Origin of the sequence: Alkalibacillus aidingensis (genome assembly GCF_014595945.1) — a bacterium.
Taxonomy (GTDB): domain Bacteria; phylum Bacillota; class Bacilli; order Bacillales; family Alkalibacillaceae; genus Alkalibacillus; species Alkalibacillus aidingensis.
Genome location: NZ_JABXWU010000002.1, coordinates 57,323 through 432,894 on the forward strand (window position 1 = coordinate 57,323; position 375,572 = coordinate 432,894).

Consider the following 375,572-nt stretch of genomic DNA (forward strand, 5'->3'; position numbering starts at 1 on the left):
TATGATCTGAGCCAAAAAAAAAGTAATGATAGAGAAATCTACCATTACTTCACAAGTTCGGTTTCTTTCTCGATCAGTAGCTCCCCGCATTTTTAAGCACGCGCGAGAGTATATACCTTATTCAGATATACACCAGTATACATCTCTTCGACTAGATGAATACTTCGGCATTTAACCCTTTTACGCATGATCACTGTTGTCATCCTCACATACGCTACTCTTGTTAAATGCTCCTCTACCTCATCGATTGATAAGGTTATACTTATATTCTTTTTCGCACAAAAGATATCATATCACAATCACGTTAATCTTGTAAATCGTCATTGTCAAATGGAATCGAAACATCTGGCGAATCACTTGCTCCTTGATTATAAAAATCAGGAACTCGCCCTTGAACTGCACCCACGTAAACTGGAACATTTGTCTCAACAACAGTCGTTTTAGTCGAGAACGGAATAACTATTTGAACATTAGCTTGAATATGTATATCAATCTCAATGAGGGCATTATTTATCCCGTATTCCGTGATCTTTCTTTCAACATCAGACTGTACATCTCCAATCACTCGAAAATGCACTGGAACTTGAGGGCCTAGGTTTGCCAATAACGCATTCCCCGTTGCCTGACCAATCGGAATTCTAACAATGGCACGATGCTCATCAACCGTATCTTCTTGAATGATAATTTCGTCATCTAAGTCAAAATTTAACGTATCCTCAGGTGTAATCTCTCCTCTTTCAATTCTTTTTAAGAAGTTTTGCACCCTAAATGTTGTATTCCTTAACACGCGATTTACTACAACCGAATTCCAATTAATCGAAACAATATTCCCTTCATCATCCGTTTCTATATTTAGCAATTCTTCTGCATCTAAATCATCGGCAATTCTTTTACTAACAGCTTCATTAATGGCTTCTCGGGCAAATTGATTCGTTTTAGTTTCGGCGATCTCAATAAGTGTAGGTTCAATTCCTCTGTTTATAATCCAAACGGATATGGAAATAGCGATAACAAATGCCACAAAAGTCAACATGAGGATTTGACTTAACGTCTTTGGCTTTCTACGATTTATTTTTCTTGGTTTGACTAGACGCACTTGAAAACCCCCTCTAGTCAAATATATGCTCTGACTAGAGGGGGCATGTATTAAAATAGTAAGGGGTGTTAAGGTTTATTTCAATGCCAATAGTGCTTGCTTGCCGATGATCCCATCATACCAGCCATATTTCTCTTCCGCATACTTGGTTACCTTTTGCAAAGGCGCATACAATAACTCATCACGGGTACGTACGCCTGTCGCACGACCTGCTACGATTTTTCGATCATGTAATTTTTCATTTAGTAAATCAACATCTAACGCTCCGCACATAATGTATCCGATGTCATTTGATATAATGAGTAAAGTGGTTTTCGGTAAATCAACCTGAGTAAAAGTAAATGCTTGATCTTCAATCCACATAGGCTCAACGTGAACCAATGACACCAACCTCCTTCTCCTTATAGCTATATGAGAAGAAGTAAAAGAAGTGCCTGTCTAATTTCAATAAAGTTTAGACAAACACTCCTCTAGTACGTCACGAATGAATTCAGGCATATAGTAATGTTTTTCTTTTACTGATGTAATCGTAGGTAATAACCACGGAAAAGAAAATGTATCAGCAGTCGCAATTGTATACTCTCGCTCTGGGTCAACTTCTTCACCGTTAAGAAAGATCGTTTCTACATAATTAGAATCGCCATGGTATTCAATTTCAATATTAGAGTAGACCATTTTGCCAATTACTTCTCCACGAAAGCCTAAGCCCTTTAGTTCAAAATGAATAAAGCGTTCAGATTCTAGCATACGAACGGTTTCAATTAATTCTTGACCAGATAAAACCATTGTGCATGGATTCATTGGGTGTGGGCAACTTTCATGAATGTCCTTTTTAGTTACTTGACCTTGGTTAAATCCCCTTAATAAGACCCCAGAATTTAACATGGCAGCTTCTGCACCTGTCCAGTTTTGAAGCTCTTGAACAAATGCCTTCATAACTGAAGTTTCTTTAAACCAATCGATCGGATAGTCCTTATCTACTTCAGTAACAACTTGACTCATTATATCAGAAGCTAAAGACTGTAACTCATTTATTTTCTTAACGGTCATAGAATCTTCATCAGATGAGATCGGCAGGGCGTGTCCTTCCATATTAGTTACTTGCTTAGATTGATGATCGTATTCAATTCGTACATTTCCGTAGTAATGACCATGTTTTCCTACGGCATTCATAATCGTTTGATTCGCTATTTGACCAGTTTGGAATAAATGATGGGTGTGGCCTCCTAGGATCACATCAACTGGGAATTTCTCAGCAATGGCTTCGTCCTCATAAGCACCCAAATGAGATAACAAAATCACCACATCAGATTGACTACGGACTTCAGGAAGAAGCTGATCTAATGTCGTCATTGGATCTTCGACTATCCAGCCTAGCTTCTCATAAAACAATTTAAAACCGGCCGTCAATCCAATCACGCCAATTCTAGTACCTTGATCAGTTTCAAATATCTCGTAAGTTTTCAACCAGGGTGGATTGCTTTCCAAACTCGAATATACGTTAGCGCATACCACCTTAAAGTTTGCCTGTTCATATAACTGATAAAGATCCTGGTGCGACAGAGTAATTCCTTCATTATTGCCTAAGGTCACTATGTCATATCTAGCCTGGTTGAGTAACTCTATATTGGCTTGTCCTAGAGTGGCCTCTGTAATGGGATTCACTCTGTCTAGATGATCACCATTATCTAATATTAGATAAAAATCTTGATTATCTTCATGTTTTTGCCTATGTTTATTTAATTGATAAGTAAGATTAGGCCAATTTCTAAAGTGACTATGTAAGTCACTGGTAAAATAGATATGAAGTGTCTCTTTCATTTAACTTACTCCTCGTTAGAACGACTGTATAATTAATCTTATGCCAATGACAATCATAATGATACGTAGAATCCACTCAATGACTCGACTATTTAAACGTTGGTTTACTACAGCTCCTAAGTATCCACCTAGCCAAGCTCCTGGAATACTCGCTAAAGTATACAACCATAAGACATTACCAGCAACAATATGAGCACTAGAGGATACCATGCTTGAGAAGAAGATCATGAACATTGAAGTTGGTGCCGCAATATGTGCCGGGAATCCGAACAATAAGATCATTGCAGGTACCATCAACGACCCACCACCAACACCGAATAAACCTGACATCATACCAACAAAGAAAGCAATCATGATTCCAACAATCATCGAATAGGAATAGGACGTTTCTTTACCTGATAAATCAAACGTTCGATTAACATAAAAGCGACCTGTTTTTTCTATTGGTTCACTAGGGTTTTTGAGTAACTTCTTTTTAACAAAAAACATGCTTACCACTAGTAGCATGAGCAAACCAAAATACAATTGAAATGTATCAATAGCTACAAATTGGTTCACATAAACACCTGTTAAAGCCCCTGGGATACTTCCAGTTAGAAATAAAGAACCACTATAGACATCTACTCGCTTTCTTTTTAAGAACGTCAGTGTTGCCGATAACCCTGTAAAAACCATTACAATAAGTGACATCGCAACGACATTTTGTGGGTTTACCCAGGTAAATCCTTCATTAAACTCGGCTAAAAATAATAAGGCAGGAACAAATATTACACCGCCACCTAACCCGGCGATACTACCTATAAACGAGCTTATAAGTCCTACAACAAACAATAAGATAAAAACCATATAATCCCTTCATTCTTAGAAGTTTTTTTCTTTATGTTGATTATGTAAAAAGAAAAAGACATGAGGAGTTGTATAGACGTTGACAATAAATAATCAATTCATACAAACCTCACGTCTTTTATCATATCATAATTGACTAAAAATTAACCAATAGACCCTTCCATTTCGAACTTAATTAATCGGTTCATCTCAACGGCGTATTCCATTGGTAATTCTTTTGTAAATGGCTCGATAAAGCCCATAACGATCATTTCTGTCGCTTCTTCTTCAGAAATTCCACGACTCATCAAGTAAAATAACTGCTCTTCAGATACTTTAGAAACTTTTGCTTCGTGTTCTAATGAAATATTTTCGTTTAATACTTCATTGTAAGGAATCGTATCTGAAATGGATTCGTTATCTAAGATTAACGTATCACATTCAATGTTAGAACGAGCGCCATCTGCTTTCTTACCAAAGTGAACAATACCACGATAGGTCACTTTACCACCTTGTTTAGAGATGGATTTTGAAACAATAGTAGATGACGTGTTAGGCGCTAAGTGATGCATTTTAGCCCCTGCATCCTGGTGCTGACCTTTACCTGCTAGGGCAATAGATAGTGTCATGCCACGAGCACCTTCACCTTTTAATAGAACGGCTGGGTATTTCATCGTTAATTTAGAACCCAAGTTACCGTCAACCCACTCCATAGTTGCATTTGCATCAGCTGAAGCACGTTTAGTAACTAAGTTATAAACGTTGTTTGCCCAGTTCTGAATTGTCGTATAACGGCAATACGCATCTTTCTTAACAAAGATCTCAACGACTGCACTGTGTAATGAGTTCGTTGTATAAACAGGAGCTGTACAACCTTCTACGTAATGGACAGACGCACCTTCATCAACAATAATTAACGTACGCTCAAACTGTCCCATATTTTCAGAGTTAATTCGGAAGTATGCTTGTAGTGGCGTTTCAACTTTGGTGTTTTTCGGTACATAGATGAAAGAACCACCAGACCATACAGCAGAGTTTAACGCAGAAAACTTATTGTCAGAAGGTGGGATTACTTTACCAAAATACTCACGGAATAAGTCTTCATTTTCACGAAGTGCTGTATCTGTATCTTTAAACACAACACCCATCTCTTCTAATTCTTTTTCCATATTATGATAAACCACTTCGGATTCGTATTGTGCGGATACACCAGCTAAATACTTCTGTTCCGCTTCTGGAATACCTAAACGATCAAATGTTTGCTTGATCTCTTCAGGTACTTCATCCCATGAGCGTTCAGATTGTTCAGATGGCTTAACATAATAAGTGATTTCGTCAAAATCTAATTCATTTAAGTCCCCGCCCCATTGAGGCATTGGCATACTATGAAATTGTTCAAACGCTTTTAAGCGGAACTCTAACATCCACTCAGGTTCATCCTTTTGACGTGAAATTTCACGTACAACATTTTCTGTAAGGCCACGTTCTGTACGGAAAATCGAAACATCGCGATCATGGAAACCGTACTTGTAATCACCTACTTCAGGTGCTTTTTTAGCCATACTGTCACCCTCCTTTAAATGATTGTGTGAGAAACCTTTAACTCACTATTCTTCCTTTTCAACACCTTGCTCCATTGCTTTCCAAGCTAGTGTTGCACATTTAATCCGAGCTGGGAACTTAGAAACACCCTGCAGCGCCTGGATATCTCCTAGCTCATCAATATCAAAATCATAACCTTCCATTTCTTTGCCTAACATCATATCGGAAAACATTTCTGATATTTTTATGGCTTCATCTACAGGTCGGTCGATGATAACTTGTGTCATCATTGAAGCAGAAGACATGCTGATTGAACAGCCTTCACCTTCAAACTTCGCATCTTTCACGACACCATCTTCTATTTTTAACTGTAAGTCGATGCGATCACCACATGTAGGATTATTTAGTTCGACTGTAATATGATCCCCTTCTAGCTGTCCACGATTTCGTGGATTCTTGTAGTGATCCATAATAACTTGTCTGTAAAGTGTATCTAGGTTATTAAAAGACATCACCGAAATACTCCTTCGTTTTCTTGAGTCCATCAACAAATATATCGACATCTTGCTTACTATTATACAGGTAAAAGCTAGCTCTTGCAGTCGCTGCGACTTGTAATTCTTTCATTAGTGGTTGAGCGCAGTGGTGTCCAGCACGCACAGCTACGCCTAATGAATCTAGAGCTGTCGCCAAATCATGTGGGTGTACATCATCTAAATTAAATGTCACAAGCCCAGCACGTTTTTTAGGACCATATATTGTGATGCCATCAATTGTTTTCATTTGCTCTAAAGCATACTCGGTTATTTCTTGTTCATGTTTTTCAATTTCATCTAAGCCGATTTCATTTAGAAAATCAATAGCGGCCCCTAAACCAATAGCACCGGCAATGATCGGTGTACCACCTTCAAACTTCCATGGGAGCTCTTTCCAAGTTGAATCATATAAGTTGACGAAATCAATCATTTCACCACCAAATTCAACTGGTTCCATTTCTTCTAAGAGTTCTTGCTTACCATAAAGGACACCAACACCTGTTGGGCCACACATTTTATGGGCTGAGAAAGCAAAGAAGTCAACATCTAAATCTTGAACGTCTACTTTCATATGTGGAACACTTTGAGCTCCATCGACAACAATGACTGCTCCATTCTCATGAGCAATTTTGGCGACCTCTTTAATCGGATTAATAGTACCTAATACGTTTGAAACATGTGTCATTGCCACAATTTTAGTTTTTGAAGTGACTGCTTCTCGAACATCTTCTAATGTGATGGTTCCATCATCTTGTAATGGGATATATCTTAGTTTAGCACCGGTTGCATGAGCAGCTTGCTGCCAAGGAATAATATTACTGTGATGCTCCATTTTCGTTAAGACAATTTCATCACCTTCAGACAGATTTGCTCGCGCGTAACTATGAGCAACTTTATTCAGGGCAGTTGTCGTACCACGAGTAAAGATGACTTCCATGGTGCTAGATGCATTAATAAAGTTCTTAACTTTTTCACGAGCACCTTCATATCCTTCAGTTGCATATGTTCCTAGTGTATGCACACCTCTGTGCACATTAGAATTATAACGATTGTAGTAATCATTAACGATGTCGATCACAGATTGTGGTTTTTGGGATGTTGCAGCACTATCTAAATAGACTAACGTGTGTCCATTCACTTCTTGATCTAGAATCGGAAACTTCGCGCGAACTTCATCCAAGTTGAACATTAATAAACTTTCCCTTCAATAACTTCTCTTAGTTGCTTTTGAACGGTTTCAATTGGAATTTCACGTACTACTGGGTCAAGGAATCCATGGATCACTAGACGCTCTGCTTCTTTTTGACTGATTCCACGACTCATAAGATAGAATAGCTGAATTGGATCTACACGACCAACTGATGCAGCATGACCTGCTGTTACATCGTCTTCATCTATAAGTAAGATCGGATTCGCATCACCACGAGCACCATCAGATAGCATAAGTACACGTGACTCTTGCTCAGCGTTTGCCTTCGTTGCACCATGCTCAACTTTACCTATTCCGTTGAAAATCGAAGCCGCTGAGTCTTTCATAACACCATGTTGTAGAATGTAGCCTTCTGATGCTTTACCATAGTGACGAATGTTAGCTGTAAAGTCCTGTTTCTGGTTGCCACGACCAACTGACACGGCTTTCGCATGCGATAATGAGTTATCGCCCATTAGGTTCGTAATATTTTCAGAAATAGTATTTCCATCATTCATTTGACCTAATGCCCATTCTAGTGTGGCATCACGTTCAACTGTTCCACGACGATTAACATAGGTTGTGGTACCTTTTGCAAAGTTATCAACAGCACCATAAGAGACTTTAGCACCATCTAATGCAAATATTTCGCTTACAATATTGGCAACTGTTTCTTCTTCATCATTATCTGAAACATAGTTCTCGACATAGGTTACTTCACTATGTTGATCTGCTACTAGCAATACGTGATTGTAAAGAGCTGCTTCAGGGTCTTCTTGCCAGAAAACAACTTGAATAGGTTCTTGAACGACCACATTCTTAGGTAAATATAAGAAAATACCACTATTTAATAACGCAGCATGGCGAGCTGTTAATTTGTTTTCATCAACAGAAACACCTTGTTGCATAAAGTATTTTTTCACTAAGTCACTATGCTCATTCATTGCCGTAAACAGATCCTCAAAGATCACTCCTTGATTAGATAAGTCCTCTGAAAGTTTCGCATAAGCAACATCGTTATTACGGACAATAATTAGGTTTTCAACATCTTCACCTAATAAGACACGAATTTTCTCTGGTAATTCATCAATGCTTTGAATTTGTTCACCTGCAACGTCGTGTTTAAAGTTAGTGAAGTTCCAGTTACGGACTCTAGTTTTTTCTAATTTTGGCATAGGCAAGTCTTCAGACTGTTCTAATGCCTGTAAACGTATATCTTTAAACCATGATGGTTCATTTCGTTTCTCAGAATACTCTGTGACATATTGTTTGTCATAAGGTAATTGTGTTTCCACTGCCATTCGTTACCCTCCTATCTGTTACGCTTTTTGGCCAACTGTTTCGTCGTCGATTCCTAGTTCATCTTTAATCCAGTCATAACCTTCCGCTTCTAAGCGTTGTGCCAGCTCAGGACCACCAGATTTAACAACGCGACCTTGCATCATCACGTGTACGTGGTCAGGTGTAATATAATCAAGTAGACGTTGGTAGTGAGTAATAATTAAGCAACCAAACTCATCACTACGCATTTTGTTTATGCCATTTGCTACAACTTTTAAAGCGTCTATGTCAAGACCTGAGTCAATTTCGTCTAAAACAGCAATTGCGGGCTTAAGCATCATTAATTGAAGAATCTCATTACGCTTCTTCTCACCACCTGAGAATCCTTCATTTAAGTAACGTTGTGCCATATTTTTATCAATTTCTAGATCGTCCATTGTTGCATCCATTTCTTTGATGAATTTCATTAATGGAATCTCATCGCCTTCTTCACGACGAGCATTAATAGAAGAACGTAAGAAATCAGAGTTCGTAACACCACTGATCTCACTTGGGTATTGCATTGCAAGAAATAAACCAGCTTGCGCACGTTCATCAACTTCCATTTCGAGAACGTCTTCACCATCTAGTTTTACTTCACCTTTAGTGATTTCATATTTTGGATGGCCCATAATCGCACTAGCTAATGTTGATTTCCCGGTACCATTTGGACCCATAACTGCGTGGAATTCCCCACCGTTAATTGTAAGGTTTACACCTTTTAATATCTCTTCCCCTTCGATTTCAACATGAAGATCCTTAATTTCTAAAGTTGATCCTGCCATTTGAATACCTCCAATTTCTATTAATTCATGTCTGGTTATTCTCAATTTATTATCATTCTCAGTTTAAAACATTTACAAATTATTATCAACTCATCACAAGAACAACCAAGCATTGATTCTCTATCCATTATAGTAAAAAATCCGATGAATTAAAACGATTACGGTCTTTATTCATACAAAAAGATAGAAAATTGTCTCCTAAGATATTGAACATCATTCTCATTTACTGTTTGTCACTTGATTTTACGTGTTGATTTGCTAAGTAGCATCTTCATAACGTGAACCTTTTTAAGGTGCGCTATTGTAAATGAAACCATTCCATTTTGACGGTTGACGATCTCCTTAAACATAACATTATGTATAAAGAAAAATCCACTGTTACAATTGTAAGATTGTAACAATGGATTCACGTTTTAGGTATTTAGTTCATATTTTATTATTAACGGTGAATCATTCGGTCAACTTCCGAAACCATCATTTGCGATTTTTGATATTCTTGTTCTCTTCGCTTTTCAACTGCTAATCGTTTGTCAAGTTTCTGACTGTACTCCTTATAACCAATTCCGTGTGACTGTTGCATTGCCTTCTCCATATCACTCGTGTACGTCAGATCAAGCTGATTGTCATTTAAAATAACTAAATCATCCCTTTCGAATTATTTACATGATTAAGGATAACACGCTCAAGTTTTGAACGAAAATGGCATTCATATCCATTGAAACAAATAAAAAGAGGTATGAACACCTTAATAGATGTTATACCCCTTCTCTTTATAATTCATTAAAATAACTTTGAATAAGTAGCAAATGCTCTTAATTTGCAATTTTATTCATTTGCTGGGACAATCGATCCTTCATATTCTTCTTCCATGAAGGTTTGAATTTCTTCAGTTCTTAGAATTTCAACGATTTTTTGTAGATCTTCATCATCTTTATCCTCAGCTCTTACAGCAATTACATTTGCGTATGGTGAGTCAGAAGCTTCTAAGAATAACGCATCTTCTGTTGGCGTTAGTTCAGCTTCAATGGCATAGTTCGTATTGATGGCTACTAGTGCATCAGCCTCACGCTCATAAAATTCTGGTAACAATCCTGCATCAATACTTGAATCAAATTCTAAATTTAATGGATTTTCAACGATATCATCAACAGTTGCAGCAACCGGATCGACATCTTCATCAATCGAAATAAGTCCATTTTCTTGTAGGATAGTAAGAATTCGACCATGGTCAGCTACTGAACGACTCATAATTACTTCTGTACCTTCTGGGACGTTGTCAGGATCCGTGATATTTTGTGAATAAATTCCCATAGGTTCAATGTGAATACCACCTAGACTTACGAAGTCGTAACCAACTTCATCGATTTGATCCTCTAAATAAGGAGTGTGTTGGAAGAAGTTTACATCCAATGTCCCATTATCTAAGTCTTCATTCGGTAACACGTAATCTTGGTAAACTTCAATTTGAAGTTCAATACCTTCTTCTTCAAACAATGGCTGTGCTTCTTCTAAAATTTCAGAGTGTGGAACATTGGCTGAACCAATAATAATCTCTCTTAACTCTGATCCCTCTGCTTCTTCTTGTTCTTCTTGTTCTTCTTGAGCTTCGTCACTTTCTTCTTGTGCTTCATTATTTTCCTCTTCTTGAGGCTCTGCTTGATCTGCCTCTTCTGCGTCACCAGTACCACATGCTGCTAGAGCAAGTGCTAGGAATGCAATTAGTAAAACAGTAATAAACTTTTTCATTCTAAAAACTCCCCTTATATTTTTTATTTAGAACTTGGTATGATACCAAATAACTACCTTTTATCAATTGCTCTTGATACCCAATCACCAATGAATTGGAACACAAAAACAATGACAACAATGAAAATAGTACAAGCAAATACCACATCAAAATCACGTCTTTGGAATCCTTGCATATAAGCTAAATCTCCAAGACCCCCTGCACCAATAACGCCAGCCATTGCTGTATAGCTGATTAAGGCAATAGCTGTAACTGTAATTCCAGAAATCAAAGCTGGCATGGATTCAGGAAGTAGTACTTTAAAGATAATGGTACGTGTCTTTGCCCCCATTGATTGAGCCGCTTCAACTACTCCTTTATCAACTTCTTTAAGTGCAATCTCTACAAGTCGTGCATAAAACGGAGCCGCTCCAATGATTAAGGCTGGTAAAGCTGCTTTGGGTCCTCGGATGGTACCCATTAAGAAATCTGTAAACGGGAATAATAACAGGATTAATATAATAAACGGAATGGCACGAAACACGTTAACTAAGGTTGCTGTAATTGAATTAACTAAAGTGTTTTGCCATAGGTTTCCCCTTGATGTTAGAAATAGTAGTAAACCAAGTAAAATTCCTAAAATGAACGTCCCAATGACAGAAATAATCGTCATGTATAAAGTTTCATAAGTGGCCGTCCACATCTGATCCATTCGTACATTAGGAAACAACTCATTCATCATGCTGTAACACCTCAACTTCTACACCAGATGATTGGATAAAATCAACAGCTTCTTTAATTAATCTTGCTTCGCCGTTAATTTCTACATAAAGAGTTCCGTAAGCCCCTTCTTGTGTAGGAGAGATTGAACCCTGCAAAATGTTTATCGCCACATCCAGTTTTTTCGATACTTCACTAATTAGAGCACGTTTGGCATTATTTCCGATGAAGTGTAACTTAACAACTTCACTATCTTCTCGGTCGTTAATAAACTCTTGTAAGTGCTCTTTTTGATGTTCTAATGGACTTAACTGCTGAACAAATCGTTTCGTTGTTTTTGCTTGTGGTTTGACAAATACATCTAATACATCACCTTGCTCAACCACTTTCCCCTGCTCCATAACAGCGACACGATGACAGATCTTCTGAATGACATGCATTTCATGGGTAATGAGAATAATCGTCAAGTTAAGCTTCTCATTAATAGAAACAAGCAAGTCTAAAATATCGTCAGTCGTTTCAGGATCTAACGCAGACGTTGCCTCATCACATAATAGAACAGTCGGATCATTGGCCAACGCTCTAGCAATTCCAACACGTTGCTTTTGACCACCACTTAATTGTGATGGATAAGACTTCTCTCTACCTTTTAAGCCAACAAGTTCAATTAACTCCATTACTTTCCGTTCACGTTCTTCTCTTGGAACACCAGCAATCTCAAGTGGGAATGAAATATTTTCAAACACCGTACGTGACCAAAGCAAATTGAAGTGTTGGAAAATCATTCCGATCTTCTGTCGTTCTTTTCGAAGGTCGCCTTTCCTTAGGCGAGCAATATCACGATCTTCTAAAAGAATCTCGCCTTCTGTCGGGTCTTCTAGTCGGTTGATTAAACGGATAAATGTACTTTTACCGGCACCACTATACCCAATCACACCGTAAATTTCTCCTTTTTCTATATCAATAGAGACATCATCAACAGCCTGAACCGTTTGATGTTTTGTTTTAAACTGTTTCGATAGATTCTTAATCGAAATCAATGATTACCCCTCCTTAACTTAAAAATAAAATCCTTTCTGCACATAAGAGAACAGAAAGGATTGACATCTTTCACGTCCTCTTATCTGTCAAAGCATCACGCTTTGCTGGAATTAGCACCTGTTAGACAATTGTCTAATGGTTGCTGGGTTTCATCGGGCCATTCCCTCCACCTCTCTGGATAAGAGATTCATATATTTTACTCTATTATCAGTTTTATACGTTACTAGATTAACGTATTAGTGAAAAATAAAAAACTCTCCTTGCAAGAACAAGAAAGAGTTAACCGACTCATTCTTATCTTGCAATGAAAATCATTGCAGGAATTAGCACCTATTATGATTAAATCATAACGGTTGCCGGGTTTCATTGGGCCATTCCCTCCACCTCTCTGGATAAGAAAATAAATTATTCAACTTTCGATAGATAATATGTTAGCATAGTAACAGATTAAGGTCAATCAATTTTTTTAAAAAAGGATGAAGAAATATGAAAGCACCTTTATTTGAACTCCCGTATCTGGACAACCCACGTGAAACCTTTAAGCTTGACGAGGTTTTAGGTAAGAAGGTAGTCATCCTAACTTTTTGGGTATCATGGTGCCCTGATTGTTCAAGAGATCTACCTAAAAAAGAACAATTTTATAAAACAATGAGAAATGATGAAATTGAAATGCTGACGATAAATGTTCCTGGTCGAGAACGCGAAGAACAAGAAGCACACCAATTTCAAGAACAGTTTCTTTCTCAACCAACCCTAAAAGATCATGGGCGTGAAGTATACGACTTGTACGAATGTGAATCCGTACCGACGACCATCATCATTGATTTAAATGGCGAAATAGTTGGAAGGTTTGGCGACAAAGATGACTTTGTGGAAGTGATTAAAATTGTAGGGAATTATTTTCCTACTCGATAGGAGAAGCTTGGTCCAAACTGTCCAACTTCTATGTAGAAACCGTAGTTGGACAGCTTAGTATTTGGGCTTTAACCCCTCTACTCCCAAAAACAACGTGGTATACTTTTTTATGAATAAAGCGAGTTCGTTGACCGAAAGCGGCTCTTCCCTGGCGTCTCTGGGAAAATAGAGGATAGCTCTTTGACCGGTGACCCCTCTTAACGTGCGTCTTTGGGAATATAGAGGTGCGCTCTTTGACCGGTACTCCCTCTTAACGTGCGTCTTTGGGAATATAGAGGTACGCTCTTTGACCATAAACGATTCTGACCCTGCGTTACCGGGAATATAGACACCACCTCTTTGACCAAAGCTTCCTTCTCACTTGCACCACCGGGAATATAGACTCTGAGTCTTGTCCCGGAACAGTTACTCCACTACTCCTCCGGTTAAAGAAGGTAACTGTATGGCACTATTCATCTACTAAATAAGGACTCATCTCTTTAAGAACAAATGGGACCGAGTTAAATGTGTACATTCGTTCTACTGGTACTCCATTTTTAAATACGATCAAACATGGCACACTTGTTATGTTAAATTGTTGCATTAAATCAGGTGCTAAAGTCGCATTTAACTCAAAGAATTTTTCCTCACCAAGTATTTCTTCGACGTATTTTAGCATTCGCTTAGCTATTTTACATGTTCCACAAAATGGACTGTTAACAAATAGTATATGATAGCTCTTCTTATTAATTAAAAATCGTGCGTGATCGTGGTTTATTTCTTGCATGTTATTCGGACCCTTTCAAGTAATCAATCTTGACATTAAAATTTGCTGCTTGCAGAATCGATGCTAACACGTGATCAGGTGTGTCTTCAACTTGACGATATTTAGCATCGATATACAAATTTTCGGCATGTGATAATTCTTGATTTAATAACTTTCTTAGTTGTTTTCCTGAATCATCAGCATCGGTAAATATATAAACATCGCGTTCAAAGAGCATATACTCATCAATTAATTCATCTAAAGCATAAGCGCTCAGGGTTCCGAATGTGCAAAGAATCATCTCATCTTCTGCTAAGATTTTCTCAACTTTTTTACGATCTTGCTTCCCCTCAACAATTAACACTTGAGATAACATATCCATATTCCACACTCACTTATCTTATAGAAAAGACTGACTCAGGTATCGGAGTCAGTCTTTCATTACTTATCTTATTATATGCTTATTCATCTTCAGTCATTTCTTGATAAGCATCTGCATCCATTAGATCATCTACCTGAGATTTATCAGTTGGCTCAACAACGATCATCCAAGCTTTTTCATAAGGTGATTCATTAACGAATTCTGGACTGTCTTCTAATTCTTCGTTTACTTCTACCACTTTACCGGATACTGGCGCATAAAGTTCTGAAACAGTTTTAACAGATTCAACGCTACCGAATGGCTCGTCTAATTCAATTTCATCGCCTTCTTCTGGAAGCTCAACGAATACGATATCGCCAAGTTCTGACTGTGCAAAGTCTGTGATTCCAATTCGTAGTTTATCGCCTTCGTCTTTTACCCATTCGTGTTCTTCAGAATAACGTAAGTCTTTTGGTAAACTCATATCTTGACCCTCCATATTTATCAATATCACATGTTAATCATACAATAAACACGTGCTTTATGCATTATTTAAGAATCTATTATTTCCAAGTATCAGAAAAAAGATCTTCTTTAAATCCGACTGTTACTTTCTCACCATCTGTAGTAATTGGTCGTTTGATTAACATTCCGTCAGAAGCAAGAAGTTCAATTTGCTCTTCATCACTCATATCCTTCAACTTGTCTTTAACACCTAGCTCACGGTATTTTTTTCCGGAAGTGTTAAAAAACTTTTTAACCAGTAACCCACTTTTTTCAATTAATTTAGTTAGTTCTTTCTTAGATGGTGGCTGATCGACAATATGTATGGATTCATAATCAATTCCTTCTTCATCTAACCATTTTAGAGCTTTTCGGCATGTACCACACTTAGGGTACTGGTAAACTGTTAACGCCATAGCATACACCTCCTTCAACTGCTTCAGTTTAACATAGTTTAACCAACCACTCACATAATTAGACTGATTATGTGATGATAAAGGCGTATAGTAGGTCTACTATACGCCTTTTATGATATATAGAATTACACAACATACTTTTCTTCTTCAATTAATTTGCTTGCAATCTCACGTTTCTTCTCAATCACATTAACATGATCGCGACGTGTGAGCTTTCTTAATGCAGAAAGCATCATGCGTAAATTATCGCCTTCTTCAACAGCAATTAACGTTTCCTTTGCATGTGATTCAATGCGATTTAAAGATTCTTCTACATAAACTTGAGTGTAAAGAAGTTTCTGTTTGCTCTTTTCTTCGCCATCTTTAGCAATCGCTTTTGCGGTACGTAAAACAGCTGATTCCATGTTATAAATTTCTGCAGCAATATCAGCAATGTTTGATAAAAGCTCTTGTTCTTGTTCAATTTTCTCTTGGTACTTTTGCGCTGCAAGCCCAGCAGCTAAAAGTCCAATTTTCTTAGCGTTCCCAACTAAATAGATCTCTTGTTCTAACGCTTCATCACCTGGTGTTTCTGGCATCATGGCCATCAGCTCATTTTGTAAGCCCATTGCTTTTTCCAGGAGTGGCAGCTCACCTTTCATCGCTTTTTTCAAGAATGTTCCTGGGACTAATAAACGATTAATCTCATTGGTGCCTTCAAAGATTCGGTTGATGCGAGAATCACGATAAATTCTCTCAACTTCATATTCAGCCATAAACCCATACCCACCATGAATTTGTACCGCTTCATCAGCAACATAGTCTAAAAGCTCTGTTGCTGTATATTTATTCATCGAGCATTCAATCGCATATTCTGCAATTCCTTTAGCAACTAATGAACCATCATTTAATTCTTCTTTAGATAGCTTACCTAAACGCGACTCAAATAAGCCAACTGTACGATAAACGGCGCTTTCATTAGCATAGGTTCTTACAGCCATATTAGCTAGCTTCTCTTGGATTAATGAAAAGCTTGAGATCGGTGTTTTGAATTGCTTACGTTCATTCGCGTAGCTCACTGCTAATTCTAGTGCACGTTTGGCACCACCAACACCACCAATCGCCAGCTTATAACGACCGACATTTAAAATGTTAAAAGCAATAATGTGGCCACGGCCGATTTCACCTAATACATTTTCAACTGGAACTTCTGCATCTTCTAGCACTAATGTGCGCGTTGATGATGACTTAATTCCCATCTTCTTCTCTTCTGGTCCTGTTGATACACCAGGGAAGTCTCGCTCTACGATGAACGCTGAGAACTTCTCGCCATCAATTTTGGCGTATACTACGAATATATCAGCAAAAGCAGAGTTGGTAATCCACTGTTTTTCGCCATTTAAAATATAATGGGTCCCCTCTTCATTCAGAACGGCTGTTGTCTTAGCTCCCAATGCATCTGAACCAGAACCTGGCTCTGTTAATGCATAAGCAGCAATTTTTTCACCTGTAGCGAGCGAAGGTAAATATTTTTGTTTTTGTTCCTCATTACCGAAAAAGACAATTGGAAGTGAACCAATTCCAACGTGGGCACCGTGTGTAATCGAAAAACCACCAGCTAGTGACATTTTTTCTGTAACTAAAGAAGAAGTAATCTTATCTAGCTCAAGCCCTCCATATTCTTCTGGTACATCGATTCCTAATAACCCTAACTCGCCGGCTTTTTGTAATAGTTTAACAGACTGATCAAATTCATGATTTTCCAGGTTATCTAAAACTGGCCAAACATCATTTTTGATAAATTCTTCGGTTGTTTTGGCGATCATCTTATGTTCATCTGTGAAATCTTCTGGTGTTAACACATCTTCTGGCTCAATATCTTCGATTAAAAATGACCCACCTTTTAATAACTTTTCATCAATCATGTTCCTTCCCCCTATAATCCATTATAGTAATTCAAACACACCAGCAGCTCCCATACCGCCACCAATACACATCGTAACCACACCATACTTCACATCACGGCGTTTCATTTCATGAATGAGTGAAAGAGTTAGCTTCGTACCCGTACAACCTAGCGGGTGTCCTAACGCAATAGCTCCACCATTCACGTTCACAATATCCTGATTGAGGCCTAACTCACGGCAAACCTGTAAAGATTGAGAAGCAAATGCCTCATTTAATTCAAATAGCCCTATGTCATCTAAAGTTAAACCAGCCATTTCAACTGCTTTTGGTATAGCCTTAACTGGACCAATTCCCATAACTTCCGGTTCCACACCGGCAACCGTAAAGGAGAGGAATTTGGCCATTGGTTGAAGACCTTCTTTTTCAGCTTTTTCCCGATCCATTAATAAGACTGACGCAGCTCCATCACTCATTTGTGATGCATTACCTGCTGTTACCGAACCAGTGCCTGAGAACGCAGGCTTTAATTTGGCTAACGTTTCCATATCTGTTCCTTCACGAACTCCTTCATCCTGAGATAGGGTCAGTGTTTTCTCAGTGACTTGGTTATCAGGTCCAATTTCTCGATCGATTACTTCAACAGGAACGATTTCGTCTGCAAATTTCCCTTCACTAATGGCTTGGGCTGCTCGCTCATGACTTCGTACTGCAAAAGCATCTTGGTCTTCACGGCTAATACCATAACGGTTAGCGACTTCCTCTGCTGTATGCCCCATATTCATATAGTATTCCGGTGCTTGCTCGACCAATGTCGGATTTGGCTTAATCACATGGCCCCCCATTGGAATCATTGACATGGACTCTGCACCACCAGCAATAATGGTGTCCGCGTGACCTAGCATAATTCGTTCTGCTGCATAGGCAATACTTTGTAATCCAGAAGAACAATAACGGTTGATCGTAATCGCTGGTACATCATGTGGTAATCCAGCAAGCCCAGCAATCTGTCTCGCCATATTCATTCCTTGCTCAGCTTCTGGCATAGCACATCCGATAATCACATCATCTATATTTCCGTCATAATCGTTAGCGCGTTTTAACGTTTCTTTCACTGTTAAAGCAGCTAAGTCATCTGGACGCGTGTGAGCAAGTGTTCCTTTATTTGCTTTACCGACGGGCGTGCGTGCACCCGTAACAATCACGGCTTCTTTCACGGTTGATCCTCCTCATTAGGTTGGATTTTTTATAATTAACAAGTCGTTTAGTTACGTAACGGTTTTCCTTTTTGAAGCATATGAATCATACGCTCTTGTGTCTTTTGTTCGCCAACTAAGCTTAAAAACGCTTCACGCTCTAAATCTAGTAAATACTCTTCATCGACCTTGGTGCCGTATTTTATTTTTCCACCTGATAAGACCTGTGCTAATTTAGTTGCAATCTTAATATCGTGTTCAGAAGCGTAACCACTTAATTGCATTTGTTTAGCTCCTAAAAGCATGGTTGCATAGCCTGCTTCACCGACAACAGGGACCTTTTCTTTCTTAGGTGGTTGGTAACCTGTTTCACTTAAAGCAATGACTTTATTTTTAGCATCGTGGATTTGGTGGTCACCATTCAAGCTAATGGAATCCTGCTGATTTAAAAATCCATACTCGGCTGCTTCTGCAGCTGAAGTGGATACTTTACCAGTAGCAATCTTTTCAAACACATCATTAGCTACTTTTTGTAAATCAAAATCTATCCCTTGTGGAAGGCCATTTAATTGTTTGATATAAAACTCTTTATTACCGCCTCCACCTGGGATTAGGCCAACACCCGCTTCAACTAACCCCATGTATGTTTCCGGTGATGCTTGTGCCGATGCACTTGGTAGAACAAGCTCAGTTCCACCACCTAAAGTCATCCCAAAAGGAGCGGCAACAACTGGTTTTTCGTTAAACTTAATATTTTGCATCGCTTGCTGGAATTGCTTAACGACCATCTCGATTTCAAAGAAGTTAAACTCTTGGGCTTCCATTAAAATCATCGCTAGGTTTGCACCAACACAGAAATTCTTACCTTGGTTACCGATTACTAAACCACGGTAGTTTTTGTTCACTTCCTCAAGAGATTGATTGATCATTTGAATAACATCTAAACCAATCGAGTTGTTAGGTGAATTAAATTCTAGGAGTGCTACATTATCTCCTAAATCTATTAAACTTGCACCACTGTTTTTCTTAATAACACCATTTGCTTGCTTTTTGAGCTTTAAGTTAATTTCCTTTTCGTTAACAACTTTCTCGACGTAATCACCGTTTTGATAAAAATATAGTTTTCCATTTTCCGTTTTGTAGAAAGACTTTAGTCCAGCGTCTAGCATCTCTTTAACCCAAGTAGGTACCTCTAAGCCTTCTTCCTCCATACGCTTGACAGATTTTTCAAGGCCAATAGCATCCCACATTTCAAATGGACCTAATTCCCAACCGAAGCCCCATTTCATTGCATCGTCAATCTGGGTTATGTCATCAGCAATTTCACCTAGTAGATTTGCTGAGTATACTAATGTTGGTTTCGTGATATTCCATACTAAGTCACCAGCGCGATCACCTTTAGCAGATACTAATGCTTTCAGCTTGCGCTTGGGTCCTTTTTCTTGTTTAGCTGCGCCTGATGCAGCTGTTTTAAGCTTTTGTTGCTCTTGGTCGTACTCAAGAGTTTTGGGATTCAATTCATAAATGACGCTTCCTTTGTCACCTTTTTTCTTAAGGTAAAACCCTTTTCCAGCCTTTGCACCAAGCATTCCTTTCTCGTTCATCTGCTTCATAAATTCGGGAACTTCAAATACTTTCTTTTCATCCCCTTCGACTTGGTCATAAACATTTTTCGCAACATGGATAAATGTATCTAAACCTACGACATCTAATGTTCGGAAGGTTGCACTCTTCGGTCGACCGATCATCGGTCCAGTAACCGAATCGACTTCACCGACACTATAGTCACCTTTTAACATTTCCTGTACGGTTACTAGTAAACCGTATGTACCGATTCGATTAGCAATGAAGTTTGGTGTGTCCTTCGCCTCAACGACACCTTTTCCTAGTACATCTTCTCCAAAGCGTTTCATAAATGATAACACTTTCGGGTCAGTATCTTTCGTCGGAATTACCTCAAGTAACTTTAGATAACGTGGGGGGTTAAAAAAGTGTGTACCTAAGAAGTGCTTTTTAAAATCCTCGGAGCGCCCTTCTGCCATCCCCTCGATCGAAATACCTGAAGTATTTGAACTGACAATCGTACCTTGACTGCGATATTCTTCAACCTGTTCATAAACTTTTCTCTTAATTTCTAGATTTTCGACAACTACCTCAATAATCCAATCGACATCATTTAAATCCTTCATGTTGTCTTCGAAGTTTCCGACTGTTATTAAATCTAAACTTTTCTTAGTTGTAATTGGTGATGGATTTTGTTTAAGAAGCTTTTTCTTACTGTTTTCAGCAATTTGATTACGTGCACGGGGGTCTTGTTTTTCTTCATCAGTTAAGTTATTGGGGACAATATCAAGCATCAATGTTTCAATACCTAAATTAGCTAAGTGAGCTGCTATTCCAGAACCCATAACGCCTGATCCTAAGACAGCTGCGCGCTTAATTTTTCTGTTCATGAATGTGCTCCTCCTATCTACGGTCTTTTTGAATGAATACTCATTCATTTTACCTCAAAAAAATTTGGATAGTCCTCTATCCAATTCGTTCTAATTATTACTATAAATTATTTTCTGATATTTCGCAATCATTTATTTCGTTATTTTGTGTTTAATTGGATAATTTATGTAGGGATGGTTGGGTTAAGGGCTCATGGTCGAATTTAATTTATTTGTGGTCGTTGGGGAGAGGAATCAACACCATTTTCACCTTTGAACTAGTTGCTTTGGCCTTGAGAGCCGTTCTACCGGACATTTCTTCCACAATTACCAGCGCTTTGGGCCTTGAGAGGCGTTCTATCGGACATTTATTCCACGATTACCAGCGCTTTTGGCCTTGAGAGCCGTTCTATCGGACATTTCTTCCACAATTACCAGCGCTTTGGGCCTTGAGAGCCGTTCTATCGGACATTTCTTCCACGATTACCAGCGCTTTGGGCCTTGAGAGCCGTTCTATCGGACATTTCTTCCACGATCACCAGCGCTTTGGGCCTTGAGAGGCGTTCTATCGGACATTTTGATCATACGCCGATGACCTTTTGTCCAATAGAAGCACTCCCTCCAACATCCAACCATTTATTTTTTAAAGACACCTTTTAATACGAAGGCGACATTCGCTGGGCGTTCTGCCAAGCGGCGCATAAAGTAGCCATACCAATCACGCCCGTATGGAACATAGACGCGGACTTTATAACCTTCAGATACGAGCTTATTTTGCAGTTCTGTACGCATTCCGTAAAGCATTTGAAATTCAAATTGACTTTTAGGAATATCGTTTTCTTTAACGAACTCTTTTGTGAACTCAACCATACGGTCATCGTGGGACGCCACGGCTGTATAGTTTCCATTTTGCAAGTGAATCTTAATCATCTGTCTTAAGTTCGCATCGACATCTGCTTTATCAGGATAAGCGACTTCTTCAGATTCTTTATAGGCCCCTTTGACCAATCGCAAGTTGGGACTATATTTATTTAAGTGTTCTAAGTCGCTAATCGTACGGTATAAATAAGACTGTAAAACGGTTCCAACATTGTCATACTCTTTTCTTAGCTCTTCGAATATATCAAGGGTTTTTTGACAGCGTTCATAATCTTCCATATCAATGGTCACGAATACGTTATGCTCTTTAGCTGCCTCTAGGATCTTGCGCATATTAAACATAACTAGCTCTTCTGAGATATCTAATCCCATCGATGTCATTTTAACAGATACTTGGGAATCAAGATCTAATTTATCAATGACTTTGATGGATTTAACTGTTTCAATCATGCGATCCTTAGCTTCTTGTTCATCTGTTACATATTCTCCAAGATGATCAAGTGTTACCGATAAACCTTTGGCATTTAACTTACGAATTGTTTCTGCTGCATGACCAATGGAATCACCTGCAACGAAACGACTAGCACCAAACTTCAGACCATAACGCTTTGCTAATTTGGTAAATGATTTATTATCTGATAAAAATAGGAAAAATTGGCGTAATACTTTTTCCATGACTTCATCCCCCAGTCTGTCGAACAATTATGAAACCGTTTTCTATTTTATCATTTTTTGATAAAAAAATTAATTAGAAATAAAAAAATTACTCTAAACTTCAAAAATTGCTCGAAGTTTAGAGTAATTAATCTATTAGCTCTTCACATCATAACCTTGTTCTTCAATGGCTTCTTTCATTTCTTCTTTTCCTATTGTATCTTCATCAAACGTAACGTCGACTTTCCCACTATCTAAATGAACCTCAACAGAAGCAACTCCATCTAATTCTTTTAAAGCACCCTGAACAGCTTGTTTACAATGTCCACAAGACATTCCTTGTACATTTAATGTTAATTCCATTTATTTATACCATCCCTTCAATCGTTTGATACTATTATTTCGTATTTTCTGATACTTTTCAAATATTTTATTCTGGCTGTGGTGTGGGAGTCGGCTCCAAGCCAGTGTCAGCATACTCTTCATCGATTGCATCGCGAATTTCTTTGATCTCGTAACCATTATCTTGCATCTGTTTAGCCTCACGGGCTATATCGACACAAATTGCTCAGCCAAAGCCCATCTGATCAATGTAGGCAACTTGATCATCGATTTCAGTGACAAAGCAGTGTTGATTATGCTCATGACCTACTTCACCACACCCACAATAACAAGGCATATTTTGAAGTAAATCACCATCATGAATCGCAATTTCATATGCTTCTTTTACTTCCTCCATATCCTCCTCTGAGAACACATCAGCAAGTTCTGCTGACCAGGCTTGTTCTTCAACATGATAAGTTAAAGCATCTAAGGAGGAATCATAACGAATTCCTTCTTCATTTTCTTCAATTTGATTTGAACAAGCTTCTAGAGTAATTAATAACAAAAGCAGTACTAGCATGTATTTTTTCACGACAGGTTATCCTTTCTTAATTAATTTTTTCTATTTATAATTTATCATGTCGGATAAAAGAGGTGGATGAAAAATCATTAAGATTTATTGAACACTACTTCGCCTGATCAATAGCTGCAACCATTGTCTTCTCAATGTCCAAAGCGAAATTTCTCACATCTTCTGAATTAATATTTTCCATTAAGGCAGTTGGTCGTGGCATACCTATTTTCGTTTGTCCTTCACTTTCATAGACAACCACTTTACATGGTAAAAAGTAACTAACCTTCTCCTCCATTTTTAATATTTCACTAGCTGCCTTAGGATTACAGACTTCTAAGATTCTAAAAGACTGATTAAAATTATCAAAACCTTTACTATGCAAAGTCTCTTTAACATCAAAGTCCCATAATACTCCGAACTTAACCTCTTGTAATGAACTTGTGATAGACTCTACTGCGTCATCAACCGTTTTATTCGTTGTCACTGTATAATCAAACATACAATCCCTCCAAAATTAAATTGGCATATATTATGAGTTTACCCAATATAATTTCATTTGAAAACTCGTTTTCAAATCGTAATCATTACTGTTTACAAATCGTAATCATTACGATATAATCATTTACGGTTAATTCAAACACAAAGGGAGAGTTACATCTTGAAATTAATAAAATGGTGCTTTTTTATGATTTTATTACTAACGTTAATAGCTTGTGGCAATCAAAATAATCCTGAAGACCCGGAACCTCAAGCAAACGATTCTGAAGATATTGATGAACAAACAGAAGAAAATGATGAACAAACTGAAGATATAGGTAAAATCATTACTTCCCTTTATCCGATTGAATATATTGTTTCAGAAATTGTCGGTGACTTTGCAGAGGTTGAAACAGTTATGCCTCCTGGAGCAGATGCCCATGTGTATGAACCGTCTACACGTCAAATGATTGAGTTGGCCGATAGTGATGCTTTTTTCTATATTGGTGAAACGATGGAAGTTTTCTCTGATACAATGGCAAACTCATTAGATAGTGAAGGTGTTCATACATTCGAGCTAGCTAAATTTGAGGAACAATTATTCATGGATTATGGTGATGAACAAGTAGACGATCATCACGAAGATGAGCACGGGGATGAGGATGACCATCATCACGAAGACGAACATGGTCATGAAGAAGAGGAAAATGATGACCATGATCATGAACATGGCGATTATGACCCACACTTTTGGCTAGACCCATCACGCATGATTAGTGCTGGTGACATTCTATTAGATGAATTAATAACTTTATATCCTAACCATGAAGAGGTATTTCGGGATAATTACGAACAGTTCACGGACAACATGGAGGAGTTAGATACATCTTTCCAAGAAGCTTTGGTGAATGAAGAGGTAAATATTTTAGTAGCACATGCAGCTTTCAGTTACTGGGAAGAGGCTTATGGAATTAATCAAATAAGCATCAGAGGGGTATCTTCATCCCAAGAACCATCCCAGAGAGAATTACAACAATTATTTGAAACGTTAGAGGATTTAAACATCGATCACGTGATTTTAGAATCCAATCGTGATGATCGACTTGCTGAAACCGTTGCAGATGAATTTAATCTTGATGTTTATCATCTTCACAACTTAGAAACGAGAACAGAAGAAAATGTTGAACATGGTCTTGATTACATGGATATTATGCGAGAAAATCTTGAAGTACTAATACAAACAATGGAAGATTAATATTTTATAAAGGCGGGAAGCGAGTATTCACTCGTTTCGCCTTTCTTTTCATTAGGAAGGGGGTTGGATGATGTCCAACACTTTAATCAACGTTAATGATGTGACACACCGTTATGATCGACATACGGTTTTAGAAAATATCTCTTTCTCGGTTGAAGAAGGAGCTTTTGTTGGTCTGGTTGGCCCTAACGGTTCAGGTAAAACGACGATTATTAAACTTATGTTAGGTCTAGAAAAACTACAAAAAGGATCAATTGAAACTTTCGGAAAACCTATTCATAAATTCACCAACAAAGGACATATAAGCTTTGTTTCTCAAAAAGCTAACTCATTTAATCGTGGCTTTCCAGCAACGGCTAAGGAAGTTGTAGGTATGGGATTAACTTCAAAGTTAAGTCTCCTTCGTCCAACGACGAAAAAATTGGAGCATCATATCTATGAAGCACTTGATCAAGTAAATATGAGTGAGTATGCCAACACTAATATTGGGGATTTATCTGGTGGACAACAACAACGAATTTTTATTGCTAGATCAATTGTAAACAAACCAAGACTGTTAATCTTAGATGAGCCAACTGTTGGTGTTGATACTGAGAATGTAGAACAATTCTACCAATTACTATCTAAACTAAATGATGAACTAGGCATTACCTTAATCTTAGTATCACACGATATCGGTTCGATCACCACCCATGTGACTGATTTACTTTGTTTAAATAAATCGATCCATTATCATGGTAACCCTAGTGATTTTGAAAATATGACTGATGAACAGCGCTCGAAGTTGTACGGTCATGATATGCATACGATCACCCATAATCACTAAGAAAGGAGGGGCAAATGTTGTTAGATGCTTTATTAAGCTTTGAACTATTGAGAAATACATTTTATACTGGATTATTAGTCGGATTTATTGCCCCTTTACTTGGGACATTTATCGTAGTAAGACGTCTATCATTGATTGCTGATGGTCTATCTCACGTCACCTTAGCTGGAATTGCTTTCGGTTTATTTATGCAAAAGAAATACACACTACTGTTTTTGACACCTTTTCATACAGGCATCATCTTTTCAATCATTGGAGCCATCGTGATCGAAAACTTAAGAAGTGTATATAAAGCGTTTCAGGAAATCGCTATTCCGATCACCTTATCACTAGGGGTCGGTTTGAGCGTTGTGTTTATCGCACTTGCAGATGGGATTAATACAGATATATTTGCATATTTGTTCGGTTCTGTTGCAGCTGTGAGTCGCTCTGACCTATATTTAATTCTCGTGACAACAGGACTCGTCTTGTTATTAATTATTTTCCTTTACAAAGAATTATTTGCACTATCGTTTGATGAGGAATTTGCAACCGTTTCGGGTATGCGCGCCAAAGTCATACACTATCTATTTATTATTATGACAGCATTAGTTATTTCCGCTTCAATTAGAATAGTTGGAGTTTTACTAGTTTCTGCTTTAATGACATTACCGGTTGCAACAGCTATTCGAGTGGCAAAAAGCTTTAAACAAACGATTATCTATAGTATTATTTATGGAGAAGTCGCAGTTATTGTCGGATTAGTGTCAGGTTATTATTTAGAAATACCGCCTGGTGGTACCATTGTCATCACCTCTGCTATTTTACTAGGTTTAACTCTGTTGGTGAAAAAGTGGTACCTGGCTTATATTTACAAAGGGTGATAATCGATGAATATTAATGAAGCTCTTACTGTGCTTAAAGATGAGGGGTACAAATATACTAAAAAAAGAGAAGAAATTCTGGAATTCTTCACGGACGAAGATGGTTATCGTACAGCTAATGATCTACTAGAGTATATGGGTAAGAAGTATAATGGGGTAAGCTTTGATACGATTTACCGTAATTTGCACCTCTTTCATGAATTAGATATATTAGAATCAACTGAGCTAAACGGGGAGAAACATTTTCGCTTGGCTTGTGGCCACGATGAACACCATCACCACTTCATTTGTAAATCATGTGGTAAAACGAAAACGATTAATGCCTGTCCAATGAACCTGATCCAACAGGACTTTCCAGGATATACTATTGAAAATCACAAATTTGAAATTTATGGACGATGCCCTAGTTGTCACTAGGACACCGTCCATTTTTTAAATACTCGATGCTTTAACTAGCAATAAGTCCTGTAGTGCCATGGGTTTGTCATAGTAATAACCTTGGGCAATCCGACAGCCGGACCTTAATAAGAAGTCCTGTTGCCAGCTGTTTTCAACACCCTCACTTATTACACCAACCTCACACAGTTTTGCAAGATCAATCATAAACTGGACCATTTTTTCACCATCATCCCCAAGAGCATGGATAAATGAACGATCAATTTTAATATAATCGATCGGTAATTCACGAATATACATCAAGGAGCTGTAGCCTGTCCCAAAATCATCAATACTCACTTTAATTCCAGCATCTCTTAGGACATTTAACTTTTCAAGGTTTCGTTCGATATCCATCGTTACCGTTTCAGTTATTTCTATTTCAAATGCTTCAGGGGGCATTTGGTAGTTTTCTAATGTTGTTAATAGTTCATTAACAAATCCAACTTTTGAAAATTGTTTAGTAGAAATATTGACCGCCACTCGTGGTATGTTAATACCTGCATGAATCAACGTATTATAATCCTGACATACTTGTCTAATGATATGATCTGTCATTGGAACAATAAGTCCCGTTTCCTCTGCAACAGGAATGAATGTAGCTGGTGAGATTTGCCCTTGCTCAGGGTGCTCCCAACGAGCTAACGCCTCAATCCCTACCATCTTTTTCGTTTTCATATCATATTGTGGCTGATAATGGAGAATGATTTCTTCATTAAGAATCGCACGATGTAACTCATGCTCATAAAAATATGAATCTAAATTATAATTTAATGATTCATCAAAGAAACAGAAACGATTCCGTTCCTCTTTAGCATTTTTCAAAGCAACACTAGCCTTCTGATATAATTCCTCAAATGACTCACTATCTAGTGGGTATAATGAAGCCCCAGCAGAAGCAGTAATATTAATAGACACGTCCAAGGTCTGGTTAGATTTCTGCAGTTCATTCATTAAGGATTGAACAACTGAATTAACGTCATATTGGTCACTTACATTAGGTAGAAAAATACCAAATTCATCACCACGAAGACGAGCTACTACACCTCTATCGCTTATTTGATTCTTTAATTTTAAGGCAATTAAACGAATCAGCTCGTCACCAAAATCATTACCATACTTATGATTGATCATATGTAAACGGTCGACATCCAAAATAATTAAGGCGTGTTGAGCTTCATGATTTCCTTTAACTAATGCTTTACTTTCATCAAAGAAAGTATCGAAGTTATATAATCCAGTTGTCGCATCAAAGCTCTCCAAATAATTCACCTTACGTCTAAATACGTTCTCATTTGTTATATCGTTAAACATGACTTGCACGGCAATCCGTATACCATCCTCATTATATATATCAGAGTATGCCAATTGTAACGAACGGTTTTCACCCTTACCATCGACAATTTCGATTGATTGCTGAAAAGCATTTTCATCATGAAAATTAGATGTGTGACTTGAGGATCTAGCCTTTCTAAAGATTCTAGCTGGCACTCCACTTAAGGTTTTCGAAACAAAATCCTCTTTTGACAAGCCTAGTATCTCTTCTGCCTGCTCGTTAAAGATGGTGACCATGCCATTTGCATCACAAACAATCACCCCTAGTGGCGATAACTCCAACATAGCTTGTAGTTGGTTTTTTGTTTCATATAGCATTTTCTCTTTTCGCTTCGCATCATTATAGTAGTTAACTATTATCGTATTTTCACGGGATAGTAATAGATAGAATAAAACTCCAGTTAATATGACATAGAGCCAACCTTTAATCGATTGAAAAAAGGACATCACTTGAGGGTCATTTATCGCTACACTTAACAAGTAGTCTGACGCTGTGATCCACATTATTCCCACTAATAAATAGATCACCATAAACTTATTAGGGTAATTTTTCATTTTGGTTACCATGTTAGAATCCAAGCTAGACAACTTCATAAAATTCTCCCCTCAAAGTTAAAAGAAGCACGAATTTTCAGAGTATAAAAGGTTAGTCACATTATATCATTTATATCGACAATGTCTAACAAAATGTTAGTTTAGCTGACGGTGTGACTATTTCTTAGTTGATAGCTGGATTGATCTTCTTCTTTATGTGAAGTTCTACGTGCTATATTTCCTTTGATGGCGATATTCATTAAAATACCTAGCAGGAAGAAGGTGATTAGCATCGACGAACCACCATAACTAACTAATGGCAAGGTGATACCGGTAATAGGCATTAATCCGGATACAGCACCAAAGTTAATCATCGCCTGCGTGACAATTTGAAAAGTTATTCCATAAGCTAGTAATCTTCCAAACTGGTCAGGCGCACGCTTGGCAATCAGAATTCCTTTAAACATAAACACAAAATACAAGCCAATAACTAATAACACACCAAGAAATCCTAGTTCTTCAGCAATAACAGCCATGATAAAATCGGTATGTGCTTCTGGTAGAAAACCCGATTTTTGTACACTATTAGCTAGACCCACTCCTGTTAGATCCCCACTAGCGATAGCAATTAATGAATGAATTAATTGAAAGCCATCGCCTGTTGGATCGGCAAACGGGTCCATAAACGAAGTCAATCTCCCCATACGGTAATCAGCTCCAAGAATCAATAGAGCGACACCAGCTAAAGCTGCAATACCTAATACTAACAAATGAGTGATTCTAATCCCTGCAAATAAAAGAATCATTCCACATGCAATAATAATTGATGCACCAGTTCCAAGGTCAGGTTGTAATACGATTAACCCAAAGATTATTCCAAGGAGAATTAATGGTGGTAAGACACCCTTGTTAAAGTTATGTAATTTATCTTGCTTATTCGTATATACTTTCGCAAAGTATAAAAGCATCGCAACCTTCGCAAGCTCTGAAGGTTGGAATAATAGTGGCCCAAAGCCTAGCCAGCGCGTTGCATAGTTCCTTTCAACCCCAACTCCCGGAATTAACACAGCCACTAACAAAATAAGAGTCACGACGATAATTATGGGAATGAACTGGCCAATACGTCGGTATGAAAATAGACTAAAAAACAGAAACACGAATGCCCCTACAATTAACCACATTCGTTGGCGATTAAAGTAAAAGGACGGATTATCAATATTAGGGTCCATCCCGGCAAATACAAAGCTAGCACTATATACCATCACTAAACCAATAGCGGATAATAAAACAATGATTATAAATAACGGGTAATCTAAATTTTTTAGATGCTTTTTCACTTCGAACACGCTCCTATATCTACTATCATAACGGAAAAACCTAGTCGAACGGTAGTAGAATTTAGCACTATTTTTAACTATTTAATAGAGACTGATTGGGTTGTATTTGTAGTAGAGGGTTCATGTTCGGATATTTCTTTTAGTTTTGATGGCTGTTGAACTTGAGAATACTTATAGTAATAAAATAATCCCCTGCTAATCTTATTTAGTAAGATCAACAGGGGTATTTAGGCTATTTACATAGCTGGCGTTTGGATTTTCTTAACATCTTCAAGGTATTCTTCGTAAGTCATTTCTTTATCAATGACTCCTCCGTCTTGTTTGATTTCAATAATTCGATTAGCGATTGTCTGAACAAACTGGTGGTCGTGTGATGTGAAGATCACTGAGCCTTTAAAGTTAATCAATCCTTCATTCAATGATTGAATCGATTCTAAATCTAAGTGATTCGTCGGGTCGTCTAACAATAACACGTTAGCATGACTTAACATCATACGTGACAACATACAACGAACCTTCTCTCCACCAGATAAGACATTAGGCTTTTTGAACACTTCGTCACCTGAAAATAACATGCGCCCTAAGAAGCCTCGAAGGAACTTTTCACTCTCGTCCTCAGGTGAATATTTCCTTAACCACTCAATTAGATTTTTGTCATTTCCTTCAAAGAATTCTGAGTTGTCTTTAGGGAAATACGATTGCGACGTTGTAATTCCCCATTTAAATGAACCCTCATCAGGTTCGATTTCACCCATTAAAATTTGCATTAATGTTGTTTTAGCGACATCATCACCCATTAAAGCAACTTTGTCGTCCTTGTTCAAACGAAACGTCACGTTATCTAATACTTTCTTACCATCGATTGTCTTAGATAAACCTTCTACTTCTAAAAGGTCATTACCAATTTCACGTTCTGGTGAGAAAGCGATATATGGGTACTTTCTTGAAGAAGGTTTGATGTCATCGAGCGTGATTTTATCTAAAAGTTTTTTACGAGAAGTCGCTTGTCGTGACTTAGAAGCGTTCGCACTGAACCTGGCGATAAATTCTTTTAGTTCGTTGATTTTCTCTTCTTTTTTCTTATTTTGCTCATGGGCCATCTTCTGAGCTAACTGACTGGATTCATACCAGAAGTCATAGTTACCGACGTATAACGTAATCTTCTCAAAGTCTAAATCAGCAATATGAGTACAAACATTGTTTAAGAAGTTACGGTCGTGTGAAACAACGATCACGGTATTCTCAAAATTAATTAAAAACTCTTCTAACCAACGGATTGCCTGAATATCTAAACCGTTTGTCGGCTCGTCTAATAGTAAAATATCGGGATTACCGAAAAGTGCCTGTGCAAGAAGGACTTTAACCTTCTCAGCTTCAGGTAAGTCCTTCATGTTTTTATAATGAAGGGATTCATCGACACCTAATCCAGTAAGTAAAGTAGCGGCATCACCTTCAGCTTCCCAACCATTCATTTCAGCGAATTCACCTTCTAATTCGGCTGCACGCATGCCGTCTTCTTCAGTGAATTCTCCTTTTGCATAAATGGCATCCTTTTCTTGCATGACCTCAAATAAACGCTCATGCCCCATCATCACTACCTGCAATACTTGTTCTTCTTCATAGGCGTAGTGATCCTGTTTTAAGATCGCTAAGCGCTCACCTTTACCAATTGAAACCTGACCTTCTTGTGGTTCAATTTCTCCTGATAAAATCTTTAAAAACGTCGATTTACCAGCACCATTAGCACCAATTAAACCGTAACAATTACCTTTAGTAAATTTTATAGAAACATCTTCAAATAGCTTACGATCAGAAAACCGTAATCCTACGTTAGTCACTTGTAACATGTAACATCCTCCACTCTAAATATATACCGAATCTCAGTATAACATTTATCTAGGAAAATGCCGATGATTTTACATGGATTTGTTGGGCTGTTTTGGAAATGACCTATGGTGAGCAGTAATTGTGAAATTAGTCAAAGCTGGCATGATGACAGTCGAATTGAACTCAACGACGGTTGAACGAGGGGGCTGAGCGTCGGATTAAGCTTCGCCACAGTCGGATGAGGGGGCTGAGCGTCGGACAAAGGGCTACGACGGGCTGATGAGGGGGCTGAGCGTCGGACAAAGGGCTATGACGGCCGGATGAACGGGGCTGAGCGTCGGACAAAAGGCTATGACGGCCGGATGAACGGGCTGAGCGTCAGACAAAGGGCTATGACGGCCGGATGAACGGGCTGACGGTCGGACAAAGGGCTATGACGGCCGGATGAACGGGCTGAGCGTCGGACAAAGGGCTATGACGGCCGGATGAAGGGGGCTGAGCGTCGGACAAAGGGCTATGACGGCCGGATGAACGGGCTGAGCGTCGGACAAAGGGCTATGACGGCCGGATGAACGAGGCTGATGGTCGGAACAAGGTAGCTGATTCCACATTAACATAGATCATTCAGCAATTAATTTTGGCAATTCCACAATAATTGCTCTTGTTCAATACTAAATAATGCCGATTCATCAATTACGTGAAGTGATTCATGAATAAAAAAAACGAATTCCATAATAAAATCCCTTATTCATTAATTAGTCCACCCTATTCATCATTAAAATCACTCATTCATTAATTAACCCCCCTATTCATCATTAAAATTACGCATTCATTAATAAAACACGGGATCCATCAATTATTTTGCTAGTACGTTTTTCACTTTACCGTTCAACGACTAATCAAAACTCCTCATCTTTACAAAATCATATTTCCTCATCTATAAAAAATCATGTATTGTCGCTGATTTTACCTTTTTATCCCTCTTATAGAATAAAACTTACTTGTAAACATTAACTGAGAGGAAGACAATGAGTGATTTACTCAGAGGTGTAGATATGGCAAAGGTAAGTATTACAACAAAAGAGGTTAGCGTTTGGTGCATTATTACAATAGCTTCAATCCCATTAATTATGACATTGGGCAACTCAATGCTCATCCCTGTATTACCGGTATTTGAAGAAGAAGTAGGTATTTCGCCTTTTCAATCCAGTATGATCATCACCAGTTACTCAGTTTCGGCCATACTACTTATACCAATAGCCGGGTATTTATCCGACCGTTATGGTAGAAAAATGATAATTATACCCGGTTTATTGTTTACACTTGCAGGTGGGTTGGTAGCTGGGATTGCTTCCATTCTTACCGAAAATCCATATGGTTGGATTATCATCGGTCGAATTTTGCAAGGCATTGGTGCTTCCGGTGCCCTTCCAATTATTTTACCGTTAGTTGGTGATTTATATAAAGATGATGCACAAAGAGCAAGTACGTGTTTAGGAATTGTCGAGACGTCAAACACATTTGGTAAAGTGTTGAGCCCGATCATTGGTGCTGTTTTTGCTGTGATCTTATGGTATTTACCTTTCTTTTCAATTGCTGCATTTAGTTTAATTTCTCTAATTGCCGTGATGATTTTTATTAAGGTACCAAAAAAGAACGATCAACCTCCTAAATTTAAAGAATTCCTAAAGGAAACAAAAGAAATTTTCAAAGTAGAGGGCAAATGGCTTTACACCATTTTTATGATTGGCGCCTATTCGATGTTGATTTTGTTTGGAATTTTATTTTATCTTTCCGATATTCTTGAAAAACAATACGAGATTGATGGAATACCAAAAGGCGTTCTTCTCGCGTTCCCATTAATCGTACTTTGCTTTGCATCATATTTCACAGGTAAGAAAATCAAGGATGATCTAAAGTTAATGAAAATTATTATTTTAGGAGCGCTTGGCGTACTTACCATTAGTGTGGTTACAGTTGGTTACACTAGTGATGCATTAGGTCTTCTATTGGTAGCTTCCAGTGTCAATGGGCTTGCGATTGGCGCACTCTTACCAACTTTAGATGCGATGATTACTGAAAATATTAGCCAAGAAACTCGCGGGACCATTACGTCATTTTATAGCTCCTCAAGATTTATCGGGGTTGCTGCTGGCCCACCGATTATTTCTCTAATGATGCCGATAGATATAAATATTGCCTATATCTTGGCTGGAGTAATTGGTGGTTTACTCCTAATCGTGGCGTGGCAATGGATTAATCCCGATCAGACATAGTATTCAAAAAAGCTGCCTCTAAAGTCAAACTCATGACTTTGGAGGCAGCTTCTCTTTAATTTTATAAAATTTTTTGGACTAGCTCAGGGGTGATTCCCATATAGTTTAAGTGAATGATTTTTTAGGGAGAGTTTACCATGAGCTTAGATAAATTATTGTTATCAATTATCGTTATTCGTATCATATCTGGTACGATTGAAATTTCGGCTGCATTTTTAATGTTTAAATTCAATGATTTATACAAGGCCTTTGTTATTAACAGCTTACTTGCCTTTGTTGGACCAGGGGTGTTACTACTGACAACTTTCATCGGTTTATATGGCCTTGCTGGGAAAATGTCCCTACTTAAAGCTGTCTTACTTGTTATGGGAATCTTACTGATCATCATTAGTCTAAGGATGAAATAAATCACTTACAAAGCTATTTGCCCATCTTGAGAATCAGTCTTTAGCTGCTGATGGATAAATTGAATCGTCAGGTTATTAAATTCGTCAGCCTGATCGACATTACATACATGACCACAATTATCAATAACATTCATCTCTGCGAAGGGGTCTGTTTTCACAGCATATTGAACCCCTTTCATAAACACGTGATCCTCAGAGCCAATTAGATAAAGTTTAGGGATTTTCTTTTTATTCTTATCTGCTAGTAGCTGGTCGTAGACATTATCCGAGTGAATCAAAAGACCCGCCCAATTAATAAATTCTTTTTGCCCGATTTTTTTCGCTTCGTTAACGAATAAATTCCGTGAGTGTTGATGATTCCTTTTTGGCATCAAAATTAGGGCAAATAGTGTATATAAAAACATATATGGAACCACGTAGCGAACCATATAGGCTAACTTAAACAAAAGGTCAGTCCAGAACTGCCATTTAATCACAGCTCCACCCAATGTCATCGAAGAGATTCTCTCAGGTGCTAAGCGACTAAGCTCATTCATGACAATTGTACCTAAAGAGATGCCAACGAGGTGAGCTTTACTTATATTAAGATGATCAAGTATCTCCTTGACCTTATCGGCAATTTTGGTAAACGTATACTTTCCCTTTAAGGATTCACTTTCTCCGTGTCCAGGAAAATTAATAAATAACAAATTAAAGTGCTTTCTAAACTTTTTAATTTGTTTATGAAATAGAGAATAATTACCCCCTACTCCATGCAGGAATACAACCCATTCCTTACTCGAATCATGTTTGTACATTTTGTAGTCTAATAACATGATGTACCTCCCCATCTAAACGATCCCTCTAAAAGAATGTATCATAGCCTTGTCTGAATGTCACCTGTATAAATTTGTCGATTCCTTGAATATCTAGTTATTACCATAATTCTGTCATTCATGTATAACTAATTCACTAAGAAACATACTAACAAAAAAAGACAAATGCTACATATTTATATTTTTAGTAGGCCAAGGTAAACACTATAGATTAAGACATCAAGAAATCAAAGAGTAGGAGAATGATTATGGAAGAAAAAAAAGAACACATACATGTCATTATTCAACGAAAGGACGACCCTGATTCAGAGTCATATAAAGAAGAGTTTTTAATCCCCTACCGACCAAGTATGAATATTATTTCTGTCCTAATGGAGATTCGCCAAAATCCGGTTAATAAAGACGGTGAGCCGACATCCCCCGTTCAATGGGATATGAATTGCTTAGAGGAAGTTTGTGGGGCTTGTTCTATGGTGATTAATGGGAAGGCCCAACAAGCTTGTGCGACTTTAGTAGACAAGTTATCACAGCCCATTCGAATTGAACCAATGGAAACATTCCCGGTCGTTAGGGATTTATATATCGAACGTGAGCGAATGTTTGATGCATTGAAGCGTGTTAAAGCATGGATTCCTATTGACGGAACTTACGACATAGGACCTGGACCACGTATGGCTGAGAATAAACGACAATGGGCATATGAGCTTTCAAAATGTATGACTTGTGGTGTTTGTTTAGAGGCTTGTCCAAATGTTAATGATCGTTCTGATTTCATGGGGCCTTTTGCCTTTTCACAAGTACAATTGAAAAACATGCACCCTACTGGTGAAATGAATAGCGAAGAGCGATTAGCATCATTTATGGGAGAAGGTGGACTAGAATGGTGTGGTAACTCCCAAAATTGTGTCCAGTCATGCCCAAAAGGAATTCCCCTAACCACCTCAATAGCAGCTATTAACCGGAAAGCCACAGTACAATCGTTTAGAAGTTTTTTCGGTGGCAACTATTAGAAATTTAGTGGGACTTCCTAAAAAGTCCTTTAATTGAACGAAACACCCATCGTGATCATTGAACATCATGATAGGTGTTTCGTTTTTTTTGGTGATTTGCATTATAAAAAGGGCCACATTTTCATTAATTACGGGACACGAAATAACTTTTGTAGTATCATGATATTTAAACACAAAATTGGGGGAATTCAAACATGGAAAAATTATTGCAAGACTTAGCGAACATTCATGGCCCTTGTGGGTTTGAAGAGGATGTTGCCAAATACATAGCTCATCAATTAAAAGACTCAGTTGATTCAGTTGAAGTAGACGGTGCTGGTAATTTAATTGCACGTAAAAAAGGACATCAAGAAGGGCCTACTGTTGTCGTCGCCACTCATATGGACGAAGTCGGCTTTATCGTTAAAAAGATTGAAGATAATGGTTTAATTCGCTTTGAAAAGTTAGGTGGACACGATGATCGCATCTTACTGTCACAACGTGTGCAAATTAAAACAGATCAAGGTTTACGTTCTGGGGTAATTGGCACCATTTCAGCTCATATGAAAAAGTTTGATGATCCGAATAAAGTACGCGCCCATCAACAGCTGTACATTGACGTGGGTGCTTCATCCAAACAAGAAGTAATTGAACTCGGTATAAATATCGGTGATTCAGTAACTTGGTATCCTTACTTTGAACAACTAACTGAAAATCGGATTGTTGGTAAGGCATTTGATGATCGTGCGGGTTGTGCCATTCTCATCAAAGCGTTTGAAGAGCTAGATCGTAGTGAGTTTAAAGGTGAATTCGTTGGTGTCTTCACAGTTCAAGAGGAAGTTGGCTTACGAGGTGCAAGAGTTGCAAGCCATCAACAACATGCTGATGTAGCCATTGCTCTTGATACAACTGCCGTAAGTGATACAACTGAAGAAATGATGGATCAAACGTTATCATTAGGAGCAGGAACGGGAATTAAAGTACTAGATGCAAGCTTAATTGCTAATCAAAAAATTCGTAAGCATTTAATCCAGCTTGCTACTCAACAAGAGATTCCGTATCAGCTAGAAGTATTTCCAGGAATCGGAACAGATGCTGGTGAACTAAGCTTAGCCAAACAAGGGATTCCTGCCGGGGTGTTATCCATTCCATCTAGGTATGCCCATTCCTCGATTGAAGCGATTGATCTTAATGACTTTAAAGCAACTAAAGATTTACTCGTGGCATTTATTAAAAACATGAGACCAGCTGAAAAGTATCAATTCGATATTCATTAAGCTCGTAATAAATAGGGGTAGCCATTCACGCGAATGGCTACCCCTATTTATTTTATTTAGTTACATCTTTCATATCAGCTGATTTTTTGATAGGTCTCTTCGTTACAAATGACATACAATTCTGCATCACTTGGAATCTTTTCATTTAACCGTCTATTGATATCCAGTTTGGCTCCGTCAGCTATCAGCGTTGCCCCATTGTCTAGTAAGTCGTTAAAGGCATCCTGATAGGTAATCCACTGATCTTTTTTAGAAATCTTGTAAAGATCTTCGCCATATTGCCGACTAATTAATTGCGAATATACTTTACTGACCCCCTCATACATCGCTGCACGGACAGCAATTCTCGATACAGTCTCCTGAGAAAGAATAAACTCGTCTACTTTGACATGAGAAAAGTTTGAGGTGTGTTCTTCCGTTAATACTTCAACAGTCGTATGTACGCTAGGTGCTAATCGTTCTACAACAATTGCAATTGTCAGCGTTTTAGCATCCCTTAAAGAAGGATCCTGAATGCTTTCATCTGAGAATATGATGACCGATTTTGCCTCAGAGATATTAGCCTTTTCAAAGGTCTCTTCAGCCGTTACATCGCCCTGAACATAATGAACCCTTTCTTGCGTCATATCAATAGGTGACTTGTTAAGGGTATCAATAAGCACTACCTCGATGGTAGGATTGGTACTTAATATTTCTTGAATGGCTGCTTCTGTTTTCTTATTCCAACCGACGATAATGATATGGCTCTTCTTCATATAGTTCACTTTTCCTTCCTCCCTTTTTCTCTTAAAAATCGAGAATGCATCGACAATTTTACCGATCACTACACCTAGCAAACCAATTCCAACTAAATACATGAATACAGCAAAAAGCTTACCTGCAAATGTGACCGGTGAATAATCACCATACCCTACCGTTGAAAATGTCGTCATCACAAAATAAAATGAATTCCATAGGCTCTCAAGATTATCTGATTCTAATAAATAAGCGACAATTGTACAAAACACCACAAAAATGACGGTATAAAGAATTAAGGTCAAGTTTCTCATCCTAATCAGACTTAGACCTAACTTAAGAAAAAAGTGCAAAGTAACTCACCCCAGTTCATTATCATTTGCTAAAACAAAAATTGGTATTGTAACTTTATACAAAATACTGATATCTGTCAATAAAGGTCATTTTATTCAAAAGGACATGATTCAATAGGTTTATGGGAATCATGAAAGGGAAAACATAAATAGTTCAGTTACCATACTTATATACATAATATACTTTAATTTACTAGTAGTGAGGAGATCTTATGGCTTTAGACATGACTGAAAATGAAATCACATTAGCAATTATAAAATCGTTAAAAGAAGGAAAAAAAACGGCATTCCAAGAAATAATCGACCAGTTACAACCTTATGATATGGCTCAGCAATATCATCATCTTCCTGCTAAACACCGAAACAAGTTCCTCATCTATCTATCGATCGAACAGCTTACAGAGCTGATTCAGGAGCTTGATAATGATGAACAAGTAAATGCCCTACAGAAATTAGGCATTGAGAAATCAACTCAAGTCCTTGATTTGATGGAAAATGATGAATTGGCTTCTCTCTTATCAGACTTAGATTCTGAACAAATGGAAGAGCTCCTTTCAGAAATGAATAAAGAAGAATCAGCAATTGTTAAGAATCTCATGAATTATCCACCTGAAACAGCAGGGCGAATCATGAACAATCGCTATGTTTGGATTCCAAAACACTATACGATTCGCGAAGCAGTTGATAAACTGAAGCATTTTGCTGAGTTAGCCGAATACTTAAACTATCTATATGTAATTGATGAACAAAAGAAATTAGTTGGTGTTGTATCATACAAAGACTTGCTTTTAGCCGATTTACACGATCAAATTGAAGACATTATGTATAGCCGTGTGGTAAAAGCTGATGTTCATACAGACCAAGAAGAAGTTGCTAAATTAATTACACGATATGACTTCGTTTCCTTACCAATTGTTGAGGATGATCATAAACTGGTCGGTGTGATCACGGTTGATGATGTCTTGGATGTTGTGATTCAAGAAGCTAATGAAGACATTGAAAAACTGCATGCTTCCGGTAAGGCGATTGATTTTAACACGAAACCAATAACTGCCGCTTATCGGAGACTTCCATGGTTGATTTTGTTATTATTTATTGGTCTGATTTCAGGTGGAATCATCAGTGGTTTTGAAGACACGCTTGAAACAGTAGTGGCATTAGCCTTTTTTATGCCTATGATCGCTGGGATGACAGGTAATACCGGAACTCAATCATTAGCGGTCGTTGTCAGAGGTCTAGTGTCTGAAGACCTTGATTTTAAACAAGTAGTCAGATTAATTGTTCGTGAGCTTTGGGTAGGAATCATTATCGGGGTGACTTGTGGGATCTTGATATCCATTATAGCTTATATTTGGCGAGACAGTATGACACTCGGCTTAGTGGTCGGAAGTTCTCTTTTGATCACCCTAATTATTGGGACTTTAGCAGGTACCATTATTCCTTTAATATTATATAAATTTAATATTGATCCCGCCGTTGCATCAGGTCCTCTCATTACCACGATTAATGATATCTTTTCATTACTCATTTACTTTGGAATAGCGACAGCTTTCATTACACGTCTTATGTGACCAATAAAGCGTCTGGTTGAATTCTTCTCACCCAGACGCTTTTCACTACTTTTCTAACTTAGCAGACAAAACTCCTAACAAACACCCTAAAAGAGCACCACCAACCACTTCAACTGGCTGATGCCCCAAAAGCTCTTCTAATTCCTTGTCTCTTGCAACAAATTCAAAGCTCGGGAAATCTCCTGAAAGCTCTTCAAAATGGTCCTCTAAATCATTCACTAATTGAGCGATTTCACCCGTATGACGACGAATTCCCTGTGCATCATACATAACAATGACGCCGAATATAGCTGCTAGGGCCGTCTCTGTATGGCTAATTCCCTTTCTGGCAGCAAGATATGATGTCAAAGCGGAAACACCTGCTGAGTGGGAGCTAGGCATTCCTCCTGTTGTTGCTGCCTGCTTAAGATCCCAGTCACCCGAGACTCTTTTATGTGTGAAAATCTTCAACCCTTGAGCAATACCAATTGCAGAAAGTGCAGTTACAATTCCTCTATTCATTTTCTCACCCTTTATTTTTTTCAGTAAGGAACCCCTACTATGGTGATGCCCTGAGAAAAGTTAAATTATGCAGAGTTAACGTAAAAGTAAATACAAAAAAAGGACGGCAGAACCGTCCTTGATCAAATCGTCATTATTAAGTTAACTGCATGGTCGTTACGCAGGTGTTATCTCCCTCAAATGTGGAAATTTCAGATTCAGTCACTTTTCCATCATGTTCAATCGTAACCTGGTACGTTTGATCGCGTGGTAACCATAAATCAATAAAACCATTTTCTAAGGAATTCACCTTTTCATCCATGACAACATTTCCATCTTCATCTTCAATAAAAAGATCGAATTCTTCTTCCACTAGTTCGCCTTGGCAGCCAGTTAAGCTGTGAATTTCACAAGGGTGTGTTGTATCGACATACGGAGCAATTGAAACAAAGAATTCCTCTTCTGGCAATTCATATGCTGTCTCTTTATCATTTTGATCAGTGACAATCAATTCGTGTGATGTAATCGATGCAGACACATCATCAAAACTACCGTCACTGTAATTATGCACAGTTTCCTTAATATCTTGTCCTTCCAATTCATCTAGTATTGTTTCATCTTCCCCAGCATTGTCATTACAGGCTGCTAGCATGACGACCACTAGTAAACCGATGAGGACGAATAATCCTTTTTTCATGTGTAGTCAACTCCTACTTTAGCTAAGTTTAAGCAAATTAATTTTACCACATCAGCACAACAAGATGGACAAAGGTCACGAAAGTTTCATAATTTGTTTAAAAAGAGGCACGGCAGTTTCTGACTTACCCTCTTAACAATCGCTCTGTTACACAACTTCCTCAAAAAAAGACAACTCGCCTTATTTGGCGAATTGTCTTTTGATATCTACCTATTTTATCTAGACGGATTCTACAGCTTCTTTAACTGGAGTTGTTCCGGCCACAATTTGAAATTCTTTTCCTATGGTTTTGTTATTCTCTAACGTAGCTAAAATGACACGCGCAACATCTTCTCTTGGTATTTCACCCCTATCGACTTTAGAAGCAGCCGTCACTTGCTCTTTTCCTTCATCATTAGTTAATAACCCAGGGTGGATGATCGTATAGTCTAAATCGGTATTCTTTAACCATTCATCCGCATAGTGCTTAGCAGCAACATAAGGAGCAAAGGACTCAGGAGCATCTTGGATCGCTTGACGCGTCGTATCAAACGAACTAATCATAATATAGCGTTTGACACCTGCTTGTTTAGCAGCTTCTATCGTTTTAACGGCACCATCTAGGTCTACCATAATCGTCTTATCCTTTCCGGTATGTGGCCCAGATCCAGCTGTAAATACGATCGCATCCACGTCTTCTGCTGCTTTGGCAATCGCATCAATATTGTCTTGCTCAAGATCAACTAATACCGTCTCTGTTCCTAAGCCTTCAAAAAAGGAAGCCTGCTCCTGTTTGCGAATCATTGCCTTTGCCTCTATACTTTCATGATCCCGAATAAATGAAACTAGATGTTTACCAATTTGGCCATTTGCACCAATAACGAGAACCTTCATTGAATTCATCCTTTCTAAGTAATGAACTAATAAACTTTGTTCCTTCACCTTTAGTATATTAGTCTTGGTTGACCTAACCAAACTTGAAGGCTTAAGATTTTTAAGTTGATTCAATATGGGTAAAATCACCATGCTTTCTGTGGAAAATTATGCTCACCTTAAGATAAAACATCCTAAAAAAGGAACCATAAAGTTTCCAAACGGAAATTTTATGGTTCCTGTCACATACACATTCATATTTAATTCTCCACAAAGCCTTATGGAGACGGCGGGACTCGAACCCGCGTCCAGAGATATCGCCACTTAAGCTTCTACGAGCGTAGTCGGTATATTATCATTCGCCAATTCTTCAGCCTACCGACAGGCTTCCAAATGGCTAGTCTGGTTAGTCTCTTCTGAAGACCTCAGACGGTGGCCTTCATCGTAGCCCACTTAGTTTGAGACCCTTCGATCTACCACATGGGCGATGGTAGGAAGGATCCTGTAGACTGACTACGCAGCTACAGCGAAATCGTTTTGTTTGCCAGTTATATTTAACTGAAATGACGGTTATCGAGTCGTCACCTCGGCTCGCTACTTAAGCTCGACCTATCCCTGTCGAATCCAAAACGTCCCCGTGAAATATAATCACCAACGAATTGGTAACCATTATTATAACACGTCTTTGCCTTGATGCAAATGGGAATGTTTTCTTAATAACGATCCTTCAACGCTCTTTCCACTTCGCGTTTCATTGCTTTTTGTTTCAAGTCTTCACGCTTATCATATTTCTTCTTACCTTTACCTAATCCAATTAATAGCTTAGCTACGCCATTTTTGATATACATCTTTAGTGGCACGAGTGAATAACCCTTTTGCTGTGTTTGACCGATTAATTGATTAATTTCTTTACGGTGAAGTAATAACTTTCTTGCTCGCGTTGGGTCATGGTTAAATTGATTCCCCTGCTCATACTCCGATATATGCAAGTTATGAACATACACTTCACCCTTATGAATTCGGGCAAAGGAATCCTTTAAATTGACACGCCCGGCACGGATGGATTTAATTTCTGTTCCTTTTAAGACCATGCCCGCTTCAAACGTTTCTTCAATATGATAGTCATGTCTTGCTTTTCGGTTTGTCGCAATGGCATTCGATTCTTTTTTCGCCATCTTCCTTCCTCCTCACTGCATCGTTATTTTATCAAAAAACGAAGAGCTTTTAAACTCGTAAGATATCATGGGAAGGGTGATTCCACAATAAATTGAGTCGATTCAGTAATAACTAAGCGATATTCTAGAGTAACCTCTTTCTATTTAACAGTTAATCTCCATATTCAATAATAAAAATAGCTACTCAATAATAACTCACTACGATTCATCAACTAAGTCAGGTAATCGACAATAATTCACAAACTGCTCCAACTCTTACTCAGCTTATCATTAATTTGAAGTAGACATTGTTCCACTCATAATTCTTTAACAACTGCTAAAAATGTTAATACTAAATCATAGACAGTCAAACCCTAGTTGTGGCATTCTATGTAATTAGGGAACCGAAATAAGAGGAGGAACGACTATGATTGATACCATCCAAATTCGCCCTTTACAATTAGATGATGCTGATCATTTACAGAACATGCAAACGGGGATTGAAGATGATTATGTGGTTCGCATCTTTGACCGTTTAATTGAGAGTGATGAACACGCTTTATATGGGCTTTTCACTGAAGGTCAGCTTGTTTCTGTTGCAGGATATTCTGTATTTAAAGATCAATATGCGATGCTTGGACGTTTAAGAAGTGACCAACGTTTCTTAGGGAATGGCTATGCAACAACCTTAATTGAAAGTATTGTGGATTATTTACAAAAAGATGATCAGATTAAGTGGATTGGTGCAAACACACAATTACATAACTTCCCGGCTTTACGGGTATTAGAAAAGCTCCGTATCCCTAAACTGCAACTTCTTCATGCGGCAACGTTATTTAATCGAGAGCTGTTAACAACTCCTGAAGGCGAGACGTGGAAGCCATTAAACACATTGGAAGAAAAGCGTAAGTGGATTAATCCATTAATCCAAGACTCTGATGCTATTTTTCCATTAGAAGCTTATTATCCGTTCCCGACGAGTGAGGCTTTATTTTCAGATGAAGATATCAACGACTGGTTTATGTTTGAAAATGAAAGTCGTGATCGCTTTGTTATTGTGAAGTTCGACCAAAAGCGGCATCAATACGCTCACGTTATTTATCTGTGGGATGATTTGTTTGACCAGCCTGGACTTTGGAATACACTCGATGAAACGCTTGTCGACTTTAAGGAAACTTTCGGAGATGAAACCTATATCCGTTTAGACGTTCCAGATGAGACATATGAAAAGATTCCAAACAAAGATGCCTTCGAATTTCAAGACCCTTGGATTTTACACGGGTATTGGAAATAAAGCTAAATTTGAAAGTACAGCCTAAATCAGTGATTGGTTTAGGCTGTTTTTTATGATTGATATTGAAGCTTGGGTAGTAATCCGTTTGGGGACGAGCGAATTTATCAGATTTAGTGTTTATCTCGGACATATTTAACTGTGGTAGACTCCGTTTTGTCCGATAGACCCCGGCTATTGGACATTACGTAATGCGTTTGACCTCATTTTGGCCGATAGACCCCGGCTATCGGACATTACGTAATGCGTTTGACCTCGTTTTGTCCGATAGACCCCGGCTATTGGACATTACGTAATGCGTTTGACCTCATTTTGGCCGATAGACCCCGGCTATCGGACATTACGTAATGCGTTTGACCTCATTTTGGCCGATAGACCCCGGCTATTGGACATTACGTAATGCGTTTGACCTCATTTTGGCCGATAGACCCCTGCTATTGGACATTTCCTGCTGCGGTAGACTCCGTTTTGTCCGATAGACCCCTACTATCAGACACTACCTAATGCGTTTGACCTCATTTTGGCCGATAGAACTTATTTAATGACACCTACATCAATCTATTAAGAAGTTACTTCGGTCTTTAGAGGAAGTGTGTCCGTTTTACACAAGAATACGAAAGAAAAAGGATACAGCTTATGCTGTATCCTTAGTCATTATCTCCACGTGGTTTTTTCTTCTTACGTTCTTTCATGCCGATGACTTCAAAGTCAATCACGCGCTCTTCAATATTCGTACTAACGACGCGCACTTTTAGCTCGTCACCGATTTTAAAAATATGACCTGTACGTTCACCAATCATCGCTTGGTGCCGGTCGTCATAATGATAATAGTCATCGGTTAGGTAACTGACGTGAACCAGACCTTCTACTGTATTAGGTAATTCAACAAATAAGCCGAAGTTCGTAATGGAACTGATGATTCCTTCAAACTCCTCACCGATCTTATCAGACATAAATTCGGTTTTCTTTAGGTCATCTGTTTCTCGCTCAGCATCAACAGAGCGACGCTCCATCTCAGATGAATGTCTGGCAATATCAGGTAGTTTCTCTTCCCATTTCTGACGAGTTTCATTACTTAGATCACCTTCTAGTAAGTACGTCCGTATTAACCGGTGAACCATTAAGTCTGGGTAACGTCTAATCGGGGAAGTAAAATGTGTATAGAATTCTGTCGCAAGCCCGAAGTGACCGACACTTTCAGGCGCATACTTAGCTTGCTGCATGGAACGTAGCATTAATTTAGAAACAACCAATTCTTCTTTACTTCCTTCAATTTCTTTTAACACTTTCTGTAGAGCTTTAGGATGGACATCATCAAATGTGCCTTTGACGTGGTGTCCTAAGTTAGCGATGAACTCAAAGAACTTCTGAAGTTTACCAGTGTCAGGGTCTTCGTGAATTCGGTGGATGAATGGTACGTCCATCCAATGGAAGTGTTCAGCCACTGTTTCATTGGCCATCAACATAAAGTCCTCAATAATTCGCTCAGCTTCACCACGTTCACGTAAAACAACATCTGTTGGATGCCCCGTTTCGTCGACTTCCACTTCAGCTTCTTTAAAGTCAAAGTCGATCGCCCCACGACTCGTTCGCTTATTACGTAGGATTTTCGCTAATGTGGCCATCAGTTCAAACATTGGAACAAGAGGCTCATATCGTTTTCTTAATTCCTCATCCCCGTCAAGGATTCCATTGACATCTGTATAAGTCATTCGTTCGTCGGTCTTAATCACGGCTGACATGATCTCATGGCTAACAACTTTTCCACTTCCATCGATCTCCATTTCACAACCTAAGGTTAAACGGTCGACCTGTGGGTTTAATGAACAAATGCCGTTAGATAGGCGATGAGGAATCATCGGAATGACCCGGTCTGTTAAATATGTGCTTGTTCCACGCTCCATCGCTTCCTTATCAATCGGTGAGCCTTCCTTAACATAATGGGTCACATCAGCAATGTAAACACCTAATAAGAAGTTACCATTGTCCAGTTGTTCCACACGTACGGCATCATCAAGGTCTTTGGCATCTGCACCGTCAATTGTGACAATCTGCTTATCACGTAGATCTTTACGTCCTTTAAGATCTTCTTCAGAGATTTGATCAGGAACACTATTAGCATGATCCAAGGTTTCTTGATCAAACTCAGACTTAATACCGTGTTTGTGAATAATAGCAAGAATATCAATTCCAGGATCGTTTTTATGTCCTAAAATCTCAGTCACTTCACCCTCAGCACTTCTAACGCCCTCAGGGTATTGGACAATATTGACGATGACCTTATGTCCGTCAACCGCTCCATTTTCATTACCTTCTTTAATGAATATGTCTCCTGGAATTCGTTTATCATCCGCAATCACAAAGCCAAACTTGCCATTATCTTGATAAGTACCAACGATGGGTTTATCACTACGCTCAACAATTCGAACAACGACACCTTCTGGGCGGTTTCCAGCATATGATTCTGTTTCAATTCGCACTAAAACCGTATCATCATTCATCGCAGAATTTAAGTCTGATTGATGGATATAAATATCTCGTTGGTCCTCATCTTCTGGAATTAGGAATGCAAATCCCTTCGAATGCATTTGAATTCGTCCACGAATTAAGTTCATTTTCTCTGGTAGACCATAACGATTATTACGATTTCGAACTAATTGTCCTTCATCTTCTAAAACGTTTAATGCTTTCATTAAATCTTGTAAACCTTCACTATCTTCCATTGTAAATCTTTCTTGTAAATCATCGATACTTTGTGGTCGTGTTGCTTCTTCATTGAAGTAATCAAGTATTTGTTGTTTCAATTGTTCCATTTCCATACTTTCACCTCAGCTTTAACCTCTTTTACTCAGACCAATCCAGTGATTCAAGGTAACGGTACACGTCCTCATGAACTTGTTCTTTAAAATCACTTAATGTGATCACATGAGGGGCACCTTCATACCATTTAAGATCTTTTTCATCACATGCAACATGTTCATATATATAGTTTGCACTTTCCTTATTAATCATTTCATCTTCTTCTGCTTGCATAACGAAAGTAGGTGCATAAATCGTATCTAAATTAGCTTGAACAGATTGAATCAGTTCACTTAAAGAGTTAAACATATCATCTGAGTTATTCATCAGCTCTTCAAGCTCTTGTTCAACCGTTTCACGATCCTTTTGTTGGAGTTGCTTATATTGTTTTGCCTTTACGCGAAAACCGGCTGATAATTCTTCTTTGTTATCGAAGAAAATCGGCGTACAAATCGGCATAACGGCTTTCACAGGTTTATTCATCGCTAGTTTTAAAGATAGGACACCACCTAATGATAAACCAGCTACGGCGATTTCGTCGTAACCTAACTCTTTGAGATGATTATAAGCAGCTAAAACATCCTCCCACCAGTCGTCAGCATTTGTTTCAGCCAGTTCTTCTGGTGGTTTTCCGTGGCCTCTGTAGATCGGCGCATGTGAGGTATAGCCTTTTTTCTCTAAGAATCTGCCAAGCATGCGAACATCTGCTGAATGCCCAGTAAATCCATGGAGTAGTAATACTGCTCGATTTCCTGCCTCAAAGGTAAATGGTTTTGGTTCTTTGATTTTCATCTCTTTTTCTCCCTTCCCGTATTCCATACCTACTTGATGTTACTTTTCCCAACTTAATACAAGTTTAATCATATGTAAACGAACTTAGCTTATAGAAAACTTAACTAAAGTCTCTTAAACATTAGCGTAGTATTATTTCTGTAACGTTTATTAACACTTGATCATCATCCACATTTAAATGAGATCATTAAAACGAGCAGATCTTTTGTCATTAAACCCTAAACTTTAACAGATCCCAAAACATAAAGAAACAGTAAGTGTTACCCACTTACTGTTCCGGTTAAATCGTTTATTCTACTGAACAATATACCCTAATAAAAAGGTAATAACCATAAATAAGATTCCTAAAATGACCGTGATTCGGTGAAGGATTCCATCCATACCACGTGCCTTTTGTTTACCAAATAAGTGTTCAGCTCCTCCAGAGATTGCACCAGATAGCCCTGCGCTTTTCCCCTGTTGAAGTAGAACGACTGCGATTAAGGCAATTGTATTTAGAAATAATAGTGTCGCTAGAACTCCATACATCGCTTTGACCTCCTATGACTACGCACAAATCCATAACATTAATGTAGCATAAGATTGTTCACAATTGCAAGGTCAAATTGAAGTTTAAGCGTGTTTGTTACGTCTGATTAGTTGATGATTGATTTTCTAAGCTCGAATCGTCCTTTTCTGTTTCATTAACATATAAAGCACACGCAGCGTCACCTGTAATATTCACAGCTGTACGCGTCATATCTAATAGACGGTCAACACCTAAGATTAAACCAATCGCTTCGACTGGTAGGTTTACCTGATCTAACACCATTGCCAGCATAATCAAACCGACACCAGGAACTCCTGCCGTACCGATAGATGCTAAGACAGCAATCAAGACTACCGTTAACATTTCAGTTAAAGACAAGCTTTGTGCGTACACTTGAGCAATAAAGACGGTGGCAACACCTTGCATAATCGCCGTACCATCCATGTTTATAGTAGCACCGATTGGCTGAACGAAACCACTGACAGATTCGCGAACACCTAAACGTTTTTGTGCAGTTGTCATGGATACAGGTAATGTCGCACTACTGCTTGCAGTACCGAATGCAACACTCATCGCAGGGATGAAGTTTTTAAAGAACCAAATTGGGCTCTTCTTCGCTAAGAATTTGACAACAGCTCCATATGTTAAGAGAGCATGGATGATTAAAGCTACGAAAACAACCATGAAATACGCAAACATTGAGCTAATAGCATCAATACCTGCTCCACCAACGGCTGATGCAATTAAACCAAATGCACCAAATGGCGCGGTGTACATAATAATGGTGATTAAGAACATAACTAGCTCAAAACCTTGATCAAATAACTTATGAATTCGATCAGTTTTCTTACTAAGGATCGCTAAACCTAGCCCAATTAAAATGGAGAAGAAGATAATTTGTAGCATTTCACCATTTACCATCGCATCAATTGGATTCGTCGGAATAATATTGACTAACGTATCAACAACTGATGGGGGTTCAGTATCACCTTCATACTCCTCAAACCCTTCTGTATCAAGGGCACCAGGCTCACCTGGTTGAACGATTAACGCTAAAGACATCGCAATGGTTAACGCAATAGTTGTTGAGATCAAGAAGAAGCCAATGGTTTTACCACCAATTCTTCCTAACTTCTTAGGATCACCTAGATTGGCTGTACCTAATACTATTGAGATAATTACAATTGGGATAACCATCATTTGAATTAATCTTAAGAAGATATCACCTAAAGGCGTAAAGAAGTAAGCATCGATCGGATCAAATAAATCAGGCAAGAATATGTTCAGGCCAAGCCCTACTAAAATACCTAAAATAAGAGCGTAAATAATTTGCCTCGTCAAATTCATACTCTATTCCCCCCTAAAAATAAATACAATTATAAGAATAACGATTATTAAAAACTTATGCACATGTAAACGTTTTCTTTCTATTTTTTTCTAGAATCCCCAACAATATAGATTATAATCGAAAAGTATAGGTTTGGAAATAACTTTTAACAAAATAGACAAAAATAAACCCTGGATCTTTTTCATACCAGGGTTTATTTTTAGTTTGTGAAATTATAGAGATTCTATTCTAATTACTTATTCAAATTATAAAAAGCTGTTTGTCCAGCATAGAAAGCTGCGTTGAGTAAGTCATCTTCTATACGTAGTAGCTGATTGTACTTAGCTACACGGTCTGTTCTTGAAGGTGCACCTGTCTTGATTTGCCCTGCATTTGTCGCAACAGCAATATCTGCGATCGTTGCATCCTCAGTTTCACCAGAACGGTGTGAAATAACTGCTGTGTAACCAGCTCTTTTAGCCATTTCAATCGCTTCAAACGTTTCTGTAAGTGTACCAATTTGGTTGACTTTAATTAAGATTGAATTACCAATTCCCTTTTGAATACCTTCTTCAAGCTTCTTGGTGTTGGTAACAAATAAGTCATCACCTACAAGCTGTACTTGATCACCAAGACGATCAGTTAATAGCTTAAAGCCATCCCAGTCATTTTCGTCTAGGCCGTCTTCGATAGAGATAATCGGGAATTTTTGCACAAGTGACTCATACCAGTCAACCATTTCTTCAGAGGTACGTGTGACGCCTTCACCTTTTAATTCATACTTTCCACCCTTATAGATCTCAGATGCAGCAACGTCCATTGCAAGTTTGATGTCGTCACCAATCTTATAGCCTGCTTTTTCAACTGCTTCAACAATCGTTTCTAAGGCTTCTTCGTTAGATTTAAGGTTAGGCGCAAATCCTCCCTCATCACCTACTGCTGTGTTATAACCTTTCTCTTTCAAAACGTTTTTAAGAGCATGGAAAATCTCTGCACCTTGACGTAGAGCTTCTTTAAATGTCGGAGCATTAACCGGCATAATCATGAACTCTTGAATATCAACGTTGTTATCAGCATGCTCGCCTCCATTTAAAATGTTCATCATCGGGGTTGGTAGAGTATGAGCTGAGAAACCACCTAAGTATTTATATAGTGGCATACCCTGGAAGTCAGCTGCGGCATGTGCGGCTGCCATAGATACACCTAAAATAGCGTTAGCTCCTAGTTTACCTTTATTTTCTGTACCATCTAACTCAACTAAGTGTTGATCGATTAGCAGTTGTTCGGTGACATCAAAACCGACTAATTCAGGTGCGATGATTTCGTTAATGTTTTCTACGGCTGTTTGAACACCTTTACCTAGGTAACGTCCTTTGTCACCATCGCGTAGTTCAACAGCTTCATATTCTCCTGTTGAAGCACCACTTGGAACTAAAGCAGAGCCAAATGCTCCTGAATCCGTGACAATCTCAACCTCGACAGTTGGGTTCCCTCTTGAGTCTAATACTTCGCGTCCGTAAACATCAATAATGTAAGGCATACATAATCTCTCCTTAAAGGTTATTTACTTTTAACTTTTGAAATGTATATCAGATTCTACAATGGAAATAAACGACAAATTCCACGTATTTCAACTGCTACTAACTTTCACTCAACATTAGTTAGAGGAAAGGTTACTTTTTGATTAACGACTGGCCTGTCATAGCTTTAGGTTGCTCGATGTTTAACAATTCTAAAACAGTTGGGGCTAAATCTCCTAAAATACCTCCATCACGTAGAGCAATCCCTTCTTTAGTGACAATCACAGGGACGGGATTAACGGTATGTGCTGTCATTGGATCACCCTCTTCTGTAAGTACTTCATCTGAATTACCGTGATCCGCTGTAATCACTGCTGTTCCACCTAGTTCAAGGATTTTATCCACTACTTTTCCTAAACAACGGTCAACCGCTTCTACCGCCTCAATCGTCGGTTGTAATTTACCTGAATGACCGACCATATCTGGATTAGCAAAGTTTAAAATCACTAAGTTAGGTGGTTCGTTATCAAGCGTATCTATTAAGGCATCTGTCACTTCATAAGCACTCATTTCTGGCTTCAAATCATAAGTCGCTACTTTGGGAGAGTCAATTAAGATTCGCTTCTCCCCTTCAAAGGTTGATTCTAAACCACCGTTCATAAAGTAAGTGACATGTGGGTACTTTTCCGTTTCGGCAATTCTTAGTTGGGTCATCCCTTGTTTAGCAACAACTTCACCAATCGTATCTTCTGGTGTGTTAGGTGGATAGGCAACATCAACGTCCAATTGATCGCTATACTGTGTCATCGTCACCATGTAGAGGTCTTCTAATGGACTATACTCGTTTTCAAATCCATCAAACCGATTATTAACAAACACATCCGTTAATTGAAGCGCACGATCTGGTCGAAAGTTTGCAAAGATGATAGTATCACCTGATTCAACAGTTGCAATCGGTTGATCATTGTCATCAATCATGACAATTGGCTCTACGAATTCATCGACGACATCTCGATCATATGATTCTTTCACAGCTTCAAATGCACTTCTTTCAAGTTCACCTTCACCAAGGCGAATAGCCCGATAAGCTTTTTCAACTCGCTCCCAACGTTGATCACGATCCATTGCATAATAGCGTCCTGAAACCGTGGCTAGCTGGCCAACTCCGAGTTCATCCATCTTCTCTTCTAGTCGAATCAGATAGGAAACAGCAGTTTTCGGACCTACATCTCTCCCATCTAAAAAGGCATGAACATAAACATCTTCAATCCCTTGCTCTTTAGCTGTTTCTAGCAATCCAAAGATATGTTCCTGGTGACTATGAACCCCACCATCTGATAACAATCCAAAGATATGCCATGCACCATTTGTTTGTTTCACATGGTTAGTAGCATTTGCAAAAGCCTGATTTTGATGGAACTCTTTTTCTTTAATAGCGAGATTAATTCTCGTTAAGTTTTGATAAACGACTCGGCCGGCACCAATGTTTAAATGGCCGACTTCTGAATTACCCATTTGCCCTTCAGGTAGTCCGACTGCTTCACCTGACGCCTTTAACTGGGTTTTAGGGTATTGATTCCAATAGCGATCAAAATTGTCTGTATGTGCTTGTTTAATGGCATTACCGTAAGCTTCATCGCGAAGGGCAAAGCCATCGAGTATGATCAATGCTGATAAAGGTTGATTAGGCATTTGCACCAGCCTCCACTAGTTTTAAGAACGAGTCTTGCTCTAAGCTTGCTCCACCAACTAAAGCACCGTCAATATCTGACATATTTAAAAGCTCTTCTATATTTGCTGGCTTAACACTTCCACCATACTGAATACGTACAGCCTCACTAACTTCTTCTGAGTAAGTATCTTTTAATACTTGTCTGATATGTGCACATACATCATTAGCTTCTTCACTTGTGGCTGTTTTACCCGTACCAATTGCCCAGATTGGCTCATAAGCAATGACAACCTGTTTTAGCTGCTCTTCATTTAGACCTTCAAGAGCTGCTTTGACCTGTTTTTCAACAAATGTAAAGGTTTCATTACTTTCACGCTGTTCTAACGTCTCGCCTACGCAAACGATTGGTGTTAGATCATGATTAAAAGCAGCTTTCGTCTTTTGATTCACAGATTCATCTGTTTCATTGAAATACTCACGACGCTCTGAATGACCGATAATCACATAATCAACTAAAATATCCTTTAACATTTCAGGACTGACCTCACCTGTATAAGCACCACTGTCTTCATAGTGCATGTTTTGTGCCCCAATTGCTACAGGGAAATCACGAGCTGCTTCAGTTAATAAAGGTAAGTGAATAAACGGTCCACAAACAACGGTATCCACTCGCTCACCATCTGGCAACTTCTCACGGATATCCATTAGAAAGCGTGCCCCTTCACCTGCTAATTTGTTCATTTTCCAGTTTCCAGCAATAATTGGCTTACGCATTATTGATTCACCCCGTCTTCTTGATCATTTAGTGCAGCCACACCAGGTAGAACTTTACCTTCCATGAATTCTAGTGATGCACCACCACCTGTTGAGATATGATCCATTTGATCGGCATAATTGAACTTCTCAACTGCTGATGCAGAATCACCACCACCAATCACGGTATAACCTTCCGTATTCGCAAGTGCTTCTGCAACACCTTTTGTACCATTTGCAAAGATTTCGTATTCAAAAACACCCATCGGTCCATTCCAAATAATTAACTTAGAGTCGTTAATGATCTGACTAAAGTGTTCGATAGTTTTCGGACCAATATCTAAGCCTTCCCAATCACTTGGAATCTCTTCAATAGAAACCGCTTTAGTATTAGCCTCACGTGAAAACTCATCCGCAACGGTAATATCAATTGGTAAGTGGATCGATACACCTTGTTCCGTTGCCTTATCAATGAATTGTTTCGCAAGATCAATTTTATCTTCTTCTAATAAAGACTGACCAACTTCATGGCCTAAGGCTTTAATAAATGTATAAGATAGGCCACCACCGATTAAGAGATGATCAACTTTATCTAATAAGTTGTCAATGACACCAATCTTATCTTTTACTTTGGCCCCACCAATAATTGCTGTAAATGGGCGGTCAGGTTGTTCTAACGCTTTACCTAATACGTCAATCTCTTTTTCTAGAAGGAAACCGGAAACGGCAGGTAAATGATGAGCAATCCCTTCAGTTGAGGCATGAGCACGGTGAGCTGCACCAAAAGCATCATTTACATAAAGGTCAGCTAGTGAAGCAAATTGCTGTGCAAGTTCCCCATCATTCTTTTTCTCACCAGGATGGAAACGCACGTTTTCAAGTAAAAGAACATCGCCATCTTCTAACTCACCCACTGCTTTAACAACTTCCTCACTATATACATCATCTGTTTTAAATACGGGTTGTTCTAGGTAATTACTTAGGTGCTGTGCAATCGGGTCTAAGCGCAGTTCATCAACGACTTCACCATCTGGTCGGCCTAAGTGACTAGCTAAAATCACCTTCGCTCCATTTTGAATTAAATACATAATTGTTGGTAACGCTGCTTGAATTCTCGTATCATCGGAAATCTCGCCTTTAGACATTGGCACATTAAAGTCCACACGACAAAAAACGCGTTTTCCCTGTAGTTCTACATCACGAACATTCATTTTTTGTTTCATTAGTTATAACCTCCAAGGCTAAAGTTAAGGAGGGACGTATTAAGTCCCTCCTATTATTTTAGAACAAGTTCTTCTTTAATGAAACTAAAGATTTACCCAGCAATTGGTAAACTTATAGTCCTTGCTCTGCCATATATAGAGCTAAGTCGATACAACGGTTTGAGTAACCAGACTCATTGTCATACCATGAAACAACTTTCACCATATTATCTTCCATAACTAGTGTTGATTGTGCATCAACGATTGAAGATAACGGGTTACCATTATAGTCACGTGATACTAAAGGAAGTTCACTATAACCTAAGACACCCTCCAACTCGTTTTCTGAAGCTGATTTAAGGGCTTCGTTCAACTGTTCAGCTGTTACATCTTGGTCTAGCTCTGCTACTAAGTCAACTAATGATACGTTTGGTGTTGGCACGCGCATTGCCATACCAGTTAATTTTCCATCAACTTCTGGAAGTACTTTCGCAACGGCTTCAGCTGCTCCTGTCGTTGTTGGAATAATATTCTCACCTGCCGCACGAGCACGACGGTAGTCTTTATGTGGTAAGTCTAGGATTTGCTGGTCATTTGTATAAGCGTGAACAGTTGTCATAATTCCACGCTTAATACCAAACTTATCACTTAATACTTTAGCTACTGGAGCTAAACAGTTAGTCGTACAAGATGCATTTGATACAACATGATGCTGTTCACTGTCATAGTCCTCATGGTTTACACCCATCACAACAGTTAAGTCTTCATTCTTACCAGGTGCAGAAATGATCACTTTCTTCGCACCAGCTTCAACGTGCTTGTTCGCATCATCGCGATTGGTAAATAGACCAGTTGATTCAATGACAATATCAACACCTTTATCTCCCCAAGCAAGGTTTGCCGGGTCACGCTCAGCTGATACAGTGATCTCCTGACCTCCAACAACTAAGTTATCACCATTTGTTGTGACCTCTTCAGAAAGCTCGCCATGTACGGTGTCATACTTGAGTAAGTGAGCAAGCATGTCTGCATCTGTTAAGTCATTAATTGCTACTACTTCTACATTTTCATTATTCAACGCTGCGCGAAACACACGTCTACCAATTCTTCCAAAGCCATTAATTCCTAATTTTACTGTCATAAGTAATTCCTCCTAAAAAATAAATGTTAATTTATATAAATAGCAAGTAAATGACGAGCAATAGCCTCATCAATCACTAATACATCACTCTGACCCCATTTTAAGTAGGCTGAAATCGCCTCACCTTTAGATAGTCCCCCAGCCACAGTTATCACTTTGTTGATGTTAGCAAGATGCTCAAGTGAAATACCGAGCGAGTTTACTCTGTGTACAGTTTTCCCGTTTTTGTCGAAGTAATAACCAAAAGATTCACCAACTGCGCCATTTTTCTCAATTTGTTTCATCGTGTTTTCTGACGATTTACGGCGCCTGGCCATCGTCAAGGCATCCCCAATCCCATGAATGACAATGTCAGCACGATTTAACAATTGTAAAACCTCATGAATCGTTGGCTCCTGTTGCATCCTTACATGTAATTCTTCATCAATTTCATCAGGTACATATAATAATCGATACTGCCCATTCGTTCGTTCAGCCATCTTAACGCAAATTGAATTGGCCTGGTATTCATGCAAGTCACCCAAGCCTCCCCTTGCTGGCACGAACAATGGATGAATTTGATCGACTGGTTTTAAATAGTCGCCAACAGCTGCTGTTGTCGACCCTCCAGTTACCGTGACAATCGATTCAGGCTGAAAAGAATCCATTAAAAGCTTGGCAGCCTGTTTTCCAAGCAGTTGCTTAACTTCCTTAGACTCATCTGCATTACCTGGGACAATTTTCACCTGTTTGATAGGCAATTGTTGCTTAAGCTGCTGCTCCATCAAATTCAAATCAGAACCTTCTCGTAAGATTTGATGATATCCGTCAATGATTTCCCTTCCATCAGTGGTCACAAACATCCCTTTCGATGTCACTTTTACCAACCCATGTTCATCGAGAAATTCAATCTCACTACGTATTTGACGCTCAGTTCGCTTCAAATGACTAGCAAGAGCACGACGTCCGACAGGTTCAACAGACGCGATCGTTTTTAAAATGCTGTACCTATCTTCCATTTTCTTGATTAAATCTGGTACGAGCTTTTGTTGAAATTGAAATAATTGGTGCAAAAGGAGTTCACCTTCTTTATCAAAAACAGAATTATGTATCGTGGTCAGTTTTTGTCCTTCGTTTAGTCACAAAACGTCCCACTAAGAGCAAAAAAATATCTTAACTACAGAGTAGCAAAGAGGTTAAACAATTTCAAACGATATCTAACCCCTATGCTAAATGCTCCTGTAAAAAGCGTTCAATGGTCACAAATGAAATATCCTCTGCAGTCAATTCATCATCACCAATGCGAATTACCGGAATCGCTAAAAAATATTTTTCTAACAATTGCTCCTTCTGATAAATATTCTGCTCAAAAATCGTGAAATTATAATCCATCTGAAAAACTTGCAGCAATTGTTTCGCATCTTCACAAAGCTTGCAATTATTTTTTGTGTAAAAATAGATAATTGGATTACTTGTTCGGCTCATAGGAAGTGCCCCCTCTAAGTCAATTTACAGTATACCATTTACGCATTAACACTTCATTACCTGTACTTGAGTAAATGACCTCATCCATAATACTATCAATCAGTTCAATTCCTCGACCACTATCAAAGTTAAGCTCAACAGGTTGCTTTTTAAAGAAGTTTTGTGGCTGAAGACTGTTAGGAACGATAAATCCATGACCCTCATCCTTAATCCGAACAATTAGCGACTGGTTATTAAATAGAACGGTGATATCAATTACTTTTTGTTCATCTTTTAAGTGACCATGCCTCCAAGAATTAGTAACCGCTTCAAACATCGCCAAGTCAACTAGCATTTGATCTCCCGAAAACCACCTTACTAATTGCTCATGAATATCCTTACGAATGTGGTTAAACTCTTGGGGGGATGAAAGTTGGTATTTATAGACATGTTTCATAATTAATCTCCTCATTTAATCATGACTCTTTGACTTTTTTAAATTACAGATGAAAAGGGCTTAAAGAGTTGAAACTCCTTAAGCCCTAAGTAGCGCCCTCGAGAGGAATCGAACCTCTATTTCAAGAACCGGAATCTTGCGTGCTATCCGTTGCACCACGAGGGCAAGTTTAACAGTGATTAAGTGCATATGTAATTATACTTTCTATTCGATTATTTTTCAAGCTGACATTATCTTTGAAACTTATGGAGCATATGTTTAAACTAGGTACATGATGGGGATAACTGAAACTGTTACATAATGGTGAGTTTTTCGTTTGACCTTTTTTGACCAAAGAGGTATGATAATCTTAGAAATAATTAAAATAAGAAGGAGTGACGTAATATGAACTTAATTCCTACAGTCATTGAACAGACAAATCGTGGAGAACGTGCTTATGATATTTATTCACGCCTATTAAAAGACCGAATTATTATGCTTGGTGGTCCAGTTGACGATAATATTGCCAATTCAATCGTGGCGCAAATGTTATTCTTAGCAGCTGAGGACCCGGATAAGGATATTTCTTTATACATCAACTCACCAGGTGGCTCGATCACTGCTGGTATGGCTATCTATGATACGATGCAATTCATTAAGCCAGACGTATCAACTATTTGTGTCGGCATGGCAGCATCAATGGGGGCATTCCTATTAGCTGCAGGTGAACCTGGTAAACGTTACGGCTTACCTAACAGTGAAGTGATGATTCACCAACCATTAGGTGGAACACAAGGTCAAGCTACAGATATTCAAATCCACGCTAAACGTATTGTTGAGATGCGTGAGAAGTTAAATCAAATTTTATCTGAGCGTACAGGTCAGCCTTTAGAAGTTGTTGAGCGTGATACAGATCGTGATAACTTCATGTCAGCTGAAAAAGCTAAAGAATACGGCTTAATTGACGAGGTCATGGAAAAATAATAACTTTTATGACGCACACCTCCCGGATTATCGGGAGGTTTTTTGTTTGGGATGGGGGTTGGGGTTGGGGCTGTGGTTCTTGATGACGCTTTTGGTATGTTTGAGGGCGATTTCGTTAATTAGATCGCTTTTAACTGACGGTTTAGCCATGATCAAGAGGGTTTTCGTTAATTAGACTGCTTTTAATTGACGGTTTGGCCATGACCGAGAGGGTTTTCGTTAATTAGACCGCTTTTAATTGACGGTTTGTCCATGGTCGAGAGGGTTTTCGTTAATTAGACCGCTTTTAATTGACGGCTTGGCCATGATCGAGAGGGTTTTCGTTAATTAGATCGCTTTTAACTGACGGTTTGGCCATGATCAAGAGGGTTTTCGTTAATTAGACTGCTTTTAATTGACGGTTTGGCCATGACCGAGAGGGTTTTCGTTAATGACAATGAGCTTTCTTCCTATTCACTCAAAATCATCTTCATTTTGGGAAGAGAGAAACCCTCTCTTTTCCCAGATGTACGATTTATGTTCGCCTTACAGGAATTTAAAACCCGTTCTATTGGACCAGACCCCTCATCGAGACGCATCTCCGGGAATAGATACCCTCCATTTGACCGTTATGATCGCTTCAGTAACACACTTCCCATGAACAGACGCCTAACGCCTACCATATTTATTCCCCCCAAAATATTTCAAAAAGCTTTCACTATACACGATAAACTTTCAGCCGTACAATTAAGGTATCACAATGATTCTCACCTAAGGAGTGTAACCAAATGAATCAACTTAAATCATCACTACCTAATCATATTTTAGAAATGCTTAATGAATACAAAAATACTCAGTCGACTGAGTTTAACCACTTAATTGCTGAGAGTGGCTATATTCCTAACGACTTAGATTTATTTACAGATGCCCTTGCTGCATTAGCACAAGGTAAAAATATTTTATTAAAAGGTCCTACTGGCTCAGGTAAAACAAAACTGGCAGAAACATTATCGAGTCTTTTTAATCAACCGATGTTCAGTGTGAACTGTTCAGTAGATTTAGATGCTGAGAGCTTTCTAGGATTTAAAACGATTGATTATCAAAATGGTAAGCAGGTGATTGATTTTGTCCCTGGACCTCTTGTTCAGGCGATGGAACATGGCCATTTTCTTTATATTGATGAAATCAACATGGCTAAACCTGAGACGTTACCTTTAATCAATGGCGCTTTGGATTACCGAAGAACCGTAACTAATCCATTAACGAATGAAACGATTCAAGCAAACGGGAACTTCACGGTTATTGCTGCCATTAACGAAGGATATATTGGTACTACGCGTCTGAATGAAGCGCTGAAAAACCGTTTCATCGTTTTAGATGTCGATTATATACAAGGTGAGCAACTCAATGAGCTCATTAACAATCAAACTCAACTTAAAGATCAACAACTCATCAACTTGTTCGTCCAGCTTTCAAGCGATCTAATCGAAGCTGCTAACCAAGGGAAAATTTCTGAAGATGCCGCGAGTATTCGTGCGTTATTAGATGCATGTGACCTCAGCGTCATGATCCCACCTAAACGCGCCATTTTAAGATCGATCACAGATAAGCTTGAAGATGATCGCGAGAAGGAAGTTGTGCGCAACCTTTCGGAGACCCTATTCGCCTAAGGAGTGAGCACCATGATTAAATTTAATGATTCGTTCGTCGATGCGAAACTATTTGTTCAGCTTCAGGATCTTGTCAATATTTTCTCAAAGCTCCCCGATCTGGAGTTCGATTTTCACTACGGTGCTTATTTTAATGTGAGTGAACGAAAAGTTACCGCGAGTCATTTTTGGGATAATTATAAAGATTCGATTCGTGTTCCAGGATATAAAACTGATGTCCTACTTCGCTCACTAGGAACACTGCATCATACATCATTGAGTGAGTGGGAGCAGTTTAATCAGGAAATCCAACAGTCTAATGTGAAAACGTTCATGGAACAAACGTTTACCTTACTAGAGGATTTAAGGCTAGAGGAAATCATCCGCAAAGAGCGTAAAGGAACGATCGACTGGTTTAAAGTAAGGACCGATACGTACACGCATTACTTTGAATCGCAATTACTCACTAATGCGCGCCGTAATTTTTATCTTGATGAATTATTTTCTATGATTTATTTAACGCTGACTTCAAAGACGCCATTCCTTTCGTTTCCTAAGGCCAATCAAGAACAACGGGACATGCTAGAGCGTATTCAACCCATGTTAACTGAGCTATTCGAAGCGAGAACGACTCGTGACATCGTCAATATTTGCTTAAAACTACAACCCATGATTGAGGACCAATATACTGATTCAATTAATAGTTATTTTGTTCCTCCGATCATTCATGGTTCATCCTTTGTCTATGAGCGTCTGTTCGACGAGCTATTGCGCACGGATGCTTTAGAAAATGACGATCAGGAAGAATTAGAAGACGAAGGCGAAACGATTGATGAAACCTTCTCGACCTGGCATCGCGAGAACGAAAATAAAGATCGAGAGCAAAGCTTTCTCCGCTATGAACTAGAACAAGGGACGAAAACAAATATTCTTGGTGAAGGAGCACGGGAGACTGAGGAAGGCGATCAGGCAATGGCAAGTGTGCAAGGAATGTCAGCCAAAACGGATCAAAACCAGTATGACAGCTTAGAAAGTCTAGATGAAAAGAAAAATGAAGAAACTAGCGAGCCATCTTACAAATACGGCAAGGAAAATTTACACGCGATTAAAGTGGACCGTTTTCCAGAAAAGCCGAGTGAAGAAGATCTCATGCTCTATCAAGATTACTTAGTCGACATCGACCAACCGAAAAGGCGTTTATCTCAAACAATCGAAAAAGAACTCGAGCGTAAGCAGAACGCATCTAGGGAACATTTAATGTTCGGGCGATTATCTAAAAAACGCCTATTACCCGTTATGATTGAAGATGAACCACGAATCTTTTATAAAAATGATCAAGATTCCAAGGAAATCGATGCGGCCTTTACGTTATTGATTGATTGTTCCGCTTCTATGCAAAATAAAATGGAAGAAACCAAAAAAGCCGCCCTCCTTTTCCACGAAGTATTGAAAGACTTAAAAATTAGTCACTCTGTTACTGGTTTTTGGGAGGATGGTTTTGAAGCGTCTGATACGGAACAGCCAAATTACTTCCACCGTGTATTAGGGTTTGATGATGTTCTCGTTGGAGGAAATGCAGGAGCAAGCATGATGCAACTGGAACCTGAAGAGGATAATCGCGACGGATTCAGCATTCGTGTAGTTGCAGAGGAACTATTATTACGACCTGAGGGGCATAAATTTTTACTCGTCTTTTCAGATGGTGAACCTTCTGCCTACAATTACAGCGAAAACGGGATTGTCGATACTCACGAAGCTGTGTTGAATACGCGAAAACTCGGCATTGATGTCGTAGGGGTCTTTCTATCAGATGGTGAAATTAGCGAGAACGAAGCAGAAATGATGCACAATATCTATGGAAAAGAACACATGCTCGTCCCGTCGATTAGCGAACTTCCTGATATGTTTTCGTATATCTTAAAACGATTACTCCTAAAAACGTTGTAGTATATTTACATTCTTTTCTGAATATTATAAGATATAGTATAGGGTATAACTTATTGATAAAAAAATAAGTGCAAACCCTCCTTCTGACAACCGTAAGTTTTTTAAACTGTTCCCCCTACTCTAAATCCAACGCCAGGATCGTTTAAGTAGGTGTGAAGCCAGTTTTTATCTATGAGTTTTGTAGCCATAGGTAAAGACTGGCTTTTTTAGTTAAAAAGGTGGCTTTGCAGGAGTTGGTGGTGACGTTATTGCTATCAAGGACATTTCTAGATTTGATGGAGTGGATTTTGGTCTTGAGATGGCTTCTATCGGCCATTTCTCGACGCGATGAGGGGCTTTTTGGCCTTGAGATAGCTTCTATCGGACATTTCTCGACGCGATGAGACTCTTTTTGGCCTTGAGACGTCTTCTATCGGACATTTCTCGGCTCTATGAGGCTCTTTTTGGCCTTGAGACGACTTCTATCGGACATTTCCCGGCTCGATGACGCTCTTTTTTGCCTTGAGACAGCTTCTATCGGACATTTCTCGACTCGATGAGGCTCTTTTTGGCCTTGAGACGACTTCTATCGGACATTTCCCGGCGCGATGACGCTCTTTTTGGCCTTGAGACGCTCTCTATCGGACATTTCCCGGCGCGATGACGCTCTTTTTGGCCTTGAAACGCTCTCTATCGGACATTACTCGGCTCGATGAGGCTCTTTTTGGCCTTGAGACAGCTTCTATCGGACATTTTCTGTCCATCTTAGCTAAGTTTTGTCCGATAGACTAACTTCAAAAATTATCACCCATCTCCCCAATCGTAACAAAGCCAACATTAAAGGAGTGATTGGATGTCTGGTCCACTGAATGGTATTAAAGTTTTAGATTTATCTAGAGTTTTGGCAGGGCCTTATTGCTCAATGATTTTAGGCGACTTAGGAGCCGAAGTCATCAAGGTAGAAGCTCCTGGTGGTAGTGATGAGACGCGTAACTGGGGGCCACCTTTTCAAAATGACGTGAGCGCCTATTACTTATGCGCCAATCGCAATAAGAAAAGTCTAACTGTCAACTTAAAATCTGAGCAAGGCTTAAAAATGATTAAAGAACTGATCAAAGAAAGTGATGTCCTCATACACAATTTCAAAACCGGCACGATGGAACGCCTCGGCCTAGGATATGACACAGTTAAAAAACTAAACCCTGGTATGATCTACTGTTCAATTACTGGATTTGGCGAAACGGGTCCTTACCAAGACCTCCCTGGCTATGACTTTATTATCCAAGCAATGAGTGGACTGATGAGTATTACGGGAAGTGAACAGTCTGGTCCACAGAAAATGGGGATTGCGATTACCGATGTGTTAACTGGTCTGTATGCTTGTAATGGGATTCAAGCAGCTCTTCTCGAACGAACGACATCTGGAAAAGGGCAAAAGCTTGATTTATCACTTTACGACTGTGCCGTTAGCTCATTAGTCAACATTGCTAGTAACTACCTGATATCAGGTCAAACACCTCAGCGCTTAGGCAATCATCACGCCAACATCGTCCCATACCAAACCTTTCCAACTCAAGATGGAGAATTCGTGATTGCAGTAGGCAATGATCGGCAGTTTGCTAGACTCTGTCAAATCATTAACCAACCTGACTTAGCAACGAACCCCAAATACCAAACTAACGCTGATCGTGTAAAGAATCGCCAATCATTAACCAAAATTCTAACCCACACCTTCTTAAATGAACCGACTGATTATTGGGTCAGACAATGTCAGACACAACAAATCCCGTGTGGCCCGATTCAAAAAATCAGTGAACTACCTGATGATCCACAGCTTAACGATCGCGAAATGTTTATTGAAACCCATCATCCAACAGCTGGCCCAATTCGACTCGTTGGCAGCCCTTTGAAACTATCAAGAACGCCAGTTAAATACAAGACACCCCCACCCAACCCAGGTGAGGACACAGAAGATATTCTAGCATCCTTAGGATATGAGAAAGATGAATTAGTAGATTTTAAGAATAATAAGTATATATAGAGGAGGAATTATGACATGAATTTCGAGTACTCAGAAGAGCAAAAAATGTTAAGGCAAACCGTGCGCCAATTTGTCGATACCGAGATTATGCCACACATCCAAAAATGGGATGAAGAAGGTAGCTTTGACCCGACTATTATCAACAGACTTGCTAGCTTGGGGCTAATGGGTGTCTGTATCCCCGAATCTTATGGTGGTAGTGGAATGGATTACAACTCGTTAGCCATTGTCTGTGAAGAACTCGAACGAGGTGACACCACCTTTAGAACAGCCGTTTCCGTACATACGGGGCTTAACAGTATGACTTTACTCCAGTGGGGAAATGAAGAGCAAAAACAAAAATATCTCACCCCACAAGCTAAAGGGGAAAAGATGGGTGCCTTCGGATTAACTGAACCTGGTGCAGGATCTGACGTTGCTGCTTTACAAACAACCGCCGTAAAAGATGGTAATGATTATATTTTAAACGGGCAAAAAACATGGATCTCACTATGTGACACGGCTGATCACTTCCTCGTCTTTGCCTACACAGATAAAAGCAAGCGCCATAAAGGAATCTCTGCCTTTATCGTGGAGCGAACAATGGAAGGCTTCTCCTCAAAAGCGATTAAAGGCAAGTTAGGTATTCGCGCTGGCAACACTGGGGAGTTATTTTTTGATCAAATGAGAGTTCCAAAAGAAAATCTACTCGGTGAAGAAGGTGAAGGATTTAAAATTGCCATGTCTGCTCTTGATAATGGTCGATTTACAGTTGCTGCTGGTGCATGTGGATTAACTCAGGCTTGTCTAGAAGCAAGCGTCAACTACTGTCATGAGCGTGAAACTTTCGGAAAACCGATTGGCCAGCATCAACTCGTTCAACAAATGATTGCCAAAATGGAAGCAGGCTTACAGATGAGTCGTTTACTTGTCTACCGTGCCGGGGAATTAAAAAACCAAGGAAAACGGAACACCCGTGAAACGTCCCTTGCTAAATGGCAAGCGTGTGATTTTGCTAACCAAGCAGCCGATGATGCCGTTCAAATCCACGGAGCATACGGCTATTCAAATGAATACCCTGTCGAACGCTATTTGAGGAACTCAAAAGCCCCGGTCATTTATGAAGGAACTAGAGAAATCCATACGATCATGCAAGCTGAATATGTCTTAGGAGAACGTCAAGATAAGACACTGAATCAAATGCTTCCCCCATGGCCATTCGAGGTCGATCAAAAATAAAGGAGTGATTAAATGATTGAAGTCGAGTCAAAGATTGCTAGTAATTTTATCAACGGCGACTGGTATCATGCTGACTCATCAGAAACACAACCCGTTTACAACCCCGCTACCTTAGAGAAAATAACAGAAGTCGCTTACTCCGGAGAAGCTGAAACGAAGCGAGCGATTGAAGGTGCACAAACAGCTTTTAAAGAATGGTCAACTATGCCAGCGAGAAAACGATCACGAATTCTTTATAAAGCTCACCAACTTCTATTAAATGATGTCGATCGTCTCGCCCATATTTTAACGATGGAACAAGGTAAGCCACTTAAAGAAGCCAAAGGAGAAATCAAATCAGCAGCAAGCTTTGTCCTTTGGTACGCTGAGGAAGCCAATCGCATGTATGGTGAATGGATCCCTGCTTCACAAAAAGGAAAGCGACAACTGGTCATCCCCCACCCTGTCGGTGTTGTTGGGGCAATTACGCCATGGAACTTCCCAGCTTCAATGATTACTAGAAAAGTCGCCCCTGCCTTAGCTGCAGGTTGTACGGTTGTCTTAAAGCCAGCACCTGAAACACCCCTTTCAGCAATGGAAATCGTTAAAATTTTCGTCAAAGCTGGTCTACCAAAAGGCGTCTTAAACTTAGTGACAGGTGATGCAAAAGAGATTGGAAATGCTCTTTTAACAAACCACAATGTCCGGTTAATCACTTTCACTGGATCAACTGAAGTTGGCAAACACTTGATGCGGGAAAGTGCCAATCATGTTAAAAAACTTTCACTTGAACTCGGTGGTCATGCACCGATCATCATTTTTGATGACGCTGACTTAGATCTAGCTGTTAAACTCTCCTTAGCAAGCAAATTTAGAAATGCTGGTCAGACGTGTATTTGTGCGAACCGACTATATGTCCATGAGTCAGTCAAAGAACGCTTTACCGAAAAGCTAATTGAACAGGTGAAACAATTAAAAGTGGGGCAAGGAACGAGAGATGATGTTGATGTTGGGCCACTTATTAATGAGCAAGCAGTTGACAAAGTTAAAGGACATTTGCACGATGCCGTTGAGAAGGGAGCCAAACTTGTATACGGAGGGGATTCACAAAATACTTCCGACTTAAATGGTCACTTCTACCATCCAACCGTCGTCCAAGGAACTACAAGTGAAATGAGGGTCATGAACGAAGAAACATTCGGTCCACTTCTTCCTATTCAGACCTTTAAAGAGGACAAAGAAGCCATCGATGCGGCCAATGATACCAATTATGGCCTAGCAGCCTATGTGTTTACCGACAGTCTAGAGCGTTCCTATCAAGTGATGGAGCAACTCGAATATGGAATTGTCGGCATAAACGATGTCTTTCCAGCCGTTGCTGAAGCTCCATTTGGTGGCATTAAAGAATCCGGAATCGGTAAAGAAGGTGGCCATCACGGTCTACACGAATTTGTTGAACAGAAATTTGTCTCGATAGGTTCTAAATAATGCTAGTGTAATTAAAAAAGTAGGGCTTTCTATCAACTAGAAAGCCCTGCTTATATTCGTTCTGGTTAACGAATCATACTATTTATGTTCTGCAACACTAGTAAAAGTACTAAATGTATTTAGGACTAGAATAAATAAGGGATAAAAGATTATAAGTCCTAAAATGATTATGCCATCCCCAGGACCACCTTGATCTGCTGGGTTGTTAATCGGGAATAAAGAGGCAAAAGTGAGAATAAAAAGAATGAAATACGGAAGCCATAGAAGAACCGACCAATAGGTTGATTTTCGATTCCTAAGCCACATTTTTGTTAAATAGATAATGGCTACAGATAGAAGAAGAACAGAAACGATTACACAAACACCTACCATTATGCCAACAACATTTAATTCCCACCCCGTTAACCTACTTATACGGGAGACATTGACAAAAAGCTCAATCGGTATAAAAATCGTAACAGCATACATCACGCTGATCACATTCACTTTCCAAAAGGTAGTCATATTCTTCCCCCCTACAACTATGATTCTTACCCAACATTATTCTAATGGTTTTTGTAAAACCTCATCCATTTATGTAATTGTCTAATAAACTATCATTGATTGATCAACATCCAAAAGTGTTTCATAGTACCGATTGCTAACTACTCATTTGTTGAATTCTCATTGCTTTTAAAGCTACCAATAGCACCAACCATTAAACCCAAAGTCATGATCATGAAATTTAATGGATGAGGTTGATTAAGATAAAGAAAGCCACCAAATAAAACTAGTAAAATACCCAACAGCTGGATTTGTATGGATGCAGGATTTATAAAACCTAAAAAATAATAAAACCCAAAAACCAATAACAGAATTATAATAAAAATAAGTGATATGAGATCAATCACTAAACTCTCCTCCCTTTCACAACAGTTTTCATTAGGTGTACATTTTGTCGTGTCATAATTAGACTCCCCATCTTTACATGATGACTTTTTTAACCATCTATTCACTGATAAGCAAGTCATAATTCAGACATGGTAGTCATCTTCGGCTAATTATTATTGATGACTTTTAAGTGTTCTGTTTGAGTAAACAAATTTATTTCTTGATTTCCCTTTGTATATGTCACATAACTTCCTTCTCTTTTCCCTTTCGTCCACCCATTAGCTTTTATCACTAATTCGTAGCCTAATGGTATACCGTTTTCCTCAGAAGCTTTTGACCAATGATAGCTATGACCCGATTCTAGCTCCTCAATCATCTCTGCACTTTTAGGAACGGGAAAACCATTTAATTCTACTGATGATTCGTATAATGATAAGTAATAGACAGGTCCAATGATTAGTAGAAAAGTAATCAAGAATAACAAACCCACCTTCTTCCTCATGACACCTACACCCCCACTTCTTAATAATCCCTGTTTTTTACCAATTATTTTTATAACGGACAGTATGATTAACTAGATTCAGAAGTTGTTTACGGTGTTCTGATGATACACTTTCAGATAATCTCGCTCCGGCAATTATTGGAGCCCACTGAAACACTTTATCCTTAGACACACCGCTTCTCTGACAGTAAAGGTTTAAGTACATGTTAGCTAATTCAACTAAAAACTGTGAATACAAAAGGTATGAGCGATAAATGTCTACCCGTAAATCACCTGCACTTGAATCTGTTTGCTACTTTTCTGACCTATTAACCTTTAAAATTTCCTTTAAAGTAGAATGGATATTTTGAAGGCTTATTAAAATAAATCCAAGCATAACAAATGTTACTATTTCCCCTGTTAATATAGATACTATTGCTAATATTAAAGCATATACCCCATATAACCAGCTGTTCATTTAATTCACCTCTCTATATTATTTCAACAATTACTTATTCAACTAAACTGCTTATTATTTCATCAGTTGTGGAGTGGCGTTTTAAATATAAACTACCATTTCCATTACTTCGATGCGTTACTATAAACTTTTGATTAAAATGAATTTTTAACCTCTGTTTCGTAATCGATTGAGTTTCTTTGCATCTCTTCTACCATATCCACCCAATCATTCGTATTTACCATATTTCTATAATATGTATCTGTATATCCATCAGTTGCAACACCTGTCCAAGTCTGGTCTGCATCAACACCCTTGAAATCGAGATACTCTTTATCTATTAGATTATCGTCTAAACTTTTTATATTACTGAATACCGCACTTTTCCACTGTTGAGTAACTTCATTCATGAGCTCCAGCTTTGAAAGGTCTTCAGATGATAATTCCATGACACCATTATTAGATTCGTATTCATTTAGATGATTTTCGAAATAGTATTTGAATTGATATGCCCAATTGATAGGGAAAGAGCTATGATTATAATTCATCTCCTCCGTGTTTAATCGATGTAACCACAGAGTAGCCATCTTAACGACGGTTTCACCAGAATCCCCTATTATTTGATAGTTTTCTTGAAGAATGTCTATTTGTTCTTGAGTGATCTCTCCCTCATCTAATATTTGGTTTAAATAAAAATCATTGACCGCAATGGTTGACGCGAGTCTGATAATGTCATTCGAAAGCACATGAGATGTGTATTCGTCATAGTATGAGTTCTCCTTAGACACATGATAAGTGTAAAAGCCTAACAAAAGGATCGCGATAATCAGAATAGAAATAATTATATTTTTCTTCAAAATCATTAGCAACGAAGCAATCTTATTCTTTAACAAAATTTCACCCCATAATTTACCAATTAACTAATGCTTCAAACTTCTGCCCTTTTTGCTGAAGAGTGATCGCTCTTATTGCACTATCGCTACCCGTTACTTTAAGTGAAAACATACACAATACATATTTTTCAGCTCCATTCGATAACCAAAAAGGACTGCTTATCGCAGCCCATCTATACAAGCATTAATTACTATTTTATTAAGTGTTCTATTTTAGTTCGTACACTATTCAATACTTCTGTGTTCACTTTGCCAAATCTTTTTCTGATAATTCCCTTTGAAAGTGTATAAACTTTGTCGGCTCTCACTGCTGATGTAACTTTAAGAGCACCTTCGTCTAAGTCTTTTTGTTCAATCAAGACTGAATAATCAAGGTCTTTTAATTGTGATGTAATAGCAACAACAAGAATATCATCAGTCATCTGATGATATTCATCGTTTGAAACAATGAGAACGGGACGTTGTTTTCTATTTGATAAGTCACTGAATGGTACTGGGATTAAAACTATGTCACCTTGTTTATGCATCATTCCAAACCTCATCATCTATATCATTATCCCAAAAATCAATGCTACTTTCGCTTGCTTTTGTTAAATCTTCTGATAAACTTTTTTCTTTTTTTGCCTTTAGATATTCAGCAAAGTCTAAAATTTTATCGACTTCTTGCTCTGGAATTTCATCAATAATCTTTAGTAATCGTTCCTTAGCTGTATTCATGATGTCCATCACCTCTTTCATGAATAATTTATTTAATTATACCACTTTGGGTTACTTCAAACCATTGGTGTTTTAGGAAAGCCTCCGTTACTTCAATAACTCTAAAACTCCTGAATTGTTTAACTATTCATATAATTTTAGGCAGATCATTTATACAAACATTCTACTGACCATTAGGCTTCCAAGGTGTTTTTCTCGGAATCAACCTCGGAACATTCCTTTTATACTCCTTATATTCCTCACCAAATTTTTTGGTTAATAAAGGTTCTTCACCAACAATAAAGTATGTGTAATTAATCGTTGTAAATAGGACGAACCAGCCTATTAATGGATAGGAACCAAACACAACTGTTTCTCCTAACAAGATTAATACGACACCACTGATCATTGGATTTCGAGTGTACTGGTAGGGCCCACTGACAACTATTTTTTGGGGTGGGTCCCAAGGTGCTAATGTTCCTTTTCATCGCTTGGCAAATTGATTGACTGTTAAGATCACCAGTATCAGACCAATCAAGATCAATAGTACGCCCAGGATGTAAACAACACTACTGAAAATAACTCCTTGCCCCCACCCTAGTGAGTTAGGGAAAAAATATAATAAAATTAAAGGAATAATGATCGTCACGTTAAATGGTAGAACCAATATTGAAACGATGTGTGAAAGAACTGAAGGTTGCTTATGTTTTGCCACTAAATCACCTCCTGAATCATAATTGAACACTGTGTTGATTAATTGTTATGTTCATCTTAAGATAGAACTCAACACCCTTCAATAGGCAATCCTTTTGGGAGTGTTGATAACTGAACACAATTAGTCTAATTGTTGATTTTATAGGTGGATTAAGCGTTATGGGGCATGAAGATCGCCGAGTCATTAGAACGAAGAAGTTAATCCGAGACAAGTTTGCAGAGCTAATTGAAGATAAAGGACTCGATAAAATTACGATTAAAGACCTCACTGAAAAAGCTGATATTAACCGGGGAACTTTCTATTTACATTTTCAAGATAAATATGACTTATTGGAGCAAAGTGAAAATGAGCTAATTGAAAACATAAAGATAATTGCTATGGAACTTCATACAATTAATGTTGAAGAGTGGGATCAAACCAATGCTCCACCTACATCGGCATTACGCTATTTTGCATTTCTGAAGGAGCATGCGGTGTTTCTAAAAGCCATCCTTGGGCCCAAAGGTAACCCGGGTTTCCAAAATAAACTTAAACAGTTAATGGCAGAACAAATTAAAGCCATGTTCGCACAAAAAAATCAGGAACAGACGGCCGTTCCTTCTGACTATTTTGTTATTGTCTGCTGTTGCTTATAGGTTTCATATTGTTTATATAAATCTTTCATTGCCGAGGCAAGAGCATTGCCTGCCTTCCCTAAATAATGTTCCTTAATCACGCGAACGGGCTCATTTACGCCATCTTCTAAACTATACCCCCTTAAAAGCTGACTGATAAAACTCCTGCCATGTTCAGTGGCTAGTGTACAACTTGCTTCAACAATAACCCCGTATTTTTTATCTAACTCGGCTGTGATGGTTAACGTTTCATAGACGCTTTGAGCGGCCATCCCACTTGGGAGCTTGGCATGCCCCGCGATAAAATATGTATTCACAGTCATCACCTCTTATATTTGTATAAATCCTAATGCTTTCGAAATACGATTGGCTGTTTCTTGACTATTTTTTTTGATGATTTCAAATTGCTGCCCCTCAAACCGACTGGAAAGGCCACTTATTGCTAGGGCAGCTACAACTATTCCTTGATGGTCAAATATCGGGTAGGAAATTCCGGTCGTATCTTTATCCTGCTCGCCTATACTGACTGAGAAACCTTGTTGGTTAATTTCTGCTAATTCCTTTTCTATTTCCTTTTTGTCTATGGTTTCTCCATCTAAAGAGAGTAAAGGCCCTTGATTCAATAGGTAGTTCTGTTTTTTAAACGGCAGGTGAGCTAACAATAGCTTGGGACCGGATCCAATATATAACGGCGTACTTTTACCTACTTTAGTATATAAACGAAGCGATCGATTACTGTCGACTTTATCAATGTAAACAGCTCGATTCTCATGAAGAATCACTAAATGAACAGCTTCATTAATTTTTCCAACTAAATCTTCCATATAGGGTTTAGCTATCTTCTTTAAATCTAATTGATCTAAGACCAAGTTTCCTAACTCTAGTAGCTTTAGACCTAGCCGATACTTACTGTCATAATCTGTTTCTTTAACTTTATAAACAAACCCACAATCCTCCAGTGAAGCTAGTAACCGATACGCAGTTGACTTGCGTAATTGAGCTTTTATTGAAAGTTCTCGTAAGGTCAATTCTTGTATGTCCTCGGTAAAGAAATCAAGCAATTTTAATGCTTTGATCACGCTTTGGCTCATGTGGAGTAGCCCCTTTGCTGATCATTTTTAGAATAGGTAAAAGAACAGAAACAATTACTGCTACTGACATTAAAAGTTTAACCACCGTTTTATAGTAGGATCAGACCCCGTTCCGACTGGTGGTAGGGCTTGATCCGACCGTCGCGCATCTTCGTCCGACCGTCGCGCATCTTCGTCCGACTGTCACGCATCTTCATCCGACTGTCACGCATCTTTATCCGACTGTCACGCACCTTCGTCCGACCGTCGCACATCTTCGTCCGACTGTCACGCACCTTCGTCCGACCGTCGTGCACCTTCGTCCGACCGTCGTGCACCTTCGTCCGACCGTCGTGCACCTTCGTCCGACTGTCGTGCACCTTCGTCCGACTGTCGTGCACCATCGTCCGACTTTCGAGCATCTCCATCCGACTTTCGAGCACCTTCGTCCGACTGTCGTGCACCTTCATCCGACTGTCGTGCACCTTCGTCCGACTGTCAGCCCCTCTCGTCCGTCATTCACAAGTTGGTTGCTCAACTATCGTATGAAATTGTACGCGAAGGATCACAAAGCTTTATAAAACAGTATGATAAACGAGGCTGGGACATAACAAAGTGAAGTAGTTTCAGAGCGGAAATATGAGCACTTCATTAATCAACCGCTTTTGTCCCAGCCCCTATTCATCTCGTCATCTAGGCTTTCAAGTAGGATTCGCTTTCTTCTTGACTCATTTCATTAATTTCGATTTTTCGTTTAGCCATTTCCTTCATATAATCTTCTCCGGGAACAATTTGTTCGGGTGGATAGACTCCTCGTTTCTGAATCACTCCACTTCCAATCATTTGTGCGACAACGGAAATGGTATTGGCTGTTGCCCGTGCCATAGCAGTTACGTTAGTTTCACGATCTTTAAATGTCGTCATCTCATACTGATAGACTTTATGCTCTCCATTCTCTTCTCCACTAACCATGACCCTGAGAAGTACTGCATCATCCTTTTCCTTTAAATCGACAATTGGGCCAATAGCCTTTAAGAACACTTCCCTTGGATTAATGGGGTCACCGTCTAAATCGACATAATAATCCTTACGCGTTAAATTTAAATCGACGAGAAGCTTAAATTTCTCGGCATGACCTCGGTAACGAATCGTTTTATATTCTAGTGTCTGAACATCTGAGAAAGTATCTGGTAAGGTTGATGTGCCACCTGATGTATGAAAAGCTTCTAATGGCCCGAATTTCTCGAAGTGAATCTGTTCAACCTCTGATAAAGCTGGGACCTCCTGCTTTTGATAATTGCGGATAATAAGAGCTGGGTCTGTGTAATGATCGAGTAAACCTTCCATTGAGAAGACGTGATTGTATTCTAGTGGAGGCTCTGGTCTAACAGGTATGCCTCCGACAAATAGTCTAATCGATTCGACTTCATCTAATTGACTGGCGCCATAACCAGATAAAATATTGATCATTCCGGGTGCGACCCCTAAATCAGGAATCACGGTCACACCTGCCATTTCAGCATCTTCTTTTAGTTTCAAAACCTGATCCGTAATATGACCGATATGGCCACCTAAATCAACGGAATGAACGCCGACTTCAATAGCTGTTCGTGCGACGACTTCATTAAAGGAATAAAATAAAGCATTGATGATGACATCATACTCTCTCATAAACTCAGCTAGCGCTGACTGATTAGTAGCATCCACTTGATAGGGTGATAGTTTTGGAGATTGTAGATGGTCACACACCGCTTGTGCCCGTCTGAAATCAACATCTGCCAGACCTATTTCATCGACTTGAGAGCTATTAACAAGGTCTCTTGCCGCTTCTTTCCCCATCAATCCAGATCCTAAAACAGCTATTTTCATAAAGCTTCCCCCTTTATTCTAAACTTACTTGAGGTTAGTCGACATCAATCTGGGCACGTTGTAATTTTCCACTATAATCGACGTAAACGGCTTTCCATTCTGTAAAGACATCTAAAGCTGCCTGACCTGAATCGCGATGACCATTACCTGTGCCTTTCGTGCCACCAAACGGTAAGTGGATTTCTGCTCCGATGGTACCTGCATTGACATAGACAATTCCTGTGTCTAAGTCACGCTGAGCCTTAAATACTTGATTGACGTCATTGGTAAAAATAGAACTAGATAATCCATAGGCAACACTGTTATTGACTTCGATCGCCTCTTCAAAGCTTGAGACTGGAATTAATGATAATACGGGGCCAAAGATCTCCTCTTGAGCTATACGCATATCTGGTTTTACGTCTGTAAATAGCGTTGGAGCGAAATAATTACCATTAGCATAATCACCTTCATCTAAGACATATCCACCTGCTAAGAGTTTAGCTCCTTCATCTTGGCCAATCTCAACGTAACTTTGGATTTTGTTTAAACCTGATTGATTAATAATCGGTCCCATTTTAATCGTTTCATCTAATCCATCACCGATGGTAATCTGGTCCATCTCATGTAGAATTCTCTCTTCTAGTTCTTGTTTGATATTTTCATGTACAATCACACGACTTCCGGCCGTACAGCGCTGTCCACTCGTACCAAAAGCACTCCATACAATTCCTTGCACAGCTAAGTCCAGGTCTGCATCATCCATCACAATCATGGCATTTTTACCACCCATTTCGAGAGAGACCTTTTTCAACTGTTGACCACATTTACCGGCAACAGAACGCCCGACATCATTAGAACCGGTAAACGAAATGACGCGAATGCTGCTATGTTCGACCATGGCATCACCTACTTCTGAGCCTGAGCCAAAGACAACATTCAATACTCCCTTAGGTAGACCAGCCTCTTCAAAAATCTTTGCCAACTCATATGCCATCATTGGCGTTTCAGTAGCTGGTTTCCAAATCACGGCATTACCAGCAATAATAGCTGGGAATGACTTCCATGTAGCAATCGCAATTGGGAAATTCCAAGGCGTAATAATCCCTACCACTCCAACTGGAGCACGAACACTCATCGCAAATTTATCATTTAATTCAGCTGGTGTTGTATGACCAAACAGGCGCCTTCCCTCACCTGCCATATAAAAGGCCATATCGATCCCTTCTTGTACCTCACCTCTTGCTTCTTCAAGGACTTTTCCATTTTCCATTGTTAACAGTCGGGAGAGGTGTTCCTTACGCTCCTTCATTAGATAGCCGACTTGATATAACATTTCTGCCCTTTGAGGTGCGGGAACTAATGCCCACTCTTTTTGGGCTTTTTTGGCGACTTCTACCGCCTTGTCTACGTCAGCGTGTGATGATAAAGGGACATCTACCAACTTTTCACCATTCGCAGGGTTCGTTACTGGTACATACTTCCCTTTAGTGGCAGCTACCCACTCGCCATTAATGTAATTTAACAACTTCTCTTCTTTCACCAATGTGTTCATCCTAATTTCCCTCCATCGTAATTATTTTCAATGAAACTCACTCGTTCTTTCTTAAGTCATCAATCGTAGAAGAAACAGATATTTGTTCTGGGTCGGTTTGAACTTCAATCACTACAGGTCTTTTGGCTTGAAGCCCGTTCAATAAAGCATATTCAAACGACTCCAAATCATTAACTAAATACCCATCTGCACCTAGACTATTAGCCAAATCTACAAAATTGACTGTACCAAGGTCGGTACCAATAACTTTATTAGGGAAATGAATCTCTTGATGCATCCTAATTGTTCCGTACATCCGATTGTTAAAAACAACACTGATTACAGGTATTCCGTAGCGACAGGCAGTTTCAATCTCTTGGACCGTCATCATAAACCCACCATCACCAGATAGCGAAATTACTGGTCGATTAGGTCTGGCTAATTTGGCACCAATTGCAGCCGGCAACCCATACCCCATAGCACCTGATGTTGGACCAATATAGGATTTCTTCTCTTTGAATTGAAAATATGCATGAAGCCATCCAGCAAAGTTTCCAGCGTCGTTCGTTATGATAGAATCATTAGGTAAATGTTGCTGCATAGAAGATATGATATGACTGTTTAGTGGTTGCTCTGTGGTGAGTTTCATAGTAGATGCTTCTTCGTAGATCGAACGACACTCGTTAGACCATTTCGCCCACGTTGGTTGAATCTGCAGTTGGTTGAGTTTTTTTAACGCTTCTTTAAGGTCTGCTTGAATGCCAATCGTCGGTGGATAAACCTTCCCAATGACATCACTTGAAATATCAATATGAATTAATTGTTGTTCATCAGAAATAATTGAGTATCCTTGTGTGGTCACTTCCGATAAACGAGTCCCTAATGCGATGATCAGATCAGCTTGTTTAACGATTTTTAGCAGGTTTTTATTCGTTCCTAAACCTAGATGGCCCGTATATAATTCATGATCATTGGGAAGAACATCATGTCTTCTAAAAGCTGACATGACAGGAATTCTAGTTTGCTCGACAAATAACCGTAGTTCTTCTTCAGCGTCTGAGCTTTTCACTCCACCCCCGGCAATAATTAAAGGACTCTTTGCTTCAGAAATTAAAGTCTCTACTTCGGTTACATCTTCGTAGGCCATTGACGGATTTGGCTTTTTAATACCGGGTCCGAAAGTCATCTTATGGACAGATTTCAGTATATCTTCCGGTAACGAAAGGACGACTGGTCCTGGTCTTCCTGACTGAGCGACACGAATCGCACGTTGCATAATTTCCGGTATACGCTTACCATCCCTGATTTCATAAGCCCATTTAGTGATTGGTTGGAAAAATCGATCTAAATCAACTTCTTGAAAACCCTCTCTACCTCTGTATTGACTATGAACTTGACCTAACATAACAACGAGTGGGGTCGAATCTTGATAAGCCGTATGAACACCAATAGAAAGATTAGCAGCTCCCACCCCCCTTGTCGCCATGACAACACCTGGCTTACCTGAGGCCTTAGCAAATCCTTCTGCCATAAAACAAGCCCCACTCTCATGCCTGGATGAGATTAAGCGAACATCGTCTGAATCATATATCGCATCCATAATTGGGAGGTAGCTTTCACCGGGGACACAAAAGACATGCGAAATACTCTCTCGCTCTAACACTTCCACAATCGCTTGAGCTCCAGATTGTTTTTTAGGAGTTTCTTTATGATAAGAAAGACTTGGGGTCATGCTTGGTTTACACCTCCAGTCTTCAGTTTTTTCATACGTAAGACTGCTTCTTCTAAACGATCATCAGGTACAGAAAGTGAGATGCGAAAATATCCTTCACCTGATGGGCCAAATGCAACTCCAGGGGTGATAATGACCCCTGCTTCCTCTAACATACTTTCTGCAAATTCCATGGACGTAAATCCTTCAGGTACCGGTGCCCAAACAAAGAAGGTTGCCATGGATTTAGTCACATTTAGTCCCAATGATTGTAATGCTGGAATAATTTTTTCCATGCGTTGTTGATAAATGGAGTTATGTTCTTTAACGATTGTGAAGTCGCTATTTAACGCTTTTGCTGCGGCTTTCTGGATGGGCAAAAACTGACTCGTATCCGTATTGCTTTTTACAACCGACAACGCACGAATAATCTCCTTATTTCCAACGACATAACCAATGCGCCATCCTGTCATATTAAAACTTTTCGATAATGAGCCGAATTCAACTGCTATGTCCTTGGCCCCTTCTACTTGCAAAATACTTGGAGCGCGATACTGATTAAACGTTACCAGGCTATAAGCAGCATCATGCGCGATCGCAAAGTTGTATTTTTTCGCATATGAAATCGCTTCCATAAATGTACTTAATTCAGCAGTTGCAGCGGTTGGATTACTCGGATAGTTCAATAACATGAGTTTTGCTCGATGTAGTAATTGAGAGTTGATTGACTGGAATTGAGGTTGATATCCTTTGTCAGGGTGAAGTTTAAAATACTGACTTTTAGCTCCTGCTAGGTGAATGGCCGATTGGTAAACAGGATAGCCTGGGTCGGGAATTAACACATCGTCAGCTGGATTGGTGATGGCGGTCATAAGGTTGGCAAGTCCTTCTTTGGAACCAATTAGTGCCAACACTTCAGTTTCGGGGTCTAAGTCAACATCGTAATGTTCTTGATAAAAGTTAGCAACAGCTTCTCGAAATTCATAACAGCCATGATAGCTCGAGTAGCGGTGGTTGATCGGGTCTTCAGCTTCTTGTTTTAATTCGTTAATGATGAAGTCCGGCGTTGGTAAATCTGGTGCGCCGATTCCAAGGTCGATAATGTCCCTCCCTTGTGCTTCTAATTGTTTTTTTCTTTGTTGAAACTGTGAAAAAATGTACGGAGGTAACGACTTAACACGGTCAGAGACAAATTCCAATAAGCTAACCCTCCCTCAGTACCATTCCAATTAATGAAATGGTGTTTCATATTCTAATTTAAGTATAGTGGTTTGATTATATTTTTTCAATAGTCTTAATTGGGTGAATCGTTTGACAATATGCTGGGGTTTTTGACATAACTCTGGGGGTTTTGAGTGATTCTATATGTTATTTGCCTGTGTTGGGTTGTTTTGATCATGATTCTCTAAACAGGTTTGTGTGATTTTGGTTTTGAGAACGGCTCTCTGAACGATTATCACCGATTTTTAGTAACTTTTCACTTAGAGAAGAAACATTACAACCGCTCTTCCAACTCTAGCAGACATAAAAAAAATGACTCAAGGACAGTTAATCCTTTGAGTCATTTCTTTACTCACTTTCGATAAAAGAGATTAATGATTTTAGCGCTTGCTCTTCGTCAGGTCCTTCGGCTTGTATGTTGACGCGTTCGTTGGTGCCAATTGCTAAACTCATGACTCCCATAATACTTTTTGCATTAACGCGTTTACTACCTTTTTCTAAAAAAACATCTGCTGAAAAGCGATTTGCTTCTTGTACGAATTTTGCTGCTGGTCTAGCTTGTAAACCTGTCTCTAAATTAACCGTCACTTCTTTTTCAACCACGTTGTCTACTCCTCTCTATATAAAAAGCTTTTGATTCATCATTTATATGCCGTAAGCGCTTTAATTGAGCCTATTATAGCACAAATTATAAAGAAGGAAAAACATCCATTATTTCTCTAACAGGTCACCTTTTCTTAACTTCTCGGCGTACTCATCGATCTTGCGAAAACGGTGGTTTAACCCGGATTTACTAATATTCCCTGAGTCCGCGAGTTCGACCAATTCCTTCAGAGACACTTCCTGGTGTTTCATCCGTAATTCGGCCACCTCTCTTAGTTTATCAGGCAATGATTCTAAACCAACCGTTTGATCTATATAACGAATGTTTTCGACTTGTCTAAAAGCAGCACCGATCGTTTTATTTAAATTAGCTGTTTCACAGTTAACTAACCGGTTCACTGAATTACGCATATCCCTCATAATCCGAACATCTTCAAACTTTAGTAACGCTTGGTGAGCTCCAATTAAAATCAGGAATTCTGTAATCTTTTCAGCTTCTTTTAGATATGTGATAAAACCATTTTTACGTTCGTGCGTTTTCGCATGTAATGAAAAGTCATTCATGAGTTGAACTAACGCTTCGTTATGCTCTTCATAAAAGGTGAAGATCTCTAAATGGTAGGAGGAAGTCTCAGGATTGTTCACTGACCCACCTGCTAAAAATGCCCCTCTTAAATAAGATTTCTTACAACAGTCCTTAGCCAAATACTTCTCAGATATATCTCGATGGAAAGTCAAGGGCTCTTCAAGAATACCTAGGTCGGTAAGCATGTTCTTTACACCTTCATGCATTCTAACGATATAGATATTATTTTTCTTTAAGCGCATTTTTTTACGAACGAGCAGTTCAACAGGTATTTCGTATAGATGTTTAATTAATGTATACATTCGCCTTGCAATGGCTGCGTTTTCAGTTTGTACATCTAACATGTATTGATGATTGGAAAATGAAAGCGATCCGTTCATGCGTACTAAAGCAGTTAATTCTGCTTTTTTGCAACAATCATCCGTTTCAATACTTGTTAACTCTTTTTTCGTTTCAGATGCAAAAGACATAGACCATTCCCCTTCACTTCATTCAGTTCCTAGTCCTATTATAACAGGTTATATAATAGTCTAGCGACTTTGTACTCGTGGTGTTTCAACGTGCCATCTGTATGTAGATCAGCAATGTCACCTTCAATCACTTTAACTTGCATATCGTTTAAAGATTCGTAGTCACAAATAACCGGTTCAGCTTTTTCTTTTTCATATTCTTGTTTAATCGTATGTTCGATTTTCTGACCATGTATAACAATGCCATCAACAAATGATTCACCCACGTGATCATGCATCGCTTGAACATGATCGGATGCCGTATAACCATTAGTTTCACCATATTGTGTCATGACATTACAAACATATACAGTTTTAGCCTTTGTTTGACGTAATGCGTCTTTAATTTCCCGGGAAATTAAATTAGGAAGAATGCTTGTATAAAGACTCCCTGGGGCAATGACAATTAATTCAGCTCGTTTAATCGCTTCGACAGCTTCTGATAACGGCTCGATTATTGGCGGGTCGTAAAACACTCGCTTAATTTTTTTATTCTCTTTAGGAATATTGGACTCTCCACGAACGACTGACCCATCTTCAAACTCGGCTTTTAAGTGCATATTTTCATTAGCAATTGGGTAAATTCTTCCCTTTACGTTAAAGACCCGACAGATCTCTTTAATGCCTTTATAAAAATCACCGGTAATTGAAATCATCCCAGCCAAAATGAGGTTCCCTAAGGCATGCCCTGATAAACTATCGCCACTTTCAAAACGATGCTGAAATAGTTTTAGCATGGTGGGTTCGACATCTGACATCGAGGCAATGACTTTTCTAATATCCCCAGGTGCAGGAATATCCAAATCTTCGCGTAACCTTCCTGAACTACCACCGTCATCAGAAACCGTAACAATGGCGGATAAATTAATCGGAAACTTTCTCATTCCCCTTAGTAAGACTGGCATCCCTGTGCCACCACCAATGACAACCACTTTAGGTCCGTTAATATCAGTCATATTTCTGTTTTTCCTTTCTCTTATCAATATCGCGATGGTACACATGTGACGTATATTGGCCTTGAACAATATCTGAAAGCTTCTGAGCCAATGCCACTGAGCGATGCTGTCCTCCTGTACATCCAATACCGATGACTAATTGACTTTTCCCTTCACGTTGGTAATGAGGCAACATATAGTCAAGAAGATCAGTTAGTTTACGAAGGAATTGTCGAGTTTCTTTCCATTTCATCACATAAGATGATACTTCTTGATTTAACCCTGTTAACTCTCTCATCGACTCAACGTAGTGTGGGTTAGGTAGGAAACGAACGTCGAAAACTAAATCGGCATCGATTGGTATTCCGTGTTTAAACCCAAAGGAAACAAATTGTACAGAAAAGACATGTTGCTTCTCTTCTTTATAGGTATGAAGAATTTTCTCTCGTAAACCACGAGCAGATAATTCTGATGTATCAATAATCGTTTGCGCACGACCTTTTAATTCATCTAATATTTCTCGTTCTTGCTTTATTCCGTCTAACGGCAAACCATCGGGGGCAAGAGGGTGTGAGCGACGAGACTCTTTATATCGTTTAACTAATGTTTCTGTATTGGCATCTAAAAACAGAACATGCTCTCTGATATCCTCATCACTCGTGAACTGACTAAGCGTCTCATAGAGTGCATCGAAAAATTCACGTCCACGTAAATCCATCACAACCGCTAGCTTTTTGTTATCTTTATTTTCTTTCATTAATTCCAAAAACTTTGGTAATAACGCTGGGGGTAAGTTATCTACACAAAAATAGCCGAGGTCTTCTAAACTTTGGACGGCTACTGTTTTACCTGCACCAGACATACCTGTTATGATGACTAACTCCACTTTTTGATTTGAATTCACCATGTTTGACCACCCTCATTTAAGTAGGTTATTAACTTTATTATACATCGAAACTCTAACACTGACTATGAATGCTCATTGAACGTTTTATTTAATCGTCGTATAATAGAACGCTTTGTTAATCCAAACAGAAAAACACAGGTAGAGATTAACTACCTGTGCTCCAGAAGCTTTATATAGAATAAAGGGGGTCAATTATTTAAATTCATTATACCCCATAAATGTTTCATGCGTATTACAGCGCAGTTAAGATGTAATTACGGTTTACTGACTTACTTCAAGCTCTTCCAGTAAGTTTTCAATATAGTGTTGCGCTGATTGAGCAGCAATACTTCCATCGCCTGTTGCAGTGACGATTTGACGAAGTTCTTTATCGCGAATATCACCTGCAGCAAAGATTCCTGGGACAGATGTTTCCATGTTTTCATTAGTTGGAACATAGCCCTCTTCATTTGTAATTCCAAGATTTTTAATTGGCTCATTTAATGGTAGCATGCCGATATAAATGAAAACACCGTCGATTTCTTCTTCACGTTCTTCGCCTGTTTCATTATTATAAAGAACAGCGCTTCCGACTTTACCATCTTTACCCTTAATTTCTTTCATCTCTGTATTCCAGTAGAAGTCGATTTTTTCATTGTCAAACGCACGTTGTTGTAAGATCTTCTGTGCACGTAATTCATCACGGCGGTGGACAATCGTGACTTTACGAGCAAAACGTGTTAAATACACGCCCTCTTCAATAGCCGAGTCTCCTCCACCAACGACGAATAAGTTTTTATCCTTAAAGAATGCACCATCACAAACGGCACAATATGATACACCACGCCCGCCTAATTCTTCCTCACCAGGAATACCTAGCTTCTTATACTGAGCTCCTGTTGTCACAATGACGGCACGTGCTTTATATTCTTTATCACCAGCTAAAACCGTTTTATACTCTTTACCATCTTTGATTTCTTTAATATCACCATAAGCATATTCCGCACCAAATTTTTGAGCATGCTGGAACATTTTATTAGATAAATCCGGTCCTAAAATATGATCAAAGCCTGGGAAGTTTTCGACATCCTCTGTGTTGGCCACCTGACCACCTGGCATGCCACGTTCGAGCATTAATGTATCTAAATTTGCGCGTGAAGTATATACGGCTGCTGTCATACCCGCAGGTCCAGCTCCTGCAATAATCACATCATAAATACGGTCCTCTGACATAATCTCAACTCCTTTGATGTCCCTCTCTAATTAATTCCTACTATATCTTATTAGATTATGGTAAAAACGACAACTTTTCTGCTTGTCTTTAAAGTATTGTTTTGCCTTATTCTATCTTCCCCTGCCTGGACTACTTAATCCCATTGGTGTGCTTTTATTAATTGTTCGATGACTGGGTGTTGTTGTTTGGCCTTGTGCCACAGTTGTTCTGCTCGTTCGTGCTGACCCGTTTGCTTTAGAGCATAACCATACCATAAATAATAACTCATATAATTAGCAGCTTTTCCTTTAGGAATTCGCTCAAATCGTTCAACTGCTGATTGGCATTGACCGATCTGGGCCATAAGGATCGCTAACTTCATTTTCTTCTCATCATAAGTAGGATAAGTATTTTCCAAGCAGCTATATAAATAGTCACGCTTCGTACCAAGGCCAAGTTGATGATAAAAATAAACCAGATTGATTCGGCTATGCAATGATTGGGGGTCCTGTTCAAACCACCCTTCCTCTAATGTAAGTGCTTCTTCTCGGTCACCTAATTGAAAGAGTGCATAGGCATACTCATGTTTAGCTGGAAAATACTCAGGATAAATAGTCATTAAGTCCTCTAAAACTTGGAGTGCTTCACCCCACTCCTCATGCTCTAAATGGAAAAATGCCGTTTCCTGATAAATAATAAACTCATCTTCATCATCGATCTCAACATCTTCATCTTCAATTTCTTCAAACATGACTTGGTTGATGACTTTAATTAAGTCTTCAACTTCTTCTTTAAAGTCACCATCCGTATCTTTTTCTAAATATAAATTTGCATACCTTTTAGCCTCATAAAATAACCCTAAATGGGCATGATTGTTAGCTAAAAGATAATAACAGTCCACGTAATCGTCATCATGTGTTTCTAAAACCTTTTGTAATAAATCATTAGCAAGATGATATTGGTGGAGTTCTGTATATAATACTGATAATTGGCATAGGTAAAGCGCATTTGTCGGCGCATGGTCTATTGCCTTTTTCAGCCATTTTTCCGCTTTTTTGAAATTTTTCCTTTTAAAGGCTTTTATTCCGCAAGAAAAATAAAAGTCACCGTCATTTCGAAATGTCGCTATATTTTCAGTTGGATTAGTTGTTTGTTCAGACCTGGTTGGCATAGAGTCCTCCTAGTAAAACACGATCATGATACTTCTATTATATCATATTCTATCACGGCTTTCGGTAGGCTCCATGTTAAAGTTTTGTTGATATTCTACCTGCAATCTGAATAAACTCTACTTTAATTCAACCATTCCAACAGAAGACGTGGTCATTTCCTCTTCTAGTTCGCGAGTGTATTGAACAGTTGTGTCTAAATCCCAGCCTAAATAGTTTTTCATCACTTGGATGACTCCTTCTTTATGTTGAATGACCCAATCTATATCGAAAAATAACGCTCCAGTTCGACGTGTGAAGAAATCAACTGGTTTATAAATAGCTTCGTGTTCAAGACAGTAAATTAATTCAGCGTATACTTCTTTTGCAATCGGTATATGATTAGGAGCTGTTTGGTAAAGGTGCATTATCTGATCAGTATTAGCTCCGTACCGATTAATCCAACGCAGTAGTAACTTTTTAGGGAAATCGTGTTCTTCTGCTTCACGAATTTTTTCCTGAATGTACTGAGCAAATCCTCGTGATCCACCAACTTCCCCACCAGCAATAGGCTGACGTTTGGTTTGTGAGCGTTGGTATGGCTTGCCTGTATTCTCACTCAATCGCCTTGAGACTAAGTTCATCACCTGCTGACTCATTTTGCGATACCCTGTTAATTTTCCACCTGCAATCGAAATAAGACCTGAGTCAGATTGAATCATTTCATCTTTTCTTGATATTTCAGATGGGTCTTTCCCTTCTTCATAAATAAGTGGACGAATTCCAGCCCAAGTAGATTCGATATCACCTGAAGATAAAAAGACCTCAGGGAACATGAAGCCAATTGCGTTCATGATATAATCGATATCAGCCTCTGTTACTGTTGGTGAGGTTAAATCACCCTCATATTGCGTATCCGTTGTTCCGACATAAGTTTTCCCGTCTCGAGGAATAGCAAAGACCATGCGACCGTCCGGTGTATCAAAATAGATTGCCTGCCTTAGTGGAAACTTGGATTGACTAAAGACTAAATGAACTCCTTTCGTGTGAAACAATTGCTTCCCTCGCTTAGATTGGTCCATCATTCGAACATCATCCACCCATGGGCCCGTTGCGTTAATAACTTGATGACTTCTAATCTCATGTGCTTCATCGGTTATTAAATCACGTACTTTCACCCCTGTTACCCGGCCATCGTTATATAATAGCTGATCAACCTTCATATAATTAAAGGCGAGTGCCCCTTTTTCAACTGCTTTTTTGATAACTTCAATAGTTAGCCGAGCATCATCTGTTTTATATTCGACATAGTAACCACTACCTCTTAAGCCCTCTTCCTTTAACAAGGGTTCCCGTTTTAGCGTTTCTTTCCTCGATAACATTTGTCTGCGTTCTAACTTCTTGACACGAGCTAAACGATCATATATACGTAAGCCGATGTTAGTAGATAGTGGACCAAACGTTCCTTTTTTATAAAAAGGTAGCATCATCCATTCCGGAGTAGTGATATGTGGGCCATTTTGATAAACAACCTCACGTTCTTTACCGACTTCGGATACCAGTTTTACCTCGAAGTTTTTTAAGTAGCGAAGTCCTCCATGGATCAGTTTTGTCGAACGACTAGACGTACCTGCCGCAAAGTCTTGCATATCCAATACAGCTACTTTATACCCTCTAGTCGCTGCATCTAAAGCAATTCCTGCCCCAGTGATTCCGCCACCAATCACAAGGACATCCAACTGATCATTTAAGGCTTCTTTTGACACTTGGCGGTTTTGATTCGTAAATGTGCACACGTCCAACATCCTTTCTGACGATCTAGGAAGTAAATACTTGTGTGGTCTTAACAGCCCGCTTCCAACCATCGTATTTTGCTTGGCGTTCTTTATCAGTCATATTCGCGTGAAAAGTACGATCGATGACCCACTGATTCGCGATATCTTCTTTACTATCCCAATAGCCGACTGCTAAACCCGCTAAATAAGCGGCACCTAAAGCGGTTGTTTCATTAACTAATGGGCGTTCAACATCAACACCTAACATGTCACTTTGAAATTGCATTAAGAAATTATTGGTCACCGCTCCACCATCGACACGAAGCTTCTTCAATTGTAAATTGGCATCTTCAATCATGGCGTGGACAACGTCTTTAGTCTGATAGGCTAATGATTCAAGAGTTGCACGAATGAGATGTGCCTTCTCTGAACCACGTGTTAAACCAAAGACAGCTCCTCTCGCTTGACTATCCCAATAAGGCGTACCAAGGCCTACGAACGCTGGAACCACATAGACTCCATCTGTTGAGCTTACTTGGGTCGCATAATCTTCACTTTCAGCCGAAGTTTTAATCAATTCTAATCCGTCTCGTAACCACTGAACAGCAGAACCAGCAACAAAAATGCTACCTTCCAGTGCGTATTGAACTTCGCCATTCACTCCCCATGCTAAGGTCGTTAATAAACCGTGTTCTGATCTTACTGCTTCAGCGCCTGTATTCATTAACATAAAGCAGCCCGTGCCATAGGTATTTTTCGCCATTCCTTGTTCAAAACAAGCCTGACCAAACAAAGCTGCCTGCTGATCACCACATGCCCCACCTATTGGAACATTCTCACCTTGGAAGTGATAGTCCACCGTATGTCCGTAAACCGTTGATGAATCCTTAACTTCAGGAAGCATACTTTTAGGAATCGATAATAAATCTAATAACTCTTCATCCCATTTAAGCTCATGAATGTTATACATAAGCGTCCGTGAGGCGTTGGAGTAATCAGTCACATGTACTTGACCACCTGTTAGTTTATAAATTAACCACGAATCAATCGTCCCAAATAATAGATCGCCGTTTTCTGCCTGTTCACGCGCACCTGTAACATGGTCTAAAATCCATTTCACTTTCGTCCCAGAAAAATAAGGATCAAGCAGAAGTCCTGTCTTTTGCTTAAACAGTTCTTCATGGCCTTGTTTTTTCAACTCATCACAAATATCCTCCGTTTGCCGAGACTGCCAGACAATGGCTTTATGGATTGGTTTACCCGTTTGGCGATTCCAGACAACGGTTGTTTCTCGCTGATTAGTAATTCCTATACTAGCTATTTGTTTTGCATCGACATCGGCTTTTCTTAACACCTCAGACATGCAATGTTGCACAGACGTCCAAATCTCATTAGCATCGTGCTCGACCCAACCCGGTTTCGGAAAATATTGAGTAAACTCTTGTTGTGCCACTTCAATAATCTCACCAGCATGATTAAATAAGATCGCTCGTGAACTAGTCGTACCTTGATCCAGCGATAAAATAAACTTTTCCATTTTTATTCCCCTCACCTTATCATTCTCTTAACGACTTGTATTTTATTCCATTTTATCGAAAAGCAGAGTAGAACTAAAGGAAAGTTCATTTGAAAGTTCGGTTAATTGGAATAAATAGATCTTCAATACTAGTTTTCATCTTGGGAAGAAAAAACACACGTATTAAACCTAATACGATCGTTGTTTAATACATGTGTTTCGATGTGATTGAATTATTTTTTTGATTTTTGTTTCTCAGCTTGTTTTCTTTGTTCCATTTCTTCTTTCGTATAGATCACTCGCATCGGATTACCACCCACAAAGGCTCCTGCCGGGACATTTTCATGAACCAAGGTTGCAGCTGATACCACGGCACCGTCAGCGATTGTCACACCTGGTAGAATCGTACAATTAGCCCCAATCATAACCTCATCTCCAATGATGACATCACCTAAGCGGTACTCTTTGATGAGATATTCATGCGCCAAAATCGTCGTATTGTACCCGACAATGGCATTTTTACCGATATAAATTTTTTCAGGAAACATAACATCTGGCATCACCATTAAAGCGAGTGCGGTCTGGTCATCAATTTTCATACGTAAAAATCGTCGGTACATCCAGTTTTTTAACTTTAATGATGGGGAATAGCGCCCCAGTTGAATAAAGATAAAGTTTTTCATCACTTTAAACAAAGGGACTGTATCGTAAATTTGCCATAGTGAATTGGATTTGGACACAGGGTATCGCTTTGTCTTTCGCATCTGATCACTCCTCGACTATTTTGAGCAAATCAGAGATGTGTTCTAAAACGTAATCTGGCTCTAACCACTCGATAAACTCCCGACCTTTGGCTGACCAAGAAACACCTGCTGTTTTAGTGCCTGCGTGCTGCCCTGCATGAACATCGTGGGAGTTATCACCGATCATGAGCGTTGTTTCAGCTTCACCATCTAAAGCCTTCATCCCTTTTAATACTGGCTCTGGGTCCGGCTTAGCTTGATTAACATCATCTAAACCAATAACGACATCAAAAAATTCGTCTAATCCCGTTAACTCTAACCCTTTAATGGCCGTACTTCTAATCTTGGTTGTAACAATGGCCATCGGAATGCCTTTTTCATGCAATGATTTGATCGTTTCATAAACACCATCGTACATTTGGATATAAGCATCATGATTGGCTAAGTTATGCTCACGATAGGTCTGCATCATTTCATCCACTTGGTCAGGTAGTACCTGCTCAAAAGTGTCTCTTAATGGTGGCCCGATAAACTTTAAAATATCTTCACGTTGATACTCTTGATCGGTATATTGCTGCAAGGTATGTTTAAACGATTCAATAATTAATTCATTGGAATCAATTAACGTTCCATCTAAGTCAAATAGTAATGTCTTGATTGTCATACGACTGCATCCTCTCTCGTTTCGTGTTCCTTATTCTTCTCCATTCGCTTCCAAATATAAGCAATCAGTGCCGTTAATAGGATAGCTGCGACTAAGCGAATTAATAACAGTGGCCATACCGGTATCCCCAGTGGTACAAAGACAAGGGTATCCTCAACAACAGCGTGACAAGTAACTAAGAAGATCAAAACGAGCGTCATATCCTTTTTCGATACATTGTCTTCTTTCACGGCTTGAATCATAAGGCCAGCTCCATAAGCTAAACCAATCGTTAAGCCAGCAACTAGAGTCATTGAAGCATTTTTTTGAACGCCAATCACTTTCGTCATCGGTGCTAGCTTATTTGACATCCAATCTAGCCACTTTTGATCGCGCATCCATTGAATTGCAACCATAAGTGGAATAACAATCGCTGCTAGTTGCAAGATACTGATAAATGCGGTCTGTATAGCAGTAAATACAATTTCTGCCCAACCCTCAGGAGAAGACCCTTCATTAGAAATCAAACCGTATTGAGCAAGCTCACCTCCACCTTGCCAAAACAAGTTAATCATTACAGCCGCAAACATCGCAAGACCGACCCTAACGCTCATAATTAGCCAAAAGTTAACCCCTACTTTGGAAGCGACGGCCGATTCGATAATTAAATTATGAGAAAATGATAGCATGATCGCTAAGATAAAAACTTCTTTCACAGTGAAATCAAAGCTAACAATAGCCCCGATTCCGGCATATAGATTCAGTAGGTTACCGAGGACAAGCGGTACAGCCGCTTCTCCCGGTAACCCAAAGAATCTCATAATTGGCTCCAACCAGCTAATGAGCATCGGAAATACTGGCGTGTAACGGAGCATCATAACAATCACGGTAATTGGAAAAATAATTTTCCCTAAAGCCCATGTAACTGAAAATCCACTTTGTAATCCTTTTTTTAGCGTTTCATTCAACTCCAGAACTCCCTTTTCCTAATGGTTATTTTTTCTTTTTATTTTTCTGCTTTTGCCCAGCTTTTTGTGACTTACCTTTTTTACGTTTATTCAAATTGGTTCCGTCATACAGCTCATCAGCATAACCTTGTTTCTTTCTGTAGTACATTAAGAATAAACTACCGACAATTAATAAGATCGAAACTAACTGAGCAGTGCGCAACTCACCGATTAAATAGAGACTGTCAGTTCGCATCCCCTCAATAAAGAAACGACCAAATGAATACCAAATGAGGTAACTTAAGAAAATCACACCTCGACGTGGATTCACTTTATATCGTAGGATGAGCAAGAAGATAATTCCTAGCGCACTCCACATCGATTCATATAAAAATGTCGGGTGATGATAAACACCATCGACACACATATTATTCATAATCCAGCTTGGAATGTACTGGTGGAAACTTTGATAAACTTCTTGTGAAATCGGACCCCCATAAGCCTCTTGGTTCATAAAGTTCCCCCAACGGCCCAACATTTGCCCGATCAAAATACTTGGTGCAGCAATATCAGCAATCTTCCAGAATGATACGTTCTTGATCTTTGCATAAAAATAAGCAACTAACAACGCACCAATCAATCCACCGTGAATCGCCAAGCCACCTTCACGGATATCAATAATTTCTATTAACGAGTTATAGCGTTCCCACTCAAAAATGACGTAATATAATCTAGCACCAATAATCGCTGCTGGAATGGCAAAGACTAGTAAATCGACGAAAAAGTCCTTATGTAAGCCTAATCTTTTAGCTTCTTTTGTGGCTACAATCAGACCAATTAAAGCACCCAGCATAATCAAAAAACCGTACCAGAATACAGGTAAAGGCCCTAGCTCGATAAATACTCGGTCATACGGTTCATATGCACAAGCTTCATACATGATCTACTCCCCCTTATTCTATTTCGTTATGATCGACGTCTATGACAGCATTTAACCTTTCAGAAAACTCCTCTGCCGTATTCACACCCATTTTCTTTAAACGGAAATTCATCGCTGCAACCTCAATAATAACCGATAAGTTACGCCCTGGACGAACCGGGATTGTTGCTTTTGGCAAACGAACATCCATAATTTTCATCGTTTCTTCATCAAGACCTAGCCGGTCATACTGCTTCTCAGCATCCCAGAGCTCTAAATTAGCTACTAATGAGATTCGTTTAAAATTACGAACCGCTCCTGCACCAAAAAGCGTCATCACATTGATAATTCCTAATCCCCGTATTTCCAGTAAGTGTTCGATTAAATTCGGTGGGTTGCCAATCAACGTATCATAATCCTCCTGGCGAATTTCAACATTATCATCTGCCACTAAACGGTGGCCACGTTTAACTAGCTCTAGTGCTGTTTCACTCTTTCCGATTCCACTTTGACCAGTTATTAAGACACCTACACCATACACATCGACTAAAACGCCGTGCACTGCCGTAGTTGGAGCAAATTTCGTTTCTAAAAAGTTCGTCAGACGACTAATGACACGAGTCGTTTTATATGGCGATCGCATCACCGGAACTCCGGCCTGATCTGCCGCCTCTTTAAGCGCATTCGGAACTTCCATACCACGAGTAATCACAATCCCAGGAGTCACATCTGTACACAAATTCTCCATACGATCACGTACCTCAGGCTCCGTCAAATCATACAAAAACGAAACCTCCGTACGCCCCATTAACTGTAAACGTTCTTTAGGATAATGGGTGAAATACCCCGCCATTTCCATACCAGGACGAGAAATGTCACTGGTGACAATCTCACGGTGGACACCGTCTTTTCCGGCTACTAATTCAAGTTCAAATCGATCAATCAAATCCTGCGTACGGACTTTAACCATCCGTATCTCCTCCTATGTTATAGCTATTAATCACACAAATTTTCTTAGGTTGTTTAGTCCATAAAATCGTTCATAATTACAAATTTAACTATATCACAAAACAATCATAATCGATATGAATCAATCTGACAATTGAAGGGTACTGGAGAGGGTTCTTCACCTGAAAATCGGATCGTTGTCGCTCACGATCGGATTCGTCTCCTGAGCGTCGGATGTATCCCTCTCACAGTCGGACATAGATCGCTCTCAGTCGAATCAACCCTCTCCACAGTCGGACAGACCCCTCTCTCAGTCGGATTAACCCTCGCCACAGACGGACAGAGATCGCTCTCAGTCGAATCAACCCTCGCCACAGTCGGACAGACCCCTCTCTCAGTCGGATCAACCCTCTCCACAGACGGACAGACCCCTCTCTCAGTCGGATTAACCCTCTCCACAGTCGAACAGACCCCTCTCTCAGTCGGATTAACCCTCTCCACAGTCGAACAGACCCCTCTCTCAGTCGGATTAACCCTCTCCACAGTCGGATTAACCCTCGCCACAGTCGGACAGACACCTCTCTCAGTCGGATCAACCCTCGCCACAGTCGGACAGCCCCCTCTCAGTTCCTAACAACAAAAAAACTTGGCTTTCGCCAAGTTTTCTACAACTTCTTCTTTATCGAACAACTTGTTTAAATAAGCTTTGTAACAACACATTTAAAATCGAGATGATAATTGAGGCAATGAGTGCCCACCCGAAGCCGTCGATCACAAAGGTGTCGCCAATAATCCATTGGGCTAGCATTAAGGTAATCGCATTAATCACAAACAAAAACAAACCTAATGTGATAAAAGTGATTGGTAAGGTGAATAGGACTAAAATAGGTTTTACAATTACATTTAATATCGACAATATAAAACTCGCTAGTAGGGCGATCCCAAAGTCTTCAATATAAAAAGCTTCAAATAATTCTGCCACTGCAATAATCGCGATGGCGTTTACGATAATGGCGATTAACCAGTTTTTTAACATACTTCATAACCCCTTTAATGAACCAGCTTACTTAGAGATATTATAGACTCTTATACTGCCCGTTTTTGTAGAAAGATCGACGTCGAAATACTCTTCTCCTTCTTCAGCATAGATGAATTGGGTGACTTTTTTCATCATCTGCTCATCTAATCGTTTGACTTTTGCACGAGGAAGGTCAATATCTACACTACTTACAGTTGTACTAGCTGTTCCATTGATATACATATCCTTTGGCACATATAACTGAATTGATCCTGTTGCGACATTTAAGTCGGCGTGCCGAGCGTCATCATTATGGACATAAACACGAACACTTCCTGTAGTCACATTGGTATTAATTTGATCAACTTCTCCATCGTAAAATACAGAGCCTGTAACAGTGTCTAATTTGACTTTACTTAATTTAGTTTCATCCATGCGAACCGATCCATGCTTCGTATCGACATATAACGTCTCTCCAGTAAAGTCAAACATCTTTACGCTTCCGTTAACCGTTGAAATACGGGCAGAAGTCCATATGATACCGTGAGCTTTAATCGAGCCATTAATGGTTTTAATAAACACGTTTTCATATTGCTGTTTTGGTAAATGGACTTTCAAATCGATGGAAATATCTTTTCGATCTTGTTCAATTTTCAGCATGTCATTTTCATTACTAATAGAGAATGATTGATCAAAGATTCGGTCGGCTCGATCTTGGTCGGTTTCTTTAAAAACTTTTGCTTTCACATAGATTTCAACATTCTCTTCTTCTGTTGGAATAAATTCCAATGTCCCATTAGCTAAATCGATATTCAAATGCTTCACATGGTCTTTGGAATAATCATACGTTCGCTTCACTACTGAATGATTGAAACTAAATTCAAACGGGCCATCCTTCACTCGTTGGAAAGTATCATCAATAAAATTGAAGATTCCTTCAGTAAAGTTCTTCAAGTCACGTTTTAACGTTTTGGAAAAATCACCAGATGACTCTTGTTTTTCAGACGTTTTCTCAGTGTTCGTTTGGCTTTCCTTTGCCTCAGCTTGATCCAGGGCCTCTAACCATTCATCAGCCTCTTCTGCTGTAATATGCCCTTCTTCTAGTAAATTTAGTATCTTTCTTCTCTTTTCACTCATAAGGATTTCCTCCTAATCGTTCCATCTTTCCTACTATTATACGGCAAAGATTAGAAGAAGGAATCAACCAATCGACTGAAAAATTCAATTCCAAGACTCCTACTAGAGACGGAGACTTTAATTACTCATCTAATTCATCAACATCAATTCGATAAAAACTTTCGAATTGCAAGCGTTGTAATGCACTTTCATATTCACCTATAAAATCGGAGCTCTCACGCATTTTACTTAACATGCCTTCTGCTTGTGAACGATGAGCTTTAATAGCTTCAAGTTTCTTTTCAAAAACCGATTCGGTGTCGACAACGATATCTGGCTCGCCCAATACTTCATTGCGATTATTAATAATAGCTGTTGCCCATAGCTCCGGGCGATTTTCTGGCTCGATCCCTTTCACCGCTTCAAAGGCTGCTGCACCCATAGCATTGTGGTCGGGATGGACCGCATAAGGAGGGTAGAAAGTGATCACTAGTGTCGCTCCTAAATCGACAATAAATTGCTTTAGGCGCTGTGCAATATCGTCGCGTGATTCAAATTCAACTGTTTTATCACGATAACCTAACATTTCTAAGTTCATATCTAATACATTACAAGCATCGATTAACTCCTGCTTGCGAATCTCTGGTAATGTTTCACGGTTAGCAAAAAACGGACTACCCATATTGCGCCCCATTTCCCCTAACGTTCCACAAAGATAAGTAACAGGAACGCCTGCTTCTCTAAAGTTTAAAATCGTACCAGATGTCCCAAAGGATTCATCATCTGGGTGTGGATAGATAATGACGACATGCTTATGTTGTGAATAATCCATTTCGTTGACTCCCCTTCCTTACATTCTAAATGGTTTAGGGCTGATTTGTAAGGCTACCATTAGGCGTCCTTGTTGGTCATGCCCAGCTAGTAATAATTGACCTTCATCATTAAACTCATAATCAGTTAACCCTTCAGCGTAAACCCAACCACCTGTCTTTAATCCAACACGGTACGTATCAAAGTCATCTGATTTAATAATCTTTCCACGTTCATATTTAATTTGGGCATTACGAATGTAAGCACCAACATTATGAGCTGTCTTATCAAAATGTTTGGCATAGGCGCCGTTGGTTGTTTCTAAATGAATATAGACAGGTTCATTAGCAAATTGATCGATATATTTTTGAACCTCTTCTTGATTGATCGTTTTCATGTGTATCCCCCCAGTAAAATTAAGTCGTTGTCTGTGCAGTCAACTGACCTTTCATTCGTTTGCGATCTCGCTCTAAAATAGGCTTTAAGTATTGTCCTGTATGTGATTCTGTCACTTCAGAAACCTCTTCAGGTGTACCCGTGGCAATAATTTGACCGCCACCGTCACCACCTTCAGGACCTAAATCGATTAAGTAATCAGCCGTTTTGATCACATCTAGATTGTGTTCAATGATTAAAACGGTATCGCCATTTTTCACTAAACGTTGCAATACCCTTAAAAGCCGTGCAATATCTGCAACATGCAAGCCAGTCGTTGGTTCATCTAAAATATAGAGTGAACGTCCATTACTACGGCGATGGAGTTCACTAGCTAATTTGACTCGTTGCGCTTCTCCACCAGATAACGTAGTGGCTGGTTGCCCTAAGCGAACATAACCTAAGCCAACATCGTCAACGGTTTGCAGTTTGCGCTTAATCTTCGGAATATTTTCAAAGAACTCTAAAGCCTCTTCCACACGCATATTTAAGACATCTGCAATACTCTTGCCTTTATATTTAACTTCTAAAGTTTCACGATTATACCGTTTTCCATGACAAACTTCACATGGAACATAAACATCCGGTAAAAAGTGCATCTCAATTTTAATAATCCCGTCACCACGACAAGCCTCACAGCGTCCACCTTTAACATTAAAGCTGAAACGTCCTTTTTTATATCCTCTCATTTTCGCTTCACTCGTCTGAGCAAACACATCTCGGATATCATCAAACACTCCAGTGTATGTTGCAGGGTTAGAACGAGGCGTTCGGCCAATAGGTGATTGGTCAATATCGATCACTTTTTCTAAATGATCAATCCCTTCGATCGTGTCATGTTGACCTGGTTTTACTTTTGCACGGTGTAAGTTTTTGGATAGTGATTGATATAAAATATCATTGATAAGCGTACTTTTACCTGAACCTGATACACCTGTTACGACCGTCATCAACCCGAGCGGAATGGAAGCATCCACATGTTTTAAATTATTTTCAGATGCATTTCGAATCGTAAGCATCCGTTTTTCATCAGCTGGTCTACGTTCAGCTGGCAATGGAATAAATTTTTGACCACTTAAATATTGACCAGTCAGTGAATCAGGGTCTTTCATCACTTCATCTGGAGAACCACTGGCCACTATTTCTCCACCTTGTGCTCCAGCTCCTGGGCCAATATCAACGAGCCAATCAGCCGCTAACATCGTATCTTCATCATGCTCAACAACTATGAGCGTATTATCCAAATCACGCATTCGTTTTAACGTATTAATTAAGCGATCATTATCACGCTGATGTAACCCAATCGAAGGCTCATCAAGCACATATAAAACTCCGGTTAGCGCTGAGCCAATTTGGGTAGCTAGACGGATTCTTTGAGCCTCTCCACCTGATAAGGTTCCGGCAGAACGTGATAAATTCAAGTAACTTAACCCAACGTTAACTAAAAAGGTTAAGCGATCCTTAATTTCTTTAATAATCATCTGAGCAATTTTCGCTTCCTTTTCACTTAACGTCACATGATTAATCCAATCTAAGCCGTGCGCCACTGATAAATCAGTTACTTGACCAATATGCTTTCCTTCGATTTTAACTGCCAAAGCTTCACCATTTAATCGATAGCCCTCACATGTTGAACACGCAGATTGGGCCATGTATTTCTCCATTGTTTCACGAATAAAACTTGATGAAGACTCACGGTAGCGTCGCGCGATATTATTTAAGACACCTTCAAAGAAGATCTCATTTTCCCTGACACTGCCCTGATCATTTTCGTATCGGAATAAAATCTTCTCTTCCCCACTACCGTATAAGATTTTTTCCAGTTGATCTCTTGATAAATCTTTAACTGGTGTGTCCATATCAATTTGATAGTGTTCACAGACACAAGCCAAAAGCTGGGGGTAGTATTGTGATGAAATCGGTTGCCACGGGACAATTGCTCCTTCATTTAAGCTTAAGGTCTTATCAGGAATGACTAAGTCTAAATCGACTTCTAACTTGGAGCCTAAGCCATCACAAGTTGGACAAGCACCTAATGGATTATTAAAGGAAAATAATCTTGGCTCGAGCTCCGTAATCGTAAACCCACACTTCGGACATGCATGATGTTCGTTAAATAACATCTCGCCCCCATCAATTAAATCGATCACAACTTGACCATCACTTAATTTTAACGCGGTTTCAATCGAATCACTTAGTCTCGATTCGATCCCTTCTTTAACGATAATCCGGTCAATTACGACCTCTATTGTGTGTTTTTTATTTTTATTGAGATCTATCTCCTCGGAAATTTCTCGCATGTCCCCATTAACTCTTAAACGGACATACCCCTCTTTCTTCAGATCCTCAATAACTTTCTTATGTTCACCTTTGCGCCCTGAAATGACTGGCGCTAAGATTTGTAATTTGGTTCGTTCTTCTAGTTCTAAAACACGATCAACCATTTGTTCAACAGTTTGCGCTGAGATTTCCTCTCCGTGAATCGGACAGATTGGCTTTCCTACACGAGCAAATAATAAACGCAAATAGTCATAGATCTCTGTCACCGTTCCAACTGTTGACCGTGGGTTCTTACTCGTCGTTTTCTGGTCAATCGAAATCGCTGGAGATAAACCTTCAATCGCATCGACATCCGGTTTATCCATTTGCCCTAAAAATTGTCTAGCATAGGCTGATAATGATTCTACGTACCGTCTTTGTCCTTCCGCGTAAATCGTATCAAAGGCCAATGATGACTTACCTGAGCCCGATAAACCGGTCATGACCACTAGTTTATTTTTAGGAATCGTCACATTAACATTTTTTAAATTATGTGCTCTAGCTCCTTGTATCGTAATTGATTTCATGAACCATTCATCCTTCCGCTTTCAACTCCAACATCGCATCACGTAGTTCCATCGCTTTTTCAAAGTCTAAGTCTTTAGCAGCTTGCTTCATCTCTGTTTCTAAACGATCGATTAGCTCAGCTTTCTCTTCTTTAGACAGTTTCTTATACTGCTCGATTTGATCATCCGTATCAACATCATCTGCCTCATAAGTTGCACGAATGACATCACGAATGTCCTTTTTAATCGTTGTTGGGGTAATCCCATGTTTTTCGTTATATGCCATTTGCTTCTCACGACGACGATTGGTCTCATCAATCGCGACTTTCATCGAATCGGTCATTTTATCAGCATACATAATCACTTCACCGTTTTCATTACGAGCAGCCCGGCCAATTGTTTGGATCAAGGAACGCTCAGAACGTAGGAAGCCTTCTTTATCTGCATCTAAAATGGCGACCAGTGAGACCTCTGGAATGTCTAAACCTTCTCTTAATAGATTAATCCCAACTAAGACATCATATTTTCCGAGGCGCAAATCACGGATAATTTGAATCCGATCAAGCGTTTTAATTTCAGAGTGTAGATAGGCAACTTTAATCCCCATCTCTTGTAGATAATTCGTTAAATCCTCAGACATCTTAATCGTTAACGTCGTCACTAACACACGTTCTTCTCGTTCAATCCGTTTATTAATTTCACCAATTAAGTCATCAATTTGACCCTTAATTGGGCGTACATCGACTTGCGGATCTAGCAATCCAGTTGGACGGATAATTTGCTCAGTCATCTTAGGTGAATGCTCTAGTTCATACGGACCTGGCGTCGCAGATACATATAGAGCATGATCTACATGCTGTTCAAACTCATGAAACTTAAGTGGGCGGTTATCCATAGCCGATGGTAGACGAAAACCATGATCCACTAACACTTGTTTACGAGCTTGGTCACCGTTAAACATGCCTCGAATCTGTGGAAGCGTCACGTGCGATTCATCAATAACTATTAAAGAGTTATCAGGAAAGTAATCAAGTAATGTATAGGGAGTTGATCCTGGCTCTCTAAATGCTAAATGACGCGAGTAATTCTCAATTCCTGAGCAAAAGCCCATCTCGCGCATCATTTCAAGATCATAATTGGTCCGCTGTTCCAGGCGCTGCGCTTCAAGAAGTTTACCTTCTTCATGGAATTTTTCTAATTGCTCTTCTAACTCTTTTTCGATATTCTTAATCGCCCGTTTCATCTTCTCTTCACGGGTTACGAAGTGAGAAGCTGGGAAAATAGCCACGTGATCACGATCGCCAAGAATTTCACCAGTCAAGGCATCAACTTCACGAATCCGATCAATCTCATCACCGAAAAATTCAATTCTTATACAATGCTCCTCACGAGAAGCCGGAATAATTTCGACTGAATCGCCACGCACACGGAAAGTTCCACGCTGAAAATCAATGTCATTCCGAGCATATTGAATGTCAACTAACTCTCTTAACACTTGATTGCGCTCTTTTTCCATACCAACACGTAAAGACAAAACGAGCTCCTTGTATTCTGTTGGCGAACCTAAGCCATAGATACAAGAAACACTAGCCACGATCAACACATCATTCCGTTCAAATAACGAAGACGTCGCTGAGTGCCTTAACTTATCAATTTCATCATTGATACTAGCATCCTTCTCGATATATGTATCCGTGTGTGGCACATATGCCTCTGGCTGATAATAATCATAATAGCTAACAAAATACTCAACCGCGTTATTAGGAAAGAACTCTTTAAATTCACTATAAAGCTGACCCGCTAACGTCTTGTTATGAGCAATCACAAGAGTCGGACGGTCAATTTCCTGAATGACATTCGAAACGGTAAACGTCTTCCCCGTCCCTGTTGCTCCCAGTAACGTTTGGTGTTTTTTATTTTGGTGAATTCCGTTAACCAGCTCTTTTATCGCTTTTGGCTGATCACCTTGAGGTTCAAATTTAGATTCTAGTTTAAATGAATGTTCCACAACATCATCCCCAACTAAAGTTATTCTATATTATATCTTAACACAAAAATACGAACATGTATTCTATATTGATTTTTCCTTACATTAAAAGAATATTTTTTTATTGGGCATTTTGCAAAAGAAAGGCTTTTTACAACGAAATAAAAAAATTGAAAGAAGTGGCGAGTCACTCCTTTCAATTTCCGTCTAAGCTTATGGTCTCTGATTGTAAGGTAAATCGTGGTGTTTCTTTCACAAAGATCAAGCCTAATTCGTGATCCTCACCTTCGTATAACGGACGTTGCACGAACCTGATTTCCCCATTTAGATCACGAACGTTCAGCTTACAATAGGTTCGGTTATCGCTCAATACATCATAAAACTCATACTCATTTGTCACTGGTACATCGTGAACACGTTCAATTTTTTCACCGATAATTAATCCCATATCATCAGCAGGTGACCCAGGAACAACACCGACAACCGTAATCCCGTCTACTTCAGGTGTATAAACCGGGCGTTTTTCCTGATCAAAATAGCGTGTTAATAACTGAATGAGGATACGCGCCCCAATAGCGATCACGACTAAACTTAGTGATAAGATTGGCTCACCGTAAGTAATAGTCGCTCCACCAATAAGCAAAATCGTTACCCCCAAAACATACCAAGCAACTCTTCTAGCCCCCGTATCACTATACATACCTTGGAAGCGCTGGGAAAACCCAATTATATATGGAAAAAGGACGAAGCTCATGCCACTTCCTTCGCTACCAAACATAGGCCACCAAAATAAATATTCATTTAAGGTAACCGTACCAAAAGGCAGTGGAACCAGTAATGGGATCAACATCAATCGTTTGGCATGATGAATGCCGATGTACTTCCCTCGGTCTCCTTTTTTTAATTGAGGGAACGTGTTTGACCTTTTAGTTGTATAAATTAAGACAAACTCGGCTAGTAATAAAGCCAACATTAAGTAGATCGAGCTGACCGATTCCACCTGTAATATGCTGGTGGTTACGTCCGAGTTGATCACCGTTAAATTCCAGAAATCAATTGCCCAAACAGCGATAATTGTTAAGCCGAGTGTATAAGCAGGCGATAGTAGGTAAACCTGATGGCTCGCCATCAATACAATCGTGACGGCTGACCAAAGTAATAGCCACTCCCATGTCAATATAACTCCAACGGCAACGAAAGCAACTGAGAGGATTAAGCCAAACAATAAACCCCATAACCAGGTTCCCTTCCACTCAGCATGTAGCGGGAACACTCGATGCCCGATTTGTTGGCGATCAGCTTTGATGCGTAAGTAGCCTGTCCAAAATGATAGAGCTATGGCTGCATATAATATAGGCTGCGCAAATAACCATAACAAACCAAAACCTAATTCCTGTAACCAATCTAACCACATGCTGATGCCCTCCTCGTTCCTGTTTGTCCGTATACTATTAATTTCTGCAGCCCTATGATAAATTCCTGCTAATCAAATGTGTACTTATGTAAAAAATAGATGACCCAATAAAGATTGAGCCATCTTTTCTAGCAACATTCATCGATAAATTGTAGCTTATTGGAATAAAGATTCAACGGCTGTTTGTAACTGAACATCATTCGCAGGGTCAGTTACAGCCTCTAGAATTAATTCTTCTAAACGTTCTTCAGTTGCCTCATCGACTACTCCTGTCGCATCTAATCCTTCTGCTTGCTGAAATTCTTCGACAACTTGTTGGGTGTCTTCATCAAAATAGCCATCGGTCCGGTTGATATCGTAACCTAAACCTTCTAGCATAATTTGTAACTTTTCAACTTCTGAATTATTCATATCTAATTGTAAGGGTTCTTCTGTTTGAATGAGCGTCAGATAGTAATAATCCGGTTGTTCTACTTCAATCGTAGGTTCAACCCCTACTTCCTCAATTTCATTACCTTCTGGGGTTAACCAATTGAGTACCGTTAATTTTAACATACCGTCGCCTAAAGGCATCGTTTGTTGAACCGTTCCTTTACCAAAAGTCGTTTGACCAACGATCTCATAGCCACCAACTTCTTTCATCGCTGCGGCCAAAATCTCAGACGCACTGGCACTACCTTCATTAATTAATACAGAAATCGGATAATCCTTTTCGCCACGGCCATTTAAGTAATAAGGCTCTGGTTCAATATCATGACGAGATGTCTGGACATAAGGATCATCGCCATCCATGAAATGACTTAGAACTTGCTCAACTGACGTGAATAAGCCACCTGGATTACCACGGACATCTAATACTAAACCATCAATATTTTCTTCTGATTCAAGTCGCTCTAGTTCTTCAGCAAATTCCTCAGCAGTTCCCTCTCCGAAAGAGCGAATTTCTAAAATACCAACTCGCTGGTCTTGATACTCCTGAACGTCAGCATACACCGTTGTTAACGGAATTGTATCACGTGTAATAACGACTTCAAAAGGCTCATCTTCTCCTACACGGTCAATCGTTAAAACAACATCCGTTCCTTTCTCACCACGGATTAATGAAACAGCTTCAGTTACCGTATACCCTTCCATTGATTCACCATCAACTTCAAGGATCCGGTCGTTCGGTCTTAAGCCTGCTTCTTCTGCAGGTGATTCCCCAATTGGTGCAATAATGGTAATTTGATCATCTCGTTGAGTAACCTCTGCACCAATTCCTTCAAATGAAGACTCTATTTGTGAATTAAATTCTTCCGTTGCTTCAGAATCCATATATTCACTGAAGGGGTCATCTAATGAATTAACAATACCTTCAATAGCGCCTTCATAAAGCAGTTCTTCATCGACTTCATCTCGGTAATTTTCCTGAATCATCTCCATCACTTGATTAAAGAACGCATAATCATCCGAAGGCGACAATTCCTTTCCTGATTCCTCTTGAGGTGGTTCCTCAGAGTCAGATGGATCTGTTGAATCTTCTACTTCTGGTTCATCGCTGCCACTAGCTAATGACATAGCCGTTGCCGTTACCGTTCCACCTACTAAAAAAGCTAGTAACAGTAGAACGATCAAAAGTTTCTTATTAATGTTCATTATTTTTCACCCCAGCAAGCACATTTTGTTCATCTATTAAAGCATATAATTTGATAACTTACTTTAGTCATTATTTCATATGATTATTAAATTTAGACACTAATTCTATTCATATTAAAAAATAAACATAAAAGCACCACACTCTCGTGTAATGCCTTTATGTTACTATAACATCTCTTGTCCGTAAACCGAATTAAACTTGTCTGTTTAAGGTGCACTAATATAGTTCATCGGGTTAACTGCATTTCCATAACCACCTGGGTGAATCTCAAAATGCAAGTGTGGACCTGTTGATGAACCGGTTGAACCCATTGTTCCTACTTGCTGACCTTGAGAAACCGTCTGGCCTGGATTTACCTGAACTGATTGTAGGTGGGCATAAACCGTATCAAATTGTTCGCCGTTTACAACGTGGGAAACGAAAACGGCATTACCAAATCCACCACCACATGACATATTGCCTTCTACACAGCCTGTAATCGTGTCATAAACCACGCCAGTAGCCGCTACATTAATTGCAGTCCCTCTAGAATTCGCAATATCTACACCATTATGAGGTCTTGCCGTTCCATAAATAGGGTGAACTCGATTTGGATTAAAGTGTGAAGAAATATACCCGGTCGTCGGTGTCATAAAACTTGAACTTCCTCCACTATCTGATTGAGCTGCTCGTTTAGCATCCTCTAAGACAGATTCACGTCGACTTAATAATTCCTCTTCTTCCTCTAATGAAAGTTGGATGTCTTCAATATGATCTTCTTCTTCTTCTAAACTAGCTAAAACAACATTTTGTTCTTCACGACGTTGTTCTAATGAAGCAACTAAAGAATCTAGTTCCTGTTTCTGTGTCATTAGCGTGTTGTGTTTATCTTCTAGTTCCGTTTTATTCCCTTCAACTTCTTCTTTATTACCTTCAACCTCGAGCTTTGACTGTTCAACGGTAGCTACCGTTTCTTCTAAGTACTCTTTATCATCAAAGTGATCACTAATAATACTCTGGTCCTGATCCATCAACTTACTAGCTGCACTAGCACGACTGATAAATTCCCCAAAATCCTTCGCACCTAAAACCACTTCAATATATTGAACAGAACCACCATTTCGCTGTAGTGCACGCAAACGGTTTTTCAGTAAGTCCTCACGCTGATCAATTCGTTCTTCGGTTATAACAATTTCCTCTTCTAGTTGCTCTATCTCAGATTCTAGATCAGCAATTTCTTCTTCTAAAACGTTTATTTCCTCTTCAAGTTGTTTAATCTCTGTTTCTGTAATATCGATATCTAATTCTTTTTGTTGAATCTCTAGCTCTGTTTGCTCAATCTCACCAACAATCTGGTCCAACTCAGATTTAGTCTCAGCCTGCTGAGCCTCAATTTCTGATAAGCGATCTTGCAAACTACTGAGTTCTTGGTTAACATTTTGACGTTCTCTCTCAACTTCACGCAGTTCTTCTTCAATTTCTTCTAATGTTTGCCCTTCTACTGAACCAATTTCTGAAAAGGTTAGTGTACTAGCTAATAATAGAATAAGAGTTAAGAACGATATTGCTTTTTTAGACAATTCAGTTTCTCCCCTTTATGGCATATTTTTGGCTTGATGATAGACTAGTTAGATCTTCAAGAATTTGCGTACACTCATGACGCTTCCCCAAATGCCAATTAAAGCTCCAATTCCTAGTAGAATCAGTGATAATTGCCATGCAAACGGATTCCACGGTAATAGCTCAACAAATGAGAAATTGATCTGCTCACTCAAGCTGTTATATAAGAAGTGGTAACCACCAAGGACTAAAACAACTGGTAGAAACGCACCTAAAACTCCTGTCAACATACCTTCAACAAAGAACGGCCAGCGAATAAAGCTATTTTTCGCACCAACTAAACGCATAATGCCGATCTCATCTTTTCTAGCCGTAATCGTCATTCTAATCGTGTTAGAGATTAAGAAGCTAGCTGTTAATAATAATGCCGTAATAAAGATAATCCCTATGTATCTAGCATATTTATTAAACTCTAGTAAACGATCAACCACATCACTTCGATAATTGACTTCATCGACATGATCCATTCGATCAATTCGATTAGCTACACCGGATAAATCTTCTGCCTGCTCTGTACTAATCACGTAAACATGGTTAAGTGGATTATCCTGTTCGAATAATTCGTAAGCTTCTCCCTCTTCACCTAAATCCTCAATCAACATCTCTAGCTCTTCATCTTTTGATGAAAAATAATGATCGGAAACTTGATCTATACTAGCAATTTGCTCACCTAACTCATCAATCTCGTCTTCACTTGTGTTTAAGTCTATATAAACACGAATCTCAACATCAGATTCAATATTATCTGCGATTTGATTTAGGTTTAGAATTAACATCAGGAAGGCGGCAACTAGAATTAAAGTTGTGGTGACTGCACCAACTGCAGCAATCGTCATCCACCCATTACGTATAATGTTTTTCGTTCCTTCTCTTAAATGTCTTTTGGCCGTATTAATCTTCATATCCGTATTCCCCTCGATGTTCATCTCTTACTATTTGGCCTTTTTCCATGGCAATAACACGCTTACGAATGGTATTAACAATTTCTTTACTGTGAGTCGCCATCACAAGGGTTGTCCCACTGGCATTGACCTCATCAAAGATTTTCATAATCTCCCACGACGTATCAGGGTCCAAGTTACCCGTTGGCTCATCGGCAATAATCAATTTAGGGTTATTAACAATCGCACGCGCAATTGCCACTCTTTGCTGTTCACCACCAGATAGCTGAGCTGGAACAAAGCGAGCCTTGTGCTTAAGCCCCACACGATCAAGTACATCCATCACCTTACGACGAATCTTCCTTGGATTTTCTTCAATAACCTCTAACGCAAATGCCACATTTTCATAAGCAGTAAGTTTCGGCAAAAGTTTGAAATCCTGGAAAATAACCCCGATATCTCGACGTAAATAAGGAACATTTCGTTCTTTGATATTACCGACATCTACCTTATTCACATAGACTTTTCCTTTGGTCGGCACCTCTTCACGGTACATCATCTTAATAAACGACGTTTTCCCGGCACCACTAGGACCAACAACGTAAACAAACTCACCTTGATCTATGTTAAGGTCCACGCCATCGAGCGCTGTGACCCCGTTATCGTAAACTTTATAAACACTTTTCATCTCTATCATAGAATCCACCTTTACCTCTTGCTGAGCCGCAACCTATTTGTCATTGCTGGATCGGTTTTTATGACACAAACTGGCACAAACTATCAAAATATTATATTAATTAGTTGTATTCTAACACAATCGGCTAATTCTTGTCCTATTAACCTAGTAGACTTTTTCAAATTTATATGTATTATAACATTTTTCTACAATTTTTAGCGTCATTTTTATATTACATTTTCATTTCAATTCATAGATAGAAAGGATTAGAAAGGGGGGGGATGATTCGATCGACTGTTGGGAGGGCTCGTCCAACCGTCGTGGTGGATCGTCCGACTGTCGAGGTGGCTTGTCCGACTGTCGAGGGGCTTGTCCGACCGTGAGTGGGCTCTGTCCGACTGTCGAGGTGGCTTGTCCGACTGTGAGTGGGCTCGGTCCGACTGTGAGTGGCCTCTGTCCGACTGTGAGTGGCCTCTGTCCGACTGTGAGTGGCCTCTGTCCGACTGTCGCGGTGCCCCGTCCGATCGTGAGTGGGCTCGGTCCGACTGTCGCGGTGCCCCGTCCGACTGTGAACGACCTCTGTCCGGCTGTCGCGGTGCCGCATCCGACTGTGAGTGGGCTCGGTCCGACTGTGAGTGGGCTCTGTCCGACTGTCGCGGTGCCTCGTCCGATCGTGAGTGGGCTCTGTCCGACTGTCGCGGTGCCCCGTCCGACTGTGAGTGGGCTCTGTCCGACTGTCCCGGTGCCTCGTCCGATCGTGAGTGGGCTCTGTCCGACTGTCGCGGTGCCGCATCCGACTGTGAACGACCTCGGTCCGACTGTCCCGGTGCCTCGTCCGATCGTGAGTGGGCTCTGTCCGACTGTCGCGGTGCCGCATCCGACTGTGATCGCTTTTAATCAAAATAAAAAAGCTTTGGAATGAATTCCAAAGCCCTCTAATCTGGATAAGTTTAATTATTGTGAAGTTACGAAGTCTGCAATGTCGCTTGCTTCATCTTCAGAAACGTCTACTGGTGCCATTCCACCGTAACCTTCTAAGATAATGGAAACAACTTCGTCATGATCGAAGTCATCGCCTGCATTTTCTAAGGATGGACCTGCTCCACCAGATAGGTCACCGCCGTGACAAGCTGCGCAGTTTTGCTGGTATAGGTCTTCACCTGCGGCTGTTTCAGAGGCGTCTCCATCATCACCGCCACCACCACAAGCAGCAAGTATGAGTACAAAGCCAAACAGTACTGCAAATAATGTTTTCTTCATTTGTTGACCTCCTAAATCTTGTTTATATTATATGTTTTCCTAAACGTTCAAAAATTATCCTTTAACTTTTGAACGTAAATAGGCGTCAATAAATAGATCGAGCTCGCCATCCATTACTGCTTGGGTATTTCCATTTTCGACGTTTGTGCGATGGTCTTTAACCATGTTGTACGGGTGGAAAACGTAAGACCTAATTTGGCTTCCCCAGCCAATTTCTTTTTGTTCACCACGGATGTCATCAAGTTCCTGTTGTTGTCGTTCAATCTCAAGTTGATAAAGTTTAGATTTCAACATTTTCATGGCTTGTTCTCTATTTTTTATCTGAGAGCGTTCGGACTGACAGGTAACGATCGTGTTAGTTGGTAAATGTGTGATCCGAACGGCAGAATCAGTCGTGTTAACGTGTTGTCCACCTGCACCACTTGCTCGGTAAGTATCAATTTTTAAATCTTCTGTGCGAATATCAATTTCAATATCGTCATTGAATTCAGGCATGACATCTAGTGACGCAAAAGAAGTATGGCGTCTGCCTGAGGAATCAAATGGCGAAATACGCACAAGGCGGTGAACTCCTTTTTCTGCTTTTAAGTAGCCATAGGCATTATGACCTTGAATCAGCAGCGTTACGCTCTTAACACCCGCTTCATCACCTGGCAAATAATCCAGTGTTTCCACTTTAAACCCTTTTCGTTCGGCATAACGCGTGTACATTCTTAGAAGCATAGCTGCCCAATCCTGTGACTCAGTTCCGCCAGCTCCTGGGTGAATTTCGATAATCGCATTATTTTGATCATAGGGTTCACTTAAAAGCATGTTTAATTCAAATTGGTTAAATTCGTCTTTAACCGATTGTAATTGCTCTTGCAGTTCTTCAAAAAGCTCTTGATCATTCTCTTCTTTAACTAATTCATATGAAACCTCAAGATTATCAAGGTTTTCTTCGTTTTTCTTAAAAGCGTTAACGATATTTTTCAAGCGATTCGTTTCATTAATTACTTTTTGAGCTTGCTCTTGATCGTTCCAAAAATCGGGTTGAGTCATCTCGTGTTCAAGCTCATCAATTCGGGCTTGGTCATCTTCTAAGTCAAAGAGACCCCCTAAAGTTTTCTAGTTTTTCTTGTAATTGATCTAATTCATTTCGAATCGTTGCTAAATCCATAACTAATTACCCACCTCAACTAATATCATTATAACCATATTATACCACCGAGAATGATTGAAAAAACGAACATTTAGTTACAATTTCCATATTCTTTGTTATTCCCGGTGATCACAAGTTAAAACCTTCTCCACTCATAAAGAATGAAGAAGGTTTATGTTACTCTTATTAATCTTGACCATGACAGTGTTTATACTTCTTACCACTACCACAAGGACATGGCTCATTACGTCCAACCTCTTTTTTCTTAACATACGGCTGAGGCTTCTTCTTCTCTTGTGGTCGACCACCAGCAACAGCTTTAGTACCAGTAGCGACTTGAACCCGTTGTAAGTTCTCACGGATTTGAGCTTTCATCGCGTATTTAGAAACTTCTTGTTCGACAGACGCGATCATATCTTCAAACATGCTGAAGCCTTCCATTTGATACTCTTGTAGTGGATCGGTTTGACCATAAGCACGCAGGTGAATACCTTGACGCAACTGATCCATCTGGTCAATGTGATCCATCCATTTTGAGTCAACTGTGCGCAGTAAAATAACCTTTTCAAACTCACGCATTTGTTCTTCTGTTAACTCTTGTTCACGCTGATCATATTTCTTCTTCACGATCTCCATGACCTGCTCGATCATTTCATCTGACTCTTTACCTTTTAGGTCATCTGCTGTTAACTCATCTTGCTCCAAAATATTCGCATGTAAGAACGACGTTAAGCCTTCTAAATCCCAGTTCTCTTCATCCTCATCTTCTGTATATACTTCGACATTACGCTGAACGGTTGATTCAATCATGCCTTCAATAATGTCGCGTAAATTATCAGAGACAAGCACTTGGTTACGTTGTTCATAAATAATATCACGCTGCTGACGTAACACATCGTCATAGGCTAGGATTTGTTTACGCGCATCAAAGTTATTACCTTCAACACGTTTTTGAGCGGACTCAACTGCACGAGAAACCATTTTACTTTCAATCGGCTGATCATCAGCTAAACCGAAGCGATCCATCATCGAATGCATACGCTCAGAACCGAAGCGACGCATCAATTCATCTTCCATTGATAGATAAAATTGAGATACACCTGGGTCCCCTTGACGACCTGAACGCCCACGCAACTGGTTATCAATCCTGCGTGATTCGTGACGCTCCGTACCAATAACAGCAAGGCCTCCAAGGTCAGTAACCCCATCGCCTAGTTTAATATCAGTACCACGACCGGCCATGTTCGTCGCAATCGTTACGGCACCTTTTTGACCCGCTTGTAAAATGATTTCTGCTTCACTAAAGTGGTTCTTCGCGTTTAAAACATTGTGCTTAACGCCAGCTTTTTTAAGAAGATTAGAAATCACTTCTGACGTTTCAACGGCAACCGTACCAACTAAAACAGGCTGTCCTTTTTGATAGCGTGATTTAATATCCTCAACCATCGCTTTATATTTACCTTCAGTGGATTTGTAAATTAAATCCGGACGGTCATCACGGATAATCGGCTTGTTCGTAGGAATTTGAATGACGTTCATATTATAAATATTACGGAATTCCTCTTCTTCCGTTTTCGCTGTACCTGTCATACCAGCAAGCTTATTGTACATACGGAAGAAGTTTTGGAACGTAATGGTTGCTAGCGTCATACTTTCCTTTTGAATTTGTAAGCCTTCCTTAGCTTCAATAGCCTGGTGTAGACCATCACTATAACGACGACCTTTCATTAGACGTCCCGTAAATTGGTCAACGATGACAACCTCACCATCTTCAACCACATAATCGGTATCACGTTGCATGACCACATGGGCTTTTAACGCTTGATTAATATGGTGCGTTAACGACACATTGTTAAGATCATATAAGTTTTCGATATTAAAGAATTTCTCCGCTTTCGTAATTCCACTTTCAGTTAACTGGACATTACGAGATTTCTCATCATATGTGTAGTCCTCTTCACTATTTAAGGTCGCAACAAAAGAATCTGCTTGCACATAATTAGTTTGGGACTTTTTCTGAGAACCAGAAATAATTAATGGTGTACGAGCTTCGTCAATTAAAATCGAGTCAACTTCGTCCACGATCGCAAAGTTGAGCGATCTTTGAACCATTTTTTCTTTATATAACACCATATTGTCACGTAAGTAATCAAAGCCAAACTCATTGTTCGTACCATACGTGATATCACAAGCGTATGCTTCACGCTTTTCATCTTTAGTTAGGTCATTTTTATTTAAACCAACCGTTAAACCTAACCATTGGTAAAGCTCGCCCATCTCATTAGCATCACGGTCTGCTAAATAATCGTTAACCGTAATAATATGAACGCCTTCACCAGATAGCGCATTTAAGTAAGCAGGCATCGTTGAAGCGAGCGTCTTACCTTCACCCGTTTTCATCTCAGCAATATCGCCATTGTGCAAGGCAATTGCGCCAAGAAGCTGAACGTAGTAAGGTCGCATGCCTAATACACGCTTAGCCGACTCACGAACAACGGCAAACGCCTCAACTAATAAATCATCAAGTGTCTCTCCCTCTTGATAACGCTTCTTAAATTCTTCTGTCTTCGCTTGTAACCCCGAGTCTGATAGCTTTTGAATATCAGGCTCAAGTGCTTCTATTTGATCTGCTATTTTACGATTTTTTTTCAATTGCTTTTCTGTTCCATCCCCAAAAACTTTAGTCAATAATTGCCTCATTGCTTTTGCACCTCATATCCTCTTGTTTACAACAATCCAACTATAATGATAACACTATCAAAACACTGATGACAACTAACTAAGACATAGAAACGTTAGACACATATTGACGATTGGTGAAAAAAAAGACCAGCTTCCATATGGTTAACAGAGAGCTGGTAAAATACAAGATCAAGAGGAGGCTATTCAATTCGACATGAGGGAGTGTCAGGAAAGGAATAAGTTAAATTAGGTTCGGAGGTTACTTCAGGAAAACGGTTCTCAAGCATGGACACACGTTTATTCGTTGCGGCAATAATCCGCATTAATTGGGAAATCAACTTGCTTTGTTGATTTAACTGCTGTTCTAAACCCGTACAGTGAAAACATTGATTACGATCGTTCAACTCGTATTCCCCCTTCATGATCTTGTTATATTAGTTATATCACGGGTTTGAACCTAGTGGTAGCCCCCTTCATTTGAGGCAGTTTTGTGGTATTAGCATTAAGTTGGCTAGTTTTGTTAGGTGTGCAATTTTCGGGGAGATAATTTGGTTTTGGCACGGGGAAAATTTTTTTAAAAAATTTTTGTATGGGGTTTGCGTGGGGGGGTTTTGAGTTGTTTTAAGCCTTGTGGTGAGCGGTTTTGAGTGATTGATTGCTGGAGGAGCTTGTTTGGGAAGAGAGACGGGCTCTCTTTGACCAGTTTCCTGCTGGATGCGCCTGCTCTGGGAAGAGAGACCGGCTTTCTTTGACCAGTTCCCTGCTGGATTGGCTTGCTTCGGGAAGAGAGACCGGCTTTCTTTGACCAGTTTCCTGCTGGATGGGCCTGCTCCGGGAAGAGAGACCGGCTTTCTTTGACCAGTTCCCTGCTTGATTGGCTTGCTCCGGGAAGAGAGACCGGCTCTCTTTGACCAGTTTCCTGCTGGATGGGCTTGCTCCGGGAAGAGAGACCGGCTTTCTTTGACCAGTTTCCTGCTGGATGGGCTTGCTCCGGGAAGAGAGACGGGCTCTCTTTGACCAGTTTCCTGCTGGATGGGCTTGCTTCGGGAAGAGAGACCGCCTTTCTTAGACCAGTTTCCTGCTGGATGCGTCTGCTCTGGGAAGAGAGACCGGCTCTCTTTGACCAGTTTCCTGATGGATGCGCCTGCTCCGGGAAGAGAGACCGGATCTCTTTGACCAGTTTCCTGATGGAGGGGCTTGCTCCGGGAAGAGAGACCGGCTCTCTTTGACCAGTTTCTTGCTGGATGGGCTTGCTCCGGGAAGAGAGACCGGCTCTCTTTGACCAGTTTCTTGCTGGATGGGCTTGCTCCGGGAAGAGAGACCGGCTCTCTTTGACCAGTTTCTTGCTGGATGGGCTTGCTCCGGGAAGAGAGACCGGCTTTCTTTGACCAGTTTCCTGCTGGATTGGCCTGCTCCGGGAAGAGAGACCGGCTTTCTTTGACCAGTTTCCTGTTGTGATCTCTTGCCCGTCAATTAGACCGCTTTTAATTGAGGCTTTTGCATCAGGAGTGGCCTTTTCTGTCAATTAGATCCTCCTTCTCTTACCAGCTCCGAGACTTCCACAAGCATAAAATCACCACCAAGAAGCCAAAATGAAACCCAGTAGCAAAGTCAATCACTACTGGGTCGCTTTTTCAGCGTTTATGCATTTGGTTCAATCAGTCCATATTTTCCGTCTTTACGTTTGTAAACGACGTTTGTGTCACCCGTATCTGAATTCTCAAATACGTAGAATGTATGACCGAGCATGTCCATTTGGAGGACTGCTTCTTCTTCGTCCATCGGCTTTAGATCAAATTGCTTTTTCTTGACGATGTCAATGGTATCATCCTCGGCCTCTGCTTGGCCATTTAGGGCTTCCTTTTCCATCTCTGCAAAAACATATTTGGCTGCACCTTGTTGACGGAATTTACGATTTATCTTGGTCTTATATTTACGAATCTGTCTTTCTAATTTATCTAAGACTAAATCAATGGCTGCATATAAATCGGTATGACCTTCTTCTGCACGTAGCAATAAGTCTGTCATCGGTATGGTTACCTCAATTTTTTGTTCATCGTTGTGAACACTTAAGTTGACGTGAACCTCTGATGTTGGAGGCGTATCAAAATAACGCTCCAGTTTCCCAATTTTCTTTTCAACATACTCTCGGATCGCATCTGTAACTTCGATGTTTTCCCCTCTGACGTTGTAGATCATATGCAAGTCCTCCTTTATAAGTACTATGTAACTATATTCAACAATACCCGGAAAAATCCCTTCTTAAACCTATAAAAATAAAGTAATTTTCTGTCGACTCTAAAAAATTAAAAAAGGCAAACTCCTTAAGCCTAGAGAGCATGCCTTTTGCACTAATTTTTCTTATCAATAAAACTTCCATCTTTGCCATAAAGATTTTGATAAGGATTGATATATTTTTTGTTTGATGCTTGTTTTTTCTTAAATGAAGCAAAGTCCTGTTGAAAACTCTTCAAATAATGATCGACGAGCTGGCGTAAGTTTTGATCCATTTTAATTAGTTCTTGTCCTAAATGCTTCTCGTCATCACTATAAGGGCCTTCGATTTTTTTAAGTAACTGGTCTCGTTTAGAAACAAAGTCCTCAAATGCGTTAATCAATTCCTCACGCTTCTTCTGTTCCGGTTGTTCAAATAACTCGATCATTTGTTGGGTGAGCGTGTATAACGCTTTAAGTTCGGTCATTACGCTTTGGCCCCCGATTTTTGACTTTGTTGTCGGTTTAATTTAATGACTTCTTTCCACGTATCACGCAATTCTTCAACCATGCCTTGTGCTTCATCAAGCATTGCTGTATCGTTTTTTAAATTGGCTTCGCGTAAACGATAATTAATATAATCATAAAGTGGCATTAATTGATTAGAAATTTCAATCTCTGGATTCAACGTCACCATTAATTCGCTAATGATGTTTTGTGCTTTTTGGAGATTTGTATTTTTCGCTTCAATATCCTTCTTTTCCATCGCACGTTTGGACAGCTTAATAAACTTCACACATCCATTATAAAGTTGAAGCGTTAACTCAGCAGGAGATGCGGTTGAAATTGAATTCTGCTGATATGCTTGATACGGTTGGCCATATGCCATCATTCATACACTCCTTTAACCCTAATACTAACCCATTTGACCTAATTGTTGTTGCATTTGTTGAGACTGGTTATTCATTTCCTGAACGGCTTGTTCCATTCGGTTAAATTGATCCCAGTAACGTTGCTCAGTCTGTTGCATGCGACGCTCAAAATTCTGCATACGATCAGACATACTTAAAAGCTCGCGTCCCATCGTATATTGATGTTCTGTACGCAGCTCATTACCCGCACGATCCGTAATACGATCCATCATATTACTAACGGAATCCTCTACACGGTTAACAACTCCACGTGTTTCGTCGTCTTCATTACGCGAAAACAATCTAAATACCGCTTCAGAATCATCCTGCAAAGCACTACGTAACTGATCCTCATCAACTTCTAGCTTACCACCATCACGCCAGTTGGATGAAGTCGTAATTCCTACATCAAGTACCGACTGATAATCCTCATTGACTTCATTTTCCACCGAAGAATACCAAGCTGTACGCATGCTAGATAAACCACTTTGAATAATGTTATCACTTCTTAATAAACCACTATTGGAACGCTCTTCCCATAGTTCAATTTCACTCTCTGACATCTCTTGTCGTTGAGCTTCAGTTAATGGAGGATAATCACGGTGGCGCTCTTCAGTTGTTTTCTCATTTAGAAACTCAATCATTTCATTATATTTATCTACGAATTCAGTGATTTTTTCAACTGCGCCATCCACGTCATTTTTCACAGAAATAGAGGCAGGGCTTTCAGTTGTATCATTAAATTCAAATGTAACTCCATTTGCCTCATACTCGTTATCTCTAGACGTCATCTCAATCCCATTATAAGAAAACTCTGCATCAGTTCCTCCGATCTCTCGCTTTTCCCAACCATTATCGCCTTGGACACCATTTTTAATTTGCAAGGTATTAGTTAGGAAGGCAGAATCGGTTTCACCATTAAATCCAATTTCAGCACCTAAGTACTCATCAGTGTTATTATAGCTTCCGGTACGCGTTGTCTCTAAAAACACTTGCTTCATGTTTTCATCATAAAATCCACGGACTCTTCCACCAGATTCATCAGAGATCTTATCTAACACATCATTTAATGAATCAGTGGATGGATCGAATTCAACCTTGTGTTCTTCTTCACTTCCATCTTCGTTAAATGTGGAAAAAACAAATGAGTCTCCTTCAATCGGATTATTGAAATTCAGATCTTCCAACACATCATCTGGATCAAAATCCTCGTCATCAGTGATCGCACCTACACTGTGATTCAAAGCTGTGCTTGCTAATTCGTCCACATCAATTTTGTAGTTACCCTCATCCGCATCACTAGATACACTCGCTGATACCGCATCAGGCTGTGACGAATTTGCCTCACTTTGTTGATAAGTCGTAGACATCCGCATATCCAAAAACATGTTATCAAATTCGGAAAGCTTCGTATTAACCTCTCTGTAGGCATCGCGTTGTAAAGTTAACCAATTTTGATCCTGCTCCATCTTTTGTAGTGGCTGACGCTCAGCTTCCATTAAGTCTCCAACGATTTGTTCGACATCCATACCAGAAGCAAAACCAGTCATACGCATTTGATTTGAAATCATTTCTAGTCACCACCTCGTTCGTTAAATTCTTTCATCCACAATAAAGCCCATAAACTCTGCCATTGCCGCATAAACATCTAGCAATCTCTCAGGTGGAATCTCTTTAACTATCTCATCAGATTCCGTATCAACAATCGAAATATAGTAACGATCCAACTTGTCATGAAGCTCATAACGAATCGCCGTATCAGCAGGCTCTAGGAATTCATTCAGCCCATCTACTAACTCCCCAGCTCGCTCTTTAGACAACTCAATATTTTCATACTTCTTATGACCCTCAGCCTCTTGGTTCATTGCCTGCAATTTCGGTTTCGCCTTCACTTGCTCAGATGACTGTTCCCCCGCTGTACCCGACCTCTGCAGGAGTTGAGAGTTTGATAATACACGATCGATATTCATCAATAAACAACTCCTTCCCCATATCTATTTATTATATCGGTTACGAGTAGGAAAAGTTTATATTTAATAGTAGATTTAGATTAGTTTGTTGATATCATGTGTTCGAGTGTCGATAAGTTAGGTATGAGTGTCGATAACTTGAGTGGGAGTGTCGTTATTGTTTGTGAGAGTCTCGTTATTTACGGTAAAGTGTCGATAATATGTGTCTAACTGTCGATATACTGGTAGAAAGCTAGTTTTTATATTAACCGAACATTGATTCGCATGATTAACTTCGCTATAATAAAGGAGATATTAATGGAGGAGTTCTATTGAATCTAATACTACCACTTCAAAAGTCCCCCGAGCTTAACTCATGCGAAGCAATTTCCACACGTTTACTCCCTAGCTGTCCTGATTACGCTTATTGGCAAAGTTATTACCAGCAATTGTTATCAGGTTATATCGGTGAGAAATCACTAGATTATTATCTAAGGATTGCAGAGCTCGACAATACGGTTGTTCTTCAAGGATTTCGCACTACCCATGACAATGAAACTTTCCAAATCGATCTATTAATCTTAAGTGAAGGTTTTATCCTCCTTATAGAAAGTAAAAATCATAAAGGAAGAATTCAACTTCCAGCGCACTCTGATCAAATGATTCGAGGAAATGAAGTCTTCTCACACCCACTCATCCAAGCCAATATCCAAAAGAAACACCTCCAGAAACTCCTAACTGCCTACAACTTCCCAAATGCCCCCATCCACACAGCCGCTGTATTCACCAATAAAAAATGCATTCTAGAAAAAAGTGAAAACAACCCAGATATCATCGTTAGTCAAAAAATCCCCGACCGAATTGATGAAATCAAAACACTCTATCCTCATCCCATTTATACCAAAGAAGAACTTCATCAAATTGGATACACACTCAGAAAACTGCACACACCCAAAACATTAACCCAAGCTATACCAACTCCATTTATTGAACCAGGCGTCACTTGTATCAATTGTGCACAAAGGGCCATGACATGGAAAAACCGAACCTGGATTTGCCCCAAATGCCAACACAAAGACAAAAAAGCACACATTCCTACCTTACGCGAATACGCCCACATATACGGACCCACCATCACCAATCGAAAAGCCTCCCACTTCCTAAACATCAGCCAACCACACATCACCAAACACCTCTTAAAAACATCAGGATTCAAAGCAACCGGAGAAAAACGGGGAAGAAAATATATGATTAAATAGGTGAGTGACGTTAACTGTAATGGAAGTGACGTTAAATTTAAGCGAGTGTCGATAAGCTAGGAGGGAGTGTCGTTATTATTCGGTGAATATTGATAATTTAGGGATAAGTGTCGTTAACTTGGGTAAAAGTGTCGTTATTAACTAATGGTATAGTCAATGTTTTGACTATACCACTTCTTAAATATGTAAGTTAGTCTATAATTACTTAAAAAAAGGAGGTGTGTCTATGATTAAAGATATAATAGGAGTGGTTATCTTTGAACCTATTAAGAATTTAAGTATCATGATATTTGCGTTTGTCATATCACTGTTTTTAGTAGGAACTGCTTTGTATTTCTTTTTAAATCAAGATGTTTCAAGGTTCTTCTAGCTTTTGATATGTATTGAGTTTTTGGAGAGTCATAAATAAGGCTCTCAAAAGCTCAATAAAACTAATGCTTTTTACTACCTTCGTAAACTTCATCCAATTCCTCATGCCACTCCTTAACTTTTGGTATGAGTGTGAATTGTAGAATTTGCTGCACACTACCTTTATCGTTTGTTTCGTAAGCTTTAACTACCTTATCAAAGCTGTCCTGTATGTTTTGTGACTTTTCATTAATTTTAGATACGTCTATTTCTTTCTTGTTAATTAGTGATTTACTCACTGATAGATGAGCTCTCACAACATCTTCAAATAAGTACATTGTCTCTTCAAATTTACCATCGTTCAGTAAAGCCTGAATATGTTCTAAACCTTGTAACATAGTTTGTGATAAGTCTATAGATTGCTTTAATATTTGAGTCTGTTGATCCATTTAATCACACCTTTTGAAAGTTATGTAATAAAAAGACCCCGACCAGAGCCAGGGTCCTTGATTGAATAGTATAAAATTATCCTAGTAATTGTAATACTGATTGTGGCTGTTGGTTAGCTTGAGCTAACATTGATTGAGATGCTTGAGAAAGAATGTTCGCACGGGTCATTTCCATCATCTCAGAAGCCATGTCAGCGTCACGGATACGAGACTCCGCAGCTGATAAGTTTTCAGAAGCGTTGTCTAAGTTAGAGATTGTGTGCTCTAAACGGTTTTGGAACGCACCTAACTCAGAACGCTGAGCTGAAACCGACTCAATTGCGTCGTTGATTGATGTGATTGCGTTATCAGCAGCAGATTGAGTAGAAATATCAATACCACCTTCACCTTTTATTTCAATAGACTGGTCATTTTTAAGCTCTTCAGTGGTCATTAGTGTTTCCGCACCATCTTTTACAACATCTCCACTATCATGGTCTTTACTGAAATCAATATCCTCAGGTGAAATATACTCACCATCACTATCCACACCAGAGACAGAGTCATCCAATTCAATTGCCGCTACTTCTCCATCTTCGTTCAATAACACGTTATTAACATGGGTATTGTCTAGATTACCTGTTACATCAAAATTATCATCTATATACTTATCGAAACTATCGGAATCCGTTATAGCTTTATTTGTATACTCTCCTGTTTCAAGACCACTTGTCTCAACAGTAGCTGTAGCTGATATATCGCCTGAATTCACGGCAGAATCAATATCTCCACTTCCATCAAACTCTAGACCCTCAACTGTTACAGTGCCAGATTGAACAGATTCATTAAATTCAATTGTATTACCACCATTATCTGATTGTCCATAGTCTGACGATCCACCAGCCCATTCTCCGTCTTCTACGTTAGAAACAGCTTCATCAAAGAATGTGTACTCTTGTCCTTCTTTATCAGCTGCTGCAACGAAATCACCGTCTTCATTCTGTAATGCAAAGCGCACATCCTGACCATCAACACGTTGAGTTTCATCAAATTCTACAACAGTGAGTTCATTATCGCCTGAACTTAACACTTTATCTGTAATATCTCCGGTATCTGCAAGTCCATCATTAGCTTCTATTGTGAATTGTGCATCTCCACTTCCATCACCAGTAACACCTAACTCATCAGCACTCATATCGCCAATAGAGATTTCCATGTTTTGGCCTTCATTTGCACCGATTTGGAAAGTACCTTCAAACTCACCGTTTAATAGGCTTTGCGTGTTGAATTCAGTTGTTTCAGCGATACGGTCTAGTTCTTGAGAAAGCTGGTCAACTTCTTTTTGTAGCTCTTCACGGTCTACTTCAACGTTTGTGTCGTTGGCAGACTGTGTAGCTAGTTCACGCATACGTTGTAGGATGTTGTGTGATTCGTCTAATGCACCCTCAGCTGTTTGAATTAGTGAGATCCCGTCTTGTGAGTTACGGCTTGCTTGGTCTAAACCGTTGATTTGTGCACGCATTTTTTCGGAGATTGCAAGACCTGCAGCATCGTCTCCAGCTTTGTTAATGCGTAGACCTGAAGATAGTTTTTCCATTGCGGATTGTTGTTCACCTTGGTTGATTCCCATTTGACGATAAGTATTCATCGCTGGGATATTATTGTTAATAATCATGTTAAAATTCCTCCTTGAATTTTGGTTGTTTCGCCACGTCCTTGTGGCTTAATTGGTTAACAGTCTTTGTCGGCCGACGTTGGACTGATTTCCTTACATTGTTTATATCGACAATTGTCTCGGTTGTTTTAGTCTTTTTGTGTATTTTTTAATAGATTTATTGAATTTTTTGGTAGTTGGCTGGCGACTTGGTTTTCATTCATGATTTCTTCATAGATTTCCTTGCGGTGGATGTCGACGTTTCGGGGAGCGTCGATGCCTAGTTTGATTTGGTCACCGTCTATGGATAGGATTTTTAGTTCGATGTCATCACCAATTTTGATCGATTCACCGGGTTTTCGTGTGAGTACTAGCATCTTCCTGCTCCCCTCCTTTAATTGAGTGTTTCGTATGGTATTTTGTATGGTTTAATGACACTTGTTTAGCTTGTCTGTTTTGCGTGTTAATGACGACAGGTGCCTGCAAGTTAATCGTTGACTGTTCAAATGGTTCTTTTAAAGTCACAATCGACCAAGCAGAGACGTGCTCTGGCTTTTTAACTGATAGCTGATCAACCGTATTATCATCTAGCTTGAACTCGTAGTCCGGGTATACTAGAAATGGATTGGTTATAACAAAAGCAAGCTCTTTCGTTTTAGTTGATTGCATGACTTTAAATGCTGGATTTCCTTCTAAATCTAGTAAGGCAAATTCTTTTTCATCCTGAAAGCCAGGTAGTCCATTTTCAAAGTTAATCAATTGCTTTTCATTGATTTCAATGTCACCGAAATAAACGGTTGTAATCTTCATTCATAAAAACTCCTTTTATACGTGTATATCAAAGTTTTGTGCGCGCCAGGTGGCCATGTCAACGTCCATTTCAAAATCGGGGTGTTGTTCCATATAAACGTCGACATTTCCAGGTTGATAGTTCATGACTGGTTTATTAGGGGTCGCTTCAATGATTGGATCATTTTTTTGCACGTTCACATCAACATCGCCTGGGTCATATTCGATATCGACGGCAAAATAGGATGACGGGATCCACCCCATCGTAAAGCCTCGGTATTCATTCGGCATATTCCGTTTAGCGATTCTCTCAACTGCCCCGTCTCCGTGTTCGATCCGAGCCATCTCATTACCTTCACGTGCCCGACGCGCGACTCCTTCTAGCGCAGTTTGTTTTCCTTCATCCGCATTTTCTTTAGTTGATTCTAATGGTCCGCTAATTCCCATATCACGCCATGCCTGCGATTGATCAATCGATAATTTAGGAGGGGTCCGATTGATTTCTATGTCTGCTTCTGGTTGAGAAATCTGTAAATCAGCTTCACGCTGGGTAATTTGTTGTTCAGCATCGTGTGTTTGGATCCCAATACGTCCTTGTTGGATATGATATTGAATCGGTGGGAGCTGCATCGTTCATCCCTCACTTCATTTCATATGTAGAAAAAGCTATCTGCTCAAACAGATAGCTTTAGCTTATCGTAAAAAGTCCATTAATGTCGGTTGAATAATACGTGAACCTGCCCCTAATGTCGCACGGTGGACATTTTCTTGTAGCTGTAGGTTCATGATCACTTCTTCCATATGGGCATCTTCATTATCGGACATCAATTGTGACGTGGTGACTTCTTGTTGTGACAAGCGCGATTCGATTAAGTCAGCACGATTCATGCGTGCTCCTAAGTCCGCACGTTCATTCACTAAACTTTGTAAGTGGTCGTCCATACGATCTAGGTATTCACCAAAGACTTCTACTTCTTCATCCTCAGGAATGCCGTCATTGCGAAGTGAGTCAACAACTCCATCTAGGTCGTCAAATAATTCTGCTGAGAAAGCATTTTCCGGGTTAATATTGGCTTTTAATTCAACGCCATCGGACACTTCGATCATCACATCTTCATTGTTCAAGACGTCTTCATTACCGTCATATGCAACCCATTCGCCTTCATCGTTTAGCACTTGTACTTCACCTTCGTTATCTACATCGAAGCGTTTTTCCGTTGTATTGGTTCCATTAAAAATGTACTTGTTATTAACTTTGGTGTTCGATAGCTCAATTAAATGATTCTTAATCTCTTCTACTTCACTCGCCATATTTTCGCGTTGATTTTCTTCATAGGTACCGTTTTTCGCCTGAATCATCAATTCACGAACACGGTTCAAACCTTGACCAGCCTCATTCATCGCCTCATCAGAAGAATCCATCCAGCTTCTAACTTCTGACATGTTCCGTTCAAACTGCTTGACCTTGGACAGTTCAGAGCGATAGTCGACCCCTTTCATCGCGACGACTGGGTCATCTGATGGTCGGTTAATCTTCTTACCGGTCGATAACTGCTCCATATACTTGTCCATGTTGGAATAGTTTTGGCGTAGATTATTGATCATATTATTATTCATCATACCTTGTGTTACGCGCATTACGATTCACCTACCTTCCGACGACTCCCATTTGATTAATAACACGGTCTAACATCTCATCGACTACTGTCATGTTACGTGCAGCAGCGTTATAAGCGTGTTGGAATTTAATCATGTTCGACATTTCTTCATCTAAAGAAACACCACTAACCGATTCACGGTTTTCGTCTACTGATTCACGAAGGTCGGCGGTATTACTAGCCATGCGATTCGCTTCCTGAGCTCGAACACCTAGTTCACCAACCATGCCTTCATAAAACTTTTGAATCGATTGTCCATTATCCAACTCTGTATCTCTCACGTCTGATAGAGCTAATGCATTTCCACCATCACCAGGATCACCTGTTGAACTAGCAGCAATGTTATTTTCATCATTTTTGATTTCATCAGAAACACTAATAAGTGCTGCAGCCTGTTCAGCGTCATCCAGCTGATCAAAAAAGCGATAATCATCCGCTTGGTCGCCATGTAGATTATACCCTTGTTGGTGTTGCTCATTAAATGCCGTTGAAAACTCATAAGCTAATTCATTTAAGTTATCGATCATCTCAACATAATCACCTTTAAATTCAGTGCCATCTCGTTGATCAACATAACCATTAGCATCAATCAATCCTTGTAGCTTCCCAGGTGAAGTAAACTCCTCAACATTCATGGACTCTACATTTTCAAGCTCACCGTCAGCATTTATATCACCTAGTCCAATGCCGTTGACAATTTGGCTATTCTCATCATGGTCGAACTGAACTTCTAACCCACGCATGTCGTTATCTTCATTAATCAATTCACCACCGTCAATCGGGTTGCCGTTGTCATCGATTAATCTGATCACTGCTTTACCTTCTGCAATATCCTTTGAGTTACCTCCACTTGGAACGTGGCTCACTTCGATATTGACAAATTCAGACAGTTCATCGATTAACACATCGCGTTGGTCATAGAGGTCATTCGGTAAATGGCCATTCGGTTCAATTCGTTCGATTTGATCGTTGATTTGGTGGATTTGATTGATCAGTGTATTTACTTCACCGGAGTTCGTATCCATTTCGTTTTTCAATTCACCTTGGACGTCTGTTAATTTTTCATGCTGATAGTGGAATGTGTCGGTTAATGCTTCAGCACGCTGTTGCATGACGCGACGTGCCCCACCATCTTCAGGATTGGTTGCGACATCTTGAATTGATTCCCAAAATTGATCAAACGTATTGGCTAAACCTGAGTCACTTGGCTCATTCATAATGTCTTCCATCCGGCGTAAGGAATCTGACCTTGAGTCCCAATAACCAGCTTTATTATTTTCTGCGCGGTATTGAAAGTCTAAAAACTGCTCTCGTACTCGCTCGACCTCACCAGCTTTAACACCTGTTCCGAGTTGACCTGGAATTTCAGGGGCATTACGTGCTGGTGCCGGGTATGGACTGGTTTGTTCAAAGTTGACCCGTTGTCTTGAGTACCCTTCCGTATTGGCATTAGCTATATTATGTCCAGTAGTATGTAAGGCGGACTGTTGAGTAAACAGTGACCGTCTTGCTACTTCTAATCCATGAAATGTTGAAGTCATTTACATCTTACTCCCCTCAAAATTCGCTATTACAGATGCTACGCTTTCGAATCAAACACCGACTGCCCTGAGCGCTTCGAGTCTTGGGCTTTGGGCTTTTGATAGTTAAGGTCTTTTTGATGATTCGGTCTTAACATGTCTAACGTTAATTCAACAAACTGAAGTGACTGCTGGGTTAAATCGCGATTAAGTTGTTCTTGCTGTTTAAGGTCCGCTAAAACGAACACTAGCTTTTCAAATAAATCTTCAAGCTCTCGTTTTTGTTCTTGGTCGTCCACTTGTTCGATTAACGACGTCATTGTCTGCTCCTCTATGTGAGGGGCATTCAACTCGAACCAAGCTTTGGTCTCTTGTTCACGCTTGGCTTCGATTTGCTCAATCGCTTGGACATGCTTTCGTTCTTTCATCAACAAGTCATTGAACGCTTCAATGTCATTTGCTTTTAACCGTTCTGTTTTGTCTTTAGAAAGCGTTAATAGACTGTCATTTAATTGATAGATTTTCTCTAGTTTTTCAATAATAGAGTTCATAGACAAAGGATGTTCCTCCTTTTAGGCACGGTGGTCAAAAAATGCTTTTAGCTTCTCAGCTGTTTTCTTCGCATCTACTTCATATTCACCGTTTTGCACTTGTTGTTTAATCTCGTTGACGTGTTCTTGTCGTGCTTTAACAAGGCTATTACCTTGCTGCATTTCTTTTGCTTTAGCCGAAATTTCAACTTGATCCGCTTGGTTAGACTTTTGCTTCACGCTCGGTTGGTTCTGTAATTGTTTTTGATATGGGTTTACCTTAGCCCCATTAATTGGATTAATGTTCATCCTGTTTCACCCTTTCATTGCACGAACCATTCTTCTTTTTATTATATCGGTTCATACGGAAAGAAGTTTAGTTTCTCCATTTATTTTCTTGATCGACATTAAAATATACCTGCTGTCGATCACGTTTTTCTTGTTCAAGTTCGGCAATCGTTTTTTGACGTTCGTCTTGTGATATATCTGTTTTCAACTGATCAGCGCAGTTTTCACACAATTTCCCTTCATAAATCTGTTCGCCACAACGCTCACATCCATAAGTTAAATTAGGAAATGACCCTGCGTGAATCCGTTTTTGGCGTAACCATTTTTGAATTAAACTTTTTTCAACATCGGTTCCTTCTGATACTTCATTCATCGTCGCCATACGATTTTTCTTCTTACGGATAAAGTTATAGACTCTATCAAATTTCTCTTCTTCTTCTTTAAAACATTTGCGACAAACGTCCTGTGATCCTTTAACAAATAGTTCTCCACAATTTGGACAGTTCGCTAACTCCCCCATGTGTCACCCTCCTCGATCATCTTTTATACTTATTATATCGACAAATGAGTCGAAGTACAAAGCGATTTTGTCGAATTTTTGTTCGTTTTTAACTACGAATCAGGGTTAACGACTTAATCGATTGGGCACCTGCTTGTTTAAGAGTTTGAGCGCATTGTCTTATAGTCGTGCCTGTTGTAAAAATGTCATCGATGAGAAGGATGTGTTTAGGTGGTGGTTGAGTGGTCTGAAAAGGATTGGCCGAGTGCATTCGTTCGTATCTTGATTTCTTAGATTGCTTGCCACTATCAATACGGATTAGCGTTTTTGTATCAGGTTCATAAGTGATGCTTGTTGCTAACGCTTCAGCTTGGTTAAAGCCACGCTCTTGGTGGCGTTCTTCACTAAGAGGGATTGGCATAATCGTGAGTTTATCATGGATGAAGTATTTTTTGAAGGTTTCTAAGATGATCTTGCGCCAGACCATTTGAATTTCATAGTCTCCACGATATTTAAATCTAGCAATCGCGTCTTTCATAAAGTCATTGTAAGTATAAATGGAAATGTTTTGTTCGAGTGGGTCTGTGGTGAGGATCTGTTGCCAAAGCTTGCAATCATGGCATATGGATGCTTCAGATCGTTTCATGCATTTTTGGCAGGTTGGCGAACTATTTCGTTCAAACTGATCCTCACATTCTGTACAAATATACTCAAATAGTTTAGGCGTCAATAGATCCTTCCAGGTGGTCTCTTCCTGCATTGATTTAAAACAAATATGACAATACATTAGTTACTTCAACCTTTCTGCTTCACTATTTTTATTGATGGTATATTGCCTGGCGCGAACCATCGCATTTGATTTCAACTCATAAAAAAAGGTTACATCGCCAGTTGGGTCATGAGCACTTCGCCCAGCTCGTCCGGCTATTTGAATTAAAGCTGCTTCATCAAACACTTGGTGATCTGCCTGGATGATCGCAACATCAATTGATGGAAACGTCACACCACGCTCAAGGATAGTTGTCGTAATTAGGGCTTTGATATTTCTCGCTCGAAATTGTTGAATTAAATAGTTACGATCAGGGCTATCTGCATGGACATAAGGTATTTTTAGTTTTTTAGAAAGCTCTTCAGCAAGGGTGATCGTTGGGGCAAAAAGAAGAAAACGCCGCTGTGATTGCTCACGCTCGTTGATCCACTTGGTAATGACTTGAGGGATTTGTAGTTGTTCTAGCTGTTTTTGAAGTCGGAAAATAGATTTAAAAGTAGGGATCGGTAAGGGATGCCCATGATAACGGACAGGAATAGACACAGTCGGGATTTGCTTAGTGGCGATTCTAAGTTTCATATCGAGCCTTGGAGTTGCTGTTAAAAAAATTAGGGTGCTATTGGGCTTAGTGGCGCGCTTGACCACTTTAGGTAATGAACGATCATGGTGGTAAGGAAAAGCATCGACCTCATCGACGATCGTCACGTCAAAAGAATGTTGGTAACGGAGTAATTGATGTGTGGTGGCGATGACTAAGTGAGCATTGAAATCTTTTTCAGTCGAGCCTCCGTACAAGGCTGCAGCATCAATAGCCGGGAAATCACGTCTTAATCGAGGGGCTAATTCCTTAACAACGTCTGCTCTTGGAGTAGCGATACATACCCTTTTATTCTGACTAATAGCATGTGCAATTCCTTTATAAAGCATCTCCGTTTTCCCAGCACCACAGACCGCATAAATGAGTAACTGGGATTGAGAAGCAATTGCTTCTACCATTTGATCTGAAGCTTTTTCTTGAAGTGGTGTTAGCTCGCCATGCCACTGAAGGGGTTGATCTACGACAGGACGCTTCGGCTGGGGCCCCTTCCAAATGTAAAGTGGCTCACGAGTACTGACACGACCCATTTGAATACAGTTTTTGCAGTAGATGGTTGGTGATGTTGAGTTGGATGGAATTTTTCCAAAGAGGTGAGGCTTACGATTCATGCATCTAAGGCAAGTGTTGATATGGAATGTTTGGTTGATACCGGGTAATGGTTCGATTAAGTGGTGTTTCGTGAGGTAGTCGAATAAGCGTTGGGTGACGTTAAGTTCGTGCTTAAGAAGGAGTTTTCCTGTAAAGCGTCTTGCTAATTCTTCAATTAATGGTGGTGGGTTATTCAATTTGATCGTCCTTTCTTGATTTGGATTGGGGATGGGGTGATGGTGTGGTTTTGGGAATTGGTGGCTTGGCTTTTTGACGGTTTGGGGTTGGGGTGGTGTGTTTGCGTTAATTTGAGGCGTTCTAATTGACGGTTCCGGCTTGGTTCGGCGTGTTTGCGTTAATTAGAAGCTTTCTAATTGACAGTTCCGGCTTGGTTCGGTGCATTTCCGTTAATTAGAGCTTCCCTAATTGACAGTTCCGGCTTGGTTCGGTGCATTTGCGTTAATTAGAGGCGTTCTAATTGACGGTTCCGGCTTGGTTTGGTGCATCTGCGTTAATTAGAGGCGTTCTAATTGACGGTTCCGGCTTGGTTCGGTGCATTTCCGTTAATTAGAGCTTCCCTAATTGACGGTTCCGGCTTGGTTTGGCGCGTTTCCGTTAATTAGAGCTTCACTAATTGACGGTTCCGGCTTGGTTCGGCGCGTTTCCGTTAATTAGAGCTTCACTAATTGACGGTTCCGGCTTGGTTCGGCGCGTTTCCGTTAATTAAAGCTTTGCAGGCAGGCCTAAGCGCCCACCTACAAATCTATTTCACTTTATAAAATCCGAGGCCGATACTGCCTTCTCCGATGTGGGTGCCGATCACTGGACCGAAGTAGCTAATGTAGAAGTCGACATTCGGGTATTTTTCGGCTAGCTCGTCCTTCCACTTTTGAGCGGTTTCTTCTCGCTGGGCGTGGATAATTACGGCTTTGAGTTGTTCGGCTTGGTCAGCCGCTTCTTTTAACAAAGCTTCCATTCGTTTATATGCTTTCTTGCTCGTACGAATTTTTTCAAATGGGACAATTTTAGTGTCTTCAAAGTGCAATAATGGTTTGACCTGAAGTAGGCTTCCGACCATGGCTTGCGCGCCTGATAAACGACCGCCTCGTGCTAAGTGACTTAAGTCGTCGACCATAAAATACGCACGCATGTCTTTCTTCATTTCATTTAAGCGTTCTAAAATCTGTTCTGGTGACGCTCCATCTTTGGCCATTTGCGCTGCTTCTAATACGTAGAAGCCTTGGGCTAAGCAGCTAATTTCGGAATCAAATGGGTAAACTTTTAAGTCTTCTACCATATCGCCTGCAGAAACGGCTGCCTGGTAAGTACCACTAATTCCACTGGATAAATGAATGGAAACCACTGCATCATGCTCTTGGGCAATTTCTTCAAAAGTGGTTGTGAAATCGCCAACTGAGGGTTGACTCGTTTTCGGTAGTTCTTTTTCTTCACGTACTTTCTGGTAAAACTCTTCTGTCGTTATATCTAGTAGCTCTCGGTAAGTCTCATTTCCAAAAGTGACACTAAGCGGCACCATATAAATATTCCACTGGTCCAATTGTTCCTGAGGTATGTATGCCGTACTATCCGTCAAAACCGCTGTTTTCATGCGATCTACCTCCCTAGTTAGTATTCTACAATAAACATATGTAAATTGCATGGATAATTTGTAGCAAGCCAGTTGTATAAATAGAGAATAGAAGTTGATCGTTGAGATAATAGGTGGAAGTAACGAAACTACTTTCTGATCAAACAAAAAAAGCCCCCTACTTGAGGAGGCTTAACATGATATATTTATCTCACTTGAACCCAGCCATTTTTAATAGCTGTTACGACCGCTTGTGTACGGTCATTAACGTTCATTTTTTGCAATATATTTGACACGTGGTTTTTAACTGTCTTTTCACTTATGAACAGATCTTCAGAAATCCCACGGTTACTCCTACCGTCTGTCATTAATTGCAGTACTTCACACTCACGGCGAGTTAGGAGGTGTAAAGGCTTGCGATATTCAACATATTCGAATGCTGGTTTGTTTTTCGTTTCATTACTAGTTGAAAGACGGTGATAGTCTTTAATTAAATTGTGTGTAACTTTCGGATGGACGTATGAACCTCCATCGCTTACGATTTTGATCGCATTAACGAGCTCATCAGTGTCCATCTCTTTTAACATATATCCTAGCGCGCCTGATTTTAAGGCGTGAGTGACATAAGCTTCATCATCGTGGATTGATAAGATAATTACCCTTAAATCTGGATAATGATTCACGAGTTCGCGTGTAGCTTCAACCCCGTTAACATTTGGCATATTAATATCCATAATAACTATATCAGGCTGATGCTGTTCGATCAGATCCATTGCCTCAGAACCATCGCTGCCCTCGGCCACAACTTCAAAGTCTTCTTCAAATTCTAAAATTCGCTTAATACCTTCTCTGAATAATTTATGATCATCAATTAATACGATACTGGTAGGCATAAGTCTCCTCCTTAATTACTTAAGATCATCTATGATAGCATTATCCATTCTGTCTAAATATTAAAACTATTATACTAAAGTTATGGATAAAGGTATAGTTAATCTTTTCATAGAATCTCCATAACTATCGATAAAATAGATTGTTTTCACACATAACAACCTACTTTCCAAACTAAAACTCATCAGGAAAATTTATGATTATATGATGTCAATATAAAGCTGGAAGGTTCATGATTACTTTGGTACCTTTACCGATCGATGAGTCAATCTTCATTTCCCCTTCAAGCATTTCCACACGCTCACGCATTCCAATCAGCCCAAATGATCCTTCTTTTTTCTCATTATAATCGAATCCCTGGCCATTATCGATAATGTGGACATTTAATCGATTATACGTCTCTTCTAAACGAACTTGAATTAAGCTCGCTTTGGCATGTTTTAAAGCATTATGAACAGCCTCTTGAATTAAGCGAAAGATAGCCGCTTCAAATTTTTGAGCATAGCGCTTCTCTTTCCCTTTTGGTGTAAATTCAATCTTCACTTGATGATATTCTTCCATAGTTGATAAATATTTTCTAAGTGTCGGGACAAGGCCTAAATCATCTAAAGCCATTGGACGTAGGTCATAGATAATGCGTCGCACCTCATACAACGCACCACGGACCATCTCTTTGACGTCCTTCATCTCTTTCATCGCCTCATCCACTCCACGCTCACGAATGGTTTTATTCACAATATCAGAACGAATCATCACATTCGCTAACATCTGTGCTGGTCCGTCATGGATCTCTCGCGAAAGCTTCCTTCGTTCCTCTTCCTGCGCATCGATAATTTGCAGTCCAAAATCATACTTTTCTTTCGCTGATGTTAACGCTTTGTTGACATCTTGAAAGTCTTGGGTCAAATAATTCAAGATCACATTAATTTTACTCATCACATTTTCAGTACGTTCAATACTACTGTCTAATGAGCGAATACGGTTTTCAATCTCATCACGTCGTTTGATCAATACGACCTCGCGTTGACGTTGAACAACGAGTTGAGTTTGTAGCTCATGTGTATCATTATATACCTTTCGAACTTGTTCTTCACTAAATTGGTGAAAATTTTTACTCACTTCGGTTAAACGCTGACGTGATATTTTGAGTTTGCGCTCAAGTTGGTCGTTGTCTTTAATCATGCGTGCAACTTCTTTTTTAATATCCTTAACCTCATCAGCTAGTGCTTGCTGTTGTTGGCGTGCATCTTCCCCCAATTCAAATATTTCCTGTTTGCTATTGGATACTACCTCAACCATTTCTTCGATAATTTTATTTAGCGCTTTATCTTGTTCTTTCGCATCAAGCATCACGATTCCTCCAATATATCTATATCTTTTCGGAAATAAGACTTTCTTACTGGGGGTCTTATGGTTTATTTTATCATTATTTTCGGTCATTAACAGTAAAAAGTCTTCGTCACAATTGCCCGTCTACCATTACTTTTATATAATGATAATTTAGGAGGCTTGTTGAAAATGCTAGAAAAATATCTAACCGTCAAAGAAGAAGGACATAATGAAATTGTCATTCAAAAATCGCGATTTATTGGATATGTCAAACGAACTGAGACAGAAGAAGAAGCTCAAGCGTTTATCCAACAGATTAAAAAGCTAAATTATAACGCGACACATAATTGCTCTGCCTATATGATCGGTGAACAAAATCTTATCCAAAAAGCTAATGACGACGGAGAGCCGAGTGGAACTGCGGGTGTTCCTATGCTAGAAGTACTAAAACAAATGGACCTTAAAGACACCACTGTCGTTGTAACCAGGTATTTTGGTGGAATCAAATTAGGTGCTGGTGGTCTCATCCGTGCTTACTCCAGTTCAACATCTGAAGCGATTCGCCATGTCGGTGTGGTAGAACGCTCTCTTATGAAAGAAGTCATCATTGCTGCTGATTACGGTTTGATTGGTAAATTAGAAAATGAATTACGTAACAACGACCAACTCATCGAGCATATTGACTACGCCGAAAACGTCAAGTTCCACGTTTATGTACCTGTTTCAAAGGTTGAAGAATTCCAAGCCTGGATGATCGACTTAACCAATGACCAAGTGACGATCAGGTTAGGCGATGAAAAATATGTAGAACAAGATGTAGAAGTATAAACACGTAAACATCCCATAAGCTAGCTCGCTCATGGGATGTTTTTTGTTCATTTATGCTTCGCCATCTTGGCTTGATCTATTAGCTTGATCATTCGTTCGAGGTGTCTGTCGATGAATCATCCGTTGTTGAGTCATCCGTGGACGTGTCATCTGTTGTTGAATCGTCTGTTGTTGAATCGTCCGTGGACGTGTCGTCTGTCGTTGAATCGTCGTTGGTAGAGTCATCATTGGTTGTATCGTCAGTTGACGAATCATCCGTTGTTGAGTCATCCGTGGACGAATCATCTGTCGTTGAATCATCATTAGTTGAGTCATCTGTTGATGAGTCATCATTAGTTGAATCGTCATTAGTTGAATCGTCATTAGTTGAGTCATCTGTTGATGAGTCGTCATTAGTTGAATCGTCAGTTGTTCCCTCGTCTTGAGACTGATCGTCATCTTGTGATGTTGCTTCCATTGAATCATGCTTCACGTTTTCTGGCTCATAATGGTCAAGTAGCTCACGATCTTTTTCACCTAAATGACTATCTGCCGTGTACATATGCCCAGCAACTTTTTGTCCCCAATAAGGATCAGAGGCATACCTTACATTTAGCCCAAGCGTCTTGTTACCTGCATACGGACCATTATAACGCCAATCGTCAGGGTCTAAGTAACCCTTATTGATAAAGTAACCCGCATATAATACAGCTTCTTCAAATGATTCAAATTCATCTGCATTACCATAAGGATCGCTATCTGTAGCATTTAGACCGAATAAATTATTTTTCTCCTGAGCAATTTTACTACCACCCCAAGCAGACTCATGGATGGCAAGTGACATTAAGAACAGGGCATTAACTTGATACTCTTCTTGAGCCTCAATAAACGCTTCTCCTAAACCTGCCAATGGTGCATTTCCTTCTGTATCACGAACTTTAGAAAATTCATCAATATAATCGTCAATATCCTCTGCTGTATAATTGGTGTCCTTAGTGATATCTAGCTGGTTAAACAACTCAAGTGTCTCACCTTCAAAAGTGATACCATCCCAGCTATAATACTCACCTGGTTCAAGTGATGACGGAGCCCAACCGTAGTCATAATTACGATAATTATCTTCATAAACGTGATGAACTAAACGATTTTCATCTGAACCCTCAACAACTTCATAATAAGACCGTTCTTCAATATAATCATCAGGAATGATAGAACCATCATCATGACTGATATAACCAGTTTCTCCAGCCAATTTAATTTCAATACTATCTTCTAAAGTATCTATATATTCAAGCTCAATCATGCCATTACTTACGGTGTTAATGTAAGTCTTAGCATCATCTAATTCAGGTGATTCGTGGATGACCGTATAACCTTGAGTATGAACAATCCCATCTGTTGCCCACAGAATCGAATCCGCAAATAAAATAACCTCAGAACCATCTCTTTCCACTTCATTTAAAGCTGTTTCAAAATCCTCATACTTACCCACAGTCTCATAATCTTCTAAACTACTAATCTTCGCAACTTCATAAACACCTGGAATATAGAAAGACTTCTTAACTCCCTCTTCTAAAGGAACCTCATTTTGATTTTGAACATCGGTTGATATGTAGAGCTCATATGTTTGCCCTCGTTCATATGGTTCCTCTGGAGTCACTGAAACAACGGTATCTTCATCCATCAATTCAATCTTAACTGGATGTTCTTCACCTGTTTCTTCATCCAATACATAAACACTATCCTGATCAACACTATCTTCTAACAAAGGTTGGTCAAAAGTAACGACCCAAACTTTATCTTCTGTCACTTCTTCTGGTCCGTCAGTCCAATCAAACCAACTTTGTGCCATGATCCCTTGTCCGATTAAAAGTATGAATGCTACAAGCAGAAAAGGGGAAAGCTTCTTAGCTGTTTTAAAAAGCATGTAAGGTTCCTCCGTCCTATGTCGAATTTTATCCTTACAAGCTATTATATAATGAACTACTAGATTTCGAAATAGTTTAAAAGAATTATTTGAGATGAGGAAGCAGGAAGCTACCATTAATAAACATGAAAGTTAATAGATGAGGGATGATACACTGTCTCGATGACCTTATGCGGCCCTCTCCTGCTCCTATGGGCATTGAGCGAACGTCTCGATGACCTTACGGAGCCCTCAACTACTCCTATGGGCAATGAACGACCGTCTCAATGACCTTACAGGGCCCTCAACTACTCCTATGAGCATTGAACGACCGTCTCAATGACCTTACGGAGCCCTCAACTACTCCTACGGGAATTGAGAACCCCCCTCAACGAGATCCTTACCAACTCCTACAGGCATCCAGTCCATAAATCAACATAAAAAAACCAACCGAGATATCACCATCTCGATTGGTTTTAATTAAGAACGTTTGACGCCAGATCCTCGTTTCATAAACTTAAGCAAAGGTCGGTAATTTTTATCAACTAACCCTGTTAATTCAACCACAATTTCGATAATCAAAAACAGAGCTGCCATCAACAAGAATGATCCCCACATCGTTGCTTGGGTAAACAAGATAGCTGCTAAACTGAATACACCACTTAACACGTAAATCAATAAAACGGTGACTGGATGGCTAAAACCTAACCCTAATAAACAGTGGTGTAAATGCTGTTTGTCAGGTGCTGATATTGGTTTTCGCTGAATTCTTCTTCTGATCATAGCGAAGATGGTATCCGAGATCGGGACACCTAAGATAATAATTGGGATGACGAATGAGAATACCGTGACGTTTTTAAAGCCTAAAAGCGATAGCACGGCAATCATATAACCTAAGAACAACGCTCCCGTATCACCCATAAAGATCTTGGCTGGATAGAAGTTGTAATATAAAAATCCGATCGTACTACCTAATAACAGGAATCCAACTAAGGTAACAAATTCATTTCCCATCATGATTGACATAGATGAAATCGTTAGTAAGGCGATGGCGGAAACACCTGCTGCCAATCCATCTAAACCGTCAATAAGGTTAATCGCATTCGTAATGGCGACAACCCATAAAATGGTGATTGGTATGCTCAACACACCAAAATGAATTTCTCCACCGAAAGGCAAGTTAATAAATTCTACCTGAATGGTCCCTAAAAGGACAACTGCAGCCAATAATTGACCAAACAATTTCCATTTTGGTGATAATTCCATCATATCGTCTAAAAATCCAACAATCATAATAATGGAACCACCAATAATAATTGGCAATGTATAAATTGATTCAGGGTAGAAAATAATAAGACCTATCATAAAACTCAAATATATTGCTAATCCGCCTAGTCGTGGCATCACATCTTTGTGCACCTTACGATAGGACGGGTTGTCAACGGCACCAATTTTGATTGCTAATTTTTTAACAAGAGGTGTGATCACAAGTGCGATGACTAAAGTAATGATCAAGGACTCTATGAACATTTAAGTAAGCCCTCCTTATCCATTAAAATAACCAAAACGATGACTTTTTAAGCAAACAAAATAAACCATTTTGCCGTTTTGCCTAAAAATTTACAAAGAGTACAATCATTATACCACAATGCATGACATCCATAAACAAGCTTTTTTGGCAAACCCACACTACTTAGACGTCTTAAATTGATATTGGTTACATATTTTTTTAATTTTTATCGATAATAATTAATAATCCCTTGTGTGATCGCATCGGCAAACAACTGATGGTAACCACCATCGATAAGTTTTTCGATATCTTTAGAATTGGTCATAAACCCAAGTTCAACTAGTGTTGCAGGTGATGGGTTATTATGAATGACCCGAAACTCTGCATCACCAATTCGTCGATGACGCATGCCCACGGTTGAAACGATCTGATTTTGAATCGCGGTTGTAAGGTATTCGGATTCAGAAACATTCCCATCTTTTGTTGAACTGTAAAATGTCTCCACTCCGTTCACACTGGAATCTCTAAAGGAATTAGCATGAATACTGACAAACAAATCATTGAAATGGTCCAGTGAAAATTCTACGCGATCGTCAAGACTGATATAGCGATCATCTTCACGAGTTAAAATGACATTAGCCCCTAATTTCTCTAGGTTGTCACGCAACTTCAAAGTAACTGGTAGCGTGATTTCTTTTTCACGGATATCTGGAACGGGTGAGTCAACAGATGCCCCGTTATCATAGCCACCATGCCCAGCATCAAGGACAATCGTTATGTCTTTGAGTAAATCGCCACTTTTATGTCGAAGGATTAGATAGTCCTTATGTAGAAAAACCGTTTCTCCTTCATACTTAGATTCTACCCAAAAACCATCTATATCATAAACAGGAATCAGATCCCCTTCATAAACCCTGCCGACAATTTCCGAATCTGTATTTGTCTCTTCACGGACAAGAAGCGTCGAAGCTGTAACTTCTCCAAAGAATTCAGCATCAGAATCCTCCGGTAAATCATATGGCTTTTCTTGAGTCGGATCAACCGTAAATGTTAGTTTATACCCTTCCTTCATTTGGTTTCCTTCTTCTGACTCCACTTCACTTTCGATGTATAAAGTGTACTCTTCACCTGGCTCATAATAATCTGCAGGTGGCAAAACCGTCATCTCTTTTCCATCTTCACTTAAATCATTCGATAAAAACAACTGGTTTCCGTCCGTATCTTTAACATAAATTGATTGACTATGTAAAGTTCCACGTTCCATCGGCTGATCAAAGGTGACCTTCCAATTTTTGTCTATATCGACATTTTCACGATGTCCAAAATCTATCCAGTTTTCCTCTGCGGAAATTTCTGAAGCAAAAAACAAAATACCGACAACAACTAACAAGCTACATTTGACAATGTTTTTCAAAATCAGTCACCTACCTTATGTTGTAAAAAAATCTATTATCTATATTTTACACATCAACTCTATGAAGTTGAATAGTCCAAAATATACATAAACATTGCCATTTAATTACCTAGTAAACTATATTATAATGCAAGTAGTGCTAATAATTGTGACAAATTCAAAATTAGGAGCGAACGATCATGATTCAATCGATAAAAAAATATATGAGTGATGCATCTTATAGACAATTAAGGAGCTATCAAAAAGTTGTCAAAAAAATAAATAGTTTAGAAGAAAAGTACGAATCTTATTCTGATGCTGAGTTACAAAATATGACAGACTATTTCAAGGAACAGCTGGAAAACGGCCAAACTATCTATGATATTCAAGCTGACGCCTTTGCAGTGGTTAGGGAAGCTTCCAAGCGTGTACTTGGTCTTAGACATTTTGATGTTCAGCTAATCGGTGGGCTTGTCCTTTGTGAAGGGCATATTGCTGAGATGGCTACTGGTGAAGGTAAGACTCTTGTTGCCTCTCTACCAAGCTATTTAAGAGCACTTGAAGGTAAAGGGGTACATATTGTCACGGTTAACGAATACTTAGCTCAGCGTGACAAAGAATTAATTGGTCCAATTCATGAGTTTCTTGGGTTATCTGTCGGGTTAAATGTTCCTCAGCTATCCCCTTCTCAGAAAAAGCAAGCCTATCAAGCCGATATTACTTACGGATTAGGTAATGAGTTTGGCTTTGATTTTCTAAGAGACCATATGGTTCAAAATATTCATGATAAAGTACAACGCCCTTTCCACTATGCAATTATTGACGAGATTGATAGTGTCTTAATCGATGAAGCTAAAACGCCATTAATTATTGCTGGAAAAACTCAAGGTAGTGAAAAACTACAACGCGTTTGTGCTCAGCTAGCTAAGTCTTTTAAAGCTGACCAAGACTATATTTTCGACCCTGAAACTAAAGCGACTAGCCTAGCTGAAGACGGCATCACTAAGGTTGAACGCGCATTTGGTATTGATAACTTATTCGACCTTGAGCATAGGACACTCTACCACTACATGATTCAAGCAGTCCGAGCGCGCGTCATGTTTGAACGCGATGTGGATTATATCGTCGATCAAGGTGAAATTAAACTGATCGATATGTATACTGGCCGTGTGATGGAAGGAAGAACCTTATCAGATGGACTACACCAGGCAATCGAAGCTAAAGAAGGCTTAGAGATTACCGAAGAAAATAAAACACAAGCTAACATCACTGTCCAAAACTATTTTCGCATGTACCCTACTCTCTCTGGGATGACGGGGACTGCTAAGACAGAAGAAAAAGAATTTCAACATGTTTATGGGATGAATGTGGTTCAGGTTCCTACGAACAAACCTGTCATTCGTCAAGACCATACGGACATTGTTTTTGATACGAAAGAAAACAAATATAAAGAGTTAGTTAAAGAAGTTAAAGAACGTCATGCTAAAGGACAACCTGTATTGATCGGAACCACATCCATCATTCAATCGGAACAAGTTGCTGAATATTTAGATGAGGCTGGTCTACCTTTCGAACTGTTAAATGCGAAAAGTGTGGAGCAAGAAGTTAAGCTGATCTCACTTGCCGGTCAAAAAGGGCAAATTACTGTTGCGACTAATGTGGCAGGTCGTGGAACAGACATTATGCTAGGTGAAGGTGTGAAAGAATTAGGTGGTCTATGTGTAATCGGTACAGAACGCCACGGTTCACGCCGTATCGATAACCAGTTAAAAGGTCGTTCAGGACGACAAGGTGACCCAGGCGAAACGAAATTCATCATTTCACTAGAAGACGAGATCATTAATCGTTTCGCAAGTGAAGAAAGAGAAAAGAAAGAAAAGTCGCTAGAGATTGCCGACAATGGACAAATCTTAAATAAAGATATCCATAAATTTATGAACATGGCACAAAAGATGTCTGAAGGTAGCAACTTCTCTATTCGTGAGTTCAATTTAAAGCTAGACGATGTTGTCAATGACCAGCGTAAGATCATCTATGAGTATCGTGACCGAGTGCTAACGACTGAAGATCCAATTGACCTAATATCAGATCAAATCGCTGATTACGCCAAGGCTATTGCTATAAAATATTGTCCAGATACTTTAACACCAGAAGAATGGCCGTTAGACAAACTTGAACAACAACTTATACGAATCTTCCCTGGTTTAGCCATTGATTTAGCTAACCGAACCTTCGAGGATGAAGAAGAATTGTTTGAACAAGTCGATGAACTAGCGAAATCCTATACTGATATCGCCAAGCAGTTTAAACAGGTTAAAAACTTACAGCCAAAGATGCGTGCCATCTGCTTATCTGTGATTGACCAAAATTGGGTTAAACATTTAGAACAAATGAACCGATTAAAAGAAGGAATTGGTGTGAGACACTACCAACAAGAAGACCCGATTCGCTTATATCAAGAAGACGGCTTTGATTTATTTAAGCATGCGTTTCACGAAATACAAGGTGGCTGGATCGAGCAATTAGCAAACCAAATTCGGTATATTTTACAAAAGAATGCTGAAGAGAAAGCCAAAGTTACTAATTAATTAGGAGGACTTAGCATGAAAAACCCATTTAGGAAAAGACAAAAGAAATCAGCTAAAGGGAAAAATATGACCGTTGATGCCAACGAGGTTATTTCCGATGTTGGTCAAGATGATACAAATCAATCGATTCACCCCGAGCTATCGATTCATCCTCAGTGGACGATGGACGAGGAGGATTTTTATGTCTATCAATTTCAAAATAATGGTTTAGAACCTTTAAAGCCCAACCAGTTATCACTTGCTGGTTTTGAGCTTAGAATCAATGAGAACAACATAGTTGAAGTTGGAGCTTTTGTACGCCACTCTCTACCGAAGAAAATCTCACTTGAGCATACATCGCTCTTGTTACTTGATGATGACGGTAAAAAGTTAGGAAGAAAATCCTTTGACCTATCTGAGCTTGGCGAACTCCCTCCTAACTCAAGTCGTCCATGGTTATTTACTTTTAGTGAAAACGACCTGTTTGTCCCATTAACTGAATTACCGAAAGAAGATTTTCAGCTAGCCTTTGAATTGAAGAAGGAGCATCGTCTAGATTTAGAAGATTCTTGGGAGAAATCATTAGCCGAGCAAGATAAATCTAAGCTTGAGCAGCTCACTAAATCTCTTCAACCACCAAAGCCTGGTGAAGTTAATTTTATGGGCCTAGAAGCTAAAATGAAGGAAGATGGCTCATTACAAGTAACAATGCTTATTCGTAATGGTAGCCAAAAGACCTTGAACCTTGAACAAGTACCACTTGTTGTCGAGGACCGTCACGGAGAAGTCATCGCAAAAGGTGGATTTAAACTAGCAGACTTTCAAGTGCAAGCCAACACCAGTAAGCCCTGGAACTTTATCTTTCCAAAAGATTTAGTACTAAACCCAGATGCTGACTTATCAAAGTGGAAAGCCTACCCACCAAGAGAATCCTAAGATAGAAAAAGGTCAGGTGATAATCACCTGACCTTTCACTTAATGTTGTTATTCAGAAGTCTCTTTTTGCATTTCCATGTTATTTTTCAGTAATTCATAAACATTTATGTCATAACCTTTAGTGGTTTTTTCTAGATGCTCTAATTGATTTAAAAAGTAACTAGAAGCAAATGCAACAAAAGCACTTTTAGAAATACCTAATTGGTTGGCACGTTTTTCTACTTGTTTATGTAGATCTTCCTGAACAGTGATACTTAATTTCTTTTTCGACATTTGCTCAAACCCCCTACTCTATATCATACGGTCATTTTTTAAAATTGTAAAGTTTTTATCAGTACTTGTCGAACGATATGGTCTTGTTAACAAAAAGTATAAAAAGTGCTGAGTAACATTCACCACACACACAAAACTTTCGAATGGTTATATGACTATAAATATTAGTATAAAGACTATTAAGCTCATGGTAAATACATAAAATATGGGAGGAACCAAAATGAAACGCTTAAATCTATTAATCTTGCTAATGATTACCACTTTGTTGCTACCGACACTATCAATTTCAGCGAATACCGTGACAACAGATGATGTTCGCCCGTTTGTAGAAAGCTTCTATTATGAAGATGTCGACCCAGCAATATTTGATGAAGATGTTGAAACATTATTTGAATCACTAGACCCTTACAGTGATTACTTAACTGAAGAACAACTAAAACAATTTGAAGAGGACATTAACCAATCATTTGTCGGTATTGGGATCGCCTTCGAAATGGTTGAAGATGGGGTATTGATCCAAAATGTTTATGAAGGATCTCCAGCCGATGAAGCAGAACTAACTCCAGGGGATATCATTACCCATGTCGATGGCACTTCATTAGCTAATAAATCTAGTGATGAAGCCTCGCTATTAATTGCTGGTGAAGAGAATACTAGTGTTGTATTAACGGTTTTCCGTGATGATGATGAATTTGACGTTGAAGTCACACGAGAGAGCATTGACATACCAGTGGTTACTTCAACACGTCTTGGCGGTGACATTGGATATTTAAGTATTGAGTCATTTTCCGACGATTTAATCGATGAAGTTTTAGAACAAGTTCAGTCTTTGAATGATGTTGACAGCTGGATTTTGGACCTTCGTTTTAACTCAGGTGGCTATCTTGGCTCCGCTCAAGAATTATTAGGTATGTTTCCAGAAGTAGACACAATGATGGCAGCGAATTTCAATGATTACTCTCGCACTTACGGAGTCATCAAACAGGACATCACTTTTGAAACACCTGTTAGCCTACTCATCAACCAATATAGTGCCAGCGCGTCCGAAATTGTTGCAGCAGCACTAAAAGATGAACAGCTAGCGACATTATATGGAGAGACAACTTTCGGAAAGGGACTGATGCAACAGATCTTTTACTTAGATGATGGTCTTGGAGGTGTTAAATTAAGCGTTGCTGAGTTTTTATCTCCTTTAGGAAACAAGATTCATAATCAAGGTGTAGAACCTGATGAGTCAACAGATCTACCATTAGAAGACGCACATTGGGATCAGTTAAACGAACAACTAGAATATGATCAATTTGAACAAATTACCGAGGTATCTCCTAATCATCAATTTACGATTGCCTTAAATGACCAAGCTAACCTATCAAGCTTAGAAGAGCAGATCGAGTTCATTGATTTAGGTGGTAGTGACGTTGATTTTAGCCTAAGTCAAAAAGATGAGCAAGAATACGAGCTAACGCCTGATCAATCATTAGAAGAAGATGGTGAGTATGCCATCTATATTCATCCTGGTTGGGAGAATAATGAAGGGAATCGCTCCAAAGAAGGAGTGATTGTTCGAGTGAATGTAAGTGAGTAATTTATGCTTAAACGTTAAGAGGGGTTGTGGAAGAATATTACGGTCCGTTAGCAGGCCGTCCCCCCTCTTATTCACTTACGTAAAACCACCAAGATTTACCGTTTGCTAGTATCTAAACTAGGTCAAATAATTTTAAACTAAGGCATTCTAAGCAAAAAAAGAACCACCCACATGACTGGATGGCAAAAAAGATAGCGTCTAAATAACCTTTATGATCGAGGTTGATTTTATTTTATTATAGATAAATAATTATTACAATGACCTGCTCGTTGAAAAATAAAATAGCAAAAAGGTAAAATATTGACGGTTTTGGACAAAATTTATTCATGTTTTTAAAATAATTATTAAAAGATAATAGTTATAATTAACCCCCAACCTTAGACCAAGTCTACTCTAAAACCTGATTAACCCGATCGGGATTGTTGAAAATCTTAAATGTCTTTTTGATGATGTGATGGGGAATTTAGTCAGGAATGGTTGGAAAAAGAGGTTGAAATTTTTTGTTAGGTAAGGTTATTGTCCGTCATTGTTATGGTGCTTCGTTTTCGATGGACGTATTATGAAGACTTGGACTTCTCTTTGACCTTAGGCTGCTCACGGGCTACTTTTCGGCATTGAGATCCCTTCTCTTCGACCTTAGGCTGGTTCGCTCGCTACTTATCGGCATTGAGACCGCTTATCTTTGACCTTAGGCTGGTTCGCGTGCTACTTATCGGCATTGAGACCGTTTCTCTTTGACCTTAGACCGGTTCGCGCGATACTTATCGGCATTGAGATCGCTTATCTTTGACCTTAGACCGGTTCGCGTGCTACTTATCGGCATTGAGACCACTTCTCTTTGACCTTAGACCGGTTCGCGTGCTACTTACCGGCATTGAGACCGCTTCTCTTTGACCTTAGACCGGTTCGCGCGATACTTATCGGCATTGAGCCTCCCCTCCCCCCTCTCTATCGAGTCCCTCAGTTAGAAATCTAAGTCGTGGAATAAAAGTGGCTATCCCGATAAAAAAACTGCCCCAAATGTGCATTCTAATCACATCTGGGACAGCTTAATACTGAAACTCTACTGATCTTCTTCTTTTTTCAGTTTAAATTTATCGTTACCTAGGATTAAGTAAGCTAATTCTTCACGTGAATAGGTAGCTAAATCCTTTTTAATAAATAGGTAGAAAACTGCACCGATGACTACCCATACAATTAGGGCAACTAATGATTCCATACCTAATGCTGCTGGTGAACCAGGTATTAATAATAGTGCTAGGAAGGATACACTTGCAATCATACCTAGTAAAGCGACAAACTTCTTACCTGGTGAGACGATATTTTTCTCAGGATCAAAGTCTGATCCGTCATCATTCCATTTTAATAACTTATAAGCTGTATAAGTTGTATAGAAGAATGCAATCGATACACCAACAGAAGACATATCAACAACCCAACCTAATACTTCACGACCAAACCACGGCGCGATAATCGCGACTAAAGCTGCGAAAATTAACGCAATATATGGCGTGTTATATTTAGGGTGTAATTTTGAGAATGGTTTAGGTAGTACTTTACCACGAGACATGGCGAATAACACACGGCTTGAAGAAATTAAGAATCCATTTAAACCGGTGAAAATACCCATTGATAATGCAACAGCTAATATGACTAAACCACCATTACCTAGAATCTCTTGTACAACATAACCAGTACCCCAAGAATGATTAGCATCTGAAATTTGCTGCCATGGCGCTGCGACACCTGTTGCGACAATCATTAATGAATAAATGCCTGCTGCGAAAAAGATCGCTAAGACAATTAATGATAGAGCTTTTTTAGAAGAGAACTTAAACTCCTCTGCGGCTTGTGGTACATTATCAAAACCAACATACGCAAATGGCGCAATAGCTACCATGGTTAAGATCGCTGCTAGTGATGATATTTCTGGTGAAAATACTGGACTTAAGTTACTAAAGGATGTATCTGGGTTTGATGTCATCATCGTCGTAATCGCCAATACACCAAGGATTAAAATGGCAACGAATGTAAATTGCATTCGACCTGATAACCCTGCTCCACGAATATTAAGCAATGTGAAAATACCAATTAAAATAGTAGCAAAAATAATTTCAGTTAAATAAACTTCCCAACCCGCAATCTCATAAATTTTCATTTGTTCGATAAAATTAGGGAAGATAAACTTCAGCATCAATGAAAATGCGGTTGCGTTTAATGCGACAATACATATGTAACCTAATGTTAAGAACCATCCACTAATATAGGCGTGAACACGACTTAAACTAAGAAACGCATATGCAAACTCGCCACCTGAAACAGGGTAGTTACGAATTAAGACTCCATAACTAATGGCGATAATGACCATCAGTAATGCACCAATGGTTAAACCTAGAATAACTCCTAATGGACCGGCTTGTCCCATCCATGTCGCCGGCATAACAAACGATGCCCAACCTATTGAGGAGCCTAACGCAATGGCCCATACCCAATGTGGTTTTAACGTTTTGTCTAATTTCTTTCTCGTTAGTGATTGATCCGTCCTCTCACTCACGTATAAAAACCCCTTTATTCTGTTTATTTTTTTACAATATCCCAAAACGTAAAAGGATATTCGCATACTCTGTTATACACGAAACTAATGATTTATGAAATAGAGAATTTATTCCATCCATTTTATAACAGAGCTTTTTGATTAGACAGAATTATTTTACCAATAAAACTTAGCATTAGGGAAATTAGGTTTTTAATCATCTGCGAGAGCATATAAAAGTTTTTGGACAGTTTTGTGCTTGTAATATCTCCATATTGTACAATGCAGAAAATTTTCGGATATTTTGTGGAGTTATGGGGAATTCTTGGAGTATATTGACGGATAATTTTGGCAACAATGCTCTAAGGAAAGGTAGGTTGTCTAGTATGCGTAAATTCTTTTTAGTCTTTATGATCATCTTTGCTTATTTTTCTTACCAGCTCATTTTTCATTATTCCGATGTTTCATCATTCGATCACGCAGGTATCTTATCCAATAATCTTGACGAGGGGCAAGAGGAAGTGGATGAAGAAGAAGCGACCGTTTCATTTCAAGAACCAGATTATGATACACCTCCAGATATTGATTATGATCAAATTCAAAGTGAAAGCCAGGTATCAGCTGAGACAGGTGATGACCTGGTGGAACAGTATGAGAATGAGTTCGAACGTCTTGAACAAAGTATTTTAACAGAAATTGAGAACCTTAGAGATGTTGTCTTAGAGGAAGTTGACCTTAGTGAGGGGTTATTTTCACAAGGGATGAATTTACTTCAGTATGAACGGGAAGCTAACGACATTGAAGCAGAAGCCGACCAACAGTTTGAGGAGTTAACTAGCCATTTAGAAGAAGCAGTTAACGAATATGGATTATCAGATGAGATCGTTGATGAATTTAAAGATCGTTATCATTCTAAAAAGGACGAAATTAAAAATGACATATTTGATGAAGTCAATTCATGGCTGAGTGAACGTGAATAGCGGATTGGATATAGTCTCCAATCCGCTAATTTTTCTTATTATCTTGAATAATATTGACTAGTCAACATGCTGAACTTCTCTTTATCGCCTTCTAATAAAGCTTGATCAATTAATCGATCAACATTTTGGTGAACGAGTTCTGAAATCACTAAATCTACTTCTACGTGGGAGATTCTTTGCTTTTCATCGAAGTGCTCATCCGTTATGTCACCCAATTGCTCTTCAAATGAATCAAAACCCATCAACTCAATTAAAGGGAATTTGACATAAGTGGCTCCTTTCTGAAAGACAAACTGATCATGCTTATTGACTATTTCACGGTTAAAGCGGTCCAAAACAATTTCTCGTGACTCTAATGGGATAAAATGATATACCTTTTCATCCATAATAATCGAGAAGTACTGGTAGGCTAAAATCACCCTGACAAACCGGTCATCCTTCTTCACATAGTATGGCTTTAAAAATTTTACCGATTGCATCTCCACCACCCCAAGGGTATAGTTTGAAAATTCTGTTTATTATAAGTATGCAACAAATAAGGAAAAAATTAAAGAAAAACAAATTTGTTATTGAATTGACGATGTTTATTTCATAGATTTTTTTACCATAATAATAGATAATTGTTATCTACTATATTAAAATGAGAAATAATTAATACATACAGAGCGAAAGAGATTTTTGAGGAGAAAGTTGGTGAAGGTTATGCCTGATGGAAAATGGTTTCGTTTTGGCTATGCGATCATTATTATTTTAATTATTGTCTTTTTAGCGACTAAAGTTAAATTTATTTTCGAGCCGATTTTTATTTTATTCCAGACATTATTTATCCCAGTCATTATTGCTGGTATTCTTTATTACTTAACTAGGCCTTTTGTGGACTTTGTATCCAAATATATCCCAAGACCACTCTCGGTATTGCTCGTCTTTATTTGTGGAATTGGGGTTCTAACTGGCCTTGTTATGGTTATTGCACCTGAGTTACAAAGACAGTTTAATAACCTTGTTAATAATTTGCCTGACCTAGTTGACGATGCCAACCAGATGTTACTCAACATTCAAGCAAGTGATTGGTTTTCTCGAATCTCTCCAGAGGAAGACGCGATTACCGAGTTTTTTGAAGGATTAGAAGATCGTTTGACAGAAATCTTTTCAACCGTTGCTACTCAAATTACACATTACTTAGGTGTTGTTTTTAACATCGTCATTACGATTGTTGTGGTACCGTTTATACTGTTCTATTTATTAAAAGACGGTGAGCGTTTACCTAAACGGGTGATTGGATTCTTACCTAAACGTTATCAGGATGATGTTGGTGGTATTTTAGATGAGATGGATGATGCCTTAAGTTCATACATTCAAGGACAAATTATCGTCAGCTGTTGTGTCGGCGTTTTGGTTTATATCGGTTATATGATCATCGATTTACCTTTCGCTTTAATTCTAGCTGCGATTGCTTTATTCACTAATTTCATTCCGTTTATCGGTCCATGGATTGGAACTATTCCGGGAGTTATTGTGGGAATTTTAGAATCTCCATTCACAGCTTTATTGGTCATTATCATTGTGGTCGTCATTCAGCAAATTGAAAGTAACCTAATTGCACCACAGGTAATGGGTAAGAAGCTGCAAATTCATCCGATTACGATTATCTTCCTCTTACTATTTGCTGGAAGATTTGGTGGAATTGTAGCGATGATTATTGCTGTACCTACCTATGCTGTAATCAAAGTTATTTTCAGTCATATCTATCGAATTATTAAATTAAGGAATCGAGATGCCTTCGAGTAATAAAGAGTCCTTGGCTAGTGCCAAGGACTTTTTTATACTAGCTGGGCTTATTTCTTCATAACAGAGCCTAACAGAAAGGCTTTATTAATAAAAAGATTTTCGCTTAGTTGTTGTATGGTGAGAGCGAAGGTGGCGACTCCTGCGGGAACAGCACGAGCTGAAGATCCACTTGGGAAGTGCTTTTTCTTCCCAAGTTAGCTGAAGCCGTGCCCGCGGAAAGCGTCCACCGAAAGCGAAGCACCATAACAACAACGGACTTTAACAGAGCGAACAAAAAAGAAAAACTAGCACTTCATTAGATAAGTGCTAGCTTCTTGTGTAATGTTTTTAATGATTACCTTTTCAGTAATTTCTTTGTTATTTTCCACGAGAAGAATAATGCAATTAGTAATCCGATCCAATAGAAGATGACAGTCATTCCAACTCCTGCGTTGTATGGTGCCATACTTGACACGATAAAACCTCCAAGTAGTGAGGCACAAATCGGAATACCAAATGCAAAGATTGGATGTAACGATCTAAACATGAGGAATTCACCACTATATTCAGACGGGGTTCTTTGGTAAATGGCCACGCCTGCAATAATAAAGATGACCGCAGCAGTCGCTGGAATAAACAAATTGAGCTCTCCATAATAGAATGCATTTAAATAATTAAACCAGAACAGATCTTTAAAGAGCCATTCTAGACGTTCCATTAAATGAATCCCGGTATTGTGTGCTCTCAGTAATTGATCGATTAACACCATTATTCCCTGAGGAAAGATTAAAAAGATTAACGTCAGAACTAGTTGTGCCTTAATCTCTCCAGCGATCGTCCCAACCAACATTGCGAATGAGTAGATCAGAAAATAAACTAGGAATGGTGATAGGTAAACGTAAAATAAATCAACCTCATTTAATAAATAACCAAATTCAGATTGGGCGATGGTTAACCATCCTAACCAAAATGATATGTTGTAACTAATTAATAAAGTTAGAAATCCTAATAAATATTTCGTTAGGTACATTTGTGTACGTGAAAACGGTAAGGCCATGCTAAAGTCATGACGTTTCGTATTTCTTTCTAAACCAATTAAGACACCTGCTAATATTAAAATCACACCGATAGAAATGACTCCGAAGAAGTTAGGATCAAAGACACGATTGATTTCATTGACTTGCATTTGCTCCCACATTCTAGGCTCGTGTTCCTGCCAATGACGCCAAGTATCAAAGCGTGTTGTTACAGGAACTAGATATGTCAGTAAGAATACAGATAACAACCCAAAACAGACGAGCACTGAATGCTTCCACTCTTTCATCCATAGGGCTTTAGGAAACATATAGGTCACCTCCTAATTTTGCAACAAAAATATCTTCTAATGTTAATGCTAGCTCTTCGTATAAAATAGGCTCATGTTCTCTTAACTTAGCTTCGGTACCTTTGTCGTCTGCTTCAATTAATAGGACAGACACCCGGCCCGTTTGACTTAGTACCTCGACATGTTCACTAATTTCTGCTGGGAATTTGTGTTGGTAAGCCACTTGGACTTTCTTATATTGTTGTTTAAGCTGATCCATTTCCATTTGTGAATCAACCGCGCCGTCCTTTAAGACGACGATATGATCGGCTAATCTTTCAAGTTCGTCTAAGCGATGTGACGAAATAATAATAGAAACATCCTTATTTGCCACTTGATCGGCAATAAACTGAAGGATTTGCTTTTTAATAATGACATCCAAGCCGTCCGTTGGCTCATCTAGTAATATATATTTCGCATTCGTTGAAAAAGCTAGAATTAGTGAAAAAAGCGCTTTTTGCCCTTTAGAAAATTGTTTGATTTTCCCGTGTTTTTTAAAATTAAATTGCTCAAGCAGTGAAAAATAGTAGTCTTGGTCAAAGTTTGGGTAAACTACTTGATAGAATTTAACAATTTCTTTAATCGAATAAGTCTTTAGTGCATCGGTGGAATCCGGGACAAAGACAATATCTTGCTTAATCTCAGGTTGTTGAAATACATTCTTTTCATTGACAGTAATTGCACCCTCACTTGGTTGAAGTATTCCGGATATTAACCTGAGTAATGTGGTTTTACCAGCTCCATTTCTTCCGACTAATCCAGTGATCGTGCCTGGTTTTACGGTGAAATGGACATCATTTAAGATTGGTTGTTTATGAATTGATTTTGATACGCCACTTACTTTAATCATGGGCTTCTCCCTCCTCTTCCTTAAACATCTCTTCAATCCAGATCATCATTTCCTCTTTTGTTACACCCACTTGTTTAGCTGTTGCAACAATTTGTTCAGCTTGTTCTTTCAATAGCTTCACTTCCCTTTTGTGAACAAGTTCTTGAACATCTTCACTAATAAACGTCCCTTTTCCGCGATAAGTCACAAAAACTCCTTCACGCTCAAGCTCCTTATAAGCCTTACTGACTGTGTTAGGATTGACCGTAAGCTGAGCGGACATCTCTCTTACAGATGGCACCTGATCACCTGCCATAACCACACCACGCAAGATGTTGGCCTTAACCTGCTGAATAATCTGCTCATAAATCGGATAATGGCTCGTCGGCTCCAACAAAATATGCAAAAAACTCACCTCACATTCAACTGTACTAAGTGTACTACACTTATTAGTACACTTCAATAGGTGCCTGTCACTTCCCGGATTTTGTCGAACTGACCTAAGTGACAGGCACTTGTCGAATTCGGGTCTAGGCATTTTCTTTATTGGGGTAAAGTGTTATAATGGTGGAATTATGGTTGATGTAGTTTAAGGAGGTTACATAAATGATTGAACAGCTTTTTAGTCGTTTGGAATCTATTTTTCCTGAGTTGGTTGATTTCAGACGGGATATGCATATGTACCCAGAAATTTCACACCAAGAGGTAGAAACTCCTAAAAAGATCGCTGCTTTTTTAGAAGGTCTCGGCCTTGAGGTGAAGACTGGTGTTGGTGGTCGTGGTGTTGTTGGTACTTTAGAAGGTGGTAAGCCTGGAAAAACCATCGCTTTACGTGCTGATTTCGATGCATTACCGATTCAAGATGAAAAGGAAGTTGATTATAAATCACGTATTCCTAATGCCATGCATGCTTGCGGACATGATGTTCATACATCTGCATTATTAGGGGTTGCGAAAGTTTTAAGTGAAGTCCGTGATGAGGTCCCAGGTAAAATCGTATTTATTCACCAATTTGGGGAGGAAATGACTCCAGGTGGTGCCAAGCCGATGATTGATGATGGTTGTCTTGATGGAGTGGATTTGATTTATGGCGCTCACGTCATGTCTAACCTTCCTGTTGGCGAGTTTGGTGTGCGCGAGGGATATGTCTCTTCTGCTCAAGACGATTTTACCATCGAAGTGAAAGGTAAAGGTGGCCATGGTGCTATGCCACACATGACGGTTGATGCGCTGGTGACAGGCAGTCAGCTTGTGGTCAACCTTCAGCAAATCGTAAGCCGTCGTGTTAGTCCAATGGATTCAGCAGCTGTAACGGTGGGTTCTTTTCATAGTGGTGAAGGACATAATGTGATTCCCGAAAAGGCTGTCATAAAAGGAACGGTTCGTACTTACAGCGCGGAAGTTCGTGATATGATTGAACAAGCGATGCACGATGTGGTTAAGATGACCTGCGAGGCGGCAGGTGCCAATTATGAAATTGACTATGTCCGTGACTGTCCGTCCATGTATAACGACCCAGTTGAATCAGAGCGACTTTATCAAATCGGTAAAGACATCTTCGGCGAGAATAATGTCGGACTAATGGATCCACTTATGGGAAGCGAAGATTACGCTTACTTCCAAGAAGAAATCCCCGGCGTTTACTTCGTGATCGGTGGAGGCAACCCAGAAATAGGAGCAAACTACCCACACCACCACCCCATGTTCAACGTCGATGAACGCTCCATCATCAACATCGCCAAAACCTTTATAGGAGCTGTTATTTAGGGAAGTGCCTGTCACTTCCCGTTTTTTGTCGAACGTTGTTAGTGGATTATCCAATCATTTAATTGTAAAATAGAGTTGATATTTTTTTAGCTTCTTTTATCTCCCCATTTACCTTTCTATTGTTTCCAATCATAACCTTACATTTTATCGAAAGTGAGCGAGTTACATGCCGAGAAAACGAAGACTTTGGCTTCCTCAGTACTATTATCACATTGTCTGTCGAGGTAACAGACGCGACCCACTATTTATGGATCATAGAGATTTCACAGCATTCCAGCTCATACTTGATGATGTTTTTGAGAAATATCCCTTCGAAACCGCTTCCTACTGCCTTATGACCAATCACTTTCACCTACAAATTCGTTCACAAGAACAATCCATTTCAAAACTGATGGCACTGATCAATAGACGTTATGCCAATTACTACAATAATCGTTACCGTTTAACTGGTCATGTCTTTGAGAAGCGCTTCTATGATCAAATCATTACTGACGTGAAAGGTATGTTAGAGACTAGTAAATATATTCACCTTAACCCGGTCAAAGCTCAAATGGTCCATCAACCAACCGAATATCACTGGAGTAGCTATAACTTCTATAAATCCTCATCTCGCCCACCAGCCTATATGAATCTCGAATCCATTTTAAGTTATTACAACCCGCCTGTGGTTTCACAAAAATCTCATTACTGCCATTTTGTTGAGAGTCCAGATCAGAAAAAGGTCATATCAAACAAAAATTAAACTATTGAACTTGCTAGATAAACTACATAAATGCAGTCTTGAAGGGATGGTTTAGGGAAAGCAGATAGAGCTGCGAGGGATGAAATCTTCGCGCTTATAAATAGTCTTAAAAAAAAGCATTGGCAAGAACGAATAAAAAACAACGAGGTGCACCTTAGCACCTCGTTGTTTTAATTCAAGCACCATACCCATTCGACAAAATTCGGGAAGTGACAGGCACCGCCCTATCTACACTTATCCATGGCTTGGATGATGGTTCCTCGGAAGTGGTTTTGTTCGAGGGTGTCGACGGCTTTTATTGTTGTTCCGCCTGGTGTGCAGACTTGGTCTTTTAGTTCTCCTGGGTGTTTTCCGGTTTCAAGGACCATTTTGGCTGCTCCTAAGACGGCTTGTGATGATAATTTATAGGCCGTGTCTCGTGGTATTCCTTGCTTGACCGCTCCGTCAGCTAAAGCTTCAATAAACATGTAGACATAAGCTGGTGACGAGCCACTAACTGCTGGAATAGAGTCCATAAGTTTCTCACTTACCTGCTCAACCTGTCCATAGCCTGAGAATAACTCCTCGATCAACTCAATTTCATCTTGTTCAACATGCTCATTAGCGCAAAACACTGTCATTCCTTCGCCAACTAAAGATGGAGTATTCGGCATAGAACGGATGATTTTCGCTTCTTTACCAAAAGCCAACTCAATATCCTTCATACGTACACCAACAGCAATCGTAACAATAATCGTATTGCGATCGATATGTTTTCTTATTTCATCAATCACATTAGGGTAAATATGAGGCTTAACAGCTAAAAAAAGAATATCACTTTCACTAGCTACCTGCTTGTTATCTTGAGTCATTTCAATATGGAATTCATCTTTAACATAATCAATAGTCTCCTCCGTGACCGCGGAAGCTTTAATTTGACTCGACTGAATCCCACCATAATTAATCATTCCGTTTATAATCGCTTGGGCCATTTTACCTGACCCAATAAAACCAATCTTTTGGTTCATAGTCATCCTCCTAGACGTTCTAGTTGCTATCTTTTTAATCACAATTATTGATTATCCATAATTTCCGGGTGAGTTACAAGTGATACAGGCTGGTTAAATATTCATATTGTGCTCAATTCATCTAAAATTTAAAAGAAAAACCTCAGCTAGAAGCAAAGTCGTATGGTGACCCAAAAAGTTAGATAATTGGGTCTAACTTTCAGGAGTCAATTCAACGACTAGCAACTAACTGAGGTTATTTTTTAATTATCTAATTATTCACTGACTTGGAATACCTCTGTGGTTTCATCCGTTTTATGATATCCATCGGTGGATCGAATAAATGAATTGATCACTAATTGATAAAGCACACCATCATCAAGATCTGATTGTGGTTTAGCACGAATCACCCGGTCATCATCAGAAAATGAATAGTTTAATGGATATTTGTTTCCATCAACATCTTCCACATACATCGATAGACGACTGACAGAATCACGATTAATTGGTTTATCGAACGTCACTTTCCATTCTTTATCCGCTGTGACAGTTTGATAATTGACTAAATCATCCCGCTGATCTTCTTCATCATTATAAGATAACATGACCTGATCAATAAAGATCGTACCTGAATCGGTCACACTAATAACCGGCTGGGTAATGTAAATCTGATCAATCGTAAACGGTAATGTTAAGTTGTTTGGCAACTCGGCTGTGACATAACGCCAACCATTCCAATCTAATTCATTTTCAGCAGTCACATTCAACCGGTGCAGCTGACCATCGCCATCAGTAATAGCCATTCTTAACCAATGATGACTTGCATCACCATATACCCACATGCCAATTTCATTAGGTCGATCGTGAATCTCTACGTCTCCCATAAAGTTGGCGTAGGTTGCTGACGTACCAGATTTATTATTGAACTCATAGTCTAAAGCTAGCGCATGATCCCCCTGGACAACTGGCTCGAAATCCTTCGTTAGGCGAATATCACCTTCTGCCCGAATAGCTGAACCACTCCAATTATCTATATCGTTAAAAGAATCAAAGACGACATCTTCACCACCAACTTCGACCGTTGCTGAATAGGTGTTGCCATTAATACTAGCTTCTACTTCACCACTTCTAGATTCAGAAGCTGCCGTGAACTCTCCATTTTCATCAATCGTTCCAATCTCATTCGTAACTGACCAGTCCGTTGTTGAGGAATCCCAAATGACAGGTGAACCATCATCCATTTCAGGAATTACCTCAAATGACTGATTTTCGTTTACACCGATTTGAATGTCCTCTGGTTGAATTGTGACTTGGTCAAATTCATCGACGACCTCAATGGATAACGATGTCGTAGCTCCTTGATAACTTGCCTGAATGGTACCCTCACCAGCTTGCTCTGCGACAAATGTAGAACCATCCATACGACCGACCAGGCCTTGAACAGAAAAATCAATATCCTCAATACCAATATCCATTGGATGGAAATATTCATCTAACACATAATTCAAATTAACATCCACTTCAGCTCCAGCTAAGACTTTGCCTTCTTGAGCTAAATCAACATCGATCTTCTCTGCGTTGTCTGAATGATCAGTTACAACAGCATAAAGTCCGTTAGCCACTCCACGTTCAAAGCCACCAGATGGCTGGTTAACCACACTTGGATACACATCTCCGTACTGACGTGCCACCATTGTTGTCGATCCACCACCATCAAGGTTAATAGCCCGATCTACTCCTAAACCCTCAACATATTCAGCAAACTCCATCAAATTCATACCTTGACTGTATCCAGGTTGACGTCCATCAACAGTAATCATAAAGACATTAGAACCATCTTCATTAATGCCGATCGCTGTTCTAGGCGCAACCTCCTTAGCACGTGAACTATCTGGATCTATCTCTAAATCTACTTTTCCATCACTAACTAGTTGAGGGCCTGATGCTAGAACAAAATCAGTATTTTTCCACTGATCATCAATATCGACTGTTAGTTTAATAGGGTCGCCTTTTTCTAAATCATCTGCGATATCAGAATCCCCATGAATCGAAATGACAAACCCGTCCTCAGGCAATTCCATATATTGATTGGAACCGTAACGTCTAATTTGCTTAACTTCACCTTCAATTGTATCGCCAAACTCAACTTCATCACTATCTAGCTGTCTGTTAACATTATGTACGTGAATTTCGACACCATATTCATTTGTTCTTGTCCAATCAAACCGGAATGACGGCGTAAATAATACCGTTTCACCAGAACCACGTGTACCATTAAAACGATCAATATCATACTCTTCCCCATCTATTTCATAGGATAAATCAATAGAATAAGAATCGATCATCGCTTTTCCATCTTTACGCATAGCAAAAGCCTTAGGTACACTCATGTAACCACTAGAATCAGCGGAAATCGCACCTAAATTGAGGACCTGGTTGTCCCTAGATAGTAGATAAGAAGGCCTCGAGCTATCAAAGTGAAAGAAACTCCCGTTAATGCCACCAACGACTCGGTGGTTTTCCTCACTTAACATACGAGCAATCGTTGAAGTTCTATAGAGACTTGGAAAATCCTCTCCTGTTCCTAATCCAACATTCAAATAGGTTTCGGATAAATCAATTTCCATCACCCTACTTGAATTTGAAGTCGACTCATCTTGTCGTTCATAATTGACTCCAGGTGTAACTTCCCACTGATCTGTTACTTCCATTGCTGATGCTTCATACTCATACGAAGAAACCAAAACAACAACAGACAACACCATTAAAACTGTGAACCACCTAACCGTCGACCACTGACTCTGTCTCATGTTGTATCCTCCTATTAATCTTGCTTGTCAATTTTTTTAATAGTTTCAAAATATAGCAAACTCTAGTTACTAAAAAACCCCTATTAGTAGACAAATAGGGGTAAAGCTCCATCACTTAATTCATACTATTCAATTGAAATTACTTGAGGTGCTTCCTCTTCCTCTTCTTCATCCTGACCAAGCGCTGGGTCAATAGCTCTTGTTAAAAATGCTGAGAAGTCGCCACGCTTAATAGGGTCGTTCACGCCGAAATCACCACTTGGGTAACCATCTGTAATACCGGCTGCCGCTAAAGCATTAATGTAATCAGCCAAAATAGATGATAGCTCAATGTCATTAAAACCTTGATCTTCCACATCTAACGGAATGTCATATGCTTCAACAATAATCTTAGCTACTTGACCACGTGAAATTTGATCAGTTGCACCAAACTCTTCATCAGAATAACCATTAATGATATCCGCTTCTGATAGTGCTGCGACGGCTTCTTTGGTTTCATCCGTGTCACGTTCAGGGATATCTTCAAATGTCAGGCTTTCAATATCGCCTGGTTCAAGGCCTAAAGCACGGTACACCATAACTGCTGCGTCAATACGAGTGATGTTGTTCCCTGGCCTGAAAGTATCATCCGGAAATCCTCCGATGATCTCTTCACTGTATAAATAATTGATTTCTTCATAGTGCGTTGTATCTTCGTCGATATCTGTAAAACTATCATTTGCTGCTGCAGAAGCAACGACAGTTACAAGTAATGAGAATACAACAGCAACAGTTCCTATTAACCAGGTAGACTTTCTATGTAGCTTTGGCATCAGTTCTCCTCCAATCTTGGTTGCTGCAAGATTTATAATTTTATTTTACATAATTTTTCGTCATAATTAAACACTTTTTTACAGAACTAATTAAATATACTACTAGTTAACTAGTTTCTAAAATAGTCATTAGTGATAAAGTAGGATGATTTTCCTTCACTTCGTTAACTTCGATACAAAAAAGAATTGGTGCCTCTTCATGATACCAATTGACTCTACTTCACGAAAAATTTATTGATTCTGTTTGACTTTGACTTTCACCAATCAAATACTGGTGACATTGCTCAGCAACTTCACGACCCTCTCGAATTGCCCAAACGACCAAGCTCTGCCCTCGTCTTGCATCACCTGCTGCAAACACACCAGCTTCACTTGTACGATAATCCTGAGTTCCATCAACGGTCCAAACACGGCCTCTTTCATCCATTTTTAAATTAAAATGATTGAGTACCTCTTGCTCCGGACCGGTAAAGCCGATTGCGATCAAAACAAGGTTCGCTCGCCAAATCTCCTCTGTACCTGGAATTTCTTTGGTGACAAGTCTTCCATTCTCCCATACTTTTTGCACTTGAATCGTTTCTAAAGACGTCACTTGTCCTTGCTCATTCGTCCGAAAAGCTTTCGTTAAAATTTCGTATTTCCGTGGATCTTCTTGATACGCCTCTACCGCTTCCTGATAACCATAATCCAATTTGAAGGTCATCGGATAAAGTGGCCATGGATGATCATCATCACGTTCTTCTGGACTAGCTGGATGTTTACCAAACTGAACGACTCGCTCGCAACCTTGCCTTAAGGCTGTTGCTACACAATCGGCACCGGTATCGCCACCTCCGATAACCACGACATGTTTCCCACCGGCATGAATCTCTGCTTGATTCGGATCATTCGCTAGTGCTTTCGTCGACGTTTTCAAATAGTCCATGGCAAAATGAATCCCTTGACTGTCGCGGTTGGCAGCTGGTACGTCTCGATGCGCTTGAGCACCGATACACAAAATCACTGCATCATAACGATGTTTTAACTCTGCATATGTGATATCGACACCGACTTCAGTATCACAAACAAATTCAATCCCTTCCTCTTTCAGCAATTGAATGCGTCGATCTACTGTCCCTTTTTCTAGTTTCATATTAGGAATACCATACATGAGCAAACCACCAGGGCGATCATCCCGTTCAAACACAGTGACAGAGTGACCTTGTTGGTTCAATTGGTCGGCTGCAGCCAAACCAGCTGGACCCGATCCAACCACAGCAACTCGATAAGGAGTCCGCTGTATAGGAGGATTCGGGACAACCCAACCTTGGTCAAACCCACGTTCAATAATTTCATTTTCGATTGACTTGATCGTAACCGGATCATCATTAATGCCTAACGTACATGATCCTTCACACGGTGCTGGACATACGCGACCTGTAAACTCAGGAAAATTATTCGTTTCTTCTAATCGCTCAAGAGCATGCTTCCAGTTACCCTCACTGATTAACTCATTCCACTCAGGGATTAAGTTATTAACCGGACACCCAACGTTGGAGCCATCAAACTCAATTCCTGTATGACAAAAAGGGGTTCCGCAATCCATACAGCGCGCACCTTGCTTCTGTAATTGTGATTCCTCCATTCGAATCGTATACTCTTCCCAATCTTTAATTCGCTCGATCGGATCGCGAGTTTTTGGATCTTGCCTGGCAAATTCCATAAAACCAGTCAAAAAGCCCACACGAACACCTCCTTAAGCTTTCGATTGTACAATTGTTGCTTTCTCTTCCTTTTCCTTAAGCAACTTTTCTTTATACTCAACGGGGATGATCTTGATCAATTGCTTAGGTGCATCCACCCAATGATTGAGTAAATGTTTTGCCCGTTTACTTCCCGTATACTCTGCATGCTTAATTAGCAGTTGCTTCACATCATCTAGCTCTTCCTGTTCAAATAACCGTTCAAATAGCACCATATCTTGATTGCATCGGGATTGAACCACTTTTAAGTCTGTATTCCAAACATAAGCAACCCCACCTGACATTCCTGCTGCAAAGTTCTTACCAATCTCTCCTAAAATAACGACACGACCACCTGTCATATACTCACAACCATGATCACCAACACCTTCAACAACAGCATTAACGCCACTATTTCTAACAGCAAAACGCTCTCCTGCTGCACCGTTGATAAATGCCTCACCACTCGTTGCACCAAAAAGGGCAACATTTCCAATTACCGTCTCAGCTATTCGGTGCACAGCTGGTGGATGGTGAGGTTTAATCACTAACTTTCCACCGGATAATCCTTTACCAACATAATCATTGGCATCACCCGTTACCGTCATTGTCATCCCCCGGGGAATAAAGGCACCAAAACTTTGCCCAGCAGAACCTGTAAAATCTAATTGGATCGTATCTTCTGGAAGCCCCGCTTCACCATACCGTTTCGTCACCTCATGACCAAGTTGAGTACCCACTGTTCGATCTGTATTACGAATAGATAAATTTAATTGAGCTGGCTTTTGCTGTTCCAAGGTTTCAATTAAACTCGGAATTAAAGTAGTTGAGTCCAGGTGATCTTCCTTATAGTGATTAACCAGTGATCTTCCCTCTTTCATCCAGTCATGGTCGATCTGATGTAATAATGGCTGCAAGTTTAACTGCTTTGCTTTCAGGTGGCTTTCTTTACGGGGATGTACGGTCAGTAAATCCGTACGCCCAACCAACTCATCAATTGATCGTACCCCAAGATCTGCCATGATCTCGCGCACTTCTTCAGCAATAAATCGCATGTAATTTACAACATGATCTGCTTGCCCCGTAAATTTCTTGCGTAAATCAGGGTTTTGAGTAGCAATCCCGACAGGACAAGTATCTAAATGACAGGCACGCATTAAAATACAACCTAAAACCACCATTGGAGCTGTCGAAAATCCGAATTCCTCAGCACCTAAAAGGGCGGCTTTAACCACATCTTGACCCGTCATTAGTTTTCCGTCGGTCTCAAGCTTTACTTTGTCACGTAAGTTATTTAACACTAACGTTTGATGAGCTTCTGTTAAGCCAAGCTCCCACGGTAATCCCGCGTGACGAATACTCGTTTTAGGAGAAGCTCCTGTTCCACCTTCATACCCACTAATTAAAATGACGTCTGCTTTCCCCTTCGCCACACCAGCTGCAATCGTCCCTACACCAGACTTAGATACTAATTTCACATTTACTCGTGCTTGTGGGTTAGCATGTTTTAAGTCATATATCAGCTGTGCTAAATCTTCTATTGAATAAATATCGTGATGAGGTGGTGGTGAGATCAAGCCCACTCCCGGTGTCGATTTACGTACCTCAGCAATCCACGGGTGTACTTTTTTACCAGGCAAATGTCCACCTTCACCAGGCTTAGCCCCTTGCGCCATTTTGATTTGCAGCTCATCCGCATTTGTTAAGTAATGACTCGTCACCCCAAAGCGACCTGAGGCAATTTGTTTAATCGCACTACGCCGACTATCACCATTCACATCTGGCGTCAAGCGATCAGGGTCCTCTCCTCCTTCACCACTATTACTCTTACCACCGATTCGATTCATCGCGATCGCTAAGACCTCATGAGCCTCCTGACTCAATGCTCCATAAGACATTGCCCCTGTTTTAAATCTCTTCCAAATTGATTCAACAGATTCGACTTCTTCTAACGGTACAGTTTGATGACCATCTGTTTTTATTGCTAAAAGATCTCGTAAATAAGTGATTTTTTCATCTTCTACTAATTCGGTAAACTGACGGTATTTTTCTCGGCTGTTCATCCGTGCAGCATGTTGCAGGGTGTGAATCGTTTTTGGATTAAAAGAATGAAACTCGCCATCACTTCGCCACTGCATATCGCCACCTGATGGAAGCGTGGTGTGTGACTGATCGTAAGCGAGTCGATGTCGCATGAACATTTCCTCAGCAATCGTCTCTAAATCAATTCCTCCTAACTTAGAAGACGTTCCACGAAAATATTTCTCAACCACTTCCTCACTTATACCAATCACTTCAAATATTTGGGCACCACGGTAGCTTTGAATGGTTGCAATCCCCATCTTCGACATGACTTTAACGATCCCGGATGTGGCTGCATCACGATAATTATCGATCGCTTGATTAAGGGACACATCGGATAAATACCCTTCGTCTATTAATTGATGGATTGTTCGATATGCTAGATATGGATAGATCATATCCGCTCCATAGCCAATTAAGACCGAAAACTGGTGAACATCCCTCGCTTCTGCTGTTTCGACGATTAAACTCGCTTTCGTTCTTAGACCCTTTTCGACTAAATAATGATGCAATCCACTAACAGCAAGTAATGAAGGGATGGCTACATGGTTTTCTGAAAGTTCACGGTCTGTCAAAACAATCAATGACACACCTTGATTAATTGCTACTTCTACTTTGTTAAACAATTGATCTAATGCAGGTCTTAGTCCTTGTACTCCTTCTTTTGCTAAATAACAAATAGATATCTTTTCAAAACGAAAATCACTACGCGAATTATGGATAACCGCATCAAATTCTTGTTTTTTCAATATCGGTGTATACAAACGAATTCGCTTAGTATGTTCGGGACCATCGTCTAGAATGTTTGACTTCGGTCCTAAATACGAGGTTGTTGAAGTCACCAACTTCTCACGAATCGCATCGATTGGTGGATTGGTCACTTGTGCAAACAGCTGCTTAAAGTAATTGAACAACAACTGTGGTCGTTCAGATAAGACAGCTAATGGCGTATCATTCCCCATAGAACCGATGGGATCACGTTTCTCCTCAACCATTGGCAGTATATTTTTCATCACTTCTTCCTTAGTAAAGCCATTGGCCAGTTGTTTTTTAAGAAGTTCTTGTTCTGATATAGGTTCATCTGACTCTCCCATAGGTAGACCATTTAATTGAATCAGTGAATCATTTAACCACTGACGGTACGGATAGCGATTAGCAATTTCTCGCTTGATTTCATCGTTAAATTGAACTCGGTGATTTTGAAGATCAATTAACAGCATATCCCCTGGACCCAGACGCCCTTTTTCGACGACACGTTCAGGTTCAACATCTAAAACACCTACCTCAGATGAGTAAATGATTCGCCGATCATCTGTTAAATAATAACGAGCCGGGCGCAAACCATTACGGTCAATCGATGCACCAATTTTCTTCCCGTCAGTATAGGCAATAGCTGTAGGGCCATCCCACGGTTCCATCAGACAGCTCAAATATTCAAAACACGCACGCTCTGGATCAGCCATTTGATCATTTAAATCCCAAGCTTCAGGCACCATCATCATCGCCGTTTCTGGCAATGAACGTCCATTCATCACCAGGTATTCAAATGCTTGATCAAGCATACCTGAGTCACTTGAAGATTCATCAATGACTGGCAATAATTCTTTATGCCTTTTGCAAAATATATGAGAAACGGCTGTTGCCTCACGTGCTTTCATCCAATTAACATTTCCAGTGATCGTATCGTATTGATCTCCCCATTATGCATTAGCATTCGATTAGGATGAGCACGTTCCCATGATGGAAACGTGTTCGTACTATAACGGGAATGGACCATACCAAAGCTCGTTTTCGTTTGAGGATTGGCTAAGTCTAAATAAAATTGATCGATTTGCTCCGGTGATAACATCCCTTTATAAACAAGCGTATGAGGTGACAAACTAACGATGTAAAAAGGCCCCCGATTAAGTGACTTGACCTTCTTGACTCGCTTCTCAACGATCCGACGAATTAAATAAAGATCCTGAACAAACCGTTCATCCGAAAGAGTTGAGTGTGGTTTTTTAATGAATAACTGGTGAATCGCAGGTTGATGGGCTTGCGCCGATGCGGATAAAACCGTCTCATCAACCGGGACATCACGCCAGCCAATCAATTCGTAACCCTCTTTAGAAATGACATGGTTAAAAAGATCTTTCGCTTGCTGTTGCAAACTGGGCTCTTTCGGTAAAAACACCATCCCCACAGCATAATCACCTTGTTCAGGAAGCTGGTGATTCCACGTTTGACGAAATAATTGATCAGGAACTTCAAGCATTAACCCCGCGCCGTCTCCAGTTTTACCATCAGCCCCACGACCTCCACGGTGCTCTAACCGACGTAAAATCGTTAAAGCATCCTTAATCATATGGTGAGTTGAAATACCATCTATTTGCGCGACAATACCGATTCCACACGCATCACTTTCATGCTTTGGATCATATAATCCTTGCTTTTGTGGCAGACCTGTTTGTATCATCTTTTCACCTCGCATTTTTTATAATTTTCTGACAGAGTTGTATTTCTATCATATGAAAATTCTGTTATGCTAACAATATATATATTCGATGAAATTGATCTCAATTTGAGATATAGCGCTTACAAGGACTGATATGAATGGAATTAAGACAACTTAAATACTTTTTAAAAGTAGCTGAATTAGAGCACGTTAGTGAAGCTGCGGCAGAATTACATGTGGCGCAATCAGCTGTTAGCCGGCAAATCGCTAATTTAGAAGAGGAACTCGGAGTACAATTATTCTTACGTGGAGGAAGGAAAATTCGCTTAACTCCTGTTGGCGAGGTCTTTTTAGAAAGAATTAAAGTCGTGTTGACAGAACTTGAAAAAGCCGAGCGAGACGTTCAGGAATTTTTAAACCCAGAATCAGGGACAATTAGGCTAGGCTTCCCCACCAGCCTTGCTGCTAAAACATTACCTAAGGTCATCTCAGCCTTTAGAAAGGAACACCCTCAGATTGGCTTTCAGCTACAACAAGGGTCAGTCAATCATTTACTAGATGCCGTCAAAATAGGCCAGATCGACTTAGCTTTTGTCTCACCCGTCCCATTACATCACGCAGACTTATATGGAGATATTTTATTTACTGAAAAAATCATGGCCCTAATTCCTAAAAAACACCGATTAGCAGAATTAGACCATCTACGCTTAGATCAACTGCGCCATGAGCCGTTTGTTATGTTTAAAGAGGGTTTTATCATGCGAGATCTAGTTGAAAAGGCATGTCAACAGGTGGGCTTTCAACCAAAGGCAACTTTTGAAGGGGAAGATATGGATACGATTAAGGGGTTAGTAGCCGCTGGGCTTGGAGTGAGTTTATTACCTGAAATCACTTTAAACGAAGCACCTCAAAGAGATACAAGAATGAAGGAAATCGTAGAACCAAATATGACAAGAACAGTTGGGATGGTGCGTCCAAAGCATAGAGAAGTGGCACCATCCGAACAAATTTTTTATAACTTTCTTATTAACTACTATCGCAAGCTCGACCGCTTCGGTTGGTAAGACTTACACGACGTCATTTTCTAATACACCGATCTCGTCAATCTCAATCCTGACGCGATCACCGGATTTTAAAAACTTAGGAGGGTTAAAACCTTTCCCCACACCACTTGGCGTACCAGTAGCAATTACATCACCAGGCTCTAAGGTCATTCCGTCTGATAACGTTTCGATCAATTGATCAATTGGGAAAATCATATGCGCCGTATTAGAGCTCTGACGCAATTCACCATTGACGAAAGTTTGAATCGATAGGGATTGAGGATCCTTAACCTCATCCTTAGTCAGCACCGATGGACCGAATGGACCAAACGTATCCAACGACTTACCCCGGAAAAATTGCTGGTGCTTTTTCTGCAGATCTCTGGCCGTCACATCATTAAAAATTGTATAACCAAAAACATAATCTAACGCATCCTCACGTGAAATATTCTTTCCACGCTTACCGATAATAACTGCTAACTCACCTTCATAATCCAATTGGCCCGTCTCCATTTCATGCGCATCGATTGCCTCGTTGGGTCCAATGACTGCACTAGGTGACTTGGTGAAGATAACCGGGCTTTTCGGCACCTGACCCTCATCATTACCGGTCATTTCAAGAGCATGATCCCGATAATTCTTACCGATGCACATAATGTTTTTCCTTGGGATAAATGGGGCAAGAATTTTTGCTTCACTGTGCTGGATAAACTGATTAATCTCTTTGAAAAAATCAATCCCAGAGCTATTTTCAATCATTGATAATAGTGTGGGAAATACACTAACTAACTTAGCTGAATAATAAATACCTTCCTCTTCTTCGATTCCCCAATAAGTTTGACGATTATGCTTGAATGTCACAAATCTCATTGAAAATCCTCCTCTCTTAATAAATCCTAATGTAATAAACCTCTCACAACAATCTATGCTAGTATGGTTAATAAAATTGATAGAGTTAAAATACTAAATACAGTGGTAACTAACGTAATACTAGAAACAAGCTCTGGTTTCGAACGGAACTCTAATGCATACATAGTTGTTGTAGCTGCAGCTGGTGTTGCTGAAAGGACAACTAACACTTGACCTACAAATGGCGAGATAGGCATCATCAAAGCCAATCCCAAAGCAATTAGTGGAGAACCAACTAGACGGACCAATGAGCCAATAACGACCTTACCTGTTTCAAACTCCTTAAAGGAGATGTTAGCAAGTTGCATCCCTAGGACTACCATCATTAAAGGGATCGCTACAACAGATACAAAATCAATCATTTCGACGATATTATTATGTAACTCAAGATTCATTGCTTGAGTGAAAAAAGCCGCAATAATCGCATATGTTGCCGGCATTCTCATCACTGCATTAATCGCAAAGCGAAAACCACTAGATCCTCTTGATGCATAATAAACGCCAAAAAAATTCATAATTAACGATTGTATGGACATGAATATAATGGCAATAACAAACGCTTCTTCTCCAAAAGCAAACAATACAATCGGTGCCCCGTAATTGCCAGCATTCATAAACGCTGTAGACAGGATCATCCCACTTTCTTCTTGTTGGTCCCATCTAAATAACCATCTTAATAATTTGTTCACGATTAAAAGAGCAGCAAGCAATAGAAAAGCAAACAATACAACGTTTAAAAAGTCTCGATTAAATTCCGTTTCATAGAAAACTTGAAAAACCAGAACTGGAACAAAAATATATATAGTAACTGCTGATACTGACCGTACATCTAACCTACGCCAGGTTTGTAATAAATACCCAATTAGAAAAACTGAAATGATTGGTAAAACGACTTCCACAAAAACCCCCAACGTTACACCTTCTCTTTCTATAAAATAAAATTCAAATTTATTTTAATCACTTTTAATCACTATGTACACACCATAACATAACTTTAAAAAATATTTTTATTTTATTGACAATTCAAACATAATAATTGTATGCTGTGTAATGTATACATCATACAGAGGTGGTTGTTTGCTTTGAGTAAATTAAGTTTGAACCCTATTCAAAAACATAAGACATCAAAAGAACTAGCTTACGATGAGCTAAAAAAGGCAATCTTAAAAGGTCATATCTCACCTGATGATATTCTTACAGAAACTTCATTAGCAGAGGCCTTTGATATTTCAAGGACACCTATTAGAGAAAGTTTGTCAGAATTAACGTCTGAGGGCTTACTTGTCCATATTCAAAGAAAAGGCTATAAAATTAGACAAATTACCGAAAGTGAAAAAGACCAAATAATGTACTTACGTATTTCCATGGAATCTGAAGGATTAAGAAAACTAGCGCAACAAGTGACAACAGAACAAATTGATGAACTTGAAACGATATTAACCTCTCAAATTGATGCCATGGAAAATAATGATCGAGTAAGAAATATTGAATTAGATCAACTTTTTCATGAAACTATTTTAGATTTTGCTGATCAACAGTTATTTAAGAAGATCTTCCAAGACATCTATAACTTAACCAGAGCAATTGGTCATACAGCATTGATGAAGGAAGGTCGAATGAAAGAAGTTATTAATGAACACAGAAAAATTGTTGATGCTTTAAAAGAACAAAACTCTGAACATGCAGCAAAATATTTAGAGGAACACTTAAACAATACAAAATCGATCGTAAAAAAAATCTAGTGTATTAGATTTTTTCAAAAAATTGAAAGCGTTAACAAAAGGAGGCTACTTATGCACAATCAATATTCTGTAGAAGTAGAAGGAAATGATCGAATCTTTACACTCAATCATGCTTACTGTGTGGGATACACAGGGAGAGATAAGGAAAAAACCTTAGAACACGTTGCTGAGCTAAAAGAAATAGGGGTTCCAGAACCTGAGGAGATCCCCACCCTCTTCCCTGTTAGTCAAACATCATTAATCCAAGGTGGCACCATGCAAGTTATCGGTAATCAAACTAGTGGTGAAGCCGAGATTGTCTTTATATTCGGAGAATCTCCTGATGATGTTTACGTAACAGTAGGAAGTGATCATACCGATCGTGAATTAGAAACAGTTGATATTAATAAATCAAAACAAGTTTGTGATAAACCTTTCGCCCGTAAAGCTTGGAAATTAAGTGATATTAAAGATCACTGGGATGAACTAGAATTAACATCTGAAATCTTAGTTAATGGTCAGTGGGTTAACTATCAGAAACATAAAGTATCTGCCATTCTACCAATCGAAGAAATTTTTGATTACCTAAAGGGAAAACAAATCGAGTTTAAAAATAGTATTGTTTTTGCAGGAACTGTTCCTTTACTTGATGGGTTTAAATTTGGACAAGAATTTCATATGAGCTTTAATGATCCAATTCGAAATGACCAAATTTCAACATCGTATAAAATCATCAACTTAAGGGAGGATTAAACAGCTATGAAGTTTTCTTTATTTCAAATGGACATCATCCCTGGTGACCCTAAAGCTAATAGAGAGAGAGTCCAGACCTGGATTGAAAACGAAATGAATAAAAATCATCCAGATACGATTGTATTACCTGAAATGTGGACAACTGGGTATACTTTGCCAGAACTTGATCAGCTTGCAGATGATCATGGTAATCCAACAATCCCATTTTTACAGCAATTGGCTAATAAGTTTAATGTGAATATTATTGGTGGCTCCATTGCCAATAAAAAGCATGATGGAATCTATAACTCTGCTTTTGCAATCAATAGAGCTGGTGAACTCATTTATGAATATGATAAAGTTCACCTCGTCCCAATGCTTGATGAGCCGAGCTACCTGCAAGGTGGGAATCAAGCACCTGAAGTATTTGAATTAGATGGTTTAAAATTTGGGCTTATCATTTGTTATGACTTACGTTTTCCCGAGATTATTCGTTCACTTGCACTTGATGGAGCTCAAGTATTATGTGTAGTTGCTGAGTGGCCAGAAGCTAGAACAGCTCACTGGCAACACCTCCAAGTCGCTAGAGCGATTGAAAATCAAATGTATGTTGTGTCCTCTAACCGGATTGGCACCTATAACAATACAGAATTTGCAGGATGTTCCATGATTACAGATCCTTGGGGAGATATATTAGCAAAAGCATCTCAAGATAAAGAAGAAACGATAGCTAGTTCACTAGATTTAGAGAAGGTTAAAGAAGTTCGTCAAAATGTACCTATTTTTAGTAGTCGAGTTCCACATTTATATAAATAAAAATTCTAGGGGGAAGTAAAAATGAAAAAATTACTAGGTATTTGTTTAGCAAGCTTATTATTAATCTTAGCTGCTTGTGGCAGTGACAGTGGCGATGATAGCCAAACCTTAAGGTTAGCTCACTCAGGTTCAGATTCACACCAATACCATTTAGCATCAGAAAAGTTCCAAGAATTAGTGGATGAATACACTGATGGAAGTGTTGAAATTGAAATTCATGGTAATGCAACTTTAGGTAGTGAAGGTGATGTTGTCGAGCAAGTCATGGATGGCTCAGTTGATATGACGACAGTTGCAGCAGATAGCGCTATAGCTAACACTATTCCAGAAATGAATGTATTTGGTATTCCGTACCTATTTGATGACGAAGAACACGTATACAACACATTAGATGGTGAAATTGGGCAGGAGTTATTAGAATTAGCTGCTGACCATAATATGAAAGGTTTAGGTTATTGGGAAGTTGGTTTTAGACACATTACTAATGACGTCAATGAGATTAACGTGCCAGAAGATATGACTGGACTAGACATTCGTGTTCAACCAGCTCCAGTTTGGGAAGAACATATGCGAGCTTTAGATGCTAGTCCAACACCTGTTGATTTTAATGAGTTATATTCAGCTTTAGACCAAGGTGTTGTAGATGGGCAAGAGAATCCGTTACCAACAATTGATTCCATGCGTTTTTACGAAGTACAAAGTCACGTTGCTCTTACATCTCACACTTATACACCTGCAGTTGTTGTGATGAATGATGACGTTTGGGGAGACTTCACAAGTGAAGAACAAGAAGCTATTCAACAAGCAGTTGACGAAACAACTGAATATCATAGAGATCTATTAGCTCAAGAAGAAGATGAAATCATTGAAAAGCTTGAAAACGAAGGCGTTACATTTACTGAGCCGGATCGTGAAGCATTCCGCGAAGCAACAAAAGATGTAAAAGACGAATTAACAGACGAAGTTCCACAAGAACTAATTGAGCGTATTACACAATAACAACAAACCATAATGAAACAGTCTCACCTTATTGAGCGGTGAGACTGTTCTATCTAAGTTTGTATTCTGGGGTCTCGATCGAGGTGATCATGATGGTATTTAAGAAAATAGACAATTTTTTAGAGGCTTTCTTGCGTATTATTACTTCTACATTTTTAGGGATTACAGTGTTTGTTACATTCCTACAAGTTTTGTTCCGGTATGTCATTAAGTCCCCCTTAACTTGGTCGCAAGAAGTCTTAATGATTAGTTTTGTTTATAGTGTTTTATTTGGAGCTGCATTGATCATTAAAACAAATGATCACTTAGTGGTTGATTTATTTGAGAATGCAAAAGGGAAATTCAATCTATTTTTAAAAGTTTTAGACTTTGTCCTAGTTGGTACAGTTATTGTTGCACTACTGTATTACGGCCTGCAACTAGTCAGTAATAACCTAACATCAGGTCAGACACTTGGCTTTCTGGGTATCCAAAAAGCTTATGTTTATATGGCAGTACCCATTAGTGCAATGTTTATGCTTTATTTCCAATTGAAGAAGGTGTTTTCATGATCTGGCTAATCGGATTACTATTCATACTAATTTTACTTAGAATCCCTATTGCATTTGCGTTAACTTTTGTATCGATATTAGGTATTTTATTAACTAATCCTGACTTAATGATTAACGTCCCAAGGAATATATTTAATGGCATTGAAAGTTTTACATTAGTTGCCGTCCCACTGTTTATTCTTGCTGGTGAAATTATGACAAAAGGTGGGATGTCCCGACGTTTGATTGACTTTTCCAAAACATTAGTTGGTCCTTTACCCGGAGGACTAGCAATGGTCGTTGTTCTTGCTAGCGTGTTTTTTGCAGCACTAACTGGAACAGCAATTGCTGCAGCTGCTGCTATTGGTGGGATGATGATTCCAGCTATGAAAAAAGATGGCTACGACACTAGATTTTCTGCCAGTTTAGTAGCTACCTCTTCAACTATTGGACCTATTATTCCTCCGAGCATCGTCCTCATTCTCTATGGAGTAATAGCAAGTGTGTCAATTGGAGATTTATTTATAGCAGGTATTATACCTGGTCTACTCATGGGAATTGGGCTAATGGTTTACTGCTATATAGTTGGCAAAAAGTACAATTATCGCTCAAGTGATCGTCGCTCCACTTTTAAAGAGATTCTAATCGGAGGGAAAGATGCCATACTTGCGCTAATTATGCCGATTATCATTATCGGTGGTATTGTATCAGGTGTCTTTACAGCTACAGAGTCTGGTGTTATTGCCGTTGTTTACGCACTAATTATTGGGATGTTTGTTTATCGTGAAATTAAACTGAAAGACATCATGCCATTATTAATTTCAACTGCTAAAACAACGTCAGCCATTGTATTCTTAATTGGAGGGGCTTCTCTATTTATTTGGTTCTTATCATATAATCAAATACCGAATCAACTAATTGATCTTTTAGGCTTTGTTGCCGATAATCCAATTCTATTACTATTAATTATTAATATCATTCTATTAATTGCTGGTACATTCATTGATACAATAAGTGCTGTTTCAATATTTACACCATTACTATTACCGTTAGTCATACAAGCAGGAATAGACCCAATTCATTTTGGAATCATCCTAGCGGTGAACTTAACCATTGGAATGGTTACACCACCACTTGGAGTATGTTTATTTGTCACATCAAGTATAGCTAAAATATCAGTACCGAAAATGTTCAAATTCTTACTACCACAGGTTGCTATTCTAATTGGGATCTTGATTATCATTACTTACATTCCGGACATCACTCTATTCCCTGTCCAATTTATTGATTAATAACACAAAAAAGTAAGAGGTGTCTTAATTTTGGAGCCACATGTGCAACGTCAATTATTTAGGCACAATAAACAGATCACAACAACATCTGGATTATGTCCTAACTACCTGCAGGTTAATATGCTAACTCTACCTTATGATTATGCTTTTGAATTTTTGTTATTCTGTAACCGAAACCCTAAATCGTGTCCAATAATAGAGGTGTTGGAACCAGGTGTATGGTCACCAGTCACTGCTGAAGCAGATATAAGAACCGATTTACCAAAATACCATATTTATGAACACGGTCGTTTAGTAGGTGAAGAATTATCTATCAAACACTATTGGCGGGATGATTTAGTGACATTTCTAATTGGTTGTAGTTTCACCTTCGAAAAGGCACTTTTAGAAAACAACATTAGGCTGTTGCATCAGGAACAAAACAAAGTAGTTCCAATGTATAAAACAAATATTGAATGTCACAGCTCTGGTATCTTTAAAGGTAATATGGTCGTAAGTATGCGAGCGCTTGAAAAAGACCAAATAGACAAAGCTATAAAAATTACGAGCCAATTTTCAAATTCCCATGGATCACCTGTACATGTAGGTAATCCTGAAGAGATCGGAATTGAAGATATTAATCAACCTGACTACGGTGAGTCAATTAAGTTTGAAAATCATCGAGTGCCAGTCTTTTGGGCGTGTGGTGTAACACCACAGAACATATGCTTAAATGCTAAACCGTCTTTAGCAATCTCTCACGCACCTGGCCATATGTTAATAACCGATCAATTAGAAAAATTAAGAGCTTAGAAAGTCTCGACTTTCTAAGCTTTTTTAATACCTAATTTTATGACTGTATACTAAATACAGGTAATAGCCATCGCTATGACAATGGTTCTGACAAGTTTGTTAGGTTTTGTGAAACAACATTTAAAATAGAAACTATTTTTCTAAAGCCTTTTGAACTTTGCGTTCTAGGAAATTTATCATGAATTGATTAACCATTTCCTGCCTTTCTAATACAAGTGAAAAATGATTAGCTTCTGTAGCCATAACCTCAAGATCACGTGTAGTCTTCTCCAACTCAGTATATGCTTCATACAAATAAAAAGGCCTACCGTTCCCTAATCGTCCAGTTGCTTTCACTAACAAAACAGGCACGTGAATGTTCGGTAGTATTTTCTGATAATCAAAATCAAAACAACTTCTAAAATCTTTCATCATCATATAAGATTTCGATCGATGACGCCAACCAAAATCAGTTTCTTCCACTTCATATTGAGTGGCTTCTTCTAACATCGGCGACCACTGTACTTTAAGCCATTGATATACTTGCTGGGATTCATTGAAATAATCGCTTTCCGAATTATAGATTTTCTTCATTCTGTTTAATTGTGGTGAAAGTAAATCAAGTTGGCCATCATCAGGAACACCGGCGCCATCTAGTAGAACGAGTGATAGTACTTGTTCACACATGGCTGCTACCTTTGTACATATGTATGCTCCAAAGGAATAACCAACAAGCACTACTGATTCGAGATTTAAAGTCATGATTAAGTCTATTAAGTCTCCTACGTGAGCGTCAATAGATGGTTGAGAATTGGCAGAACTGCTTTTTCCCCTCCCTCTTAAATCATAACTAATTACATGGTAGTCTTCGGATAGAACTGTTTGATAATGTACCATTTGTTTGTGGCTTCCGGTTAGACCATGGACTAAAATGATCGTTGGTCTCCCAGTTCCCACTTCACAAATATGTATGGAGTCTCCACTAAGTAACTTAATATCAGCTTCCATTCCAACACCTCTGACCTAACAATTTTCAACTTTAACAAGCTAAACAGCGTTTTCGTTCTAGTAAACAAAGTACGTTTCTAGCTAATATATTTTATGATCATCAGTAAAATATAGAACAAAAAACCCTAATGCCTCTTTTGTTAAGACATTAGGGTTGCATTTAGCATTTATTTAGCCGTTATTCTAGAGAATTTTCCACCATAAAAAACAAGGGGGTCCCCGTCTTCATAATCAAAGTCATGTACTTTACCGAGGAACAAGACATGATCTCCACCATCGTACTCAGCCCATGGTGAACACTCGATAAAGGCTAAGCTTCCCTTAATTCGTTGTCCGTATTGAGAACGAACCCATTCAAATGGCAGTTCATCTTTTGGACGACCAGCAAAATGCATGGCAACATCTTGTTGGTCTTCTTTTAATATGTTCACGATAAAGTGATTATCACGCATCTTTTCAAATGCCCGAGTATTTCGATCAACTGATACAAGGACTAATGGTGGATCTAAAGAAACTGAAGTAAAGGAATTAACTGTGAAACCGTGCGTACCCTCACTCGTTTCACAAGTCACGACGGTTACTCCCGTTGCAAACCGCCCCATACAATTCCGAAAGTCTTGTGGGTCCATCTTAATCTCTCCTTTTTGGCAAATGCGACGTACCGAACATGAGTATAATAATTCGCCCTATAATATCTGTCTGTTATTATTTATGCTGATTGGCCACTGATTGTTCGATGTTAAGGTCTATTAGAACCGAAATTTTCTACTCATAAGGCTTCTAATTTTACTAGAATTACACCTTCATCATACTAAACTTATAGATGAGAATAAAACCTTGGCACCTAAACCAAGGACGTATCGTTTCTTTTAGTTCTTCTTACAGTTTAGCTAGCTATTTGTTTAGAAACTGCTTCACTTCTTCTAACGTCGGCATTCCTGTTTGAGCACCTAACTTACTAACGGCAAGTGCACCAACAGCATTTCCAAACCGGCAGCTTTCTTCTAATGATTCTCCCTTCGTTAAAGCAACGGCTAAAGCTCCATTAAATGAATCACCGGCTCCAGTTGTGTCAACGACTTCCACTGAATAGCCAGGTACTAAATGTTCTTCCCCATCATAATAAGCAACACCTTCTGCACCTTGAGTAACAATGAACTTCTCTCGATGACTTTCATAGAAGGCTTTCTTCTCTTGATCATCTAATAAAATGGCTAATTCATGCTCGTTGGGTGTTATATAATCAACCCGTTCTAATGCCTCTAATGAAATAGGTCGGACAGGTGCGGGATTCAAGATAATAGTTACACCGTGCTTCGACGCCACCTCAATCACTTTTTCAATCGTTTCCATTGGGATTTCAAATTGCAAAATGATCGTCTCACTTGCAGCAATGACATCTTCATGCTGTTCGACCATTTCAGGAGAAACTGCTTGGTTAGCACCGGAAACAACGATGATGTTATTATCATCTTCAGCAATGGTAATGGAAGCAACTCCTGTTGGTTCTCCTTCAATTTTTTTAATAAAATTTGTGTTAATGCCATGCCTATTAAAATGATCCATCAGAGTCTTAGCGAATGGGTCATCTCCCACACACCCAATAAATGTGACATCAGCTCCTAGTTTACTGGCAGCAACCGCCTGATTCGCTCCTTTTCCACCTGGAATAGTTGAAAAAGATTGCCCAAGAATCGTCTCACCTTTCCCCGGGAATTTTTCAGCTGTTGTGACTAAATCCATATTAATACTACCGATGACTGTAATTTTTGACATGATATCAAACTCCTTATGTAAGTTAGGTGCAAATATTTTCGACATAATCATCCATTTCCCGGGAAATACTCCGAAAAATAGTTCCAACCCTATATTAAAACAAAATGAATGCCTATGCTAGAAACTAGCATAGGCATTTACTTACTAGGTCATAAGTATATATTGATAAAGCTGCCAGTCAATTTTTCCTTGCTCCTGCTCACGTTCCTCAAAATTCTCAGAATGAATATAGCTACCTAATGCCTTATAAAATTGTGAATCCGTAATATCAGTTGCGTCGTGTAAATATCCCAAAGCTTTAAACTTTTTCTCTAACTGCTCACGAATTTCATCATCAATTTCGACTATATCTTCTTGTTTCGTTCTCGTAAAATACAACTGATGCAAGCGATAAATTCGCTCAAGCTCTGTAATTGGGGAAGCGTGCTCATCAACCCTTAAATCTACCATACGGTCATTGTAACCTCCGTATCCGCCTTTCTTCCTAACGATAAAAAGAGCGGCAGATTGCATCCCACGGCTGTCACCACCTGCTTCTTGACCTTGTTTTAGGGCATGCAGTAACCGTTCAGCCAAAGGTTCCCCTTCTTTTTCCTCAAAACCTTGCCCCATCGCCTGTACCGTTTCTTCACTAACTAAAATATTTCCTTGAGCGGTGTAGTTGTCCCCTGTTTTACCACCAGCCCAATCATAACAACCGTCACCAGTATACGTAGCCACGCCACCATTAGCATCAACAATTCCTACCTGACGCATCGCTCTATCTGGGTCCTTTTCGATTAACATATCTAATACTTCTTGAGCTGATTTCCCACCTCTTAATAACTGCAATCCTTCTGGTCCGTAAGCCGTATTAGCCATCGACTGCGTAGCAATCGCACCTACACCAGCCTCAGCCCAAGGCACAACTGCTCCTACACCAAGAAATTTCGATTGGACAGCAATACCTAATTCACCCGTTTTGGCATCACGCCCAACAATTGAAAATGTAGCTACTAAATCCTTTGGAACCTTCGTCATGACTTCTCCTCCTTAAAAATAGTACGGTTCTCTTTTATTGATTAAACTAAAGACAATAAAGGCCACTAATGATAAAAAGACGGGAATGGTGACCGCATGTACGCCTAGCAGATGTCCGTAAGTTTCATTATATTGATAAATGGGGATATACGTACCAATTCCAACAATCATTGATGCCATCGCCCCATGTTTGTTGGCATATTTCCAATACAACCCTAAAACAATCGGCCAAATAAAGGCCGCTTCTAAACCACCAAATGCAAATAAATTTAAGTAGATTAATAGATCAGGTGGGTCAATCGCCATCAAAAACACTACCACTCCTATAACCGCCGTGACACCAATACTGACCTTTTTTACATGTTGATAACTAGCATTCGGCTTCATGTAATTAATATAAACATCCTTAACAACTGATGAACTTACTAATAATAATAGTGAGTCGACCGTGGACATCATGGCGGCTAATGGTGCAGCCAAAACAATTCCGGCGACCCATGGTGGTAACGTTTCTAAAGCAATCAATGGAATGACCTGATCGGCTGCCTCAATCCCTGGAAGTACTGGGCGTGCAAATACGCCAATTAAATGCATATTAAGCATGATAAACCCAACAACAATGGTTCCGATAATCAACGCTCTATGCATTGAACGGGCATCACGATAAGACATCGCACGGACAGCTACTTGTGGTAAACCAACAACCCCAACACCAACTAAAATCCAAAACGATGTCACATAGGCAGCTGATAAACTACCATCATGACCATACGGCGTCACCAGATTAGGGTTCTCGGCTACCAAATCAGCCATAATATTTGGAATCCCACCACCGGCAATAATCACACCAATCAGCAATACTAGCGTACCAACAAACATAATGATACCTTGAGTCGCATCCGTGACAGCAACCGCGCGAAATCCACCAATAATCACATAGATTAAAACAGCAATCGCAAATATAAATAAGGCCCCTAAATAACTTAGCCCGGTGATAGATTGAATAAGATGAGCGCCACCAATCCACTGAGCAGCCATCGCTGAAAATAAGAAAATAACAATACTAAAAGCAGAAAGTAGCACGACTGGTTTACTTTCATAACGCTCTTTTAAAAAGTCAATTAGCGTGACAGCCTTAAATTTGCGTGTGACAATCGCGAATTTTTTACCCAAAACTAGTAACACAAAATAACCGGTTGCAACCTGTGTCATCGCTAAGAGGACCCAACCTAGACCAATCGAATAAGCCGCACCTGGGCCACCGAGGAAACTTGATGCACTTCCATATGTAGCTGCCATGGTCATAGCTAACACTAAGCCACCTAACTCACGACTTCCTAAAAAGTAATCCGTCAAAAATGAAGAAGACTGCTGCATTTTCCGATTTGACCATATTCCTATTAAAAATATAAATGCTAATAGCGCCAGAAGTGGAACTAAAACTTGCCAATTCATTCGCGTTCCACCTCCTCGTCATCAAAAGGTACTTCTACTAGTACCAATTTAACTACCAAGATGACCAAAACGACCATAACAACAAACCCCACTACACAGCTAAAGAAAAACCAAGCGGGAAAACCTAAGATATATGTATATTCTTCTGGTGGCTTTGAACCTAATGTATAAGCAAAGCCATACCACCAAATGATGTTAAACACAGCCAAAGCACAACCAATTAGCGCTTCTTTTCGCCCAAGGTTAAAACGCCAATCTGTTTTCTCTTCTCTCTTCGGCATGGTAACACCCCTCCCCCGATCCATAATCAACACACGTTTTAAGTATAAAGAAAATTTAGAATTTATGCTAATACTTAATATTTGGCTCTGTTAAAGTTTAGTGTTGATAATTTAAGGAATAGTTCTTAGTTGTTGTATGGTGAAAAGCGAAGGTGGCGACTCCAGCGGGAAAAGCGCGAGCTGAAGATCCACTTGGGAAGTGCTTTTCTTCCCAAGTTAGCTGAAGCCGTGCCCGCGGAAAGCGTCCACCGAAAGCGAAGCACCATAACAACAACGGACTTTAACAGAGCGTAATATTTAAAAAGTGATTTAGTGTACGAACTTTCATTATAAAATACCATTAGCATCTTTTATACATGATTATGATCATTTGCTCAAGCAAATGAGCCATTTTCCGAATCGAGTTGGAGTGAGTGTGGAGCATTGGTTGATTGGAGTACTGTTTTTTGTTGATTGGAACCTCGTTCACAAAGATAAAACCTCAAAAAGAAAACTCCTTTCTGAGGTTAGTTAACATCATTTTATTTAGAATAGGTGGCTAATGCGTCTGATAGGAGATCCCAAAACTTATCTTGATCTAGAGATTGTGCAAATTTTGTATTTGCCTCACGTCCAGTCACTCCTAATAAATCAACACAAGTCATGCCATATGTGAATTCACCTTTAGTCTCAATATCTACACGAACGTCAACACATTCAAAGATGCTTGGGTCAATCAAGTAAGCAACCGTGCACGCATCGTGAATGGGTGCACCATCAAAACCAAACACTTCTTTATATGTTTTCTTAAAGAAGCGTAGTAATTCTACAACAAACTCGGAGACCGGATTGTCAATTTGGGCAAACCGTTCAATCGTTTCATCTGTTGCTTGAGCCTGGTGTGTAACATCTAAACCAAACATGGCGATTGGAACTCCACTTGTGAAAACAACTTTCGCAGCTTCAGCATCAACCCAAATGTTAAATTCGGCAGCTGGTGTCCAATTACCAAACGTCCCACCACCCATCAAGACAATTTCTTTAATTTTAGGGACGATTTTAGGTTCTTTTACCATTGCCATTGCTATATTGGTTAAAGGCCCCGTTGGCACTAATGTGAGGTCACCATCAGACTCCATCACTTTTTCAATAATTAAATCAACCGCATGCTGATCGATTGATTCTTTTGAAGGGACTTCAGGTAAGTTGGGTCCATCTAACCCAGAGTCACCATGGATAGATTCAGCAATTTGTGTTTCTCTTACCATTGGCCGATTTTGGCCTTCAGCAACCGGAACGTCTTTTAACCCAATGATGTCACAAACGCGAAGGGCATTTAAAGTTGTCTTATCAACTTCAACATTTCCAGCAACCGTTGTAATTGCTTCAATCTCAATTTTGTCGTTGGCAGCAGCTAAAATCATGGAAATCGCATCATCATGTCCTGGATCACAATCTAAAATAACTTTTCTCTTCTCTACCATATCTATTGCCTCCTAGTTGCTACTTATACTTGTTTGTAATCGCTTACTAATAGTTTACTACTATTATAAATAAATTGAAATATTTATGACTTACATCTATAAGGTTGTTGTCTCATTTTTTTGTACTATAATTATTAACATATTCATAGAAATCAAGTAATTTCTCACGAATAGGAGGGGTCCGTTGGTTAAACGTATACAGGAATATGCGATGATCATCATTGGCTCTTTGGTCTTTGCCATCGGGATTAACTACTTCGCGATCCCGAACAGTTTGTCTGAAGGTGGAGTGATTGGTGTTACCATCGTTACTCACTACCTTTTCGGGTGGTCACCTGGAGTTGTTAACTTTATATTAAACACTTCATTAGTAGCTATTGGTTATAAATTTTTCACTAAACGAATGACCATCTACACAATTGTTGCGATCATTTTCTCATCATTATTTTTACATATAACGGTCAATCTTGGACAATCTCAAAATGGGGATACTCTCTTAGCTGCTTTATTTGCCGGATTATTTGTCGGAGTTGGTCTTGGATTAATATTACGAGCAGGTGGAACATCAGGTGGAGCGACAATCATCGCTAGAATGATGAGTCAATTACTAGGATGGAGTATTGGAAAGTCGATGCTTGTCATTGATATCACGGTGATCATCGGTTCAGTTTTCGTCATCGGTCAGGAAAAAGCCATGTACACCCTGGTCGCTATTTACATCGGCGCAAAAATTATTGACACCATTGTTGAAGGTGCAGATGAACGGACAGCTGTGATGATCATTTCTAATCATCCTGACTCGATTCTAAAAGCCATCATGAATAAAATGGGGCGAGGCGTTACAATCCTAGATGGACACGGTGGATACTCCAAAGTCGATAAAGAAGTCCTTTATTTAGTGATTAATAAACGAGAAATTGTCCAACTAAGAAAAATACTTGAAAACATTGATGAGGAAGCATACGTAACCGTTCACCGAGTTCAAGAGATTCTTAGAAAAGGATATAAAGAAAATCATTAATACTAGAAGGATGTTATCATTTAATTATTGAATACTACCAATAAAGGTGAAAGGAGTATGATGATGAACGAACGAGGATGTATTAAATGTGGAAGTACCGATGCTGATCAAAAAGAAGTCGCAATGACAGGAAGTGGACTGTCGAAAATGTTCGATGTTCAGAACAACAAATTCCGAGTGGTTTTCTGTAAAAACTGTGGTTACTCAGAGTTTTACAATGCCAAAACCTCAACAGCCGGCAATGTATTTGACTTCTTCTTCGGTAGTTAAAGTCATGATGATATTCTGGCGTTCGTCGAATTAAATTGACGTTCGCCGGAAAATTTTTATTTTCTCCAGATTAATCTGGATTTCACCGATATAATGAGGAACTTCGCTGAATAAATCAGAACCTCGCTGGATACCCAAACTCCATAAAGAAATAGACTTTTCAATGACCTCTCAATTAATCTATGACCAACTGTGTTGTGATCCTCCCCTCTATAATTCACTCATCAAAAATCAGTCAATAACGATGCTAAAAGGCTTATGATGTTATACAATGAAAAATAGACAATCAATCGAAATTTGACCTATGGAGGGAATGACAACTTGAAACCAATCATCATACGCCCGGTCGCCACCTTATTGATGGGGACAAGCTATTTGCTCTCAGAATTTATCGATCATCAACTAATCCCCATTCTCGTCAGCTTCTTTGCGATGATAGCCATTATATCTTTTATTCCTTATTTAAAAAAAGTCCCACTGATCTTAATTAGTTCACTATTAGTCTTGTCTTTGATTTTCTTTATTCAGGGGGATGGATTGTGGGGAATGTTTATCGGACTTAATACCAACGTGTCTGTTTTAGCAATTTTTATTTTCGTTCCTCTAATATCCATTCCGATCAAAGAAGGTAACTACCTGACCTATATGGAGACGGTTTTTAACCATTATATTAAAACATCTCAACAACTATATACATACTTAACATCTGCCCTCATGGGGATTGGCTCAGTGATGAACCTTGGGACTGTACCGATTATGTATCAATTAACAGATACGAAATCCTATCAATCTTATCGTCTTGTTCGAACACGTGCATTAGGCCGTGGTTTTGCGATGGCGTTTATGTGGTCACCCTATTTTATTTCTGTGGCGCTAATTATTTCTTACTTCGATGTGACATGGATTCAACTATTTCCGATTGGCATCTCGATGGCGGTCATCGGAATTTTCCTTGGTACACTGATGGAGAAGAAACACGATGAACCAATCCAGATCCATGCAGACGAAAATGATACAATCGTTCCCATCGAGCAAGCTAAACGAAAACTAATCGAGTTATTGTTAATCATTATGGTAATGACTGCTGTCATTATGGTGATTGAATTTCAAGTGGACTTATCTGTCTTAACGATTATCCCGATCATAGCAATCGTCTTTTCAGTCATCTGGTCATTGTTTTACCAATCCGTTAAACAATTTGGGAAAAGCTTACTCAACTTTACTCAAGAGCGCCTACCGGCTATGGGTAATGAATTATCACTGTTTATTGCTGCAGGTGCTTTTGGTTCAGCTATTTTGGATGCTGGAGCAAGCGATTGGATCATTTATTTTATCGATTTATTAGGAATATCACATGTGTTAATCCTAATCCCATTGATCCTAATAGTCGTTAATGTGCTCTCTTTTCTTGGTATACACCCAATCATAACAATGACGGCTCTTGGAATTACCTTGAGTACCTCACCTCTTTTCGCAGATGATCATTTGTTATTAAGCTTTGGATTACTTGCAAGCTGGATGGTTTCAGTAATTTCATCACCATTCTCTGGACTGAATTTATTAATGTCTGGCCTAACGCAAAGTAACCCCATAGCAATTGGACCTAAAAATAATTTAATCTTTGCACTAACTTTGTGGGGTATTTCTTATTTAGTTATGGTTGTGTTGTACGTCATTTTATCGTAAGAAGCGATTTTTGAGGATGAGACTGGTTTAACGGCATTGAGACAAGCTTCTCTTTGACCATACGAGCTCTCGACAGACCTCTATCGGCATTGAGTCGACCATACGATTACGTGAGCACTCCCCCTACAACATCAACCTTAGAGAGCAAAAAAAAGCTGCCTCATCAGTCTTTAATAACTGTTGAGACAGCTTATCCTTCGTTTTAACCAATAATATTATAACCTGAGTCTACATAAACAATTTCACCGGTAACTCCTCTAGAAAGGTGACTTAGTAAAGATAAAGTCATGTCACCGACTTCCTCTTGTGTAACATTACGACCAAGTGGCGAATGTTCCTCGATATGATGAAGAACTTCATTAAAAGATGGAATACCTTTAGCCGCTAAGGTACGAATCGCACCCGCTGAAATCGCATTAACTCGAATGTTTTGATTACCTAAGTCGGTCGCTAAATATTTAACAGACGATTCGAGTGACGCTTTGGCAACCCCCATAACGTTGTATCCTTTTACCACTCGCTCTGCTCCAAGGTAACTCATCGCTATAATCGAGCCACCTTCTGTCATTAAGTCTTTTGCCTCTCTAGCAACTGCAATTAAAGAGTAAGCGCTGGTGTCTTGGGCAAATGCAAACCCATCTCTTGACGTTTCAACAAAATCTCCTCTTAAGTCCTCCGCATTAGCAAAAGCAATCGAATGAACAATTCCATGAACAGTACTAACTTCTGATTTAATCTCATCAAAGCAAGCTTTAATGCTTTCGTCATCATTGACATCACATTGGACCACTAATTTAGCTTCCATGTCATAGTCTTCTAATAGCTTAGTTATTTTTTTGAATGAACGGTCTTTGCGATAAGTGAAAATAAGGTTGGCACCAGCATTATGCAAGGATTGCGCAACACCCCATGCAATACTTCGTTGGTTCGCAACACCCATAATCACTATATTTTTTCCTTTGAGTTTAAGTAGATCCTCCATACTTGCCTCCTATAAAACAAGATTATTTTGTGGACTCATTATATCACATCATATTAGTAGTTGGTACTAATGTGTTGTAGAATATCTCGAAAAGGATGACACGCAACAAATTTGTGGTAAAATGTCATTATTCATAATATTTAAAAATATAGAGTGAACAAAAAGGGGGATTTGTCGTGAGTGATCAACTGAGAAATATTTGGAAAGATTGGCGATTACATATCACCGTATTGTTGATTGTAATCGGAGCTGAGTGGATCGGGACCCATGAATTCCAGATTGGTCCTGGTGTCGTGATGTTACTTCCTATGCTTTACGCTATTATAATCGGTATTATGCTTTACTTTACCCCAGTTATTTCAGAGAAACAGTCGGAAAAATCGGAGCCGTTAATTGTTCTTGGGGTGTCGTTATTACTGGCTAAGATCGGGGTTGTGGTCGGGCCTGACCTTCCTGATATTATCGCTGCTGGTCCGGCTTTATTATTACAGGAACTAGGTAACTTAGGAACGATTTTAATCGCCTTACCGGTTGCGATTTTTCTTGGTCTTAAACGAGAGGCAATTGGAATGACTCACTCTGTCGCTCGTGAGCCAAACGTCGGGTTAATTATGGACAAGTTTGGTTTCGGTTCACCTGAAGGTCGAGGAGTGATGGCCGTATACATTTTTGGTACGGTATTTGGTGCCATTTTTATGGGCCTAATTGCTGGATTCTTAGCCACATTAACTCCACTAGATCCCTTATCCTTTGCCATGGCATCAGGTATTGGAAGTGGCAGTATGATGGCAGCTGCTAGTGGTTCACTAATCGGGGCCTTCCCTGAACTAGAAAATCAAATTATTGCCTATGCTGGTGCTAGTAATCTATTATCCTTATCCACTGGATTATATGTCAGCTTATTCATCGCTCTACCGTTAACGGAAAAGCTCTATCGCTTAATGACTAAAAACAAGTTTCATGACGAGAATGGGGTGAAATAGATGCTGAAAAACATTCAAGAATGGACGTTGCTTCTATCGATCTTTGGGATTGTGACTTTATTCGGCAATTGGTTTGGATACGATATTACACCGTTATCAGCTCTTCCAGGTATGATAGTCTTAATCCTAATCTCGTTACTCGGTTTGGTGACGCAAAAAATCCTACCTTTTAAACTTCCAAGTGTTGCCTATATCGCTATCTACGGTATACTCATTTCCATGCCTTGGACACCTAGCTCTGAATATATCGTAGCATGGACAACAGAAGTTGAGCTGTTAGCCTTAACGACACCGATCTTAGCCTATGCCGGAATTGCAATTGGCCGTTCATGGACGGACTTTATGAAGCTCGGATGGAAAACCATTGTTGTTGCTTCTTTTGTCTTACTCGGGACTTTTCTCGGTTCGGCAATCATTGCAGAAATTGTCTTACGAATGCAAGGTATAATTTAACCATGAAAAAGAGCTGCCAAAAGTTGTTCTGAACACTTTTGAGACAGCTCCTTTTTTCACTATAGACATGCTATAATTTACTGTAGTTAAAGATAATGGAGTGAGTCCACGAATGATTGAACAGTTAAAAGCAATCTATCCAAGTTTAGTAAAATTGAATGAACGTCAACCCAACTATTATTCGTTTTTACATAATGGTCAGTGGTATGGGATACCGATCTCGGACCTATCAGAAGAAGCGATAGAGTTGCTTGATGCCTTCTTACCGGCTCAAACCCACTCACAAGATGAACTCGAATGGCGAGATTTCTTAAACGGTTGTCGCGATGAACCACCGTTTGACCTTGATGCATATAGATTATTGGTTATCGCTATTGAACAGCCCTTGGACCATTTATTACTTAAAGAAACGTTAGAAGATATCCTGTCCAAGTCACTCATCACGATAGAGCCATCGTCCAATACCGTTTTCATCATTGAACCGCTAGAAACTGATGAGGTGCCCTTAAGCTTTACCGAAATCGTTGATATTTTATCAAGTGATCTTGAGGTTAAGCTTCGGATTTTTGAATCGGATAAATTTACCAAACTAGAGTTACTGCCTAAATTGTTCCATTGGACTAACCAAGTGGCTCCAGTCGCTTTACAATCAACTCATCAACGTGTGATTACTCAGAAGGAAGCACTCTTACCAAAAATGATGAATCAATTGACAGAGGAAGATCAACTCTTTTTTATCGAATCCATTGTTAAAGAAGCAAAAAATGATGAAGAGCTGCTTCACACAATCAAAACCGTTATTAAACACCAGATTAATATCTCTATGGTGGCTAAGGAATTATATATGCACCGTAATACTGTTCAAAAACGAATCGACAAGTTTCAAGACTTAACCGGGCTTGATATCCGGCAGTTTGACGATAGCTTAAAAGCCTATATTTGCATTGAATTTTTATCGTAGCTTGCCGGGTCAGGATTCATCTTTAATGAATGAGATGGCCTCTCTTGTTTGATCAATATGGTGAACGGTTTGATCGAAATGATCTGAAGCCAAACACATAAATAAAATGTCAATCAGGTGGAGCTGGGCAATTCTTGAGGATGTTGCCCCACTTCTAAACGCCGGTTCTCTTGCGGCTGAGGTAAATAACTGTATGTCTGCCAGCTCTGCAACACGCGATTTGCCATACTTCGTAATACTGATTGTCTTAGCGCCATTTCTATTAGCTAAACTAAGTATCTTCTCCACTTCACGGGTGTTTCCCGAAAAGGAAATCCCGACAACCACGTCACCTTCTCCCTTGTTAGCGACTGTTGTCGCTGCCATATGTAGATCAGAAAAAGCTTGAACCGGCTTATTAATCCGAATGAACTTTTGTTCGGCGTCCTTTGCAGTAATATAAGACGCACCAAACCCTACAAACAATATAGACTTCGCGTTAATCAATGCCTCAACAGCATTAGTTAATCGTTTTGAATCTAAGATATCTGCTGATTCTTTGATAGTTTGCACGGTATTGGATGTGACCTTTTCAATAATGGCCTCATAACTTTCATTTGGTTCAATATCGCGATACTCAGTGGAGGAATCTACTCGTAAATCACCAGCCACTCTTAACTTAAACTCCTGAAAGCTCTTAAATCCTAGCGATTTACACATACGAATCACTGCTGCACTACTGGTTTGACTAGCATTACCTAATGATAAAGCAGTCATTTGGATCGACTGTTGGGGATTTTGAATCACGTAGTTAGCAATCTTTTGTTCGGATGGTGGTAAGTGATCAACCATCTCCTTAAGAATGATCAAACCACCTTTCAGTTCCGCCATAACCTTACCTCCCTTCCTTACTCTATTTATTTTCTAACAACCAAATATGGTCGTGCAACCTGATAGTTAACAAATCCGACTGACTACCTCTACATGCAACAATGTTACATGATCATGCTTGTGGAGAATACTTGCTGGGAAAGACTCACTCACTTCTCCATTAAGCAAACGATCTAATGCCTTACTTTTATCAGATCCATAAACAAGTAATAGGATCTGTTTCGCTTCCATAATCGATTCAATCCCCATCGTAATCGCTTGAGTTGGAACTTCATCTAAGCGGTTAAAAAAACGCGCATTCGCCTGCCTAGTCGTTTCAGCTAAATTAACGACATGGGTTCTTGAAGTGAATGGGGTTCCAGGTTCATTAAAACCGATATGCCCATTATGTCCTAACCCTAAAATCTGAAGATCAATCCCTCCTGATGATTGAATCTTCTCTTCATAGCGCTGACACTCTTTTTCTAAATCATTTGCTAAGCCATTAGGAATATTAGATTCATACACTTGTATATGGTTAAACAACTCTTGATTCATAAAAGTTCGGTAACTTTGTGGGTGATGCGCTCCTAATCCGACATACTCATCCAAATTAAAGGTCGTTACCTTGGAAAAATCAGCCCTAGACTGTCTGATGATTTCATACATTCCTTGTGGTGTACTACCCGTCGCAAGCCCTAAGGTTGCATCGGGTTGATGATTGACTAAATCTAAGACCAATTCTGCTGCCTGCTTACTAAATTCTTGGTAGTGGTTAGTTAGTATCTGTTTCATAACCAATGACTCCTTTACAATAAGTTGCTTGTATCTGAAAGTCATCATCGACTAATAGAAAATCAGCATCTTTACCAACTGCTATACTTCCTTTTCGGTCCCAGACACCATATTGCTTGGCTGGGTTCTCTGATGCCATACGAATGACATCATGAAAACTAGCTCCACAGAGAGTCATCATTCGTCTTACACCCTGGTCCATTTTTAGAACACTTCCAGCTAGCGTCCCATTTGCTAAAGTCGCTTGATCACCCTCAACTGTGACCGTTTGACCACCTAGTGTATATGTTCCATCATAAAGATCTTTAGCGCGCATCGCATCAGTTATTAACATAATGCGCTCAGGGCCAATCGTATCATAAATTAACTTCAACATCGGCTCTGACACATGAATCCCATCGGCAATCAATTCACTTTTCAACTTTTCTATTAACATCGCTGCTCCCACCGCGCCAACTTCCCGGTGATGAATCCCATTCATGGCATTACACAAATGCGTTAATTGTTGCAAGCCAATGTCCACTGCCTCTTTAATATCATCAAACTTGGCATCCGTGTGACCAGCAGACGTAACAACACCGTGCTCATTTAACAGACGCAAAAGCTCGTGACCATTCTCTAATTCAGGCGCAAAGGTAACCGCTTTCACCACACCGTAACTTAACCACCTTTTCATCACTTCAACATCTGGTGTTACAATAGAATCAACAGGCTGAGCACCCGCCTTATTTTTAGCAATAAACGGCCCTTCAACATGAGCGCCTAAAATCTCAGCCGTTCCTTCTACACCTTGGTAATTAGCAATTCGTTCTATAGCAAGGTCCAAATCAGGTAGTGGACTTGTTACCGTTGTTGCTAGAAATGAAGTCGTCCCTTCTTTAGGGAGTGCTTTGGCCATTTCAGTTAACGCATCAGTTGACTCATCCATCACATCATAGCCGACGGCACCATGAATATGAGTATCAATTAAACCGGGTACTAAATGAAGCCCACGCCCATTAATGACCTCCCCATCTTCAACAGGTCGTTCAAGTATTTGCTTGATTTTCCCGTCTTTAACGGTCACTGACCCATCATGGATGACATGTTCTTCCAAATAGATATTCACATGATTAATAGTGTACATCCTGTTCACCTCCAGACTGAACTATTTTTTTAATAAACATTATTAATTTTCGTAATTTTATTTTAACATAAACATTCTCATATTATAATAGAGTTAATGAACTTAAGTAAAGGAGTGTTCAACACATGTCGCAACCCTGGATTGAGGAGTTAACGAACGTTGTCGGAAGTTCACATATACAGACGAAACAGTCATCACGCTTAGCTTATTCTTTTGATGCCACACCTAACTTTCAAGCATTACCAGACGCTGTCATTTCACCAAAAGACACAACAGAAATCCAACAAATCGTCTCGATATGCAACCAACATCAAATCCCCATTGTGCCGAGGGGTTCTGGAACCAATCTGGCAGCGGGAACTACTCCCACACAAGGTGGCGTTGTGCTACTGTTTAATCGCATGGCAGAAATCTTGGAGCTAGATAAAGAAAATTTAACTATTACTGTCCAGCCTGGTGTGATTACCCAAACAATTTGTGAAACGGTTGAAGCTGAAGGATTGTTTTACCCTCCTGACCCTAGTTCGATGAAAATCTCGACCATTGGAGGAAATATTAACGAAAACTCTGGTGGCCTTCGTGGGTTAAAATATGGAGTTACTAAAGATTACGTTCTCGCCTTAGAAATAGTCTTGCCTAATGGTGAGGTGGTTCGAACCGGTGGCAAGTTAGCTAAAGATGTCGCTGGTTATGACTTGACCAAGTTAATGGTCGGGTCTGAAGGGACATTAGGAATAATAACCGAAGCCACATTAAAATTGATTCCTAAACCTGAAACAAAGCAAACGTTACTAGCAGTCTATGATTCTATAGAACAGGCGGCAGAAACAGTTTCTAGTATTATTGCTAACAAAATAACACCAGCCACGCTAGAGTTTATCGACCAACCGACAATCAGAGCTGTTGAGGAGTTTTCCCATGTTGGATTACCTGTAGATGCAGAAGCAGTTCTCCTAATTGAACAAGACGGTAAAGATGAGATTGTTAAAGACGATATCATAAAGATTCAGCAGCTCGCAGAAAAACATGGTGCGATCAAGACAAACATAGCCGACACTGAATCTGAAGCTCATCAATTACGCGAAGCTCGACGAACCGCACTATCAGCTCTTGCTAGACTTAGCCCTACCACCATATTAGAAGATGCAACTGTCCCACGTTCTGAAATCGCTACTATGGTGAAAGCCATTAATGAGATTGCCAAGAAACATCGTGTCACCATTGCTACATTCGGTCACGCAGGTGATGGAAACCTACATCCTACTTGTACAACCGATGTGAGGGACAAAGATGAATGGGAGCGAGTTGAGCATGCTTTTGAAGACATTTTTGCCAAAGCTATTGAACTAGGTGGCACGATTACCGGTGAACATGGCGTCGGCGAGATGAAATCCCCTTATCTAGCTTGGAAAGTTGGCGAAGAGGGGTTACAGCTGATGAAACAGATCAAGAAAGCGTTTGATCCTAACAATATCATGAACCCAAGGAAAATGTTTGCCAAATCAACGCGAAAAAGGGTGGTGGTTTCCTCATGACAACGGATATTCAACAAGCCTTTGAAGAACGGATTAGTGAAGATGAACTCCTAAACTGTATGCGCTGTGGCTTCTGCTTACCAGCATGTCCAACCTATATTGAAACACAAGATGAAGTTCACTCACCTCGTGGGCGGATTTCCCTTATGATGGCGGTTCGAAATGGCGAAATTGAAGAGGTTGAAGAAGTAGAGCATACGTTGAACGTTTGTTTAGGTTGTCGCGCATGTGAACCAGCTTGTCCAGCCGGAGTCAATTATGGACATATGCTAGAAGAAGCACGGGCAATTTTCCAAGAGCATAAAGATGTCCCTTTAAAAGAGAAGGCCCTACGTAAAGCGACTTTAGAAGGCCTTTTCACCAACCCGAAAAAGATGGAACAAGCAACTAGTTTACTCGGATTCTATCAACGTTCTGGCTTGCAAAAAGTAACGCGAAAGTTAAAAGTGATGAACTTTTTCCCAGAACATATGCAACAAATGGAACGGGTGTTACCAGAGTCTCCAAAGAAAAACGAGCGTCAAATAGCCGCTCGTTTTCCAAGCAAACAATCTGAAACTAAAGCTACCGTTGCTATGTTTAAAGGGTGTTTAATGGATACGTTGTTTCATGAAACGAATCGCTCAACGATCGAGCTACTTAATCAAGCTGGTTGTGAGGTAGTCGTACCCGAAACGCAGAATTGCTGTGGAGCCTTACACGGGCATAGTGGTGAAAAAGGTGGCTCCTTAGAGTTAGCCAAACAGAATATCGTTGCCTTCGAAAGTGTTGAGGCAGAATATATCATAACCAATGCGGGTGGATGTGGTGCATTTCTTCATGATTATGACCATCTGCTTAAGAATGATCTTGATTGGGCTGAACGGGCAAAAGCATTTACCGACAAAATCGTCGACTTCTCAACGATTTTACTAGAGCACGATTTTATAAACGACCACAAATTAAGGATCGACCCACAAATCATCACATACCAGGATTCTTGCCATTTGCGCAACGTGATGGGTGTCATCGATGCACCACGCATATTAATTCAGGCCATTGACCAAGTTCAATTCACCGAGCTAACTGGCGCAGATCAGTGCTGTGGTTCAGCAGGGATTTATAACCTAACCCAACCGGAAATGTCAATGCAAATTCTTGATCACAAGATGGAGAAAGTTGAAACAACACAGGCAACAACCATAGTCACGAGTAACCCGGGCTGCCTTCTACAAATGAAACTTGGGATCGAACGCGAAGGCAAAACAGACAAGATGCGTGCCGTTCATCTAGCTGACTTGTTACTTGAAGCATTGGATGAGTAAGGTGCCAACCAGTCATTACTTGAGAAATGGTAGAAATCCAGCGAACGGGACGATTAATTCGGCCAGCGAAGTGAGAGTGGAATTCGGGGAAAGTCGAATTATTTCAGACTTTTTTTATATTTTTTGATAGGTGGCTGGGGCGTAGCGAAGTGATATAGTTTAATGCCGAACAATGCACTAGTAAGCGCAGGAAATATACTAGACTCCTGTGGGAACAGCACGTATCCGAAGACCCCACGGTGGTGTTTTTCCGCGAGGAGGTTTAGGTCGTGCCCACGGAAAGCGAAGTATATTTCAGGGAGTATTTGCACCAACTAGAGGTTCGGTTTTACCATCGCTAAATCACTTTTGTCCCAACCACTTTCATCTGCTCCCTAAAATGACTAGCAGGTCGAACATTCACTTCTTTTAATGCAGCTACAACTGAACCAACTACTGGCTCTAGGTCCATCACTGTTAACAATGCACTCTCTCCTAAACGTTTCTCTAACAGTGGAAGCAAGACGTCTTGACGTTTAAATAAACCTCCAGCTAGCACAACATATTGCTTACCGTTAAAGTGATTGGTGAGCATTGTATGAATAGATTGAGCTAGGTCACTCGCAGCTTGTTCAATAATCGATCTAGCAAATTCATCGCCTTGATCATACAGGTCAAAAACGGTTTTACTTAACGAAGCGATTGTTTCTCTAGGGCTATTCGAGTTATAGACAACTGGAATGATATCTGGAACAACATCCACTCCGTAGTGCTCCTTGACCCGATTCATTAACTGATCTGCTTCAATTTTCCCGTCACGGGTATGAAAAGCCATACGAATCGTTGCTTGACCGATCGCATAACCACTTCCCTCATCACCAAATAAGTAGCCCCACCCCCCAATTCGAGAGGATTCACCACGATCGTTAATCCCGTATGTAATCGAGCCGGTTCCAGCGATTTGAACAATACCTGGTTCACCTAAGGTTCTCGCATATAAAGCGCTAATTGCATCATTATAGACAATCACATCAAAGTCTTCACCAACATACTTCGCAAAAATCGTCTCTACCAAACTACTTTTACTAGAATCACCCACACCCGACATTCCAGCAAACCCAATTTGGATCTGCTCGTAAGCCCCGGGTGCTTGTTTCTTTAACTCTGCTAACATGTATTGAATAGTCTGGTCTAGCTTTTCATATGAGACCGCGTTAGGATTAGTTGGTCCTACCTCTACAGACGCATAAACCTTTCCATATTCATCGGCTAAAACAGCTTGAGTTCCCGTTCCTCCTCCATCGATTCCTAAAACGATTGTCATAAGACGTCACTCCATCATGTTTGTATTTATATAATTACAATAGCATATTGCACACTCTTAATCTATTAAACATGTGCACTTTTGATATATAAATTGAAAGCGCTTTTATGTACAATATCGATTAGAAGGGGTGGTTACGAATGGCAGAATTAAAGTTAGATCATATTAATAAAATTTATGACAAGGACGTACATGCTGTTAAGGATTTCAACTTACATATTCAAGATAAGGAGTTCATCGTGTTCGTTGGTCCATCAGGGTGTGGTAAATCAACTACTTTAAGGATGATTGCAGGTTTAGAGGAAATCTCAAGTGGGGACTTGTTAATTGATGACAAACGCGTTAATGACATCCCACCGAAAAACCGTGACATCGCGATGGTTTTCCAGAACTACGCGCTTTACCCTCACATGACGGTTTATGATAACATCGCATTCGGACTTAAATTGCGTAAGTTTAAAAAAGACGTCATTAAAGAGAAAGTTCATGAAGCAGCCAAAATTCTTGGGCTAGAAGAATATCTCGATCGTAAACCAAAAGCTTTATCAGGTGGTCAACGTCAGCGTGTCGCACTAGGGCGTGCGATCGTTCGTGATGCCAAGGTATTCTTAATGGATGAACCATTATCCAACTTAGATGCAAAATTACGTGTACAAATGCGTACAGAAATTCAAAAACTACACCAACGCCTACAAACCACAACGATCTACGTCACACACGACCAAACGGAAGCGATGACGATGGCAACTCGTTTAGTCGTGATGAAAGATGGAGTCGTCCAACAAGTCGGTTCTCCAAAAGAAGTATTCGACAACCCAAATAACGTCTTTGTCGGTGGCTTTATCGGTTCACCAGCCATGAACTTCTTTAACGGAACGATCGAAGACGGATCAGTGCAGATTGCTGATGAGAAAATAGCTATTCCAGAAGGCAGAATGAAAGTATTACGCGATCAAGGCTATGTTGGTAAGGATATCATTTTAGGTGTCCGTCCTGAGGATATTCATGATGAGCCAGTGTTTATTGATTCTGCTAAAGATGCAGCATTTGATGCTGAAATTGAAGTTGCAGAATTGATGGGTTCTGAGTCATACCTATACTCCAGAATTGGCGACCAAGAGTTTATCGCACGAGTTGACGCGCGCTCAACGATTAGCCCGGGCGATCAAGTTAAACTGGCACTAGATATGAACAAAGCGCACTTCTTTGATACAGAAACGGAAGAACGGATTAAATAAACAAAATCACTAGATACGATTGAACCACTTATCTTGTATCGTTACACCAACAAATAGTTTAAAAGCATAAGCTAAACACCTTCGATCTAGGACTTATGACCCCGTCCATGTCAAATATGACTGCATGAAAACCGTGTGATTGCAACTAAAGCCCTCCTGAATCTATTTAAATTATATTAAAAAACTCAAGTTCAATTATACTTGAACTTGAGTTTTTTTACATCATCATCCTTCTATATCCCTTGTTCGATACCCCACGAATCCTATAGTAGTCACCATAGCAGCAATAAGAGTTAACACGATCATAGGCATCCACATCATTTCATCGACTGGAAGCTGTGGAATATGTCCAAATGGCGATAGTTTCCCAACCCAATCGGAAAATTGGAACATTTGGCCTAAGTAAAGGACGAAAAATGAATATAGAACATACAGCCAAACAACACTTACTAACCTCGGTAAAAAACCAATTAACAAAACAGCAACACTGATCATGACCAATACGGCCGGGTAGTAAGCTATAGCCATTCCCAAAATAGTCGAAAACTCAAATGGTTCATCCATCACGAATACTGCTGCACTCCATAATCCAATTCCCGTCAACGAAACCATCACAAAAGCATTAATGACAGAAATGATTACAAAACTCGCCATTAGTTTTGTTCGTGAAATCGATCGACTTAAGAAATGTTCAATGCGACCCTTCTTTTCTTCACCATATAATTTATTCATTGCCATCACCGGTGGAACCGTCGCTAATAAGGCCATCACCATCATAATCATCGAGATAAACTGTTCAGTAAAGGAAAATCCTGTTTCATTTGCAAGCAACTCCGTCATCATGTCATTACCTTCAAAGAAACTATCTAAATCACCTAATATTGATCCATAAGAGACACCAATGACCAATAAGCCGATTGCCCATGCAATGATTCCCGTTCGCTGCAACTTTAATGCTAAACCAATTGGTGTTTGTAACAATCTTGATGCATGACTTTTACCAGGTTTAGATGGTAAAAATCCCGCTTCCAAATCTCTAATTGCATTTAAGTAATTTGCCAAGATAAATAGTATGATCGACAGTCCGAGCATTAGGAAGATGGGCCACCAGTTATTTGCGTCATAAGCTTCTGTTTTCGTAACCCATCCAAGGGGAGAGATCATACTTAAAGCCTCCTGGCTAACGTCTCCTACGCCACGAATGAGATAGGTAATAATTAATACAGCTATCGACAGTCCCATCGTCCCTCTAGAACTATCAGAGAGCTGCGCAAACAGAGCTGTTATACCGGTAAACACGATTCCTGTCGCTCCTAAGGCAGCACCATATAACAACGAACCTTCTAAATCGATACTTTCTATATTCAACGCGTATAATCCAAACCCAGCAATCAAAGCCAACACCACATTAACCATCACATAAACAACCAACGTCGAATTTAAATTAGCGAGACGACCGACTGGAAGCGAGCGAATCATTTCGATCCGGCCATCTTCTTCATCTGCTCTTGTATGACGCGTGACCAACAAAATACTCATTAGCCCAACCACCACAGCTGTTAACAGCAACATTTGGTGAGCCGTCATAACCCCTAGTGTATAATTAGACAAATCAGCCGGACCTACCATCGCAATCATCGCCGGATTTTCCATGGTTTCTGCCATGACATCTCTTTCCTGTTGTGTTCCATATAGATCTTTAAAAGAAACAGGTACAATCAAGGTAAAGAAGATGATTCCAATAAACCATAAAGGAATACGAATACGATCACGTCGAATAATTAACCATGAAAGTCGTCCGGTCCCCTTTAAGTTTGTATTAGCCATTAGTCTCTCCTCCTGATTCTGACACTAGTTGATCCTGCCCTTCATAATGTCGCATGAATAAATCTTCTAATGTCGGTGGTGCGCTCTCCAGTTTGACAACCCCAAATTGACTAACATGCCGAATGACCGTTTCTAACTCTTCAGTGTCCACTTGAAAAGAAAGGCTTTGATTCTCACCCTCTAGATCATGAACCCCTTTCATTTCAGCTAAACCACTTATAGGCTCCTTCGTCTCTACCAATAGATTCGTGCGCGTTAAATGACGTAACTCATTTAATGACCCTGTTTCAATCATCTTACCTTCACGTATGATTCCGACGCGGTCACATAGCTTTTCGACCTCGGATAATATATGACTGGATAACAGTACACTCTTTCCTGCTTCCTTCGCTTCCATCACACACTCTTGGAAAACTTGCTCCATTAACGGATCTAACCCAGAAGTAGGCTCATCTAAAATATATAGATCGGCATCCGAGGAAAAAGCTGAAATTAGCGCTACCTTCTGTCGATTACCTTTTGAATACGTACGACACTTCTTCGTGGGATCTAATTTAAAGCGCTCGATCAACTCTTCCCGTCTATTTTTGTTATTTCCTCCTCGTAATTTCACAAATAAATCAATCACTTCTCCACCTGTCAGATTAGGCCATAGATTTACATCCCCCGGAACGTAAGCAATGCGTTCATGAATATCTACAGCATCATCCCAGACATCTTTACCAAAGATCTTTGCTTCACCTTCAGTCGCTTTTAAAATGCCCAATAACACTCGGATCGTTGTCGACTTACCTGCACCATTCGGGCCGATAAAACCAAACACTTCCCCTTTATTGACTTCTAAGTTAACCCCATCTAATGCCGTAAACTTTCCGAACCTCTTTGTCACATTCGTCGCTTTTAACACGGACATATGATCCTCCCCCTAAACAGAGAATTTAGTTTTGAAATATTTTAATCTATATATTTCATATTATACAAAACACTACCTAACAGCAATACCCTTTTTTGAACTTTTTTAATTGTTTTATTTCAAAAATTTGATTAAAATAAATCTGAGGTGAATATCATGGATGGGTTTCAAAGGCGTAGAGAACAAAAGAAAAACAATATACTTAATGCAGCATTAGCCTTATTTAAAGAATATGGTGTACAAAAGGTGTCCATTTCTGAAATTGCAACAAAAGCCAATGTTTCACAAGTGACCATCTATAATTACTTTGAAAGTAAAAACAATCTGATACATGAGGTTTTTAAATACTATGTTGATCAGTCCTGGTTAGAAGTTGTAGAAATTCTTGATAGTGACATGAATTATCACGATAAGATTAAACAATTAATCTTTAACAAAAAAGAAGCAGCCGATAACATTCACGAAGATTTCTACAACTATTTCATGAAGGAATACTCACAAGGAACGAACTATATCGAAGAGTTTTACCAAGAACGAGGTATCCCCCGACTGATGGAATTCTTTAATGAAGGAAGAGCGAAGGGATATGTTAACCAGAATGTTTCCAATGAAGCGATCTTATTTTATATGCAAATGTTAAGAGAATATATGCAAAAAGAGGATGTCTATAAACAGATCCTTCCATTGACAGAGGATATCACCAATTTATTGTTTTATGGGATTGTTGGGAAAAAAGATTAAGCAGTACTCGAAAGCTCATATGTTACAAATCATGAATACCATCATAGCTTAGAGAGATGCATCTGAAGAGGTAATACCATTTGAACCCAGATCCGTGCTCCGAGGGGTAACGTCGATGCTCTCTTGACTGTTTTGAGTCACTTTCCTCACGAAAACCGTCTTGAGAGCTATTCTCTTAACCGTTTTGAGTCACTTTCCCCATGAAATCTGTCTTGACAAGCACTCTCCAGCCCGACTTGAACCTATTTTCGAATTAAGTATTTGCCCAAAACACTTTTGTCCTCCCTTGTTGTTAATCGCCCCCCCTATTCATAGGTTAAATCCTGATATTTGTATTATTTGTGAAGTCTATAGACAACCTTTAGTAAACACGTTACAATAAGATTGTGAAATGATTCACAAACTTTCTTTCACAAGTCGCGACAAGTCATTTACTAACTTCAGATACCTAACAAGGGGGAACTAAAATGTTTAGTCAATTCTTACGCACGAACAAAGTAGCAGCGGGAATTTTAACATTCTTACGATTATATTTAGGTTGGATGTGGTTATCTGCAGGTATTGGCAAGGTCATGGGTGACTTTAACGCAGGTGGCTATTTAAACGGCGCACTTGCTAATCCTGTTATGCAAGAAGAACAATTAGTCTACCCTACTTATGTAGCTTTCATAGAGAGATTTGCTTTACCAAATACAGAATTATTTAGTTTTATGGTCGCTTGGGGAGAGGTTCTAGTTGGTTTGGGTCTTATGTTAGGAATATTAACTAATATGGCCGCATTTTTTGGAGTGGTGATGAATTTTGCTTTTATGTTTGCTGGAACGATTTCAACTAATCCTTTGATGGTCATGATTGCCATATTCATCTTAGTAGCAGGTGCAAATGCTGGGCGCTTTGGTGGTGACCGTTGGGTGTTACCTTATCTAAAACAAGCCTTATTCACTAAAGACAAAAATAGCACTGTCACAAACAAGAAGTTAAATGTCGCTTAAACAGATCTTATTATATAGGCTCTGTTAAAGTCCGTTGTTGTTATGGTGATTCACTTCCGGTGGACGCTTTCCGTGGGCACGGCTTCAGCTAACTTGGGAAGAAAAGCGTTTCCCAAGTGGATCTTCAGCTCGTGCTGTTCCCGCGACGCACAGGACGTGCTAGTGTCGGTGATGCCACAGGACGTGGCGTTTTCACCGACCTGGAGTCGCCACCTTCGCTCCCACCATACAACAACTAAGCGAAAATCTTCTTATTATCAACACTAAGCTTTAACAGAGCCATTATATAAAAAAGCCAAGATTCATCCTATGATGATTCTTGGCTTTCTTGGCTTTTTAACCGATCATCGATTTAACGATCAAAACTACTCAAAAATAAGTCTACAAATCGCTCACGGTCAACGCCGTATAGGACATGAATATTAGGGTCCATGCCTGTCTGACGCATATGATCAACCACTGTGGCACCAGACGTATGTCTACCTTCACACTCTACTTTTGCATAGAAGTCATCACCTTGAAACAAGCTCGGGTCAATAACATAGGCAGCAGCACATAAATCATGGAGGCGTACAACCTCTTCATAATAGGATTCGTGGAAAGGCGAAGCCCCTTGTGCATCCTTATAAAATTGCAACATATGATGAAGCATTTCAGCTAGTTCTGTTCCTTTCCCCTTTAAGCGTGCTAAATCTTGATCATCTAAATACGCTTTATGGGTAACATCTAAACCACTCATCACAACAGGTACTCCACTGTTAAACACAAGTTCAGCCGCTTCAGGGTCCACATAGATATTAAATTCTGCTTGAGGTGTGACATTACCACCTTTAACTGCTCCACCCATAACAGAAATCTGTTTAATCTTCGGCTTAACTTCTGGATGAGCCAAAAGAAGTGCCCCCACATTTGTTAGTGGTCCTGTCGCAATAATCGTCACTGGCTCGGTCGTTTCTTTTAAAGTCGCTAACATTGCTTCAATCGCCGTACGATCGCTTTCTTCTAAGCTTGGCTCGGGTAACTCAACACCACCAATTCCAGACTCACCATGTATATGATCAGCAATAACCAAATCACGAAGAAACGGTTTCTCAAGGCCTCGAGCAATCTCTACCTTTTCATTTATGTAGCTGACAAATCGAAGCGCGTTACTGACCACTTTATCTTGAGTTTGATTACCCGCACTTGTAGTAATTAATTTGACATCTGTCTTCTCATGACGTAAAGCTAACAATAGCATCATGACATCATCAATACCTGGGTCGCAATCAATAATAGTAGGAATTCTGTTCATCGTTATGTCTCCCTTGTTATATGTCATACACTAACAATTATAGCAAATTACCTTAGTGGGTCATAATAGGACAGATCGACTTCTACCTCTTCACCCAAAGCTAACTGTCCAATTAGCTTACCGACATAAGGACCTATCGTTAAACCAGAAGGACCTAAGCCAGTCGCAACAATGAGGTTATCAAAGTCTGATACTCTTCCTAATAACGGCTTGTAGTCTGGCCCCATCGGTCTAAACCCAATACGCACCTCTCCTAGAGTCGCATCACGTAAACCTGGAGCCACTGTTAATCCTTCATGTAAAACTTCATGGACTCCCCCTGCTGTCAATCGATAATCAAAGCCACTACCTGTCTCACGAGTCGCACCAAAGACAACCCTTGAGTCCTCAAAAGCTAACATATAATGGCTCGTCTGCGGTAGAACAACCGGCCAATCTCTAGTATCTTGTTCCGTATAAACATGAGCAATTTGACCACGCTGAGGCTCTAATGTAAGGTCAACACCGATTGGGGCAAGAAGGTCCTTCGACCAAGCACCAGCTGCTAGAATCACTTGTTTTACGGCCATGTTGCCACGACCTGTCTCAATGTAAACCTCACCATCATCACTCGCCAAGCTTATCTCCTCTTCTAAAAGCTCGCCACCATGTTTCTGAAATCCTTTTAATAAAGCTTCATTTAATTTTTGCCCATCAACACGAGCTCCACCAGACACATAGACCGCAGAAACATCATCTTGTAAAGGGGGGAACATCTCTTTTGCTTCTTCGTTGTTTAACTTCCTAACCTCACCAACAAAATCCGTCTCCTCCCTTTTACTAACAGCTTCTTGGTAAAGACGGTCTAGATCTTCTTCATCTTGACCTAATGCCAAAGCACCACACAACTGATAACCTGTCTCAAGGTCTGAATCTTGCTTTAACTCCTCAACCAATTCAGGGTAATAAATGGCCCCAGCCCTCGCCAAACGGTACAAGTCAGGGTCCTTTCTACTAGACACCCAAGGACAAACAATCCCAGCACCAGCTTTCGTTGCCTTCCCTTTAAAATCGGCATCGACTAATAAGACATCCACACCTCGTTTTTGTAAATAATAAGCAATTGAAGTGCCTAGAATACCAGCGCCAACGACAACCTGTTTCATATCGGTCCCTCCTCTTTAATCCTAATATATCATAAGAAAAAGGAGATAGACTGTTAGAAAAACTCATATTCACTGATTTTTTTAACACCCTTCAACAATAGAGACAACTTGCTTACTTATATCACGATAATAGTGATAGGCATGCTCATCTCGTTCAAGAATCATCCTAGCAAAGTTCTCAATCTGGTAACTCATATTAGGAAGAGGTTCCTCAGTTTTAAGTAATTGACTTTCGTCTTTAATCGGTTGAAACTGAATCTGGCTTATAGGTGCAGGATTATCTATAATCAACGTTCCCTTCTCACCTTGGAATTCTCCATAATTATAAGAGGTTGATAGTTTAGAACACATCAAAACACAATTAAACTCGTCATACTCGAGCACCAACGTACCGCTTCCATCCACACCAGTATGTAACCGAACTGGGAAGTATGTAGACGAATTAGGTGCACCAAAAAGAGCAATGACAAGACTAAGTGGATAAACTCCTAAATCTCTTAGAGCACCACCACCCATTTCCTTAGAAAAAACACTGGCAACCTCTCCTTGTAAAAAAGCATCATACTTAGAAGAGTATCTAATCCTATGTAGGTAAACACTTCTTACCTTTCCGACCTGATTTAAGGATTCAGCCAACTTCTTAAAATTAGGCGTATGAAGGTTGCGCATTGCCTCAAAAAGATATACTCCTTGGCGATCAGCCTCTTCATAAGCTTGAGACCACTCATCCACCGTCATAAACATCGGCTTCTCACAAATGACATGCTTCTTTTTCTTTAAACATTGCATAACATGGTCAAAGTGAAAGGTATTCGGTGTGGCAACATACACACAATCAATCCCTGAATCAGTTAACATGTCGGCTAAATTTGTATAATGTGTCGAGATACTAAACTTTTTGGCTAAAGAAGAAGCCGTGTCTTCATTTCTTGAAAACACAGCTACTACATCGACATGATTGACATATTGAGTCGCATCAATAAAGGAATGGGTAATCTGGCTTGTACCCATGGTTGCAATCTTAAGCATAAACCTTACCCCTTTATGGTTTCACGAATATTTTTAGCAACAGCTACAGGATCTTTGGCTTTAGTGATAGCACTTCCAACAATGACCATATCAGGATTTCCTTCAGCCACTTGCTCAGCCGTATCCTCATTAATGCCACCAGCAACAGCTACTTCAAATGGAAAACCATCAACCAGCTTAAATAGTTCTGAATTAAAGACCCCTTCTTTTTGTTGGTCTTTGCCAACGTGTAAGCTAACTAAATCGACATTTAGATCGGTTAACTTTTGTAACGGTTCTTGATCCTTTACTTCAAGCAGGTCAACCATCACACGGCCACCGAACTCCTCTGCTACCGTCATGGTATCTTGAATCGTAAGTGGTGAGGAAAAAGCCATCACTGTCACGATGTCAGATCCAGCTTCAAAGGCTTGTTTCGCTTCATGTCCACCTGCATCACACGTTTTCATATCAGACAAGATTATATGGTTGGGAAAAGCTTTTCTAATTTCTCTTACAATCGCCATCCCGTACTCTTTAATAACACCTGTACCGACTTCAATAATATCAATCTGCTCTTGGGTTTCGTTTAAAACGTTCATACATTCATCCCACGTTAAACGATCAAGTGCTAATTGTAATTTCACTTAAGAATCCTCCCTTTCTTGAAATCTATCGTTCAATTCTCTCGACTTCTCCAAGCTTCATTTGAACATCTTCTAAATATGGAAGGCCTTCGTTATCACCCATAACACCCACTACCATGGAACCAATTGTGTTGGCAAAACGTAAAGACTTCTCTAACGACCAACCATTTAAATACGCATATAAATAACCAGAATCAAATCCATCACCAGCACCAACCGTATCCACGACTTTAGAAGGTGGGACAGGAGGGGCTTCAATCATTTCCCCGTTATGGTAGCCAATTGATCCATCGCCACCTTGCTTTAAGATGATATGGTCGATTTGGTATGGCTCACACGCCTTTATAATGGTCTCGGGTTCATTTTCACCGAGAATGATCTCCATTTCTTCTACCCCTGCTAATAAGATGTCGACATCAGGCAGGAAAGATTTCAGCACTTCACTAGCACGTTCTTTACTCCAGAGTTTCAAACGGATATTAGGATCAAACGAAATCGTTAATCCGTGCTTTTTAGCTAATTTAATCGCGTGTCTCGTGATCTCTAAGTTCTGTTCCGTTACAGCCGGGAAAATCCCCGTAATATGAAGGATTTTAGCCTGTTCAAAAAACTCATCCGATAAATCTTCAGGACTCATGGTAAGTGTCGGCGAGTTGTCACGATAATAAAATGTTCTGACACTGCCATCCTCCATAATCTCTTTGAAATTTAATGAGGTTGGATGGCCATCTACTAGTTCCACTTCGGAAATATCGATCCCTTCACCACGCGCAAAGTTGCGAATAAATTTGCCAAACTCATCATTACCTAGCCGACTGATCCATCCAGCATCTAAACCTAGTCTAGAACAACCAATCGCCACATTAAGCTCAGCACCACCAATGTTACGTTGAAAGGAATCAACAAACTTCATCGGACCCGTTTTTGACGGGTTAAATGCAATCATGGCATCTCCGATTGTTATGATGTCATTCATTTTGTAGTACCCCCTATGTTCGGTATGACTTGTTTTCTTTTTCTAATTCGATAACTTTATCTTCTACTCCAACGATGACACGGTCAGTCATACCAACAAATAAACCTGTGTCAACAACACCTGTCATTCCTTTTAATTGCTTATGACTTCTAATTGGTCTATTAATCTCATACGCATAGCAATCTAAAATATAGTTACCGTTATCAGAGATAAAAGGCTCACCGTCTTTAAGTCGTAGCTTGGGACGGTATCCTTCACACTCAATCTGTTGGCTCGTTTTCTCCCAACCAAAGGGTAACACTTCTATAGGCAAAGTAGACTCTTTAAATTGCTCAACCATTTTTGAATCATCGACGATTATAATTAATTCTTTCGCCAATGCATCAACGATTTTCTCTCTAACTAAAGAACCACCGCCACCTTTTAATAAATTGAAATGACGATCAACTTCATCTGCACCATCAATCGCAATATCAATATTCGTGTCCTTAGTTAAATTGATGAGTGGAATTCCAAACTCCTTCGCCCATCTTTCCGTACGTGTTGAAGTGGGGACTCCTGAAATCTGAAGTCCCTCTTTTACTAACTTCCCAAGCTCTTCTAGTAAAAAGTAAACCGTTGACCCTGAGCCTAATCCTACTGTCATGCCATTTTCTATATATTTTAGAGAGGCTTTAGACGCTAATTGTTTCTTTTTATCTAACATACTTGATCACCTCAAGGTCAGAATAAATCTGGGTTTAACAGTTTCGGAATGTGCATAGCAACATCCGGGAAGAATGCAATAAATAATAGCACAGCTAAAATAATTGCAAGGAATGGTAATACCGCAACAAACGACCGTTCAATCGGCATTTTACCAATTTTAGCAGCAAGTAATAGACACAACCCATAAGGAGGAGTAACTAATCCAACCGCTAAGGTCATGACGACAATTAAACCTAAGTGTACAGGATCTACTCCGAACTGAAGTGCAGTCGGTAAGATCACCGGTACAAATAGTATCATCGCCGGAATCGCATCCATAAATGTTCCAATAAATAAGAAGAATAAGATGACGATTACGATGAAGACCCATTTAGCATCGACATAATCAGTGAAGAAGGCTTGTGCTTTCATGCCTAACTGATAGTAACTCATTAACTCACCTAGTGCACCTGCTGCTGCTAAGGCAAATAAAGATAAGGAACTTAAGGCTAACGTATCAAATAAAATCTTCGGCAAATGATGTAATTTTAGTGTTTTATAGAAAAACATACTCACCAATAATGTGTAAACAGCTGCCACTGCCGCTGCCTCTGTTGCCGTAAAGACACCTGCAACAATCCCACCGACAATAATAATCGGAGTCAATAATGCAGGAATGGATTCAAACATTAACTTAAAGAACTTCTTCGCCTCTACACGTTCCGTACGGGCAAAGTTTTTCTTACGAGCTAAAAAGTAAACAAAAATCATCATCGCCACAGCGACTAAAATTCCTGGAATAATACCTGCTAAAAATAACGCACCAACTGAAGCGTTAGTAATTCCCGCGAAGATAATCATCGGAATACTCGGAGGAATAACCACCCCAACAGTTGAAGAAGCGGCAGTTACACCGACCGCGGTCTCTGTATCATATCCATGTTTTTTCATACTAGGAATTAGAATTTTACCAACACCAGCTGTGTCAGCCTGTGAAGCTCCTGACACACCCGCAAACATCATCGAAACTAAAATGTTAGCCTGTGCTAAACCACCACGAATCGAACCAACAATAGCTAAGGCGAACTCGATTAGTTTCTCAGAGACTTTACCTGAATTCATCAAGTTAGCAACTAGAATGAATAGAGGTACTGCTAGTAATACAAATGAATTAAGCTCATTCATCATTCGCATCGGCACACTCATCTCTGGAATATACTCGATACTAGAAATCCCGAGAAATGCAACAATACCAATAACGAAGGCAATCGGAACACCAATAATTAATAATACTAAAAACGCTCCAACCAATAGATAACCCATTATTGTTGCACCTCCCCGGCTCTATAACGTTTAACGTGATCGATCAGATGAGATAGTGTATAAATAATCATCGTCCCTGCCATGATTGGAATAGAAATCCACACATAACCCATCTTCATAAAAGGTAAGGCCGTCCAAGTATAGTTCCAAAACTGCTCAACAACCTTTATTCCGAAGTAAAAAATCGCTATATTAAATAAAATAAGGAGTGTATCATTAAACATATTTAAGAAAAACTTCTTCGTTCCTTTTAATTTATTCTGTAAAATATCGAAGCTAAAGTGATCACGACGATTAACCATCACTGCAGCTCCCATAAAAACAGCCCAAACAAAGGAGTAGTTCGCAACTTCTTCTGTCCAAATAACAGATATCGATAAATGCCTAGTGGTAATCTGAATCAATATGGCAAAGAAGAAGATTAATAGGGCCGCAATCCCTACAACAATTTGGGTTTTCTCGATGTATTTAACAACCTTATCCACACTGACCCTCCTCAATTAAATTGAAGGGACACTAAGCTTTAAGGCCGTGTCCCTTCAAAGTTCATAAGTGTTTATCTTGCGTCTCTAATCATTTCTAATAAGTGTTCAACACCTAATTCAGCAGCATATTCATCATGTAATGGTTCAGCAATTTCAATAAATGGCTCACGGTCAATTTCGTTAATCTCCGCGCCTTCTTCTACAGCAATCTCTTTATACTCATCTTCTTGAGCATATAAAGCTTCCCATTCAGCTTCTACTGATGCTTCTGCAGCTTTTAGAATAATTTCTTGTTGTTCTTCTGAATAATTATCGAATTCATTACCATTAATTAGTAAGAAACGTGTTGTATAGTCATGACCTGTCTCTGTAATGTACTCACCATTTGGAGTTCTGTGGTGATCCTGCTGTACAAAGTATGGGTATGCGTTTTCAGAAGAGTCAACAACGTTCTGTTGTAACGCTTGGTATAATTCACCCCATGCTACTGACTGAGGAATCGCACCTACTCGCTCCCAGTAGTCAGCTACAACACCAGATGTTTGCGTACGAATAGACATACCTTCTAAATCTTCCATCTCTTGAATTGGCTCTTTACCATAGTAATGACGCACACCAGCTGTCCAGTAACCTAGTAATTTAAAGTCATTGTTTGATTGTTCATTAATAATCTCTGCCATTTCATCGCCAACTTCACCAGTTACCACGTTTTCCCAGTGCTCATAGCTATCAAATAAGTATGGGAAAGCAAATAGATCGACTTCATTAATTCCAGTTGATGTCATAAATCCTGGTGATACTAATACAACATCAGCAGCACCTGTTTGTAGTTTTTCAACTAATTCTGCTTCTTCAGTACCAATTGTACCTGCGTGAACCTCAACTTCAATCTGACCATCTGATTCAGCCTCTGCAACTTCTTTAAACTCTACTAAACCATCTTGATATGGATTTTCAGGGTCAGTTTGGTTATGAGCTGCAACTAGCTTAATAGGCTCTACCTCTTCAGTAGCTTCTGTATTGTCATTGTCTCCCTCAGAATCCTGAGAACCTTCTGCCTCGCCTGAATCATCGCCACAAGCAGTAAGAATTCCTGCAACTAAAATAGCTGCTAATAATAGAAGTAATTTCTTCATGATCTAACTCCCCTTATTTATAATTTATTATTTATATAGACTAGCCTAATTGACTAGCAAATAACTTAGCTGTTTCGGTTAATTTCTGATAATCCTCTTCAGATTTTAATTGACGAGGATCAACCAAATTGCTGCCAATACCGACAGCCAAACTTCCTTTGGCGAAATACTCTTTCATGTTGTCTAACGTGACTCCACCAGTAACCATTAATGGAATCTGTGGAAGTGGTCCATGAATATTCTTAATGTACGATGGACCAAACGTATTAGCTGGGAAAACTTTAACAACATCTGCCCCATGCTCATAAGCTGTTAAAATCTCTGTTGGTGTTAACGCACCAGGTACAGACAGTTTTCCATAGCGTTTCGTCATTTTGATCGTTTCTGGATTAAGAGTTGGTGAAACAACGAACTCGGCTCCAGCCGAAATCACCTCCTTAGCTGTTTCAGGATCAAGCACTGTCCCCGCACCGATTAATACGTCAGTCGAAAATTCATCGGAGACCTTTTCTATAATTCTAGTAATTCCCTTCGTCTCAGCAGTTAGCTCAATCGAATGAATCCCACCTGCTACTAGCGAACGGACAATCGGTACAATATTATCTGGATTCGAATGACGAATCACCGCTACAATCGGATGTTGCTTTAGATCATTGATCGATACCATTTCATTCACCTACTTACTCTAAATTGGCATGCTTTTTATTTAATGATGCCGTATCTGCTTCTTCAACATAATGCTCCAGCAAGTAAACAATCACGCCATCAAGCAGCAAGTGAGCTGACTGGTCGAACTGACTACCTAAAGGTTGAATCGTTTGACGCTCGCCAATCGTCTTCTTTGTTGCTGCCGGAATTTCAACGACTTCATCACTTAACTTACCAATCGTTGAATCCGGGTTAGTCGTAATGAGTCCGATCGAAGCATCAATCTCCTGTGCTTTCTGCGTAAAGTGCGCTAATGTCTTCGTCTCACCAGAACCTGAAATAGCAATAAATAAATCTTCTTCTTCAATACTTGGTGTAATCGTCTCACCGACAACATACGCTTGATAACCAATGTGCATTAATCGCATCGCAAACATTTTGCCAGCTAAACCTGAACGGCCTGTCCCAGCGATAAAAATTCGATTAGAAGTCGCTATCTTTTTGGCAAGCTGCTCTACTTGATTCGCATCAACTTTATCTATTATCTGACTAATCTCACTTGTAATCGTTTGCAAAGTTGTTTTCATAAAAATCACCCCATCTAGTTAACATGATGCCCGGCGAATTAAAGTCGGTTCAAAGCTATAACGCGCTTGTTCAGACTGCTTTTCTCCTTTAATTCGATTAATCAATAATTCTGCTGCCCTTCTCCCCATGTCAGTTGTTGGCTGCGATATTGTTGTTAACTCTGGGTAGTAGACCGATGCAAACGGAACATCGTCAATCCCAATCAAAGCCAAATCCTCAGGGATAGTAAGATTATTCTCTTTTACATATTTTAAAATGGCTATTAACGATAGATCATTACCTGCAAGAATAGCCTCTGGTGGTTCTGGCTGCTCCATCATTTTCCCTAGTTCTTTAGGAATTTGATCAACCTCTACACCTCTAATAAATTGTTCATTAACGGGTAAATCTCGGTCATGTAGCGTTTCGATGAACCCTTCAATTCTCTCAATCCTCGGTGTCACATGATTTTGAATCGATGTCGTTAAAATTCCAGTTCTTGAATAACCATGTTCAATGAACTCATCAACGGCCAACTGAGCAGCCTTCTTGTTATCCAACATAATCGATCCTACTTCAACCTCAGGAACATGCCGGTCAATAAAAATCATCGGGTAGTTCTCTAAAGTCAACTCTCTGTACAAATCAACATTCATACTCGTTGGAAAAGCAATAATTCCATCAACTTGCTTCGCCCTAAGCATATCAATATACTTCTTCTCTTTTTCAGGATTATCTTCTGCATTACAAACTATAATGTGGTAATTAGACGCATTACAATACTCTTCAATCGAGCGAACAATTTGCGTTGAGAACTCATGAGCGATATTCGCTACAATAACGCCAATTGTCGTTGAGGTTTTTTGCTTTAAAGACCTAGCCACAATATTTGGCTGATAACCCAACTCATCAATCGCCTCTGCAATTCGCTCCTTCGTCTTCTCCCCCATATATTCGTAACGTTGGTTCATATACTGAGATACCGTACTTTTAGATACGCCAGCTTTCTCAGCTACATCGGTTATTGTAACCGTTCTCATTTTTTGCTCCATAGTATATGATACCTTTCGATTAGATTTATAGTTTATTAGATTCATAAACCGATTTACTAAACCGATTTAGGTAAAGTGTATAACAGATGTAAGCGTTTTACAATAGATTTTTGAAAATTTTTTGTTGAATGTTATTTTGCGTTTTCAGGAAATTCTTCTTCTCTCCTTGATAGAGATGGAGGGAAAGTAGCGAGCGCCGGATTAATTCAGCGTTCGCCAAATGTCGTGTGATCAGCCAAAAGATTGGTTTTTCACCGGAAAACAAAAAAGTTCGCCGGATTCATCAACTAATCCAACGAACTAAAATACTACGACCACCTATTAAGCTAAATTTCTCAAACTGCTTCTTTCCTTCTCTTCTGTAATAGATATTCCAACGCACCTGTCCCAAAGAAGACGCCGATTAATATGAGTACAAAACCGGCTAAATGCATTAGCGTAATCTCTTCATTTAAGAAAAGGGCCGCACCTGTAATCGCAAATAAAGTATTTAAATTAATAAAAATAGCAGATTCGGCGGGACCTACCTTTTTAATGGCAAAATTATACGTCATATGTCCAAATGCAGATGCTAAAATCGCACTGAATAGGAACACAGCACCTAGCTTCCAATCTATTAATAACGTCAATTCCTGAACATCAGCCTTAAACATAAAGCTCAAGAGGAAAATAAAAACTGAGCCAAATACCATCATATACCCTGTGATCAAACGTGGGTCAAACGTTGGCTTTAACTTACTAATTAACACAAAACTAAATCCTTGAACAATGACACCAAGGAAAACGAATAAATCGCCAAAAGAAATGGCACCTAAGCCACCTTCCCCAGTTAACGTGGTAAGAGCAACTCCGACAAATCCCAAGATAAACCCTAGCGATCTTAACCAATTGACACGTTGCCTTAAAAATATAACTGCCATCAATACCGTTGCTAAAGGCATGAGTCCTAAAATAAGCGATGCATTAACTCCAGATGTATTTTCCAAACCAATTGCGACAAATGAATGGTGTAATACGACATTAAACGTCCCTATGTAAAACATAATCAACCATTCAAATTTCATTGGCCACCTAAAGATGCCCATTACATAACAAATTAATAATACAGCTAAACCTGCCACCAACACCCTAAATGCGGTAAGCAGAATTGGATCGATCACTTCAACCAACACTTTTAACGCCGAAAGATTGGCCCCCCACATCAACATGACGAGCAACAACATGATGTAAATCCTAATCAATTATGTCACCTGATTTCTAAACATTGATTCCTTAACTGTATCAAAACTTCGGGACCGGAATCAAATACGAAAATTCAAAACCTATCAATCTTTTAAAATCCGATAAATCATTAACGCCATATGGTCACGGCGAATGGTTTCATCTGGTCGATATGTTCCGTCGTTGAAGCCTTTCACTACACCATTAGCAACAAGCGACTCAACCGCTTGACCTAACTCTGAATCGGCATCGACATCAGGTATTTCCTCTTCGGATTCTCCTGAAAGATCATGACTCTTAGACAATAGAAGGGCCATTTCACCTCTCGTTAAAGCCTTACGTCCATCTTCACCTAGATCGGCTAACCACCCTTTATTCTGAGCTGTCAGCAAATAATCGTAGCCATATTCACCCGGGGAGATCCCCATAATCGGTTCGCCCTCACTTGTCGAATCAATCTCAATTCCTTCTAAGCTGCTTAGGATGATCTGAATTGCTTGCACACGGCTAATTTCTTCAAATGGACGATAAGTACCATCCTCATACCCTTGAATAATTCCTTCCTCACTCAAATACCTAACCGCATCAATATTAGAACGAACATCTGGGTAAAATGACAACACTGTTCTTTGCGCAGACTCACCGTCTTCTAAACTAACATTCACTTCATTCCCCACTTCAAGTTCAGGCAAATCAATAGCAAAATCTCCATCATTTCCACTTTCTACGACCTTTTGACCACTCACACTGTCTAAAATAACCTCCGTATAAGGCTCCACTTCTCCTCGAATCTCTTGACTATTTTCATAGACATATGACAGTCCATCTATTTCTAATGAACCATCCTCAAACTCTCCATCCGTTATCCCAATTGAATAAGGAGTTTCAGACCAACGATCATATGACTCATAGACATGCAAATCAAATAAACCCTCTGGTAATTCAATTCGCTCCTCTTCAGCTATTTCTATCGTTTCCCATACACTCTCAGAATCTTCTTGATAAATATCAACAATGATCGTTAACTCATCACTAGGGTTCTCTAAATAAACTTCAACAGACTCATCCACATTGACTTCATACCAATTACCTTCACCACTTTTAACCAGGTGATCCTTTTCTAATTGATTTAACTGAAGTCTATTAGGATCCTCTCGACTACTTACAGCTTCCTCACCCATTTCACTAGCTTCTAGTGCTAATGATTGGCTGACATCAATACCACCATAACCGAGCCACTCATTCCACTCACCACTAGAATAATCCGATTGAAGCGAACCTTTTTCAATGGCCCATTGCACGGTCTCCACATCCCAATCCGGATTTTTAGCCATCAATAAAGCTGCTAAACTACTAACGATCGCTGTCGAGAATGATGTTCCTTGATCTTTTTGATAGTCACCCTCATAGTCTAAACTTAAAATTCCTTGACCAGGAGCACTTACATTAATATGAGGACCATAATTGGAGAAGTTAGCTCGCAAGTTCTCAGGATTATTCACTTGATTCAAATTTCTGAGTGCACCTACTGCAAACACTTCTGGAAACGCTGCTGGATAACCTATCGAATCCTCCCCCTGATTCCCCGTTGAAGAAATAAGCATAACACCTGCTTCAGACGCTCTTTCGACTGCTCGTCTTTCAATAGAATATTCTTTATAGCCGGCAAAACTCATATTAATAATATCCGCACCCTGCTCAACTGCGTAATCAATCCCTTTTTCGACAGCACTAGTGCTGACACTACCACGTCCATCGCTTATTTTTACAGGTAGGATTTTGACATGCTGAGCAATCCCAGCTATCCCCTCACCATTAAGATTAGACGCCATGATTCCTGCCACAAACGTACCATGTCCATGATCATCCATTCCACCTTCACGATCATTAATAAAATCATAGCCAGACAACACTTTATCCTCTAGCTCAGGGTGATCCCCATTAACCCCAGTATCTAATATGGCGACTACCACTTCCTCATCATAATCTATGAAATCCATACGTTCTGGTAGATTAATAGCATCTAAGTACCACTGATCCTCAAATAAAGGCTCTTCCTGAAATTCAGATAAACACACCTCGGATGATTGCTCCTCTTCACAACCATCAGCGGCACTGACATTTAAAGAAAATGAAAAAATAATAACAAAAATGAACACAATTACCAAAATCGGTCTACTCATCACTAAAACCTCTCCTTGCCTGACTTGACCACTTATTATTCACCATATTATACCATACCACGCCTGCATCATATTTCCATGCGTACTAATTGTAATTTCCCTTTAATCTATTTTTCTACGCATATTTTGCAAAAATCTCTTAAAGAAATCAAATAACCTCAAAAACACTTATAAAAATCACTTTTTTCTTAATTTGTAGCACCAAAAAATGTCCATTATACTTTGTTCAAACCAACTCAAAAGGAGATTAAAAATGGATTCAAAAATGATCATTAATTCATTAAGAGAAAATCGTAAGCCCTATGGTGGGAACGACCTGCTAACTGAATTTGACATCCCAATCGAAGAGCTTGTCCCCGGTATGATCTGCCCAACCTGTCAAACACCAACCATGAAGGAAAAGTTCAACAGTTGGATGTGCGAACAATGCTACACCTTTGACGGGAACGCACATATCGACACACTAGTCGACTACTGCTTTATCATCGATCAATACATCTCCGTCGCTCAAGCACAATGGTTCATGCAAATTTCATCTATCTCCTTAACACATCAACTACTAACCAATTTAAAATTACCTCAAGTTGAAACAGAAAAAGGATTAATGTATGACCTATCCCCTCTTATAACCAGTAACTTCATGACGAAAAAAGAGGTCAAAAGTGCGCTAGCTGAATTGTTTAAGTAATAAATAAAAGACGGACTTTAATTTTGAACTATTCCCCAGTTTGTGGACTAGTTGAAACTCCCTTACTGGGGTTCATTATGTAATGAAACTAATTGTATAACAGATTAAATAGTAAGAGTGTTTCTTTCGGGCATCTTAGACTCACTATTCTAAAAAATAGTTAAAATACTATTGAAGAGAGTCGAAAAACAATGATTACTTTCTATAAATTAGATCACATTTATTAGGATAACAATAGACAAAAAAAGATGACTCCCAATCAATATCGGGATCATCTTTTTTTAACGCTCTGTTAAAGTCCGTTGTTGTTATAGGGCTTCGCTTTCGGTAGACGCTTTCTGAAGACCTGGACGGTCAAATGTCGATGTTGGACAAAGAACGCGGCGCTTTCACCGACCAGGAGTCACAACCTTTGCTCTCACCATACAACAACTAAGAACTATTCTTTTAATCACCAAATTTTAACAGAGCCTTTATTTAAAATAACATTCTTGGTGCTAAAGTCTTCATCTAATTTACATGAAACGCTTAAGGCAATTTTTAAAAATATATCTAGTTTATTTTTCTAGTTACAGATAATATTATAAAAACAAACATCATTAGTATAGTGAAATAAATCCAGCCAAATGAATATCCTCCTGTTAAATCGACGACCATCCCAAAGATTGGAGGTCCCACTAAAACCCCCATTGTTCCAACCATAATACTGAATCCACTTGATGCACCAGATTGTTCCTTCGGGACGACCTCAGTTGCAGCATTCATCCATATACCATTAAAACCAGAGATACAAAACCCTAAGATAACAACAATCATACCGACTAGCAGAAAAGGAAATCCTTCAGGTAGGACTGATAAAATGAATGCTTGACTACCAGCAAAAATAGTAATAATAATCATAACAATTATTCGCTTTCCAGCAAACAGACGGTCGCTGATCATTCCCCAAAGAATCCGACCAGATGAACCACTAACTTCAGAAATAACAAGTAACAAACCCGATAGAAAAATGGTATAACCAAGATGTTCAAATGCAAATAAAACAATATATGTATTTAAAATCATTTGTCCAGCACTTAGGCCCATCGCAGATATACTTATTAATAACAGTGTACGGTGTTTCACCACGGCTAATAACCGTTTAATATACTCTTCAATAGTTACTTTTTTCTGATTAGCACTAACACTTTTCGGTTCAAAATACATCTTATATGCAATTGAACCATATATAATCAGACACATACTTGCAATTCCCACAACAGTTCTCCACCCAAACTCATTTGCTAAAGGAAGTAAAATTAGAGCACTTAAAGCTGATCCAATCGTCACACCAGTCTGTTTTATCCCCATCGCTGTCCCTAGCTTTTCTTTAGGGAACCAATAAAGAACACCTCGATTTGCAGCTGGATGCATCGCCCCATAACCTGCCCCACCTAAAAACAAAAACAACAACAATAATGAATAATATAATGATAATGTAGCAAATAAAAAACTCAGACCTGTTAATAGTACGATGACTATAATCATCTTCTTAGAACCTATTCGATCAGTCATTAACCCTGAGGGAATTGAGTTTAAAGATTGTCCCACGAAAAAAGCAGCTGGAAGCATGCCAATTTGGGTTTTAGTTAAACTTAAGTCCTCTCCGATCACCACTCCTAATGGTGAGATACTCCTACCTATAAGTGCGACAAAAGCTTGTAGAATAAATAATACGATTAACATTTTCCATGGTGTGAAATTTTCCCTATATAACATAAAAACTCAACTCACTATCATAATTAATTAAAAATTTTGTATATTCCCAATATAATCTTTATTTTTTATTTTGTAAATGTTGACAAAATACAGATAACAGTTTACTATCTTTTTAAAACTTACACAAAAAGGAGGGAGATTATGAGTGGGATCATAAAATCCGAACCTTTCCACATTCAAGCCTATAAAAATATTCAACGAAGGTTATTAGAGAAAGAATTTTCACCGGGTGAACAGCTTACCGAATCGTTTCTTGCAAAAAAATTAGGCATTAGTCGAGGACCGATAAGGGAAGCTATACGCATGCTACTCCACGATGGTTTACTTGTTCAAAGTGGGGTTCACGTTTTTGTTTTTGACCCGACTTTTGAAGACGTAATTGATCTCTACTCTTGTAGAGAACGGCTTGAACCATTAGGAGCTAACCTTGCTGCACAGAACATTACGGAAGAAAATAAACAAAAGCTTAAAGAAATTATCGATAACACTGAAAGCGCTTTATCAAATAAGGAAGATAACCATAAAATCGCATCTTTAAATACCGACTTCCATGATCTCATCACTCAAAGCTCCATGAATAGGCAACTTATACAATTCATGAACTTAATCAGAGCTAAAAACATTTACATGAGGAATGTTTTACTAGGCGATTTCACCCGTAAAGAGAAATTCATCGATGAACACCGAAGAATAGCTGATGCCATATTAGTTGGTAACAAATATGAAGCCGAGCAAGCGATGGTTGACCATATTCAAGTAGATTTAGAAACTTGGAAAGATATATATAAACAAAAATAAATGTAAGGGGGATTTTCATGAGTCAAACATTAGACGGTTTAAAAGTTATTGAGTTGGGTAGTTATATTGCCGGTCCCTTTGCGGCTAAAATGTTTGCCGAATTTGGAGCAGATGTAATTAAAATTGAGCCACCTGAAAAGGGTGACCCATTACGAGGATGGAGACACATTTACGATGGAAAATCATTGTGGTGGAGACTTCAATCTAGAAATAAAAAGTCTGTCACGGTCAACCTGAAATCTGAAGAGGGTCAAGAATTAGTAAGATCCTTAGTCAAAGAAGCAGATATTGTTATTGAAAATTTCAGACCTGGAACTTTAGAAAAATGGAATTTAGGATATGATTCACTTTCCGAAATCAACCCTGGAATCATCATGGTTCGTGTATCTGGTTACGGTCAATCAGGACCTTATCGTGATAAAGCCGGTTTTGGTAGTGTAGGTGAATCTATGGGTGGAATACGGTACATAACTGGACACCCAGAGCTACCACCACCACGTGTTGGAATTAGTCTTGGTGATCAATTAGCAGCAATGTATTCAGTTATAGGTGCTATGATGGCTGTCTACCACCGAGATGTCAATAATACTGGTGAAGGCCAAGTCATCGATGTAGCACTATATGAATCTATCTTTAGTTTAATGGAAGGTATGTTACCAGAATACGATAAGTTCGGTGTGATTCGTGAACGTTCTGGAACTTCATTGCCGGGGGTTGCCCCCTCTAACACTTATCAATGTAAAGATGGAAAATATATCGTCATCGGAGGGAATGGAGACGCTATTTTCAAAAGACTAATGAATGCTATTGGTCGAGAGGACTTAGCTGATGACCCACGTTTTGCTGATAATAAAGGTCGAGCTGCTGAGGCTGATTTTCTTGATAAAGCTATCGAAAGCTGGACAAAAACAGTTGATTTAGATACAGCTGTTACAACGTTAGATGAGGCTCATGTCCCTGCAGGACCGATTTATAATATTGAAGATATTATAAAAGACCCACAGTACCAAGCTCGTGAGATGATTCAGGAATTTGACCTTTCAGAAGACGAAAAGATTAAGATGCCTGGAATTGTACCTAAATTCAGTAAAACACCAGGAAAAACCAAATGGCTAGGCCCTGATTTAGGTGAACATACAGAAAATGTACTAAGTGACATCCTTGGTTTAGATAAACCCAAAATTGAAGAGCTAAAAGATAAAGGGATTATTTAAGAAGGGAGAAGTTAATTTATGAATCAACAAATTTTCATTCAAGAAGTCATGCCTCGTGATGGTCTACAGAATGAAGACCAGTTTGTCCCTACATCAGAAAAAATTAAATTCATCAACCAATTAGGAGCAGCTGGCGTGGATAAAATTGAAGCAACTTCCTTTGTCTCTCCTAAGGCTATTCCTAACTTAAGGGATGCTAGTGAGGTAATGAAGGGAATTCAAAAATACCCCAATACAACTTATGCCGCATTAGTTCCTAACCTTAAAGGGGCTGAAAGAGCTGTGGAAGCTGGAGTAGATGAAATTAATTTACTCGTTTCTTCCAGCAATACCCATAATCTTAAAAATGTAAGAAGAACTACTGATGAGACATTTGATAATTTTTCTGAGATAATTCAATTTCTTTCAAACTATAATGTTTCATTAAACGGCTCACTAGGAACAACTTTTGGTTGTCCATTTGAAGGTGACGTTCCTTTTGAAAAAATCTATGAACTAGTTGAAAAGTATTTAAAGTTAGGTGTTAATGGTATCACACTTGCTGATACAACAGGTATGGCCACTCCCAAACATGTAAAGGAACTTTGTAGCGAATTAACCAAACGATATCCAGAAGTCACCTTCACATTACATTTCCACAATACGCGAGGAATGGGATTGGCAAACGTCATTTCTGGAATTCAAACAGGCATTAATCGCTTCGACGCTTCCTTAGGAGGAGTCGGAGGTTGTCCATTTGCTCCAGGTGCTACTGGCAATATTTGTACAGAAGACCTAGTTCATATGCTAAAGTTTATGGACTATGATGTTAACCCAGATCTAGATCAATTAATCCAGATCTCACAACAGCTATCAGACACTTTAAAACGTGAATTACCGGGTCAGGTGATAAAATCCGGGAAAATAACAGATTTACATTCATCAGTTAATGCTTAGAAAGGAGATTATTATGGGAGGAAAAACTCTCTTTGATAAAGTTTGGGAAAGTCACGTTATTGATTCATCATTAGAAAAACCTCTTTTGTTTATCGACCTACACCTAATTCATGAAGTAACTTCGCCACAAGCATTTTCAAAACTCAAAGAACATGGAAGAAGTGTGAGAAGACCTGATTTAACCTTTGCAACAGCCGACCACAACGTTCCAACTAAAGACAGAGACAACATCAGGGACTTACTTGCAAAAAAACAAGTTGAATTCTTAGTAGATAATTGTAAGGAACAAGGCATCACTGTTTATGATTTGGACCATGAGGACAACGGAATTGTCCACATAATCGGACCTGAATTAGGGCTAACCACTCCAGGAAAAACCATTGTATGTGGGGATAGCCATACATCAACCCATGGAGCTTTTGGTTCACTTGCTTTCGGAATTGGTTCAAGTGAAATTACACACGTTTTAGCAACTCAAACCCTACCCCAAAGCAAGCCTAGGACCATGAATATTCACCTAAATGGTACTGTGCCTGAAGGTGTGACTGCCAAAGACATCATTTTAAAAATCATAGGTGAAATTGGAACCAATGGTGGAACAGGTTATGTTGTCGAATTTACCGGTGAAGCTGTCACTAACATGTCCATGGAAGAAAGAATGACTATCTGTAATATGATTTTAGAAGCTGGGGCTCGCTCAGGTATGATCGCCCCGGACGAAAAAACATTTGATTACCTTAAAAATAAACGATTCACACCTACAGATGAGGATTGGGAAATTGCCGTTAGAAACTGGAAGCAACTATACACCGACCCCGATGCTACCTATGACCAGTCCATCACCATTGATATCAACGAATTAACACCACAAGTAACATGGGGCACCAACCCAGGTCAAGTTGTATCAATCAACCACACCATCCCTGACCCAGACATCCATCAAGAGACATCAAAACGAAATGCAGCAAAAACTGCACTAGAATACATGGAGTTGGAAGCGCTTACTAATATATCAAATGTAAACATCGACAAAGCCTTTATTGGCTCATGTACTAATGCACGGATTGAGGATTTAAGAAGTGCAGCCAAAGTGGTTAAAGGTTATAAAGTGAAACCAGGCATTCAAGCATTGGTTGTTCCTGGTTCCTATCATATTAAACGAAAAGCTGAAAAGGAGGGTTTAGACCAGATATTTAAAAAGGCTGGCTTTGAATGGCGAGACCCTGGATGTAGCATGTGTCCTGGAATGAACCCAGATATGGCAAAACCTGGTGAACGTGTAGCATCTACATCTAATAGAAACTTCGAGGGGAGACAAGGAAAAGGAGCGCAGACTCACTTAGTCAGCCCCGCTATGGCAGCAGCTGCTGCTATTACTGGACACTTCACAAACGTTCAAAACTGGAATTACAAAGATCGAGGTGATCAAGAGAATGCAGCCATTTCGTAAATTAGATGGAAAAGTCACACCCATCTACCAAGACGACATTGACACAGATATCATCGTCCCTACAGAATTCATTAAGCGTATTGAAAGAACTGGGTTTGACCAATATTTAATGTACTACTGGCGTTATGATGAACACGGAAAAGAATACCGTGATTTTCCATTGAACCAGAAAGAATACAAAGGGGCTCCCATCCTACTTACTGGGGCCAATTTTGGATGTGGTTCTTCTCGTGAGAACGCTGTTTGGGCACTTTATGATTTTGGATTTAGAGCTATTCTTGCACCATCTTTTGCTGATATTTTCAAGAATAACTGTCAAAACAATGGGTTGTTACCTATTGAGTTAGAACAGGGAGTTATTGATGAACTTTACCAAAGAACTCAGGAAGAGTCACTCTTCCTTACCATTGATCTAGAAAACAATATTATATCAGATCGTAATCAAATAACATTACCAATCCATATCGATCCAAAAACAAGACACAAGTTTTTAGAAGGATTAGATGATATTGACTTAACTCTCTCTGTCGAAAAAGAAATTACTGATTTTGAAAATAGGCGTCCATTTTATATGGATCCTATTAAAAAATAATAATAAATAAATGGAGGGAATGCGAGTGTTTAAAAAAGAACCTATTAAAAATGGCAAACTTTGGATTATTTTCGGGATTCTATTTGTACTAAGTGTCCCGTGGTATTTACCGACGGGGAGCTATGACCCGATTATCTTAGGGATTCCTTACTGGGCCTGGATAATTCTTCTAGTTTCTATTGCCTTCTCAGCAACCATTACTTATGCGATTAAAAACCTATGGGTAACAGATGAAGATTTTGAAGAGGAGGTAGAAAATAATGAGTGAAGAATTAGCGTTTGGTGGTTGGTCAGGAATTTTGATTATGGCCATATATGGCCTAATTATGTTAACCATTGGTTTTGTTACCTATCTAAGAAACAAAAATGCAAGAGATACTAATAAAAACTACTATCTTGGTGGCCGTGGCCTTGGTGTGATGGTTTTATTTTTCACATTTTATGCTACCCAGTATAGTGGTAATACCATTATTGGTTATGCCCCACAAGGGTATCGAATCGGGTTTGAATGGTTACAGTCAATTACTTTTATGATTCTTGTCATTGTTGGTTACTTACTATTTGCTCCTAGATTGTTTAACTTAAGTAGAAAACATAATTTTATTACCCCTGCGGATTGGTTGGACTATCGCTTTAAATCAAAAGGTATTACTATATTAGGGTCCTTCTTAATGTTATACGGTTTGGGAAACTACATCCTAGAACAATTAATTGCTGTAGGCCAAGGAGTATCAGGATTAACAGGGAATGCCGTACCATATGAATTAGTAGTTGTATTTTTTATATTTATTATGCTTACTTATAGCTGGTTAGGAGGAATGAAGTCCGTTGCTTATACCGACACAATGCAGGGAATTGCTTTACTGTTTGGTGTATTTGTCCTACTAATTGGGTCTGTCCTTTACTTTGGTGGTCTTCCATCATCAACTGACTATATGATTGCCTTCGATTCAGATAAAATTGGCGTACCATCTACAGATGGATTAATCGGTTGGTTTAGCATGTTAACTTTAGTATGTATAGGTGCAGCTATCTATCCACATGCCATTCAAAGGGTGTTTTCTGCTAAAAATGAACAAACTTTAAAGAACTCCCTAATTGGTATGTCTTGGATGCCTTTTGTCACGACAGGTGTCGTATTACTAATAGGAATTATTGGGATTAATGCTTTTCCAGGATTAGACACGATGGAATCTGAACAGCTGGTTGGAATGATGGCTAATGTTGTTGCTTCAGAAAATGCCTTATTCTATTGGGCAATGATTCTACTATTCGGTGGTATTATTGCAGCCATTATCTCAACAGCCGACTCAGCACTGCTAACCTTCTCATCCATAACGTCTAGAGATATCTATGGTCGATACATTAATAAAGATGCAGAAGAGAAAAAACAAATCAAGGTTGGTAAGATCACAGGAGTTGTCGCAGTATTCCTTTTACTGTTAATTGCATGGAATCCACCGGGTACACTATTTGAAATATTTGTATTAAAATTTGAAGTGTTGATCCAAGTGGCTCCTGCTTTTATCCTTGGCTTATATTGGAAAGGCTTACACACACCATCAGTATTTACTGGTATGTTACTAGGAACTATCACTGCAGCAACTATGGTATTTACGGACTTTGTACCTTTAGGAATTGCAGCTGGATTATGGGGTCTTCTTATAAATACATTAATTTGTGTTTTCGGCAGTATTATTTTCAAAAAATCCGTCAAATACGAGGGTGAAGAAACAAAAGAAGCAGTTGGTTTTTAATCAGATTGCCTAATAAATAATTTTAATTAAAGCAACTACGATAAATTAATTTTTATATTGGTTGGTATGGATTCGGTATTTAGGCCGAACTCATACCAGCCGATTTTTATTTTATATAGTTTACTTTTCTGTAACTCGCATAGGTAATTAATCCAGATAGGCATAAAGACTTCCCACAATACACTACTTAATTTCATACCTTGGAACTCTCCCTTCGTAGTTTTTCACTTCAATTCTATCTTCTAACACCAACACAATATTAATAGCTGCTTGAAGAAATATACTCTAACGCTCGATACCCATAGGTTAAACAACTTCCTTATCTCTTGCAAAATTCCTGTAACATTTATAACTAATTCTTAATATTTCTTAACACAAATGATACAACAATTTTCGATAAATTATTTTATAATATATTCACTATATTAAATCAATAATTTCATGAAAGTAGGCAGGAGCTATGGAGGAATTCAAAAAGACACGTGATCCTTTTATTGATAATGCTCGATTCCTACTTGTTTTCCTAGTCGTCATTGGACATCTAGTCTTACCTATAAGAGATGATCACCAGTTCATTAAAGAGATTAATAACATCTTAGGTTTATTTAGAATGCCTGCACTTATTCTATTAACAGGTTTTCTAAGCAAAGGATTTATGAAACCGGGTTATGTAAAAAAGATTGCTATTAAACTACTAGTTCCCTATTTTATCTTTCAAATTATCTTTGGAACCTATTATTACTTCCTTTATAATGACCCGGCTTTTGAGTTTTATCTATTATCACCACAATATACGTTATGGTTTTTAATGAGTCTATTTTTCTGGAATCTATTACTTTTTGTATTTACACAAATAAAATACCCACTATTAATAGCGATAGCACTTGGTGTTGGCATTGGCTATATATCTGAACTTGGGCACTATCTTTCTATTCATCGTACGTTCGTGTTCTTCCCATTTTTCCTATTAGGTTACTATCTAAATATAGAACACTTAAAATGGGTTAAAAAGAGATTTATAAAAATAGCAGCCGTCACCTCATTTATAGTAGTCTATATAACCTTTGAATATATTTTAGCACCCAATGAATCACTCGAATGGTTGTTTGGATATACCCCATACGCTGGACTCGGTTACGATCAGTGGTATGCTGGATTCTTACGTCTAGTAATCTATGGTTTGTCATTAACAATGGCTTTTAGTTTTTTTGCTTTCGTACCAGATCGAGAGACCTTTTTTACCAAACTAGGCAAACGAACAGCGTATATTTATATCCTACACGGAGCTATTATTGAAGGGCTATATGAGCTTTATTTATATGATGCTCTCGGTGAAATCTGGGATTATTTAATCATTCTAGTTTACGGTGCAATTATTACAGCAGTCTTAGGGTCTAAAACAACCGTTAGACTGACTAAGCCTCTGATTGAAGGACAAATAATAGAGAAATATTCAATCAGATTTAAAAAGGTCACCTAATTGATTAGGTGACCTCCTTTACCTTTATTCAATCTCAACGACATAATCATCTTGACTTGAATAATAATATATATTTGTCATGTTATTCACTTTCCATGAGTCATCTTCATAAATAAGACTCATTCTTTTGCCGTCTCTTGATTCTAGGTCGTTGCCATTAATAATATATTCAATGTACTCTTCATCATCATCGTTTGCATAATCACCAACATAAGTTGTCTGAACATCAACGAACAATATATCATCATCTGCATTATAGGAAAAACTACTTAAGTCGAAAGTGATCTCATCAGCACCTTTTCCATAATAACTCACTTCGTCTTCAATATTACTCTCGATTTCCGATTCGTAAGCATTAAACATCTCATCTCCGAGAACATTTATAACTGACGGATTATTATCTTTAAATGCTTTTGTTGATTCGATTTCGTATTGTCTAACAACATCAATAATCGTCTCTTGTAAGTCCTGGTTCACTGGATTGATATCGAGACTTACTGAATATTGATCTAAGATTTCAACCTCTTCAGAATAAATTTGGTCTTGCCACGGAAACGATTTTGTCGCCTGCACAACCAACGAACCATCATCTGGTACAGGTCCTAACGTTGGAAGTTCCTCAACTGATTTCCCAGTCGGTTTCCCATCTACTATAATCTCAGCATCAGAATAGTTACTATGTAAATCAACATAATGGCTATCCATATATAAATTGACGTTCATATATTCGTTATGACCTATTAGTTCAACTTCTTCTTTAGCCATTAAAGTAGTATACTCACCTTCATGCCTTGCTTCAAATTCATACTGACCGGGTAAAAGTGGTCCATACTCCAATTCAAACGGCTCAGATTCACCATTAAATCGATGAATAACCTCCTCATCTAATCGTATATCCGTATCCGGAAAATTCGTTTGAATGATCACATAAAAAGGTTGAACCTCAAATTGATAACGATCAAACAACAACGCTCTTTTACCGTCCTTTACCAATCGAATCATTTCGTTTTGGCCGTAGTCTTCGTTCCCTTCCTCGATGGCATCTGCCTGGCGATAAAATTCATCCATAATAGGATCAATAGAAGAAGGCGCCTGTTCTACTAAACTAGCAATATATTCTACGGTCCCTGTATTCATGTCAACTCGTTCATCTGCCGACACCAATAAGCCTTCTAACGTATTGATATCACCTTCTATTAAGGCCTCCTCAAACGACTCTAATACTGCTTCTTTACTCGTTATGCTTGCTCCTATTTGATAAGCAATAAACATAAAAGCCAAAATTCCGATAATAGAAGATGTTATAACTTTTTGCCTTTTAGTCATCTTCTTTCTGACATTTTCCTTTGGTGGTTGTTGATTCAAAGATCCACCACAAGAATGACAGAACTTGGCCGTCTCTTTCACCTCATTACCACAATAACGACAATATTTCATGCTGTATCTCCCTTCTTTTTCTAACAGACAAATTATAGCATGACCTTATACCTAATCAAAGGTACAAAAAATCTAACTAGACCTTTTTCACCATCCCTTGTTTGATCAAGCTCTCCCTTCCCCCTTACAACGTGACTTAACTGTTTATTTAGTTTAAATAATCAATTTTTTTCTGGAAAACTTGTCGAACTTTGGTATAATTTCTTTATGCGTTTAATAGGACAAAGGGAGGGGAATTTATGTTAACTTGTAAAAATTGTCAACACCAACAAGTTAGTGGTAAGTTTTGTGAAGAATGTGGAACGCCTTTAGAAAACTTACATAACACAGAAGGAAATCCAGGTTCATTACCTAATGAACAATTGGAGCAGACTCAAGTAAACAATCAACAGCAAGGTCAAAATAATCAACTAGACAACATTAAAGCACATACACAGAACTATTTTGACTTCTTCAAGAACATTCTCAAAAATCCAAACCTAGCTTTAGAGAAATCTGACCAAAGCTATCTAAACGGGATTATTACATTAGTTATTCTTTCTATTACGCTATCATTGGGCTTATACTTCTTATTGAATGGGTTATTTGAACAAACATTTGGTGGATTTGGATTTGTTGATGGGGAGAGTGAATCCTTACCGTTCTTCCAAATAACGACTCGCTTAGTATTCGGGGCGTTACTAATTATCGCTTCTGGACTTGCAGGGTTATGGATTACTTTAAAAATAGGTAAAGTCAATCTTTCCTTTACAACCATCTTAGCTCAATATGGTGCATTAGCTGTGCCTTTTACGATATTATCTATTCTTTCCATCTTAACAGGGCTAAGTACATCTGTTCAATTGACTTTTCTACTTGTATCGATTGCCTTATTCGTTTTCACATTCCTAGCACCTGTTATTTTGAGCTTTTATCATTTAATCAAAACCAATGAAAACAGTCAGATTATTTACCTAAGTATCGGTAGTTATATCATCACATCCTTTATCATCTACATTTTATTCCGTATTTATTTAGAAAATTTACTAGATACGATCGGGTGGATTATATAAGATAGTATAAAAAGGGTAGATCCTATAGTCATGTAGACTGAGTGGTAGGATCTACCCTTTACTATTTAACCTAATTGTCTTAACTTAACCGATCAATCAACTATGATATAGAATACTTCCATAGGACCGTGAACCCCCACAACGAGGTCCATCTCGATATCGGCACTATTACTTGGACCAGAAATAAAGTTAATACATGTTGGCACCTGATCCATTTCATCAACTTCCTTGGCAACATCAGTTATTCGATAAATTAATCTCTCTTTAGGTACCAAGGCGATATATCGTTTCGGTAATAAACTAATAGCCCTAGCTTTGTCTCGACTATTCATAAGGACAACTGAACCTGATTCTGCAAGCGCATAATCACACGTGGTGATACCAAAATCAGCCGTCTCAGCGTGCCCTAACACTTGATTAGAATCACCTTCGAATAGAATTTCGTAGTTATCAGGTAAACCCTTAACCATAGATCTTGTTTCTTGATCATTCCAAACTGAAACTCTCATCGTGTCAAAACGCGCTAAAATATCACTAATCTTCTGGGCCAAATCCGACTTATTTACCCTAAACCACTCAATACCTAGTCGCTCACTTTGATCCGTAAACTCTTCAACCAATTGCTCCTCACTGAATAATTGACTTTTAGATTTAGCAAGTGGGTTAGTGAATTTACGCAAAGGGCGGTCAGAATCTAGCGTTTTATTTAGATTTTCTCGCACTTCATCTAAAAAACGTTCACGATTGTGAATCTTTCCATTCAAACGAATCACCTACTTTAAAGTGGTTTTAATTCTAGTTATCTAAGACGAAGACCTTCCATTTTGTTTACGATTAGCATACCATTTCCGAAACGATTCCTTTTTCGGTGCTGGAAAGTCCCTCGATTGTGTCCAATTATTCATAAGACCTGGTCCACGTTTAATATCTTTTTCACGGGATACCTTCTCTGCAGCATTTACACCTAGCTGATAGAATTTAGGATGTGTCGCGCCAAATTTAAACATTTTCATTAACATTCTCTCTGACATTTCACTTTTCTTTTCTTTTTCAACCATGTTCTCACGGTGTCTGACTAACAGTTCATGTAATGGGATTTTAACCGGACACGCCTCAGTACAAGCTCCACACAATGAAGAGGCGTAAGGTAGTTCTTTATAATCTTCATAACCGCCTAATAGTGGGGAAAGAATCGCTCCTACTGGTCCAGGATAAATCGATCCATACGAGTGACCACCCACATGGGAATATACTGGACAAACATTAATACAAGCTGCACATCTGATACAATGCAAAATACTTTGAAACTCAGTTCCTAGAATCTTAGATCGCCCATTATCAACAATCACTAAATGAAAGTCGTCTGGACCATCGACCTCACCCTTCTGACGTGGCCCCGTTAACGCTGTCACATAAGTGGTTAGTTTTTGACCAACTGAACTTCTAGCTAACAAAGTAATGAGCACTTCCCATTCCTTCCAAGTTGGCACCACTCTTTCCATTCCCATTACCGTGATTTGTGTCTTTGGGACCGTTGAGACTAGCCGTGCATTCCCCTCATTAGTTACAAGCGAAACCGTACCAGACTCTGCAATCGCAAAATTACAACCTGTAATCCCGATATCCGCTTTCATAAATTTCTCTCTTAATTGCTCTCTAGTAAAACGGGTTAATTCTTCAGGCTCCTCAGTCCCTTCATAACCCAGCCGCTCCTGATAGACATCCCGAATTTGTTCTCTATTTTTATGTAACGCAGGTGCGACAATGTGTGAAGGTGGATCGTGTTCGTCAACTTGTAAAATATACTCACCTAAGTCTGTTTCAAGAACTTCGCAGCCAACAGCTTCTAAGGCTTCATTCATCCCTATCTCTTCAGTAACCATCGATTTGGATTTAACCACACTCTTCGCCTTTTTCTCCTCAGCAATCTGGGTAATATACTCATTAGCTTCCTCAGGCGTCCTAGCAAAATGAACATGACCACCCAGTTCACTCACTTTATCACTGAGCAGTTTTAAATAGTAATCTAAATGTTGGATCGTATGATTACGGATGTCTTCACCCATCTTGCGCCACTCTTCCCAATCACCCATGTCCTCTGCCGCATTTAGTCGTGCTGACCTTAGCCGATCCTGAGCACTTTGAACATTCTCACGCATAAATAAATCTTCAATTCCTGACTTTGTACGATCTTCAAACGACTGATCACTAATCTTCATTCCCATGATGGTCACCTTCCTTTGAAGAATGATTCAATAACTCTGCAATATGCATCACCTCAACATGACTTCCCTTACGCTTAAGCTTCCCTTCTATGTTCATTAAACAACTACAGTCTGCACCAATGAGATAATCGGCTCCAGACTCCTCAATGTTCCTAACCTTCTCCTCAACCATTTCATTTGAAATAGACGGCATTTTAACCGAAAAGGTCCCACCAAAACCACAACATTCATAAGACTTATGAAGAGGCACATACTCCATCCCTTCTACATGTTCCATCAGCCTAAAAGGAGCCTCCTTCTCCCCCAATAAACGTGTCATGTGACAAGAAGTGTGGTAGGTAACCTTTTTATGGAAAGAAGACTGAACATCATCCTTCTTTAAGACATAAACCAAAAACTGAGTGAATTCATAGGACTTATTCGCAAGTTGTTGAGCTCTTTTTCTTAACTCGGAACCCTCATCAAATAAGTGTGGGTATTCCTTTAACATCGCGACACAAGACCCCGAAGGCGAAACGACATACTCTGCATCTTCAAAAACTGAAATCATATGCTTAGCACTTTCTTTTGCCTCAGTCCGATATCCACTATTAAAAGCCGGCTGGCCACAACAAGTTTGATTCATCGGAAAATCAACCTGACAGCCATTCCTTTCTAAAACCTCAACAACATCCTTACCCACTTCAGGATAGAAAATGTCAGATAAACACGTGATAAAAAGAGAAACACGCATAGGTTCATCACCTTCTTCCCTAACGTCGTTTTTATTAAGAATAACTTGGTTAGCTATTTAAAACAATACTTTTTGAATTTTCTTTATTTAATATAGACGCTCAAAAAAAACTACGCTCATACACGAGCGTAGACTTTACACTACAAATCAATCTTGAATTCAAAATCTTTATGTTTATACAAAACTTCAAATCTCGGATCATTCTCCAATTTGGTGGCGATATCTTCTGGCGCAAACAAGAAGTGATCATTTTCTATTTTGATTCCTGCACCGTAATAGTATGAAAGCCAGACGAGTTTCGAGCAATAGATCGCGCTCCATGGATCATCCAATGGGACATATGGCGAAAACGAAAATGGTGGAACAGGTAAGTCCTGCTCTTTACAGCCGTTGTAAATTCGTAAATAGTTGACGGCATAGTTACTAGCCTTCTGTGCCGCTTCTTGATTTTTACATCTGATATGCATATACATTGGATGAATGTCTATAAAATCCTCAATTAGCTCCATTCTCACTTCAGGGTCAGATACATTAGCTTCTACCGTATGTTTCTCATCAACGACAATAGCTGAGTGACCCATATAGCCTGGTGGCATCTCCTCCCAAGCGTTATCACAAGCCACTAAAATATCACCGGGCTTAAACACTCGCTCACGTTCTTTTTCACCCGATTGTTCATTTGGACTAATCAATGTTTTTAATCGGTACCCATCATTAAAGACACAAATAACGGTTACAGGTTCACGGTCTTCGTTGCCAAGATGAAATTGTGGTATCGGTGGAAATATCGCAATTAGCGAATCCCCTTTGTAAACCTTCAGATACTTCATCGCTGAATTCGCGCGCTTAACATCCACTTTAACCGTTAATAGTCCATCACTATGTGTTCCACTAACAATGGAATGACTCATTACGAAACACCTCATCAAGTATGTCATCTAATACAAGATATAGGCATTTCAAACAATCCGTGCATGTTGATGTGAAAATGGGCTTGTATCCTCCGATGGTCTAATCAATTAAACGTTAAAAAAACCTCGCCCTTGTTGTGAGCGAGGTTACTGTACAACTTTATTTGGATTCTTCAAAAGGGTAGTAAACCTAAGTATTTGACCATTATCAAAATATTATTTGAAGTTTTTAATAGGATTTTCAAAAAAAGTAACGAAATTATATAAGTGTAAAGAAATTGATATTATTTATGTCTTTTTGATCATTCTTGTGGTATGATCTTTGACCTATATTTAAACATAACATAACTTGATCAAATTCTTTGTCGCAATGTGATGATGGGTCAATTATTTTTAAATTGGAGGAACGAACAGATGGAAAACACTATAACCATACAGGAAATCGGCGCGGTTTTAAAAAAACGGTTAAAAATGATAGTAGCTATAACGCTGGTTGCAATAGCCACCAGCTTCAGTTTAACTACCTTCTATATGACTCCTCAGTACGAAGCCAATTCACAATTTATCGTCAACCAATCCGATCAACAGAATCAACAACAGATTACCCAAGGGGAAATTAGGACGAATGTGGAGTTAATCAACACTTATAATGTGATCATCCAGAGTCCAGCTATCCTTAATTTAGTCATTAATGAATTGAACCTTGATTTATCCACTAGTCAATTAGCCAGTCAAATCAATGTCAGTCATGCTGAAAATTCCCAAGTCGTTAATGTGAAAATAACCGATTCTGACCACGCACAAGCAGTGGAACTGGCCAACACCACTGTATCAACTTTTAAAGAACATATTCCAAACTATATGAACGTGGATAATGTCAGCGTCCTATCAGAAGCTGTCCATCAAAGTGATCCTTCACCTGTCAGCCCGAACCTAACTTTGAATCTAGCAATCGCCATGATCCTTGGTATGATGATTGGTATCGGCCTTGCCTTTCTACTAGAATACTTCGACCAAACGATTAAAACGGAAGCTGATTTAGAAGAAACGCTCGATTTACCAATGCTAGGAGTCATTTCAACGATCGAGGGTATTGATGAATCCGACCACCCTTCTGTCATTAATGAATTTAGAAAGGATGAGAAAGTTGTTTCGTAAATTAACCAAACAGCGTTCAAAAAAAGATCTAATAAACCCTAGGACTCTAATTACACGTGATCAACCTAAATCAGCTATTTCCGAGCAGTATAGAACCTTAAGAACCAACCTTCAATTCTCAGCAGTCGATCGTGACCTCCAATCAATCGTCGTTACATCATCCAATAAATCAGAAGGTAAAAGTATGACCTCTGCCAACCTTGCTATTGCATTTGCGCAACAAGGAAAGAAGGTTTTACTCGTTGATGCTGACTTGCGCAACCCAACCGTCCACTATACTTTTCGCATCAACAACATTATTGGACTGAGTAACATTCTTGTTGGTGATTACCAACTATTCCAAACCGTCCAGGGCGTTAACGAAGATCACCTACACATTATATCAAGTGGACCCATTCCACCAAATCCATCAGAATTATTAGCATCTAACGCGATGAAAGACTTAATCGAACAAAGCAAACAAACCTATGACCTCGTCATCTTTGACACACCACCCATCCTAGCCGTCACCGACCCACAAATACTTGCCAATCAAGTTGACGGTGTCCTATTCGTCATCAGAAGTAAAGAAACCGAAATCGCCTCAGCCAAACGCGCCAAGGAGCTACTCAAACAAGCCAACGCCAACATACTAGGCACCGTTCTCAATGATCGAGATATCAAGAGTGGAAATTACTACTATTATTATGGCTATTAAATTTGATGAGTTTGGCCCTCCCGGATTAAGGGGTGGGCCTATTCGTCAAAAATATCTAGTCGACCTCCATCAACTTTTTCCGGCATTCAGGGCTCTCGGTCCGACCTTCGCGTTCCCTTTCCGGCGTTTAAGCCCACTATTAAGACCGTCAACACTCACTTCCCTTATCATACCTCTCATTTTTTAACCCCCATAAATTTAAGCCTTTTCTCATGGTAGTTTGATAGATTTTTACAGTTAATCAACCACTTTAAGACTTTCGAATGTCAGATTCGAAGTTTTTCAACAGATTTATTTATTTTTCCCTGAGACTATAGCCTAAAATTAACATGGTTGTGCACATATGGCCGGTTTGACAGGCTACAAAACATAGTGTTAATCTTATTCTGAATTTTCTGTTCACTAACTTTCAAAGGAGGTGAAATTTTATTTTACCTCAGAGTGTAAGCGCTTTACTAATCATCTATCCATAAAATTCAACTGACCCTTCACTAAACTCTACAAAGGAACTTCACTCATTACACCAAGAATAGGTTTACCCAGTATTTAACTCTATTAACCTTCTAAGGTGGTGTTAATTGAATGAAAAAGTTTAAAACCGTTATGTTTTCATTTCTAGTTTTAATGCTGATTGTTTCACAGATGACTGGTTCCTTATCTAAGAAAGTGTTTGCTGAGGAATCGGTTAACGATTTAATCATTCTTCAAAATGTCCCACAGGTGGAGATCAACCAAGATAATATTCAACTTAACGCGCTAAACGTTTATGACGAAGGCTATTTCACACAAGTTTCAGAAGACGTTAAGTGGTCTTCTACGAACGAAAATGTTGCTGAAGTCGATCAAGATGGAAATGTCACTTTAACTGGTCAAAATGGTCGTACATTTATTAAAGTGACTAACGGAACTTATGAAGACCAGATTACCATCGATTATAAGGTCGACCCAGATCATGCATCTGAAAAGGGAAAACCCGTGTCAGAACTTCAAGTCATCAAACAACAAGGCGATCGTTATGATCTTATCGAGCATGCTTTAAATGAATTAACTATTGAAGAAAAAGTTGGTCGAATGCTGATGCCGGACTTCCGTAACTGGGATGGAGAAAACGTCACGGAAATGTTGCCGGAGATTGAGCAACTCGTTAAGGATTATCATTTAGGTGGTGTCATTTTATTTGCTGAGAATGTCCAAACCACTGAACAAACAGCTCAGCTTGTTTCCGATTACCAGGAAGCTGCAGAGAAATTCGGGTTAATGATGACGATTGACCAAGAAGGTGGTATCGTCACTCGCCTACAATCAGGAACAGACATGCCGGGTAATATGGCCCTTGGAGCAACAGGCTCAGAGGACATAGCTTATGATGTCGGTCAAGCAATTGGTCAAGAGCTCCATTCACTTGGTATTAACATTAATTTCTCACCTGTCATGGACGTCAACAATAACCCGGATAACCCAGTGATTGGTGTCCGTTCCTTTGGCGAAGATCCTGATTTGGTTGCTGATTTAGGGATTGCCTATACTGAAGGGTTACAATCAGCTGGTGTTGCAGCCACAGGAAAGCATTTTCCAGGTCATGGAGATACAGATGTCGACTCACACCTAGGTCTACCGGAAGTTCCACATGATCGTGAACGGTTAGAACAGGTAGAGCTTTACCCATTTCAGCAAGCTATGGAATCTGGCATGGATATGATCATGACAGCACATGTGACTTTCCCACAAATCGATGATACGAAAGTTACCTCTGAAGCAACAGGTGAGGAAATTGCGTTACCAGCAACTTTATCCCATAAAGTGTTAACCGAATTAATTCGTGAAGACATGGGGTATGATGGCGTGATCACAACTGATGCGATGAACATGAATGCGATCACTGATCACTTTGGGCCTGTAGATGCGGCGATTCGTGCAGTAGAAGCAGGAAGTGATATCGTCTTAATGCCTGTTGGTTTAGAAGAAGTCGCAGACGGGCTTCTAGATGCGATCGACAATGGTGACATTTCAGAAGAAAGAATTGAAGCTTCTGTTGAGAGAATACTAACTTTAAAACTTGAACGTGGAATTATCAAGCAGGAAAATCCACAACCGGTTGAAGATAAAATTGATAATGCTTTACAAGTAGTGGGTGCAGAGGAACATCAACAGGTGGAAAAAGAAGCAGCCGAACATTCTATTACTCTAGTTAAAAATGAAGACCACGCCTTGCCACTTTCAAAAGATGTAGATGGTGAAGTGGTTGTTGTTGGTAATAGCTTCATAGATGACCTTGGTGACGCAGTAGAATCCTACCATGACAACACTACTGTTATCCAAACTAGCGGTAGCTTAACCGATGATCAACTTGAAACCATCGAAAATGCTGAGGCCGTTATAGCTGGATCTTATACATTTAATGTCAACGGGCGTTCACCAGACCATCCGGAAATGGAGCTTATTAATTCCTTGCCAGATATGACCGATGCACCGGTCATCGCCGTAGGAATTCGTAACCCTTATGACATTATGGCTTATCCGAACGTTGATGGTTATCTAGCACAATTCGGATTCAACCAGGCAAGTTTTGCAGCTACTGCAGCGACCATTTTTGGAGAAAATCAGCCAACTGGAACACTACCGGTAACGATCCCGACTATTGATGGTGATGTTTTATATGAATTCGGGCATGGCTTAAGTTACTAAACGCAACAGCGATAAGGTGGGCTCCCCCACCTACCGTTTAATAAAATCCAATTAAAGGAGGAAGTCCCAATGAAAAAATGGTTAACCTTATTTGTCACTTTAGTATTTATTTTAACCTCTGTAACCGTTGCTACAGCAGCCAACAATGGTCAAGGACCACCAGAAGATGTCCCTGGTAAAGGAAAAGGCTTAAACAAACAAGTTGAGCTGGGTGTTGAAGTCCTTTTAAATGAACAAAAAGATTTAATTGACGGGAAGAATGTTGGGCTCATTACTAACCCAACTGGGGTCGACCGGGAACTCAACAGTATTGTCGATACCCTTCACAACGATCCAGACACTGAGCCGACCGCTTTATACGGACCTGAACATGGCGTACGTGGAGATGCCCAAGCAGGTGAATACGTTGAATACTACATTGATGAAAAAACAGGATTACCTGTTTACAGCCTATACGGGGAAACAAGAAAACCAACACCAGACATGCTAGAAGACATTGAGGTATTACTATTTGATATTCAAGACGTGGGTACACGTTTCTACACTTATATCTACACCATGGCATTCGCGATGGAAGCAGCTGAGGAAAATGACATTCCATTTATCGTCTTAGACCGTCCAAATCCAATTAGTGGTTCTAAAGTGGAAGGACCTGTCTTAGAAGATGATTACTCCTCATTTGTAGGTGAATATGAAATCCCACTTCGCCACGGGATGACTGTTGGCGAACTAGCACAGCTATTTAATGAAGAATTTGAGATAGGTGCCGACCTAACCATCGTCGAAATGAATAACTGGGAACGCGACATGTATTACGATGATACTGAATTAGAATTCGTTTTACCATCACCAAACATGCCATCACTAGACACAGCCATCGTCTATCCAGGAGCAGCATTAATTGAGGGAACCAACGTCTCTGAAGGACGTGGCACAGTAAAACCATTTGAATTAATTGGCGCTCCATTCGTCGACTCAGACGAATTAGCAACAGAGTTAAATAACTTAGAGTTACCAGGAGTCACATTCAGATCCGCTTCTTTCACACCAACATTCTCAAAACACGTAGGAGAACTGTCACACGGAATTGAAATACACGTTACAGATTACGACTCCTACAAACCAGTAGAAACAGGCCTACACATCGTAAAAACACTACACGACCTTTACCCAGAAGACTTTGAATTCCGAGCTGACGGATTCTTCGGTAACCTAATAGGAAACGGATGGGTCCAAGAGGCGATTGAAAACGGTGAAACAGTCGATGAAATTGTCGAAGAGTGGCAAGACGATCTAGATGAATTTGAGGAAATTCGCGAGGAGTATTTGGTTTATTAACAAAAGAAAGCTAGTCGCCCAAGTGGCGGCTAGCTTTTTTATTGAAATTAAGCCGTTACCGTCACACGCTCTAGCACACTCTCTTTCAACTGCGCTAACCTAGCTTTCGCTTGCTCTTTCGTCTCACCTTTTACTCCAAAGTAGAACTTAATCTTCGGCTCAGTTCCTGATGGACGTAAGCAGCACCAACAATCCTCCGTTAAAATAAACTTTACGACATTAGAGACTGGTAACCCCATATCATTTGTTTCACCAGTTTCTAAATACGTTCGTTTTCCGGTTAAGTAGTCCTCAACAGCGATTAAATCAATATCTTGAATCGAGTCAATAGGTCTAAAACGGAAATCTTCCATGATACTTTTGATCTGCTCGGTTCCGTTTAAACCTTTTAACGTAATCGAATGTAGGTCCTCTAAATAATATCCTTCTCGGTCATACAGCACCTCTAATGCGTCAAACAACGTCTTTCCTTGCGACTTCCAATATGCTGCCATTTCACATGCTATCAAAGTCGACTGAACAGCATCCTTATCTCGTGCAAAATCCTTAACTAAATACCCATAACTCTCCTCATAACCAAATAAAAACTCATGCGCACCATTTTGGGTAAATTCTTCAATTTTTTCAGCGATAAATTTAAAACCAGTTAAAGTGTCGATCGAAGCTACACCATATCGTTCTGCTACGGCCCTGCCAAGTTCCGATGTAACAATTGTTTTGATCATTATCCCGTTGTCAGGTAGGTCCTGGCGATTAGTTAAGGTATAATCTAGCATTAATGCACCTAACTGATTTCCTGATAACACCTGATAGTGGCCATCTGTATTTTTCACTGCGACACCTAAACGGTCGGCATCTGGATCGGTAGCTACTAAAATATCAGCATTGACTTCAGAACCTTTTTTTATCGCAAGTTCAAATGCTTGATGCTCCTCAGGATTAGGCGAAGCAACTGTTGAAAATTCCGGATCCTCAATCACCTGTTCTTCGACGGTATGAACCTGGTTAAAGCCAGCTTGATCCAAGCTTTCTGTAACTAATTTGTTTGCCGTTCCATGTAAAGGTGTAAACACAATCCCTAGTTTATCAGCCTGCTCGTGGATTAGTTGTGGATTCAACGTCATAGATTTCAACGCCTCTAAATAAGGCTGATCTACCTGCTCATCAATCCAATGTAACAAACCTTTCTCCTCAAGTTCAGGCTGACTCAACACATCAATTGTCAGCTCATCTTCAATCGAATTAACCTTCTCAATCATTTGATCCGCTTGTTTCGGAGGCAATTGGCCCCCCACCTCATTATATACCTTATAACCGTTATACTCAGGTGGATTATGACTTGCCGTAATCATTACACCCGCAGCTGTTCCCAAATGACGCACCGCAAACGATAACTCAGGTGTTGGCCTTAGCGACGTAAAAATATATGTAGAAATTCCATGCACACCTAAAACACGCGCCGTCTCAAGCGCAAAATCCGGCGACTGATGACGCGAATCATACGCCACAACCACCCCATCAGCTTCCAAATCCTTTTCCTCTATATATAAAGCCAGACCCTTTGCCGCTTTACGCACCGTATAAACATTCATCCGATTCGTCCCGGGCCCAAGTTCACCACGCATACCACCTGTCCCAAATTCCAACGTCTTATGAAAGGCATCCTCAAGCATTGACTCATCCGTCACGTTTTTCAATTGTTTTTTTAAATTCTCCTCTAAGCCATTAAACTCTTTCCAACGTTGATACTCCTTCTTCCAACTCAAAAAACCACTCCTTTACGAAAAATTAATCCGATTGTCGATAACTTTAGGGTGAGTGTCGATAACTTCGGGTTAAGTGGCGTTACTCCGGCCACGAGTGTCGTTTTCTCTTCGCCAAGTGACGATACTCCGGCCATGAGTGTCGTTATCTCCTTGCCAAGTGACGATACTCCATCCATAAGTGTCGTTATCTCCTTGCCAAGTGGCATTACTCCAGCCATAAGTGTCGTTATCTCCTCGCCAAGTGGCGTTACTCTTGCCATAAGTGTCGTTATCTTCCCACCAAGTGGCGTTACTCTTGCCATAAGTGTCGTTATCTTCCCACCAAGTGGCGTTACTCCGGCCATAAGTGTCGTTATCTCCTCGCCAAGTGGCGTTACTCCGGCCATGAGTGGCGTTATCTCCTCGCCAAGTGACGATACTCTTGCCATAAGTGTCGTTTTCTGCTCGCCAAGTGACGTTTTCCCAATAATCGTTTCTCAAAACACGAATCCACTCATGAATTTTTATAACATATCATGCCCTAAGACCTTACCATCCATCCACTCGATCCTGTCAAGTCTTCTTTCGCCTTACCAACCGATCAATGAACATGATTAGAGCAATCCCGACACTGGAGCCGGCCGAATCAATTATAACGTCCCTAATCTCACCAGAACGCCCGGGAATAAACAGCTGATGCACCTCATCAGAAATCGCATATAAAATGCAAATCACCAAAGCTGTCACAATCGCACGAATACCACTTACTTCGCTCCGCTTCAATGCATAAATCACCAACACTCCAAGCACCAAATAAGCGAAAAAGTGCGCATTTTTTCTAACGAGATGATTAAAATTTGCAATATTAAATTCAGTGGACGGAGCAACGCTTTCTATCGTTTTTACGATCGTCTCAGTAATCCCACGACTCAACTCACTAGACTCAGTCGCCGGCTGATGTGATAGATAGAAAATTAAGCCCATCCACACAAGAACACCTGTCCAAGCAATCCATTTATGCATAAAGATGTACATTCCTTTTATCAAATCTATTAAACTATTTCATTATCATACATTCGAACTGTAAAAAAGTAAAGTTTTGGTATTAATGAGCTATAATAGTAATATTCTATTTAAAAAGGGAAAGTCCTTGTTCCGAGAGTAATTTCGTAAAAACCCCCACTACTTCAAGTAGAGAGGGTCATTGGATTAAACTCGCTAAATTTCCACTGTTCAGGTTTTTACTAAACATAAGACTCCAAGTAAGATTATTTAAGACATTGATCTAACTCCTGAATAGCCTTCATAACATCATCTTCAGTATTATATAAATGTGGCGCAATACGAATCACATCATTACGGGCAGAAACAATCACACCCTTGTCTTTCATTTTCATTTCAATTTCAGAGGCATTAGGTAGATAGATCGCAGTGTTAGACCCTTTTTGCCTAACATCTTTAGGACTTTTTAAGGTTAATCCCCTTTGATCGCATTCCTTAATAGCCACTTCGGAAAGATATTGAAGGTGTTGCTCAATTTCTCTGATTTTATAGGAGTTTAGAATTTTAAGGGCTGCTTCAGCTGCAAATCCATTGATCATCGGAAACGTTCCAGAATCAAATCGCCTAGCACCTGAAGCATACTCGACATTTTTGATATCAAAAGCAAACGGGTTATCCTGCCCGAACCAACCTGTTATTTTGGGTGTTAGCTCACTAGCAATCTCTTTTTTAATATAAAGAAACGCGATTCCGGGAATGCCCAGTGCATACTTTTGTAATCCTGCCGAAAGCATATCGATATTCATAGATTTAACATCTATTTCACACTGGCCAAGTGATTGATAAGCATCAACGAAAAAGTAGGCGCCTTTTTGATGTACAACATCAGCTACTTCTGCTAGATCTTGCTTGTAACCATCATAGAAAGACACGTGTGACGTATTAACAACCAGCGTCTCGTGATCCACCTGCTTTTTATAATCATCTGGGGTTATAAATCCATCCTTGGGTTGTTCTATAAATTCAATATCGAACCGATCTTGATGTGAAAGCCATACATGCCCAACAGTTGGAAAATCAAAATCTGTCACCTGTACCTTCGACTTCCTCGGATGAGCAAGGGATGTCGCAACACTTGAAACAGCATGTGAAACGCTCGATACTAAAGCGATTTCTTCAACATCAGCATTAATCATTGATGCGAACTCAGTTCTAGCATTCTCACAAGCTTGCATCCAACCTCCCCAATCCATGCCATGTTCTTGCCAAGACTGCAGATAGGTATCAATAGCTTTTTTTACATCAATATGTAATGCACTTTGAGAACAACTTGAAAGCTGAATCTTATCTTTTAAAATAGGAAATGACTTCCTAATCTTTTGAGTATTGTCTATCATCTTTATCATCCTTCATATTATAGATTGAAAACGACGGGATGCTGCTTAACAAAGGATATGGCCTTTAAAAAACGATATTCACTTCCACCCCAAACAAAACCAAGAAACGTTCCCCCAAAATAAATAAAACATCCCCCCATGCATAAATTATAACATGGAGGGATTCGACAAAATTCGAGAAGTGACAGGCACCTATTTAACTAACTCTAGTTCAACTGGAATGAATTCGTCTACGTTTTCGCCGTTTGCGATTTGTAATGCGATTTCGATGCCTTGTTCACCGATGATGGTTGGTTGTTGTGCGATGGTTGCATCCATTTCTCCGGCTTCGACTGCTTCAACTGCATCGTCTGTTGCGTCAAAACCAACGACGATGACATCATCCATATCTGCTGATTCTAACGCACGCAGAGCACCCAATGCCATTTCATCATTGTGTGCAAAAACGGCTTCAAAATCTGACTCACTTTGGATGATATTCTCCATAACCGTTAAACCTTCAGCACGATCGAAGTCAGCTGGCTGTTGCGCAACTACTTCAATACCATCTTCCTCACCTACAGCGTTATGGAAGCCTTCACCACGTTCACGTGCAGCTGAAGAACCTGGTATACCTTCTAATTCAACAACATTTCCTTCGCCACCAAGTTGTTCAATAATGAAGTCACCAGCCATTTCACCACCAGCAACGTTGTCAGAAGCAACGTGGGCGACAACTTCACCACCGTCTGCACTACGGTCAACAGTAACAACCGGGATTCCAGCATCATTAGCATTTTCTACAGCGCTAACAACCGCTTCAGAATCCGTCGGGTTAACCACTAATACATCTACACCCTGTTGAATTAAGTCTTCAATACTATTTAATTGAGTTGCAGCATCATCCTGTGCATCAACGACCGTTAACTCAATCCCTAACTCATCAGCTTTTGCTTCAGCACCATCTTTCAATGTCACAAAGAACGGATTATTTTGAGTCGATACAGCTAATCCTACATGTATTTCATCGTCATCATTACTACTACCTTCCTCTTCGCCATCAGTCGTTGGTGACTCAGTAGTACAAGCTGCTAGTAAACCAATCGTTAAAAATGCAAATAACACTAACTTTAATTTTGATAACATAGTTAATCCCCCTAAAATTTTTAGTATCACAAATCTACAAACCTACGACGACTTCTGACGGTCTAGTAACACTGCTAATAGAATGACGCCCCCCTTTACAATCTGTTGGTAGTTTGAAGATACACCTAAAAGGTTCAAACCATTATTTAAAACCCCAATAATTAGGGCACCAACCAATGTACCAAAAATCCAACCTCGACCACCTGATAAACTAGTTCCACCTAAAACAACCGCTGCAATAGCATCTAGTTCATAGGTAAAACCTGCATTAGGCGATGCTGACCCTAAACGAGAGGTCAAGATAATACCAGCAAGTGCTGATAGAGCACCTGTTAGCAAGTAAACCCAAATTTTCACTCGATTTACTTTGATACCAGATAAAATAGACGCTTCTTCATTGCCACCTAGCGCATAGACGTGACGTCCAAAAACAGTCTTTTTCAAGATAAATAATAAAATAAAGAAAATCACAAACATGATAATGACTGGAATTGGAATACCAAATAAATATCCACGCCCTATTAAATCAAACGCTTCACTATCCGTAAAACCAGTAACAGGTCGACCATCTGTATAAACTAAGGTCAATCCCCTGAAGATCGTCATCGTTGCCAATGTTGCAATAAAAGGGGCAACTTTTCCTTTTGCAATAATAACCCCGTTAAATGCACCCATAATTGCCCCTGCTAAAACACCCAACAAGACAGCCAATATGGGGTCCATTCCACTCGCCATAAATCCTGCAGTTAACGCCCCAGCTAACGCAAGCGTTGAACCAACAGATAAGTCAATACCACCTGTTAAAATGACGAATGTCATACCAAAAGCTAGTAGCGCTATAATAGTTACCTGTCTTAACACCGTTAACAAGTTATCAATACTTATAAACTGTGGACTCATAATAGTAAGCGCTATAACGATCACTAACAAACCGAGTAGTGGTCCAAGACGCTGTAATATGTATCCAATAGATTTATCTTTCACCTTACTCCCCTCCAGTCGCTGCAAACATAATATTTTCTTGATCAGCTTCTTCTCGACTCAATTCAGAACCTATTTGCCCTTCATGGATGACTAAGATTCGGTCGCTCATCCCTAATACTTCTGGTAACTCAGAAGAAATCATAATGATGCTAACACCCTGCTCAGTCAATTCATTCATAATTTGATAGATTTCCTTTTTGGCTCCAACATCAACCCCACGTGTAGGTTCATCTAGAATTAATATCTTCGGATTGATTCCTAGCCATTTCCCTATCACAACCTTTTGTTGATTACCACCACTTAGAGATTTCACTTCTTGTTCCATACTAGATGCTTTAACGTTAAAGCGATCAATCATATCATTAACAAACTTGCCTTCCTTCTCATTCGACACGATAGACTGGTTTGAGACATCTTTTAGATTAGTTAACGTAAAGTTTTCACGGACCGACATCGTTAAAACAAGACCTTCTTCTTTTCGATCCTCGGTAACAAAACCGATTCCGGCATTAATCGCATCGACTGGCTTTTTGATTTTGATCTCCTTACCGTCGATATAAATTTTCCCTTCATCTATGTCCCGGTAACCGAATAGTGCTTGCATAATCTCGGACCGTCCGGCACCCATTAACCCCGCAACTCCTAGAATCTCTCCTTCTTTAAGTTCGAAGCTAATATTGTTAAACACATCTGAAGATAAACCTTCCACTTTCATTTTTACTTGACCAACTTCTGTATTCCTTTCAGGGAAAAGAGTCCCAAGTTGACGTCCCACTAGCATTCGAATAATTTCATCGTATTCAACGGTTTCAACATGCTCGGTTCCAATGTAATCCCCGTCTCTTAAAACTGAGATACGGTCGCAAATTTCAAATATCTCTTCCATTCGGTGAGAGATATAAATAATGCCAACTCCTTGATCACGGAGATTTTTAATCACTTTAAATAAACGATCGATCTCACGGTCAGTAAGAGCTGCTGTAGGTTCATCCATAACAATTAACTCAGCATCTAACGACAGTGCCTTCGCAATTTCTACCATCTGCTGTTGACCCACAGACAACTCCTTAGCTGTCGCCATTGGGTCAATTTCTACACCTAACTGACCTAAATAATCCTTTGTTTTTTCTACCATTTTCTTAGTATTAAGAAACCCTGTTTTCCCGTATTTAATCTCGCGGCCTAAAAACATATTTTCCATGACCGTTAAATACGGAATCACATTTAACTCCTGGTGAATAACAGCAATCCCTTTTTCCTCAGAATCCTTTGCATGTTGAAAATGAACCGGTTCACCTTTAACAAAAACCTCACCTTCATCACGCTCGTAAATTCCGGTTAGAATTTTCATTAAAGTTGATTTACCAGCGCCATTTTCACCAAGTAATGCATGAACTTCCCCAGCTAGCACTTCAAAGTCCACTTCATTCAAAACTTTATTTCCTGCAAATGACTTTGAGATTCCCTTCATCTCAATTAATGGTTGTTGTGACATGTTAAAAAATCACCCCAGAGCGAAGAATCACATTAGCAAATGGTGTCGTCTCTCCTGTACGTATAACTACTTTGGCATTCTTCGTTAATTTTTTGAATTCCTCATGAGCCACATAAGTTTTCTCACCTGTATGTAGGTCTTCAATTTGTTCATGAACATTAGCATTGTTTTCCTTGATCTCCTCTGCTAAAGTCACATGTTCAACTTCCATATCATCCAAAACTGCCTTCAACGTTTCGATAAAGCTCGGCTTACCTTTGATTAGAGCTAAATCAACTCGCTGAACACCATCTGGTATAGGTAATCCACAATCAGCTATGACAATCTCATCCGTATGACCCAACCGAGATAAGACTGAAGCAATCTCGCTGTTTAGAATTCCTTGCTTCTTCAATCTAATCACCGTCACTTTCTAGAAATTTATTAACTTCCTTTCTTGTTGGCATACCCGTTTGAGCTCCAAACTGCGTAACGGAAATAGCCCCAGCAACATTCCCAAGCGTACATGCTTCCTCTACCGATTTTCCTTCAGCTAAGGCTACACTAAACCCACCATTAAATGTGTCGCCAGCACCTGTCGTATCAACGACATTAACCTGATACCCCTTCACATTTACTTCTTGATTACCATTAACATATACGACACCTTTTGCCCCCTGTGTGACAATGAACTTCTCACGATACTGTTGGTAAAATTCTTTCTTCTCCTCGGTATCAAGCATGACGTTTAATTCGTGTTCATTTGGCGTTATGTAGTCTACTTTTTCTAAAAGACTTAACTCAATACTTCTTACTGGTGCTGGATTTAAAACCGTTTTGACACCATGCTTATTCGCTAACCTTATTGCTTCTGTAACACTTTCAATTGGAATCTCGAATTGCAGTAATAAAACATCACTATTTTTAATAGTTTCTTCGTTTTGACAAATGACCTCTGGTGTAACATGATCATTAGCTCCAGGGACGACAACAATCGTGTTATCACCTTCAGCAACCGTGATTGAAGCTATACCTGTTGGAACATCTGTAACCGGTTCCACATTACCGGTAAAAATACCCTGAGACTTCAATTTTTTTATTAAGGTGTCGCCAAAAGCATCATCCCCAACACACCCTACAAAGGACACATCAGCCCCAAGCTTCGCAGCAGCGACGGCTTGGTTAGCACCCTTTCCACCTGGTATGGTCTGAAAATCATCCCCGAGTAAAGTCTCACCTCTATTCGGGAAACGTTTGGTTGTCGTCACTAAATCCATATTAATACTGCCTATTATAGTGATTTTTGCAGCCAAGTTACATTCTCCTTTACACTATTTGTTGACTGACGTTGAATGAGTGTTGAAGGAAAGATATTTTCTTGATGTTTGATCGGCCTTCCTTCAATTAAATCAATCAGTGCTTCTGCAGCGTGAGTGCTCATCTGATAAATCGGTTGAGAGATCGTCGACAACTCAGGAGCTGTCATCTCAGTTAAATCCACTCCGTCAAAACCAATAATGGCTAATTCTTGAGGGACTTTAATATTTAAGTAATCGGCTGCTTTTAATGCACCAAGCGCCATGACGTCGTTACCCGCAAAAATCCCATCAATCTCTGGGTGCTTTTCTAGTAGCGCCATCGTTGCCCTCGCTGATTCTTTCTGATCATAATTACCCCAAATCACATAATCTTCATGGAACCAGTCTTGTTGTTTTATCACATCCATATAACCTAAGTAACGTTCCTCAGCGTTTTCAATTAACTCAGGACCTTTGATGTGTGCAATCCGTTGACAACCTATATCTAGTAGATGATTAGTCGCTTTTCGGCCACCTTCCCGGTTATTGATAATGAAAGTCGGAACATCTTTATGGATTGAACGGTCCAAGGCGACTACCGGCATATCATATTCATTAATAACGCTAGGCTCAATGGTATTCGATACGATAATCACACCATCAACATACTTCTGTTTCATCACATCTAGATATAGTTGTTCTTTCTCAGGATCCTCATCACTATTACAAAGAATTGTCGTGAACCCCTTTTCGATTAAATAATCCTCAACGCCCCTAACTAACTCTGGAAAGTACGGGTTTTTGATATCCGGAACAATAATCCCAATCGTTTTGGACTCTTTTTTAAAAAGGCTTCGCGCCACTGAATTCGGCTTATAATTTAGCTTCTCTACTGCAGCCTCTACTTTTTTACGGGTATCCTCATTTACATAACCATTACTATTGATCACTCGAGAAACAGTTGCAACTGATACACTTGCCTCTTGAGCAACATCTTTAATTGTTGTCATCATTTATCACCTATTAATGTTTCACTTAAATATGTAACCGTTTACATATCACTTTAATTAAAATGAGTTACCTTTGTGTAACCCGTTACACATATTTTATATCATAAAAATGGACTTTGTAAAGGGGGAATTTTCTAAAAAATCTGTTTAACCACTTCCAGTAAAAAGGGACTATTTATAGACAAGCCTGAATAGACATAGTATGGGGGGATAATATGGCTAAATGTCAAAAATGCAATGACACCAAGAAAATAAAAGTAATAGATCGTCATAGTGAGGAATGGGAAAAGGCATGGGATCATTATGATAATATGGGGATCTATGATATGAATACCTGCAATCATCTAGCAGATAGCGAGAGTAGTTATTGGGAAGATTGTCCCGTGTGTAAATTAGCTTAACAAAAACCAAACCAATACAGATCCATTATTGGTCTGCATTGGTTTGGTTCAAATTCATTTATGATATGGATTTTGTCTGATAGCACTTAGGAAAATTCACACAACCATAAAACTTTCCTCGCTTACCACTACGCAATTCCATTTCCTCATTGCAGTCAGGACAAACTGGTTTCTCAGATGGCTCATTCATTAAATTACTAGTCGAGACCTTCTCTTGGTTGGGATTAGTATTTAATAATAGATTGATTAACCCCTCCCGATTAATCAGTTGTACATCATTTTCTTTGGCTAAGGATTGAGCTTGATTGGTAAAATAACTATTGGTTACAACCAATGCCTCACTTGCTTGATAATATTTCAAAGCTGCTGTTATCTCCTGAACTGCCTTAATCCCTACGTTCTTCGAGTATCGTTTGGCTTGAACAACTTGTCTATTTCCGTCTTTCTCTAGAATCAAGTCTGCACCATAATCGCCCGCAGCCCTCGTTACTTTAGCTTTATACCCCTTCTCGCGAAAGATTAACTTTAAGTATTTCTCAAAAGTTAATCCATCCATCTGATCGACCTCATGAATTCCAGCTCTTTTCAATTTCTTGTCTCTTTTAAACTTAATTAAATACTTAATAGTTTGTAATATGATCGCAGGTAATAATTCCAAAATTCCAAGGAATGCTGATTGTGTTCGTGCGTATGTATATCCTCCCAGAAGAATTGATCCACCAGTTATTAAATCTATTATGTCCTCCTCTGCTTTTCGATTCCTTTTTGCCATAATAATCCTCCCTTTACATCTAATTGTGAATATTTTGATATTAACTGGAAAGAAAAACAAGTGCTATAAGTAGGATTTTGCCGAGATTTATCGAACTATTATACTAGGAGAAATGTTAAAGGAGACTACTATATGCTATTATTCTTAAATGTTTTCAAAAAAGACAAAGGAAAAACTAAGGAACCTTCAAAAACCACCCACAAACCCAAACGATCGAATGAACAAATTGCCAATAGAAAAGGTGAATTAGGCGAGTATAAAATTGATATCCAACTTGATCAGTTACCAAAGAGCTATCATTATTTGAGTGATTTATTAATTAAGAATCCAAAGGCAAAGTCGGGTTATTCTCAAGTTGATCATGTGGTAATCACACCATATGGGATATTTGTGATTGAAACGAAGAACTACCAAGGAACTATTTACGGTGGGAAGGATCGGAAGACATGGCTTATTAATGGAAAATTTAAGATGATGAACCCGTTTGTACAAAATTATGGTCACATCAAAGCTTTGACCGGACTAATTGATAACAGATACCACGATATGATGATCTCAATGGTATCATTTACAAAACGTTGTACATTTAAAGTAGATATGGATTTTCGCAAGATTGGTTCAAATGAATTAATAGTTTATGATGTAGAGCTTTCTGAGTTTATTCATCGGAAAGTATCCAGACAAAAAAAGTTACATGCTGAACCACTACTGTCTGAAAAAGAAATGAAAGAAATCAAGGAAGGTTTTTACCAAGCTAACATCACTGATCCTAAGATTTGGGAAGCACATAAACAAGCACTAAAATCCAATAAACACGAGAACAAAGCTAAATGCGTGGTTTGTGAGCAACCAGTATCACAAAAGGTGGAAAATTATTGCTTATCACAAAAGAAGTTTAATGGGGAGGTATATTGCTATAATCACCAGAAAGAAATTAAACGTTAAAAATCCACACCCTAAATACTTGATAGAATACACCTTTTAAATACAAACCCCTCCATGTTATTCATTGAACATGGAGGGATTCGACAAATTTCGGGAAGTGACAGGCACCTCCCTACTTCTCTACCAATATCGTGATTACTTTTGCGCTATGGTTATCGACTGGTAGGAAGATGTGTGGTTTGGAGCCGTCGAAGTAGGCGGTGTCGTGTTGTGACATGTAGTGTTTTTCGCCATCGTATAATAGATAAATAGCACCCTCGAGAATGTAAATAAATTCGTCTTGTGAATGGGTGTATGGTTCTTTTCGAGTCATTTGATCTTTCGGAGTGACATAGACAACTGTAGGTTCGATCATTGAGAATTTTGATCGCTTGGCGAGCTGTTCGTATGAGTAACCCATATTTTCATCAACGACTTTGTCCGGTCGCCTTAAGTATTCCATAATCTCTATATCCCTTTCATTTTGGTCGTCGACTAAGTATGTAAGTCTTACGTCTAACGCTTCGCTGATTTTAGATAAGGTTGCAATGGCCGTCGCTGCTTTGCCGTTTTCGATTTTGGATAATAGACTTTTAGAAATGCCACATTGGTCGGCTATTTGTTGTTGGGTTTTATTTTGTCGTCTACGGAGTCGTTTGATTTTTTCTCCTAGTAATTTGGTATCGATTGTCATAACCCCCTAGAAATAACATTAGCTCCCTACATTATACCAAAAGCTTGAGACGAGTTAACTATTAATAGCGAATTCCTTCTATTTAATATATTTTTTAGTTGAGATTTCTAGTTTTTGTTTCCAATTCCACTCACTAAAGGAAAATTAGCCACCACCCCGAGGAGTGATGACTAACTGTAATAATTATCCAAATAACCCTAGTAACCAAGGGGCTGCATAAAGAACCATGAACATCACGCCGTAGTTGACGCCATTCCTGTACAATAATCCAGCCACTAGAGCAACAAGCAACGTACCAAAAATATTAATAAAGCCAGCGTCCATGAAAGCTAGCATGACAACTAAACCAGCAAATAAGCCAATTAGTGCCTCGTGTGGAATGAACTTAAAGACAAAACCGACAATTTGTGGTGCGAACCTGATAATGATGTAATATGTGATCAGTAGTGCAACTGCCACACCAATGACGGTTACAATTAAGATTTCCGTTCCTGATAATAGATGGTGAATATTATTCTCGGGTGTGTACTCTGGAGGTGAGTTAAATAAACCGGCTGCTGGGCCAATAGCCATAGGTGAGAGTGGTAAGCCGATTGCGATTAGTGGAATTAAAGTACCCGCAATGTAGGACGCGTTAGTCACGCCATCCATCGTAGCAAGTGCTCTTGATGCTCGTTTGACCGGGTCTTTGATGTGTCTAGTAATAAATTCACCAATAAATACGGTCATCCCTACTGGTGTTAAGAAAAAGGTTAGTGTTCCCAAGACGCTACCTGCAGCAGAACTGCCTGCTTCTTTTCTATCTAATATTTTAAAAGGATTAGGAACACCTTCCTCTTTTTCCCCTTTTCTAATCTTAATATCTTTTTTATCTAAGAATGGTAGATTGTCTCTATGGTTTTTATTGATTAATTCAACTAAGGAAAAGACGATCGGTCCAATGGTGATCCCTAAGAAGAATGAGACAAAGACGGATGTATCACCCGGTATAATCTCCAATCCCCAATATAAATGCTGTAGTCCTTGTAATAGAATAGCAAATGGGACAATGACGAGTAATGATAGAATTTTATTTTTAGCTAATAAAGCCAGGAAAACGGCTCCTAATGTAAAGATCAGCCCTGAGTGTTCACTAATGACATCTGCATATGGCAGGATTAAACTAGCAACAATAAAACTTAATGGAACAGCGACCAGCGTCCCAATTACAGAACCAGATGACATCTTCTTTATCGATGTATTTGGGATGCCATGTTCTTTTAAAGTCATGGCGTGTTCGACCATTGGTGCTGACATGACCCCACCTGGAATCCCAGCAACGGCCACTGGAATCGAGTCGGTTAATTTTTTCGCAACAATGGCAGACATGAAAAATGCGACAATCACGTATGGTGAAAATCCAAGCAATACAAGTGCGATTGTCACCGGTGCAAGTACAGCGGTCTCATCTGTACCTGGCGCAATTCCAATCAATGTATACAGCCCAGCCCCTAAAACCGCTGCAATAATGACTTGAATAATTATGACCGGATCCATCACGACTCCTCCTCTTCTACATGTTCAACCACTCGTTTCGGTTTAATAATGATTGAACTAATAATAAAACCTAATACCCCACCGACGAGACCAAAAATAAGTGGTTGTGGATCATCTCCAGGTGCAATGATAAAGCCACCTAAAGCTAATGCCACACAAATGGCCATCGCGATCAACAGGTCTTTGAGGTTCACATTATCCCCCCAAATATCAACTAACGACTGTTTCTCTTGAGACATGGTTTCACACCCCTTTAATATGATTAACCTACGATTGTAGGCGTTCAACAATTTTCTTAATCGCATCAAATGTGAATGACTCTTCTTCAGCAGCAATTTTCACCACTTCATCCACTTGCTCAGGTTTAGCTCCAGCCATCGCGGCCATATTTCTAGCATGTAATTTCATATGACCCTTTTGAATTCCCTCAGTTGCTAATGCCTTCAACCCTGCAAAGTTCTGAGCCAACCCAATTGATGCGATAATGCCTGATAATTCCTCAGCTGTTTTGACGTTTAAAATCTTCGTCGCCGTCTTCGCTACTGGATGGGATTGTGTCGCCCCACCAACTAACCCGACTGCTAACGGTAACTCAATCGTGCCGACAATATCACCATTCTCGCCTCGCTCATAACGAGTTAATGGCTCATATGTTCCAGAGCGCGCGGCATAAGCGTGAGCTCCGGCCTCGATCGCACGCGTATCATTTCCTGTCGCTAATACAACTGCCGTTATTCCATTCATAACCCCTTTATTATGGGTCGTCGCACGGTACGGATCATTTGCCGCTAACTCGTATGCATAGATAAACCGATCAACCGCTTCTTGATCCCCATTGAACGGATCTTTAAATACAGCTCGTGCGCGAACAACACGACGGTCTGCCAAATTAGATAAAATTCTTAAAACAACTTGTCCCCCAGTAATCTTTTCAATTAACGGAGCACATGCCTCTGCCATCGTATTGACAGCATTCGCACCCATGGCATCTTTCGTATCAACGATTAAATGAGCCACAACCATTTTTTCATTTTTTTCATTGTCACCTTGAACCATTTTCACCTCTAGATCAATCGCTCCCCCACCAAAGGACACGAGTGTTGGGTCCTGCTCATTACAGAAAGCTAATAACTCCTCTTTCGCCTCATAAATCTTAGCCATCGCAAAATAAGGATCCTTAAGTCCGGTCACCTGAACCTGAGCTCTCATAATCGACCCGGAATAGGATGTATGAAATCCACCCACGTCATAAGTATATTTAGCCGCGTGACTGACAGCCGCAACAACAGATGGCTCCTCTGTGGCCATTGGAACGAGTACATCCTTTCCATTCACTTTGAAATTCACCGCCGTACCAATCGGAATCGGCAATGTCCCAATCACATTTTCAATCATGCGATCCGCTTGTTCTAAAGTGAATTTAGTTTCTCCTGTTAATATTTTTTGGTCGTCTTCAGACAGACCCACAAACTCCGCAACCTTCTTTAATCTCTCTTCCGGTGATTGTTGATAGAATTTTGAAATACGTGATGACATGTTGAATACCCCCATTGTAATATTGGAAACGCTTACAGATTTTTGATGAAAATAAGTTTCTTTTTATTCAACTTTGTTGAATTCAGTATATATCGAATTTTTTGTCATTTCAAGGTATTAAGTCGAAATATTTTATTATTTAGGTCAATTGGATATGTTATTGGATTGGAAAAATTGGCTTTGTCGCAAGATGCGAATTATTTGGGAATGAGTTTTATTCAACAAAGTTTCCTTGCTAGATTCTATTAGGTAGATGGTGAGGTTATGAGGGAAAACGAAAATTTAATCGATCTTTAGGAGATGTGAGGTGGTGGAAATGACTATTGAGGTGAGATTTTATTGAGCGATAACAACTTTTGGGGGGCTATCGTTAATGAGAGCGCTTCTCTTTGACCATACGCCCGGGTGTCGTCCTCCTACCGGCATTGAGAGCGCTTCTCTTTGACCATAGCGCCGGGCGTTGACCTCCTACCGGCATTGAGAGCGCTTCTCTTTGACCATACGCCCGGGTGTCGTCCTCCTACCGGACATTGAGATCGCTTCTCTTTGACCATAGCGCCCGGGTTTCGACCTCCTACCGGACATTGAGACCACTTCTCTTTGACCATAGCGCCGGGCAAAGGCCTCCTACCGGCATTGATCGCACGTCTATTGCGCATTTCACCTCAATTTTATGGACATTTTGGCAGTGAGACTGGTTTTAATTAACGATTTCACCCAATCGGAGTGCTTTTCCCAGTTCATCACATAGACGGATTCGACAAAATTCGGGAAGTGACAGGCACCCTAAAAATTCAATCGATAGACTTTTTTGGGGCGGCCTCTTCCGGTTGATTCTTCTCCAGCTGCTTCGGCTATGCCGACTCGTTCCATTTCGAATAGGACTCTTCTTGCGTTTCGTTCTGTGCTTTTGAGCCAGTTGGCTAGTTCGCTTGAGGTAACGTCATAGCGTTGATAGTGACTAGCTAATGATTCTATCTTTGATACAAGTGAAGCACTTAAATTAATATCCTTTAGCCGTTCACCCCAGTTGGTTGAGGAGCTTCGCAGTTGATATTGTAGGTTTTCGTCATCGGTATTATATTCAATCACATTTTTATCCTCATCAATAATGACAATGGATGCTTCCTCGTTTTCCCTTGCGTGGATAAAGGCACGTCTAACGTGTTCATCGGCTTCTAACACGGTGCGCCCATAACCAATACCAACTTGTACAGCCAGTTCACTAGTGGATTGCATATCCTCAATCAATTTAAAGGGCGAGTGTAATTTTTGGAATAACTCGATTTCCCCCTTGGTCGTGTAAATGTAATAGAGTCCTTTACCGAGATTAACCAATGATCCATTAATTTTTTCCACAAAATCTAGTAAAATCCGATTCAACTCTAGTTCTTGTCTCATCAATTTGAATGATTGTACCGATCCTTCTTTATTTTCGGGAGAGATCACTTCGACACCGAAGATAACCAGTTGTTTCTTTTCAAATTGCCTTGCATGTGCTCGTTCACGAATATGACTAAGTGCAGTCATCACGGATAGTTCTGACTGTGAGACTCGGTAAGCTGGAACACCTCTTCGTCTTAACTCCATATAGGCTGATTTAATACAGGTTAGTGCTACTTCTGTTTGACCGGACTGATATAGGGATTGATGGAAATTCACCATCTCCTCTGAAGGAACATAGGTCTGCGGGGCCTTTGTTTTGAGTTCAATACTCTGTAAGGCATAAGAATCCTTAACTTGTTTTAACTGATCTTCACCGATTGAGTCGAGACTGACCCGTTTGATAACCTTTCCTTCTTTAATATTCGCCTCAAGTAACGTCCCAAAGAGGCTTGTCCCATGTAACTTGGCATAGCTGCCTTTCTTTTCCTTAATCAGTCCCTTTTCAATGGCAAAATGATAAGGGACGGGCCCTGAGAAAAACCATAAGTCTACACGGTTTTGATTAGAAAGAATAAGCTGTTCGGTTTCTTCAGTTCGTTCATAGACTAATGGAATCAACTTAAGGTCTCCAAATGCTTCACCAACGTCCAACACTTTTTCCACAGAGTCCTCTGGTCCCACGACACCGATTTTAATCATGATTTATTCACCTGCTTCGGTTTTTAAATAGTTAGCTAATACCTTTGTCCCATTCAGCAAATCCTCAAGGCTAGAAAATTCTTCTGGATGGTGGCTCAATCCGTCTTCGCACGGAATAAAAATTAATCCCGATGGCCACTTCGACTGCATGTTCATCACATCGTGACCTGCTCCACTGCTCATCACTATCGACTTCATGCCGACTTCATCACTAATGGCCTTTAAGCTAGTTTGCATCTGTTCATCTAATAGGACTGAGGCATTATTGACTAAAGTCTCTACTTCTATAGTAACATGAGATTCCCCTTCAATTTCTTTACATTTATGATAAATTTCACTGGCAACTGTCTCTTTCAAATCGTCGCGAACACTGCGTATATCAATACCCAGCTCAACTTCACCTGGTATCACATTCATAGAGTTAGGTGCCAAGTCAACTGTACTTACCGTTGCAACGACAGCTTCAGAATTCTCCTCATTCAGCTTTTTCGCCGTCTCATTGGCAAAGTTAACTAATGGGGCAATTGCTACAAAAGCATCCTGACGTTTGTTCATAGGGGTAGTACCAGTATGACCGGCTTTACCTTTAACCACTACTTTCAAACGGATTGGACATGCAATCGCATTAACCACTCCATAGTGAGCGCCACTTTCTTCTATATGTGTCCCTTGTTCAATGTGTAATTCAACAAAACTCTTCAGCTCATCTTCACCGCGTTCTGCGTGTTGAAAACGCTCCCAATTGAAGCCACATTCATTTACAGCCTGCTCAATAGAGATCCCCTCTCCATCACAAACAGAACCAATCGTAGGGTCCAATTGTCCACTCATCGCTTTACTACCTATCGTCGAAATGCCAAATCTCGCCGACTCTTCAGAACGAAAATTGATGACTTCAATGGTGTGCTTAGGTTGAAATCCTTCCTCTTTCAACTGTTTAACCGCGGCTAATGAGCAAAGCACACCTGCTACCCCATCGTAACCTCCACCCTGGTGCACGGTATCTAAATGTGACCCGGTTGCAACGACAGGTAAATCTGGGTCACTTCCAGTCCAAGAGGCCATCACATTACCGGCAGAGTCACACCGAACGGTTAAGCCAAGTTCCTCAGCTATTCGCTCAAACTGGTTAATCGCTTCACCTTCACGAGCTGAATAGCCTAACCGGGTGAATCCTTGTTCCTGTTCCATCGAGTCAACTAAATTAAGTACATGAAGTTGTTCTTCGATCCAGTTCTGCATCTCTTGATCATCTCCTTAACTTTTACTTATTTCAATGATTGTCTGTAAAAATGCTTCAATCGCTACTGGTAAAGTTCGTTCATCAAAGTCAAACCGTGGGTGATGATGCCCAGCAGCTAATGGTGAGGGGACGATCGTAAAGGTAGCTTTCCCTCCACCTTGTTGAACGTGGTCGATCATAAAGGTAACGTCTTCTGAAGCCCCTAGTGGAACGTTGGGGACAACATTCTTAACATAACGTCCATCTTGTACTGCACGTTCGACTAGTGACATGACTTCCTCATCACAGGCCACATTAATCGCTTTTCCTTTTACTTCGATGTTGGTTTCAACGTTATAAAGCTGTCCAGTTGCTTGAACGATACGCCTAGCTTCTTCTTCCATATAACGATCAAGTACAGTCGTTTCTCCTCTAGTTTCAAATTCAATCTTTCCGTAATCGGCAATAATATTTCGTCCACTGCCTGCACGAATCGTTCCGACATTAATGCGAGTGGTTCCATCTTTATGGCGAGTAATTCCGTTTAGATGTAAACTCGTAGCCGAAGCTGCCAATAATGCATTCTGTCCTTCATTTGGCTCTAAACCTGCGTGTGCCGATTTCCCACGAAACTCAGCATCCATCTTAGTACTCGCCAAAAATTGACTCGATGACAATCCTAACGTTCCAACCGGTAGATCCTTAACCCCAACGTGACTACTTAAAAAGTAATCGACTTTGTCTAACCAACCTTGATCGACTATGGCCTTTGCTCCGCGCCCTCCTTCCTCAGCAGGCTGGAAAATTAATGTATATGTACCGGTTAACTTATCTTGTTGCTCATGAATAAATTGAGCAACTTGAAGACCTATCGTAATATGTGCGTCATGACCACAAGCGTGCATCTCATCACTATGTGTCGAGTGAAAGCCTTCACGATGTGGAAGATGTTCTTCATCTTTAGATTCCGTAATCGGCAACCCATCAATATCAAATCGTAAAGCGACATGCTTTCCTTCTCGGCCTGTATCCAAACGCGCCACCACACCAGTCATTCCAGAGCTGATCATATCTAAAAATTCATCAGGAACACCAAACTTTTTCGCACGCTCCTGGCTGTTAAAGAGAACAGATGGATCTGGAACTCCTAATCTCGTATCTGCTTTCATCACATCTTCACCGAGAAATAAATCAAAACTCAAACCCTTTAACTGCTGATAGATTTGGTAAGTCGTGATATATTCAGTAAAACCTACTTCAGGCACACGGTGAAACATTCGGCGTTGTTTATACATTTCATCTTCATTTTGATTGATAAATTCCTGAACCTGGTCTTTCAAGAAAACCCTCCTCTTCTAGTCGTTATTTAACTTTCTCAGTGCGTTAATAGCCACTTCCGTCATTAAATTAACACCATATTCAAGTGCGGATTCATCTAGTTTAAAACGTGGATCATGCAAAGGCTTTTGCTCATCACCCACTCTGACTCCTAACCAATAGTAAACACCAGGATACCGTTCTAAAAAGCGACCAAAATCTTCGCCTCCTAAGCTAGGATTGACATCAGGTGCACTTGCTTGCCCATACTTCTCTGTGACCACTTCTTTAATATGATGGGCCCAATCATCTGTATTCACGGTTGCAGGATATCCATCTAAGTATTCAAGTTCGACTTCTGCTCCCATTGATTTCACGACGTACTGTACTAAATCATAAAAACGTTCCTTTAAAATCTGCTTCGTTTCGCTTGTAGAACTCCTTAATGTCCCTTCAATCGTTGCTTCATCTGCAATGACGTTATAACGATAACCACTTTCCACCTTACCGACTGTGATCACCGCTTGATTAGCTGGGTCCACGTTTCGGCTAACAATCGTCTGTAAAGCTTGAATCACTTGAGTTGCGACAACGATTGCATCTACTGTTTGGTGTGGCATAGATGCATGACCACCTGATCCCTTAATCGTTAATTTAAATCGATCTGAATTACCCATCATCGCTCCGGGTAAGACACCAAACTGACCGACTTCTAGGTCTGGCCACACATGCTGAGCAATCATGACATCTGGCTCATATTCAGCAAATACACCATCATCTAACATCTTAAGAGCACCACCTGCAGGAGCATTTTCCTCAGCAGGCTGAAACAAGAGTAAGACTGTCCCTTCAAGCTCAGCTTTACGATTATTCAATTCTTTACCTACCCCGATTAACATCGCAGTATGAGCATCATGACCACAGGCATGCATCACACCAGGTTCAGTTGATTGAAAAGAAAGATCATTCTTTTCTTCAACTGGTAGCGCATCAATATCGGCTCTTAGACAAACCGTTTTCCCCGGCTTTTCCCCTTCAATCACTCCTAATACTCCCGTCTTTGCAAAGCCAGACTTAAATGGAATCCCGTACTTGGATAAATATGTTTGGATCGTTTCAGATGTTTGAAACTCCTCTTCACTTAACTCTGGATATTGATGTAAATGACGACGTAGTTCAATCACTTCTTCGATTAGTGATTGGTCAACATTTATACTCATGATCAATCCAGCTCCCTTCTGTTTGACTCTATGAAGCTTTATTCCCTTAAGTACTAAATCTTACACCGACGCTTCTTCCATGAATATCTCGCTGGATCAATGTCCATATGAGAATACATTGGAAAGGCACCTCACATGGAGATGCCTTAATCAACATTGCTACCATTATTTATAAAGGGGGTAATGGCACGCAGCATGATGATTTTCTCTATGTTCTTCCAAGCTTGGCGCCTTCTCACGACAAATCTCCTGAGCAAAAGGACATCTCGTATGAAAGGCACAGCCACTTGGCGGGTTCGCAGGATTTGGCAGATCACCTTCTAATGGTTGATAATTTGAGCGCAGACTTGGGTGATCGACCGGAATGGATTTTAATAACGCCTCTGTATAAGGGTGAAGAGCACCAGCAAATAATTGATCACGGTCAGTAATCTCAACGATTTTCCCTAAATACATCACGGCAATCCGGTCACTAATATTACGTACAGCTGGTAAACCGTGCGCGATAAAAACTAACGTTAAGTTAAACTCTCTTTGAAGTTTTTTAAGCAAATTAAGAATCTGTGCCTGAATGGAGACATCTAGAGCCGATACTGGTTCATCACAGATAATCAGCTTCGGCTTTAACGCCAAGGCACGTGCAATACCAATTCTCTGTCTTTGCCCACCACTGAATTCGTGGGGATATCGCTTCAATTGTTCTTGATTCAAGCCAACCACTTCTAAGAGCTCAACGACTTCGTTTCTTATTTCCTTTTTAGTCTTAGACGTATGAATTTTAAGTGGTTCACCAATCAATTCTTCTACGGTCATCCGTGGATTGAGCGAAGCAAACGGGTCTTGGAAAATAACCTGGATATCCTTACGCATTTCACGTAATTCTTTCTTATTCATGGCCGTTAGATCTTTACCCATGAAAGTTACTGAACCTTCCGTTGGCTTCATGAGTCCTAACAGCATTTCCCCCGTTGTTGACTTCCCACAACCGGATTCACCGACAATTCCTAAGGTCTCTCCTTCATAAATCGTTACGTCGACGCCATCGACAGCTTTTACATTTGATATCTCTTTTTTAAAATAACCCTTTTTCACTTGGAAGTGTTTCTTTAAGCCTTTTACTTCCATTAGGACATCAGCTGATGGTGCTTCGCTCGTGTTCGTCATGCTTCACGCCTCCTTCTGTATGGAAACAACGCTTGAAATGTTGTGGTGTTGTTTCTTCTAGTTGTGGATGCACTTGTTTACATAGATCAGTCGCAATCGGACACCTTGGATGGAACTTACATCCTGTTGGCATCTCTGAAGGAGTCGGAACCGATCCTTTAATTGCCCCTAACTCTTCTACTGGACCTGTCATTTTCGGAACTGATGCAAGGAGTCCCTTTGTATAAGGATGAACCGGATGATTGAAGATCTCATCAACAGTTGCTTCTTCAACGACCTCACCACCATACATGACAACAACACGATCAGCGACTTCAGCGACAACCCCTAAATCATGAGTGATCAATATAACGCCTGTGTTCAATTCATCCTTTAATTCTTTCATTAAATTTAAGATTTGAGCTTGAATAGTCACATCCAGTGCTGTTGTTGGCTCATCAGCAATTAACAGCTTGGGATTACACGATAGAGCCATCGCGATCATCACACGCTGCCTCATACCTCCAGATAATTGGTGGGGAAATTGTTTTAGAACACGTTCTGGCTCTGGAATTCCGACTAAATCTAGCATCGTAACCGCTTGTTGTATGGACTCTGTCTTGTCTAATTTCTGGTGTAGTCTAATCACTTCAATCATTTGATTACCGATTGTAAACACCGGGTTAAGTGATGTCATCGGTTCTTGGAAAATCATTGAAATTTCATTACCACGTAGCTTTCTCATCTGTGAGCGTTTCATCTTGGTTAGATCTTCACCCTGTAAACGAATGGACCCATCATAGACCTCACCTGGGGCTGGTACTAAACCTAAGATAGATAAGGAGGTCATACTTTTACCAGATCCTGACTCACCAACGACAGCTACTGTTTCCCCTTCATGAACCTGAAACGAAACGCCATTCACAGGAGAAACCACTCCTTCATCAGAGCGAAATCGAACTCTAAGGTCTTCTATCTCTAACAATGGTTCAGACATCATTATTACCTCACTTTCTATCAATCAATCATTCTACTTCGTTTTCGGGTCTAGTACATCACGTAACCAGTCACCTAAGAAGATAATCCCAAGAACCGTGATCGTAATGGCTAAGCCTGGGAAAGTCGCAACCCACCAGCTTGTCGCCAAATAATCCCTACCATCACTAAGCATCAATCCCCAAGAAACATCGGGTGATTGAATCCCTAAACCAAGGAAGCTTAACGATGACTCTAAGATGATTGTCGTTGCCACATTCAATGTCGCGATGACAATAAATGAAGAAATAACATTCGGCAATATATATTTAGAAATAATTCGCATATCATTGGCCCCAATGGCACGAGCCGATTTGACATAATCACGTTCTTTAATACTCAACGTTTCACTGCGAACCATCCGCGCATAAATAACCCAGGTCGTGACACCAAGCACCAGGATAATGGCCGGTAAACTTGTGCCAATAACGGCAAGAATGATCAACATAAATAAAATGTTAGGAATGGCTAAAAATGAGTCAACTAGTCTCATAATCACCTGATCAATCCATTTACCGTAGTAACCAGATATCAAACCAAGCGATAGACCAATTGCACCTGCGACAATCACGGAACTAATCCCAACTAATAGTGAAACCTGTGAACCTATGATAATTCTACTTAAAATGTCTCTACCTAAGTTATCAGTTCCTAGGATATATTCACTTGACCCACCATCCATCCAAAAAGGTGGGATCAGGCGGTCCGCAACATTAGTTTCACTATGGCTATGTGGAACAATAAGATCAGCAAAAATAGCCATCAATATGACGGATACCACAATCAATAATCCGACTGTGCCTGTCTTACTTTTGAGTAGCTGCTTGATCCACTTTTTGCTTTGACTGGATGATGTTTTAGCAGAGTGATTATTAACATCAAGCGCTTGTTCATTAGGTTGTTCTGTTTTAGTTACCATTTGGTGTCACCTCCTTAGTCGTCATACTTAATTCTCGGATCTAAATAACGGTAGGTTAAATCCGCCATCAAGTTACTTAAAATGACTAGAATTGCTATAATAAACGTCGCAGCTTGAACGATAGCCATATCCCTAGCATTAACTGCTTGGACTAACAATTGCCCCATTCCTGGCCACGAGAAAACCGTTTCTGTAATCAGTGTCCCACCGATTAATGTAGCAGTTTGTAAAGCCATAATCGTCACAACCGGGATTAAGGCGTTACGAAGGGCATGTTTATTAACGACAACCGTTTCAAGCAACCCTTTACTTCGTGCCGTTCGGATATATTCAGCCCCTAAAACTTCTAACATACTTGAGCGAATAAGCCTAGTCATCTCAGCTGCAATCGCCGTTCCTAGTGTGATAGAAGGCAAGACTAAGTGCATGATCGTTCCTGAACCAGAAACCGGGAAAATACTAATATGAACCGCAAATAATAGAATCAGCATAATTCCTAGCCAAAAGTTCGGCATCGCTTTTCCTAAAACGGAGCTTCCAGTAATAACAACATCAATGAACGTATTTCGTTTAATTGCTGAATAAATTCCAGCAGGTACAGCAATCAACGTTGCTACCACCATAGAGGAAATAGCTAAAGTAAAACTAGCAGGTAATCTTTCTAGTACAATTTCTAGTGCAGGCTCATTGTATTTATAGGAATCTCCAAAATTACCACGAACCACATCAGCCATATAATTTAAATATTGTATGTAGACAGGGTCATTTAATCCCATCGAGTTTCTTAAATCTTCTCTTTGTTGATCGGTTGCTGTTTCTGGGAGCATAAGGGATACAGGATCACCAGTCAGTCGAACCAAGAAGAACACGATAAATGAAATGATAAATAATACAGGAATAATTTTGATCACACTCGTTAGAAAAAACCTCATATTCCCCGCTCCTCCTTCAATTTACTTAAACCAGCCATTTATTAAGATTAAAAGCTGTCTGCAAAAACTAGTTCCACAGACAGCCTTTAAAATCTTCCGGCCAACTGCCTCTCACTCGTTGGCGTTAACCTCTAATAAAAGGGGGTTAAAACATATCTATCAATTAGTTTTTAGAAATGTCATCTACATAGAACATCTCATCTAAGCGTGGCTCAAAGTCAACGTTCTCTTGTAAACCATACACAGAATCAATTTGGTATAAATAGATTTGTGGACGATCCTCAGCAATCAATTCTTGAGCTTTTTGGTACTGCTCAATACGCTCTTCAGGATCCATATTGCTTTCTGCCTCTAACAGAAGCTCTTCAACTTCTTCATTGATATAATCAGTTTCACCTTCGTTTTGCTCTTGTGTTAAACGATCTAGAGCTAACGCAGCATCAAACATTGAGTTACCGTAAGCGATCATGAACATTTCATCGAACCCTTTTTCACCATAAGTCTCAACATAAGAACTCCACTCTCTTATATCTAAATCAACGGTAATGCCAACTTCCCCAAGCATAGCTTGAATTAATTCAGCTGTTTCACGGTCTTTTAAGTAACGACCACTAGGTGAACTAAAGGTAATTTCTACACCATCACCATATCCCGCTTCATCTAGCAATTCGCGAGCACGGTCTGGGTCGTATTGACTCTCACCATATAAATCTTCATTCGCACCTGTGTTACCTGGAGTAACTCGTGTACGCGTTGTTGTAGCAGCACCTTCATATAAACTATCAACAATCGCTTCACTATCAATAGCTAATTCAATAGCTTCTCTTACCTTAGGATCTCCCGTAACTTCCTCTTCTGCTGTACGTAAGATCAACATCATGACACGCTGTGATGGACTATCAGCTAGCTTGACACTTTCCTCACCTTCAATACGCTCCCAATCCTCAGGAGGTATGTTAGTTGCGATGTCTACTCCGTCTGTAAGTAATTCAGAAACACGTGTTGAATCCTCTGGAATGGCTCTAAAGGTAACCTTGTCCCACTGTGGTTCACCTTCAAAGTAATCATTAAATGGAACTAACACCACGCGATCATCTCTTACCCACTCGTCAAACTGGTAAGGACCCGTGCCAATTGGATCTTCTAAAAACCCTTCAAAACCAACTTCATCAATATATTCAGAAGGAAGCATACCTGAACCAAGACGTGATAAACGGTTTAATAAGGCAGGCTCTGGATTTTCTGTTACAATCTCAACTTCATGATCGCCTAAAACGTTCACTTCGACGATCTGATTATAGTTACCATACTCTAGTAATGAGTCATCATTAGCGACTCTCTCTAACGTATACTTCACATCCTCAGCAGTGAAGTCTTCACCATTATGGAATTGAACATCATCACGAAGGGTGAAATGCCAAGTCGTATCATCAACTGTCTCCCAATCCTCTGCTAAATCACCAACAAAGCCACCCTCACCATCTGTACGAACTAAGTAGTTAAACATATTGACATGAATAGCCTCTGTAGACGTATTATTATGGTCGTGAATATCCAATGTCACCATGTCAGCGCCGTTTGCAATCACTAATTCATTATCGTCCGGCTCCTCTTGTTGTGCCTCTCCATCATCTCCTGAACTACCTGCATCAGGATCTTCAATCTCAGAACTATCTGGATTACAAGCGACTAAAGCAAAAATAAATACAAGCAAAGATAAGACTAACCAACTCATCCTGAATTTCATGTTTAATTTCCTCCCTATTTTGTATTCTCTTCTATGTATTGAAGAGCGAATTTAGATAACATAGCAGAACCGTAAGGCAATGCCTCTTCATCAATATCGAAACTAGGATGGTGTCCTGGATAGCGCGTCATCTCATCATTTCCGACACCTAATCGGAAGAAGATTGACGGTACCTTTTCGGTATAAAAGGCAAAATCCTCCCCACCTAATCCTGATTTCTCTCGTGTACAATGTCCTTCACCCAAGACTTGATCAGCCACTCTTTCTACCACATCCCTTAGGCTAAAGTCATTTAAAATCGATGGGAACAGATACTGATAATCAAGATCATAACTCGCACCAAATGCTGAAGTAACCCCATTGATCACCTGTTCCATTTTCTTCGGAATTTCTAGGCGAACGTCCGGATTTAACGTTCGAACCGTCCCCGTCATTTTGACAGAAGGGGCGATCACGTTACTGGCTGTTCCACCTTCAATCGTGCCAATTGTAATAACAGCTGCATCATTCGGTGCCACTTGACGGCTGACAATTTGCTGAATCGATGAAATAACTTCACTCGTCACTCCAATCGAATCTACTGTTTGGTGAGGGTGTGCAGCATGACCACCACTCCCCTTTACTTCAATCGTAAAGAAATCAGCCGAGCCACAACCGACACGATCCTCAGTAACGGTAATACTTCCGGTGTCGATACCCGTATTCACATGCAACCCGGCCATCACATCAACATCCGGATTCTCTAAGCAACCTGCTTCAATCATCGCAGCAGCACCACCGCGACCCTCTTCTGCCGGTTGGAAAACAAATTTGATATTTCCATGGTTAAGACCTTGCTTAGAAAGAACGGTTGCCGCACCCATTAAAATAGCGGTATGAGCATCATGGCCACAAGCGTGCATCTTCCCATCAACCGTTGAGCGATAAGGGGCATCGGACTGTTCATGAATCGGTAAAGCATCCATATCCGCTCTTAATCCTACAGTTGGTCCTGGATTTTCCCCACGAAGTAATGCGATTACGCCAGTTCCAGCCACGTCACGATCCACTTCTAAACCAAGCGTCTCCAAGTAATCGGCAACAATTTTAGATGTTCGTTTCTCTTCAAATCCCAACTCTGGGTGCTGGTGAAAATCCCTTCTCCAGCTAGTTAACTGCTCTTGTAGTTTTTGTGCTTCCTGCAATAATTCATTTTGAGAAATCGTTTGTCCCAAGTAACTCCCCCCCTTACCTTTCAGCAAAATCTTCAATGACTTTAGCAATCACTTTAATCCCGTCGACAAAGTCATCGATATTGATATTTTCATTAGGAGCGTGGTTGTTTGAAGCAAAATTACCAACCCCAACCGATACAGCTGGAATCCCTAATTTCTGACAAAGCTCATACATCGGACCCGTTCCCGGTGACATCGGCATCACCGTTGGCTCCATTTCCATAACATCCTTGGTCGCCGAAACGACACTTTGTGCTAACGGATCATCAGGATCTGTTCTTGCCGGGTACTCAAGCCCCATCGGTGTGATCTCAATATCTTCATATCCATGATCATCTAAATACTTCCTTAACTGTTCGACGATTTTGTAAGGATCTTGATTCGGCACTAAACGAAAGTCTAACTTCACCTTAGCCTCAGAAGGGAGAACCGTCTTTGCCCCCTCACCGGTATAACCACTTTCAATTCCACAAATATTAGCAGTCGGTGAGAAGATTAACTGTTTCTTTAGCTCATCTCCTGTCACATCGTTAACAAAACGATCAATCGCCAATTGCTCTTTCGTCTCTTCTTCACTGTAAATAAGATCAGCAATTAATTGATCATCCTTTGCTGTCGGAGCTAACACATCCTCATAAAACCCTGGAATCTGAACTCGATTACTCGCATCTTTTAACGACTGAAGAGCCCAAACCAAACGCCAGGCAGGATTTTCAACCACTGCTGCATTTGCTGAGTGCAGGTCTGTATTCGCTCCCTTACAAGACAGCTCAACATAAGCCATTCCTTTAACACCTAAACTTACCTGCTGTCTGCCGTCAGCATTTTTATAACCAAACTCCCAAATACATCCATCTGCTTGAATTAACTCAGCATTCTCATCAGCAAAGCCCTCTAAATTAGGACTGCCAATCTCCTCTTCCCCTTCAACGATAAATTTCACATTGACTGGCAATTCCCCGTACACCTGTTGATACGCATGAACCGCTGCTATTCGTGCCACTAAATTACCCTTATTATCTGCAGAGCCACGAGCAATTAACTTCCCATCGACAATATGACTGGCAAATGGTGGTTCATCCCACAACTCAATTGGATCCTCTGGTTGTACATCATAGTGGTTATAAAAAGAAAGCGTTCGATCCGATGTACCTTTTACCTCACCGAAAACGACTGGAAAACCATCCGTCTCAACAAGCTGAACATCTGCTTGGGTTTGCTGTTTTAAATCGTCTAATACCTTATTAGCCACTTCCGTCATCCCTCGATTTTGAGCTGCAACACTCGGAATTTTACATAAGTCCTGCAACCAAGTTATGTACTGTTCCTGATTCTCTTCAATGTACTGATATAACTCCTTCACTCAAACCCCACCTCACTTTTAGGAAATTAAATAAGGAAAATAGCCGAAAGTGTTCCTTAAATATGTTATTATGTACTATAAGTCATTCAAAAAGTTTTGTCAATTTAAAATTGATATAATTTTTAGACAAAGTCACTTAATTAGAAAGGATGTTAGTTGAATGAAGACATTAAGTACTGTTGAAAGTTATTTGCAAGAGCACCAAGAAGAGATTTTAGAAGATCTACATACCTTAGTTGCAGCTGAATCCCCGTCTGAAAACAAGACACTCGTTGATCAATGTGGGAAAACTCTACAACAACTCACAGAAAAATTGATAGGTGGAGAGGTAAATGTCTTTCCGCAAGTCGAACGTGGAAATCACTTTAAAGTGACTATAGGCGAAGGTGAGAATCGCGTGCTAATCTGTGCACACTTTGATACCGTTTGGGAACAAGGTCGTTTACCTATTCAAGTCACAGACGGGAAATTCTACGGACCAGGTGCCATTGATATGAAAGGTGGCATTGTTCAGTCCTTGTGGGCCGTCCATGCCTTAAAGGAAGCCGACCAACTTCCTGACCTAGAACTCGTATTCCTATTTACTTCAGACGAAGAACTTGGAAGCCAGACCTCAAGATCATTAATCGAACAAGAAGCCAAAGCTAGTGACATCGTACTCATCACCGAACCACCCGTTGCTAAAACAGGCGCCCTAAAAACAGCACGAAAAGGTGTCGGAATCTATAACCTAGAAGTAACAGGCAAATCATCGCATGCAGGAAATCACCACAGCGCAGGCAATAGCGCCATACTGGAACTAGCCCAGCAGATCATTAAGCTCGAAAATCTCACAGACTATGAAGTCGGAACAACCGTCAATGTCGGAGTGATTAATGGTGGTACCAAACGAAATGTCGTACCCGATTATGCAGAAGCACTCATTGACTTCCGCGTTGAAACCGAAGAAGAAGCCGAACGAATGGTCAACATCCTTGAAAATTTAGAACCAATCACCACTGACGTAGAAGTTGACATTTGTGGCGATCTCAACAGACCACCCATGGTCAAAACCGAATCCACCCAGCAACTTTACGAAAAAGCCCAACAAGCCGGAGAAGAAGTCGGCCTACAAATAAAAGAAGAACACGCAGGAGGAGGAAGCGACGGTAATTTCACAGCAATTTTAGGAGCCCCTACCCTCGATGGACTCGGCGCACTCGGCGAAGGACCACACGCCGAACACGAACATATTATTATCGATGAACTACCAAAGCGCGCTGCATTCTTAGCACATTTAATGAAGAAAATTTAAACAGAAGCAATGACGAATTTGATCCACCTCGTTGGAAATCCATCTCGTTGAAACTCACCTTCTTGAGAATCCACCACCTTGGGAATCCGTCTCGTTCACCTTTTTGAAACCACCTCCTATTTGGGGGTGGTTTTTTTGGGGGGATTAACGGTGGTGGATCTACTATTAAGTGTGATTGGATCGAGATTTCGTTAATGAAACTGCTTTTTTTGATAGTTTGCCTTGTGTGAAGGGCATTTTGTTATTGAGGACGTTTTTCTCTGACAGTTTGGCTTCTGCGTAGGGGCGTTTTGTTATCGAAACCACTTTTGGTGACGGTTTTGTTTGTGCAGAAGGGCATTTTGTTATTGAAACTGCTTTTGTTGACGGTTTGCCTTGTGCAGAAGGGCATTTTGTTATCGAAACCGCTTTTGTTGACGGTTTGCCTTGTGCAGGAGGGCATTTTGTTATTGAAACCACTTTTGTTGACGGTTTGGCTTGTGCGAGAGGGTATTTTGTTATCGAAACCGCTTTTTGTTGACGGTTTGGCTTGTGCGAGAGGGTATTTTGTTATCGAAACCGTTTTTGTTGACGGTTTGCCTTGTGCGAGAGGGCATTTTGTTATCGAAACCGTTTTTGTTGACGGTTTGCCTTGTGCGAGAGGGCATTTTGTTATCGAAACCGTTTTTGTTGACGGTTTGCCTTGTGCGAGAGGGCATTTTGTTATTGAAACCGCTTTTGTTGACGGTTTGGCTTTAGTTCTGAGGCGGCGTCTCGTTAATTAAACTGTTTCCTTATTTATGTCTCCAAACAATCGCGGCAACTTTTCTTTAATTAGACTTCTGATCAAGTCTACTATCACCCTAATCACAAAACCCGCCTCCAATAGTAGAGACGGGTCTTTCACATAAGTATTAATATTTATAGGATTGGCCACCATCGATCGGAATGACGGCACCGTTGATGAATGTCGCTTGATCGGACAGTAGAAACGCCACTAGGTGACCGACTTCTTCTGGTTTACCGAAGCGTTTCATTGGGTTGACGCTGACGAATTCTTTACCTGCTTCTTCCCAGTTGTCTCCTGCCATTTGTTTGAGGGAGCCTTCAACCATTGGCGTTAGGATCGCACCCGGTGCAATGGCTTTGATGCTGACGTTAAACTGACCGTACTCAACACCGGAGTTTCTCGTTAATCCAACTACCCCGTGTTTACTAGCGGCGTAACCAGACTGATTTCCTACCCCACGTATACCACCGACAGATGCTGTGTTCACAATAGATCCGGACTCTTGCTTCTTCATCACTTCAAGCACGTATTTCATTCCGTAGAAAACACCGTTCAAGTTGATATCAACGACTTTACGGAATTCATCACTGCCATAATCCTCAGTAAGATTTTGCTTACCTTCGATTCCAGCATTATTGAAAAATCCATCAATACGCCCGAATTTCTCAACCGTTTTATTCACATAATTTTTCGTCGCTTCTTCATCAGACACGTCCGCAGCAATCGTAATGATTTCACCGAAATTGGGAGCTTCTGATTCAATTTGCTGCTTCACTTCTTGTAAGCCATCTTCATTTAAATCAACTAACGAAAGCTTGCCCCCTTCTTTAGCGACCTGTAGAGCAGCAGCATGTCCTAAGCCTGACGCACCACCTGTAATTAAAACCACTTTGTCTTCAAATCTATTCATGTTAACACCTCCACAGGTTAGATTCCCCCAAAAATCGGCAAACAAACGATGTTAATCGAAAGAATTTTGACGAATTTTTGAATCGAATTTCTGATGGGGGTTATTTATAAAAAGCACAGGCATCATGATCGAGAAAACTTTAGCTGATTAAGAACATCGACATAATCAACCCACAAATAATCATACTCATCACAGTAAAAAATAGCTTCTTCCACCGAGCCTTCAGCATAACTTTGTGGAAATTGATCTGGCATTGGCAACTCCCCTGTCAACATGGGAATCACATATGGATTGGCAGAATCTGCTTTTCGTATAGTGGCCTCGATCGTTGAATTAACCTGACCATTAGCCTGTTCTATTGCCACTAATGCTTGATTAAATAACCAGTGAGCGCTTTCCTCAGGGTACATCTCCAATAAAGCTTCGGCATCCTCCAATTGATCCTCTTCCATATAACAACTAAACAAACGATAGCGAACACCTTGATTATCATTCGGATTCCATTCAAGCAACTTTTCATAGTATTCAATAGCTTGATCTGTGTTGGCCATTTCCTCATAATATTCAGCCAAGGCAAAATTGGCACGGAACCAACAGCGCGCTTCGATAATCGCCCACGGATTGTCATCTTGTTTAACCTCATCCAAATCTAGTTTGTGATGGCCTAATTCTATTGCCTGCTCTAGCACCTTCACTTTCTCATCACCGTCTAATGTCATTGAATAAAGGATAAGCCCGTCAATATTTTCAGGATCAAGCTCTCTAGCACGTTTGATTAAATCAAGCGCTTTAGCAGGATTCTCCTCATCGTAAGCGTCATAAGCCAATAATTGGGCACGCTCCTCGTCATTTTTCGGTGTATAAGATTCATTCATCGTTTGGTTCATGTAAGCATTAATGTCTTCATGATTGTCAAAAGACTGACTTTCAAGCTTTTTATTCATCTCATACATAGCTCGTTCAGTGGTAACATCCCAACCTGGAGCAGTGCTTTGGACGATTTGTGGAGCTTGATTACCAAGATTGCTATCCTCCTGAGACATGTCTTCAACCAAATCGAATAAATAATCCTCCATTTCCTCAATTCGTCTTGAAACACTATTCGGACTAACGCCGTACTTCTCTGCCATCTCTTTTTGCGTCACACCAGGGTCAATAAAGCCAAAGAACGTGCTTGTCCAATATAGATATTCTAAAGTGGCTGCCATCACTTCAACCTTATTTACCCGTGGATTTGTATCCTGGTAAAAACGAACCCAAATAAACTCTAAATCTTCATACGATTCATCTGATGTCGTCGCTGGATAACAAAGCTCACGCATTTTTAACAAGACTGCCTGAGCTTTGGGATGCCCGTCCAATATAAAGAGTGGATCTGGCTTCCCTTCTTCAAACCACAAATCAAAAAGCTCTAAGAACATATCCTGGAACAATTCCTTCTCTGATTGCAAGTTCGAACTAGAGTCATAACGTTTTCTAACCTCATTTAAAAGCTTACCTTTATCATGATCTGTTCCCGGAATTGCAAGCGGCATTATTTGGAAGTGGTGTCCCCAATTCATCATAAAACCGAACAAGAATACCGAAGAATCAAGATCTTTTGGAAGTGTAAATTTACTTATTTCATATAACTCATCTGTGAAAACATCTCTCACAACAGCCGTGTCATCAGACTGGTCTTGTTCAAATTGGAAAATACTTACCTGTGTATCCTTCCAACCTTCAAGCGCAGATTTTGTTGCCGGGCGACGAACAGACCGAACCACATCATTAACAAACTGCTCCATTATTGTCTCGCCACTCCCTGACTTTTCAAGCGATCGATAAAGAATCGTCATCAGCTGCTTAACCTTTGCCATATCAGACTGCGACTCTTGCCTAGGAAACAAATGTGGATGGCGCTCCATAACAAATTGCATAAAACGCTCCCAATACTGGTTTATCTCATCACTGACCACTTTACTAGAAAAATCCACCACATTAGAATTCATACAACACTTCTTATACTTTTTGCCACTCCCACAAGGACACGGGTCATTACGACCGACTTTTTTAGACACTTTAACACCTCAAATCGATTAGTTTTATTTATGTATTAGCATTGGACGAAATTGATTATGACGCAGTTAGTGATTAGCTATTCATCAGCTTCTCCTTATCACCATGCTTTAAAACTATCTTATCATGAAAACCGTTTTTCATATAGACAGATCATGCCTTTTTTGACCAGGGCAACCCTACCGGCATTGAGACCACCTCTCTTTGACCATAGCATCAACTCAGGCAATCCTACCGGCATTGAGACCACTTCTCTTTGACCATAGCACCAACTCTGGCAACCCTACCGGCATTGAGACCACTTCTCTTTGACCATAGCACCAACTCAGGCAATCCTACCGGCGTTGAAACCGCTTCTCTTTGACCATACAGCCCGGCTCCGACCTCCTAACGTCATTGAGATCATTTATCAAACGGTATCAACTACCTAGACCACCTCTCATCGACGTTTCCACCCAACGAAAAAGCCATTTCGTCAATGAGAACTGCTGACACCTCCCCCCACCAGTGCTACAATAAGCTTTAGGTGGTGAATCAAATGTCCAAAAAAGAATGGATCAAAAAGAATCGGAAAAAATTGCTGATTGGAGCAGTGTTTGTCATCATGCTTGTTGCGATCATCAATTTATACCAGGATAAACGAATGTATGAACGAAAGCTGTCATTTGACTTATCCAACGATTTTTCCAGAGTCATGCAAACGATCGACAACGGTCTGACGATGCTGGATACAATCATCGAAAAGGAAGAGATGACGTACCCTGAGCATTCGATTTTAACGAACGGTTATAGTGACCTTTCGATGAACATGCAAGAGTGGCGTGGTATCGCCAATCGCTTCGGAAAATTTAATAAAGAAGTATCCAACACGGTCTCACTAAACGCTGCAGACAGTCGTTGGTATATTCATAGTTTTTTAGACCAAACCGAGGTTCCGCGCATTCCACCGGATGAAGTCGCCGTCACCCTAGATGAATCACAAATTGAGAAGCTGACTTACATAAGAGAACTAACCGAAGTGTGGGCCGAATTAGCCGATGAAATTGTCCCAACCTTTAGCTACGACGGGAACCGAGTCAGTTACGACCACCAGGGATTTTGGGATCACACCGGGGACTATAACATAAACGAAGATTTCTGGATTGATTTCATGATTGAAGCTGATCAAGCGACTGAAGATTTCCTCTGGGAAGAATATCAGGTAAGAGAGATGAGACAGTTGTTGGTGGAGTAATAACGATCAACAGAACATTTCTGGATGTTACAAGGTAAAGTACTATATAGTTAATTCAGATGTCGCTGGTATCGCCTTTAAAACTACTTTATAAAGCAAACTAGCAAGCAGGGTCGTTTTCACGCCTTACTTGCTAGCTTACGTTTTTCTTCCTTTTATATAATAAATAAAGAGTAAGACCTAAACTAATCTAACGTTACCAAACCATACGCTCCTGTTTAGACTTATACACGACTTCTTTCTGATCTTCTTCGGTACCAATTCCTAGATAATGATTTTGCACTTCATCATCTTCTAATAACCTATCTACTTCACCTTGCATGACAACACGGCCGTTTTCCATAATATAGCCATAATCGGCAATTTTCAAGGCGACATTAGCATTTTGTTCAACGACCAATATTGACGTTCCTTCTTCCTCATTAATTTGTTTGATGTTTTCAAAGATTTCTTCTACTAATAATGGCGCAATCCCTAAAGAAGGCTCGTCTAGTAACAATAGTTTCGGTTTTGCCATTAATCCACGCCCAATAGCCAACATCTGCTGTTCCCCACCAGATAAAAGTCCAGCTGGGCGTTTTTTTAAATCACGTAGTTTAGGAAAATACCCGTAGATCTTATCGATATCCTTTTGAATATTCCTGCGATCTTTTCTAGTATAAGCTCCAGCAGTTAAATTTTCTTCCACTGTTAAATGTGGAAATACATGCCTTCCTTCCATACAGTGAAAAATACCACTTTTCACAATGGCGTCGGGTGACTTGCCGTTAAGCGTCTCGCCCTCAAACTCCACGGTTCCATCGGTAATCTGACCTCCATCACTTGATAGTAAACCAGAGATGGATTGTAAAGTAGTGGACTTTCCTGCTCCATTACTCCCAAGTAACGCAATGATTTTCCCTTTTGGAACTTCTAAGGACATCCCCCGTAATGCTAAAATCATTTTAGAATAGACGGCTTCGACGTTATTAACCTTGAGCAACAGCTGTTCCTCCCTTTTACTAAGAAATTTTAGGTGTAAAAGGAATGAGAGAACCCTTTAAGCAGTTCTCTCACCCTAACATGATGATTTAACGATAGCTGTCGTAATCTGTGATTGCCTTCCACTGACCGTCTTCAACAATACCTAAACGGATTTCTTCTGTACCAGCATGTAACTCATCAGTAAATGTAACTGGTGCAGCAAGACCACCTAAATCTAGGTCCTCAATTGCTTCAAGTCCAGCAAGCACATCTTCACCTGTGATCTCACCATCTGTGGAATCAGCTGCATTCTTGACACCTTCAACCATGACTTTTGCAACTACCCATCCAGCCACATGCTGCATGTTAATATCATCCACTGTCATGTCCTGAGAATCCAGATACTCTATATATTCGTCCATACCTGGTACATCTTCGTAAGGTAGAGCGTGTGTTAAAACACCCATAAACCCTTCAGATAAATCTCCTGCTTGATCAATCAATCCTTCACCAACCGCTTGGTTCAATCCGATGAACTGTGTATCAATATCAAGGGTATCGGCATCTCTTAAAATAGTTGTTGTTGCTGCCCAAGTCTGTTGTATGATTCCGTAATCAGGGTCATGCTCTTCCATATTTAAAAGTTGAGACTGTGCATCTGTCGCAGCAAGGTCAATGATTTGTTCATCAACAATTTCAACACCGATTTCTTCAGCATAATCCTTTATATCATCAATCGGAGAACGTCCAAATCCTGTGTCATTATAAAGTAGAGCAACTGTTGGGTCGCCACCTTCATGATTGTCCTTTATCCACTCCAAGACCATTCTACCTTGGTCTGAATAAGACGCTGCCACAAAGAAGTTATAAGGACTTTCATCAAGATCTTTTAAGTTCTCAGAATACGAAGCAGACATAAATGGTATTTGATCACTTGCTACTTGTTGACGTAAAGCCTCTGTGTCACCTGTTCCCCAGCCAAGAATTGCAGATACACCATCACGATCACGATATTGTTGGTAGATTCGTTGCGCATCACTAATTTCATATGCATAGTCTTCTGATAAATGGGTAATGTCTAACCCATCAATTCCCCCGGTGCTTTCTAAATACTCGAAGAAATGATCTTGACCTTCTGAATAAGGAGTTCCTGTATCACCAGTTGCTCCAGTAATATCTGCAAGAGTACCAATGGTCACCTCTTGATCATCACCCGATCCACCAGAGCCATCTGCATCATCACCACAAGCCGCCATAAAAACTAATACCACCAAACCAATAATGAGACTCAAAAACTTTTTTGATTTCAACTTTTTTCCTCCCCTTTATTGAGAACTCTAATATAATGATGAATCTAGTTTCATCATCTAGTAAGAAAACGGCCATTTTTTAAAGTAGTTGACCGTGTTACTCCACATATGAGCTAAACCTCCAGGCTCAAAAATTAAGAACAGGATAATTACCGCACCAAACACAAACTCTTCGAAAGCTGATAGAATATGAGATAAATCGGTTAGGATTCCCGATAGCGATCCAACTATTATATTTAAAACGACAGGAAGTAAGGTAATGAAAAATGCACCTAAAATTGAACCAAATACACTACCTAAACCACCAATTAAAATCATTGCCAAGTACTGAATTGAAACATTAATTTCATAGAATTCAGGACTAACAATCATCGTATAGTGTGCTAATAATGACCCTGCAATTCCTATAAAGAACGAACTAATTGCAAAGGCCATTACCTTATATTTAAACAGATTGATCCCCATAATCTGCGCAGCCATATCACGATCTCGCACAGCAAAAAATGCTCTACCAGTTCTGGATCGTACCAAGTTTATTGCGTAAAACGCAGAGAGTAAGAAGGCAATGGCTGATAGATAATAGTAGCTTGTATTGCTACTTAGCGCAAAATCACCAATCGTCGGTCTTTGCAGTACCATCCCAGATGTACCATTTGTCAAACTAACCCACCTTCGAATAATAAATAAAATAACAAATTGAGCTGCTAGTGTGGCGATAGCTAGATAAAGGCCTTTTAATCGAAGTGATGGAATACCAAATAAACCACCGATGATAGCTGTAATAATTCCAGCTAGAGGCAAGGCAATCCAAAAACTGTAACCCATACTAGTGGTTAATATGGCAGAAGCATATCCACCAACACCTAGAAACGCACCCACACCTATTGATATTTGTCCCGTAAAACCTGTTAAGATATTAAGTCCAATTGCCCCAATTGATGAGATAATACATAAGGTCATGAGTCCGATAAAATAATTTGATGCAAACATAGGTAATAAAAAGATAACCAATAACAGAATAACCATACCAATCTTTTTATTTCGCGAATTCAGTAAAGCCATATCTGCCCGGTAGGAAGTTCGGTAGTTTCCTAGATTTTTTCCCAAAATACTCTTCATCCACTACACCCTTTCTGCTCCACCTTTACCGAATAATCCATATGGTTTAAGTAACAGAATCAAAAGGACAATAATGAAAGGAACTACCTCTTTTAATCCTCCACCAACCATTGGATCTAAGTATCCACCTGCGAGGTTTTGAATGATTCCAATCAAAAATCCTCCAATAATGGCTCCTCCGATACTATCAAGTCCACCTAAAATAACAACCGGCAGAACCGTGAGGCCAATGGTTGCCATAATCGGGCCAACACCATTGATCATTCCCAGCAAAGTACCACCAATCGCAGCAACCACTGCTGCAATAGCCCAGGTAACAGCTAACACATTTTTAACACTAATCCCCATCGACATCGCAGCCTTTGCATCATCAGCGACGGCACGCATGGCAATACCCATCTTGGAGAATTTAAAGAACAATGTAAAAGTTACTAACAGGACTAATACAGTAATAAAAGACCATAGATAAACCGGTGTTATAATTAATCCACCAAAATGAATCGGCTCACTTGGAAATACTTGAGGAAATGTTCTTGTTCGGTGTCCCCAAACCATATGAACGAGCCCACCTAGTAAACTCGCCAGACCAATAGTAGCCATGATGATCGATATAACAGGGGCATTTTTCAACGGCCTAATCACCAATCGTTCCACCGAGAACCCTAGTAACACACTGATAACAAGTGTAATCAAAAGGGCTACGATAAATGGCAAATTAGAAGCTGTCATGATCGTTAGACAAACGTATCCACCAATTAACACAAATTCACCATTAGCTAAGTTTAATACATCACTAGATCGATAAATTAGAACGAACCCTAATGCAACCAAGCCATAAATACTTCCTACAACAATCCCTGTTACAAGTATTTGTAAGAAAAAGTCCATCCTTAAGTCGCCCTCCCTTCTCCATCTAAGGTGACAAATGAAAATTCTTCACTTGTTTGATCACCTTCTTTGGTTACGTTCAATTGCTTGGCATACATTAAATGAATTAAATCCTGATACTTTTGTTCAACGAATTTTCTTCTAACCTGTAACGTATGAGTCAACTCTCCTTCTTCTTCACTTAACATCTTAGGTAGAAGCACAAAGTTATGGATCTGAACTGAGGTAGGTAGATCCTCCATTCGATTGCTGACTTCTTGTTCAATTAGCTGAATCACTCTTTCATGCTTTGATAGATCCTCGTAAGTCGTGTAAGCTAGCTGGTTTTGATCTGCCCACCGACCAGTCGTCTCAGGATCAATATTCAAAATAGCCGTCAAATAATCACGATTATTCCCAAAACAAACGGCCTCTTTAATATAAAGACTCTCCTTCAACTTGTTTTCAATCTCCAATGGATAACACACTTCTCCTGATGTAAGAATGATTTGCTCTTGTTTTTTTCCGAAGAAGCGAAGTTGACCATCTTCGATAACTCCACAATCACCTGTAGCTTGGTACTCCTCATTTTCTTCCGTAGAGGACGCACTCTTAATGTAAATTTCATCATCTTCTCGAATATCAACTTCTATTCCCGGCAATGGGACACATGAACTTTTCATATGTTCATCATTTTCCTTCTCGATCAAACCAATCCCCGCCAATTCATTGGCACTATATGTATGGCGAATTGGAACACCCATACTTTTAAAAAATAAGTACGTAGCTTCATCAATTGGCTCTCCGATAACAAAAGCTTGTTTGACTCGATGAAGACCATAATGATAACGGATAAAACGATGAATGATTAGATCTCCTAACTCATTCATAAAAGTAACGAATTTACTTACAGGTGTTTGTGATCCTTTTGCTTTTGTTTTAATCTCTGAATAGTGCTGAAATAAATGGTATGTTTTTCTTTTAAACCTTGTGGAGTCTTTCATACGTAATGTGATTTGTGAGCGTATCTTTTGGTAGACACGTGATGGGGCAACTAAGCTGTGTGGTCCTAATTCAATTAAATCCTTTAAAACGGTATTCGGCTTTTCTGGATAATTTACAACAATTCCTTGATAGATTGGTAGCACAACAGTGAAAAGGTACTCATTCATAGAAGCGAGTGGCATAATAGGTAGGTAATCATCCAATTCAACAATGTCTTCTGAATCACATATTCTTCTAGCAGAGGTAATGAGGCCTTTATGAGTGAGAAAAACTTCTCTTGGCTGTTCTGATTCCTCCGTATAAGCTACCATTGTTACATCATTTGGTGAAGATTCATCTATCCTTTCTTTGATAAAATTGGGCTGCTCCTTCAGTCTATTCTTACCTTCTTCTAATACATCTCGAAAAAAGCTTTCTGGAATAGATGAATGACTTTCCTCCCCTTGCTCATCCATATCAATCATCTTCTTAACAAAAGGGATTTTTTCTTGTATTGCTAACAACCTTTCCTTATGATCAAATCCACCGACTATGACTAACTTAGGCTCGAAATCTTTTAAGTACTCAACTAACTTATCAGAAAATAACTCATAAACACCAACCGGAATCGCTCCGATCAACTGCGTAGCTAAATGGACAATGGTCCACTCTGGTTTATTCTCACCTATAATCGCCACCTTTTCACCAGGCTGAACTTGAAAGTCATCTTGTAACATTATTCCAAGAGATTCAACTTGCTCTCGAAACTCCTTCCATTTGACCTCATTCCAAATTCCCAAATCTTTGTAACGGTACGCAACCTGATCAGGATTCGCTTCTGCCCGTTCAAGAAAAAGCTGGACCAACGTTTTATCCTGTCTCATGGAGCTCCCCCCTATCTTAGCTAACATTTTCTCCAATATAAGCTTTAATAACTTCAGGATTTTCCTGCACTTCATTAGGCGTACCAAAACCAATTTGCTTACCAAAATCCAAAACCGCAATATGGTCTGATAATCTCATAACAACCCCGAGGTCATGCTCAATAAGAACAACAGTGATGCCATTGTCTTTCATCTTTAAAATCAATTGAGCCATCCTTTCTTTTTCCACCTTATTCATCCCTGCCATTGGCTCATCTAGCAGGATCAACTCTGGACTCAAAGCAAGCGCACGTCCAACTTCAACTCTTTTTTGTTGACCATAAGCTAACCTTTCAACTGGTGTGTGACGAATCTCCTGTAGATCTAGAAATTCAATCACTTGCTCGACATGCTCTCGATTATCGACTTCTTCCTTCTCAGCCTTACCAAAATAAAAACCACCTGAAAATGGGCCGGACTTCATTAACGTATGCCTTCCCAACATCAGATTATCCAAAACAGACATATGTTCAAAAAGGGCAATATTTTGAAAAGCACGTGCAATACCTAGATTCGTCCTTGAATACGCTTTCATCTTAGTGATTTCTTCATCCTTATATTTAATAGACCCTTGCGATGGATGATATAATCCACTAATACAATTAAGCATACTCGTCTTCCCCGCCCCATTTGGGCCAATCAGAGAAAATATTTCCCCCTCTTCAATATGAAAACTAACATCGTTTAAGGCTTTGACACCACCAAATTGAAGAGATATACCTTCGATCTGAAGAATCTTGACCACTTTGATATGCACCTCCTATTCTGTATGACACCAAGGTTACAAAAGATTATATAAGGATTCAAGTTAATTGTCAATGTATTTTGATAATTGACAATTTTCTACATTATTAAATAATTATCATTAATAAAATTAGTTGAATCTTTTGAAATTTTCATGTATATAAATAGTAATAGGCTTTGTTTTGTTGTAAACTATATTCAAAATAGTTTAATAATTATTACTTAATTGGAGGGGAAAGTATGAAAATTGATCACTTAATAGCACCCAAAGAATATAACATCATGATGGAAGTAGAAGAACATGCACAAAAACACCCTGAAAGAACTGCTTTAATCTACCGTGATGAAAACGGTAATCATGAAGAATTGACCTACGGAGAATTGGTCAGAAACGTCAACAAGATTGGAAACGCTTTCTTAGACAAAGGGTTAAAGAAAGGCGATAAAGTGTTAGTCATGATTCCTCGATCAACCGTCGTCTATGAAGTCTATCTAGCTGCTCTTAAAACGGGGATCATCATCATCCCAAGCTCCGAAATGCTTCGTACTAAAGATCTCCAATATCGCGTCAGCCACTCAGGTGCCGATGGGGTCGTTTGTTACTATCCATTCACTGACCAATATAAGGACATTCAACAATATGCTGATTTAAAGAAATTCGTCATCGGCGACGATCAAGAAGATTGGATTAACCTAGACAAGCTAAAAGCAGAATCTTCCGATGAACTCAAGATGGCTGAAACAACAAAAGATGATATCGCCTTCCTACCTTACACATCAGGTACAACTAGTAATCCAAAAGGTGTCGTTCACTCCCACTCTTGGGGATATGCACATATAAGAACCGTAGCCGATAACTGGTTAGATATTGAAGAAGGAGATAAGGTTTGGGCAACTGCTGGGCCAGGTTGGCAGAAATGGATCTGGAGTCCTTTCCTATCTGTACTTGGTTCTGGAGCAACCGGATTCGTTTATAATGGTAAATTTGATCCGGAAACCTATTTAAACTTATTACAAGAAGAAGATATTAACGTCCTCTGCTGCACTCCAACTGAATACCGTTTAATGGTAAAAGTCGATAACCTATCTAGTTACCAATTCCCTAACCTAAAGAGTGCTGTTTCAGCTGGAGAGCCTCTTAACCGTGAAGTAATTGATACCTTTGATCGTACGTTCGGTATCACCGTTCGTGACGGTTATGGACAGACTGAGAACACACTTTTATTAGGTATTATGAAAGATATGGAAGTCAAACCTGGGTCAATGGGTAAACCTACACCTGGAAACGATGTTCAAGTCGTTGATGAAGAAGGAAACCCAGCCGATGTCGATCAAGTCGGAGATATCGCCCTTCACCTCGATAGTCCAGCGCTTTTTAAAGAGTATTATAAAGATGATGAAAAAACCAAAGCATCCAGACGTGGTGAATACTATATTACTGGGGATCGTGCTAGAAGAGATGAAGATGGATACTTCTGGTTTGAAGGTCGAAGTGACGACATCATCATTAGTTCCGGATACACAATCGGACCCTTCGAAGTTGAAGACGCCCTTGTCAGACATTCAGCTGTCAAAGAATGTGCCGTTGTTGCTAGCCCTGACGAAGTTCGAGGTAATATTGTCAAAGCCTTTATTGTCTTAAAAGATGATATAGACATCAATACACCAGGCCTTGTGCAAGATTTACAAGACCATACAAAAGAACTTACCGCACCATATAAATACCCACGTGAAATCGAATTCATCGATGAACTCCCGAAAACAACCTCTGGTAAAATTCGCCGGGTTGAATTAAGACAAAGTGAGATGAAGAAAAGAGTTTAAAATACTAACACGGAAAAGCTGATAGAGCCCATTAGTTCTATCAGCTTTTTATATGAATAAATGCTAGATTATTTTTATACTACTTATTCACTCCTGGATGACCCACTACCCTTCAATTGCTGAAGTTATTAGAAATCTTTGCTACCATTTAAATATCCCAATAGAAAAAGGAGCATCGCAAATGACAAACCAATTAAAGCTTCGCCCACTTGAAAAAGCTGACCTAGAATTCGTTTACCAACTACGAACAAACCCAGATGTGATGGATTATTGGTGTGAAGAACCTTATACAACTATGGAGAAAATAAACAAATTCTATGAATCCGCACAAGATAGTCAATCACACCGACAGTTCATTCTTCACCATCCGAAATCAAATGAAAAGATCGGCTACCTTGGCCTATTTGATATCGATCAGCGACATCGACACGCTGAATTCGGAATTATGATCGACCCATCACACCAAGGAAAAGGCTATGCCACCAACGCAACACGTTTGACCGTCGAGTATGGCTTCAACCAATTGAACCTACATAAAATATTCTTATACGTAGACAAAAACAACGAAAAAGCCACCCACATTTACCAAAAAGTCGGCTTCCAAATCGAAGGAGAGATGAGACAGCATTACTTTGTCGATGGAAGCTATCATGATGCATTGTTTATGGGGTTATTGCTTGAGGAGTATGTGGGGTAAGCATATGGAAAAGATTTGAACAAATCTCATTGACGATATAGGTATCAGAAATAAGAACATGTAAGGGAAAGGTATGATCAGTGACTAATCGACCTGTCGTGTGAAACGAGAATAGAAAAACCGTCTTATGGACTATATCCAAAAAGGCCTCTATAAAGGGGGGTGACCCCCCAAAAGAGACCTCTTTTCATTATATACCCAGAAATAGGGAATGGTTACTTTAAAGACTTCTCACACAGAGTAAAAGTAAGTACAATTCCGATCCATTAATCCCCTTATGTTTAATAATTAGAATATTAGTGTCTGTATTTAAATTCTAATTATCATCATCAAAATGCAAATCGTTTTCAAATTGATCCTCCATAAAGTTGGTTAGGTTATCTGATTCCTCATAAAGCTGCTCTTGTAGCATTTGTTCATTTCGATCTCGTTCATGATTCATCATGGCTTCTTCTACTTGATCGATCATATCATATCGATCATTACTTTTATATTCGTAGGAATCACGAAATATATCGTTTGAGTCATCAGTTAACAAATGATCATCATCCTGCGAAAAATAGTTAACTCCAACCCCAGTATTGGTTGAACGATTCATGTTAGCTAGATAAGTAGAACGATTTGCAAATCGTTTCTCGTATTCTTTTTCTTCCTCCACTTCTGCTTCCACAATGTGAGTCCACTCTATGATAATTTTATTTATGGCATAAAAACCTATAAATGTAATTATGATTTCTATCCACATTAAAGAAGAACTATAATTGGGACCTTCTATTATATTATTGACTAATGCTTTAATGAAGGCCATCCCAAAATATCCTATTAGAATGTTTATAACGGTTGCAGCATACCTTCTTTGCAGAATCGTTCCAAGCCCTAAGAAGATAGTATCAAAAAAGGCACCTTGTCCATAAGTGGGTTTTCTATTCGATTTAGGAATTATAAAAGGAAGAATAACTAGGGCGAGTGCCAAGGGCCACGCATAATAAAATATCATGAACGATCATCTCCATTTCTTATAGCTTAGGTAGAATAACAAATTTATTGCTTTTAGAATCATAGGAAATTTCATTTACTATTAAATCTTGGTACCCGTGTTTTTGTTCAGGTCCGTAAACACGTGTCATTCCTTGCTTTGTGACAAACCAAGTACCATCGGATTTTTTATGTTCATAGTTATAAAATTTGTGCTTGTAGATAGCATTTCGTAACGTACTAGCCTCTTTGAAACCCCATTTTTCAGCTGCTTCGCTTAATGATAAGACATCATCAATAGTAATCAATGCTGTACTTTTTGGATGGATAGGACCAATAACTGTTAACATTTGTGATTTATACATAATCTTTTTTTCTGAACTGTCTTTTCCAGGAACAACATAATAAATTCGATTATGTTCTCTAAGGTACGATTCAAGATCTTCAATTGTATTTATAGATGAAGATTTATCCTCTGTTCCACTATAAAACACAATCGGCCACTTCGCATGGGTCCTCATTTCAACCTTGAACCATTTTTGCATCTTCTGACCTCCTCTTTTTTAAAAAATAACCGATTCGATATTTTTAATAATATAATGAATGGGATTAAAAGTCAACCCCCATAAAAACGTATTGATACACTTGGGGCTATTATCAAAAAGCCCATCACCAATATGGTAATGGACTCTGTTTAAACTATACACTTGTAGACAAACTTGTTCACACTACTTCTACTCCCCACTCAAAAATCGCTCTAACTCATCACCTGTAGGAGAAGAGCGCGCTCCTTCTTTGGAAACGCTATACGCAGCGACTGCGTTTGCTTGACTTAGGCTATCTTGTATATTTTCCCCTGAAAGTCTAGCTGCGATAAAGCCAGCATTGTAGGTGTCGCCTGCGCCAAGGGTATCTACGACTTGCACCGGGTAGGCGGCTGATTTGATGACGCTTGAACCTTGTATAGCAAATGAGCCTTCATCACCCATTCGCGCGATGATGGTTCGGTCATTCGAAGCAAAAGTTTTCACACTGTCTAGCCAATTTTCTTGGGGGTCAAGATAGTAAAACTCATCTTCCCCTGACCCTAAGACGTAATCGCAATAGTTCATCACTTCTATGATGGCTTGTTTGTAGTCCGGATCTAACTCACCATCCATGACTCTTAAGTTCAAGTCGAGTGATGTTGGAATGCCCTCGTGATGGGCGATTCGGAAAATTTCAATGATCGAATGCCTTGAAGATGTATCATCCATCATCGATATTCCTGATGAGTGGACCCATGACGCATGACGGATGGCTTCAACGTTAACCTGGTCTAAGTCTAATTTTTGAAAACCAAGATCTTTCTTCGGCCAAACATAAGGGTATCGTTCACCAAATTCATCGATAAAGGCAAAAATCGAAAAAGTGTGCACTTGTGGATCAACAATCACTTGATCAATATTAACCCCTTCATTCTGAAATTCATCCATCACATATTTTCCATGGGCATCATCACCGATCGTTCCTAAAAACGATGTGTTAACTCCCAGCCTTTTAAGAGCGACTGCCGTATTTGCTGAGGTCCCTCCCCCAACGATTGTCGGTTCTTTAAAATCTGTTACCTTGCTGCTTTCATATTGAATTTTCGGGAGGTGGACGATGATATCCACACCTGCATCTCCAATGACGAGAACATTTGGCGATTGTGTTGTATTAGGCATTCCGTGCAGCCTCAACAAATGCTTTTACTTTGTCTGGATCTTTAATTCTCTTCTCGTCATGGATTTCATCATAGTTAGTTGATGTAAATGAATCGACCCCGTACGGCTTAGAGATACGGATCGCTTCAGCAACATTTTCACTGGATAAACCACCCGCAATAATACAAGGAACGTCCGTTGAGTCGACAATGGCTCGATCGATATTCCAATCATGGACTTTCCCAGTGGCACCGATGACATTCTCGGAAACTACCTTTGTATCGATTAGAAAATAATCAGAAACACGCTCATATTCTTTAACATAATCCAGTGCCTTTTGATCCTCGAGAGGAACATCCTGATAGACAGGTATCGCCTGCATGATTTTTAACCCAGGCACCTTCTCTTTTAACGTCTTGATCTGATCAGGTGTGATCCCCTCAATATCACCCGACAAATGCAAAACATCAGGAACAACGACACTAAAATTACGTAAAATTTCTTCTAAATCCTCAGAAATCGTTAGGCCAATTTTAAGAACGTCAGAAGGAACGACTTCAAAAATCTCCTTTGCCTCCTCACAAGTGACATGACCAGGATATTTCGGAACCTCTGCATAAGGAACCCCGATGTGATCAGCACCTGCTTCAATCACCTTTTTCGCATCTTCTACTGACCTAATCTCATAAATCTGCACTTTCATTGATAGACCCCCTCGATAAATGTAAACGCTACAAATTTTAATCATATCTCTATAAGGAAAATGGTAACCCTTTCACGACATTAAATCAACAATATTCGCTATTTTCTAACATATTGGAATGGGGTATAGGGGGGCGATGGCAGATGTGAAAAGAGAAAACTGTAAAGGTGAGTTCCGGAAATAGACTATACGGTTCTCGAGTATAAATCCCTCTCCCCTTGCCCATAATAGACTCCTAGACAAGGAGGATGTTATGAGGTACGTGTTTATATCAATAATATGTATGGTTGTGATTTCTTTTTTCATCTTATCTATAAGTACGTCTGTGGAAATCGCCAAGTCAGACGATGAGACTTTTACATCAATCTATCATTGGGAGGACTCTGGTTCACCCACATTTATGTTTGATCAACATAGCTCGTTCTATGAATTCTACACGTTTAAAGATGATCCTGCTTTTGTAATGAGAAAGATCGGGCATTTTGTGGTTTATGGAATGATTGCCTGTACAATTTTTATAGTTCTTCCTTTAGAACAGTTATGGGTTAGGTGTTTATTGGCGTGGATTTCCGCTTCCATCATCGGTTTGGTTGATGAGACGCATCAGCATTTCCTGATTGGTCGTGATGGTCGGGTTTTGGATGTGTTGTTGAATATGAGTGGAGCGTTGTGTTTTGTGATGTTGATGGTTGTGGCGAGTGTGGTGTTAAATGTAGGGAGGGAGCTTCCGGTTAAGAAGGTCGGTGATTAGTCGGGGGTTACTTCATAGAGTGGAGCATCTAATTATGCGTGAGAAGGGCTTGAGATCAGCTCTATCGGACATTTCCCTCACTCAATCACCGCGTAATGGCCTTGAGATCAGTTCTATCGGACATTTCCCTCACTCAATCTCGACAGAATGGCCTTGAGACATGCTCTATCGGACATTTCCCTCACTCAATCTCGACAGAATGGCCTTGAGACATGCTCTATCGGACATTTCCCTCATTCAATCACCGCGTAATGGCCTTGAGATCAGCTCTATCGGACATTTTCTTCACTAAATCACAGCAAAACGGCCTTGAGACCCACTCTATCGGACATTTCCCCCATCCAATCTCGGCGTAATGGCCTTGAGACATGCTCTATCGGACATTTTCCTCACTCAATCACCGCGTAATGGCCTTGAGACACGCTCTATCGGACATTTTCTTCACTAAATCACAGCAAAACGGCCTTGAGACCCACTCTATCGGACATTTCCCTCACTCAATCTCGGCAGAATGGCCTTGAGACATGCTCTATCGGACATTTCCCTCACTCAATCTCGACGGAATGGCCTTGAGACACGCTCTATCGGACATTTCCCTCACTTAACCACCGCGGAATGGCCTTGAGACCCACTCTATCGGACATTTCCCTCACTCAATCACAGCAAAACGGCCTTGAGACCCACTCTATTGGACATTTCCCTCACTCAATCACAGCAAAACGGCCTTGAGACCCACTCTACCAGACATTTCCCCCCCTCAATCACAGCAAAACGGCCTTGAGACCCACTCTCTCAGACATTTCCCCCACTCAATCACAGCAAAATGGTCTTAACAGCCACTCGCGAACCGAGAATTCTGAATCTCATCCGATCTAGACACCCTTAGCAACCAACGTCAAAGAGGTGCAGCACTGTACCACTACACCTCTTAACGAATTTCCCAATCTTCAATCGTCATCAATAATCATTTGAACTTACGCAGCGAGAGGGCTAATCGCTTGCTTATTTTACCACTTCACATGGAAATAGGCTTGGATAGATTCCTATAAAATGAAAGTAAGTATTACTGGCATTCTCCTTGCTTTTCATGTTCAAGTTTAAGAATAGTTCTCTAGCTACTAGTTGATACTGTAGTTGGGTGAATCCCATTTTATAGATGAGTTCACGGCAGATGAGCTCTACTTCAAATGCGCATAGAACCTGACCTTCTTGGATTCGCTCTGCACACTCGAGTGAAAGCCATCGCACGTGTTTGGCTGGAAGTGGTGAATCTAGATAGCTTTTGAGTATGTAGCCTATTGCTTCTTCTTTGTTTAATCGTATTTTCATGTTTTTCCTCCCTTAATGTCTTAGCCCTCTTTAACTGCTTTAAAATAAAAAACCTGAAAAGAGAACGATTAATCCCTTTTCAGGTGTGAAACCTAAAATTGTCCCCTAATTTTGTTTTTCTATATAATAAATCACGCACAACTAACATAAACACCTTTACCTCATTTATCCATTTTTATTATAAGGTTTCCTTGGAAAATATGCAACAAAATCTGATACTTTTTTACTAAATATTCAAATTAGTTTGTCATTCGGTCAAAAAAATTACTTTTCGACAAAAATATATTCAAATAATCACAGTATCAAGCAAGTTTTAAATAAACCTATCACAGTCCAACCATAGTTATAAAGTTACAACAACTTACTAACAAGAAATCGCAATACTAAAACTTTATACTCACAACCCTTCCAATTAAACTTTTTTTCACAGAATGACTCCCAACCTGACAGCTGGCAATTTGAATTTACTCCATTTTCATTTAAAATTAAATTATTAAAATATCAGATGGGAGTTCATGACATGTTACAAATAACGCCTACACCAAATTATTCGGGTTTAGAGATTGCTGGTGACTATTATGATTTGGAGCAATTGTATGAAGCGCTTCACCAAGTCGTTGGTAATGAAGATGAGCATCTTGAATTATATCAAGCACGAATGCGTGTGTTAGGTCTTTGTTATGACATTAGGCATGCGTTTATGGGGAACAGAGAGTATACATTTGTGGACAATGGGCTTAACGAAGATGCGATGGAGTGGCTAGGCCTTGACGATGCGAAGGGAAATCTCTATTTAACTTTTCCAATCTATTACCCTGAGATTCTAATGATCGTGATGGCTCTTAATGACTTTATGGACAGGTATGAGTCTCAGAACGCGGTGCTCAAGCAATGGGATTTAACCGTTCAAACCGTCAGAAAGTTTCAAGCAGCCGTCATCCAATCCCTACAAGAAACACTTAAGCCACAAACATTTAAAATGATGCTTAACCATATGAGCAAACATTCAGTACGCTTCGATCATTATTATACCCAATATATAGATGAACTGAATATCCGTTTTTTAAATTGGGACAAAGATCAGCGCTTGAAAAACATCTCCATCATGGCCAAACGAATCGCCGAGCAAGGGAAGGAATATCAAAAAGCTAAACAGCAAATATTAGAAGCTGCACAAGAAAGTAACTGTCACCCTAGTGAAATTCGCTACAATGAGGAGTATCCAGATTTTGATGAGATTGATTGGTGAGGTTAGTTGATTGGTTAACAACCTAATAGTAAAGTATTGGAAGAGAAATCAAACTTGATAATATACATTGATAGGCTATACCTATTCACTTCTTATCTCAATTCACAAATCGACATACTAGGACAAGCCTCCAAGTTCATAGGTTATTAGTGAAAGGACTGACTACCTATGACGAACAACCATGAATTGATCAGGAATCTAGGTATATTTATTAATGTGGAAATGATGGTACCATTTGTCGAGGACTTATCGATCTCGAAGTCAAAACTAGAAGCTGAAGAATGGAAGGTTGCTCATGAACAATCAGCCTCAATACTACCTGAAGTCGTGTTCAAACCTGAAACCGGACGTTATCAAGTGATTGGTGAGTACACAACCTTCTATGCCTATCAGAAAGTACATAAGCCTAATATTCTTGTGAAATGCAAAGCTTACCGATCTCTTTCCGATGGTCAGAAATATTTACAGACGTTGAAGTGGATGATAAGAGATTCAATTACTGATTGGTATGATCGGAACAAGCTTATCAACACTCTAATATCAGATTATGGGTACACCATTACATACATAGCGAATCAAATCAACAAAACAGCACAGTACATTCAATACTATCTGGATCCACCAGAACATGTAAGAGAAGAAGCAAATCGTCAAAGGAAGGAACCAATCATAAATAGAATAAGAGAAGCACCTTTTAAGCATGAGCATAATAAAGAATACTTATATAAACTGGTCCTGTACTCTAATAAAAATATAAATCAATATCATATAAAATATTACATTGCATGGATCAGAGGAAACGGCATCAAGTTTGAAGAACGCAACCTAACGATCGAACAAGAACACCAGCTAATCGACATGGCGATCAACTTGAAAGAAGATTTTCTCGAACAAGTTCGACGGGAAATTAATAAAATGAGAGTTCGTAACAGAGGTCGTCCCATATTTTAGATCCCTTCACTCGGTAAAAACTTCGCCTTTCCTTCAAATCCCTAGCGTCAAATCATCATTGATAAATCTTTTAACCGGTGCAACAACCGTACAATAATTAACAAAAACAAAAAGCTGATCTAGTAGAGTCTCACTACTCTAATAGATCAGCTTGTCTATTTAAATTAATGTAGAATGGTCATGGATATCTCAATCAAATGGATCAAAATTTCTAAACTAACTTAGAATTCCAATAATCCACAAATGCCCTATACCCCATGTGATCTATAAAAAACGGAACTAGCTGCTCGCCATTCAGCTTGTATGAATCGACAAATTGAACGCCTTCCCGGTAAGCCTTTTCCATTCGGTGGTTGCCATCAATAATTGAATAATGACCAGGTCTAATTTCTACTTGAATAACTGGATTTGTTAAGTCAACGTTTGGAAGGTGCTCTTCATTTATAGAAGGGTGGGGATGAGCGTTGAACCAGTCTTTCACATCAATCCGTTCACTCTTAACAGAAAGCGTACCAGAATGAATCTGCTCTATCATACGCGAGATATTAAAATTAAATATACCATTAGCAAAAACCTCATCGTCCTGATGACATGGGAGAGGTATGTAATTTTCGTTTAAAATTAGCTTTCTATTCATATTCACAGCTACCCCTTTCATTAAAACAGACACGATCTAAGAAAGCGTCATTAATTGGATAAAAATCAATTTCCACTCATAAGATAACAGTACCTAAGTGAAAGTTGGGGTGTAACGATGGTTAATAATAAAAAGAAATATATAGAAAATCGATACCTTAATCAAAAACAATCCGAACACGGTATGAGATTCTTTAACGGATTTCACTTTCAACAAAAAGAAAGGATAGCTTGCCCTTTCTCTTCGTTCTATCCAGACCCACAAGACATCAAAAAAAGCTCCGATGATTAATCAATCAACGGAACTTCTTCTTATATCTAAGATTATATAATTCATTGATGGACCTAGCTCGTCCACTTTGTTGTTCGGACTGTTTGTTTATTCCGTATTTTTGTGATATTCGTTCCTTGGGAGACAATTTCTTCTGTTGATCTACATGGATAGGTTTTTCTTGTTCATCCACTTTCATAGAAACCCCTCCTTCAATTTATATTATACCATAATATTCCTTATGCACAAAGTGCTTAGCCCTCACTACCTGAATCCAGGATGTTGTTATCTTTTAATAATTGTAACATAACGATAGCATCATGTAATATCATTGTATAACCAAGAATGCTCTCAAATGTCTCCTGATCATAGATATCAAATGGATGATTATACTCTCTACGTACGATCATAACAGCTTCATCTGTTGTGCTTGCTGAGACAATTCCTAATAGAACATTCTCGCCCCTTATTAACCTATTGGTATACGCGGTGTTGGACTTTATAACATGTTGTTGCTTAATTGATTTATATATTTTCTTCTCTTCTCTCCCTCTTAGCTCTGAAGCTACAACTACATCAATTGTTAGGGCTAACCCATCACCATATTGTAGAACATAATCTTTATAGCTACTGGTAAGGAACTGCAACACTTCAACTAAATCAGTAAAGTTATTAGCCATTAAATACCTGACATTCTCTACATGATTATGTAGCATTGTCGATGAATAAAGGAATTGGTTAGCTACCTCTTTTCCTTTTGTTGTATATGAATTAAACTCCATTTCCATTTTGAAAAGTTTAATTCGTTTAATAGGAATCATAATGATTAGGTTAGCGAATAAAACCCCAAATCCCAAAACGAGAAGTGTAGTTAGCATACCAATAAAAATTGGCCTTGCGAAATGTTCAGTGATCGTAGAAGGATTTTCGAACATTGGATTATTCTTGTAAACACAATACATATAAAACCCTAATCCAATAGCAATTGGTATAGTTACTATCATTAATATAAAATAAACCTCTTGTCTTATTTCATCCATCCTATCGATTATACGATTTACAAATTGAAAGAATCTACTTTTATTCATTTATACCAAAACTTTCCTACGTATTTTATTATCTTATTCGACACTAAAATACAAAATTCCTCCAACAGTGCTGTAAATTCTTAATATACTTATTATGTTGAGTTTAGATATTACTTAACCAACTAATCAGACCTACCACCCCCCACAAAACCCCGTCCCCCAAAAGAAAACGCTTACTTAAACTTTTTTCAGAAAAAACATTGTATTCAGTTAATCGCTATGCTAAGATAGCCTTTAAATTTAATTTCAAAAGTACCTAAATATTCAGAATTAAAGGTGGTGGTTATAAAAAGACATGGGGTAAAATCTTTTTTTATCTATTTTACCTAACGAATATTAGTTAGGTGTTTGACGGGGAGGGGCTATGTCAACGAAAGAGAAGATTAAGTTAGCTGCTACTAAGTTATTTGCTGAACAAGGCTTTTTAGGGATGACGATGAAGGAAATTGCGAATGAGGTTGGGATTAAACCGCCTTCTGTCTATGCTTTCTTTAAAGGGAAAGAAGATTTGTTTGTCGCGATTTACCATGATTTGTTAGATGGCCATCTATCGGTGGTTGAGTCACAAGTCAATCATGATCTACCAGCTAAAGATCAGTTATACAATATCTTGAAATCTACCATTGAATTTCAATATAAAGAGGATTTGAAGTCTAAGTTTTTAATTCGGCTGATGATTTTCCCACCAGATTTTCTTGAAGAAGATATTCGAGAAAGATTTGCTGAAATGGAACAAGGTGAGTTTAATGTACTCTACCAAATTTTCCACCATGGGATAAATGCCGATGAGATTGTGGATCAGGATCCTAGGCAATTGGCTACGACGTTTCAAGGGTTGATGGATGGGCTGTTTTGGGAGATGCAAAGGTATAGTTTTGATGAGATGAATCAACGAATGGATCTTATGTTTAATTTATTTTGGAATGGTATTAAAAGTTAGCGTGATTTTAGAGAGTTATTGAAAAAAATTAGCGTGATCGGGGGATTTAAAATGGCTGAGAAAAAATTAGTTAAAGATTATGAACGAGAACCCGTGCCTGAACATAAACGTAAGGGCTGGGTCAAGTTATCTATTGTATGGTTAGGGGGAATCGTTGCTTTATCGGCGATTGTTCTTGGAGGAACACTAGCGGGTGGCTTAACGATGTCACAGGCAATCATTGCAACATTGATCGGAACTTTCCTTTTAGCATGTTTGAGTGCTTTGTGTAGTGTTGTCGGGGCGAAAACCAACCTGCCGACTGCTTTGGTTTCCACTTTTGCACTGGGTCGGTACGGGGCGTATGCGGTGTCGATCGTGATTGCCTTATCCTTATTTGGTTGGTTTGGCGTTCAGTTAGACCTTTTCGGTGCGAGTTTAGCGAACGTGATTCAGAACACATTCGGGATTGACGTACCACCTAAATTGCTAGTGGTCATCGGTGGAATTTTGATGACGACAACGGCTGTAATTGGTTATAAAGCGATTGAGAAGTTAAGTTTATTAGCGGTTCCGCTTCTTGCGATTTTAATTGTCGCTTCTTTAATTCGTGTAGGAGGCAGTTCAGAAGCTAATTCTGTTAGTGGGAATTTATTCGGTGATCCGTTATCCGTTGGGGTATCCGTTTCATTGATCATCGGTTCTCTAGCTGTCGGGGCGATTATCGGGCCTGATATTTCCCGTTATGCCAAATCGACTAAAGATGCGGTGATTTCTTCATTTGTCGGTTACTTTGCTGGGTTTAGTTTAGTGTTAGTTGCTTCTGCTGTTTTAGCTAAATTCACCACAGAAACAGACATCGTAGCGATCATGCTTGGTTTAGGTTGGGGTACAGGTGCTTTATTGGTATTGATTTTAGCTCAGTGGACAACGAATGATAATAACTTATATTCATCGGCTCTTGGTTTCTCGGCTATTTTCAAGAATACACCGAAATACGTCTTAACCATTATCGCTGGGACGATTGGAACGTTAATGGCTGTTGGTGGCATTTATGATAATTTTATTCCTTTCTTAAATTTCCTAAGTATTTTAATTCCACCGATTGGCGGGATCTACGTCGCGGATTACTTAGTAAATAAGTCAAAATATAGCTTTGATAACTTAGATCAAATGGTTAATGTGAATGTCCCGAGTGTTGTCGTTTGGGTCGCAGCTGCATTAGTGGCATTTATGACCACACCTCAACCAGATGGCTTTGGATGGTTCACCATTACAGGTGCTTCTGGTTTTGATGCATTCTTAGTCGCATTTGCACTACAAACAGTTGTCGCGAAAGTGTTATTAGTTAAAACACCGAATGCAGTAACCAACTAAAAGGAGGATAAACATGCGTTTATTAGGAAAACAAGAAGTAGAAGATATAGCAATTGGTGCCGCCTTACTTGGAACAGGTGGAGGTGGTGATCCGTATATTGGGAAATTAATGGCGCTACAAGCTATTGAAGAACATGGACCTATTAAACTATTAGATCCTGAAGAAGTTCCAGATGACGCGGTGATTGTCCCATCGGCTATGATGGGTGCCCCAACTGTTATGGTTGAAAAGATTCCTAGTGGTGAGGAAGCAGTAACCGCATTTCAGTCCTTAAAGGATAATCTATCAACTGAGATTTATGCGACGATGCCGATTGAAGCTGGCGGGGTCAATTCCCTTCTTCCATTTGCTTTAGCCGCGCGTCAAGGACTTCCTGTTGTAGATGCTGATGGAATGGGACGAGCATTCCCTGAGCTTCAAATGGTGACCTTCTATTTAGATGGGATGAGTGCCACACCTATGGTTTTATCAGATGAAAAAGGCAATGGAATGGTACTTAATACGATTGACAGTGTCTGGGCAGAACGACTGGCTCGTGGTGCAACGATCGAAATGGGTGGATCGGTCATGCTTGCGATTTATCCAATGAAGGGGCAGGAGATGAAACAGTCATCAATCCGAAATACATTAACTCTAGAAGAAAATATTGGACGAAGTATTCGAGAAGCTAAAGAAAAGAACTATAACCCTGTCCACTCTGTCTTAGACATCACGAATGGTTATGAATTGTTTCAAGGGAAAGTAAAAGATATTAACCGTAAAACCGAAACAGGTTTTGCGAGAGGAACAGCCAAAATCGACGGCATTCATGAGTACAACGGTCGTGAACTCACACTAAGCTTTCAAAACGAGCATTTGATCGCCACTTCTGGAGACGATGTGTTGTGTGTCACGCCTGATTTAATAGCCGTGCTTGATGCTGAAACAGGTATGCCCATTACCACAGAAGGTTTACGTTATGGAGCTCGTTGTATTGTAATCGGAATGCCATGTGATGCCAAGTGGCGAACAGACAAAGGTATTGCCACTGCTGGACCTGGTTACTTTGGCTATGATGTGGAATATACACCTGTTGAAGAACTGAACCAAAAGGAGGGGAAGTAATTGGGTAACTATCGGATCGGAATTGATGTTGGCGGTACACACACAGATGCCGTCGTGTTAGATCAACACTTTAATGTCATCTCAGAAACAAAAGAACCAACCACTGAAGACGTTAGCTCTGGAATCTATAACGCGGTTAAGACAATCATAGCTTCTTCAGATGTTCCAAAAGAAGATATTCGTTATGCCATGCTTGGTACGACTCACTGTACCAATGCCATCGTCGAACGTAAACGACTGAATAACGTAGCGGTCATTCGAATTGGAGCACCGGCTACTTTAGGTATTAAACCGCTAGTCGGCGTCCCCGATGATTTAAGAGACATCTTAGGTCAGCATGTACATATTGTTCATGGCGGCCACGAATTCGATGGACGGCAGATTGCGGATTTGGATACCGAAAAATTATATGAGATCGCTCATGAATTAAAAGGGAATGTTGATTCTGTAGCGATTACCTCTGTGTTTTCACCGGTTTCACCAGAACATGAACAAGTTGCTCAACGAATCCTACAGGAAGTTTTAGGAGATGAAGTCGCCCTTTCCTTATCAAGTGAAATCGGCAGTGTTGGACTACTTGAACGTGAAAATGCCACGATTTTAAATGCAGCTGTGGTCAATGTAGCACGCAGCACGGCTAACGGGTTTATTAACGCATTAAAAGAAGAAGGCGTCGATGCGAAAGTCTTCTTTGGACAGAATGATGGTACCTTAATGTCGGTTGAATACACGGTCAAATATCCGATCTTAACCATCGCTTGTGGACCGACGAACAGTATTCGTGGTGCTTCTTATTTAACCAACCAGTCTGATGCGCTAGTGGTCGATGTAGGTGGTACGACTACGGATATTGGTGTGTTAGTTAGCTCATTCCCACGTCAGTCGTCATTAGCCGTTGAAATTGGCGGGGTTAGAACCAATTTTAGAATGCCTGATATTACATCCATCGGTATTGGTGGTGGTACCATTGTACGCCAATCTGAAGATGGAACCGTCACTCTAGGACCAGACAGTGTGGGTTATCGTCTTCAAGAAGAAGCCTACGTCTTTGGTGGAAACACACTAACGACGACAGATGTTATCGTTGCTAAGGGGCTGGCTTCAGTCGGCGATCCTAATCTCGTTGCTGACTTAGACCCAGACTTAATCAACCAAGCCTACCAAACGTTAGTACAGCAGGTCGAAGAAGCGATCGACCGAATGAAAACGAGTGCCGATCCGATACCTGTTATATTAGTTGGTGGAGGAAGCATTTTACTTCCAGATCAATTAGAAGGTGCCTCAGTTGTCCACCGTCCGAACCATTTTGGTGTAGCAAACGCCATCGGATCTGCCATTGCGCAGGTTAGTGGACAAATTGAACGCGTCTTTACATTAGATGAATTAGGAAGAGAAGAAACACTAGAACTTGCGAAGAAAATGGCCAAAGATGAAGCCATTCAAGCAGGCGCCTCACCAGAAGACCTTGAAATTGTGGACTTTGAAGACGTTCCACTCGCCTATTTACCCGGAAACGCGACAAAAATTCGAGCAAAAGCAGCTGGGACGTTAGCGGAGTAAGTGAAAATATTTTAAGAGCCGTTCGGTTTTGTTAAACAAGGCTGAACGGCTTTTATAAGAGGATAGGTAATAAGGTGAAAACCTTGAACACACTGTTAGGTGGGGTTGGCAAGGTGAGTTTTATTATTTGTGTGACTTTTTCACTAACCTCCATAAATTAAGTGAGAAATCTACATTTTTAATTTGACTCATACACCAATCACATACGTATTCGGTAGGACCACCCCTGCTGTTCACCTTCATCTACTGTATCGTAGAGCTGTATATCTCTGTTGCGAACGCTTTTATTTGATTAAAACGCCGTGACTACGAATGGATAAAGAGTTTTATTTTGATGTTTTTTCAGCTTTTTGGTTAATCAGCATTTATAACTTTTGGGCAAACATGCCCCCACCACAACTTTAAATTGGTGGGCTTCAGCTTTACAGTTAGTTCCTATTCCTTAACTCCTACTACATTAATTCTCTTCAACTCGCGCTTCAATCTCATCACTAGCATACAAAGATATTTCTAAAGTTCCTAGCTTCTTGTCATAGTAATCTATCTCTGTTCGTTTAATAAAATCCAATTCATTAAAACCATCTATCACAAGCTCAATGGAAGTGGTATCGTACAAGTTAGTAATAATACTTTTTATTGCATTGGTGAATCTCATTCTTAGTGGGTGCTCTTCCTCTAGTTTCATTACATTTAAGGGTATATTTACATTTAGTTCTTTAACTGGATATGAATTTAGTAAAGTACTGAAGATTTCATTCATCTCTGTTTCTGTAGCTTGAAGTATATTGCATGGGATGACCCTTATTTTGTATTTATTAATAAGATCAGTTACTATCTCTTTTACATGGTCTGCGTCTGGATCAAGAGTGTTAAGCAACACTACAAATGGCTTTTCTGACTTTTTCATGATACTAATGGTTTCATGCTCTGCATCAATGAATGCAAATCTCGGAAGGGTATCGATAGAACCATCTGTTGTTACTACAAAACCATACTCAGATTTCTCAGTTATCGCTCTCTCTACTTGCATCGGTATCAGTTGTTCTTTGGGAACAGGGGCTCTATTATCATACAGTTTAATCTTTTCTCCCCGAAGTCCAGATGTCCCATGAACCTTACTACCGACACATTGTAATATTTTTGGATTTAATATTAAGTCTTCACTAACTCTAATAGTATCCAGACTACTCATGAGAATTTCTTTCGTGCATACCTCCCTCCCGGATTTACTTTCCGCTAGTACATCATTTTCTTCCATACTGGACAAGTAATATTCCCACTTTTTAGTAAACAACGATTTTCCTGTCCTCACGGGTCCTACCACACAAAAAGTAACTTCACCGTCATTTAGGGCTGCACATTCTAATAATAATTCGTTTTTCAACTTTCTTCCTCCTCCGAATAAATCATCACTACTTTAGACCTAACTATTAACATTACTAATATACATATTTATGGAATTAGTTGTATTTTATAACTGAGATTCAAACTTCACCTATACCTTTGTCCTATTTTATTCTCATATTGCATATATTGATTTTGTATAAAAAAGGAGGCCTTACATGTTAGATGTGGGACAAAAAATATTTAGTAATCATGTCGTTCAGTTAATAGTTATTTTTGCTTGTTTCATTTTGGCTTTTATTGCACAGAATCTTTCAATTAATTTATCTCATATTCCATTAACTCAATTTATCTCATTAAGTATTGATAACATATTTGCTGAAGAAGAATCATTTAATATTTGGTTAAATGTTATATTACCAGCAATAATGTATTTTGGAGCTTGTTTATTATTTATGTGGATGGGGATTAGCAATTTTTTATCTTTCAAACAAGAAGATACTACTCCAAGTAAAGTACTTCGCTTTTTGTTAGCAGTTTCTCAAGTTTTATTATTCGGATGGTTTTTATTTGTTGGAGGTAAATTATTGATCTATTATGCGGCTCTTTCTCTTGTGTTTTTATTTTTAGTTGCATTCTTTATCTGGGTGTTTTCATCGGATAGTAGGAGTCAGAGCTATTAAAGTTATAGAAAGTTGCGCGCTGTGAGTGAACCTCATCCGACGTTTGCACTCTATTAATAGGATTATAGATTTAGAGGTCTCATCGTTTTCGCAAACGATGAGACTTACATTACATAGGAGGATTTGATGATAGATTTACATAGTCATATTTCACCTGGGGCTGATGATGGAGCGAATACGCTTGATGACAGTCTAGAGATGGCTCTGGTTGCGGTTGCCGATGGAAGTGCAACGAAAGAAGAAGCTATTAGGAATTTTTTAGGTAGAACACGTCGGAAAGTGGTCCGACGTGTTTTTTTAATCATACCCACCTGTTGGCTCTGGCAGTTCTTGATAGGCTTGTTTATTTTTGACGAGGTGGAAGATGTCGTCGCGTAGTTCTTTTAATTGTTGGGCGTCTTTAGTGGGATCGCAGTATTCTCCTGACCAGGCGTGTGTTTGGATTTCACCGTCCATTTCGATTTTCCATTCGTCTTCGGTGTGTGGTGTTTGCATGCAGTCGGGATTTTTCGGTTCGAGTTGTTTATTTTCCATGATGTTAATGTCTTTCATTTTTTCGTAGATGTCGGTGATTTCTTCGTCGGTGAAGGTGATGTCGGTTGTTTCGGTGCCGTCTTCGATTAGGTCCTTGGTGACGGTATTTTCGAATGTGTTGATTTCGTTTTTACTTTGGATGCCGAATTTGACGTGGAAGTTGAAGTCATCAGGTACATCTTCAGGCATGTCTGGGCCTGCTCCTGTGGTTCCCTCCCCTATTCCACAACCGAATAAGAGTAGTAGTGTGAGTAATGCGGTTAGCTTTTTGATAAGATCACCTCCTAGTATATTGACGTTTTATGAGGGAATTTGTTTCACCTATAGTTTTTAGAAATATGTTAAAATTTAAATAACTTATTTCGCAATCGATTTGACTAGGAGGATATGGATGAGAGATTTTGTCATTGTGCATGGTGCTTGGGATGGTGGTTGGTATTGGAAGGATACAGCAGCTGGTTTGCGGAAGCTAGGGCATGATGTTTATACGCCGTCTTTAACGGGGCTGGGTGACCGGACGCATTTGGCGACGCGAGAGACGGATTTGGATACGCATGTTGAGGATATTGTGAATGTGATTTTGTATGAGGATTTACAGGATGTGTTGCTAGTCGGTCATAGTTATGGTGGCTGGGTGGCGACGGGGGTGGCCGAGTGGATTCCTGAGCGAATTGGGCGTTTGATTTATGTGGATGCGCTTGTGCCATTCGAAGACGGCCAGGCGGTGACGGATGTATATGATGAGGCATTGATCGAGCAGATTGAGGAGTTGGCCGACGCTTACGGTGATGGTTGGAAGGTTCCTTACCCTGTCTCGCCTGCTTCTGATTCTAGGTTTTCGGCGCATCCTCTGAAGACGTTCACGCAGCCTTTGAAATTGGGGAATCCTGATGCTGAGAAGTTGAAACGGTGTTATGTGGCGTGTACGGGACGAGAGGATTTGCCGCTTTACCAGGTGGTTGAGCAGATGGCGAGTCGCGCGAAGGAGCTTGGTTGGGGGTATTTTGAGCTGCCGACTGGGCATAATCCGAATGAGTCGATGCCTGGGGAGACGGCGTTGTTGTTGGACCGGGTTGCTAAGGATTGTTAGGTTTTTTGGGGATTACAGGGTGTTTGGAGTTGTCGGTGGGTGTTGCGGGTTCGGGGGATTTTCGAGGATGGAAGTCGTTTGTGGTAGGTTAAGTTGGTGTTTTACATAGGAGAGTGCGCTTGGGGGTTGTTGGCTTCTGGGCGTTCTTTTTTTGTGCGTGAGTGGGTGTGGTGACTGTTGATTGGCGAGCGATGTGCGAGTTTAAAGTGTCGCTGGATGGTCGCGCGAGGTGGAATTGAGATCGATCCCCCACTTGTTTGGGCAAGTCTTTTCGGTGAAATTATGGCATAATGAATGAGATAGATTTGGACGGGAATTTTTTAAAGTAAGTGAGGTTGATGGTCATGAATTATAATCAGCTGAAGTCGTTTATTTATGTTGTGGAGTTGGAGAGTTTTTCTAAGGCGAGTGAGGCGTTGTATTTGACGCAGCCGACTGTGACGACTCATGTAAAAAGTTTGGAGAAGCATTTGAACACGTTATTATTTGATCGCCATCATAAGGGAATCGCACTCACCCAGTCGGGGCAGATACTTTATCAGCACGCGCTTGAGATTGTGCGATTAAATGATCAAGCGCAGAGTGATATTGAAAAACTTGGCAACCAAGTTTACGGCGATTTGAAAATGGCTTGTAGTTTAACGATCGGTGAGTTTATTTTGCCGAATATTTTAAAGGAAGTTAATGAGCATTATCCGTTGATCCATGTTAGTGCTGAGATTTTGAACACGAATACAATTATTGATCGGATTGCGAATCATCAAATTGATATCGGCTTAATCGAGACGCATGTTGAGCATGATTTTTTACAGATTGAGCCGTTTACTGATGATGAGTTGGTGTTGATTTCGAGTCAGGGTTATTTTGATAATGCTGGTGCGATTTCGTTGGAGGATCTTAAGAATGTTCCTTTAATTCTCCGAGAGCCAGGGTCGGGCACACGGGCCGAGGTGGAATCATTGTTTAAGCGGTTTGGATTGGGTGTTGGCCAGTTTGATGTGACGCTAGAGCTTGGCAGCACCGAAGCGATTAAGAACGCGGTGATTAACGAGTTGGGTGTGTCGATTATTTCCAAGCGTTGTGTGAAAAAGGAGCTCGAGCTTGGTCTGTTGGATGTTCACCCTTTTGCGGAGGGCGAGTTGAAGCGTCAGTTTTATATTGCCTCGCACCGGACGAAGGTGATGCGTCCGATTGAAGAGCTGTTTTGTCATATGGTGAAGCAGCATGATTATGATCGGTTGGTTTGAAGGGTGTTTTTACGGATTGGAGGGCCTTTCTCACGGATTGAGCACCCCTTTTCACGGATTAGAGGGCCTTTCTCACGGATTGAGCACCCCCTTTCACGGATTGGAGGGCTATTCTCACGGATTGAGCACCCCCTTTCACGGATTGAGCATCTGATTTCACGGATTGAGCGTACTGATTAATGCGAAGTGGCTTCTTAATTCGGCGAGAATGAAATAATCCGGCGTTCGCCGGATTATCTTTTTTTTATAGTTGAATGAGTCCGCCTAGTAGGGTGACCATGGTTAGGGCGACGAGGGTGACTGTGATCGAAGCGACTAGGCCGATGATGAATGGTTTGTAGCCGAGTCCTTTGAAGACGGCTAGGTTGGTGGATAGTCCGACTCCGGCCATGGCGATTCCTAGTAAGTAGGTTGAGCTAAAGGTACTGATGCTGGATGTTAGGTTTTTCCATGTGTCTTCTTGTAGGGTACCGAATGCTAAGCCTTGGTAGTCTACTCCAGCGTCGCCGATTGAACGGATGACGGCGACGATTAGGAATCCGATGACGAATAGTGGGATGAGCTGGTACCATTTTTTTGCGTCGGCTTTTGACGTGCTTGAGTTTCGATTGCGATTTTTTAAATAATAGTACGACAATAGCGGGACGACGGCGATGATTAGGACGTTTCGTGTTAGTTTGGTAATCGTCGCGGTTTCAATGACTTGATCGATGCCAAATGCCTGAAAGTAGATTAGTGATGCGCCGGCTACTTGGGCGGTTTCGTGAATCGATGTTCCTAAGAATAGCCCTGCGCGAATCGGATCGTCTGAGAACAGGTAGAATGCTAGATAGGGATAGGCGAACATCGCGATGATTCCGAACAGGGTGATGTTGGCAATTGCATAGGCGACCTCTTCGTCGTTGGCCTTGATGCCGGGTGTAATGGCGACTATGGCAGTGACGCCGCAGATGCCGGTTCCAGCGGCAATTAATGAGCCGAGTCTGTGCGATTGATTGAGCCGGTTGGTGAACCATAATGTCACGATCAGTCCGGTCATGACGCAGATGAGGATAATCGGTATGCCCCATGCGCCAAGCTTGATGACGTCGATGAAGCTTAGGCGAATGCCTAATAAAATGATTCCGAATTTTAGAATGAATTTGATTGAAAAGGTGACGCCTGCTTGGAATGTTTCGTGTAATCCGATGAGGTTACGAATGAGTAGGCCGATCACGATGGCGACGAAAATAGATGAGATTGGACTTTTACTGGCTTCTGGTAGGCCTTGTAGTTGGTTGATCCATCCGCCTAATAGGTCTGAGATTAAAATGCCGATAAGGACGATGGCGATACATAAGATGATTCCGGGTGTGATTTTTTTAGCGTTAGCTGTGAATGTTTGCATCATGATGACCCTCCTACGATCTTCTCTATCAAACTTACCATAGGATGGCTGGCAATCGTCATTGTGATTTTTTATAGGGGGAATAGATAAAATTTATACGGTAGCAAAAAGCACGTCTGGAGGTTTTAGTGGATTCCAGGCGTGCTTTTTTTATTGATAAGTTTTGATGTTGGAGAGGGTTTACTGATCTCAAACGCGTTGGAGAGAGTAACGGTACTGGTATCAATTTTGGAGAGAGCTCACTGATCTTAAGCGCGTTGATATTTAAGACGAAGGGTTGTTAAGTTGAGGTATTTCTTTTAGCCCTGATCACTCCAACAGTCATCGTAACAGCGCCGATCGCTATAAAAATTATCGATGCATTAGTGAAAACGGGGTCTAAATCCGCGTACTTAGCGATCCAATAGACTAATGCCGCAAGTACCATTAACATTAAACCTACCCACTTCATCGAACCTCTCCTTTACTCAGATTTATTCGGGTCTACTTCTTGCTGATTGTTGTGCATGCTTTAGCTTTAATTATTTACTTTAACTAACTCACCCTGTTTGTAGTTGTACTCTGCACTTAATTGCTCTTCACTTTCCAAATGGACAAGAGCGTTGATGGCATTTCCCTCCAATTTGATTTCACTGAACAGATTAGATGGTATGCCGAGAGTTTCACTGATGTTTATACTTCTCTCAAGATTGCCATGATTCCACCTATAAAAATTAAGATCGGGCCCTTCTAAATGCGCACCTTGGAATTGGTTCGCGAATAAAATATCATTCGATTCGGCCAATCCTTCTATCATCGGCGAGCCCCAGTCCTCAAACGCCAGCCATTTATCATCGTTCGTATCATAGATTAGATACAGCATTCTCCCCGGACTATTAGCCGACAGTTCAATCGCCGAATGGAGTATATGTTGTTCTGAGTTGAATCGATGGTCTAATAAATATACGGCTTGTTCTTCTTCAGGCTGATCTTCCAGCATACGATCGGACGTACACTCATTTATTTGAAACACATCCCCATTAACCTCCAGGAATGATAGCGTCTCATGAGCGTTGCCACACGCATGACTCTCATTCGTTTCTTGATACACATTTAACGTGACTTGTTCATCCTCTATGTCTCCTAAGGGGAGCGAATCGATTAACTCCATACTATTGGTTGGTTCATTTTGGTCTAAATGAGTAAGCTCGACAGATTCATAGCTTAGCTCCACTTGGTTAGGCAGTTCTTGGATGGAATCTTTATTGGTTTGATCATTGGAATGATTATTGGAATCCTCATTGAGAGGGTCATTGGCGTGATCATCTTCATGGTCGTTGTCCTCTTCATCTAGAGCTTCTTCTGAGTTATCTGGTTGTGATGGATCAGATTGGGATAGATCACTATCAGTTTGACTACCACAAGATGATAATAAAACAGCGAGGAAAATGATCAATAAGAATAAGCGCTGCATGGATACAACTCCCCCTTTTGAGTGCTTGTGCTTTTATTTTAGCATACTTTTTGGTGTGGATTGGGTGTACTTTTTCACGGTTGGAAGTGCACTCTCACGGATTGGTGGCGCCTTTTCACGGATTGGGTGCACTTTTCCACGGATTAGAGGCGCATTCTCACGGATTGAATGAACTTCTCCACGGATTGGAGGCGTCTTTTCACGGATCAAATCACTTCTTCAGGGATTGGGGGCACATTCTCACGGATTGGAGGCGCATTCTCACGGATTGGAAGCACACTCTCACGAAATAATTTCAAGATGAAAGCACGCCGGAAAGTTGGCGTTATTCCGACGTGCTTGATTTTTTACTGTTTAAGGTTTTCGATGATGGCGTCGGCTATGCGTTTGGATGCTTCGCCGTCTCCGTATGGGTTGGAGGCTTTGGACATTTTGGCGTGTGCTTGTTCGTCTGTTAGTAGTTCGTTGGCTAGGTTGAAGATGTGGTCTTCGTTGGTGCCAGCGAGTTTGAGTGTTCCGGCTTCGACGCCTTCTGGACGTTCGGTCGTGTCGCGTAGGACGAGGACGGGGACGCCGAGTGATGGTGCTTCTTCTTGGACGCCGCCTGAGTCGGTTAAAATTAGGTGTGCTCGGGCTGCGAAGTTATGGAAGTCGATGACGCCGAGTGGTTCAATTAAGTTGATGCGATCATCGTCGCCAAGGATGTCGTTGGCTGTTTGTTGGACGACTGGATTCAAGTGCACCGGGTAAATCACGTGAATGTCGTCGTGCGTTTCGACTAATCGCTTAATCGCGCGGAACATTTGCTCCATGTTTTGTCCGAGATTTTCACGGCGATGCGCGGTGACTAAGACGAGACGCTTGTCCCCTACTTGTTGAAGGATTGGGCTCGTATAGTTGTCGTCAACCGTTGTCTTTAGCGCGTCGATCGCGGTGTTTCCTGTTACGTAAATTTGATTATGATCTTTATTTTCGTTGAGGAGGTTTTGTTGTGCTTGGTTTGTTGGCGCAAAGTGTAAATCTGCCATCACGCCTGTTAGCTGGCGGTTGAGCTCCTCTGGGAATGGCGAGTGCTTATTCCACGTTCTTAGGCCCGCTTCCACGTGGCCAACTTGAACTTGGTTATAGAATGCTGCGAGTGATGCTGCGAACGTGGTCGTCGTGTCACCGTGAACGAGCACGATATCAGGCTTCGTCTCCTTGATCACTTCGTCTAAACCTTCTAGTGCGCGAGTCGTTACTTGTGTCAGCGACTGTTTTGCTTTCATAATGTTTAAGTCGTAGTCTGGTGTTACGTTGAAAATATCTAGAACTTGGTCTAGCATTTCGCGGTGCTGTGCTGTTACCGTTACGATTGTTTCAAACTGCTCCGGACGTTTATTTAATTCTAGCACAAGCGGCGCCATCTTAATCGCCTCAGGCCTTGTACCAAAAACCGTCATCACTTTAATTTTTCGATCCAATTCACTCACTCCATCATTTTCATCATTTCGACTAATAACTAACTCCCTTAAGGTTATGACAACTGCCAGGAAAATTCAATACCTGTGTCTTTTGGTAGTGCCTGTCACTTCCCGGATTCGGGAAGTGACAGGCACCACTCGAAATTTGTCGAATAAAAAGCGAACAGTGGTTGGCACTGTTCGCTTCGTTTTTATATTTTAAATTGGCGGACTAGGTCGTTTAGTTGTTCGGCTAGTTTGGCTAGGTTGTCTGAGCTTGATGCGACTTCTTCCATTGAGCTGCTTGTTTGTTGGGTTGAGGCGGATGTTTGTTCGATTCCTGCTGCTGATTCTTCTGAGACGGCTGCGATTTCTTGGATAGAGCTGTTCATTTGTTGGCTGCCTGCGGCCATTTCAGATAGATGGCTAGTAATTGTTTTGATGCTGTCGACAACTTCTGTTATACCTTCGTTGATTCCAGCGAATTTTTCTCCGGTCAATTTAATTTGTTGGGTTCCTTGTTCAACTTCCTTATAGCCACCTTTTAGAGACTCTGTGACGACGCTAGATTCGTTTTGGATCGTTGAGACGATGTCGGTGATGTCTGTTACTGAATCTGAGACTTGTTCAGCTAGTTTTCTAACTTCATCGGCAACGACAGCAAAACCTTTTCCATGTTCGCCAGCCCGGGCTGCTTCAATGGCTGCATTTAATGCGAGCAGGTTGGTTTGTTCTGCAATGTCTTGAATAACGGATATTAGTTTTGAGATTTTTTGAGCTTGTGTATCGAGACCTTGAACTTTTTGGACGGCATCTTGGACAACGGTATCGATTTTCTCCATCTGTTCGTTTGATGAATTCATTAATTGATGACCTTCATCAGTAATCGTTAGGACGTCATTGGAGTTTTGTTGGATCAGTTCGCCGTTTTCGTGTGCTTCTTGGACTTTTGTTGTGAATTCTCCAATCACTGATGATAGTTCACTTGAGTTGTTGGCTTGTGTCTCTGAACCTGACGAAATCTCCTGCATAGTTGCTGCTACTTGAAGTGATCCTTCTTTCACTTCATTGGCAGATTGGGTCAGTTCTTCGCTTTGGCTCGATAGATGTTCAGATGCAGTCGAGACATTTTGAATAACCTCTCTTAAACTATGCTGCATTTCTCTCATCCCTAAAGCTAGTTGACCAATTTCATCTCGTGAATTAACGTCAATCTCTTCGGTTAGGTCACCTTCTCGGATCTTATTAATACTCGTTGAAAGTTTGTTAACTGGCTTAGTGATCGAGCGAATAATAGATACCATCACGATTAAGCCAAGTAAAACGGATATAGCGATGACAATAATCGTTGTCACCATTATGCCGGAAGCTGCTTCTTCTACTTCACTTTTGTATAGTGTGCCTAGAACTTTCCAGCCAGTGTACTCATTTGTTGTAAACTCGACTTGTCTTTCTCCTCCATCTGATGAATAAGAAAGATTTCCCTGATCCTGATTAAATACCGATTCTAACCATCCCTCATCAGCTAACGTGCCAATGTCTTTTTCGGGATGCACTAGATAGTTGTTTTGGCCATCAATAATGGCGGCAAATCCTTGCTCTCCGATTTGGATCTCACTAGTAAAGTCAGCAATAAATGACAAGCTAACATCAATCCCGATGACTCCACTGCGGTCGTTAGTGGTTTTGGCGATGGTGATCATGATCTCATCGGAGGCTGCATCCTCGTATGGATCGGTAATGACGACTTCACCAACATTGTCCATCGCATCTTCGTACCAAGCTCGATCTCGTGGATCATAGTCACTGCCTAAATCTAGTTCTGGTTGAGTGACCATTTCACCATTATTTGTACCAACATAGATTGTGGATACTTCAGGGTGAAGCTCGATATATTGTGAAAATTGGTCATGGATCTGATCTTTATCATCATACATTGATCGTCGTACTTCACCAGAAAGAAAATCTAGATCATTAAACTTCGGTTCAAAAGTTTCCGTAATTTCATCATCCACTCGTACGACATCATCCCCTGCCGTATCCAGTATGTAATCGCCTAATACTGCTTGCGCTTTCTGAAAAGAACTTATACCAATAATAAGACTCGGTATAAGAAGAACTAACATAAAAGCAACAATCAACTTAGACCTTAACTTCCAATTCTTAAACCTTATAAAACTCTTAAATTTACTCATGATGGCACCCTGCTTTCAATAGTAAGATTAGTTAAACGCTAGCCTCTTATTATATCGATCAAAAACTGCATTTGTTTATAGGATTTATTGAAATAGTGCCTGTCACTTGTCGAATTTTGGCGACTGGTGAGTTCGGGGGGGTGACAGAGTTGTTCGAGGAGTGCCTGTCACTTGTCGTTTTTTGTCGGTTGTGAATAGTGATATGTGACTGAGGTGCTATTATATGGAAATAGGGTACGGTAGTTTGGTGTCTGTATGTTTGGTGGAGTGAGCTGTTAATTGAAACACTTTTCACACCCCTCTTCCGTGATCTCGCAATAAACACAACTTCTTGTTGAATTATTTCTGTATGGACGAAGCTTATCTAATAGTTCCTTAGCAAATTCTGCCCTCCCCGCCCAATAGAGTTGATTAGATTCTGCGATCTTGGTCATTTCTATAGCGCTATCGTATTCTTTCTTGACCACTTCTACTAAACAATGTATTTCCATGCACATCACCTTCATCATTTTTTCTAAGTAAATCGTTCTATTAATTCCCTGGCCCTAGTATAAAGGCTTTAGATGATGAATGTTGTGATGAGAAGCACAAATAAGTGCCTGTCACTTCTCGAAATTTGACGAAATACAGAAAGTTCGGGGAGTGACAGGCACTTGTCGAATTTTGTTGAAAACCCGCCGATCTGAATCGACCGGCGGGTTTTCTGTTTTTTTATTGGATGTTGGTTCCGTTGACTGTTGATAGTTGGCCGTTGTCGTCGTAGACAGCGGTGACAACTTTCCACTCGCCAGCGAACTCGTAGTATACGTTAACTTCATCATTATTTGATTGTTCTTTGTTCAAGTATAGGTGATCGTCGCTTGAGCCTGCTGGGTCGACTGGAGTGACGGTTCCATTGGCATTTTGCCAGAGGATTTGATCAGCGTCATTTGACTCGACACCGGCAACTCTAAAGAAGTCGTCAAGCTCAGTTACTTCTAACTCGTCTGCAGCAAACTCCTCAGCATCTTCTACTAAATAGTCAACCACTGTTACGCCGTTGACTGTTGATAGCTGGCCGTTGTCTGCATACTCTGCGACAACAACTTTCCATTCACCACCAAAGTTGTAGTAAACTTTTTCAACACCTTGACTCTCTTCTCTTAAGTAGAGGCGATCATCTTTCTCTCCTGCTGGATCGACTGCAGTCATGGATCCGTCTGAGAACTGCCAGAGAATTTGATCGGCATTGTTAGAATCTACTCCGTCTACACTAATCAGCTCGTGGTCAGGTAGTAGAGTGACATCTAATTCACTCGCCACAAATTCTTCAGCGTCGATATCCAAGGTGATCCCGTTTACTTCCGCTAAATCACCATTATCGTCATATATAGCCGTGATCACTTTCCACTCACCAGCGAAGTCGTAGTAAACATTAACTTCATCGCCACTTGATTGTTCTTTATTCAAGTAAAGGTGGTCGTCGTTCTCACCTGCTGGCTGTTGTTCAACGACAGTGCCGTCTGCAAGTTGCCAGAGGATCTGATCTGCGCTGTTTGAATCAACACCGGCAACGCGGTAGTAATCATCAAGCTCTGTTACATTTAGTTCTTGCCCTTCGAATGCGTCAACGTCTTCAACTAAGAAGTCGATGACATCCACACCGTTAATGCTTGCTAGTAGGCCATTGTCTGCGTATTCCGCTACAACAACTTTCCACTCGCCATCAAATTCGTAATAAACCTTTTCAACACCTTCGCTTACATCTCTTAGATAAAGATGGTCATCAGTGTCACCTGCTGGGTCAACTGCAGTTACAGTTCCGTTCGCAAATTGCCAAAGGATTTGGTCTGCTGCGTTGGCATCAACGCCAGCAACACGGATTAGATCATGGTCGGAAAAAATCGCCAATTCTAATTCGTTTGTCGCAAACTCTTCAGCATCTTCTACCAGGAAGTCAATTAGCGAAACGCCATTGATATTATCTAATAGGCCATTGTCTGCATACTCAGCTACAACAACTTTCCACTCGCCATCAAATTCGTAATAAACTTTTTCAACACCTTCGCTTACATCTCTTAGATAAAGATGGTCATCAGTGTCACCTGCTGGGTCAACTGCAGTTACCGTTCCGTTTGCAAATTGCCAAAGGATTTGGTCTGCTGCATTGGCATCAACGCCTGCGACACGGATCAGATCATGGTCGGAAAGAATCGCTACCTCGAAATCTTTTGCATCGAAATCTTCTGCTTGATCGACCTGATTTTCAATTTCACCTGTTACATTCGTGTTTGACTCAGAGATTAATGTTCCAACTGTGCTGTTTTCTGAAACAGTTACGTTTGTATCAACTGAATCTGCTGAAACTTCAATTGTTTTTACCGATTGGTTATTCACCTCGACGTTGGTGTTAACGCCTTGAACGCGTACGTTATTAATGTCGCCGTCACCGTTAAGGGACACGTCTGCGCCTGCATTCACTTGACCAACGATTGAATCTTGCGCCACTTTAATTGATGATTTCCCGAAAATGTTAACCGTATTTTCAGTGAAATCACCTGTGAATTCAACCTCTTCGCTCGCTACATTAATTTCACCGAAAGAACCTGCTGTACGGTCAAGGTTCGCTTTCGATGCCACACCTGTTGTCGTAATCGTGGTATCGCCGTCAGATTTCACGCGAACTGGATTGTCTTGCTCAGAATCAACGATCAATTGGTCTGAAGCCACGTTATTTAAGTGGATTGAATTTTCACCACCTGATAACACAAGCACCTGATTAGCTTCGACACTGTTTAATGTCACATCACCATCTTCACCTGGATTAAGGAATAGAGTTCCCTCAACGTTTAAATTCTCAACAGTTGTATAATTTCCATTTACATAAAAATCGCTTGTTAACTTCTGGTCTTGTCCGTCAAAAGTTAACGGGGCATCCTCTGTACCATCAGCGTTAAGCGTGATGTGGTCGATTGTTTTAATCTCACCACGTGGTGCGTAGAACTGGATCTCTGCACCTTCTAGAACGTTTTCGTCCTGTTCTTCTACTAAGCTAGCAAACTCTGAAGTAACTGCGAAAGCTTCGTCGTCTACTACAAGTTCGCCATTTTCCACAACTAATTCAACATCATAGTTGAAAAGTTCATAAGCACGGTATAGGAATAGCGCCATTTCTGAGCGAGTAACGGTCTCATCCGGCATGTAGCGATCTTCTGCCACACCTGTCGTCACGCCATTTTCCAATAATGCATCCACGTACTCTTTAAACCAACGATCATCAGCCACATCCTTAAACTGATCATACTCTTCATCAGCCTTCAGCATGAACGCTTCTGTGATCATCTTGGCCATTTCAGAACGCTTCATATAGCTATAAGGACGATATGTATTGTCTTCAAAGCCGTCGACAATCTCCTCTTTCTCTAAAGCAGTTACGTATGGCACATACCACTTCTCGCTTACATCTTCAAAATCAGAAGAAGCCTCTTCTGGAGTTGGTAGATTTAGCGTATTGGCTAACATTTTAGCCGCTTCAGCCCTTGTCACATCCTGACTTGGACGGAAAGTGCCGTCGGTAAATCCATTAATAAAGCCTTTCTCCTCACCAAAAGAAATAGCTTCATAAGCTGTCGTCCCCACTTCGACATCAGGGAACACACTAGATTCATTACTATCACTTGACTGCGATTGCGCGAACGCACCCACCGGTGACAACAATGTTACTAACAATAAAACTAGCCCCGTAAAAAGAACCAGCCCTTTATTCCGAAAAGCATTACTCATACTGTTCAACACCCCTAAAAATAAATTTGCAACAAAACTGCAAAAACATTGTAACACTCTGTAAATGGAAAATAACTGGTACATAATGGGTGGGGGGTGCCTGTCACTTCCCGAATTTTGTCGAATGGGGGAACAGATTCTGGATTGAGGGCTCGTTTCACGGATTGGATGTGCTTTCTCACGGATTGCGGGCTCGTTTTCACGGATTAGATGTGTATTCTCACGGATTGGACGTGCTTTCTCACGGATTGGGGCTCGTTTTCACGGATTGGACGTGACGTGATTCTTATTGATGGGTTTTTTCGATCAAATCAAATATTGTTGATTGGCACCCTCATTTTGTTGATTGACCTTTCATTTTTGTTGATTGAAACCTACTTTATGTTGATTGAATTCTAAATTTTGTTGATTGCATCTACTTTTTTGTTGATTGAAACCTACTTTTTGTTGATTGGCCACTTTCGGGAAGTGACAGGCACTTGTCGAACAGGCACTTGTCGAATTACTCCTTTCGGGAAGTGACAGGCACTTGTCGAATTTTAGGAAGGTTTTGTGCGTTGCGTGGGTTGGTTTTTCGTTATACAATTAAAGGTGTTTTGTAAAAAATTGATAGGTTACTAAATTTATATATATTGGGGATGAAGGGCATGAAGGATTTAAGGAGTCCTGAGAAGAGGTTTCGTCCTGAGATTGAGGGTGTTAGAGCTCTTGCGGCGATGCTGGTTGCGGTCTATCATATTTGGTTAGGCTCGGTCTCAGGTGGAGTTGATGTCTTTTTTATCGTTTCTGGCTATTTGATTACGACTTCTTTGTTAACGAAGGTTGAGAGAAGTGGTCGTATTAATATATTTGAATATTTGTTGGGGTTAGCGAGAAGGTTGCTTCCGCTTGCTTTAACGGTGGTTTTTGTCACCACGGCGCATGCGATCTTTATTTTACCTCAAGTGCAGTGGGGGCAGACAATTTCGCAGGTATTTTCGTCGATTTTTTATTATCAGAATTGGATGTTGGCGAATAACTCTGTCGATTATTTGGCGCAGAATAATGAGGCGAGTCCGTTTCAGCATTTTTGGGCGTTGTCGATTCAGGGGCAGTTTTATGTGACGTGGCCTTTATTGATCTTATTGACGTATTTCTTGGCGCGTAAGCTGTTTAAAACGCCGATTCGTAAAACGTTCCTTACAATATTAGTGATAATTTTCGTAGCTTCTTTAAGCTATTCAGTTTATATCACGGCGACGAATCAGCCTTGGGCATATTTTGATACGTTTGCTCGTGTTTGGGAGTTCAGTTTAGGTGGAATGTTGGCGGTATTAATTCCTTACCTTTCCTTCCATAGGTTGGTTAGTTTAGTAGTGGGCTGGTTAGGATTTGCGATTATTTCGTTGACGGGATTAATTTTGCCTGTGTCAGATGTGTTCCCAGGTTATGCGGCGTTGCTACCGATCTCAGGTGTGATTTTAATTATCATTTCTGCTGAAAATGCGAGTCAATTTGGCGTGCAGCGGTTGCTTGGTTCTAAGGCGCTTGTATATTTAGGTAGTATTTCGTATGCCTTTTACTTATGGCACTGGCCGCTATTAATCTTTTATTATCATTACTTCAATCGCGTGACGGTACCATTTGTCGATGGTGTGTTGATTCTATTAGGTTCATTCATTCTATCGATTTTATCGGCAAAATTACTAGAGACACCGATTCGAGGCATGAGTGTCCGGACTCAAAAGCGCCGATTAGCTGTTGTTTTATCAGCATTCATCATTCCGGTGTTGGCGATCGGGCTTTCGTGGAATCAGTATATTAATCAAGTTCAGGAGGCCGAGGCCGTTAAAGCTTCCAACTGGTCACCTGAGCAGGAATATATTATCGACAGTGATGATGGTGAGGCTGAACAGGAAGAGGATGAAACCATCTATACGGGGCCAGAGCCGTCTAAAGACGTATTTGAGACGGCTATTGATGACTTACAACCATCGTTGATTCATGTAACCGATGATCTACCGGTTATCTATGATGATGAAAGCTGCTACTCTAGCTCAACCGATCCAACGGTAAATATTTGCTCAATGGGTGAAACGGAAAATCCTGATTACACCGTAGCTTTAGTCGGAGGCTCTCACTCAGGCCACTGGTACCCGGCGCTGGAGGTTGCGGCATCAGAGTTGAACTTGCAAATTGATCTATATTTAAAAGACGCATGTCGCTATTCAACGGATGACTTCGACGGGCAATTATCGGAGTCATGTGTGGAGTGGGCTGAGCAAGTTGACGAGCCACTCATTGAAAATGCACCAGACCTCGTGATCACAACTGCAAGTGTCGCCGGTGGAACCAAAATTCCTCAAGGTTATCTTGACAAGTGGGAGCTCCTCGAAGGGCACACGCATATTCTCGCGCTTCGTGACAACCCACGGATGCAAGAAGATGTACCAGCTTGCCTCGAGGAAAAAGGCATTGAAGACTGTGTGTCACCACGAAACGAAGTGCTATACAGTCCTCTACCTTGGGAAAATACAGACGGCATCCCTGACCATGTGTCCTTTGCCGATTTCTCAGACCGCTTCTGTGATGATGAGTTATGCTACCCAGTCGTCGACGACATGATCGTCTACCGCGACAAGCACCATATCACCGCAGTTTACTCAAGGGCATTAGGACCATTATTGACGAAGGAAATTGCTGACGTATTAGATGAAATTGAATCATAGATTATACCACCCCATCAGTTTATGGACTGATGGGGTGTTTTTGTTTGGGTGAGGTGGGTGTGGGGATTTTTCTTGCTACATCTGAGGGGGTTAATGATGAATGGAGGATTTTATTGTGGGATCGCTGGTCATCATTGATGAATGGTGGATTTTATTGTGTGATTGATGATTTTAATTGATGAATACGGGGTTTTTATTACTGAACCCCTCCTCTTTATTGTTGAATTGGGATTAATGCCCCCACCCATACTTCATAAAAAAATCAATCGGCCTCAGCCGATTGATCTCCACCCGCTCAACAATATTTACAATGACCGAATTAATTGCTTTGCTTTCGGGATCGAAGCGGGTGTCATGCTGAATTCGTCTAAGCCCATGTCCAAATACAGTGGAATCAATTCAGGGTCTCCTGCTGTCTCGCCACACATTCCAACTTCGATGTTTTCGTGGTGTGCATTTTTAATTACCCACTCGATTAATCGCTGTACTCCTGGATGCTTCGGATCATACAAGTAGGACACGCTGTCGTTCATCCGGTCAGCGGCCATGGTGTATTGGATTAAATCGTTGGTTCCGATACTAAAAAAGTCCACTTCTTTAGCTAACTCAGCACTAATCATCGCGGCTGCAGGGGTTTCAATCATAATGCCAATTTCGACATCGTCACGAAAATCAACTTGCTCCTCTTTTAACTCGTCTTTCACTTCCTGTACTATGTCTTTAGCTTCCTGCAACTCAGCAACTGTTGAGATCATCGGGAACATGATCTTCAACTGGCCAAAAACACTCGCTCGTAATAACGCGCGAAGTTGGACTTTGAATAGCCCCTTATCATGAAGAGAAATTCGAATCGCCCGGTAACCTAAAAATGGATTCTCTTCTTTCGGCAAGTTTAAATAAGGAATCTCCTTATCCCCTCCGATGTCCATCGTGCGAACGATCACAGGCTTTTCCTCCATTTTCTCAAGCACCACCCGATAAGCCTCAAATTGTTCATCTTCAGTTGGAGCTTCATTGCGGTTCATAAATAAAAATTCGGATCGGAACAGTCCAATCCCGTCTGCGCCATTTTCTAAGACAGCCTCGACATCTGAGGGTGAGCCGATATTTGCCATTAGTTTCTTGACCTCACCATTTGCTCGAACTGCCGGTAACTCTTTAAGCTTCTCAAGCCTTTCCTTCTCTTCATCTGCCTTGGCAATTTTCCCTTCATACTCACCAACCAATTCTTCATCCGGGTTAACGTAAACGACACCGTCATCTCCATCTAAAATCACTAGATCACCATTCTCCACCACGTCACCTAGGACGCCAACGCCAACAACAGCTGGAATGCCAAGCGAACGCGCCATGATCGCTGTATGCGAGGTCTTCCCACCAGCTTCAGTCACCAATCCTTTCACCTTCTCTGTATCTAGGCCCACTGTATCCGAAGGCGTCAGATCTTTAGCAAAAATAACCGAATCCTTCTGAAATAAAAAAGCATCCCGTCTAACACCTTGTAAATGCTGGGATACTCGATCCATCACGTCCTTCAAGTCATTGGCACGTTCTCTCATATATGGATCATCTAGCGCTTCAAACATCGAGATATGCTGTTGACTAACTTGATCCAAGGCGAATACTGCACTAACTTGACTATCCTTGATCAACGTTTCCACTTCTGAAGTCATCGACGGGTCTTCGAGTAAAGCTAAATGTGCTTCAAAAATTTGCGCGTGCTCATCACCCAACTTTTTCTTTGTCTCATCAATTAATTCTTTAACCTCGAGTTGGCTTGCTTCAAGGGCCTGATAAAACTTGTCAACTTCCTCGGTGACTGTGCCTATTAAATCTTTATCAATCTGGTTTTCTCTTTCTTTCAGTATATGGGCATTGCCAATCGCCAATCCTCCCGAAGCTGAGATGCCTGCCAATTTCACTTCATCACCCCGCTTTATATGTTCTGTTTTAACCATTTCAAAACTCCTTGCTGTTCATTTGAGTGTGATGTTACTCCGTCTGATGCTCGCTTCACTTCTATTCCTGCATTACTCATTGCGATCGCATAATTGACAACGTTAAACATCGATATATCATTGGTTCCATCTCCAAAGCAAATGACTTCATCAAGAGAGATTTCTTGCTTTTCCATCAAAAATTCAACCGCTTCCCCTTTACTTACGTCCCCTGAAACTATTTCACAAGAGTTCGCACTTGAGCTTTCAACGGAAAATAATTTTAAATCAAACGTTTGATTAAGAAACATTTTCCACGCATCAACCTTCTCTTTCTCTGGAGCAAAGAAGTATATTTTAACCACGCTATCTTTAGTTAAATAATCAATAAAATGCTTATCATCCACACGCTTTAAATCTGTTAAAGCTAGCTTTCGCGAACTCCATTCGTGGTCACTGACCTCGCTAGGTTGCTGTACCGACAGCATTTCTTCCATATATTTAAAATGATCCGCCATAATAAACGGCGAACCATATTCATGCCGAATTTCATAATAAAGCTCGCGCCGACTGGCTTCCACCGCTGCTTCATAAATTTTATCCGTATCTAAAGATCTGGCCCGTAGTTGGTCGCGCTGATCATCATAAATCGTCATCCCATTGGAGCAAATATAGCCGTCAAAGGTCACGTCACCAATCACATCAAGCACTTCACCAAAGGTACGTCCGGTGGCTATCATCAGCTTAATACCCCGATTGCGCAACACACCAAGACACTCCACTAACTCCGGATCTAAGCGATTATTCCCATCTAGCAAAGTACCGTCCATATCAAAAACGATTGCTTTATAACCTATCATCTCTATCCCTCAAACAGTTCATCTAATTTTTTAATTAAATCGTCCTGATCGTCTACTTCTCCATCAACGATCACTTCAATTTCATCACCCTTCTTCGCTGCTAGGGTCATGATCTGAATCATGCTTTTCGCATCAACTTCCTTATCACCTTTTTTGACCTTAACAGCACCATCAAAGTCCTTCACGGTATTAATAAAATTGGATGCAGGCCTCGCGTGAAAACCCTCTTCAAAAGGAATGGTATACGCTTTTAACATTCTACTCCCTCTTTCCATATGCTAATATTTTCTCTCTTACTTTCTCTGGCGACAGTCCGTGAGCATCAAGCAACTCTTCGTTGGTACCACAACCACTATACTCATCCTCAACACCAACCCGGTAGACTTTTTTAGGGTCATGCTCTGCTAATACTTCTGAAACAATACTACCCAGTCCACCACGAATATAGTGTTCTTCAACCGTCACCACGACATCGACATGGCTCGCTGCTTGCAATAACAACTCTTTATCCAACGGCTTAATCGTTGGCATGTGCACATGGTAGATTGATAGATTCTCTATACCATCAATCGCTTCAATCACACGTGACGTCATACTTCCTGTACTAATGATGAGCATGTCGTTACCTTCTTGAAGCACACGACCTTTTCCAATCTCAAATTCTGCTTCATCCGTAAAATTTTCAATCGTCTCATCACGCGTTAATCTTAAATATACAGGACCTTCATACTCATGCATCGCCTTCATAGCTGTCGCCGTTTCATTCGCATCGCCGGTTACAATCACCGTCATATTGGGCACCATCGACAGCATACCTAGATCATCTAGAGAATGGTGGGTTTTCCCAGTGTTACTCGTCAACAGCCCACTATAGGCGCCAACCATCTTCACATCCGCATGCGTCTGAGCCACACTGACGACGATCTGATCATAGGCCCGCTTCGTTAAAAAAGTCGCAAAACTGCAGACCCATGGTTGAAAACCGACTGTTGATAAGCCAGCAGCAACACCGAGCATATTTTGTTCAGCGATTCCCATCTGTAAAAATGAATCGTCTGTTTCCTTCTCAACCGTTGCTAGTCGCGTCGAATTCCCTAAGTCACCATCTAAAGCAACCACACGGGAATCCTCGTTAGCTAACTTTGCTAGTTGACTACCAAATTCATCTCTTACACTTGTCGCCATCTTACTCCACACCCTTCTCTAATTCTCTAAGTGCCCTCTCATACTCTTCATCATTCGGTGCTTTTGAATGCCAATTATGATCATTTTCCATGAAACTAACGCCACGACCTTTAACTGTATTAGCGACTATAGCTTTAGGGCGGTTATTCTTCATCAACCTAGCTTCCTCATAAACATCAACCAAAGATGTTAGGTCATGACCATCAACTTCGAAAACATCAAAACCAAAGCTCTTAAACTTAGCTCCTGCTTCCGTTTCTGGCACCCCTCGTGAAGCACCGTGTTTCCAGCCAAATTGCTGTAATCCATTGTTGTCTAACGTCACAATTAAATTGTCCAAATCATATTTCGATGCAGTGTTTAGAGCCTCCCAAACTTGACCTTCCTGAGACTCACCATCACCAATTAACGTATACACGTGAAAATTACGCTCCAACCACTTAGCACCAATCGCCATCCCTACAGCTGCAGAAATCCCTTGGCCTAAAGAACCCGTCGACATATCTAAAGCATCCAAACGAGTCATATCCGGATGGGCTTGCAGTCTAGAATTATATTGATCAAACGTCTTTAACTCCTCTTCAGGAAAATAACCACGCAATGCATAAACCACATATAAACCTAATGCCGTATGACCTTTTGAAAGAACAAACCGATCCCGGTCCTCCCAGTCAGGATTATCCGGGTCGATCGCTAATTGTGTGAAAAATAACGTCGTTAAAATATCAGCACATGAAAGGGAGCCACCAACATGCCCTTGCTTATGGTAATGTGCTGTAAATAAAATCTTCTTTCTTACTTCGACAGCCATCTTTTGTAATTCTTTCAAAGAAAGGATTGTTTGGTTCATGATTGATCGACTCCCCTTTAATTATTTTTATCCAAACAAGTTAGCAATAAAGCCAATGATAATACCAACGACACCGAAGTCAGCATCACCAAACGTTGTATTCGCAAATCCTAAATCACCTAACACCGGCAGTAAGAACGCTGGTAAGAAACTAATTAACACACCGTTAACAAAACCACCAACAGCCGCACCAATACGTCCACCTGTTGCATTACCGAATACACCCGCACCAGCACCTGTAAAGAAGTGAGGGACTAAACCAGGAATGATTAACGGTAAAGCTAAAATACCTAGTACAGCCATACTTAAAAGACCACCAGCAAAGCTGAATAAGAAACCAATCATCACCGCAGTTGGCGCATATGGGAATACAATCGGAACATCCAATGCTGGCTTCGCACCAGGAACGATTTTCTCAGCAATCCCTTTAAAGGCAGGGACAATTTCATTCAAAATCATACGAACACCTAGTAAGATAATGCTTAGACCCGCTGCAAAAGTAATACCTTGCATAATACTGAACATAATGTAGTTCTGATCACCAGAATACTCCGTCACGACACCAGAACCAGCGATTACTGCAATGATAATAAAGATCGCAACCATCGTAAGAGCGGTCGATACTAGTGAATCCTTTAAGAAAGCCCAACGATCAGAAATCTTGATATCCTCAGTAGATTTCTCTTTATTACCAAACCATTTACCAACTAAACCAGCTGAGATATACCCAAACGTACTAAAGTGACCAATCGCAATGTCATCATTGCCAGTAATCTGACGCATAAACGGCTGACCTAATGCTGGCATTAACACCATTAGGAAACCTAGTGTAATTGAACCAACGAGGACAAGTGGCGCACCTGTCATTCCGGCTGTACCTAATACCGCTGATAATAACGCTGCCATAAAGAACGTATGGTGCCCAGTCAGGAATATATACTTCCAAGACGTGAAGCGCGCGAATAAGATATTAGCTAAGAAACCAAAGCCCATAATAAGCGCCGTCTCTGCACCAAACGTTTGCTGCGCAAGAGCTACAATAGCTTCATTGTTAGGGATCACCCCTTGAATATTAAACGCATCTTCAATAATTCCACCCAACGAATCTAAAGAACCAATAATAACTCCAGCACCCGCACCTAAAATCACAAAACCGATAATACTTTTTAACGTACCTGAAACCACTTTAGAAGCAATTGCCCTTTGTGCTACTAAACCGATCAACACAATCAAACCGACTAACACTTCTGGAATACTTAAGACCTCATCCATTAAAAACTCAAAAAAGCCCATGTTCTCAACCCCCTAAAAGATTTATAAAACTTCTGATAATGCTTCTTCCACCTCGTTAGCATCAGAGATGTTCTTAATCGCAATCACCTTGGTCTTGCCACCTTCTAGTTGTCTAGCAAACTCTTCGTTGGTTAAAATTAGATCGGCATCCGCACTTGAAGCTGTGCTAAAATCCGTTGTTTCAACATCTGCCTTCACGCCTTTTTCTTTTAGGACCTTCTCCGCTGTCATCTTTAACATCATGCTTGAGCCGAACCCCATACCACATACCGCTAAAATTTTCATAGTCAAATCCCCTCTCATATTTCAAAATGTTGAATCTGTTATGACTTACTACTGCTCGTGACTTCGCTATCGATGGACGCTTTCCGTGGGGAACGGCCTCAACTTCCCAAAACTCACACCGTTCGTTTTGCGTGATTTTCGACTCGTTCTAATCCCACAGGAGTCGCCACCTATCGCTTGTCACACCAAGACTGTTTTCCTCTAACAACTAAATGCATTAACAGACACTAAATCTTAAAAACTTGTAAAACATCTGCTGTGGTGGTTGCTTGTTTGAGTTGATGCAATGTTTCTTCTTGTGAAATCACCTTCGCAATCTTTTGCAAAAGTTCAATATGAGACTCTTTATTTTTAGCTGCTAGACCAATTAACACGTTAACGTCTTTTCCTGAATCAAACTCTACGCTGTCTTGTAGAACCACGACGCTAATTCCTTCTTGAATCACACCGTCTTCCGGCCTAGCATGTGGTAAAGCAACTCCAGGCGCAATAATCATATAGGGTCCAAGTTCATTAATGTTGTTGATCATCGCTTCGACATACGACGATTCGACATACCCTTCATCGACAAGTAGCTGTCCACAAACACGAACCGCTTCCTCCCAATCGCCCACTGATACTCTCGATCGGATGGCGCTTTGACTGAGTAGCTTTTCTCCCATGACGACTCCCTCCCTCGTTGTTAAACCATTTTGAATAAATCCTGAATATGCTCTGCTTCGGTTAAGCAATAATGCAACCTTTGCATTAACGGTAAATGTGAATGTGTATCTGGGGTGGCTAACGTTAAGACCCCATGAATTTCTTTCCCATCTGGTAAAATGACAGGGTGCTCTAGCTTCACCAAGCTTACATCCACTTCATGAACATGATCTGAATGAGCGTGTGGCATCAGTAACCCAGGAAACACTTCAAAGTAGGGACCCTTCTCCACATAAACCTCACGTATATCATCAAAGTACCCGTCATTAACAGACCTATTTTCTACTAAAAGCTGCACCCCGTGCCAAAACGCGTCCTCTAATGTGACCTCACCTGGAAGCACCTTGACATTGTGATCAGGGATAACTCCTGTGATCAGATTCGCACTTAAATGTTGAACCTCCTGATCACTCACCTGCTTCTCCATAAAACGCTCAATCTTAGCTGCCTCCTGTTCATCAATCAATGGCTTAACCGTTAGAAAAGGCTTACTCACCCCATCTAGATGAACCGTTGAGATAATAAAATCATATTGCAAATAAGGTTCTACTTTTCTTAATGACTCCAATGAAAAAACCCCGATAATCTCAATATTGGTAAATGTCTTCTTAATCCGACTGGCCAATAAATGACTTGTCGCCACCCCATTCGGACAAACCACCGCAATCCGGTGATAATGAAGCTTCGAATTTAACTGCTCAACCTCACTCGCAAACAACATCACCATCTCTGATAACAAGAACTTTGGAACATGTTGCAGCGTTTGATCGAGATTAATTAACTCCCTTTTCACATGATTAAACATATATTGATACTCTTGCTTAAGCTCCTGATAAATCGGCGGATAAAAATATACTGACTGTAAATGAGCCAATTTAACCCGATTGACCTCATACTGAATCTGCTTCTCGATCACCTTGGAAAAATTAATAATCCCAAGCTTAGAAAAAATCGACTCGATCAATCTATGAACAGCTTCACCATCAAAATAACTCACCTCGGAACGATGATTCGCTTCCATCGTATGTAACATCACCGTATGAAACTGCTCTTCCTCACTAGTTAATCCCAAACCAAAACAACTAACAAACTGGCTAATTACCCCTTTATGATGAAGGGGTAAATCTATAAAACTCTTTTCTATTAGATGACCACCTCGAACCCGTTCAAGCTGAATCGTTAAACAACTAACCAGAAATAATGAAAGATTCAAATCATCCTCTTTACCATCATGATCATTAGTGACGATCTTTTGAATCTCCTCAATCTCTTTTTGTGTCACATTCGTCCAGCTCAGCTTCGAAATCACATCCGGGCTACTCCACTCATACTCTAGCCAACGAATCACCGAATACATCGCTACCCGGATATTCATCTCATCTCCCTCAATCAAATAACCCTTAGAAGAGCTATTCAATTGAAGCAAGTGACGCCCTAACCATTCCTCAAGCTTCTTAATATCCTGGACAACCGTCCCCTTGCTGATATAAAACTCCTCTGCAATCTCTTTTAAAGACACAGATTCATCCTGCGTGAGGAGGTAAAAAGTAATTAACAACTGTCTAATTAGAGGAGACTGGATATAATCATGTTCATTTACCAAATCCCCAACTGACAACATACGACCCACTTCAGACGGATCAGCATCAATTTGCCATCTCCCTTTTTCATGAAGGATGGTTACATCATGCTCAATAGCCCAGTCCTTTACAGAAGCTAAATCATTACGGATCGTTCTTTCAGTCACTTGAAAATAACTCGCTAACTCCTTAGCCCGAACACCCGTCGGATCCTGTAACAAATACTCGATTAATCGACGCTGACGATCACTTACCAAGGTTGTCACCACCCTTACTTAATATTATAAAGATTTAGATAATATTATGAATGCGCTTACATTACAAAAGGTTTCCGAAAATTTAAGAAATGAATTGAACGAGGGGCTAAAAAACGCTGTCTGATAGAAGGTAATTCGGCATTAAACGACAGGAAGTGTGAAGGTCTGACGAATACATGCCTAGTTACAATGTTCGACAAATTGGGGGTGGGTTCCTTTAAAAACCATTTGGAATATTATGTGTCCATTTTACTATCGCTATATAATCTTCATTAAGTCAAAACTTCTTACATAAGTCTAATATTTTTGGGGCACAGTATCTTTAAATTATATTAAGGGAGGTATTATTGATGAGTGACTATGAGAGTAGACTGGTGGAAAAAATGATATTTATGGAGATTAAACAAGATGTCATTCACATGTTACATGCGTTACAGTTTGATGGGGTTTATAATATTGATCATGCATTAAAAGATTTGGAGAAGTTAGCATTACGCTTAGATGACTACGAAGGTGATTTCGGTTTGATCTTAGATGCACGGGGTACTGATCGTTTAAAAGAGGTTAACTAGCAAAGCAGTAAGTGTCAAAAAGGTAGAGAATGATTGCTCTGCCTTCTTGACCTGCTCACATCCGGACAACGTTTCATTAATATAAGTTACTGAATTCTTCAACTAAACCATTCGTTCAACTAAGTATAAAACAGATTCCCCTTTATAATTCGTTTCACTGTTCTGTCTATGCCGACCTTTTTAATGGATCCATCTGTGTTTAACTCTACAGAGACTGCTACGACTCCCTCTGGATGTCCAATTCTAATCTCATTAGTATTTTCCTCTGTACATTTATTTGGGATAGTATCCTCAAAGAGGCATGATACAGCTAATGCGAACAATCCACTTACCGCGAATGTTCTATGGAACTTTTCCATTGAAATCATTTTTGCAACAATGTCTACTTCTTCTTTCTTAATGACTTCACCAGACATTGTTACGTAATCTTGAGGCACCCAGACAACACCAACCTTAGGAATGTTATGAATTTGTTTCGCCTCTTCTAAACTATTGGTAATTCCAGACTTATAGGATGCAGTCCTGCGAAGTTCTTCAAATAAATCCATTAATTCCTTGTTGCCTGTTAATTTGTCAATTCGATCAGATGCAGAAAGGTTGAATTCTTCACCAGGTGTAAAAACAAACGGATTCATCACATCGCTCAAGGAGTAGTGATATTCAGTTCCATTCATCGTGTTCACTTGAATGCCTTCAGCAGGAATGATTTGCCCTGTATTTTCACCACCAGGTTCCAGCACACTAACATGAAATTTAGACCCAGGTTGTTTAACACCAATCATTTGAAAGTTACCAGTCATCTTAACTTGACCACTTTCAACAGGTACCCTGATTGAGATTTTCTTATCGATATTCGTATTTATCACACTGACATCTATGTAAGCTTCATTATGATTAGCCTCTGCAAAGCCTTGGTCTACTACATAAGCACCAACAGCAGCCATTAAATTACCACATGTTCCTTTATCATCAATAATGTCTTTCCCAATTCCAGCTTGATAAAAAGTGTACTCTGCATCAATCCCTTGTTCAACAGTAGGAGCGATGACACAGATTTTACTAGTATGTGACGTGCCTCCACCTAATCCATTAATCTGGGTAACATTGCTGGTGTCGATACTTTGCATAAAAATATCTTTTTTCTTCTCTATATCTTCTGGTAAATCTTTCTTATTAAAGAACAACCCTCGACTTGTACCTCCACGGTAAACGGTACATGGTATTTCACGTTGTGACATCTAGATTCACGCCTTTCTCATAAACGTTTTACTAATAATGCTCATGTCGTCGTTGTTTTTGAAGTCATTTATCGTTAACAGCTCTCATTACTTCTTGGTAAACGGTTTTCAGTGGGACTTGGTGTTTTTGAGCAATCGCTTTACATTCATCGAATTCAGGAGAACTTTTCACCACTTCTCCATTTTTCAGACCTTTTTTAACCGTCACTTCTCCCCATTTAGTCATTATCTTTTGAAATTTTCTTTCTAATCGGTGAACACTTAAAGGATAGAACCTAACTCCGAGTGTTGTTGTTTCTTTAAATATTATATCAGTGATGTCTTCATGCACTTTTTGATCATATAGTACTTCCACTTTAACTGCTGGGCGGTTTTTTTTCATATAAATCGGAGTATAGTAGACATCGTTTGCACCCTTGTCAAAAAGCAAGTCCATTAAATAGCCTAGCCACTCACCAGGTGTGTCATCTAGGTTCACTTCTAGTTTCATCATACCGTTATCGATATGTTCTTCTCTATGATTAAAGCTCATTACCTTACACCTACTTTTCAGACCCTTCACCTAGTACAACGCGTAATACATTAGGTTGATTTGGTAAGTCTTTTGTGCCTGCACCGTAGCCAATTTTTTTAACCGTCATCGTTGGGAAGTCGCCAAATTCATCGGCTAGCGTTGCAACCACAGCAGCTCCAGTTGGTGTTGTTAATTCGCCTTTAACAGATGTTTTTTTTAATGGAACGCCTTTTAAAATATCTAAAGTCGCTGGAGCTGGGACAGGGTATAGTCCATGGTCGATATTAATTCTTCCATTACCTACTGGAACTGATGAGACGATTATCCGGTCAACATCTAAGTAGTCAATTGCGATCGCCGTAGCAACTACATCAATAATCGAATCAATTGCACCCACTTCATGAAAATGGACTTTTTCTAACGGTATGTTATGAATCTCACCTTCAGAAACACCGATTTTCTTAAACATCGCCAGAGCAATTGATTGAATGTTTTCATTAAAATCGGCCTCTTCAATCATTTTAACAATATCAGCGTAATGTCTATGTTGGTGGCCGTGGTGGTCACCATGATGGTGATCATGGTCGTGGTGACCTTCATTTTCATGACCGTGGTGGTGATGATGATTATGGCTATGCCCGTGCTCATGCTCACCTCCAAGCATTTCAACATCAAATTTCATACTATGTATACCTTTTTTATCGAGCTTACGCCAGATTAGGTTATATTCATCGGTCAAACTCAGCTTGGCTAACTGTTCTTCGATATATTGTTCACTTACTCCTAAGTCGGTTAGGGCTCCGACGGTCATATCTCCACTAATTCCTGAAAAACAATCAAAATATAAAATCTTCATTATGACTCTACTCCCTCGTGAATAGACTTGTTGATTAATGCTGCGTTATATCCCGCTCCAAACCCATTATCAATATTGACGACGCTGATTCCAGGTGAACAGGAATTTAACATGGAAAGCAAAGCAGACACCCCCCCTAAATTTGCTCCATAACCAACACTAGTAGGAACGGCAATTAGAGGTCGATCTATAAGACCAGCGACCACACTTGGCAATGCGCCTTCCATACCTGCTACGGCGATTACAACTGTCGCATTTTTAATCGTATCTAAATGGTTGAACAGTCGGTGAATGCCCGCCACCCCAATATCATTAATGATCTTAACTTTACAACCGAATAATTCGGCAGTTATCGAAGCTTCATTGACAACAGGGATGTCAGATGTTCCTCCACTAATCACGGCAACATAACCAGGGAACTGGTATAATGAATCCTCAGCCTTTTTCCATACAAGCGTTTCAGACGGTTCATCATACCTTAATTCATCGATTTGGTCTAAAATTTCCTCAGCCTTTTCAGAGTTCACTTTAGTGACTAAAACCCGATTAGTAGTCATCATGAAACTTTTCAATAATTTAATAATTTGCTCAGCGGTTTTACTTTCACCAAAGATTACCTCTGGAAAGCCTGTCCGACTGGAACGGTTGTGATCTAATTTAGCAAAACCCAAATCTTCATAAGATAAAATAAGCTTTGTTGCATTTTCAGTTGTTATTTCACCTTCTTTTAGTTGCTGTAAAACCTTTTCTATTTCTTGTTGTTTTTTATCCATTGTCCCTCACCTAATTTATGAATTTACTTTTGAGATTTCTTTGTTCATACTACCACTTTTATAACCCATTAAATCTAACGTGACAAACTTATAACCATAAGAGATTAATTCTCTAGAAATATCCTCATTATACTGCATGACTAAATTCATATCGTCTGGCTCGACTTCAATACGAGCAATTTGACCATGAGTTCGTACACGGATTTGCTTTAGTCCTAGGCTCTTTAAATATTCTTCTGATTTTTCTACTTTCGTTAACTTCGCCTGTGTAATCTCTTCACCGTAAGCAATTCGAGAAGACAGGCAAGCAAATGACGGCTTATTCCAGTTAGGAATCTTCAAGCTTTTTGATAATTCTCGAATCTCTTCTTTATACAACTCAGCTTCTTGTAATGGGCCACGCACACCATATTCTCTAGCAGCCTGTGTACCTGGGCGGTGCTCACCCATGTCATCTGCAATCAATCCGTAAACGATATTATTGTAATTCGTTTCTTTTAGAATTGGCAAGACTTCATCAAACAAACCTTTCTTACAGAAGTAACAACGATTTTTATCATTTTCTTTATACCCTGGTATCGCAAGCTCTGAGGTTTCTAACACTTTATGCCTTGCATTCATCCATTTAGCTAATTCAATTGCTTCATTTAGCTCACTCTCTGGATAAGTCTCCGAATCTGCAGTAACGGCTAGTACCTTATCACGGCCTAACTCATCGATTGCAACCTTTAGTAGAAATGTACTATCTACCCCACCAGAAAAAGCAACAACAACACTATCCATTTCTCGTAAAATTTCCTTTAGTCTATTCATTTTGTCTTGCATCATTATGACCTCCTAAAATGTAGTTAACCTCTTATATGATTTTTGGAAGTATAGGAGATTAAAAAAGGTAAAAGTAAATAAATTGTCAGCAGTCGAACTGTTTGTAAGGCTGCTATAATCGAAGGGTCCAAGTTAAGAGCGAATGCTGTGGACGACATTTCTGCTGCACCTGCTGGAACAGTACCGAGTAAACTGCTTGAATATTTCAAATCAGACATGATTGAGAATATAAAGGCAATAAACAAGCTCGCCATAAATAGTAAAAATAACGTGACAGCTGCAACGATACCTATCTGTTTCAATTGCTTAAATGTATCTAAATCAAACTTTTGACCAATAATTGTTCCAATGATAACTTGTCCGATAATGAATAACAAGTTAGACGTGGCAGCTATATCGATTAGATATTGATTCACGACAAATGCAAGTAGCATACCATAAATTAGTGGTCCTACTGGTATCTTCACAATTCTAGCTAAAAATATGGATCCAACTATAATAAAAACTATAACGAGAATTTGCACAAAATCCAAATTAAAATTATTATTCCAAATATTTTCACTACTTCTTGTTACATTGATTCGTGAGACACCAATTATTAACGGAATGGACAACACGAATAGAAATATCCTAGCTGTGTGAAACGAAGCCACAATTCTTTCATCTGCACCTGCTTCTTTACTTGTACCAATTACCTCCGAAGCCCCTCCTGGAATGCAACAAAATAGAGCTGTTTTATAATCCAAGTTCGAATACTTAAATAATAACTTACATAAAGCAATTGCAAGGATCAGTGTCAAAGGAATACTTATAAACAGTGGAATCAAATAGCTTTTAAATGAAACAAAAAAACTGGTATCAATTTTCAAACCGATACTGGCCCCTATAACCGTTAAGCCTAACCTAAATATGACATCTGTCTTCTCTATACCTCCGAAGGTTAACGTGAAAATAATCCCTGCAACAACGGCACCAATCAACCAGCCTGCAGGGACATTTAAATTATAAAATAGGGCACCAACTAATAGTCCAAATATAAGAATGGCTATTTTTTTGTACTGCATATTTTACCCTTCTTTTTATATATTTAAATTGACTAAAGGACCGTGTTGTTGACCACCGAAAACATCAGTATCTCCAAAGCTGCCTGAGGTGACTAACCTTCCAAATGATATTTTAATTGCATTAATCTCAGGACAATGGATAAGGTGAATCTCACCTTTCTCTATCCCATATAACTCTGAAATAGATTCCTTGGTAATCTTATTCGAGTTAATCACGCGTTCATAGTGTTCTTTACTTTTTAAAATGATATCGATTGTCAACATAAATGGTCCTGCATTTTTGGATCGTATGAGTTTTGCTAAGTCTCCTAACTTCATATTACCCCACCTTGTAGATCCTGATATTCTATCGGAAAAAGCTCAAACGGGTCGTCTAATTCAAGTACGTGGTTTAATGCGAAACTATAAGCCACTCCTCCATCAAAATCTGGTGGAGAGTATGGAAAAGCTAATTGACTAACTAACCCCGACCACTCATCTATTGGGTGGTGTAAAACGGTATGCCAAGCAATTGACATAACTGATTGACTTAATTCAGGTGTTTCTGCCTTCACTTCCATCAAAAGCCCAACTTCATGCATCGACTCACCTTCTGGCTCTAATTTTCCCATCACACCAGATTGACCATATGTTCTAAAGTTAATATCATAGTGTTTTTGGTCAATGTCTAAGCTTTCTTTCGCCTTCTTCTGGATAACTTGCTTAACATCAATTAAAAACTCATCCAGCTGTTTTAAAACAAACGGATCACGAATACCTCCTATACAAATTCTTCTAAAGCCATCAACTTTAACCCCTTCCAGTCTCACAGTGTACTGGTCAGAATGCACCATGTGACTATTGCTAATCTTGACACTACGCTCACCTAACTGCTCGTAATGAGAATCCGTAGTATCAATCATTCCGGACGGCTCATATAACTGATAGGGATCGGTATTTTCATATAAAAAGTGCGAAAGCACACTCACAGGTGTACACTTCATCTGTGGATTCGGTGGTTCAATAACAAAGTGGTCATCATATATCCAAGCAAACATGCTATCTGGATGGAGTCTTTTCTCCACACACCCAGCTCCACACTCTAAAATCTTTGACGCGTGCCAAACAACCCCGTTATCAACTCCTTCTTTTAAAGGAACCGCTGAAAAAATTGATGTATCACTAGACCGACCGGCAATAATAACATCTGCTCCATGTTCCAAGGCTCGAATCATAGGTTCAGGCCCCATTTGCGCTACTGTTTTTGATAAATTTCCAAAAGTACTTTCGTTAATCTCAGGAGCATTTTCAAGTGGCTTAATTTTACCATTATTATAATACTGGATAAGTCTTTCGTTAGTTATTTCAGAATAGATCTTTGCAAGTTTAAAAGATAACCCTTCTTCTGCACTTATTTCTTCAACTATTTCAGTCGTCCAATCTACTGATTGATTACTTCCTGAAGTTCCTGCTGATCCAACTATGACAGGAATATCACTAGATATACCTCCTTGAATCATGATTTTCAAATCCCTTTTTACCGCTTCCCTTGAGCTCATCGGTGTATCAGTCGCCAAATAATACGGCCCTGGATCACTAGAGCCAGCATCACAACCAATCACGTCTGGTTGTTGCTCTAAAGCACGATTGAAAGATTTCTCCGAAAAACCTGTTCCTAACATACCTGTTGCTGCTAGTACTTTAATTGGCTTCATCAAATAACACCACCTTTTAAAATAACCATCCTGTCGGCCATTGAATATTCATAAATGTTGAAATGACGTACAATAAACCTATAACGATACCAATAGAGATTAAAATCTTCCATAACTTAAATTTAGTTTCTAACCATAAGAATGAACCTAAAAATATAATTGTTGCCGAAATAAATCCAAATGAGACTATCAACAACATATACCCAATAATCCATCCTATATAAATGAATGATTTAATAGGGAGTTGATCTACTTCACCATCTTCAGATTTTTTTCTATAGTCTTTTAACTGTAGAATCAAATCAATAACTGCAAGAATTAGTGCCCCAATAGCAATCGTATAAGGGAAGTATCTTGCTAGGTCTTGAAACCCACTTGCTTCAAAAATTAAATATGAGAAAACGGCAATCATAAACAATGAAAATAATATAGATATCTTTTTTCTATCCATGATCACCACCTCCTGCCATCCTGTTACTTCTCCTCTTCATGTGCGTTCCAGACACAATTATGAGAATAGTTATGACTCCAATCACTAATACCATAGGTCTGCTTAACCATTCGAATCCATATCGTGACATAGAAAGATGTAAATACCTTTCCGCAGAAGTTGCTAATACAAAACCAACTAACAAGGGCGCTCTTGGCCAATCCAAATGCTTCATGAACCACCCAATGATCCCAATTAAAATAAAGATCAAAAAGTCTCCCCAATGTCTAGTGCTTTGGTAAGCTCCAACCATCATGATGATTAACAAAAAAGGTACTAACTTATCAGCAGAAATCAAACTTATTTTAGCTACATGTTTCGCAACTAATAAACAGACAATAGCACCAAATACACTTGCTAATGCTAGAGTCCAAACAATTGTTAAGGTCACATCCAGATCACTTGTTAACATACTTGGTCCAGAACTAACACCTAACAAAATTAAACCACCAAGTAAGATCGCCGTAGTACCACTTCCTGGAATACCAAATAGGATAGTCGGAATTAAAGTACCACCTTCCTTGGCATTATTGGCACTTTCAGGAGCAATAACTCCTCTAATATCTCCCTTACCAAAGTTCTCATTGTTCTTACTCGTTTGTTTGGCTACACCATAGCTAATCCAGTCAACGACACTACCACCTAACCCTGGTATAAACCCAACAAAAGAACCAATCAATGAACTTCTAAAAATTAACCACTTATGCTTTATAGCATCCTTAATACCTTGTAAACGGCTCCCTTCTAGTTTACTAGATGAAGCAATGCTTCTTTTTTGAGTTAAAAGATCGATCATCTCTGGTAATGCAAATAAACCAAGCGCTAAGACCGTTAGTGGGATTCCATTAAATAGATAAATCCACTCAAACGTAAAACGGTATTCAGCAGTCGCAGGAGCACCACCAACTGTTCCTAATAACATTCCTGTAGCACCTGCTAAAAGTCCTTTGATAGCAGAATTACCTGCCAAAATGCCAACCATGCTCAGACCTAATACAGAAAGCATAAATAATTCTGGTGACCCAAACATCAAAACAATTGGACGACCAATTGGAATAGCAAAAAACATAATAACTGCACCTATTATTCCACCAATAATTGATGAAAAAAATGCGGCTCCCAATGCCCTTGATGCCTCACCCCGTTGTGCTAAAGGATAACCATCCATTATTGTAGCTTGAGACCCTGAGGACCCAGGCACACCTAATAGTACTGCTGGGAAGGTATCAGCTGTATGTATAACGGCAACCATACCCATCAATAAGGCTATTCCAGAGTATGGATCCATTCCAAAAATGAATGGTAAAAGTAATGACATACCAACTGGACCACCTAAACCAGGTAAGAAGCCAATCGTTACTCCTACTAAAATACCGATAAAAATAAAGACAACTCTAGAAGGATCAAGGACTATAAACAAAGCGTCTAAAGCAGCCTCTAGCATGTATACATCACCCTTCATATATAATGCGATTGCTACAATATCTATATTCCCGTAGCAATCGCACCAACTCTATTATTCTACCAATCCAGTTACATCATATTCTTCTTTTAAATAATTTCTCACCCACTCTAATGTCTCTTCTTCAATACTTGTAAGTGAATCAATTGCACCTTCCAACTCTTCTCCTACTAGTGGATCATAGTTTCCTAGAACTTCTGCACCTTCAGATTGGAAGTCTTCATCTTGTACTAATTCTGTCGCCGCTTCACCTAAAGCATCGATCGCTTCTTGTGGAGCATCTTCATGAATCCAAACCGATTTGTGTAAGTTATTAACTACACCTACGAACGCACGATAAGCATCCCATGCTTCGCCAGAGGGCTCTTCACCATACATATCTTCATATACTTCTTTTACTGTTGGAATATCAGGAAATGCTGGATCTCTAATAATATCTCCACTCTCATCTGTAAAACCGTATGAGAATAATGGAACTGCGCTACCCTCTTCAACTAGTGGCGTCACATCACTTTGGAATGCAGTACCACTTTGGTAGTCTAAATTTGTTTCACCTTGTTCAAATGCAACTCTTGAGGCGCCCGCACCTTCATAACCGAATATAATTTGAATATCGTCTCTTATATCTAAAACTTCAATTGCTAATAAAGTCATTACATCAATACCAGTTGGTGATGTAGCACCTAGCGTCAATTCTTGGTCTGCATCCTTAATTTCAGCACCTTCTGTAATACCAGTATCAGGTGAAGTATATAAAACTACGCCATTCGGGGTTCCAAGTACAGGCTGTAGCTCTCTTAAATCATAACGAACTTCTTCTTGACCAATTAAGAAAGGAATCTTAGTTGAAGCACTTGTTGCTAATAGTGAGTAACCATCCGCATCTCTTAAATCAACATACTCATTCGCTCCATTGATACTCCCTCCACCTTCTATGTTCTGAACTTGAAAACTAGGCGCTCCTTCTGTATATTCTTGGAAGTAATTCGAAAGGAAGCGAATTAACGAATCTGTACCCCCTCCTGCACTAAAGGGTACAATTACTTCAACATCATCACCATCATAAAAAGAATCACCATTAGAGGAATTAGCATTACCTCCATTCCCCTCTTCGTTACAAGCAGCTAAAAAAGTAAAAAGTAAAACTGCTAAACCAACACCTAACATTTTTGATAATTTGCCCATGTTTAATTTCCCCCTATAATTATATTGGTTGTGGTATACAATCCACTGCATAAGGTATTGCAAGCTTTTTATTATCCTCACCAATTATTTCCTCTGCTTGATCAATTGCTTCATCCAGTGTCTTCGCATATTTGAAAAACATATCTTCCACTAACTCTTTTTCAATATTTGGATTGACTAAGATAATTTCATAATGTTTCAACGCCCTTGCTAACATAAATGCTTTTGATGAATGGTCAGGAGTAAAGCCAACTTTCTCAAATGCATCAATAACATCTTGTGGTTGGGCAGCATCTTGAAGCCATTTGGCAAATTTGCCGACGCCATCTCTGCACTCAGCGACCAGTATGATGACTCCACCTTCTTTTGTAACTACTTCAGCTGGTGGCATCGCCTTTTGCGATTGATGTAAGTCAAAATCTTTAGGATAACCACCAGGGCTAGTTACTACGATGTCGTATCTTTCAGGTACTTTCACCTTCCAACTCTCATCACAAATTCTTACACCTTCTTCGTGGGCTCCCTCTAATTCACCTGCTACTACAGAAACAATTTCTTTTCGGCTATTCTTCACTACATTTATAATGAAATCAACGCCAACTTTTTTCGCAGCCTCCAGTGATTCTTCATGGAAAGGGTTATCATCTAATTGTCCCATGATTGGACTATAAGATCTTATTGGGAATGAGTGGTGCCTCTTTAGTGCATCAATTCCTGCTACTCCAGGCATAATACTTTTCCTCCCACCACTATAACCTGCAGATTGGTGTGGGGTTATTATTCCCGTTAAGATCGTAATATCAGCTTCGGCTACTAACTTATTAACTATAATAGGAAGCCCTCGTTTTGTATCTCCTAAGTACACTAAATGCTCTTGATTCTCTGCTTGGTGATTGACGATTTTTATTCGATTAAACACCTCATCGCCAACCATACCCCTTAATTCATCATCAGTATTAGGACGGTGATTACCAAGAGCAACAAGTAATGTTACTTGTTCATCTTGAACACCTACTTTTTCTAATTGTTTGAGCATTTCCTCCACAAATAAGTCTGTCGGACTCGGTCTTGTAATATCGTTAATAACAATCACAATAGAATCTTTCCCCCGACAGACTTCAAATAGAGGTTGACTATTAATCGGATTCTCTAAACTATCTTTGATTTGCTTTCTTGGATTCTCTAATGCCTCCATATCTGTTGGCATAATTAAGTCTGCATCATCTAATTTAGTAGATGAAATATATGTTTCCCCAAAAGGAATAGCTATTCTACTCATGGAAGTGAAGTCCCCTTTCTAACTGCTACTATTCTGAGTAAACGCTTTCGTAAAATTTGTCGTAATTAGATTGACTGAACTTAGGCTCCCAATGGCAACCACACGACATTCTATAATTCACCTTACAGGACAGAACTTCAACTAAATCGCCTTTCTTTGCACCATCAATTTGTTCAAATAATAATTCAACTGACCTTTCGGCTAACTTATTGATCGGCTGGGCAACTGCTGATAATGGTGGGTCCATCAGCGGACTCATGTTTGTATCACTAAATCCAATAATCGATATGTCTGCTGGGCAACTAATTCCCATTTTTTTTAGTTCGAACATAAATCCTAGCATCATTGTTGTACCAGTAATGAATACAGAGTCGGGAAAGTAACCTTCAGAAGCTAAATCTCTAACAGCGCTAACTCCTCCCTGAAAGGTAGAATAACCTTCAATAACTAAATCATCGTTGTATTCTATACTATTTTCTAATAAAGCTAGTCGGTAACCTTCATGACGTTCTTTACTCAACTGGTTATGTCTTTCACCAAGTATGATCCCTACCTCTTTTTGATTATGTTTTTGAATCAGATGATTTACCGCTTCATAAGAGGCTTGTTTATTCTCAATAACCACACTGGGCACTGAATAACCACTTAGTTGTCTGTTTAGGAAACAAACCGGGAAGCCTTCCGGAATTAAACCTTTTTTAGGAATTTTAGAATTCTTTGACGGAACAATAATAAGTCCGTCCACCCTATTTGTTAATAGTAACTGAATCTGTTCTTCCTCAATATCTGGGTCATCATTGCTGTTACAGATTAGTACCGAATAACCGTGATTTCTAGCATACTTTTCTATCTCTCTAAATACGCCCGAATATATTGGATTCTCAATATATGCGACGATTAGCCCTATTGTTTTTGTCTGATTCACCTTCAGACTCCTCGCAATATTGTTAGGTATATATCCTGTTTCTTCAATTGCGTTGAGCACCTTATCACGGACTTCTTGACTAACAAACTTCGTCTTATTTATCACATGTGATACTGTTGCGGTTGAAACTTCAGCTCTATTAGCAACATCTTTAATTGTGGCCAACAAAATCACCTTTTCATAGTTTCATCAGTTAAACGTTTAACTATCGTTCAAAAAACCTAGCGCTACAATATTGAAGCTTTTAATAACAAATATGTGTAAATGAACACAAAACTTATATACTTTGTTAAACGTTTAACTACTAATAGCAATATTCAATATTTTCTTAATATTATCACTGCGCCATTTCTTTGTAAACCCTTTCATACGAAATATTTTGAAAAGTTAAATTAGTATAAAGTATGTATTTGTTCTTCTATATAGGATAATGCTGTCTCTTTACTCTGAAGAAATTTGCTTTCCCGTTCCATATCTTTTTGAACTTTTTCTTTTGCTTTTTGAGACACTTCACCAATTCTTTGTTCAGGTACAACAACTACTCCATCAAGGTCAGCTACTACTAAATCCCCGGTTTCCACATTTACACCGCCACACGATATAGGGGTATTTATCTTCCCAGAGCCATGCTTAAGGCTTGCTGCTTGTGTATTCCCTTTACAAAATACTGGATAATTCATCCCTCTGATTTCTGATAGATCTCTAACTACCCCATCTACTATGAGCCCCTTAATCCCCATTAGCTTAGATACACCTACTATAAAATCACCACAAATCGCATTCTCACGGTTTCCGTTGGCATCAATCACTAAAACACTTTCTTCTGGTGATTCCTTCATAGCTTTGAGAAGAAAGCGATTATCAGGAATATTAACTTTTACGGTATAAGCTCTTCCTACCAACTTTAAATCTTTACGCACTGGTTTGATCTCAGGGCTCATGTTGGTTAAACCACCAAGAACATCCGATATACATGTAGTTGGTAGGTTTTCAAAATCTTGAATAATATGCTTCATTATATTCACTCCTAATATATATTTGGTTCTTTCCTATATATATTCTTCGCTTGTGTAATAAAACCTCCAATTATTTTAATTTTTAAAATAATTATTATAAATTTAATCCTTCAGCAGATATGTATAATTGTAAGGAATTTATACCAATACAAAATTATACCAAATAGGTAATATATAAAAAGACGAAGGGCTTAGTAACCCCCTCGTCTATAACCTTTTATAATTTTTATACTCATTAATGAACCTAACAAACACTAACAACCAAGGTAACAGTTTCACCATTTAGCACGTGTTGCGTATCAATTTTAGTAAACAAACCTAAGCAACTCTAGCCACTTCATGTTCAGACAATTTTCGATAAAATGTGACTTTTTTCTATTTAGGATTATTGAATACCAGACAACAAATGATATAATTGCACTATGCAAAATTTATATTTTCTCGAAAATGGCAAACTTATCGAAAGGTAAGGACGCAAAGCCAAGTACCTAACGCATTTATGCTATGGACGACTGGTTACCGAAGGATATTGGGAGAGGGGATCCAATTTCTTTGGTTCGCCTTTTTTTGTATTTTCTTACAAACAAATGAAAGGTGGTTTAGATGCTTGTCTATTAAAAGTTTTATCACGGAAGAGAAGTTTTTCCATTATTTCCAACCTATTTATGATTTATGGCATTCGCAAATAATAGGTTATGAGGTTCTATTAAGATCATATGAATATCCTAATCCGGAGCATACATTTCAAGAGGCTAAAAAAGAAAAACAGCTCTATGAATTGGATTCGCGGTCCATTCATAAAGCTGTTAAAACCTACCAATCGGAAGGTTCCTTAGGAAAAGATGGCAACTTGTTCTTAAATGTTTTCCCATCAACTATTTTAAACCCTAATTTTCCATCTTTTCTTAATCAAATTATTAATCAAAGTAACCTTAAAAGTCAACAAATAGTACTAGAAATCCTAGAAAGCGAAAGTATTAGCGACTTTAATAGTTTCAAAGCACAAATTTGTAACTTAAAGTCATCAGGTTATCTGATTGCTATTGACGATTTTGGAAATGGTAGCTCTGATTTCAGATCTGTTATTGAAATCGAACCAAACTATTTAAAATTGGATCGGTATTTTGCTCAAGACCTTCATCAATCTAAACAAAAGCAGTCCATTATTAAGTTTATGGACAGGTACTGCAAGGAATATGATTGTCAGCTAATTTTAGAGGGAATTGAGACAACCGAGGAGATAGCCATGGCAAAAGAGTTACAAATCCCAATAGGACAGGGGTACATTTTAGGAAGGCCTGGGTTATTAAAAGAGATTGTTTAAGGAGGTCGTCGCCTCTCTTGGTCAATTTGAGCTTCACTAAGTGGCAAAACGGTCTTGAGACTGCCTCTATCGGACATTTCGCGCCTAACAAAGTCGTAAAACGGTCTTGAGACTACCTCTATCGGACATTCAGCGCCTAAAAAGGTCGTAAAACGGTCTTGAGACTGCCTCTATCGGACATCTCGCGCCTAACAAAGTCGTAAAACGGTCTTGAGACTGGTTTCATACCCTATAACAGTTGATGTTTAAACATCATAACTAAAGCTAGACCTGTTTAACAGGTCTAGCTTTTTAATAACTATGTTAGTTGATTATGATTTTCGACGTTCACCGTTTTTCAATCAACTAACTTTATGCTTACGATTTCGTTTTTTTGTTACATATTGATAGTAATGCTTCTGGCAATACCCTTTAGCACTATGGGGTTTAGTGCAACCCTTAATTTGACAAGGACGTTTTGTTTTAATTAAATAAGAACCTTCGTATCGGCTATATCTATTATAATGATATTGACAGTATCCTTTGGCAAAATGTTTCGATTGACAGTTCGGGGCATGACATTTTTCATGTCTAACCTTCATTGTCTCTTGAACATCTCCATGTCTTCTCAATCGAGTGTAATGTTTATCACAAAGCTGTTTCGACTTTACTTTGATAGGGTTGTCACAACCTTCAACACAGCATGATTGTTTCACGATTAATATCCCTCCACTTTTTGATCCTCGTGGGGCATGAAAGCAAGGTCTTTTATTGCCCGTTTAAGCGTTAACAATCACCTTAATCAGTTACCATATTTGTATAAAAGACTCATCAACTACGACATCAAATGGAAAAATTTCTTCCCAAAATACATCTCCTTATGATTTATCTATTAACTTTTGTTTCACATAAAAAAATGACTACCCAAATAAAGTAACAGAATAGCCATTAATCACATGGCAACCAGGCGATCATAGTTTTATATAACCTTAGACCCTAGGCTTTGCGTCCCACCTTTTCAGATGGTTTGCCCTTTCAATACTTTCAATTCTTTAGTTGTTGATGGTTCAATAGATATCATACATTAAAAACAGTACATATATCAACATGTTTTTACATTCTTCAGGTCCGTATAAGTAATTATAATAAAAACCGAGGAATAGAGCTGGAACTGCTTTTGGGTTTACCCTATAAATAATTCAAATGTCTCTTCAAACGAAAAAACGAGAGGCTAACAAAACCTCTCGTCTTCTATATTACTCATTCATAAACTCAACAAACACTAGCAACTCATGTACAACTTTCGCCATTTCAGCGCGTGTAGCGTTACGGTATGGCTGGAAGTCTCCACTGCCAGTTCCTTGCATTAGTTCAGACTGGTAAAGTTTTGAAAGTGTATCATGTGCCCAGCTTGGGATCTCGCTAAGGTCGCTGTAGTCTTCAACAGACCCTTCGCCTAGCTTAGACTCGTCAAAGCCGACGTAATCCAGTGCACGTCCAACCATGGCTGCGATTTCCACACGTGTGATTTCTTCATATGGACGGAAGGTGCCGTCTCCGTGACCTTCAACGATTCCTGCTTCATGCAGTACTTCAACGTAGTCACTATACCAAGCTTCATCAGACACGTCTGTTAAACCAGATTCATAGTCTTCATCTGCTACTAGACCGAGTGAACGAGCAACTAATGCTGCAAATTCGTTGCGTGTGATTCGGTCTTGCGGTGCGAATGAGCCGTCTTCTTTACCTTGAACGATTAGTTTGTTACCAAGCTTTTGAACTTGCTCTTCATTCCAAAGGTCGTTAATGTCAGTGAAGTCAGCTTCGTTTTCGACGACTGAGTAACGTGTATCGCCACGACGTTTGATGGCGACACTATTACCTAATTCCTCATCAGATGAGAAAATAGATGGAACGAACTGTGTTTCACCATCCGTAAACACAACTGCCGTTGTACGACTAGAATCGTAATCGTAATCAGCATCAAGCGTTACATTACGAGTTGCGTATGAATTGTAACGGGTTAATTGACGGCTTGAGCCATCGGAATAATTTGCAGTGATTGAGAAATCAACTACTGGCCCTACACGATTAGATGTTTGACCTTCGAACAATTCGTCAGCTTCTTCTTCAGAAACCTCAGACATGTTCACCTCAAATTCCACATCCTCATCTTCATCGTCAAACTCAGATGCCGGAACTTCGTATGAAGATTTGGAACTGGAGAATTCAACAGTTGCTTCTTGATTAACTTCTTTAATTGCATCAAGTGCTTGCTTCGGAACGGATACGCGAGTTCCACTTGAGCCTTCAACATCGTCAGCAGAAATACGAACACGAGAGACTTCCTCAGCCGTTTTATCCTTCACGCTATCGGCAACAGAATCTGCGTTTACACGAACACGAGTGTAAGTTCGTCCGTCATCGTCTTCTTCTGATACGACTTCAGCACTACCACCTATATCTAACGAACCTTCCTCTTCAGTTGGCTCTTCGTCGTCGGATGGAGGGGTGTAACCTCCACTTCCTGAATCATCACTTTCCTCACCTTCGTCTACTTCTTTATAATCATATAAAGCTTGAGCTAAAGCTGCCTGAGCCTCTTTAACGTTTTCTGTATTTTCATCTTGCCCTTCAATATTAAAAGCAAGTAAGTCTTCTAATAGAGCATTACTATCATCATTTGAAATTAATCCTTCACTTACCAATGCACTGAACTCTTCACTTCCTTCAGCATTGCTTTTTGCTTCATCTAAGGCTTCTTGTAACAATTCATTGGCTCTATCTGAGCTTACACCATCTAATTCATCTTTTTTCTCTTCATAAACGCTTATCATATCACCATATAACCCTAATAAAGCACTAGTGAAATCACCAAATGAAAAATCATCTACACCATCTTCATAATGAGTATTAAATTGTTCATAAACAGCATCAGCATTTTCGAAATATTGAACAGCATCCTGAGAATATATAAAGTTAGCAAGCTTTTCTACGAAGTTATCATTAAACTCATGATTATTTACTGCTAACCCTTTTGCTGATGTTTGAGCATCACTCATATCATAATCACTTAACTCCATATAAACATATGCCAACTTATAAAACTGGCTTGGCACCTGATCCGTGGGTACGCTAGTATCATCATCGAAGTCGCCGTGGTTATCAGCTGCTACCTCTCCCCCAGGCACTGCCAACATTGGTGTTGCTGCGACGGTTGCTGCAGTTCCAACTGCTAATTGTTTCTTCCAACTTTTCTTCATACATTTCTCACTCCTACTAATATATTAATAAATATCCCATTTTTACCAGTATCCTTTCTAGTCATTATAGCTTAGTAGATTGGATATCTCAAGGTAATCATGCAAATTTTTCCTTACAAATTCCCATTATTCATAAAATTCTCTACAGTTATATGGTATAATCGTGACATCATTTTAGAACAACAGTAGGTGAATACAGATGTGGAAAAAATTATTATTAGCACTACTAGCCATCCTATTAATTGGAGTAGGTACTTTTGTCTATTTCTTCTTTATTAAGTCTTATGACACAGCCGATGAAAATGTGGATCGAATAATCGCTAATGACTTTGAAGTTGTTTTACCCGGCGAACAGGAAATCCCTACTGGTGGATTTGAGGAGGGAGATGAAACTTCTGAATCCTCCGAGTCCTCCGAAGAAGAACATCAAGAAAATGAAAGTCATGAGGAACAAGAAGAAAACGAAAACAGTGAGGTCAATGATGAACCGTCAGAGGAAACTCAGGAGAAAGCTGAAGAATTTTTCAATGACGGTGATGAGGAGTCTTCATCTAAGGGAAGTGAAAATGAAGAAGAGGAATCCACTTCTGATTCGAATAATCAAGAAGATGAGCAATCCAAAGATAATAATGAAAATGAAAGTGAAAAATCAGCTGATGAGATTGTTCAACAATATGAGCCAACTTTTGAATCTTTACAACAGCAGGCTGAGGCAAAGCTCATCGAATTAGCAGAATATGCTTATGATGAATATCGTGATCGGCGTGATAGTGACGAGAGTGTATCTTACTCTTATTTCTTTCAAAAATATAAAGAAGCAGCTGATCAGTTAGAGGATAATACTGACGAGGCATTTTATAATGTCTATGATCAAATGGTTGACGACCTGGAAGAAAACGGACACTCGGAAAATGATGCTGAACCGGTTGAGGATCATTATAAAGAGACGAAAAAGGACCGGGAAAACCAATTACTAGATGAAGCCCTAAGCAGATTTTAGTTATCCTTATTTTATATAACACTGACCTTTCGACTGTTATTGTAAATAAAAAGATAAGATCCCCTTTTAAATTTTGGGAATCTTATCTTTTTTAACTTTGTTGCCTATTATCGAGTTATGTATGTCCTCTTGTTCAACAGTGGCTATGTTTCCTCTCTGCGTTTCATATTGGTCTAAAACTTCTTTTGCAAACGTTTGAACCCCAGCTGCGACGATTAATAAAATACTTACCACGATCACTGTCTTCTTAGCTAATTTCACAGTATCCCCCCATAGATCATTGAGTCAAAAAACTTATGAATATATTACTACATACCCTCATAGACTTCCATTATTTTCATAGAAAATTAGGAAAAGTGTGATAACCGGTGCCTGACACCATTTATTGATTACCTTCACCACCTGTTAAAAGGAACTTTCTTCCTGGCTAAATACCCACTAATTCTTGAAATTGATCTATGGTCGTTTCAGGATATACGAATAATCGTGGGATCTCCAAGGGGTTTACGCCTGGTATCACCTTACCTTCAATCGTGGAGAAAGATAACTTGAAATCTAGTTCTTCTAATAACTCCAATGAACGCTCATCATACTGTCCAAATGGGTATGAAAAGGTGAGGAAGTCCTCTTCTATTAAATCGATACTAATCTGTAAATCTTCCAAAATTTCCTCACGAGATTTGGTCACAAAATCACTTTGACCTTCATTCAAATTATGATATCCATGTGTATGACTGCCAAATTCAAACACGTGCTGACTAGCTTCAATCTCTTCCCAACTAAAGTACTGATTATAAGTAGGATCAAACGCTTCTTCTTTCTCTTTACCTCTATTCGTGATTAAATAACTGGCTGCTGTAAAATCATATTCCTCTAAAATAGGTTGAGCATATTCAAAGTTACTCTTTAAACCATCATCAAAAGTAATCACAACACTATTTTCCGGTAAATCAATGTCTTCACGAATAAATAGATAGAGTTCCTCTAACTTAATCGTTTGGTAACCATGTTCATGCAGTAAAGCCATTTGCTCTTTAAATTGCTCGACACTGACAATCATTCGATTATCCTTATTCTCATTTTCATCATCAGTTAGTAAGTGATGATAAAGTAAGACAGGGATTTCTTTTGCCACTTCTTCATCTTCTAATGGGTCTTGGGAGACATCTTGAATGATTTTTTCACCTTCATATTGATTTAAAAGTAGCTCAAGGTCAGGTGTTTGTTCTGTCGCCTCTAAAAAGCGTGACAGCATAACAGATACGTGGGCTCGTGTGGCTAAACCATCTGGCTCAAACAAACCATTTGAATAGCCATTAATAATCCCTGAACTGTTAGTCAATGCTATGTATGGTTGACTTGCTTCATCAATCTCTTCTTGATCGTCAAATGGTAGATTCATAAAGTCAAGTGCTTCTAAACTACTTAACGCTTCGCTCCAGTTAGAGCTTTGGTGAGCTAGAGCTTTTGCAATCATCTCGCTCATTTCTAAACGCGTAATGTCGACGTTTGCTTGAAAGCCGTCTGGATCATCAGTTAAGTCGATAATCCCTCGTTCAACCAAGCCATGAATATGAGACTCAGACCAATCCCCACTAGACACATCCGCATCAACATCAATTCCCATAAGTCCGGATAAAATCTTGCTGAACTCTCCTCTAGTCATCGTCTCCTGTGGTCTGAAAGTTCCGTCGTCAAAACCATCGATGACCTCTTCCTCTGCTAAATACTCAACCTCTTCTTGAGCCCAATGACCATCCATATCTGAAAAAGACAACTCTTCAGCACTTACTTGGACAAGTGTCTGAGTCAACATCGTTAGTAAAATAATGACTGCTATTGCAACAACCTTTCTCATTGTCTTCCCCCTATAAATCTTTTAATTCCAATTATGCATTACTTAGTAACTAGAACTTAATGCTTACCAAGAATATATTACCATAAATTCCGATAAAATTTTCCACATTTAGTTAAAAAATTCAATAACTATGAATTCACACTAGTAATTGTCGGCAAAAACAGACGAACCAAGCCCTTTGATTAAAAACTCGTTCGCCTTTAACTAGCTTCATCTATGGTTTTATATGGTCTAAGTTAGTCAATTTTTTACTCCCAGTCAGTTATCTTCTTAATTAGTTTTTTTCACCCGCCCCACAATCACTTGATTAGACAAACGACCCTGAGTTTAAAACGCTTGACTCGATACTTTCCTTTTATGTACACGATAAAATCCACTAGCTTAAGAGGGATTGACCCTTTACTTAACAACACTAGCTCTGCGTGCATGATAAGCATTCTCTTGAAATGCTTTAGAGTCTTAATTTCATATATATGTTTCAAAAAAGAAACATCATCCAAAGAAGGTTCCTTGGATGATGTATAAATAGGTTGATTGTTTTATATTCATTGACTTACATTGGTGACTATCGCCCAACAATATAGTTAGATAATGGAACAAATCTCTTAAATAAGTAGACGATCAAATAGCAGATTACTAGAGTTAAAACAAACCTCAACCCGATACCAATATGGAACAATCGCGATCCATCCCATATCAAGAAGTTGTCTAAATAATTAATAACCATCGGGTGAATTAAGAAAATTCCAAATGAATAAGCACCTAAGGCATTCAATTGCTTCCTTAACCATGAAGGCCCTTTTTTAACAAAATAATGTGTTCCCATCAATAATGTAATCGCTGATAAACTCGCAAACATAAAATACATATACTCAAAATTAAGTGGACCAAAATTGTTCAGGCCCCACCTCATCAAATGATACATGTAAACATATATACTGCCCACCACTAGCATGATTATAATCAAGATAACAGCAACGCTTTTTTTAAAAGATGCCATGATTCTCTCAAAATATATACCAATCATACCACCTAAGCAAAAGTAAAAGAAAAAGGACATGAAGTATGACGTTGATGCAGGTAACCAGCTATAATGATAGTTCGTAACGTACACCACTACCTGAACAACAAGCCCCAGGAATGGAAGTGACCATCTAAACCATTTCATCTTCTGCGTCGCATATAAAAGTAAAGGAAATAACAAATATAATTGAATCAGCACAAAGAAAAAGTAAAAATGGTAAAATGTATTCCCTTGAAAAATGAGTACCAATAAATTACTTAAATAATCGAGCGTTAATTGGAATGGTCCAGAATTATGATATAAGTGTACTTCATAAAGGATCACCCACACCAAGTAAGGAACAAAAATAAAAAGCATTCGATTTCTAAAATACTTACGTAAAAAAGCCCCATTCACCTGTTTATAGTAGTAACCATAGAACATTACAAAACCTGTTATAAATATGAAAGTAGGAGTTCCGAAACGGAAGAATCTATTCATAAACATATAAAATGAATAGGTTTGTGAAGTGGGCTCAACCATGCGAAATGCGACTGCTGTAACATGTACAAGTACAACCGCTAACATCGCAATCCCACGCATATAGCCAATTTCATCTATTCGTTGTCTATTCATGTAAAATCCCCTCGAAATTATAGAAAGTTGTAATTCACATTAATCATACCACAACTATTAATAATTAAATATGTCATCTGACCCTAAGCTTTATTCCAATAATTGTCGTTAAATAGAATGGACAGATATTTAAACACATGGTTGAAGATAAATCAACTTCGGAGGTTAGTTCTATTGAATTAGCTGAAGATGATGAGCCTAACAACATCTTTTGAAGATTTATTAAGGTGCAAGATCAACATGGATAATCTAAAATCTTGTTGATGTTGAGCTATTCACTAGTGATGAAAATGTCATTGAACTGGATAATAGAACAATCACTCTAGCCGTTGTTGTCGAAGATGGTGCAACAGCTGAACTAACCATTAAAGTGATGAAAACAGTAACAATCCAGAAGAAGCATGTTACGCAGAACGTGACACGGTTGTTCGCGACGAAAGTCCATTAAGCCAAGTAGACGATATGCCAAGCAATGTGGATACGATTGATGTCAATGAGTATTTCTGTGATGACGATAAGTGCTATTACATTGTCGGTAACGTGATTACTCACTTTGATAGCAACCACATTACGGCAACCTTTGCTAGGACATTAGCACCCGTTATGAGGCCACAGATTTTAGAGTCGTTGGAGATTGAAGAGAAGGAAGAAGAGGAGAGTTCCTTTTAAGGAAACACACCATTTAAGAGAAGCTTAGTGGAGTATATAACCCACTAAGCTTCTTATTTTTGGATAAAAATTATTTGTTGATTTTAAAATTAACTAGCCTTTGTTTTAGTTAAATTTTACGCAGCATCTGAAATAGCTATATTAACTTCATTAATAAATTGCTGAACTTTATCTTTTTCTAATATCGACATTTCAATGTTCACTACTTGTCCTGCATTATTTGTGACACCCATTGTAGTAGTAAAACTATTAAGAAGTGGTAATATACCAACAGCAAGTAATATAAGTCCACCTAAAAAAGAATCTCCAAACATTGCTAAACCTATGAATACTAATATTAGTCCTAAGATAAACCTTTTTAAATGAAATTGTGTTGATACACCTACACTTGCAATGTTTTTTAATGGATAAGAAATTTCTTTCTTTCCTAACGGGAATACACCTAGAAGTGTATTTGGCTGGAAACCAATAAATCTTTTGTTAGTAAGAGAAAAATCTGTCTTTAACCATGCAAGAACTAGGTTAGTAATAAAATTTCCCTTACTTGTAACTTCCTCATCTTTTCCTAGTGCAATATTCATAATATTCCCCCTATAATTAGTTATTAATTACAATTATACATATTTGACCAGTTAATTTCTATATTTTCAGATAAAAAACAACATTTTTTACGCATCGCGAAAGTTTACTGCATCCCCTGTTATCCCCTTTGTCTGTGAATAGGAGAAACTAGTAATGTGGTTCAGATATTTTCCTTCTTTAACTATGAATAGTGAATGACTTAATTCACCTTTCAATTCGGTGAACTCCCTCACCATACTCAGAGCGTGATAAGGTAACTGTATCCGTATGAGTTACAGACGTTGTTTGTGAATCGGTACTTTCACCACTCACATAAGCTGTAGCGATATTCTGTAGTTTTCCCGTTATCACACATGCGATTTTGTTCATCTATCGTTTTAGGATCTTGATAAGGATCACCCGTATACAATTTGTTCATAATCCTCATAGGATTCAATACTTGGCTTTTGGCCATTTACCTCCTGAGGATATCCAATGGAATCTAAATACTCTTCGAATTCTTCTTGATTATTTGGATATGCCATTACATTACTCGGATTTAGGGATACTGCAATGATAAACGAAAAAATTAAAACTATGCCCATCCCTTTTTTAAAACGTTCTGACATAAAACTTACACCTTCTTCTATTCAATATGTCTAAAGTGAACATCATTCCTATTTCCTGGAACAAACTTAACCTCAATATCCCCAAACACCTTGCGTTCACGTGTTGTATAATCAGTTGTACTAGATTTCTGATGCTCCTTCATAATAAAATCATACATATCTTCTGAAACACTAGACTCAAAGAAAACATTAAGTGCATCATAAATCTTTTGTTGATACGCTTCAGATGGGTCATCACCATCAACTGCATCATATAAAAGAGAATCAATACTAAAGGTTAAAAAGGCATTTTCTGCAGTGCCTATACTATCAAGTTCCGTGTTATAACGAATTTGAAAAGGAACATGTCCCGTTCCTTTTGCAGGGAGTTCTCTAGAAGCCATGATAAGTCGAATAGTTTTATAAGTATCTCCATCACTAAATTCCATTTCATCATGATTTAAATTAAACCATCTCTTATCATCTAACATGGTGTTAACTAAAGTAATTAATGTCTTTTCATCAACTAACCCATAATCTATAGACTCACCATCAAACAGCAACTCGCCACCTTCATAAGACCAATCGTCCATAATCGCAAATTCTTCTATATCGTCACGAACTAACATGTCATCTTCCACGTCTGGACGTGAAATCACGTTATCGCTAGAGTCTTGCTCTTGTGACGAATCTTGTTCATCTTCTTCAATGAGGTCAAGCATGCGTGCAATCACAAGTGTTGCATCAGCCCTCGTCATTTTCTTATTAGGCTCGATCTCACGCTTAAAATTGGATTCCATTAAGTCGTATTTGAGCATTTGAGCAATGGCATCCTCAGCGTATGAGCCGATTTCATTGGCATCGTCAATAAAAGCTAATCCGTCACGCCCTTGGAAATCCTCGGCTCTTTCATGCTTTTCTAACGCTCGGCTGGTCATCACTGCTACGTCTGACTTGGTAATGGGATCATAAGCGTTAGCTTTATTATCTAAGGTCCCTTGAATAATTCCTGCTTTGACCCCTCGACTGACCTCTGCATAAAGAGAAGCGGTTTGAGGTAAGTCTTCAAAGTTGGAATCCCCTTCTGGTAAATCTAATAATCTAGCAAGAAAAGCCACATACTGACCACGTTGAACAATCTCGTCTGGTCGGAATGTGCCATCCTCATGGCCTTGTACGATGCCTTCTTCAACTAACTCCTCAATAGCATCGGCATGTTCTAGGTGATCAATATCCGTTAATTCGGTCTCTGCTGATACATTATGTACAGAAGTAATTAATAATCCAAAAGATATGGTAATAGTTGCTAGGAATCTTGTTTTCATATTATCCCCTTCCTTTTCATAAGTAGATTGGCTTCTCTCTTTTTTAGCACTTATACCTCATTCGATTTTACCATATCTTTTTCCTATGTTTATAAAATTTCCCACTTACACAATGATTTTCTCTTCTTTAATTTAATAATTAGCATGTTTTCTTCCTGAAGTCGTTTTTAATTAGTTTTTATCCATCACTTCATTAGTCATTCGATTAGGCAAACGGCCCTTATCGGTAACCCGAAGTTTAAAACGTTCGACTCGATACTTCTTTTTTATGTACGCGATAAAATCTACTAACTTAAGAGGGATTGATCCTTTGCTTAACAACACTAACTCTGCGTGTATGATAAGCATTCTCTTGAAATGCTTTAAATCCTCTGACTCGCCATATTTTGAATACACATCGACAAATTCATCGATTAACACTTCTATTATTTTATTTTGGTTGTCTTCCACCAGCATACTCTCCTTTTATCGTTTCACGACCTGAAAACTTCTTAATTCTGAAACCTGTTTTAAAATGAACCAATAACCCCAAACTAAGCGCTATTACTTCACCCTATTCTTGATTAATCACCCTACTGCAACATCTCATCATGCTTTTAGAATGATCGACTTCTTTGTTAATTGGAGTCGAAGCGGCCAAACCCCGACTCCACCACCCTTAACCACTACCTGTTACATGACTTACCATTTTTTATTTAAGATACCTATTAAACATTGACTACTGGCTGAGCACCTTCAAGACTCCCCAATCTATGAAGTTGTCTCATCTGCCAGTAGAATTATTTGATATGTGGTCGTGTTCAGTTGAAACTTCAACCCATAAGTTTCATGAATCTTAAGTGGTCCACGACCAATTTCTCCTCCCTTCTATGTAATCATCAACCACCCTACTCCCTCCATTCTCAGCACCAAAAATATGGCTTGTTCTGTTGATACAATTCTAATTATAGGTGGTTTAAGGAAAATAGCTAAAAAAGGTCAAGTCTTTTTTGGGAAATGGGGCTAATTAACTGAAAAAGCCCTATAATTAAACTTTTTGTTGATATTTTGCATTAAATATGTATTGGACATAGTTCACAATAAACCTTCAGATTTCTGAAACTGTTTTCTCATTGTGGGAAGTCTCACTATAATGAAATGAGCGATACAGGTTAATATATTTATGGAAGAAGGTCATTATTAACTAAGTATAGATGTACTCTGTTAGTACATCTTATTTTATGAGATAAGCGAAGAGGTTTCAAAAAGGAGTCAATAGTGGTTCTATTGGGGGAGTTAATCATTACTTAGGTAAAATGAGGGCTCATAAAATTGTTTAAGCAAATGACCTCTTCATCTTCTAAGCGGATATTCAACAGTTCACTGATTCGGACCCCTGTCGCATAAAGGGTTTCAATAATGGCTCTATCTTTTATATGTTCTCTTGAGGCTTCTTTTAACTCCACCATTTGTTGTTTCGATAAGTAGTAGGGAAGCGAATCATCTTCTCGTGGGGTATGGACGGTACTGGTAGGATTTTTGATGACTTTATTTTTTTAGGTGCAATATTGATAAAACGATTTCACCACCGATAGTTTGACGTGGATGGTCCTTGGTTTTAACTCGTTCGATTCCATGTCCGACAACCATGCGCGGATGTCGGTGGGTTTCACTTCATCAAACGGCTTGTCACAAAACGAAAAAAACTGATGCAAGGAAATCTGATAACTTCGCATGGTCTCTTGGCTGAAACGTGCTTGATGGTCTTGGATAAATGTCTCTATCATCGATTGATTCATCTCTTCACCCCATTTTGTTTTGGTATTCCATTTTCATATCTTCTGTTGGTATTCGGGCGTATACCCGTGTCGTATTGAGATTCGAATGCCCCAGTTCATCGGCAATGAATTCGATGTTCGCTCCTCTGGCCATCATCATCGTCGCAAACGTATGCCGACAACAATGCGGATGGAGCGAATGAGAAATCCCTGCTCGTTTTCCCAGTTCGGTTGTGATTTTGTAGATGCCGCTTTTCCCTAACGGTTGTCCAAACTTATTTAAAAATAAAGGGTCTTCGTCCTTGGTGGTTCTCGTCGCTAAATAGTCCTTCAAAGCTAATTGGCATTCGACGGAAAAATGAACGGTTCGAATGCGCTTTCCTTTTCCTGTCACTTGTGCGGTTCGCTTCGGAATATCAACATCAGAGACCACTAAGTTGGTCACTTCAAAACTCCGACACCCTGTCGAAAATAGAAAGAGCATGAGCGCACGGTCTCTTATCGGTAGAGTCTCTATTTCTAGTAACACTCTCGCATATTCATGTTCCGATAAGTATTTCGGTAAAGCCTGTGGGATTTTCGGTCGCCACCGTTTTTTCATCACCCGCTGGTCCATATAATCTTCCGCTAGACAGAACTGGAAGAAGGAAGAAAGCGTCGAATGGATTAAGTCGACCGTCCGCGGCTTTTTTTCTTTTGTGAACTGGTTCATCCATGACAAGACTTCATCCGACGTCAGCTGTTCGATGGGCGTGGAACAAGACGTGAAGAATTGTTCCAAGACCCACTTGTATTTTTCGATGGTGGCTTGGGATTTATTTGATAGTTTAAGAGAAAGTAAATATTCATTCAGTACTGCTAGGGATTCTTGGGTTATATTCTCATTCGTCGATTTCCAGTAGTCGGGTTGGGGAGTCAATGCTATCACCTCGATTTGTTTTAGGTTAATAGCATGGTTAACTAAAAATCTTGGAAATATACCTATTTGGGAAAGGAAGTCTAAAAGACATTCGGTAAGCGTCGGTTCAAAGAAGATGGTAAGGGTTACTTATGGAGGATTCGTTTTAGAAACGGAAGTAGGGTGGAGAGTTTTTGGTTAAGTCCTTTTCGGATAGATTTGATGGAGTGGTTCCCAACACAAAAAGAGCAACTTTGGTGAGTTGCTCTTTTGGTTGATACGCCCTGCATCCAGCAAAGATTAGGGTATTTATTATAGTACTATACTCTACATTGATATACCAATGATGAGGTGTCCATGGATTCACCTGCTTCATCGGAAAACAGGAAATCTTGCTTATAGCTCAAGCGTTCGTTCTATCCAAGAATTCACGGCTCCATAATAAAATGGATGGAAGGTACCAACTTTAGCTCCTTTATGTTTGAATCTTGATTTATCAAATGTTCGTAAAGCATACGGTATAGCATAGGTATCATACTCTAAACCTGTGATTTGTTTCGGTACAATTAACAATTCATCTGAATAATTTATACTATCAACTGGAGCTAAAGGAATGAACGTTATAACAGGGGCATGGTAGTTCCCTTTTTGGTTCGATATTATTAAACCATGTGTTCTCTTATTGAATAACACGATATCCCCTTGATTATATTCCGTTTCATAATCATCTTTAGAAAATATAGCAAAAAACTGACTATGTAAAGCTTCGTCTAATCTATTCATATCTCTTCCTTGCAGTCTATTAATTTTTTTAATCATCTTATCTTCACTCAAAACAAATATTTGTTCAGCATGAATTTCGGAAGGTTCGTCCATAGGGGTTTCTTTAATCAGAGCTATGTATGGTTCTTTTGTATTCCTTTTTTCACTTTGCCTTGTAATAATAGCAACCACATAATATTTATCAACGATGACATGATTCGATATAATTACACAGGGTCTTATTCCTTGTTGCTCTGAGCCTATGGCATTGTCGGGTAGTTCTCCAAGTACGATATCTCCCTTTTGAAAAGTTTTCTTCATCCTATTCCTCTCTTTTCTTTTTTGTTCTGCTTTTCTCTTATGAACAAACTTTAAGCAAAATAGCTCAAATACCCATTTATTTTTCCATGGCTCCCTTAGCTTATTCTCTACCAAAGGGTATCAAAAAATAGCTAATGCTAATGTGCAGAAGCATTAAAAGAAACCCGAGAACGAAAGATTTCCTTACGTTCTCGGGTCTCTACTTACTCAATTCAGTTATACTTACAGAGTAATGTTTCGATTACTCTTCATCAGAAACTACTACTGTCCAGTTTCCTTCAGAATCTACTTCATAAGTTACTGCTTCATCTAATTCATTTCCATAAACATCTGTTACAGATGTAGTTACCTCAACAGTGTCTTCGTCAGATGCGTCAGTATCTAGGGATAATGTAACAGAATTATCATCTGAATCATAAGATGCTGAGCTAACAAAACCCCCAGAGAAGGAATAGTTACCAGAAGTTTCAGCTTCAGTTTCATCTAGTTCTTCATTAAAACTAATTACTACTTCAGAAGCATCCTCGCCTTCTTCTACGTTAGTAACTGCAGGACCTGTAAGGTCAAATGCTAACTCTTCATCGAAAGCTGATATAAAGTTAGGAGCAGCGCTATCTTCTGAGTCTGTTGCTCCGTCATTGATGTAACGTACAGTGGAAGCTGTTTCTACATCAATGTCTCCATCATAAGGGCTAACTAGTGTAACATCAATTGTAGTTGAAGGGGTACCTTCAGCATCTCCATCTAATGTGTAATCCACATCTGGAACAAGTTCCTCGCCATCTTCATTAGTTAAAACTAAATCAGTAGCGGCAGTACTAGCATTGCTGAATTCAACTTCTTCTTCGAATTCTAACTGGATTGTTTCATTGTCCTCTTGTGTTACTCCATCTTCCACTAGTTCTGGGTTGATGGCATCCACAACAGTTTCATCATCTACTAGCACTTTTTCACCATAGGCGTTTTGAGACTCTACATCATCACTGTTGATAGTACTAACACTCAATTGATTGCCATCTCCATCTTCAGCACTGTGGTCAAGCTCATAACCTTCGGCTAAAGTGAAAGTAATTGTAGTTTGACCATCTTCATCTACGCGGTCAACACCAGCAAGCTCTACTTTTCCATCTGTATTTTCTATTTCGAAGTCATCTTCATCAAATGATGCTAAGATGTCATCAAAAGTCATCTCGATAGTGTCAACATCCGTTGCACGAACGTCTCCATCTAGTTCTACATTGTCGGCAGCATCAATATTAATGTCATCAGAGTAATTAACAGTAGTGTTACCAGCAGCATCAGCTACGCGACCAACTGTTAAGTCTTCATCAGCAGCGAATTCTACACCAGACTCATCTACTTCATTTTTGATTTCAACGCCACTGTTGCCATCTACAGCATTAACAGAAACACCGCTTAGGCTGGATAAGTCATTTCCGCCATATTGGTACTTATCTAAATCTTCTACGGAATATGAACCACTTACTGACATCTCTTGGTCGAAGTCCACATATAATGTTTGAACATCTTCTTCAGCATCATATAAAGTGATGTCAAATTCATCGTGTTTAGGGCGAGTAGAATCTTCTACAAAGAAGTCGTATTCTGCAGAACTCATAGCGTTTCCGTATACATCTTCTACATCTTCAACCACTAGAGTATGGTTGCCGTATACTGGAGAATCAAGTGTTAAAGTTACACCATCACTATCGTCATTTAGTACTGCACTAGTAACGGCATCTTCTACTTCATCACCGTCTTCATCTAATAAAGTATAGTTTGATTCCTCTTCAGCTGAATCAGATACTTCTTCATTAAAGGTAACTTCTACAGTAGACTGACCTGTGCTTTCTACTTCAGAAAGTTCAGGAGCATCATTGTCGCTTTCAACTTCTACAGAAGCTGTTAGTTGTTGGGTGTTTTCATTACCCCAGAGGTCTTGAACGGCTTCTCCTTGAACATATAGATATGCTGTTCCGTTAGGAAGAGCTTTATCTTCATCGAAAGAAACTTCGATTTCATTTCCACTTACTTCAACGCTTTTAGCAGGGTTGTTGGAATTTGTGTGGTAGAAATGTTCTTCAGAAATTGCATTGTTCTCTGTACCCGTTAATTCAATATCCTCATCAAATACAAGTGTTGCTTTGTATGGAGTAGCATTTTTAACGTTTACTAATTCAGGTGCTTCCTCATCCACTTCTACATCAAAATCTAATTCAGTAGAAACAAGGTTATAACCTGCATAATCTTCTAAATCATTAGAAACAGTGATTGTGTTTTCGCCTTCTTCAAGTTCACTATAGAACTCAACATTGGCAGAAGTTCCACCATTTAATGGAGTAACGCTTCGAACAAATGTAGAACCATCATTTAATTCAAAGGCGTCTTCGATGTCTCCATCTTCAACTTCACCTGTATCTTCATCTAATTCACCAAAGTCAATTGGTTCACTGAAGTTAACTTTGACAGTATGGCTGCCAACCACTTCTGCACTATTAGCTTCAGGGACTGTAGTATCGAAAAATTCAACTTCTTCTACTACTTCTTCACCTGCAACAGCTTCATCAACTGTTACTGTAACGACATCTTGGTTATCCATATCGCTGTCTAAAGTAAGAGTGACTCTTGTATCATCGGCTGCAGTAGAAGAACCTTCATCAACTTGAACTGAGAAATCAAGCTCTGTACCATTAGAGTTTTCTACTGTGTAGTTATCTTCCTCAACAGCCTCTTCTAAATCAACATCGCCTGAAAGGTCGATTTTGATTTGTTTAAGGTTATCGGCACTTACAGATTCAACTGCAACTTCTTCTACTTCCTCTTCTTCTTCTTCTTCACCAGTGTGAGTTTTGTATAAGAATGCTGCGAAGTCGCCACGGTTGATGTCGTCACCAACACCAAAGCTACCATCTGGGTAACCATCAGCATAGCCGTGTGCTACTAATGCGTTAACTTCTGCTGATAATACAGTGTCTTCTGCATCAGGAAGGTCCTGATCTTCAACGTCAGTGTCTAATTCGTACGCACGTACGATTAGAGCCGCCATTTCTTCACGTGTTACTTCGTCATCTGTACCGAATTCTGTTTCTGATTTACCATCAGTAATATCTGCTTCGTAAAGAGCTGCAACTGCTGCTGCAGAACTTTCTGCTAGATCTTCAAATGGTACTGCGTCAACATCTCCATCTTCAAGACCTAGTGCATTTTGAAGCATAATTGCCGCTTCTCCACGCTTAATTGTCTGGTCCGGGCGGAATTCACCACCTGGGAAACCTGTAGTTACTTCCATTTCAAGAAGTGCATTGATCGCGTCAGCGTGTCTCGTGCTGTCATCAACGTCTGAAAAACCGTCAGTGTCAGCTGATACCGCTGCTGGAGCTACTGCAGAAGCAACTAAAGCTGCTGATGCAGAAGCCGCTACGAACTTACGATAAGACTTTGGATTGTAAGCCATAATTATTTTTTCCTCCCTTTATGTACGTTTTGTACAATTTATTGATAGGTTAGTAGATTAGTAAACCTACTAACCTTAATCACAAATTAATAGTTTCAATGGTCCACCTTGTCATGAACCAAAGAAGTCGGTACTTCTTGCCATGATTATGTCATGGTTGTTACTGATTTCTATCAAAGATTGATAGATAATAATGGCAAGTAATTTTCTAACAATTCTATTTTTACATAGTTGAAACGCTAATGCAAGTGCGTTTCTGGTATTTGTTAGAATTTTGGTAATTAGAATAGCACGATTACAGATATATTACAACAGTATTTCAAGAAAAAGTAAGTATTTCTTGGTTAGTTTGCTGTTTTTTGGTTATTCCTATTAATAATATAGCTTAATAGTAGGGCAGATACAAGCCAAAAGATCACATTTATTTGTGGAATAAAGACTAAATTATTAGCTAAGTTTTGACCCATGAATGTTCCTGATCCGATGAACAGGCCGATGAGTAGGACTTGGCTTGTTAGATCTTGTCTGTTTCTCAGGTATAACTCACCGATATATAAGTAGTAATAAATATATATCGCTAGGAATGCGATGATTCCGATTGTACCTGTCTCTGCCATGACTTTAATAAATGAGTTATGGACAGAGTACGTGTCATGCCCAACGTAAAGGTTAGGGTATCTGGTCACAATGTCTTTATAGTTGGTTGAATAGTTTCCAACTCCGACACCTAGGACCGGATTTTCTTGGTACATGGTTAAACCTGTCTTCCACAAGGTGGTTCTTGAAGCTACTGCTGCTGTTCCCATGCCTTCTGTGAATCGGTCTTCTTCTGTTTTCTCTTCTTCTTCAGGGTCTGCTACTCCTCCCCCTAAAGCTCCTTGCGTGACGGAGTCTGGAATGAACGATTGGATCACGAATACCGATGATCTTGTGCGTTCTTCCACGTCTGGTAGGTTATAGACAACTACCGTCAATAATATTATCGGTATGAGTATATGAACTTTAATAGCTTTTTTGAAGAATTTCCTTGGTAAAAATAGGAATGCCATCAATATCGCTAAAACCATGATCACCCATGCGGATCTTGTGTAGGTAAAGATCTGGTTGACCACTAACAAACTAAATAGCGCAAATAGTCCTAGCTGTAGTCGTTTGTCTTTAGCCCAAACGACGGATAGTAGTAGGACAATTGGTAAGACAAAGTTGATTAAACCGGCCCAGTAGTTTGGGTTGTTCGTAAATGACTGTACGCGTCCGTGTGCATCAATGAGTGCGTATAGTCCTGCTTTGTTTAAGTTCCAGTCAAAGGCGAATTGTAGGACGCCATATGTCGTCATGATCGTCATCGCGATGAAGAATGTGATCGCAAACGTAACGTATTCACGTTTCGTGAATGATACCGCTAGGACGATCAAGAATAAAAAGGCGTAAGATAAATATCTTGCCATTTCCATCGCGGCTGGCGTTAAGGCCTCTGCTTGCGTTAATGAAATGATTTGTACCAAGAAGTAAAGTCCAAATAAGATGGCGAACATCTTAATCGGTGCTTCTTTGTTGATGGTGATTTGTTTATTCTTGTAGTCCCATAAGAACGCAAGTACGAGTAATGGGATCAGTACCACTTCAGCTGATAGTGGGAGTGGTCCGAGATATACTTTTAGTGGGACTAATGGGATGAGTAATAAATGCAACACTATAACATAATATGTGAAAGAATGTTTAAAATTCATGTTAAATCTCCTTTTTGATCTCTATATAGGTGTTTCTTGTCTGTTGACTGAGTCTTTCGACTGAGAAATTTTCTTTAGCGTAGGTGTATTGTTGTTCACCTATGTTGGTTAGAGTTCCTTCATTAAAATGTCTTAATGCTTCCTCTAATGCTTCGACAATTGATTCCACACTTTTCGGTTCGATTACCCAACCGTATTTTTCGACTAATTGCGGAATGCCTCCTACTCGAGTGGCTATTAGTGGTAGCTTTTCACGTGCTGCTTCTAATAATGCCAGTGGAAAACTCTCGCTATAGGACGTTAATATTCCAACGTTAGATAGACGATAAATGTCCCATACGTCGTCTCGGTAGCCTAAAAAATGAATATTTGGTTGGATGTTTTGGTCTTTCGCAAGCTCTTCTAACGCTTCTCTTTCCGTTCCATCACCGACGAGAACGAGGTCGATTCGTTGGTCAGGATGGTTGTCGATCACTTGGCGTATTGCCTGAATCAGTTCTTTGTGCCCCTTAATTGGGTGTAAGCGTGCGACCATGGTGATGACAAATGCGTCTTTGTCGATTGATAAGTCGTTTCGCGTTAGGGTCGATTCCCCTTGATTTTCGAATTTAATGCCATTTAGGATGGTCGTTATTTTCCGTTCGGGTACGCCTAAATGGACGAGGTTGTCTTTAAATGGTTCGCTGACCGCAAAGAAGTGGTCAATCTTTTGATAGGTCCAAAGGTTAAGTCTTGTGAAGATTTTCCCTTTTAGCCCTGTTTTCATAAAGTCATGGATCGGATCACTATGAACGGTGGTGATCCATTTAACGTTTAGTTTATTGATAATTGTCGCGACAAACCAGTTAGCACGAGCACCGTGGGTATGAATAATATCGACGTTTTCACTGATGGTGATTTCTTTCAGTCGTTTTCTCGCCTTTAGGTCGTAGCGACTCTTTTGATTTAAATTAATGACAGAAATACCTGCTGCTTCGGCCTCTTGACTGAGCATGCCTTCTTGCATGACGACAAGGAGGATTTCTCTTTGGGTGAATTGTTGTAACAGGCTGATGATATGATTTTTCGATCCACCTGTTTCACCACCTGAGATGACGTGCATCACTTTCATTCGGTGTCACGCTCCTTCATGCCACCTAGGCTTTCTTGGAAGACTTGTTCTTTGAAGGCTAGGTTTTTCTTATGGGCGTAAAGTAGCGTCACTTCTTTGTTCATTTGCTTGAAGTGGTCTTGGTAATTGTATTGACCTGACACTCGTTTAGTAGCGTCAATCCACTCTTCGGCCGTATACGTTCTGAATACTTCTACGTATTTGACGTTCGGATGTGACGTTAGTTGCACTTGATACTCAGATATTTTCAATAATCCGTCAAAGTCGATGGCTTGTGATTGGAATATTTCTGTTGCGTTTGTTTTTAGGTCGAAATATTTCGTGATATCGACGACAGTATTAATGAAGTTTTTCGGTATCGCTGTGTTAATTTCGTACGCACGTATTAATGGTGTTTCTTGATTTTGTTCCAGGTGCTTCTCCATTGTTGAAGCCAGGATGTCACCGGCTGCGATATGGTCCGGGTGACAGTCAACATGTGTCGTACAGTAGATGATATCTGGATTGATTTGTGTGATAAGATCATCTAGCTTATTTTGTGTTACTTTATTGTTGGTGAGGTTGCCATCTGGTTCGTCTAAAAAGTGTAATTGATCAATGTTAAATAGTTGTTTGACTTGCTCGGCTTCTTGCTTTCTTTGGGCGATGAGCTTGTCTTTACTAGCATCACTGACACTCCCTGCTCCATCCGTCATGAAGCAGACGTGGATGGTTGCAGGGTTGACTTGGTCTTTATATTTAGCAATCGTCCCACCTAGTCCAATCGTTTCGTCGTCGACATGGGGTGCTAGGATGAGGACGGTTTGTTCGTTTAATTCAGTTAACGGTAAGTCTGATTGATAATAATTGGTTAACACGGTTTTGGTGACCGGGCGAATGATTGGCTTCATCGCGCTTAACAATTGTCGTTTCATCGTAATCCCCCTGCATATTCCCCTGCATGCTTTAGTTATAGGGTGTTATTTCTCTTTCCTTTTAAACAAAATCGCTAGTAAAAATTTTGGTAATGCGAGCTGGCGTTTGATTCGCTTTGGATCTGATACGAGTCGGTAAAGCCATTCGATTCCTAATTTTTGTGTGATCGCTGGTGCCCGTTTGACCTCACCTGCTAAGACATCGAAAGTTCCACCGACTCCTTGGATGACGTTTACGTTAAGCTCGTCCTTATGCTTACTAATCCACTCTTCTTGCTTAGGTGAGCCGAGTGCGACAAACAGCATGTGCGGCTTGGCTTCGTTAATGTCTTGGATCAGCTCTGATGAGTCGTCACGATAACCATTCGAATAGCCAGCAATTTTTAAGTCAGGGAAACGTTCTGTTAATTTCTTCTGCATCTTCTGCCCGACTTCCTCTTTTGCCCCGTAAAAGTAAACGCGATAGCCTTGCTCGTTAGCTTTGGCCAGTAATTTTTCAGCTAAGTCAACGCCTGTGACACGGGATGTGATGTTGCCTCGGTGTAGTTTGGATGCGAGAATGACACCGATCCCGTCCGGAATTTGAAAGGTTGCTTGGTTGAGTAGTTGTCTTAGATGATGGTCGTTTTTCGCTTTCATAATTTTTTCCGGATTGACGGCGAAAATCGTTGCTTGATCTTTTTGGTCGATTTTTTGTTCGATTCCTTCTAAGATTTGTTCGTATGTGAATGGTGATACGTTAACACCTAGGTATGTTTCCTTTTGCATAGATAAAACCTCATTTTGTTAGAATTATACAAGTATTAAGTATATCAAAAAGGGTGTTCAATGGAAATAGGGTGTAAATGGACGTAACATGAATGAAATATTTGTCGGACTATTACAATCTATTAATGTCCGTTGTTGTTATGGTACTTCGCTTTCGGTGGACGCTTTCCGCGGGGCACGGCTTCAGCTAACTTGGGAAGAAAAGCGTTTCCCAAGTGGATCTTCACCTCGTGCTATTCCCGCTGGAGTCGCCACCTTCGCTTTTCACCATACAACAACTAAGAGCTATTCTTTAAATCATCAACACTAATCTTTAGAATAGCGATTTATTAAGAAATGGTAACACTTATTTATTATCTTGTGGTTTGGTGCTAGTATTATGAGAGAGTATTGTCGAATTGTAACAAATTATGAAAGTAAGCTTTTAATGACTAACTTTATTTTATTGTGTGCGAATACTCGCTACGGAAATATACTACGCTTTCCGTGGGCGGCTGGTGAGCCTCCTCGATCGTACCTCGCAGTGGGGTCTCACCTTTGCCTTTAATCCCACAGGAGTCTTCGTATATTTCCTTCGCTAAATTGGTACATAATGCGTGTATAAATCAGGTACTTACATGTTCCAGACTGCGGTCGTGTAAACGTCGACATTAAACCATTCATTTCATCATCAGAATGCGTTAGTCTGGGACAATTGTACAAAACTCTCTATTAATAAGGATAAAGGGTGGTTGTGATGAAGATTGTGGTTTCTGGTTTTTATGGATTAGGTAATACGGGTGATGAGGCGATTTTGGATACGATCGTTCATGAGTTGAAGGACAAGCAGGGGCATGATTTGACGGTGTTTTCTCTTCGGCCTGAGGAGACGGCGGAGAAGCACGGGGTTAAGAGTGTGTACCGTGGTTGGCGTCATGCGTTTCGTGAGAAGTTACGGGCGATGCGTCAGGCTGATGTGTTAGTTAGTGGTGGCGGTGGCCTCTTGCAAGATACATATCCGACGAAGATTATTTTTGGACCTCTTCCTTATTATTTGTTGATTGCGTTTTTGGGAAAGTTAATGGGTTGTAAGGTGATGTTTTTTGCGCAAGGTGTTGGTCCGGTTAATTCGCGTTATGGTAAGTGGTTGATGCGAACGTTTGCGAATCGGGCTAACTTGATTACGGTGCGCGATCAGGGTTCGAAGGATTTGCTTGAGAAGTTGAAGGTGAGGAAGCCTGAGACGATCGTGACGGCTGATATAGCTTTTGCTTACCCAGCGAGTGAGGATGATGCGTGTTTGACTAACTTGCCTGGTGAGGTTCAGGGGCAGAAGCTTGTTGGTGTATCGATTCGCCCGTGGTTTGAGGAGAAGAAGTTGTATCAGGAGCTGGCGAAATATTTGGACCAGTTAATTGAGGAACAAGGCTATACGCCGGTGTTTATCCCGATGGAGGGTCAACATGATGTCAAGGCGTCGGGTTGGGTCGTTGATCAGATGGAGCACGGCGATGAGTGTCATGTGTTGGGGCCTGATTTTACGCCGAATCAATATTTACAGATGATGAAGCATTGTCAGTTTGTGATAGGGATGCGGCTGCATTCGGTCATTTTTGCGACGATTGCCGGTGTGCCGATGATTCCGATTAGCTATGACCCTAAAGTTGAAGCGATTGCTAAGCAGATTGGTGTGTGGGATTACGGCATGCGTTTAGAGGATGTGTCGCTTGAGTTGTTGAATGAGAAAAGTGAGGCGATTCATGAAGACCTTCCTGCTGTGAAGCGTCAGGTGGAAAAATCTCGCGAAGAACGGAAACAAGTAGCGCTTAGGAACGTCGAATTATTGGAAGAGTATTTTGATCAGAAATTATAAAGCTTTTTATTTATGACTAAAATGATAGGTAATAACCCGTCGATAATTTTCATTTATGTCGAATTATAATATAATAGGTTTGTTTGAATAAAAGAGAGTGCTTTTCGTTTTTATAGATGTAAGAGGTTGGGACAGATGGGGGCTCTTGATGGTTTTGAGGCGCAGTTGCCGTTTGTACAGGTCTTGAGACGGGGTCTATCGGACATTTTGGGGCGCGATTGCCGTGGAAATGGCCTTGAGACGGGGGCTATCGGACATTTTGGGGCGCGATTGGCGTGGAAATGGTCTTGAGACGGCTTCTATCGGACATTTTATGGTGCAACCGGCGTCGAAATGGTCTTGAGACGGCTTCTATCGGACATTTTGCGGTGTGGTTGCTGTGGAAATGGCCTTGAGATGAGGTCTATCGGACATTTCATGGTGCGATAGCCGTTGAAATGGTCTTGAGACAGCTTCTATCGGACATTTTATGGTGCGATTGCCGTGGAAATGGTCTTGAGACGGGTTCTATCGGACATTTTATGGTGCGATTGCTGTGGAAATGGCCTTGAGACGAGGGCTATCGGACATTTTATGGTGCGATTGCTGTTGAATTGGTCTTGAGACGGCTTCTATCGGACATTTTATGGTGCATTTGCCGTGGAAATGGTCTTGAGACGAGGTCTATTGGACATTTCATGGTGCTGCCGCCACGGAAATCGTCTTAAGACGAGGCCCATGGACTGAAATGAGGCGCGCTCATCAAGATAAGCGTCTTGAGAACCTCTGTCATGACTAGAGTTCCAGCCTCAACGGGGAATTTGATATAGACTTTTTTAGGGTTAGAGTTGTGCGTTTGCACGTTTAGGAGGAAACTGAGTATGCGTATTTTATTAGCCACCGTGTTTGAATATCCTCATATCGGTGGGCTCTCGACACATATAACAACATTGAAAAAGGGCCTTGAGTCTGAGGGCCATGAGGTGGATGTGTTATCGTTTAGTGATCTGCCTTATTATAAGCGTCAATTTTATGCGAAGGGGCCGAGCTTCGGGTTGAATATTTTTAATAAAGGGCGTGGGTTACTTGTTGGGCATTATTTCCGTCAGGTGATGCTTCGTCATATGATTGAGAAGGCTCATCGCAAGAATCCCTATGATTTGATTAATGCGCAGGATATTTATGCGACGTTTGCGTCTGTTGATACGGGTATTCCGACGGTGTCGACGGCTCATGGGTATAAGACGTTTGAGGCGATTAGTCGGGGTTCTGTAAAAGAAAATAGTCAGGCTGCTCGTATGTTGACGAAGAAGGAACGTGAGGCGTACCTTTTAACTGAACAAGTCGTGACGGTAGATTTTCGGATTAAAAATTATGTGAAGGACTTAGCGGGTGTGGATGCTGAACGGATACATAATTTCATTGATGTTGAATCGTTTGTACCGAAGACTGATCAATGTCAGGAGATTCGCGCGAAGTATGGTGTTGATCAGGATGCATTTATCGTGTTTGTGCCACGTCGTTTGACGAAGAAGAATGGCGTGATTTATCCCGCTTTGGCGGTTGCTAGACTGATCCAGCGTATTCCTAATATCCAGCTTGTTTATGCTGGGGATGGGCATGAGCGTGAACGGGTTGAGTCGATTATTCAGTCTTATAAGCTTCAAGATTATGTGACGTTACTTGGCGATATTCCCCATGAGAAGATGGCCGATTATTATGGGATGAGTAACGTGACGATTATCCCGAGTGTCCATGCTGATGGGGTTGAGGAAGCGACATCAATCTCTGCTTTAGAAGCGATGGGTGCGGGTGTACCGGTGATTGCTTCTAAGGTTGGTGGTTTAAAAGAGATTGTTAAGCATGATGAGACAGGGATTTTGACGATTGAAAAAGATGATGAAGGGCTTGCTAATGCGATCGAGCGCCTTTATTTAGATCCGTCATTCAGAAGTTCGCTTGCTGAACGGGCAAGGAAAGACATAGAGAAGCATTATTCTCATACAGCCGCCGCTCAAAAATATCTCTCGATTTACGAAGGTGTTTTAAATAGGAGTGCAGAATCTATAAGCAATCCAAAGAAAGAAGAGAAGGAATAAATTATGTCTACATTAAAGAAGGCTGCGATTTGGACAACGTTATTATCGGTCTTGTTGAAGTTGTTCGGGTTTTTACGAGAGAGTTTGATTGCTAGAGAATTCGGCGCGAACGAATATACGGATGGCTTTCTTCTGTCTTTTACATTTGTGACGTTGATTTTGGCGGTTATTGCTAATGGCTTTAACTCTGCCTTCTTACCTCACTATGTTAAATTTCGTCAGAAGAACTATGAGCAAGCGGAGCATGATGCGACGGCATTGCTCAATCGTGTTGTGTTATTTTTCGCAGGAATCTCTGTGGTCGTTTATTTTCTGGCACCGTTTATTGTGCCGTTGTTCTTTGGGGATATGCACCCGACAACTGAGGCGATTGCCATTGAAATTACACAAGTCTTTTTCATTTTCATGGTGATTATTGCCTTGAGTGGGGTTTTGGAGTCATATTTACAAGCGAGGCGAATTTTCGTCCCGACTCAGATTTCTAAGATTATGGGGACGCTGATGTCTGTTGCGTTTATTATTTTCTTTAGTGATCTGTGGGGGATTTACTCGGTCGCTTACGGCTTTTTATTTGGGACGTTTTTAGGTGTGGTGATTCAGTTCTATTACTTGGTTCAGGCGAAATTCAAATGGCTGCCAAGTTTACAGATGGATTCTGAGTTTAAGAAAGTCTTTTTCGTGTTGTTAATCCCGGCGTTACTACATTCGTCGGTTGGTCATATTAATGTGTTCGTCAATAAATTGTTTGCGACGGGGACAATTAGTGGTGCGGTGACGTATTTGAATAATGCCTCACTATTAATGAGTATTCCGACGACGATTTTTACGACGACGGTGTTAGCGATTATTTTCACGTTGATGTCTGAACGTGCGAATGACGCAAAAATGTTTAAAGAAACGCTTTATTCGGGTTACCAAGTTGGAATTATGGCGTTGGTGCCGATCGCGGTTGGGACGTATATGTTAGGTGAGCAGCTAATTGCGTTTATTTATGAGCGTGGGGAGTTCACGCCTCAGGATACTTTGAATACGTTTGAAGCGTTAAAGTGGTATATTCCGATCATTGTGACGCAGGGCTTGCTCACGGTGGCGATTAAAGGTATGTATGCGCAGGGCTGGACGAAGAAAATCTTGAAGATTAGTTCGGTGACGATTGTGTTGAACTTGATTTTAAACTATTTATTTGTCGGGCCGTTTGGATACCCAGGGCTTGCTTTATCAAGTTCATTAGTGTCGATTTATTACGCGACAGCTGCAACGATTGCACTGTATTCCGGCTATGAGCGAAAAGAGGTATGGCGAATCTTTGCGCTGTTCTTTAAAGTCGCTGTGCCATCGCTAATTATGGCCGTGCCAATCTGGTTGTTACAAGAGTTTACCGGTGTGACTGAGCTCTATTCACTGGTCCAAATCTTGTTGTTAGTACCGGTTGGTGTCGCGACTTATATCGGTGCGCTATACATCTTTTATCGTGAAGGTTTTAATCAGATGATTAACATTATTAAAATGAAATAAGCTAAGTATAATAGAGTGGCCTGTCCTTTTTGATCTGAATCTAAGGGCAGGCAACTTATTCTCATCAATTGGAGTTGAATAGCATTGAGAGCAATCATATATACAATTGTGGTTCTTGGCATTGTTGGGATCATTATGGGAGTGACTTACTACTCGACCAGTGCCCCTAATGAGGCTGAGCCGTTTGCGCTAGATTTTATGCAACTATCTGTGGATGACGAGTGGGTTCAGATTGAGGATTATGACGTGTCTGAGCGTGAATGGGAACACGCGACGGATACGATTTATCGCTATCAATTGACGGCTGATGGTCGCCCGGTCGGTACGCTTAAGCTGACTAATCGTTCGTTTTCGACAGGTGAAGATCATGATGATGAGCGCGAACAAGGATTTTATTTTATTGAAATTGTAAAACAAGGTGCTGGTTCTGGTGTTGAAAATCGTCAGTGGGAGCTAAGTTTTCAGCAGGATATTTCCAATGACATGTTATCTGACTGGCATGATTTTGACGATTTAGAGTATGATATTTTTCACGACTCAACAGTTGGTGTGGATGAGTTAAAAGGACCGGTCGGATTATTGAATATGGCAAGTCATGTCCGTGAGACGTCTTATTTGTTTGGGCGGCAGATGTTGTCGCATGATTTGACCGAGCAGTATGAAGGTGACGGTGAGAGTCGTGTGCGCGTGCTTGATTCGGAGTTGACGTCGGATGTTTCCGTTGGTGAGAATCATTTTTCTATGGATGTGGCGTGGTCGTTTCCAGACGAAAGTGAGCGCTTTGAGACGTGGCTGATGTATGGGGATCAGGCATTGATCGATGGTGATCATGTAGATCGTGCCCAAGAGGATATGCTGGAAAACTATCGCCGTTACCATAAGTGGATCACACCTAACGGGATTTACGCGAAGCTACCATGGTCGGTGGAGCCGTTTGATGAAATGGCCTATGGGCGTAACTTAGGTTATCAGTTCCGTGATGAGTATTTGCGCCATTATCGAGATTACGGTCAGTTTTCTGATTATTTATTTACGTTGAATTCGCTGACGGTGCTTGAGGCGATGCGTGATGAATATGGTGGTAGCGAGCTTGGTTTGATTCCGACTGAGTATACATCGACTTGGTTGAAAAAGCCTTACGGCGTGCACGCACCTTATTTGGACACGAGGCATCTGGAAGGCTTGGGACTATTTTACTTGAAGGTTGAGGAAGTGCTCGGGCTTGATTATACAGATGAGTTTTTGACTTATGCTGATTATTTAGTTGAGGTGCTTGATGGCGATGATGAGGGGGCGATGCTGGATGAGGCAGATTCGGCGACGCTTGATCGTGGTAGTGGCTATGTGATTGAGCTTGATAGTGAGGATTTTAGTGGTTTAGATGGGTTTGAAGAGATTTTTGAGGATTTTGATGTGGAAGAGTTAGATCATGTCAGCGATCGCGAGTTTGATAAAGGGCATTTTGGCGATGATGATGGTGATTCGGATGGCGACGGTGACGCGCGTGATGTGGATGCTGGTTCGGATGGTGACGGTGACGCACGTGATGAGGATGCTGGTTCTGGTGATGACGGCGATGCGCGTGATGAGGATGCTGGTTCGGATGGCGACGGTGACACGCGTGATGAGGATGCTGGTTCGGATGGCGACGGTGACACGCGTGATGAGTCTGGTGATGCTGAGGAGACTGGGGATACTGGTTCCGAAGATGAGGATTCTGTGAGTGATGATGTCGATGATCAGGCTGAGAACGCAGATGCTGAAGACGGCGCTGAAGAACAGTATCGTGAGGATCAGGAGAATAGAGAAGCTCCCCTTGTTGCTGAAGGCAGTGCTACTCTACTCACTGACTATGTCGGACCTGGCATTACGACCACCCCGCATGCGAGCTTGAATCACGTTCTTGCAGAAATCCACTATTTATTAACAGCTTATTTTAAAACGGATGATGAGCGATACTTGGACGCAGCTTACGAGATGAGGCGCGCCGTTGAAATCATTGGTGCTGACTGGGTACGTTTCGATGATGAGCATTTTGGTGACTTATGGTATCAGCTCAATGCCGATCTGACCTTTGATGGCAACGACTACGACTGCTTAACTCTTGAGGATTTGTATGATAATCAAATTGCTTGGGAGCAGACTATGTACGGCCCAAGCGTGGTCTTCCAATTATTGTACGAATCTAAGCTTGAGTCCGGTGTATGCGATCAGATTTAATAGTAGATAGACGGAGGCTGAATTGCTTGGGGCAATTCAGCTTTTTTTATGGACTTGAGGGTGGGTCTGGGAGATGGGGTGAGTACAGTACTGATGACGGTTATTCTAATTGACGGTTTTGGCATTTGGAGAGGTGGTTTCGTTAATTAGAGTGGGGCTATTTGACGGTTCGGACCCGTGGAGAGGCTTTTCCGTTAATTAGAGCAGGCCTATTTGACGGTTGGACACCATTACGAGGTATTTCCGTTAATTAGAACGCTCCTTATTGACGGTTCCATCCCATCGCGAGGCGTTTCCGTTAGTTAGAGCGTGCCTATTTGACGCTTAGACGCCATTACGAGGTATTTCCGTTAATTAGAGCCTGCCTTATTGACGGTTCCATCCCACCACGAAGCTTTTCCGTTAATTAGAGCTTCAATATTTGATAGTTTGGAGCTCTAAAAATGTATAACCGCTAGTGACAGCCTTTCTTCATTTTCAATACTGTGTAGTCGGTGATGGTTTTTTCTTCCTCCTAATTTAGTCGATCATTCAAAGTAGACCCAACGTTTTTGGCCTTTCTTTTTATAATTTTTTTCAAGTGTAGTTCTGATTTTTCTTTCGGATATTTGGTGGTTACACCAGTCGTAAATAATTGGGGTTGTTATTTTTTCTTCTGGAAAGTGAAGTTTTAATTCGTTGACATTTCGGAGAACGGCGGTTGAGGTCTTTTCTTTGTGTCCACATTCTTCACAAATAGATTGGATTTTTTCATGGACAATGGAAAAGGAATTACATTTTGGGCAAATAATACCTTTTCGAAGATGACGATATTCATAGGGTGGTAGGTTGTTATAAGGGTTCTCTGTTGTTTGGAGAGAGATTAGTTCGTCTGCAATTCGCTTGTGGTGTTTATTTAATTTTGATGATATTGAATTAAATTTGCTCAGATAACGATTGATTTGTGGTGGGAAGATCATGGGTTGGCCTTTAGGTGATTGGTATAGCATAAATTCTGGGTTGATGAAAACAACGTTAGCTTGAATGAAAAAGTCAATTTTTTGTTTGTAGAGCAGCTGGGAAAATAGAGATTTACATCTGCTTAGCTGATGCAGAGGGTTTAGGATTTCATAGTTGTTTCTTTTGAAGAATTTGTCATTTTCATAATAATAATCTCCTTCAAAGTTTTTTACTTCGAAAAGATAGAGTGTTTTCAAAGTGATCATGAGAGAATCAATCTGAAAAGTGGTGTTATTTGTGTTAAAAAGCAAGTCATTTAAGATGAGGCAATCACATTGGAGTTTTTCAGTAAGTGAATCGAATTTGACCTCTCCTTCGTAGCCTTTTAATAGGTTTAGAAAGTTCTGCTTGTAGTTGGTGGGGAGTTCCATTCGGTTGTCGAGGGATTTCAAGATTGTTAGTTCCTTGGATTGTGTACGTTTTTTGTAGATCATATCCAACATCCTTTCTTTGATTAAATCTATTATACTTAAATTCTCCATATAAATACATAATTCCAGTAATTTAGAGGAAAATTTTATACTTTTTATTGGGTGGGGTTGGGTGGTGATGAAAAGAAGTGATTTCTAATTAACGGTTGCAGCTTTTGATAGAATGTTTCCGTTAATTAGAGCGTGGCTTTGACGGTTCGGAGCCATTACGAGGGATTTCCGTTAATTAGAGCCTGCCTATTTGACGGTTCCATCCCATCGCGAGGCTTTTCTGTTAATTAGAGCGCTCCTTATTGACGCATCATCACCATTACGGGGCTTTTCTGTTTATTGGAGCTTGCCTATTTGACGCTTCATCCACATCGCGAGGCTTTTCCGTTAATTAGAGCTAGCCTTATTGACACTTCATCCACATCGCGAGGCTTTTCCGTTAATTAGAGCTAGCCTTATTGACACTTCATCCACATCGCGAAGCGTTTCCGTTAATTAGAGCTAGCCTTATTGACACTTCATCCACATCGCGAGGCTTTTCCGTTAATTAGAGCTCGCCTATTTGACGCTTCAGCCACATCGCGAGGCGTTTCCGTTAATTAGAGCTTGCCTATTTGACGCTTCAGCCACATTACGAGGCTTTTCCGTTAATTAGAGCGCTCCTTATTGACGCATCATTACCATTACGGGGCTTTTCCGTTAATATATTAAAAGCCCCTGCATTCGCAGGGGCTCAACCAACATTTAAAATGAATCGACATCGCCTTGGGTTATATAAAATGCGTTCATGTGGTGGATGGATTTGCGTTGTTCTTCCAAAAGGTTGCCGACTAGTGGCATGGGTTGGTCTTTTTCGAAGAAGCCGGCTTTCTCAAGGGTTTGAGCGAACATCGTTTCCGGGATGGTCCAGGCTTGGATTAAGGCGCAGTCGCTCAATTGCTTTACGCTTTGGTGGGCGAGGGCTTTCCAGACTTCCTCGTCGTCTGGGAGAGCGATCATGTCGACGATGGCGCCTGCTTTGAAGCCGTTTTTTGGTTCGGTTTTAAGGATGGTGTAGCCGATTAGCTCACCAGCTTTTTCGGCGATCAAAATCTGGTAGTCATGAATGGGGTGCTCGGCATAGCGCCAGTTCAAGTAATCCTTTGTTCTTTTTACAAGGACTGGGCTCAAGTTACGAGTCTGTTCACAAAGCTCATCCACTCGTTGGTCAAAGACGTCCACCAAACTAATCTCGACGATGTCCGATTTAAATTTCCGGTTCACTTTCGTTTGCCGTCTGCGGTAGATACGGTCGACTAAGCGAAAAGGCTTCAAAAGTGGTAGCTTCCCACTCAAAATACTAACAGGCTCATAGATGGCGACCATTCTGGAGACTTCACCGAGATGTTTTCCACCAGTTTGCTTCATCAACGGCCCTTTGGCTTGTTCGGATGGGAAGCCGTACAAATAAACGATTCCATCCTGCTTTGCACGCTCAAGCATGGCTTCGTTTAGCTGCCGGTACACCCCTTTTCCTCTCGCTTCTGGGCTGACCATGGTGTCACAGCGAAGAGCAATTTGGCGTTCTTCCCCCTTAACATAAGCGTCCAACACCCATAAGGCGATGGAGCCGAGTATTGCTCCATCTTCTTCGTAGACTAAGATCCACGGGTTGTTCTTGACTGGGTGTTTTAAATATTTCCACTCAAATTCCTCAATTGAACGGTCTTTATCAAATACGTGTTTGAATAATCGATTTAACTGGGCTTCGTCGCCTTTTTCAAACGGTCTAATCATAACGGGTTTCTCCTTCACCTTTTAAACGTTGACTAAGTTGGTTAGTGAATGAACGGTTACGCCAAAGAAGGATTCGCCGTAAACGTTACGTGTATCTAAAATGGTTGGAGTTTTCATATTGTCGGTAAAGGTTGATGCCATCACTTCTTTAAATTCTTGGTGATCGGCTAACACTACGGCTAAGTCTGCGTCTGCAAGTGCATCTTCCAACGTGTAAAGCTGATGCTCGAATGAGTGATCCTCTAGTTCGACATATGGATCGTGACATTTAAATTCCACGCCCGGCGCCTTTTCTTCCAATAGCTTAATGATGTCTAAAGCTGGGCTTTCGCGCATGTCGGACGTGTTGCCTTTATACGTTAAGCCAAGTAATGCGATTTTAGGTGAATCGATGCCTTCAGTTAGTTTGTTGATTTTGTCTAGGACGAATTGTGGCATGGAATCGTTAATGCGACGCGCGGTTTGCATTAATGGTGATGATTCCTGTGCTTTTTCAATAATGAAATATGGGTCAACTGGAATGCAGTGGCCACCAACGCCTGGTCCTGGTTGTAAAATGTTGACGCGTGGGTGCATGTTGGCCATTTCGATCACTTTAGATGCATCGATTGTTAAATCATCCGCGATTTTAGATAGTTCGTTTGCTAGGGCAATGTTCACATCACGGAATGTGTTTTCCATGAGCTTGGACATTTCTGCGACGACAGCGTCTGTTTTACGCACGTCACCGTCTACGGAGTTTTCATAGATTTTGGCTGCTTGCTCGGCTGCCTCACTCGTGTATCCTCCGACAATACGGTGGTTATGTTTTAATTCATAGACAATGTTCCCAGGGATAACGCGCTCTGGGCAATGGGCTAAGTAGACGTCATTTTCATCTGGGTTGAAGCCGTGTTCTCTTACAATTGGTGCTACGACATCACTAATCGTTCTTGGTGGAATCGTTGACTCGACGATCACCGTATTTCCTTTTTGTAGCTTTGGCAAAAGGTTCTTCGTTGCTTGTACGACATAGTCTAAATTAGCAGTCTTGTCTTCATAGATCGGTGTTGGTACAGCAATAATGAAGTAATCTGCTTCAGTTGGTTCTGTTGAAGCAGTTAGCCTGCCACTGGCCACAGCTTTTTCTACCATTTCATCTAGGCCTGGTTCTTCTATATGAATAACACCTTCATTAATTCGTTGTACGACTTTTTCGTTTACATCGACTCCAACGACTTCGTAGCCTTCATTAGCAAAAAGTGCTGAGGTTGGTAGTCCGATATAACCTAATCCAATAACGCAAATTCTTGTCATAACTTGTAACACTTCTTTCTTTATTTATTGGAGTTTATTCTTAGAATAGTATACCACATCAGCCAGGCGACTCAAACGGTCAAGACTACCTTCAGTCGGCTTAAAGGCTGACCTTTCGACTTCGAGGATTTCATATTACAATCTTCGTACAAAATCGTCTGTTTCTGTCATTGAATTTTAAAGTTAAAAATTGTTTATTCCTCAAAGATAATTTGATTCATTTATGTTAAGATAAAAGTTATAGGTATTAATAACCTCAAATTGTACTAACTATCGATGACCTTAAGGAGTTTCTTATAAATTTCCTTCAAGCTCATCTGTTTTCTTGTTTCCAAGGATATCTATGCTTTTTAATTGAAACATCCATGGGAATCACACGTCTAATAAAATGGTCCGTTAATCATATAACATACCCTCTATCGATTAGAATTATATATAAAGGGAGTTTAACGAGTACAAAAGGAAAGAGAGCGAAATATATGGCAACATCACGCAAAGATTTAAGGAAAAAACGGTTTAGACGTCGAATAAAAATCTTCATATCTGTGGTGCTGATCTTCGCAGTAGCTTTTGTTGGTTATATTTATTACGAATACCAACAGGGGAAAAGAGCTGCTGAGGCTGAAATGGGTGAAAGTTATGACCCTGATCGGAGCGAAGAGGACCGTGAGAACTTTGAAGGTGCTGAGAGTTCTGAATCCAATGAAACAAACGTGCTAATTTTAGGTGTGGACGCTGAAAATGGTGGTTCACCTAGAACAGACACGATCATGATCGGCCAGTATGACCCTGATGAAGACCGGGCTAAATTGGTCTCAATTATGCGCGATACTTACGTGTCGATCCCAGGTTATAGTGATAATAAGATCAATTCTGCCTTTGCCTATGGTGGTCCTGAGCTATTAAGGCAGACGATTAAGGAAAACTTCGATATTGATATTCATTATTATGCGATGGTGAACTTCAAAGGTTTTGAAAGTATTGTTGATACAGTTTCTCCTGATGGCGTAGAGATCGATGTTGAAAAACGTATGCAGTATAGTGACTGGGCTGGTGAGGTCAATATTGACTTGTATCCAGGTGTTCAGAAGCTAAACGGATCTGATCTGTTGGATTATGCTAGATTCCGTGCTGACCATGAAAATGACTTTGGTCGAGTCAGACGTCAACAGCAAGTAATTTCAGCTCTTAAGGAAGAAATTCTTTCATTCACAGGGGTCTCAAGACTGCCAAGAGCTGTCGGTACGCTTGAACCTTATGTCGATACGAATATGGGGACATCAACGATTATTTCCATTTTAACGGATTATTTCCGTGATACACCTGATGAAATCGAGACATTCCGTATCCCTGTTGAAGGAAGTTATAGTGACGCTAGCTATAATCATGCCGGTTCTGTACTAGAGATCGATCAAGAACAGAATAAAGAAGCTCTTAAAGAGTTTTTAGGTAAATCAGAAGATCAGGACGTTGATGATACTGAAGATGACGATCTATCCTTTGATTAACGAAAAACCGTTTCAGTAGACTGACATAGCGAAATGAGACAAAGATAAAACACCTTCTTAGGCTGCTTTTACTCCGAAATTAATTG

342 protein-coding genes, 1 tRNA gene, 1 other RNA gene, 2 pseudogenes and 5 riboswitches are annotated in these 375,572 nt (G+C 39.8%); of the genes and pseudogenes, 90 read left to right on the plus strand and 256 right to left on the minus strand.

Annotated features, from left to right (window positions below):
- Positions 1-69: 69 nt before the first annotated feature.
- Positions 70-246: riboswitch (Lysine riboswitch) on the minus strand.
- A 58-nt stretch (positions 247-304) separates the two neighbouring features.
- The 13 genes from yunB to HWQ49_RS05510 all read right to left on the minus strand — a co-directional run bounded on the left by yunB (position 305) and on the right by HWQ49_RS05510 (position 12,600).
- Positions 305-1,096 carry a sporulation protein YunB gene (yunB, locus tag HWQ49_RS05450; RefSeq protein ID WP_188206596.1) on the minus strand — a complete coding sequence of 264 codons (792 nt, stop codon included), beginning with the start codon at positions 1,094-1,096 and terminating at the stop codon, positions 305-307.
- Between the two features lie 75 nt (positions 1,097-1,171).
- Positions 1,172-1,477: a YunC family protein gene (locus tag HWQ49_RS05455; RefSeq protein WP_188206929.1), complete on the minus strand. Its 306-nt coding sequence runs from the start codon at positions 1,475-1,477 to the stop codon at positions 1,172-1,174.
- 63 nt (positions 1,478-1,540) lie between these two features.
- A complete protein-coding gene (locus tag HWQ49_RS05460; protein ID WP_188206597.1) occupies positions 1,541-2,917 on the minus strand; it encodes a bifunctional metallophosphatase/5'-nucleotidase in 1,377 nt (458 codons plus the stop codon).
- A gap of 15 nt (positions 2,918-2,932) precedes the next feature.
- Positions 2,933-3,763, minus strand: coding sequence for a sulfite exporter TauE/SafE family protein (locus tag HWQ49_RS05465; RefSeq protein WP_188206598.1), 831 nt, complete (start codon positions 3,761-3,763; stop codon positions 2,933-2,935).
- A 143-nt stretch (positions 3,764-3,906) separates the two neighbouring features.
- Entirely contained in the window at positions 3,907-5,304 is a 1,398-nt protein-coding gene (gene sufB / locus HWQ49_RS05470; protein ID WP_188206599.1) for a Fe-S cluster assembly protein SufB, read from the minus strand.
- 45 nt (positions 5,305-5,349) lie between these two features.
- The gene (gene sufU, locus HWQ49_RS05475; RefSeq protein ID WP_188206600.1) at positions 5,350-5,796 is read right to left on the minus strand and encodes a Fe-S cluster assembly sulfur transfer protein SufU; all 447 of its coding nucleotides are present in this window, start codon (positions 5,794-5,796) and stop codon (positions 5,350-5,352) included.
- A complete protein-coding gene (locus HWQ49_RS05480; RefSeq protein ID WP_188206601.1) occupies positions 5,786-7,009 on the minus strand; it encodes a cysteine desulfurase in 1,224 nt (407 codons plus the stop codon). Before HWQ49_RS05480 ends, sufU begins: the two co-directional genes overlap by 11 nt.
- Positions 7,009-8,310 (minus strand): Fe-S cluster assembly protein SufD, encoded by a 1,302-nt coding sequence (sufD, locus tag HWQ49_RS05485; protein WP_188206602.1) that lies wholly within the window; start codon positions 8,308-8,310, stop codon positions 7,009-7,011. Before sufD ends, HWQ49_RS05480 begins: the two co-directional genes overlap by 1 nt.
- 18 nt (positions 8,311-8,328) lie before the next feature.
- Positions 8,329-9,114 (minus strand): Fe-S cluster assembly ATPase SufC, encoded by a 786-nt coding sequence (gene sufC, locus HWQ49_RS05490; protein WP_188206603.1) that lies wholly within the window; start codon positions 9,112-9,114, stop codon positions 8,329-8,331.
- Positions 9,115-9,553: 439 nt separating this feature from the next.
- Positions 9,554-9,694, minus strand: a complete 141-nt coding sequence (locus HWQ49_RS05495; protein WP_188206604.1) for a hypothetical protein — start codon at positions 9,692-9,694, stop codon at positions 9,554-9,556.
- A gap of 245 nt (positions 9,695-9,939) precedes the next feature.
- Positions 9,940-10,860 carry a MetQ/NlpA family ABC transporter substrate-binding protein gene (locus HWQ49_RS05500; protein WP_188206605.1) on the minus strand — a complete coding sequence of 307 codons (921 nt, stop codon included), beginning with the start codon at positions 10,858-10,860 and terminating at the stop codon, positions 9,940-9,942.
- 53 nt (positions 10,861-10,913) lie between these two features.
- Entirely contained in the window at positions 10,914-11,582 is a 669-nt protein-coding gene (locus tag HWQ49_RS05505; RefSeq protein WP_188206606.1) for a methionine ABC transporter permease, read from the minus strand.
- Positions 11,572-12,600, minus strand: a complete 1,029-nt coding sequence (locus tag HWQ49_RS05510; RefSeq protein WP_188206607.1) for a methionine ABC transporter ATP-binding protein — start codon at positions 12,598-12,600, stop codon at positions 11,572-11,574. The genes HWQ49_RS05505 and HWQ49_RS05510 overlap by 11 nt, the downstream gene beginning before the upstream one ends.
- 77 nt (positions 12,601-12,677) lie before the next feature.
- Positions 12,678-12,786, minus strand: a riboswitch (SAM riboswitch).
- Between the two features lie 106 nt (positions 12,787-12,892).
- A riboswitch (SAM riboswitch) is annotated at positions 12,893-13,000 on the minus strand.
- Positions 13,001-13,087: 87 nt separating this feature from the next.
- Here HWQ49_RS05510 and HWQ49_RS05515 point away from each other — a divergent pair.
- Positions 13,088-13,516 carry a TlpA disulfide reductase family protein gene (locus HWQ49_RS05515; RefSeq protein WP_188206608.1) on the plus strand — a complete coding sequence of 143 codons (429 nt, stop codon included), beginning with the start codon at positions 13,088-13,090 and terminating at the stop codon, positions 13,514-13,516.
- 448 nt (positions 13,517-13,964) lie between these two features.
- Here HWQ49_RS05515 and HWQ49_RS05520 read toward each other — a convergent pair whose 3' ends face one another.
- The 11 genes from HWQ49_RS05520 to HWQ49_RS05575 form a co-directional block, all read right to left on the minus strand.
- Positions 13,965-14,282, minus strand: a complete 318-nt coding sequence (locus HWQ49_RS05520) for a thioredoxin family protein (RefSeq protein ID WP_188206609.1) — start codon at positions 14,280-14,282, stop codon at positions 13,965-13,967.
- A 1-nt stretch (position 14,283) separates the two neighbouring features.
- Complete coding sequence (locus tag HWQ49_RS05525) at positions 14,284-14,643, minus strand: toprim domain-containing protein (RefSeq protein ID WP_188206610.1); 360 nt, start codon at positions 14,641-14,643, stop codon at positions 14,284-14,286.
- Between the two features lie 79 nt (positions 14,644-14,722).
- Positions 14,723-15,106: a glycine cleavage system protein GcvH gene (gcvH, locus tag HWQ49_RS05530; protein ID WP_188206611.1), complete on the minus strand. Its 384-nt coding sequence runs from the start codon at positions 15,104-15,106 to the stop codon at positions 14,723-14,725.
- 79 nt (positions 15,107-15,185) lie between these two features.
- On the minus strand, positions 15,186-15,542 hold the full coding sequence (locus HWQ49_RS05535; protein ID WP_188206612.1) for an arsenate reductase family protein: 357 nt from the start codon (positions 15,540-15,542) through the stop codon (positions 15,186-15,188).
- A 125-nt stretch (positions 15,543-15,667) separates the two neighbouring features.
- Entirely contained in the window at positions 15,668-17,446 is a 1,779-nt protein-coding gene (locus HWQ49_RS05540) for an acyl-CoA dehydrogenase family protein (RefSeq protein ID WP_188206613.1), read from the minus strand.
- Positions 17,447-17,467: 21 nt separating this feature from the next.
- Positions 17,468-18,643 carry an acetyl-CoA C-acetyltransferase gene (locus tag HWQ49_RS05545; RefSeq protein ID WP_188206614.1) on the minus strand — a complete coding sequence of 392 codons (1,176 nt, stop codon included), beginning with the start codon at positions 18,641-18,643 and terminating at the stop codon, positions 17,468-17,470.
- A gap of 47 nt (positions 18,644-18,690) precedes the next feature.
- Positions 18,691-21,075: a 3-hydroxyacyl-CoA dehydrogenase/enoyl-CoA hydratase family protein gene (locus HWQ49_RS05550; RefSeq protein WP_188206615.1), complete on the minus strand. Its 2,385-nt coding sequence runs from the start codon at positions 21,073-21,075 to the stop codon at positions 18,691-18,693.
- A gap of 615 nt (positions 21,076-21,690) precedes the next feature.
- Positions 21,691-22,608 (minus strand): proline dehydrogenase family protein, encoded by a 918-nt coding sequence (locus HWQ49_RS05555; protein WP_188206616.1) that lies wholly within the window; start codon positions 22,606-22,608, stop codon positions 21,691-21,693.
- Between the two features lie 135 nt (positions 22,609-22,743).
- Entirely contained in the window at positions 22,744-22,950 is a 207-nt protein-coding gene (gene copZ / locus HWQ49_RS05560) for a copper chaperone CopZ (protein ID WP_188206617.1), read from the minus strand.
- Positions 22,951-23,017: 67 nt separating this feature from the next.
- Positions 23,018-23,503, minus strand: coding sequence for a PCYCGC motif-containing (lipo)protein (locus tag HWQ49_RS05570; protein ID WP_394810759.1), 486 nt, complete (start codon positions 23,501-23,503; stop codon positions 23,018-23,020).
- A gap of 94 nt (positions 23,504-23,597) precedes the next feature.
- On the minus strand, positions 23,598-23,984 hold the full coding sequence (locus tag HWQ49_RS05575) for a DUF302 domain-containing protein (protein ID WP_188206620.1): 387 nt from the start codon (positions 23,982-23,984) through the stop codon (positions 23,598-23,600).
- Positions 23,985-24,170: 186 nt separating this feature from the next.
- Between HWQ49_RS05575 and HWQ49_RS05580 the strand changes: the two genes are divergently transcribed.
- The 4 genes from HWQ49_RS05580 (at position 24,171) to HWQ49_RS05595 (ending at position 27,323) form a co-directional block, all read left to right on the plus strand.
- Entirely contained in the window at positions 24,171-25,217 is a 1,047-nt protein-coding gene (locus tag HWQ49_RS05580) for a metal ABC transporter solute-binding protein, Zn/Mn family (protein ID WP_188206621.1), read from the plus strand.
- A gap of 70 nt (positions 25,218-25,287) precedes the next feature.
- Positions 25,288-26,043, plus strand: coding sequence for a metal ABC transporter ATP-binding protein (locus tag HWQ49_RS05585; RefSeq protein WP_188206622.1), 756 nt, complete (start codon positions 25,288-25,290; stop codon positions 26,041-26,043).
- Between the two features lie 17 nt (positions 26,044-26,060).
- Positions 26,061-26,906: a metal ABC transporter permease gene (locus HWQ49_RS05590; protein WP_188206623.1), complete on the plus strand. Its 846-nt coding sequence runs from the start codon at positions 26,061-26,063 to the stop codon at positions 26,904-26,906.
- A 6-nt stretch (positions 26,907-26,912) separates the two neighbouring features.
- Positions 26,913-27,323 carry a Fur family transcriptional regulator gene (locus tag HWQ49_RS05595; protein WP_188206624.1) on the plus strand — a complete coding sequence of 137 codons (411 nt, stop codon included), beginning with the start codon at positions 26,913-26,915 and terminating at the stop codon, positions 27,321-27,323.
- 15 nt (positions 27,324-27,338) lie between these two features.
- Here the strand turns inward: HWQ49_RS05595 and HWQ49_RS05600 are convergent, their stop codons facing one another.
- The 3 genes from HWQ49_RS05600 to HWQ49_RS05610 all read right to left on the minus strand — a co-directional run bounded on the left by HWQ49_RS05600 (position 27,339) and on the right by HWQ49_RS05610 (position 32,394).
- A complete protein-coding gene (locus HWQ49_RS05600) occupies positions 27,339-29,270 on the minus strand; it encodes a GGDEF domain-containing phosphodiesterase (protein ID WP_188206625.1) in 1,932 nt (643 codons plus the stop codon).
- Positions 29,271-29,371: 101 nt separating this feature from the next.
- Positions 29,372-30,547, minus strand: coding sequence for a putative lipid II flippase FtsW (gene ftsW / locus HWQ49_RS05605; protein WP_188206626.1), 1,176 nt, complete (start codon positions 30,545-30,547; stop codon positions 29,372-29,374).
- Positions 30,548-30,783: 236 nt separating this feature from the next.
- Positions 30,784-32,394: an ABC-F family ATP-binding cassette domain-containing protein gene (locus HWQ49_RS05610; RefSeq protein WP_188206627.1), complete on the minus strand. Its 1,611-nt coding sequence runs from the start codon at positions 32,392-32,394 to the stop codon at positions 30,784-30,786.
- 1,035 nt (positions 32,395-33,429) lie between these two features.
- Here HWQ49_RS05610 and HWQ49_RS05615 point away from each other — a divergent pair.
- Together HWQ49_RS05615 and HWQ49_RS05620 are read left to right on the plus strand one after the other, a co-directional pair.
- The gene (locus HWQ49_RS05615) at positions 33,430-34,650 is read left to right on the plus strand and encodes an MFS transporter (RefSeq protein ID WP_188206930.1); all 1,221 of its coding nucleotides are present in this window, start codon (positions 33,430-33,432) and stop codon (positions 34,648-34,650) included.
- Between the two features lie 137 nt (positions 34,651-34,787).
- Positions 34,788-35,057 carry a YqhV family protein gene (locus tag HWQ49_RS05620; RefSeq protein WP_188206628.1) on the plus strand — a complete coding sequence of 90 codons (270 nt, stop codon included), beginning with the start codon at positions 34,788-34,790 and terminating at the stop codon, positions 35,055-35,057.
- Positions 35,058-35,062: 5 nt separating this feature from the next.
- Here HWQ49_RS05620 and HWQ49_RS05625 read toward each other — a convergent pair whose 3' ends face one another.
- Positions 35,063-35,872, minus strand: coding sequence for an alpha/beta fold hydrolase (locus HWQ49_RS05625; protein ID WP_188206629.1), 810 nt, complete (start codon positions 35,870-35,872; stop codon positions 35,063-35,065).
- A 248-nt stretch (positions 35,873-36,120) separates the two neighbouring features.
- Here HWQ49_RS05625 and sdhB point away from each other — a divergent pair, with 248 nt between their 5' ends.
- Both sdhB and HWQ49_RS05635 read left to right on the plus strand, forming a co-directional pair.
- The gene (gene sdhB, locus HWQ49_RS05630) at positions 36,121-36,882 is read left to right on the plus strand and encodes a succinate dehydrogenase iron-sulfur subunit (protein ID WP_188206630.1); all 762 of its coding nucleotides are present in this window, start codon (positions 36,121-36,123) and stop codon (positions 36,880-36,882) included.
- A 194-nt stretch (positions 36,883-37,076) separates the two neighbouring features.
- Entirely contained in the window at positions 37,077-38,138 is a 1,062-nt protein-coding gene (locus tag HWQ49_RS05635) for a M42 family metallopeptidase (RefSeq protein ID WP_188206631.1), read from the plus strand.
- Positions 38,139-38,212: 74 nt separating this feature from the next.
- Here the strand turns inward: HWQ49_RS05635 and HWQ49_RS05640 are convergent, their stop codons facing one another.
- Complete coding sequence (locus HWQ49_RS05640) at positions 38,213-39,187, minus strand: potassium channel family protein (protein ID WP_223155053.1); 975 nt, start codon at positions 39,185-39,187, stop codon at positions 38,213-38,215.
- Positions 39,188-39,438: 251 nt separating this feature from the next.
- Here HWQ49_RS05640 and mgtE point away from each other — a divergent pair, with 251 nt between their 5' ends.
- A complete protein-coding gene (gene mgtE, locus HWQ49_RS05645; RefSeq protein WP_188206633.1) occupies positions 39,439-40,797 on the plus strand; it encodes a magnesium transporter in 1,359 nt (452 codons plus the stop codon).
- Between the two features lie 45 nt (positions 40,798-40,842).
- Here the strand turns inward: mgtE and HWQ49_RS05650 are convergent, their stop codons facing one another.
- The 5 genes from HWQ49_RS05650 to smpB all read right to left on the minus strand — a co-directional run bounded on the left by HWQ49_RS05650 (position 40,843) and on the right by smpB (position 44,001).
- On the minus strand, positions 40,843-41,298 hold the full coding sequence (locus HWQ49_RS05650; protein WP_188206634.1) for a divergent PAP2 family protein: 456 nt from the start codon (positions 41,296-41,298) through the stop codon (positions 40,843-40,845).
- 136 nt (positions 41,299-41,434) lie between these two features.
- The gene (locus HWQ49_RS05655; RefSeq protein ID WP_188206635.1) at positions 41,435-41,974 is read right to left on the minus strand and encodes a CueP family metal-binding protein; all 540 of its coding nucleotides are present in this window, start codon (positions 41,972-41,974) and stop codon (positions 41,435-41,437) included.
- Positions 41,975-42,193: 219 nt separating this feature from the next.
- Positions 42,194-42,847 carry an SDR family oxidoreductase gene (locus tag HWQ49_RS05660; RefSeq protein ID WP_188206636.1) on the minus strand — a complete coding sequence of 218 codons (654 nt, stop codon included), beginning with the start codon at positions 42,845-42,847 and terminating at the stop codon, positions 42,194-42,196.
- A gap of 257 nt (positions 42,848-43,104) precedes the next feature.
- Positions 43,105-43,463, minus strand: a transfer-messenger RNA (tmRNA) gene (ssrA, locus tag HWQ49_RS05665).
- A 76-nt stretch (positions 43,464-43,539) separates the two neighbouring features.
- Positions 43,540-44,001 (minus strand): SsrA-binding protein SmpB, encoded by a 462-nt coding sequence (smpB, locus tag HWQ49_RS05670; RefSeq protein ID WP_188206637.1) that lies wholly within the window; start codon positions 43,999-44,001, stop codon positions 43,540-43,542.
- Between the two features lie 406 nt (positions 44,002-44,407).
- Between smpB and HWQ49_RS05675 the strand changes: the two genes are divergently transcribed.
- On the plus strand, positions 44,408-45,274 hold the full coding sequence (locus tag HWQ49_RS05675; protein WP_188206638.1) for a GNAT family N-acetyltransferase: 867 nt from the start codon (positions 44,408-44,410) through the stop codon (positions 45,272-45,274).
- Positions 45,275-45,918: 644 nt separating this feature from the next.
- Here HWQ49_RS05675 and rnr read toward each other — a convergent pair.
- The 13 genes from rnr to HWQ49_RS05740 all read right to left on the minus strand — a co-directional run bounded on the left by rnr (position 45,919) and on the right by HWQ49_RS05740 (position 59,071).
- A complete protein-coding gene (rnr, locus tag HWQ49_RS05680) occupies positions 45,919-48,090 on the minus strand; it encodes a ribonuclease R (protein ID WP_188206639.1) in 2,172 nt (723 codons plus the stop codon).
- 25 nt (positions 48,091-48,115) lie between these two features.
- Positions 48,116-48,862, minus strand: a complete 747-nt coding sequence (locus HWQ49_RS05685) for an alpha/beta hydrolase (protein ID WP_188206640.1) — start codon at positions 48,860-48,862, stop codon at positions 48,116-48,118.
- A gap of 294 nt (positions 48,863-49,156) precedes the next feature.
- Positions 49,157-49,390, minus strand: a complete 234-nt coding sequence (secG, locus tag HWQ49_RS05690; RefSeq protein ID WP_188206641.1) for a preprotein translocase subunit SecG — start codon at positions 49,388-49,390, stop codon at positions 49,157-49,159.
- Positions 49,391-49,487: 97 nt separating this feature from the next.
- A complete protein-coding gene (locus HWQ49_RS05695; protein WP_188206642.1) occupies positions 49,488-50,738 on the minus strand; it encodes a dicarboxylate/amino acid:cation symporter in 1,251 nt (416 codons plus the stop codon).
- A 233-nt stretch (positions 50,739-50,971) separates the two neighbouring features.
- Entirely contained in the window at positions 50,972-52,258 is a 1,287-nt protein-coding gene (eno, locus tag HWQ49_RS05700; protein ID WP_188206643.1) for a phosphopyruvate hydratase, read from the minus strand.
- A gap of 133 nt (positions 52,259-52,391) precedes the next feature.
- On the minus strand, positions 52,392-53,930 hold the full coding sequence (gene gpmI / locus HWQ49_RS05705) for a 2,3-bisphosphoglycerate-independent phosphoglycerate mutase (RefSeq protein ID WP_188206644.1): 1,539 nt from the start codon (positions 53,928-53,930) through the stop codon (positions 52,392-52,394).
- Entirely contained in the window at positions 53,923-54,684 is a 762-nt protein-coding gene (gene tpiA / locus HWQ49_RS05710; protein WP_188206645.1) for a triose-phosphate isomerase, read from the minus strand. Before tpiA ends, gpmI begins: the two co-directional genes overlap by 8 nt.
- Positions 54,684-55,886: a phosphoglycerate kinase gene (locus tag HWQ49_RS05715; protein WP_394810760.1), complete on the minus strand. Its 1,203-nt coding sequence runs from the start codon at positions 55,884-55,886 to the stop codon at positions 54,684-54,686. Before HWQ49_RS05715 ends, tpiA begins: the two co-directional genes overlap by 1 nt.
- A gap of 112 nt (positions 55,887-55,998) precedes the next feature.
- Positions 55,999-57,006, minus strand: coding sequence for a type I glyceraldehyde-3-phosphate dehydrogenase (gene gap / locus HWQ49_RS05720; protein WP_188206646.1), 1,008 nt, complete (start codon positions 57,004-57,006; stop codon positions 55,999-56,001).
- A 26-nt stretch (positions 57,007-57,032) separates the two neighbouring features.
- Positions 57,033-58,058 (minus strand): sugar-binding transcriptional regulator, encoded by a 1,026-nt coding sequence (locus HWQ49_RS05725; RefSeq protein ID WP_188206647.1) that lies wholly within the window; start codon positions 58,056-58,058, stop codon positions 57,033-57,035.
- A gap of 151 nt (positions 58,059-58,209) precedes the next feature.
- Positions 58,210-58,470, minus strand: a complete 261-nt coding sequence (locus tag HWQ49_RS05730) for a glutaredoxin family protein (RefSeq protein WP_188206648.1) — start codon at positions 58,468-58,470, stop codon at positions 58,210-58,212.
- A gap of 19 nt (positions 58,471-58,489) precedes the next feature.
- Positions 58,490-58,906: an ATP-binding protein gene (locus HWQ49_RS05735; RefSeq protein ID WP_188206649.1), complete on the minus strand. Its 417-nt coding sequence runs from the start codon at positions 58,904-58,906 to the stop codon at positions 58,490-58,492.
- Between the two features lie 93 nt (positions 58,907-58,999).
- Positions 59,000-59,071 (minus strand) — tRNA-Arg (locus tag HWQ49_RS05740).
- A gap of 219 nt (positions 59,072-59,290) precedes the next feature.
- Between HWQ49_RS05740 and clpP the strand changes: the two genes are divergently transcribed.
- The 6 genes from clpP (at position 59,291) to HWQ49_RS05770 (ending at position 68,149) form a co-directional block, all read left to right on the plus strand.
- Positions 59,291-59,869: an ATP-dependent Clp endopeptidase proteolytic subunit ClpP gene (gene clpP, locus HWQ49_RS05745; RefSeq protein WP_188206650.1), complete on the plus strand. Its 579-nt coding sequence runs from the start codon at positions 59,291-59,293 to the stop codon at positions 59,867-59,869.
- Positions 59,870-60,636: 767 nt separating this feature from the next.
- On the plus strand, positions 60,637-61,518 hold the full coding sequence (locus tag HWQ49_RS05750) for an ATP-binding protein (RefSeq protein WP_188206651.1): 882 nt from the start codon (positions 60,637-60,639) through the stop codon (positions 61,516-61,518).
- 12 nt (positions 61,519-61,530) lie between these two features.
- Complete coding sequence (locus tag HWQ49_RS05755; protein WP_188206652.1) at positions 61,531-63,444, plus strand: vWA domain-containing protein; 1,914 nt, start codon at positions 61,531-61,533, stop codon at positions 63,442-63,444.
- Positions 63,445-64,276: 832 nt separating this feature from the next.
- On the plus strand, positions 64,277-65,464 hold the full coding sequence (locus HWQ49_RS05760) for a CaiB/BaiF CoA transferase family protein (RefSeq protein WP_188206653.1): 1,188 nt from the start codon (positions 64,277-64,279) through the stop codon (positions 65,462-65,464).
- Between the two features lie 15 nt (positions 65,465-65,479).
- Complete coding sequence (locus tag HWQ49_RS05765; protein WP_188206654.1) at positions 65,480-66,682, plus strand: acyl-CoA dehydrogenase family protein; 1,203 nt, start codon at positions 65,480-65,482, stop codon at positions 66,680-66,682.
- A 12-nt stretch (positions 66,683-66,694) separates the two neighbouring features.
- Positions 66,695-68,149, plus strand: coding sequence for an NAD-dependent succinate-semialdehyde dehydrogenase (locus HWQ49_RS05770; protein ID WP_188206655.1), 1,455 nt, complete (start codon positions 66,695-66,697; stop codon positions 68,147-68,149).
- Between the two features lie 78 nt (positions 68,150-68,227).
- Here HWQ49_RS05770 and HWQ49_RS05775 read toward each other — a convergent pair whose 3' ends face one another.
- The 9 genes and pseudogenes from HWQ49_RS05775 to HWQ49_RS05810 form a co-directional block, all read right to left on the minus strand.
- Positions 68,228-68,653: a hypothetical protein gene (locus HWQ49_RS05775; protein WP_188206656.1), complete on the minus strand. Its 426-nt coding sequence runs from the start codon at positions 68,651-68,653 to the stop codon at positions 68,228-68,230.
- A 140-nt stretch (positions 68,654-68,793) separates the two neighbouring features.
- The gene (locus HWQ49_RS05780; RefSeq protein ID WP_188206657.1) at positions 68,794-69,039 is read right to left on the minus strand and encodes a hypothetical protein; all 246 of its coding nucleotides are present in this window, start codon (positions 69,037-69,039) and stop codon (positions 68,794-68,796) included.
- 146 nt (positions 69,040-69,185) lie between these two features.
- Positions 69,186-69,521 (minus strand): hypothetical protein, encoded by a 336-nt coding sequence (locus tag HWQ49_RS05785; RefSeq protein WP_188206658.1) that lies wholly within the window; start codon positions 69,519-69,521, stop codon positions 69,186-69,188.
- A 37-nt stretch (positions 69,522-69,558) separates the two neighbouring features.
- A pseudogene (locus HWQ49_RS14640) lies at positions 69,559-69,807 on the minus strand (aminoglycoside phosphotransferase family protein); the annotation flags it as partial.
- A gap of 305 nt (positions 69,808-70,112) precedes the next feature.
- Positions 70,113-70,850 (minus strand): hypothetical protein, encoded by a 738-nt coding sequence (locus HWQ49_RS05790; protein ID WP_188206659.1) that lies wholly within the window; start codon positions 70,848-70,850, stop codon positions 70,113-70,115.
- 191 nt (positions 70,851-71,041) lie between these two features.
- Positions 71,042-71,395 (minus strand): type II toxin-antitoxin system PemK/MazF family toxin, encoded by a 354-nt coding sequence (locus HWQ49_RS05795; protein ID WP_223155043.1) that lies wholly within the window; start codon positions 71,393-71,395, stop codon positions 71,042-71,044.
- Entirely contained in the window at positions 71,370-71,567 is a 198-nt protein-coding gene (locus tag HWQ49_RS05800; protein ID WP_188206660.1) for a DUF2281 domain-containing protein, read from the minus strand. Before HWQ49_RS05800 ends, HWQ49_RS05795 begins: the two co-directional genes overlap by 26 nt.
- A gap of 163 nt (positions 71,568-71,730) precedes the next feature.
- Positions 71,731-71,994, minus strand: a complete 264-nt coding sequence (locus HWQ49_RS05805; RefSeq protein WP_317450917.1) for a methyltransferase family protein — start codon at positions 71,992-71,994, stop codon at positions 71,731-71,733.
- Positions 71,995-72,030: 36 nt separating this feature from the next.
- A complete protein-coding gene (locus HWQ49_RS05810; protein WP_188206661.1) occupies positions 72,031-72,261 on the minus strand; it encodes a hypothetical protein in 231 nt (76 codons plus the stop codon).
- 158 nt (positions 72,262-72,419) lie between these two features.
- On the opposite strand from HWQ49_RS05810, the gene HWQ49_RS05815 reads away from it, so the two are divergent.
- Positions 72,420-72,896 (plus strand): TetR/AcrR family transcriptional regulator, encoded by a 477-nt coding sequence (locus HWQ49_RS05815; RefSeq protein WP_188206662.1) that lies wholly within the window; start codon positions 72,420-72,422, stop codon positions 72,894-72,896.
- Here HWQ49_RS05815 and HWQ49_RS05820 read toward each other — a convergent pair.
- The 41 genes from HWQ49_RS05820 to flaG form a co-directional block, all read right to left on the minus strand.
- The gene (locus HWQ49_RS05820; RefSeq protein ID WP_188206663.1) at positions 72,866-73,192 is read right to left on the minus strand and encodes a DUF3870 domain-containing protein; all 327 of its coding nucleotides are present in this window, start codon (positions 73,190-73,192) and stop codon (positions 72,866-72,868) included. The genes HWQ49_RS05815 and HWQ49_RS05820 overlap by 31 nt on opposite strands.
- A 12-nt stretch (positions 73,193-73,204) precedes the next feature.
- Entirely contained in the window at positions 73,205-73,966 is a 762-nt protein-coding gene (locus tag HWQ49_RS05825; RefSeq protein WP_188206664.1) for an IclR family transcriptional regulator, read from the minus strand.
- 672 nt (positions 73,967-74,638) lie between these two features.
- Entirely contained in the window at positions 74,639-75,814 is a 1,176-nt protein-coding gene (locus HWQ49_RS05830; RefSeq protein WP_188206665.1) for a saccharopine dehydrogenase family protein, read from the minus strand.
- Positions 75,815-75,848: 34 nt separating this feature from the next.
- The gene (locus HWQ49_RS05835; protein WP_188206666.1) at positions 75,849-77,348 is read right to left on the minus strand and encodes an aldehyde dehydrogenase family protein; all 1,500 of its coding nucleotides are present in this window, start codon (positions 77,346-77,348) and stop codon (positions 75,849-75,851) included.
- 37 nt (positions 77,349-77,385) lie between these two features.
- Positions 77,386-79,059, minus strand: a complete 1,674-nt coding sequence (locus HWQ49_RS05840; RefSeq protein ID WP_188206667.1) for a thiamine pyrophosphate-dependent enzyme — start codon at positions 79,057-79,059, stop codon at positions 77,386-77,388.
- Positions 79,056-80,237: an LL-diaminopimelate aminotransferase gene (locus HWQ49_RS05845; protein ID WP_188206668.1), complete on the minus strand. Its 1,182-nt coding sequence runs from the start codon at positions 80,235-80,237 to the stop codon at positions 79,056-79,058. The genes HWQ49_RS05840 and HWQ49_RS05845 overlap by 4 nt, the downstream gene beginning before the upstream one ends.
- Positions 80,238-80,607: 370 nt before the next feature.
- Complete coding sequence (locus HWQ49_RS05850) at positions 80,608-80,862, minus strand: HPr family phosphocarrier protein (protein ID WP_188206669.1); 255 nt, start codon at positions 80,860-80,862, stop codon at positions 80,608-80,610.
- A 108-nt stretch (positions 80,863-80,970) separates the two neighbouring features.
- A complete protein-coding gene (gene whiA, locus HWQ49_RS05855; RefSeq protein ID WP_188206670.1) occupies positions 80,971-81,918 on the minus strand; it encodes a DNA-binding protein WhiA in 948 nt (315 codons plus the stop codon).
- A gap of 38 nt (positions 81,919-81,956) precedes the next feature.
- Positions 81,957-82,913, minus strand: a complete 957-nt coding sequence (locus tag HWQ49_RS05860; RefSeq protein WP_188206671.1) for a gluconeogenesis factor YvcK family protein — start codon at positions 82,911-82,913, stop codon at positions 81,957-81,959.
- The gene (rapZ, locus tag HWQ49_RS05865) at positions 82,906-83,799 is read right to left on the minus strand and encodes an RNase adapter RapZ (protein WP_188206672.1); all 894 of its coding nucleotides are present in this window, start codon (positions 83,797-83,799) and stop codon (positions 82,906-82,908) included. The genes HWQ49_RS05860 and rapZ overlap by 8 nt, the downstream gene beginning before the upstream one ends.
- Positions 83,800-84,060: 261 nt before the next feature.
- On the minus strand, positions 84,061-85,011 hold the full coding sequence (trxB, locus tag HWQ49_RS05870) for a thioredoxin-disulfide reductase (protein WP_188206673.1): 951 nt from the start codon (positions 85,009-85,011) through the stop codon (positions 84,061-84,063).
- A gap of 134 nt (positions 85,012-85,145) precedes the next feature.
- Complete coding sequence (locus HWQ49_RS05875) at positions 85,146-86,162, minus strand: tetratricopeptide repeat protein (protein ID WP_188206674.1); 1,017 nt, start codon at positions 86,160-86,162, stop codon at positions 85,146-85,148.
- A 117-nt stretch (positions 86,163-86,279) separates the two neighbouring features.
- Positions 86,280-87,944, minus strand: coding sequence for a glycerol-3-phosphate dehydrogenase/oxidase (locus HWQ49_RS05880; RefSeq protein WP_188206675.1), 1,665 nt, complete (start codon positions 87,942-87,944; stop codon positions 86,280-86,282).
- 13 nt (positions 87,945-87,957) lie between these two features.
- Positions 87,958-89,451: a glycerol kinase GlpK gene (gene glpK, locus HWQ49_RS05885; RefSeq protein WP_188206676.1), complete on the minus strand. Its 1,494-nt coding sequence runs from the start codon at positions 89,449-89,451 to the stop codon at positions 87,958-87,960.
- A 212-nt stretch (positions 89,452-89,663) separates the two neighbouring features.
- Positions 89,664-90,194 carry an acyltransferase gene (locus HWQ49_RS05890; protein ID WP_188206677.1) on the minus strand — a complete coding sequence of 177 codons (531 nt, stop codon included), beginning with the start codon at positions 90,192-90,194 and terminating at the stop codon, positions 89,664-89,666.
- A 4-nt stretch (positions 90,195-90,198) separates the two neighbouring features.
- The gene (gene ppaX, locus HWQ49_RS05895) at positions 90,199-90,837 is read right to left on the minus strand and encodes a pyrophosphatase PpaX (protein ID WP_188206678.1); all 639 of its coding nucleotides are present in this window, start codon (positions 90,835-90,837) and stop codon (positions 90,199-90,201) included.
- Positions 90,834-91,784, minus strand: coding sequence for a nucleoside recognition domain-containing protein (locus HWQ49_RS05900; RefSeq protein ID WP_188206679.1), 951 nt, complete (start codon positions 91,782-91,784; stop codon positions 90,834-90,836). The genes ppaX and HWQ49_RS05900 overlap by 4 nt, the downstream gene beginning before the upstream one ends.
- Before the next feature lie 25 nt (positions 91,785-91,809).
- Positions 91,810-92,703, minus strand: a complete 894-nt coding sequence (gene lgt, locus HWQ49_RS05905; RefSeq protein ID WP_188206680.1) for a prolipoprotein diacylglyceryl transferase — start codon at positions 92,701-92,703, stop codon at positions 91,810-91,812.
- A 13-nt stretch (positions 92,704-92,716) separates the two neighbouring features.
- A complete protein-coding gene (gene hprK / locus HWQ49_RS05910) occupies positions 92,717-93,652 on the minus strand; it encodes an HPr(Ser) kinase/phosphatase (protein WP_188206681.1) in 936 nt (311 codons plus the stop codon).
- A gap of 182 nt (positions 93,653-93,834) precedes the next feature.
- Complete coding sequence (locus HWQ49_RS05915) at positions 93,835-94,236, minus strand: hypothetical protein (RefSeq protein WP_188206682.1); 402 nt, start codon at positions 94,234-94,236, stop codon at positions 93,835-93,837.
- A gap of 73 nt (positions 94,237-94,309) precedes the next feature.
- Positions 94,310-94,666: a phage holin family protein gene (locus HWQ49_RS05920; protein WP_188206683.1), complete on the minus strand. Its 357-nt coding sequence runs from the start codon at positions 94,664-94,666 to the stop codon at positions 94,310-94,312.
- A gap of 27 nt (positions 94,667-94,693) precedes the next feature.
- Positions 94,694-95,785, minus strand: a complete 1,092-nt coding sequence (locus tag HWQ49_RS05925; RefSeq protein WP_188206684.1) for a DUF4097 family beta strand repeat-containing protein — start codon at positions 95,783-95,785, stop codon at positions 94,694-94,696.
- A gap of 121 nt (positions 95,786-95,906) precedes the next feature.
- Positions 95,907-96,596: a bacillithiol biosynthesis deacetylase BshB2 gene (gene bshB2 / locus HWQ49_RS05930; protein ID WP_188206685.1), complete on the minus strand. Its 690-nt coding sequence runs from the start codon at positions 96,594-96,596 to the stop codon at positions 95,907-95,909.
- Between the two features lie 18 nt (positions 96,597-96,614).
- On the minus strand, positions 96,615-96,971 hold the full coding sequence (locus HWQ49_RS05935) for a YojF family protein (RefSeq protein ID WP_188206686.1): 357 nt from the start codon (positions 96,969-96,971) through the stop codon (positions 96,615-96,617).
- Positions 96,972-96,990: 19 nt separating this feature from the next.
- Complete coding sequence (gene uvrA / locus HWQ49_RS05940; RefSeq protein ID WP_188206687.1) at positions 96,991-99,855, minus strand: excinuclease ABC subunit UvrA; 2,865 nt, start codon at positions 99,853-99,855, stop codon at positions 96,991-96,993.
- A gap of 7 nt (positions 99,856-99,862) precedes the next feature.
- Positions 99,863-101,842 carry an excinuclease ABC subunit UvrB gene (uvrB, locus tag HWQ49_RS05945; RefSeq protein ID WP_188206688.1) on the minus strand — a complete coding sequence of 660 codons (1,980 nt, stop codon included), beginning with the start codon at positions 101,840-101,842 and terminating at the stop codon, positions 99,863-99,865.
- A gap of 175 nt (positions 101,843-102,017) precedes the next feature.
- Positions 102,018-103,235, minus strand: coding sequence for a PDZ domain-containing protein (locus HWQ49_RS05950; protein WP_188206689.1), 1,218 nt, complete (start codon positions 103,233-103,235; stop codon positions 102,018-102,020).
- Positions 103,236-103,391: 156 nt separating this feature from the next.
- The gene (locus HWQ49_RS05955) at positions 103,392-104,870 is read right to left on the minus strand and encodes a S41 family peptidase (RefSeq protein WP_188206690.1); all 1,479 of its coding nucleotides are present in this window, start codon (positions 104,868-104,870) and stop codon (positions 103,392-103,394) included.
- A 207-nt stretch (positions 104,871-105,077) separates the two neighbouring features.
- The gene (locus HWQ49_RS14825; protein WP_188206691.1) at positions 105,078-106,430 is read right to left on the minus strand and encodes a murein hydrolase activator EnvC family protein; all 1,353 of its coding nucleotides are present in this window, start codon (positions 106,428-106,430) and stop codon (positions 105,078-105,080) included.
- A gap of 48 nt (positions 106,431-106,478) precedes the next feature.
- Positions 106,479-107,372 carry a permease-like cell division protein FtsX gene (ftsX, locus tag HWQ49_RS05965; RefSeq protein WP_188206692.1) on the minus strand — a complete coding sequence of 298 codons (894 nt, stop codon included), beginning with the start codon at positions 107,370-107,372 and terminating at the stop codon, positions 106,479-106,481.
- On the minus strand, positions 107,362-108,048 hold the full coding sequence (gene ftsE, locus HWQ49_RS05970; protein ID WP_188206693.1) for a cell division ATP-binding protein FtsE: 687 nt from the start codon (positions 108,046-108,048) through the stop codon (positions 107,362-107,364). Before ftsE ends, ftsX begins: the two co-directional genes overlap by 11 nt.
- 933 nt (positions 108,049-108,981) lie before the next feature.
- Complete coding sequence (locus tag HWQ49_RS05975) at positions 108,982-109,287, minus strand: c-type cytochrome (RefSeq protein WP_188206694.1); 306 nt, start codon at positions 109,285-109,287, stop codon at positions 108,982-108,984.
- A 54-nt stretch (positions 109,288-109,341) separates the two neighbouring features.
- Positions 109,342-110,446 (minus strand): peptide chain release factor 2 gene (prfB, locus tag HWQ49_RS05980; protein ID WP_188206695.1). Its coding sequence is split into 2 segments (ribosomal slippage): positions 109,342-110,373 and positions 110,375-110,446, totalling 1,104 coding nucleotides; the frame shifts between segments, so codons are not numbered across the junction.
- 168 nt (positions 110,447-110,614) lie between these two features.
- Entirely contained in the window at positions 110,615-113,128 is a 2,514-nt protein-coding gene (secA, locus tag HWQ49_RS05985; protein ID WP_188206696.1) for a preprotein translocase subunit SecA, read from the minus strand.
- Positions 113,129-113,310: 182 nt separating this feature from the next.
- On the minus strand, positions 113,311-113,514 hold the full coding sequence (locus HWQ49_RS05990) for a hypothetical protein (RefSeq protein ID WP_188206697.1): 204 nt from the start codon (positions 113,512-113,514) through the stop codon (positions 113,311-113,313).
- Between the two features lie 170 nt (positions 113,515-113,684).
- Positions 113,685-114,635, minus strand: coding sequence for a hypothetical protein (locus HWQ49_RS05995; protein WP_188206698.1), 951 nt, complete (start codon positions 114,633-114,635; stop codon positions 113,685-113,687).
- 116 nt (positions 114,636-114,751) lie between these two features.
- Positions 114,752-115,309 carry a ribosome hibernation-promoting factor, HPF/YfiA family gene (gene hpf, locus HWQ49_RS06000; protein WP_188206699.1) on the minus strand — a complete coding sequence of 186 codons (558 nt, stop codon included), beginning with the start codon at positions 115,307-115,309 and terminating at the stop codon, positions 114,752-114,754.
- 152 nt (positions 115,310-115,461) lie between these two features.
- Positions 115,462-115,812: a hypothetical protein gene (locus HWQ49_RS06005; protein ID WP_188206700.1), complete on the minus strand. Its 351-nt coding sequence runs from the start codon at positions 115,810-115,812 to the stop codon at positions 115,462-115,464.
- Positions 115,812-116,213, minus strand: coding sequence for a flagellar export chaperone FliS (gene fliS / locus HWQ49_RS06010; protein WP_188206701.1), 402 nt, complete (start codon positions 116,211-116,213; stop codon positions 115,812-115,814). Before fliS ends, HWQ49_RS06005 begins: the two co-directional genes overlap by 1 nt.
- Before the next feature lie 27 nt (positions 116,214-116,240).
- On the minus strand, positions 116,241-117,806 hold the full coding sequence (gene fliD, locus HWQ49_RS06015) for a flagellar filament capping protein FliD (RefSeq protein WP_188206702.1): 1,566 nt from the start codon (positions 117,804-117,806) through the stop codon (positions 116,241-116,243).
- A 21-nt stretch (positions 117,807-117,827) separates the two neighbouring features.
- Positions 117,828-118,205, minus strand: coding sequence for a flagellar protein FlaG (flaG, locus tag HWQ49_RS06020; RefSeq protein ID WP_188206703.1), 378 nt, complete (start codon positions 118,203-118,205; stop codon positions 117,828-117,830).
- A 311-nt stretch (positions 118,206-118,516) separates the two neighbouring features.
- Between flaG and HWQ49_RS06025 the strand changes: the two genes are divergently transcribed.
- The gene (locus tag HWQ49_RS06025; protein WP_188206704.1) at positions 118,517-119,443 is read left to right on the plus strand and encodes a nuclease-related domain-containing protein; all 927 of its coding nucleotides are present in this window, start codon (positions 118,517-118,519) and stop codon (positions 119,441-119,443) included.
- A gap of 226 nt (positions 119,444-119,669) precedes the next feature.
- Positions 119,670-119,813, plus strand: a complete 144-nt coding sequence (locus HWQ49_RS06030) for a hypothetical protein (protein ID WP_188206705.1) — start codon at positions 119,670-119,672, stop codon at positions 119,811-119,813.
- A gap of 61 nt (positions 119,814-119,874) precedes the next feature.
- Here HWQ49_RS06030 and HWQ49_RS06035 read toward each other — a convergent pair whose 3' ends face one another.
- The 15 genes from HWQ49_RS06035 to HWQ49_RS06105 all read right to left on the minus strand — a co-directional run bounded on the left by HWQ49_RS06035 (position 119,875) and on the right by HWQ49_RS06105 (position 132,941).
- Positions 119,875-120,240 (minus strand): hypothetical protein, encoded by a 366-nt coding sequence (locus tag HWQ49_RS06035; RefSeq protein ID WP_188206706.1) that lies wholly within the window; start codon positions 120,238-120,240, stop codon positions 119,875-119,877.
- A gap of 76 nt (positions 120,241-120,316) precedes the next feature.
- Complete coding sequence (locus HWQ49_RS06040) at positions 120,317-121,894, minus strand: flagellin N-terminal helical domain-containing protein (protein ID WP_188206707.1); 1,578 nt, start codon at positions 121,892-121,894, stop codon at positions 120,317-120,319.
- Positions 121,895-122,022: 128 nt separating this feature from the next.
- Positions 122,023-122,250, minus strand: coding sequence for a carbon storage regulator CsrA (csrA, locus tag HWQ49_RS06045; RefSeq protein ID WP_188206708.1), 228 nt, complete (start codon positions 122,248-122,250; stop codon positions 122,023-122,025).
- Positions 122,222-122,683, minus strand: coding sequence for a flagellar assembly protein FliW (gene fliW, locus HWQ49_RS06050; RefSeq protein ID WP_188206709.1), 462 nt, complete (start codon positions 122,681-122,683; stop codon positions 122,222-122,224). Before fliW ends, csrA begins: the two co-directional genes overlap by 29 nt.
- A gap of 15 nt (positions 122,684-122,698) precedes the next feature.
- Positions 122,699-123,292, minus strand: coding sequence for a DUF6470 family protein (locus tag HWQ49_RS06055; RefSeq protein WP_188206710.1), 594 nt, complete (start codon positions 123,290-123,292; stop codon positions 122,699-122,701).
- A gap of 63 nt (positions 123,293-123,355) precedes the next feature.
- Entirely contained in the window at positions 123,356-124,300 is a 945-nt protein-coding gene (flgL, locus tag HWQ49_RS06060; RefSeq protein WP_188206711.1) for a flagellar hook-associated protein FlgL, read from the minus strand.
- A 10-nt stretch (positions 124,301-124,310) separates the two neighbouring features.
- The gene (flgK, locus tag HWQ49_RS06065; RefSeq protein ID WP_188206712.1) at positions 124,311-125,861 is read right to left on the minus strand and encodes a flagellar hook-associated protein FlgK; all 1,551 of its coding nucleotides are present in this window, start codon (positions 125,859-125,861) and stop codon (positions 124,311-124,313) included.
- A gap of 38 nt (positions 125,862-125,899) precedes the next feature.
- Positions 125,900-126,391, minus strand: a complete 492-nt coding sequence (locus HWQ49_RS06070; RefSeq protein WP_223155055.1) for a flagellar protein FlgN — start codon at positions 126,389-126,391, stop codon at positions 125,900-125,902.
- Between the two features lie 21 nt (positions 126,392-126,412).
- Positions 126,413-126,679 carry a flagellar biosynthesis anti-sigma factor FlgM gene (gene flgM, locus HWQ49_RS06075; protein WP_188206714.1) on the minus strand — a complete coding sequence of 89 codons (267 nt, stop codon included), beginning with the start codon at positions 126,677-126,679 and terminating at the stop codon, positions 126,413-126,415.
- 67 nt (positions 126,680-126,746) lie between these two features.
- Entirely contained in the window at positions 126,747-127,178 is a 432-nt protein-coding gene (locus HWQ49_RS06080) for a TIGR03826 family flagellar region protein (RefSeq protein WP_188206715.1), read from the minus strand.
- 88 nt (positions 127,179-127,266) lie between these two features.
- Positions 127,267-127,944 carry a ComF family protein gene (locus HWQ49_RS06085; protein WP_188206716.1) on the minus strand — a complete coding sequence of 226 codons (678 nt, stop codon included), beginning with the start codon at positions 127,942-127,944 and terminating at the stop codon, positions 127,267-127,269.
- A gap of 3 nt (positions 127,945-127,947) precedes the next feature.
- Positions 127,948-129,309: a DEAD/DEAH box helicase gene (locus HWQ49_RS06090; RefSeq protein WP_223155044.1), complete on the minus strand. Its 1,362-nt coding sequence runs from the start codon at positions 129,307-129,309 to the stop codon at positions 127,948-127,950.
- A gap of 566 nt (positions 129,310-129,875) precedes the next feature.
- Positions 129,876-130,721: a DegV family protein gene (locus tag HWQ49_RS06095; protein ID WP_394810764.1), complete on the minus strand. Its 846-nt coding sequence runs from the start codon at positions 130,719-130,721 to the stop codon at positions 129,876-129,878.
- A 185-nt stretch (positions 130,722-130,906) separates the two neighbouring features.
- Positions 130,907-131,593 (minus strand): response regulator transcription factor, encoded by a 687-nt coding sequence (locus HWQ49_RS06100; protein ID WP_188206717.1) that lies wholly within the window; start codon positions 131,591-131,593, stop codon positions 130,907-130,909.
- Between the two features lie 208 nt (positions 131,594-131,801).
- Positions 131,802-132,941 (minus strand): sensor histidine kinase, encoded by a 1,140-nt coding sequence (locus HWQ49_RS06105; RefSeq protein WP_188206718.1) that lies wholly within the window; start codon positions 132,939-132,941, stop codon positions 131,802-131,804.
- Between the two features lie 168 nt (positions 132,942-133,109).
- Between HWQ49_RS06105 and HWQ49_RS06110 the strand changes: the two genes are divergently transcribed.
- The gene (locus tag HWQ49_RS06110) at positions 133,110-133,748 is read left to right on the plus strand and encodes a YigZ family protein (RefSeq protein ID WP_188206719.1); all 639 of its coding nucleotides are present in this window, start codon (positions 133,110-133,112) and stop codon (positions 133,746-133,748) included.
- 88 nt (positions 133,749-133,836) lie between these two features.
- On the opposite strand, the gene HWQ49_RS06115 is transcribed toward HWQ49_RS06110, so the two are convergent.
- From HWQ49_RS06115 to HWQ49_RS06125, 3 genes are all read right to left on the minus strand, one after another.
- On the minus strand, positions 133,837-135,654 hold the full coding sequence (locus HWQ49_RS06115) for a glucosaminidase domain-containing protein (RefSeq protein ID WP_188206720.1): 1,818 nt from the start codon (positions 135,652-135,654) through the stop codon (positions 133,837-133,839).
- A gap of 459 nt (positions 135,655-136,113) precedes the next feature.
- Positions 136,114-137,163: a glycosyltransferase family 4 protein gene (locus HWQ49_RS06120; RefSeq protein WP_188206721.1), complete on the minus strand. Its 1,050-nt coding sequence runs from the start codon at positions 137,161-137,163 to the stop codon at positions 136,114-136,116.
- 206 nt (positions 137,164-137,369) lie between these two features.
- Positions 137,370-138,557, minus strand: coding sequence for an N-acetylmuramoyl-L-alanine amidase (locus HWQ49_RS06125; protein ID WP_188206722.1), 1,188 nt, complete (start codon positions 138,555-138,557; stop codon positions 137,370-137,372).
- A gap of 179 nt (positions 138,558-138,736) precedes the next feature.
- Here HWQ49_RS06125 and secA2 point away from each other — a divergent pair, with 179 nt between their 5' ends.
- Together secA2 and HWQ49_RS06135 are read left to right on the plus strand one after the other, a co-directional pair.
- Entirely contained in the window at positions 138,737-141,124 is a 2,388-nt protein-coding gene (secA2, locus tag HWQ49_RS06130; RefSeq protein WP_188206723.1) for an accessory Sec system translocase SecA2, read from the plus strand.
- A 15-nt stretch (positions 141,125-141,139) separates the two neighbouring features.
- The gene (locus HWQ49_RS06135) at positions 141,140-142,039 is read left to right on the plus strand and encodes an accessory Sec system S-layer assembly protein (RefSeq protein WP_188206724.1); all 900 of its coding nucleotides are present in this window, start codon (positions 141,140-141,142) and stop codon (positions 142,037-142,039) included.
- Between the two features lie 48 nt (positions 142,040-142,087).
- On the opposite strand, the gene HWQ49_RS06140 is transcribed toward HWQ49_RS06135, so the two are convergent.
- Positions 142,088-142,312, minus strand: coding sequence for a CopG family transcriptional regulator (locus HWQ49_RS06140; RefSeq protein ID WP_188206725.1), 225 nt, complete (start codon positions 142,310-142,312; stop codon positions 142,088-142,090).
- Positions 142,313-142,532: 220 nt separating this feature from the next.
- On the opposite strand from HWQ49_RS06140, the gene HWQ49_RS06145 reads away from it, so the two are divergent.
- On the plus strand, positions 142,533-143,897 hold the full coding sequence (locus HWQ49_RS06145; RefSeq protein ID WP_188206726.1) for a S41 family peptidase: 1,365 nt from the start codon (positions 142,533-142,535) through the stop codon (positions 143,895-143,897).
- A gap of 1,063 nt (positions 143,898-144,960) precedes the next feature.
- Here the strand turns inward: HWQ49_RS06145 and HWQ49_RS06150 are convergent.
- Positions 144,961-146,451 carry an APC family permease gene (locus HWQ49_RS06150; RefSeq protein WP_317450914.1) on the minus strand — a complete coding sequence of 497 codons (1,491 nt, stop codon included), beginning with the start codon at positions 146,449-146,451 and terminating at the stop codon, positions 144,961-144,963.
- Positions 146,452-146,816: 365 nt separating this feature from the next.
- Between HWQ49_RS06150 and HWQ49_RS06155 the strand changes: the two genes are divergently transcribed.
- Positions 146,817-147,410 (plus strand): hypothetical protein, encoded by a 594-nt coding sequence (locus tag HWQ49_RS06155; RefSeq protein WP_188206728.1) that lies wholly within the window; start codon positions 146,817-146,819, stop codon positions 147,408-147,410.
- Between the two features lie 38 nt (positions 147,411-147,448).
- Here the strand turns inward: HWQ49_RS06155 and HWQ49_RS06160 are convergent, their stop codons facing one another.
- Positions 147,449-147,889 carry an IDEAL domain-containing protein gene (locus HWQ49_RS06160; RefSeq protein ID WP_188206729.1) on the minus strand — a complete coding sequence of 147 codons (441 nt, stop codon included), beginning with the start codon at positions 147,887-147,889 and terminating at the stop codon, positions 147,449-147,451.
- A 223-nt stretch (positions 147,890-148,112) separates the two neighbouring features.
- On the opposite strand from HWQ49_RS06160, the gene HWQ49_RS06165 reads away from it, so the two are divergent.
- Entirely contained in the window at positions 148,113-149,198 is a 1,086-nt protein-coding gene (locus tag HWQ49_RS06165) for an AI-2E family transporter (RefSeq protein ID WP_188206936.1), read from the plus strand.
- Positions 149,199-149,532: 334 nt separating this feature from the next.
- On the opposite strand, the gene HWQ49_RS06170 is transcribed toward HWQ49_RS06165, so the two are convergent.
- The 3 genes from HWQ49_RS06170 to HWQ49_RS06180 are packed head-to-tail and all read right to left on the minus strand — an operon-like array spanning position 149,533 to position 151,775.
- Positions 149,533-150,522, minus strand: coding sequence for a hypothetical protein (locus HWQ49_RS06170; RefSeq protein ID WP_188206730.1), 990 nt, complete (start codon positions 150,520-150,522; stop codon positions 149,533-149,535).
- Positions 150,512-151,390, minus strand: coding sequence for an ABC transporter ATP-binding protein (locus tag HWQ49_RS06175; protein ID WP_188206731.1), 879 nt, complete (start codon positions 151,388-151,390; stop codon positions 150,512-150,514). The genes HWQ49_RS06170 and HWQ49_RS06175 overlap by 11 nt, the downstream gene beginning before the upstream one ends.
- Positions 151,383-151,775 carry a GntR family transcriptional regulator gene (locus HWQ49_RS06180; RefSeq protein WP_188206732.1) on the minus strand — a complete coding sequence of 131 codons (393 nt, stop codon included), beginning with the start codon at positions 151,773-151,775 and terminating at the stop codon, positions 151,383-151,385. Before HWQ49_RS06180 ends, HWQ49_RS06175 begins: the two co-directional genes overlap by 8 nt.
- 200 nt (positions 151,776-151,975) lie before the next feature.
- On the opposite strand from HWQ49_RS06180, the gene HWQ49_RS06185 reads away from it, so the two are divergent.
- Together HWQ49_RS06185 and HWQ49_RS06190 are read left to right on the plus strand one after the other, a co-directional pair.
- Positions 151,976-153,136, plus strand: coding sequence for a M20 metallopeptidase family protein (locus tag HWQ49_RS06185; protein WP_188206733.1), 1,161 nt, complete (start codon positions 151,976-151,978; stop codon positions 153,134-153,136).
- 166 nt (positions 153,137-153,302) lie between these two features.
- Entirely contained in the window at positions 153,303-153,878 is a 576-nt protein-coding gene (locus HWQ49_RS06190; RefSeq protein ID WP_188206734.1) for a transposase, read from the plus strand.
- Positions 153,879-154,102: 224 nt separating this feature from the next.
- On the opposite strand, the gene proC is transcribed toward HWQ49_RS06190, so the two are convergent.
- From proC to HWQ49_RS14935, 6 genes are all read right to left on the minus strand, one after another.
- Positions 154,103-154,885, minus strand: a complete 783-nt coding sequence (gene proC, locus HWQ49_RS06195; protein ID WP_188206735.1) for a pyrroline-5-carboxylate reductase — start codon at positions 154,883-154,885, stop codon at positions 154,103-154,105.
- 254 nt (positions 154,886-155,139) lie between these two features.
- Positions 155,140-157,674, minus strand: coding sequence for a phosphodiester glycosidase family protein (locus HWQ49_RS06200; RefSeq protein WP_188206736.1), 2,535 nt, complete (start codon positions 157,672-157,674; stop codon positions 155,140-155,142).
- A 125-nt stretch (positions 157,675-157,799) separates the two neighbouring features.
- Entirely contained in the window at positions 157,800-158,486 is a 687-nt protein-coding gene (locus HWQ49_RS06205; RefSeq protein WP_188206737.1) for an S-layer homology domain-containing protein, read from the minus strand.
- 220 nt (positions 158,487-158,706) lie between these two features.
- Positions 158,707-160,209, minus strand: a complete 1,503-nt coding sequence (locus HWQ49_RS06210; protein WP_188206738.1) for a glutamate synthase subunit beta — start codon at positions 160,207-160,209, stop codon at positions 158,707-158,709.
- Positions 160,210-160,221: 12 nt separating this feature from the next.
- Positions 160,222-163,947, minus strand: coding sequence for a glutamate synthase large subunit (gene gltB, locus HWQ49_RS06215; protein WP_262926657.1), 3,726 nt, complete (start codon positions 163,945-163,947; stop codon positions 160,222-160,224).
- Positions 163,944-164,747, minus strand: a complete 804-nt coding sequence (locus HWQ49_RS14935) for a hypothetical protein (protein ID WP_262926658.1) — start codon at positions 164,745-164,747, stop codon at positions 163,944-163,946. Before HWQ49_RS14935 ends, gltB begins: the two co-directional genes overlap by 4 nt.
- A gap of 137 nt (positions 164,748-164,884) precedes the next feature.
- Between HWQ49_RS14935 and HWQ49_RS06220 the strand changes: the two genes are divergently transcribed.
- The gene (locus tag HWQ49_RS06220) at positions 164,885-165,790 is read left to right on the plus strand and encodes a LysR family transcriptional regulator (protein WP_188206739.1); all 906 of its coding nucleotides are present in this window, start codon (positions 164,885-164,887) and stop codon (positions 165,788-165,790) included.
- A gap of 3 nt (positions 165,791-165,793) precedes the next feature.
- Here HWQ49_RS06220 and HWQ49_RS06225 read toward each other — a convergent pair whose 3' ends face one another.
- Together HWQ49_RS06225 and HWQ49_RS06230 are read right to left on the minus strand one after the other, a co-directional pair.
- Complete coding sequence (locus HWQ49_RS06225; RefSeq protein ID WP_188206740.1) at positions 165,794-166,639, minus strand: fumarylacetoacetate hydrolase family protein; 846 nt, start codon at positions 166,637-166,639, stop codon at positions 165,794-165,796.
- A gap of 53 nt (positions 166,640-166,692) precedes the next feature.
- Positions 166,693-167,589, minus strand: a complete 897-nt coding sequence (locus HWQ49_RS06230) for an AEC family transporter (RefSeq protein WP_188206741.1) — start codon at positions 167,587-167,589, stop codon at positions 166,693-166,695.
- A gap of 171 nt (positions 167,590-167,760) precedes the next feature.
- On the opposite strand from HWQ49_RS06230, the gene HWQ49_RS06235 reads away from it, so the two are divergent.
- The 7 genes from HWQ49_RS06235 (at position 167,761) to HWQ49_RS06265 (ending at position 173,560) form a co-directional block, all read left to right on the plus strand.
- Positions 167,761-168,420, plus strand: a complete 660-nt coding sequence (locus tag HWQ49_RS06235) for a GntR family transcriptional regulator (RefSeq protein WP_188206742.1) — start codon at positions 167,761-167,763, stop codon at positions 168,418-168,420.
- A gap of 51 nt (positions 168,421-168,471) precedes the next feature.
- Entirely contained in the window at positions 168,472-169,152 is a 681-nt protein-coding gene (locus HWQ49_RS06240) for a DUF2848 family protein (protein ID WP_188206743.1), read from the plus strand.
- A 6-nt stretch (positions 169,153-169,158) separates the two neighbouring features.
- Complete coding sequence (locus HWQ49_RS06245; protein WP_188206744.1) at positions 169,159-169,947, plus strand: carbon-nitrogen family hydrolase; 789 nt, start codon at positions 169,159-169,161, stop codon at positions 169,945-169,947.
- A 21-nt stretch (positions 169,948-169,968) separates the two neighbouring features.
- On the plus strand, positions 169,969-170,946 hold the full coding sequence (locus HWQ49_RS06250; RefSeq protein WP_188206745.1) for a DctP family TRAP transporter solute-binding subunit: 978 nt from the start codon (positions 169,969-169,971) through the stop codon (positions 170,944-170,946).
- A 92-nt stretch (positions 170,947-171,038) separates the two neighbouring features.
- On the plus strand, positions 171,039-171,497 hold the full coding sequence (locus tag HWQ49_RS06255) for a TRAP transporter small permease (protein WP_188206746.1): 459 nt from the start codon (positions 171,039-171,041) through the stop codon (positions 171,495-171,497).
- Complete coding sequence (locus tag HWQ49_RS06260; protein WP_188206747.1) at positions 171,494-172,768, plus strand: TRAP transporter large permease; 1,275 nt, start codon at positions 171,494-171,496, stop codon at positions 172,766-172,768. Before HWQ49_RS06255 ends, HWQ49_RS06260 begins: the two co-directional genes overlap by 4 nt.
- A gap of 30 nt (positions 172,769-172,798) precedes the next feature.
- Positions 172,799-173,560: a putative hydro-lyase gene (locus tag HWQ49_RS06265; RefSeq protein WP_188206748.1), complete on the plus strand. Its 762-nt coding sequence runs from the start codon at positions 172,799-172,801 to the stop codon at positions 173,558-173,560.
- Positions 173,561-173,692: 132 nt separating this feature from the next.
- Here HWQ49_RS06265 and HWQ49_RS06270 read toward each other — a convergent pair whose 3' ends face one another.
- The 7 genes from HWQ49_RS06270 to HWQ49_RS06300 form a co-directional block, all read right to left on the minus strand.
- The gene (locus HWQ49_RS06270) at positions 173,693-174,547 is read right to left on the minus strand and encodes an alpha/beta fold hydrolase (protein WP_188206749.1); all 855 of its coding nucleotides are present in this window, start codon (positions 174,545-174,547) and stop codon (positions 173,693-173,695) included.
- Between the two features lie 167 nt (positions 174,548-174,714).
- Positions 174,715-175,176 carry a flavin reductase family protein gene (locus tag HWQ49_RS06275; RefSeq protein ID WP_188206750.1) on the minus strand — a complete coding sequence of 154 codons (462 nt, stop codon included), beginning with the start codon at positions 175,174-175,176 and terminating at the stop codon, positions 174,715-174,717.
- Between the two features lie 265 nt (positions 175,177-175,441).
- Positions 175,442-176,323, minus strand: a complete 882-nt coding sequence (gene rbsK / locus HWQ49_RS06280) for a ribokinase (protein WP_188206751.1) — start codon at positions 176,321-176,323, stop codon at positions 175,442-175,444.
- 144 nt (positions 176,324-176,467) lie between these two features.
- Positions 176,468-177,343 carry a DUF1028 domain-containing protein gene (locus HWQ49_RS06285; protein WP_188206752.1) on the minus strand — a complete coding sequence of 292 codons (876 nt, stop codon included), beginning with the start codon at positions 177,341-177,343 and terminating at the stop codon, positions 176,468-176,470.
- A 12-nt stretch (positions 177,344-177,355) separates the two neighbouring features.
- Entirely contained in the window at positions 177,356-178,798 is a 1,443-nt protein-coding gene (gene panF / locus HWQ49_RS06290) for a sodium/pantothenate symporter (protein ID WP_188206753.1), read from the minus strand.
- A complete protein-coding gene (locus HWQ49_RS06295) occupies positions 178,795-179,079 on the minus strand; it encodes a YhdT family protein (protein WP_188206754.1) in 285 nt (94 codons plus the stop codon). The genes panF and HWQ49_RS06295 overlap by 4 nt, the downstream gene beginning before the upstream one ends.
- Before the next feature lie 521 nt (positions 179,080-179,600).
- On the minus strand, positions 179,601-180,542 hold the full coding sequence (locus tag HWQ49_RS06300; RefSeq protein WP_188206755.1) for a nucleoside hydrolase: 942 nt from the start codon (positions 180,540-180,542) through the stop codon (positions 179,601-179,603).
- Positions 180,543-180,753: 211 nt separating this feature from the next.
- Between HWQ49_RS06300 and HWQ49_RS06305 the strand changes: the two genes are divergently transcribed.
- The 3 genes from HWQ49_RS06305 to HWQ49_RS06315 all read left to right on the plus strand — a co-directional run bounded on the left by HWQ49_RS06305 (position 180,754) and on the right by HWQ49_RS06315 (position 183,519).
- Positions 180,754-181,563 carry a YitT family protein gene (locus HWQ49_RS06305; protein ID WP_188206937.1) on the plus strand — a complete coding sequence of 270 codons (810 nt, stop codon included), beginning with the start codon at positions 180,754-180,756 and terminating at the stop codon, positions 181,561-181,563.
- Between the two features lie 63 nt (positions 181,564-181,626).
- Positions 181,627-181,833 carry a zinc ribbon domain-containing protein gene (locus HWQ49_RS06310; protein WP_188206756.1) on the plus strand — a complete coding sequence of 69 codons (207 nt, stop codon included), beginning with the start codon at positions 181,627-181,629 and terminating at the stop codon, positions 181,831-181,833.
- Between the two features lie 321 nt (positions 181,834-182,154).
- Complete coding sequence (locus HWQ49_RS06315; RefSeq protein ID WP_188206757.1) at positions 182,155-183,519, plus strand: hypothetical protein; 1,365 nt, start codon at positions 182,155-182,157, stop codon at positions 183,517-183,519.
- Positions 183,520-183,721: 202 nt separating this feature from the next.
- Here the strand turns inward: HWQ49_RS06315 and fabI are convergent, their stop codons facing one another.
- Positions 183,722-184,501, minus strand: coding sequence for an enoyl-ACP reductase FabI (gene fabI, locus HWQ49_RS06320; protein ID WP_188206758.1), 780 nt, complete (start codon positions 184,499-184,501; stop codon positions 183,722-183,724).
- A gap of 176 nt (positions 184,502-184,677) precedes the next feature.
- Here fabI and HWQ49_RS06325 point away from each other — a divergent pair, with 176 nt between their 5' ends.
- The 3 genes from HWQ49_RS06325 to HWQ49_RS06335 all read left to right on the plus strand — a co-directional run bounded on the left by HWQ49_RS06325 (position 184,678) and on the right by HWQ49_RS06335 (position 186,898).
- Positions 184,678-185,484, plus strand: a complete 807-nt coding sequence (locus HWQ49_RS06325) for a DUF3100 domain-containing protein (RefSeq protein ID WP_188206759.1) — start codon at positions 184,678-184,680, stop codon at positions 185,482-185,484.
- A complete protein-coding gene (locus HWQ49_RS06330) occupies positions 185,485-185,937 on the plus strand; it encodes a hypothetical protein (protein WP_188206760.1) in 453 nt (150 codons plus the stop codon).
- A 112-nt stretch (positions 185,938-186,049) separates the two neighbouring features.
- The gene (locus HWQ49_RS06335; protein ID WP_188206761.1) at positions 186,050-186,898 is read left to right on the plus strand and encodes a PucR family transcriptional regulator; all 849 of its coding nucleotides are present in this window, start codon (positions 186,050-186,052) and stop codon (positions 186,896-186,898) included.
- Between the two features lie 9 nt (positions 186,899-186,907).
- Here HWQ49_RS06335 and HWQ49_RS06340 read toward each other — a convergent pair whose 3' ends face one another.
- From HWQ49_RS06340 to nagA, 3 genes are all read right to left on the minus strand, one after another.
- Positions 186,908-187,768 (minus strand): MurR/RpiR family transcriptional regulator, encoded by an 861-nt coding sequence (locus HWQ49_RS06340; protein ID WP_188206762.1) that lies wholly within the window; start codon positions 187,766-187,768, stop codon positions 186,908-186,910.
- Between the two features lie 66 nt (positions 187,769-187,834).
- On the minus strand, positions 187,835-188,542 hold the full coding sequence (gene nagB, locus HWQ49_RS06345) for a glucosamine-6-phosphate deaminase (RefSeq protein WP_188206763.1): 708 nt from the start codon (positions 188,540-188,542) through the stop codon (positions 187,835-187,837).
- The gene (gene nagA, locus HWQ49_RS06350) at positions 188,523-189,668 is read right to left on the minus strand and encodes an N-acetylglucosamine-6-phosphate deacetylase (protein ID WP_188206764.1); all 1,146 of its coding nucleotides are present in this window, start codon (positions 189,666-189,668) and stop codon (positions 188,523-188,525) included. Before nagA ends, nagB begins: the two co-directional genes overlap by 20 nt.
- A gap of 125 nt (positions 189,669-189,793) precedes the next feature.
- Here nagA and glcD point away from each other — a divergent pair, with 125 nt between their 5' ends.
- Together glcD and HWQ49_RS06360 are read left to right on the plus strand one after the other, a co-directional pair.
- Positions 189,794-191,203 (plus strand): glycolate oxidase subunit GlcD, encoded by a 1,410-nt coding sequence (glcD, locus tag HWQ49_RS06355; protein ID WP_188206765.1) that lies wholly within the window; start codon positions 189,794-189,796, stop codon positions 191,201-191,203.
- Positions 191,200-192,507: a (Fe-S)-binding protein gene (locus tag HWQ49_RS06360; protein ID WP_188206766.1), complete on the plus strand. Its 1,308-nt coding sequence runs from the start codon at positions 191,200-191,202 to the stop codon at positions 192,505-192,507. Before glcD ends, HWQ49_RS06360 begins: the two co-directional genes overlap by 4 nt.
- Positions 192,508-192,844: 337 nt before the next feature.
- Here HWQ49_RS06360 and HWQ49_RS06365 read toward each other — a convergent pair whose 3' ends face one another.
- Positions 192,845-193,810: an N-acetylglucosamine kinase gene (locus tag HWQ49_RS06365; RefSeq protein WP_188206767.1), complete on the minus strand. Its 966-nt coding sequence runs from the start codon at positions 193,808-193,810 to the stop codon at positions 192,845-192,847.
- A gap of 140 nt (positions 193,811-193,950) precedes the next feature.
- On the opposite strand from HWQ49_RS06365, the gene HWQ49_RS06370 reads away from it, so the two are divergent.
- Positions 193,951-195,048 (plus strand): ABC transporter ATP-binding protein, encoded by a 1,098-nt coding sequence (locus HWQ49_RS06370; RefSeq protein ID WP_188206768.1) that lies wholly within the window; start codon positions 193,951-193,953, stop codon positions 195,046-195,048.
- A 225-nt stretch (positions 195,049-195,273) separates the two neighbouring features.
- On the opposite strand, the gene HWQ49_RS06375 is transcribed toward HWQ49_RS06370, so the two are convergent.
- Positions 195,274-196,875, minus strand: a complete 1,602-nt coding sequence (locus HWQ49_RS06375; RefSeq protein ID WP_188206769.1) for an ABC transporter permease — start codon at positions 196,873-196,875, stop codon at positions 195,274-195,276.
- The gene (locus HWQ49_RS06380; protein WP_188206770.1) at positions 196,868-197,788 is read right to left on the minus strand and encodes an ABC transporter ATP-binding protein; all 921 of its coding nucleotides are present in this window, start codon (positions 197,786-197,788) and stop codon (positions 196,868-196,870) included. The genes HWQ49_RS06375 and HWQ49_RS06380 overlap by 8 nt, the downstream gene beginning before the upstream one ends.
- 156 nt (positions 197,789-197,944) lie before the next feature.
- Between HWQ49_RS06380 and HWQ49_RS06385 the strand changes: the two genes are divergently transcribed.
- Entirely contained in the window at positions 197,945-198,529 is a 585-nt protein-coding gene (locus HWQ49_RS06385; RefSeq protein ID WP_188206771.1) for a TetR/AcrR family transcriptional regulator, read from the plus strand.
- A 467-nt stretch (positions 198,530-198,996) separates the two neighbouring features.
- On the plus strand, positions 198,997-199,521 hold the full coding sequence (locus tag HWQ49_RS06390; protein ID WP_188206772.1) for a DoxX family membrane protein: 525 nt from the start codon (positions 198,997-198,999) through the stop codon (positions 199,519-199,521).
- Between the two features lie 352 nt (positions 199,522-199,873).
- Here HWQ49_RS06390 and HWQ49_RS06395 read toward each other — a convergent pair whose 3' ends face one another.
- From HWQ49_RS06395 to HWQ49_RS06460, 14 genes are all read right to left on the minus strand, one after another.
- A complete protein-coding gene (locus HWQ49_RS06395) occupies positions 199,874-200,815 on the minus strand; it encodes a nucleoside hydrolase (RefSeq protein WP_188206773.1) in 942 nt (313 codons plus the stop codon).
- Positions 200,816-200,862: 47 nt separating this feature from the next.
- Complete coding sequence (locus tag HWQ49_RS06400) at positions 200,863-201,960, minus strand: NAD(P)/FAD-dependent oxidoreductase (RefSeq protein WP_188206774.1); 1,098 nt, start codon at positions 201,958-201,960, stop codon at positions 200,863-200,865.
- Positions 201,961-202,041: 81 nt separating this feature from the next.
- A complete protein-coding gene (locus tag HWQ49_RS06405) occupies positions 202,042-202,989 on the minus strand; it encodes a Gfo/Idh/MocA family protein (protein WP_188206775.1) in 948 nt (315 codons plus the stop codon).
- 5 nt (positions 202,990-202,994) lie between these two features.
- Positions 202,995-203,615: a 3-hexulose-6-phosphate synthase gene (hxlA, locus tag HWQ49_RS06410; RefSeq protein ID WP_188206776.1), complete on the minus strand. Its 621-nt coding sequence runs from the start codon at positions 203,613-203,615 to the stop codon at positions 202,995-202,997.
- Between the two features lie 25 nt (positions 203,616-203,640).
- On the minus strand, positions 203,641-204,591 hold the full coding sequence (locus HWQ49_RS06415) for a sugar kinase (protein ID WP_188206777.1): 951 nt from the start codon (positions 204,589-204,591) through the stop codon (positions 203,641-203,643).
- 13 nt (positions 204,592-204,604) lie between these two features.
- Positions 204,605-205,297 (minus strand): ribose-5-phosphate isomerase RpiA, encoded by a 693-nt coding sequence (gene rpiA / locus HWQ49_RS06420; protein ID WP_188206778.1) that lies wholly within the window; start codon positions 205,295-205,297, stop codon positions 204,605-204,607.
- A 17-nt stretch (positions 205,298-205,314) separates the two neighbouring features.
- Positions 205,315-206,601 (minus strand): TRAP transporter large permease, encoded by a 1,287-nt coding sequence (locus HWQ49_RS06425; RefSeq protein WP_188206779.1) that lies wholly within the window; start codon positions 206,599-206,601, stop codon positions 205,315-205,317.
- On the minus strand, positions 206,601-207,086 hold the full coding sequence (locus tag HWQ49_RS06430) for a TRAP transporter small permease (protein ID WP_188206780.1): 486 nt from the start codon (positions 207,084-207,086) through the stop codon (positions 206,601-206,603). Before HWQ49_RS06430 ends, HWQ49_RS06425 begins: the two co-directional genes overlap by 1 nt.
- Positions 207,087-207,157: 71 nt before the next feature.
- On the minus strand, positions 207,158-208,222 hold the full coding sequence (locus tag HWQ49_RS06435; protein ID WP_188206781.1) for a TRAP transporter substrate-binding protein: 1,065 nt from the start codon (positions 208,220-208,222) through the stop codon (positions 207,158-207,160).
- Between the two features lie 40 nt (positions 208,223-208,262).
- The gene (locus tag HWQ49_RS06440) at positions 208,263-208,889 is read right to left on the minus strand and encodes a bifunctional 4-hydroxy-2-oxoglutarate aldolase/2-dehydro-3-deoxy-phosphogluconate aldolase (RefSeq protein WP_188206782.1); all 627 of its coding nucleotides are present in this window, start codon (positions 208,887-208,889) and stop codon (positions 208,263-208,265) included.
- A 13-nt stretch (positions 208,890-208,902) separates the two neighbouring features.
- Positions 208,903-209,457, minus strand: coding sequence for a 6-phospho-3-hexuloisomerase (gene hxlB / locus HWQ49_RS06445; RefSeq protein WP_188206783.1), 555 nt, complete (start codon positions 209,455-209,457; stop codon positions 208,903-208,905).
- Between the two features lie 18 nt (positions 209,458-209,475).
- Positions 209,476-210,477: a LacI family DNA-binding transcriptional regulator gene (locus HWQ49_RS06450; protein ID WP_188206784.1), complete on the minus strand. Its 1,002-nt coding sequence runs from the start codon at positions 210,475-210,477 to the stop codon at positions 209,476-209,478.
- 347 nt (positions 210,478-210,824) lie between these two features.
- Entirely contained in the window at positions 210,825-211,712 is an 888-nt protein-coding gene (locus HWQ49_RS06455) for a DMT family transporter (protein ID WP_223155045.1), read from the minus strand.
- Positions 211,713-211,814: 102 nt separating this feature from the next.
- Positions 211,815-213,893 carry a S8 family peptidase gene (locus HWQ49_RS06460; RefSeq protein WP_188206786.1) on the minus strand — a complete coding sequence of 693 codons (2,079 nt, stop codon included), beginning with the start codon at positions 213,891-213,893 and terminating at the stop codon, positions 211,815-211,817.
- 253 nt (positions 213,894-214,146) lie between these two features.
- On the opposite strand from HWQ49_RS06460, the gene HWQ49_RS06465 reads away from it, so the two are divergent.
- On the plus strand, positions 214,147-214,581 hold the full coding sequence (locus HWQ49_RS06465; RefSeq protein WP_188206787.1) for a hypothetical protein: 435 nt from the start codon (positions 214,147-214,149) through the stop codon (positions 214,579-214,581).
- A 552-nt stretch (positions 214,582-215,133) separates the two neighbouring features.
- Here HWQ49_RS06465 and HWQ49_RS06470 read toward each other — a convergent pair.
- Positions 215,134-216,339, minus strand: coding sequence for an MFS transporter (locus HWQ49_RS06470; protein ID WP_188206788.1), 1,206 nt, complete (start codon positions 216,337-216,339; stop codon positions 215,134-215,136).
- Positions 216,340-216,480: 141 nt separating this feature from the next.
- On the opposite strand from HWQ49_RS06470, the gene HWQ49_RS06475 reads away from it, so the two are divergent.
- The 8 genes from HWQ49_RS06475 (at position 216,481) to HWQ49_RS06510 (ending at position 224,566) form a co-directional block, all read left to right on the plus strand.
- The gene (locus HWQ49_RS06475) at positions 216,481-217,137 is read left to right on the plus strand and encodes a GntR family transcriptional regulator (RefSeq protein ID WP_188206789.1); all 657 of its coding nucleotides are present in this window, start codon (positions 216,481-216,483) and stop codon (positions 217,135-217,137) included.
- Between the two features lie 17 nt (positions 217,138-217,154).
- Positions 217,155-218,351 (plus strand): CaiB/BaiF CoA transferase family protein, encoded by a 1,197-nt coding sequence (locus HWQ49_RS06480; RefSeq protein ID WP_188206790.1) that lies wholly within the window; start codon positions 217,155-217,157, stop codon positions 218,349-218,351.
- Between the two features lie 18 nt (positions 218,352-218,369).
- On the plus strand, positions 218,370-219,287 hold the full coding sequence (locus tag HWQ49_RS06485; protein WP_188206791.1) for a hydroxymethylglutaryl-CoA lyase: 918 nt from the start codon (positions 218,370-218,372) through the stop codon (positions 219,285-219,287).
- A 13-nt stretch (positions 219,288-219,300) separates the two neighbouring features.
- Positions 219,301-220,737 (plus strand): 3-isopropylmalate dehydratase large subunit, encoded by a 1,437-nt coding sequence (gene leuC, locus HWQ49_RS06490; protein ID WP_188206792.1) that lies wholly within the window; start codon positions 219,301-219,303, stop codon positions 220,735-220,737.
- The gene (leuD, locus tag HWQ49_RS06495) at positions 220,721-221,329 is read left to right on the plus strand and encodes a 3-isopropylmalate dehydratase small subunit (protein ID WP_188206793.1); all 609 of its coding nucleotides are present in this window, start codon (positions 220,721-220,723) and stop codon (positions 221,327-221,329) included. Before leuC ends, leuD begins: the two co-directional genes overlap by 17 nt.
- A gap of 25 nt (positions 221,330-221,354) precedes the next feature.
- Positions 221,355-221,597 (plus strand): hypothetical protein, encoded by a 243-nt coding sequence (locus tag HWQ49_RS06500; protein WP_394810761.1) that lies wholly within the window; start codon positions 221,355-221,357, stop codon positions 221,595-221,597.
- Positions 221,590-223,086 carry a sodium:solute symporter family protein gene (locus HWQ49_RS06505; protein ID WP_188206795.1) on the plus strand — a complete coding sequence of 499 codons (1,497 nt, stop codon included), beginning with the start codon at positions 221,590-221,592 and terminating at the stop codon, positions 223,084-223,086. Before HWQ49_RS06500 ends, HWQ49_RS06505 begins: the two co-directional genes overlap by 8 nt.
- Positions 223,087-223,546: 460 nt before the next feature.
- Positions 223,547-224,566: an acyltransferase family protein gene (locus tag HWQ49_RS06510; RefSeq protein WP_188206796.1), complete on the plus strand. Its 1,020-nt coding sequence runs from the start codon at positions 223,547-223,549 to the stop codon at positions 224,564-224,566.
- A 24-nt stretch (positions 224,567-224,590) separates the two neighbouring features.
- Here HWQ49_RS06510 and HWQ49_RS06515 read toward each other — a convergent pair whose 3' ends face one another.
- Positions 224,591-226,003 carry a zinc ribbon domain-containing protein gene (locus HWQ49_RS06515; protein WP_188206797.1) on the minus strand — a complete coding sequence of 471 codons (1,413 nt, stop codon included), beginning with the start codon at positions 226,001-226,003 and terminating at the stop codon, positions 224,591-224,593.
- A gap of 239 nt (positions 226,004-226,242) precedes the next feature.
- Here HWQ49_RS06515 and HWQ49_RS06520 point away from each other — a divergent pair, with 239 nt between their 5' ends.
- On the plus strand, positions 226,243-227,055 hold the full coding sequence (locus HWQ49_RS06520; protein ID WP_188206798.1) for a zinc ribbon domain-containing protein: 813 nt from the start codon (positions 226,243-226,245) through the stop codon (positions 227,053-227,055).
- Between the two features lie 92 nt (positions 227,056-227,147).
- Here HWQ49_RS06520 and HWQ49_RS06525 read toward each other — a convergent pair whose 3' ends face one another.
- From HWQ49_RS06525 to HWQ49_RS06540, 4 genes are all read right to left on the minus strand, one after another.
- Positions 227,148-227,819, minus strand: a complete 672-nt coding sequence (locus tag HWQ49_RS06525) for a LutC/YkgG family protein (RefSeq protein WP_188206799.1) — start codon at positions 227,817-227,819, stop codon at positions 227,148-227,150.
- A gap of 39 nt (positions 227,820-227,858) precedes the next feature.
- Positions 227,859-229,280: a LutB/LldF family L-lactate oxidation iron-sulfur protein gene (locus tag HWQ49_RS06530; protein ID WP_188206800.1), complete on the minus strand. Its 1,422-nt coding sequence runs from the start codon at positions 229,278-229,280 to the stop codon at positions 227,859-227,861.
- A complete protein-coding gene (locus HWQ49_RS06535) occupies positions 229,264-230,013 on the minus strand; it encodes a (Fe-S)-binding protein (RefSeq protein ID WP_188206801.1) in 750 nt (249 codons plus the stop codon). The genes HWQ49_RS06530 and HWQ49_RS06535 overlap by 17 nt, the downstream gene beginning before the upstream one ends.
- Before the next feature lie 140 nt (positions 230,014-230,153).
- Positions 230,154-230,924: a C40 family peptidase gene (locus HWQ49_RS06540; protein ID WP_188206802.1), complete on the minus strand. Its 771-nt coding sequence runs from the start codon at positions 230,922-230,924 to the stop codon at positions 230,154-230,156.
- Between the two features lie 414 nt (positions 230,925-231,338).
- Between HWQ49_RS06540 and HWQ49_RS06545 the strand changes: the two genes are divergently transcribed.
- From HWQ49_RS06545 to HWQ49_RS06560, 4 genes are all read left to right on the plus strand, one after another.
- Complete coding sequence (locus tag HWQ49_RS06545; protein WP_188206803.1) at positions 231,339-232,082, plus strand: YveK family protein; 744 nt, start codon at positions 231,339-231,341, stop codon at positions 232,080-232,082.
- The gene (locus HWQ49_RS06550; RefSeq protein ID WP_188206804.1) at positions 232,063-232,779 is read left to right on the plus strand and encodes a CpsD/CapB family tyrosine-protein kinase; all 717 of its coding nucleotides are present in this window, start codon (positions 232,063-232,065) and stop codon (positions 232,777-232,779) included. The genes HWQ49_RS06545 and HWQ49_RS06550 overlap by 20 nt, the downstream gene beginning before the upstream one ends.
- Before the next feature lie 603 nt (positions 232,780-233,382).
- Positions 233,383-235,464 carry a glycoside hydrolase family 3 protein gene (locus tag HWQ49_RS06555; RefSeq protein ID WP_394810765.1) on the plus strand — a complete coding sequence of 694 codons (2,082 nt, stop codon included), beginning with the start codon at positions 233,383-233,385 and terminating at the stop codon, positions 235,462-235,464.
- 69 nt (positions 235,465-235,533) lie between these two features.
- Positions 235,534-236,802, plus strand: a complete 1,269-nt coding sequence (locus HWQ49_RS06560) for an exo-beta-N-acetylmuramidase NamZ family protein (RefSeq protein WP_188206806.1) — start codon at positions 235,534-235,536, stop codon at positions 236,800-236,802.
- Between the two features lie 47 nt (positions 236,803-236,849).
- Here HWQ49_RS06560 and HWQ49_RS06565 read toward each other — a convergent pair whose 3' ends face one another.
- The 10 genes from HWQ49_RS06565 to HWQ49_RS06610 all read right to left on the minus strand — a co-directional run bounded on the left by HWQ49_RS06565 (position 236,850) and on the right by HWQ49_RS06610 (position 246,837).
- Positions 236,850-238,568, minus strand: coding sequence for a phospho-sugar mutase (locus HWQ49_RS06565; RefSeq protein ID WP_188206807.1), 1,719 nt, complete (start codon positions 238,566-238,568; stop codon positions 236,850-236,852).
- Positions 238,565-238,954, minus strand: a complete 390-nt coding sequence (locus HWQ49_RS06570) for a hypothetical protein (RefSeq protein WP_188206808.1) — start codon at positions 238,952-238,954, stop codon at positions 238,565-238,567. Before HWQ49_RS06570 ends, HWQ49_RS06565 begins: the two co-directional genes overlap by 4 nt.
- 166 nt (positions 238,955-239,120) lie before the next feature.
- Positions 239,121-239,570, minus strand: a complete 450-nt coding sequence (locus HWQ49_RS06575) for a VanZ family protein (RefSeq protein WP_188206809.1) — start codon at positions 239,568-239,570, stop codon at positions 239,121-239,123.
- 245 nt (positions 239,571-239,815) lie between these two features.
- Complete coding sequence (locus HWQ49_RS06580) at positions 239,816-240,946, minus strand: aminotransferase class V-fold PLP-dependent enzyme (RefSeq protein ID WP_188206810.1); 1,131 nt, start codon at positions 240,944-240,946, stop codon at positions 239,816-239,818.
- Between the two features lie 192 nt (positions 240,947-241,138).
- Positions 241,139-242,071: a ribose ABC transporter substrate-binding protein RbsB gene (rbsB, locus tag HWQ49_RS06585; RefSeq protein ID WP_188206811.1), complete on the minus strand. Its 933-nt coding sequence runs from the start codon at positions 242,069-242,071 to the stop codon at positions 241,139-241,141.
- 42 nt (positions 242,072-242,113) lie between these two features.
- Positions 242,114-243,055 carry an ABC transporter permease subunit gene (locus HWQ49_RS06590; protein WP_188206812.1) on the minus strand — a complete coding sequence of 314 codons (942 nt, stop codon included), beginning with the start codon at positions 243,053-243,055 and terminating at the stop codon, positions 242,114-242,116.
- A gap of 1 nt (position 243,056) precedes the next feature.
- Entirely contained in the window at positions 243,057-244,550 is a 1,494-nt protein-coding gene (locus HWQ49_RS06595) for a sugar ABC transporter ATP-binding protein (protein WP_188206813.1), read from the minus strand.
- Position 244,551: 1 nt separating this feature from the next.
- The gene (gene rbsD, locus HWQ49_RS06600; protein ID WP_188206814.1) at positions 244,552-244,944 is read right to left on the minus strand and encodes a D-ribose pyranase; all 393 of its coding nucleotides are present in this window, start codon (positions 244,942-244,944) and stop codon (positions 244,552-244,554) included.
- A 1-nt stretch (position 244,945) separates the two neighbouring features.
- Positions 244,946-245,842, minus strand: coding sequence for a ribokinase (gene rbsK / locus HWQ49_RS06605; protein ID WP_188206815.1), 897 nt, complete (start codon positions 245,840-245,842; stop codon positions 244,946-244,948).
- Complete coding sequence (locus tag HWQ49_RS06610) at positions 245,821-246,837, minus strand: LacI family DNA-binding transcriptional regulator (protein ID WP_188206816.1); 1,017 nt, start codon at positions 246,835-246,837, stop codon at positions 245,821-245,823. Before HWQ49_RS06610 ends, rbsK (HWQ49_RS06605) begins: the two co-directional genes overlap by 22 nt.
- 215 nt (positions 246,838-247,052) lie before the next feature.
- On the opposite strand from HWQ49_RS06610, the gene HWQ49_RS06615 reads away from it, so the two are divergent.
- Complete coding sequence (locus HWQ49_RS06615) at positions 247,053-247,238, plus strand: hypothetical protein (protein ID WP_188206817.1); 186 nt, start codon at positions 247,053-247,055, stop codon at positions 247,236-247,238.
- A 58-nt stretch (positions 247,239-247,296) separates the two neighbouring features.
- Here the strand turns inward: HWQ49_RS06615 and HWQ49_RS06620 are convergent, their stop codons facing one another.
- On the minus strand, positions 247,297-248,010 hold the full coding sequence (locus HWQ49_RS06620) for a restriction endonuclease (RefSeq protein WP_188206818.1): 714 nt from the start codon (positions 248,008-248,010) through the stop codon (positions 247,297-247,299).
- A gap of 132 nt (positions 248,011-248,142) precedes the next feature.
- Here HWQ49_RS06620 and HWQ49_RS06625 point away from each other — a divergent pair, with 132 nt between their 5' ends.
- Positions 248,143-248,955 carry a nuclease-related domain-containing protein gene (locus HWQ49_RS06625; protein WP_188206819.1) on the plus strand — a complete coding sequence of 271 codons (813 nt, stop codon included), beginning with the start codon at positions 248,143-248,145 and terminating at the stop codon, positions 248,953-248,955.
- Between the two features lie 112 nt (positions 248,956-249,067).
- Here the strand turns inward: HWQ49_RS06625 and HWQ49_RS06630 are convergent, their stop codons facing one another.
- The 15 genes from HWQ49_RS06630 to HWQ49_RS06700 form a co-directional block, all read right to left on the minus strand.
- Positions 249,068-249,628 (minus strand): helix-turn-helix domain-containing protein, encoded by a 561-nt coding sequence (locus HWQ49_RS06630; RefSeq protein WP_188206820.1) that lies wholly within the window; start codon positions 249,626-249,628, stop codon positions 249,068-249,070.
- Positions 249,629-249,811: 183 nt separating this feature from the next.
- On the minus strand, positions 249,812-251,164 hold the full coding sequence (locus tag HWQ49_RS06635; RefSeq protein WP_188206821.1) for a tripartite tricarboxylate transporter permease: 1,353 nt from the start codon (positions 251,162-251,164) through the stop codon (positions 249,812-249,814).
- Entirely contained in the window at positions 251,164-251,403 is a 240-nt protein-coding gene (locus HWQ49_RS06640; protein WP_188206822.1) for a hypothetical protein, read from the minus strand. The genes HWQ49_RS06635 and HWQ49_RS06640 overlap by 1 nt, the downstream gene beginning before the upstream one ends.
- 28 nt (positions 251,404-251,431) lie before the next feature.
- Entirely contained in the window at positions 251,432-252,700 is a 1,269-nt protein-coding gene (locus HWQ49_RS06645) for a hydroxymethylglutaryl-CoA reductase, degradative (RefSeq protein ID WP_188206823.1), read from the minus strand.
- 786 nt (positions 252,701-253,486) lie between these two features.
- Complete coding sequence (locus tag HWQ49_RS06650) at positions 253,487-254,785, minus strand: helix-turn-helix domain-containing protein (protein ID WP_188206824.1); 1,299 nt, start codon at positions 254,783-254,785, stop codon at positions 253,487-253,489.
- 3 nt (positions 254,786-254,788) lie between these two features.
- On the minus strand, positions 254,789-256,027 hold the full coding sequence (locus tag HWQ49_RS06655; protein WP_188206825.1) for a M20 family metallo-hydrolase: 1,239 nt from the start codon (positions 256,025-256,027) through the stop codon (positions 254,789-254,791).
- Between the two features lie 15 nt (positions 256,028-256,042).
- A complete protein-coding gene (locus HWQ49_RS06660) occupies positions 256,043-257,347 on the minus strand; it encodes an amidohydrolase (protein ID WP_188206826.1) in 1,305 nt (434 codons plus the stop codon).
- A 15-nt stretch (positions 257,348-257,362) separates the two neighbouring features.
- A complete protein-coding gene (locus HWQ49_RS06665; protein ID WP_188206827.1) occupies positions 257,363-258,544 on the minus strand; it encodes a M20 metallopeptidase family protein in 1,182 nt (393 codons plus the stop codon).
- A 165-nt stretch (positions 258,545-258,709) separates the two neighbouring features.
- Positions 258,710-259,708: an ABC transporter ATP-binding protein gene (locus HWQ49_RS06670; protein WP_188206828.1), complete on the minus strand. Its 999-nt coding sequence runs from the start codon at positions 259,706-259,708 to the stop codon at positions 258,710-258,712.
- On the minus strand, positions 259,677-260,684 hold the full coding sequence (locus HWQ49_RS06675) for an ABC transporter ATP-binding protein (protein WP_188206829.1): 1,008 nt from the start codon (positions 260,682-260,684) through the stop codon (positions 259,677-259,679). The genes HWQ49_RS06670 and HWQ49_RS06675 overlap by 32 nt, the downstream gene beginning before the upstream one ends.
- Before the next feature lie 33 nt (positions 260,685-260,717).
- Entirely contained in the window at positions 260,718-261,641 is a 924-nt protein-coding gene (locus HWQ49_RS06680; RefSeq protein WP_188206830.1) for an ABC transporter permease, read from the minus strand.
- 14 nt (positions 261,642-261,655) lie between these two features.
- Entirely contained in the window at positions 261,656-262,573 is a 918-nt protein-coding gene (locus HWQ49_RS06685) for an ABC transporter permease (protein WP_188206831.1), read from the minus strand.
- Between the two features lie 163 nt (positions 262,574-262,736).
- Complete coding sequence (locus tag HWQ49_RS06690; RefSeq protein ID WP_188206832.1) at positions 262,737-264,320, minus strand: ABC transporter substrate-binding protein; 1,584 nt, start codon at positions 264,318-264,320, stop codon at positions 262,737-262,739.
- A gap of 14 nt (positions 264,321-264,334) precedes the next feature.
- Entirely contained in the window at positions 264,335-265,534 is a 1,200-nt protein-coding gene (locus HWQ49_RS06695; RefSeq protein ID WP_223155047.1) for a M20 metallopeptidase family protein, read from the minus strand.
- Positions 265,535-265,547: 13 nt separating this feature from the next.
- Positions 265,548-266,897 carry a M20/M25/M40 family metallo-hydrolase gene (locus HWQ49_RS06700; protein WP_188206833.1) on the minus strand — a complete coding sequence of 450 codons (1,350 nt, stop codon included), beginning with the start codon at positions 266,895-266,897 and terminating at the stop codon, positions 265,548-265,550.
- A 160-nt stretch (positions 266,898-267,057) separates the two neighbouring features.
- Between HWQ49_RS06700 and HWQ49_RS06705 the strand changes: the two genes are divergently transcribed.
- Together HWQ49_RS06705 and HWQ49_RS06710 are read left to right on the plus strand one after the other, a co-directional pair.
- Entirely contained in the window at positions 267,058-268,191 is a 1,134-nt protein-coding gene (locus HWQ49_RS06705) for a M20 family metallopeptidase (protein WP_188206834.1), read from the plus strand.
- 290 nt (positions 268,192-268,481) lie between these two features.
- A complete protein-coding gene (locus HWQ49_RS06710; RefSeq protein ID WP_188206835.1) occupies positions 268,482-268,955 on the plus strand; it encodes a hypothetical protein in 474 nt (157 codons plus the stop codon).
- Between the two features lie 129 nt (positions 268,956-269,084).
- On the opposite strand, the gene HWQ49_RS06715 is transcribed toward HWQ49_RS06710, so the two are convergent.
- Both HWQ49_RS06715 and HWQ49_RS14830 read right to left on the minus strand, forming a co-directional pair.
- Positions 269,085-269,870 carry a glucose 1-dehydrogenase gene (locus HWQ49_RS06715; protein WP_188206836.1) on the minus strand — a complete coding sequence of 262 codons (786 nt, stop codon included), beginning with the start codon at positions 269,868-269,870 and terminating at the stop codon, positions 269,085-269,087.
- Between the two features lie 122 nt (positions 269,871-269,992).
- Positions 269,993-271,930, minus strand: a complete 1,938-nt coding sequence (locus HWQ49_RS14830) for a tetratricopeptide repeat protein (RefSeq protein WP_188206837.1) — start codon at positions 271,928-271,930, stop codon at positions 269,993-269,995.
- 536 nt (positions 271,931-272,466) lie between these two features.
- On the opposite strand from HWQ49_RS14830, the gene HWQ49_RS06725 reads away from it, so the two are divergent.
- Positions 272,467-273,162 (plus strand): hypothetical protein, encoded by a 696-nt coding sequence (locus HWQ49_RS06725; RefSeq protein WP_188206838.1) that lies wholly within the window; start codon positions 272,467-272,469, stop codon positions 273,160-273,162.
- Positions 273,163-273,358: 196 nt separating this feature from the next.
- Here the strand turns inward: HWQ49_RS06725 and HWQ49_RS06730 are convergent, their stop codons facing one another.
- From HWQ49_RS06730 to HWQ49_RS06755, 6 genes are all read right to left on the minus strand, one after another.
- Positions 273,359-274,144: an ABC transporter ATP-binding protein gene (locus HWQ49_RS06730; protein ID WP_188206839.1), complete on the minus strand. Its 786-nt coding sequence runs from the start codon at positions 274,142-274,144 to the stop codon at positions 273,359-273,361.
- Between the two features lie 88 nt (positions 274,145-274,232).
- Positions 274,233-275,381 (minus strand): ABC transporter substrate-binding protein, encoded by a 1,149-nt coding sequence (locus HWQ49_RS06735; RefSeq protein WP_188206939.1) that lies wholly within the window; start codon positions 275,379-275,381, stop codon positions 274,233-274,235.
- A 111-nt stretch (positions 275,382-275,492) separates the two neighbouring features.
- Positions 275,493-276,554, minus strand: a complete 1,062-nt coding sequence (locus HWQ49_RS06740; RefSeq protein ID WP_188206840.1) for a branched-chain amino acid ABC transporter permease — start codon at positions 276,552-276,554, stop codon at positions 275,493-275,495.
- Between the two features lie 3 nt (positions 276,555-276,557).
- A complete protein-coding gene (locus tag HWQ49_RS06745) occupies positions 276,558-277,442 on the minus strand; it encodes a branched-chain amino acid ABC transporter permease (RefSeq protein ID WP_188206841.1) in 885 nt (294 codons plus the stop codon).
- A 2-nt stretch (positions 277,443-277,444) separates the two neighbouring features.
- Entirely contained in the window at positions 277,445-279,289 is a 1,845-nt protein-coding gene (locus HWQ49_RS06750; RefSeq protein WP_188206842.1) for an AMP-dependent synthetase/ligase, read from the minus strand.
- Between the two features lie 16 nt (positions 279,290-279,305).
- Positions 279,306-280,073: an ABC transporter ATP-binding protein gene (locus tag HWQ49_RS06755; RefSeq protein ID WP_188206843.1), complete on the minus strand. Its 768-nt coding sequence runs from the start codon at positions 280,071-280,073 to the stop codon at positions 279,306-279,308.
- A 239-nt stretch (positions 280,074-280,312) separates the two neighbouring features.
- Between HWQ49_RS06755 and mbcS the strand changes: the two genes are divergently transcribed.
- The gene (gene mbcS, locus HWQ49_RS06760; protein WP_188206844.1) at positions 280,313-281,896 is read left to right on the plus strand and encodes an acyl-CoA synthetase MbcS; all 1,584 of its coding nucleotides are present in this window, start codon (positions 280,313-280,315) and stop codon (positions 281,894-281,896) included.
- A 181-nt stretch (positions 281,897-282,077) separates the two neighbouring features.
- A complete protein-coding gene (locus tag HWQ49_RS06765; protein ID WP_188206845.1) occupies positions 282,078-282,593 on the plus strand; it encodes a GNAT family N-acetyltransferase in 516 nt (171 codons plus the stop codon).
- A gap of 316 nt (positions 282,594-282,909) precedes the next feature.
- On the opposite strand, the gene HWQ49_RS06770 is transcribed toward HWQ49_RS06765, so the two are convergent.
- From HWQ49_RS06770 to HWQ49_RS06785, 4 genes are all read right to left on the minus strand, one after another.
- Complete coding sequence (locus tag HWQ49_RS06770) at positions 282,910-283,590, minus strand: hypothetical protein (RefSeq protein ID WP_188206846.1); 681 nt, start codon at positions 283,588-283,590, stop codon at positions 282,910-282,912.
- A gap of 19 nt (positions 283,591-283,609) precedes the next feature.
- The gene (locus HWQ49_RS06775) at positions 283,610-284,113 is read right to left on the minus strand and encodes a helix-turn-helix domain-containing protein (RefSeq protein ID WP_188206847.1); all 504 of its coding nucleotides are present in this window, start codon (positions 284,111-284,113) and stop codon (positions 283,610-283,612) included.
- A 189-nt stretch (positions 284,114-284,302) separates the two neighbouring features.
- Positions 284,303-285,274: a carbohydrate kinase family protein gene (locus HWQ49_RS06780; RefSeq protein ID WP_188206848.1), complete on the minus strand. Its 972-nt coding sequence runs from the start codon at positions 285,272-285,274 to the stop codon at positions 284,303-284,305.
- Positions 285,267-285,956, minus strand: coding sequence for a phosphoribosylanthranilate isomerase (locus HWQ49_RS06785; RefSeq protein ID WP_188206849.1), 690 nt, complete (start codon positions 285,954-285,956; stop codon positions 285,267-285,269). Before HWQ49_RS06785 ends, HWQ49_RS06780 begins: the two co-directional genes overlap by 8 nt.
- Before the next feature lie 253 nt (positions 285,957-286,209).
- On the opposite strand from HWQ49_RS06785, the gene HWQ49_RS06790 reads away from it, so the two are divergent.
- On the plus strand, positions 286,210-286,707 hold the full coding sequence (locus tag HWQ49_RS06790) for a VanZ family protein (RefSeq protein WP_188206850.1): 498 nt from the start codon (positions 286,210-286,212) through the stop codon (positions 286,705-286,707).
- 1,002 nt (positions 286,708-287,709) lie between these two features.
- Here the strand turns inward: HWQ49_RS06790 and HWQ49_RS06795 are convergent.
- Positions 287,710-288,036 carry a hypothetical protein gene (locus tag HWQ49_RS06795; protein ID WP_188206851.1) on the minus strand — a complete coding sequence of 109 codons (327 nt, stop codon included), beginning with the start codon at positions 288,034-288,036 and terminating at the stop codon, positions 287,710-287,712.
- 520 nt (positions 288,037-288,556) lie between these two features.
- Here HWQ49_RS06795 and HWQ49_RS06800 point away from each other — a divergent pair.
- Together HWQ49_RS06800 and HWQ49_RS06805 are read left to right on the plus strand one after the other, a co-directional pair.
- Complete coding sequence (locus tag HWQ49_RS06800) at positions 288,557-289,285, plus strand: DUF6904 family protein (RefSeq protein WP_188206852.1); 729 nt, start codon at positions 288,557-288,559, stop codon at positions 289,283-289,285.
- A gap of 168 nt (positions 289,286-289,453) precedes the next feature.
- Positions 289,454-290,236: a hypothetical protein gene (locus tag HWQ49_RS06805; protein WP_188206853.1), complete on the plus strand. Its 783-nt coding sequence runs from the start codon at positions 289,454-289,456 to the stop codon at positions 290,234-290,236.
- 211 nt (positions 290,237-290,447) lie between these two features.
- Here the strand turns inward: HWQ49_RS06805 and HWQ49_RS06810 are convergent, their stop codons facing one another.
- A complete protein-coding gene (locus HWQ49_RS06810) occupies positions 290,448-290,873 on the minus strand; it encodes a hypothetical protein (protein ID WP_188206854.1) in 426 nt (141 codons plus the stop codon).
- A 117-nt stretch (positions 290,874-290,990) separates the two neighbouring features.
- Between HWQ49_RS06810 and HWQ49_RS06815 the strand changes: the two genes are divergently transcribed.
- Complete coding sequence (locus HWQ49_RS06815; protein ID WP_188206855.1) at positions 290,991-291,164, plus strand: hypothetical protein; 174 nt, start codon at positions 290,991-290,993, stop codon at positions 291,162-291,164.
- 4 nt (positions 291,165-291,168) lie between these two features.
- Here HWQ49_RS06815 and HWQ49_RS06820 read toward each other — a convergent pair whose 3' ends face one another.
- Together HWQ49_RS06820 and HWQ49_RS06825 are read right to left on the minus strand one after the other, a co-directional pair.
- Positions 291,169-291,342 (minus strand): hypothetical protein, encoded by a 174-nt coding sequence (locus tag HWQ49_RS06820; RefSeq protein ID WP_188206856.1) that lies wholly within the window; start codon positions 291,340-291,342, stop codon positions 291,169-291,171.
- 55 nt (positions 291,343-291,397) lie between these two features.
- On the minus strand, positions 291,398-292,147 hold the full coding sequence (locus tag HWQ49_RS06825) for a hypothetical protein (protein ID WP_188206857.1): 750 nt from the start codon (positions 292,145-292,147) through the stop codon (positions 291,398-291,400).
- 448 nt (positions 292,148-292,595) lie between these two features.
- Here HWQ49_RS06825 and HWQ49_RS06830 point away from each other — a divergent pair, with 448 nt between their 5' ends.
- From HWQ49_RS06830 to HWQ49_RS06845, 4 genes are read left to right on the plus strand one after another with little or no spacing between them, the layout of a single operon-like run.
- Positions 292,596-293,171, plus strand: coding sequence for a TetR/AcrR family transcriptional regulator (locus tag HWQ49_RS06830; RefSeq protein ID WP_188206858.1), 576 nt, complete (start codon positions 292,596-292,598; stop codon positions 293,169-293,171).
- A 51-nt stretch (positions 293,172-293,222) separates the two neighbouring features.
- A complete protein-coding gene (locus tag HWQ49_RS06835; RefSeq protein WP_188206859.1) occupies positions 293,223-294,527 on the plus strand; it encodes a cytosine permease in 1,305 nt (434 codons plus the stop codon).
- 13 nt (positions 294,528-294,540) lie between these two features.
- Entirely contained in the window at positions 294,541-295,632 is a 1,092-nt protein-coding gene (locus tag HWQ49_RS06840) for a DUF917 domain-containing protein (protein WP_188206860.1), read from the plus strand.
- Positions 295,633-297,192, plus strand: a complete 1,560-nt coding sequence (locus tag HWQ49_RS06845) for a hydantoinase/oxoprolinase family protein (RefSeq protein ID WP_188206861.1) — start codon at positions 295,633-295,635, stop codon at positions 297,190-297,192.
- Positions 297,193-297,649: 457 nt separating this feature from the next.
- Here HWQ49_RS06845 and HWQ49_RS06850 read toward each other — a convergent pair whose 3' ends face one another.
- Entirely contained in the window at positions 297,650-298,576 is a 927-nt protein-coding gene (locus HWQ49_RS06850; RefSeq protein ID WP_188206862.1) for a stage IV sporulation protein A, read from the minus strand.
- A gap of 178 nt (positions 298,577-298,754) precedes the next feature.
- Here HWQ49_RS06850 and HWQ49_RS06855 point away from each other — a divergent pair, with 178 nt between their 5' ends.
- Together HWQ49_RS06855 and HWQ49_RS14875 are read left to right on the plus strand one after the other, a co-directional pair.
- Entirely contained in the window at positions 298,755-299,219 is a 465-nt protein-coding gene (locus HWQ49_RS06855) for a hypothetical protein (RefSeq protein WP_188206863.1), read from the plus strand.
- A gap of 126 nt (positions 299,220-299,345) precedes the next feature.
- Positions 299,346-299,597, plus strand: a complete 252-nt coding sequence (locus HWQ49_RS14875; protein WP_394810762.1) for a CpsB/CapC family capsule biosynthesis tyrosine phosphatase — start codon at positions 299,346-299,348, stop codon at positions 299,595-299,597.
- Here HWQ49_RS14875 and HWQ49_RS06860 read toward each other — a convergent pair.
- The gene (locus HWQ49_RS06860; RefSeq protein ID WP_188206864.1) at positions 299,517-299,942 is read right to left on the minus strand and encodes a hypothetical protein; all 426 of its coding nucleotides are present in this window, start codon (positions 299,940-299,942) and stop codon (positions 299,517-299,519) included. The two genes, HWQ49_RS14875 and HWQ49_RS06860, sit on opposite strands and share 81 nt — an antisense overlap.
- A 202-nt stretch (positions 299,943-300,144) precedes the next feature.
- Between HWQ49_RS06860 and HWQ49_RS06865 the strand changes: the two genes are divergently transcribed.
- Together HWQ49_RS06865 and HWQ49_RS06870 are read left to right on the plus strand one after the other, a co-directional pair.
- On the plus strand, positions 300,145-300,843 hold the full coding sequence (locus tag HWQ49_RS06865; protein ID WP_188206865.1) for an alpha/beta fold hydrolase: 699 nt from the start codon (positions 300,145-300,147) through the stop codon (positions 300,841-300,843).
- Between the two features lie 344 nt (positions 300,844-301,187).
- Complete coding sequence (locus HWQ49_RS06870; RefSeq protein ID WP_188206866.1) at positions 301,188-302,090, plus strand: selenium metabolism-associated LysR family transcriptional regulator; 903 nt, start codon at positions 301,188-301,190, stop codon at positions 302,088-302,090.
- Positions 302,091-302,334: 244 nt separating this feature from the next.
- On the opposite strand, the gene HWQ49_RS06875 is transcribed toward HWQ49_RS06870, so the two are convergent.
- The 6 genes from HWQ49_RS06875 to HWQ49_RS06905 form a co-directional block, all read right to left on the minus strand.
- Positions 302,335-303,480, minus strand: coding sequence for a YeiH family protein (locus HWQ49_RS06875; protein ID WP_223155048.1), 1,146 nt, complete (start codon positions 303,478-303,480; stop codon positions 302,335-302,337).
- Positions 303,481-303,757: 277 nt separating this feature from the next.
- Positions 303,758-303,928: a hypothetical protein gene (locus HWQ49_RS06880; RefSeq protein WP_188206867.1), complete on the minus strand. Its 171-nt coding sequence runs from the start codon at positions 303,926-303,928 to the stop codon at positions 303,758-303,760.
- Between the two features lie 66 nt (positions 303,929-303,994).
- Positions 303,995-304,930: a hypothetical protein gene (locus HWQ49_RS06885; protein ID WP_188206868.1), complete on the minus strand. Its 936-nt coding sequence runs from the start codon at positions 304,928-304,930 to the stop codon at positions 303,995-303,997.
- A 347-nt stretch (positions 304,931-305,277) separates the two neighbouring features.
- Positions 305,278-306,393 (minus strand): non-hydrolyzing UDP-N-acetylglucosamine 2-epimerase, encoded by a 1,116-nt coding sequence (wecB, locus tag HWQ49_RS06895; protein ID WP_317450915.1) that lies wholly within the window; start codon positions 306,391-306,393, stop codon positions 305,278-305,280.
- A gap of 191 nt (positions 306,394-306,584) precedes the next feature.
- The gene (locus HWQ49_RS06900; RefSeq protein WP_188206870.1) at positions 306,585-308,567 is read right to left on the minus strand and encodes a methyl-accepting chemotaxis protein; all 1,983 of its coding nucleotides are present in this window, start codon (positions 308,565-308,567) and stop codon (positions 306,585-306,587) included.
- A 711-nt stretch (positions 308,568-309,278) separates the two neighbouring features.
- Positions 309,279-312,329: an S-layer homology domain-containing protein gene (locus HWQ49_RS06905; RefSeq protein WP_188206871.1), complete on the minus strand. Its 3,051-nt coding sequence runs from the start codon at positions 312,327-312,329 to the stop codon at positions 309,279-309,281.
- A gap of 647 nt (positions 312,330-312,976) precedes the next feature.
- On the opposite strand from HWQ49_RS06905, the gene HWQ49_RS06910 reads away from it, so the two are divergent.
- Positions 312,977-315,037, plus strand: a complete 2,061-nt coding sequence (locus HWQ49_RS06910; RefSeq protein WP_188206872.1) for an acyltransferase family protein — start codon at positions 312,977-312,979, stop codon at positions 315,035-315,037.
- Positions 315,038-315,342: 305 nt separating this feature from the next.
- Here the strand turns inward: HWQ49_RS06910 and ptsP are convergent, their stop codons facing one another.
- From ptsP to HWQ49_RS06955, 9 genes are all read right to left on the minus strand, one after another.
- On the minus strand, positions 315,343-316,995 hold the full coding sequence (gene ptsP / locus HWQ49_RS06915; protein ID WP_188206873.1) for a phosphoenolpyruvate--protein phosphotransferase: 1,653 nt from the start codon (positions 316,993-316,995) through the stop codon (positions 315,343-315,345).
- Positions 316,974-317,834 carry a Cof-type HAD-IIB family hydrolase gene (locus HWQ49_RS06920; protein ID WP_188206874.1) on the minus strand — a complete coding sequence of 287 codons (861 nt, stop codon included), beginning with the start codon at positions 317,832-317,834 and terminating at the stop codon, positions 316,974-316,976. The genes ptsP and HWQ49_RS06920 overlap by 22 nt, the downstream gene beginning before the upstream one ends.
- A gap of 2 nt (positions 317,835-317,836) precedes the next feature.
- Positions 317,837-318,091, minus strand: a complete 255-nt coding sequence (locus tag HWQ49_RS06925; protein WP_188206875.1) for an HPr family phosphocarrier protein — start codon at positions 318,089-318,091, stop codon at positions 317,837-317,839.
- A gap of 1 nt (position 318,092) precedes the next feature.
- Positions 318,093-319,019, minus strand: a complete 927-nt coding sequence (locus HWQ49_RS06930) for a transketolase family protein (RefSeq protein ID WP_188206876.1) — start codon at positions 319,017-319,019, stop codon at positions 318,093-318,095.
- A 1-nt stretch (position 319,020) separates the two neighbouring features.
- Positions 319,021-319,869, minus strand: coding sequence for a transketolase (locus HWQ49_RS06935; RefSeq protein ID WP_188206877.1), 849 nt, complete (start codon positions 319,867-319,869; stop codon positions 319,021-319,023).
- A gap of 27 nt (positions 319,870-319,896) precedes the next feature.
- Entirely contained in the window at positions 319,897-321,162 is a 1,266-nt protein-coding gene (locus tag HWQ49_RS06940) for a PTS ascorbate transporter subunit IIC (RefSeq protein WP_188206878.1), read from the minus strand.
- Positions 321,163-321,183: 21 nt separating this feature from the next.
- Positions 321,184-321,447, minus strand: coding sequence for a PTS sugar transporter subunit IIB (locus tag HWQ49_RS06945; protein ID WP_188206879.1), 264 nt, complete (start codon positions 321,445-321,447; stop codon positions 321,184-321,186).
- 227 nt (positions 321,448-321,674) lie between these two features.
- Positions 321,675-322,109: a PTS sugar transporter subunit IIA gene (locus tag HWQ49_RS06950; protein WP_188206880.1), complete on the minus strand. Its 435-nt coding sequence runs from the start codon at positions 322,107-322,109 to the stop codon at positions 321,675-321,677.
- A 20-nt stretch (positions 322,110-322,129) separates the two neighbouring features.
- Complete coding sequence (locus HWQ49_RS06955) at positions 322,130-323,986, minus strand: BglG family transcription antiterminator (RefSeq protein ID WP_188206881.1); 1,857 nt, start codon at positions 323,984-323,986, stop codon at positions 322,130-322,132.
- Between the two features lie 350 nt (positions 323,987-324,336).
- Between HWQ49_RS06955 and HWQ49_RS06960 the strand changes: the two genes are divergently transcribed.
- Positions 324,337-324,558, plus strand: coding sequence for a hypothetical protein (locus tag HWQ49_RS06960; RefSeq protein WP_188206882.1), 222 nt, complete (start codon positions 324,337-324,339; stop codon positions 324,556-324,558).
- 119 nt (positions 324,559-324,677) lie between these two features.
- Here HWQ49_RS06960 and HWQ49_RS06965 read toward each other — a convergent pair whose 3' ends face one another.
- From HWQ49_RS06965 to HWQ49_RS07030, 14 genes are all read right to left on the minus strand, one after another.
- A complete protein-coding gene (locus HWQ49_RS06965; RefSeq protein WP_188206883.1) occupies positions 324,678-325,796 on the minus strand; it encodes a PrpF domain-containing protein in 1,119 nt (372 codons plus the stop codon).
- A gap of 64 nt (positions 325,797-325,860) precedes the next feature.
- Positions 325,861-326,328 (minus strand): nickel insertion protein, encoded by a 468-nt coding sequence (gene larC / locus HWQ49_RS14750; protein WP_188206884.1) that lies wholly within the window; start codon positions 326,326-326,328, stop codon positions 325,861-325,863.
- A gap of 10 nt (positions 326,329-326,338) precedes the next feature.
- A complete protein-coding gene (locus HWQ49_RS14755; RefSeq protein WP_188206885.1) occupies positions 326,339-327,166 on the minus strand; it encodes a LarC family nickel insertion protein in 828 nt (275 codons plus the stop codon).
- Positions 327,166-327,939 (minus strand): nickel pincer cofactor biosynthesis protein LarB, encoded by a 774-nt coding sequence (gene larB, locus HWQ49_RS06980; RefSeq protein WP_188206886.1) that lies wholly within the window; start codon positions 327,937-327,939, stop codon positions 327,166-327,168. Before larB ends, HWQ49_RS14755 begins: the two co-directional genes overlap by 1 nt.
- A 15-nt stretch (positions 327,940-327,954) precedes the next feature.
- Positions 327,955-328,767 carry an ATP-dependent sacrificial sulfur transferase LarE gene (gene larE / locus HWQ49_RS06985; RefSeq protein WP_188206887.1) on the minus strand — a complete coding sequence of 271 codons (813 nt, stop codon included), beginning with the start codon at positions 328,765-328,767 and terminating at the stop codon, positions 327,955-327,957.
- Between the two features lie 20 nt (positions 328,768-328,787).
- Complete coding sequence (locus HWQ49_RS06990; RefSeq protein ID WP_188206888.1) at positions 328,788-329,828, minus strand: AbrB family transcriptional regulator; 1,041 nt, start codon at positions 329,826-329,828, stop codon at positions 328,788-328,790.
- Between the two features lie 15 nt (positions 329,829-329,843).
- Positions 329,844-330,146, minus strand: coding sequence for a DUF4387 domain-containing protein (locus HWQ49_RS06995; RefSeq protein ID WP_188206889.1), 303 nt, complete (start codon positions 330,144-330,146; stop codon positions 329,844-329,846).
- Complete coding sequence (locus HWQ49_RS07000) at positions 330,143-331,522, minus strand: acyclic terpene utilization AtuA family protein (RefSeq protein WP_188206890.1); 1,380 nt, start codon at positions 331,520-331,522, stop codon at positions 330,143-330,145. The genes HWQ49_RS06995 and HWQ49_RS07000 overlap by 4 nt, the downstream gene beginning before the upstream one ends.
- Before the next feature lie 16 nt (positions 331,523-331,538).
- Positions 331,539-331,973, minus strand: coding sequence for a tripartite tricarboxylate transporter TctB family protein (locus HWQ49_RS07005; protein ID WP_188206891.1), 435 nt, complete (start codon positions 331,971-331,973; stop codon positions 331,539-331,541).
- Entirely contained in the window at positions 331,966-333,456 is a 1,491-nt protein-coding gene (locus HWQ49_RS07010) for a tripartite tricarboxylate transporter permease (protein WP_188206892.1), read from the minus strand. Before HWQ49_RS07010 ends, HWQ49_RS07005 begins: the two co-directional genes overlap by 8 nt.
- Before the next feature lie 72 nt (positions 333,457-333,528).
- Positions 333,529-334,659, minus strand: coding sequence for a type 2 periplasmic-binding domain-containing protein (locus HWQ49_RS07015; protein WP_188206893.1), 1,131 nt, complete (start codon positions 334,657-334,659; stop codon positions 333,529-333,531).
- Between the two features lie 19 nt (positions 334,660-334,678).
- Complete coding sequence (larA, locus tag HWQ49_RS07020; protein ID WP_188206894.1) at positions 334,679-335,938, minus strand: nickel-dependent lactate racemase; 1,260 nt, start codon at positions 335,936-335,938, stop codon at positions 334,679-334,681.
- Between the two features lie 28 nt (positions 335,939-335,966).
- On the minus strand, positions 335,967-337,028 hold the full coding sequence (locus tag HWQ49_RS07025; RefSeq protein ID WP_188206895.1) for a LacI family DNA-binding transcriptional regulator: 1,062 nt from the start codon (positions 337,026-337,028) through the stop codon (positions 335,967-335,969).
- Positions 337,029-337,255: 227 nt separating this feature from the next.
- Positions 337,256-337,879, minus strand: coding sequence for an RraA family protein (locus HWQ49_RS07030; protein ID WP_188206896.1), 624 nt, complete (start codon positions 337,877-337,879; stop codon positions 337,256-337,258).
- 439 nt (positions 337,880-338,318) lie between these two features.
- Positions 338,319-338,403, plus strand: a riboswitch (cyclic di-GMP riboswitch).
- Positions 338,404-338,486: 83 nt separating this feature from the next.
- On the opposite strand from HWQ49_RS07030, the gene HWQ49_RS07035 reads away from it, so the two are divergent.
- Positions 338,487-339,203 carry an EAL domain-containing protein gene (locus tag HWQ49_RS07035; protein ID WP_188206897.1) on the plus strand — a complete coding sequence of 239 codons (717 nt, stop codon included), beginning with the start codon at positions 338,487-338,489 and terminating at the stop codon, positions 339,201-339,203.
- Positions 339,204-340,137: 934 nt separating this feature from the next.
- A riboswitch (cyclic di-GMP riboswitch) is annotated at positions 340,138-340,224 on the minus strand.
- A 214-nt stretch (positions 340,225-340,438) separates the two neighbouring features.
- Here HWQ49_RS07035 and HWQ49_RS07040 read toward each other — a convergent pair.
- Complete coding sequence (locus HWQ49_RS07040; RefSeq protein WP_188206898.1) at positions 340,439-342,445, minus strand: S-layer homology domain-containing protein; 2,007 nt, start codon at positions 342,443-342,445, stop codon at positions 340,439-340,441.
- Positions 342,446-342,644: 199 nt separating this feature from the next.
- Here HWQ49_RS07040 and HWQ49_RS07045 point away from each other — a divergent pair, with 199 nt between their 5' ends.
- Positions 342,645-343,445 (plus strand): hypothetical protein, encoded by an 801-nt coding sequence (locus HWQ49_RS07045; protein ID WP_188206899.1) that lies wholly within the window; start codon positions 342,645-342,647, stop codon positions 343,443-343,445.
- Between the two features lie 66 nt (positions 343,446-343,511).
- Here HWQ49_RS07045 and HWQ49_RS07050 read toward each other — a convergent pair whose 3' ends face one another.
- The 3 genes from HWQ49_RS07050 to HWQ49_RS07060 all read right to left on the minus strand — a co-directional run bounded on the left by HWQ49_RS07050 (position 343,512) and on the right by HWQ49_RS07060 (position 346,942).
- Positions 343,512-343,706: a hypothetical protein gene (locus HWQ49_RS07050; RefSeq protein WP_188206900.1), complete on the minus strand. Its 195-nt coding sequence runs from the start codon at positions 343,704-343,706 to the stop codon at positions 343,512-343,514.
- Between the two features lie 166 nt (positions 343,707-343,872).
- Entirely contained in the window at positions 343,873-345,303 is a 1,431-nt protein-coding gene (locus HWQ49_RS07055; RefSeq protein WP_188206901.1) for an S-layer homology domain-containing protein, read from the minus strand.
- Between the two features lie 565 nt (positions 345,304-345,868).
- On the minus strand, positions 345,869-346,942 hold the full coding sequence (locus HWQ49_RS07060) for an acyltransferase (protein WP_188206902.1): 1,074 nt from the start codon (positions 346,940-346,942) through the stop codon (positions 345,869-345,871).
- A gap of 450 nt (positions 346,943-347,392) precedes the next feature.
- On the opposite strand from HWQ49_RS07060, the pseudogene HWQ49_RS07065 reads away from it, so the two are divergent.
- Positions 347,393-347,611, plus strand: a pseudogene (locus HWQ49_RS07065) (SGNH hydrolase domain-containing protein); the annotation flags it as partial.
- Between the two features lie 116 nt (positions 347,612-347,727).
- On the opposite strand, the gene HWQ49_RS07070 reads toward HWQ49_RS07065, so the two are convergent.
- From HWQ49_RS07070 to HWQ49_RS07130, 13 genes are all read right to left on the minus strand, one after another.
- On the minus strand, positions 347,728-348,192 hold the full coding sequence (locus tag HWQ49_RS07070) for a hypothetical protein (RefSeq protein ID WP_188206904.1): 465 nt from the start codon (positions 348,190-348,192) through the stop codon (positions 347,728-347,730).
- Between the two features lie 396 nt (positions 348,193-348,588).
- Positions 348,589-348,801, minus strand: coding sequence for a hypothetical protein (locus HWQ49_RS07075; protein ID WP_188206905.1), 213 nt, complete (start codon positions 348,799-348,801; stop codon positions 348,589-348,591).
- Between the two features lie 17 nt (positions 348,802-348,818).
- Positions 348,819-350,105, minus strand: a complete 1,287-nt coding sequence (locus HWQ49_RS07080) for an S-layer homology domain-containing protein (RefSeq protein WP_188206906.1) — start codon at positions 350,103-350,105, stop codon at positions 348,819-348,821.
- 171 nt (positions 350,106-350,276) lie between these two features.
- Positions 350,277-350,555 (minus strand): hypothetical protein, encoded by a 279-nt coding sequence (locus HWQ49_RS07085; RefSeq protein ID WP_188206907.1) that lies wholly within the window; start codon positions 350,553-350,555, stop codon positions 350,277-350,279.
- A gap of 836 nt (positions 350,556-351,391) precedes the next feature.
- Positions 351,392-351,628 (minus strand): tyrosine-type recombinase/integrase, encoded by a 237-nt coding sequence (locus tag HWQ49_RS14880; protein ID WP_394810766.1) that lies wholly within the window; start codon positions 351,626-351,628, stop codon positions 351,392-351,394.
- A 12-nt stretch (positions 351,629-351,640) separates the two neighbouring features.
- Positions 351,641-351,883: a site-specific integrase gene (locus HWQ49_RS07095; protein ID WP_188206909.1), complete on the minus strand. Its 243-nt coding sequence runs from the start codon at positions 351,881-351,883 to the stop codon at positions 351,641-351,643.
- A 4-nt stretch (positions 351,884-351,887) separates the two neighbouring features.
- Positions 351,888-352,781, minus strand: coding sequence for a site-specific tyrosine recombinase/integron integrase (xerA, locus tag HWQ49_RS07100; RefSeq protein WP_188206910.1), 894 nt, complete (start codon positions 352,779-352,781; stop codon positions 351,888-351,890).
- A gap of 375 nt (positions 352,782-353,156) precedes the next feature.
- On the minus strand, positions 353,157-353,843 hold the full coding sequence (locus HWQ49_RS07105; protein WP_188206911.1) for a type II toxin-antitoxin system PemK/MazF family toxin: 687 nt from the start codon (positions 353,841-353,843) through the stop codon (positions 353,157-353,159).
- 241 nt (positions 353,844-354,084) lie between these two features.
- Entirely contained in the window at positions 354,085-357,297 is a 3,213-nt protein-coding gene (locus HWQ49_RS07110) for an S-layer homology domain-containing protein (RefSeq protein ID WP_188206912.1), read from the minus strand.
- A 344-nt stretch (positions 357,298-357,641) separates the two neighbouring features.
- Entirely contained in the window at positions 357,642-359,027 is a 1,386-nt protein-coding gene (locus HWQ49_RS07115) for an O-antigen ligase family protein (protein WP_188206913.1), read from the minus strand.
- Position 359,028: 1 nt separating this feature from the next.
- Entirely contained in the window at positions 359,029-360,138 is a 1,110-nt protein-coding gene (locus HWQ49_RS07120; protein ID WP_188206914.1) for a glycosyltransferase family 4 protein, read from the minus strand.
- The gene (locus HWQ49_RS07125; RefSeq protein WP_188206915.1) at positions 360,135-361,052 is read right to left on the minus strand and encodes a PIG-L deacetylase family protein; all 918 of its coding nucleotides are present in this window, start codon (positions 361,050-361,052) and stop codon (positions 360,135-360,137) included. Before HWQ49_RS07125 ends, HWQ49_RS07120 begins: the two co-directional genes overlap by 4 nt.
- Positions 361,053-361,097: 45 nt before the next feature.
- Positions 361,098-361,820, minus strand: a complete 723-nt coding sequence (locus tag HWQ49_RS07130; protein WP_188206916.1) for a WecB/TagA/CpsF family glycosyltransferase — start codon at positions 361,818-361,820, stop codon at positions 361,098-361,100.
- Between the two features lie 736 nt (positions 361,821-362,556).
- Between HWQ49_RS07130 and csaB the strand changes: the two genes are divergently transcribed.
- The 4 genes from csaB to HWQ49_RS07150 all read left to right on the plus strand — a co-directional run bounded on the left by csaB (position 362,557) and on the right by HWQ49_RS07150 (position 369,485).
- Entirely contained in the window at positions 362,557-363,672 is a 1,116-nt protein-coding gene (csaB, locus tag HWQ49_RS07135) for a polysaccharide pyruvyl transferase CsaB (RefSeq protein ID WP_188206917.1), read from the plus strand.
- 860 nt (positions 363,673-364,532) lie between these two features.
- Complete coding sequence (locus HWQ49_RS07140; RefSeq protein ID WP_188206918.1) at positions 364,533-365,750, plus strand: glycosyltransferase family 4 protein; 1,218 nt, start codon at positions 364,533-364,535, stop codon at positions 365,748-365,750.
- Between the two features lie 3 nt (positions 365,751-365,753).
- Complete coding sequence (gene murJ, locus HWQ49_RS07145) at positions 365,754-367,265, plus strand: murein biosynthesis integral membrane protein MurJ (RefSeq protein WP_188206919.1); 1,512 nt, start codon at positions 365,754-365,756, stop codon at positions 367,263-367,265.
- Positions 367,266-367,349: 84 nt separating this feature from the next.
- The gene (locus HWQ49_RS07150; RefSeq protein ID WP_188206920.1) at positions 367,350-369,485 is read left to right on the plus strand and encodes an ICP22 family protein; all 2,136 of its coding nucleotides are present in this window, start codon (positions 367,350-367,352) and stop codon (positions 369,483-369,485) included.
- A gap of 527 nt (positions 369,486-370,012) precedes the next feature.
- On the opposite strand, the gene HWQ49_RS07155 is transcribed toward HWQ49_RS07150, so the two are convergent.
- The 3 genes from HWQ49_RS07155 to HWQ49_RS07165 form a co-directional block, all read right to left on the minus strand.
- Positions 370,013-370,918 (minus strand): NERD domain-containing protein, encoded by a 906-nt coding sequence (locus HWQ49_RS07155; protein WP_188206921.1) that lies wholly within the window; start codon positions 370,916-370,918, stop codon positions 370,013-370,015.
- A gap of 732 nt (positions 370,919-371,650) precedes the next feature.
- On the minus strand, positions 371,651-372,682 hold the full coding sequence (locus HWQ49_RS07160) for a GNAT family N-acetyltransferase (protein WP_188206922.1): 1,032 nt from the start codon (positions 372,680-372,682) through the stop codon (positions 371,651-371,653).
- 21 nt (positions 372,683-372,703) lie between these two features.
- Positions 372,704-373,978, minus strand: coding sequence for a nucleotide sugar dehydrogenase (locus tag HWQ49_RS07165; RefSeq protein WP_188206923.1), 1,275 nt, complete (start codon positions 373,976-373,978; stop codon positions 372,704-372,706).
- A gap of 479 nt (positions 373,979-374,457) precedes the next feature.
- Here HWQ49_RS07165 and HWQ49_RS07170 point away from each other — a divergent pair, with 479 nt between their 5' ends.
- Positions 374,458-375,486, plus strand: coding sequence for an LCP family protein (locus HWQ49_RS07170; protein ID WP_188206924.1), 1,029 nt, complete (start codon positions 374,458-374,460; stop codon positions 375,484-375,486).
- Positions 375,487-375,572 lie beyond the last annotated feature (86 nt).

Excerpts from the sequence above, each read along its gene's own strand:
- HWQ49_RS05880 (WP_188206675.1), bottom strand. The coding sequence starts at position 87,944 with ATGTTGGACGTGTGCACATTTACGAATCAAAACCGCCAAGTGTCAAAA.
- HWQ49_RS07045 (WP_188206899.1), top strand. The coding sequence starts at position 342,645 with ATGTGGAAAAAATTATTATTAGCACTACTAGCCATCCTATTAATTGGA.
- HWQ49_RS05875 (WP_188206674.1), bottom strand. The coding sequence starts at position 86,162 with ATGCCAACCAGGTCTGAACAAACAACTAATCCAACTGAAAATATAGCG.
- HWQ49_RS07060 (WP_188206902.1), bottom strand. The coding sequence starts at position 346,942 with ATGAATAGACAACGAATAGATGAAATTGGCTATATGCGTGGGATTGCG.
- HWQ49_RS06070 (WP_223155055.1), bottom strand. The coding sequence starts at position 126,391 with ATGAACTCTATTATTGAAAAACTAGAGAAAATCTATCAATTAAATGAC.
- HWQ49_RS06570 (WP_188206808.1), bottom strand. The coding sequence starts at position 238,954 with ATGGCCGGAGTAACGCCACTTGGCGAGGAGATAACGACACTTATGGCC.
- HWQ49_RS06530 (WP_188206800.1), bottom strand. The coding sequence starts at position 229,280 with ATGGGAATGAAGATTAGTGATCAGTCGTTTGAAGATCGTACAAAGTCA.
- eno (WP_188206643.1), bottom strand. The coding sequence starts at position 52,258 with ATGCCTTACATTATTGATGTTTACGGACGCGAAGTATTAGACTCAAGA.
- HWQ49_RS06740 (WP_188206840.1), bottom strand. The coding sequence starts at position 276,554 with ATGAAGAGTATTTTGGGAAAAAATCTAGGAAACTACCGAACTTCCTAC.
- sufD (WP_188206602.1), bottom strand. The coding sequence starts at position 8,310 with ATGGCAGTGGAAACACAATTACCTTATGACAAACAATATGTCACAGAG.
- HWQ49_RS07170 (WP_188206924.1), top strand. The coding sequence starts at position 374,458 with ATGGCAACATCACGCAAAGATTTAAGGAAAAAACGGTTTAGACGTCGA.
- HWQ49_RS06160 (WP_188206729.1), bottom strand. The coding sequence starts at position 147,889 with ATGCAATCGGTAAAATTTTTAAAGCCATACTATGTGAAGAAGGATGAC.
- HWQ49_RS06340 (WP_188206762.1), bottom strand. The coding sequence starts at position 187,768 with ATGGCGGAACTGAAAGGTGGTTTGATCATTCTTAAGGAGATGGTTGAT.
- HWQ49_RS06745 (WP_188206841.1), bottom strand. The coding sequence starts at position 277,442 with ATGGACTTTTTCTTACAAATACTTGTAACAGGGATTGTTGTAGGAAGT.
- HWQ49_RS06435 (WP_188206781.1), bottom strand. The coding sequence starts at position 208,222 with ATGAAGAAATTACTTCTATTATTAGCAGCTATTTTAGTTGCAGGAATT.
- HWQ49_RS14755 (WP_188206885.1), bottom strand. The coding sequence starts at position 327,166 with ATGAAGATTTTATATTTTGATTGTTTTTCAGGAATTAGTGGAGATATG.
- csrA (WP_188206708.1), bottom strand. The coding sequence starts at position 122,250 with ATGCTAGTACTCACACGAAAACCCGGTGAATCGATCAAAATTGGTGAT.
- HWQ49_RS06765 (WP_188206845.1), top strand. The coding sequence starts at position 282,078 with ATGACAAACCAATTAAAGCTTCGCCCACTTGAAAAAGCTGACCTAGAA.
- HWQ49_RS05580 (WP_188206621.1), top strand. The coding sequence starts at position 24,171 with ATGATTTTATTACTAACGTTAATAGCTTGTGGCAATCAAAATAATCCT.
- HWQ49_RS07095 (WP_188206909.1), bottom strand. The coding sequence starts at position 351,883 with ATGAATCAATCGATGATAGAGACATTTATCCAAGACCATCAAGCACGT.
- HWQ49_RS05660 (WP_188206636.1), bottom strand. The coding sequence starts at position 42,847 with ATGAAGGTTCTCGTTATTGGTGCAAATGGCCAAATTGGTAAACATCTA.
- HWQ49_RS06615 (WP_188206817.1), top strand. The coding sequence starts at position 247,053 with ATGGCTAAATGTCAAAAATGCAATGACACCAAGAAAATAAAAGTAATA.
- rpiA (WP_188206778.1), bottom strand. The coding sequence starts at position 205,297 with ATGTTAGATAAAAAGAAACAATTAGCGTCTAAAGCCTCTCTAAAATAT.
- HWQ49_RS06690 (WP_188206832.1), bottom strand. The coding sequence starts at position 264,320 with ATGAAATTCAGGATGAGTTGGTTAGTCTTATCTTTGCTTGTATTTATT.
- HWQ49_RS06665 (WP_188206827.1), bottom strand. The coding sequence starts at position 258,544 with ATGAGTATAAATGTTGACCAATCACTAATCGAAGAAGTGATTGAACTA.
- HWQ49_RS06250 (WP_188206745.1), top strand. The coding sequence starts at position 169,969 with ATGAAAAAATTACTAGGTATTTGTTTAGCAAGCTTATTATTAATCTTA.
- HWQ49_RS05505 (WP_188206606.1), bottom strand. The coding sequence starts at position 11,582 with ATGATGAATGAGTTGTTTCCTAATGTACGAATGGATCAGATGTGGACG.
- sdhB (WP_188206630.1), top strand. The coding sequence starts at position 36,121 with ATGGAAGAAAAAAAAGAACACATACATGTCATTATTCAACGAAAGGAC.
- HWQ49_RS05785 (WP_188206658.1), bottom strand. The coding sequence starts at position 69,521 with ATGAGGAAGAAGGTGGGTTTGTTATTCTTGATTACTTTTCTACTAATC.
- HWQ49_RS06395 (WP_188206773.1), bottom strand. The coding sequence starts at position 200,815 with ATGAACAGAATTCCTACTATTATTGATTGCGACCCAGGTATTGATGAT.
- trxB (WP_188206673.1), bottom strand. The coding sequence starts at position 85,011 with ATGTCAGAGGACCGTATTTATGATGTGATTATTGCAGGAGCTGGACCT.
- HWQ49_RS06170 (WP_188206730.1), bottom strand. The coding sequence starts at position 150,522 with ATGTTTCCTAAAGCCCTATGGATGAAAGAGTGGAAGCATTCAGTGCTC.
- HWQ49_RS06305 (WP_188206937.1), top strand. The coding sequence starts at position 180,754 with ATGATCATCATTGGCTCTTTGGTCTTTGCCATCGGGATTAACTACTTC.
- HWQ49_RS06005 (WP_188206700.1), bottom strand. The coding sequence starts at position 115,812 with ATGACCGAACTTAAAGCGTTATACACGCTCACCCAACAAATGATCGAG.
- HWQ49_RS06385 (WP_188206771.1), top strand. The coding sequence starts at position 197,945 with ATGGATGGGTTTCAAAGGCGTAGAGAACAAAAGAAAAACAATATACTT.
- HWQ49_RS06415 (WP_188206777.1), bottom strand. The coding sequence starts at position 204,591 with ATGAATGACATCATAACAATCGGAGATGCCATGATTGCATTTAACCCG.
- HWQ49_RS05635 (WP_188206631.1), top strand. The coding sequence starts at position 37,077 with ATGGAAAAATTATTGCAAGACTTAGCGAACATTCATGGCCCTTGTGGG.
- hxlB (WP_188206783.1), bottom strand. The coding sequence starts at position 209,457 with ATGAAAACAACTTTGCAAACGATTACAAGTGAGATTAGTCAGATAATA.
- HWQ49_RS06790 (WP_188206850.1), top strand. The coding sequence starts at position 286,210 with ATGAGGTACGTGTTTATATCAATAATATGTATGGTTGTGATTTCTTTT.
- HWQ49_RS06300 (WP_188206755.1), bottom strand. The coding sequence starts at position 180,542 with ATGGTAGAGAAGAGAAAAGTTATTTTAGATTGTGATCCAGGACATGAT.
- HWQ49_RS05735 (WP_188206649.1), bottom strand. The coding sequence starts at position 58,906 with ATGAAACATGTCTATAAATACCAACTTTCATCCCCCCAAGAGTTTAAC.
- uvrA (WP_188206687.1), bottom strand. The coding sequence starts at position 99,855 with ATGAAATCAATTACGATACAAGGAGCTAGAGCACATAATTTAAAAAAT.
- fliD (WP_188206702.1), bottom strand. The coding sequence starts at position 117,806 with ATGATTTCAAATCAAATGCGTATGACTGGTTTTGCTTCTGGTATGGAT.
- HWQ49_RS05610 (WP_188206627.1), bottom strand. The coding sequence starts at position 32,394 with ATGTTACAAGTGACTAACGTAGGATTACGGTTTTCTGATCGTAAGCTA.
- HWQ49_RS05515 (WP_188206608.1), top strand. The coding sequence starts at position 13,088 with ATGAAAGCACCTTTATTTGAACTCCCGTATCTGGACAACCCACGTGAA.
- HWQ49_RS06240 (WP_188206743.1), top strand. The coding sequence starts at position 168,472 with ATGCACAATCAATATTCTGTAGAAGTAGAAGGAAATGATCGAATCTTT.
- HWQ49_RS05480 (WP_188206601.1), bottom strand. The coding sequence starts at position 7,009 with ATGTTCAACTTGGATGAAGTTCGCGCGAAGTTTCCGATTCTAGATCAA.
- HWQ49_RS06775 (WP_188206847.1), bottom strand. The coding sequence starts at position 284,113 with ATGCAAAAATGGTTCAAGGTTGAAATGAGGACCCATGCGAAGTGGCCG.
- HWQ49_RS05625 (WP_188206629.1), bottom strand. The coding sequence starts at position 35,872 with ATGTTATTAGACTACAAAATGTACAAACATGATTCGAGTAAGGAATGG.
- rnr (WP_188206639.1), bottom strand. The coding sequence starts at position 48,090 with ATGGAAATGGAACAATTGAAACAACAAATACTTGATTACTTCAATGAA.
- HWQ49_RS06440 (WP_188206782.1), bottom strand. The coding sequence starts at position 208,889 with ATGGTATCGATCAATGATCTAAAGCAACATCCGATTGTAGCGGTGATT.
- HWQ49_RS06555 (WP_394810765.1), top strand. The coding sequence starts at position 233,383 with ATGTTTTCATTTCTAGTTTTAATGCTGATTGTTTCACAGATGACTGGT.
- HWQ49_RS06120 (WP_188206721.1), bottom strand. The coding sequence starts at position 137,163 with ATGTTCATAGAGTCCTTGATCATTACTTTAGTCATCGCACTTGTGATC.
- HWQ49_RS05825 (WP_188206664.1), bottom strand. The coding sequence starts at position 73,966 with ATGAGCCAAAGCGTGATCAAAGCATTAAAATTGCTTGATTTCTTTACC.
- HWQ49_RS06655 (WP_188206825.1), bottom strand. The coding sequence starts at position 256,027 with ATGCAGAACTGGATCGAAGAACAACTTCATGTACTTAATTTAGTTGAC.
- HWQ49_RS05920 (WP_188206683.1), bottom strand. The coding sequence starts at position 94,666 with ATGTTAAAAAACTGGTTAATCGCCATTATCGTAAACGCCATCGCGATT.
- HWQ49_RS06480 (WP_188206790.1), top strand. The coding sequence starts at position 217,155 with ATGAGTCAAACATTAGACGGTTTAAAAGTTATTGAGTTGGGTAGTTAT.
- HWQ49_RS05620 (WP_188206628.1), top strand. The coding sequence starts at position 34,788 with ATGAGCTTAGATAAATTATTGTTATCAATTATCGTTATTCGTATCATA.
- HWQ49_RS06620 (WP_188206818.1), bottom strand. The coding sequence starts at position 248,010 with ATGGCAAAAAGGAATCGAAAAGCAGAGGAGGACATAATAGATTTAATA.
- HWQ49_RS06155 (WP_188206728.1), top strand. The coding sequence starts at position 146,817 with ATGCGTAAATTCTTTTTAGTCTTTATGATCATCTTTGCTTATTTTTCT.
- panF (WP_188206753.1), bottom strand. The coding sequence starts at position 178,798 with ATGAATTGGCAAGTTTTAGTTCCACTTCTGGCGCTATTAGCATTTATA.
- HWQ49_RS05935 (WP_188206686.1), bottom strand. The coding sequence starts at position 96,971 with ATGAAAACGATCAATCAAGAAGAGGTTCAAAAATATATCGATCAATTT.
- HWQ49_RS05655 (WP_188206635.1), bottom strand. The coding sequence starts at position 41,974 with ATGAAAAAAGGATTATTCGTCCTCATCGGTTTACTAGTGGTCGTCATG.
- HWQ49_RS05575 (WP_188206620.1), bottom strand. The coding sequence starts at position 23,984 with ATGTTTGATTATACAGTGACAACGAATAAAACGGTTGATGACGCAGTA.
- HWQ49_RS06275 (WP_188206750.1), bottom strand. The coding sequence starts at position 175,176 with ATGGACCCACAAGACTTTCGGAATTGTATGGGGCGGTTTGCAACGGGA.
- HWQ49_RS06450 (WP_188206784.1), bottom strand. The coding sequence starts at position 210,477 with ATGAGAACGGTTACAATAACCGATGTAGCTGAGAAAGCTGGCGTATCT.
- sufU (WP_188206600.1), bottom strand. The coding sequence starts at position 5,796 with ATGTCTTTTAATAACCTAGATACACTTTACAGACAAGTTATTATGGAT.
- HWQ49_RS05950 (WP_188206689.1), bottom strand. The coding sequence starts at position 103,235 with ATGTGGTTAGATTGGTTACAGGAATTAGGTTTTGGTTTGTTATGGTTA.
- HWQ49_RS05955 (WP_188206690.1), bottom strand. The coding sequence starts at position 104,870 with ATGAACATTAATAAGAAACTTTTGATCGTTCTACTGTTACTAGCTTTT.
- HWQ49_RS06510 (WP_188206796.1), top strand. The coding sequence starts at position 223,547 with ATGGAGGAATTCAAAAAGACACGTGATCCTTTTATTGATAATGCTCGA.
- HWQ49_RS05675 (WP_188206638.1), top strand. The coding sequence starts at position 44,408 with ATGATTGATACCATCCAAATTCGCCCTTTACAATTAGATGATGCTGAT.
- bshB2 (WP_188206685.1), bottom strand. The coding sequence starts at position 96,596 with ATGGATTATTCACAACATAAGCATGTCGTCATTATCTATCCACACCCA.
- sufB (WP_188206599.1), bottom strand. The coding sequence starts at position 5,304 with ATGGCTAAAAAAGCACCTGAAGTAGGTGATTACAAGTACGGTTTCCAT.
- HWQ49_RS05540 (WP_188206613.1), bottom strand. The coding sequence starts at position 17,446 with ATGATTGATGAAAAGTTATTAAAAGGTGGGTCATTTTTAATCGAAGAT.
- HWQ49_RS06370 (WP_188206768.1), top strand. The coding sequence starts at position 193,951 with ATGGCAGAATTAAAGTTAGATCATATTAATAAAATTTATGACAAGGAC.
- HWQ49_RS06360 (WP_188206766.1), top strand. The coding sequence starts at position 191,200 with ATGACAACGGATATTCAACAAGCCTTTGAAGAACGGATTAGTGAAGAT.
- gltB (WP_262926657.1), bottom strand. The coding sequence starts at position 163,947 with ATGAAAGCACGTGAGGCAACAGCCGTTTCTCATATATTTTGCAAAAGG.
- HWQ49_RS06405 (WP_188206775.1), bottom strand. The coding sequence starts at position 202,989 with ATGCTTAAGATTGCAACCATGGGTACAAGCCAGATTACCCATTCCTTT.
- HWQ49_RS06220 (WP_188206739.1), top strand. The coding sequence starts at position 164,885 with ATGGAATTAAGACAACTTAAATACTTTTTAAAAGTAGCTGAATTAGAG.
- larC (WP_188206884.1), bottom strand. The coding sequence starts at position 326,328 with ATGAGCTTTAATCATAGAGAAGAACATATCGATAACGGTATGATGAAA.
- HWQ49_RS06035 (WP_188206706.1), bottom strand. The coding sequence starts at position 120,240 with ATGGATCAACAGACTCAAATATTAAAGCAATCTATAGACTTATCACAA.
- HWQ49_RS06540 (WP_188206802.1), bottom strand. The coding sequence starts at position 230,924 with ATGAGTCATTCCATTGTTAGTGGAACACATAGTGATGGACTATTAACG.
- flaG (WP_188206703.1), bottom strand. The coding sequence starts at position 118,205 with ATGAATATCGATCGTGTATTATCAAACTCTCAACTCCTGCAGAGGTCG.
- gpmI (WP_188206644.1), bottom strand. The coding sequence starts at position 53,930 with ATGCCTAATCAACCTTTATCAGCATTGATCATACTCGATGGCTTTGCC.
- fliS (WP_188206701.1), bottom strand. The coding sequence starts at position 116,213 with ATGGCATATGGCCAACCGTATCAAGCATATCAGCAGAATTCAATTTCA.
- fliW (WP_188206709.1), bottom strand. The coding sequence starts at position 122,683 with ATGAAGATTACAACCGTTTATTTCGGTGACATTGAAATCAATGAAAAG.
- HWQ49_RS07005 (WP_188206891.1), bottom strand. The coding sequence starts at position 331,973 with ATGGATAGAAAAAAGATATCTATATTATTTTCATTGTTTATGATTGCC.
- HWQ49_RS06675 (WP_188206829.1), bottom strand. The coding sequence starts at position 260,684 with ATGTCTGAACCATTGTTAGAGATAGAAGACCTTAGAGTTCGATTTCGC.
- tpiA (WP_188206645.1), bottom strand. The coding sequence starts at position 54,684 with ATGCGTAAGCCAATTATTGCTGGAAACTGGAAAATGAACAAATTAGCA.
- HWQ49_RS06330 (WP_188206760.1), top strand. The coding sequence starts at position 185,485 with ATGCTGAAAAACATTCAAGAATGGACGTTGCTTCTATCGATCTTTGGG.
- HWQ49_RS07125 (WP_188206915.1), bottom strand. The coding sequence starts at position 361,052 with ATGAAACGACAATTGTTAAGCGCGATGAAGCCAATCATTCGCCCGGTC.
- HWQ49_RS06920 (WP_188206874.1), bottom strand. The coding sequence starts at position 317,834 with ATGATAGGTTATAAAGCAATCGTTTTTGATATGGACGGTACTTTGCTA.
- ftsX (WP_188206692.1), bottom strand. The coding sequence starts at position 107,372 with ATGAAGATTAATACGGCCAAAAGACATTTAAGAGAAGGAACGAAAAAC.
- HWQ49_RS05815 (WP_188206662.1), top strand. The coding sequence starts at position 72,420 with ATGGGGCATGAAGATCGCCGAGTCATTAGAACGAAGAAGTTAATCCGA.
- HWQ49_RS06055 (WP_188206710.1), bottom strand. The coding sequence starts at position 123,292 with ATGCAGCTCCCACCGATTCAATATCATATCCAACAAGGACGTATTGGG.
- HWQ49_RS06190 (WP_188206734.1), top strand. The coding sequence starts at position 153,303 with ATGCCGAGAAAACGAAGACTTTGGCTTCCTCAGTACTATTATCACATT.
- HWQ49_RS06630 (WP_188206820.1), bottom strand. The coding sequence starts at position 249,628 with ATGACAATCGATACCAAATTACTAGGAGAAAAAATCAAACGACTCCGT.
- HWQ49_RS06400 (WP_188206774.1), bottom strand. The coding sequence starts at position 201,960 with ATGAAACAGGTTGTCGTTGGCGCTGGTATTCTAGGCACTTCAATTGCT.
- HWQ49_RS06520 (WP_188206798.1), top strand. The coding sequence starts at position 226,243 with ATGTTAACTTGTAAAAATTGTCAACACCAACAAGTTAGTGGTAAGTTT.
- rbsB (WP_188206811.1), bottom strand. The coding sequence starts at position 242,071 with ATGTTATCAAAATTAAAGTTAGTGTTATTTGCATTTTTAACGATTGGT.
- HWQ49_RS06375 (WP_188206769.1), bottom strand. The coding sequence starts at position 196,875 with ATGGCTAATACAAACTTAAAGGGGACCGGACGACTTTCATGGTTAATT.
- HWQ49_RS06580 (WP_188206810.1), bottom strand. The coding sequence starts at position 240,946 with ATGATAGACAATACTCAAAAGATTAGGAAGTCATTTCCTATTTTAAAA.
- HWQ49_RS06040 (WP_188206707.1), bottom strand. The coding sequence starts at position 121,894 with ATGATTATTAACAATAATATCCCAGCGATGAATACTTATCGTCAAATG.
- HWQ49_RS14935 (WP_262926658.1), bottom strand. The coding sequence starts at position 164,747 with ATGATACAAACAGGTCTGCCACAAAAGCAAGGATTATATGATCCAAAG.
- HWQ49_RS06940 (WP_188206878.1), bottom strand. The coding sequence starts at position 321,162 with ATGGGCTTTTTTGAGTTTTTAATGGATGAGGTCTTAAGTATTCCAGAA.
- HWQ49_RS05500 (WP_188206605.1), bottom strand. The coding sequence starts at position 10,860 with ATGAAAAAGTTTATTACTGTTTTACTAATTGCATTCCTAGCACTTGCT.
- clpP (WP_188206650.1), top strand. The coding sequence starts at position 59,291 with ATGAACTTAATTCCTACAGTCATTGAACAGACAAATCGTGGAGAACGT.
- HWQ49_RS05685 (WP_188206640.1), bottom strand. The coding sequence starts at position 48,862 with ATGAAAATCAAAGAACCAAAACCATTTACCTTTGAGGCAGGAAATCGA.
- glpK (WP_188206676.1), bottom strand. The coding sequence starts at position 89,451 with ATGGAAAAGTTTATTTTATCGCTGGATCAAGGTACGACTAGTTCACGA.
- HWQ49_RS05465 (WP_188206598.1), bottom strand. The coding sequence starts at position 3,763 with ATGGTTTTTATCTTATTGTTTGTTGTAGGACTTATAAGCTCGTTTATA.
- HWQ49_RS06815 (WP_188206855.1), top strand. The coding sequence starts at position 290,991 with ATGGTTAATAATAAAAAGAAATATATAGAAAATCGATACCTTAATCAA.
- csaB (WP_188206917.1), top strand. The coding sequence starts at position 362,557 with ATGAAGATTGTGGTTTCTGGTTTTTATGGATTAGGTAATACGGGTGAT.
- HWQ49_RS06270 (WP_188206749.1), bottom strand. The coding sequence starts at position 174,547 with ATGGAAGCTGATATTAAGTTACTTAGTGGAGACTCCATACATATTTGT.
- HWQ49_RS05795 (WP_223155043.1), bottom strand. The coding sequence starts at position 71,395 with ATGATGAGGTTTGGAATGATGCATAAACAAGGTGACATAGTTTTAATC.
- HWQ49_RS05585 (WP_188206622.1), top strand. The coding sequence starts at position 25,288 with ATGTCCAACACTTTAATCAACGTTAATGATGTGACACACCGTTATGAT.
- larA (WP_188206894.1), bottom strand. The coding sequence starts at position 335,938 with ATGAGTAGAATAGCTATTCCTTTTGGGGAAACATATATTTCATCTACT.
- HWQ49_RS06650 (WP_188206824.1), bottom strand. The coding sequence starts at position 254,785 with ATGATTAAAATCGGTGTCGTGGGACCAGAGGACTCTGTGGAAAAAGTG.
- gap (WP_188206646.1), bottom strand. The coding sequence starts at position 57,006 with ATGACAGTAAAATTAGGAATTAATGGCTTTGGAAGAATTGGTAGACGT.
- HWQ49_RS05925 (WP_188206684.1), bottom strand. The coding sequence starts at position 95,785 with ATGAGTGAAAAGAGAAGAAAGATACTAAATTTACTAGAAGAAGGGCAT.
- secA2 (WP_188206723.1), top strand. The coding sequence starts at position 138,737 with ATGATTCAATCGATAAAAAAATATATGAGTGATGCATCTTATAGACAA.
- hpf (WP_188206699.1), bottom strand. The coding sequence starts at position 115,309 with ATGATCTACAACGTCAGAGGGGAAAACATCGAAGTTACAGATGCGATC.
- HWQ49_RS07160 (WP_188206922.1), bottom strand. The coding sequence starts at position 372,682 with ATGATTAGACCGTTTGAAAAAGGCGACGAAGCCCAGTTAAATCGATTA.
- HWQ49_RS06310 (WP_188206756.1), top strand. The coding sequence starts at position 181,627 with ATGAACGAACGAGGATGTATTAAATGTGGAAGTACCGATGCTGATCAA.
- HWQ49_RS06140 (WP_188206725.1), bottom strand. The coding sequence starts at position 142,312 with ATGTCGAAAAAGAAATTAAGTATCACTGTTCAGGAAGATCTACATAAA.
- HWQ49_RS06515 (WP_188206797.1), bottom strand. The coding sequence starts at position 226,003 with ATGAAATATTGTCGTTATTGTGGTAATGAGGTGAAAGAGACGGCCAAG.
- copZ (WP_188206617.1), bottom strand. The coding sequence starts at position 22,950 with ATGGAATTAACATTAAATGTACAAGGAATGTCTTGTGGACATTGTAAA.
- larB (WP_188206886.1), bottom strand. The coding sequence starts at position 327,939 with ATGGATAAAAAACAACAAGAAATAGAAAAGGTTTTACAGCAACTAAAA.
- HWQ49_RS05770 (WP_188206655.1), top strand. The coding sequence starts at position 66,695 with ATGATTGAAGTCGAGTCAAAGATTGCTAGTAATTTTATCAACGGCGAC.
- HWQ49_RS06485 (WP_188206791.1), top strand. The coding sequence starts at position 218,370 with ATGAATCAACAAATTTTCATTCAAGAAGTCATGCCTCGTGATGGTCTA.
- HWQ49_RS05835 (WP_188206666.1), bottom strand. The coding sequence starts at position 77,348 with ATGAACACATTGGTGAAAGAAGAGAAGTTGTTAAATTACATTAATGGC.
- HWQ49_RS06175 (WP_188206731.1), bottom strand. The coding sequence starts at position 151,390 with ATGATTAAAGTAAGTGGCGTATCAAAATCAATTCATAAACAACCAATC.
- HWQ49_RS06245 (WP_188206744.1), top strand. The coding sequence starts at position 169,159 with ATGAAGTTTTCTTTATTTCAAATGGACATCATCCCTGGTGACCCTAAA.
- HWQ49_RS06960 (WP_188206882.1), top strand. The coding sequence starts at position 324,337 with ATGAGTGACTATGAGAGTAGACTGGTGGAAAAAATGATATTTATGGAG.
- HWQ49_RS06365 (WP_188206767.1), bottom strand. The coding sequence starts at position 193,810 with ATGACAATCGTTTTAGGAATCGATGGAGGAGGAACGGGAACTCAAGCT.
- HWQ49_RS06105 (WP_188206718.1), bottom strand. The coding sequence starts at position 132,941 with ATGCTTGATGCGAAAGAACAAGATAAAGCGCTAAATAAAATTATCGAA.
- HWQ49_RS06670 (WP_188206828.1), bottom strand. The coding sequence starts at position 259,708 with ATGACGAACACGAGCGAAGCACCATCAGCTGATGTCCTAATGGAAGTA.
- HWQ49_RS06905 (WP_188206871.1), bottom strand. The coding sequence starts at position 312,329 with ATGAGTAATGCTTTTCGGAATAAAGGGCTGGTTCTTTTTACGGGGCTA.
- HWQ49_RS05840 (WP_188206667.1), bottom strand. The coding sequence starts at position 79,059 with ATGACCCCAAGTCTTTCTTATCATAAAGAAACTCCTAAAAAACAATCT.
- HWQ49_RS05755 (WP_188206652.1), top strand. The coding sequence starts at position 61,531 with ATGATTAAATTTAATGATTCGTTCGTCGATGCGAAACTATTTGTTCAG.
- HWQ49_RS06205 (WP_188206737.1), bottom strand. The coding sequence starts at position 158,486 with ATGCCAAAGCTACATAGAAAGTCTACCTGGTTAATAGGAACTGTTGCT.
- HWQ49_RS05775 (WP_188206656.1), bottom strand. The coding sequence starts at position 68,653 with ATGACTACCTTTTGGAAAGTGAATGTGATCAGCGTGATGTATGCTGTT.
- HWQ49_RS06965 (WP_188206883.1), bottom strand. The coding sequence starts at position 325,796 with ATGTCACAACGTGAAATACCATGTACCGTTTACCGTGGAGGTACAAGT.
- HWQ49_RS06780 (WP_188206848.1), bottom strand. The coding sequence starts at position 285,274 with ATGCCTAATACAACACAATCGCCAAATGTTCTCGTCATTGGAGATGCA.
- HWQ49_RS06840 (WP_188206860.1), top strand. The coding sequence starts at position 294,541 with ATGCGTTTATTAGGAAAACAAGAAGTAGAAGATATAGCAATTGGTGCC.
- HWQ49_RS06470 (WP_188206788.1), bottom strand. The coding sequence starts at position 216,339 with ATGTTATATAGGGAAAATTTCACACCATGGAAAATGTTAATCGTATTA.
- HWQ49_RS06390 (WP_188206772.1), top strand. The coding sequence starts at position 198,997 with ATGTTTAGTCAATTCTTACGCACGAACAAAGTAGCAGCGGGAATTTTA.
- HWQ49_RS06705 (WP_188206834.1), top strand. The coding sequence starts at position 267,058 with ATGAAGACATTAAGTACTGTTGAAAGTTATTTGCAAGAGCACCAAGAA.
- HWQ49_RS06950 (WP_188206880.1), bottom strand. The coding sequence starts at position 322,109 with ATGGGAGAAAAGCTACTCAGTCAAAGCGCCATCCGATCGAGAGTATCA.
- HWQ49_RS06095 (WP_394810764.1), bottom strand. The coding sequence starts at position 130,721 with ATGAAAACAGCGGTTTTGACGGATAGTACGGCATACATACCTCAGGAA.
- HWQ49_RS06335 (WP_188206761.1), top strand. The coding sequence starts at position 186,050 with ATGATTGAACAGTTAAAAGCAATCTATCCAAGTTTAGTAAAATTGAAT.
- HWQ49_RS14875 (WP_394810762.1), top strand. The coding sequence starts at position 299,346 with ATGATAGATTTACATAGTCATATTTCACCTGGGGCTGATGATGGAGCG.
- mgtE (WP_188206633.1), top strand. The coding sequence starts at position 39,439 with ATGGCTTTAGACATGACTGAAAATGAAATCACATTAGCAATTATAAAA.
- flgK (WP_188206712.1), bottom strand. The coding sequence starts at position 125,861 with ATGACTTCAACATTTCATGGATTAGAAGTAGCAAGACGGTCACTGTTT.
- HWQ49_RS06945 (WP_188206879.1), bottom strand. The coding sequence starts at position 321,447 with ATGAAAATTTTAGCGGTATGTGGTATGGGGTTCGGCTCAAGCATGATG.
- HWQ49_RS06825 (WP_188206857.1), bottom strand. The coding sequence starts at position 292,147 with ATGATAGTAACTATACCAATTGCTATTGGATTAGGGTTTTATATGTAT.
- HWQ49_RS06635 (WP_188206821.1), bottom strand. The coding sequence starts at position 251,164 with ATGGATCCGGTCATAATTATTCAAGTCATTATTGCAGCGGTTTTAGGG.
- HWQ49_RS06795 (WP_188206851.1), bottom strand. The coding sequence starts at position 288,036 with ATGAAAATACGATTAAACAAAGAAGAAGCAATAGGCTACATACTCAAA.
- fabI (WP_188206758.1), bottom strand. The coding sequence starts at position 184,501 with ATGGAGGATCTACTTAAACTCAAAGGAAAAAATATAGTGATTATGGGT.
- HWQ49_RS05650 (WP_188206634.1), bottom strand. The coding sequence starts at position 41,298 with ATGAATAGAGGAATTGTAACTGCACTTTCTGCAATTGGTATTGCTCAA.
- HWQ49_RS07115 (WP_188206913.1), bottom strand. The coding sequence starts at position 359,027 with ATGAATTTTAAACATTCTTTCACATATTATGTTATAGTGTTGCATTTA.
- HWQ49_RS06145 (WP_188206726.1), top strand. The coding sequence starts at position 142,533 with ATGAAACGCTTAAATCTATTAATCTTGCTAATGATTACCACTTTGTTG.
- HWQ49_RS07140 (WP_188206918.1), top strand. The coding sequence starts at position 364,533 with ATGCGTATTTTATTAGCCACCGTGTTTGAATATCCTCATATCGGTGGG.
- HWQ49_RS05535 (WP_188206612.1), bottom strand. The coding sequence starts at position 15,542 with ATGGCGTTAACAGTTTACCAGTACCCTAAGTGTGGTACATGCCGAAAA.
- HWQ49_RS05750 (WP_188206651.1), top strand. The coding sequence starts at position 60,637 with ATGAATCAACTTAAATCATCACTACCTAATCATATTTTAGAAATGCTT.
- HWQ49_RS06935 (WP_188206877.1), bottom strand. The coding sequence starts at position 319,869 with ATGAACCAAACAATCCTTTCTTTGAAAGAATTACAAAAGATGGCTGTC.
- HWQ49_RS06685 (WP_188206831.1), bottom strand. The coding sequence starts at position 262,573 with ATGAGGTTTTTTCTAACGAGTGTGATCAAAATTATTCCTGTATTATTT.
- HWQ49_RS05800 (WP_188206660.1), bottom strand. The coding sequence starts at position 71,567 with ATGAATACAGCTAAGGAACGATTACTAAAGATTATTGATGAAATTCCA.
- HWQ49_RS06725 (WP_188206838.1), top strand. The coding sequence starts at position 272,467 with ATGTCCAAAAAAGAATGGATCAAAAAGAATCGGAAAAAATTGCTGATT.
- HWQ49_RS05730 (WP_188206648.1), bottom strand. The coding sequence starts at position 58,470 with ATGAGCCGAACAAGTAATCCAATTATCTATTTTTACACAAAAAATAAT.
- HWQ49_RS05695 (WP_188206642.1), bottom strand. The coding sequence starts at position 50,738 with ATGAATTTGACGAGGCAAATTATTTACGCTCTTATTTTAGGTATTTTA.
- secG (WP_188206641.1), bottom strand. The coding sequence starts at position 49,390 with ATGTATGGAGTTCTAGCGACACTATTATTTCTAAATACAATTGCCTTA.
- HWQ49_RS06925 (WP_188206875.1), bottom strand. The coding sequence starts at position 318,091 with ATGTTAAAAGCGTATACCATTCCTTTTGAAGAGGGTTTTCACGCGAGG.
- HWQ49_RS06460 (WP_188206786.1), bottom strand. The coding sequence starts at position 213,893 with ATGAGTAGACCGATTTTGGTAATTGTGTTCATTTTTGTTATTATTTTT.
- HWQ49_RS05760 (WP_188206653.1), top strand. The coding sequence starts at position 64,277 with ATGTCTGGTCCACTGAATGGTATTAAAGTTTTAGATTTATCTAGAGTT.
- HWQ49_RS06185 (WP_188206733.1), top strand. The coding sequence starts at position 151,976 with ATGATTGAACAGCTTTTTAGTCGTTTGGAATCTATTTTTCCTGAGTTG.
- gcvH (WP_188206611.1), bottom strand. The coding sequence starts at position 15,106 with ATGAGTTTACCAAAAGACTTACGTTATTCTGAAGAACACGAATGGGTA.
- HWQ49_RS05600 (WP_188206625.1), bottom strand. The coding sequence starts at position 29,270 with ATGAAGTTGTCTAGCTTGGATTCTAACATGGTAACCAAAATGAAAAAT.
- HWQ49_RS06165 (WP_188206936.1), top strand. The coding sequence starts at position 148,113 with ATGCCTGATGGAAAATGGTTTCGTTTTGGCTATGCGATCATTATTATT.
- HWQ49_RS06380 (WP_188206770.1), bottom strand. The coding sequence starts at position 197,788 with ATGTCCGTGTTAAAAGCGACGAATGTGACAAAGAGGTTCGGAAAGTTT.
- HWQ49_RS06835 (WP_188206859.1), top strand. The coding sequence starts at position 293,223 with ATGGCTGAGAAAAAATTAGTTAAAGATTATGAACGAGAACCCGTGCCT.
- HWQ49_RS07000 (WP_188206890.1), bottom strand. The coding sequence starts at position 331,522 with ATGAAGCCAATTAAAGTACTAGCAGCAACAGGTATGTTAGGAACAGGT.
- HWQ49_RS06550 (WP_188206804.1), top strand. The coding sequence starts at position 232,063 with ATGAGAAAGTTGTTTCGTAAATTAACCAAACAGCGTTCAAAAAAAGAT.
- HWQ49_RS06800 (WP_188206852.1), top strand. The coding sequence starts at position 288,557 with ATGTTACAAATAACGCCTACACCAAATTATTCGGGTTTAGAGATTGCT.
- HWQ49_RS06805 (WP_188206853.1), top strand. The coding sequence starts at position 289,454 with ATGACGAACAACCATGAATTGATCAGGAATCTAGGTATATTTATTAAT.
- HWQ49_RS06990 (WP_188206888.1), bottom strand. The coding sequence starts at position 329,828 with ATGCAGTACAAAAAAATAGCCATTCTTATATTTGGACTATTAGTTGGT.
- nagA (WP_188206764.1), bottom strand. The coding sequence starts at position 189,668 with ATGTACACTATTAATCATGTGAATATCTATTTGGAAGAACATGTCATC.
- HWQ49_RS07165 (WP_188206923.1), bottom strand. The coding sequence starts at position 373,978 with ATGACAAGAATTTGCGTTATTGGATTAGGTTATATCGGACTACCAACC.
- HWQ49_RS06900 (WP_188206870.1), bottom strand. The coding sequence starts at position 308,567 with ATGAGTAAATTTAAGAGTTTTATAAGGTTTAAGAATTGGAAGTTAAGG.
- HWQ49_RS05495 (WP_188206604.1), bottom strand. The coding sequence starts at position 9,694 with ATGCAACAGTCACACGGAATTGGTTATAAGGAGTACAGTCAGAAACTT.
- flgL (WP_188206711.1), bottom strand. The coding sequence starts at position 124,300 with ATGCGCGTAACACAAGGTATGATGAATAATAATATGATCAATAATCTA.
- HWQ49_RS06535 (WP_188206801.1), bottom strand. The coding sequence starts at position 230,013 with ATGCGTGTTTCTCTTTTTATCACGTGTTTATCTGACATTTTCTATCCT.
- HWQ49_RS05975 (WP_188206694.1), bottom strand. The coding sequence starts at position 109,287 with ATGAAGAAAACATTATTTGCAGTACTGTTTGGCTTTGTACTCATACTT.
- HWQ49_RS06115 (WP_188206720.1), bottom strand. The coding sequence starts at position 135,654 with ATGCTTTTTAAAACAGCTAAGAAGCTTTCCCCTTTTCTGCTTGTAGCA.
- HWQ49_RS06285 (WP_188206752.1), bottom strand. The coding sequence starts at position 177,343 with ATGACGAAGGTTCCAAAGGATTTAGTAGCTACATTTTCAATTGTTGGG.
- HWQ49_RS06080 (WP_188206715.1), bottom strand. The coding sequence starts at position 127,178 with ATGGGGGAGTTAGCGAACTGTCCAAATTGTGGAGAACTATTTGTTAAA.
- HWQ49_RS06785 (WP_188206849.1), bottom strand. The coding sequence starts at position 285,956 with ATGAAAGTGCAGATTTATGAGATTAGGTCAGTAGAAGATGCGAAAAAG.
- HWQ49_RS06910 (WP_188206872.1), top strand. The coding sequence starts at position 312,977 with ATGAAGGATTTAAGGAGTCCTGAGAAGAGGTTTCGTCCTGAGATTGAG.
- HWQ49_RS06085 (WP_188206716.1), bottom strand. The coding sequence starts at position 127,944 with ATGTATTGTCATATTTGTTTTAAATCAATGCAGGAAGAGACCACCTGG.
- mbcS (WP_188206844.1), top strand. The coding sequence starts at position 280,313 with ATGAAAATTGATCACTTAATAGCACCCAAAGAATATAACATCATGATG.
- HWQ49_RS06455 (WP_223155045.1), bottom strand. The coding sequence starts at position 211,712 with ATGTTGTTGCTCGTCATGTTGATGTGGGGGGCCAATCTTTCGGCGTTA.
- HWQ49_RS05860 (WP_188206671.1), bottom strand. The coding sequence starts at position 82,913 with ATGACTGATATTAACGGACCTAAAGTGGTTGTCATTGGTGGTGGCACA.
- HWQ49_RS07030 (WP_188206896.1), bottom strand. The coding sequence starts at position 337,879 with ATGAAGCATATTATTCAAGATTTTGAAAACCTACCAACTACATGTATA.
- lgt (WP_188206680.1), bottom strand. The coding sequence starts at position 92,703 with ATGTATGAAGCTTGTGCATATGAACCGTATGACCGAGTATTTATCGAG.
- larE (WP_188206887.1), bottom strand. The coding sequence starts at position 328,767 with ATGATGCAAGACAAAATGAATAGACTAAAGGAAATTTTACGAGAAATG.
- HWQ49_RS06465 (WP_188206787.1), top strand. The coding sequence starts at position 214,147 with ATGGATTCAAAAATGATCATTAATTCATTAAGAGAAAATCGTAAGCCC.
- HWQ49_RS06645 (WP_188206823.1), bottom strand. The coding sequence starts at position 252,700 with ATGTCATCACGTATTTCAAAATTCTATCAACAATCACCGGAAGAGAGA.
- HWQ49_RS06680 (WP_188206830.1), bottom strand. The coding sequence starts at position 261,641 with ATGGTAACTAAAACAGAACAACCTAATGAACAAGCGCTTGATGTTAAT.
- HWQ49_RS06560 (WP_188206806.1), top strand. The coding sequence starts at position 235,534 with ATGAAAAAATGGTTAACCTTATTTGTCACTTTAGTATTTATTTTAACC.
- leuC (WP_188206792.1), top strand. The coding sequence starts at position 219,301 with ATGGGAGGAAAAACTCTCTTTGATAAAGTTTGGGAAAGTCACGTTATT.
- HWQ49_RS05890 (WP_188206677.1), bottom strand. The coding sequence starts at position 90,194 with ATGCGAAAGACAAAGCGATACCCTGTGTCCAAATCCAATTCACTATGG.
- HWQ49_RS06770 (WP_188206846.1), bottom strand. The coding sequence starts at position 283,590 with ATGATATTTTATTATGCGTGGCCCTTGGCACTCGCCCTAGTTATTCTT.
- HWQ49_RS07055 (WP_188206901.1), bottom strand. The coding sequence starts at position 345,303 with ATGAGAAAGGTTGTTGCAATAGCAGTCATTATTTTACTAACGATGTTG.
- HWQ49_RS06200 (WP_188206736.1), bottom strand. The coding sequence starts at position 157,674 with ATGAGACAGAGTCAGTGGTCGACGGTTAGGTGGTTCACAGTTTTAATG.
- HWQ49_RS06475 (WP_188206789.1), top strand. The coding sequence starts at position 216,481 with ATGAGTGGGATCATAAAATCCGAACCTTTCCACATTCAAGCCTATAAA.
- HWQ49_RS06735 (WP_188206939.1), bottom strand. The coding sequence starts at position 275,381 with ATGGCGGCTTGTGGTGATGATGCAGATGGCTCTGGTGGATCGGGTGAT.
- ptsP (WP_188206873.1), bottom strand. The coding sequence starts at position 316,995 with ATGGTTAAAACAGAACATATAAAGCGGGGTGATGAAGTGAAATTGGCA.
- HWQ49_RS06995 (WP_188206889.1), bottom strand. The coding sequence starts at position 330,146 with ATGAAGTTAGGAGACTTAGCAAAACTCATACGATCCAAAAATGCAGGA.
- HWQ49_RS06810 (WP_188206854.1), bottom strand. The coding sequence starts at position 290,873 with ATGAATAGAAAGCTAATTTTAAACGAAAATTACATACCTCTCCCATGT.
- HWQ49_RS06750 (WP_188206842.1), bottom strand. The coding sequence starts at position 279,289 with ATGAGACAGGATAAAACGTTGGTCCAGCTTTTTCTTGAACGGGCAGAA.
- HWQ49_RS07015 (WP_188206893.1), bottom strand. The coding sequence starts at position 334,659 with ATGGGCAAATTATCAAAAATGTTAGGTGTTGGTTTAGCAGTTTTACTT.
- HWQ49_RS07075 (WP_188206905.1), bottom strand. The coding sequence starts at position 348,801 with ATGTCAGAACGTTTTAAAAAAGGGATGGGCATAGTTTTAATTTTTTCG.
- HWQ49_RS06030 (WP_188206705.1), top strand. The coding sequence starts at position 119,670 with ATGATTAAAGATATAATAGGAGTGGTTATCTTTGAACCTATTAAGAAT.
- HWQ49_RS06425 (WP_188206779.1), bottom strand. The coding sequence starts at position 206,601 with ATGGGTTATCTATTGGTTGGAGCGTTTTTAGTATTATTAATTATTGGT.
- HWQ49_RS05615 (WP_188206930.1), top strand. The coding sequence starts at position 33,430 with ATGGCAAAGGTAAGTATTACAACAAAAGAGGTTAGCGTTTGGTGCATT.
- HWQ49_RS05520 (WP_188206609.1), bottom strand. The coding sequence starts at position 14,282 with ATGCAAGAAATAAACCACGATCACGCACGATTTTTAATTAATAAGAAG.
- HWQ49_RS07120 (WP_188206914.1), bottom strand. The coding sequence starts at position 360,138 with ATGAAAGTGATGCACGTCATCTCAGGTGGTGAAACAGGTGGATCGAAA.
- HWQ49_RS05640 (WP_223155053.1), bottom strand. The coding sequence starts at position 39,187 with ATGAGAAACTTGACCTTAATTCTTTATACCGTCATTTTTGTGGTGTTT.
- HWQ49_RS07040 (WP_188206898.1), bottom strand. The coding sequence starts at position 342,445 with ATGAAGAAAAGTTGGAAGAAACAATTAGCAGTTGGAACTGCAGCAACC.
- HWQ49_RS06595 (WP_188206813.1), bottom strand. The coding sequence starts at position 244,550 with ATGTCACAACAACCATTAATTGAGATGAAGGGAATCTCAAAGTCATTT.
- HWQ49_RS06255 (WP_188206746.1), top strand. The coding sequence starts at position 171,039 with ATGGTATTTAAGAAAATAGACAATTTTTTAGAGGCTTTCTTGCGTATT.
- HWQ49_RS06715 (WP_188206836.1), bottom strand. The coding sequence starts at position 269,870 with ATGAATAGATTTGAAGACAAAGTGGTTTTAATTACAGGTGGTGCGTCA.
- HWQ49_RS06225 (WP_188206740.1), bottom strand. The coding sequence starts at position 166,639 with ATGAGATTTGTGACATTCAAGCATAATCGTCAAACTTATTGGGGAATC.
- rapZ (WP_188206672.1), bottom strand. The coding sequence starts at position 83,799 with ATGGTGAATTCAAATCAAAAAGTGGAGTTAGTCATCATAACAGGTATG.
- HWQ49_RS05460 (WP_188206597.1), bottom strand. The coding sequence starts at position 2,917 with ATGAAAGAGACACTTCATATCTATTTTACCAGTGACTTACATAGTCAC.
- HWQ49_RS06860 (WP_188206864.1), bottom strand. The coding sequence starts at position 299,942 with ATGCCTGAAGATGTACCTGATGACTTCAACTTCCACGTCAAATTCGGC.
- murJ (WP_188206919.1), top strand. The coding sequence starts at position 365,754 with ATGTCTACATTAAAGAAGGCTGCGATTTGGACAACGTTATTATCGGTC.
- HWQ49_RS06640 (WP_188206822.1), bottom strand. The coding sequence starts at position 251,403 with ATGTCTCAAGAGAAACAGTCGTTAGTTGATATTTGGGGGGATAATGTG.
- HWQ49_RS07110 (WP_188206912.1), bottom strand. The coding sequence starts at position 357,297 with ATGGCTTACAATCCAAAGTCTTATCGTAAGTTCGTAGCGGCTTCTGCA.
- flgM (WP_188206714.1), bottom strand. The coding sequence starts at position 126,679 with ATGAACATTAATCCAATTAATGGGGCTAAGGTAAACCCATATCAAAAA.
- HWQ49_RS06505 (WP_188206795.1), top strand. The coding sequence starts at position 221,590 with ATGAGTGAAGAATTAGCGTTTGGTGGTTGGTCAGGAATTTTGATTATG.
- HWQ49_RS05550 (WP_188206615.1), bottom strand. The coding sequence starts at position 21,075 with ATGAACAGAAAAATTAAGCGCGCAGCTGTCTTAGGATCAGGCGTTATG.
- HWQ49_RS06100 (WP_188206717.1), bottom strand. The coding sequence starts at position 131,593 with ATGCCTACCAGTATCGTATTAATTGATGATCATAAATTATTCAGAGAA.
- rbsK (WP_188206751.1), bottom strand. The coding sequence starts at position 176,323 with ATGTCAAAAATTACAGTCATCGGTAGTATTAATATGGATTTAGTCACA.
- glcD (WP_188206765.1), top strand. The coding sequence starts at position 189,794 with ATGTCGCAACCCTGGATTGAGGAGTTAACGAACGTTGTCGGAAGTTCA.
- HWQ49_RS06110 (WP_188206719.1), top strand. The coding sequence starts at position 133,110 with ATGCTAGAAAAATATCTAACCGTCAAAGAAGAAGGACATAATGAAATT.
- HWQ49_RS07155 (WP_188206921.1), bottom strand. The coding sequence starts at position 370,918 with ATGATCTACAAAAAACGTACACAATCCAAGGAACTAACAATCTTGAAA.
- HWQ49_RS06880 (WP_188206867.1), bottom strand. The coding sequence starts at position 303,928 with ATGAAGTGGGTAGGTTTAATGTTAATGGTACTTGCGGCATTAGTCTAT.
- HWQ49_RS05715 (WP_394810760.1), bottom strand. The coding sequence starts at position 55,886 with ATGAAACAAAAAATGAATGTTCGTGATGTAGAACTACAGGGAAAACGC.
- ftsE (WP_188206693.1), bottom strand. The coding sequence starts at position 108,048 with ATGATAGAGATGAAAAGTGTTTATAAAGTTTACGATAACGGGGTCACA.
- HWQ49_RS05525 (WP_188206610.1), bottom strand. The coding sequence starts at position 14,643 with ATGGATATGTTATCTCAAGTGTTAATTGTTGAGGGGAAGCAAGATCGT.
- HWQ49_RS06610 (WP_188206816.1), bottom strand. The coding sequence starts at position 246,837 with ATGACAACAATTAAAGATGTTGCTCAAGAGGCAAGTGTATCAGTTGCA.
- smpB (WP_188206637.1), bottom strand. The coding sequence starts at position 44,001 with ATGGCGAAAAAAGAATCGAATGCCATTGCGACAAACCGAAAAGCAAGA.
- sufC (WP_188206603.1), bottom strand. The coding sequence starts at position 9,114 with ATGGCAGGATCAACTTTAGAAATTAAGGATCTTCATGTTGAAATCGAA.
- HWQ49_RS06930 (WP_188206876.1), bottom strand. The coding sequence starts at position 319,019 with ATGGCGACAAGTGTAAGAGATGAATTTGGTAGTCAACTAGCAAAGTTA.
- HWQ49_RS07010 (WP_188206892.1), bottom strand. The coding sequence starts at position 333,456 with ATGCTAGAGGCTGCTTTAGACGCTTTGTTTATAGTCCTTGATCCTTCT.
- HWQ49_RS07130 (WP_188206916.1), bottom strand. The coding sequence starts at position 361,820 with ATGCAAAAGGAAACATACCTAGGTGTTAACGTATCACCATTCACATAC.
- ppaX (WP_188206678.1), bottom strand. The coding sequence starts at position 90,837 with ATGACAATCAAGACATTACTATTTGACTTAGATGGAACGTTAATTGAT.
- HWQ49_RS06545 (WP_188206803.1), top strand. The coding sequence starts at position 231,339 with ATGGAAAACACTATAACCATACAGGAAATCGGCGCGGTTTTAAAAAAA.
- HWQ49_RS06820 (WP_188206856.1), bottom strand. The coding sequence starts at position 291,342 with ATGAAAGTGGATGAACAAGAAAAACCTATCCATGTAGATCAACAGAAG.
- HWQ49_RS06575 (WP_188206809.1), bottom strand. The coding sequence starts at position 239,570 with ATGCATAAATGGATTGCTTGGACAGGTGTTCTTGTGTGGATGGGCTTA.
- HWQ49_RS06875 (WP_223155048.1), bottom strand. The coding sequence starts at position 303,480 with ATGATGCAAACATTCACAGCTAACGCTAAAAAAATCACACCCGGAATC.
- HWQ49_RS06855 (WP_188206863.1), top strand. The coding sequence starts at position 298,755 with ATGTTAGATGTGGGACAAAAAATATTTAGTAATCATGTCGTTCAGTTA.
- HWQ49_RS06260 (WP_188206747.1), top strand. The coding sequence starts at position 171,494 with ATGATCTGGCTAATCGGATTACTATTCATACTAATTTTACTTAGAATC.
- proC (WP_188206735.1), bottom strand. The coding sequence starts at position 154,885 with ATGAACCAAAAGATTGGTTTTATTGGGTCAGGTAAAATGGCCCAAGCG.
- HWQ49_RS05595 (WP_188206624.1), top strand. The coding sequence starts at position 26,913 with ATGAATATTAATGAAGCTCTTACTGTGCTTAAAGATGAGGGGTACAAA.
- HWQ49_RS05830 (WP_188206665.1), bottom strand. The coding sequence starts at position 75,814 with ATGAAAATAGCTGTTTTAGGATCTGGATTGATGGGGAAAGAAGCGGCA.
- HWQ49_RS07070 (WP_188206904.1), bottom strand. The coding sequence starts at position 348,192 with ATGAATATTGCACTAGGAAAAGATGAGGAAGTTACAAGTAAGGGAAAT.
- nagB (WP_188206763.1), bottom strand. The coding sequence starts at position 188,542 with ATGAAACAGATACTAACTAACCACTACCAAGAATTTAGTAAGCAGGCA.
- HWQ49_RS06870 (WP_188206866.1), top strand. The coding sequence starts at position 301,188 with ATGAATTATAATCAGCTGAAGTCGTTTATTTATGTTGTGGAGTTGGAG.
- HWQ49_RS06135 (WP_188206724.1), top strand. The coding sequence starts at position 141,140 with ATGAAAAACCCATTTAGGAAAAGACAAAAGAAATCAGCTAAAGGGAAA.
- HWQ49_RS06625 (WP_188206819.1), top strand. The coding sequence starts at position 248,143 with ATGCTATTATTCTTAAATGTTTTCAAAAAAGACAAAGGAAAAACTAAG.
- HWQ49_RS05765 (WP_188206654.1), top strand. The coding sequence starts at position 65,480 with ATGAATTTCGAGTACTCAGAAGAGCAAAAAATGTTAAGGCAAACCGTG.
- HWQ49_RS06885 (WP_188206868.1), bottom strand. The coding sequence starts at position 304,930 with ATGCAGCGCTTATTCTTATTGATCATTTTCCTCGCTGTTTTATTATCA.
- HWQ49_RS07105 (WP_188206911.1), bottom strand. The coding sequence starts at position 353,843 with ATGAAGAAAACTTTTCAAAAGGGAGATATCGTACTTGGAGAACTACCC.
- HWQ49_RS06295 (WP_188206754.1), bottom strand. The coding sequence starts at position 179,079 with ATGCCGAAGAGAGAAGAGAAAACAGATTGGCGTTTTAACCTTGGGCGA.
- HWQ49_RS07080 (WP_188206906.1), bottom strand. The coding sequence starts at position 350,105 with ATGAAAACAAGATTCCTAGCAACTATTACCATATCTTTTGGATTATTA.
- secA (WP_188206696.1), bottom strand. The coding sequence starts at position 113,128 with ATGAGGCAATTATTGACTAAAGTTTTTGGGGATGGAACAGAAAAGCAA.
- HWQ49_RS06865 (WP_188206865.1), top strand. The coding sequence starts at position 300,145 with ATGAGAGATTTTGTCATTGTGCATGGTGCTTGGGATGGTGGTTGGTAT.
- leuD (WP_188206793.1), top strand. The coding sequence starts at position 220,721 with ATGCAGCCATTTCGTAAATTAGATGGAAAAGTCACACCCATCTACCAA.
- HWQ49_RS05555 (WP_188206616.1), bottom strand. The coding sequence starts at position 22,608 with ATGGAAAAAGTATTACGCCAATTTTTCCTATTTTTATCAGATAATAAA.
- hprK (WP_188206681.1), bottom strand. The coding sequence starts at position 93,652 with ATGGTTAAAGTCCGTACGCAGGATTTGATTGATCGATTTGAACTTGAA.
- HWQ49_RS06830 (WP_188206858.1), top strand. The coding sequence starts at position 292,596 with ATGTCAACGAAAGAGAAGATTAAGTTAGCTGCTACTAAGTTATTTGCT.
- whiA (WP_188206670.1), bottom strand. The coding sequence starts at position 81,918 with ATGTCTTTTGCATCTGAAACGAAAAAAGAGTTAACAAGTATTGAAACG.